The 433032-nt window shown below is 69.1% G+C and carries 387 protein-coding genes, 10 tRNA genes, 1 other RNA gene and 2 pseudogenes (1 of these 400 running past the window's edge); 184 read left to right on the top strand and 216 right to left on the bottom strand.

Features of this window, described 5'->3' with window-relative positions; all coding sequences use genetic code 11:
* Positions 1-485 precede the first annotated feature (485 nt).
* From ITJ66_RS12545 to der, 16 genes are all read left to right on the top strand, one after another.
* Positions 486-1679, top strand: a complete 1194-nt coding sequence (locus tag ITJ66_RS12545; RefSeq protein ID WP_228501595.1) for a hypothetical protein — start codon at positions 486-488, stop codon at positions 1677-1679.
* On the top strand, positions 1609-2685 hold the full coding sequence (locus tag ITJ66_RS12540; RefSeq protein WP_079002654.1) for an HAD-IIA family hydrolase: 1077 nt from the start codon (positions 1609-1611) through the stop codon (positions 2683-2685). The genes ITJ66_RS12545 and ITJ66_RS12540 overlap by 71 nt, the downstream gene beginning before the upstream one ends.
* 91 nt (positions 2686-2776) lie before the next feature.
* A complete protein-coding gene (locus tag ITJ66_RS12535; protein ID WP_194644724.1) occupies positions 2777-2935 on the top strand; it encodes a hypothetical protein in 159 nt (52 codons plus the stop codon).
* Between the two features lie 3 nt (positions 2936-2938).
* Positions 2939-3790: a TlyA family RNA methyltransferase gene (locus ITJ66_RS12530; protein WP_086475421.1), complete on the top strand. Its 852-nt coding sequence runs from the start codon at positions 2939-2941 to the stop codon at positions 3788-3790.
* A gap of 4 nt (positions 3791-3794) precedes the next feature.
* The gene (locus ITJ66_RS12525) at positions 3795-4805 is read left to right on the top strand and encodes an NAD kinase (protein WP_137241540.1); all 1011 of its coding nucleotides are present in this window, start codon (positions 3795-3797) and stop codon (positions 4803-4805) included.
* Positions 4802-6499: a DNA repair protein RecN gene (gene recN / locus ITJ66_RS12520; RefSeq protein WP_192020088.1), complete on the top strand. Its 1698-nt coding sequence runs from the start codon at positions 4802-4804 to the stop codon at positions 6497-6499. Before ITJ66_RS12525 ends, recN begins: the two co-directional genes overlap by 4 nt.
* Positions 6500-6585: 86 nt before the next feature.
* Positions 6586-8280 carry a CTP synthase gene (locus ITJ66_RS12515; protein ID WP_199862395.1) on the top strand — a complete coding sequence of 565 codons (1695 nt, stop codon included), beginning with the start codon at positions 6586-6588 and terminating at the stop codon, positions 8278-8280.
* Positions 8273-8911 (top strand): NUDIX hydrolase, encoded by a 639-nt coding sequence (locus ITJ66_RS12510; RefSeq protein ID WP_137241543.1) that lies wholly within the window; start codon positions 8273-8275, stop codon positions 8909-8911. The genes ITJ66_RS12515 and ITJ66_RS12510 overlap by 8 nt, the downstream gene beginning before the upstream one ends.
* 3 nt (positions 8912-8914) lie before the next feature.
* Positions 8915-9850, top strand: coding sequence for a site-specific tyrosine recombinase XerD (gene xerD, locus ITJ66_RS12505; RefSeq protein WP_194644723.1), 936 nt, complete (start codon positions 8915-8917; stop codon positions 9848-9850).
* An 85-nt stretch (positions 9851-9935) separates the two neighbouring features.
* The gene (locus tag ITJ66_RS12500) at positions 9936-10811 is read left to right on the top strand and encodes a ParA family protein (RefSeq protein ID WP_071260744.1); all 876 of its coding nucleotides are present in this window, start codon (positions 9936-9938) and stop codon (positions 10809-10811) included.
* A 103-nt stretch (positions 10812-10914) separates the two neighbouring features.
* Entirely contained in the window at positions 10915-11682 is a 768-nt protein-coding gene (locus ITJ66_RS12495; protein ID WP_370582641.1) for a ScpA family protein, read from the top strand.
* Positions 11675-12310, top strand: coding sequence for an SMC-Scp complex subunit ScpB (gene scpB, locus ITJ66_RS12490; protein ID WP_137241546.1), 636 nt, complete (start codon positions 11675-11677; stop codon positions 12308-12310). The genes ITJ66_RS12495 and scpB overlap by 8 nt, the downstream gene beginning before the upstream one ends.
* A complete protein-coding gene (locus tag ITJ66_RS12485) occupies positions 12276-13097 on the top strand; it encodes a pseudouridine synthase (RefSeq protein ID WP_194644722.1) in 822 nt (273 codons plus the stop codon). Before scpB ends, ITJ66_RS12485 begins: the two co-directional genes overlap by 35 nt.
* Positions 13094-14194 carry a prephenate dehydrogenase gene (locus tag ITJ66_RS12480; protein ID WP_194644721.1) on the top strand — a complete coding sequence of 367 codons (1101 nt, stop codon included), beginning with the start codon at positions 13094-13096 and terminating at the stop codon, positions 14192-14194. Before ITJ66_RS12485 ends, ITJ66_RS12480 begins: the two co-directional genes overlap by 4 nt.
* Before the next feature lie 8 nt (positions 14195-14202).
* The gene (gene cmk / locus ITJ66_RS12475) at positions 14203-14940 is read left to right on the top strand and encodes a (d)CMP kinase (protein ID WP_194644720.1); all 738 of its coding nucleotides are present in this window, start codon (positions 14203-14205) and stop codon (positions 14938-14940) included.
* Positions 14927-16435: a ribosome biogenesis GTPase Der gene (gene der, locus ITJ66_RS12470; protein WP_085514417.1), complete on the top strand. Its 1509-nt coding sequence runs from the start codon at positions 14927-14929 to the stop codon at positions 16433-16435. The genes cmk and der overlap by 14 nt, the downstream gene beginning before the upstream one ends.
* A 93-nt stretch (positions 16436-16528) precedes the next feature.
* On the opposite strand, the gene ITJ66_RS12465 is transcribed toward der, so the two are convergent.
* Positions 16529-17176 carry a TetR/AcrR family transcriptional regulator gene (locus ITJ66_RS12465; protein WP_194644719.1) on the bottom strand — a complete coding sequence of 216 codons (648 nt, stop codon included), beginning with the start codon at positions 17174-17176 and terminating at the stop codon, positions 16529-16531.
* A gap of 147 nt (positions 17177-17323) precedes the next feature.
* Between ITJ66_RS12465 and ITJ66_RS12460 the strand changes: the two genes are divergently transcribed.
* The 4 genes from ITJ66_RS12460 to ITJ66_RS12445 all read left to right on the top strand — a co-directional run bounded on the left by ITJ66_RS12460 (position 17324) and on the right by ITJ66_RS12445 (position 22368).
* Positions 17324-18238: an NUDIX domain-containing protein gene (locus ITJ66_RS12460; RefSeq protein WP_194644718.1), complete on the top strand. Its 915-nt coding sequence runs from the start codon at positions 17324-17326 to the stop codon at positions 18236-18238.
* Between the two features lie 100 nt (positions 18239-18338).
* Entirely contained in the window at positions 18339-18827 is a 489-nt protein-coding gene (locus ITJ66_RS12455; RefSeq protein ID WP_086475411.1) for an NfeD family protein, read from the top strand.
* 46 nt (positions 18828-18873) lie between these two features.
* Complete coding sequence (locus ITJ66_RS12450; protein ID WP_194644717.1) at positions 18874-20394, top strand: flotillin family protein; 1521 nt, start codon at positions 18874-18876, stop codon at positions 20392-20394.
* A gap of 279 nt (positions 20395-20673) precedes the next feature.
* Positions 20674-22368: a long-chain-fatty-acid--CoA ligase gene (locus ITJ66_RS12445; RefSeq protein ID WP_228501916.1), complete on the top strand. Its 1695-nt coding sequence runs from the start codon at positions 20674-20676 to the stop codon at positions 22366-22368.
* Between the two features lie 80 nt (positions 22369-22448).
* On the opposite strand, the gene ITJ66_RS12440 is transcribed toward ITJ66_RS12445, so the two are convergent.
* On the bottom strand, positions 22449-22649 hold the full coding sequence (locus ITJ66_RS12440; protein ID WP_194644715.1) for a hypothetical protein: 201 nt from the start codon (positions 22647-22649) through the stop codon (positions 22449-22451).
* A gap of 221 nt (positions 22650-22870) precedes the next feature.
* Between ITJ66_RS12440 and ITJ66_RS12435 the strand changes: the two genes are divergently transcribed.
* Positions 22871-22944: transfer RNA gene (locus ITJ66_RS12435), tRNA-Pro, on the top strand.
* A 150-nt stretch (positions 22945-23094) separates the two neighbouring features.
* Here the strand turns inward: ITJ66_RS12435 and ITJ66_RS12430 are convergent.
* A complete protein-coding gene (locus tag ITJ66_RS12430; RefSeq protein ID WP_194644714.1) occupies positions 23095-24072 on the bottom strand; it encodes a hypothetical protein in 978 nt (325 codons plus the stop codon).
* Positions 24073-24335: 263 nt separating this feature from the next.
* Here ITJ66_RS12430 and ITJ66_RS12425 point away from each other — a divergent pair, with 263 nt between their 5' ends.
* Both ITJ66_RS12425 and ITJ66_RS12420 read left to right on the top strand, forming a co-directional pair.
* On the top strand, positions 24336-27911 hold the full coding sequence (locus ITJ66_RS12425) for an SIR2 family protein (protein WP_194644713.1): 3576 nt from the start codon (positions 24336-24338) through the stop codon (positions 27909-27911).
* 118 nt (positions 27912-28029) lie between these two features.
* Positions 28030-28668 carry a hypothetical protein gene (locus tag ITJ66_RS12420; RefSeq protein ID WP_194644712.1) on the top strand — a complete coding sequence of 213 codons (639 nt, stop codon included), beginning with the start codon at positions 28030-28032 and terminating at the stop codon, positions 28666-28668.
* Positions 28669-29198: 530 nt separating this feature from the next.
* Here the strand turns inward: ITJ66_RS12420 and ITJ66_RS12415 are convergent.
* Positions 29199-30134, bottom strand: a complete 936-nt coding sequence (locus ITJ66_RS12415; RefSeq protein WP_194644711.1) for a hypothetical protein — start codon at positions 30132-30134, stop codon at positions 29199-29201.
* A 130-nt stretch (positions 30135-30264) separates the two neighbouring features.
* Positions 30265-30978, bottom strand: coding sequence for a hypothetical protein (locus ITJ66_RS12410; protein ID WP_194644710.1), 714 nt, complete (start codon positions 30976-30978; stop codon positions 30265-30267).
* Between the two features lie 790 nt (positions 30979-31768).
* On the opposite strand from ITJ66_RS12410, the gene ITJ66_RS12405 reads away from it, so the two are divergent.
* Entirely contained in the window at positions 31769-36892 is a 5124-nt protein-coding gene (locus ITJ66_RS12405; protein ID WP_194644709.1) for an NACHT domain-containing NTPase, read from the top strand.
* A gap of 113 nt (positions 36893-37005) precedes the next feature.
* On the opposite strand, the gene ITJ66_RS12400 is transcribed toward ITJ66_RS12405, so the two are convergent.
* The 4 genes from ITJ66_RS12400 to ITJ66_RS12385 form a co-directional block, all read right to left on the bottom strand.
* The gene (locus ITJ66_RS12400; protein ID WP_194644708.1) at positions 37006-38067 is read right to left on the bottom strand and encodes a hypothetical protein; all 1062 of its coding nucleotides are present in this window, start codon (positions 38065-38067) and stop codon (positions 37006-37008) included.
* A 105-nt stretch (positions 38068-38172) separates the two neighbouring features.
* Entirely contained in the window at positions 38173-39900 is a 1728-nt protein-coding gene (locus ITJ66_RS12395; RefSeq protein ID WP_194644707.1) for a hypothetical protein, read from the bottom strand.
* On the bottom strand, positions 39893-40090 hold the full coding sequence (locus tag ITJ66_RS12390; RefSeq protein ID WP_194644706.1) for a hypothetical protein: 198 nt from the start codon (positions 40088-40090) through the stop codon (positions 39893-39895). Before ITJ66_RS12390 ends, ITJ66_RS12395 begins: the two co-directional genes overlap by 8 nt.
* A 566-nt stretch (positions 40091-40656) precedes the next feature.
* Positions 40657-41031 carry a helix-turn-helix domain-containing protein gene (locus tag ITJ66_RS12385; protein ID WP_194644705.1) on the bottom strand — a complete coding sequence of 125 codons (375 nt, stop codon included), beginning with the start codon at positions 41029-41031 and terminating at the stop codon, positions 40657-40659.
* A 117-nt stretch (positions 41032-41148) separates the two neighbouring features.
* On the opposite strand from ITJ66_RS12385, the gene ITJ66_RS12380 reads away from it, so the two are divergent.
* Positions 41149-41514 carry a DoxX family protein gene (locus ITJ66_RS12380; RefSeq protein ID WP_194644704.1) on the top strand — a complete coding sequence of 122 codons (366 nt, stop codon included), beginning with the start codon at positions 41149-41151 and terminating at the stop codon, positions 41512-41514.
* A 34-nt stretch (positions 41515-41548) separates the two neighbouring features.
* Here the strand turns inward: ITJ66_RS12380 and ITJ66_RS12375 are convergent, their stop codons facing one another.
* Positions 41549-42511, bottom strand: coding sequence for a zinc-dependent alcohol dehydrogenase family protein (locus tag ITJ66_RS12375; protein WP_194644703.1), 963 nt, complete (start codon positions 42509-42511; stop codon positions 41549-41551).
* A gap of 110 nt (positions 42512-42621) precedes the next feature.
* Here ITJ66_RS12375 and ITJ66_RS12370 point away from each other — a divergent pair, with 110 nt between their 5' ends.
* Complete coding sequence (locus tag ITJ66_RS12370) at positions 42622-43227, top strand: TetR/AcrR family transcriptional regulator (protein ID WP_228501913.1); 606 nt, start codon at positions 42622-42624, stop codon at positions 43225-43227.
* Positions 43228-43242: 15 nt separating this feature from the next.
* Here ITJ66_RS12370 and ITJ66_RS12365 read toward each other — a convergent pair whose 3' ends face one another.
* Complete coding sequence (locus ITJ66_RS12365) at positions 43243-43641, bottom strand: VOC family protein (RefSeq protein WP_194644702.1); 399 nt, start codon at positions 43639-43641, stop codon at positions 43243-43245.
* Positions 43642-43737: 96 nt separating this feature from the next.
* Between ITJ66_RS12365 and ITJ66_RS12360 the strand changes: the two genes are divergently transcribed.
* A complete protein-coding gene (locus ITJ66_RS12360) occupies positions 43738-44727 on the top strand; it encodes a YafY family protein (protein ID WP_194644701.1) in 990 nt (329 codons plus the stop codon).
* A gap of 121 nt (positions 44728-44848) precedes the next feature.
* Here the strand turns inward: ITJ66_RS12360 and ITJ66_RS12355 are convergent, their stop codons facing one another.
* Positions 44849-45127, bottom strand: coding sequence for a hypothetical protein (locus ITJ66_RS12355; protein WP_228501593.1), 279 nt, complete (start codon positions 45125-45127; stop codon positions 44849-44851).
* Between the two features lie 267 nt (positions 45128-45394).
* Here ITJ66_RS12355 and ITJ66_RS12350 point away from each other — a divergent pair, with 267 nt between their 5' ends.
* Positions 45395-45745 (top strand): hypothetical protein, encoded by a 351-nt coding sequence (locus tag ITJ66_RS12350; protein WP_194644699.1) that lies wholly within the window; start codon positions 45395-45397, stop codon positions 45743-45745.
* A gap of 25 nt (positions 45746-45770) precedes the next feature.
* Here the strand turns inward: ITJ66_RS12350 and ITJ66_RS12345 are convergent, their stop codons facing one another.
* Genes ITJ66_RS12345 through ITJ66_RS12335 form a run of 3 tightly spaced genes read right to left on the bottom strand, consistent with a single transcriptional unit; the run spans position 45771 to position 48177 of the window.
* Positions 45771-46097: a YciI family protein gene (locus ITJ66_RS12345; protein WP_194644698.1), complete on the bottom strand. Its 327-nt coding sequence runs from the start codon at positions 46095-46097 to the stop codon at positions 45771-45773.
* A gap of 44 nt (positions 46098-46141) precedes the next feature.
* Complete coding sequence (locus ITJ66_RS12340) at positions 46142-47554, bottom strand: NAD(P)/FAD-dependent oxidoreductase (protein ID WP_194644697.1); 1413 nt, start codon at positions 47552-47554, stop codon at positions 46142-46144.
* The gene (locus ITJ66_RS12335) at positions 47551-48177 is read right to left on the bottom strand and encodes a dihydrofolate reductase family protein (RefSeq protein WP_194644696.1); all 627 of its coding nucleotides are present in this window, start codon (positions 48175-48177) and stop codon (positions 47551-47553) included. Before ITJ66_RS12335 ends, ITJ66_RS12340 begins: the two co-directional genes overlap by 4 nt.
* A gap of 185 nt (positions 48178-48362) precedes the next feature.
* Here ITJ66_RS12335 and ITJ66_RS12330 point away from each other — a divergent pair, with 185 nt between their 5' ends.
* A complete protein-coding gene (locus ITJ66_RS12330) occupies positions 48363-48848 on the top strand; it encodes a glutathione peroxidase (protein ID WP_056005205.1) in 486 nt (161 codons plus the stop codon).
* Positions 48849-48869: 21 nt separating this feature from the next.
* Here the strand turns inward: ITJ66_RS12330 and ITJ66_RS12325 are convergent, their stop codons facing one another.
* Positions 48870-49742, bottom strand: coding sequence for an oxidoreductase (locus tag ITJ66_RS12325; RefSeq protein WP_194644695.1), 873 nt, complete (start codon positions 49740-49742; stop codon positions 48870-48872).
* 199 nt (positions 49743-49941) lie between these two features.
* Between ITJ66_RS12325 and ITJ66_RS12320 the strand changes: the two genes are divergently transcribed.
* The 3 genes from ITJ66_RS12320 (at position 49942) to solA (ending at position 53489) form a co-directional block, all read left to right on the top strand.
* Positions 49942-50433 carry a PadR family transcriptional regulator gene (locus ITJ66_RS12320; protein WP_085514431.1) on the top strand — a complete coding sequence of 164 codons (492 nt, stop codon included), beginning with the start codon at positions 49942-49944 and terminating at the stop codon, positions 50431-50433.
* A gap of 61 nt (positions 50434-50494) precedes the next feature.
* Positions 50495-52198 carry an AarF/ABC1/UbiB kinase family protein gene (locus ITJ66_RS12315; RefSeq protein ID WP_194644694.1) on the top strand — a complete coding sequence of 568 codons (1704 nt, stop codon included), beginning with the start codon at positions 50495-50497 and terminating at the stop codon, positions 52196-52198.
* A 130-nt stretch (positions 52199-52328) separates the two neighbouring features.
* Entirely contained in the window at positions 52329-53489 is a 1161-nt protein-coding gene (gene solA / locus ITJ66_RS12310; RefSeq protein ID WP_194644693.1) for an N-methyl-L-tryptophan oxidase, read from the top strand.
* 30 nt (positions 53490-53519) lie between these two features.
* Here solA and ITJ66_RS12305 read toward each other — a convergent pair whose 3' ends face one another.
* Positions 53520-55325 (bottom strand): GAF domain-containing protein, encoded by a 1806-nt coding sequence (locus ITJ66_RS12305; protein WP_370582634.1) that lies wholly within the window; start codon positions 55323-55325, stop codon positions 53520-53522.
* A gap of 202 nt (positions 55326-55527) precedes the next feature.
* On the opposite strand from ITJ66_RS12305, the gene ITJ66_RS12300 reads away from it, so the two are divergent.
* The 7 genes from ITJ66_RS12300 to ITJ66_RS12270 all read left to right on the top strand — a co-directional run bounded on the left by ITJ66_RS12300 (position 55528) and on the right by ITJ66_RS12270 (position 64072).
* Entirely contained in the window at positions 55528-56802 is a 1275-nt protein-coding gene (locus tag ITJ66_RS12300; protein ID WP_192017864.1) for a hydroxymethylglutaryl-CoA reductase, degradative, read from the top strand.
* Positions 56799-57779 (top strand): hydroxymethylglutaryl-CoA lyase, encoded by a 981-nt coding sequence (locus ITJ66_RS12295; protein ID WP_194644691.1) that lies wholly within the window; start codon positions 56799-56801, stop codon positions 57777-57779. Before ITJ66_RS12300 ends, ITJ66_RS12295 begins: the two co-directional genes overlap by 4 nt.
* Positions 57776-58450: an FMN-binding negative transcriptional regulator gene (locus ITJ66_RS12290; RefSeq protein WP_194644690.1), complete on the top strand. Its 675-nt coding sequence runs from the start codon at positions 57776-57778 to the stop codon at positions 58448-58450. Before ITJ66_RS12295 ends, ITJ66_RS12290 begins: the two co-directional genes overlap by 4 nt.
* Entirely contained in the window at positions 58447-59916 is a 1470-nt protein-coding gene (locus ITJ66_RS12285; protein ID WP_194644689.1) for an amidohydrolase family protein, read from the top strand. The genes ITJ66_RS12290 and ITJ66_RS12285 overlap by 4 nt, the downstream gene beginning before the upstream one ends.
* A 32-nt stretch (positions 59917-59948) precedes the next feature.
* Positions 59949-61586 (top strand): amidohydrolase, encoded by a 1638-nt coding sequence (locus ITJ66_RS12280; RefSeq protein ID WP_194644688.1) that lies wholly within the window; start codon positions 59949-59951, stop codon positions 61584-61586.
* The gene (locus ITJ66_RS12275; protein ID WP_137241572.1) at positions 61583-62764 is read left to right on the top strand and encodes a M20 family metallopeptidase; all 1182 of its coding nucleotides are present in this window, start codon (positions 61583-61585) and stop codon (positions 62762-62764) included. The genes ITJ66_RS12280 and ITJ66_RS12275 overlap by 4 nt, the downstream gene beginning before the upstream one ends.
* A 123-nt stretch (positions 62765-62887) precedes the next feature.
* Complete coding sequence (locus ITJ66_RS12270) at positions 62888-64072, top strand: GAF domain-containing sensor histidine kinase (protein ID WP_194644687.1); 1185 nt, start codon at positions 62888-62890, stop codon at positions 64070-64072.
* Here ITJ66_RS12270 and ITJ66_RS12265 read toward each other — a convergent pair.
* Complete coding sequence (locus ITJ66_RS12265) at positions 64061-64606, bottom strand: CGNR zinc finger domain-containing protein (RefSeq protein WP_194644686.1); 546 nt, start codon at positions 64604-64606, stop codon at positions 64061-64063. The genes ITJ66_RS12270 and ITJ66_RS12265 overlap by 12 nt on opposite strands.
* A 25-nt stretch (positions 64607-64631) precedes the next feature.
* On the opposite strand from ITJ66_RS12265, the gene ITJ66_RS12260 reads away from it, so the two are divergent.
* Together ITJ66_RS12260 and ITJ66_RS12255 are read left to right on the top strand one after the other, a co-directional pair.
* On the top strand, positions 64632-64850 hold the full coding sequence (locus ITJ66_RS12260) for a hypothetical protein (protein ID WP_137241575.1): 219 nt from the start codon (positions 64632-64634) through the stop codon (positions 64848-64850).
* An 88-nt stretch (positions 64851-64938) separates the two neighbouring features.
* On the top strand, positions 64939-65403 hold the full coding sequence (locus ITJ66_RS12255; protein WP_194644685.1) for a carboxymuconolactone decarboxylase family protein: 465 nt from the start codon (positions 64939-64941) through the stop codon (positions 65401-65403).
* 6 nt (positions 65404-65409) lie between these two features.
* Here the strand turns inward: ITJ66_RS12255 and ITJ66_RS12250 are convergent, their stop codons facing one another.
* The 6 genes from ITJ66_RS12250 to ITJ66_RS20175 all read right to left on the bottom strand — a co-directional run bounded on the left by ITJ66_RS12250 (position 65410) and on the right by ITJ66_RS20175 (position 70681).
* Complete coding sequence (locus tag ITJ66_RS12250) at positions 65410-65595, bottom strand: hypothetical protein (RefSeq protein ID WP_192017873.1); 186 nt, start codon at positions 65593-65595, stop codon at positions 65410-65412.
* 38 nt (positions 65596-65633) lie between these two features.
* On the bottom strand, positions 65634-66437 hold the full coding sequence (locus tag ITJ66_RS12245) for an ABC transporter ATP-binding protein (protein WP_194644684.1): 804 nt from the start codon (positions 66435-66437) through the stop codon (positions 65634-65636).
* A 34-nt stretch (positions 66438-66471) separates the two neighbouring features.
* A complete protein-coding gene (locus ITJ66_RS12240) occupies positions 66472-67542 on the bottom strand; it encodes a FecCD family ABC transporter permease (RefSeq protein ID WP_370582640.1) in 1071 nt (356 codons plus the stop codon).
* Between the two features lie 2 nt (positions 67543-67544).
* The gene (locus ITJ66_RS12235) at positions 67545-68588 is read right to left on the bottom strand and encodes an iron ABC transporter permease (protein WP_240044008.1); all 1044 of its coding nucleotides are present in this window, start codon (positions 68586-68588) and stop codon (positions 67545-67547) included.
* Positions 68588-69613 (bottom strand): iron-siderophore ABC transporter substrate-binding protein, encoded by a 1026-nt coding sequence (locus ITJ66_RS12230; RefSeq protein WP_194644683.1) that lies wholly within the window; start codon positions 69611-69613, stop codon positions 68588-68590. The genes ITJ66_RS12235 and ITJ66_RS12230 overlap by 1 nt, the downstream gene beginning before the upstream one ends.
* Before the next feature lie 240 nt (positions 69614-69853).
* Entirely contained in the window at positions 69854-70681 is an 828-nt protein-coding gene (locus tag ITJ66_RS20175) for an AraC family transcriptional regulator (RefSeq protein ID WP_194644682.1), read from the bottom strand.
* Positions 70682-70803: 122 nt separating this feature from the next.
* Here ITJ66_RS20175 and ITJ66_RS12220 point away from each other — a divergent pair, with 122 nt between their 5' ends.
* Genes ITJ66_RS12220 through ITJ66_RS12210 form a run of 3 tightly spaced genes read left to right on the top strand, consistent with a single transcriptional unit; the run spans position 70804 to position 73462 of the window.
* Entirely contained in the window at positions 70804-71481 is a 678-nt protein-coding gene (locus ITJ66_RS12220) for a response regulator transcription factor (RefSeq protein ID WP_192017874.1), read from the top strand.
* Complete coding sequence (locus ITJ66_RS12215) at positions 71474-72832, top strand: HAMP domain-containing sensor histidine kinase (protein ID WP_194644681.1); 1359 nt, start codon at positions 71474-71476, stop codon at positions 72830-72832. The genes ITJ66_RS12220 and ITJ66_RS12215 overlap by 8 nt, the downstream gene beginning before the upstream one ends.
* A 57-nt stretch (positions 72833-72889) precedes the next feature.
* Positions 72890-73462, top strand: coding sequence for a hypothetical protein (locus tag ITJ66_RS12210; RefSeq protein ID WP_194644680.1), 573 nt, complete (start codon positions 72890-72892; stop codon positions 73460-73462).
* Positions 73463-73546: 84 nt separating this feature from the next.
* Here ITJ66_RS12210 and ITJ66_RS12205 read toward each other — a convergent pair whose 3' ends face one another.
* Both ITJ66_RS12205 and ITJ66_RS12200 read right to left on the bottom strand, forming a co-directional pair.
* Positions 73547-75385, bottom strand: a complete 1839-nt coding sequence (locus ITJ66_RS12205) for a DEAD/DEAH box helicase (RefSeq protein WP_194644679.1) — start codon at positions 75383-75385, stop codon at positions 73547-73549.
* 92 nt (positions 75386-75477) lie between these two features.
* Entirely contained in the window at positions 75478-76314 is an 837-nt protein-coding gene (locus tag ITJ66_RS12200; protein WP_194644678.1) for a DUF1206 domain-containing protein, read from the bottom strand.
* A gap of 116 nt (positions 76315-76430) precedes the next feature.
* On the opposite strand from ITJ66_RS12200, the gene ITJ66_RS12195 reads away from it, so the two are divergent.
* Together ITJ66_RS12195 and ITJ66_RS12190 are read left to right on the top strand one after the other, a co-directional pair.
* Positions 76431-77363, top strand: a complete 933-nt coding sequence (locus ITJ66_RS12195; RefSeq protein ID WP_194644677.1) for an alpha/beta fold hydrolase — start codon at positions 76431-76433, stop codon at positions 77361-77363.
* A 173-nt stretch (positions 77364-77536) separates the two neighbouring features.
* Positions 77537-79018 carry an MFS transporter gene (locus tag ITJ66_RS12190; protein WP_228501591.1) on the top strand — a complete coding sequence of 494 codons (1482 nt, stop codon included), beginning with the start codon at positions 77537-77539 and terminating at the stop codon, positions 79016-79018.
* A gap of 21 nt (positions 79019-79039) precedes the next feature.
* On the opposite strand, the gene ITJ66_RS12185 is transcribed toward ITJ66_RS12190, so the two are convergent.
* Positions 79040-79588 (bottom strand): dihydrofolate reductase family protein, encoded by a 549-nt coding sequence (locus ITJ66_RS12185; RefSeq protein ID WP_194644676.1) that lies wholly within the window; start codon positions 79586-79588, stop codon positions 79040-79042.
* Positions 79589-79706: 118 nt separating this feature from the next.
* On the opposite strand from ITJ66_RS12185, the gene ligD reads away from it, so the two are divergent.
* A complete protein-coding gene (gene ligD, locus ITJ66_RS12180; protein WP_194644844.1) occupies positions 79707-80732 on the top strand; it encodes a non-homologous end-joining DNA ligase in 1026 nt (341 codons plus the stop codon).
* Between the two features lie 63 nt (positions 80733-80795).
* On the opposite strand, the gene ITJ66_RS12175 is transcribed toward ligD, so the two are convergent.
* Positions 80796-81116 carry a hypothetical protein gene (locus tag ITJ66_RS12175; RefSeq protein WP_064295440.1) on the bottom strand — a complete coding sequence of 107 codons (321 nt, stop codon included), beginning with the start codon at positions 81114-81116 and terminating at the stop codon, positions 80796-80798.
* A 261-nt stretch (positions 81117-81377) separates the two neighbouring features.
* Here ITJ66_RS12175 and ITJ66_RS12170 point away from each other — a divergent pair, with 261 nt between their 5' ends.
* On the top strand, positions 81378-82421 hold the full coding sequence (locus ITJ66_RS12170; protein ID WP_064296121.1) for an NAD(P)-dependent alcohol dehydrogenase: 1044 nt from the start codon (positions 81378-81380) through the stop codon (positions 82419-82421).
* A 21-nt stretch (positions 82422-82442) separates the two neighbouring features.
* A complete protein-coding gene (locus ITJ66_RS12165) occupies positions 82443-83666 on the top strand; it encodes an MFS transporter (RefSeq protein ID WP_194644675.1) in 1224 nt (407 codons plus the stop codon).
* On the opposite strand, the gene ITJ66_RS12160 is transcribed toward ITJ66_RS12165, so the two are convergent.
* Together ITJ66_RS12160 and ITJ66_RS12155 are read right to left on the bottom strand one after the other, a co-directional pair.
* A complete protein-coding gene (locus tag ITJ66_RS12160) occupies positions 83663-84430 on the bottom strand; it encodes a PIG-L family deacetylase (protein WP_194644674.1) in 768 nt (255 codons plus the stop codon). The two genes, ITJ66_RS12165 and ITJ66_RS12160, sit on opposite strands and share 4 nt — an antisense overlap.
* Positions 84427-85659 carry a glycosyltransferase gene (locus ITJ66_RS12155; RefSeq protein WP_194644673.1) on the bottom strand — a complete coding sequence of 411 codons (1233 nt, stop codon included), beginning with the start codon at positions 85657-85659 and terminating at the stop codon, positions 84427-84429. The genes ITJ66_RS12160 and ITJ66_RS12155 overlap by 4 nt, the downstream gene beginning before the upstream one ends.
* A 136-nt stretch (positions 85660-85795) precedes the next feature.
* Between ITJ66_RS12155 and ITJ66_RS12150 the strand changes: the two genes are divergently transcribed.
* From ITJ66_RS12150 to ITJ66_RS12130, 5 genes are all read left to right on the top strand, one after another.
* On the top strand, positions 85796-86221 hold the full coding sequence (locus tag ITJ66_RS12150; RefSeq protein WP_194644843.1) for a VOC family protein: 426 nt from the start codon (positions 85796-85798) through the stop codon (positions 86219-86221).
* A 56-nt stretch (positions 86222-86277) separates the two neighbouring features.
* A complete protein-coding gene (locus ITJ66_RS12145) occupies positions 86278-86760 on the top strand; it encodes a hypothetical protein (RefSeq protein ID WP_194644672.1) in 483 nt (160 codons plus the stop codon).
* Positions 86761-87063: 303 nt separating this feature from the next.
* Positions 87064-88335 carry an HNH endonuclease signature motif containing protein gene (locus ITJ66_RS12140; protein WP_194644671.1) on the top strand — a complete coding sequence of 424 codons (1272 nt, stop codon included), beginning with the start codon at positions 87064-87066 and terminating at the stop codon, positions 88333-88335.
* Between the two features lie 411 nt (positions 88336-88746).
* A complete protein-coding gene (locus tag ITJ66_RS12135) occupies positions 88747-89472 on the top strand; it encodes a TetR/AcrR family transcriptional regulator (RefSeq protein ID WP_194644670.1) in 726 nt (241 codons plus the stop codon).
* 65 nt (positions 89473-89537) lie between these two features.
* Positions 89538-90053, top strand: a complete 516-nt coding sequence (locus ITJ66_RS12130; RefSeq protein WP_064296128.1) for a CarD family transcriptional regulator — start codon at positions 89538-89540, stop codon at positions 90051-90053.
* Between the two features lie 66 nt (positions 90054-90119).
* On the opposite strand, the gene ITJ66_RS12125 is transcribed toward ITJ66_RS12130, so the two are convergent.
* The gene (locus ITJ66_RS12125; protein ID WP_194644669.1) at positions 90120-90518 is read right to left on the bottom strand and encodes a hypothetical protein; all 399 of its coding nucleotides are present in this window, start codon (positions 90516-90518) and stop codon (positions 90120-90122) included.
* Between the two features lie 67 nt (positions 90519-90585).
* On the opposite strand from ITJ66_RS12125, the gene ITJ66_RS12120 reads away from it, so the two are divergent.
* A complete protein-coding gene (locus ITJ66_RS12120; RefSeq protein WP_194644668.1) occupies positions 90586-91425 on the top strand; it encodes a siderophore-interacting protein in 840 nt (279 codons plus the stop codon).
* Positions 91426-91474: 49 nt separating this feature from the next.
* Here ITJ66_RS12120 and ITJ66_RS12115 read toward each other — a convergent pair whose 3' ends face one another.
* On the bottom strand, positions 91475-92473 hold the full coding sequence (locus tag ITJ66_RS12115; RefSeq protein WP_236555474.1) for an NAD(+)/NADH kinase: 999 nt from the start codon (positions 92471-92473) through the stop codon (positions 91475-91477).
* Positions 92474-92633: 160 nt separating this feature from the next.
* Between ITJ66_RS12115 and ITJ66_RS12110 the strand changes: the two genes are divergently transcribed.
* Positions 92634-93407, top strand: a complete 774-nt coding sequence (locus ITJ66_RS12110) for an alpha/beta hydrolase (protein WP_194644667.1) — start codon at positions 92634-92636, stop codon at positions 93405-93407.
* Between the two features lie 41 nt (positions 93408-93448).
* Here the strand turns inward: ITJ66_RS12110 and ITJ66_RS12105 are convergent, their stop codons facing one another.
* Positions 93449-93910 carry a DUF3817 domain-containing protein gene (locus tag ITJ66_RS12105; RefSeq protein ID WP_194644666.1) on the bottom strand — a complete coding sequence of 154 codons (462 nt, stop codon included), beginning with the start codon at positions 93908-93910 and terminating at the stop codon, positions 93449-93451.
* 197 nt (positions 93911-94107) lie between these two features.
* Here ITJ66_RS12105 and ITJ66_RS12100 point away from each other — a divergent pair, with 197 nt between their 5' ends.
* Positions 94108-95157, top strand: a complete 1050-nt coding sequence (locus tag ITJ66_RS12100; RefSeq protein WP_194644665.1) for an LLM class flavin-dependent oxidoreductase — start codon at positions 94108-94110, stop codon at positions 95155-95157.
* A gap of 6 nt (positions 95158-95163) precedes the next feature.
* Here ITJ66_RS12100 and ITJ66_RS12095 read toward each other — a convergent pair whose 3' ends face one another.
* Positions 95164-96378: a sensor histidine kinase gene (locus ITJ66_RS12095; RefSeq protein WP_194644664.1), complete on the bottom strand. Its 1215-nt coding sequence runs from the start codon at positions 96376-96378 to the stop codon at positions 95164-95166.
* Between the two features lie 104 nt (positions 96379-96482).
* Between ITJ66_RS12095 and ITJ66_RS12090 the strand changes: the two genes are divergently transcribed.
* A complete protein-coding gene (locus ITJ66_RS12090; protein ID WP_194644663.1) occupies positions 96483-97217 on the top strand; it encodes a response regulator transcription factor in 735 nt (244 codons plus the stop codon).
* A gap of 27 nt (positions 97218-97244) precedes the next feature.
* Here ITJ66_RS12090 and ITJ66_RS12085 read toward each other — a convergent pair whose 3' ends face one another.
* Positions 97245-99689, bottom strand: a complete 2445-nt coding sequence (locus ITJ66_RS12085) for an ATP-dependent DNA ligase (RefSeq protein ID WP_194644662.1) — start codon at positions 99687-99689, stop codon at positions 97245-97247.
* A gap of 111 nt (positions 99690-99800) precedes the next feature.
* Here ITJ66_RS12085 and ITJ66_RS12080 point away from each other — a divergent pair, with 111 nt between their 5' ends.
* The 3 genes from ITJ66_RS12080 (at position 99801) to ITJ66_RS12070 (ending at position 103571) form a co-directional block, all read left to right on the top strand.
* Positions 99801-100781: a Ku protein gene (locus tag ITJ66_RS12080; protein ID WP_194600471.1), complete on the top strand. Its 981-nt coding sequence runs from the start codon at positions 99801-99803 to the stop codon at positions 100779-100781.
* Positions 100782-100813: 32 nt separating this feature from the next.
* Positions 100814-101296, top strand: a complete 483-nt coding sequence (locus ITJ66_RS12075; RefSeq protein WP_370582633.1) for a VOC family protein — start codon at positions 100814-100816, stop codon at positions 101294-101296.
* Positions 101297-101387: 91 nt separating this feature from the next.
* Complete coding sequence (locus tag ITJ66_RS12070) at positions 101388-103571, top strand: ATP-dependent DNA helicase RecQ (RefSeq protein WP_137241600.1); 2184 nt, start codon at positions 101388-101390, stop codon at positions 103569-103571.
* A 7-nt stretch (positions 103572-103578) separates the two neighbouring features.
* Here ITJ66_RS12070 and ITJ66_RS12065 read toward each other — a convergent pair whose 3' ends face one another.
* The 7 genes from ITJ66_RS12065 to ITJ66_RS12035 all read right to left on the bottom strand — a co-directional run bounded on the left by ITJ66_RS12065 (position 103579) and on the right by ITJ66_RS12035 (position 111003).
* Positions 103579-105081, bottom strand: a complete 1503-nt coding sequence (locus ITJ66_RS12065; protein ID WP_370582632.1) for an MFS transporter — start codon at positions 105079-105081, stop codon at positions 103579-103581.
* 115 nt (positions 105082-105196) lie between these two features.
* Positions 105197-105979 carry an ABC transporter ATP-binding protein gene (locus ITJ66_RS12060; RefSeq protein WP_194644661.1) on the bottom strand — a complete coding sequence of 261 codons (783 nt, stop codon included), beginning with the start codon at positions 105977-105979 and terminating at the stop codon, positions 105197-105199.
* Complete coding sequence (locus ITJ66_RS12055) at positions 105976-106797, bottom strand: ABC transporter ATP-binding protein (protein WP_194644660.1); 822 nt, start codon at positions 106795-106797, stop codon at positions 105976-105978. Before ITJ66_RS12055 ends, ITJ66_RS12060 begins: the two co-directional genes overlap by 4 nt.
* Positions 106794-107660, bottom strand: coding sequence for an ABC transporter permease (locus ITJ66_RS12050; protein WP_137241603.1), 867 nt, complete (start codon positions 107658-107660; stop codon positions 106794-106796). Before ITJ66_RS12050 ends, ITJ66_RS12055 begins: the two co-directional genes overlap by 4 nt.
* Entirely contained in the window at positions 107657-108625 is a 969-nt protein-coding gene (locus ITJ66_RS12045) for an ABC transporter permease (RefSeq protein ID WP_079706032.1), read from the bottom strand. The genes ITJ66_RS12050 and ITJ66_RS12045 overlap by 4 nt, the downstream gene beginning before the upstream one ends.
* A gap of 62 nt (positions 108626-108687) precedes the next feature.
* Positions 108688-110181, bottom strand: coding sequence for an ABC transporter substrate-binding protein (locus ITJ66_RS12040; protein ID WP_193555812.1), 1494 nt, complete (start codon positions 110179-110181; stop codon positions 108688-108690).
* A gap of 57 nt (positions 110182-110238) precedes the next feature.
* Positions 110239-111003 carry a DUF1684 domain-containing protein gene (locus tag ITJ66_RS12035; protein ID WP_194644659.1) on the bottom strand — a complete coding sequence of 255 codons (765 nt, stop codon included), beginning with the start codon at positions 111001-111003 and terminating at the stop codon, positions 110239-110241.
* Positions 111004-111153: 150 nt separating this feature from the next.
* On the opposite strand from ITJ66_RS12035, the gene ITJ66_RS12030 reads away from it, so the two are divergent.
* Positions 111154-111618 (top strand): N-acetyltransferase, encoded by a 465-nt coding sequence (locus ITJ66_RS12030; protein WP_085510980.1) that lies wholly within the window; start codon positions 111154-111156, stop codon positions 111616-111618.
* On the opposite strand, the gene ITJ66_RS12025 is transcribed toward ITJ66_RS12030, so the two are convergent.
* From ITJ66_RS12025 to ITJ66_RS12015, 3 genes are all read right to left on the bottom strand, one after another.
* On the bottom strand, positions 111615-112361 hold the full coding sequence (locus tag ITJ66_RS12025; protein ID WP_082916274.1) for a GTP pyrophosphokinase family protein: 747 nt from the start codon (positions 112359-112361) through the stop codon (positions 111615-111617). The two genes, ITJ66_RS12030 and ITJ66_RS12025, sit on opposite strands and share 4 nt — an antisense overlap.
* Before the next feature lie 111 nt (positions 112362-112472).
* A complete protein-coding gene (locus tag ITJ66_RS12020; RefSeq protein ID WP_192017897.1) occupies positions 112473-112928 on the bottom strand; it encodes a VanZ family protein in 456 nt (151 codons plus the stop codon).
* A 97-nt stretch (positions 112929-113025) separates the two neighbouring features.
* Positions 113026-113397 (bottom strand): RNA-binding S4 domain-containing protein, encoded by a 372-nt coding sequence (locus tag ITJ66_RS12015; RefSeq protein WP_137241606.1) that lies wholly within the window; start codon positions 113395-113397, stop codon positions 113026-113028.
* 38 nt (positions 113398-113435) lie between these two features.
* Here ITJ66_RS12015 and ITJ66_RS12010 point away from each other — a divergent pair, with 38 nt between their 5' ends.
* The 4 genes from ITJ66_RS12010 (at position 113436) to ITJ66_RS11995 (ending at position 116103) form a co-directional block, all read left to right on the top strand.
* Complete coding sequence (locus tag ITJ66_RS12010; RefSeq protein WP_192017898.1) at positions 113436-114134, top strand: CDP-alcohol phosphatidyltransferase family protein; 699 nt, start codon at positions 113436-113438, stop codon at positions 114132-114134.
* Between the two features lie 100 nt (positions 114135-114234).
* Entirely contained in the window at positions 114235-114648 is a 414-nt protein-coding gene (locus ITJ66_RS12005; protein WP_162530320.1) for an FHA domain-containing protein, read from the top strand.
* Positions 114648-115352, top strand: a complete 705-nt coding sequence (locus ITJ66_RS12000) for a MerR family transcriptional regulator (RefSeq protein WP_137241608.1) — start codon at positions 114648-114650, stop codon at positions 115350-115352. Before ITJ66_RS12005 ends, ITJ66_RS12000 begins: the two co-directional genes overlap by 1 nt.
* A gap of 202 nt (positions 115353-115554) precedes the next feature.
* Complete coding sequence (locus ITJ66_RS11995; RefSeq protein ID WP_064297014.1) at positions 115555-116103, top strand: MerR family transcriptional regulator; 549 nt, start codon at positions 115555-115557, stop codon at positions 116101-116103.
* A 237-nt stretch (positions 116104-116340) separates the two neighbouring features.
* Here the strand turns inward: ITJ66_RS11995 and ITJ66_RS11990 are convergent, their stop codons facing one another.
* Positions 116341-117207 (bottom strand): ParA family protein, encoded by an 867-nt coding sequence (locus tag ITJ66_RS11990; RefSeq protein WP_194644841.1) that lies wholly within the window; start codon positions 117205-117207, stop codon positions 116341-116343.
* 73 nt (positions 117208-117280) lie between these two features.
* On the opposite strand from ITJ66_RS11990, the gene ITJ66_RS11985 reads away from it, so the two are divergent.
* Both ITJ66_RS11985 and ITJ66_RS11980 read left to right on the top strand, forming a co-directional pair.
* A complete protein-coding gene (locus ITJ66_RS11985; protein WP_137241610.1) occupies positions 117281-120688 on the top strand; it encodes a pyruvate carboxylase in 3408 nt (1135 codons plus the stop codon).
* An 89-nt stretch (positions 120689-120777) separates the two neighbouring features.
* Entirely contained in the window at positions 120778-121269 is a 492-nt protein-coding gene (locus tag ITJ66_RS11980) for a peptide deformylase (protein WP_064297012.1), read from the top strand.
* A gap of 54 nt (positions 121270-121323) precedes the next feature.
* Here ITJ66_RS11980 and ITJ66_RS11975 read toward each other — a convergent pair whose 3' ends face one another.
* Positions 121324-123153: a long-chain fatty acid--CoA ligase gene (locus ITJ66_RS11975; RefSeq protein WP_137241611.1), complete on the bottom strand. Its 1830-nt coding sequence runs from the start codon at positions 123151-123153 to the stop codon at positions 121324-121326.
* Between the two features lie 187 nt (positions 123154-123340).
* Between ITJ66_RS11975 and ITJ66_RS11970 the strand changes: the two genes are divergently transcribed.
* The 3 genes from ITJ66_RS11970 (at position 123341) to ITJ66_RS11960 (ending at position 126470) form a co-directional block, all read left to right on the top strand.
* Complete coding sequence (locus ITJ66_RS11970; RefSeq protein WP_064297010.1) at positions 123341-124294, top strand: ROK family glucokinase; 954 nt, start codon at positions 123341-123343, stop codon at positions 124292-124294.
* Between the two features lie 26 nt (positions 124295-124320).
* The gene (locus ITJ66_RS11965) at positions 124321-125004 is read left to right on the top strand and encodes a 1-acyl-sn-glycerol-3-phosphate acyltransferase (protein ID WP_064297009.1); all 684 of its coding nucleotides are present in this window, start codon (positions 124321-124323) and stop codon (positions 125002-125004) included.
* A gap of 119 nt (positions 125005-125123) precedes the next feature.
* Positions 125124-126470, top strand: a complete 1347-nt coding sequence (locus ITJ66_RS11960; protein ID WP_056005400.1) for a class II 3-deoxy-7-phosphoheptulonate synthase — start codon at positions 125124-125126, stop codon at positions 126468-126470.
* 60 nt (positions 126471-126530) lie between these two features.
* On the opposite strand, the gene ITJ66_RS11955 is transcribed toward ITJ66_RS11960, so the two are convergent.
* The 3 genes from ITJ66_RS11955 to pknB all read right to left on the bottom strand — a co-directional run bounded on the left by ITJ66_RS11955 (position 126531) and on the right by pknB (position 129412).
* Positions 126531-126932: a VOC family protein gene (locus ITJ66_RS11955; RefSeq protein WP_137241612.1), complete on the bottom strand. Its 402-nt coding sequence runs from the start codon at positions 126930-126932 to the stop codon at positions 126531-126533.
* Between the two features lie 10 nt (positions 126933-126942).
* Positions 126943-127401: a helix-turn-helix transcriptional regulator gene (locus tag ITJ66_RS11950; protein ID WP_137241613.1), complete on the bottom strand. Its 459-nt coding sequence runs from the start codon at positions 127399-127401 to the stop codon at positions 126943-126945.
* A gap of 64 nt (positions 127402-127465) precedes the next feature.
* Positions 127466-129412, bottom strand: coding sequence for a Stk1 family PASTA domain-containing Ser/Thr kinase (pknB, locus tag ITJ66_RS11945; RefSeq protein WP_370582631.1), 1947 nt, complete (start codon positions 129410-129412; stop codon positions 127466-127468).
* Between the two features lie 130 nt (positions 129413-129542).
* On the opposite strand from pknB, the gene ITJ66_RS11940 reads away from it, so the two are divergent.
* Complete coding sequence (locus tag ITJ66_RS11940) at positions 129543-129884, top strand: Rv2175c family DNA-binding protein (protein WP_086473210.1); 342 nt, start codon at positions 129543-129545, stop codon at positions 129882-129884.
* Positions 129885-129909: 25 nt separating this feature from the next.
* Here ITJ66_RS11940 and ITJ66_RS11935 read toward each other — a convergent pair whose 3' ends face one another.
* A complete protein-coding gene (locus ITJ66_RS11935) occupies positions 129910-131010 on the bottom strand; it encodes a polyprenyl synthetase family protein (protein WP_064297005.1) in 1101 nt (366 codons plus the stop codon).
* 75 nt (positions 131011-131085) lie between these two features.
* Between ITJ66_RS11935 and ITJ66_RS11930 the strand changes: the two genes are divergently transcribed.
* The 24 genes from ITJ66_RS11930 (at position 131086) to ITJ66_RS11815 (ending at position 158212) form a co-directional block, all read left to right on the top strand.
* Positions 131086-131460: a DUF3040 domain-containing protein gene (locus ITJ66_RS11930; RefSeq protein WP_064297004.1), complete on the top strand. Its 375-nt coding sequence runs from the start codon at positions 131086-131088 to the stop codon at positions 131458-131460.
* 314 nt (positions 131461-131774) lie between these two features.
* Positions 131775-132206 carry a division/cell wall cluster transcriptional repressor MraZ gene (gene mraZ, locus ITJ66_RS11925; protein ID WP_064297003.1) on the top strand — a complete coding sequence of 144 codons (432 nt, stop codon included), beginning with the start codon at positions 131775-131777 and terminating at the stop codon, positions 132204-132206.
* Positions 132207-132345: 139 nt separating this feature from the next.
* Positions 132346-133299: a 16S rRNA (cytosine(1402)-N(4))-methyltransferase RsmH gene (gene rsmH, locus ITJ66_RS11920; RefSeq protein ID WP_194644658.1), complete on the top strand. Its 954-nt coding sequence runs from the start codon at positions 132346-132348 to the stop codon at positions 133297-133299.
* Complete coding sequence (locus ITJ66_RS11915) at positions 133296-133889, top strand: hypothetical protein (protein ID WP_064297001.1); 594 nt, start codon at positions 133296-133298, stop codon at positions 133887-133889. The genes rsmH and ITJ66_RS11915 overlap by 4 nt, the downstream gene beginning before the upstream one ends.
* Before the next feature lie 73 nt (positions 133890-133962).
* Positions 133963-135735, top strand: a complete 1773-nt coding sequence (locus ITJ66_RS11910; RefSeq protein WP_194644657.1) for a penicillin-binding protein 2 — start codon at positions 133963-133965, stop codon at positions 135733-135735.
* A 26-nt stretch (positions 135736-135761) separates the two neighbouring features.
* Positions 135762-137306, top strand: a complete 1545-nt coding sequence (locus ITJ66_RS11905) for a Mur ligase family protein (RefSeq protein WP_229938929.1) — start codon at positions 135762-135764, stop codon at positions 137304-137306.
* Positions 137306-138712, top strand: a complete 1407-nt coding sequence (murF, locus tag ITJ66_RS11900) for a UDP-N-acetylmuramoyl-tripeptide--D-alanyl-D-alanine ligase (protein WP_192017903.1) — start codon at positions 137306-137308, stop codon at positions 138710-138712. The genes ITJ66_RS11905 and murF overlap by 1 nt, the downstream gene beginning before the upstream one ends.
* Positions 138709-139806, top strand: coding sequence for a phospho-N-acetylmuramoyl-pentapeptide-transferase (gene mraY, locus ITJ66_RS11895; protein ID WP_086473215.1), 1098 nt, complete (start codon positions 138709-138711; stop codon positions 139804-139806). Before murF ends, mraY begins: the two co-directional genes overlap by 4 nt.
* The gene (murD, locus tag ITJ66_RS11890; protein ID WP_194644655.1) at positions 139803-141314 is read left to right on the top strand and encodes a UDP-N-acetylmuramoyl-L-alanine--D-glutamate ligase; all 1512 of its coding nucleotides are present in this window, start codon (positions 139803-139805) and stop codon (positions 141312-141314) included. The genes mraY and murD overlap by 4 nt, the downstream gene beginning before the upstream one ends.
* Positions 141315-141402: 88 nt before the next feature.
* Positions 141403-142596, top strand: a complete 1194-nt coding sequence (gene ftsW / locus ITJ66_RS11885; protein WP_228498104.1) for a putative lipid II flippase FtsW — start codon at positions 141403-141405, stop codon at positions 142594-142596.
* A complete protein-coding gene (locus ITJ66_RS11880; protein ID WP_194644654.1) occupies positions 142593-143690 on the top strand; it encodes a glycosyltransferase in 1098 nt (365 codons plus the stop codon). The genes ftsW and ITJ66_RS11880 overlap by 4 nt, the downstream gene beginning before the upstream one ends.
* A 27-nt stretch (positions 143691-143717) precedes the next feature.
* On the top strand, positions 143718-145130 hold the full coding sequence (murC, locus tag ITJ66_RS11875) for a UDP-N-acetylmuramate--L-alanine ligase (protein ID WP_194644653.1): 1413 nt from the start codon (positions 143718-143720) through the stop codon (positions 145128-145130).
* A 10-nt stretch (positions 145131-145140) separates the two neighbouring features.
* Positions 145141-146235: an FtsQ-type POTRA domain-containing protein gene (locus tag ITJ66_RS20170; RefSeq protein WP_194644652.1), complete on the top strand. Its 1095-nt coding sequence runs from the start codon at positions 145141-145143 to the stop codon at positions 146233-146235.
* Positions 146236-146394: 159 nt separating this feature from the next.
* Complete coding sequence (gene ftsZ, locus ITJ66_RS11865) at positions 146395-147651, top strand: cell division protein FtsZ (RefSeq protein ID WP_137241624.1); 1257 nt, start codon at positions 146395-146397, stop codon at positions 147649-147651.
* A complete protein-coding gene (locus ITJ66_RS11860) occupies positions 147651-148361 on the top strand; it encodes a YggS family pyridoxal phosphate-dependent enzyme (RefSeq protein ID WP_370582630.1) in 711 nt (236 codons plus the stop codon). Before ftsZ ends, ITJ66_RS11860 begins: the two co-directional genes overlap by 1 nt.
* A 44-nt stretch (positions 148362-148405) precedes the next feature.
* Positions 148406-148921 carry a cell division protein SepF gene (locus tag ITJ66_RS11855; protein WP_064296992.1) on the top strand — a complete coding sequence of 172 codons (516 nt, stop codon included), beginning with the start codon at positions 148406-148408 and terminating at the stop codon, positions 148919-148921.
* A gap of 7 nt (positions 148922-148928) precedes the next feature.
* Complete coding sequence (locus tag ITJ66_RS11850) at positions 148929-149225, top strand: YggT family protein (protein ID WP_064296991.1); 297 nt, start codon at positions 148929-148931, stop codon at positions 149223-149225.
* A gap of 174 nt (positions 149226-149399) precedes the next feature.
* Positions 149400-150041 carry a DivIVA domain-containing protein gene (locus ITJ66_RS11845; protein ID WP_079706011.1) on the top strand — a complete coding sequence of 214 codons (642 nt, stop codon included), beginning with the start codon at positions 149400-149402 and terminating at the stop codon, positions 150039-150041.
* Positions 150001-150681 (top strand): signal peptidase II, encoded by a 681-nt coding sequence (gene lspA / locus ITJ66_RS11840; protein ID WP_079706010.1) that lies wholly within the window; start codon positions 150001-150003, stop codon positions 150679-150681. The genes ITJ66_RS11845 and lspA overlap by 41 nt, the downstream gene beginning before the upstream one ends.
* The gene (locus tag ITJ66_RS11835) at positions 150678-151601 is read left to right on the top strand and encodes an RluA family pseudouridine synthase (RefSeq protein WP_192017907.1); all 924 of its coding nucleotides are present in this window, start codon (positions 150678-150680) and stop codon (positions 151599-151601) included. Before lspA ends, ITJ66_RS11835 begins: the two co-directional genes overlap by 4 nt.
* A gap of 191 nt (positions 151602-151792) precedes the next feature.
* Positions 151793-155257: a DNA polymerase III subunit alpha gene (dnaE, locus tag ITJ66_RS11830; protein ID WP_370582639.1), complete on the top strand. Its 3465-nt coding sequence runs from the start codon at positions 151793-151795 to the stop codon at positions 155255-155257.
* Between the two features lie 61 nt (positions 155258-155318).
* Positions 155319-156689, top strand: coding sequence for a histidinol dehydrogenase (gene hisD / locus ITJ66_RS11825; protein ID WP_194644650.1), 1371 nt, complete (start codon positions 155319-155321; stop codon positions 156687-156689).
* A complete protein-coding gene (nrdR, locus tag ITJ66_RS11820; RefSeq protein WP_064296987.1) occupies positions 156689-157171 on the top strand; it encodes a transcriptional regulator NrdR in 483 nt (160 codons plus the stop codon). The genes hisD and nrdR overlap by 1 nt, the downstream gene beginning before the upstream one ends.
* Positions 157172-157174: 3 nt before the next feature.
* A complete protein-coding gene (locus ITJ66_RS11815; RefSeq protein WP_137241628.1) occupies positions 157175-158212 on the top strand; it encodes a quinone-dependent dihydroorotate dehydrogenase in 1038 nt (345 codons plus the stop codon).
* A gap of 69 nt (positions 158213-158281) precedes the next feature.
* Here ITJ66_RS11815 and ITJ66_RS11810 read toward each other — a convergent pair whose 3' ends face one another.
* A complete protein-coding gene (locus ITJ66_RS11810; RefSeq protein WP_064296985.1) occupies positions 158282-158881 on the bottom strand; it encodes a DUF3043 domain-containing protein in 600 nt (199 codons plus the stop codon).
* A 43-nt stretch (positions 158882-158924) separates the two neighbouring features.
* Between ITJ66_RS11810 and ITJ66_RS11805 the strand changes: the two genes are divergently transcribed.
* The 6 genes from ITJ66_RS11805 (at position 158925) to ITJ66_RS11780 (ending at position 164511) form a co-directional block, all read left to right on the top strand.
* On the top strand, positions 158925-160370 hold the full coding sequence (locus ITJ66_RS11805; RefSeq protein ID WP_194644649.1) for a dipeptidase: 1446 nt from the start codon (positions 158925-158927) through the stop codon (positions 160368-160370).
* A 106-nt stretch (positions 160371-160476) separates the two neighbouring features.
* Complete coding sequence (erpA, locus tag ITJ66_RS11800; RefSeq protein ID WP_064296983.1) at positions 160477-160842, top strand: iron-sulfur cluster insertion protein ErpA; 366 nt, start codon at positions 160477-160479, stop codon at positions 160840-160842.
* 162 nt (positions 160843-161004) lie between these two features.
* On the top strand, positions 161005-161907 hold the full coding sequence (gene coxB / locus ITJ66_RS11795; RefSeq protein ID WP_079706003.1) for a cytochrome c oxidase subunit II: 903 nt from the start codon (positions 161005-161007) through the stop codon (positions 161905-161907).
* A complete protein-coding gene (ctaD, locus tag ITJ66_RS11790; RefSeq protein ID WP_085510953.1) occupies positions 161904-163631 on the top strand; it encodes a cytochrome c oxidase subunit I in 1728 nt (575 codons plus the stop codon). Before coxB ends, ctaD begins: the two co-directional genes overlap by 4 nt.
* 5 nt (positions 163632-163636) lie before the next feature.
* A complete protein-coding gene (locus tag ITJ66_RS11785) occupies positions 163637-164059 on the top strand; it encodes a cytochrome c oxidase subunit 4 (RefSeq protein ID WP_064296980.1) in 423 nt (140 codons plus the stop codon).
* Positions 164059-164511, top strand: coding sequence for a GNAT family N-acetyltransferase (locus ITJ66_RS11780; RefSeq protein WP_064296979.1), 453 nt, complete (start codon positions 164059-164061; stop codon positions 164509-164511). The genes ITJ66_RS11785 and ITJ66_RS11780 overlap by 1 nt, the downstream gene beginning before the upstream one ends.
* Before the next feature lie 723 nt (positions 164512-165234).
* Here ITJ66_RS11780 and ITJ66_RS11775 read toward each other — a convergent pair.
* From ITJ66_RS11775 to ITJ66_RS11760, 4 genes are read right to left on the bottom strand one after another with little or no spacing between them, the layout of a single operon-like run.
* Positions 165235-166869: a ubiquinol-cytochrome c reductase cytochrome b subunit gene (locus tag ITJ66_RS11775; RefSeq protein WP_064296978.1), complete on the bottom strand. Its 1635-nt coding sequence runs from the start codon at positions 166867-166869 to the stop codon at positions 165235-165237.
* A complete protein-coding gene (locus ITJ66_RS11770) occupies positions 166866-167951 on the bottom strand; it encodes a ubiquinol-cytochrome c reductase iron-sulfur subunit (protein ID WP_064296977.1) in 1086 nt (361 codons plus the stop codon). Before ITJ66_RS11770 ends, ITJ66_RS11775 begins: the two co-directional genes overlap by 4 nt.
* Before the next feature lie 35 nt (positions 167952-167986).
* The gene (locus ITJ66_RS11765) at positions 167987-168832 is read right to left on the bottom strand and encodes a cytochrome c (RefSeq protein ID WP_064296976.1); all 846 of its coding nucleotides are present in this window, start codon (positions 168830-168832) and stop codon (positions 167987-167989) included.
* An 18-nt stretch (positions 168833-168850) separates the two neighbouring features.
* Entirely contained in the window at positions 168851-169519 is a 669-nt protein-coding gene (locus tag ITJ66_RS11760) for a heme-copper oxidase subunit III (RefSeq protein WP_085510949.1), read from the bottom strand.
* Positions 169520-169663: 144 nt separating this feature from the next.
* On the opposite strand from ITJ66_RS11760, the gene trpD reads away from it, so the two are divergent.
* The 5 genes from trpD to ITJ66_RS11735 all read left to right on the top strand — a co-directional run bounded on the left by trpD (position 169664) and on the right by ITJ66_RS11735 (position 173508).
* Positions 169664-170725: an anthranilate phosphoribosyltransferase gene (gene trpD, locus ITJ66_RS11755; RefSeq protein WP_085510948.1), complete on the top strand. Its 1062-nt coding sequence runs from the start codon at positions 169664-169666 to the stop codon at positions 170723-170725.
* Between the two features lie 116 nt (positions 170726-170841).
* Positions 170842-171843 carry a dihydroxyacetone kinase subunit DhaK gene (dhaK, locus tag ITJ66_RS11750; RefSeq protein WP_194644648.1) on the top strand — a complete coding sequence of 334 codons (1002 nt, stop codon included), beginning with the start codon at positions 170842-170844 and terminating at the stop codon, positions 171841-171843.
* A gap of 4 nt (positions 171844-171847) precedes the next feature.
* The gene (gene dhaL / locus ITJ66_RS11745; RefSeq protein WP_194644647.1) at positions 171848-172492 is read left to right on the top strand and encodes a dihydroxyacetone kinase subunit DhaL; all 645 of its coding nucleotides are present in this window, start codon (positions 171848-171850) and stop codon (positions 172490-172492) included.
* On the top strand, positions 172489-173199 hold the full coding sequence (dhaM, locus tag ITJ66_RS11740) for a dihydroxyacetone kinase phosphoryl donor subunit DhaM (protein ID WP_194644646.1): 711 nt from the start codon (positions 172489-172491) through the stop codon (positions 173197-173199). The genes dhaL and dhaM overlap by 4 nt, the downstream gene beginning before the upstream one ends.
* A gap of 84 nt (positions 173200-173283) precedes the next feature.
* On the top strand, positions 173284-173508 hold the full coding sequence (locus tag ITJ66_RS11735; protein ID WP_133059937.1) for a hypothetical protein: 225 nt from the start codon (positions 173284-173286) through the stop codon (positions 173506-173508).
* A gap of 21 nt (positions 173509-173529) precedes the next feature.
* On the opposite strand, the gene ITJ66_RS11730 is transcribed toward ITJ66_RS11735, so the two are convergent.
* Positions 173530-174108 (bottom strand): TetR/AcrR family transcriptional regulator, encoded by a 579-nt coding sequence (locus ITJ66_RS11730; protein ID WP_194644645.1) that lies wholly within the window; start codon positions 174106-174108, stop codon positions 173530-173532.
* Between the two features lie 262 nt (positions 174109-174370).
* Between ITJ66_RS11730 and ITJ66_RS11725 the strand changes: the two genes are divergently transcribed.
* The 4 genes from ITJ66_RS11725 to ITJ66_RS11710 all read left to right on the top strand — a co-directional run bounded on the left by ITJ66_RS11725 (position 174371) and on the right by ITJ66_RS11710 (position 178103).
* Positions 174371-175273: an ABC transporter ATP-binding protein gene (locus ITJ66_RS11725; RefSeq protein ID WP_191941316.1), complete on the top strand. Its 903-nt coding sequence runs from the start codon at positions 174371-174373 to the stop codon at positions 175271-175273.
* A 32-nt stretch (positions 175274-175305) separates the two neighbouring features.
* On the top strand, positions 175306-176127 hold the full coding sequence (locus tag ITJ66_RS11720) for an ABC transporter permease subunit (protein WP_194644644.1): 822 nt from the start codon (positions 175306-175308) through the stop codon (positions 176125-176127).
* Between the two features lie 63 nt (positions 176128-176190).
* On the top strand, positions 176191-177402 hold the full coding sequence (locus tag ITJ66_RS11715; RefSeq protein ID WP_194644643.1) for a sensor histidine kinase: 1212 nt from the start codon (positions 176191-176193) through the stop codon (positions 177400-177402).
* Positions 177399-178103, top strand: a complete 705-nt coding sequence (locus tag ITJ66_RS11710; protein WP_370582629.1) for a response regulator — start codon at positions 177399-177401, stop codon at positions 178101-178103. Before ITJ66_RS11715 ends, ITJ66_RS11710 begins: the two co-directional genes overlap by 4 nt.
* 111 nt (positions 178104-178214) lie before the next feature.
* Here the strand turns inward: ITJ66_RS11710 and ITJ66_RS11705 are convergent, their stop codons facing one another.
* The gene (locus ITJ66_RS11705; RefSeq protein WP_194644642.1) at positions 178215-180587 is read right to left on the bottom strand and encodes an excinuclease ABC subunit UvrA; all 2373 of its coding nucleotides are present in this window, start codon (positions 180585-180587) and stop codon (positions 178215-178217) included.
* Positions 180588-180754: 167 nt separating this feature from the next.
* Here ITJ66_RS11705 and ITJ66_RS11700 point away from each other — a divergent pair, with 167 nt between their 5' ends.
* The gene (locus ITJ66_RS11700; RefSeq protein WP_194644641.1) at positions 180755-181348 is read left to right on the top strand and encodes an HdeD family acid-resistance protein; all 594 of its coding nucleotides are present in this window, start codon (positions 180755-180757) and stop codon (positions 181346-181348) included.
* A gap of 69 nt (positions 181349-181417) precedes the next feature.
* Here ITJ66_RS11700 and ITJ66_RS11695 read toward each other — a convergent pair whose 3' ends face one another.
* Positions 181418-182182: an SDR family oxidoreductase gene (locus ITJ66_RS11695; protein WP_138947113.1), complete on the bottom strand. Its 765-nt coding sequence runs from the start codon at positions 182180-182182 to the stop codon at positions 181418-181420.
* A 194-nt stretch (positions 182183-182376) separates the two neighbouring features.
* On the opposite strand from ITJ66_RS11695, the gene ITJ66_RS11690 reads away from it, so the two are divergent.
* The 4 genes from ITJ66_RS11690 (at position 182377) to ITJ66_RS11675 (ending at position 185164) form a co-directional block, all read left to right on the top strand.
* Positions 182377-182868 (top strand): NfeD family protein, encoded by a 492-nt coding sequence (locus tag ITJ66_RS11690; protein ID WP_192017919.1) that lies wholly within the window; start codon positions 182377-182379, stop codon positions 182866-182868.
* A 2-nt stretch (positions 182869-182870) separates the two neighbouring features.
* The gene (locus tag ITJ66_RS11685; RefSeq protein WP_124769383.1) at positions 182871-183890 is read left to right on the top strand and encodes an SPFH domain-containing protein; all 1020 of its coding nucleotides are present in this window, start codon (positions 182871-182873) and stop codon (positions 183888-183890) included.
* A 7-nt stretch (positions 183891-183897) separates the two neighbouring features.
* On the top strand, positions 183898-184674 hold the full coding sequence (locus tag ITJ66_RS11680; RefSeq protein ID WP_370582628.1) for a glycerophosphodiester phosphodiesterase family protein: 777 nt from the start codon (positions 183898-183900) through the stop codon (positions 184672-184674).
* Between the two features lie 127 nt (positions 184675-184801).
* The gene (locus ITJ66_RS11675; RefSeq protein ID WP_064296965.1) at positions 184802-185164 is read left to right on the top strand and encodes an RNA polymerase-binding protein RbpA; all 363 of its coding nucleotides are present in this window, start codon (positions 184802-184804) and stop codon (positions 185162-185164) included.
* A 60-nt stretch (positions 185165-185224) separates the two neighbouring features.
* Here the strand turns inward: ITJ66_RS11675 and lnt are convergent, their stop codons facing one another.
* The 9 genes from lnt to ITJ66_RS11630 all read right to left on the bottom strand — a co-directional run bounded on the left by lnt (position 185225) and on the right by ITJ66_RS11630 (position 195388).
* Positions 185225-186808 carry an apolipoprotein N-acyltransferase gene (gene lnt / locus ITJ66_RS11670; protein WP_370582627.1) on the bottom strand — a complete coding sequence of 528 codons (1584 nt, stop codon included), beginning with the start codon at positions 186806-186808 and terminating at the stop codon, positions 185225-185227.
* The gene (locus tag ITJ66_RS11665; RefSeq protein WP_194644640.1) at positions 186805-189225 is read right to left on the bottom strand and encodes an RNA helicase; all 2421 of its coding nucleotides are present in this window, start codon (positions 189223-189225) and stop codon (positions 186805-186807) included. The genes lnt and ITJ66_RS11665 overlap by 4 nt, the downstream gene beginning before the upstream one ends.
* Positions 189222-189983: a twin-arginine translocase subunit TatC gene (gene tatC, locus ITJ66_RS11660; RefSeq protein ID WP_071260381.1), complete on the bottom strand. Its 762-nt coding sequence runs from the start codon at positions 189981-189983 to the stop codon at positions 189222-189224. The genes ITJ66_RS11665 and tatC overlap by 4 nt, the downstream gene beginning before the upstream one ends.
* A 138-nt stretch (positions 189984-190121) precedes the next feature.
* Complete coding sequence (tatA, locus tag ITJ66_RS11655) at positions 190122-190391, bottom strand: Sec-independent protein translocase subunit TatA (protein ID WP_085510936.1); 270 nt, start codon at positions 190389-190391, stop codon at positions 190122-190124.
* A gap of 81 nt (positions 190392-190472) precedes the next feature.
* Positions 190473-191483, bottom strand: coding sequence for a YafY family protein (locus ITJ66_RS11650; RefSeq protein WP_194644639.1), 1011 nt, complete (start codon positions 191481-191483; stop codon positions 190473-190475).
* Entirely contained in the window at positions 191476-192516 is a 1041-nt protein-coding gene (locus ITJ66_RS11645; RefSeq protein ID WP_079705985.1) for a YafY family protein, read from the bottom strand. Before ITJ66_RS11645 ends, ITJ66_RS11650 begins: the two co-directional genes overlap by 8 nt.
* 78 nt (positions 192517-192594) lie before the next feature.
* Positions 192595-193551, bottom strand: coding sequence for an FKBP-type peptidyl-prolyl cis-trans isomerase (locus ITJ66_RS11640; RefSeq protein ID WP_194644638.1), 957 nt, complete (start codon positions 193549-193551; stop codon positions 192595-192597).
* A gap of 71 nt (positions 193552-193622) precedes the next feature.
* Positions 193623-194687, bottom strand: coding sequence for a tRNA (adenine-N1)-methyltransferase (locus ITJ66_RS11635; protein ID WP_194644637.1), 1065 nt, complete (start codon positions 194685-194687; stop codon positions 193623-193625).
* On the bottom strand, positions 194684-195388 hold the full coding sequence (locus ITJ66_RS11630) for an HAD family hydrolase (RefSeq protein WP_370582626.1): 705 nt from the start codon (positions 195386-195388) through the stop codon (positions 194684-194686). Before ITJ66_RS11630 ends, ITJ66_RS11635 begins: the two co-directional genes overlap by 4 nt.
* An 81-nt stretch (positions 195389-195469) precedes the next feature.
* On the opposite strand from ITJ66_RS11630, the gene ITJ66_RS11625 reads away from it, so the two are divergent.
* Entirely contained in the window at positions 195470-196396 is a 927-nt protein-coding gene (locus ITJ66_RS11625; protein ID WP_064296958.1) for a PAC2 family protein, read from the top strand.
* 46 nt (positions 196397-196442) lie between these two features.
* On the opposite strand, the gene mshC is transcribed toward ITJ66_RS11625, so the two are convergent.
* The 3 genes from mshC to ITJ66_RS11610 all read right to left on the bottom strand — a co-directional run bounded on the left by mshC (position 196443) and on the right by ITJ66_RS11610 (position 199936).
* Positions 196443-197681 (bottom strand): cysteine--1-D-myo-inosityl 2-amino-2-deoxy-alpha-D-glucopyranoside ligase, encoded by a 1239-nt coding sequence (gene mshC, locus ITJ66_RS11620; protein WP_194644636.1) that lies wholly within the window; start codon positions 197679-197681, stop codon positions 196443-196445.
* Complete coding sequence (locus ITJ66_RS11615; RefSeq protein ID WP_194644635.1) at positions 197678-198502, bottom strand: undecaprenyl-diphosphate phosphatase; 825 nt, start codon at positions 198500-198502, stop codon at positions 197678-197680. The genes mshC and ITJ66_RS11615 overlap by 4 nt, the downstream gene beginning before the upstream one ends.
* Positions 198503-198616: 114 nt before the next feature.
* Entirely contained in the window at positions 198617-199936 is a 1320-nt protein-coding gene (locus tag ITJ66_RS11610; RefSeq protein ID WP_085510930.1) for a M20/M25/M40 family metallo-hydrolase, read from the bottom strand.
* A 175-nt stretch (positions 199937-200111) separates the two neighbouring features.
* On the opposite strand from ITJ66_RS11610, the gene ITJ66_RS11605 reads away from it, so the two are divergent.
* Positions 200112-200195: transfer RNA gene (locus ITJ66_RS11605), tRNA-Leu, on the top strand.
* 364 nt (positions 200196-200559) lie between these two features.
* Here ITJ66_RS11605 and ITJ66_RS11600 read toward each other — a convergent pair.
* Positions 200560-202377: a DEAD/DEAH box helicase gene (locus ITJ66_RS11600; protein WP_240043850.1), complete on the bottom strand. Its 1818-nt coding sequence runs from the start codon at positions 202375-202377 to the stop codon at positions 200560-200562.
* A 148-nt stretch (positions 202378-202525) separates the two neighbouring features.
* Here ITJ66_RS11600 and ITJ66_RS11595 point away from each other — a divergent pair, with 148 nt between their 5' ends.
* Entirely contained in the window at positions 202526-203335 is an 810-nt protein-coding gene (locus ITJ66_RS11595) for an SGNH/GDSL hydrolase family protein (protein ID WP_079705978.1), read from the top strand.
* A 39-nt stretch (positions 203336-203374) separates the two neighbouring features.
* Here the strand turns inward: ITJ66_RS11595 and ITJ66_RS11590 are convergent, their stop codons facing one another.
* Both ITJ66_RS11590 and ITJ66_RS11585 read right to left on the bottom strand, forming a co-directional pair.
* A complete protein-coding gene (locus ITJ66_RS11590; protein ID WP_194644634.1) occupies positions 203375-204619 on the bottom strand; it encodes a D-alanyl-D-alanine carboxypeptidase in 1245 nt (414 codons plus the stop codon).
* A gap of 85 nt (positions 204620-204704) precedes the next feature.
* Positions 204705-205508, bottom strand: a complete 804-nt coding sequence (locus ITJ66_RS11585) for an RNA methyltransferase (protein ID WP_194644633.1) — start codon at positions 205506-205508, stop codon at positions 204705-204707.
* Positions 205509-205646: 138 nt separating this feature from the next.
* On the opposite strand from ITJ66_RS11585, the gene ITJ66_RS11580 reads away from it, so the two are divergent.
* The gene (locus ITJ66_RS11580) at positions 205647-206549 is read left to right on the top strand and encodes a Sir2 family NAD-dependent protein deacetylase (RefSeq protein ID WP_085510927.1); all 903 of its coding nucleotides are present in this window, start codon (positions 205647-205649) and stop codon (positions 206547-206549) included.
* Positions 206550-206553: 4 nt separating this feature from the next.
* Here the strand turns inward: ITJ66_RS11580 and ITJ66_RS11575 are convergent, their stop codons facing one another.
* Positions 206554-207456 (bottom strand): alpha/beta fold hydrolase, encoded by a 903-nt coding sequence (locus tag ITJ66_RS11575; protein WP_137241650.1) that lies wholly within the window; start codon positions 207454-207456, stop codon positions 206554-206556.
* 104 nt (positions 207457-207560) lie between these two features.
* Here ITJ66_RS11575 and ITJ66_RS11570 point away from each other — a divergent pair, with 104 nt between their 5' ends.
* Entirely contained in the window at positions 207561-208334 is a 774-nt protein-coding gene (locus tag ITJ66_RS11570) for a 3'-5' exonuclease (protein WP_194644632.1), read from the top strand.
* 72 nt (positions 208335-208406) lie between these two features.
* Here the strand turns inward: ITJ66_RS11570 and ITJ66_RS11565 are convergent, their stop codons facing one another.
* The 3 genes from ITJ66_RS11565 to glgA form a co-directional block, all read right to left on the bottom strand.
* On the bottom strand, positions 208407-208655 hold the full coding sequence (locus ITJ66_RS11565) for a type B 50S ribosomal protein L31 (RefSeq protein WP_056005588.1): 249 nt from the start codon (positions 208653-208655) through the stop codon (positions 208407-208409).
* Between the two features lie 156 nt (positions 208656-208811).
* A complete protein-coding gene (locus tag ITJ66_RS11560) occupies positions 208812-209624 on the bottom strand; it encodes an ABC transporter ATP-binding protein (protein ID WP_159878845.1) in 813 nt (270 codons plus the stop codon).
* Between the two features lie 61 nt (positions 209625-209685).
* On the bottom strand, positions 209686-210867 hold the full coding sequence (gene glgA, locus ITJ66_RS11555) for a glycogen synthase (protein ID WP_137241652.1): 1182 nt from the start codon (positions 210865-210867) through the stop codon (positions 209686-209688).
* Positions 210868-210912: 45 nt separating this feature from the next.
* On the opposite strand from glgA, the gene ITJ66_RS11550 reads away from it, so the two are divergent.
* Both ITJ66_RS11550 and serB read left to right on the top strand, forming a co-directional pair.
* On the top strand, positions 210913-212157 hold the full coding sequence (locus tag ITJ66_RS11550; RefSeq protein WP_064296946.1) for a glucose-1-phosphate adenylyltransferase: 1245 nt from the start codon (positions 210913-210915) through the stop codon (positions 212155-212157).
* Entirely contained in the window at positions 212154-212849 is a 696-nt protein-coding gene (gene serB / locus ITJ66_RS11545; RefSeq protein WP_191941118.1) for a phosphoserine phosphatase SerB, read from the top strand. The genes ITJ66_RS11550 and serB overlap by 4 nt, the downstream gene beginning before the upstream one ends.
* A gap of 58 nt (positions 212850-212907) precedes the next feature.
* Here serB and fabG read toward each other — a convergent pair whose 3' ends face one another.
* Positions 212908-213618, bottom strand: coding sequence for a 3-oxoacyl-ACP reductase FabG (gene fabG, locus ITJ66_RS11540; RefSeq protein ID WP_079705970.1), 711 nt, complete (start codon positions 213616-213618; stop codon positions 212908-212910).
* A gap of 161 nt (positions 213619-213779) precedes the next feature.
* Here fabG and ITJ66_RS11535 point away from each other — a divergent pair, with 161 nt between their 5' ends.
* Genes ITJ66_RS11535 through ITJ66_RS11525 form a run of 3 tightly spaced genes read left to right on the top strand, consistent with a single transcriptional unit; the run spans position 213780 to position 215154 of the window.
* A complete protein-coding gene (locus ITJ66_RS11535; protein WP_085510920.1) occupies positions 213780-214088 on the top strand; it encodes a DUF3099 domain-containing protein in 309 nt (102 codons plus the stop codon).
* On the top strand, positions 214085-214309 hold the full coding sequence (locus tag ITJ66_RS11530; RefSeq protein WP_194644631.1) for a hypothetical protein: 225 nt from the start codon (positions 214085-214087) through the stop codon (positions 214307-214309). The genes ITJ66_RS11535 and ITJ66_RS11530 overlap by 4 nt, the downstream gene beginning before the upstream one ends.
* Positions 214306-215154 (top strand): SURF1 family protein, encoded by an 849-nt coding sequence (locus ITJ66_RS11525; RefSeq protein WP_137241655.1) that lies wholly within the window; start codon positions 214306-214308, stop codon positions 215152-215154. The genes ITJ66_RS11530 and ITJ66_RS11525 overlap by 4 nt, the downstream gene beginning before the upstream one ends.
* Positions 215155-215234: 80 nt before the next feature.
* On the opposite strand, the gene abc-f is transcribed toward ITJ66_RS11525, so the two are convergent.
* From abc-f to sufB, 7 genes are all read right to left on the bottom strand, one after another.
* Complete coding sequence (abc-f, locus tag ITJ66_RS11520) at positions 215235-216833, bottom strand: ribosomal protection-like ABC-F family protein (RefSeq protein ID WP_056005615.1); 1599 nt, start codon at positions 216831-216833, stop codon at positions 215235-215237.
* A 131-nt stretch (positions 216834-216964) separates the two neighbouring features.
* Positions 216965-218131, bottom strand: coding sequence for a MalY/PatB family protein (locus ITJ66_RS11515; protein WP_191941117.1), 1167 nt, complete (start codon positions 218129-218131; stop codon positions 216965-216967).
* Between the two features lie 93 nt (positions 218132-218224).
* Positions 218225-218554, bottom strand: a complete 330-nt coding sequence (locus ITJ66_RS11510) for a metal-sulfur cluster assembly factor (protein ID WP_056005622.1) — start codon at positions 218552-218554, stop codon at positions 218225-218227.
* 28 nt (positions 218555-218582) lie between these two features.
* Positions 218583-219359, bottom strand: a complete 777-nt coding sequence (gene sufC, locus ITJ66_RS11505; protein ID WP_079002531.1) for a Fe-S cluster assembly ATPase SufC — start codon at positions 219357-219359, stop codon at positions 218583-218585.
* Between the two features lie 4 nt (positions 219360-219363).
* Positions 219364-219687: a non-heme iron oxygenase ferredoxin subunit gene (locus ITJ66_RS11500; protein ID WP_064296937.1), complete on the bottom strand. Its 324-nt coding sequence runs from the start codon at positions 219685-219687 to the stop codon at positions 219364-219366.
* Positions 219687-220895: a Fe-S cluster assembly protein SufD gene (gene sufD, locus ITJ66_RS11495; RefSeq protein WP_191941116.1), complete on the bottom strand. Its 1209-nt coding sequence runs from the start codon at positions 220893-220895 to the stop codon at positions 219687-219689. The genes ITJ66_RS11500 and sufD overlap by 1 nt, the downstream gene beginning before the upstream one ends.
* A complete protein-coding gene (gene sufB, locus ITJ66_RS11490; protein ID WP_056005633.1) occupies positions 220895-222313 on the bottom strand; it encodes a Fe-S cluster assembly protein SufB in 1419 nt (472 codons plus the stop codon). Before sufB ends, sufD begins: the two co-directional genes overlap by 1 nt.
* A gap of 307 nt (positions 222314-222620) precedes the next feature.
* Here sufB and ITJ66_RS11485 point away from each other — a divergent pair, with 307 nt between their 5' ends.
* Positions 222621-223592, top strand: a complete 972-nt coding sequence (locus ITJ66_RS11485) for a heme A synthase (protein WP_137243062.1) — start codon at positions 222621-222623, stop codon at positions 223590-223592.
* 67 nt (positions 223593-223659) lie between these two features.
* On the opposite strand, the gene ITJ66_RS11480 is transcribed toward ITJ66_RS11485, so the two are convergent.
* Both ITJ66_RS11480 and ITJ66_RS11475 read right to left on the bottom strand, forming a co-directional pair.
* The gene (locus ITJ66_RS11480) at positions 223660-226209 is read right to left on the bottom strand and encodes a DEAD/DEAH box helicase (RefSeq protein ID WP_194644630.1); all 2550 of its coding nucleotides are present in this window, start codon (positions 226207-226209) and stop codon (positions 223660-223662) included.
* A 4-nt stretch (positions 226210-226213) separates the two neighbouring features.
* Positions 226214-227134, bottom strand: a complete 921-nt coding sequence (locus ITJ66_RS11475; RefSeq protein WP_064296933.1) for a heme o synthase — start codon at positions 227132-227134, stop codon at positions 226214-226216.
* A gap of 377 nt (positions 227135-227511) precedes the next feature.
* Between ITJ66_RS11475 and tkt the strand changes: the two genes are divergently transcribed.
* Genes tkt through pgl form a run of 6 tightly spaced genes read left to right on the top strand, consistent with a single transcriptional unit; the run spans position 227512 to position 235661 of the window.
* Positions 227512-229602: a transketolase gene (tkt, locus tag ITJ66_RS11470; RefSeq protein ID WP_194644629.1), complete on the top strand. Its 2091-nt coding sequence runs from the start codon at positions 227512-227514 to the stop codon at positions 229600-229602.
* 24 nt (positions 229603-229626) lie between these two features.
* Positions 229627-230736, top strand: a complete 1110-nt coding sequence (tal, locus tag ITJ66_RS11465) for a transaldolase (protein WP_159878827.1) — start codon at positions 229627-229629, stop codon at positions 230734-230736.
* Positions 230733-232346 carry a glucose-6-phosphate isomerase gene (locus tag ITJ66_RS11460; protein WP_191941114.1) on the top strand — a complete coding sequence of 538 codons (1614 nt, stop codon included), beginning with the start codon at positions 230733-230735 and terminating at the stop codon, positions 232344-232346. The genes tal and ITJ66_RS11460 overlap by 4 nt, the downstream gene beginning before the upstream one ends.
* Positions 232347-232369: 23 nt before the next feature.
* Positions 232370-233914 carry a glucose-6-phosphate dehydrogenase gene (gene zwf / locus ITJ66_RS11455; RefSeq protein WP_064296929.1) on the top strand — a complete coding sequence of 515 codons (1545 nt, stop codon included), beginning with the start codon at positions 232370-232372 and terminating at the stop codon, positions 233912-233914.
* A complete protein-coding gene (locus ITJ66_RS11450) occupies positions 233911-234873 on the top strand; it encodes a glucose-6-phosphate dehydrogenase assembly protein OpcA (RefSeq protein ID WP_079705959.1) in 963 nt (320 codons plus the stop codon). The genes zwf and ITJ66_RS11450 overlap by 4 nt, the downstream gene beginning before the upstream one ends.
* Complete coding sequence (gene pgl / locus ITJ66_RS11445) at positions 234873-235661, top strand: 6-phosphogluconolactonase (RefSeq protein WP_194644628.1); 789 nt, start codon at positions 234873-234875, stop codon at positions 235659-235661. The genes ITJ66_RS11450 and pgl overlap by 1 nt, the downstream gene beginning before the upstream one ends.
* Before the next feature lie 85 nt (positions 235662-235746).
* On the opposite strand, the gene ITJ66_RS11440 is transcribed toward pgl, so the two are convergent.
* From ITJ66_RS11440 to polA, 16 genes are all read right to left on the bottom strand, one after another.
* The gene (locus ITJ66_RS11440) at positions 235747-236109 is read right to left on the bottom strand and encodes an RNA polymerase-binding protein RbpA (RefSeq protein ID WP_064296926.1); all 363 of its coding nucleotides are present in this window, start codon (positions 236107-236109) and stop codon (positions 235747-235749) included.
* An 86-nt stretch (positions 236110-236195) separates the two neighbouring features.
* Complete coding sequence (gene secG, locus ITJ66_RS11435; RefSeq protein ID WP_056005661.1) at positions 236196-236444, bottom strand: preprotein translocase subunit SecG; 249 nt, start codon at positions 236442-236444, stop codon at positions 236196-236198.
* A gap of 135 nt (positions 236445-236579) precedes the next feature.
* Positions 236580-237383, bottom strand: a complete 804-nt coding sequence (tpiA, locus tag ITJ66_RS11430; protein ID WP_194644627.1) for a triose-phosphate isomerase — start codon at positions 237381-237383, stop codon at positions 236580-236582.
* A complete protein-coding gene (gene pgk, locus ITJ66_RS11425) occupies positions 237371-238588 on the bottom strand; it encodes a phosphoglycerate kinase (RefSeq protein ID WP_194644626.1) in 1218 nt (405 codons plus the stop codon). Before pgk ends, tpiA begins: the two co-directional genes overlap by 13 nt.
* 136 nt (positions 238589-238724) lie before the next feature.
* Complete coding sequence (gene gap / locus ITJ66_RS11420) at positions 238725-239732, bottom strand: type I glyceraldehyde-3-phosphate dehydrogenase (protein ID WP_064296923.1); 1008 nt, start codon at positions 239730-239732, stop codon at positions 238725-238727.
* Between the two features lie 124 nt (positions 239733-239856).
* Entirely contained in the window at positions 239857-240483 is a 627-nt protein-coding gene (locus tag ITJ66_RS11415; protein ID WP_064296922.1) for a superoxide dismutase, read from the bottom strand.
* A gap of 155 nt (positions 240484-240638) precedes the next feature.
* Positions 240639-241616, bottom strand: coding sequence for a DNA-binding protein WhiA (whiA, locus tag ITJ66_RS11410; protein WP_064296921.1), 978 nt, complete (start codon positions 241614-241616; stop codon positions 240639-240641).
* A gap of 124 nt (positions 241617-241740) precedes the next feature.
* On the bottom strand, positions 241741-242622 hold the full coding sequence (rapZ, locus tag ITJ66_RS11405; RefSeq protein WP_064296920.1) for an RNase adapter RapZ: 882 nt from the start codon (positions 242620-242622) through the stop codon (positions 241741-241743).
* 34 nt (positions 242623-242656) lie between these two features.
* Positions 242657-244582 (bottom strand): excinuclease ABC subunit UvrC, encoded by a 1926-nt coding sequence (gene uvrC, locus ITJ66_RS11400; RefSeq protein WP_290368182.1) that lies wholly within the window; start codon positions 244580-244582, stop codon positions 242657-242659.
* A gap of 1 nt (position 244583) precedes the next feature.
* Positions 244584-247475, bottom strand: a complete 2892-nt coding sequence (gene uvrA / locus ITJ66_RS11395; protein ID WP_137241663.1) for an excinuclease ABC subunit UvrA — start codon at positions 247473-247475, stop codon at positions 244584-244586.
* A 79-nt stretch (positions 247476-247554) separates the two neighbouring features.
* A complete protein-coding gene (gene uvrB, locus ITJ66_RS11390) occupies positions 247555-249621 on the bottom strand; it encodes an excinuclease ABC subunit UvrB (protein ID WP_194644625.1) in 2067 nt (688 codons plus the stop codon).
* A 68-nt stretch (positions 249622-249689) separates the two neighbouring features.
* The gene (gene coaE, locus ITJ66_RS11385) at positions 249690-250319 is read right to left on the bottom strand and encodes a dephospho-CoA kinase (RefSeq protein ID WP_137241664.1); all 630 of its coding nucleotides are present in this window, start codon (positions 250317-250319) and stop codon (positions 249690-249692) included.
* Positions 250320-250440: 121 nt separating this feature from the next.
* Positions 250441-251898 (bottom strand): 30S ribosomal protein S1, encoded by a 1458-nt coding sequence (rpsA, locus tag ITJ66_RS11380; RefSeq protein WP_056005690.1) that lies wholly within the window; start codon positions 251896-251898, stop codon positions 250441-250443.
* A gap of 174 nt (positions 251899-252072) precedes the next feature.
* Complete coding sequence (locus ITJ66_RS11375; RefSeq protein WP_194644624.1) at positions 252073-253059, bottom strand: epimerase; 987 nt, start codon at positions 253057-253059, stop codon at positions 252073-252075.
* Complete coding sequence (locus ITJ66_RS11370) at positions 253056-254732, bottom strand: DUF885 domain-containing protein (protein ID WP_086473273.1); 1677 nt, start codon at positions 254730-254732, stop codon at positions 253056-253058. The genes ITJ66_RS11375 and ITJ66_RS11370 overlap by 4 nt, the downstream gene beginning before the upstream one ends.
* A 55-nt stretch (positions 254733-254787) precedes the next feature.
* On the bottom strand, positions 254788-257448 hold the full coding sequence (gene polA / locus ITJ66_RS11365) for a DNA polymerase I (RefSeq protein WP_137241666.1): 2661 nt from the start codon (positions 257446-257448) through the stop codon (positions 254788-254790).
* 55 nt (positions 257449-257503) lie between these two features.
* Between polA and ITJ66_RS11360 the strand changes: the two genes are divergently transcribed.
* Positions 257504-257926 (top strand): hotdog fold thioesterase, encoded by a 423-nt coding sequence (locus ITJ66_RS11360; protein WP_137241667.1) that lies wholly within the window; start codon positions 257504-257506, stop codon positions 257924-257926.
* Positions 257927-258000: 74 nt separating this feature from the next.
* Here ITJ66_RS11360 and ITJ66_RS11355 read toward each other — a convergent pair whose 3' ends face one another.
* Positions 258001-258606: an ANTAR domain-containing response regulator gene (locus tag ITJ66_RS11355; RefSeq protein ID WP_064296913.1), complete on the bottom strand. Its 606-nt coding sequence runs from the start codon at positions 258604-258606 to the stop codon at positions 258001-258003.
* A gap of 54 nt (positions 258607-258660) precedes the next feature.
* Here ITJ66_RS11355 and ITJ66_RS11350 point away from each other — a divergent pair.
* Both ITJ66_RS11350 and ITJ66_RS11345 read left to right on the top strand, forming a co-directional pair.
* A tRNA-Leu gene (locus ITJ66_RS11350) sits at positions 258661-258741 on the top strand.
* 287 nt (positions 258742-259028) lie between these two features.
* Positions 259029-259301, top strand: a complete 273-nt coding sequence (locus ITJ66_RS11345; protein ID WP_124769355.1) for a hypothetical protein — start codon at positions 259029-259031, stop codon at positions 259299-259301.
* On the opposite strand, the gene ITJ66_RS11340 is transcribed toward ITJ66_RS11345, so the two are convergent.
* The 43 genes and pseudogenes from ITJ66_RS11340 to ITJ66_RS11130 form a co-directional block, all read right to left on the bottom strand.
* A complete protein-coding gene (locus tag ITJ66_RS11340) occupies positions 259302-259964 on the bottom strand; it encodes a histidine phosphatase family protein (RefSeq protein ID WP_194644623.1) in 663 nt (220 codons plus the stop codon).
* A 60-nt stretch (positions 259965-260024) separates the two neighbouring features.
* Entirely contained in the window at positions 260025-261368 is a 1344-nt protein-coding gene (locus ITJ66_RS11335) for a CoA transferase (RefSeq protein ID WP_194644622.1), read from the bottom strand.
* A 114-nt stretch (positions 261369-261482) separates the two neighbouring features.
* Positions 261483-262898 (bottom strand): pyruvate kinase, encoded by a 1416-nt coding sequence (pyk, locus tag ITJ66_RS11330; protein ID WP_079705946.1) that lies wholly within the window; start codon positions 262896-262898, stop codon positions 261483-261485.
* 92 nt (positions 262899-262990) lie between these two features.
* Positions 262991-264448: a glutamate synthase subunit beta gene (locus ITJ66_RS11325; RefSeq protein ID WP_194644621.1), complete on the bottom strand. Its 1458-nt coding sequence runs from the start codon at positions 264446-264448 to the stop codon at positions 262991-262993.
* The gene (gene gltB, locus ITJ66_RS11320) at positions 264441-269003 is read right to left on the bottom strand and encodes a glutamate synthase large subunit (protein WP_194644620.1); all 4563 of its coding nucleotides are present in this window, start codon (positions 269001-269003) and stop codon (positions 264441-264443) included. The genes ITJ66_RS11325 and gltB overlap by 8 nt, the downstream gene beginning before the upstream one ends.
* A gap of 118 nt (positions 269004-269121) precedes the next feature.
* Complete coding sequence (lgt, locus tag ITJ66_RS11315; protein WP_194644619.1) at positions 269122-270135, bottom strand: prolipoprotein diacylglyceryl transferase; 1014 nt, start codon at positions 270133-270135, stop codon at positions 269122-269124.
* Between the two features lie 75 nt (positions 270136-270210).
* A complete protein-coding gene (gene trpA / locus ITJ66_RS11310) occupies positions 270211-271023 on the bottom strand; it encodes a tryptophan synthase subunit alpha (RefSeq protein ID WP_194644618.1) in 813 nt (270 codons plus the stop codon).
* Entirely contained in the window at positions 271020-272270 is a 1251-nt protein-coding gene (trpB, locus tag ITJ66_RS11305; protein ID WP_370281926.1) for a tryptophan synthase subunit beta, read from the bottom strand. The genes trpA and trpB overlap by 4 nt, the downstream gene beginning before the upstream one ends.
* Positions 272267-273043 (bottom strand): indole-3-glycerol phosphate synthase TrpC, encoded by a 777-nt coding sequence (gene trpC / locus ITJ66_RS11300; RefSeq protein WP_137241675.1) that lies wholly within the window; start codon positions 273041-273043, stop codon positions 272267-272269. The genes trpB and trpC overlap by 4 nt, the downstream gene beginning before the upstream one ends.
* Before the next feature lie 2 nt (positions 273044-273045).
* Entirely contained in the window at positions 273046-273276 is a 231-nt protein-coding gene (locus tag ITJ66_RS11295; RefSeq protein WP_079705940.1) for a DUF6704 family protein, read from the bottom strand.
* Between the two features lie 115 nt (positions 273277-273391).
* Positions 273392-274084 carry a Trp biosynthesis-associated membrane protein gene (locus ITJ66_RS11290; protein ID WP_194644617.1) on the bottom strand — a complete coding sequence of 231 codons (693 nt, stop codon included), beginning with the start codon at positions 274082-274084 and terminating at the stop codon, positions 273392-273394.
* Between the two features lie 13 nt (positions 274085-274097).
* A complete protein-coding gene (gene hisI, locus ITJ66_RS11285) occupies positions 274098-274487 on the bottom strand; it encodes a phosphoribosyl-AMP cyclohydrolase (protein WP_079705938.1) in 390 nt (129 codons plus the stop codon).
* The gene (gene hisF, locus ITJ66_RS11280; RefSeq protein ID WP_079002513.1) at positions 274484-275248 is read right to left on the bottom strand and encodes an imidazole glycerol phosphate synthase subunit HisF; all 765 of its coding nucleotides are present in this window, start codon (positions 275246-275248) and stop codon (positions 274484-274486) included. The genes hisI and hisF overlap by 4 nt, the downstream gene beginning before the upstream one ends.
* A gap of 47 nt (positions 275249-275295) precedes the next feature.
* Positions 275296-276135 (bottom strand): ATP phosphoribosyltransferase, encoded by an 840-nt coding sequence (gene hisG / locus ITJ66_RS11275; protein WP_064293848.1) that lies wholly within the window; start codon positions 276133-276135, stop codon positions 275296-275298.
* 76 nt (positions 276136-276211) lie between these two features.
* Positions 276212-276475 (bottom strand): phosphoribosyl-ATP diphosphatase, encoded by a 264-nt coding sequence (locus ITJ66_RS11270; RefSeq protein WP_064293847.1) that lies wholly within the window; start codon positions 276473-276475, stop codon positions 276212-276214.
* A gap of 65 nt (positions 276476-276540) precedes the next feature.
* Positions 276541-277209: a ribulose-phosphate 3-epimerase gene (gene rpe, locus ITJ66_RS11265; protein WP_137241677.1), complete on the bottom strand. Its 669-nt coding sequence runs from the start codon at positions 277207-277209 to the stop codon at positions 276541-276543.
* Positions 277210-277219: 10 nt separating this feature from the next.
* Positions 277220-278707: an RsmB/NOP family class I SAM-dependent RNA methyltransferase gene (locus ITJ66_RS11260; protein ID WP_370582624.1), complete on the bottom strand. Its 1488-nt coding sequence runs from the start codon at positions 278705-278707 to the stop codon at positions 277220-277222.
* Positions 278704-279633, bottom strand: coding sequence for a methionyl-tRNA formyltransferase (gene fmt / locus ITJ66_RS11255; RefSeq protein ID WP_194644616.1), 930 nt, complete (start codon positions 279631-279633; stop codon positions 278704-278706). The genes ITJ66_RS11260 and fmt overlap by 4 nt, the downstream gene beginning before the upstream one ends.
* Positions 279634-279661: 28 nt before the next feature.
* Positions 279662-281596, bottom strand: a complete 1935-nt coding sequence (locus tag ITJ66_RS11250; RefSeq protein WP_370582623.1) for a primosomal protein N' — start codon at positions 281594-281596, stop codon at positions 279662-279664.
* Positions 281597-281622: 26 nt separating this feature from the next.
* A complete protein-coding gene (gene metK / locus ITJ66_RS11245; protein WP_192017946.1) occupies positions 281623-282816 on the bottom strand; it encodes a methionine adenosyltransferase in 1194 nt (397 codons plus the stop codon).
* Between the two features lie 201 nt (positions 282817-283017).
* The gene (gene rpoZ, locus ITJ66_RS11240; RefSeq protein WP_056005756.1) at positions 283018-283275 is read right to left on the bottom strand and encodes a DNA-directed RNA polymerase subunit omega; all 258 of its coding nucleotides are present in this window, start codon (positions 283273-283275) and stop codon (positions 283018-283020) included.
* Between the two features lie 68 nt (positions 283276-283343).
* The gene (gene gmk / locus ITJ66_RS11235; RefSeq protein ID WP_194644834.1) at positions 283344-284222 is read right to left on the bottom strand and encodes a guanylate kinase; all 879 of its coding nucleotides are present in this window, start codon (positions 284220-284222) and stop codon (positions 283344-283346) included.
* 28 nt (positions 284223-284250) lie between these two features.
* Entirely contained in the window at positions 284251-285096 is an 846-nt protein-coding gene (gene pyrF, locus ITJ66_RS11230; RefSeq protein WP_194644614.1) for an orotidine-5'-phosphate decarboxylase, read from the bottom strand.
* Positions 285093-288383 carry a carbamoyl-phosphate synthase large subunit gene (gene carB, locus ITJ66_RS11225; protein WP_086473290.1) on the bottom strand — a complete coding sequence of 1097 codons (3291 nt, stop codon included), beginning with the start codon at positions 288381-288383 and terminating at the stop codon, positions 285093-285095. The genes pyrF and carB overlap by 4 nt, the downstream gene beginning before the upstream one ends.
* Positions 288383-289549, bottom strand: a complete 1167-nt coding sequence (gene carA / locus ITJ66_RS11220; RefSeq protein ID WP_194644613.1) for a glutamine-hydrolyzing carbamoyl-phosphate synthase small subunit — start codon at positions 289547-289549, stop codon at positions 288383-288385. Before carA ends, carB begins: the two co-directional genes overlap by 1 nt.
* 2 nt (positions 289550-289551) lie before the next feature.
* Positions 289552-290139, bottom strand: a complete 588-nt coding sequence (locus tag ITJ66_RS11215; protein WP_194644612.1) for a hypothetical protein — start codon at positions 290137-290139, stop codon at positions 289552-289554.
* A complete protein-coding gene (locus ITJ66_RS11210; RefSeq protein WP_370582622.1) occupies positions 290139-291506 on the bottom strand; it encodes a dihydroorotase in 1368 nt (455 codons plus the stop codon). The genes ITJ66_RS11215 and ITJ66_RS11210 overlap by 1 nt, the downstream gene beginning before the upstream one ends.
* A complete protein-coding gene (locus ITJ66_RS11205; RefSeq protein WP_071260160.1) occupies positions 291499-292458 on the bottom strand; it encodes an aspartate carbamoyltransferase catalytic subunit in 960 nt (319 codons plus the stop codon). Before ITJ66_RS11205 ends, ITJ66_RS11210 begins: the two co-directional genes overlap by 8 nt.
* A pseudogene (gene pyrR, locus ITJ66_RS11200) lies at positions 292455-293000 on the bottom strand (bifunctional pyr operon transcriptional regulator/uracil phosphoribosyltransferase PyrR); the annotation flags it as partial. The gene ITJ66_RS11205 and the pseudogene pyrR, both read right to left, overlap by 4 nt.
* 68 nt (positions 293001-293068) lie before the next feature.
* Entirely contained in the window at positions 293069-293479 is a 411-nt protein-coding gene (locus ITJ66_RS11195) for a VOC family protein (protein ID WP_194644832.1), read from the bottom strand.
* 2 nt (positions 293480-293481) lie between these two features.
* Positions 293482-293898, bottom strand: a complete 417-nt coding sequence (gene nusB, locus ITJ66_RS11190) for a transcription antitermination factor NusB (protein WP_064293834.1) — start codon at positions 293896-293898, stop codon at positions 293482-293484.
* Positions 293895-294458: an elongation factor P gene (efp, locus tag ITJ66_RS11185; protein ID WP_056005785.1), complete on the bottom strand. Its 564-nt coding sequence runs from the start codon at positions 294456-294458 to the stop codon at positions 293895-293897. The genes nusB and efp overlap by 4 nt, the downstream gene beginning before the upstream one ends.
* 116 nt (positions 294459-294574) lie before the next feature.
* Positions 294575-295018: a type II 3-dehydroquinate dehydratase gene (locus ITJ66_RS11180; protein WP_194644610.1), complete on the bottom strand. Its 444-nt coding sequence runs from the start codon at positions 295016-295018 to the stop codon at positions 294575-294577.
* A 52-nt stretch (positions 295019-295070) separates the two neighbouring features.
* Positions 295071-296168 (bottom strand): 3-dehydroquinate synthase, encoded by a 1098-nt coding sequence (gene aroB, locus ITJ66_RS11175; RefSeq protein ID WP_079705926.1) that lies wholly within the window; start codon positions 296166-296168, stop codon positions 295071-295073.
* Positions 296165-296683 (bottom strand): shikimate kinase, encoded by a 519-nt coding sequence (locus ITJ66_RS11170; RefSeq protein ID WP_194644609.1) that lies wholly within the window; start codon positions 296681-296683, stop codon positions 296165-296167. The genes aroB and ITJ66_RS11170 overlap by 4 nt, the downstream gene beginning before the upstream one ends.
* On the bottom strand, positions 296676-297890 hold the full coding sequence (gene aroC, locus ITJ66_RS11165; protein WP_064293830.1) for a chorismate synthase: 1215 nt from the start codon (positions 297888-297890) through the stop codon (positions 296676-296678). Before aroC ends, ITJ66_RS11170 begins: the two co-directional genes overlap by 8 nt.
* A 92-nt stretch (positions 297891-297982) precedes the next feature.
* Positions 297983-298882 (bottom strand): shikimate dehydrogenase, encoded by a 900-nt coding sequence (locus ITJ66_RS11160; RefSeq protein ID WP_194644608.1) that lies wholly within the window; start codon positions 298880-298882, stop codon positions 297983-297985.
* Positions 298883-298898: 16 nt separating this feature from the next.
* The gene (mltG, locus tag ITJ66_RS11155) at positions 298899-300470 is read right to left on the bottom strand and encodes an endolytic transglycosylase MltG (protein WP_370582620.1); all 1572 of its coding nucleotides are present in this window, start codon (positions 300468-300470) and stop codon (positions 298899-298901) included.
* Positions 300471-300483: 13 nt separating this feature from the next.
* Positions 300484-300954: a Holliday junction resolvase RuvX gene (gene ruvX, locus ITJ66_RS11150; protein WP_138947071.1), complete on the bottom strand. Its 471-nt coding sequence runs from the start codon at positions 300952-300954 to the stop codon at positions 300484-300486.
* A gap of 1 nt (position 300955) precedes the next feature.
* Entirely contained in the window at positions 300956-303610 is a 2655-nt protein-coding gene (alaS, locus tag ITJ66_RS11145) for an alanine--tRNA ligase (protein ID WP_194644607.1), read from the bottom strand.
* A 69-nt stretch (positions 303611-303679) separates the two neighbouring features.
* Positions 303680-303913, bottom strand: a complete 234-nt coding sequence (locus tag ITJ66_RS11140; RefSeq protein WP_079002498.1) for a hypothetical protein — start codon at positions 303911-303913, stop codon at positions 303680-303682.
* Positions 303914-304073: 160 nt separating this feature from the next.
* Complete coding sequence (gene rpsD, locus ITJ66_RS11135) at positions 304074-304703, bottom strand: 30S ribosomal protein S4 (protein ID WP_137241687.1); 630 nt, start codon at positions 304701-304703, stop codon at positions 304074-304076.
* Positions 304704-304925: 222 nt separating this feature from the next.
* Entirely contained in the window at positions 304926-306371 is a 1446-nt protein-coding gene (locus ITJ66_RS11130) for a replication-associated recombination protein A (protein WP_194644606.1), read from the bottom strand.
* Between the two features lie 184 nt (positions 306372-306555).
* Here ITJ66_RS11130 and ITJ66_RS11125 point away from each other — a divergent pair, with 184 nt between their 5' ends.
* The 3 genes from ITJ66_RS11125 to ITJ66_RS11115 all read left to right on the top strand — a co-directional run bounded on the left by ITJ66_RS11125 (position 306556) and on the right by ITJ66_RS11115 (position 309497).
* A complete protein-coding gene (locus ITJ66_RS11125) occupies positions 306556-307362 on the top strand; it encodes a peptidylprolyl isomerase (RefSeq protein WP_079705920.1) in 807 nt (268 codons plus the stop codon).
* Between the two features lie 133 nt (positions 307363-307495).
* Positions 307496-308725, top strand: a complete 1230-nt coding sequence (locus ITJ66_RS11120; protein WP_369808437.1) for a DUF349 domain-containing protein — start codon at positions 307496-307498, stop codon at positions 308723-308725.
* Positions 308726-308819: 94 nt separating this feature from the next.
* Positions 308820-309497, top strand: a complete 678-nt coding sequence (locus ITJ66_RS11115; protein WP_194644605.1) for a hypothetical protein — start codon at positions 308820-308822, stop codon at positions 309495-309497.
* On the opposite strand, the gene ITJ66_RS11110 is transcribed toward ITJ66_RS11115, so the two are convergent.
* The 12 genes from ITJ66_RS11110 to thrS all read right to left on the bottom strand — a co-directional run bounded on the left by ITJ66_RS11110 (position 309484) and on the right by thrS (position 322450).
* The gene (locus tag ITJ66_RS11110) at positions 309484-311739 is read right to left on the bottom strand and encodes a bifunctional (p)ppGpp synthetase/guanosine-3',5'-bis(diphosphate) 3'-pyrophosphohydrolase (RefSeq protein WP_079705918.1); all 2256 of its coding nucleotides are present in this window, start codon (positions 311737-311739) and stop codon (positions 309484-309486) included. The genes ITJ66_RS11115 and ITJ66_RS11110 overlap by 14 nt on opposite strands.
* A gap of 48 nt (positions 311740-311787) precedes the next feature.
* The gene (gene secF, locus ITJ66_RS11105; RefSeq protein ID WP_194644604.1) at positions 311788-312828 is read right to left on the bottom strand and encodes a protein translocase subunit SecF; all 1041 of its coding nucleotides are present in this window, start codon (positions 312826-312828) and stop codon (positions 311788-311790) included.
* Entirely contained in the window at positions 312828-314579 is a 1752-nt protein-coding gene (secD, locus tag ITJ66_RS11100; RefSeq protein ID WP_064293819.1) for a protein translocase subunit SecD, read from the bottom strand. Before secD ends, secF begins: the two co-directional genes overlap by 1 nt.
* Before the next feature lie 64 nt (positions 314580-314643).
* The gene (gene yajC / locus ITJ66_RS11095) at positions 314644-315027 is read right to left on the bottom strand and encodes a preprotein translocase subunit YajC (protein WP_194644603.1); all 384 of its coding nucleotides are present in this window, start codon (positions 315025-315027) and stop codon (positions 314644-314646) included.
* Between the two features lie 72 nt (positions 315028-315099).
* The gene (gene ruvB, locus ITJ66_RS11090) at positions 315100-316131 is read right to left on the bottom strand and encodes a Holliday junction branch migration DNA helicase RuvB (RefSeq protein WP_079705916.1); all 1032 of its coding nucleotides are present in this window, start codon (positions 316129-316131) and stop codon (positions 315100-315102) included.
* Complete coding sequence (gene ruvA, locus ITJ66_RS11085; RefSeq protein WP_064293816.1) at positions 316128-316754, bottom strand: Holliday junction branch migration protein RuvA; 627 nt, start codon at positions 316752-316754, stop codon at positions 316128-316130. Before ruvA ends, ruvB begins: the two co-directional genes overlap by 4 nt.
* On the bottom strand, positions 316751-317383 hold the full coding sequence (gene ruvC, locus ITJ66_RS11080) for a crossover junction endodeoxyribonuclease RuvC (protein WP_064293815.1): 633 nt from the start codon (positions 317381-317383) through the stop codon (positions 316751-316753). Before ruvC ends, ruvA begins: the two co-directional genes overlap by 4 nt.
* A 96-nt stretch (positions 317384-317479) precedes the next feature.
* Positions 317480-318241, bottom strand: a complete 762-nt coding sequence (locus ITJ66_RS11075) for a YebC/PmpR family DNA-binding transcriptional regulator (protein WP_079705914.1) — start codon at positions 318239-318241, stop codon at positions 317480-317482.
* Positions 318242-318340: 99 nt separating this feature from the next.
* Positions 318341-318937, bottom strand: coding sequence for a pyridoxal 5'-phosphate synthase glutaminase subunit PdxT (pdxT, locus tag ITJ66_RS11070; protein ID WP_137241690.1), 597 nt, complete (start codon positions 318935-318937; stop codon positions 318341-318343).
* 30 nt (positions 318938-318967) lie between these two features.
* Entirely contained in the window at positions 318968-319873 is a 906-nt protein-coding gene (gene pdxS, locus ITJ66_RS11065) for a pyridoxal 5'-phosphate synthase lyase subunit PdxS (RefSeq protein WP_079705912.1), read from the bottom strand.
* A 97-nt stretch (positions 319874-319970) separates the two neighbouring features.
* Positions 319971-320531, bottom strand: a complete 561-nt coding sequence (locus tag ITJ66_RS11060; RefSeq protein WP_079705911.1) for an HIT domain-containing protein — start codon at positions 320529-320531, stop codon at positions 319971-319973.
* Complete coding sequence (gene thrS / locus ITJ66_RS11055) at positions 320528-322450, bottom strand: threonine--tRNA ligase (RefSeq protein WP_213014169.1); 1923 nt, start codon at positions 322448-322450, stop codon at positions 320528-320530. The genes ITJ66_RS11060 and thrS overlap by 4 nt, the downstream gene beginning before the upstream one ends.
* 193 nt (positions 322451-322643) lie before the next feature.
* Here thrS and ITJ66_RS11050 point away from each other — a divergent pair, with 193 nt between their 5' ends.
* On the top strand, positions 322644-323327 hold the full coding sequence (locus tag ITJ66_RS11050; RefSeq protein ID WP_191941099.1) for a lysoplasmalogenase: 684 nt from the start codon (positions 322644-322646) through the stop codon (positions 323325-323327).
* A 97-nt stretch (positions 323328-323424) separates the two neighbouring features.
* Here the strand turns inward: ITJ66_RS11050 and ITJ66_RS11045 are convergent.
* The 7 genes from ITJ66_RS11045 to ITJ66_RS11015 all read right to left on the bottom strand — a co-directional run bounded on the left by ITJ66_RS11045 (position 323425) and on the right by ITJ66_RS11015 (position 324904).
* Positions 323425-323496 (bottom strand) — tRNA-Val (locus ITJ66_RS11045).
* A 21-nt stretch (positions 323497-323517) separates the two neighbouring features.
* A tRNA-Cys gene (locus tag ITJ66_RS11040) sits at positions 323518-323588 on the bottom strand.
* Positions 323589-323644: 56 nt separating this feature from the next.
* A tRNA-Gly gene (locus ITJ66_RS11035) sits at positions 323645-323716 on the bottom strand.
* A 173-nt stretch (positions 323717-323889) separates the two neighbouring features.
* The gene (locus ITJ66_RS11030; RefSeq protein ID WP_194644601.1) at positions 323890-324429 is read right to left on the bottom strand and encodes a hypothetical protein; all 540 of its coding nucleotides are present in this window, start codon (positions 324427-324429) and stop codon (positions 323890-323892) included.
* Between the two features lie 139 nt (positions 324430-324568).
* Positions 324569-324643: transfer RNA gene (locus tag ITJ66_RS11025), tRNA-Val, on the bottom strand.
* Between the two features lie 58 nt (positions 324644-324701).
* Positions 324702-324772 (bottom strand) — tRNA-Cys (locus ITJ66_RS11020).
* A gap of 60 nt (positions 324773-324832) precedes the next feature.
* Positions 324833-324904: transfer RNA gene (locus ITJ66_RS11015), tRNA-Gly, on the bottom strand.
* Positions 324905-325072: 168 nt separating this feature from the next.
* On the opposite strand from ITJ66_RS11015, the gene ITJ66_RS11010 reads away from it, so the two are divergent.
* Positions 325073-325145: transfer RNA gene (locus ITJ66_RS11010), tRNA-Val, on the top strand.
* A 45-nt stretch (positions 325146-325190) separates the two neighbouring features.
* Here the strand turns inward: ITJ66_RS11010 and ITJ66_RS11005 are convergent.
* On the bottom strand, positions 325191-326831 hold the full coding sequence (locus tag ITJ66_RS11005; RefSeq protein ID WP_194644600.1) for an MFS transporter: 1641 nt from the start codon (positions 326829-326831) through the stop codon (positions 325191-325193).
* 165 nt (positions 326832-326996) lie between these two features.
* Between ITJ66_RS11005 and ITJ66_RS11000 the strand changes: the two genes are divergently transcribed.
* The gene (locus ITJ66_RS11000; RefSeq protein ID WP_194644599.1) at positions 326997-327737 is read left to right on the top strand and encodes a histidine phosphatase family protein; all 741 of its coding nucleotides are present in this window, start codon (positions 326997-326999) and stop codon (positions 327735-327737) included.
* Positions 327724-328605 (top strand): ADP/ATP-dependent (S)-NAD(P)H-hydrate dehydratase, encoded by an 882-nt coding sequence (locus tag ITJ66_RS10995; protein WP_194644598.1) that lies wholly within the window; start codon positions 327724-327726, stop codon positions 328603-328605. The genes ITJ66_RS11000 and ITJ66_RS10995 overlap by 14 nt, the downstream gene beginning before the upstream one ends.
* Positions 328606-328684: 79 nt before the next feature.
* On the opposite strand, the gene ITJ66_RS10990 is transcribed toward ITJ66_RS10995, so the two are convergent.
* Positions 328685-329743: a hypothetical protein gene (locus tag ITJ66_RS10990; protein WP_228501581.1), complete on the bottom strand. Its 1059-nt coding sequence runs from the start codon at positions 329741-329743 to the stop codon at positions 328685-328687.
* Positions 329744-329876: 133 nt separating this feature from the next.
* Here ITJ66_RS10990 and ITJ66_RS10985 point away from each other — a divergent pair, with 133 nt between their 5' ends.
* The 4 genes from ITJ66_RS10985 to ITJ66_RS10970 are packed head-to-tail and all read left to right on the top strand — an operon-like array spanning position 329877 to position 334061.
* Complete coding sequence (locus ITJ66_RS10985) at positions 329877-331013, top strand: glycosyltransferase (RefSeq protein WP_194644597.1); 1137 nt, start codon at positions 329877-329879, stop codon at positions 331011-331013.
* Positions 331010-332152, top strand: coding sequence for a glycosyltransferase (locus tag ITJ66_RS10980; RefSeq protein ID WP_194644596.1), 1143 nt, complete (start codon positions 331010-331012; stop codon positions 332150-332152). The genes ITJ66_RS10985 and ITJ66_RS10980 overlap by 4 nt, the downstream gene beginning before the upstream one ends.
* Positions 332149-333183, top strand: coding sequence for a glycosyltransferase (locus ITJ66_RS10975; protein ID WP_194644595.1), 1035 nt, complete (start codon positions 332149-332151; stop codon positions 333181-333183). The genes ITJ66_RS10980 and ITJ66_RS10975 overlap by 4 nt, the downstream gene beginning before the upstream one ends.
* Positions 333180-334061, top strand: a complete 882-nt coding sequence (locus ITJ66_RS10970) for a glycosyltransferase family 2 protein (RefSeq protein WP_194644594.1) — start codon at positions 333180-333182, stop codon at positions 334059-334061. Before ITJ66_RS10975 ends, ITJ66_RS10970 begins: the two co-directional genes overlap by 4 nt.
* A gap of 51 nt (positions 334062-334112) precedes the next feature.
* Here the strand turns inward: ITJ66_RS10970 and ITJ66_RS10965 are convergent, their stop codons facing one another.
* Both ITJ66_RS10965 and ITJ66_RS10960 read right to left on the bottom strand, forming a co-directional pair.
* Positions 334113-334913, bottom strand: coding sequence for a glycosyltransferase family 2 protein (locus ITJ66_RS10965; RefSeq protein ID WP_228501579.1), 801 nt, complete (start codon positions 334911-334913; stop codon positions 334113-334115).
* On the bottom strand, positions 334910-335590 hold the full coding sequence (locus ITJ66_RS10960) for a triacylglycerol lipase (protein WP_086473784.1): 681 nt from the start codon (positions 335588-335590) through the stop codon (positions 334910-334912). The genes ITJ66_RS10965 and ITJ66_RS10960 overlap by 4 nt, the downstream gene beginning before the upstream one ends.
* A 248-nt stretch (positions 335591-335838) precedes the next feature.
* On the opposite strand from ITJ66_RS10960, the gene ITJ66_RS10955 reads away from it, so the two are divergent.
* The 5 genes from ITJ66_RS10955 to ITJ66_RS10935 all read left to right on the top strand — a co-directional run bounded on the left by ITJ66_RS10955 (position 335839) and on the right by ITJ66_RS10935 (position 342837).
* Positions 335839-337386: a DUF3375 domain-containing protein gene (locus ITJ66_RS10955; protein ID WP_194644593.1), complete on the top strand. Its 1548-nt coding sequence runs from the start codon at positions 335839-335841 to the stop codon at positions 337384-337386.
* 1 nt (position 337387) lies between these two features.
* Positions 337388-338233, top strand: coding sequence for a DUF4194 domain-containing protein (locus ITJ66_RS10950; protein ID WP_194644592.1), 846 nt, complete (start codon positions 337388-337390; stop codon positions 338231-338233).
* Positions 338230-341610: an ATP-binding protein gene (locus ITJ66_RS10945; RefSeq protein WP_194644591.1), complete on the top strand. Its 3381-nt coding sequence runs from the start codon at positions 338230-338232 to the stop codon at positions 341608-341610. The genes ITJ66_RS10950 and ITJ66_RS10945 overlap by 4 nt, the downstream gene beginning before the upstream one ends.
* Positions 341611-341685: 75 nt before the next feature.
* Positions 341686-342408 carry an HAD family hydrolase gene (locus tag ITJ66_RS10940; protein WP_194644590.1) on the top strand — a complete coding sequence of 241 codons (723 nt, stop codon included), beginning with the start codon at positions 341686-341688 and terminating at the stop codon, positions 342406-342408.
* A gap of 105 nt (positions 342409-342513) precedes the next feature.
* On the top strand, positions 342514-342837 hold the full coding sequence (locus tag ITJ66_RS10935; protein WP_191941086.1) for a hypothetical protein: 324 nt from the start codon (positions 342514-342516) through the stop codon (positions 342835-342837).
* Between the two features lie 19 nt (positions 342838-342856).
* Here the strand turns inward: ITJ66_RS10935 and ITJ66_RS10930 are convergent, their stop codons facing one another.
* The 3 genes from ITJ66_RS10930 to zapE all read right to left on the bottom strand — a co-directional run bounded on the left by ITJ66_RS10930 (position 342857) and on the right by zapE (position 345990).
* Entirely contained in the window at positions 342857-343402 is a 546-nt protein-coding gene (locus ITJ66_RS10930; protein ID WP_240043863.1) for a type II toxin-antitoxin system PemK/MazF family toxin, read from the bottom strand.
* A 98-nt stretch (positions 343403-343500) separates the two neighbouring features.
* Positions 343501-344730: an ammonium transporter gene (locus ITJ66_RS10925; RefSeq protein ID WP_085510852.1), complete on the bottom strand. Its 1230-nt coding sequence runs from the start codon at positions 344728-344730 to the stop codon at positions 343501-343503.
* 198 nt (positions 344731-344928) lie between these two features.
* Positions 344929-345990, bottom strand: coding sequence for a cell division protein ZapE (gene zapE / locus ITJ66_RS10920; RefSeq protein ID WP_194644589.1), 1062 nt, complete (start codon positions 345988-345990; stop codon positions 344929-344931).
* A gap of 136 nt (positions 345991-346126) precedes the next feature.
* On the opposite strand from zapE, the gene ITJ66_RS10915 reads away from it, so the two are divergent.
* Together ITJ66_RS10915 and ITJ66_RS10910 are read left to right on the top strand one after the other, a co-directional pair.
* Entirely contained in the window at positions 346127-347029 is a 903-nt protein-coding gene (locus ITJ66_RS10915) for a sulfurtransferase (RefSeq protein ID WP_192017969.1), read from the top strand.
* A gap of 83 nt (positions 347030-347112) precedes the next feature.
* Positions 347113-347547, top strand: coding sequence for a SufE family protein (locus tag ITJ66_RS10910; protein WP_191941084.1), 435 nt, complete (start codon positions 347113-347115; stop codon positions 347545-347547).
* A 16-nt stretch (positions 347548-347563) separates the two neighbouring features.
* Here the strand turns inward: ITJ66_RS10910 and ITJ66_RS10905 are convergent, their stop codons facing one another.
* Positions 347564-348820, bottom strand: coding sequence for a S9 family peptidase (locus tag ITJ66_RS10905; protein WP_079705892.1), 1257 nt, complete (start codon positions 348818-348820; stop codon positions 347564-347566).
* Between the two features lie 76 nt (positions 348821-348896).
* Here ITJ66_RS10905 and ITJ66_RS10900 point away from each other — a divergent pair, with 76 nt between their 5' ends.
* From ITJ66_RS10900 to ITJ66_RS10885, 4 genes are all read left to right on the top strand, one after another.
* Positions 348897-349442, top strand: a complete 546-nt coding sequence (locus ITJ66_RS10900; RefSeq protein WP_228501575.1) for a DUF3000 domain-containing protein — start codon at positions 348897-348899, stop codon at positions 349440-349442.
* On the top strand, positions 349435-350682 hold the full coding sequence (locus ITJ66_RS10895; protein ID WP_192017970.1) for an HRDC domain-containing protein: 1248 nt from the start codon (positions 349435-349437) through the stop codon (positions 350680-350682). Before ITJ66_RS10900 ends, ITJ66_RS10895 begins: the two co-directional genes overlap by 8 nt.
* A gap of 74 nt (positions 350683-350756) precedes the next feature.
* Positions 350757-351962, top strand: coding sequence for a thiolase family protein (locus ITJ66_RS10890; RefSeq protein ID WP_194644587.1), 1206 nt, complete (start codon positions 350757-350759; stop codon positions 351960-351962).
* Positions 351963-354104 carry a 3-hydroxyacyl-CoA dehydrogenase NAD-binding domain-containing protein gene (locus ITJ66_RS10885; protein ID WP_194644586.1) on the top strand — a complete coding sequence of 714 codons (2142 nt, stop codon included), beginning with the start codon at positions 351963-351965 and terminating at the stop codon, positions 354102-354104.
* A 105-nt stretch (positions 354105-354209) separates the two neighbouring features.
* Here ITJ66_RS10885 and ITJ66_RS10880 read toward each other — a convergent pair whose 3' ends face one another.
* The 7 genes from ITJ66_RS10880 to dut all read right to left on the bottom strand — a co-directional run bounded on the left by ITJ66_RS10880 (position 354210) and on the right by dut (position 362718).
* Complete coding sequence (locus ITJ66_RS10880) at positions 354210-355187, bottom strand: aldo/keto reductase (RefSeq protein WP_194644585.1); 978 nt, start codon at positions 355185-355187, stop codon at positions 354210-354212.
* Positions 355184-355567, bottom strand: a complete 384-nt coding sequence (locus ITJ66_RS10875) for a MerR family transcriptional regulator (RefSeq protein ID WP_191941081.1) — start codon at positions 355565-355567, stop codon at positions 355184-355186. Before ITJ66_RS10875 ends, ITJ66_RS10880 begins: the two co-directional genes overlap by 4 nt.
* Positions 355568-355622: 55 nt before the next feature.
* Entirely contained in the window at positions 355623-357587 is a 1965-nt protein-coding gene (dxs, locus tag ITJ66_RS10870; protein ID WP_194644584.1) for a 1-deoxy-D-xylulose-5-phosphate synthase, read from the bottom strand.
* Positions 357588-357730: 143 nt separating this feature from the next.
* A complete protein-coding gene (locus ITJ66_RS10865) occupies positions 357731-360550 on the bottom strand; it encodes an aconitate hydratase (protein ID WP_194644583.1) in 2820 nt (939 codons plus the stop codon).
* Between the two features lie 246 nt (positions 360551-360796).
* Entirely contained in the window at positions 360797-361588 is a 792-nt protein-coding gene (locus ITJ66_RS10860; RefSeq protein WP_228501571.1) for a DUF3159 domain-containing protein, read from the bottom strand.
* Positions 361589-361591: 3 nt separating this feature from the next.
* Complete coding sequence (locus tag ITJ66_RS10855) at positions 361592-362212, bottom strand: DUF3710 domain-containing protein (RefSeq protein WP_086473327.1); 621 nt, start codon at positions 362210-362212, stop codon at positions 361592-361594.
* Positions 362209-362718: a dUTP diphosphatase gene (gene dut / locus ITJ66_RS10850; RefSeq protein ID WP_137241710.1), complete on the bottom strand. Its 510-nt coding sequence runs from the start codon at positions 362716-362718 to the stop codon at positions 362209-362211. The genes ITJ66_RS10855 and dut overlap by 4 nt, the downstream gene beginning before the upstream one ends.
* A 38-nt stretch (positions 362719-362756) precedes the next feature.
* Between dut and ITJ66_RS10845 the strand changes: the two genes are divergently transcribed.
* Positions 362757-363203 carry a DUF3093 domain-containing protein gene (locus ITJ66_RS10845; RefSeq protein WP_079705884.1) on the top strand — a complete coding sequence of 149 codons (447 nt, stop codon included), beginning with the start codon at positions 362757-362759 and terminating at the stop codon, positions 363201-363203.
* 87 nt (positions 363204-363290) lie between these two features.
* On the opposite strand, the gene ITJ66_RS10840 is transcribed toward ITJ66_RS10845, so the two are convergent.
* Positions 363291-363584 (bottom strand): DUF4193 domain-containing protein, encoded by a 294-nt coding sequence (locus tag ITJ66_RS10840; RefSeq protein WP_056005937.1) that lies wholly within the window; start codon positions 363582-363584, stop codon positions 363291-363293.
* A gap of 199 nt (positions 363585-363783) precedes the next feature.
* Here ITJ66_RS10840 and sepH point away from each other — a divergent pair, with 199 nt between their 5' ends.
* Positions 363784-364902, top strand: a complete 1119-nt coding sequence (sepH, locus tag ITJ66_RS10835) for a septation protein SepH (protein ID WP_086473329.1) — start codon at positions 363784-363786, stop codon at positions 364900-364902.
* Positions 364903-364914: 12 nt separating this feature from the next.
* Here the strand turns inward: sepH and ITJ66_RS10830 are convergent, their stop codons facing one another.
* Positions 364915-366057, bottom strand: a complete 1143-nt coding sequence (locus tag ITJ66_RS10830; RefSeq protein WP_228501569.1) for an alkaline phosphatase family protein — start codon at positions 366055-366057, stop codon at positions 364915-364917.
* A gap of 87 nt (positions 366058-366144) precedes the next feature.
* Between ITJ66_RS10830 and ITJ66_RS10825 the strand changes: the two genes are divergently transcribed.
* A complete protein-coding gene (locus tag ITJ66_RS10825; protein ID WP_194644582.1) occupies positions 366145-368652 on the top strand; it encodes a DNA topoisomerase (ATP-hydrolyzing) subunit A in 2508 nt (835 codons plus the stop codon).
* Positions 368653-368744: 92 nt separating this feature from the next.
* Here ITJ66_RS10825 and ITJ66_RS10820 read toward each other — a convergent pair whose 3' ends face one another.
* Positions 368745-370823: a type IIA DNA topoisomerase subunit B gene (locus ITJ66_RS10820; protein WP_229938850.1), complete on the bottom strand. Its 2079-nt coding sequence runs from the start codon at positions 370821-370823 to the stop codon at positions 368745-368747.
* A gap of 231 nt (positions 370824-371054) precedes the next feature.
* Here ITJ66_RS10820 and ITJ66_RS10815 point away from each other — a divergent pair, with 231 nt between their 5' ends.
* Positions 371055-371285: a hypothetical protein gene (locus ITJ66_RS10815; RefSeq protein WP_056011197.1), complete on the top strand. Its 231-nt coding sequence runs from the start codon at positions 371055-371057 to the stop codon at positions 371283-371285.
* A gap of 91 nt (positions 371286-371376) precedes the next feature.
* On the opposite strand, the gene ITJ66_RS10810 is transcribed toward ITJ66_RS10815, so the two are convergent.
* From ITJ66_RS10810 to ITJ66_RS10790, 5 genes are all read right to left on the bottom strand, one after another.
* Complete coding sequence (locus tag ITJ66_RS10810) at positions 371377-372126, bottom strand: hypothetical protein (RefSeq protein WP_194644580.1); 750 nt, start codon at positions 372124-372126, stop codon at positions 371377-371379.
* Entirely contained in the window at positions 372123-373385 is a 1263-nt protein-coding gene (locus ITJ66_RS10805; RefSeq protein WP_194644579.1) for a MurT ligase domain-containing protein, read from the bottom strand. The genes ITJ66_RS10810 and ITJ66_RS10805 overlap by 4 nt, the downstream gene beginning before the upstream one ends.
* A 4-nt stretch (positions 373386-373389) precedes the next feature.
* Positions 373390-374712: an RNA polymerase sigma factor gene (locus ITJ66_RS10800; protein ID WP_079706303.1), complete on the bottom strand. Its 1323-nt coding sequence runs from the start codon at positions 374710-374712 to the stop codon at positions 373390-373392.
* Between the two features lie 185 nt (positions 374713-374897).
* The gene (locus ITJ66_RS10795; RefSeq protein ID WP_194644578.1) at positions 374898-376205 is read right to left on the bottom strand and encodes an MFS transporter; all 1308 of its coding nucleotides are present in this window, start codon (positions 376203-376205) and stop codon (positions 374898-374900) included.
* A 9-nt stretch (positions 376206-376214) separates the two neighbouring features.
* Positions 376215-377138, bottom strand: coding sequence for a proteasome assembly chaperone family protein (locus ITJ66_RS10790; RefSeq protein WP_079705876.1), 924 nt, complete (start codon positions 377136-377138; stop codon positions 376215-376217).
* A gap of 120 nt (positions 377139-377258) precedes the next feature.
* On the opposite strand from ITJ66_RS10790, the gene ITJ66_RS10785 reads away from it, so the two are divergent.
* From ITJ66_RS10785 to ITJ66_RS10775, 3 genes are all read left to right on the top strand, one after another.
* Positions 377259-378761 carry a leucyl aminopeptidase gene (locus ITJ66_RS10785; protein ID WP_194644577.1) on the top strand — a complete coding sequence of 501 codons (1503 nt, stop codon included), beginning with the start codon at positions 377259-377261 and terminating at the stop codon, positions 378759-378761.
* A 95-nt stretch (positions 378762-378856) separates the two neighbouring features.
* Entirely contained in the window at positions 378857-380230 is a 1374-nt protein-coding gene (gene lpdA / locus ITJ66_RS10780; RefSeq protein WP_064293772.1) for a dihydrolipoyl dehydrogenase, read from the top strand.
* 61 nt (positions 380231-380291) lie between these two features.
* Positions 380292-381755 carry a 2-oxo acid dehydrogenase subunit E2 gene (locus ITJ66_RS10775; protein ID WP_194644576.1) on the top strand — a complete coding sequence of 488 codons (1464 nt, stop codon included), beginning with the start codon at positions 380292-380294 and terminating at the stop codon, positions 381753-381755.
* 30 nt (positions 381756-381785) lie between these two features.
* Here the strand turns inward: ITJ66_RS10775 and ITJ66_RS10770 are convergent, their stop codons facing one another.
* Positions 381786-383300 (bottom strand): hypothetical protein, encoded by a 1515-nt coding sequence (locus ITJ66_RS10770; protein WP_194644575.1) that lies wholly within the window; start codon positions 383298-383300, stop codon positions 381786-381788.
* Between the two features lie 131 nt (positions 383301-383431).
* Between ITJ66_RS10770 and ITJ66_RS10765 the strand changes: the two genes are divergently transcribed.
* On the top strand, positions 383432-384136 hold the full coding sequence (locus ITJ66_RS10765) for a DUF4191 domain-containing protein (RefSeq protein WP_071260054.1): 705 nt from the start codon (positions 383432-383434) through the stop codon (positions 384134-384136).
* 88 nt (positions 384137-384224) lie between these two features.
* Here ITJ66_RS10765 and ITJ66_RS10760 read toward each other — a convergent pair whose 3' ends face one another.
* On the bottom strand, positions 384225-384656 hold the full coding sequence (locus tag ITJ66_RS10760) for an RDD family protein (RefSeq protein ID WP_194644574.1): 432 nt from the start codon (positions 384654-384656) through the stop codon (positions 384225-384227).
* A 139-nt stretch (positions 384657-384795) separates the two neighbouring features.
* Here ITJ66_RS10760 and glnA point away from each other — a divergent pair, with 139 nt between their 5' ends.
* Positions 384796-386220: a type I glutamate--ammonia ligase gene (glnA, locus tag ITJ66_RS10755; protein ID WP_056005986.1), complete on the top strand. Its 1425-nt coding sequence runs from the start codon at positions 384796-384798 to the stop codon at positions 386218-386220.
* 75 nt (positions 386221-386295) lie between these two features.
* Here the strand turns inward: glnA and ITJ66_RS10750 are convergent, their stop codons facing one another.
* The 4 genes from ITJ66_RS10750 to ITJ66_RS10735 form a co-directional block, all read right to left on the bottom strand.
* On the bottom strand, positions 386296-389289 hold the full coding sequence (locus ITJ66_RS10750; protein ID WP_194644573.1) for a bifunctional [glutamine synthetase] adenylyltransferase/[glutamine synthetase]-adenylyl-L-tyrosine phosphorylase: 2994 nt from the start codon (positions 389287-389289) through the stop codon (positions 386296-386298).
* 21 nt (positions 389290-389310) lie between these two features.
* Entirely contained in the window at positions 389311-390666 is a 1356-nt protein-coding gene (locus ITJ66_RS10745) for a glutamine synthetase family protein (RefSeq protein WP_079705870.1), read from the bottom strand.
* Positions 390667-390763: 97 nt separating this feature from the next.
* Entirely contained in the window at positions 390764-392731 is a 1968-nt protein-coding gene (locus ITJ66_RS10740) for a hypothetical protein (RefSeq protein ID WP_194644572.1), read from the bottom strand.
* Positions 392732-392835: 104 nt separating this feature from the next.
* Positions 392836-393021, bottom strand: coding sequence for a hypothetical protein (locus tag ITJ66_RS10735; protein ID WP_064293764.1), 186 nt, complete (start codon positions 393019-393021; stop codon positions 392836-392838).
* A 34-nt stretch (positions 393022-393055) separates the two neighbouring features.
* On the opposite strand from ITJ66_RS10735, the gene map reads away from it, so the two are divergent.
* On the top strand, positions 393056-393958 hold the full coding sequence (gene map, locus ITJ66_RS10730; RefSeq protein ID WP_137241724.1) for a type I methionyl aminopeptidase: 903 nt from the start codon (positions 393056-393058) through the stop codon (positions 393956-393958).
* A gap of 9 nt (positions 393959-393967) precedes the next feature.
* The gene (ppgK, locus tag ITJ66_RS10725) at positions 393968-394744 is read left to right on the top strand and encodes a polyphosphate--glucose phosphotransferase (protein ID WP_085510829.1); all 777 of its coding nucleotides are present in this window, start codon (positions 393968-393970) and stop codon (positions 394742-394744) included.
* Between the two features lie 57 nt (positions 394745-394801).
* Here ppgK and rnpB read toward each other — a convergent pair.
* The 4 genes from rnpB to ITJ66_RS10705 form a co-directional block, all read right to left on the bottom strand.
* An RNA gene (gene rnpB, locus ITJ66_RS10720) (RNase P RNA component class A) lies at positions 394802-395168 on the bottom strand.
* Positions 395169-395239: 71 nt separating this feature from the next.
* On the bottom strand, positions 395240-395977 hold the full coding sequence (locus tag ITJ66_RS10715; protein ID WP_137241725.1) for a zinc ribbon domain-containing protein: 738 nt from the start codon (positions 395975-395977) through the stop codon (positions 395240-395242).
* Positions 395978-396021: 44 nt separating this feature from the next.
* Complete coding sequence (locus tag ITJ66_RS10710) at positions 396022-396837, bottom strand: Nif3-like dinuclear metal center hexameric protein (protein ID WP_194644828.1); 816 nt, start codon at positions 396835-396837, stop codon at positions 396022-396024.
* 36 nt (positions 396838-396873) lie between these two features.
* On the bottom strand, positions 396874-397491 hold the full coding sequence (locus tag ITJ66_RS10705; protein WP_194644571.1) for a LysE/ArgO family amino acid transporter: 618 nt from the start codon (positions 397489-397491) through the stop codon (positions 396874-396876).
* Positions 397492-397559: 68 nt separating this feature from the next.
* Here ITJ66_RS10705 and ITJ66_RS10700 point away from each other — a divergent pair, with 68 nt between their 5' ends.
* The 3 genes from ITJ66_RS10700 (at position 397560) to ITJ66_RS10690 (ending at position 399187) form a co-directional block, all read left to right on the top strand.
* Positions 397560-398459 (top strand): LysR family transcriptional regulator ArgP, encoded by a 900-nt coding sequence (locus tag ITJ66_RS10700; protein WP_228501567.1) that lies wholly within the window; start codon positions 397560-397562, stop codon positions 398457-398459.
* Between the two features lie 63 nt (positions 398460-398522).
* The gene (locus tag ITJ66_RS10695) at positions 398523-398942 is read left to right on the top strand and encodes an organic hydroperoxide resistance protein (protein ID WP_064293757.1); all 420 of its coding nucleotides are present in this window, start codon (positions 398523-398525) and stop codon (positions 398940-398942) included.
* Between the two features lie 80 nt (positions 398943-399022).
* Positions 399023-399187, top strand: coding sequence for a hypothetical protein (locus ITJ66_RS10690; protein WP_165766994.1), 165 nt, complete (start codon positions 399023-399025; stop codon positions 399185-399187).
* 14 nt (positions 399188-399201) lie between these two features.
* On the opposite strand, the gene ITJ66_RS10685 is transcribed toward ITJ66_RS10690, so the two are convergent.
* The 3 genes from ITJ66_RS10685 to ITJ66_RS10675 all read right to left on the bottom strand — a co-directional run bounded on the left by ITJ66_RS10685 (position 399202) and on the right by ITJ66_RS10675 (position 401810).
* Positions 399202-399441 (bottom strand): hypothetical protein, encoded by a 240-nt coding sequence (locus ITJ66_RS10685; RefSeq protein WP_086473347.1) that lies wholly within the window; start codon positions 399439-399441, stop codon positions 399202-399204.
* 133 nt (positions 399442-399574) lie between these two features.
* Positions 399575-400501: an aldose 1-epimerase family protein gene (locus tag ITJ66_RS10680; protein ID WP_137241728.1), complete on the bottom strand. Its 927-nt coding sequence runs from the start codon at positions 400499-400501 to the stop codon at positions 399575-399577.
* Positions 400502-400511: 10 nt separating this feature from the next.
* Entirely contained in the window at positions 400512-401810 is a 1299-nt protein-coding gene (locus tag ITJ66_RS10675) for a kynureninase (RefSeq protein WP_137241729.1), read from the bottom strand.
* Between the two features lie 71 nt (positions 401811-401881).
* Between ITJ66_RS10675 and ITJ66_RS10670 the strand changes: the two genes are divergently transcribed.
* Positions 401882-402526: an FMN-dependent NADH-azoreductase gene (locus ITJ66_RS10670; RefSeq protein WP_194644570.1), complete on the top strand. Its 645-nt coding sequence runs from the start codon at positions 401882-401884 to the stop codon at positions 402524-402526.
* A 90-nt stretch (positions 402527-402616) separates the two neighbouring features.
* Positions 402617-404188, top strand: a complete 1572-nt coding sequence (locus ITJ66_RS10665) for a molybdopterin-dependent oxidoreductase (RefSeq protein WP_137241731.1) — start codon at positions 402617-402619, stop codon at positions 404186-404188.
* Between the two features lie 24 nt (positions 404189-404212).
* Here ITJ66_RS10665 and ITJ66_RS10660 read toward each other — a convergent pair whose 3' ends face one another.
* From ITJ66_RS10660 to ITJ66_RS10645, 4 genes are all read right to left on the bottom strand, one after another.
* Positions 404213-404989, bottom strand: coding sequence for an SGNH/GDSL hydrolase family protein (locus tag ITJ66_RS10660; RefSeq protein WP_137241732.1), 777 nt, complete (start codon positions 404987-404989; stop codon positions 404213-404215).
* Between the two features lie 45 nt (positions 404990-405034).
* Positions 405035-406078: an LLM class flavin-dependent oxidoreductase gene (locus tag ITJ66_RS10655; protein WP_194644569.1), complete on the bottom strand. Its 1044-nt coding sequence runs from the start codon at positions 406076-406078 to the stop codon at positions 405035-405037.
* Between the two features lie 50 nt (positions 406079-406128).
* Entirely contained in the window at positions 406129-406479 is a 351-nt protein-coding gene (locus ITJ66_RS10650; protein WP_079705855.1) for a hypothetical protein, read from the bottom strand.
* Positions 406480-406656: 177 nt separating this feature from the next.
* Positions 406657-407316 (bottom strand): ThuA domain-containing protein, encoded by a 660-nt coding sequence (locus ITJ66_RS10645; RefSeq protein ID WP_370582619.1) that lies wholly within the window; start codon positions 407314-407316, stop codon positions 406657-406659.
* A 212-nt stretch (positions 407317-407528) separates the two neighbouring features.
* Between ITJ66_RS10645 and ITJ66_RS10640 the strand changes: the two genes are divergently transcribed.
* Together ITJ66_RS10640 and ITJ66_RS10635 are read left to right on the top strand one after the other, a co-directional pair.
* Positions 407529-408884, top strand: coding sequence for an O-acetylhomoserine aminocarboxypropyltransferase/cysteine synthase family protein (locus ITJ66_RS10640; protein ID WP_194644568.1), 1356 nt, complete (start codon positions 407529-407531; stop codon positions 408882-408884).
* Positions 408881-410212, top strand: coding sequence for an LLM class flavin-dependent oxidoreductase (locus ITJ66_RS10635; protein WP_194644567.1), 1332 nt, complete (start codon positions 408881-408883; stop codon positions 410210-410212). The genes ITJ66_RS10640 and ITJ66_RS10635 overlap by 4 nt, the downstream gene beginning before the upstream one ends.
* Positions 410213-410224: 12 nt before the next feature.
* Here ITJ66_RS10635 and ITJ66_RS10630 read toward each other — a convergent pair whose 3' ends face one another.
* Together ITJ66_RS10630 and arfB are read right to left on the bottom strand one after the other, a co-directional pair.
* Positions 410225-411211, bottom strand: a complete 987-nt coding sequence (locus ITJ66_RS10630; protein ID WP_194644566.1) for an NAD(P)-dependent oxidoreductase — start codon at positions 411209-411211, stop codon at positions 410225-410227.
* 111 nt (positions 411212-411322) lie between these two features.
* The gene (arfB, locus tag ITJ66_RS10625) at positions 411323-411745 is read right to left on the bottom strand and encodes an alternative ribosome rescue aminoacyl-tRNA hydrolase ArfB (protein WP_159878673.1); all 423 of its coding nucleotides are present in this window, start codon (positions 411743-411745) and stop codon (positions 411323-411325) included.
* 79 nt (positions 411746-411824) lie between these two features.
* Between arfB and ITJ66_RS10620 the strand changes: the two genes are divergently transcribed.
* Positions 411825-412832, top strand: coding sequence for a diacylglycerol kinase family protein (locus tag ITJ66_RS10620; RefSeq protein WP_370582618.1), 1008 nt, complete (start codon positions 411825-411827; stop codon positions 412830-412832).
* A gap of 7 nt (positions 412833-412839) precedes the next feature.
* On the opposite strand, the gene ITJ66_RS10615 is transcribed toward ITJ66_RS10620, so the two are convergent.
* The 7 genes from ITJ66_RS10615 to ITJ66_RS10585 all read right to left on the bottom strand — a co-directional run bounded on the left by ITJ66_RS10615 (position 412840) and on the right by ITJ66_RS10585 (position 422447).
* The gene (locus ITJ66_RS10615; protein WP_194644564.1) at positions 412840-413544 is read right to left on the bottom strand and encodes a cyclodeaminase/cyclohydrolase family protein; all 705 of its coding nucleotides are present in this window, start codon (positions 413542-413544) and stop codon (positions 412840-412842) included.
* 42 nt (positions 413545-413586) lie between these two features.
* Positions 413587-414597 carry a LacI family DNA-binding transcriptional regulator gene (locus ITJ66_RS10610; protein ID WP_194644563.1) on the bottom strand — a complete coding sequence of 337 codons (1011 nt, stop codon included), beginning with the start codon at positions 414595-414597 and terminating at the stop codon, positions 413587-413589.
* A gap of 49 nt (positions 414598-414646) precedes the next feature.
* Positions 414647-416899, bottom strand: a complete 2253-nt coding sequence (locus ITJ66_RS10605) for a beta-L-arabinofuranosidase domain-containing protein (protein WP_194644562.1) — start codon at positions 416897-416899, stop codon at positions 414647-414649.
* 2 nt (positions 416900-416901) lie between these two features.
* A complete protein-coding gene (locus tag ITJ66_RS10600; RefSeq protein ID WP_194644561.1) occupies positions 416902-419256 on the bottom strand; it encodes a beta-glucosidase in 2355 nt (784 codons plus the stop codon).
* Positions 419253-420146 carry a carbohydrate ABC transporter permease gene (locus ITJ66_RS10595; RefSeq protein WP_162852288.1) on the bottom strand — a complete coding sequence of 298 codons (894 nt, stop codon included), beginning with the start codon at positions 420144-420146 and terminating at the stop codon, positions 419253-419255. The genes ITJ66_RS10600 and ITJ66_RS10595 overlap by 4 nt, the downstream gene beginning before the upstream one ends.
* On the bottom strand, positions 420146-421105 hold the full coding sequence (locus tag ITJ66_RS10590; RefSeq protein WP_079705845.1) for a carbohydrate ABC transporter permease: 960 nt from the start codon (positions 421103-421105) through the stop codon (positions 420146-420148). Before ITJ66_RS10590 ends, ITJ66_RS10595 begins: the two co-directional genes overlap by 1 nt.
* Positions 421106-421187: 82 nt before the next feature.
* A complete protein-coding gene (locus ITJ66_RS10585) occupies positions 421188-422447 on the bottom strand; it encodes an extracellular solute-binding protein (RefSeq protein WP_194644560.1) in 1260 nt (419 codons plus the stop codon).
* A gap of 258 nt (positions 422448-422705) precedes the next feature.
* On the opposite strand from ITJ66_RS10585, the gene ITJ66_RS10580 reads away from it, so the two are divergent.
* The 7 genes and pseudogenes from ITJ66_RS10580 to ITJ66_RS19805 all read left to right on the top strand — a co-directional run.
* A complete protein-coding gene (locus tag ITJ66_RS10580) occupies positions 422706-423704 on the top strand; it encodes a LacI family DNA-binding transcriptional regulator (protein ID WP_192004965.1) in 999 nt (332 codons plus the stop codon).
* Between the two features lie 53 nt (positions 423705-423757).
* Entirely contained in the window at positions 423758-425968 is a 2211-nt protein-coding gene (locus ITJ66_RS10575; RefSeq protein ID WP_194644559.1) for an alpha-galactosidase, read from the top strand.
* Between the two features lie 37 nt (positions 425969-426005).
* Positions 426006-427541: an alpha-N-arabinofuranosidase gene (locus tag ITJ66_RS10570; protein ID WP_194644558.1), complete on the top strand. Its 1536-nt coding sequence runs from the start codon at positions 426006-426008 to the stop codon at positions 427539-427541.
* Positions 427538-428836 carry a glycoside hydrolase family 27 protein gene (locus ITJ66_RS10565; RefSeq protein WP_228501565.1) on the top strand — a complete coding sequence of 433 codons (1299 nt, stop codon included), beginning with the start codon at positions 427538-427540 and terminating at the stop codon, positions 428834-428836. The genes ITJ66_RS10570 and ITJ66_RS10565 overlap by 4 nt, the downstream gene beginning before the upstream one ends.
* Complete coding sequence (locus tag ITJ66_RS10560; RefSeq protein WP_194644557.1) at positions 428836-431226, top strand: glycoside hydrolase N-terminal domain-containing protein; 2391 nt, start codon at positions 428836-428838, stop codon at positions 431224-431226. The genes ITJ66_RS10565 and ITJ66_RS10560 overlap by 1 nt, the downstream gene beginning before the upstream one ends.
* Before the next feature lie 844 nt (positions 431227-432070).
* Positions 432071-432196, top strand: a pseudogene (locus ITJ66_RS20165) (ATP-binding protein); the annotation flags it as partial.
* Positions 432197-432520: 324 nt separating this feature from the next.
* A protein-coding gene (locus tag ITJ66_RS19805) for an AAA family ATPase (protein ID WP_228501563.1) crosses the window boundary here: on the top strand, positions 432521-433032 show its 5' portion. The gene runs 304 nt beyond the window's last position; only the first 512 of its 816 coding nucleotides appear in the window; its start codon is at positions 432521-432523; the stop codon falls past the right edge of the window.

The raw sequence follows: 433032 nt of genomic DNA, 5'->3' as shown, positions 1-433032 counted from the left end.
TGTGGGAGAGTAGGACACCGCCGGACTTCTTCGTTGAAATGGCCACCCAAGGTTCTTGGGTGGCCATTTTGCGTTAACACGCTTTGTGCGTGAAGTCGTCGTTTCACGGGTACCGTGGGACAAGAATTCAACAGTAGGTTGACGCCGGGTGACGGCGTCCGAGCACCGTGGAGATCATCGTGAGTGACCAGTCAGCAGACCAGCCCGACAAGGGTGAGCGACGTCCTCCGAGATCTTCCGGTGACAACCGTGGGAACGGTGGTGCTCCACGGCGCGATGATCGTGCTCGCGGCACCGACCGCCCGCAGCGGTCCGATGCGCCCCGGAGTGATCGTCCACGCACGGATCGTCCGCAGCGTTCCGACCGTCCAGCACGGAGTGGTGACCGTCCGTCATCGGGGGATCGTCCGCAGCGTTCGGATCGTCCTGCTTGGCAGAAAGATCGCCCGGCGTCCGGGGACCGTCCGCAGCGCTCGGACCGTCCCGTGCGCAGTGGTGACCGTCCGTCATCCGGTGATCGACCGCAGCGGTCGGACCGCCCGGCTTGGCAGAAAGATCGTCCGGCGTCCGGCGACCGTCCGCAGCGTTCGGACCGTCCCGCCTGGCAGCGGGACCGCCCGGCGTCGGGGGACCGTCCCCAGCGGTCCGACCGTCCTGCGCGGAGCGGCGACCGTCCGTCGTCCGGCGATCGTCCGGACCGCGGAAACCGGACCGACCGTGGACACTCCTCTGAGCGTGGTGGCCGTCCCGACCGCGGGCGCGAGAGCGGTGGACGCGAGCTGTGGACGCGCGATGGCGCTCCGGCCCGCGGCGACCGAGACGCGTTCCGACGCGAGCGCGAGCTGACCGAGGAAGAGCGCATCGCGTTCGAGCTCAAGTCGATCCGTCCGCGCCACGACGACCCGGAGATCCCCGACGACGTCACGCCACAGGACCTCGACAAGGGTGCGCGGAACGAGCTGAAGACCCTGAGCAAGGAGAACGCCGACGGCGTCGCCCAGCACCTGGCGATGGCGGCGCGACTGATCGACAGCGATCCTGCGTTGGCCCACCTCCACGCGATGTCCGCCGCCCGTCGGGCCGGCCGGATCGCGATGGTCCGCGAGACCCTCGCCATCACCGCGTACGAGACCGGCGACTACGCCCTCGCGCTTCGCGAGCTGCGCACCTATCGCCGTATCTCCGGCAAGGACGACCAGCTGCCGCTCATGGTCGACAGTGAACGCGGCGTCGGCCGACCGGAGCGTGCCTTGGAACTCGGACGGTCCGTCGATCGCTCGACCCTCGACCTACCGGTCCGCGTCGCCCTCGCGATCGCGATGTCGGGTGCCCGGCTCGACCTCGGGCAGACCGAGGACGCGCTGCTCGAGCTCCAGATCCCGCAGCTCGACCCGAAGCGTGCGTTCTCCTACAGCCCGGCGCTGTTCAACGCGTACGCCGAGACCCTCGAGGTCCTCGGCCGTGAGGAGGAGGCGGCCGTCTGGCACGACCGTGCGATGATCGCCTCCGAGGCGCTCGAGCAGTCCGCTGCGGACGACGAGGGCGAGACGATGGTGGTCGTGGAGGAGTTCCTCGAGTTCGACGACGAACCCGAGTCGCCCACCGCTGATGCCCCTGAATCCGACGATCAGCCCGGGGAGGAGCCGTCCGGTGAGTCCGCTGCTGACGAGAAGGCCTAAGCCCGTGACCCCGCTCGACGGCGTCGACGTGGTCCTCGCGGATCTGGACGGCGTGGTCTACGCCGGCCCGAACCCGATCCCGCACGCAGTGGAGTCGCTGAACCTGGCGGCTGAACACGTTCGCGTTGGATACATCACGAACAACGCCTCCCGGACGGACGCCTCCGTCGCGCAGCACCTGACCGACCTCGGCCTCAGTGTCGCGCCGGCAGAGGTCGTCACGAGCCCACAGGCCGCGGTCCGGCTCCTGGCCGGCCTGGTGCCCGCCGGGTCCACGATCCTGGTGGTCGGTGGTGCCGGGCTCGTCGACGAGGTCGAGAAGGGTGGCTTCGTCGTCACCCGCTCCGCTGAGGACTCGCCGGCTGCGGTGATCCAGGGCTTCGCTCCCGAGGTCGGCTGGTCACAGCTGGCCGAAGCGGCGTTCGCACTGCAGACGCCGACCGCCGACGGTTCCGAGCTGCCGTGGGTCGCGACGAACACGGACTGGACCATTCCGCAGGCTCGTGGGATCGCTCCGGGAAACGGCACGCTGGTGTCGGCCGTCCACACGGCGGTCGGCCGTCTGGCGACCGTCGCCGGGAAGCCGGAGGTACCGATCTTCGACGAGGCGAAGGTGCGTTTCGGCGCATCGAAGCCGCTCTTCATCGGAGACCGACTCGACACCGACATCCTCGGCGCGAACCGCGCCGGGATCGCGTCAGCCCTCGTCCTGACCGGCATCGATCGAGCCAAGCACGTCCTCGCGGCCGACCAGCACTCCCGGCCGACCTTCATCCTCGAGGACCTGCGGCAGCTGCACGAGCCGTATCCGGCCACCACCATGTCGCGCGACGGCAAGGCGGCGACGGTCGGTGCGGCCACGGTGCGGATCCGTGGGAACGACGTCGTGGTGGAGTCCGACGGCCCCTCCCGGATCGACCTGTTGCGCGCCGCGTGCGCCGCGATCTGGGCGTCCGGCCGTGCCATCTACGGGCTCAACGTCCCGGAGCACCTGTACGCGGAGTGATGCCCACCCCTCGGGAGGCGCGGTTCACCACGGGTGTTCGCCCTCAGCGGTTCCCGGCGGCGGGGACGGTGGCGGCCGGTAGGGTTGCCCTGTGACGAACGAACCGGAGCACCCGACCGACGGCCTCGTGTCCCGCGTCCACCTCATCGAAGAGCAGCCGCTCGAGGAGCGGGCCGCCGCGTACAGCCAGCTCGTCGACGAACTGCGCGCGACGCTCGAGGGGAGCGACTCGCCGAAGACCTCGGCGTAGCGCATGGAGAACACACCCGAACCGCCTGCTGCAGCCGATTCGCCGGACGGCGCCGCGCAGCCCGCCCGCCTCGACGCCGCCCTCGCCGCGCGCGGACTCGCCCGCTCCAGGACCCATGCGGCCCAGCTCATCGCCGACGGGCTCGTGAGCGTCGACGACCGCACGATCGTGAAGGCCTCCCACCGGGTCCACCCGGATGCTCGGGTCGTCGTCGCCGGCGCCGACCACTACGTGAGTCGCGCCGCCCACAAGTTGCTCGCCGCCCTGGACGCCTTCCCGGTCGTCGTCGACGACGCACTCGTCCTCGACGCCGGCGCCTCCACCGGCGGATTCACCCAGGTCCTGCTCGAGCGTGGAGCGCGTCGGGTGATCGCCCTCGACGTCGGGCACGACCAGCTCGTGCCGCAGCTCCGAGACGACGAGCGGGTGCGGGTCGTCGAGGGGTGCAACGTCCGCTTCCTGACGCCGGAGCAGCTCAGCGACCTCACCGGTCTGGACGAGCGTCCGTCGCTCGTGGTCGGCGACCTCTCGTTCATCTCCCTCACGCAGGTGCTCCCGGCACTCGTCTCGGTCGTCGCGTCACCGGCGGAACTCGTCCTGCTCGTCAAACCGCAGTTCGAGGTCGGTCGTGGTGGCGTCCGTGAGGGCGTCGTCACCGATCCCGCGCTCCGTGCCGACGCCGTCGCAGGCGTCCTGTGGGCGGCCTGGGACCTCGGTCTCGGGACGGCCGGGCTCATCCCGTCGCCGATCGTCGGCACCCACGGCAACCGCGAGTACGTGGTGTGGATATCGGCGGAGCACGGAACCAATCCGACAGAATGGATGCAGCAGATCACCTCGATGGCTGGAGCGTAACCCGATGGCACATTCCTCCGATCCTGCGGTCGCGGCGAGGAACATCCTGATCGTCGCGCACACCGGCCGCGACGACTCGCGCGACGCCGCCGTGCTCGTCTCCAGGCTGCTCCTGGAAGCGGGCGTCCGTCCGGTCCTCAGCGCGCTGGAGCGGGCCGATCTCATCGCCGTCGACCCGGAGCTCGACGTCGTCTCCATCCTCGACGAGGAGGTCTCCCTCGGCGATATCGAACTGGCGATCGTCCTCGGCGGCGACGGCACGATCCTGCGCGCGGCCGAGGTCACGCGAGGATCGGCGGCGCCGCTGCTCGGGGTGAACCTCGGCCACATCGGCTTCCTCGCCGAGAGCGAGCGCGACGACCTCGCCGAGACGGTCGAACGCGTCGTACGTCGCGACTACTTCGTCGAGGAGCGCATGACGCTCTCCGTCCGGGTCAAGGTCGGCGCGGAGGTCGTCTACGAGACGTGGGCGCTCAACGAGGCCACGGTCGAGAAGGCGAGCCGGGAACGGATGCTCGAGGTCGTGATCGAGGTCGATCAGCGTCCGCTCTCCTCCTTCGGGTGCGACGGGGTGGTCATCTCGACGCCGACCGGCTCCACCGCCTACAACTTCTCCGCGGGCGGGCCGGTCGTGTGGCCGTCGGTGGAGGCCATCACCCTCGTCCCGCTCAGCGCGCACGCCCTGTTCGCGAAGCCGCTCGTGGTCGGTCCGGAGTCGTCCCTCGCCGTCGAGGTGCTGGAACGCACCGACGGCCTCGGCGTGCTCTGGTGCGACGGCCGCCGGGCCAAGGACCTCCAGCCGGGCGCCCGGGTGGTCGTCAGACGCTCCTCGGTGCCGGTCCGCCTCGCGCGCCTCCACGAGAGCACCTTCACCGATCGACTCGTCAACAAGTTCCGGCTGCCGGTCACCGGTTGGCGCGGCCCCGTCGGACGCGAGGAGCCGATGACCGGCACGATCCACCTCCCGGCCTCCACGGCCACCCGACACCACAGCGATCAGGAGGGCACCGCATGATCGAGGAGATCGAGATCCGCGACCTCGGCGTCATCGCGTCCGGGACGCTCCCACTCGGACCCGGTTTCACCGCCGTGACGGGTGAGACCGGCGCAGGCAAGACGATGGTGGTCACCGCCCTCGGGCTGCTCCTCGGTCAGCGGTCGGACAGCGGCGTCGTGCGAGCGGGCCAGAAGCAGACGAGTGTCCAGGGACGCTGGTTGGTGCCGGGCGACGGCTCGGTCGCCGAGCGCGTCCGCGAGGCCGGGGGAGACCTCGATCCCGCGGGTGATGCGGCAGAGCTGCTGCTCGGCCGGATCGTGACCGCCGAGGGCCGCGGCCGCGCGATCGTCGGTGGCCGGACGGCGCCCATCGGTATCCTCTCCGAACTCGGCGAGCAGCTCGTCGTCGTGCACGGGCAGTCCGATCAGATCCGTCTGCGGGCCGCGCCGGCCCAGCGGGACGCCCTCGACCGCTTCGCCGGTGAACCGCTCCAACTGGCCCTCGGTGACTACCAGCGGCGCTACACGGAGCTCCTGGAGCTGCGGACGGAACTCGAGACCCTGACGAACGAGCGCGACACGCGACTCCTCGAGGCCGAGCAGCTGCGCGTCGCGCTGGCCGAGATCGAGCAGGCCGACCCGCAGCCCGGCGAGGACGCCGAGCTCGCCGAGCGCGCCGATCGACTGACGAACCTCGAAGAGCTCCGCCTCTCGGCTGCCGGCGCCCGAGAACTCGTCTCGGCCGAGGCCGGCGAGGAGAGCGACGTCGTCGGACTACTCGAAGGCGCGCGGCGGCAGCTCGACCGGGCCTCGGTGCACGATCCCGCCCTCGGCGCGATCGCCGCGAGTGTGGCCAACGCGAGCTACCTGGCCGCGGAGATCGCCGCCGAGCTCTCGAGCTACCTCGCCGGACTCGACGAGGACGGCGCTCGCGAACTCGAGGTCGTCCAGGAACGCCGCGCCACTCTTGCGACGCTCGCCAGGAAGTACGGGCCGACCGCTGAGGACGTCCTGCACCTGCTCGAGACGGGCAGCACACGCCTGATGGAACTCGACGGCGACTCCGACCGCATCACCCAGCTCGAGGGCGACGTCGAACGACTCTCCGGGGAGGTCGACGCCGCTGCCGCGACGTTGAGCGCCGTCCGGGTCGAAGCCGCCGCTCGACTCGGCGCAGCCGCGAGCGCGGAACTGCGCTCGCTCGCGATGGCCGAGGCTGAGCTCGTCGTCGAGGTGTCCGATCGCGACGACCTCACGCTGCACGGCAAGGACGTGATCGCCTTCCTCCTCCGGCCGCACGCCGGTGCCGAGCCCCGACCGCTCGGCAAGGGCGCCTCGGGCGGAGAGCTGTCCCGTGTGATGCTCGCCCTCGAGGTCGTCATCGCCGGCGCGGACCCCGTGCCCACCTTCGTGTTCGACGAGGTCGACGCCGGCGTCGGCGGAGCCGCGGCGATCGAGATCGGGCGTCGCCTCGCAGCCCTCGCCGAGCGCTCGCAGGTGATCGTCGTCACCCACCTCGCGCAGGTCGCGGCCTTCGCCAACAACCATCTGAGCGTGGTCAAGGGCGGCGACGGTTCGGTGACCGCATCGAGCGTGCGCCAGCTCGTCGGCGCCGAGCGGGAGGCGGAGATGGCGCGGCTGCTCTCCGGGCTCGCGGAGTCCGACAGCGGCCTCGCCCACGCCCGCGAACTGCTCGCCCTCGCAGCCTCCTGACGACGAGAACGCCAAGGAAGCGACACATGAACCCGAACTGGATGGTAGGATAAAAGCCCGTGGTGAATACTTCTGAAGCGGGCAACCTGAACTCTCCGACCGACGGCATCGTCTCGGGCTCCAACGGCACGACCAAGCACATCTTCGTGACTGGTGGTGTCGTTTCTTCGTTGGGCAAGGGGCTCACCGCAGCCAGCCTCGGCAACCTGCTGACGGCGCGCGGGCTCCGGGTGGTCATGCAGAAGCTCGACCCCTACCTCAACGTCGACCCGGGCACGATGAACCCGTTCCAGCACGGCGAGGTCTTCGTGACCGACGACGGCGCCGAGACCGACCTCGACATCGGCCACTACGAGCGGTTCCTCGACATCGAGCTGAGCCAGGCCGCGAACGTGACGACGGGTCAGATCTACTCGACCGTGATCGCCAAGGAGCGTCGCGGCGAGTACCTCGGCGACACCGTGCAGGTGATCCCGCACATCACGGACGAGATCAAGCGCCGCATGCGCCTGCAGGCGTCCGAGACGCCCCAGCCCGACGTGATCATCACCGAGATCGGTGGCACGGTCGGCGACATCGAGTCGCAGCCGTTCATCGAGTCGGCTCGTCAGATCCGCCACGAGCTCGGCCGGAACAACGTGTTCTTCGTCCACGTCTCGCTCGTGCCGTACATGGGCGCCTCCGGTGAGCAGAAGACGAAGCCGACGCAGCACTCGGTCGCGGCCCTCCGGTCCATCGGCATCCAGCCCGACGCACTCGTGCTCCGCAGCGACCGTCCGGTGACCGAGAGCAACAAGCGCAAGATCGCGCTCATGTGCGACGTCGACGAGGACGCGGTCGTGAACGCGGTCGACGTCCCGAGCATCTACGACATCCCCACCATGCTGAACGACCAGGGCCTCGACGCGTACATCGCCGACCGCCTGGGTCTCGTCACCAACGAGGTCGACTGGAGCGGCTGGGCCGACCTCCTCGAGGCCGTCCACCACCCGAAGCACGCCGTCACCATCGGTCTCGTCGGCAAGTACATCGACCTGCCCGACGCCTACCTGTCGGTGACCGAGGCGCTCAAGGCCGGCGGCTTCGCCCACGACACCAAGGTCAGCATCCGTTGGATCCCGTCCGACGACTGCGAGACCGTCGAGGGAGCGATCAAGGCGCTCGCCGACGTCGACGGCATCTGCGTCCCCGGTGGCTTCGGCATCCGCGGCATCGAGGGCAAGCTCGGCGCCCTGAAGTTCGCCCGCGAGAACGGCATCCCGGTGCTCGGCCTCTGCCTCGGCCTGCAGTGCATGGTCATCGAGTACGCGAGGAACGTCGTCGGGCTCGAGGGTGCCAGCTCCTCAGAGTTCGACCCCGACACGCAGTTCCCCGTCATCGCGACGATGGCCGAGCAGGTCGAGATCATCGCCGGCGGCGACCTCGGCGGCACGATGCGCCTCGGCCTGTACGCGGCGAAGCTCGACGAGGGCTCGATCGTCGCCGAGCTGTACGGTGCGGACGAGGTGTCCGAGCGTCACCGTCACCGCTACGAGGTGAACAACGGCTACCGCCAGCAGATCGCGGACGCCGGCCTCCAGTTCTCCGGCCTGTCGCCCGACGGCACGCTCGTCGAGTACGTCGAGCTGCCGCGCGAGGTGCACCCGTTCTACGTCGCGACGCAGGCGCACCCCGAGCTGCGGTCGCGCCCGAACCACGCGCACCCGCTGTTCGCCGGTCTCGTCGGTGCTTCGCTCGAGCGTCAGCAGGCGAGCCGTCTGTTCGACGTCGCCAATGGTTGAGTCGGTCGGCGACGCCGCGTCGTTGCGCGACGAGTCGCACCCCGTCGAGGTGGTGTCCTCCGAGCGCGCGTTCGCGGGCAAGGTCTGGGACATCCGGCGGGAGACGTTCCGCTACGGCGACGGTGAGGTCGTGCGCGAGTTCGTCGACCACACCGGTGCGGTCGCGGTGTTGGCGCTCGACGCCGACGAGCGCGTCCTGCTCATCCAGCAGTACCGTCACCCGATCGGCGAGCGCGACTGGGAGCTGCCGGCCGGCCTGCTCGACATCGCGGGGGAGGATCCGGCCGTGGCCGCGGGTCGCGAGCTGGAGGAGGAGGCCGACCTCGTCGCCGGTTCGCTCCAGCTGCTGACGGAGTTCTACACGACGCCCGGAGGTAGCAACGAGTCGATCCGCATCTACCTCGCGCGCGACCTCACCGCGACAGCCGAGGCCTTCGCCCGTGCTGAGGAGGAGGCGGACATCCTCGTGGAGTGGGTGCCCCTCGACGATGCCGTGGCTGCGGTGCTCGACGGCCGGCTCCACAACTCGATCCTGATGCTCGGCGTCCTCACGGCCGCCGCGGCTCGCGATCGCGGGTGGTCGACGCTGCGCGACAGCGGCGACTCCACGATCGGGCCGGGCGGAGCCTGAGGCGTGGCGCTCGATCGCGCGGTCGCCGACTACCTGCGACACATCGCGATCGAGCGCGGCCTGTCGGCCAACACGCAGGCCGCCTACCGAAGGGATCTCGAGGGCTACCTCGCCTGGCTCGGCGCGCGCGGCGTCGTCGAGGCACCGGCCGTCACCGCCGCGCACGTGTCGGAGTACACGGCGTCGCTCCGGACACCCGAGGGGCAGCCGGTGCGCGCGTCCTCGCTCGCCAGGGTGCTGTCGTCGATCCGCGGCCTCCACCGGTTCCTGCTCGACGAACAGCTCGTCGAGGTCGACGTCGCGCGCGAGGTCCGCCCGCCGAAGCTCCCAGGGCGGCTCCCGAAGGCGATCACGATCGACCAGGTCCGCGCGCTGCTCGAGACGACCGATGGCGACGACCTACTCGCTGTCCGCGACAAGGCGCTCCTCGAACTGCTTTACGCGACAGGGGCCCGCGTCTCCGAGGCCGTCGGCCTGAACGTCGACGACGTCATCGACACCGACATCGTCCGGCTCCTCGGCAAGGGCGGCAAGCAGCGGATCGTGCCGCTCGGCAGCTTCGCCCGTGACGCCGTCGACCGCTACCTCGTTCGCGTCCGGCCGGTCTTCTCCGGCCTCGGCCGGTCCACGCCGGCGCTCTTCCTCGGGCAGCGCGGTGCGCGACTGTCCCGGCAGAGCGCGTGGCTCGTCCTCCAACGCGCCGCCGAGCGCGCAGGACTCGAATCGCACGTCTCGCCGCACACCCTCCGACACTCCTTCGCGACGCACCTGCTGCAGGGTGGAGCCGACGTCCGCGTCGTGCAGGAACTCCTCGGTCACTCCTCGGTGGCGACGACCCAGCTGTACACGCTGGTGACGGTCGACAACCTCCGCGACGTGTACACGCAGTCCCATCCCCGGGCCAGATGGACCACGGGCGGAGCGGCACCGCAGGCCTGACCCGTGGCCCGGTAGACTCGTCACTCGAACGACAGCAAGCGGGAGCGAGGCAACACCGGTGGCCGGTACGAAGCACACGAGCGCAGTGCAGGATTCTGCGCGCAAGACCGCCGCCGAACTGAACCCGAACGGCCCGACCGGCCGCCCGCGTCGTGAGTTCGCGGTGCCGCCCACACTGGCGCAGCACGGTCCGGCACGCATCATCTCGCTCTGCAACCAGAAGGGTGGCGTCGGCAAGACGACGACCACCATCAGTCTGTCCGCCGCGCTGGCCGAATACGGCCGCCGGGTGCTCGTCGTCGACTTCGACCCGCAGGGTGCGCTGTCCGCCGGTCTCGGCATCTCCACCCACGACTCCAACACCGTCTACGACCTGCTGCTCGGCACCGTGAAGGACCCGGCCGAGGTCATCCAGCACACCGCCATCGAGGGTCTCGACGTGCTCCCGGCCAACATCGACCTCTCGGCCGCCGAGGTCCACCTCGTCAACGAGGTCGCGCGCGAGACGATCCTGGCCCGGGTGCTCCGCAAGGTGTCCGACGACTACGACGTCATCCTGATCGACTGCCAGCCCTCGCTCGGCCTGCTCACGGTCAACGCCCTCACCGCCAGCCACGGGGTCCTCATCCCGCTCGAGTGCGAGTTCTTCGCGCTCCGCGGTGTCGCGCTGCTCATCGAGACCATCGACAAGGTGCGCGACCGCCTCAACCCGGCGATCGAGCTCGACGGCATCCTCGCCACCATGTACGACTCCCGGACCCTGCACTCGCGTGAGGTCCTCGAGCGCGTCGTCGACGCGTTCGGCGAGAAGGTCCTCGAGACGGTCATCGGCCGGACCGTGAAGTTCCCCGACGCGAGCGTCGCCGGAACCCCGATCACCGAGTTCGCACCGGAGCACGCCGCCGCGAAGGCCTACCGTCAGCTCGCGAGAGAGCTCATCTCCCGTGGCGCGATCGCCTGATCCCGCGCGGACGCCCGTGGCCGTCCTCCCTCCGGCCGGCGACACCGGCTCGCGCTCCGATGAGGCGACGACCGTCGACCCCGCACCGGCACCGTCGTTCCGGGTGTCGTTCGACGGTTTCGAAGGGCCCTTCGACCTCCTGCTGACCCTCATCGGCAAGCACGAACTCGACATCACCGAGGTCTCGCTCAGCCGCGTGACCGACGAGTTCATCGCCTACCTGCGCACGCTCGAGGCCGACGACGAACTCGACCAGGCGAGCGAGTTCCTCGTCGTCGCGGCCACCCTGCTCGACCTCAAGATCGCGGGGCTGCTGCCGCAGGGTGAGCTCGTCGACGCGGAGGACGTCGCCCTGCTGGAGGCGCGCGACCTGCTGTTCGCCCGCCTGCTGCAGTACCGCGCGTTCAAGCAGGCGTCGGCGTGGTTCGCGGAGCGCCTCGACCTGGAGGCGGCGCGCCACTTCCGGGCGGTCCGGCTGGAGGAGCAGTACCGTCAGCAGACCCCGGAACTCGTCTGGACGCTGACCGCGCAGGACTTCGGCGCACTCGCGACGCTCGCCTTCACGCCGCGCGAGGTGCCGACCGTGGGCCTCGACCACCTGCACGCACCGCTCGTGAGCATCCGGGAACAGGCGGCGCACGTCGTCGCCATCCTGCGCCGCGGCGGGTCACACACCTTCCGCGAGCTCGTGGCCGGTGCGGAGCTGAAGGGCGTGGTCATCGCGCGCTTCATCGCCGTGCTCGAACTGTACCGACACGCCGCGCTGTCCTTCGAGCAGATCGAACCGCTCGGTGAGCTCACGCTCCGCTGGACCGCCGAGACCTGGAACGACGACAGCCTCGCCAACCTGGGAGCCGATTACGATGCCTGACGCGACACCCGAGTCGATCGAGCGGCCGACGGACGCCGCCCAGGGCCTGCCGGCCGAGCCCGCGCCGGTGCCCGCACCGGACGTCCCGAGGGCGCTCGAGGCGATCCTCATGGTCGCCGACGAACCGCAGAGCCTCGTGAACCTCGCCGCCGCCGTGCACGTCCCGGTCGGCGCCGTCCGACGGGCCATCGCCGAACTCGTCGCCGACTACGACGGCGAACGCGGTGGCGTCCGACGCGGGTTCGAACTCCGCGAGGTCGGCGGCGGCTGGCGGATCTACGTCCGAGCCGACTACGACGCGCTCGTCACCGACTACGTCGTGACCCAGAACCCGACGAAGCTGTCGCAGGCGGCGCTCGAGACCCTGGCCGTGATCGCCTACAAGCAGCCGATCAGCCGCGGCGCGATCGCCTCGATCCGCGCCGTCAACGTCGACTCCGTCGTCCGCACCCTCCTCGGGCGCGGACTCATCACGGAGATGTTCACCGACAGTGAGACGGGTGCCATCAACTACGGCACCACCGATCTCCTGCTCACCCAACTTGGTATCAACGCCATCGAGGAGCTGCCGCGGATCTCGCCGTTGCTCGACGATGGCCGGGAAGGATTCGACAGTGACCAGCACTGAATCAGAGGGCATCCGCTTGCAGAAGGTGCTGGCGAACGCCGGCGTCGCCTCGAGGCGCGTGTCTGAGCAACTCATCGAGGACGGCCGTGTGGAGGTGAACGGCGTCGTCGTCACCGAGCTCGGCTCGCGGATCGACCCGGAGCACGACCTCGTGTCCGTCGACGGCAGCGCCATCCAGCTCGACGCCTCGAAGCGCTACCTCATGCTCAACAAGCCGGTGGGCATCTACAGCTCGTTGAAGGACGACCGCGGTCGCCCCGACCTGCGCCGCTTCACCGAGCAGTACGAGGAACGACTCTTCAACGTGGGCCGCCTCGACGCCGAGACGAGCGGTCTGCTCATCCTCACCAACGACGGCGGCCTCGCGCACGTGCTCGCGCACCCGTCGTTCGGTGTGCAGAAGACGTACATCGCGAAGGTCACCGGCAAGGTGACCCCGCAGGTCCTCGCGAAGCTGACCGCGGGCATCGAGCTCGAGGACGGACCGATCTCCGCCGACAAGGCCCGCCTGCTCGGCACCGAGGACGGGTTCAGCCTCGTGGAGCTCACGCTGCACTCCGGTCGGAACCGCATCGTCCGTCGCATGCTCGACGCCGTCGGCCACCCGGTCGTCGACCTCGTGCGCCGTCAGTTCGGCCCCCTGCACCTCGGGACCCTCGGATCCGGCCAGCTGCGCGAGCTCAGCAAGGACGAACTCGGCGCCATCCTGACCATCGCCCGCGCTCACGGTCCTGAAGCCCGCGCGGCCGACGGCACGGCAGCGGAGGCGTCGGAGCCGACGGCATGAGCGACCTGAGTTCCGCGCCCGCGCGCGTGCAGGGGTCGGTCCGCATCGTCGGAGCCGGCCTCCTCGGCGCGAGCATCGGACTCGCGCTGCGCGCCAAGGGCGTCGACATCATCCTCGACGACGCGTCGCCCAGCCAGTTGCGCCTCGCCATCGACTACGGCGCGGGTCGTGCAGCGGAACCCACCGACGACCCGTCCGTCGTCGTCATCTGCGTCCCACCGGACGTCACCGCCCGCGTCATCGAGGCCGAACTCGCCGCGTTCCCGCGCGCCGTCGTGACCGACGTCGCGAGTGTGAAGCTCGAACCGTACCGCGCACTGCTCGAGCGCGGCGTCGACCTCACCCGGTACATCGGGTCCCACCCGCTCGCCGGCCGTGAGCGCGGGGGAGCGATCTCCGCCAGGGCCGACCTCTTCCTCGGCCGCCCCTGGGTGATCTGCCGCGACGCCGAGACACCCGCCTGGGCGCTGTCGCAGGTGGAGGGCCTCGTGCTCGACCTCGGCACCATCCCGATGGAGATGACGCCCGACGAACACGACCGCTTCGTCGCGCTCGTCTCGCACACGCCGCAACTCGTCGCGAGCCTCCTGGCCGCCCAGCTGCAGGACGCCGAGGAGGGCGCCATCCAGCTCGCGGGACAGGGCCTGCGCGACACCGTCCGCATCGCCTCGAGCGCACCGGAGCTCTGGGTCCAGATCCTCAGCGCCAACCACGCCGAGGTCCTCCCGGTGCTGGAGCAGCTGTCCACCGACCTGGCGTCGGTCATCTCGGCACTCCGGGACCCGGAGGTGCCGGGCGCTCGCCGCACGATCGCGGACACGATCGCCGCCGGCAACACCGGCGTCGCACGGCTCCCGGGCAAGCACGGCCAGAACCGCCGGTTCGCCAGCATCGTCGTCCTCCTCGACGACCGCCCCGGCCAGCTGGGCGCCCTGTTCACGGAGTTGGGCGAGATCGGCGTCAACATCGAGGACCTGCGTCTGGAGCACTCGCCCGGCGCGAACATCGGTCTCGCGGAGGTCCAGGTCCTCCCCGAGGTGAAGCAGCGCACCGTCGACGACCTCGAGTCGCGCGGCTGGCGCATCGCGGAAGTATAGGAAGACACATGACCGAACAGCACCCCATCAGCACCGACGCGTCGTCGACGCCGGACGCACCCGTCGTGGTCGCGATCGACGGACCGGCCGGCAGCGGCAAGTCCAGCGTGAGCAAGGCCGTCGCCCGCCGGCTCGGCTACCGCTACCTCGACACGGGCGCCTGGTACCGCGCGCTCGCGCTCCACACGCTCGATGCGGACGTCGACCCAGAGGACTCGGCGGCGGTGATCGGCTCGCTCGACGCGTTCGGTGGCGCCTTCACCGTCTCCCTCGACCCGGACGTGACCGCGTTCTCGCTCGGGGATCGCGACGTCACGGACGAGATCCGCGGCCCTCGCGTGACGGCCGTCGTGTCCGCCGTCGCCCGTGTCCCGCAGGTGCGTGCGTGGATCAACGAGACCTTCCGATCGCTCATCGCCGACGTCGACCGCCCGGGCATCGTCGTCGAGGGACGCGACATCACCACGGTGGTCGCACCGGATGCTCAGGCACGGATCCTGCTCACGGCATCCGAAGCGGCTAGAATGGCCAGGCGTTCAGCGGAATTCGAGAGCCACCCTGCCGGCGACGTCGCGGAACAACTGCAGCGGCGTGATCGGGCGGACTCCAGGGTCGTCGACTTCATGAACGCGGCGGACGGAGTGACCACCGTCGACTCCACGCACATCGACTTCGACGAGACGGTCGACGCGGTCGTCCGCGTCACCGAATCCCTCACAGCAAGGAACTCCCATGGCTCACGATGACGAGCAGTTCGACGGAGGCCCCGACGACCTCGCGGACCGCCTCCAGGACATGGACGAGGAGCTCGCGACCCAGCGGGCCGCGTCCCTCCGCTCCGGCCTGGCCGACTACGACCTCGAGGGCGACGACCTCGACATCCTCGACGGCGCGACGGAGGACCCGGACGAGATCCGCTTCCTGCCGGCGCTGCCCGTCGTGGCGATCGTCGGACGCCCGAACGTGGGCAAGTCCGCGCTCGTGAACCGCATCCTCGGCCGGCGTGAGGCCGTCGTGGAGGACACCCCGGGCGTCACCCGCGACCGCGTGAACTACAAGGCCGAGTGGAACGACCGTCGCTTCACGGTCGTCGACACCGGTGGATGGGAGCCCGACGCCAAGGGGATCGACGCGTCCGTCGCGGCCCAGGCCGAGATCGCCATCGACCTCTCCGACGTCGTGATCTTCGTGGTCGACGCCATGGTCGGTGCCACGGCGACCGACGAGCAGGTCGTCAAGCTGCTCCGCAAGACCGGACGCCCCGTCTTCCTCGTCGCCAACAAGGTCGACGACGCCCGTCAGGAGCCGGAGGCCGCGGCGCTCTGGAACCTCGGCCTCGGCGAGCCCCACCCGGTCTCCGCGATCCACGGCCGTGGTGTCGCCGACCTCCTCGACAAGATCCTCAAGGTCCTCCCGCAGGTCTCGGCCGTCGCGAAGGACGAGTTCGGCGGCCCCCGCCGCGTCGCGATCCTCGGACGCCCGAACGTCGGCAAGTCCAGCCTGCTCAACAAGACCGCAGGCGAGGAGCGCGTCGTCGTCAACGATCTCGCCGGGACCACCCGCGACCCGGTCGACGAGCAGATCGAGCTCGGCGGCAAGATCTGGCGCTTCGTCGACACCGCGGGTATCCGTCGTCGCGTGCACTTGTCGCAGGGTGCCGATTTCTACGCGTCGCTCCGCACGAGCACGGCGCTCGAGAAGGCTGAGGTGGCCGTCGTCCTCATCGACGTCACCGAGGTGATCAGCGAGCAGGACGTGCGCATCATCGACCTCGTCCTCGAGAGCGGTCGCGCCCTCGTGCTCGCCTTCAACAAGTGGGACCAGCTCGACGACGAACGCCGGAAGTACCTGGAGCGCGAGATCGAACAGGACCTCTCGCACGTGTCGTGGGCGCCGCGCGTCAACATCTCCGCGCGGACGGGTCGCCACCTGGAGCGTCTCGTCCCGGCCCTCGAGGTCGCACTCGAGTCGTGGGACATGCGTATCCCCACGGGCAAGTTCAACGCCTTCCTCGCCGAGCTCACGGCGGCGCACCCGCACCCGCTGCGTGGTGGCAAGCAGCCCCGCATCCTGTTCGGCACGCAGGCCGCGAGCCGTCCGCCGACCTTCGTGCTCTTCACGACCGGCTTCCTCGACCCCGGTTACCGTCGCTACGTGATCCGTCGCCTGCGCGAGATCTGGGGCTTCGAGGGCACGCCGATCAACGTCAACATGCGCGTCCGCGAGAAGCGCCAGCGCTGATCCACCGCGTCCGTCTGCCGGACGGCGACGACGAAGGCCCGGAACCACTCCATCGAGTGGTCCCGGGCCTTCGTCGTACTGGTCGAGACGTGATCAGGAGCGAGCGAGGGCGGATTCGTCGGCGGGCGCCAGGGCGGGCCCGTGTTCGGTCTCGAACGGCCACCAGCTCGGGAGGAGCTCGCCGATGACCTCGAGGAACGACTCGACGTCGCGTGGTGCTGGGGTGTCGAGCCAGACGCGGAAGCTCGCGACGGAGCCCGCGGCGACGAAGTGCGCTGCCGACCGCATGAACAACTCGCGCTGCTCCTCGCTCAGGCATTCGGCGTGGGGGAGGGTGATCGCCCCGCGCTCGAAGATGTCGAGTACCGTCGAGGTGAAGACCCGGTTGAGCATGGGCTGCAGACTCGCGCCGATGAGGTCGTCGCCGAGACCGACGCGGTAGATGTCGGCGCGCTCGTCGATGTGGCGGAGCGCGGCGACCGTGGCCCGGGTGATCGCCGCCGGGGCGTCGTCCGCGGAGACGGTCGCCAGGTGCGTCATGCTCAGTTCGGTGAGCTCCTCGGCGAGGACCGATTCGAGCAGCTCGCACGGCGCCGCCGCGTGCTGGTAGAAGGTCGATCGGTTGATGCCGGCGCGTGCGGCGATCTCCGAGACGGAGATCTCGGAGGTGGGGCGTTCTGCGGCGAGTTGCAGGATCGTGCGCGCGAGCCGTGCCCGCGTCCGGCGTTGACGTGCATCCATGAGGGTCCTTCACGTGGGTTCGGTGCGGCGGGCGCGAGCGCGACCGATGCAATACTGGAGTTCAATATATAACATATTCCGCACGTGCGGTGGAGATGACCCTGACCAAGGGGGGTGGCGCACAGCGTTTCGTGCCAGGCTGGTCCAATGACTGATGCGCATCCTCCCGGCGGCCCCGTCCGGGACGCCGGGGATGCCTGGGTCGAATCCGGAGACGGCCGGAAGTACTGGGGGCGGTTCGGTGCGGCCGGACTCCTGGTGCACGATCGAGAGCGCGGCGTGCTGCTGCAGCATCGGGCCGGTTGGAGCCACTTCGGCGGCACCTGGGGCATCCCGGGCGGTGCGCGTCACCAGTTCGAGAGTGCCGTCGACGGCGCGGTCCGCGAGTCCCACGAGGAGGCGGGAGTCCCCGCCGAGTCGATCGAGCTGCGGTTCGACTCCGTGCTCGATCTCGGGTTCTGGTCGTACACGACGGTGATCGTCGAGGCGGTCCAGCCGTTCGAACCCGTGGTGTCCGACCCGGAGAGCATCGCCCTCGCCTGGGTACCACTCGCCGAGGTCGAGACATTGCCGTTGCACCCCGGCTTCGCCGATTCGTGGCCGGGCCTGCGGTCGCAGCTCGAGCGCCGCGTCACGGTCGTCGTCGACGTCGCGAACGTCGTCGGGTCGCGGCCGGACGGGTGGTGGAAGGACCGTGCCGGAGCCGCGCAGCGGTTCGTCGCGCGACTCGGCCGCCTCGCGCACGAGGGACTCGACGCCCAGGCGCTCGACCTCGACTTCAACCGCTGGTGGCCGGCCTACGTCGCCGTCGTCGAAGGACAGGCCCGTGGCGTCCACACCGATGACAACGTGCGAGAGCCCGGGCATGAGCTGCGGGCGGGCGTCTCGGTCGTCGACGCGGCGGGGAGTGGTGACGACGCAATCGTGGACGTCGTCCGTGGGCTCGACGGCGCGGTCGTCGTGGTCACCTCGGACCGTGAGCTGCGGGAACGCGTCGAGGGTCTGGGCGCGACGACGCGCGGTGCCGGCTGGCTGACGGACCTGCTCGACGCAACGGTCTGAGGGCAGCGGCAGTCGCTCCACAGGAGCCCGCAGCCCGTCGTCGCCATCGCGGGAGACCGCTTTCCTGCACGTCGCCTGGGCGTTCAGTAGGGTTGGTGCCATGACCCTGTTCATCATCGTCGGCGCCGTCGGTCTCGTGATCGTCCTCATCTCCCTGGTCTTCGGTGAGATCTTCGACTTCCTGGACGGGGCCGTCTCGGCCACCGCGCTCGGGAGCGCGTTCACCGTCTTCGGTGCGGTCGGCGCGATCGTGCTCGCGAACGGGCTGCCCGTCTGGTCCGCGTATGTCATCTCCGCCGTCATCGGTGTCCTCGTGCTCGTCGGCGTCCAGCTGATGATCCGGAGTTTCAAGCGTTCGGAGGACGGCACGCCGAGCTCACCGCTCGGTCTCTACGGCGTCGCCCGGTCGACCATCTCCGGTTCCTTCGGCGAGGTCAGCCTCGACGGCCCGCACGAGATCGAGACGCGCCTCGCGTTCTCCGACACGCGGATCGAAACGGGCAGCCGGATCCGCGTGGTCGAGCTCCAGGGCTCCCGCGTGAAGGTCGAACCCGCATCGAGCGGAGCCGCTGCCGACATGCAGCCCTGATTCCATCCATCCACCAGCACGCCCTCGAGGGGAAGGCACCTGCCCTATGGACTTCATCACCACCAACATCACGGTGATCGCCGTGATCGCACTCGTCGTGGTGGCGCTCGCGATCGTCGCGTTCGTCGCCGGACGCATCAAGCGCGTACCGCCGAACCAGGCGCTCGTCATCGTCGGTCGAGGGGCCGGCGCCAAGACGGGTGAGCCCGACGGCGGGCAGCGCGTCGTCATCGGTGGGCGGGTGTTCATCTGGCCGATCCTGCAGCAGGGCTTCCCGATCTCGCTCGAGCAGCGCCAGATCGGCATCGTCGTGGAGGGCGTCGACACCAACTTCATCAAGGTCGCCATCCAGGCGAGCGTGAACTTCAAGGTGTCCGGCACGCCGGAGGGTGTGCGCCGTGCCGCGCAGCGCTTCCTCTCCCAGCAGGGGTCGCTGACGCAGATCATCCAGCAGTCCCTCGAAGGGTCGCTGCGTTCCATCATCGGCAACATGCCGATCAAGGAGATCATCTCCAACCGCAACGCCCTCTCCGAAGCGGTGGTCGAGGCGACCAAGACGGATCTCGCCGAGCAGGGCCTCCAGGTCGACCTGCTGAACATCTCCGACATCTCGACGCCGGGGACCAATTACCTCGCCGACCTCGGTCGAGCGGAGAACGCGCTCGCGCGTCAGAACGCGGAGATCAAGGAAGCCGAGACCGCTCGTGCGTCCGAGTTCGCGCGGATCGAAGCGGCGGAGCAGGTCGCGGAGCGGCAGAAGGCACTGAGCCTCAAGCAGGCGACGATCAAGGCGGAGACCGACCGCGCGAACGCCGAGGCCGAGGCCTCCGGTCAGCTCGCCACGGCGCAGCAGGACCGCCTGGTCGCGGAACAGGAGCGCGAAGCCCTCGCCGAGAAGGCGAAGGTGGAGCAGGAGCGGCTCGACATCGAGGTGCGCAAGCCGGCCGAAGCCGACGCGTACGCGACGGTCCAGCGCGCGCAGGCGGCCCGAGATGCGGCCAATGCCGCAACGGAAGCCGACGCGTTCAAGCGTAAGACCATCGCCGAGGCGAACAAGGTCGCGGCGGTGCAGGACGCCCAGGCGGCTGCGGAGTCCGTGCGTCTCGCCGGTACCGCTGAGCGCGACAAGCAGATCGCGTTGGCCGAGGGTATCCGCGCCCAGGGTGACGCGAAGGCGTCGGCTGTGGCCGCGGAGGGTCTGGCGGAGGCCGAGGCGATCGACGCGAAGGCGGAGGCACTGAAGAAGTACGGTGAGGCCGGTCTGGCCTCCGAGATCATCGCCCGTCTGCCCGAGATCACGCGCGCCGTCTCGGAGCCGCTCGGCAACATCTCGAACCTCACGGTCATCTCGACTGAGGGCGCGTCCGCCGTCACGAAGACGGTCGGTCAGGTGGTCAGCGAGGTTCCGAAGGTCGTCAGGGACATCACCGGGCTCGACCTGTCCGCCCTCCTGGGCGGGGTCGCCGGTGGCGCGCTGGGGGAGAACCTCCAGCAGGCGATGTCCGACAACGCCGCTGCGGCCGCGAAGCGTCAGCCGAAGACGCCCGCGTCACCCGACGCCGTCTGAGTCGCTGGATCATCGGGAGCCGGTCGCCCTGGGGTGGCCGGCTTCTGGCGTTGTTCCACGGTTGTTCGCGCGATTCACCGGTGTCGCTTTGGAGCTTGTCAAGCGGTCCGGTCGCATCCCCGGTCGGGCATACGCGCCCGCCTAGGGTGGAGGCATGCGTGCGGTGCGCGCGGTGTCATCTGGAGGATCGTCGTGGACCATCGAGGAAACACAGCCGAGCAGCGTGAGGGCGAGCAGTCGTCGGAGCCGACCGAGGCCGGCGAGGCCCAGCGTCAGCGTCTGGCCGAGCGGCCGTGGCTGTCCTCCTACGCCAGTGGCGTGCCAGCCGACATCGACGAGGTCACCGAGACGCTCGTCGATCTGCTCGACACCTCGGTGAAGCGCTTCGGTGATCGCATCGCCTTGGAGTTCTTCGGAGCCGAGACGAGCTACAGCGAGCTCGGCGAACAAGTCGCGCGAGCGGCCGAGGGGCTCCGCAAGCTCGGCGTGAAGCCGGGCGACCGCGTGGCGCTCGTGCTGCCGAACTGCCCGCAGCACGTCGTCGCGTTCTACGCGGCGCTCCGGCTCGGTGCGACGGTCATCGAGCACAACCCGCTCTACACGGCTCGTGAGCTGCGGCATCAGTTCGAGGACCACGGCGCGCACGTCGCGATCGTGTGGGACAAGGTCTACGACCTCGTGGCCGACCTCCCGGCCGACGTGATGCGCGGCCGGATCGTGTCCGTCGACATCACCCAGGCTCTGCCGTTGTCGAAGCGTCTGGCGCTCCGGCTGCCGGTGAAGCGTGCGCGTGAGTCGCGTGCGGCGATGACGGCCACGCCGTCAGCCAAGCACGTACTCCCGTGGGAGCGGTTGGTCAGCGGACGGAAGCTGTCGAAGCGGGTCGTGCGTCCGACGCTCGACGACACCGCGCTCCTGCAGTACACGAGTGGGACGACCGGGGCACCGAAGGGTGCCATCCTGACGCACCGCAACCTGCGGGCGAACGCCGAGCAGGGACGCGCCTGGGTGCCTGGCCTGAGCGAGGGTGGCGAGGTCTTCTACGGAGTCCTGCCGCTGTTCCACGCGTACGGCATGACGCTGTGCCTGACGTTCGCCATGAGCATCGGGGCGCGGCTCGTATTGTTCCCGAAGTTCGACCTGGAGCTGGTGCTCACCGCGGCGAAGAAGTCCCCGCCGACGTTCCTGCCGGCGGTGCCGCCCATCTACGACGCGCTGTCGCGTGCTTCGAGCCGCAAGGGCGTCGACCTGACGAGTGTCCGCTTCGCGATCTCCGGTGCGATGAGCCTCCCGGTGTCGACGGTTACGCGGTGGGAGGAGGCGACCGGCGGTCTGCTCGTCGAGGGCTACGGGATGACGGAGTCGTCGCCGGTGGCGCTCGGCAACCCGATCGGCCCGTCGCGGCGGCCGGGCACCGTGGGTGTGCCGTTCCCGAGCACCGAGATCCGCGTCGTCGATCCCGAGAACCCGACGGTCGATCGTGCGGCGGGGGAGTCGGGCGAGCTGCTGCTCCGTGGTCCGCAGGTCTTCCAGGGCTATTGGGGTCGTCCGGACGAGTCGCGCGAGGCGTTGCTCGAGGGCGGCTGGTTGCGGACCGGCGACATCGTGACGGTGTCGGCGGACGGCTTCGTGACGGTCATCGACCGGGTGAAGGAGCTCATCATCACCGGTGGGTTCAACGTGAGCCCGTCCGAGGTGGAGGAGACGCTCCTGTCGCACCCGGACGTCGAGTCGGCGGCTGTGGTCGGCCTGCCGCGCGATTCCGGTGGCGAGGACGTGACGGCCGCGGTCGTCATGCGTGCCGGGACGGTGTTCGACGCCGGCTCGTTGCGCGACTACTGCCGGACCCGCCTCACGGCGTACAAGGTGCCCAAGCGGGTCGTGCAGCTCGACGAGCTGCCGACGTCGCTCATCGGCAAGGTGCTTCGGCGTCAGGTGCGCGACCAGCTCGTCGCCGATCGCAAGGCCGAGTAGCCGCCTGCGTCCGGGCACGTGCCCATCCTCGCGGCACGTCGTACAAGACGTGCCGCGAGGACTTCGGCGTGCCGCAGTGGTCAGCCGCGGGACTCGGGGTGCAGCCAGTGACGTACGACGGGGATGAGCAGTGACAGGGCGACGAAGGTGATGGCGCCGCCGATGATGGCGTCGTCGATCGGCGTGTTCCGGCTGACCTGCACGATGCCCGAGACGATCGCCACGGGCAGGGCGGTGAGTGCCGCGACGCGGACCTCTTTCCAGTAACGGCTGTAGCGCATGGTGGTCCTTCGTCGGGTGACCGGATCGGTCGGTTCGTCCTGTCGCGCGGGTGCGGACGAATCACGGTAGCGTGCCCCGTGCGGGGGTGGGCAGGGGAGACCTCCCACCCGACGAGTACGGCCTGTCTTGGCCGGGCCGTGTTCGCCGGAGCCGTGTCACGGAGCGCTCTCGGAATCCGCTAGACTGTTCGAGTTGTCTTCTCCGCCCGCGGAGATGGCATCGGGCTGTGGCGCAGCTTGGTAGCGCACTTGACTGGGGGTCAAGGGGTCGCAGGTTCAAATCCTGTCAGCCCGACAGAATTGGAAGAGGCGGGTCGCTGTGAATAGCGATCCGCCTCTTCCGCTTTATCGTTAGTATTGCGGACACTGCAATGCGAGAGTCTCCGCGCGCCGTAGTCCTGCACGCCAAGCGCGGTCTCGGTCATTGGCGGAGACCCCGGCGGTCCTACTCTCCGTGGCGTTCGAAAAGTTCGGCGAGCATTGTCGTGTTCGCTCCGTCTTGGAAGCGGCTGGAGATGAAGTCACCGGGGGGAGTCGTCGCCGATGCAGCAAGTTCGTAGTAGATCCGGACGATTGCCGCTTCCTCATCACGGGCCTTTGCCGATGAGATCTCGGCCGAGACGTCGTAGGCGTCGACCAGCAACTCGGGAATTTCAAACTCCAAGGGGAAGTCTGGAAGCGCGAACCGGTACAGCCCATCCGTGCGGCCCCAAGTCTCGCTCTCTCGGCCAGCCTCGATGATGGTGCGGTAATAGAGGAAGAGGAAGCTCTCGAGGCCAAGCTTGAGTTCACCGCCGTCGCCGTCGGGATCCTTCAGAACAGATGCCCAGTGATCACTGTCGTCGAAGTACGCGACCGACGCGACACGTTCTATAGGGGCAAGGCCACGAAGCGCTGGCGTACGCGCGACCTGTGTCTTCGCGCGGTCGAGGGGACCCTCGTCGAAGCCGTTGCTGCGGCCCTTCGCTTCCACGACTGCGCTGTATGCACCGCCGCGGGTCGAGGTGGGGTCGACGGCAACGAAGTCCGGGCGCCGCCCCGACAATGGGCTCCCTTGATGCATGAGCAATAGATCGACGTGCACAAGATGCGGGTAGCCGAGCAGATACCGAGTCGTGACAGCAGCTTGGGCCATGCCGAGAAAGTAACTCACTGCGGATTTCTCGGAGGGGTCAAGGTTGACGTACGCGTCCGAGCGCGTCCAGCGTTTGCCGGACGCGGTCGGCCGCAGATTTGCCGCGACGATGCCGGTACGCCACTGCATTTCGGCGAGTGGCCGGCGATGTGCTGGATGGGAAGCAATTGTCGGCATCCCTACCGTGGCCGCGCAGTCCAGGAGCATCTTCTCTGTGATAGAAACGTCTTGCGGTGTCGCTCGGTTGGGTTGCGTGAAAGACCTGAGTTCGCAATGGATGTCGGGCATATGACGCCTCCTGACGTGATCGCACCATCACAACGACTTTAGGGCCTAGCGAACCTCGGAGCGCAACAATGATCTTGTGATTGCCCCTCGAGCGACAAACAGCTGCGTAACGCGGTAGATATCGCCGAGTGGCGTGTCCATGAACTCGACGCTAGCGCCTCTCGGATCGACAGATGGAGTCCTTCGCATCAGGGACCGGAAGATACAGCGGCACTTGACTCACACCCGGTGAGATGATCAGACGAGCGACCTTAGGGAGATGTGTGACGACAGAGTGGCAGTCCGACGGGATTGCGGTGCCTGCCGAGCTTGAACGTGCGCTTGAGACAGACACCCTTGTGCTGTTCTGCGGTGCGGGAATCTCCGCAGCTCCTCCGTCCTCGTTGCCTGGGTTTCAAGGCTTGGTCGACGCGGTGGCCCGCGAGCTTGGCCGCTCGGACCTGCTCCCCGAAGACCCCGATGCCCCTGTTCAGTTCGATGCCGTCATGGGGGAACTCAACGAGCTCCAACACGATGTGCATGCGCGCGTGAGCGCCCGCCTCAGGGGTACGACACAACCGAACTCGTACCACACGGACCTCATTCAGATCTCCCAGAGCTATGCCCGAACTCCGAGGATCGTCACAACCAACTTCGATCTGCTCTTCGAGCACGGTGCTCAAGAGCTTGGCGTATCCCTCCCCGTGCACACGGCTCCAGCCTTGCCCCTAGGGAACGACTTCAGCGGCATAGTTCACCTGCACGGAACGATCGACCCCTCAACTGGCCAGCGGATGGTCGTAACGGACACCGATTTCGGGCAGGCCTACATCACAGAGGGCTGGGCTACGCAGTTCCTCACGCGCATGTTCGAGCGATACGTCACGCTCTTCGTCGGCTACAGCGCCGACGACACCGTGATGCGCTACCTCGCACGAGCCTTACCAGCGGACGGAAAGACCCGATTCGCGTTCATGGAGACCGAACAAGCGGACACGATGGCGGTTAGATGGGATCGACTTGGTGCCACCCCCATCGCATATCCTTCTCCGCAAGATGCCCGGCATGCCTCGCTAAAACTCTTCATCGAGAATTGGCGGAAGCGACTCACCGCCACTCCTGCTGAACGATTCGACCGTGTCCAATCGCTACTTTCAGCAGGGCCAGATAACCCAGACGTGCCAGAACATGAACTTCTCTGGTTGATGGGTGACACGGAGCACGCACGGCACTTTAGAAACGACGCGGACGCAGCAGCCTGGATCCCGCGACTGGACGGAGTCAGCGTGCTCGACGAACTCTTTGACGCCTCTGGACCCGATTCCGATCAGAACTACGGGTGGGCGCAATGGGCGGTTGGCTCGTTCCTGGCGGACCACGGAGCTGCGCTACTCGTGGCAGCGGCTCGACATGGCGGGCGATTAGCAAAAACGCTATGGTTCCACGTTTGGTTGCAACTCTATGAGGCCTATCAGCCCATCGAGCAGCACAGACAGTGGCTCCTACTGCTCGCTGCCGATCAGCCATCTCGCGACGATGAGCGTTTGTCCGGGCTGCTCCACCAGGTAACCGAGAAGGATCCTCTGGCCGCAGAAGTCTTGCTACATCACATGCTGATCCCGCGGCTGCAGTTCCGTCCCCGCAGAGGCTGGCTTGGTGAACCGGACGCGCTCGACTCCGACATGGTTCTCGCGTGGCGGCAATCGTCGATCCGCGACGCCTGGCCAACATTGCTGCCAAGCCTTACGGATCCTGACCATCTGCTCTCGGTGGTACTCGACCTGATACGAGGAGCTGAGTCGACAGACGCCCTTTTCAGCGGGCGCGAACGTCGTCACACGCTGTCTACTCGTCGCCAGAAAGTGGACGGGGTCGAGGAGTACGGTCGCGACGACCCCTACGTGCTTGTCGTGGATATCGCTCGCGACCTTCTCCGTGAGTTCGTGCGGCGCGAGGGCACCGACAGAGCGCTCCAGCTCCTGAAGAGTTCATCCGAGTTGATCCGTCGTCTCGCAATCGATGCTCTCGCCGAAGCACACAGCGGGGACGCGGACACGATGTTGAGCCTTCTCGTTGAACGCGGCCTCATCTTCGACATTCGATACAAACCCGAGGTATTCCGACTGCTGAAGTCGATGTACCGGCACGCGACGCTGGACGCCAAGGTGAAGCTGTTGGCGCACATCGAGCAAACCGATGCACGCGACAGCGGAAACGATATTCGGGACTACGAGCGCTACAACGCACTGGTGTGGCTTAGTGCAGATCAGGCGGATGAGGATCCGGTGCACGCAGTGTTGAGCGCGGCAGAGGCGGCACACCCCGACTATGGTCCACGGGAGCACCCCGACCTCGACTTCTGGGTTAGCGTTGGGGCGTTCGAGGAGTCCACCTCCGAAGCCGAAGGACTATTCCGCGGCAAACCGGTCGGCGACGTGGCTGCGGTGCTCGCGGACGATTCAGCGTTAGACGATGCATACGACAACGGACCGATCCTGCGGGAGCTGCGCGATTATCTCGACCACGAGCCTGGTCACGAGTTGGACATGCTGGACGAATTCCTCGCTCAGAATCTGTCGTCGGCGGCTGCGTGGACTGTGGTGCTGCAAAGCGCCGTGCGGCCGGGATCCGCATGGCAGGCGGAGCCCCTCCTAGCGCGGCTCAGGCAACTCGCATCAACTATCAACGACATCGCCTACGGAGTCGTATTCTCAATCACGCGACCGTCGAATGAACTCGACAAGCCCCTCGAGAACGCTCTAGAACGATGCCGACTCCTGCTGGGCATGTGGCGAAACGTCACCGTCGATGCATCGGAGGAGCCTCCAACCGATCCATCTGAAGCACACGCCACGGCCCGCGGTGCGCTCGCGTATGCATACGTCGAGACCGCGCTGCGGGCGACCCAGGAGGAGGAACACCCCGTAATCGACGCCGAGCTGCTGGCGGGCTTCGATGAACTCTTTGTGGCACAGGACATTCAGTCCGGCGATCCCAGCCCGATGATGCTGGCCCGGTACGCCGGACATATTGTCGATATGGCTGAGGAATGGTCTGATCGCAATCTGCAACCATTCCTGGCCTCGATCGACGATTCTCCTCGTTCGCGAAGCCTCTGGGCCGGAGTTCTAACAGCCAACTACTTCACCCGCTCCCTGATGACGCGCACGCGAGAGGCGCTTCGGATCGGATGGCCGGAGATCGCCCGCTCGCTCCCGGGCTCCGTAGAAGCTTTCATCAAGGTCCACGCGGCGCAGTTCGCGTTCTACACGCCGGCAGGCGAGCACACCTGGGCCGACCCGTTCATCGCTTCTGCACCCGTGACCACCCGTGCGCGCTGGATTCGATCAGTCGCCAGACATCTTGACGGCAACGATCCATCGTTCCAAGACCTGCTCTTCGAACTCTGGCAACACAGACTCGACAACCAACCACCGCTGCACGGGGCAGAACAGCGTGCGCTCCTCGACTGGCTGACCCTCCCCAACATCGATCTCGATCGCGCCGTAGACCTGTTCACGCGCGGACCCGCTGTGGCATCCGACGAGCGAGGGTTCGACTACTACGGCCTTGACGACTTTCCTCGGGATAACAACACCGCCCTGCTCAAGGTAGGACTGCATCTCCTGGTGGGGCGAACAAGCCTGCCGCCCTTCCTGAACCTTCTCGTAAAGGCCGCCACGGAGGCGAGCGAACAACAAGACGCTGATCTCGCGAAAGAAGTATGGAATCGGCTACTTAGCCTGGGGTACAAGCCGGCGCGAGAGCATCTCGGAACCCGCTTCGGACTGAACGGCTTCGATGGAGCGACCGGTGAAGCGATCGTGGCTGTCGGCGAGCAGACAACGTCGGAGCGGTGAGTCGCAGCCGACCACGATGCATCTTGCAGCGGAATCAGCCGGCGGCCATGACCGCACGAAGGCGACACGACACGACACACGGTCGCAGAGAGGACCGGGGGCGAGACTCTTCGCGAGCATGAGGAAGCGACGCAAAGCGGCACTGGTAGTGCATCTAATCTGGGCGGTGGCGGTGGCGGTGGCGGGGATCGCGATCGGAGAGACGATCGCACTTCTGTGGGTGGGAGGGCTTACGCCGGAGTGGATTGAAGCCACGGGTACATGGTTCGGCGCCGTCGCTATAGTTCTGGCGCTTCTCTGGGCGGTGCAGACCTTTCGAGCTGATCAGGCGCACCGTGAAGAGGAGCGGCGGCGCGTTGAGACTGACCGAGAAGCAGCTCTTGAAGCGGAGGAGCGACACATCCGCACTGACGCGGATCGTGTCGGGCTTGTTCTCCGCGGTGGTGCGGGGCAGGGGAGCGCGGGTGAGCAGGAGCTAACGAGCGTTCGCATCGCGGTTCACAATGACACAGATCGCCCGGTCGTTGTCGAAGAGTTCACCCTCGATCCACCGCTGGCGCTGCGCCCCCCGGCAACGCCTATTCGCATCATGCCCAGGGAATGCTGGGACGAGCTGCTCGAAGTCGTGCCGGTACCGACTACCGGCGGTGAGCTGAGTGGCCGACCTCTAAAGAACTATGGCGGTGTCATCAGCTTCGAGGTCCATGGACGTAGATGGACCCGAGCAAACACTTATGTTCACGCCGATCCCGCCTGAGCAGGATTCGCTGAGTTGGAGACCGGAAGGGTCAAAAGGTATCAAGCTCTGTGGCCGACTCCGGCGCTCAGCCGTTCGCCCCCTGAGTTCCGGTTTGAGTGAGCTCACGCGGTTGCCGATACAAGCGGTAAACGTGCCACACTACGACCCGGGACGCGCCCGAGGCCACCGCCGCGACAATCGCGTCATAGCCAGGCCGACGGCCACCATCGAACGCCCAGATGTCGTTATCGATGAACACCCGCGGGTCCGGTGAACCCCAGGTCGCCGGCGTGGCCCAGGCAGTCCTCGCGCTGGCGCTCGATATCAGCGCGTTGCCCGATACGGTCCATACCACCGCGCTCATCAGCCCACCCCGTCTATGGATAGAGTTCCAGGCTACGGCGCCACACCCGGCGAGCTGTTGGGTTCAGATGCTCCGCTGTAGACGAGGGCAGCGACCTTCGGTGGTATCGGCTTCGGAGCCGCACGCGCTCTGTTCCGCGGAACCCCATTCCAGGGATAGGGCGCCGCTGTGACATCCCTGCGAGTCAGGCGCGAGGACCAGCGAAACTGGCTCCCCCGGTCCCCATCGGGAACCTCGGCGCCAAGACCTGGTCGCCGTACTCTCGGTGACTCACTGCGTTTCCGTCGTTCTCACGATCGGCTTCAGTCACGCCAAGACGCCGCAGATGAACTTTGCGAAGATACTCATCCGTGTCGGCGCCCGTGTGACCGCCTGCTGCGATGGCGAATGCCGTCGCGAGCTCAAGAATCTGAAGGGTGACGGTCACGGCTATCTCGTTCCGGTCCATGAAAGGCGCTTCGTCGAACGTGCCGATGACGTTCGGCAGGAACCACCCTCGACCGTGGGCTGCACCCGAGCCCAGCGCCCAGTCCCAGAAGCCGACCCGGAGGTAGCGTCTGTATGCGTCGGTGGCGTTGAACTTCACATTCTCGGTCGCTCCGTCGAGGCGCAGGTTCACCGTGAACTCGGGGCGTCGCGAGTCCGGCGTGCGCTCGACGCCGTGGCTCGTGAAGAACTCATGCATCGTGGGGATCTGTTCACGTGCATTATTCGCGTCGCCCTCACCGTGGACGCCGAACGCCTCCGCCGTCCGGAGGTTGTCCTCGACAGATTCGATCTGGAACGCCGCCATCCGCAAGAGTGTTCGCGCCGGCGGCACCTCAGGGTCATAGATGTAGCAGAACCGCATCACGATCTCGCCTGCCGATCTGGCGAGGACCATCGCACTCATCGGCGCCGACGCGGCGGACTCGAAGATCGTGATGATCCCGTTCACGAGGTCAGCGACGGCCCGGATAGAGCGTTCCATGTCGATCTTGCTCTGAAGCACGACCGAGCCCAGGAACTCCGCGTGCTCTTTAGCGTGCACGTACTCGTTCAGCACTGTTCGTGGCGCGCCCGGTCGTCTGTCGCCGGCGACCGTGAGCACATCGGTGATGAGCTGCAGCGAGTCATCCATGGTCGTCCGCAACAGACGCGCGCACCACTGAGGCGACCCGAGCTCGCGACGAGCACTCGACGATGCCGCTTCCGACGAGGCATCAGCTGTCATGGCCCCTCCTTCGCTCGAACCTCAGCGGACAAAGCCTCTAGCGCTCTTGCCCGTCCCAGAAGTGCGCGTCGAGCCACTCACGAGCGTCCGTCGAACCGCGGTGCTTGACTCGGGCTCTCGTCGTCTTCATCGAGAGGAGGGTATCGCGATGGTCGCTGCGAACCCGACCTTCTTCGTGAGCGGCATCGACGAGCTCCGCGAAGCTCATGCGCTTCGCCCTGGGGATCCCGAAGGACTTCAGCATCAGCTCCGCGGCAGTGTGCATCTCCTCCAGCAGCACCTCGGGCGCGACCTCGTCGAAGTGCCAAGACGCCAGCAGATCCATCGTCACGAGCAGACGATCCATCAGATGGGGAGCGTCACGAGGGAAGAGGTCGTGAATGACGCCCGTGACAGGCATCTTCCGCCCGCGCAATGCAGGGACCCAGTCCTCGTCGTACTGGTCGTACATCATGCCGCGGTATCGGTTGAGGATCTCGACCAGACCGTTGGCTGTCCGGCGTCGCGCTGCGGGGGAGCGCTCACTCCGTGTCGCCTCCGCGATCGTCGGCAGGTCGCGGCGCAACCGCTCAAGGAGGATATCCACGACGTACGTGTTGGCGTTGAAGCAGATGTATGCGCCGTCTTCGTACACCTCAGTCTTGACGCGCGCGCCAAGCTTTCGAGCGCGAAGCCGGATGGCGGCGAAGCGCGCCCGAATGATCGGCATGTCGCGTTGAGATGCCTTGAAGGTCGCGTCGAAGCCAGCCACTCAGCGGACCGCCATTCCCGGGCACTGCCCAGGTCCGCTCACGGAGAGTAGGGCGGCCTCGAAGAGGGTCGTGTCGAAGATGACAGCGAGCATTCTCCCATCATGGCGTGGCCGGCATCTTGGCGACGCGAAGTCCACCGCTTGCGACCCGTCGACCTGCAAAAGGAGCCCGGCTCCGGTCGCCCGGCGCGCGACAGCTGCCCGATCGTTGGCTGTGGGACTCTGCGAATCGGGTATGCCCGTAAGACCCGCCCGATGAAATGCCCGCTGAGCGGGCGTCAACTGCAACACCGAAACCGACGGCCAGCTGAACCTCTCTTGAAGCCCGCGCTACGCGTATAAAGCGCCTCAGGCCGTCCCGTTAGCACTCCGGATTCCGCAAGCCCACGCTCCACGGCAGTTTTCGTTTGTCTACACACCCTGCTTCCGGAAAGAACACGCTCCACCGTTAGAGAACGGACGCAGGCTTCGAGCCGTAGGGTACGCGTCCGGAGCCACTGAAAAACCTGGTCAGAGGAATGATTCTGAGCCTGAAATGTGGGTGGGATTGCAGCGAATACGACATGGAAGCTCTGACCCCACTAATCTCGGACGGTGCTTCCAGCGTTGGGAGAGCCGGGCGCCCGTTCGGGACGGTGCTCCGATTGGCTTGAGTCGCCGCAGCCGCCACTTCTGCGCGGCGATCTGCGCATCATTCTGACGCGAGCTGTGTCGACTTCGACGGTGTACGCCTGACGGCGAGCCGCAAGCAATCAGGCACCCTGTCGGTTCCGAACGACACAATTGCACTGTGACGAAGAGTCAATTCGAACTGCCGGCGACACTGTGGTCCGTCCCGGATGGTCCGTGGCCGGACCCGCCGGTGCAGACCCGGCCGGCGCTGCTGCCTGTTGGAGAGTTGACTCCGGAGAACGCTGAACGTCTGTTCACGCGCATGCTGGAAACCGAAGCACAGATCGAGCATGCAATTCTGTACGGTCTGCCTGGGCAGGCCCAGGCAGGAATCGACGTGTATGCGCGCACGACACCCTCGCTGGACGCCGCCGCCACGGTGGAGAGAAGCTTCGTGGCCCTGCAGTCACGCCGGGTGAAAGACCTCACCGCCGCGTCAATCACCTCAGCGGTCACTGACTTCCTCGCCGGTGAGTGGGCGGACCGGTGCTCCCGGTTCTACTACGCCACGAGTTCGTCGCTCCGCGATACGAAGCTGGATGCCGTCGTCCGATCTGCGCACGACACCCTCGCCGGGCAGGGCATCGAGTTCGTGCCGTGGGGCGCGGAGGAGGTCGCGGCCCGGCTCCGCGATCAACCTCGCCTGGTGGATGACTTTTTCGGACGGGCGTGGGTGACCGCGTTCTGTGGCGAGGACCGCGCCGCGGAGCTTTCCCGGCGGATCACCCCCGAGAAGGCACGCGCGGCCCGCGACGCCCTCGGAGCCCTTTACCGGGCCGCGTTCCGGGCGCAGGGGGCCTCGCCGACGGTCACCGGAACACACACGCAGGGTCTGCCCTATCTGATCCACGATACGCAACCAGCGACCGAGAACACCCCAGCACGAGTCACTGCCTTGGAGCCGGAGCAGACGGAGCAACGGGTATCGATCCAGCCGCTGGATGAGTACGCAGGGACTCCTCGGCGGATGCGCCGCCGCATCCGCCGGCAGGCGCGGCGAGACCCGGTCCGATCGGCGGATACAGATCGGGCGCGCACTCGTGTCGACGAATGGATCGAGTCCGCGCGACTGCGGCTCCTGATCGGCGCGCCCGGGTCGGGCAAGTCCAGCTTCTTGATGTTCACTGCCGTGGATATCCTCGCTGCCGAGCCGCAGTCCGCGGCGCTGCAGCGGGCACACGGCGGCGACTTGCCTTTGTGGCTCCCGTTCGGTTTCCTGTGCCGTCACCTCGACGGATCCACCACGAACTCGGTTGTCTCGGCCATTCGGGCCTGGGTGACTCAGCAGGGTGGACCGTCGGCATGGGATCTCACCCAGCCGGCTCTTGATGATGAACGGGCGATCCTGCTTGTCGACGGCATCGACGAGTGGAATGACCCCGCCTCCGCCGAGTACGCGCTCGGGCTCCTCGAGTCCTTCGTATCCCAACGTCGCATCGGCGCGATCCTCACCGCCCGTCCGTACGCGGTGGACCGGCTGAACTGGGTGGAGCCATGGGCAAAAGCGGTCCTCGCACCTCTCACTCACACGCAGCAGGTCGACCTGGTCACCCGGGTGCTGTCCGAGTCCGACACGATCGGTGTGGATGGGCCCTCCAGCCCGCATGCGGAGTCGTTCCTAGCCGAACTGACTCAGATTCCGGCGTTGAGCGCGCTTCTGGGTACGCCGCTATTCCTCGGGCTGCTGGCGAAGTCGTGGCGAGGTGAGTCGTTGCCGCCGCAACGGTTCTATCTGTTCTCCGCGCTCGTCCAGCTTCTGGTGGACAAGCATCCGCAGATGCGCCGCCGTGCCTCCTCCGCGGCGGGATCAGAATTCTCCACCGGCGACATGCTCACTGTGCTGCGAGGCGTCGCCTACCAGGCGCGGGTCGAGGGCGGCTCGACGATCAGGCAACGGCAGGAGATGGAGCGACGGTTCCGGGAGGAGCTTCGCCGCGATGACGGGCTGGCGTACCCGGCGGCTGACGCGGCCAGGGTCGCGACGGCGGTGCTGTCGCAGGCGGAGGACGAGTACGGTCTGCTGGTCCCGCAAGCCGTCGGCATGGTCGGGTTCTTGCACCGAGTTCTGCTCGACCAGCTTGCCGGCGAGCACCTGGCCACCCTCTCACCTGAGGAGCAGGAGAGTGCCCTGACCGCACGGGCCGGCGACCCCACATGGCGGGATGTGCTCATCGCCGGGCTTGCCACGCAGGTCAACGCGCACGTGAACGCATCCCTGCTCACCCGGCTCAGCGAGCATCCCGAGGTGGACCCGGTCGACAAGTACGAACTGATCGCCGATGCCATCGCCGCCGACGTCGCGCTCACTACGCCGAAGCAGTCGCAGTGGGTGACGGAGATCGTCGATCGGGTCGACGAGCACGCCAACACGGACCACCGGGCCACTCTGATCGCGTCGTTGGTCTCGATGACGAAACACGCATCGCTGCGACCGCTGCTGCTTACAACGTTCAGGCGATGGCTCAACGCCGCGCACCCTGAGCCGACGTCCCCGCTGTGGATGCTCCGCGACGCCGCGGTCGCGGAGACGGGGGTCCTGCCTGCGCTGTTGTGGGGACTGCGGCACGAGGAGGAGGCGGTGCAGCTGAACGCCGCCCATGCCATCGCCATCCGATACTCCGGCGACGCGACAATCGGCGCCCGCATCGAGGCGAGCGTCCGGGACGGTGCGACGGCCATCGACCAGGCGTTCGCGTTGCTGTGCCTGGGAACTGGGTGGCCGGACTGGTCGCAGCTGCCCGCTCTCCTGGAGTGGGCGAGAGCGCAGATCACCCCGGAACTGCGGGTGTGCGCTTTGCACCTGCTGCGGGACGCCGCGGGAGGGAAGTTTGATCACCTCACCGCTGCGGAGAAGCAGTGGTTCGGGGGGTTCCTGCGGCACGAGGGGTTGCGGCCGCGGGAGCACTGGAAGGATCTCGCTGTCCCGTTCGTGCAGCATGCGCTGTCCGAGGAGCCGAGCGCGGCGCGGTTCGTTCTGGAGACCTTGTCCGGCAACGGCGAGAACGGCGGCGACCGGTCGATGGCCTGGCTGCTGGCGTGCACTACGTTCAGCGGCGACGACGCGATCAAGAGCTGGGTGGCGAGCGAGTTGGAACACCCCGACCGCCACGGACTTGTGCTGCACAACCTCGCACTAATCCCCGAGTCGTGGCGCGCGGACCCCGCTTTCGCGCGCAGCGCCGCGGCGACCATCCGGGAAGAGGCACCGAAACCTCCGTTCAACGACGGGGTCATCGCCCTCGCCGAATCGTTGCCCGACGACGACGCGCTCGATGTGCTCCTGCCCGCCCTGGACTCGTGGCGTCCGGTCCGTGCCGGGGCAGCGCTGCTACGACGTTTCGGGGACCGTCCCGAGGTGCGCGCGGTGTTCGATGAGCGCCTGCATGGGCCTCTCGAGTCGGCGGCGCCGCTCGCGCCGCTGGCGCTGGAGGCGCTCGGCGCCGCGGAAGGGTTCCGAGTGCTCGTCCGGTTGTTGCGGTCCTCGGCCGATGAGGGCGACGGAGAAGCGAAGGTCGTGGTGGCGATGGCCGTCGCCGAAGCGTGGGCCCAGTTCTCCACCACCCCGGAGGGCCCTGAGTCCGCCGCAATCTTGCGCGACTACGATCCGGACGAACTCGCGACACGCTGCACAGCCGTCGGAACAGGACACCTCACCTGGCATGTCGACGCGATCATCGCCGCGTGGCCGGCGCACGAGGCGGTCGTCACATTCGCGTTGCAGGCCCTGCAGCATCCCCGGCACCTCAGCAGCGGTATCCACGACCCGGCGCCCCCGGCGATCGTCCGCGCGTACGGTGCCCGCGCCGACGCTACCGCCAACATGATGATGGATGCGGCTCTCGATCAGCTCGGCTACCTGCCACCGCATTTGAGGGAAGTGCTCGGCGATGCGCTGACCCGCTCCGATCTGACTCCCGCCACATTGCGCGATCTCCTCGGGTACTGGGGTGAGGATCCGGATGTGTGGGTGCAGCGCGCGGCACTGACCGGCTTGATCCGTCGTGTGGAGCGGTATCGGATATCGCCGAACGCCGAGCACGTACAGACCGATGAGGCCACCGACTGGCTGCGGGCACAGGTGCAAGCCGAACTCTGCGGGTACGGTCCGGCTCTGGAAGACCGCCGACAGAACGGGTGGGTGGGGATGCTGCTGCTCAGTGATCTCGGACTGCATGACGGGCTCCTGGAGACCATCGGGGAAGCCACCCGACCCGGCGTGCACCTTCGACACTTGTTCGGCGGCGTCGACCGGGAACTGGTCGACCTTCTCAACGCCAACTGGGACGAGGTATCTGCTCACTTCGGTGAGGACCTGTTCGCGCTGCTGTCGGCCTCCAACGGCCGGGATGCCCGCGAGGACGCGCGGGCAAGCGTGCTCGGCCAGCTCAGCACGAGCTCATCACCGCATCCCTCGGTCAATGAGCTCATCCGTGCGGAGGCGGACACTAACCCTCAGTTCCGCAATAGCGCCGAGCATCTGCTCTGGTCGCATCGCGGTGGTCGCCGTGATCTCGACCTCTTCATCGCGTGCCTGACAAACGCGAGCTCCGCCACCTCACGCCGGGGTGAGACGAACGAGGTCTATAACCTATTGGTCGATTCAGACTCGTGGCAGATCCCCGCCGACACGCTCCGCGAAGCGCTGACGCAGCAGCCCGGTTTCGACACCGATCCGGAACTTCGGGCGTTGTTCTGCGAACTGTTCCCGACCGACGAGCGCAGTCGCACGATGTTCGTCGATCTGGAGGCTTGGTTCCGCGACGACGACCCACGGGAACGTCGCGAGTGGATCGACTCGCTCGCCGTCGCCGTGCGGTCCTCCCCGCCCCGCGCGCTGCCCGTGATCGTCGAACGGGCACATCACCAGATCATGCTCCGGGACGCCGCCGACCTGTTTCCCCTGCTAACCGGTCCGCTGCTGCGCCGACTCCGCCACGACCCGGACGCTGTCACTGCTCTTCGAGCCGCGATCCAAGACCCTGCCTCTGCGGATTCCGCCACGCCGATCTGGGCGCTGACGCCTGCGGGCGGGCGGACCCACGACCCGGTGCTCGATACGCAACGGTCCTACCTGTTGGCGACCGTGCTCGACCACGTCGGGCTACTCGATGAGAGCACCGCGACGATAGCTCGGGAAGTGCTCACCGTCACCAACCCGGATGTGGTGGTCCAAGATCCGTTCACCGGGGCCGAACGTCCCGCGCACGCGGCAGCGGTCACCCTCACCAGGCACGCGCCATAGAGGGTTGAGCCCAGCATCAGGCGGCACGCTGGTGCTGGGCTGTGAGGCCGGTCGAGTGCTCTTGGAGATCGTTTTCGAACAATCTCCCTGCGTAGTTGCTGGTCCTGACGTGGCTAACGCGGCGGCACCTGCGCGTTTAGCCGGAACGCCCGACGTTGCTCGTACGCAACGAAGTCCGGGAAGTGGCCCGGATGCTCGGCAAAGACAACTTGCCGCCACCTGTTTGGGTCAAGGCCGATCATCCAGTCTGCTTCGTACTGGGTCTGGGTGAGCGGGGTGGCCCAAGTCGTTGCCTCCTCTGGGCTGTAGAGGACGGCACCATCTGGGGGCATAGAGAACTTGTGGGTGACATGTTCGGCGTTGGCGGCTACGTCGCCCTGGAGGTAGGTGAACCCTGCGGCGATGTCGCGGTCGACCTGTTCGGGCTTCTCGACGAACGGGGAGAAGGAGAGCTGGTCAGCGAAGGTGAACCCGACAAGGTACGGCGCCTCCTCCATGGAGAACTGACCGACGACGACTCGCAGGTCACCGTTCGGGCGGCGCCCGTTGAGCCAGGCGTTCGCGGCCGCGATGTCGCCGACCGGCTCCTCGGGGTGCAGAGGGTCGCCGACTGCCGGCTGGCTCTTGAGCGGGAAGCCGGTCCACTCGCCGCGGTGGTCTCGGTGCACGATCTGCGGGGCGATGCCGGCGAAGAACCGAAGCACAGCGAGCATCGTGTTCGTCAGTTCCCTGCCCTCCAGGTTCGCTTGATAAGCGGGTTGCAGGCGTTGCGTCCGCTTCTCCAACTCGGCATGTGTTGCGGCAGGGATGGGGCGCCAGCAACCGTAACTCCGCATGCCGTGAGTGCCGCCGATGAGGACGTCCTCGCTCGGCGAGACCTCGAACATCAGATGTTGGTCGACGTTGCGGGCGTATTTGACCGCGTTGATGAGTTCGGCGCCGGACGTGGGCGTGGGCGTGAACAGTGCCAGGTAGGTGGCCTTGTCGTGGAGCTGCTTTGTGAGTAGGTCGTTGAGGTTCTGCACCCGACCGAGCCAGGTGCGGGCGTGCACGCCGAGGTCGCCGCCTCGGGCGGTCGCGGCGTAGTACGCGGCGACGTCGTTCTGAATGTCCTTCATGACCTGGCGCAGGCGCGGCTCTTCAGCGGGGGTGATGGTCAGTGGCGAGGTCTTCATCGTTCGTGTCCTCGGGTCTTGTGCGTGTTCGTCGAATGTTGCGAACGGCGGCGGGCAGGGTCGTCGTTTCTGGAGTTGCCAAACGCACGCGCTGGCCTGAGGGTTCTAGCCAGACTGCGACATGTCACCAGCGGCGGGAGAGCCGGGGTCTATTGGATCGAACGTGAAGAGGAAAAGCAACTGAGCGGCCACCTGGAGGATGACCACTACATCGAGGTGAGTTAGCCGCTCGAGGAATCCGTGTAGGTACTCGTTGCGGATGTTGAATCCGAGCTGGTCTGTCAGCGCGAAGTCCCAGAACCGTCCGAAGCGCGCCCCATTTCCTAACGCAGGAGTGAGGTCGCGGATAAGGCCGCCGAGGGTCTTGAATACGTTGGCAGCGCCAGCGGGGTTGTAGATCGTGACGTGCGCCTCAATCGCGAACGTGCGGATAGCCGCTTCGATCGTCGGGAGTACAACGCCCGTGGGATCAACGTCACCTCCGAGGAACGCATCGAAGGCATTTGAGACCCGCTCGGCGCCGATGGTGGTGAATAGCGGCGAGCGCGTGCATCTGTCGCGGAGGGCTGCAACGCATTCCGGACGATTGAGGAGGACGAGTAGTCCCGGTCCGATGACGAGCTGGAACTGATACTCATACAGCCGTCGATCTTCCTCGTGGTGACGGTAACGGACGATATCGTCGTCAGAGTTGGCCTGGAAGCTCACATGGCCGGCCCGGTTTACCTCTGTGATTGTCGCGATCTGGTCCACGATCTGAAACTCGTATGGCGGGCGTTCGCTGCTTGGGAGAAACTCCGGTGCCTTGCTTGCCCAGATCGCCCACGCCTGTTCTGGCGGGGATGTCCCCAGGAGTCCGAGGAAACGTTCGACTTGGCCGCGAGTCTCCTCGTCGAGCTTCCATGAGAACTCGCTCGTCTTGAAGTCGTAGTCCTCGGGGCGGATCTGGGCGAGAGCACTGCTGGCCTCACCAGCTACGTCTCTGAGACCCTGCGCCCGCGCGGTGGCGAGGACTTGCCGCAGCAGCGCCTCTTTCAGAAACCCATCACGGGAATCTGCCTGTGCGATCAGCCCACGAAGGTGCTCTGCGACGATGTAGTCAGCATCATCTTTGGACTCCTGCAGTGTTGCCAGGAACAGAGCGAGCTCGCGCCGCAGATGCCAATCGCCCTCGAACAGCGGGAGCGCTGCGCGCACCCGAGCATCTGCCTCCGACTTGGACCCTCCGCAAAAGACGAGATATTCGAGCGTCCGCAGAATGGTGCCGCCCTCAGAGTTCTCTGCTGTTGTAGCCGCGAGCGATTCGTCGACGATCTCGAGCAGTCTTGTTCGAGTGGCATCCTGTGTGCTCGTATCGTCGAGACGCCGCCCAACATTGAACGCCCTCGCTGCGAGGACGTACTGCTCGACGCGATCAAGGTTCGGGTCGCGAGCGAGCTGAAGATAGGCATCCGCGGAGATGGAGCCCACTTCCGTCTGGTTCGTGCGGTAGCTGTAGGTGAGGTCGCCGATGTGCGCTCGTACGAGCACGCTCGCCGCAGGCGATTGCGCCGCTTCGAGGAGGACCTTAAAGTCGAGAGTGCGCGGGTCAGTTCGGCCTTCTTCGTACTGTTGCTGCCAGTACGGGCGACGCAGCGGTGCATCATCCTCAAAGAGCCGAACACTCTGGGAGAACCCGCGGAGTAGCGCGACCGCCGCTGGTGTTTCGGTCGCCTTGAGATGCGCGATCAGTGCGGAGACCGCATCCTCGCGTCGCTTCGCATCCGACACTGCGGCGAGGGCAGCGACCAGCCCGCTGCTCGCGTCGTTGGCGTCGCCCGTGAGCTCAGACACCTGGAGCGCCTCCCACCCGCGCGATCTCGTTCCACTCGTCGATCCGTGTCAGGAGCATGTTGCTGAGTTCGCGTGCCGTCGTGGAGTGGAGATAGTGCCGCACTCCGTGGATCGTGACCTCGAGGCACTCCGCTTCCTCGGCTCCGGTCAACTCGACCGCGACGTGGCCATCGGGCCAGTTCTGTGGCACTGCTGGCTCGTGGGTCTCTCTGATCAGGATTTTCGCAGGCTTCTTGCCTCTGTGACTCATCGCGCACCTCCCGCAACTTCGCTTTGTCATTCATGATCCCGTACCCGGCGGCCTGCGCCCAACGACCGAACAGTGGACTGCCCGCAGCAGCGCTGCGCTACCCAACCAGGTAGAAGTCGGCGAGACGCGCATAGGCCAGGTCGGAGGCGGCTTGTAGCCGAGAAAATGTGGGTGGCATTGCAGCGAATACGACGCTGCTGGCGCCGCAGCATACCTATGTCGCGTGAGCGGGGATAGCCGCGCTTTCCGTGTAGTCGAATCGAGGCCGGTGTACCCGCCAAGCGCCGGGACCTGGCCGGGACCTGATGCATGCAATCCATGCAATCCACGATGTGAAATAGGGCCGTATGAGGGGCAAAGAAGCCCGGAAAGTCAAGGATCTGGGGCTGAACCGTCTACCTGGGGGTCAAGGGGTCGCAGGTTCAAATCCTGTCAGCCCGACCATGAAGTCCCGGAAACCATCTGGTTTCCGGGACTTTTTCGTTGTTCGTAGCGTGGCCCGGTGGTCAGAACCGCTCGTCGTATGCCGTTCGACTCGCTTCGATCACAGGGACGTGCTCGCCGGCCCACTCGGCGAGTGCCACCGCATGGGGGATGAGCGACTGCGCGAGGTCTGTCAGCTCGTACTCGACCCGCGGCGGCACTTCGGCGAAGGTGGTGCGGGTGACGAGTCCGTCGCGCTCCAGGTTCCTGAGGGTGAGGGTGAGCATGCGTCGGGAGATGCCCGGGATGCGCTGCTCGAGCTCGGTGAACCGGAACGGGCCGTCATGGAGCGTCGCGATGAGGAGGAGCGCCCACTTGTCGCCGATGCGGTCGAGGAGCGAGCGGATGGCCTTGCCCTGGTCGCCCCGGACGGAACACAGCCTCTGGTAGCGGAACACGGCACCCCTCGCGGCTCGGTCACACGCGTGTGCCTTTTGTACGCCGGTCCGATCCGGTCCACACTTGCGTCGGTTACCCATCGTAACCATCAACGCACACGCACTCGGAGGTTGCACATGGTCATCGCCTATTGGATCGTCGCAGGACTGCTCGCGGTCCTGTACCTGTACTCGGGCGGCATAAAGCTCGTCCGCTCTGCAGAGCAACTCCGCCCGATGATGGCGTGGGTCGACTCTATGCCGCTCTCGGCCGTTCGCGTGGTCGGCGCCCTCGAAATCCTGGGCGTGGTCGGCCTGATCCTGCCACCGCTCGCGGGCGTCCTCACCTGGCTGGCCGTCGCGGCCGCGGTCGGCCTCGTCCTCGTGCAGGTAGGTGGCATCACCGTGCACGTGCGTCGCGGCGAGTTCCGGGTCCTCGGGCTGAACGTCGCCCTGCTCGTGCTCGCCGCCGTCGAGATCTGGCTGGCGACGATCTGGCTGTAGCGGTGGCGGATCTGTGCCTGCCTCGTCAGCCGACTCAGGGGACGAGCACGATGCGCCCGAACACGTCCCCGGCGTCCATGAGACGGTGCGCCTCGGCTGCGTCGCTCAGCGGCAGGGTGTCGTGGACCACCGGTGAGAGCGTGCCTCGGACGGCGTCGTCGAACACCTCGGCTCGTATCCGGGCGAGTTCCTCGCGCGGCACGGTGTCGAGGCTCAGGGTTCCGAAGGTGATCGATCGGCGGAAGCCGGCCAGGAGAGCCGTGCCGAAGTCGGCGGGCGGGAACCCTCCCACCACGCCCACGGCGATCAGGCGGCCGTTCGGCGAGAGCCGCTCGATGAACCGGGGGAGGTCGGGACCGCCGACGATGTCGAGGATGACGTCGAACTCCGCCGGGGCGTCCGCATCGCCTGTGCCGGAGCGGTCGAGCACGTGGGTTGCACCGAACGCCCGCAGACGTTCCCCGCGTTCGGAGGACGAGGTGGTGACGGCGATGACGCCGGCGCCGGCACGAGTGGCCAACTCGACGCCGGCCAGGCCGATACTCCCGGCGGCACCGCGCACGAGGACGGATTCGCCCTCGGCCAGGCGAGCGCGTTCGAGCGCGAAGTGCGCGACCGGGAACGCGCTGCCCAGCGTCACCGCCTGGACGGGCGTCAGGTCGGACGGCAGCTCGACGATCTCGTCGGCGCGCGCGATCACGTACTCGGCGTACGCGCCCGAGGTCCCCGTGAACGCCCAGACCCGTCGACCGAACCACGCGGGGTCGACGTCGGGCCCGGTTGCGGTGATGACGCCGGCTGCTTCACTTCCCGGGATCATCCCCGAGTCCCTGGCGGCTTCAGCGATACCGCCCCGGCGGATCACGACGTCGACCCCGCCGACGCCTGCGGCCTCCGTTCGAACGAGGACCTCACCGGCCCCGGGCATGGGGACGGGCAGGTCCGTCACCTCCATCCCACTCGGGTCGCCGAAGGTCCGGATGATCACTGCGCGCATGGCTGCACTCCGTTTCGCGGCGGGGGATCTGACCCGCCTCCCGAAACGTAACGGACGCACCCGTCCACTTGAGTAATGTGAGACATATGTCCGCAACACTGCCTTAGAACCTGCGTTCCGACGCCCAGGAGAACCGTGACCGCGTCCTCGCGGCAGCCCGCGAACTGTTCGGGACCGACGGTCTCCACGTGACGATGCGAGAGATCGCCCGCCGAGCCGGTGTCGGGCCGGCCACCCTCTACCGACGGTTCCCGACCAAAGCCGATCTGGTCAGAGCCGCCTTCGTGAACGAGCTCGACGCCTGCCGCTCGATCGTGGTCGACGCCCTCGCAGACGTCGACCCCTGGCGCGGCTTCCGCGGCATCATCGAGGAGGTCTTGGTCCTCAACGCTCGGAACCAAGGGTTCACGGACGCGTTCCTCGCCGCCTACCCCGATGCCGTCGACTTCCGGACCCAGCGTGAACAGGCCGTGCGTGCGATCACCGCCGTCGCTCGTCGTGCCATCGACGTCGGTGCGCTGCGCGCGGACTTCGTCCTCGACGACTTCCTCGTGGTCCTGCTCGCGGCTCGCGGACTCTCACGGACGACGGAGACGGAGCGCGTCCGAGCTGCACGACGCTACGCCGCGCTCGTGATCGACGGACTGCGTGCGTCAGACCGGCACGAAGCGCTCCCGCCAGCACCGCGACTCATGTCGAGCGTCATCCCGGCGTAGCCGGCAGGTGCAGGTTCACGATCCGACGCGTTCACCGGCGTCAGTGGTGATCGGGGTGAAGACGTTCACGAGGTTGCCGTCGGGGTCGCGGAACAGCAGCGACCGGTTGCCCCACGGCATGTCAGTCGGCTCGTTCACGAACGTCTCCACGACGCCCTGGAGCGTCGTGTAGACGTCATCGACGTCATCGACGAGCAGATCGAGGATGACGGATCGGTTGGCACGCGGCGCGGCGGCGTTCTCGCCCAGCAGCGGAATGGTCGCCGAACTGGCGATGGCGAGCGTGCCGGTGTCGGTGCGCACCTCGGCGAACAGTGGGTGCAAGCGTGCCGCGGTCACGCCGGTGACCCGTTCGTAGAACGCGACCAGGGTGTCGACGTCGTCGGTGATGATCCGGGTGGCTGCGAGTTGCATGCGTGTCTCCTTGGCTGGTGATCTTCCCCCACAGGTGCGGGGCGGTGACGACGATAGAGCCGATACCGGGCCGTTTTCGCCCGGTATTCTCATGTGATGGGATATGCCGGATCGCCGACTGCTCGAGCGCTGCAATTGCTCGAGCTGCTGCAGTCCGCCGAGATCCGCAGCGTGCCAGAGCTCGCCGAGCGGTTGGGCGTGGACGAACGGACTGTGCGCCGCTCCGTGCAGCGTCTCGTGGACATGGATGTGCCGATCGAATCGGTGCGCGGTCGCTACGGTGGGTACCGCCTCGCCGTCGGCCGGCGGGTGTCGCCGATCATGCTCACCGACGAGGAGGCGGTCGCCGTCTTCCTCGGCTTGAGTGAAGCCCAGTCTTCCTCGGACTCCCCGGATCTCGCAGCGCAGATCGCCCTCGCGAAGATCCGACGATCCCTCCCGGCCGCATCCGTGGACCGCCTCGAGGCGGTCCTGCAGGCCGCAGCACGGAGACCGACGCGCCACGACGTGCCCGACGCGGGAGTCCTGCTCACCGTGTCGGACGCGATCCGAGCGAGACGCCCCGTGGAATTGCGCTACCGCGACGCGGAGGACACGCCCTCGCGTCGCACGGTGCATCCGTTCGACCTGCTCGTCCACGCCGGTCGTTGGTACCTGGACGCGTTCGACGTCGAGCGAGCGGAGGAGCGCACCTTCCGGGTCGACCGCATCCGATCGGCGCGGACGTTGCCCGGCGTCGTCTCGGGCCCGGTTGTTCGAGCGGAGCGCCCTCCACTCGTCGATCGCTTCGCGGGGGCGGACTACCGATGGCACGTCCGGTTGCGCATCCAGGCGAGCGTCCCGCAGATCCGGGCCCATTTCCCGGAGAGCGTGGCCGTCGTGGAGTCGATCGAGGACGCACCTGCCTGGCATCGGGTCTCGATCCGAGCCAAACGCCTCGACTGGCTTCCAGTGGCGATCGCCGGGCTGGGGGATCATGCGGTGATCGTCGACGAGCCTGAAGACCTCAGAGCACTCCTCCACGCGACAGCGACGCGGATGCTCCGCATCGCGCGCGGCGCGGATGGGACGCCTCCGCTCCCGTAGGGCGCGACCATGCGAATCACGTCGAAGCACGCCGCCGGTCGCCCGGGGTGGCGGTGACCGCCACAGGTTCCGGCGGGCGTGCTCGGAGCGGCGGCCGTCCGACCAGCGCCCAGCCGCCGCGTCACCGTCCGATGAGCCGCTCGGATTCGTCCCAGAGTCGACGGGCGTCGTCCAGGTTCCGCATCGGCGGCCACAGTGCCGGGAGGAGCGCGGGTCGGCCACCCATCGTGCGGACCGGGCCGTAGAACTCGTCGCCTCGCGCGGTCGGTGCCGTCGCGGCCATGAGCGCGGGCTGAGCGGCACTCGACACCGTGCTTGCGACGCCGAGGCGTGAGAGCAGGCGGACCACACGACGGGCTCCGGTGTCGCGCTGTCGGCCCATGCCTGGCTGGGCGGCCAACAGGTTGGTGGGGGAGACGCCGGGGTGCGACAGGTTGCTGGAGATGCCCCACCGGCTCGACGACGTGTTCGCCCCTCGTGGTCGAGCGCACGGGCTGGAGGACCGCGGCGCCAGCCCGGGCGAGGTCGGTGGCGATGCTTCGACCGATGCCGAGGATCCTGGTCGGCGTGAGGACCGCTCAGCTCGCCAGCTGCCCCCCGCCTTGGGGGTTGTCGATGCCATGGCGCGGTAGGAGCATCAGCTGCATCGGAACCAATGGAGGTTCGAATGCGGAATCCAGAGGTGTGGCTCGCTCTTGTCGGCTTGCTCGGGGGTGTCGTCATTGCAGGTGCCCTCTTCGCGCCGATCGCAGCGATCATCGCCGGGGTCGGATTCCAACTCAAGCGGAAGGAACGGGGCATCGCTCCAGGGTTGTTGCTTTTCAGCCTTGCTGCGATCGTCTTGGCGATCTTCATCTACCCGGCCCACTTCCGTGCCGTCGCCACGTGTGATGCGATCGCCGCAGGGGCTTCGAACTCGCCGCTGGAGCGACTACTCGATACACCCATGGAGCGGCGGATGGACGCACTGGAGGCAGGCTGCAACGATCTGCCGTTCTACGAGATGCGCGAGTACTGACCCTTCGGTCTCGACAGCGTGCCGTTCAGCTCGTTGCAGGGAAGGGGCGCAGCTCCAGGCGACCGTTGCGGGCCATCGGGTGGCGGGCCGCGACGTCGATCGCCTCGTCGAGGTCGGCGCACTCGAGGATGTCGAAGCCCCAGAGCGTGTCGGTCGCGCCCGGGATCGGGCCGTTGGTGACCAGGCGCTCGCCGGCGCGGACGCGGACGCCGCGCGCCTCGCTCGGATCGAGCACGTCACCGAGGAGTCGCCGCCCGGTCGTGTCCAGCTCCTGGACCCAGTGGTCGACGTCGGAGTCGTCTGTGGGCTCGTCGGGCACGAGGTCCGTGAGGACGAACATCATGAATCGCATACGTTTCCTCTCCTTCGACGCTCGCGAGAGCGCACTCGTGGTCGCTATCGGACCGGGTTGACGACCGGTACTGCGCTCTCGTCGCGCCAGAGGGTCTCGATCGGGATCGACTGACCGAGGACGCGCTCCGCCGCCCGATGGCCGGAGTGGAATGCCGCCGTCACCGTCGCGGGGTCGTCGGTCCAGGTGGCCTCGCCTGCGAGGTGCAGGACGCCGCCGACCGGGGTCGCGAGGGCGTCATGGTCGTCGGTCGTCGAGCCGACGGTCATGTAGGCGTAGGACCCGCGGGAGAACGGGTCCTCCTGCCAGCGCGTGACGTGTACCTCCGTCGGCTCCTCGACGCGGTCGCCGTACAGGCGCCGCAGCTGCTCCAGGTTCGACTCCACGATGCGCGACTCGTCCCAGTCCCGGATCTCCACGGCCGTCGGTCCAGCGGCGAAGGTGAGCAGCGTCGGCGATCCGTGCGCCGTCGTGAGGTCGTACCAGGAATGCCAGCGTCGGCTCTCCGCTCCCTGCTGTCTGACCGCGTAGACGTCGTCGTCCCAGAACCGCCGCTCGAACCGCAGGAACACCTTCTCGAACGCGTTCATCCGCAACCGGGAGAGTGCGCCGGCGACCGGCTCCGGCAGCGGGGGATCGATCGTGAACTCCTCCGACTGCAACACCCCGACCGGCACCGTCACCACCACCGAGCCCGCGTGCAGCACCACCTCGCCCGCCGGTCCCTGCGCGGTTACCTCGACGCCATCTGCAGACCACCGCACATTCGTCACCACGTGCTCCAGGCGCACATCGAGCCCCTCGGTCAACCGCCGGGGGAGCACGTCGTACCCGTCGGGGAACACGACCTCGTCACCGTCGATCGCGTCGTCGTCGAGCCCGTGGGCCGCGAGGTCCTCGATCCATGCGCCGTACTGCTCCTCCGAACGATGCTCCAGGTACTCGCGGACCCGTTGCACCCGCTCGGTGTCCCAGTCCTGCAACGCGAGCGCCGCCTCGGTCACGTCACGGTACGACGCGTCCGGGGCTGACTCGGCGACGACACCGAGGAGCGTCGCGTCGAGGGCGTGGACGTCCTCGGCGAAGCCGCGAGCGTCGGCATCCGACAGGCGCTCGCCGTCGGGTCCGTAGTACGCGATCGGCCGGCTGTCCGGCTGGTAGCCGCCGACGGTGAACTCGACCGTCCGCATCCCGAACGCGTCGGCTGCCGCGGCGACCGCACTGTCATTCACCCCGTGCACCCACGATGCGCCGAGATCGGTCGACCGACCGTCGCGACGCTCGGTCGACACCCGCCCGCCGACCCGGTCACGGGCCTCGACGACGACCACCGTTCGTCCGGCGGCCGCGAGGAGTCGTGCGGCGACGAGCCCGGCGACGCCGGCACCGACGACGACCGTGTCGAAGCGGGTGTCGGCTTCGGGCGACTGCGTCGACGCCTCGTCCGACGCGCTCATCGCGGGTCGCCCATGTCGCCGGTGGTCGGTGTGCCGTCGATGCGTTCGTACCTGAGGTGGACCGTCCCTGCGGGGGACGTGGTCGCTGGGCCGAGCAGGCGCAGCGAGGACGGCACGGTGCCGGTGGCGAAGACGCGCTTCCCGGTGCCGAGCGTGATCGGGTACACCCAGAGGTTCAGCTGATCGAAGAGTGCGTCGGCGAGCAGGGTCTGCACGAGGTCGAGGCTGCCGATGACGTGGATCTGCGAGTGACGCTCGCACAGTGCTCGAACGGCCTCCGGGAGGTCCGATCCGAGTTGCGTCGAGTTCCCCCACCCCAGCTCCCTCGGCTCGCGTGACGCGACGTACTTCGGCAGTCGGTTGAAGAGCCTGGCGATGCCGTCGTCCTGGCCGCCCTCCTGGTGCGGCCAGTATCCGGCGAAGATGTCGTAGGTCCGGCGCCCGAGCAGGAGGGCGTCCATGCCCACCATGCCGGCGTCGATCTGCTCACCGTCGACCTCGTCGATGAGCGGTGCCTGCCAGCCGCCGAACGCGAACCCGTCACTGGGGTCCTCCTCCGGCCCGCCGGGCGCCTGCGCGACGCCGTCGAGGGTCATGAAGAGGTCGATGTGGATGCGTCCCATGTCCTGCTCCGATCTGCTGCACTCACGATCCACCGGCGGGCAGGCGGTGTCAACGGCTGTCGGCTGAGAACGCACTGACGAAAGGGCGTCGGCCGTGTCTTGGGCGAGTAGCGTTCGGAGTGGATCCGCTTGCGCACACCAGTGCACGGGCAGGACGTCGTTCGACAGATGAGAGGCATCACACCATGACCGATCTGGACACCATCCCCGTCACCACCCTTGACGGCCGGGACACGACCCTCGCGGAGTGGGACGGGAAGGCCAAACTCGTGGTCAACGTCGCGAGCCGCTGCGGCCTCGCGCCGCAGTACGAGAAGCTCGAGGCACTCCAGAAGGAGTACGCCGACCGCGGCTTCACGGTGATCGGGTTCCCGAGCAACCAGTTCCTGCAGGAGCTCGGCGACAACGAGAAGATCGCCGAGTACTGCTCGGCCACCTGGGGCGTCACCTTCCCGATGATGGACAAAGTGAAGGTCAACGGACGTAACCGGCACCCGCTCTACCAGGAGCTCGTGAAGACCGCCGACGCCAACGGCAAGGCCGGCAACGTCAAGTGGAACTTCGAGAAGTTCCTCATCGCGCCCGACGGCACCGTGCACCGCTTCCGTCCGACGACCGAGCCGGACGCCCCCGAGGTCATCGCCGCGATCGAGGAGAGCCTTCCCGCGTGACGCCGGGACGGTCGAGCGCGCTCACCGGTAGGTGACTCCGGTGAGCGCCTCGGCCGTCGTCCAGAGTTCGGAGGCGACGTGCTCGTCGCGGGCCGCCGAGGTCCGGCCGACGGGCTTCGGGCCGCCGCGCATCTCGCCGAAGCCGCTCGGACCGTAGTAGCCGCCGGGCTCGACATCGGGCGACGTCGCCGCGTAGAGCGTCGGAAGCGCACCCATCTCCGCGCTCTGGCCGAGAAGCCGGGTTCCCCAGGCGAGGAGCGGACCCTGCGCGGACTCGGTGTGGGACTGGAGTTCGGTCGACGCGAAGCCGGGGTGTGCGGCCACGGACAGCACCGAGGAACCCTCCGCCGTGAGGCGTCGCTGCAGTTCGGCCGAGAACATGAGGTCGGCGAGCTTCGACTGGCCGTAGGCCGACCAACGCCGATACGTGCGGTTGCGCCAGTTGAGATCGACCAGGTCGACCTTGCCGGCGCGGTGCGCAGCACTCGACAGCGTCACGACCCGCGTGGTGATGCGGTCGATCAGGAGGCCGGTGAGGGCGAAGGGCCCGAGGAAGTTCGTGCCGATCTGCATCTCGAAGCCGTCGGCCGTCCGTCGTTCGGGAACCGCCATGACGCCGGCGTTGTTCACCAGCACGTCGACCCGCTCGACGCCGTCGGCGAATCGACGGACGGACGCCAGGTCGGCGAGATCCAGCTGCCGCACCTCGACGTCGCCGGTCATCGCCGCCGCAGCCCGCGCGCCCTTCTCCGTGTCGCGGCAGGCGAGGATCACGGCGGCACCGTGGGCGGCGAGCTCGCGGGCCGTGACCGCGCCGATCCCGCTGTTCGCGCCGGTCACGATCGCGACGCGGCCGTGCTGATCGGGGATGTCTGCTGCGGTCCAGGGGCTCATGAGGGCGACGTTACGCCATCACGATCTTCCGATTACACATATCGTTCACAGCTTCACCGATATATCGTTGAGCATCGTTCACGTACGACGAAGGAGAGCAATCATGGGTGGATTCCCAAGCGGTGGCGCAGGATTCGGTGGCGCAGGGTTCGGTAACGGCGGAGGCTTCGGCAACGGAGCCGGCTTCGGGACCGACGGCATGTGGCAGATGATGGAGCAGCTGCGTTCGAAGTTCGAGAAGAGCGCCGGCTCGCGCGTCGGCCGCGGCGACGTCCGCTCAGCCGTGCTGGCCCTCCTGGCCGAGCAGCCGATGCACGGCTACCAGATCATCCGCGAGATCGAAGAGCGCAGCGGCGGCTCCTGGAAGCCCAGCGCAGGCTCGGTCTACCCGACGCTGCAGCTCCTGTCCGACGAGGGCATCATCACGGCCGAGGAGTCGGGCGGACGCAAGACCTACGCACTGACCGAGGCTGGTCGCGACGAGGTCGCCGAGTCCGGGGCATCCGCTCCGTGGCAGAACGCCGAGTCGTCCGAGCACCCCGGCTTCACCGCTCTGCCGAAGGCCGGCGTCGAGCTGGCTCAGGCCGCAGCCCAGGTCGGCCGCACCGGCACGCCCGAGCAGGTCCAGCAGGCCGTCACCATCCTCGACGACGCTCGCAAGCGCCTCTACGCGATCCTCGCCCAGGACTGACCGAGTGTCGTCGACCGGCGGGACGCCCAGCGACTCGGCGTCCCGTTTCGGCGAGCTCCCCATGAGCGGGCGGGCCGGCGTTCCTGCCGGTCCGCCCGCTCACGGGCGCGCCCGGTACCGTCGCATCCTCCGCTTCGCGAGCTGGCACCTGGCCGCCGCCTGGTGGTTCGAGATCGTCCTGCCGCGGTTCGGACTCATCAAACTGACGGAGCGGACCCGCACGCGCCGCATGCAGAAGTTCGCACGACGCTTCCACGTGCTCGCCGTCGACCTCGGCGGCCTCATGATCAAGGTCGGCCAGTTCATGTCGTCGCGCCTCGACGTGCTCCCACCGGAGATCACGAAGGAGCTCGAAGGCCTCCAGGACGAAGTCCCGCCCGTCGCCTTCCCTCGCATCCGCGCGCTCGCCGAGTCGGAACTCCGTGTGCCGCTCGCGCAGGTCTTCGCCGGCATCGACGAACGCCCCGTCGCAGCGGCCTCGCTCGGCCAGGCACACCGCGCCCTGCTCGCCCCGGCGCTCGCCGCCGACACCGGGCTCGACGCCGTCGTGCTCAAGGTCCAGCGGCCGGGTATCGACCAGATCGTCACCGTCGACCTCGCCGCCCTGCGCAAGGTGGGCGGCTGGTTGCGCCGCGTCCGGCTCGTCTCCGACCGCGTCGACATGCCCGCACTCGTCGAGGAGTTCGCCGCGACGAGCCTCGAGGAGATCGACTACCTCCATGAGGCCGCGAGCTCCGAGCGGTTCGCCGCCGACTTCGCCGGCGACGACCGCGTCTCCGTACCCGCGGTGGTGTGGGAGCGCACGACCCAGCGTGTCCTGACGCTCGAAGACGTCACCGCCATCAAGATCACCGACGCCGACGCCCTGCGCGCCGCCGGCATCGACCCGGTCGATGTGGCGCCCGTGTTCGCAGCCGTCATGTTCGACCAGCTCTTCACCAACGGGTTCTTCCACGCCGACCCGCACCCCGGCAACATCTTCGTGACGCCCGTCGAGGCTGCCCCGGGCGAGCGACCCTGGAAGTTGACCTTCATCGACTTCGGGATGATGGGCGAGGTCCCGCCGACCACGAGGCGTGGCCTCCGGAAGCTCCTCATCGCCGCAGCCTCCCGCGACGGCAAGGGCCTCGTCGACGCGATCCGAGACCTCGGCGTCCTCCTGCCCTCGGCCGACACGACCGAGCTCGAGCGGGCCATGACCGCGCTGTTCGGACGCTTCGGCGGCATGGGGTTCGCGGAACTGCGCGACGTCGATCCGAAGGAGTTCCGCGACTTCGGCAACCAGTTCAGCGAGGTCATCCGCACGCTGCCGTTCCAGCTGCCCGAGAACTTCCTGCTCATCATCCGCGCGATCTCGCTCACCTCCGGTGTCTGCAGCGCCCTCGACCCCGAGTTCAACCTCTGGGACTCCGTCGAGCCCTACGCCGCGCAGCTGCTGCGCGACGAGCGTGGCAACGTCGTCCAGGACCTCGGTCGCGAGGCACTCGACATCGCCACGGTCGCCGTCCGCCTGCCGAAGCGTCTCGACGCGGTCATCACGCGCGTCGAAGCCGGCACGGTCGCGACCACCAACCCGAGACTGGAACAGCGGATCGCGCGGCTCGACCGCACGACGGGCCGGGTCGTCTCGGCCGTGCTGTTCGCTGCATTGCTCGTCGCGGGCGCCGTCCTCCGGGCCGACGACGCCGTGCTCGGCACCGTCTTCATGGTGGTCTCCGTCCTGCCGCTCCTCCACGCACTCTTCTCGGGGCGCCGCGGGCGCTGACCCCGGCGAGCGGTCGTCGCCAAGGCACACTCCTGACGCGAAAACCTGGACCATCGGTCCATAAGCCGGTCTCCGGCGCTCCAGCACACTTGCCTGAATCGATCGGGCAAGCATGAGGGAGCACCACCGGATGGAATCGTTCGACGTCGCGGTTGTCGGCATGGGAGCTCTCGGCAGTGCCGCCGCCTACCACCTCGCCCGTCGGGGCGCGAAGGTCGTCGCCTTCGAGCAGTTCGAACTCGGGCACGTCCGCGGCGCCTCGCACGACACCTCGCGGATCATCCGGACGTCGTACGGCGCTCCGCAGTACGTGCGACTCGCGCAGTCGGCGTACCGTGACTGGGCCGACCTCGAGCAGGAGTCGGGCGAGCGGTTGCTCACCATCACCGGCGGGGTCATCTTCCTGCCCGTCGACGGGCCCTACTCGGCCACCGACTTCACCGCGGCGCTGGAGGAGTGCGGGGTCCCGCACGAGCTGCTGACGCCGGCCGAGGTGCAGGCACGGTGGCCGCAGTTCCGGATCCCCGAGAACGTGGAGACGGTCTACACCGCCGACACCGGCATCGCGCACGCCGCGCGCACCGTCGCGACGCTGCAGCTCCGAGCCCGCGCGCTCGGTGCGGACATCCGCGACCGCACCCGCGTCGACGCGCTGACCCCCGATGGCGCCGGCGTCGTGGTGCAGACCTCCAGCGGCCCGGTGCGCGCCGGCAAGGTCGTCCTCGCCGCCGACGCGTGGGCCAACGAGCTGCTCGAACCCCTCGGCGCGGCGATCCCACTCGACGTCATGCAGGAGCAGGTCACCTACTTCCGCCCGGCCGACGCCGAGCAGCTCGATCGCGAGCGGTTCCCGGTGTGGATCTGGGAGGACGAGGAGTGCTACTACGGCTTCCCGACCTTCGGGGAACCGACGGTGAAGGCCGCACGCGACGTCTCGGAGAACCGCATGTCGCCGGCGGAGCGCACCTTCGTCCCGTCGCCGGAGCTCACCGGGCAGCTGGCCGACTTCGTGGCGGACCTCGTGCCGGCGTCGGGCGCCGAGCTCCGTACGGTGACCTGCCAGTACGCGCTCACCCCTGACCGGAACTTCGTCCTCGGCCCGCTCGAGGAGCACCCGGACGTCATCGTCGCACTCGCCGCCGGTCACGGCTTCAAGTTCACGCCGGCCTTCGGACGCATCCTCGCGGAGCTCGCGCTCGACGGGGAGACGAGCGACGACATCGCGAGCTTCGCCCCGTCCCATGCCCGCAGCGCCGACCGCGTCTCACCGATGCCGACCTCCGCGAGCTGATCCGGAGCGGGCCGGTCCGAGGGCTGCCGGTTACCGTCCGGCCTGCAACTGCTCGCGGAGCTCGTCGAGGCGGACGGCGATGCCGAGCCGGAACATGCGCTCGTCCTCGCGCCAGGAGGCTCCGAGGACCTGGTCGAGCCGGTCGAGGCGCTGCAGGATCGTGTTCGTGTGGAAGTTCAGGGCGCGCGCCGTGCGGGTGGGGCTCGCGTTGTTCCGCACGAACGCGCGCAGCGTCCCGAGCAGGTCGGCGTTCCGCTCGGCGTCGTAGCGCCGGACGAGTCCGATGGTGTCGCGCAGGAAGTCGGCGAGCGCCCGCGCATCGGTGTCGAAGATCGCCGAGTAGGGCAGGAAGTCGTCGGTCGATGCGGTGAGGTCCGAGAGTTCCAGTGCGGCGATGAGTCTGGCGGTGCGCATCGCGCTGGTGAACGCGGAGGTGAGGGCGTCGGGAGCGGTGCGGGGCACGACGGCGACGACGGGCTGCTGGATGCTGCCGGCGACGTGTCGGCGGACGGCGTCGGCGTCGAGCGGCCGACGGCCGGAGGAGTGTGCGGCGACGACGTACCCGCGGTACTCGCCGACGAGCGCATGGTCGTCGAGTCGGCGGCTGAGCGCTCGGGCGGCGGTGGTCTGTTGGTCTCCCGGGACGGCGAGGAGGAGCAGGGAGTCGAGTTCGTGCAGGTCGATGCCGAGGCGCCTGGCGCGTCGTTCGACGTCGGATCGGCGTTCGGGCACGTCGTCGAGGAGGTCGGCGATGAGCTCGCTGCGGACGCGGTGGTCGGCGCCCGAGGCCGCCTCCTGCTGCAGCTCGAGGAGCGCCGCGACCTGCGCCGCGCGTTCGACGGTGCGGAGGTCCACGGCGCCGAGCTCGAAGTCGCCGTCACCGAGGATGAGGGCACCGAAGTGCTGGCTGCCGGCGGACAGGGCGGCGACCGCTCCGACACCGCCGCTCGCGACCAGGACGCAGTGGCCCGAGCGACGACTGTCGGTGATGGCCGCGCGCGTGACGTCGTCGAGGTCGAGCATGCCGGGGGAGAGCGGGAGCCCGGCTGCCGCGATCACCCGGTCCTGCGCGTCGGTCACGGCGACCGCACGGCCGAGTGCCGTTGCGAGCGTGTCCGCGACGGGTGCGAATCCGCCCCCGGCGAGAACCGCCTGGACGAGTTCCTGGTGGACGGTGTTCGCCCGGTCGCGTTCGACGAGGTGGGCGGTGAGGTCCGCGAGGTTCCGTCGGCTGGCGTCCTCGGAGTCCTGCAGGTCGCGGAGGGTCTGCGTGGTCTGGAGGATCACCGAGGCGTGGTCCGCGAGCGCCGCCAGGAGCGCGACCTCGTCGGGGGAGAAGTCCTTCCGGTCGCGGTTGCCGACGAAGAGGACGCCGAGGACGTCATCGCTCGTGAGCATCGGCACGCCGAGCAGGGAGACGAGCCCCTCCGCTGCGACCGCGTCATCGATGCCGCGCTCGTGTCGATCGGTCGAGTAGTCGGAGTAGTCCGCGACCCACTGGGCCGTGCGCGATTCGACGACGACGCTCGCGAGCCCGCGCCCGGGAGGGACGCGGAGCGTCTGGAACGACGGACTGACGGAGCCACTCGTCTCGCGGACCCGCAACTCGTGGGTGACCGGGTCGAACTCGGACAGGTAAGCCAGATCGACGCCCATCATCTGGTGGGCGCGCTGGACGAGTCTGGCGAGCACGGCGTCGCTGTCGCGGAGCTCGGCCAGTTCGCGGGCGCTCGAGAACAGGGCTGAGAGCTCGTGCTCGCGGCGTCGCAGCCGGATCAGCTCCCGCTCGGTGTCGTGGACGGGTTCGGCGTCGACGAGGTCGGTGGCCGTTCGCACGTCGGCAGGCTCTCGCATCGGGTCTCCTGACTGGTCCCTCAGGAGTCTAAAGCGACGGCCGGTCCAGCGGGGTGTGGGATCCACCCACACGATCGCCGATCCGCTGAGTCATCCACCCATCGTCGTCGACGATCACCGCTCCTAGGGTCGTCTTGACCGCAGCACCGAGGATCCGGTGTCTGCCTGTACCGAAGGGCGACCCATGCCGAGAAACAGCCGAATCCAGGGGCTGCGCGACCACACGCCGGACGAGCGGCTCGACCTCGTCGCCGAGGGGGCCGGGATCGCGGCGGAGGCGCTCGCCGCACTGCGACCCGACACCGGCCTGTCGATCGCCCAGGCGGACCACCTCGTGGAGAACGTCGTCGGCGTCATCGCCGTCCCGGTGGGCGTCGCGACGAACTTCACCATCGACGGCGAGGACCGACTCGTCCCCATGGCGACCGAGGAGCCGAGCGTCGTCGCCGCGGCTTCCAACGCCGCCCGCATCGCGCGCGTGCACGGCGGTTTCCGGACGTCGTCGTCGGGCGACGTCATGATCGCGCAGATCCAGATCCTCGACGCGGTCGACCCGCACGCCGCGCGGCTCCGTGTCCTCGAGGCGAGAGACGAACTGCTCGCCCTCGCGAACGAGCTCGACCCGATCCTCGTCTCCTTCGGCGGTGGCGCCCGAGACATCGACGTCCGGATCCTGCCGACACGCGTGGGGACGCAGGTCATCGTCCACCTCCACGTCGACGTCCGCGACGCCATGGGCGCGAACGCCGTGAACACGATGGCCGAGGCGATCGCGCCCCGCATCGCCGAGATCGCCGGATCGCGGACCCTCCTGCGGATCCTCACGAACAAGGCCGATCAGCGCATCACCCGTGCCAGGGCGGTGTTCGACGCCGACCTCCTCGGTGGTGCGCAGGTCGTCGCCGACATCGTCGCCGCGAGCGCGTTCGCCGAGGCCGATCCGTACCGGGCGGCCACCCACAACAAGGGCATCATGAACGGCATCACGGCCGTCGTCCTCGCCACGGGCAACGACACCCGGGCGGTCGAGGCCGGCTGCCACTCTCACGCGGCGCGGTCCGGTCGCTATGCGGCGCTGTCGCAGTTCGAGCAGGACGCCGACGGGAACCTCGTCGGCACGATCGAGGTCCCTCTGGCCGTCGGACTCGTCGGTGGAGCGACGAAGGCACACCCGACGGCGCAGGCGGGCGTGACCCTCCTCGGCGTCGAGACGGCCCGGGAACTCGCGGCCGTCATCGCCTCCGTGGGCCTCGCCCAGAACCTGGCCGCGTGTCGGGCGCTCGCCGCCGAGGGCATCCAGCGCGGCCACATGACCCTGCACGCCCGGACGATCGCGGCGAGCGCCGGCGCGACCGTGGACGAGATCGGGGCGGTCGCGGCGAGGATCGTCGCCGACCGTCGGATCCGGGTCGAGTACGCGCGCGAGGTGCTCGACGAGCTCCGGGCGACGTCGGCATGAGCGGCCTTCCGCAGCCCCGGATGGAACCGGTGGACGGTCTCCCGACACGGGTGCGCGTCTACGAGGTGGCTCCGCGCGACGGGCTGCAGGCCGAGACGGACATCCTGCCGACGGCGGTGAAAGCGGAGCTCTGTCGGCGTCTGTACGAGGCGGGGTCGCGGGACCTCGAGGTGACGAGTTTCGTGCCGGCCACCTGGATCCCGCAGTTCGCGGATGCGGAACGGCTCGTCGCTGGCCTCGAGGTGCCGACGGGTGCGCGGGCGGTCGGCCTCGTGCCGAACCTGCGCGGCCTGCATCGGGCGATCGACGCTGGTGTCCGGGAGGTCTCCGTCGTCGTGAGCGCGTCGGAGTCGTTCGCCAGGGCCAATCTCAACACCTCGCGCGAGGGGGCGGTCGAACGGGCCGAGGAGGTCGTCGCCACCGCGACCGCGGAGGGGGTGCCGGTGCGCGGCTACGTGTCGATGGCGTTCGGGGACCCCTGGGAGGGTGCGGTCGATCCGGCGACGGTCGTCGAGGCCGCCGTGCGGCTGTACCGCGCCGGGTGTTCGACGGTCGCCGTCAGCGACACGATCGGGGTGGGGACGCCCGGGCTCACGACCCGGGTCGTCCGGGACGTGCTCGCCGCCGGGATCCCGGTCGAGGCGGTCGCGCTGCATCTGCACGACACCTACGGGCAGGGACTCGCCAACGTGTACGCGGCGCTCTCGCTGGGCGTCGCCGAGTTCGACTCCTCCGTGGGTGGCCTGGGTCGCTGCCCGTACGCGAAGGGCGCCACCGGTAACCTCGCAACCGAGGACCTCGTGTGGATGCTCCACGGGCTCGGGATCGAGACCGGGCTCGACCTCGGGGCCCTCGCCGCGACGACCGCCTGGTTGGCGCGCGTCCGGGGCGTCGCAGCCCCCTCGAACGTGGCGACGGCCCTGGCGGCCGCAGCGTCCGCGGTCGACACCCCGAGCACCGCAGGAGGCGGCAGATGAGGCACACCACCGAGTACGTCCAGGGCGACGTCGAAGCGGTCCGCGCGCTGGTGCGCGAGCACCCCTGGGCGACGGTCGTCAGTCACGTCCCCGGTCGTGGGCTCGTCTCCTCGCACTATCCGGTCCTGCTCGAGGAGGACGAGGACGGGATCGTGCTCCTCAGCCACGTCGGGCGGCCGGATGAGCGACTGCACGAGCTCGGTCAGCACGAGGCCATGGTGATCGTCTACGGCCCCCAGGGGTACGTGTCGCCGAGCTGGTACGACACGTCGCCGGCCGTCCCCACCTGGAACTTCGCGGTAGCGCACCTGTACGGGGTGCCCGAACTGCTCTCGGACGAGGAGAACCTGCAGGTGCTCGACCGCCTCGTCGCCCACTTCGAGCGTGTGCTGCCCGAGCCGTACCTCATGAACGGGACGATCGCGAACAGCGAGTACGCGGCACGCATCGTCCATGGGACGGTCGGATTCCGCCTGCGCGTGACCCGGTTCGAGGCCAAGGAGAAGATGAGCCAGGACAAGCCGGCCGAGGTCGTCGAACGGGTGGTCACGGCGCTCGGGGAGCCGGGTCCGTACCAGAACGTGCCCCTCGCCGCCCGCATGGCTGCTCTCCACGGGCTCGACACGGGGACAGCTGCGCCGACCACCGACGACGGGACACCGGCACGGTGACCGCGACCGACCTCACGCTCCGGAACGCGCGACCCTCCGGCAGCGAGCCCGTCGACATCCTCGTCCGCGACGGTCGGATCGCCGAGATCCGACCGGCCGGGACGGCCCCGGCGTCCGGCGAGGTCGTGGACGTCGCCGGACGCACGATCGGACCGGGGCTCTGGGACGCCCACGTCCATATGACCCAGTGGGTGATCCAGCGGCGACGGATCGACCTGACGGAGACCGCCAGCGCGGCCGACGTCCTCGCGGCCGTCCGTCGCGCGGTCGACACCGATGCACCCCTCACTGACGGGTTCCTCATGGGGTACGGGTTCCGCGACGGCCTGTGGACGCAGCCGGCAACGCTCGCCGCGCTGGAGGCCACCGAATCGGACGTACCCGTCGTTCTTGTCAGCGGCGACCTGCACTGCGCCTGGATGAACACGCGCGCCGCGCGACGACTCGGTCTGGACCTCGACGCGAGCGGGGTCATCGCCGAGGCGCCGTGGATCGAGGCGCTGCAGCGGATCGATCAGCACTCGGGGCTCGCCGCGCACGCCTACCGGGATGCCGCCGACGCGGCAGCCCGACGCGGCGTCGTCGGGGTCGTCGAGTTCGAGAACACCGACAATCTCGGCGAATGGTCCGAGCGCATCGCGGACGGCGCGACGAGCCTGCGGATCGAGGCCGCCGCGTGGCCCGACAGGCTGGAGTCCGTCATCGCGGCGGGACTCCGCACCGGCGACGCGATCGACCCGGCCGGACTCCTCACCATGGGGCGACTCAAGGTCGTCGTCGACGGTTCCCTCAACACGAGGACCGCCTGGTGCTGGGACCCGTATCCGGGCGTCGACCCGTCGAGTGCGCACGCCTGCGGGGTCGAGAGCGTCTCGGTCGACGAGCTCCGCCGACTGCTGGAACGAGCGAGGGGCGCCGGGATCGAGGCTGCCGTCCACGCGATCGGCGACCGAGCCAACACCGAGGTCCTCGACACCTTCGAAGCGCTCGGGATGCGCGGCATCATCGAGCACGCCCAGCTCGTGCGCGAGCAGGACTTCGCCCGGTTCGCGAGCCTCGGGCTCATCGCGAGCGTGCAGCCCGAGCACGCGATGGACGACCGGGACGTCGCCGACCGCCACTGGAGCGGCCGCACGGGTCGCGCCTTCGCGTTCGGATCCCTGCACCGCGCAGGCGTCGGCCTCCGACTCGGCTCGGATGCTCCGGTCTCGCCCCTCGACCCGTGGCAGGCGATCGCCTCCGCGACGAGCCGGAGTCGCGACGGCCGCGACGCCTGGCACCCCGAGCAACGGCTCCCGCTGGACGTGGCCCTGGCCGCGAGCGTCCGCACTTCGATCGCGGTCGGGCAGCCCGCCGACCTCGTCATCACGGACCTCGACCCGTTCGACGCCGACGCTGAGCGGCTGCGGTCGATGCCGGTCGCCGCGACCCTGCTCGGCGGACGCTTCACCTGGCGCGCGTTCTGATGGCAGCTGAGACCGAGACGGATACCCCTACCATGACGCAGACCGACACCGCGACGCCGACCCACTCGCAGCTCTTCACGAACGCCCGGGTGTTCACCGGCACCGACGAGACGGGCTTCGCCTCCGCGTTTCGCATCGTCGACGGCCGGTTCGACTGGGTAGGGGAGGCGTCCGCGGTCGCGGGGGAACCCGCGGTCGACCTCGGCGGACGCACCGTGCTCCCCGGCCTCATCGACAGCCACACCCACCCGGCGCTCATGGCTGCCACCGCCGTGGCCGCCGAGTGCTTCCCGCCGTCAGTGGTCTCCATCGAGGGACTCGTGGAGCGGCTGCGAGAGCACCAGGCGACGCTGACCGCGCCGAGCGCCTGGGTGCTCGGCCGAGGGTTCGACGACACGAAGTTCCCCGAGGGACGGATGCCGACCACAGCCGACCTCGACGCGGTGTCCGCAGAACGCCCCGTCCTCGTCTGGCGCTGCGACGCCCACTCCGCCGTCTGCAACACCGCGGCGCTCCGCCTCGCGGGCATCACGGCCGCCACACCCGACCCGGCCGGTGCGCGTTTCGAACGCGGACCGGACGGCGAGCCGAACGGTGTCCTCACCGAGATCGCCGCGGTCGAGGCGGTCGCGAGGTTCATCCCGGTGCCGGAACGAGACGAACAGGTCGCCTCGCTCGTCGCGATCGGCGAGGAACTGGCCTCGCGAGGGATCGTCGCCGTATGCGACCTGCTGTCCAACCGACTGCACGACCCCCTCGACGCCTTCCGCGCCGCTGCCGCCAAGGGGCTCCGCACCCGCGTCGCCCTCTACCCGGGCTGGGACCCCTCCGCGCCACTCGCCGAGCTCACTCCGGACGATCGCGAGGGGCTGATCCGCATCGGCGGGGTGAAGGTCGTCCTCGACGGGGCCTACTCGAACCGCACCGCCTGGGTCGCCGAACCGTATCCCGAATCCTGCGACCACGGACTCCGACTCGTCGAGGACGACGACGTCCTCGCAGCCGGCGCCTGGGCTCGCCGCAACGGCGTCCAGCTCGCGGTGCACGCCATGGGTGACCGCGCCCTCGACCGCGTCGCGAGCCTCTTCGAAGACCAGGAGCCCTGGCTCGATGGCATCCCGTCCGTCCGCATCGAGCACGCGACCATCATCAGCGAGGAGTACGCCGAACGGCTCCGCTCCGCGCGCATGACGTTCGGGATCGCCACCCACACCGTGTTCTTCTTCGCCGAATACGACGGCTACGAGCTCGCCCTCCGCGCCGAACAGGTCCCCGACGCCTACCCGATCGCCCGGTTGTTCCGCACCATCGGGCCGCTCGCGCTCTCCTCCGACCGCCCGGCCACCGCCTGGAGCGGCGCCGACGACGTCATGCTCTCCGTCGAGGCCGCCGTCCGACGACAGGCCTACAACGGCGCCGACTTCGTCCCCGAGGAAGCCATCAGCGTCGCCCAGGCGCTCCTGCTGTACACGGGACGAGCCGGCCTGCTCTCGCCGCTCGACAGCGTCGGTCGGATCGCCACGGGATACGACGGCAGCTTCGCCGTCCTCGACCGCGACGTCTTCTCCGTCCCCGCGGACGAGATCGCCACCGTCCGGGTCGCCGAGACCTGGATCCGCGGCGAGCAGGTGTACCGGCGCTCGCCGCAGGACGACGGGGTGCGCTCGTGACCGGCTTCCAGGAGGACGCGACCGCGTTGCGCGACGAACTGATCGCCGTCCGACGCGAACTGCACCAGGCCGTCGAGGTCGGCCTCGACCTGCCCGGAACCCAGCGGATCATCCTGCGCGAACTCGAGGGCCTCGGCCTGGAGGTCACGACGGGCATCGGACTCTCCTCGGTCGTCGCCGTCCTCCGGGGCGGCGCCCCGGGCCCCACCGTGCTGCTCCGTGCCGACATGGACGGTCTGCCGGTCACCGAGGCGACCGGGCTGCCGTTCGCATCGACCTCCGGGGCCATGCACGCCTGCGGCCACGATCTCCACATGGCGGGTCTCCTCGGTGCCGTCCGGCTGCTCGTCGCCCGTCGCGACGACCTCGCCGGCACGGTCGTGTTCATGTTCCAGCCCGGGGAGGAGGGCCAGGCCGGCGCGCGGATCATGCTCGAGGAAGATCTGCTCGACATCGCCGGAGAGCGACCCATCGCGGCGTACGCGCTGCACGTCGACTGCAGCACCCCACGCGGGCAGCTCGTCACGCGGGAGGGCGCGATGATGGCGAGTGCCAACGCGTTGCAGCTCACCGTCCGCGGGACGGGCGGTCACGCGGCGTTCCCGCACCTCGCCGTCGATCCGGTGCCGGTCGCCGCACACCTCATCCTCGCCGTGCAGACCTTCGCGGCCCGTCGGCTTCCGGCCACCGACCAGGCCGTCATCTCCATCACCCGGCTGAGCAGCGACTCCGAGGCCAGCAACGTGCTCGCCTCGGCCGTCAGCCTGGAGGCGAACATCCGCACGCTGTCGAAGGCGACGCTCGAGACGGTGCGCGAGCAGCTGCCTGAGTTGCTGACCGCGATCGCCGAGGCGCACGGCTGCACCCTCGAGTCGACGTTCATCGCGTCCTACCCCGTCACCGTCAACGACCCGGAGGAGACGCGGTTCGTCCTCAGCACGCTCGACGCGCTCGTGGGGCCCGACCGGGTCGTCCGGCAGGAGGTGCCGTCGATGGCGTCGGAGGACTTCGCCTACATCCTCGACGAGGTCCCCGGCACGCTCGTCTTCGTCGGTGCCGCCCCCGATGAGGGCTCCGTCGCCCTGCATTCCGAACGCGCGGTGTTCGATGACGGCGTCCTGGACCTGCAGTCCGCGGTGCTCGCCGAACTCGCCTGGAGACGTCTCCAGCTCGCGTGAGCGACGGTCGACCGTCCGGGTAGGGAGTGGCACATCCCGGACGTATCCGACAGCCGGGGCAGTGCATGTGCCCTGGATGGGTAGCATGGACACGTTCCGGATTCCGACGACGAAAGGGCGCGCGTGATCACCGCAGAGGACATCACGAGGCGCTCCGCGATCGCCGAGTACCAGGTCGTCGGTCGTCCGCCCGAGACGGACCTCAAGAGTCTCGTCCACCTCGCCGCGACCATGTGCGACGTGCCGACCGCCGTGATCAACATCATCGACGACCGGTTCCAGCACCAGATCGCTGCGGTCGGGTTGGAACCGGCGAGCTGCTCGCGCGAGGACTCGATGTGCGCGGTCGTGTTCCAACAGCAGGTGCGGACGATCGTCTCGGACGCTCGGGAGGACCCGCGCTTCGCGGCGAACCCCTTCGTCACCGGTGAGCTCGCCAGCGTCCGCTTCTACGCGTCGAGCCCGCTCGTCACCCCCGACGGCGTCCCGATCGGCACCCTGTGCATCTTCGACGACCGGGTCCGTGAGCTGACTCCGGAACAGGGCAAGGCCCTCGACCTCCTCGCGAGGCAGGTCGTCGACGTCCTCGAGCTGCTCCGCCTCACCTACGAGCTCGGCCAGTCCAACGAGCAGCTCGCCCAGTTCGCCGGCCAGGTGAGCCACGACCTGCGCAACCCGCTCATGGCGGTCTCCGGGTTCCTCGAGCTCGCGACCGACAGCCCGGAGATGGTGAACGCGCCACACGCGGCGAAGGCGCTCGCGCGAGCCGAGTCCGCCGCCGACCGGATGGCGGCGATGATCACCGACCTGCTCGACTTCGCCCGGATCGGTGGCGCCCGTCCGCGACGCGTCCCGATCGACCTCGAGCCGCTCGTGTCCTCCGTGGTCGAGGACCTCGACGCGACCGTCACGTCGACCGGCGCGACCGTCGAGGTCGACACGCGCCTCCAGGTGCACGGCGACGAGACGCTGCTGCGCGCCCTGCTGCAGAACCTGATCGCGAACGCCGTGAAGTTCAGTGCGGCCGCCGGAGTCGTCCCGCACGTGCTCGTCCAGGCCGAGCGGGTCTCCGCCGGCGTGCTGGTCGCGGTCGAGGACAACGGTCCCGGCGTCGCTCCGGAGCAGCGTGAGCGCGTCTTCGACCTCATGGAACGCGCGGCGGGGAGCGAGGTCGCCGGCCTCGGCATCGGTCTCTCGACCTGCCGACGCATCGTCGAGGCGCACGGTGGCCGGATCGAGATCGACGAGTCGGGGCTCGGGGGAGCGAGCGTCTGGTTCCTGTTGCCCGACGCCCGGTCAGTGGGCTGAGCCGCCCGCGCGTGCGCGGTGCCTGCGGACGCCCGACCGGTTGGCGCACCGCACCGAGCAGTAGCGCTGACGGCCGTTGCGGGTGACGTCGACGACGACCCGCCGGCACGTGTCGCCGGGTTCGGTCCCCGCGGCACACCGACCGAGACGCTGCATCCCCCTCGTCGTCAGGTGGAGGGCGGTCCCGACGCTGATCACCGCGGCCAGGACTTCGGGGAGCGCCTGATGCTCGTCGCGGTAGTGCAGGTGCCACCCCTCGCCGTCGTGGTCCGTCAGCCGCGGGAACGCGGCGGCGGAAGCCATCTGGCGGTTGAGCGCGGCCGCCCTGGCCTGATCGTCGGCCGCGTCGACGACGGTCAGCCACTCGTCGACGACCTGGCGGACGCGGGCGTGGTCACGGGCCACCTCCGCGAAGGGCATCGTCATCCCGTGTTCGCGGGTGCGGGCGACGATGCCGTCCCGGTCGTCGGGCCAGTCGTTCGCCAGCGACGCGGCCAGGAGGACGGCGTACGAACCGTAAGGGTTGAGATGCATAACGCCATTACATCATGGTGGAGTCATGACCCTCCTCGACGCACCCCCGCAGTCCTCCGAACCCTCGCCGAACGCCCTCGACGCCTGCCCCCACGCCTGGGCGACGGAGTCGGCGCACACCACCTCGGAGGGGTCGCTGCGCTACCTCCGGTGCGCCGCCTGCGGCAGTCGTCGGGTGGAACTGCGACCCCACGACGACGCACCAGCTGTGCCGGTCACACGCCAGGACATCCCGCCACGGTGACGCGGCACGCTGACGTCGTCCCGCCATGCGCGTTAGCGTTGGACGAATGCGTGCGGGACCGCGCCCGCCCAGTGACGAGAGGAACCCCATGAGCGCCGACGTCTGGCTCGACAAGGAATCACCCGAGGTCTACCAGGCGCTCGTCGAGACCGGGCGTGCCGCGGGTCGCGCGGCACTCGACGCCGGCATCGACAAGCGGCTCATCGAGCTGATCCGCATCCGGGCCTCGCAGATCAACGGCTGCGCGTACTGCCTGCGCCTCCACGTCGCCGATGCGATCGCGGTCGGCGAGACCACGGAACGCCTCGCCATCCTGTCCGCCTGGCGCGACAGCGAGTACTTCAGCCCGATGGAGCAGGCCGCACTCGCGATCACCGAGGACGTCACCCTCATCGCGGACGTCCAACACCGGCGGCGCCTGCCGGACGACGACCTGTCGACGCTCACGAACGGTCAGATCGCCGCGGTCCGGTGGCTGGCGATCGTGATCAACGCCTTCAACCGCGTCTCGATCACGAGCCACTACCCGGTGCACCCGGAGCAGGCGGACTGACGGCGGTCAGTCCTTCCGGCGCTTCGCGCCACGGAACCACGCTGCGACGCGGGTGCGCAGTCCGTCGGAGTACTCGTTCGAGAGGTCGAGGGTCTCCTTGCCGAGATCGCCGCCGTTCCTGATCGACTCGAGCGCACGCAGCGCCCGGGCCTCCTGCTCGGCGGCTCGCTTCCTGCGGTCCTCATCACCCATGCGCCCAGCCTAGACGCGGTCGACGGTGACGCCCCCGTTCAGACCGTCACGTGGTGACGGCCGATCGGCAGCATGAGCGGCTTGCCCGAGGTCGGGTCGGTGATGACCTGGTTCTGCAGTCCGAACACCGCGCGCACCGTCGACTCCGTCAGTACCTCGTGGGGTGTCCCCGCCGCATGGAGGCGCCCACCGGCAAGGGCGACGAGGTGGTCGGCGTAACGCGCGGCGAGGTTCAGGTCGTGCAGCACCATGACGATGGTCGTCCCGCGGGAACGGTTGAGGTCGGTGAGGAGGTCGAGCACCTCCACCTGATGGCTCACGTCGAGGAAGGTGGTCGGTTCGTCGAGGAGGAGCAGGTCGGTCTGCTGCGCGAGCGCCATCGCGATCCACACGCGCTGACGTTGTCCGCCGGACAGCTCGTCGACGTGCCGGTCCGCGAGCTCGCTCGTCTCGGTGGCGTCGAGCGCCGCAGCGACCGCGACGTCGTCCTCGGTGCTCCAACGAGAGAGGAGGCCCTGGTGCGGGTGTCTGCCTCGCCCGACGAGGTCGGCGACCGTGATCCCCTCCGGCGCGATGGGTGACTGCGGGAGCAGTCCGAGCGTGCGTGCCAGCTGCTTCGCCGGCAGTCGGTGCACGTCCTTGCCGTCGAGGACGACGCGGCCGCTCCGAGGCGTCAGCAGGCGGGACATCGATCGCAGCAGCGTCGACTTGCCGCAGGCGTTCGCGCCGACGATCGCCGTCACCCGGCCGGGCGGCACGAGGAGGTCGAGTCCGTCGATGACGGTCCGGTCGCCGTAGCCGAGCGCGAGTCGCTCGACGAGGAGCTGGTGTTCCGTGGTCACAGGGTGCCTCCGGGATGGTCGGGCGGTGTGCCGGTCACAGCGAGCCACCGGCGCGGTTGGTGCGGATGATGAGCCAGATGAGGAACGGCGCTCCGAGCACCCCGGTCACCACGCCGACGGGGTAGCGCGCGCCGAGGAGGTACTGCCCGGTGAGATCGGCCACGAGGACGAGGAGGGCACCCACGAGCGCGGCGGGCACGAGCATCGACCCGCCGCGTCCGACGATCCGCGAGGCGATGGGGCCGGAGAGGAACGCGACGAACGCGATGGGGCCCGACGCCGCGGTCGCGAACGCGATGAGGCCGACTGCCGCGACGATCACGATCAGGCGGGTCCGGTCGACGCGCACGCCGAGTGCGGCGGCGGTGTCGTCGCCGAGTCGGGTCGCGGCGAGGTTCCTGGACTGGGCGAGGAGGACGGGGCCGAGCACGAGCAGCGCGACGACGACCGGACCGACCTGCGACCAGTTCGTCCCGTTGAGGCTGCCGGTCAGCCACCGGGTCGCCTCCTGCAGGTCCCACTGGGCCGCCCGCGACAGGATGTACGTCGTCACACTGTCGAGCATGGCGGCGACACCGATGCCGATCAGGATGAGTCGGGTTCCGGCGACGCCGCCGCGGTAGGCCAGGACGTAGACGAGGACCGCCACGGCGAGGCCGACGACGATGGCGAAGACCGACACCTCGGTCGCGCCGAGCGAGAGGGTGACGATCGCGAAGGCGGCGGCCGCGCTCGACCCGGCGCTGATGCCGATGATGTCCGGGCTCGCGAGGGGGTTCCGCAGCATCGTCTGGAAGGTGACGCCGGCCAGGCCGAACGAAGCCCCGGCGACGACCGCGAGGGCCGCTCGGGGGAGCCGCAGCCGTCCGACGGTGAAGGAGGCGCCCGGCACGTCGTGACCGAGGACGACGCGCACGACGTCGCTCGGCGGATTGAAGGTGTTGCCCACCATCAGGGAGATCAGGAAGACCGCGACGATGAGCGCGGCGAGGGTGGTCATGACGGCGGCCCGGCGACGACGGCGCACCCGGCGTCCACCGACGACGCGGTCGATGGTCGAGGGCGTCCGTCCACCGAGGCCGGGCGCCGCGACGGGTTCGCGCACGGTCACAAAGCGCTCACCTTCTGCCGACGGACGATCGCGATGAAGATCGGAGCGCCGATCAACGCGGTGATGATGCCCACGTCGATCTCCGCGGGGCGGGCGACGATGCGGCCGAGGACGTCGGCGACGGTGAGGAGGATCGCCCCGATGACGGCTGAGAAGGGGAGGAGCCACCGGTGGTCGACGCCGACGATGAGCCGACAGGCATGCGGCACGACGAGCCCGACGAAGCCGATGGGACCGGTGACCGCGGTCGCCGCCCCGCAGAGCACCACCGAACCGAGGGCAGCCGCACCGCGTGCGATGGCGACGCGTTCACCGAGGCCGGCGGCGAGCTCGTCGCCGAGCGCGAGGGAGTTGAGACCGCGTGCGGACAGCAGGCAGACGAGGAACCCGACGACCAGGAACGGGAGCACCTGCTCGAGTTGGACGACGGTGGCGCCACCGACGCCACCGATCTGCCAGGACCGCACACTGCTCGCGATGTCGCCGCGGGGCAGCACGACAGCCGTGATGACGGAGGCGAGCGCGGCGGACGTCGCGGCGCCCGCGAGGGCGAGCTTGAGCGGTGTCGCGCCACCTCGGCCGAGCGAGCCGACCGTGTAGACGAAGACCGCCGTGGCTCCGGCGCCGATGATCGCGACCCAGATGGTGGTGCTCGCCGCTGCGAGCCCGAAGTACGCGAGGCCGGTCACGACGGCGAGGGAGGCGCCGAGGTTGATCCCGAGGATGCCCGGGTCGGCGAGGGGGTTGCGGGTCACGCCCTGCATGACGGCGCCGGAGACGCCGAGCGCCGCACCGGCCACGACCGCGAGGAGCGTGCGTGGGATCCGCTTGGCCACCGCCGCCTGGTCGAAGCCGTCCACGCCACCCGCGACGGCACCGAGGACCGCCGACCAGTCGACGTCGCGCGATCCGATCGTCACGGAACCGACCATCGCGGCGAGGAGGACGAGGGCTGCGACGAGGAGCCAGAGCCCACGAACCCGCCTCGGGCGTCGCACGACGGCGACACCCGAGGCGGGTGGGGTGGCGGTACCGGTGATCACGCCGCCTGGTCAGCTGCCTGCGCGAGCAGCTTCAGGTAGTCGTCGAGGATCCAGGAGATTGAGAGCGGCGTCGGGTTGGCGGCCGTTCCGAGGGGGCTGGTGCCGGGGAGGGCGACGATGGCGCCGTTCGCGACGGCGGGCATCTGCGACAGCAGCGGGTCGGCCTCGAGTGCCGCGATGAGCTCGTCGCCGCCGTACGTCACGATGATGTCGACGTCGCTGAACGCGTCGGCCTGTTCGGCGCTCTGCGTCAGGGAGAACAACTCGGTCTCGGCGGAGGCCGTCGCGACGCTCTCGGGGAACGCGAGGCCGAGGTCCTCGAAGAACGCGGTGCGGGTGTCGTGGGTCGTGTAGTAGCTGACCTCGCTGAGGTCACTGGTGTCGACGTGGGTGAGGAACATCGCGGTCTTGCCCTCGAGCTGCGGGTACGCCGCCGCCGCGTCGCTGATCTCGTCTTCGAGCTGCGTCACGAGTGCTTCGCCCTCGTCGGCCATGCCCATCGCCTCGCTGTTGAAGAGGATGGTGTCGCGCCAGGACGTGCCCCAGGCGGTCTCCGGGTAGGCCACGACGGGGGCGATCTCGGTGAGGGTGTCGTAGTCCTCCTGCGTGAGCCCCGAGTATGCGGCGAGGATGACGTCGGGGTTCGTGTCGGCGACGGCCTCGAAGTCGATCCCGTCGGTCTCGTCGAAGAGCACCGGGGTCTCGGCGTCGAGCGCTTCGAGCTTCTCCTCGACCCAGGGGAGCATCCCGTCAACGTCGTCGTCACCGAAGTTCGCAGCGGCCATCCCGACGGGCACGACGCCGAGGGCCAGTGGCACCTCGTGGTTCGCCCAGTTCACGGTGGCGACACGCTTCGGCTTGGCGTCGATCGTCGTGGTGCCGAGGGCGTGCTCGATCGTGATCGGCGTGAAGCCGTCGCCACTGCCGGTGCCTTCTTCGGCCGACGACGACGAGCAGGCCGCGAGGCCGATGGTGAGGAACGCCGCCGCGGAGAGGGCGACGAGACGTGATGCGCGCTGCATGGGGTCCTTTCGGGTGCTGCTGGCTGACACCTGCGTGCGGGCACGACGAACGACGGCGTCGGAGGACGTCGTCGAGGGGTCGGGTATGGCGGCCGTGAACGGCCGGCGTCACACGCGAGGAGGGGATGATGAAGGATTGCCTAACCAAAGTTAGCTGGCATCCCACCCTGGCGCAATCGAGCGGATCCGACGTGTTCCTTCGCGAATCGGACACCCGATCATCGATTCGCGACCCAGACGTCAGCGGTTCCGGAATCGCCCGGGGCTCATGCCGGTGACGCGGCGGAACGCAGTCCCGAACGCCGTCGACGAGCGGTACCCGACGGCGGTCGCGACCTCGTCGATGCTGTCACCCGCCGTCAGCCGGGTGATCGCGTGCTGAGCTCGGGCGGCGGCGACCCACCGGGTGAACCCAAACCCGGTCTCGGATTCGAAGGCGCGCGTCACCGTCCGCGTGCTCACGCCCAGCCGGGTCGCCCATTCGGCGAGCGAGGTCGTGTCGGACGGGGTCGTGCGTATCCGCTCGGCGATGGGCGCCAGGAGCGCTGACCGGGGGAGTCGGAGGAGCAGCTCGTGCTCGGCCGGCTCCAGCACGTCCACGATGGCCGCCTCAGTGGTGGCACGCGCGCGGTCCTCGAGCTCGGCGTCGCCGAGCCGGTCGAGCAGGAGGCGCAGCAGGGGCGTCACCTCCACCGCGGTCGGCTGCTCGGAGATCGTGGGGACGCGGTCGACGCTGAACATCGCGGCCCGCTGCCAGGTGCCGGCCGGGGTCCACCCGGTGTGGCGGACACCGGCCGGGATCCAGAGACCGTGGTGCGGGGTCACGGTCCAGACGCGCTCGCCGACGGTCGCGGTGGATGCGCCGCGATCGTTCCACAGGAGCTCGTGCGTGGGGTGGGAGTGCTCGTCCCAGTGCGTGTCCCGCGCGATCCGCTCGGTGTTGCCGCGGATGACGAACGGCACGGGGATCGCGCCGGCCTCGTAGAGGGGGAGTCTGCGACGCGCCGGTGCCGTGTCCGTCGCGTCGAGGGACTGCTCCCATGGGTCGGCGGAGGCGGGGACTGGCACCGCTCCAGGGTACGGGGGTCCACGCCGGACCGTCCCGCTTCAGCGCTGCTTCAGCTTGTCCGCGCCAGACTGGGACGCGCCGCTCGACCGTCGACCGGCACGGAGCCTGGAGGTCGCACCGGATGCGGATACTCGTCGTGGACGATGAGGTGCGACTCGCCGACGGCGTTCGGAGGGGGCTCGAAGCGGAGGGCTTCGCCGTCGACGTCGCTGCGAACGGGGTCGACGGCCTGTGGATGGCCGGCGAGCATCGCTACGACGCCATCATCCTCGACATCATGATGCCGGGACTCAGCGGCTACCGCGTCTGTCAGCAGCTCCGCGACGCGGGCGACTGGACCCCGATCCTCATGCTCACGGCGAAGGACGGCGACTGGGACCAGGTCGAAGCCCTCGACACCGGTGCCGACGACTTCCTGAGCAAACCGTTCTCCTTCGCGGTGCTCGTCGCGCGGATCCGCTCACTCGTCCGACGTGGATCGCGGGAGCGGCCGGCGGTGCTCGAGGTCGGCGAACTGCGGCTCGACCCGGCGTCGAAGCAGGTCCACCGGGGCAATGTCCCGATCGACCTGACCTCGCGCGAGTTCGCGGTCCTCGAGTTCCTCATGCGACGCGGCGGCGAGGTGGTTTCGAAGCGCGAGGTCCTGCAGAACGTCTGGGACGACGATTTCGAGGGCGATCCCAACATCGTCGAGGTCTACGTCGGGCATCTGCGCAACAAGGTGGACCGCCCCTTCGAGCGTGCTTCGATCGAGACGGTGCGTGGGTTCGGCTACCGGTTGGCGGGCGGGCGTGGCTGACGCCGGGCCGCACGGAGCGGTCGCGCCCCGACGGCGGCTGTGGCGTTCGGTCCGAGCCCGCGCGGCACTGGGATCGGTGCTCGCGGTCGGACTCTTCCTCGGGGTCGGCTCCGTCGCGTTCGTCGGCCTGTTCTCCACGGCGCTCCGTTCCGGCGTCGAACAGAGCGCCTCGGCGGAGGCGGAGAGCGCCGCGGCCCAGCTGGTCGCGGCGGACGCGACGACGCTGCCCGAGGATGACGGTCGACTCCTGGTCCTGGTCGAGGACGGCCGTGTCGTGGGCCGGACGGACGACGAGATCGAGCTCCCGACGCCGATCCCGGACGGTGACGTGTTCGTCTCGGTCGTCGACGACGAGCCGGTGGTGTTCGCCAGTGAGGACGTCGACGTCGACGGTCGTGACCTGGTCGTCCTTGCGGGCCGCTCCCTCGAAGAGACCGACGACGCCGTCGGACTCGTGTCGATGCTCCTGCTCATCGCGGTCCCCGTGCTCGTCGCCCTCGTCGGCGGCCTGACCTGGCTGCTCGTCGGGCGTGCGCTGGCGCCGGTGGAGCGGATCCGCCGCGAGGTCTCGGAGCTGGGGGCCGGCGAACTGCATCGACGGATCGAGGTCCCCGCCACGGGTGATGAGGTCGGTCGCCTCGCCGGGACGATGAACGGGATGCTCGAGCGGCTCGAGGACGCCCAGACGGCGCAGCGGCGGTTCGTGTCGGACGCCTCGCACGAGCTCCGCTCACCGCTCGCGGTGATCAGGCAGTACGCCGAGGTGGCGGCGCTCCACCCGGACCGGGTCGACCCGGCCGAGCTGGCCTCGACGGTCCTCGAGGAGGGTGCCAGGATGCAGGGGCTCGTCGAGTCGCTGCTCCTGCTCGCGAAGCTCGATGAAGGGGGAACGGGCACCACGCGGCGCACGGTCGACGTCGACGACCTCCTGCTGGCGGAGGCTGCTCGTCTCCGATCCGCCGGTGGAGTGCGTGTCGAGTCCGCGGCCGTCGCGGCGGCGAGGGTCGACGGCGACGACGTCCTGCTCGCCCGGGTGGTGCGGAACCTCGTCGACAATGCCGTCCGGCATGCGCACTCCGTGGTCCGACTGGGATCCGCCACCGACGGTCGGTTCGTCAGGATATCCGTGGAGGACGACGGCCTCGGTGTGCCGGTCGAGTCCCGCGCACACGTGTTCGAACGGTTCGTCCGCCTCGACGAGAGTCGTTCGCGCGACGCCGGCGGTTCGGGCCTGGGCCTGGCGATCGTGGCCGACGTCGTGCGGTTGCACGGTGGGTCGATCGAACTCGTCGACAGCGCGCTCGGCGGGGCGGCGTTCATCGTCACGCTCCCGGCGTCGTCCGCTTCCTGAACGCCGCTTCAGCTCGCTTCAGGTCCGCTTCAGCGCTCCTCGGACAGTCTGGGGCACATGAACGAGCACACCGCCTCCCAGCCCACCGATCCCACGCAGCCCACCGCAGCCACTGAGCGCATCGAGCCCGTCGAGCGTGTCGAGGCGACCGACCACACCACCGTCCCCGCGACCCCGGCGACCACCGGCAAGCCGGCCTTCTGGCGCCGGAAGCCCGTGTGGATCACCGCGATCGTCGTCGGGGCCCTCGCCGTCGGCGGAGCCGGTGCCGCCTACGCGGTGGACGAGTTCGGGGACGCCGACGACGACCGCGTCGCGGCTGCGTCCAACACCGACCGCGACGGCAGCGGTGCCATCGACGACGGTGACACCACGGCGGCCACCGATGACCGTGACACCCGTGACGCCCGTGACGCAGACGACGTGCCGCTCACCGACACCGAGTTCGACGCGGCCTCGAAGGCGGCGCTCGCCGAGGCGAAGGGCGGCACCGTGACCGATGTGGACCGCAGCGACGACCCGGGTGAGGCGTTCGAGGTCGACGTCCTCCTCGAGAACGGCGACGAGCTCGAGATCGCGCTCGACGCGGACTACGCCGTGGTCACGAGCGTGCTCGACCCGCGCGACTGACCGACGCACCCCGCCGGGTGCGGAACGACGAGGGCCGGACGGAATCCCAGGATTCCGTCCGGCTCTCATCGTGTGTGCGGCTTGCTAGGAGCGCGGCTTGCGGTCGTACGAACCGCCGCCCGTGCCGCCCTCGTCGTCGCGTCGGCGGGCCGGGCCGCCGCGGTCGGGACGGAGCTCGATGAGCTTGCCGCTGATGCGGGTGTTCTCGAGGCGGTCGAAGACGTCGTTGCCGAGGCTCGCCGGCAGTTCGACGATCGAGAAGTCCGGCTTGATCTGGATCGCGCCGAAGTCCTCGCGCTTCAGGCCACCCTCGTTCGCGAGCGCACCCACGATCTGACGCGGGTCGACCTTCTGGCGACGACCCACCGCGATGCGGTACGGGGCCATCGGTCCGCTGGACGGACGGCTGCGACGCTCGGGACGGTCGCCCTGATCGCCACGGTCGCTACGGTCGCCGCGGTCGAAGCGCGAGCCGCGGTCACCGGAGTCGCGACGGTCGCGACCGGCGCGGTCGTTGCCACGGTTGGTGCTGTCGAACTCCTCGCGGCGGCGGCGCTCGTCCTCAGCCGAGAGGAGCAGCGGCGTCTCGCCCTGTGAGACGACGGCCAGGGCCGCGGCGACATCGGCCTCGGGGACGTCGTGGTGGGAGACGTAGTGGGCGATGATCTCGCGGAACCGCTCGATGCGGTCGGTCTGGCCGAGTGCCTCGGTGATCGCGTCGTCGAAGCGGGTGAGGCGCGTGGCGTTGACGTCGTCGACGCTCGGCAGCTGCATCTGCGTGAGCGGCTGACGGGTGGCCCGCTCGATGGCCTTCAGCAGGTGGCGCTCGCGCGGCGTGACGAAGCTGATCGCGTCGCCCGTGCGTCCGGCGCGGCCGGTGCGGCCGATGCGGTGCACGTAGGACTCGGTGTCGACGGGGATGTCGTAGTTGACGACGTGGCTGATGCGCTCGACGTCGAGACCGCGCGCGGCGACGTCGGTCGCGACGAGGATGTCGAGCTTGCCGGCCTTCAGCTGGTTGACGGTCCGCTCGCGCTGCACCTGGGCGACGTCGCCGTTGATGGCGGCCGCCGAGTAGCCGCGCGCCCGGAGCTTCTCCGCGAGCGTCTCGGTCTCGTTCTTCGTGCGCGTGAAGATGATCATCGCGCTGAAGTTCTCGGTCTCGAGGATGCGGGTCAGCGCGTCCACCTTCTGCGGGTACGAGACCGTCAGGTAGCGCTGCGTGATGCTGGCCGAGGTCGTGGTCTTCGTCTTGACCGTGATCTCTTCCGGGTTGTTCAGGTACTTCGCGGAGATGCGACGGATGGACGAAGGCATCGTCGCGGAGAACAGCGCGACCTGCTTGTCCTTCGGGGTGTCGGCCAGGATCGTCTCGACGTCCTCGGCGAAGCCCATCTTCAGCATCTCGTCGGCCTCGTCGAGCACGAGGTACTTGAGCTCCGTGAGGTCGAGGGTGCCCTTCTCCAGGTGGTCCATGATGCGACCCGGCGTGCCGACGACGATGTGGACGCCCCGACGGAGGGCCGACAGCTGGACGCCGTAGCCCTGGCCGCCGTAGACGGGCAGGACGTGGACGCCGCGCAGGTGGGTGGCGTACTTCTCGAACGCTTCGCAGACCTGGAGGGCGAGCTCACGGGTCGGTGCGAGGACGAGCGCCTGCGGCGTCTTCTGCGTGATGTCGAGGCGGGACAGGATCGGCAGGGCGAACGCCGCGGTCTTGCCGGTGCCCGTCTGTGCGAGGCCGACGACGTCGCGTCCCTCGAGCAGCAGCGGGATGGTGGCCGCCTGGATGGCGGACGGGGTCTCGTAGCCGACGTCCTTGAGTACCTTGAGCACCGCGTCGTCGAGGCCGAGGTCGGAGAAGGTCTGCGTAGCGCCGGCGGGTTCCGCCTCGGGCTGCGTCGTGGAATCAGAAGACGTCATACTCCTAACGGTAGTCGCAACGCAAGCGTTTGCAGGACATGGTCTGGAGCGGACCCGTCCGCGTCGTCGTCCGAGGCGCCCGCCTCACCGTCCTACAGGCTGCCCCAGCGCGCCCGGGCGCCGCAGAAGAGTCCGTAGGCGATGAGCCCGACGCCGACCACGAGCAGGATGACGACGCCGAACGGGAGCGCGGCCAATGCCGAGATGGCGCCGTCCATGCCGGAGGCCTTCTCGGGGTCCTGGGTCGCAGCGGCGACGATGAAGAGGATCCCGACCGTGATGAGCGCGACGCCCTTCGCGATCCACCCGATGACGCCGAGGACGACGACGGCGCGCTTCGTCGTGCCGGTGGGCGGGTGCACGTCCTCGAGGAACTTCTGCGTGACGCCCTTGAAGACGAAGAAGCCGCCGATGCCGATGACCACGAGGCCGACGACGATGACGACGAACACCCCACCGGGGGAGGACAGGAGTGTCGCAGTGAGGCCCTGGCTGGACTGCGAGGAGTCCTGGCTGCCACCGAGGGCGAAGGTCAGCGCGGTCGATCCGACGGCGAGGTAGGCGATCGCGCGTCCGGCGGTCGAGATCCGCTTGCTCCACCGCTTGCGGGTGTCGGATTCGCGCACGAGGAAGGCGGAGATCGCCGTCCAGAGACCGAGGGCGAACAGGCCGACGGCGACGACCCAGATGATGACGATCCCGCCGGGTGTGCCTGCAAGCGTCTTGAGCGCACCTGACTGGTCCGCGTCACCGCCGCCGCCGGATCCACCGCTCGCGCCGGACAGGGCGATGGAGATCGCGATCCCGCCGATGAGGACGTGGAGCAACCCGTTGACGGCGTGGCCGGTGCGGGCGAGCGTGCGGAGGGTCGTGCTGTTCTTGGCGGTTCCAGCGGCTTGGTCTGCGGCGGCGCGTGCGTTCTCAGGCATCAGACCACGGTAGCGGCCGGGTTCCCGACCGGAAGGGGGGTTGCGCGCCGCACCGGGGGACCGGCGTCGTCGATCGAGCACCGATCCGAGCGGTACCTCGTTTCCGAATGACACGCATGCCCGTGAACTCCTCGCGTCCTGCCCCGCCGGACGACCCCTCCGTGATCACCGCCGATGCGACCGCGCTCGGCCTGGGACGCGTCACGGTGGACACCGACATCGGACCGGTCACCGTCCGGGCGGGTCGTGAAGCGGGCGGACCGGCCACGATCCTGCTGCACGGCGCCGCCGGTTCCTGGACCACGTGGTCACCACTCCTCCGAGCCGACGACGAGCGGGGCGCGGTCGTCGACGACGTCATCGCCGTGGACCTCCCGGGGTGGGGTGAATCGGCGCTTCCCACCGCCGACGCGGTGACGGTCGGAGACCTCTCCGCAGCCGTCGCGACCGTCGCCCGCTCGCTCGGCTACCGGTCCTGGCGCGTCGTCGGGCACTCGCTCGGCGGGTTCGTCGCGCTCGACCTCGCCGTCCGCGAGCCCGAGTCGACGATCCGGGTCGACCTCGTCTCGCCGACGGGGATCGGCGTCGTCGAGGCGATCCGCCAGCCGGTCGGTGGCGGCGCCCGGCTCCCGTGGTTCGCGGGCATGCTCCTCGGGATGCGTGTGCTGCAGGCGCTCGGTGAACGCGGGCCCGGGCTCGTCCGCGCGCTGAACCGGATCGGCCTGTTGGCGCCGCTCATGTCGCCCCTGTTCGGACGACGCCGGGACCTCGACCGGTCGGTCGTCGACGCGCTCGCAGCCGACGTCCGGCCGGCGTCGTTCCTCCTGGCGGCCCGAGCGGCCGCCGCCTACGACCTGCACGTCTGGCGCGGCGTGCGGTGTCCCGTCCGCTGCATGATGGGCGACCGCGACGTCTTCATCGGGCCCGACGATGCAGCCGTCCTCACCGCCCTCGTCCCGGACCTCCGACTGCGCACCCTGCCGGCGACCGGGCACTTCGCGGCGGTGGAACACCCGGAGGCCGTCCTGGAGCTCGTCACCTCGGAGTGATCCGCGTGGCCTCACGGGTGCAGCGACGTCGGCATCCGCTATCCTGGTCCTCTGCCCGACTTCGTGGTTGGGGTGGTTGATCGTCCGCACCGTGCTGCACTCGCGCCGTGTGTCGAGCATCGATCTGGGGCTGGAAACCCCCAGCACCCACACCCCTCGCACGGAGGTCCTCCTTGTCTGCATCCGCAGCCACCGCATCGCACCCTACCAACGCACCGTCCGGTTCTCCGGCCCGCCGCTGGTGGGTCCTCGTCGTCCTCGCGATGACGCAGCTCATCGTCGTCCTCGACGGCACGATCGTGAACATCGCCCTTCCGGCAGCCCAGCAGGAGCTCGAGCTGTCGGACACGCAGCGTCAGTGGGTCGTCACGGCCTACGCCCTCGCGTTCGGCGCGCTGCTGCTGCTCGGTGGCCGCATCGCCGACTACTGGGGCCGGAAGCGCACCTACCTGGTCGGCATGGTCGGCTTCGGCGCCGCATCGGCCTTCGGCGGGTTCGCCCAGAGCGGGACCGAGCTCATCGTCGCCCGCGGTCTGCAGGGCGTGTTCGCAGCGCTCATGGCACCCGCCGCACTCGCGCTCCTCACCGTCACCTTCTCCCACGGACGCGACCGCAACACGGCCTTCGCCGTCTTCGGCACCGTCGCGGGAGCGGGAGCGGCCGTCGGCCTGATCCTCGGCGGCGTGCTCACCGAGTTCGTCGACTGGCGCTGGTGCCTCCTCGTCAACGTGCCGTTCGTGATCGTCGGACTCATCGCCGGCCTCATCCTCGTGACCGAGAGCAAGGCCGAGGGCGACAACCGCTACGACTGGCTCGGCGCGATCACGGTCATCCTGGGCCTCGGTTCCCTCGTCTACGGCTTCACGCTGGCCGAGGGCGGCTGGGGGAGCGCCGACACGATCGGGTTCCTCGCGCTCGGTGCGGGACTCCTCTCCCTCTTCGTCTTCATCGAGATGCGCGTTGCACAGCCCCTGCTTCCGCTGCGCATCGTGGCGGACCGGGTCCGCGGCGGTGCCTTCCTCATGCAGATGATCGTCGGCAGCGTCATGATCGGGGCCCTGCTCTACCTGACGTTCCACCTGCAGATCGTGCTCGGCTTCCCGCCGCTCGAGGCGGGCATCGCGACCCTCCCGATGACCGTCGCGATCATGATCGTCGCCCCGATCGCCACGAAGCTCCTGCCGGCCATCGGCCCGCGCCCGCTGCTCATCATCGGTCCGCTCATCGCGGCGGCCGCCCTCGTGTACCTCAGCCGCATCACGGCCGACGGCGACTACTTCGTCCAGGTGCTGCCGGCGCTCCTCGTGCTCGGGATCGGCATGGCGATGATCTTCGTCCCGATGCAGAACCTCGCGCTGACGGGTGTCGCCCCGCACGACGCCGGTGCGGCCTCCGCCACGGCGAACGCCTCCATGCAGATCGGTGGGTCGATCGGCCTGTCGGTCTTCACCACGGTCTACGCGAGTGTCACGGACCAGGCGACGGTCACCGATCAGGCGTCACAGCTCGTGGCGTTCACCCAGGGCTACTCGGCGGCGTTCATCGCGGCTGCGGTCGGCCTCGTGATCGCGAGCGTCATCGCCATCGTCTGCATCCGCGGTCGCAAGGAGGACCTCCTGCCCTCCGGCGACCAGCAGGCCGTCCACCTGGGCTGAGTCGGCCGTGCGGCGACCCGCCTAGGCGCGGGGAGCGTACGTCGAGAGCACGTTGCCGGAGCTCGTCCGCACCGAGTGGACGAGCTCCAGGCGTGTCACAGGGTCGCTCGGTTCGAACAGATGACGCCCGGCGCCGGCGACGACCGGGTGGATCATGAGGGTGAGCCGGTCGAGCAGACCGGCGAAGAGGAGCTGCCGCACGACGGAGATACTCGCCTGCACCGCGATGCGCCCGCCGTCCTGCTGCTTGAGCTCGTGGACGAAGGACTCGAGCGTGCCGGGGATGACCGTCGTGTTCTCCCAGGACAACGGGCCCGCCAGAGTGCGTGATGCGACGTGCTTCCGGACGGGGTTGATGAAGGAGCCGAACGGGTCGTCGTCGCCGACCGACGGCCAGAACCCGCTCCACTGCTCGTAGCTCACGCGGCCGAGCAGGACGTCGTCGATCGGAGCGATCGCCTCGGTCATCATGGCGCCCATGTCGGCGTCGAAGTGGTCGAACTGCCACTGATCGGGCGACTCGACGACGCCGTCGACGGATTGGAAGAGAGAGGCGTGGACCTCGCGCATGGTGGCTCCTCGGCAGGGTGGTGACGGCGGGTTCGATGGACAGGTCCCGTTCTACTCCGCTGCGGCGACGAGCACCACCCTCGTGACCACGCCGGGCGGGGCGCGTACGGTGTCCGACATGGCCAGCACCGCGATCGTCCTCACCGTCCCCGGACCGCACGGCGACCGCGAGGTACGTCTCTCCAGTCCCGACCGCGTGCTCTGGGAGGAGTCCGGTGTCACGAAGCGGGAGCTCGCGGAATACCTCATCGAGGTCGCGCCGGCCTTCCTCGCCGCCAACGGTGACCGCCCGGTGTCCCTGCAGCGGTTCCCGGGCGGTGTGGACGGTGAGTGGTTCTTCTCGAAGAACCCGCCGAAGGGAGCGCCGGAGTACGTCCGGGCGGTCGACGTCGTGTATCCGAGTGGCCGGCGGCATCCGCAACTCGTCCTCGACGAGGCCGCTGCGGTCGTCTGGGCCGCGCAGATGAACACGGTCGTGTTCCACCCGTGGCCGTCACGGGCATCGGACACCGACCATCCGGACGAACTGCGGATCGACCTCGACCCGCAGCCGGGAACCGACTTCGCCGACGCCGTGCGCGTTGCGGGCTCGCTGCGGGAGCTGCTGACGGAGGTCGGTCTGACGGGGTTGGTGAAGACCTCCGGCAACCGAGGTGTCCACGTGTTCGCGCCAATCGAGCCGGAGCACGAGTTCCTCGACGTCCGGCACGCTGTGATCGCGGCGGCTCGGGAACTGGAGCGACGGGACCCCGACCGGGTCACGACCTCGTGGTGGAAGGAGGAGCGCGGTGAACGCATCTTCGTCGACTACAACCAGGCGAACCGCGACCGGACGATGGCCGGCGCCTACAGCCCGCGTGCGCTGGCCTCGGCGACCGTCTCGTGCCCCGTGACCTGGGACGAACTCCCCGAGATCGATGCGGGCGCCTTCACGGTGCGGACCGTCCCGGAGCGACTCCGGACCACCGGAGACCCGTGGGCCGGCATGCACGACACCGCCGGGCGCATCGACGTCCTCCTGCAGTGGTGGGAGCGGGACCTCGAGCAGGGAATGGGGGAGCTCCCGTTCCCTCCCGACTTCCCGAAGATGCCGGGCGAGCCGCCGAGGGTGCAGCCGAGTCGCGCCAAACACTCCGAGGACTGAGCCCACCGGACACACGAACGCCCGGTGACCGTGGATCACCGGGCGTTCTGCGGACTCAGGGCGCTATTCGGCCTTGCCGAGGGCGAAGCGGACGCCGCCCTGCTCGTCGATCTGCGCGTCGAGGACCGCGTCGCTCAGGGCGACGGCTGCGGACTCCTCGAGGAAGACGGTCGCTCCGGCGCTCTCGATGACCTGGTCGGCCTCGTGCGGCGTCGCCGTCATGGTGACTTCGAAGTTGTTGTCGTCGGAGCTGCTGCTGATGCGCAGTCCGGCGCCGTGCGTGAGCGACGACGCGTCGTCCGGGACGACCAGTCCCGGGGTGAGTGGTGCGTTCTCGGCGAGGGTCTTGACGACTCGGCCGGCGTTCTCGGTCAGGGTGAGCATGTGTGTTCTCCGTTCCGTTCGCGAATACGAGTTCCCCACCTTGCTCGGGTTCGCGGCAGGATGCCACCCCGAGGCCGATCCTCTGCGGGAACTGCCAAGCAACTCTGCAGGGATTCACACCTCCGCACCGCTCGTAGCACAGCTCGGGTGATCGTCCCTTGGGGGTTCGTCCGGTGGAGTGGGCTGCTAGCGTCGAACGTGCTGTCCGGCGCGTGCATCCCGCCCCACGGCACCCCCAACACCCCCAGCCCGAGGAGTCCTATGACCACCGTCGCCGCCATCATCAAGCCCACCGCCGACGCGCCTTTCGAGGTCGGCACCATCGAGCGCCGTGCGCCGCGCGCCAACGACGTCGTCATCGACGTCCACTACGCCGGCATCTGCCACAGCGACATCCACCAGGCCCGCGAGGAATGGGGCAAGGCCATCTTCCCGATGGTCCCCGGCCACGAGATCGCCGGCATCGTCACCGAGGTCGGCGACGCGGTCACCAAGCACCAGGTCGGCGACCGCGTCGGCATCGGCTGCTTCGTCGACTCCTGCCGCGAGTGCGAGAACTGCCTCGCCGGCGAGGAGCAGTTCTGCCTGAAGGGCAACGTCGCCACCTACAACGGCCGTGAGTACGACGGCGAGCCCACGTACGGCGGCTACAGCAAGCAGATCGTCGCCGACGAGAACTACGTGCTGAGCATCCCCGAGGGCATCGAGCTCGACGTCGCGGCACCCCTGCTGTGCGCCGGCATCACCACCTACTCGCCGTTGAAGCACTGGGGCGCCGGTCCCGGCAAGCAGGTCGCCATCGTCGGGATGGGTGGCCTCGGTCACATGGGCGTCAAGATCGCCCACGCCCTCGGTGCAGAGGTGACCGTGCTCAGCCAGACGACCTCGAAGGAGGAGGACGGCAAGCGCTTCGGGGCCGACCACTACTACGCGACCGGCGAAGAGGGCACCCTGAAGTCGCTCCGCGGACGCTTCGACCTCATCATCAACACGGTCTCCGCCGACCTCGACATCGACGCCTACCTGTCGACCCTCAAGCTCAACGGCTCGATGGTCTTCGTCGGACTGCCCGAGAACACGCAGCAGTTCCGGGTGTTCTCGCTCGTCGGTGGCCGCCGCTCGCTCGCCGGCTCGAACATCGGCGGCATCCGCGAGACGCAGGAGATGCTCGACTTCTGCGCCGAGCACGGCATCGGCTCGCAGATCGAGCTCATCGGTGCCGACGAGGTCGAGGGCGCCTACGACCGCGTGGTCCGCAGCGACGTCCGCTACCGCTTCGTCATCGACACGGCGACGATCGGCTGATCGCACCGATACCCTGAGAGCATGATCCGGCTCCCGTTCCGTCGTCCAGGCGGAGCGGGAGCCGTTCCTCGTGAGCCTCTCGGCCGCGAGGTCCTCGTCCTCGGCGGTGTCGCGTTCTTCGTGATGCTCGGGTTCGGTGTCGTGATCCCGGTCCTGCCCGTGTACGTGCGCAGTTTTGGCGTCGGTTACCTCGAGGTCGGGGCGGTCGTTTCGGTCTTCGCGCTCATGCGGCTCATCGCGAACCCGTTCGTGGGTGCGCTCGTCGACCGGATCGGTGAGCGGGTGGTGTTGGCCACCGGCATCGGGATCGTCGCGGTGTCGAGCGCGCTCGTCGGGCTCGCGGCAGACTATCCGCAGCTGCTCCTGCTCCGCGGGGTCGGAGGGATCGGGTCGGCGATGTTCTCCGTCGCCGCGATGACGCTGCTGCTGCGCACCACCCCACCGCACCGTCGTGGACGGGCGGTCGGGTTCTACCAGGGCGGGTTCCTCGTCGGCGGCATGGCGGGACCGGCCGTCGGTGGCCTGCTCGCGACCATCTCGCTCACGGCACCCTTCTTCTTCTACGCCGGGACCCTCGCGGTCGCCGGCCTCCTCGGACTCGTGATGCTGCGCGGCAGTCGGATCGCCGCGCCAATCGAGACCGCCACGCAGGCCGAGCCCTTCCGCACCGTCCTCGCCGATCGCCGCTACCAGGCGGCGCTCCTCGCGAACTTCGCGAACGGGTGGGCGTCGATGGGCGTCCGGGGCGCACTCGTGCCGGTCCTCGTCGTGGAGGCGCTCCATGAGGAGGCCGCCTGGACCGGGATCGCCTTCGCGATCGCCGCTGTCGCGCAGACGCTCGCGCTCGGTCCCGCCGGCCGCTTCGTCGACACCGTCGGACGGCGACCCGCGATGCTCGTCGCGTTCCCGGTCGCGGCGACGGCGCTGCTCGCCATGCCGTTCGTCGGCGAGCTCTGGCTGCTGGTCGTCGCCCTGTGCGTCTACGGTGTCGCGGCGGCCTTCCTCGGGACCGCTCCGGCGGCTGCCGTCGGAGACGCCGCGGGTGGTCGGGGAGGCCGGGCCGTCGCGGTGTTCCAGGCGACGTCCGACCTCGGCGCCATCGTCGGCCCGCTGGTCGCCGGCGCACTGCTCGACGCCTTCTCGTTCCCCGCGGCCTTCGGTTCCGCGGTCGTGCTCATGCTGCTCGTCCCCGTGCTCGCGGCCCGCATGCCGCGGGAGCACCGGAACCAGCCGGCGACCGCTTAGCGGGACCGGAGTCGCAGGCCCACCGAGGTGGTGATGTCCTCGCGCTGACCGCCTGAGTGCACGAGCTGCTCGCCGTCGACCGTCAGCTGGCTGGCGTGTTCCGCGAGTGCCGCGGCGACGATCGGGAGGCGGTGCTCGAGCCGGAACCACACGGCGTCGTCGCTCAGCGGTTCGAGGTCGGTGCGGTGGTGCACGAGTTCCGCGAACGGCACCCCGCTCCTCCGCGCCGCGACGATCGCGGCCTCGTGCATCCGGAGGTGGTCCGGGTGCCCGTACCCGCCACCGTGGTCGTAGCTGATGACCAGGTCCGGCGAGACGTGTCCGATGAGCGCGACGAGGTCGTCGGCGACGTCGTCGAGCGGCGCGAGTGAGAACGCGCCGGGGGAGACGTCGTCAGCGGGGCCGGCGAGTCCCTCGCGCACCCACCGCATGCTCGAGTCCACGTACCGTGTCGACGTCCCCGGCCGGGCCGCCGGACCCGTCCCCAACCAGAACTGCTCGGCCACGCCGAGCGCCCGGCAGGCGGCGGCGAGCTCCGACTCACGGTGGGACGCGAGTGCAGCGGTGCCGGCGAGAGACCGGAGCGGGCCGTCGACGACCTCGCCGCGCTCGCCTCGCGTGGCCGTCACGAGGACGACGCGAGCACCGTGGTCCACGAGCTCGGCGATGAGCGCACCCGAGGCGAGCGTCTCGTCGTCGGGGTGAGCGTGTGCGAACAGGACGGTGCGCCCGCTGTCGACGAGCGGGCGGAGTCCGCGGTTCACGAGGCGGAGGTCGCCGGAGCGGTGACGACGGCCGGAGTGGTGTCGAGCAGGGTCCGGTAGACGTCGACGAGGGCGTCGCCCGAGCGCTGCCAGTCGAACCGCTCCGCCCGACGTCGCGCTGCCGAACCGAGCTGCGCGAGCCGCTCCGGGTCGCCGAGGATGGACGAGACCGCGGCACCCCAGACCTGCGGGTCGCGGGAGTCGATGACGATGCCCGTCTCGCCGTCGACGACGGCCTCCCGCAAGCCGCCCGAGGCGGCCACGACGGTGGGCACACCGCTCGCCGCGGCTTCCAGCGCGACGAGACCGTACGTCTCCGAGTGGGAGGGGACGAGCACGAGCGTGCTCTCGCGGAACAGCGTGGCGAGCCCGACGCGCGACTGCGGCCCGACGAAGCGGACGTCGTCGGCGACACCGAGGTCGTGGGCGAGCGCGGCGAGTTCCTCGGCGTAGCGGTCGTAGTCGACCGAGACGTCACCGGCGATGACGAGTTCGGGGCGGAGCTCGGGCGCGACCGCTGCGATGGTCTCGATGGCGAGGTCGAAGCCCTTCAGCGGGTGGAGGCGACCGGCGACCACCGCGGTCGGACGACCGGACCGGGTGCCGTCGAGCGGATGGAACAGCGTCCCGTCGACCCCGGGTGGCACGATCGACACCCGATCGGCGCGGGCTCCGAGCCGGGTGATCGCGGTGTCGGCCTCGGCTGCACTGATCGCGACGACCGCGTCCGACTCCGCGGCGAGCCGTGCCTCGCCGGCCAGGCGCCCGGGGGACTCGGCGCGCTCGCCGTGCGAGAGCGGCGTGGTGGACTCGGCGGCGATGCTGTGGAAGCTCTGCACGTGCGGGATCCCCAGCTCCCGCGCGAGGGGGAGTGCGGCCATGCCGGAGAACCAGTGGTGGGCGTGCAGGACGTCGTATCGCGGCAGTCGGGCGAGTTCGGAGCGGAAGTCCTCGACGAACTCCTCATGCCGACCCTTCGCGACCGGCTCGGCGGGACCGGCGTCGAGGAAGCGCAGGGTCACGCCGGGGGCGAGGGATGCGGCGGACGGCTGGTCGGCCGAAGAACGCCGGGTGATGACGTCGACCTCGTGGCCCGCTGCGCCCATCGCGACGGCCTGATGACGGACCACGACGTTCATCCCGCCGGCGTCACCGGAACCCGGCTCGTCACCGGGACTGGTGTGGAGCGAGATCATCGCGATGCGGAGGGGCTGGGGTTGCGAGGGCACCAGACGAGCCTAGTAGCCGTGGGCGTCCCGGCCCCTCGTGACGGAGACACCAGAACGTGCTCGCGCATGCGACGCCGGAGCGTGAGAATGATCGCGAGACGAGCGCGACGATGCGCCCGCCCAGGCGAAAGGGACGATCATGACGACGCTCAACCCGTACCTCGGCTTCCGCGGGACAGCCCGTGAAGCGATGGAGTTCTATCAGGGGGTCTTCGGTGGCGAACTGACGGTGTCGACGTTCGGCGACTTCGGCGCCGCGGTCGAGCCGGACGAGGTCGATCTGGTGATGCACTCCCAGCTGACCGGCGATGCCGGGGTCGTCTTCATGGGATCGGACACGCCGAAGCACATGGACTACCGCGAGGGCAGCAACTTCTCGATGTCGCTGAGCGGGTCGGACACCGACGAGACCCAACTGCGCGAGTACTTCGAGCGGCTCTCGGATGGCGGCACCGTCCAGCAGCCGCTGAGCGTGGCCCCCTGGGGCGACTCCTTCGGCATGGTGCAGGACCGCTTCGGGATCACCTGGCTGGTGAACATCGCCGCCCCGGCAGAGGGGTGACGTGAGCATGACGGCGGTGGTGTCGCGAGACGACATCGGCTTCCCGAGGAGCAGCGATGGCTGAAGCGTGGAACGACTTCTTCGTGGCGACGGCGGGCGCTGCGGCGGCGCTCGCCGGACTCATCATCGTCGCGATGTCCGTGAACATCGCCAAGATCATCGAGATCCCGGCCATGCCGGCGCGGGCGGCGGCGACGATCAGCTCCCTGGTGTTGATCGTCGTCGTGGCTGCAGCAGGTCTCATCCCCGGTCAGGCCGATGTCCTGTACGGTGTCGAGGTCCTGATCCTGACCGGCCTCGCCCTGGGGTTCGCGATCGACGCCGCGGTCAGGATCCTCCGCCACCAGGATGCCGGGCATGGACCGCGCGCCCTCAAGGCTGCGGTGCCGGTGTTGCAGGTGGTCCCGTTCGCGATCGGCGGCGTGTTGCTCGTCCTCGGTTCGTCGGTCGGTCTCGGCTGGCTGGCTGCCGGCTTCATCCTCGTGTTCATCGGCTCCGTGGTCGGTGCATGGGTGCTGCTCGTGGAGATCCTCCGGTAGCCTCTTCCGCCCCCTGAGCGCCACAGCGACTCCGAGCAACGCCTCCCGGTCCCTGAGTAACCCCTTCCGGTCCCTGAGCAACCCTTCCCGGTCCCTGAGCTTGTCGAAGGGCACACGATGGACCTCCGGCTCCGGTGATCTTCTCCCGGTCCCTGAGTAACCTCTGCCGGTCCCTGAGTAACCTCTTTCGGTCCCTGAGTAACCTCTTTCGGTCCCTGAGCTTGTCGAAGGGCGCACGAGGAACTTCCCCAACCGTCACGACTCAGCATCTGGAATGTCAGTGGTCCATGATGGACTTGTTCCATGACCGAGACCACCATCACCGCGATCCGCGCGAGCGACGAGTGCGCCGCGCAGCTGGCGGAGTTCTCGGACGAGTGGACTGAGATCCACCGGCAGCAGGCCACGTTGGACGCACGCAAGGCGCGCCTGCTCGCCCGTTCCGCCGCCTATGCCGACGCGTTCGCCGACGCCACGGTCCCGGCCATCTTCCCGCCGGCCGAGCGTCGGGAGCTCTCCCGCCGGTCGACGTGTGCGGCCCTCGCGATGGCGACCCGGACGCCGGAGCGGACGATCCAGCGTGCGACCAACGACGCCGAACGCCTCATGAACGACGCACCGACCGTGCTCGCGTCACTGGAGGCCGGCCGCATCTCGGCCCGACATGCGCAGGTGATCACCGACCGGCTCTGCGACGTCCCTGCTGCTGGGCGGGCGGTGTTCCTCGAGCAGGTGCTGCCGGTCGCCGAAGGTGCGACCGTCTCGTACCTCCGGCAACGCGCTCGCGTCCTGCGGGAGCGCCTCCACCCCGAGTCGATCACGGCTCGAGCGGTCCGGTCGGAAGCGGACCGTCGGGTGGAGTTCGAGCCCGCGGCGGACGGTATGGCGTGGGTGCACCTGTTCACGACGGCACCAATCGCGCAGGGCATCATCGAGCGCGTCGAGGCGGCCGCCACCGAATCCCGCTCAGCGGGTGACACCCGCACCTGCGCCCAGCTGCAGGCGGACGCCCTCGCGGCGCTCGCGCTCACCGGCGTCACGCCCGAGGACGTGATGTCGAGCCCGGTGCTTCCGCATCCGATCGAGGTGCAGGAGCACATCAAGCCGACGGTGCAGATCACGGTGCCGGCGCTCACCATGGCCGGCGTCAGCGACGCCCCGGCCACCCTCGACGGGTACGGCCCGATCGACCCGGAGACCGCAGCACGTATCGCGGTCAATGCACCGAGCTTCACCCGGATCCTGGTCCAGCCGGAAACCGGCGCGGTCTTGTCGGTTGGGCGGAATCAGTACCGGGTTCCAGCTGACCTCCAACGGGCGGTGCGGCTTCGGGACGGCACCTGTCGGGCACCCGGTTGCGGGAGGCGCGCCCGGGCCTGCGACCTCGACCATTCGGTCGCGTGGGACGACGGCGGCACAACAGATGTCGGCAATCTCGCCTGTCTCTGCCGACATCACCACCGGATGAAGCACCTCCCCGGGTGGAACCTCGACCATCGGCCGGGCGGGGTACTCGACTGGACGACACCTGACGGCAAACGCCACCGGACGGAACCGGACCCCGCACCGTTCTGACCCCCGCCGGTCCCTGAGTTGCGCCGCCCTGAGCTTGTCGACGTGACGAAGGGTTGCTCGTGGGCACTTCGACAAGCTCAGTGACCGTGAGAACGTACGCCCGCGCCATTTCCGGTTCCCGAGTCTGTCGAAGGGTTCCTCGTGGGCACTTCGACAAGCTCAGTGAGCGGGAAAGGTGCGCCCGGAACGACGAGGAGTCCTCGTGGGCACTTCGACAAGCTCGGTGACCGTGAGAACGTACGCCCGCGCCATTTCCGGTTCCTGAGCCTGTCGAAGGGCACTCGGGTCGCGCTGCCTCGGCTCGTGGGGGAGAGGTGTGCTCGGATGGACCTGGCTGCAGGCGTGACCCGCTCGAAGCCGACAGCTGCTGTCTCGGACAGCTGTCCGAGAAGTCGTGGTACACTGGTGGGAATGCCTCGCACATCAGGAGTTCCCGCCCTCGGTGTCGAGCAGTCCACCACTGAACGTCCCGCTCCGCCGTCGCGCGTCGAGCGCTTCGCTCCCGTCCTCCGAGTGACGGGCGACCCACGTGCCGAGCGCACCAGGCAGACGATCTTCGACGCCGTCGCCACCATTCTCGCCGGCCGGCCGGAACGCGTGTCCGTCGGCGACATCGTCCGCGTCGCCGGCATCAGCCGAAGCTCGTTCTACGCCCACTTCTCCAGCCTCGACGACCTCACCGCGGCCTACCTGCGGGTGCAGTTCGCCGGCCTTGCCGCGTCCGGTGTCTCGGTGCGTCCCGCGGGGGAGTCGCTGGGCAGCGCCGAGCGCGCTCGCGAAGCCTACCGACGCCTCGTCGCCCAGCTCCTCGAAGACGCACCGCTCTACTCGAGCGTGCTCGAGCTCCCCGTCGCCCGCAGCGCGTTCGACGACCTCGTCGGCGAGCACGCCGACCACCTCATCGGATCGCTGCTCGAGCGCACCGAGGTCCCGGCCGGCATCCCGGCGGGTCTGGTCTCCGCCTATGTCGCCGGTGGCACGCTCTCCCTCGTCGACGGCTGGCGCCGCGGACGCATCGACGTCTCGGACGACGAACTGGTCGAAGCCCTGGTCGCCCTGCTGCCCGCCTGGCTGCTCGACGAACGACCCGTCGGCGCGTCACCGCCACCACCGATCCCCGAACCATCCGGCCGCTGAACCGCCGGAGCACGACGACGCCGGTGCGCGAGTACCGGTGACGACCTGAGAAGAGAAGAGGAACCATGCAGTTCATCGTTGGAGAGACCCTGGTCTACCCGCACCACGGAGCGGTCACCATCACCGAGTTGTCGAAGGTGACGATCAAGGGTGTCGAGCAGGACGTCATGACGCTTCGCGTGCACACGTCCGAGCTCACCATCAAGCTGCCGATCGCGAACGCCGACCTCGTCGGTGTGCGCGACGTCATCGACCACGACGGCGTCCAGGCCGTCTACGGCGTGCTCCGCGAGCCGTTCGTCGAGGAGCCCGGCAACTGGTCGCGTCGATACAAGGCCAACCAGGAGAAGATGGCCAGTGGCAACGTCCACCGCGTCGGCGAGGTTGTCCGCGACCTGTGGCGTCGCGACCAGGACAGCGGCGTGTCGGCAGGCGAGAAGCGCATGCTCCAGAAGGCGCGCCAGGTGCTCGTCTCTGAACTCGCGCTCGCGCAGTCGATGACCGACGAAGAGGCGTCCGCGGGCCTCGACGAGGTGCTCGCCTCGTCGATCGCGACCCCCGAGGCCGTCGCAGCCAAGTAGGACCCATGTACACGAGGAGCGCCCCGCCGGTTCGGCGGGGCGCTCTTCGTCGTCGTGGAGGGTGCCTCAGCCCGCGGTGTTGCCGCTCACGATCGCCAGCACGCCGACGACCGCGATGGCGATGATGGGACCGAACGACAGGGCGGCCTTGGTGATCGTCCAGGCACGGCTCTCGCGTTCCGGTGCCGGCAATTCGGCGGGTGACACGTAGACCGGGGCCTGCCCACCGTCACCGGAAGCGACGCCGCTGAGCTGCAACACCCGCGTGTCCGTCCACGTCCGTCCGTCGAAGTGGACCTGGCGTTCCTCGTCGGTCGGGTGCGGGTACCAGCCCGCGGCGTCGGCCTGCGACGGCTTGTCCCGCTGGAACCGCAGCACCCTCGAGTCGCCCCAGGTCTCGCCGTCGAAGTGGAGTTCCTTCGTCGGGTCGTCGGGGTGCGGGTACCAGCCTGCGGTCGTAGCCATCCCTCAAGTATGACAGCGGGATCGGGGATGCCGAGACCGTCCGATGGGCGGCAGAATGGAGACAATCATGACGACGACACCGCGACCTCGAGCCCCACGTCCACAGATCATCCTCGAGGTGGTCCGCAGTTCCTGGGTCACACCGCACCTCGTGCGCCTCACCCTCGGCGGTCCCGGCTTCGCCGACTTCCAGCCCAAGGACGCCACCGACAGCTACGTGAAGATCTCCTTCGCCAAGCCTGAACTCGGCCTCGAGCCGCCGTACGACATCGCGGCACTCCGCGAGACGCTGGCACCCGCCGACCTCCCGGTCACCCGCACCTACACGGTGCGACGCGTGGATCAGTCGGCGGGCACCATCGACATCGACTTCGTGGTGCACGGCGATGAGGGGATCGCCGGCCCGTGGGCCGCTGCCGCTCAGCCGGGAGACCGCGTCGTGCTCGCCGGCCCCGGCGGTGCCTACCGGCCCGACCCGACCGCCGACTGGCACCTCTTCGCGGGCGACGAGTCGGCGATCCCCGCGATCGCCGCCGCCCTCGAGGCACTCCCGGCGGACGCGAAGGGGCTCGCGTTCCTCGAGATCGGTGGGCGGGACGACCTCGTCGAGCTCGACCACCCGGCCGGGGTGCAGCTCATCTGGGTCGGCCGTGCGGCCCGCGACGAATCGACGGCCGCGCTCCTCGCGACCGCCATCACCGGACACCCGTGGCCCGACGGACGCGTGCAGGTCTTCGCCCATGGCGAGCGGGAGTCGATGAAGGCACTGCGTGAGGTGTTCCTCACCCAGCGCGGGCTCGACCGCAGTCAGCTCTCACTGTCCGGGTACTGGGCCTACGGACGCACGGAGGACCGCTTCCAGGCGGAGAAGCGCGAACCGATCGGGGTCGTCCTGCCGACGTCGTGACGCCCGCCCCGCGCCGGCGCCGGCGCCGCGCTGCGGGCGGGCGCGGGACTCAGTGCGAGGGGTCGGCCGGCTTGCTGCGCGTCCGGCGGACCCGCGACGGACGCTCGACGCGCGCGCGGATGTCCGGTGGAACGAGGTCGAGCAGCTGATCACGACGCAACGGGAGGTCGAGCAGGCTGAGTTTCATCCGGCCCTTGCGCGAGTGCCGGCTCGGGTCGAGTCGCACGACGTTGGCTGCGTCGCGCACGAGCCGGACGGTCACGACCGCGCCGCTCGCGACATCGGCGAGGACCTGGCCGTCGATCTCGACGGCGGCCTGCTTGGTCGCCGTCCCGATCGAGAACTGCAGGCGCTCCGCCGGCCCGAGGATGAACGAGCGGTCGATGCCCGACATCGGGGCGACCGGCGTCACGACGGTGGCGGCGACGGCGGGGGAGAGCACCGGCCCGCCTGCCGCGTAGTTGTAGGCCGTCGATCCGGTCGGGGTGGCGATCACGATCGCATCGGCTTTGAAGTACCCGTAGGCGGTGCCGTCCACGGCGAGGTCGGCCATGACCACGCCGGTTCCCGGGCGCCGGGCGATGGAGACGTCGTTGAAGGCGAGGAGATGGGCGACCTGCTCGCCGGTGGTGATCGTCACCTCGAGGCCGTGGTGCGGTTCGAGGGAGAACTCGTTGTCGCTGACCCGTTGGAGCGCCTCCGCGAGTGCGGCCGGCTCGACCTCGACGAGGAAGCCGACGTTGCCGTAGTTGACGCCGAGCACCGGTGCGGATCGGCCGGCGAGCAGCCGCATCGCCCCGAGCATCGTGCCGTCGCCGCCCATCGCCACGGCGACGTCGACCGACGACGCGAAGGCGTCCTCGTCGAGCAGTTCGACGTCGTCGCCGAGCCGGTTGGCCTCCGCGCGGAGTCCGACGAGGCGCGCGCCGTGTTCGAGCTGCCATGAGCGGAGGATGCGGACGGAGTCGTCGATGTTCTTCGTGGGGTGCGTGATGAGGCCGATCGTCATCGACGGCCCGGTGGGGTGCTTCGTGCGAGTGGTGGTCACCCGTCGAGCATAGGCCGATCGCCTGACAGCGCGACCGGGACCCGGGCGCCCAGCCGGCAGCAGCGTGCCTCGCGACCGACGCGCGCCGGGCCGGGTTTGGGATACTGGAGGGAGCCGGTCCGCCGTGATCCTCGCGGGGCGCCGAGCGTGGAGGAACGACATGAGCGATGTGACCGAGCACCCTGGCCGACCACGGCGGGCGGGGCGGCTGAAGTCGATCCTCATCGGAGTTCTTTGCGCGGTGCTCGTCGTCGTCCTCGGGTTCGTCGTCTGGACCCAGATCGTCATGCAGGGCACCCGTCCCGCCGCACTCACGGTGTGGGAGAATCCGGCGGTCTCCGTCACCGACGTCGGCGACGCCGTGATCCTCGCCCCGACCGCAGACGCCGAGCGCCCGGTCTCCGGTACCGGTCTCGTCTTCATCCCCGGCGCGAAGGTCGACCCGTACGCCTACCTGTACAAGCTGTCCGGCGTCGTCGAGGAGGCAGGCGTGACCGTGGTCATCACGAAGCCGACGCTCAACCTGGCGTTCTTCGACCAACGGCCGCTGGAGACGTTCACCGCCGCCGCCCCGGGCGTCGACACCTGGTTCGTCGGTGGCCACTCACTCGGTGGGGTGCGCGCCTGCCAGCTCGCGGAGGATCCCGCGGTGACGGGCCTCGTCCTGTTCGGGAGTTACTGCGCGAACGACCTCTCCGGCTCGTCCCTCGAGGTGCTGAGCCTCGCGGGGAGCGACGACGGACTGAGTACCCCGGAGAAGGTCGCCGACGCGCGCGTCCGGCTGCCCGCTGACGCGACGATGATCGAGATCGACGGGGCGAACCACGCGAGCTTCGGTGACTACGGGGTGCAGCCCGGTGACGGTTCGGCGACGATCTCCAGCGACGAGGCCCGCTCCGAGATCACGCGGGATCTGGTCGAGCTGCTCGGCTGAGGGTAGGGGTGGGCTTCAGCGGTCCGCAGGGATCCTGACGATCAGCCCTTCGGGACCGGCGGCCCGACGACGAGCAGGACCGTGAAGACGGCGACGACCACGAGGCCGCCGGCGACCACGAGCAGGATCGGGTGTCGGACGAGCCAGCGCGTCAGGCGGTCGAGCACGCGCTGGTCGCGCGGGTCGGCGCCCGCCTCACGGCGCCACGTCCCGTCGAGTCGGCCGGTGCGGTCCGCCCAGAGGTCGAAGGGGATGGTCGCGTACGGGACGACGGCGCTCACGAGGCCCACGAGGATCGTGCCGATGGGCCAGCGCTGGTTGATCCCGATGAGCAGGACCGTCGCGCCGTACACGAGGAACACGAAGCCGTGCAGCGCGCCACCGATGCTCACGCCGAGGTCGGTCGTCTTCGTGACGTACTTGAGGATCATCCCGATGATGAGCAGGGTCCAGGTGATCGCCTCGGCGATCGCGATCAGGCGGAAGAGGCGGCGCGGCGACACAGGGGCTCCAAGGCTCGGGGTGCAGGTCTTCCAGCTTGCCAGGGACGGCTGAGAGGGTGCTCCCAGCCGGCGTCCGGTTCTGCCACCCTGGGTGGATCGGGAATACCCGTCGGAGTGACGGGGTTCACCGATATGTATGCAAACACATACAATCGCCGTGACAGCTCGCGGCGAGCCACACGACGTTGGAGAACCCCATGACCACACCCCTCGAGTTCGGCATCGACACCTTCGGTGACGTCACGGTCGACGCCGACGGCGCGCCACTGTCCCAGGCGCAGGTCCTGCGCAACGTCGTGGAGCAGGGCGTCCACGCCGAGGCGGTCGGCCTCGACTTCATCGGCGTGGGGGAGCACCACCGTGAGGACTTCGCGGTCTCGTCACCCGAGGTCGTGCTGGCGGCGATCGCGGCCCGCACCGAGCGCATCCATCTCGGATCCGCGGTCACGGTGCTGAGCTCCGACGACCCGGTGCGGGTCTACCAGCGGTTCGCGACGCTCGACGGCATCTCCGGAGGGCGGGCCGAGGCCATCCTGGGCCGCGGATCCTTCACCGAGTCGTTCCCGCTCTTCGGGTACGAGCTCTCACAGTACGAGGAGCTCTTCGAGGAGAAGCTCGAGCTGTTCGTCGCCCTCCTCGAGCAGGAACCGGTCACCTGGTCGGGCAAGACGCGCGCGCCGCTCCGGGAGCAGTCGGTCTACCCCCGGGTGGAGCACGGGAAGCTGAAGACGTGGGTCGGTGTCGGCGGAAGCCCCGAGTCGGTCGTGCGGACCGCTCGGTACGGCCTGCCGATGATGCTGGCCGTGATCGGCGGTGGACCGCTGCGGTTCGCCCCCTTCGTCGACCTCTACCAACGCGCACTCGCGCAGTTCCAGCTGCCGACCCAGCCCGTCGGCATGCACTCGCCGGCCCACATCGCCGCGACCGATGAGCTCGCGCAGGAGCAGCTCTGGCCGCACTACCGGGCGATGATGGACCGGATCGGCCGCGAGCGGGGCTGGAGCCCGATGACGCGTGGGCACTTCGAGCAGGAGGCCGGCCCGGAGGGTGCGCTGTTCGTCGGTTCGCCCGAGACGGTCGCACGGAAGGTCGCGACCGCGGTCGACGGCTTGGGGCTGTCCCGCGTGGATCTGAAGATCAGCAACGGTTCGCTGTCGCACGAGCACCTCATGGACAGCATCGGTCTGTACGGTTCCGCGGTCGTCCCGCGCGTCCGCGAACTCCTGACCGAGACCTCGACCGCCTGATCCGGCTCAGCGGATCGCCGGCGCGCGGTAGGGCATCGTCAGGGTCAGGACGGTGCCGCCGGTCTCGTCGTCGGGTGCCGGGCCGACCCTGAGGGAGCCGCCGAAGGCGCCGGCCCGTCGATCCAGCTGCAGCAGGCCGCCGGACGGTTCGGCGTCGTCGCGGAGACCGGAGCCGTTGTCGACGACGCGCAGCTCGACGGCGCCCGCCATCGTCCCTCGCCGCTCGGTGGCGGGCGACGAGACCCGGAGGTCCACGACGAGTCGGTCGGCCGCCCCGTGGGTCAGCGCGTTCGTCACGCCCTCCTCGAGCGTGCGGACGACGACCGCGCGCTCCGCGGTCGTGAAGACGTTGTCGATCGGGTCGTCGAGGAGCCGGAACTCCGGAGAGACGTCGAGACTGGTGGTGATCGACGGGGGCAGCCGTTGCAGGATCGCGCGGATGCTCGGGGCGATCCCGACCTCGAGCAGCGGCGGTGACAGGAGCCGGCTGAGTTCCCGCACGTCGCGCTCGCGCACGGTGCGGAGTTCCTCGCCGAGCGATCGCAGGGTCCTGGCCGCATCCGACCCGACGTCCGGGCCGCCCTGTTCGAGTGCTGTCGTGACGGACGCGAGCTGGGCGCTGATCAGGACGAGGTGCTGCTGCAAGGTGCCGTGCAGGCCTTCCGCGACCTCCCGCTTCACCCGCAGCTCCTCACCCTGCAGGGACTGGAGGGCGAGGTCGGCCCGGTGTCGCTGATCGGCGTGCGCGCGCTCCTCCTCGCGGGCGCGTCGCCGGGCGGCACTGAGGCTGAACCCGAACGTCGCGCAGACCGCCAGGGCGAGCGTCGTCGTCCCGGCTTCGACGAGGACCGTCTGCAGGCTCGGGTCGCGGTACACGCCCAGCAGGAGCTGGAGTCCGCTTCGCAGCAGCCCCGTCAGCATCGCCACGAGGAGGACACCCGCGAGCACCTTGGGGCGCCACCATTCGTGGAGCGACGGCCCCCACCTCGACCACAGCAGGAGTGCGAGCACGAGGATCGCCGCGCTCAACGAGACGAGGTTCGCGGTGACCCGTTCGGCGAGCATGCCACGCGTCCCGCCCGGGGCGACCCAGGTGTAGATGTAGACGCTCTGGAAGGACACCGCGAGCCCGAAGACCGCGGCCATGGCGCCACTTGCCGTGATGAACGCCCGGCTGTCGCTCCAGCGCTCAGCGCGAGCGGTCCGGGCCTCCTGGGTCATGGCTCCATTCTGACCTGCCGTGCCCGCCACCGCCGACATCGACGTGCGGTCGCTCGGGAGCTTCCCCCTCGGTCGTTCCCCGGTCGATCCGGGATACTCGGAACATGCACCACCAGTCGCACTCCGATATCTCGCCCGCCGCGCTGTCCACGGTCGGTGGTGCGACGACGGACGCCGCGACCACCAGGCCGCTGCGTGTCGGCGTGATCGAGGATCAACCGCTGCTCGGCGGCATGCTCGCCGAGCTGCTCGACGGGGCGCCAGGCGTGGAGTTCGTCGGGCGTGCCGGTACGGTCGCCGAGGCCCGCAGGCTGTTCCTCCCGGGAACGGTGGACGTGCTGACCATGGACATCGAGCTCCCCGACGGCAACGGGGTGAGCCTCGGCGTCTCCCTCCGCCGGGCGCAACCCGGCCTCGGTGTCGTCCTGCTGTCCGCCTACGACCTCATGGACATGCTGCTCGAGATGCCGGCCGACGTCCGCGACGGGTGGAGCTACCTGTCGAAGACCTCGTCACTCACGCGCGAGATCCTGCTCGAGGCCATCCGGGTCTCCGCTCGTGGCGAGACGATGCTCGATCCCGAACTCATCGACCGGACCCGGCCCAGAGCTGGGTCGAGTCTCGAGTCGCTCACCGATCGGCAGTACGCCGTGCTGCAGCTGCTCGCGACCGGTCGTTCGAACACGGGGATCGCGACCAGGCTCGGGATCGCGGAGAAGTCCGTCCAGAACCACCTCACGGCGATCTACGCGGCGCTCGGGATCGAGCACGACACCTCGAGCAACCCGCGGGTCTCGGCCGTCCTCGCCCTCCTCGCCGAATCCGGCCGCTTGTCCTGACAGGACGTCCGCGGTCGATGCGCGGGCTCAGCGTCCGCGGTCCGGCGCTTCGAGGTCGTCCACCGTCCGATCGGGGCGCCATCCGCGCCAGACCGGATGCCTGAACCGCCCGTCCGGTGTCCACTCGCTGAAGCGGACCTCCCCGATGAGGACCGGTTCCACCCAGTTGGCGTCGGCCGCATCGGCCGGTGGGACACCCACGAGTGTCGTCGACGCCCGACCCAGCCGTTCGAAGCGGAGCGCGGTCGCCGCCAACTCCCGGTCGCTGAAACCGCTTCCGACCCGACCCGCGTAGTGCAGCAGTCCGTCCGAGCCCGGCACCCCGAGCAGGAGTGACCCGATCCCACCCGAGCGCCCGCCCCGACCGGGACGCCAGCCGGCCACGACGACCTCCTCCATGCGTTCGTGCTTGAACTTGACCCAGGTGCTGCTGCGTCGACCCGGCCGGTAGCGGCCGTCGAGCTCCTTCGCCATCACGCCCTCCAACCGCAACCCGCGACTCACCTCGAGCGCATCGTCGAGCGAGCCGTCGATCGTCGGTGGCACCTGGACGACGGTCCCGGATTCGATCGTCCGCCCGAGCAGCTCGCGACGCTCCCGGTACGGCAGCTCCGTCCGATCCGTGTCGTCCAGCGCGAGCAGGTCGAACAGCAGCAGCCGGACCGGCGTCCGACGGCGCTCCCGTTCGACGTCCCGCTCCGCGGTGAGCTGCATCCGACGCTGCAGCAGCGAGAAGTCGGGACGGCCGTCAGGTCCCGACGCCACGATCTCGCCGTCGAGGACGACCGCACGGCCGGCGAGCGACGCCGCGAGCTCCTCGACCACCTCCGGGTACGCCCCCGTGAGGTCCTTGCCGTTCCGGCTCGACAACCGCACCCGCCCCGTCGAGCCGTCGACGCTCGCGATCGCGCGGATGCCGTCCCACTTCATCTCGAACGCCCAGGAACCGTCGTCGACCAGCTCGCCGGGTGTCGCGACACTCGCGAGCATGGGGGTGGGGGTCCCACGAGGCCGTGCGACCGGCGGAGCCGGCGGGTCACCCGGGGCGCGCATCCGGTGGATGAGCCACGACGGCGCCTCCCGTCCCGTCCCGCCCGCGGTCCGGATGAGTGCGAACCGCATCGGCCCGCCGAGCGCGCCTCCCGCCCGGCCGTGCAGGGTCCCGATGACCTCGTCGTCGCGCCACTTCTCCAGCTCGTAGGTGCCCGCGTCCCAGATGGTCACCTCACCGGCCCCGTACTGCCCGGCGGGGATCGTGCCCTCGAAACTGCCGTACTCGATGGGGTGGTCCTCCGTGCGCACCGCCAGATGGTTGCTGCTCGGATCCGTCGGCACCCCCTTCGGCAGGGCCCACGACACCAGCACGCCGTCGTGCTCGAGTCGGAAGTCATGATGGAGTTTCCGGGCCTCGTGTCGCTGGATCACGAACGAGGGCGGTGTCCCGGCAGTGGGAGGCGCCGGCGGTCCGTCCGGGACGGGCTCGGGCGTCCGCTCCGCATCCCGCTTCCGCCGGTACTCCACCAGCCGGTCCTCGTGCTCCGACGGGCGGATCGTGATCGACGGACGCGGGTCGCCGAGCACCCGCAACGGGTCCTCACCGTCCGCCAGACGCTCGAGCACCGCAGGGAACTCCAGCTGCGCCAGCCCCGGATCGTCGAGCTCCTCCCACCGGCGAGGAGCCGCCACCGTCGGCCGCGACCGACCCCGCAGCGAGAACGGCGCGATCGTCGTCTTCGACCCGTTGTTCTGACTCCAGTCGACGAAGACCTTCCCCGTCCGTCGCTGCTTCGACATCTCGCTCACCACGAGGCCCGGCTCGTCCGCGGCCAGCGCCCGCGCGAGCTCATGCGCCACGAGCGACACCTCCTCGGAACTCTGCCGACCGTCCAACGCCGCGTACAGGTGGATCCCCTTGCTCCCACTCGTGAGCGGAACCGGATCCAACCCCATGTCCACCAACACCGCCCGCGCCAGGCCCGCGACCCCCGCGCACTCGGAGAGGGACACCCCCTCACCCGGATCGAGGTCGAGGACGAGACGGTCGGGCGGACGGCGCTCGCCGGATCGGCCGAACCGCCACTGCGGCACGTGCAGCTCGAGCGCACCCAGCTGCGCCAGCCACGTGAGTGTCGCGAGATCGTCGACGATCGGGTACTCGTTCGTGTGATCGCTGTGCTCGATGGGGAGCCGCTGGACCCAGTCGGGAGCCGAGGAGCCCAGGTCCTTCTGGAAGAACCCCGACTCCGGCGACGCAGCCGTCCCGACGCCGTGCACCCAGCGTTTCCTGGTCACCGGCCGATCGGCCAGGTGCGGGAGGAGGTGTTCGGCGACCGCGGCGTAGTAGGCGAGGACCTCGGCCTTCGTCGTGCCGGTCTCGGGGTACAGCACCTTGTCGAGATGGGTGAGCTGGATCCGGCGTCCGTCGACGTCGACCCACTGCGTCTGCGCGCCGCCACCGCTCGTCCTCGCCATGGCGATCAGCCTGCCGCCCACGGGCGTCAAGGGCTAGCCCTTGACGATGTTCCGGGTGTCTACTGGTCACCACGACAGCGCGGGCGGATCCGCCGGCGGACGGGAGCGGTCATGCGCGCGATCTGGAAGGGTGCGGTCACCTTCGGCCTGGTGAACGTCCCGGTGAAGGTGTACAGCGCCACGGAGGACCACGACCTCTCGTTGCACCAGGTCCACGACGCCGACGGCGGGCGCATCCGGTATCAGCGCAAGTGCGAGGTCTGCGGCAAGGTCGTCACCTACGACCACATCGACAAGGCGTACCAGGACGGCGAGCAGACGGTGGTCCTCACCGCCGACGACCTGGCATCGCTCCCCGAGGAACGCAGCCGCGAGATCGAGGTCGTCGAGTTCGTGCCGAGCGACGACCTCGACCCGATCATGTTCGACCGCAGCTACTTCCTCGAACCGGACTCCTCCTCGTCCAAGGCCTACGTCCTCCTCCGGCGGACGCTCGAGGAGACCGACCGCACGGCCATCGTGCGGTTCGCCCTCCGCCAGAAGACGCGTCTCGGCGCCCTCCGGGTGCGCGAGGACGTCATCCTCCTGCAGACACTGCTCTGGGAGGACGAGGTCCGCGAGGTGCGGTTCCCGGCCCTCGAGGAACGCGTCCGCATCTCCGCCAAGGAACTCGAGATGTCGGAGGCGCTCGTCGAGTCCTTCTCGTCCCGCTTCCGCCCGGACGCGTTCGTCGACGAATACCAGGCACAACTCCGGAAGCTCATCGACGCGAAACTCGAGCAGGGCGACGCCCTCGACACCGCCGCCACCTTCGGCGAGCAGCCCGAACCCGACGACGACACGGGCGCCGAGCCGATCGACCTCATGGAGGTGCTGCAACGCAGCATCGAACGGCAGCGCGGCACGACCGGCGCGAAGACGGCGAGTGGAGCGAAACGGTCCGGCACCGCCAAGCCCGCCGCGACGAGCAGCTCGGCGAAGACCGGTACCGCGAAGACGGGCACCGCCAAGACGAGTGGCGCGAAGACCGCTACCGCCAAGACCGCGGCGTCGAAGCCGTCGACCGCGACGAAACGCAAGAAGAGCGCCTGAGCGACGACGCCCGGGCTGAGAGGGAGCACGACATGATGGAGCACCGCATCACCCCGTTCCTCTGGTACGACTCGCAAGCCGAGGAGGCGGCGACCTTCTACGTGTCACTGTTCCCCGACTCCCGGATCACCTCGGTGAGCCGCTACCCGGAGGGCGGACCCATGCCGGCGGGCCAGGCGATGGTCGTCGAGTTCGAGCTCGAAGGACTGCCCGTCAGCGCGATGAACGCCGGGCCCATCTTCTCATTCACCGAGGCGTTCTCCTTCTCCGTCAGAGCCGACACCCAGGACGAGATCGACCGGCTCTGGGACGCCCTGATCGCCGACGGCGGTGCCCCGAGCCAATGCGGCTGGCTCAAGGACCGCTGGGGACTGTCCTGGCAGATCGTGCCCGGCATCCTCGCCGAACTGCAGAACGACCCCGACCGGGAACGCGCGGCGCGAGCCATGCAATGCATGATGGGGCAGACCAAGTTCGTCATCGCCGAACTCGTCGCCGCTGCGGACGGTCGGTAGCGGCTCCTCCACAACCGACCAGCCGACGGCACACCGCCCCTCCGAGACGCCGGCGCAGTCCACCGTCAGCAGCTCCTGACAGACTTGCCGCATGTCCCACCCCAGCGCGCCCACCCCCGCCCACCCCGAACCGACCCCCACCGGATCGGTCGCCGAGGCGACGGCGGCGCTCGCCGCACTCACGGGCGTTCCGGGGGCCACGTTCCACGACGGTCAACTCGAGGCGATCCTCGCGCTCGTCGACGAACATCGTCGTGCGCTCGTCGTCCAGCGCACCGGTTGGGGCAAGTCCGCCGTCTACTTCATCGCGACCGCCCTTCTGCGCCGACGGGGCGCCGGGCCGACGCTGTTGGTCTCGCCGTTGCTCGCGCTCATGCGCGACCAGGTGGCGGCCGCCGAGCGCGCCGGCGTGCGCGCGGTGGCGATCAACTCGGCGAACGCGCACGAATGGGACGACGTCCGGGCGCGCCTGGAGGCCGACGAGGTCGACGTCCTACTCGTGTCACCCGAGCGGCTCAACAATCCACGCTTCCGCGATGAACAGCTCCCGACCCTCGTGGCCCGGACGGGCATGCTGGTGGTGGACGAGGCGCACTGCATCTCCGACTGGGGACACGACTTCCGACCCGACTACCGGCGGCTCGCCGAACTGATCGGACGCCTCCCGGCCGAGGTCCCGGTCCTGGCGACCACCGCGACGGCCAACGCACGCGTCGTCCGCGACATCGCCGAGCAGCTCACCGCACCCGGCGCCGCAGGCTCCCACGGAGCCGAGGTGCTCACCATCCGTGGCTCGCTCGCGAGGGCGTCCCTCCGGCTCGGCGTGCTCCGGCTGCCGGAGTCACGGGACCGCCTCACCTGGCTGCTCAGCCACCTCGGCGGGCTCACCGGGTCCGGCATCATCTACACGCTCACGGTGTCCGCCGCAGAGGACACCGCGCGGCTGCTGCGCGAGGCCGGTCACGAGGTCCGGGCCTATACGGGCCGGACCGATCCCGACGAACGCGAAGAGTCCGAGCGGCTCCTCAAGGAGAACCGCCTGAAGGCGCTGGTCGCGACGAGCGCGCTCGGCATGGGGTTCGACAAACCGGACCTCGGGTTCGTCGTACATCTCGGCGCTCCGTCCTCGCCGGTCGCGTACTACCAGCAGGTCGGTCGCGCCGGCCGCGCCACCGAGCACGCAGACGTCCTGCTCCTGCCCGGAGCGGAGGACGAGGAGATCTGGCAGTACTTCGCGACCGCGTCGATGCCGGACGAAGCGCGGGCCACCGCGGTCCTCGACGCACTCGACAGCCAGCCGCGGTCCACGCCCGCGCTCGAGGCGCTCGTCAACCTGCGCCGCACACCCCTCGAACTGCTCCTCAAGGTGCTCGACGTCGACGGCGCGGTCCAGCGGGTGGCCGGGGGATGGGTGTCGACCGGCCAGCCGTGGGTCTACGACCGGGAGCGGTACCGGCGGATCGCCGAGGCCAGGGTGGCGGAGCAACAGGCGATGCTGGCCTACGAGCGCGGCGACGAGTGCCGGATGCTCGTGCTGCAACGTGAGCTCGACGACGCGAGCGCGGTGCCCTGTGGCCGATGCGACCGGTGCGCCGGGCCGTGGTTCCCCACCGAACTCGACAGCGCCGCGGCCGTCTCCGCTTCGGAGGCACTCGGTCGGGTCGGCGTCGAGCTCGAACCGCGGGCGCAGTGGCCCACGGGAGCCGACCGCCTCGGCGTCACCGCGGACGGCGCAGCGGTGAAGGGGCGCATCGCGCTCGACGACCGCCTCGAACCCGGGCGCGCGCTCGCTCGGCTCACCGACCTCGGCTGGGGCGGTGTCCTCCGTGAACTCTTCGCCGCGGGCGCACCCGATGCTCCCGCCTCCCGTGCCGTCATCGACGCGAGCGTCCGCGTCCTGGCGGATTGGCCGTGGGCGCAACGACCGGCCGCCGTGGTCAGTGTGCCGTCACGGTCGCGTCCGCAGCTCGTCGACTCCGTGGCGAGGGGCATCGCGTCGCTCGGGCGACTGCCCTACCTCGCGGAGCTCGACCTCGTCGGCGACGGCCCGCGCGGTGGTCCGGGCGGCAACAGCGCCTACCGCCTGGCCGGCGTCTGGGACGCCTTCACCGTCGGATCCGAACTCCGGGCGCAGCTCGCAGCGTTGGAGGGCGCACCGGTCCTGCTCGTCGACGACCGCGCCGACAGTCGGTGGACGCTCACCGTCGCCGGTCGCGCGCTCCGCCGCGCCGGGTCCGGCCCGGTCCTCCCGTTCGCACTCGGGATCGTGGGCTGATCGCCCGTCAGCCCTCGTGGAGGCTGGAGCGGGTGTCCTTGGCCAGGTGCCGCGGCAGCAGGATCGTGCAGACGAGTCCGACGACGGCTGCTGCAGCGCAGATCGCGAAGCTCAGGCGGAAGGCGTCCGCACTGGGTGTCGTGACAGCGCCGTCGGTGACGACCTGTGAGGCCAGGATGGCGCCGATCACCGCACTCGCGATCGTGGAACCGAGCGTCCGCATGACGGAGTTGAGTCCGTTGGAGGCCGCCGTCTCGCTGGGTGGGACGGCACCCATGATGAGCGTCGGCATGGCTGCGTAGGCGAACCCCACCCCGAAGCCGACCGCGGTGGCCGTGAGCACGGTGTGCCAGACCTCGGTCATGAGTCCGATCGCGATCGCGTAGCCGACCGCGATGATCGCGATGCCGATCAGCAGGCTCAACCGGGCGCCCTTGGCCGCCGTCAGTCGAGCGGCGACCGGCGACATCGCCCACATGATGAGACCGCTGGGCATGAGGCAGAGGCTCGCGATGAGCATGTTCTGCCCGAGACCGACCCCGGTGCCGACCGGCGCCTCGAGGATGCCCGGGAGGACGACCGTGCTGCCGAAGAAGGCGAAACCGACCGTGATGGATGCGAGGTTCGTGAAGAGCACCGTCCGTCTGGCGGCGATCCGCAGGTCGACGAGCGGACTGGCGGACCGTACCTCGAACCATCCCCAGAGCAGGAGCACGACGACGCCGCCGATCAAGCAGCTGAGGGTCCCGACGCTCGTCCAACCCCACTCGTTGCCCTTCGAGACGGCGAGGAGGATGGGGACGAGGCCGGCGGCGAGACCGATCGCGCCGATCCAGTCGAAACCGCCTTCGCTCCGGAGGGTGCTCACCGGGACGAAACGCGCGACGAGGACGAAGCCGATGAGGCCGAGGGCACCCGCGACCCAGAACAGCACATGCCAGTCCAGGTACTGCGAGATCACCGCGGAGATCGGCAGACCGACGGCACCACCGATGCCGAGCGTGGCACTCACAAGCGCGACCGCGGGGCCGAGGCGCTTCGCGTGGAGCACGTCGCGCAGGATGCTGATGCCGAGCGGGATCACGCCCATCGCCATCCCCTGGAGGGCCCTGGCGACGATGAGCGGGACGATCGTGGACGAGAAGGCGGCGAGCACCGAACCGGCCATCATGATCCCGAGCAGGACGAGCACCATCCGTCGTTTACCGTACAGGTCGCCGAGCCGACCGGCGATCGGGGTCGCGACCGCGGCCGACAGGAGCGTCGCCGTCACGACCCACATGCTGTCGGAGGCGTGTACGCCGAGGATCGTCGGGAGCGACGGCACGAGTGGGGTGACGAGCGTCATCATGAACGCCGCGACGAGACCGGTGAAGGCGAGGCTCGTGACGACCGCGCGCTCCGGAAGCGGCTTGCGGAGAGCCGCCCGCTCCTCGTCGCTGAGCCAGGGACGCTCGGCCCCAGGCTGGTCCTCGTCGTGGTCGTCGGGCTGCGCTGAATCCTGCGTCACGGGTCCTGTTCCTGTGGAGAGTCGATGCGGCCGAGGCCACTCGGAGTCGAACACCGTCCGTCGGTGCGGTATTCCCGGCTCGGCCGGGCCGATGTCGTCCGGCCTCGTCGTCGACTCAGCGCGGGAGGCGGGGGATCGCCGCGATGAGCTGCTTCGTGTAGGCCTCGGCGGGATCGTGGAGGATCTGCGCGGTGGCGCCGGCCTCGACGACCTGCCCGTGTCGGAGCACCATCGTGCGTTCACACAGCGCTGCCACCGTGCCGAGGTCGTGCGAGACCATGACGAGCGCCAGACCGTTCGAGGCCCGCAGCTCGGCGAGGAGCTCGATGATCTGGATCCGGGTGCTCATGTCGAGGGCACTGACGGGCTCGTCGGCGAGGAGGAGCCGGGGGTTCGGGACGATCGCGCGGGCGATGGCGATCCGCTGCCGCTGGCCGCCCGAGAACTCGTGCGGGAACCGCGACGCCGCGTCGGCGGGCAGTCCCACCGCCTCGAGCGCCTCGGACGCGCGGACGGTCGCCTGCTCGGTGGTCGCCAATCGGAGGGATCGCAACGGTTCGGCCACGATGCGCCCGATGCGCTGCCGCGGATCCAGCGAGGAGTACGGATCCTGGAAGACGGCCTGCACCGATGCGCGGAACCGACGGACCCGCGTCCGGTCGCGGGGGTCCAGAGCGCCACCGTCGAACCGGACCGAGCCCGTGGTCGGCCGGTCGAGGCCGAGCAGCAGCCGGAGGAGAGTGCTCTTGCCGGCGCCGGACTGACCGACGATCCCGACGGCCTCTCCTGCGCCGACGGCCAGCGACACGTCGTCCAGGGCCTCCTGACCGCCGCGGTATCGGAAACCGACCGCGTCCAGCTCGAGGATCGGCGTCGCCGTGATCGGTGCATCGGTCATCGTGGGTCCTCCAGCGCGTCGTCGAGCGCGCGTGCGCTGGCGACCAGACGACGGGTGTCCTCGTGCTTCGGTGCCGTCAGCACCTGCGCCACCGGGCCGCGCTCGACGGCGCGACCCTCGCTCAGCACGACCACCTCGTCGACCATGGCCGACACGACGGCGAGGTCGTGACTGATGAACAGGAGCGCCATGCCGCGTTCCCGGACGAGACGGTCGATGAGCGCGAGCACCTCCGCCTGGACGGTCACGTCGAGGGCCGTCGTCGGCTCGTCCGCGATGAGGAGCTGCGGGCGACCGGCGAGCGCGATGGCGATCGCGATGCGCTGCCGCTGCCCGCCGGACAGCTCATGGGGGTAGGAGGCGGCGATGCGCGCGGTGTCGGTGAGGGACACCTCGACGAGGGCCGCTTCGACGGCCTCCTTGAGCCGTTCGCCCCGGAGTCCCAGATGGCGACGCAGGGGCTCGGCGAGCTGGGCGCCGACCCGCATGAGCGGGTCGAGTGCGGTCAGCGGCTCCTGGAAGACGAGTCCGGCCACCCGACCGCGGAGCGGCCGCAGCGCGCGGTCCGGGGCACCGATCACCTGGGTGCCGGCCAGTTCGACGCTGCCGCTCGCGCTCAGCTGGTCGCCGAGCAGCCCGATCACCGCGAGGGAGGTCAAGGACTTCCCAGACCCGGAACCGCCGATGAGGCCGAGGCGACCCCCGGCGGCGATGGTCAGGTCCAGCCCGTCGAGGAGCGGCCGGTCAGCGCCGTCGGGAGCACCGCGCCGGATGCCCCGGGTGATGGTCAGGCCGGAGATGTTGAGGAGATCACTCATGCGCCGCGCCTCCTCGTCGGATCGCCGAGGTCCCGCAGGCCGTCCGCGATGAAGTTCACGCCCACCACGAGCATCACCACGGCGACACCCGGAGCGATCGCACCGATCGGTGCCGTCGTGACGGTGGCTTGGGCCTCCTGCAGCAGGCGTCCCCAGGAGGCGTTCGGCGGTGGCGCGCCGAGGCCGAGGTACGACAGGCTCGCTTCGGCGAGGACGGCGATGCCGAACTGCAGCGCGAGGTTCACGCTCAGGGTGGGCCAGATGTTCGGGAGCACGTGCTGGCCGATGACACCGGCCCAGCTCGTCCCGGCGGTCCTGGCTGCCACCACGTACTGCTCGCTGAGGACCCGCTTCGTGAGGATGCGGGTCAGGCGGGCCACGATGGCCGACATGGCGAGTCCGATCGCGATGATCGCGGTGCCGAGTGACGCGCCCTGTGCGGCCACGATGAGCATGGCGAGCAGGAGCACCGGGAAGGCGATCACGACGTCGAGCGCGGCGGAGATCGTGTCGTCCAGCCAGGCCGACGCGAAGGCCGCGGCGAGTCCCACGGCGATGCCGATGACCGCCCCGACCGCGACGGCCCCGGCGCCGGTCGCGAGCGCGATGCGCGCGCCGATCATGAGCTGGGTCATGAGGTCGCGACCGAGCTTGTCCGTACCGAGCCAGTGGGTGCCGCTCGGCCCCTCGAGGCGACCGCCGGAGGTGTCCGTGGGGGCGAAGGGCAACCACACGAGCGAGACGGCCGCCAGGACGGCGATGACGCCGACGAGGACGAGTCCGACGGTCAGCGTCGCGGACCGGGCGCGGCGCCGCACGGGGCGCCGGTCGGCGAGCGCGGTCTGGGCGTCGACGGCGCTCATCGGAGCCCGTTCCCCGAGATCGAGGTGCGCAGACGCGGATCGATGAGCCGCTGCGCGATGTCGGCGACGAAGCCCGTCAGGAGGACGACGAGGGTCGAGACGAGGAGGATGCCCTGGATGTTCGGGTAGTCGTGCTGCTGGATCGCCGTCAGGAGCATCGACCCGAGGCCGGGCAGGCTGAAGACGCTCTCGACCACGACGGCTCCGAGGAAGGTGGTGGCGAGCTCGATGCCGAGGATCGCCACGACGGGCACCGCGGCGTTCCGGGCGCCGTGTCGGAGCAGGGCCTCGCCGAAGCCGGCTCCCTGCGCCCGTGCGGAGCGCAGATAGTCGCTCCCGACCACGTCGAGCGTGGCGGAGCGGACGTATCGGGTGATCGACGCACTCATGACGATGGCGATGGTGATGACCGGGAGGGCGAGGCTCGTGAGCGCCGCGGCAGGATCGGCCCAGTCGTCGCGCGGGAAGCCACCGGACGGGAACAGGCGGAGCGTCACCGCGAACACGCTGACGAGCAGGATGCCGACCCAGAACACCGGAACGGCGATCCCGAGCTGCGAGAGGCCGGACAACGCGATGCCGTACCAGCGGTCGGCCCGGAGGGCGGACACGACACCGGCCACGAGGGCGAGCACCACGGCGAGGAGGAACGCGAGGAGCGTCAGCGGCACGGTGACCTGGAGGCGCGACGCGATCTCGGGCCCGACCGGGAGCGAGCTCACGAACGAGGAACCGAGGTCGAGGGTGAGGACGCCGCCGAACCAGGCGGCGAACTGCTCGCCGAGCGGCCGGTCGGCTCCCACCTGCTCGCGCGCCGCGTCGATCTGCTCCTGCGTGGCGTTCACCGAGAGCAGGGCGTTCGACGGGTCGCCCGGCAGCAGCCGGAGCAGCACGAACAGCACGGTCATGGCGACGAGGAACGACACCACGAGGAACGCGGATCGGCGCAGCAGGTAAGCGAGCATGGTGGACCTCAGCGTAGCGAGGCCCGGGCCGACCGGGCGGTGCCGGTCGGCCCGGGCGACGACTACTTGCGGACGATGTCCGCCACGAAGAACTGCGAGTTCAGGCCGTTGACGCCGTACCCCGAGACGTCGCTCGCGGCGACGACGATCTGCGGGTAGAGGTAGAGCCACACGCTCGCCGCGTCCTCGGCGATCTGCTCGTTGACGAGCTTCAGCTTCGCCGTCTGCTCCTCGGTGGTCGTCGCCTGCTCGGCCTCCGACACCCACTGGGTCACCTCGGGGTTGTCGTAGCCCCAGTAGAAGTCCGGGTTGCCGTACCAGACGACGTCGCGGTCGTTCACGTGCTCCTGGAGGGTCGCCTGGAAGTCACGTTCCTTGAACACCTTCGAGTACCACTCGTCCGCGCTGATCGTGTTGATCTCGACCGTGATGCCGACCTTCGCGAGTTCGCTCTGGAGGAACTCGGCGACGGCCGGGTGCGGGTCGTAGCTCGGGGTGTCGAGGGTGAAGGTGAAGCCGTCGGCGAAGCCCGCTTCGGCGAGCTGCTGCTTGGCGAGCTCGGGGTCGTACGGGTTCACCTGCGTGAGGTCCTCGTACCAGGGGTCCGTCGGCGGGACCATCGATCCGATGAGCGTGCCGTAGTCGCCCCAGATGGACGAGAGCAGCTTCTTGGTGTCGATCGCGGAGTACACGGCCTTGCGGACGAGCGCCTGGTCGAACGGGGCGACCCGGTCGTTGAAGGCGAGCAGCTCCTTCGTCGTGGAGTCGCCGTCGGAGACGACGTAGTCCGCGTTGTCGGTGAACTGGCTCAGCTGGTCGGGGCTCTGCACGCTCGTGATGATGTCGATCTGCTTCGTGACGAGCGCATTGCTGAGCGCGGTCGCGTCGGTGAAGTAGGTGAAGACCACCTCCGCGTTCTTAGCGGGCTCACCCCAGTAGTCGTCCCAGCGCTCGAGGCTCAGGGTGCTGCCGCGCTTCCAGTCGCCGAGCGTGTACGGACCCGTGCCGTCCTCGGTGGTCTTGAGGTCCTTCGCCGCGTCGTTGACGATCCAGACGTAGCTCAGGTTGTAGATGAAGGAGATGGAGCGCTCGGAGAGGGTGATCACGACCGTCTTGTCGTCGGGGGTCGCGATGTCGGAGATCACCGCGAAGCTGCTCTTCCGCGCCGACTGCGAGTCCTCGGCGGTCACGGCTTCGATGCTCGACTTCACGTCCGCCGAGGTGAGCGGGTCGCCGGAGTGGAAGGTGACGCCGTCCTTGAGGGTGAACGTGTACGTCAGGCCGTCGTCGCTCACCGTGCTGTCGGCGGCGAGCACCGGCTCGACCTCGCCGTCGTCCGTGAGGCGGTACAGGCCCTCGTACACGTTGCCGGTGAAGGCCTCCGTGACGCCCTGGCCGCCGCCGCCGGTGTTGCTGAGGTTCTGCGGCTCGTAGAGCGAGCCGATGGCGATGGTCGCGTCGTCGCCCGTCGCCGAACTGCCACCACCACCGGCGCAGCCGGCGAGGGCGACGGCGGCGGCGACGGACAGGGCGACGAGCCCGATGGTTCTCTTCACGGATACTCCTGTGGTGTGGGTGTGATGATGCTGGTGCAGGCTGTGGGGTGCTGGGGGTCAGACGGCGTAGAGGTCGAAGCCCTCGCGGAGCCGGACGATCCGTTCCCCGGCGAGGACGTCTCCGGTGAACCGGTTCTGCGGCGGCGGCATCGGACAGTTGTACTGCACGGAGAAGCCGCAGGGCGGTACGAACGCGCGGTTGAAGTCGAGGACGACCTCGCCCGCCGTACCGAAGCCGCCGTCGTCGGTCCGCTGCACGAACAGGAACCGGCCGGCGCCGTAGGTGCCCGACTCGTCGTCGCGGCCGTTCGTCGCGTCGCCGAACACGAGGAGGAGCGTGCCGCCGTCGTCGAAGGCGCTCATCGTGTACTCGACGCCGTCCCGCGTGAACACGATGTCGCCGGGGACGACGAGCTCCCGTGATCCGCCGTTGTCGCGGATGTGCTCGAAGGGCACGGTCCGCGAGCCGTCGACCGGCGTGAACCGCGCCGTCTGGACCCAGGCGGGGTCGTACGGGAACACCTCGATGCCGTCGAACGCGCGGATGGCGGGTGCGTTCGCGTCCCATCGGCGGATGCCGACCTCGTTCTGGCCGGTGTCGAGGTGGGTGCGGCGGAGCGTCGTCACCGTGACGCCGCTCGGCTGCTCGGCGGCGATGCCCGCTGCGGCCTCGTCGACGGTGGCCGGCGTCTCCTCCGGGAGCCACCGTGTCTCGACGAGGGCGAGGTTGCCGAGCGGCGCGGTCACGGCGGCTCGACGCTCGTCGCGCCAGGCATCGTGCTCGGCGATCGCGTTCGGCTGCGGCGCGGTGTGGATCGGCATGTCTCGATTCTCCGGATGACGACGGGCGGGTCCCAATCGTGTGTCCTTCGGAGTCCAGCTCGTTTCGGGCGGGAACTATTCCCGAGCCCGGCGACGACCCTGCGCGGGACGGCGAGCGACGGGGTCGCGACGTTCTGGGAGGATGTCCTCATGAACGCCACGCTCGTCCGCATGCCCGCCGATCGACTGCGGGGGTGGATGCTCGCCGCGAACGCGCAGTACCGCCTCGAACGCATCGAGGCGGGGGAGACCGAGGCAGAGGCGACGGCGAAGGCGGCGCAGTCCCTCGCCGAGACGTTCCCGGCCGGCCGGCTCCAGGTCGGACACCTCGTCTTCGAGGTGGTCCTCGACGAAGCCGCGGTCGGCGTGCTCTGGATCGGACCGCGGAGCACGAGCCACCCGGACGAGTGGTGGATCTGGGACGTGGAGATCGACGAGTCGTTCCGCGGGCGTGGGCTCGGCCGGCAGGCCATGCAGCTCGCCGAGACGGCGGCCAAGGAGCAGGGCGCGAAGACGCTCGGGCTGAACGTCTTCGGGTTCAACCGGATCGCGCGCGGCCTGTACGAATCGCTCGGCTACGAGACGATGGCCGTGCAGATGCGCAAGGCGCTCTAACGCGGGTCCAGCCCGTCGATCAGCTCGGTCATGACCCGGTCGGCGAGTGACGGAGGCTTCGGGTGCCCGTCGGCGGTGGTCCGCGAGGTCGTCGCCCGGTCGAGCGCGAGGACCTCGCCGTGGAGGTGCTCCATCTTCGCGTCGAGCCTCGAGGCCGCCTCGGCTGCGTGCTTGAGCTCGGCGAGCAGGCTGTCCGGCACGGCCTTGTCGTACTTGTAGTAGATCTTGTGTTCGAGGCTCGCCCAGAAGTCCATGGCGATCGTCCGGAACTGGATCTCGACGGGCACCTGCACGACGCCGTCGGACATGAACACCGGAACCTCGACGATCACGTGGAGGCTCTGGTACCCGTTCGGCTTCGGGTTCGCGATGTAGTCCTTGACCTTCACCACGGTGATGTCCTGCTGGCTCGTCAGGAGTTCGAACACCTTGTACGTGTCGGAGATGAAGCTGCAGGTGACGCGGATACCGGCGATGTCCGTGATGTGTTCGCGGATGTCGTCGATGTCCTGCCCGTACTGCTTGCGTTCGATCTTGCCGATGATGCTCTCCGGCGACTTCAACCGCGAGCTGATGTGCTCGATCGGGTTGTAGTCGTGGATCTGCGTGAACTCCTCCTTGAGGATGTTGAGCTTCGTGGTGATCTCGTCGATGCCGAACTTGTACAGCATCATGAACCGCGTGAACTCGTCCTTGAGGCGCTTCAGCTCCTCGAGGTTGTCCGACGACGTTGGTCCGGTCATGGGCGTGCGCTCCAGCTCTATCTCCGACGGGCCGACGGCCCGCTCGCACTCTACTGAAGCGGCCTTGGAACGCCTCTCAGCCTCCTGTGAATCAGGACCGTGCCGGGCCGTTCAATGCTGCAGGGCCGCGCGGCGACGTGACGAGGCCTGGAGCCGGCGGGCGCGCCCGGCGGTCAGCATCAGGCCGAGGACGACCCCGGCGACGGCACCCGACGTGTTCGCGAGGAGGTCGCGGGGATCGCTCACGCGTCCGGGGATCGCGAGCTGCGCGGCCTCGATGCCGACCGTCAGCGTGGCCGCGACGAGGATGGCGAGCCACCAGCGCCGCCGTCCGAGCAGGAGCAGGAAGAAGACGCCGATCGGGACGAACATGGCGATGTTCGCTCCGAACTCCAGACGCTCGTAGGTGACCCACGCCGTCGACTCCCACCGGGCGAGGATGTCGACGAGTCGGTACACGAGGGACTCGGTCCGGCCGTCGAAGGGCCGTGGGCCGAGGGTGATGGCCGCCACGAGCGCGAGGTACACCACGGTGAGGGTGCTGAGCACGGGATGGCGGCGGAACATCGGCCCAGCATGCCCGAGCCACCTTGGCGGCGCTTGAGTGTTCCCTGGACGGGGACGATGCGTCGCCGATGAGGCCGGGAGGGTCGTCAGCTGCGCGTCAGCGCCCCCGCAACCGCTCGATGTCGCGACGTTCACGCTTCGTCGGTCGACCGGCGCCGCGGTCTCGGACGGCCACGACCTGCCGTTCCGCCGGCGTCGGCAGCGGGGGAGAGCGGTCGATGAGGCACTCCGCCGCGACGTCCGCGCCGACCCGTTTCGCGATGAGGCGTCGGACCTCGACGATCCGGTCGAAGCCCGCCACGCGGAGCCGGACCTCGTCGCCGATCCTGACGGGTTGTGCCGGCTTCGCCCGATCGCCGTTGACCCGGACGTGGCCGGCTCGACAGGCTGTCGCGCCGGCCGAGCGGGTCTTCGTCAGCCGGACCGCCCAGATCCATGCGTCGACGCGTACGCTCGACGGGCTGTCCATCCTCCGATGGTAGAGCAGCCCATCGGTAGACTCGACCCGTGACTGACGGGGCGGGGCGCGGGGCTCGACGGACCGGTGAAGACCGCGTCGTCACCCTCCCCAACGCGCTCAGCGTCTTCCGGATCCTCCTCGTCCCGGTCTTCCTGGTCCTCCTCGTGCAGGGGCAGGACCTCTGGGCCCTCGCGACGCTCGCGTTCTCCGGCGTCACCGACCTGCTCGACGGGTGGATCGCGCGACGGTTCGACCAGATGACGAAGCTCGGTCGACAACTCGATCCGGCCGCCGATCGCCTCTACATCCTCGCGGCGTTGATCGGTCTCGCGGCCCGCGGACTCATCCCGTGGTGGTTGCTCATCGTCGTCTTCGCCCGCGACCTGCTGCTCGTCGGGCTCGCCGTCGTCCTCCACCGGTCGGGTACGGGCGTGCTGCCCGTCATCCGCGTGGGGAAGTGGGGCACGGCACTCCTCTTCATCGGACTCCCGGTCCTCATGCTCGGTCAGGCGTTCCCCGCCGTCGCGATGATCGCGACGCCGCTCGGTTGGGTGTCGGTGATCGCCGGAGCGACGCTCTACTGGTGGGCCGGCATCCTCTACCTGCTGCAGACCGTCCGCATCTCGGGGGATGCCCGTTCGAAGCAGCGGGAACGGGCCGGATCCGGCGGATCACCCTCGACCGGGCGGCTCGACAGTGACGCCACATCGGATACGCTTGACGGAGAGGAGGTCGACGGTGGCTGAGCACGATGAGAAGTATCCCGCGACCGGGGCGTACACGCCGGGAGCCGTCGACGACGGTGCCCCGACGAGCGGCTCGGGCGATCGGGAAGTCGACACGACACTGACCTTCGGTGAAGACCTCGGAGCGGCCCTCGCGGCGATCGACTCCGACGTCACCGCTGAGGAGCACGAGGCGATCGCGGCCCTGCCGTCCGGCTCCGCGCTGTTGATCGTCCGTCGTGGTCCGAACGCCGGTGCGCGGTTCCTCCTCGACGCCGACGTCACCACCGTCGGACGTCACCCCGAGGCCGACATCTTCCTCGACGACGTCACGGTGTCGCGTCGGCACACCGAGTTCCACCGTCACGGGACCGCGTTCGAGATCCGCGACCTCAACTCCCTGAACGGCACGTACTTCGACGGCGTCCGCATCGACAAGGCGATCCTGCGCGACGCCGCCGAGGTGCAGATCGGCAAGTTCCGCCTCACCTTCTACGCGTCGCGGATCGACCTCGCCTCCCAGCTGGGAAGCTAGTGGCGGCAGCCAGCGCGAACGCGCGAAGCGACGGCGCTCCGCTGCTGAGCATCGGGCAGGTCCTCGCACGCCTCACTCCGGAGTTCCCCGAGCTGAGCAATTCGAAGCTCCGGTTCCTCGAGGAGCAGGGGCTGGTGTCCCCGGCGCGGACGAAGTCCGGCTACCGGAAGTTCTCGAGCGAGGACCTCGAACGCCTGCGATTGATCCTGTCCATGCAGCGCGACCACTACTTCCCCCTCAAGGTCATCCGCACCTACCTCGTCGAGGTCGACGCTGGGCGGTCGCCGCTGTTCCCGGGCAGCGGGCAAGCGGCCGGCGCGCCATCGATCCATCCCGGGGTCCGCAGGTTCTCCCGGAACGAACTGATCCGTGAAGCCGGCGCCACCCCGATGCTGTTCAACGACGCCGTGAGCGCGTCGCTCATCCTGCCCGCCGAGAATTACGGCGAGGACGTCGCGTCCCTTCTGCGGATCCTCGTGGAGCTGCAGCGCTCCGGCATCGAACCCCGGCACCTCCGCGGGTTCCGCGCCTCGATCGAGCGCGAGGTCGGGCTCATCGAGAGTGCGTTGAGCGCCGTTGCCAAGCGGAACGACGCCGCCGGCCGGGCACGTACCGCCGACCGGGCGCTGGAGATCGCCGCACAGCTCGAGGGCGTGCGGTCGAACCTCGTCCGCTCGGCACTCGAGCGACACCAATCCTCCTGATCGACCTCCCAGGGCGTAGACTGCCCTCATCCATCACGGCCAGGTCACAGTTCGATCACTCGTCACGACACGCCGCCCGTTTCGAACGGATGTCGCAGCGTTGACCGGGGCGGATCGGTAGCGTGGTGGGAGTGGTCAAGTCGGCTCGACGCCCCCGTCGAGACCGTACCGACCGTGCAGCGAACATCGAGGAGAAGCAGACATGAGTGAACTCAGTCGCGACGGGGCGTCACGGTACGGTGACCTCGGGCTGCTGTTCACCGACGGGCTTCCGGAACTCGAAGAGGGCCAGGGCTACCGCGGAGCGGTCGCCGCCCGTGCAGCCGGAATCAGCTACCGCCAGCTCGACTACTGGGCCCGGACGGGTCTGGTCGAGCCGACCGTGCGCGGTGCATCCGGATCCGGAACGCAGCGTCTCTACGGTTTCCGCGACATCCTCGTCCTGAAGCTCGTCAAGCGCCTGCTCGACACGGGCATCTCCCTGCAGCAGATTCGTACGGCGGTCGACCAGCTCCGCGAAGCGGGCATCGTCGACCTCGCCCAGACCACGCTCATGAGCGACGGCGCGAGTGTCTACCTCTGCACCTCCAATGACGAGGTCATCGACCTCGTCAGCCGCGGACAGGGCGTCTTCGGCATCGCCGTCGGCAAGGTGCTGCGCGAGGTGGAGTCGACGCTCATCGAGTTCGACGCACAGTCGGCCGACCCCATGGACGAGCTCGCAGCACGTCGCTCCGCTCGGAGCGCCTGACCCGAGCCGAAGGCGCCGGTCCCTGAGCCTGTCGAAGGGCCGCTCCCTGAGATTGTCGAAGGGCTCACCGACGCGCGCCACACGTTCCCTCAGCGCAGATCCCTGGTACTTGGTGCTCCTGCCGGTCCTTGGAGCTCCTGCCCGTCCCTGAGCGCTCCTGCCGGTCCCTGAACCTGTCGAAGGGCGACCCGAGCGAGCGCCTGGTCCGTGAGCCGACTGAACGGTCTCGCCGCGACCTCAGCTGTCGGTGGAGGGCGCCTCGACGACAGTGGGACTGATGACGACAGCCGGCTCCGGGGGAGCGCCGTCGGCGTACTCGCCGACGCGGCCCGTGCGCAGCACGCGGTCGAGGAGCGAATCGAAGTTCTTCGCCATCTCCTGTGCCGTGTCACCAGGCCACACGTGGACAGGTTTGGCGGCACCCTGAGCCTGCTGGAGGGACGTGCGCTCCAACAGCTGCGGGTTGAGGATGAGGGGACCGAACATGTCGCGCAGTTCCTTGATGCGGAACTGGTGCTCCATCGACTGCGGACGCACCCGGTTGACGATGATGCCGAGCGGCTGCAGCCGGGGGCTCAGCCCACGACGGATCTCCTCGACGGCGCGGAGCGCGCGGTCGGCTGCGGAGACCGAGAACAGGCCCGGCTCCGTGACGACGGCGACGCGGTCGCTCGCCGCCCAGGCGGTGCGGGTGAGTGCGTTGAGCGAGGGCGCGCTGTCGATCAGGACGAGGTCGTACTCCTCCTCGACGTGCGCGAGCGCCTCTTCCAGGCGCCAGATGTCGCGGATGCTGGGGTGCGGGCCGTCGAAGTTGATCGCAGACGGGCTGCCGATCATGACGTCCATCTTGCCCGGGTGGATCTTCGTCCAGCCGCTCGCCACGATCGCCTGCTCGACGATCTTCTTCTTCGGCGAGGTCAGCACATCCGTCACCGTGAGGTGCCCTGCGACGTCGACGGCCATGCCGGTCGAGACGTCGGATTGGGGGTCGAGATCCACGACCAGCGTGCGGATGTCCTTCGAGAACGCGGCGGAAGCCAGGCCAAGGGTGACGGTGGTCTTGCCGACGCCCCCCTTCAGGGAGCTAACGCTGAGTACATGCACAAGGCTCAACGTTACCGTGACTAGGCTAGGGAATCTCAACGTTTGCTGAGTTGGCTGTTGTGGGAAGGGTTCCATGTTCAGGAAGATTCTTGTCGCCAATCGCGGAGAGATCGCCATCCGGGCGTTCCGTGCCGCGTACGAGCTGGGGGCGAAGACGGTTGCGGTGTTCCCCTATGAGGACCGCAACTCGATGCATCGGCTGAAGGCCGATGAGGCTTACCAGATCGGCACGGAGGGTCATCCGGTGCGCGCCTACCTCGACGTCTCGGAGATCATCCGCGTCGCGAAGGAGTCGGGCGCCGACGCGATCTACCCCGGGTACGGCTTCCTCTCCGAGAATCCGGAGCTGGCCGAGGCCGCCCGAGCAGCCGGCATCACCTTCATCGGTCCGCCGTCCTCCGTCCTGGAGATGGCCGGCAACAAGGTGACCGCCAAGGAGCACGCCATCGCGGCCGGGGTCCCGGTCCTGAAGTCCACGCCGGCCAGCCGCGACATCGAAGAGCTGCTCGCCGGTGCCGCCGACATCGGGTTCCCGATCTTCGCGAAGGCGGTCGCCGGCGGCGGCGGCCGTGGCATGCGCCGCGTCGACAACGCCGAGGACCTCCGTGGCGCTCTCGAGGCCGCCATGCGCGAGGCGGACAGCGCCTTCGGCGACCCGACGATGTTCCTCGAGCAGGCCGTCGTCCGCCCGCGGCACATCGAGGTCCAGATCCTGGCGAGCGCCGACGGCGAGACCATCCACCTCTTCGAGCGCGACTGCTCGGTGCAGCGCCGGCACCAGAAGGTCGTCGAGATCGCGCCGGCCCCGAATCTCGACGAGGACACCCGTCAGGCGATGTACCGCGACGCCATCGCGTTCGCCAAGTCGATCGGCTACGTCAACGCCGGGACGGTCGAGTTCCTGCTCGACACCGCGGGGGAGCGGGCCGGTCAGCACGTGTTCATCGAGATGAACCCGCGCATCCAGGTCGAGCACACCGTGACCGAGGAGGTCACGGACGTCGACCTCGTCCAGTCGCAGATGCGCATCGCCGCCGGCGAGTCGCTCGGCGACCTCGGCCTCACGCAGGAGTCCCTGCACCTCCGCGGCTTCGCGCTCCAGTGCCGCATCACCACCGAGGACCCCACGGCGGGCTTCCGTCCCGACACCGGGAAGATCACGACCTACCGCTCTCCGGGCGGCGGCGGCATCCGACTCGACGGCGGCACGGTCGCCTCCGGTGCACAGATCAGCCCCCACTTCGACTCGATGCTCGCGAAGCTCACCTGCCGTGGGCGCACATTCGAGGCGGCCGTCACGCGCGCCAAGCGCGCCCTCGCCGAGTTCCGCATCCGCGGCGTCTCCACGAACATCCCCTTCCTGCAGGCGGTCCTCGAAGACGCCTCGTTCGTGGCCGGCGACCTCAGCACCTCCTTCATCGACGAGCGTCCGCAGCTCCTGCGCGGGCACGTCTCGAAGGACCGCGGGACGAAGATCGTCAACTGGCTCGCCGACGTCACGGTCAACCAGCCCAACGGGTCGCGTCCGTCCGGCGCGGACCCGGTCGACAAGCTGCCCGCGATCGACATCACGACCGACGCCCCGGCCGGCTCGCGTCAGCGACTGCTCGAGCTCGGCCCGAAGGGCTTCGCTGACGCCCTCCGCGCTCAGACCGCCCTCGCCGTGACCGAGACCACCTTCCGCGACGCCCACCAGTCGCTCCTGGCCACGCGCGTCCGGACGAAGGACCTCCTCGCGGTCGCACCGTTCGTCTCCCGGCTCACCCCCGAACTGCTGTCCGTCGAGGCCTGGGGTGGCGCGACGTACGACGTGGCCCTCCGCTTCCTCGGTGAGGAGCCGTGGGAGCGACTGGCCTCGCTGCGTCAGGCGATGCCGAACATCGCGATCCAGATGCTGCTGCGCGGCCGGAACACCGTCGGCTACACGCCCTATCCCACGGAGGTGACGAACGCCTTCGTGCGGGAGGCCGCCGACACCGGGATCGACATCTTCCGGATCTTCGACGCCCTCAACGACGTGTCGCAGATGCGCCCGGCCATCGACGCGGTCCTGGAGACGGGGACGACCGTCGCGGAGGTCGCCGTCTGCTACACCGGTGACCTGCTGAACCCGGCCGAGGACCTCTACACCCTCGACTACTACCTCCGTCTCGCCGAGAAGATCGTCGAGTCCGGTGCCCACGTGCTCGCCATCAAGGACATGGCGGGGCTCCTCCGTCCGTCCGCGGCGGCCAAGCTCGTCGCGGCGTTCCGCGAGCGGTTCGACCTGCCGGTCCACGTGCACACGCACGACACCCCCGGTGGACAGCTGGCGACCCTCCTCGCGGCGAGCAACGCGGGCGCCGACGCCGTCGACGTCGCGAGCGCGCCGATGGCCGGCACGACGAGTCAGCCGTCCGCGTCCTCGCTGGTCGCCGCGCTGGCCCACACCGAGCGCGACACCGGCATCTCCCTGCAGGGGATCGCCGACCTCGAGCCCTACTGGGAGGCCGTCCGCGCGATGTACCGGCCGTTCGAGTCAGGACTCGCGGGCCCGACCGGTCGCGTGTACACGCACGAGATCCCGGGCGGTCAGCTGTCGAACCTCCGCCAGCAGGCGATCGCCCTGGGGCTCGCGGACCACTTCGAGCTCATCGAGGACATGTACGCGGCCTCCAACAAGATCCTCGGTCGGGTGCCCAAGGTGACCCCGTCGAGCAAGGTCGTCGGCGACCTCGCGCTCCACCTCGCCGCCGTCAAGGCGGATCCGGCCGACTTCGAGGCCAACCCCGACAAGTACGACGTCCCGGACTCCGTCGTGGGGTTCATGGCGGGCGAACTCGGGGAGCTCCCGGGCGGATGGCCTGAGCCGTTCCGCTCGAAGGTCCTCGCCGGTCGTTCCGTCGACATCGGGATCACGCCGATCTCCGCTGAAGACCAGGCCTCGCTCGACGGCGAGTCCGCCGAGCGCCGGTCGACCCTCAACCGGCTGTTGTTCCCGGCGCCGACCAAGCAGTTCGAGCAGCAGCGCGACCTGTACGGCGACCTCTCCGTCGTCGACACCGCCGACTACCTGTACGGCCTCGAGCCGGGCATGGAGCACGTCGTCGAGATCGACAAGGGCGTCCGGCTGTTCGTCGGGCTCGAAGCGATCGGCGCGGCCGACGAGAAGGGCATGCGCACCGTCATGGCGACCCTCAACGGGCAGTTGCGTCCGGTGTTCGTCCGCGACCGCAGCATCGAGGTCGACTCCCGCGCTGCAGAGAAGGCCGACACCTCCGTCCCCGGCCAGGTGGCCGCGCCGTTCTCCGGCGTCGTGACCGTGAAGGTCGCCGTCGGCGACCGCGTCGAGGCGGGCCAGCCGGTCGCCTCGATCGAGGCCATGAAGATGGAGGCGGCGATCACGACCGCCGTCGCCGGCGTCGTCGAGCGCCTCGCGATCCCGGCGACCCAGCAGGTCGAGGCGGGCGACCTGCTCGTCGTCGTGAAGCCGAGCGCCTGACCCTCCCGAGACCGGCCGCGTCCCTCCTCGAGGCGACGCGGCCGGTCTCCGCGTCCACCACACCTGTCCCGCCCGGAAGGATCCAACCCGTGACGACACGACCCATCAGACACTTCGGCGACCCGGTCCTGAAGGCTCCGACGGCCGAGGTCGTCACGATCGACGACGACATCCGCAGCCTCGTCCGCGATCTCGTGGACAGCGTGGAGCTCCCCGGTCGTGCCGGCGTCGCCGCGACGCAGATCGGCGTCGGGCTCCGCGTGTTCAGCTACAACGTCGACGGCGTCATCGGGTATCTCATCAACCCGAAGCTCGTCGAGGTGCGCGGTGAACTCGAGGAGATCGGCGAGGGCTGCCTGTCGGTGCCCGGGCTCTGGTTCCCGACGCCGCGCCATCCCTACGCGCGTGCCGTCGGCATCGACCTCGACGGGCAGGAGCTCGTCGTCGAGGGTGAAGGACTCCTCGCCCAAGCCCTGCAGCACGAGACCGACCACCTCGACGGCATGCTCTACCTCGACCGACTGTCGAAGGAGCACCGCCGCGAGGCGATGAAGCAGGTCCGCGAGAGCGACTGGTTCTAGACGCCGGTCGACGGGCCCGGCGGTCGTCGATCGACCGCCGAGCCCGTCGAGGCGCTACTTCAGGGACATCCCCTGGGTCTCGGGCGAACCCGCTCCGAGGTACATGCCCTCGATCGTCTCTGCGAAGTCCTTGAGGATCACGTTCCGCTTGATGCTGAGCTTCGGCGTGAGGTGACCGCTCGCCTCGGTGAGCTCGTCGTCGAGGATGACGAACTTGCGGATCGACTCCGCGCGGGACACCTTGGTGTTGGCCTCGTCGATGGCGCGCTGGACGGCGGCGAGCACTGCGGGGTTCCGAGCAGCCTCGGCGGCGCTCATCGACGCGTCCTGGCCGTTGTTGGCGAGCCATGACGGCAGCATCTCGGTGTCGAGCGTGATGAGGGCGCTGATGAACGGCTTCTGATCGCCGACGACGACGACCTGCCCGACGACCGGGGTCGCGCGGATCGGGTCCTCGAGCGCCGCCGGGGCGACGTTCTTGCCGCCCGCGGTGACGATGATCTCCTTCTTCCGCCCGGTGATCGTGAGGAAGCCGTCAGAGTCGAAGGAGCCGATGTCGCCGGTGCGGAACCAGCCGTCGTCGAAGGCCTCCGCCGTCGCCTCGGGGTTCTGCCAGTACTCCTTGAAGACATTGATCCCGCGCACCTCGACCTCGCCGTCGTCGGCGATGCGGAGGGAGACGCCGGGGAGCGCCGGTCCGACCGTCCCGATCTTCGACTTCTGGGCGAGGTTGACCGTCGCGGGCGCGGTTGTCTCGGTGAGGCCGTAGCCCTCGAGGATCACGATGCCGAGCGCGTGGAAGAAGTGACCGAGTCGCGGACCGAGGGGAGCGCTCCCGGAGACCGCGTACCGCACCCGGCCGCCCATGGCCGTGCGGATCTTCGACAGCACGAGGCGGTCGAGGACCCGGAACTTCACCTTCAGGCCGAACGGCACGGAACCGCTCTCGAGGGCCTTCGAGTAGGCGATCCCGGTCTCGGCGGCTGCACGGAAGATCTTGCCCTTGCCGCCGGCCTCCGCCTTCTGCTCGGAGGAGTTGTAGACCTTCTCGAAGACCCGGGGGACCGCGAGGAGGAACGTCGGCTTGAAGGTGCCGAGCGAGGGGAGCAGCTGCTTCGTGTCGGGCTGGTGGCCCGTCTTCACGCCGGAGTGCACGCACAGCACGGCGATGAAGCGCGCGAAGATGTGCGCCGTCGTGATGAAGAGGAGGGTGGAGGCACCGGGAGCGGACACGACGTCCTTGAGCGCGACGGCCGAGTTCCGTGACAGCTCGACGAAGTTCGAGTGGGTGAGGACGCACCCCTTCGGCCGACCGGTCGAGCCGGAGGTGTAGATGAGGGTCGCCATGTCGGAACCCACCGCCAGGTTGCGGCGGCGTTCGATCTCCTCGTCGGGGACGTCGACGCCGCCGGCCGCGATCTTGTCGAGGTCACCGAGGTCGATCTGCCAGACCCGTGCCACATCGGGGAGGTCACCGTGCACCTCGTCGAAGCGGGCGAACTGGTCGGGTGTCTCGACCAGCACGCTCGTCGCTCCGGAGTCGCTGAGGATCCACTGCACCTGGCTCGGCGAGCTGGTCTCGTAGATCGGGACGAGGAGTGCTCCGGCGAACCAGACGGCGAAGTCGATGAGGGTCCACTCGTACCGGGTCTTGCACATGAGCCCGATCTTGTCGCCGGGTTCGATCCCCGCGGCGACGAGGCCCTTCGCCAGGGCGACGACCTGCGCATGGAACTCGGCGGTGGTCACGTCCACCCACTCCGACCCGCGGGGAACGGCGAACAGCGCGGCGTCGGGCGCAGCAGCCAGGCGCTTCACGAGCAGATCGGTCGCATTGGCGGATGGGTCTGCTGCGACGACTGCAGGGACGTCGAACTGTTCCACGGCAACTCCTTCGGTACCAGGTCGGCAAGATGTTGCTCCATCCTAGAGCACGTGTCTTTGCGCGGTTTCTGTGGCGCGCACACGCTCAGTAGACTCGACTGCGGCGCGCGGGCGACCGACTCGACTGACGGTCGGTCACACGCCGCTGCCGGTATCGGCGACATCAGGACAGGGAGACGGCACCGTTATGGCAAACGCGATCGGCATCGACATCGGCGGGACGAAGATCGCGGGCGGGGTCGTCGACGACGACGGCCGGATCCTCGCGGCCGGGCGCACGCCGACGCAGGCCTCCGATCCCGACGCCATCATCGACGACGTCGTCGCCATGGTCCGATCCTTGGACGACGGCAGCATCTCGAGCGTGGGCGTCGCAGCGCCGGGGTTCTTCGACGCCACGCGCTCGACCGTCTACTACTCGCCGAACATCGCCTGGCGGAACGAGCCCCTGCAGGCCCGGCTGGCCGCGCGGTTGCCCGACAAGGTCGTGACGATCGAGAACGACGCGAACGCCGCGGGTTGGGCCGAGTTCCGGTTCGGTGCGGGGCGCGAGGAACGCAGCATGGTCATGGTGACGATCGGCACGGGTGTCGGCGGAGCGATCGTCCTCGACGACCGGCTCCTCACCGGTGGCTTCGGCAGCGGTGCGGAACTGGGACACATGCGCCTCATCCCGGACGGTCTGCCCTGCGGCTGCGGCGCGCGTGGCTGCGTCGAGCAGTACTGCTCGGGGAACGCGTTGCTCCGACTCGCGAACGAGGCAGCGGACGCCGGTGGCGACGGTGCCGCCCTCGCCCGAGCCCGTGCCGCGGCCGGCGGGCTGCTGAACGGACACCACGTCTCCGCCCTGCTCGAGTCCGGCGATCCCGGCGCCCTCCGGTGCCTCAATGAGCTCGCCGATCTGCTGGGGCAGGCCCTCGCGAGCATGTCGGCCATCCTCGACCCCAACATCTTCGTGATCGGCGGCGGCGTCGCCCAGGCCGGCGACCTCCTCCTGGACCCCGTTCGTGAGGCGTTCCTGACGCACCTCCCGGCGCGCGGGTTCCACCCGGAGCCGTCCTTCAGCATCGCGCAGCTCGTGAACGACGCCGGTGTCATCGGCGCCGGCGATCTCGCCAGGAGCGCCCTCGTCCTCGGCTGACGACGACGGCAAGACGGAGGAGCACGATGTTCTACTGGTTCATGAAGTACCTGGTCGCCGGACCGATCCTCAAGTCGATCTTCCGGCCGTGGGTGATCGGCGCCGAGAACATCCCGGAGCACGGCGGCGCGATCATCGCCAGCAACCACCTGTCCTTCATCGACTCGGTGATCCTCCCGTTGTGCGTCGATCGGCGGATCTCCTTCCTGGCCAAGAGCGAGTACTTCCGCGGCAAGGGATTCGGTGGCTGGGCCACGAAGACCTTCATGCTCGGCACGGGGCAGCTCCCGATCGACCGGTCGGGCGGCAAGGCCTCCGAGGCCTCGCTCAACACCGGGCTCGCGGTCCTCGGTGGCGGTCACCTGCTGGGGATCTATCCGGAGGGCACCCGCAGTCCCGACGGGACGATGTACCGCGGCCGCACCGGCGTCGCGCGGATGGTGCTCGAGGCCGGGGTCCCCATCGTCCCCGTCGCGATGATCGACACCGAGAAGGTCATGCCCATCGGCACGAAGCTGCCCCGGATCCGCCGGATCGGGATCGTCATCGGCAAGCCGCTCGACTTCTCGCGGTTCGAGGGCATGGAGGGCGACCGCTTCATCCTCCGCAGCGTCACGGACGAGTTGATGGTCGAACTCCGCAAGCTCTCGGGCCAGGACTATCGCGACGTCTACGCCACGAGCGTCAAGGAGCGCGCCGCGTCGGCGTGACGCTAAGCTGAAAAACCGGGCCGCGATCGCGGTCCGTTCCCCCTTCCGGGCGGGCTCCGGAGCGCGTCCGGTCGAAGAGAAACAGGAAATCCGTGTCCCACGCTACAGAACCAGTCGTCATGGCCGAACCCTCGGTGATCGCCGGACTGGACTATTGGCGTGAGCTGCCGATCAAGCAGCAGCCGTCATGGCCGGACCAGGCCGCGGTGGCGCGTGCCTCCGCCGAACTCGCGACGCTCCCTCCGCTGGTCTTCGCCGGCGAGGTCGACATCCTGCGCGACCGGTTGGCTCGGGCGGCGAGCGGCAACGCGTTCCTGCTCCAGGGCGGCGACTGCGCCGAGACCTTCGCCGGTGCGACGGCCGAGCAGATCCGCAACCGCGTGAAGACGGTCCTGCAGATGGCCGTCGTGCTGACCTACGGTGCGTCGATGCCGGTCGTCAAGATGGGCCGGATGGCCGGGCAGTTCGCCAAGCCGCGCTCCAACGACTCCGAGACGCGGGGCGACGTCACCCTGCCCGCGTACCGCGGCGACATCGTCAACGGCTACGACTTCACCCCGGAGTCGCGCACGGCCGACCCCGCTCGGCTCGTCAAGGGGTACCACACCTCCGCATCGACGCTGAACCTCATCCGGGCGTTCACCCAGGGCGGGTTCGCCGACCTCCGTGAGGTCCACAGTTGGAACAAGGGGTTCGCCGCCAACCCGGTGAACCACCGATACGAGGGACTGGCGCGCGACATCGATCGTGCGATCAAGTTCATGGAGGCGGCCGGAGCCGACTTCGACCAGCTGCGCGGTGTCGAGTTCTACTCGAGCCACGAGGCGCTGCTCATGGACTACGAGCGACCGATGACGCGGATCGACTCGCGGACCGGCACACCGTACAACACCTCCGCCCACTTCGTGTGGATCGGGGAGCGGACCCGCGAGCTCGACGGCGCGCACGTCGACTTCCTGTCGCGCGTCCGCAACCCGATCGGCGTGAAGCTCGGCCCCACCACCTCGGCCGACGACATGCTGCGTCTCATCGACAAGCTCGACCCCGAGCGCGAGCCCGGGCGCCTCACGTTCATCACGCGGATGGGTGCGGGCAAGATCAGGGACGCCCTGCCTCCGCTGCTCGAAGCGATCAAGGGTGCCGACGCGACGCCGCTCTGGGTCACCGATCCGATGCACGGCAACGGACTCACGACGCCCACCGGCTACAAGACGCGTCGCTTCGACGACGTCGTGGACGAGGTCAAGGGGTTCTTCGAAGCCCACCGCGCCGCAGGGACGCACCCCGGCGGCATCCACGTCGAGCTCACCGGCGACGACGTCACCGAGTGCCTGGGCGGCTCCGAGCAGATCGACGAGGCCACCCTGGCGACGCGGTACGAGTCGCTGTGCGATCCTCGCCTCAACCACATGCAGTCGCTGGAGCTCGCCTTCCTCGTGGCGGAGGAGCTCGCCGCCGCGAAGTAAGTCTCACACGACGAAGCGCCCATGCCGGGTTCGGCATGGGCGCTTCGTCGTCCGCGACACCTACGCCTGGGAGATCCTGACCAGGTTGCCCGACGGGTCGCGGAACGCGCAGTCGCGCGCGCCCCAGCCCATCTCCTTCGGTTCCTGGAGCACGTCTGCGCCGGACGCGCGGACCCGTTCGAACGTGGCGTCGAGGTCGTCGGCTCGGAAGACGAGCATCGGCAGCACCCCCTTCGTGAGGAGGGCCTGCAGCGCGTCCCCGTCAGCCTGCGAACGACCCGCGTGCGGTTCGGAGACGACGATGTCGAGGCCGGGCTGCGCGTCGCTGCCGAGCGTCACCCACCGGAAGCCGCCGTTGGCGACGTCGTTCCGGACCTCGAGTCCGAGTGCGTCGGCGTAGAAGGCGATGGCCTCGTCCACGTCGTTCACCGTGATGTTGCAGTACTGGAGTGAGATCGTCATGACGACGACGTTACGCCGGGCGCTGGAGGCCCGCTTCTCCGATCCTGCTCGATCCACTCGGACCGGACACCCGGCGATGGGCAGGCCTCGTGGTCGTCTTGGCGACGCAGTCCGGCATCGCGTCGACCGCATGATGTTCGCGCCGACGGTACGCGCTCGGCGTCTCGCCCGTGATGGCGGTGAAGGCCGAGCTGAACGATCCGAGCGAGGTGGCCCCGACGGCAAGAGCGGCGTCCGTCACCGAGCTCCCCGCCCGGAGGAGCGCCATCGCCCGTTCGATCCGACGGGTCATGAGGTGGCCGTACGGCGTCTCGCCGTAGACCGCACGGAACCGCCTCGCGAAATGCGACGGCGACATGTGCGCCGTCGATGCCATCAGCGGCACGTCGAGCGGTTCGGCGTAGTCGCGGTCGATCAGGTCGCGCGCCCGTCGGAGGCAGGCGAGTTCGGCGAGGTCCTCCGGGCTCATGCGGCGAGCGTAGCAGGACGGCGGCGGCTCGTTCCGACGAGCGGACGAGCGCCGTCCGACCGGGTCACAGACCGAAGTCGGTGATGTTGACGGTCGAGCCCTTCTTGACGGACTTGCCCGCCGGGGGATCGGTCTTCTTCACCTTGAAGATGCCGCGGAACGCCTCCTGCACGGCGATGTCGCCCACGGTGAAGCCAGCGTTCTGCAGCGTCTCGATGGCATCGTTGATCGTCTGACCCGTGGTGTCGGGGACGGCGACCAACTCGACGCCCTTGGACACGATCAGCGTCACGTCGTCGCCCGGGATGAACGCCGTCTCGTTCCCGTCCGCATCGGTCTTGGCCTGGATGCCGATGACCTGCCCCGCGGGGATCGTGTCGTCGAACGCCTCGTCCGAGGTGCCCACACCCAGCCCGACGGATTCGAGGGCGTCGCGCGCCTGGTCCGGTGTCATCCCGGAGACCGAGGGCACCTGTCCGGCCGACACGAGCAACGTCACCGTGGAGCCTTGGAAGGACGGCCCGCCCTGGCTGTAGTCGGCTCCCGAGGTCGCGTCGGTCGCCGCGAGCACGATGTCCTTCGCGATGCTCGGGTCGAACTGCTGGTTCACGGTGCCGACGGCGACGCCGAGCGCGTCCAACTGCTGTTCGGCGTCGGACTGTGCGAGCCCGGCGAGGACCGGGATGTCCACCGGCTGCGGTCCCTGGGAGACGAGGACCGTGACGGAGCTGCCCTTGTCGATCTTCGACCCGGACGGCGGATCGCTGCCGGCGACCGTGCCGGCCGGGACGGTGAGGCTGAACGTCGCGCCTTCGACGGGCACGAAGCCCAGCTCCACGAGTTTGGCGGACGCCTGGTCGAAACTCCCGTCGGCGACGTTCGGGACCTCGACGAGCGAGCCGGGGCCCTGGCCGAAGTACCATCCGGTCCCACCGGCGAGCGCGGCGAGCATGAGGACGATCGTGAACAGCGCGACGCCCACGCGGCTGCGCTTGCGCGCCTTCGTGGCGAGCTTGCCCGGACCGTCCGTCGCGTCGGCGCGCACCGGGACCTGCTGCGGTTTGGTGTTGCGGCCGATGACCTGGGTGACGTCGTCGGCGTGCTCGCTCGAGTAGGAGGCCGGCATGACGATCGTGGGTTGCGCCCCGGTGGCGACCGAGGTGAACCCGAGACTGGACTCGATGGACCGCAGGCGCTCGAGCATCTCGCCGGCGTTCGACGGACGATCGTCCGGTTCGCGCTCGGTGGCCCAGAAGACGAGGTCGTCGAGTTCCTTCGGGACGGCGGGGTTCTTGGCGCTCGGTGCGGGGACCGATTCGTTGGCGTGCTGGTAGGCGATCTGCATCGGCTGCTCGCCCTTGTAGGGCTGCTCGCCGGTGAGCATCTCGTAGAGCATGATCCCGAGCGCGTAGATGTCGCTCCGCGCGTCGGCCTGTCCACGGGTGACGAGTTCGGGGGAGAGGTAGGCGATCGTGCCGAGGAGCGCTTGGCCGGTGGCCGTGTTCGCGCTCGCGGCTCTCGCGAGGCCGAAGTCGCCGATCTTGATTCGTCCGTCGTCGGCGAGGAGGACGTTCTCCGGCTTGACGTCGCGGTGGACGATGCCGGCGCGGTGCGCGGCGGCGAGTCCGGACAGCACGGCGTCGAGGATGTCGGCGGCCTGCCGAGGGGTCAGCGTGCCGTTGTCGCGGATGAGGTCGCGGAGGGTGATCCCCGGCAGGTGCTCCATGACGAGGTACGCCATGTCGGAGTCCTGGCCCTGGTCGAACACGCTGACGACGTGCGGGTTCGCGAGCCGCGCGGCGGAGCGCGCCTCCTGGATGAAGCGGTTCTTGAACGTCGTGTCGTCCGAGAGGTGGCCGTGCATGACCTTGATCGCGACGCGCCGTTCCAGCCGGAGGTCCGTGGCGAGGTAGACCGTCGCCATGCCGCCACGGGCGATGCGTGAGCGCACCTGATATCTCCCGTCGAGGAGACGGCCGATCATCGGATCGGTCTGCTGGTTGCTACTCACCAGTCGAGTGTATGGAACGTCGAGCGCGAAGAGCTGTCAACACCCCGGGAGGGCGGCGAGGTGCCTGGATCGTTACCCGAACGCGATCCGACGGCGACGAGCGGAGCGCGGTCGTGGCAGACTGCTGTGCGTGACTGAGCAGAATTCCGAACTCGTGTGGTTCACCCTTCCCGATCTGGCGACCGAACTCGGGCTGCCGATCCGACGCATCCGTCAGTACCTCGAGGAGCGCGACCTCCTCGCCGTCCGGCGTGACGGCGTGCTGCAGGTGCCGTCGTCGTTCATCGCGGACGGCGGGCCGGTGCACAACCTGCGCGGCACGCTGACGCTGCTGTCCGACAACGGCTTCGACGATGAGGCCGCGATGGTGTGGATGCTCGAGGACGACGACGCGATCGGGACCTCGCCGATCGAAGCCCTCCGCGAGGGACGACGGTCCGAGGTTCGCCGGGTGGCTCAGGCGCTGGCCTGATCCCACGCCGTCCGAGCCGGACCGCTCAGGTCTCGCGGCGTGCGACCGCGACCGCGAGGCCGCGCAGGTGGGCCCGGGCGTCGTCGTTGATCGGAGCCTCGCCCAATGCGGAGAGCGCCCGTGCGACGTGGTCCTGGATGAGCTTCTCCACCTGGTCGACGGCTCCGCTGTCGCGGATGGTCGCCTGGAGCAGGCCGATCTGGTCGTCGTCGAGTTCGGGATCCCCGAGCAGTTCGTCGAGGATGGCGCGCGCGCCCGGCTGGAGGGCCTCCCGCGTGAGCGCGATGAGGATGGTGCGCTTCCCCTCGCGGAGGTCGTCGCCACTCGGTTTCCCGGTGACGGCGGGATCGCCGTAGACGCCGAGGAGGTCGTCGCGCAGCTGGAAGGCGATGCCGAGGGGGAGGCCGTACCCGCGGAGCGACGCGAGCTGCTGCTCGTTCCCGCCACCGAGGAGCGCTCCGAGTGCGAGCGGCGACTCGATGCTGTACTTGGCGGATTTGAAGATCAGGACGCGCTCGGCGCGGCGACGCTGTTCGTCGTCGGCGGCGTCGCGCCAGGCGCGCTCCTCGAGGATGTCGAGGTACTGGCCGGCCGTGACCTCGGTCCGCATGCGGTTGAACTCGGCCCGCGCTGCGCGAGCGGCGGTGCGGTCGTCCAGCTGGTCGAGTCCGTCGTCGAGGAGTTCGTCGCTCCAGCCGAGGAGCAGGTCACCGAGGAGCGTGGCGGCTCCGGTGCCGAAGGTGGTCGGGTCGCCGTCCCATCGGCTGCGACGGTGCAACTCCGCGAAGGAGACGTGAGCCGACGGTGCACCCCGGCGGGTGTCGGAGTTGTCGATGATGTCGTCGTGGACGAGCGCTGCGGCGTGGAACAGCTCGAGTGCTCCGCAGGTCGCGATGACGGTCTCGAGGCCGCCCTGACCACTGGCGTGCCTCCCGGTGGAGACGGCCTGCCAGCCCCGGAAACAGAACTGTGCTCGGAACCGCTTCCCACCGCTGAGAAATTCCCGGGAGAAGTCGAGGAACGGGGAGAGCTCCGGGCCGATCTGCGCGACAATGGAGCTTCGCGAGGAGAGAAAGTCGGAGAGCCCGCGGCCCACCAGGGTGGCGAGTTCATTGCTTTCGATCACGCACCTAGCCTAGTCATGCTTCGGTGGCTAGACTCGATCAACAACGTCGCGTCGTGTGACCTTGAGGGGAATCAGATGCCACTTTCAGAGCAGGAGCAACGGCTCCTCGATGAGATGGAACGCCACCTCTACCGCAGCGATGCCGATTTCGTCTCCAAGGTCAGCGCTGGCGCGGGCAAACCGAGTTACCGCGGAATCGCGCTCGGCTCCCTCATCGCGGTGGTCGGGGCGATCGGCCTCGTGCTCGGAGTCGTGATCCAGCAGCCCATCGTCGGTCTGCTCGGGTTCGCGATCATGCTCACGGGCGTGCTCGTGGCGACCAAGCCGACCCGGGCTCCACTCGAACAGCCGCGTCCTCGTCAGGCTGCTCCGGCCGGCCAGAAGTCCTCGCGTCTGATGGACCGCTTCAACGACCGCTGGGACAAGCGTCAGTCGGGCGACGAGCGGTAACGATGCCAGGTCTCCCGGTCGCTCCGCGGCCGGCCACTTGACTCCACTTCCCTCCCTCGCGGCGCCGCCGCACCACGACTCCAAACGGGGCCGATCTTCGGATCGGCCCCGTTTCGTCGTTCCAGGCCCTCCCTGCTCGTCCCGGGTATGGCAAAACCCCTCCATTTCCCTCCACCCCGCAGAGTCTTGACTTTGCGGGGTTTTTTCATGGACAAATGGTCCGATGTGGAGGAATGTGCTGCATTGGTGGGGCAAAGTGGAGTAAAGTGGAGCCCAACCAAGATGTTGGCCAGAACGATTGGGGGCGGGGGCGTATGTTCCTCGGTAGTCACGCCCCCAAACTCGACGAAAAAGGCCGCATCATCCTGCCGGCGAAGTTCCGCGATGAGCTCTCCGGCGGGGTCGTCATGACCCGAGGCCAGGAGCACTGCATCTACGTCTTCAGCACGCGGGAGTTCGAGGCGCTCCACGAGAAGATCCGCCAGGCTCCGGTCACCAGCAAGCAGGCCCGCGACTACCTGCGCGTGTTCCTCTCCGGAGCGAGTGCCGAGACCCCCGACAAGCAGCACCGCGTGACCATTCCGTCCAACCTCCGCCAGTACGCCGGGCTCAGCCGCGACCTCGTGGTCATCGGCGCCGGCAGCCGCGCGGAGATCTGGGACGCCGAGGCATGGGAGTCCTACCTCGCCGAACAGGAGAGCGTCTTCTCCGAGACCGCCGAGGAGGTGATCCCCGGACTCTTCTAGTGCCCTGCCCCCTGACTCCCAGCCGTCCCGCCCTGACACACTTCCCCGGTGCCAGGTCGGAGCCCGCCCTGACACACTTCCCCGGTGCCAGGTCGGAACGGATGGGGATCAGGGGTCAGGGACCGTCCGGATTACGCATATGGCCATCAACGACATCCACACCCCGGTCCTCCTCGAGCGATGCATCGAGTTGCTCGCCCCCGCCGTGTCCCACGAGGGTGCGGTCCTCATCGACGCCACGCTCGGCATGGCGGGCCACGCCGAAGCGATGCTCGAGCGGTTCCCGCAGTTGACCCTCATCGGGCTCGACCGCGACCTCGATGCACTCGACATCGCTCAGGAGCGGCTCGAGCGCTTCGGGTCGCGAGCCCGGTTCGTCAAAGCCGTCTACGACGACATCGACGAGGCGGCCGAGGAGCTCGGGTTCCCACAGGTGGACGGGATCCTGTTCGACCTCGGTGTCTCCTCACTGCAACTCGATCGGACCGAACGCGGCTTCTCGTACTCGCAGGACGCGCCCCTCGACATGCGGATGGACGCCTCGAGCGAGCTGACGGCGGAGACGATCCTCGCCACCTACGACGAGGTCGCGCTTCGGAAGATCTTCTGGGAGTACGGCGACGAGAAGTTGGCGCAGCGCTACGCACGCCGCATCGTCGAGGAACGCCAGCAGCGACCGCTGACGAGTTCCGGTCAGCTCGTCGAGCTCATCGATCGGGCCACGCCGGCGGCCGCACGCCGCACCGGCCACCCGGCCAAGCGGGTCTTCCAGGCGCTGCGCATCGAGGTCAACGCTGAGCTGACTGTCCTCGAGTCCGCCGTGCCCCGCGCGCTCGACCTGCTTCGGGTCGGAGGACGGATCGTGTTCCTGTCCTACCAGTCGCTCGAGGACCGGATCGTCAAGCGCGAGCTTCAGGCGCGGGCGAAGTCGACCACGCCGGCGGGGCTGCCCGTCGAGCTCCCGGAGCACAGCGCGGAGCTGAAGCTCCTCGTCAAGGGCGCCGAACTCGCCACCGAGGCCGAGATCGACGAGAACCCCAGAGCGAAACCCGTGCGACTCCGCGCGGCCGAACGGCTGAGGAGGCCAGCATGAGCGGAGCGACCGCAGCACTCGATCTCGCACCCGAACGGCTCGGACGTGCTCGGCCGCAGCCGACCCGGACGGCCCCCGAACGGCAGCACATCCGTGCGGTCACGACCGGGGCGCGCTCGAAGCTCCGACCACGGCCGATGTACGCGGTCATCGTCGTCGGTGCGGTCGTCGCCATCGTCGTCGGTCAGTTGCTCCTCAGCGTCGGGTTGAGCCAGGGCGCGTACCAGATCCAGCAGCTCGAGGGGAAGCAGGTCGAACTCGGCCGCACCTCGGCCGCGCTGGCCGAGGACCTCGACCGCCTGGCCTCCCCGCAGTACCTCGCCGTGAACGCGCAGGCGCTCGGCATGGTGGGCAACTCGCTCCCGACCTACCTCCGGCTCTCCGACGGTGCTGTGCTGGGGACGCCCACGCCGGCGTCGGCGAGCACGAGTCCGATCTTCAACGCCGCCCTCGTGCCGAACGCACAGGCCGCGACGCTCCCGCTCGTCGGCGGACAGAACGCCGCCGCCGCAGACGGCGCGTCGAGCCAGGAAGCGGTCACCCCGCCCGTACCGTTGCAGGACGGGCTGCCGTCGCCGACCACACGATGACCGGACGGCTCACGGTGGAGGACGACGCCCTGCTCGGAGGTGCGACGTCGGGAGAGGACGCGGTGCGGGCATCATGGTGAGACACACGAAGACCACGCGCCGACGCCTCGCGTTCACCATCGTCGCGGTCTCCATCGTGATGACGCTCTTCGTCCTCCGTCTGGTCGACATCCAGGTGGTCCGCGCGAGTGCCTTGAGCGCCGAATCCCTCGAGAAGACCGAGACGGGCGACACGATCCTCGCCACCCGCGGCAGCATCCTCGCCTCCGACGGTTCGGTGCTCGCCGAAGCCGTCATGCGCTACAGCATGGCGGCATCCCCGAAGGACGCCGGCCCGTTCGAGCGCGACGTCGACGGCAGCGAGCAGACGATCACCCTCGAGCAGGCGACGAACGAGATCGGCGCGATCATCGGGAAGCCCGGTCCGGAGGTCCTCGCGCTCATCACGGACGCCCTCGCCGCGGACAAGGACTCGCTCTACGCCCTCATCGCCAAGAAGCTCACGCTCGACCAGCTCCGAGCGCTCAAGGCACTGGAGATCCCGTGGACGACCTTCAAGGAGGAGCCGTACCGGGTGTACCCGAACGGTGCTGTCGCCGGCAACATCGTCGGCTTCGTGGGCGAGGAGGGCGAGGCCCAAGCGGGCGTCGAACTCATGGAGAACTCCTGCCTCGCCGGCAAGAACGGTCGCACGACGTACGAGAAGGGCAGCGGCGGTCTCCCGCTCCCCGGCACCACGGTGACGAAGCCGGCGAAGGACGGCGGCGACGTCGTGCTCACGCTCGACAAGGACATCCAGTGGTTCTCGCAGCAGTCGCTCGCCGCGCAGGCCGAAGCGGTCGGTGCGAGCTGGGGCGTCGTCACGGTGATGGAGGTCAAGACCGGCAAGCTCCTCGCCGTCGCCGAGTACCCGGCCGTCGATCCCGGCAACGTCAGCGCGACACCGTCCGAAGACCGAGGCTCACGGGCCTTCGCCGCGCCGTTCGAACCGGGATCGACGTACAAGTCGCTCACCGCCGCGGCGCTCATCGACCAGGGTGTCGCGAACCCGAACTCCCAAGTGGTCGCTCCGTTCCGGTACAAGCCCTCGAACGGTGCCGACATCAACGACAGCGAGTTCCACGCGGATCTGAACCTCACCCTGTCGGGTGTCATGGTCGAATCGTCCAACACGGGGATCTCGCAGTTCGGCGAGAAGATGAGCGCCGACACCCGCTACGCCTACTTCCAGAAGTTCGGTCAGCTGCAGAAGACCGAGGTCGGCTTCCCGAGCGAGTCCGGTGGCCTCATGGCGGACCCAGCGGACTGGGACAACCAGACGGATTACGCGACCATGTTCGGTCAGGGCTTCTCGACGACCGCGATCCAGGGCGCCAGTCTGTACCAGACCATCGCGAACGGCGGTGTCCGCATGCCCGTCCAGCTGGTCGAGGGTTGCCGGAACGCCGACGGCACCACGACCGACGTCCCCGACGCGACCGGAACCCAGGTCGTCTCCGCCGACGCGGCGAAGCAGGTCAGCGACATGCTCGAGATGGTCGACCAGGAGAGCTGGGTGGCCAAGAACGTCGACGTCCCCGGCTACCGGGTGGCGATGAAGACCGGCACCGCACAGCAGCCCGACGGCGATGGAGGCTACAGCTCGAGCTACCTCGTCTCGATGGCCGGTTTCGCTCCTGCAGAGGCGCCGCAGTTCGTCGTTTCGGTGAACCTGGCCGACCCGGTTAAGATGAATTCATCGGCTGCAGTCGCTCCCATCTTCCGGGATGTGACCACCCAGGTGCTGAAGAGCAGGGGAGTGCAGCCGTCCACGGAGCCGGCACCGAACCTGCCGCTCAGTTTTTGAACGACCTCATGAAGGATGGGCTCAGCGTGAACAATCAGGGCCCGATCAGCCTCAGGCCGGAACATCCGCAACGGCGGGCGCTCTCGCAGCTGGTGACCGAATTCGACCTCGACCTGCACGGCTCGGCCGACGGCGTGGAGATCAGCGGTGTCAGCCTGAGCTCCGGTGCCGTCGAGCCCGGTGACCTCTACATCGGCATGCCGGGTGTCCGCGCCCACGGTGCCGCATACGCCGAGCAGGCGAAGGGACGCGGCGCGGTCGCCGTGCTCACCGACGACGCCGGACGAGACCTGGCCGCAGCGGCCGGTCTGCCGATCATCGTCGTGCCCGAGCCGCGTGCCGCCCTCGGGCACCTCGCAGCCTGGGTGTACCGCACCGCCGAGGAGCCGCCGACGCTGTTCGGCGTGACCGGCACCAACGGCAAGACGAGCGTGGTCTACCTCCTGAGCGGCATGCTCGCGCAACTCGGGATCGTCTCCGGGCTGAGTTCCACTGCGGAGCGGCGCATCGGCGAGCTCGCGGTGACGAGCTCCCTCACCACGCCGGAGGCCAGTGAGCTGCACGCGTTGCTCGCACGCATGCGCGAGTCCGAGGTGCGCGCGGTCGCCATCGAGGTCTCCGCCCAGGCGCTGACCAGGCACCGCGTCGACGGCATCGTCTTCGACGTCGTCGGCTTCACCAACCTCAGTCACGATCACTTCGACGACTACGGCGACTTCGACGAGTACTTCGCGGCCAAGCGGGAGCTGTTCGAACCCGATCGCGCACGACGTGGTGTCGTCACGATCGATTCCGAGTGGGGCGGCCGACTCGTCGAGCAGAGCCGGATCCCGGTGACGACCCTGACGACCCGCCCGGAGGTCGACGCCGACTGGCGCATGACGATCCTCGAGGAGACCGCCGGCTCCACGACGTTCCGACTCGACGGCCCCGGCGACCGGGTGCTGGTGACGAGCGTGCCCCTGCTCGGCTGGTTCATGGCGGCGAACGCCGCGCTCGCGATCGTGATGCTCGTCGAGTCCGGCGTGGAGTTCGACATGATCGCCCAGGCCCTCGAACGGGACGGTGGGATCGACGCCTACATCCCCGGGCGGGCCGAGCGGATCAGTGGCGACCGCGGCCCGGTCGTGTACATCGACTACGGGCACAGTCCCGACGCGTTCCTCAACACCCTCGCAGCCATCCGCGCCGTCACGCCGGGCCGCGTGATCATGGTGTTCGGCGCCGACGGAGACCGCGACACGACGAAGCGTCGCGACATGGGTGCGATCGCTGCACGGGGTGCCGACGTCGTGGTGGTCACCGACTTCCACCCACGGAGCGAGGACCCGGCGTCGATCCGACGCGTGCTCCTCGAGGCCGCCCGCGAAGCCGCGCCGCACGGCGAGCTGCACGAGGTCGCCGATCCGGCGACCGCCTTCCGCACGGCGCTGGCGCTTGCCGGTCAGGGCGACACCATCCTGTACGCCGGACCGGGGCATGAGGACTACCACGAGGTCGCCGGTGTGAAGCTCCCGTACTCGGCGCGCGACGACTCGCGTGAGGCGCTGCGAGAGGCAGGGTGGCTCTGATGATCGACCTGACCCTCACCGAGATCGCTGCTGCGACCGACGGCCGACTGATCCCCGGTTCGGCGGACCCCGGCCTCGTCGTGTCCGGCGTCGCCGACACCGACTCCCGACTCATCACGCCCGGCGACATCTTCGTCGCGAAGCCCGGCGAGGAGACCGACGGACACCTGTTCGCGGATGCGGCGGTCGCGAACGGCGCCGCCCTGCTCATCGTCGAACGGGAACTGGCCGTCGCCGTGCCGCAGATCGTCGTCGAGCACTCCGTGACCGCGCTCGGCGCCCTCGCCACCGAGGTCATCTCGAGGGTGCGCGCGCTCGGACGACTCCGGATCGTCGGCATCACCGGATCCAACGGCAAGACCACGACCAAGAACCTCCTGGCCGCGGTCCTCGAGCGGGTCGGCGAGACGGTCAGCCCGAAGGCCTCCTTCAACAACGAGGTCGGTGCACCGATCACCATGCTGCGCGTGACGAACGAGACGCGGTTCCTCGTCGCGGAGATGGGTGCCAGCGGCATCGGCGAGATCGCCCGACTCATCCGCATGGCGAAGCCCGACATCGGCGTGGTCCTGAAGGTCGGACTCGCCCACGCGGGGGAGTTCGGTGGGATCGAAGCGACCGTCACGGCGAAGACCGAGATGGTGTCCGAGCTGCTCCCGGAGGACGTCGCCGTCCTCAACCTCGACGATCCACGGGTGGCGGGCATGGCCGACGCCACCCGGGCACGCGTGCTCTGGTTCGGCCTCGACGATCGCGCCGCCGTTCGCGCGACCGACATCGTCGCGACGGCGTCCGGAACCGCGTTCACGCTGCACCTGCCCGACGGTTCCTCTGCGCCCGTCCGCTTCAAGGTGCTCGGCGAGCACCACGTCATGAACGCCCTCGCCGCGGCCGCAGCCGCCCACGAACTCGGTGGGGAGATCGACCTGATCGTCGACGCCCTCGAGAGCGTGAGCCGGGCGGAGCGCTGGCGGATGGAGCCCCTCGGTGGACGCGACGACGTGTCCATCATCAACGACGCCTACAACGCCAGCCCCGACTCGATGTCGGCCGCCATCCGGACCCTCGCCCAGATCGGTGCTGAACGCGGCCGGACCATCGCGGTCCTCGGCGCCATGAGCGAACTGGGCGACTGGGCGGGCGAGGAACACGACCGGATCGGGCTCCAGGTCGTCCGGCTCGGCATCGGCCGCCTCGTCGTGGTCGGCCCCGAGGCCCGCCGCATGCACATCACCGCGATCAACGAAGGGTCGTGGGACGGGGAGTCGGTGTACTTCGCGACCGCGGACGAGGCGTTCGCGTACTTGAGCGCGGAGATCGCCCCGGGCGACACCGTGCTCGTCAAATCGTCGAACGCGGCCGGACTCCGGTTGCTGGGCGATCGACTGGGGGAGTTGTACGCATGAGAGTCCTGTTGGCCGCGGGAGCGATCTCGCTGGCGTTCTCCCTCTTCCTGACCCCGCTCTTCATCAGAGCGTTCCGCAAGCTGGCCTGGGGCCAGTTCATCCGCGACGACGGACCGCAGAGCCACCACACGAAGCGCGGGACCGCGACGATGGGCGGCGTCATCATCATCGTCGGCACCCTCGTCGGTTTCTTCGCGAGCTATCTGATCTTCCAGGAACAGGTCGGCGTCTCGGCGCTCCTCGTCCTGCTGATGATGGTCGGTCTCGGCATCGTCGGGTTCATCGACGACTTCCTGAAGGTGCGGAAGAAGCAGAGTCTCGGCCTCGGCGGGTGGGCGAAGGTCGCCGGACAGCTCATCGTCGCGACGGTCTTCGCCGTCCTCGCGATCAACTTCCCGAACACCGAGGGGTTCACCCCGGCGTCGACCAACATCTCGATCATCCGCGACATCCCGATCAACTTCATGGCGATCGGCATCCCGGTGATCGGCATCCTGCTCTACATCCTCTGGACCTCGGTGATCGTGGCTGCGACGTCGAACGGTGTGAACGTCACCGACGGGCTCGACGGGCTGGCCACCGGCGCCTCGATCCTCGCGATCGGCTCGTACATCATCATCGGGTTCTGGCAGTTCAACCAGTCGTGCTTCAGCTCCTCGCTCGCCTCCGACGTGGCGTACAAGTGCTACGACGTCCGGGACCCGCTCGATCTCGCCGTGGTCGCGGCGGCGATCGTGGGCGCGCTCATCGGGTTCCTCTGGTGGAACACCTCGCCGGCGCAGATCTTCATGGGTGACAGCGGTTCGTTGGCGCTCGGTGGAGCGCTCGCGGCTCTGGCCATCCTCAGCAAGACCGAGCTCCTCCTGGTGCTCGTCGGTGGGCTGTTCGTGATCGAGGCCGGTTCGGTGATCGTGCAGCGCGCCTACTTCAAGGTCACCCACGGCAAGCGCATCTTCCTCATGAGCCCCATCCACCACCACTTCGAACTCAAGGGTTGGGCCGAGGTCACCGTCGTCGTCCGATTCTGGATCATCGGTGGTCTGCTCGTCGCCGCGGGTGTGGGTTCCTTCTACCTCGAGTGGTTGAGCCGTTGAGCGCCGAGCGCCTCGACGGACTCCGGAGCTGGCACGCCGACTGGCGGGGACTCCGGGTCGCCGTCCTGGGGCTCGGGATGACCGGGTTCTCCGTCGCCGACACGCTCACCGAGCTCGGCTCGGAGGTACTGGTCCTGGCAGGCGAGGCCGCGGACGAACGCGCCGAACTCGTCGGCGTCATCGGTGCGCGGCTCATCCAGCGGGACCTGTCGACCGTTCCGTCCGAGCTCGTCGAGTTCGCTCCGGAACTCGTCGTCGTCTCACCCGGATTCCACCCCGACCACTCCGTCGTCACCTGGGCACATGCGACCGGGGTCGCCGTCTGGGGCGACATCGAGCTCGCCTGGCGGGTCCGCGACAAGGTCGGCACCCCGGCCGAGTGGATCTGCGTCACGGGCACGAACGGCAAGACCACGACCGTTCAGCTGACGGCGTCGATGCTCGTCGAGGCGGGCTTCCGCGCGGCGCCCTGCGGCAACATCGGCGTCCCGGTCCTGGACGCCGTCCGTGATCCGCAGGGCTTCGACTTCTTCGTCGTCGAGCTCTCGAGTTACCAGTTGCACACCCTCGGCCTGCAGGGCGGTCGGAGCATCGTCTCACCGCTCGCCAGCGTCTGCCTGAACCTCGCCGACGACCACCTCGACTGGCACGGCTCCGCCGAGGCGTACCGGGCGGCGAAGGCCGTGGTGTACGAGAACACGAAGGTCACGTGCGTCTACAACCGCGCTGACGCGGCGACGATGTCGATGGTCGAGGAGGCCGAGGTCGTCGACGGTGCCCGCGCCGTCGGGTTCGGCCTCGACGTCCCCGGACCGAGCGACTTCGGCGTCGTGGACGGCATCCTGGTCGACCGCGCGTTCCTCGACGACCGTCGGACGAGCGCCCTCGAGATCACGACGGTCGAAGCGCTCGCCCAGCGCGGGCTCGCCGCCCCGCACATCGTCGCCAACATCCTGGCGGCAGCGGCACTCGCCCGGGCCGCCGGCATCACGGTCGAGGCCGTGCGCGACACCCTGCTGTCGTTCGGTCTGGACGCGCACCGGATCCAGCTCATCGCCCGGAGGCTCGAGGTGGACTGGATCGACGACTCGAAGGCCACCAACCCGCACGCCGCCGACGCATCGCTCGCCGCCTACCGCTCGGTGGTGTGGATCGTCGGAGGCCTGTTGAAGGGCGTCTCGATCGATCGTCTGGTGGAGCGGCACGCCGACCACCTGCGCGCGGCCGTCGTGATCGGCGCCGACCGCTCGGAGGTCCTCGCGGCATTCGCGCGACACGCGCCGACGCTGACCGTCATCGAGGTCGACGCAGCGGAGACTGAACACGTCATGCCGGAGGCCGTTCGCCGGGCCGCCGAGGTCGCGCAGGCAGGGGACACCGTGCTCCTCGCTCCTGCAGCCGCCTCGATGGACCAGTTCACGGACTACGGGCACCGTGGTCGCCTGTTCCAGGCCGCCGTCGAAGCAGAGCTGGGAGGTGAGGCGGATGATCGATCCGCCTCGCGCTGACCCGCGCCGCGTGCGGTCGTCGTCGTCCCGGATGATGGGGACCGCCTCAGGTAGTGGGACACCCGACGCGCCGACGTCGCCGAGAGGCATGTCGAGTGCGCGGATCTCGCTGGGCAAGGTGCTGCGTCCGGAGTCGAAGAACTACTTCCTCCTGCTGGGTGTCACCCTCTTCCTCGTCGGGCTCGGGCTCGTCATGGTGCTGTCCTCGTCCTCCGTCGAGTCCTACGAAGCCGGCGACGGGTATTTCGGGCTGTTCTGGCGCCAGGCGACGTTCGCGATGATCGGTGTCCCGCTCATGCTGATCGTGAGCCGCTTCCCGGCACGGTTCTGGAAGAAGTGGGCGTGGGTGTTCCTCCTCGTCGCGATGGGCCTGCAACTGCTCGTCTTCACACCGCTCGGCTACGAGATCGGCGGCAACCGCAACTGGATCGAGATCGGCGGCTTCACCGCGCAGCCCTCGGAAGCGGTCAAGCTCGCGCTGGTCGTGTGGCTCGGGCTCGTGCTGACGATCAAGCAACCGCGTCTCCTCGAGTGGAAGCACGCCCTGATCCCGGTCATCCCCTTCGCCGGTCTCTCCATCGGCCTCGTCCTGCTCGGTGGCGACCTCGGTACCGTCGTGATCATGGCCCTCATCGTGTTCTCGGCGCTGTACTTCGCCGGAGTGCGACTGCGCTACATCGCGATCCCGGTGGTCGCTGGGGCTGTGCTGTTCCTCATCATGGCCGTCACGAGCGCCAACCGCATGCAGCGCATCATGGCGTTCTTCGGCGACGGCAAGGGCGACTACGAGAACGCCGACTGGCAGTCGACCCACGGCACGTGGGCGCTGGCGAACGGCGGCCTCTGGGGCGTCGGTCTCGGCAACTCGCGCGCGAAGTACGGGTGGCTGCCGGCGATCTCGAACGACTTCATCTTCGCGGCGATCGGCGAGGAGCTGGGCCTCATCGGCGCCGTCCTCGTCCTCGGGCTGTTCGTCTTCCTCGCCGTCATGTTCATCCGGGTGATCCGTACCAGCGACGACTCCTTCGTCCGGATCACCACCGGCGCCATCATGGCCTGGATCATCGGCCAGGCACTCGTGAACATCGGCGTCGTCCTCGGAGTCCTCCCGGTGCTCGGCGTGCCGTTACCACTCCTGTCCTCGGGCGGCACGGCGCTGCTCACCACCCTCGTCGCGATCGGGATCGTCCTGTCGTTCGCCCGGGAGCGGGGGCGCCCCGCGTCCCAGCAGTCCCGTCGGTCACCCGCTCGACGTCCCCAATCCTCCGGAGTCACCCGATGACCACCTACCTTCTCGCCGGCGGCGGCACCGCCGGCCATGTCAATCCGCTGTTGGCGGTGGCCGACGGACTCCGCGCCAGAGACCCTGAAGCGACGATCCTCGTCGTCGGCACGGCGGAGGGCCTTGAGGCTCGACTCGTCCCGGAACGCGGTTACGAGTTGCTCGCGATCCCCAAACTGCCCTTCCCCCGCCGTCCGAACATCGACGCACTCCGCTTCCCCGGTCGCCTCCGCCGGGCGGTCGCAGCCGTCGTCGCGATGATCCGAAAGCACCGCGTGGACGTCGTGATCGGTTTCGGTGGCTACGCGGCCGCGCCGGCGTACACGGCGGCCAGGCGCGCCGGCGTCCCGCTGGTCATCCACGAAGCGAACGCGCGTCCAGGCCTCGCGAACCGACTCGGTGCGAGGTACACGCCCTACGTCGGTGTCGCATTCCACCACACGCCCATCCGCAATGCACGTTTCGTCGGCATGCCGCTGCGTCGCGAGATCGAGGAGTTGGACCGCGAGACGCTCCGGCCGGCGGCCCTCGCCGAGTTCGGCCTCGTGTCGGACCGACCGCTGCTGCTCGTCACCGGCGGTTCGCTCGGCGCGAGACGGATCAACGCGACGATGAGTCAGAGCGCCGAGGACGTCGTCGCGGCCGGCTGGCAGGTGCTCCACATCACGGGTGCGAAGAGCGAGATCTCGGATCCGGGTGTCGACTACTACCACCTGCTCGAGTACTGCTCCCGGATGGAGCTCGCCATCGCCGCAGCCGACTTCGCGGTGTCGCGTGCGGGCAGCGCCACGGTCAGCGAGCTGTGTGCGGTCGGACTGCCGGCCGTCTACGTGCCCTATCCGGTCGGCAACGGTGAGCAGCGCTTCAACGCCGCCGACGTCGTGCGGGCCGGGGGAGCGGTTATGGTAGATGACGCGCAGTTCGTGCCGGCCTGGGTGCATGAGCACCTCGTCCCGTTGCTGAGCGATCGGCACCGGGTCGACGACCTGGCCGCCCAATCCAAGAGCGTCGGTGTCTCCGACGGCACGGCTCGCGTCATCGCCCTCATCGATGAGGCGCTCCAACCATCGGTGCAGCGCGTGCGCGGCCGGTGATCCAGTCTTCCCAGAAAGCGTGACACCGTGATCAAGCCAGACCCCACCGTCGAGATCCCCGCCGACCTCGGCGTCGTGCACTTCGTCGGCATCGGCGGCAGCGGGATGAGCGGCGTCGCACGGTTGTTCGTGAGCGCCGGATCACGCGTGACCGGCTCGGACGTGCGCGAGTCGAAGAACATCGACGCCCTCCGCGAACTCGGGGTCCCGGTCGCCATCGGCCACGATGCGCAGAACGTCGGTGATGCGGACACCCTCGTCGTGACCGGAGCGCTGTGGGCGGACAACCCCGAGTACCTGCTCGCGAAGGAACGGGGTCTGACGATCCTGCACCGGTCGCAGGCGCTCGCGTGGCTGACCTCCGGTACGCGACTCATCTCCGTCGCGGGGGCACACGGGAAGACGACGTCGACCGGCATGATCATCACGGCGCTCCTGGAGCTCGGTGCCGACCCCAGCTTCGTCAACGGTGGCGTGATCGAGTCCCTCGGGCTGAGCTCGGCCCGCGGCGCCGGAGAACTGTTCGTCGTCGAGGCGGACGAGTCCGACGGTTCGTTCCTGCTCTACGACACGGCCGTCGCGCTCATCACGAACATCGACCCCGACCACTTGGACCACTACGGCTCGCTCGAAGCGTTCGAGCAGGCGTTCGTGACCTTCGCCCAGCAGGCACGCGAACTCGTCGTCATCTCCTCGGACGACGCCGGCGCGGTCCGGATCACCCCGGCGCTCCGCGCGGCCGCCGACGGCAAACGCGTGCTGACCTTCGGAGAGGCCGCCGACGCGGACGTCCGACTGCACGACGTCGGCTCCACCGGCCCGGTCTCGTTCCAGCTCAGCTACGAGGGCACCAGCTACGCGGCGACCCTCCGCGTGCCCGGGCGCCACAACGCCATCAACGCGGCCGGCGCCTTCGCGGTCCTCGTCGGTGTCGGGTTCGACCCGGCGGACGCGCTCCGAGGTATCACCGCCTTCGGCGGGACGCAGCGTCGATTCGAACTGCACGGTGTCGTCGACGGTGTGAGCGTCTACGACGATTACGCGCACCACCCCACCGAGGTCGCCGCCGCCCTCGCCGCAGCGCGCACGGTGGTCGGCGACGGACGCATCATCGCGGTCCACCAGCCGCATCTGTACAGCCGGACCCGCCTGTTCGCCCAGGAGTTCGCCGACGCCCTCGAACGGTACGCCGACCACACGGTCGTGCTCGAGGTCTACGGCGCGCGCGAGGACCCCGAGCCCGGTGTGACCGGTGCGACCGTGTCGACCCGGTTCTCCGACGCGGACCGCGTCGCATACATCGACGACTGGCAGCGCGCCGCGGACTACACGGCGACGGTCGTGCGACCCGGCGACTTCGTCATCACGCTCGGATGTGGCGACGTCTATCGGATCGTGCCGCAGCTCCTCGAGGCCATCGCCGGTCGCGAGTCCGTCTGATGGGCGTCCGGTGAAACGCCCGGACGGCTTCGACCCCGCGGCCAGCCCGCGCCCCGAGCGTCGGACGCGACCGTCGGCGTCCGCGCCGGTGGACCGCGCCGGCGCGCCTGCTGAGCCCGTCGCCGAGCAGGAGACGGACGTCATCGAGCTGGACGCCGCGCGGCTCCGGCCGAAGCGGTCGGGTGCCGGCGCACCGTCCCAGCCGTCGGGCTCGAAGTCGAAGGCGAAGTCGAAGTCGGCCTCATCGACGCCGGCACCATCGTCGAAGGTCGACGCGAAACCGGCGGCGGCGTCCTCCGCCTCGGCGACGGCGACCCTGGAGCGCCCGGACGAACCGGAGGATGAGGCGTTCCTCACCCCGCGTGAGGCCGCCAAGCTGCGACGTCGTCACGAACGCCAGGAGATCCGTCGGTTCACGGCCCGCAAACGCGGCCGCCACCGTCCGTGGGTGATCGCGGCCGCGATCCTCGGCGTCCTGATCGTCGTCTCGCTCGCCGGAGCCTATTCGCCGCTGCTGGCCGTCCGGTCCATCGAGGTCGTCGGTGCGAGCCGGGTGAACCAGGCCGAGATCACCGAGGCGCTCAGCGACCAGCTGGGTCGCCCACTCGCACTGGTCGACGCGGGAGCCGTCAAGGCGGTGCTCGTCGGATACCCGCTCATCGCGAGTTACTCCCTCGAATCCCAGCCCCCGAGCACACTCGTCGTGCGGATCGTCGAACGCGAACCGGTGGGTGTGCTGCAGTCCGGATCGGTGTACACCCTGGTCGATGCAGCCGGGGTCACGATCGAGCGCAGCGACCAGCCGATCGCCGGGTATCCGACGCTCATGGTCACCGGCGGCCCGACCTCCAAGGGCTTCGTCGCCGCGGCCGCGGTGATCCGGGCGCTCCCGACGGATCTCCGCGCCCGCGTGGCGTCGGTCTCGGCGTCGACCGCGGACGACGTCACCCTCACGCTCGTGGACTCGCCCGCCGAGGTCGTGTGGGGGAGTGCGGAGGACTCGGTCCTGAAAGCGCGGATCCTCGCGACCACGATGGCGGCCACCGACCCGTCCCAGGTGAACCAGTACGACGTGTCGTCGCCGTCCGCCGCGATCGTCCGCTGAGGAAGCGCACCGGGATATTCCCGTCGATGTGCCGACACGCCCGGAAGCGTCCCGACACGGTCGGGGCTGGGCCCTAACGTCGTGCTCAGGACAGAAAATGCATACGCAGCATAACTTTAAACCTTAACTAGAGGTTGAGAGTTCTCACGGAGGCCTGAAGTGACTACAAACCAGAACTACCTCGCCGTCATCAAGGTCGTCGGTATCGGCGGCGGCGGTGTCAACGCGGTCAACCGCATGATCGAGCTCGGCCTCCGAGGCGTGGAATTCATCGCCATCAACACGGACGCGCAAGCGCTGCTGATGAGCGATGCCGACGTCAAGCTCGACGTCGGCCGCGAGATCACCCGCGGCCTCGGCGCCGGTGCCGACCCCGAGGTCGGACGCCGTGCGGCGGAGGATCACGCCGAGGAGATCGAAGAGGCCATCGCCGGCGCCGACATGGTGTTCGTCACCGCCGGTGAGGGTGGCGGTACCGGAACCGGTGGCGCACCCGTCGTGGCGCGGATCGCGAAGTCGATCGGTGCGCTGACCATCGGTGTCGTCACGAAGCCGTTCGGCTTCGAGGGTCGTCGCCGTCAGGCCCAGGCCGAGCTCGGCGTCGCCCGCCTGAAGGAGGAGGTCGACACGCTCATCGTCGTGCCGAACGACCGCCTGCTGGAGATCAGCGACCGCGGGATCAGCATGCTCGAGGCGTTCGCGACCGCCGACCAGGTGCTGCTCGCCGGTGTCCAGGGGATCACCGACCTCATCACCACCCCCGGCCTCATCAACCTCGACTTCGCCGACGTCAAGTCGGTCATGCAGGGGGCCGGCTCCGCCCTCATGGGTATCGGTTCCTCGCGTGGCGCTGATCGTGCCATCAAGGCGGCTGAACTCGCCGTCGCCTCCCCGCTGCTCGAAGCGAGCATCGAGGGCGCCCACGGTGTCCTGCTGTCCATCCAGGGTGGCTCGAACCTCGGCATCTTCGAGATCAACGACGCCGCCAAGCTCGTCCAGGAGGCCGTGCACCCCGAGGCGAACATCATCTTCGGTGCGGTCGTCGACGACACCCTCGGCGACGAGGTGCGCGTGACGGTCATCGCCGCCGGATTCGACGGTGGCGAGCCCCTCACCAGGACGGCTGCTTCACCGGCTGACGCGGTCATCTCCGGCGGCGTCATGAGCACCTCGGACGAGGCGCCCAGCGCTCCGATCAGCACCTCGGCCAACACGGCCTCCGAGTCGTCCGAGCACCGCTCGGCGCCTGCTGCGGCACCGGTCGCCTCGGGTGGCGACTGGGGCTCCAGGCAGAACGCGTCCTCGCCCTTCTCCGGTGCGACGCACCGTCAACCCGATGCGGTCGTCGAGACCGCCGTCGTCGACCCCTCGTTCGACGACGAGGGTGAGCTGGACATCCCCGACTTCCTGAAGTAGTGGGCGACACGATCACCCCGGCCGGGTCGGGCTCTTCGGAGCCCGATCCGGCTCTGCTCGATCGCCTCGCCGCGATCCGCGGCCGCGTCGCAGACGCTGCCCGTGCAGCCGGGCGCGCCGACGAGCCGACACTCATCGTCGTGACGAAGTTCCATCCGGTCGCACTCGTGGAGCAGCTCGCGGCCGCGGGGGTCACCGACGTGGGGGAGAACCGACACCCGGAGGCCCGCGACAAGGCCGAGGTGGCCGCCGGACTCGGGTTGCGGTGGCACTTCATCGGCCAGTTGCAGACGAACAAGGCCAAGCAGGTGCGCCGATACGTCGACGCCGTGCACTCGGTGGACCGTCCCGAACTCCTGCGCGCGCTGTCGTCACCGGACCGCCTCCTCGAGGTGTTCCTCCAGGTGAACCTGACCGACGACCCGGGTCGCGGCGGTGTGGTCGGCGACGAGGCGCTGGAAGCGCTCGCCACGGAGGCGCTCGAAGCCGAAGGCGTCCTCCTGCGAGGCGTGATGGCCGTCGCCCCGCTCGACGAGCCGCCGGCCGCCGCGTTCGCGCGGGTCGTCGCGGCGTCCGCGCGGGTGCGATCCCTCGCTCCGCAGGCCGACGGCCTGTCGATCGGGATGAGCCACGACTACGTCGAGGCGATCGAAGCGGGCGCGACACACCTACGCATCGGCACGGCAATCACCGGGAATCGTCCGGTGTGACGTTAATCTCGAAGGTGCAAGGACCGCAGATCACGGAGGAAACGATGTCGAACCCACTGAAGAAGACCATGGTGTACCTCGGGCTCGCCGACGATGATCTCGAGTACGAGCAGCAGCACGCTGCCCAGGCCGAGCCCACGCAGCAGGCCGAGCCTCGCCGGGCAGAACGTCCCGAGCGCGCAGAGCGTGTCGAGCGCGTCGAGAAGGCCGCTCCGGTGACCCCGCTGCGCAAGCCGGTCCCGGTCCGTCAGCCGGTCGCCCCGAGCTCCGACCTCAACGAGATCCTCACGGTGCACCCCAAGCAGTACCGCGACGCTCAGATCATCGCCGAGAGCTTCCGCGACGGTGTCCCGGTCATCATCAACCTCTCCCAGATGAGCGACGGCGACGCCCGACGCCTCATCGACTTCGCCAGTGGCCTCTCGCAGGGCCTCTACGGGAAGATCGAGCGAGTGACGAGCAAGGTCTTCCTGCTCTCGCCCGAGCACGTCGCCGTTTCCGGCGACAACGGGCAGGGCGCACCGGAAGCGACCGAGGCGACCTTCTTCGCTCAGTCATAATCGAGGGGTGGCTTCTCTCATCTCCGTGATCGGCACGATCCTCTATCTCGCGCTGCTCCTGTACTTCTTCGTCCTCTGGGCGCGGTTCATCCTCGACCTGGCTCGGGTACTCCGCCCGCAGTGGCGACCGTCGGGCGTCGGCCTGGTCCTCGCCGAGCTCAGTTTCACGGTCACCGACCCGCCGATCCGGTTCTTCCGCCGTGTCCTGCCGCGCGTCGCGGTCGGTCCCGTCGCGCTCGACTTCGGTTGGACGCTGACGATGCTGTGTTGCATCATCGCGATGACGCTCGTCCAGCTCCTGTAGCCGCCGACGTCGGTGCCCGCGGAGGGTTCACGACGATTGTGCGGCTACGATAGAACGCCCGTCACCTGACGGGAAGCTCCGACGCTGACAACATGTCTCACCCACTGGGTCAGACTTTGCTAGCGTGGGGGCGTTGTACACAGATTTTCGATTCGACAGTGAAGGTGGTTCGCTATGGCGCTCACTCCCGAAGACGTGGTCCAGAAGCGGTTTCAGCAGACCAAGTTCCGCGAAGGCTACGACCAGGACGAGGTGGACGACTTCCTCGACGAGGTCGTCGTCGAGCTGCGTCGCCTCATCCAGGAGAAGGACGAGGTCCAGCAGAAGCTGACCGCGGCCGAGGCCAAGGTCGCCGAGCTGCAGAAGGGCGGCTCCTCCGCTCCCGCCGCGCTCGCAAAGGCTGAGCCCGCTCCCGCACCGGCTCCGGTCGTCGCACCCGCAGCGGCTCCCGCCGCCGAGTCGACCGACAACACGGCCGAGAGCTCCAACAACCTCCTGCAGCTGGCCCGCCGCCTGCACGACGAGCACGTCGCAGAGGGCGCTCAGCGTCGCGACGCACTCATCGCCGAAGGTCACGCGACCGCGGCACGCGTCGTCGCCGAGGCCGAGGCCAAGCAGCGCGCACAGATGCAGATCCTCGAGCAGGAGCGCTCCGTGCTGGAGCACAAGATCGACGAGCTGCGCAACTTCGAGCGTGAGTACCGCTCGCAGCTCCGCGGCTACATCGAGGGTCAGCTGAAGGACCTCGACGCCTCGTCGTCGAGCTCCGCACCCGATGCGAAGTCCGGCGTCACCGCCGACAGCGCAGCGGTCTAGCGCAGACACCCGGTTGTCTCCCGCATCACCGTCGAAGGCCAGCGCCAGGACTCTTGCAGTCCTGGCGCTGGTTGCCGTCGTGGCCTATTCGGCCGATCAGTTCACCAAGTTCCTCGTCACCACCAACCTGACGGTCGGTGAGTCCGTCCCCGTCTTCGGACAGGCGCTGGTCCTGTACTTCGTCAAGAACTCGGGTGCCGCCTTCTCGCTGGGGGCCGGCTACACCTGGATCTTCTCGATCCTCGCCGCGGTCGTCGTCGTCGTCATCGTCTGGTTCGCGCGCCGCATCCGTTCGCGTGCGTGGGCGATCGTCTTCGGTCTGCTCCTCGGCGGCGTGCTCGGCAATCTGACCGACCGCCTCTTCCGAGAGCCGTCCTTCGGCCTCGGCCACGTCGTCGACTTCATCTCGACGCCCTGGATGCTCCCCGCGATCTACAACGTGGCCGACATCTGCATCGTGGTCAGCATGGCGCTGTTCATCCTCCTGACGCTCTTCGGTGTCAACCTCGACGGCACGCGCACGACGCGAGCGAGTGAACGAGCCGCCCAGGAGGCGGAGGACCGCGAGGCCGAAGCCGACGCGGCCGTCCTCGATCCTGCGGAGCCTGGCGACGCGAGCCCGGACGCAGGTCGCCCGTGAACGAGTCCCGCAGTCTGTACGTCCCCGACGGACTCGACGGCGAGCGCGTCGACGCCGGACTCGCCAAGCTCCTGGGCTTCTCGCGCAGCTACGCTGCCGAGGTGGCCTTGGCCGGCGGTGTCACCATGAACGGGAAGTCGGTCGACAAGTCCGATCGCCTGCTCGGCGGCGCCTGGCTCGAGATCGAATGGACGCCTCGGCGGGAGGCCGTGATCGTCCCGATCGCCGTCCCCGACCTCGGCATCGTCCACGACGACGACGAGATCGTCGTCGTCGACAAGCCTGCGGGCGTCGCGGCGCATCCCTCGGTCGGTTGGGAGGGCCCGACGGTGCTCGGCGCCCTCGCGGCGGCGGGCTTCCGTATCTCGACCTCGGGAGCCGCCGAGCGCGCGGGCATCGTCCATCGGCTGGACGCCGGGACGAGCGGCCTCATGGTCGTCGCGAAGACCGAGCGGGCCTACACCTGGCTCAAGCGGGCCTTCCACGACCGCGAGGTCGAGAAGATCTACCGCGCTGTGGTGCAGGGGCATCCCGATCCACTCGCCGGCACCATCGACGGACCGATCGGCCGCCATCCGCGTCACGACTGGCGGTTCGCCGTGACCGCCGACGGCAAGCCGTCGATCACGCACTACGAGACGCTCGAGGCGTTCCCGTACGCCTCGCTGCTCGAGGTGCATCTGGAGACCGGCCGCACCCACCAGATCCGCGTGCACATGGCGGCCCAGCGGCACCCCTGCGTCGGCGACGCGATGTACGGAGCAGACGCTGCGCTCTCAGCGCGGCTGGGGCTGAACCGCCAGTGGCTCCACGCCACGAAGCTCGGGTTCGCCCACCCGGCCACGGGGGAGTTCGTGCGGTTCGAGGCTGCCTATCCGGCGGACCTCCAGCACGCCCTGTCCGTGCTCGAACTCGACTGAGCCGACGCCCAGCCCTCCCGTCGCCATGCGTGACGACGTCGCAGGAGTCGACCGTCAGCGGTGACGGTTAGGCTGGATCACAGACCACCTCGGCGTCCGCGCCGAACCCCACAGCACGATCCCCGGAGGCGCCGTCCGTGCCCACGTCCACCGATTCGTTCGTCCATCTGCACGTCCACAGCGAGTATTCGATGCTCGACGGAGCAGCCCGCGTGAAGCCGCTCATCCAGGCCGCGGTCGAGCAGGGGATGCCCGCCGTCGCCGTGACCGACCACGGCAACATGTTCGGCGCCTTCGACTTCTGGCGCACGGCGACCGATGCCGGAATCAAGCCGATCATCGGAACCGAGGCGTACATCACCCCGGGGACCGCGCGCGGCGACCGGACGCGGATCAAGTGGGGCGACGGTGGGGGAGACGACGTCTCCGGCGCCGGCGCCTACACCCACATGACCTTGCTCTCTGAGACGACCGAGGGGATGCACAACCTCTTCCGGCTCTCGTCGAAGGCGTCGATCGAGGGGTACTACTTCAAGCCGCGCATGGACCGCGAGATCCTGAGCCAGTACAGCGCCGGCCTCATCGCGACGACCGGCTGCCCGAGCGGCGAGGTGCAGACGAGACTCCGTCTCGGCCAGTACGACGAGGCGGTCAAGGCCGCTGCGGACTTCCGCGACATCTTCGGCGCGGAGAACTACTTCTGCGAGATCATGGACCACGGGCTCGGGATCGAGCGCCGGGTCATGGCCGACCTCATCAGGCTGTCGAAAGACCTCGGTCTCCCGCTCCTCGCGACGAACGACCTCCACTACACGCACGCCGCGGACGCCAAAGCGCACGCCGCCCTCCTCTGCGTGCAGTCCGGTTCCACGCTCAACGACCCGAACCGCTTCAAGTTCGACGCCGACGAGTTCTACCTGAAGTCCGCGGACGAGATGCGCCGGCTGTTCCGCGAGTATCCCGAGGCGTGCGACAACACCCTCGCGATCGCCGAGCGGTGCGACGTCGCCTTCGACACCTCGGCCAACTACATGCCGCGCTTCCCCGTGCCGGAGGGGGAGAACGAGGAGAGCTGGTTCATCAAAGAGGTCGAGACCGGGCTGAACCTGCGGTACCCGAACGGGATCCCCGCCGACGTCCGGGAACGGGCGAACTACGAGACGCGCGTCATCGTGCAGATGGGCTTCCCCGGGTACTTCCTCGTCGTCGCCGACTTCATCCAGTGGTCGAAGCGCAACGGCATCCGGGTCGGTCCTGGTCGTGGTTCCGGTGCCGGTTCCATGGCGGCGTATGCGATGCAGATCACCGACCTCGACCCACTCCGCCACGGCCTCATCTTCGAGCGGTTCCTCAACCCCGACCGCGTGTCGATGCCCGACTTCGACGTCGACTTCGACGACCGTCGCCGCGGCGAGGTCATCAAGTACGTCACCGAGAAGTACGGCGACGAGCGCGTCGCGCAGATCGTCACGTACGGCACCATCAAGGCCAAGCAGGCGCTCAAGGACTCGTCGCGCGTCCTCGGCTTCCCGTTCGGCATGGGCGACAAGCTGACGAAGGCCATGCCGCCGGCGGTCATGGGCAAGGACATCCCGCTCGAGGGCATCCTCGACACCAAGCACCCGCGGTACAAGGAGGCGGTCGATCTCCGTGGCATCCTCGACACCGACCCGGAGGCGCGGACCGTCTTCGAGACCGCGCTCGGCATCGAGAACCTGAAGCGCCAGTGGGGCGTGCACGCGGCCGGCGTGATCATGTCGAGCGACCCGCTCATCGACATCATCCCGATCATGAAGCGCGAGCAGGACGGCCAGATCGTCACGCAGTTCGACTACCCGGCGTGCGAGTCCCTCGGATTGATCAAGATGGACTTCCTCGGGTTGCGCAACCTGACGATCATCAACGACGCACTCGACAACATCAAGAGCAACCGCGACATCGAACTCGTCCTCGAAGACCTCGAACTCGACGACCGCGGTGCGTACGAACTCCTGTCCCGAGGCGACACCCTCGGGGTGTTCCAGCTCGACGGCGGACCGATGCGCGCGCTGCTGCGCCTCATGAAGCCCGACAACTTCGAGGACATCTCGGCGCTGATCGCCCTGTACCGGCCCGGGCCGATGGGCGCGAACTCGCACACGAACTACGCGCTGCGGAAGAACGGCCTACAGGAGATCACCCCGATCCACCCGCAGCTCGAGGAACCGCTCTCCGAGATCCTGTCGACGAGCTACGGCCTCATCATCTACCAGGAGCAGGTGATGGCGATCGCGCAGAAGGTCGCCGGCTTCTCCCTCGGGCAGGCCGACATCCTCCGTCGTGCGATGGGTAAGAAGAAGAAGTCCGAACTGGACAAGCAGTTCGAGGGCTTCTCCGGCGGCATGGTCGCGAACGGCTTCTCGATGGAGGCCGTCAACAAGCTGTGGGAGATCCTCCTCCCGTTCTCGGACTACGCGTTCAACAAGGCGCACTCCGCCGCCTACGGGGTCATCTCCTACTGGACGGCGTACCTCAAGGCGCACTACCCGGCCGAGTACATGGCCGGTCTGCTGACGAGTGTCGGCGACTCCAAGGACAAGATGGCGCTCTACCTCAACGAGTGCCGCCGCATGGGGATCCAGGTCCTGCCGCCCGACGTCAACGAGTCCATCGGGTTCTTCGCCGCAGTCGGGGAGGACATCCGGTTCGGTCTGGGTGCCGTCCGCAACGTCGGTTCGAACGTCGTGGAGCTCATCCGGCAGGCACGCGAGCGCGAGGGCCGGTTCACCTCGTTCCACGACTTCCTCCGCAAGGTGCCGTTGCCGGTGGCGAACAAGCGGACCATCGAGTCGCTCATCAAGGCCGGCGCGTTCGACTCCATGGGCGACAGCAGACGTGCGCTCTACGAGATCCACGAGGACGCCGTCGACTCGGTCGTGAAGGACAAGCGTGCCGAGGCGTCCGGGAGCATCGGCTTCGACTTCGACAGCCTGTTCGCCGAGGTCGGCGAGGTGCCGCTCGCGAGCGTCCCCGCGCGTCCCGACTGGAGCAAGCGCGACAAGCTCAACTTCGAACGGGAGATGCTGGGGCTGTACGTCTCGGACCACCCGCTGGCCGGACTCGAGATCGAGTTGGCGAAGCACGCCACGACGACCATCACCGACCTCATGACCTCCGAGGGCATGGACGGCGAGACCGTCGTGATCTCGGGGCTCGTCACGAGTGTCCAGCATCGGATCGCCAAGGCCTCCGGCAACCAGTACGGCATGATCCAGGTCGAGGACTTCGGCGGCGAGATGACCGCCATGTTCATGGGTAAGGCGTATCAGGAGTTCGCCTCCGAACTCGTCGGCGACTCGATCGTCGTGGTCCGCGGACGGGTCAGTGTCCGAGACGACGGGATGAACCTCCACGCGTACAGCATCTTCTCGCCCGAACTGCCCGAGGCCGGTGCCGACCGCATGCTCCAGCTGTCGATGGCCGACGCCCGGGCGACGACCGAGACGGTGACCACGCTGAGCGACGTGCTGACGCGGCACGCTGGGTCGACCGAGGTCCGATTGAAGCTCATCCGAGGCGAGATCGCGCGGGTGTTCGAGCTGCCCCATCGCGTCAGTCTCTCGTCCGGACTCTTCGGCGAGCTGAAGTCCCTGCTCGGCCCGAACTGTCTCGGCTGACCCCGCTCGGAGGCGGGCGGCAGCCGGGACGGACCGCTGCGGACGATAGGCTGTGACGGCCATGATCACCACCATTGACCTCAGGGGAGTGCGGCCGAGCCGCACCGAGCTCCTGGACATGCTGCCCCGTCCCGTCGTCGACATCACCGCGGCAGCGCATGCCGCGCAGGCGCTGATCGACGCCGTCCGAGCGGACGGTTCCGAGGCCCTCTTGGCGCAGGCAGACCGGTTCGACGGGGGACGCCCCGAGCGGATCCGCGTCCCACAGGCCGAGATCGACGCCGCCGTCACGGCACTCGGGCCGGCCGTGCGCGCCGCGCTCGTGGAGGCCATCGACCGGGTCCGGACCGCCACGAGAGCGCAGGTCCCGCCGGAGCGCACGACCGAGCTCGCCGACGGCGCGACCGTCGTGCAGCGCTGGGCCCCGGTCGGCCGTGTCGGCCTCTACGTCCCGGGCGGGAAGGCCGTCTACCCCTCGAGTGTCGTCATGAACGTCGTGCCGGCCCAGGAGGCCGGCGTCGGTTCCGTGGCGCTCGCTTCGCCCCCGCAGCGCGAGTTCGGCGGCCGCGTCCACCCGACGATCCTCGGTGCCGCAGGGTTGCTCGGGGTGACCGAGGTCTACGCCATGGGCGGCGCCGGAGCGATCGGTGCGTTCGCCTACGGGGTACCCGACCTCGCCCTCGACCCGGTCGACGTCGTGACCGGTCCCGGCAACATCTTCGTGGCGGCCGCCAAACGCCTCGTGAAGGGGCAGGTGGGGATCGACGCCGAGGCCGGGACCACCGAGATCCTGGTCATCGCGGACGCCGGCGCCGATGCCCGGCTCGTCGCAGCCGACCTCGTCAGCCAGGCGGAACACGACGAGGCGGCGGCATCGCTGCTCGTCACCGACAGTGCTGCGCTCGCCACCGCGGTGGAGGAGTGGCTGCAGCGGCACGCCGCAGGCACACGTCACGGAGCGCGCGTCGTCGAGGCCCTGGGCGGGCCGCAATCGGCGATCGTGCTCGTCGACGACCTCGAGGCCGCCGTGGCGTTCAGCAATGCGTACGGACCGGAGCACCTCGAGGTGCAGACACGCGACCCGGAGTCGCTCCTCGGCGCCATCACCAACGCCGGCGCGATCTTCCTCGGCGACCACACCCCGGTGAGCCTCGGGGACTACCTGGCCGGGTCGAACCACGTCCTCCCGACGGGCGGCCAGGCACGGTTCTCCTCGGGCCTCGGAGCGTTCACCTTCCTCCGGCCGCAGCAGGTCGTCCGGTACGACGAACCGGCGCTCCGTCAGGTCGCGGCCCACATCGTCGCCCTCTCGGGCTCGGAGGACCTGCCGGCGCACGGTGAGGCGGTGACGGCCCGGTTCGGGCTCGTCGATGCCGAGATCCGTGCGGCGGACGACACCGCCGCCCCCACCACCCCCGAGGGAGCCCGCTGATGTACTGCCCGTTCTGCCGCCATCCGGATTCCCGTGTGATCGACTCGCGCACCAGCGACGACGGACTCGCCATCCGCCGACGCCGGCAGTGCCCCGAGTGCGGGAGGCGCTTCAGCACCATGGAGACCTCGAGTCTCGGCGTGATCAAGCGTTCCGGCGTGGTGGAGCCCTTCAGCCGGGAGAAGGTCGTGAGTGGTGTCCGCAAGGCCTGCCAGGGCCGCCCGGTGACGGACTCCGACCTCGCCGTGCTGGCTCAGCGGGTGGAGGAGTCCATCCGCGCCACCGGCGCGTCGCAGATCGACGCGAACGACATCGGTCTGGCGATCCTCGCGCCGTTGCGGGAGCTGGATGAGGTCGCGTACCTCCGCTTCGCCAGTGTGTACCAGGCCTTCGAGTCGCTCGACGACTTCGAGTCCGCGATCGCGCTGCTCCGCGTCGAGCACGCTTCCGGTGCCGCCCCCGTGCCGTCCGAGGAGCTCTGAGCCGTGTACCGCTTCCTCTTCTCGCAGGTGCTGTCCAAGCTCGATCCCGAACGCGCACACCACCTGGCCTTCGACGTCATCCGCTCGCTTCCCGCGACCGGCTTCGGCCCCGTCATCAGGCGCTGGACGGCGCCGCGACTCGACCAGTCGGTGGAGACGCTGGGGCTGCGGTTCGAGACCCCGTTCGGTGTCGCCGCCGGCTTCGACAAGGACGGCAAGGGCGTCCTCGGCCTCGGACTCCTCGGGTTCGGCCATGTCGAGGTGGGCACGATCACGGCGATCCCGCAGCCGGGCAACCCCAAGCCCCGGCTGTTCCGACTCATCGCCGATCGGGCGGTCGTCAACCGCATGGGCTTCAACAACGGGGGAGCCGACCAGGCCAGGCGTCGGCTCGAACGGACCGCGCGGGTGAGCCGCCGACCCGTCCTCGGCGTGAACATCGGCAAGAGCCGTGTCGTGGACGTCGCCGACGCCACGGCCGACTACGTCCGGAGCGCGACGCTCCTCGCGCCCGTGGCCGACTACCTCGTGGTCAACGTCAGCTCGCCGAACACCCCTGGGCTCCGCGGCCTCCAGGAGCTCGACCAGCTCGCGCCGCTGCTCGAGGCCGTCCGCGCCGCCGCCGGTTCGACGCCGTTGCTCGTCAAGATCGCGCCCGACCTGAGCGATGCGGAGGTCGACCGCATCGCAGAGCTGGTCGTCGAACTCGGCCTGGACGGCGTCATCGCGACGAACACGACCATCTCGCGCGACGGACTGACCACCGATCCCGCCATCGTCGAGGCGGCCGGGGCCGGCGGACTGTCCGGTGCACCGCTGGCCGCCCGCTCGCTCGTCGTCCTGCGGCGCATCCGGGCCATCGTGCCCCCGGAGTTGTGCGTCATCTCGGTCGGGGGCGTCGACACCGCCGAAGACGTCCAGGAGCGCTTGGACGCAGGAGCAACCCTCGTGCAGGGCTACACGGCGTTCCTCTACCGCGGGCCGCTCTGGGCGAGGCACATCAACCGCGGGCTCGACCGGCTGGCTCGAACCGGCCGCTGAGCGGCACCACGCGTCATCGACGACGAACGCCCGCCGGTCTGGGACCGGCGGGCGTTCGGTTTCGTGGGACTACTTGTTGGGGAACTGGCCGCGCTTGACCTGCGGCTTGGGCAGGCGGAGCGGGCGCAGCTGCAGCGCTCGCATGGCGGCGTACCAGCGCACGCCGCGCTCGTCCTGCCCGAACTTCGCCCGCAGCGCCTTCCGGACGCGGAAGCCGAGGAAGAAGCAGTCGGCGATCGCGATGATGAAGAATACCCAGAGGGTGAGCATGCCGTAGACCTGGATCTCGGGCACCGGCATGAAGGTGAGGATGATCACGAGGAACATCACCGGGATCATGAACTCGCCGATGTTGAACCGGGCGTCGACGTAGTCGCGGACGAACTTCTTCTGCGGACCGCGCTCGCGTGCCGGGAGGAACTTGTCGTCGCCGGCGGCCATGCCGGCCTGCGCCCGCCGCCGTGCCTCGGCCTGCTGCGCCTTCGCCGCCTTCGAGGCCTCCTTGCGGTCGGAGGGGACGAGCGGACGCTTGTTCTGCGCCTCGCGTTCCGCCCGTGAGGGGGTGGGTCGACCCTTCGCCTCCTTGGCTCCGCGGGCGAGGCGCTCAGCCGTCTGCGCTGCGGTCTCGACGATCGGCTCTGATGCCGGGGTGCTCTGCTGTTTGGCCACGATGGAACGTCCTTGATTCGGGGATTCCCTTAAGATTACTCGCATGACGACAGGTACCACGACGGAATCGACCCAAGACCCACGCAACGACCAGGAAGTCCTCGCTCGGCTGCGCGAATCCGTCGCCGGTGCGTTGCCGTCCTCGATCGCCGATCTGTCGGCGCTCGTCCGCATCCCCTCGGTGTCGTGGTCGGCGTTCGACGCGGCCGAGGTGGCGCGGAGTGCCGAAGCGGTCGCGGAGCTCGCCCGCGGTCTCGGTGTCTTCGACGAGGTCTCGGTGCGCCGGTCCGCCATCGACGGCGGAGCGGAGCTCGGACAGCCCGCCGTGCTGGCCCGCCGCGAACCACGGAACGGCCGACCGACCGTGCTGCTCTACGCGCACCACGACGTCCAGCCCCCCGGAAGCGACGACAAGTGGGACTCGCCGCCGTTCGAGCCGACCGTCCGCGACGGCCGCATCTACGGACGGGGCGCGGCTGACGACAAGGCCGGCGTCATGTCCCACATCGCCGCGATCCGAGCCGTCACCGAGGTCCTCGGCTCCGACCTCGACCTCGGTATCGTGCTGTTCATCGAGGGCGAGGAGGAGTTCGGCTCACGATCCTTCGGCTCCTTCCTGGAGGAGCACCGCGACACCCTCGCGGCGGACGTGATCGTCGTCGCCGACAGCGACAACTGGGACGAGCGGACACCGGCGCTGACGATCGGTCTGCGTGGCAACGTCACGTTCCGGCTGCGCGTGAAGACCCTCGACCACGCCTCCCACTCCGGGATGCTCGGGGGAGCGGTGCCGGACGCGATGCTGGCCACGGTCACCCTGCTCGCGACCCTGTGGGACGCGGACGGTTCGGTGGCGGTCGACGGACTCACCTCGCACGACGCCGTCACCCCGGAGTTCGACGAGGCGCAGCTCCGCGCCGAGTCCGGACTGTCCGAGGGGGTCTCGCCCATCGGACGCGGCTCCATCCTCAGCCGGATCTGGTCGCAGCCCGCGATCACCGTCACGGGCATCGACGCACCGTCGGTGGCCAACGCCTCGAACACGCTCATCCCGGAGGTGTCGGTGCGCATCAGTGCGCGGATCGCCCCCGGGCAGGATCCGGCCGAGGCCTACCGTGCACTCGAGGCCCACCTCCTCGCCAACAGCCCGTTCGGCGCACAGCTGACGATCGACGAGGTCGACCAGGGGAGCCCGTTCCTCGTGGACACGAGCGGTTGGGCCGTCGCCGAGGCGAAGCGCGCCATGGCCGACGCCTGGGAGGTCGAGCCCGTGGAGACGGGCGTCGGCGGATCGATCCCGTTCATCGCCGACCTCGTCCGGGTCTTCCCGGACGCCCAGATCCTCGTCACCGGTGTCGAGGACCCGCACTCGCGCGCCCACAGCCCGAACGAGTCGCTGCACCTCGGCGTCTTCCAGAAGGCGATCCTCACGGAGGCGGTGCTCCTCGCTCGCCTGGCGGCCGCACCCCGCCCGTCCGCCGACGCGTAGTCGGCGCCGGACGCCCCGCCGGAACCACGGGGTGCGTCCGGCGCGGCAGGCGGTAGAATCTCACACAGGCGTCGACCCGGCGCCGCCAGACCTCGCGAGGAGCATCATGAGCGACACCATCCTGACCGAGACCAAGATCGACGCGGCTCACGGCGTCGGCCTGTCCGACACGGCGGCGCAGAAGGTCAAGAGCCTCCTCGAGCAGGAGGGTCGCGACGACCTCCGTCTCCGCGTGGCCGTCCAGCCGGGTGGGTGCTCGGGCCTCATCTACCAGCTGTACTTCGACGAGCGCATGCTCGACGGCGACGCCACGGTCGACTTCGACGGTGTCGAGGTGATCGTCGACAAGATGAGCGTCCCCTACCTCGACGGCGCCAAGATCGACTTCGAGGACACCATCCAGAAGCAGGGGTTCACCATCGACAACCCCAATGCCGAGGGCAGCTGCGCCTGCGGCGACAGCTTCCACTGAGCCAGATTCTTCCTGAAGGGGAAATTACCCGGTCGCGGGTGGTTTCCCCTTCGTCATTCCGGTCACGATCCCGCACCGCGGACGCGAATGGTCCGGCGTTCACCGCCCATCCCCACTAGACTGGGGGGCGATCCACAGGTGTGTATTCGAAAGGTTTCAGAGGTGCGCTCGACTCGTCGTCTCAGATGGGCTGCCATTCCGGTCGCAGCCACACTCGCCATAGTCCTGGCGGGTTGTACGCAGGCGGAACTGCATGGTTACCTGCCGGGATTCGTCGAGGGCGAATCTCCCGTCACGAACCACACGGACCGCATCGCGGGCCTGTGGGTGACGGCATGGCTGGTGCTGCTCGCAGTCGGTGTCATCACGTGGGGGCTCATCATCTGGGCCGTCATCGTGTACCGACGTCGCAAGGGGCAGACCGGTCTCCCGGTCCAGCTGCGGTACAACATGCCGATCGAGATCTTCTACACGATCGTCCCGCTCATCCTGGTCCTCGGCTTCTTCGCCTTCACGGCACGCGACCAGAACGCGATCGAGACCCAGTACGAGGATCCCGACGTGGCCATCGAGGTCTTCGCCAAGCAGTGGGCGTGGGACTTCGTGTACGACGAGGCCGTCAACGGCCAGGACGTCTGGACCGCAGGCGTGCAGGCCGATGAGAAGCCCGGTGGCGTCATCGACCAGGACGCCCTCCCCACGCTCTACCTGCCCGTCGGCAAGACGGTGAAGATCGCGCTGCAGTCGCGCGACGTCATCCACTCCTTCTGGGTCATCGACTTCCTCTACAAGAAGGACATGATCCCGGGCAAGACGAACTACATGTCCTTCACCCCTGAGCGCGAGGGCACGTACGCCGGTAAGTGCGCCGAGCTCTGCGGCGAGTACCACTCGCTCATGCTCTTCAACGTGAAGGTCGTCTCGCAGGCCGAGTACGACAAGCACCTCGAAGACCTGGCCGAGTCGGGCAACATCGGCGACTACGGCACGGAATACGATCGCAACAGCAACCTCCCCGGCACCAAGGCGCCGGCAGGTCTCGAAGAGCACGGAGACGGGGAATGACCTCCACCACGCTTCCCGCAGGCCAGGCGAGCGTCGTCGGACGCACCTCGGTCGAGCGCAAGGGCAACATCCTGGTCAAGTGGATCACCTCCACCGACCACAAGACCATCGGGTACATGTACCTGATCGCCTCGTTCATCTTCTTCTGCCTCGGCGGCGTGATGGCGCTCATCATCCGTGCCCAGCTCTTCGAGCCCGGCGGCACGATCGTGGAGACGAAGGAGCAGTACAACCAGCTCTTCACGATGCACGGCACGATCATGCTCCTCATGTTCGCGACGCCGCTCTTCGCCGGGTTCGCGAACGCGCTCATGCCGCTGCAGATCGGCGCACCGGACGTCGCCTTCCCGCGACTGAACGCCTTCGCGTTCTGGCTCTACGCCTTCGGTAGCCTCATCGCCGTCGGTGGCTTCCTGACCCCGCAGGGTGCCGCCGCCTTCGGCTGGTTCGCCTATGCGCCACTGTCGAGTACGACGTTCTCGCCAGGGCTCGGAGGCAATCTCTGGGTCCTCGGCCTGGCGCTCAGCGGCTTCGGCACCATCCTCGGTGGCGTCAACTTCATCACCACGATCATCACGATGCGCGCTCCCGGCATGACGATGTTCCGCATGCCGATCTTCACGTGGAACGTCCTCGTGACGTCCATCCTCGTCCTGATGGCGTTCCCGGTGCTCGCAGCGGCCCTCTTCGGCCTTGCCGCGGACCGCGTGTTCGACGCCCACATCTACGACGCGGCCAACGGCGGCGTCATCCTGTGGCAGCACCTGTTCTGGTTCTTCGGGCACCCCGAGGTCTACATCATCGCGCTGCCGTTCTTCGGCATCGTGTCCGAGATCTTCCCGGTGTTCAGCCGCAAGCCGATCTTCGGCTACAAGACCCTGATCTACGCGACGATCGCGATCGCGGCCCTCTCCGTGACGGTGTGGGCACACCACATGTACGTCACCGGATCGGTGCTCCTGCCGTTCTTCGCCCTCATGACGATGCTCATCGCGGTTCCGACCGGCGTGAAGATCTTCAACTGGCTGGGCACGATGTGGCGCGGTTCGGTCACCTTCGAGACCCCGATGCTCTGGTCGATCGGCTTCCTGATCACCTTCGTCTTCGGTGGACTCACCGGTGTCATCCTCGCTTCGCCGCCGCTCGACTTCCACGTCTCCGACTCCTACTTCGTCGTGGCGCACTTCCACTACGTCGTGTTCGGCACGGTCGTGTTCGCCATGTTCGCCGGCTTCTACTTCTGGTGGCCGAAGTGGACGGGCAAGATGCTCAACGAGAAGCTCGGCTACTGGCACTTCTGGCTGCTCTTCATCGGCTTCCACACGACGTTCCTCATCCAGCACTGGCTGGGCGTCATCGGGTTCCCGCGCCGCTACGCGACGTACTCGCCCGAGGACGGCTTCACCTGGATGAACCAGCTGTCGACCGTGGGCTCCTTCATCCTCGCCATCTCGCTGCTGCCCTTCTTCCTGAACGTGTACATCACGATCCGGAAGGCTCCGCGAGTCACCGAGGACGACCCGTGGGGTTACGGGGGATCGCTCGAGTGGGCGACCAGCTCGCCCCCGCCGCGTCACAACTTCGTCTCCATCCCGCGCATCCGCTCGGAGCGCCCGGCCTTCGACCTCCACCACCCCGAGGTCGGTATCCCGGTCGGCGTCGGTCCCGCGAAGGACGCGCCTGACGCACCCACGCTCGACCTCGACGCCGGAAAGGTGAAGTAGCCGCCATGCGCGCCAATATCATCCTCTTCACGATCCTGACGGTGTTCTGCGCCCTCCTCTGCGCGGTCTACACGGTGTGGTCGCTCGTCGACCCGCTGCACGGCCGGGTCGAATGGGTCGGCACGGTCACCCTGGCTCTCGCCGCGATCCTGAGCGCCTTCCTCGGCTTCTACCTCAGCCGGGTGCACAAGAGCCAGGGCGCCGAGCTCCCCGAGGACACGCTGACGGCCAACATCGACGACGGCGACCCGGAGATCGGGCACTTCAGCCCGTGGAGCTGGTGGCCCATCATCCTCGCCGGTGCGTGCGGTCTGCTCGTACTCGGTCTGGCGGTCGGGTTCTGGATCGCGATCATCGGCATCCCGCTGGTCGTCATCGCGGTCGTCGGTTGGAACTACGAGTACTACCGCGGATACTTCGCACGCTGATGGTCGCCTCGTTCAGCATCCGTCGTGGTCAGCCCGACGACCGTTCAGCCGTCTTCGCGCTGGCCGGCCAGCTGATCACCGGGTCCATCCCGCCTGCTGCGGACGACTTCATGGCGGCGTACAACAACGTCATGCGCCCTCGTGAAGACGAGACCAACGTGCTGTACGTCGCGGTCGACGAAGCGAACCGCGTTGTCGGATACACCCTGATGACGGTGTCGCGGCTGCTGCACGCGGCCGGCCTGACCGCCCACCTGCAGGAGCTCGTCGTCGACGAGACCGCCCGCGGCGCCGGCATCGGATCGGCCCTTGTCGAGGCGAACGAGCACTACGCCGTCGAGCGCGGTGCGCGCCAGCTGACGATGTCCACCTCTCGAGCCGGCGACTTCTATCGTCGTCTCGGCTACAACGTGACGGCGGAGTTCTACAAGAAGATCCTCCCGCTGGGCTGATCCCCAAGCTGTCATCGAAGAGCCCCCGAGCCATGCTCGGGGGCTCTTTCGTGTTCTGGTGCTCGCCTGGACGTGGAGAACAAGCAGTCGGCATTGGTTCGCGCACCCGCCCCCGAAGGTCGTGATCGTCACCCTTCCGTCCGGCGAGGCTGCTCCCGGTGGGCAGCCGTACTGGTGACGCCTCCTCATGCCTGATAGACCGGGGGAGCGCCCGCCGGTCCCTGAGGCTGTCGAGGGGCACACGCCGCTCGCAGAGGATTCAGGGTGTGTATCAACGAGACCTGGCGCAGAGGGGGAACCTGGCGCTGAGCCTGTCCGGTGGCACACGCTTCTGCAAACGACCCAGGGTGCGTACGAAGAGACCTGGCGCAGGCAGTCCGGTCCCTGAGCCCGTCGAAGGGCAGCAGTAGTCCGGTGTCTCCTCAGTACGGCCCCGATCACCCTGGGTCGGGAACGTCGCCCCCGGGGCCGGTCGATCGGCTCCCCTCGTCTGCTGTCGCGCAGGAATGCGGCAACCGCGGTGAGCGAACGCGGGTCCCTGAGCTTGTCGAAGGGCTCCACCTCATCCGCAGCGACGTTCGGCGCCCTGAGAACGGGGGAGAGGGGCTGCACGGACGTCCGCTATCGCACGCGTCTTGTCGCGGCGCAGTTCGGCGATCCCCGCCCGCAACGACGAAAGCCCCGCAGTCCGTGAGGACTGCGGGGCTTTCCAGGGGGATCCGCCTAGTGGTGGTCGCCGTGGGAACGTTCGATCTCCGTGTTCGTGACCGGAGCGATCCGATCCTCGAAGAACCAGCGGGACATCGCGGCTCGAGCCTTCTGGACGCCGGTGATCTTGCCCTTGGCGTTCGGACGGATCATCAACGGCTTGTGGTCGTCGTAGCTCGCGAGGCGCCAGCGCTCGTACTCGTCGACGGGCTCGTGGACCTCGATGAACTCGCCACCGGGGAGGCGGACGATGCGCCCGGTCTCGTAGCCGTGGAGGAGGATCTCGCGATCCTTCTTCTGCAGCGCCAGGCAGGTGCGCTTCGCGATGAAGTAGGCGATGAACGGTCCGAGGATGAGGATCGCCTGCAGGGTGTGGATCACGCCCTCCATCGTCACCTTGAAGTGCGTGGCGATGATGTCCGAGCTCGCAGCAGCCCAGAGAGCGGCGTAGAAGGTGACACCGGCAGCACCGATGGCGGTGCGGGTCGGCGCGTTGCGCGGACGGTCAAGGATGTGGTGCTCGCGCTTGTCACCCGTGATCCACGCCTCGACGAACGGGTAGATGAACACCGTGACGATGAACAGACCCAGCACGAGGACGGGAAGGATGATGTTGAACGAGAACGTGTGATCCCAGAGGACGAACTCGAGGTGCGGCGGAACCAGTCGGAGCGCGCCGTCGGCGAACCCGATGTACCAGTCAGGCTGCGTACCCGCCGAGACCGGGGAGGGGTCGTACGGTCCGTAGTTCCAGATCGGGTTGATCGTGAACAGTGAGGCGATGAGCATCACGACACCGAAGACGATGAAGAAGAAGCCACCGGCCTTCGCCGCGTAGACGGGGAGGACGGGGAACCCGACCACGTTCTGCTCGGTGCGACCAGCGCCCGGGAACTGTGTGTGCTTGTGCACGACGACGAACACCAGGTGCAGGGCGATGAAGAGCAGCACCAGCGCCGGCAGGAGCAGGATGTGGAGCGTGTAGAGCCGGCCGACGATGTCGGTGCCCGGGAACTCTCCACCGAACAGCAGGAAGGTCGTCCACGTACCGATGATGGGCAGACCCTTGACCATGCCGTCGATGATCCGCAGACCGTTACCGGAGAGCAGGTCGTCGGGCAGCGAGTACCCGGTGAAGCCCTCGGCCATGGCCAGGATGAACAGGACGAAGCCGATCACCCAGTTCAGCTCACGCGGCTTGCGGAACGCACCGGTGAAGAAGATGCGCAGCATGTGCAGGCCGATGGACGCCACGAACAGTAGAGCCGCCCAGTGGTGCACCTGACGCATCAGGAGGCCGCCGCGGATGTCGAAGGAGATGTCGAGCGTCGACGCCATGGCGACGGACATCTCGATGTTCTTCAGCGGGACGAAGGAGCCGTCGTAGTGGACCTCCGCCATCGATGCCTGGAAGAAGAAGGTGAGGAAGGAGCCCGACAGCAGGATGATGACGAAGCTGTAGAGCGCGACCTCACCGAGGAGGAACGACCAGTGGTCGGGGAAGATCTTGCGGCCGAACTCCTTGACGGCGACCGAGATGGACGTCCGCTCTTCGAGGTAGTTCGCTGCGGCGCCGGTGAATCCACCGGAGCTCTTCGCCGGAGCGGCCTTGGCCTGCTCAGGGGCGCGTGTTGCGGTCGAGGTGCTCAATGACGCTCCCAGAAGCTCGGGCCGACAGGTTCGTGGAAGTCGCTCCGCGCGACGAGGTAGCCCTCGTCGTCGACGGTGATCGGCAGCTGCGGAAGCGGCCGGGCGGCCGGTCCGAAGATGACCGCGCAGTGGTTCGTGACATCGAACTGCGACTGGTGGCAGGGGCAGAGGAGGTGGTGCGTCTGCTGCTCGTAGAGCGCGACAGGGCAACCGACGTGCGTGCACACCTTGGAGTAGGCGACGATGCCGTCGTAGGACCAGTCCTTCTTGGACTCCTCCTCGACGAGGTCTTCGGGCTTCAGCCGCATGAGCAGCACGATCGCCTTGGCCTTCTCGTTGAGGACGTGGTCGGCCTCGTGAAGGTTCTCGGGGATCACGTGGAACGCGCTGCCGAGGGTCACGTCGGACGCCTTGATGGGCGTACCGGACGGGTCGCGGGCGAGGCGCGTGCCTTCCTTCCACATCGTGTGCTGCATGAGCTCGACGGGGTCTTCGTCGTACGGCGCGAGACCGCGGAACAGCGCGATGCCCGGGAGCGGGAAGACGATGAGGGAGCCGATGAGGCTGTTGCGGATGAGCGCGCGTCGTCCGATGCCGGACTCGACGTTCGCCTGGTGCATGATCTCCACCGCGCGATCGCGGCTGACCTGGTTGCCGCCGACCTTGTGACGGTAGTCGATGCCTTCTTCGTCGTGCATGAGGGCCTTGCCCCAGTGCACGGCGCCGATACCGATCGCGAGCAGGGCCAACGCCATGCCGAGACCGATGAACAGGTTGTTCAGGCGGACCGAGGCGATGTCCTCGGGCTCGATCGGGAACGCCATGTAGGCGGCGACCGCCCAGACGCTGCCGGCGATCGACAGGTAGAAGAGGGTGTAGACGGCGCGCTCGGCCCGCTTGTCCTTCTTGGGGTCGAGGTCCGTCACGCGCTTCCGGTGCGGAGGCAGTCCGGGGTCGACGACGGCGTCGCGGGAGATGACCCCGGTACCGGTCGCGACCTGCAGCTCCTGCCCGTGGGCGGACGGATCGGCAGACGAGTCGGCGGCTGGGTGACCCGAGCCGCTCGAGTTGTCGTGAGCCATGGTGCTCCTTCTTACGTGTTGTCGATCCGCGTCGGTCAGTTCGACTTCGCGGTGATCCAGACGGTGAGGGCCACGATCGAGCCGAGGCCGAAGATCCAGAGGAACAGGCCCTCGGAGACGGGGCCGAGCGAGCCGAGGTCGTTGCCGCCCGGTGACGGGTTCTTCTCCATGAACTTGAGCGCGGTGATGATGTCGCGCTTGTCCTCGGGGGAGAGGTTCATGTCATTGAAGACGGGCATGTTCTGCGGGCCGGTGATCATGGCCTCGTAGATGTGGGCCGCGCTGACGCCGACGAGCGAGGGAGCGTACTTGCCCTCGGTCAGGGCGCCACCGGCGGCTGCGACGTTGTGGCACATCGCGCAGTTGATGCGGAAGAGCTGTGCGCCGTTGGAGGCGTCGCCCTCACCGTCGAGGTACTGCTCCTCGGGGATCTCCGGGCCGGGTGCGACCGAGGCGACGTACGCCGCGAGGGAGGAGATCTGCTCCTCGGTGAACTGCACGGGCTTCTCCGGGGCCTGCGGGCCCTGGTTCTGCAGCGGCATCCGGCCGGTGCCGACCTGGAAGTCGACGGCGGCGGCACCGACGCCGAGGAGGCTCGGTCCGGCGGTCGTGCCCTGCATGTCGAGGCCGTGGCAGGTGGCGCAGTTCGCGGAGAAGAGCTTCTCGCCCTCGTCGACGGAGGCCTGCGACTTGGCAGCGGCGACGGGCTCTGCGCTGGCCGTGCTGACGCTGACGGCTGCGTAGGCGCCACCGGTCACGAGGAGGCCGATCGCGAGCAGCGCCGCCGAGGCGAACGGGCTGCGGCGGCCGCTCTTGCGCGTGGCGCGGGCGGCCTTCTTGGACGCCTTGGTGGTCGTCGTCTGGGTGGGGTCAGTCTTCATGGAGTCAGTCATTCCGGGTCAGCGCAGGATGTAGATGACGAAGTAGAGGCCGATCCACACGACGTCGACGAAGTGCCAGTAGTACGAGACGACGATGGCGCTCGTCGCCTCCTTGTGGCCGAATCGTTTGACGGCGTAGGCACGGCCGATCACGAGGAGGAAGGCGATGAGGCCACCGGTCACGTGCAGGCCGTGGAAGCCGGTCGTGAGGTAGAACGCCGAGCCGTACGCGTTCGAGCTGAGGGAGATGCCCTCGCTGACGAGCGTCGCGTACTCGAGGATCTGGCCGGAGACGAACACGGCGCCCAGGGCGTAGGTGAGGAAGAACCACTCGACCATGCCCCACTTGCGCGGGCTCCAGCCCGTCATGCGGGGCTGCATGCGCTCCGCTGCGAAGACGCCGAACTGGCACGTGAACGACGAGGACACGAGGATGATCGTGTTGATCGTCGAGTACGGGACGTTCAGGCGACCGGCTTCGGCCGCCCACAGCTCGGGAGCCATCGATCGCAGCGTGAAGTAGATCGCGAAGAGGCCGGCGAAGAACATGACCTCGCTGCCCAGCCAGACGATCGTTCCAACCGCGACCGTGTTCGGTCGGTTGATCCGGGGCGCGCTCGGCGCAAGGTTGATTGAGGTGCTCGTCACCCCTCCATTATGGCCGAAAGCCGGAGCGGTTTTTCGCATTTCGGGGGCGGCGAGCACGCTCGGATCAGTAAGGCTAGCCTTATTTCCTGACCGGAATCTTCGGTTCTGCTGCGGGATTCATGTGATCTTCGCCTCCACAGGCCGCTCGAGGCGTCGGCGAGTCGCGCTTGTAAGATCGTCGACATGCCTCTCACGACCTGGCCGACGCTCATCGGCGACCTGCTCGCCGGAACCGATCTCAGTGTGTCGGAGTCGACGTGGGCGATGGAACGGATCATGACCGGTCAGGTGACGGACGCCCAGCTGGCCGGCTTCCTCATCGCGTTGCGTCGGAAGGGGGAGACGGTGGACGAGATCGTCGGGTTCCGCGACGCGATCCTCGACCACGCGAAGCCGCTCGTCGCCCCGTCTCGGGCCCTCGACATCGTCGGCACCGGCGGCGACCGCTTCGGCACGGTCAACATCTCGACGACCGCGTCCATCGTCGCGGCCGCGACGGGCATCCCGGTCATCAAGCACGGCAACCGCGCGGCGAGCTCCGCCTCGGGATCGAGCGACGTGCTCTCGGCGCTCGGCGTCGACCTCGCCCTGCCGACGGACCTGGTGGGGGAGGTGCTGGCGTCGACGGGCATCACCTTCGCGTACGCGGCGGCGTTCCACCCCGGTTTCGGCCACGCAGGGGCGGTTCGTGCGGAGCTCGGCGTGCCGACGGTCTTCAACTTCCTGGGCCCGCTCGTCAACCCGGCCCGCCCGGAGGCGTCGGCGGTCGGCGTCGCGCACGCCGACCGCATCCCGTTGTTCGTGGGCGTCTTCCAGACGCGCGGGGCGACCGCCCTCGTCTTCCGGGGCGACGACGGACTCGACGAACTGACGACGACGGGACACAGCCACCTCTGGGAGATCACCCGCGGAGCCGTCACCGAGCACGACCTGGATCCCCGGGAACTCGGCATCCGCCGTGCGTCGATCGACGATCTGATCGGCGGCGACGCCCAGCACAACGCCGGTGTCGTGCGCGCCACGCTCGCCGGCGAGGAGGGGCCGGTCCGCGACATCGTCCTGCTGAACGCGGCGGCCGGGATCGTGGCGTTCGAGCTGTCGGAGGATCCGACGCAGGCCCAGCGGCCGATCCTCGAGCGGTTCGCCGCAGCGCTCGTGTCCGCCGCGGCCGTCGTCGACTCGGGTGCGGCGACTGCGACACTCGACGCCTGGGTGGACGCCACCCGCACGCTCGGCTCGCGCTGATCCGCGCCGTGGCCGGGTCTTCCGGCCCTATCGGCGGTGGGCCGCAGCGCGTAGGTTGAGACCCGATGCCGGCGTACCCGGTCGGCGGACCCGAACCGATCTTGCAGGAGGATTCAATGAAGAAGCTCATCAATGATCCCAAGGGCGTCGTCGTCGAGGCGGTGGCCGGATTCGGCGCCGCGCACCCCGACCTCGTCACCGTGTCGCTCGACCCGGTGTTCATCGCCCGAGCCGATGCCCCGGTCGCCGGGAAGGTGGGGATCGTGAGCGGCGGCGGCAGCGGGCACGAGCCCCTCCACGGCGGGTTCGTCGGATTCGGGATGCTCGACGCCGCCGTACCAGGCCCGGTGTTCACCTCGCCCACTCCGGACCCCATCCTCGCCGCCACGAAGGCGGTGGACGGTGGTGCCGGCGTCCTGCACATCGTCAAGAACTACACGGGCGACGTCCTCAACTTCGAGACCGCGGCGGACCTCGCGCTGGCCGAGGGCATCGAGGTGCGGTCGGTCATCGTCGACGACGACGTCGCGGTGAAGGACTCGCTCTACACGGCGGGGCGACGGGGTGTCGCCGGCACCGTCCTCGTGGAGAAGCTCGCCGGCGCACGTGCCGAGGCCGGGGGAGGACTCGACGAGGTCGCCGACCTCGCGACGAAGGTCAACGAGCGCACCCGCACGATGGGCGTGGCACTCACCCCGTGCGTCGTCCCGCACGCGGGCGAGCCGAGTTTCACCCTGGCCGACGACGAGATCGAGATCGGCATCGGGATCCACGGTGAGCCCGGTCGTGAACGCATCCCGCTGGAGCCCGCCGACCGGATCGTCGACCGCCTGCTCGCCGCCATCCTCGAAGACCTGCCGTACGCCTCGGGCGAGCGGGCCCTCGTCCTGGTGAACGGGATGGGCGGGACGCCGCAGGTCGAGCTCTTCATCGTCTTCCGCCGCGTGGCCGAGGCGCTCGCGGAGCGCGGGATCGAGGTGGCACGGTCGCTCGTGGGGAACTACACGACCAGCCTCGAGATGCAGGGTGTGTCGATCACCCTCCTGAAACTCGACGACGAACTGATCGAATTGTGGGACGCCCCGGTGCAGACCGCGGCGCTCCGGTGGGGACGGTAGACGGATGGGATTGGACGGAGCCTGGGCGATCGCCTGGATGCGGGGGAGTGCGGCGGTCGTCGCAGAGCATCGGGTGGAGCTGATCACGCTCGACCGCGACATCGGGGACGGCGACCATGGCGAGAACCTCGACCGCGGGTTCTCCGCGATCCTGCCGAAGCTCGACGAGCAGCCTGACGATGCGACGCCCGCGGACATCCTCAAGCTCGCCGCGACGACGCTCATCTCGACCGTCGGAGGCGCGAGCGGCCCGCTGTACGGCACCGCGCTGCTCAAGGCGTCGATCGCCGTGGGCGGCCAGGAGGACCTCGACGCCGATGCCGTCGTAGCCCTGCTGACGGCGGCACGCGACGGGATCGTGCTCCGTGGCAAGGCCGAGGTCGGCGACAAGACCATGGTCGACGCGTGGACACCCGCCGTGGACGCTGCATCAGCGGCGGCGGAGGCGGGGGAGTCGCCGGCACGGGTGCTGGCCGCAGCCGCGGACGCCGCGTGGGGTGGCGCCGCCGCGACCGAACCGCTCGTCGCCCGCAAGGGGCGCGCCAGCTACCTCGGAGAACGGGCCATCGGGCACCGCGACCCTGGGGCGCAGTCCACCTCCTATCTCCTGCAAGCGGCGGCTGCCGCCGCTGGGGAGGGTGCTGCATGAGCGGGGGAGCCGTCGGCCTCGTCTTCGTCTCGCACAGCGCGCTGATCGCGGAGGGGCTCATCGCCTTGGCGCGGCAGATGGCCCCCGACGCGGCCCTCGCCGCAGCCGGCGGTACCGATGAGGGAGGGATCGGCACGAGCTTCGAGCTGGTGTCCGCCGGGATCGCCGCCGTGGACTCCGGGGCCGGGGTGGTGGTGCTGTGCGATCTGGGATCGGCGATCCTGACCGCTGAGACGGCACTCGACTTCCTCGACGACGACGTCCGAGGCCGGGTACGCATCGTCGACGCCCCGCTCGTCGAAGGCGGCGTCGCCGCAGCCGTGGCCGCGCAGACCGGCGCGTCGCTCGACGAGGTCGTGGACGCCGCGCGGTCTGCAGCTGGCGGTGACACTGCCCAGCACGGCGCCGACGAGGCGACTCGGGCGGGTGGGTCCGACGACCCGACAGCGCCCCACGCCGCAGCCTCCGTGACCCTGCGGAACAAGGACGGGCTCCACGCTCGACCCGCTGCGGAGTTCGTGAAGCTGGCGAGCACGTTCGCTGCCAAGGTGGTCGTGAACGGGAAGGACGCCAAGAGCCTGCTCGGGATCATGTCACTGGGCCTCGTCAAAGGGGCGGTCGTGGAGCTGCAGGCGGACGGTCCGGACGCGGAGGATGCCATCGGGGCACTGGCGTCGCTCATCGAATCCGGCTTCGGAGAGGTCTGACGGGTCGCGCTCGGGGCGGAAGCAGGTCGACGCCCCGTGCGCAACGGGGTGGTCGACGCCGACGGTCGGCGTAGCATGACCCGCATGAACGAGCAGACGAAGACGTCGGACACCGAAGACCGCCAGTGCACGGTCTGTGGCCATCCGCTCGCCGAGCACACTTTCGACCGTTCCTCCGGGCATGATCACTTCATGACCTGCCCGACGGGGGAGCGGCTTCCGGACCCGGCGCAGTCCGCCGTCCCGGTCAACGAGTTCGGGATGCCGCTCTGGGACCAGGACCCCGATCGACCTGCTCCGTCGGCCTGACGACCCCCGTGGCCTGCGCCGTCATCCGAGGAGGAGCAACGACCGGACGGCGACGCTGACACCCGTTGTGCTCGAAGCCGGCGTCTCGTGCAGTGCGCTGCCGTCGACGAGCCAGCGCACCCATCGGACGAGCTGCTCCGGCGTGGCGTCGGAGCGGGCAGCGCTGGTGCGAACCGCCTCGGTGATGTGGTCGAGGAGGAAGCGGTCCACCATGTCCCGCTCGACCTCGAGGACGGCCGCCACGGCGTGGAGATGCGCCATCCCTTGGACCGCGCGAGCGAAACCGACCGTCTGGTCGGCGGCCCGTTGGCGGTCGAGTGCGCCGAGATAGGTGGTCAACGCAGGGCGCCCAGGCCCGGCTCGCGTGGCGAGGTGCAGTTGCTCCTCGGTCCAGGCGGCGCTCACCCGCAGCAGCGTGACCAGGATGTCGAGCTTGGTGGGGAAGTAGTGGAACAGGGTCCCCGAGGAGATGTCCGCCGCCCGGCAGATGTCCGCCGTCGAGGTGGTCTCATACCCCTCGGTGGCGAAGCAGCGGTAAGCCGCACCGAGGATCGCGGTCTGGCGCGCGGTGAACCGCTGTGGGTCGACGATTCTCGGCATGACTGCTCCCGTATTCCTAGAGCATTCACTCTAGAGCAGAGACTCTATCAATTCGTTCCAGGTCAGAGCCGACTTCCCGGCTGAGCGATCATGTCGCGCAGCTCGGAGCGCACGGCGGTGCTCCCTCACGGTCGGACGCTCGGCGGTCAGTTCGCCGCTGAGTCCGATGATGACGATCAACCCCTGGTTGGCAGTCGCCGACGCACACGCGTCCGTAGCGTCGATGGCACGAGGTAACCGCTACGAGCAGGAGGAAGACGCCATGACGATCGACGTGGAGGGGCTGACCAAGGCATACCGAGGCACGTACGCGGTGCGCGATGTGAGTTTCAGTGTCCAATCGGGCAAGGTCACCGGGTTCCTGGGGCCGAACGGCGCCGGCAAGTCCACGACGATGCGTTCGATCGTCGGGCTCGACCGTCCCACCGCTGGTCGTGCACGTATCGACGGCTCTGAGTACCGGGCGTTCGCCGCGCCGCTCCGCGAGGTCGGTGCTCTGCTGGACGCGAGGGCGGCGCACCGGTCGCGCTCGGCGCTGAACCACCTCGCCTCGATCGCGGCGACGCACCGCATTCCGCGCTCGCGCGTCGACGAGGTGCTCGAGGCGACGGGTCTCAGCGCGGTCGCCAGGAAGAAGGTCGGCGGGTTCTCCCTGGGGATGGGTCAGCGCTTGGGGATCGCCGCGGCACTGCTGGGCGATCCGGGCACGCTCATCCTCGACGAGCCGGTCAACGGCCTGGACCCCGAGGGCGTGACCTGGGTCCGGGAGCTCCTGGCCCGGCTGGCGGCCGAGGGGCGGACGGTGTTCCTGTCCTCGCACCTCCTGAACGAGCTCGCGCTCATCGCGGACCACGTGATCATCATCGGTCGCGGCGAGATCATCGCGGACGCTCCCATCGGTTCGCTCACCGAGCAGGGAGACGGTCGTGTCCGTGTTCGCGCCCTCGATGCGCCTGCACTCACTCGCCGGATCACCTCAGCGGGGGCGACCGTCGCGTCGAGCGAGCCGGGCGTGCTGGACGTGGAGGGCCTCTCCGCGGAGCAGATCGCCCGTGCCGCGCACGAGGCGGGAGTGCTGATCACTGAGCTGACGCCCCTGCGCCAGACCCTCGAAGAGGCCTACAACCGACTCACCCGCGACGCGCAGGAATTCGTCTCCGCCTGACGTCGCGTCCCCCTCGAAAGGACACCATCCTCATGAGCACCACCACCGGCATGGCCGCAGCACCCGTCGTGCGGCGCTTCTCCGCAAGCGATGTCAGCCTCGGCGGCACCATCGTCTCCGAATGGATCAAGTTCCGTGGACTCGCCTCGAACCACGTCCTCGCAGGATTCGCGTTCCTGCTGCTGACCGCGAACGGGATCGCGATGCCCTGGGCGTACGTCTTCCGCGACCGCGGGTCACCGAAGGCGGACTACGACGCCTACCCCGAGATGATCGTCGACAAGACCGGCTACGTCGGCATCGTCCTCGCGGTGCTCGCCGTCCTGATGATCACGAACGAGTACCGGTCCGCTCAGATCGGCACGACGCTGCTCGCGGTTCCGCGCCGGACGGCGGTGCTCGTCGCGAAGGCCTCGATCATCGCGGGTGTCTCGTTCCTCATCGGTGTCGTCAGCGCAGCCGTCGGGTTCGCGCTCGCGCCCATCATCCTGACCGGGGGCGGATACGGCTATGTGCTGGAGACACCCGACCTGGCGCGGTTGGTGCTCGGATCCGGGCTCTACCTGGCCACCATCAGCATCCTCGGAATCGCACTCGGCACCATCATCCGCAACGTCGTCGCCGCGGTGCTCGCGACGATCGTGCTCCTCCTCATCGTGCCGGTGATCCCGCAGATGTTCTCCGAATACGGCACCGAGATCACCCGCTTCTTCCCGATCCAGGCCGGCTCCCTGCTCCTCGCCCCGACCGGTACGGACCCGATGGGACCGTGGACCGGATATGCCGTTCTGGTGATCTGGACGCTGGCGTCGTTCGTCGTCGCAGCGATCACGTTCCTGCGCCGGGACGCCTGAACGGTGCTCACGAGGTGCGCGAGGGAGAATGAGAGCCGAGCTCAGCGTGGAGGTGGCAAGGGTATGAGTGCGATCCAGCCGATCGTGGACGCCGCGGAGGTCGACCGTGTCCTCGGCACACGCGTGCTGCGCTGGTTCAGCGCCCACCAGCGTGTGGTCGACGCACTGGTCGCTGTGACCTGTCTCCTGGTCCAGGCGCTCGGGCTGGTCCTGCCTGGTGCGCAATCGCTCTGGCCGGGGTTGCCGTTGGTGATCCTCTCGAGCGTGCTCCTGTTGTGGCGGCGTCGGTATCCGCGGGCGATCCTCGTCGCCGTCGCGCTCGCGAACACGGCGGGTGTGCTCTTGCCCGCCCCCGTCGCACCGGTGACGGTGCCCGCCGCCGTCGCGCTGTATACGGTAGCCGCCATGCTGCCCACCAGAACCGCGCTGTCGGGCTACGCGGTCCTCGTGGGGCTCCCCGCGTCGGGACTGCTCGTCCGTCTGCTCATGACGGGGTCGACCCGGGCCCCGTCGTTGCTGGAACCGCTGGCGCTGCTCGCTCTTGCCGCAGGTGTCGCCGCCCGCGGTGTGACGCAGCGACGAGCGGCCCTCACGCAACTCGTGAACCAACGACTCACCACGGCGCGGGTGGTGGAGCGGCAGCGGATCGCCGCGGAGATGCACGATGTCGTCGCCCACTCGCTGTCGACGATGATCTCCCTCGCGGACGGGGCGTCCAGTGGCTGGGAACGACACCCCGGGCGGTCGGCCCGAGCGCTCGCGCAGCTGGGTGGTGTCGGGCGCAGCGCGCTGGGCGAGATGAACCGCGTCCTGCAGGTACTCCGAGAGGGCGATGCGGTGCTGGATCAGCGCCTGCATCGGTCGGGACACAACGTCTCCGACGTGGAGGAGGTCGTCGAGGTCTTCCGCAGTACCGGCATGCCCGTCACGCTCACCCGCTCCGGCGGGGCCATGCCGGAGCAGGCCGCTCTGGTGACGACGGTCTACCGGATCGTCCAGGAGTCGCTCACCAACGTGTTGCGGTACGCCGTCGGCCCCACGCGAGTCGAGGTCGGCATCGACGTGGCGCCCGGCACCGTCGTGGTGCGGGTCACCGACGACGGCCGCATCGACACCCGCCGAACTCGAGCTCCGAGCCAGGGGAGTGGGCAGGGGCTCCTGGGTATCGCCGCTCGAGCCGCGGCGTACGGCGGCACGAGCGAAGCAGGGCCGTGCGCGGGCGGGGGCTGGTCGACGAGCGCGACGCTGCACATCGACCGAGGAGCAGCGACGTGAGCACGACCAGTCCCTCGATCATCAGCGTGCTGGTGGTGGACGACCAGGAGCTCGTCCGGGTGGGCAGCGCGCTGACCCTGGATTCCGCGCCCGACATCGAGGTCGTGGGGGAGGCGGCGACAGGTGAGGAGGCGATTCGGCGTGCACGGGAACTGCGACCGGACGTCGTCCTCATGGATGTGCGGATGCCCGGCATGGGCGGCGTCGAAGCGACCAGGGTCATCACCACGGTCCACCCGGCCACACGCGTCCTCATCCTCACCACCTTCGACATCGACGAGTACGCGTTCGGAGGCCTCCACGCCGGCGCCAGCGCCTTCCTGCTGAAGAGCACCCCACCAGACCAATTGCAGGAGGCTGTTCGGACGATCCATGCCGGCGATGCCGTCGTCGAACCCAGGATCACGAAGCGACTCATCGAGCACTATGCCTCCGGTGGACGGTCGCGCGAGCACGGGGGAGCAGGTGGGACAGCCCACCCGCTGGACCCGCTCAGCCCGCGCGAGCTCGACGTGTTCGGATGCATCGTCGTCGGGCTGTCGAATCGTGAGATCTCCGACGCACTCCACCTGTCGCCGTCCACGGTCAAGACGCACGTCAACCGGGTCTTCGCGAAGTTGCACCTCCGTGACCGGGTCCACGCGGTGATCCTGGGGCAAGACCTCCGAACCCGAGCCGCGGGGCGGGGCAGATTCGGCTGAGTTGACATAATGTGCATTATCAGCTCTTTCCAGCCCGCCGCGAGCGGGGTCGGATCGGGTCACGTCGGCCTGCATCTCCGACCTGAGGATCGCGGCGACGACCGGGGCGCGTCAGGAGCCGATGTACCGAGCGAGATGTTCTCCGGTGAGGGTCGAGCGATCGGCGACGAGCGCTGCGGGCGTCCCGGTGAACACCAGACGTCCGCCGTCGTGACCTGCGCCGGGTCCGAGGTCGACGATCCAGTCCGCATGCGCCATGACCGCCTGATGGTGCTCGATGACGATGACCGACTTCCCGGAGTCCACCAAGCGGTCCAGGAGTCCGAGCAGGTTCTCCACGTCGGCGAGGTGCAGGCCCGTCGTCGGCTCGTCCAGGATGTAGACCTCACCCGAGTCGGCCATCTGTGTCGCCAGTTTGAGTCGCTGTCGTTCGCCTCCTGACAGGGTGGTCAACGGCTGTCCGAGGCTGAGATAGCCGAGTCCGACGTCGGCGAGTCGCGCCAGGATGACGTGCGCGGCTGGCGTCCGGGCCGGCCCGTCGGCGAAGAAGGCCTCGGCCTCCGTCACCGACATCGCGAGCACCTCGCTGATGTCCCGCTCCCCCAACTGATATTCCAGAACGGAAGCATCGAACCGGCGACCCTCGCACACCTCGCAGACGGTCGAGACGCTCGCCATGACGCCGAGATCGGTGAAGACGACACCTGCGCCATTGCAGTTCGGGCAGGCTCCCGCCGAGTTCGAGCTGAACAGCGCCGGCTTGACCCCGTTGGCCTTCGCGAACGCCTTGCGGATGGGCTCGAGCAGACCCGTGTACGTCGCCGGGTTACTGCGACGCGAGCCGCGGATCGGGCTCTGGTCGACCGTCACCACGCCGGGACGCCCTGCGACCGAGCCGTGGATGAGGGAGCTCTTGCCCGAGCCGGCGACACCCGTGACGACCACGAGGACGCCGAGCGGCACGTCGACGTCGACGCCCTGCAGGTTGTGCCGGTCGGCGCCGCGGATCTCGATGACACCGGTCGGTCGACGCAGCGCCGGCTTGAGCGCTGCGCGGTCGTCGAAGTGACGTCCGGTGAGCGTGTCGCTCGCCCGGAGGCCGTCCACGCTCCCCTGGAACGTCACCTGTCCCCCGCCGGTCCCGGCACCGGGGCCGAGGTCGACGACGTGGTCGGCGATCGTGATCGTCTCCGGCTTGTGTTCCACGACGAGGACGGTGTTCCCCTTGTCGCGGAGCCGCAGGAGCAGTTCGTTCATCCGCTGGATGTCATGCGGGTGCAGTCCGACGGTCGGCTCGTCGAACACGTAGGTCACGTCGGTGAGCGACGACCCCAGATGGCGGATCATCTTCGTCCGTTGCGCCTCCCCACCCGAGAGGGTGCCCGTCGTGCGGTCGAGCGACAGGTACCCCAGCCCGATGGCGACGAAGGAGTCCAGCGTCTCCTGGAGGACCGTCAGGAGCGGGCGCACCGACGGTTCGTCGAGCGCCCGGATCCACGCCGCGAGGTCGCTGATCTGCATCGCGCACAGTTCGGCGATGTTCCGACCGGCGATGCGCGAACTCCGTGCGCCCTCGCTCAGGCGGGTCCCCTCACACGCCGGACACGTGGTGAAGGTGACGGCGCGGTCGACGAATGCGCGGATGTGCGGCTGCATCGCCTCACGGTCCTTCGAGAGGAACGACTTCTGCACCTTCGGGATCAGGCCCTCGTAGGTCATGTTGATGTCGCCGACCTTGACCTTCACCGGCTCCTTGTGGAGGAAGTCGTGGAGCTCCCGCTCCGTGTAGTCCTGGATGGGCTTGTCCGCGTCGAGGAATCCGGATCCGGTGAAGATCCGCACGCCCCAGCCGTCGGGTGTGTAGCCGGGGATCGTGAGCGCGCCCTGGTTGAGCGACTTCGTGGCGTCGTAGAGCTGGGAACGGTCGATGTCGTTCACGGTCCCCATCCCCTCGCACCGCGGGCACATGCCGCCGGTGATCGAGAAGCTCCGCCGTTCCTTCGTGCTCTGTCCCCCGCGCTCGATGGTCACCGCTCCGGCGCCGCTGATCGAGGCGACGTTGAAGGAGAAGGCCTGTGGAGACCCGATGGACGGGTCTCCGATCCGACTGAAGAGGATGCGCAACATGGTGTTCGCGTCCGTCGCCGTACCCACCGTCGAACGCGAGTTCGCGCCCATCCGCTCCTGGTCGACGATGATCGCCGTGGTGAGTCCCTCGAGCACGTCGACGTCGGGCCGCGCCTGCGACGGCATGAAGCCCTGGACGAACGCACTGTAGGTCTCGTTGATCATCCGCTGCGACTCGGCGGCGATCGTCCCGAAGACGAGTGAGCTCTTCCCTGAGCCGGACACACCCGTGAACACGGTGAGGCGGCGCTTCGGGAGGTCGACGTCGACGTCGCGCAGATTGTGCTCGCGGGCACCCCTGACCCGGATGACGTCGTGGCTGTCGGCGGCCCTGGTGTGCATCGGCGTCTCGGTCATGGCGATCAGCGTATCCGTCGTCATCTGCTGGCGTCTCGCCTGGATCGGCACCGGGCCCGCGCGACATGGAAGGTCATGCTGTGAAACACCTGTGTGAATGCGTCACACTGGTGGAACGCACCCGGTCTGCTCGGGAGCGCCGCACTGTCCACCGTCAGGAGCCGACCATGTCCGAATCATCCACCACCACCTACACGCTGAACTCCGCCAAGCTGACCACGAGCCAGATCTCCGGTGTCCGATGGGCCTTCGCCGTCGGTGGGATCCTCACGATCCTCTTGGGTGTCTTCCTGCTGGTCGCGCCGAAGGCCTCGCTGGTCGCCGTCGCGTGGATCTTCGCCGTCTACTTCCTGGTCGCCGGGATCGCCCGCATCACGCGTGGCGTCGTCGCTCGGGAGCACGGCGGACTCTGGCGGGTCCTCACGATCGTGTTCGGTGTGCTGCTGCTCGCCGCCGGCGTCTACATCTTCATCGATCCGCTGCTCGGCATCGGCGCACTCGTCTTCGTGATCGGTGTCTCCTGGATCGTCGAGGGCGTGGCCTCGTTGTTCGACTCGGCACCGGACGTGTCGCGGTGGATCACCATCCTCTACGGCGTCATCAGCGTCGTCGCCGGCGTGTTCGTGCTCGCGAACCCGCTGCTCGCCGCCGTGACCCTGCTGCTCGTCACCGCGTTCTTCCTCATCGCGGCCGGCGTCGTCGAGATCATCCAGGCGATCACCTTCGGCAAGCAGGTGAAGCGGGCCGGTCTCGCCGGCTGACCCGGGTGGCAGGACGACGAACGCCCGGCCCCTCGAGGGACCGGGCGTTCGTCGTGTCAGGATCGTCGCCTACTCGGCGATGAAGTCGCTCGTGTCCCCCACGTAGCGGGTGTGGTCCTCGGGGATCGGGTCCACGGCGGCCGAGGCGACCTCGGCCGCGAACTCGCCCACGTTGTAGAGACGACCGGCCGACTCCTTGCGGGAGCTGATCGCACCGGGGTTGGCGCGTTCGAGGAGGGTCGCGGTGATGGTCCCCTCGATCATGTCGCCCGAGACGACCACGAACTCGACACCGGCGGCGTCGAACTGGTCCTGCTTGGCGCGGAGCGCATCCTCGCCCGCGCGCTTGGAGGTCGCGACCGGCACGTACTCGGGCATCGTCGGCGTGGTCCGGATGAAGTGCGCCTGGTGGCTCGTGACGAACACGATCCGCGAGCCGGGGCGGAGCAGCGGGAGGGCGTGTTCGACGACGCTCACCTGTGCGTCCCGGTTGAGCTGCATGGCGTAGTCCTCGGCCATGCCGCTCTCCATCCCTCCGGAGGCGTTCAGCACCAGGACGTCGAGGTCGCCGAGTTCGGCCTTCGTCGTCGCGAACATCGCGGCGACCGAGGCGGGGTCGGTGAGGTCGGCTCCGACCACCAGGGCCTGCACGCCGAGGGCTCGCACCTCGTCGGCGAGCTTGACGGCGCGAGCCTCCTTGTTCCGGTAGTTGATCACGACGTTGGCGCCGGCACCGGCGAAGTACCGGATGGTGTCGGCACCGATGCCGCGGGACGAGCCCGTCACGAGGACGTTCTTCCCGGAGAGGGATCCGGCGGCCAGGGGGTTCGTCACGTGAGGGCTCCTTCAGATCTGGGGCCGCTCATCGGCGGCTGGTTCCAGCCAACGACCTTACCAACAACCGGCAGACGGATCCGGTTCGGTGGTCCGCCCAGCTGATAGCGTTGAACCCGACCGGCGCACCGTCTCGCGCTCCAACGGACTGCGAGGCGGCAGACGCGAGAGCCGATCCGGGAGGAATCCGCACCATGGACGTCATCACCGAGTACGCCTGGATCGCCTGGTTGGTCCTGATCCTCGTGTTCGTCATCATCGAGATCCTGTCGCTCGAGTTCACCTTCCTCATGCTCGCGCTCGGCGGCACCGTCGGGCTGCTCTCCGGCCTCCTCGGCGCTCCGTGGTGGCTCCAGCTGCTCATCGCAGCCGCTGCCGCCCTCCTGCTCCTGTTGGCCGTCAGGCCGCCGCTGCTCCGAGCGTTGCAACGCGGCGCGGACCCGGCGAAGAGCAACGTCGACGCGCTCCTCGGCATGCCGGGGCTCGTGCTCTCGACGGTGACCCCGCACGGTGGCCAGGTGAAGCTCGGCAACGGCGAGGTCTGGACCGCCAGGACCCCGCACGACTCCCCCTCGTCGTCCCTCGAGCCCGGCACGCGCATCGTCCTGTCCGTCGTCGACGGTGCCACCGCCGTCGTCGTCCCCGTCCCAACCCACCCGGCACCGCTGGGCGAGCAGAAGGAGTAGTCGTGAACGACATCTCATCAGGAGCGATCATCGGCTGGGTGATCGCGGCCATCGTCGTCATCTTCGTGCTGGTGGTGCTGTTCCGATCCATCCGCATCATCCCGCAGGCGAGCGCCGGCGTGGTCGAGCGGCTCGGCAAGTACCACAAGACCCTCTTGCCGGGTCTGAACCTGCTCATCCCCTTCATCGACCGGTTGCGGCCGCTCATCGATCTGCGCGAGACCGTCGTCTCCTTCCCGCCGCAGCCGGTCATCACCGAGGACAACCTCGTCGTCTCGATCGACACGGTCGTCTACTTCCAGGTGACCGACGCCCGAGCCGCGACGTATGAGATCGCGAACTACCTGGGTGCCGTCGAGCAGCTGACCACGACGACGCTCCGAAACGTCGTCGGTGGGCTGAACCTCGAGGAGGCGCTGACGAGCCGCGACGAGATCAACAGCAAGCTCCGCATCGTGCTCGACGAGGCGACCGGTAAGTGGGGCATCCGCGTCGGACGCGTCGAGCTCAAGGCGATCGACCCGCCGCTCTCCATCCAGGACTCCATGGAGAAGCAGATGCGGGCCGAGCGCGACCGTCGAGCCCTCATCCTCACCGCTGAGGGAACCAAGCAGTCGGCGATCCTGACAGCCGAGGGTGCGCGGCAGGCGGAGATCCTCCGCGCCGAGGGTGATGCCCAGGCAGCCGTGCTCCGTGCTCAGGGTGAGGCGTCCGCCATCCAGACGGTGTTCAAGGCCATCCACGACGGCGACCCCGACGAGAAGCTCCTGGGCTACCAGTACCTGCAGATGCTCCCGAAGCTCGCGGAAGGCCAGGCGAACAAGCTCTGGGTCATCCCGAGCGAACTGACCGAGGCGCTCAAGGGCATCGGCTCCGCCTTCGGGCCGGGCAACACCCGCGACCCTGCGGCCACGGCACGGGCGGCGGCCGCAGCTGCGCAGACGCCCTCCTTCACCACAGCGCCGGCCGCGTCACCCCAGACGCCACCGGCGCCGACGACTCCCGTCCAGCCCGAGGGCTGAGCACGCGGTGACAGTGGTCCTCCCCTACTTCCGTCCGGCCCGCCCTCGGGTCCTCGCCCATCGAGGGCTGGCCGGGCCGGGGGTCCCCGAGAACACGCTGTCGTCCTTCCGCCGTGCCCTGGCGGCCGGCGCCGAGTACGTCGAGACCGACGCGCACTGCACGCGCGACGGACACGCCGTCCTCTTCCATGACCCGTCCCTGCGACGCATCACCGGCGATCCGAGACCGATCGCCGACCTCGAACTCGCGGAACTCCAGCGGATCGACCTCGGCGGCGATCGCATCCCGACGCTGTCGGAGGCGCTGGCCGAGCTCCCCGGGGCACGCTTCAACCTCGACATCAAGGCCGCGGCCGCGGCTGCACCGGCGGCTGCCGCGATCATCGGCGCAGGTGCCGCCGATCGGGTGCTCGTCACTTCCTTCGACGAGGGCAGACGTTCCGCGATCGTGCAGGCCGTGGGGCTGGAGGCCGGTGCCGACTCCGTGGTCTCATCCGCGTCGGCCCGGATCCTGCTCCGCGTCCTCCCCGCAGCCGCCCTCGGGCTCCGTGGAGCACTCCGTCGGTCGCTCACCGGTGTCCAGGCGCTCCAGGTGCCCGAACGGTTCCGCGGCGTACCCGTCGTGACGAAGCGCCTCCTCGCACAGATGCACGCGCTCGGTGTGGAAGTGCACGTGTGGACGGTCAACGACCCCGACGACATGCGACGACTGCTGGATCTCGGTGTCGACGGCCTCGTCACCGACCGCTGTGATCTCGCGCTCGACGTGGTCCGCTCGCGCTGACGGCTCAGCTCTCCGCATCCGGCGTGGCTGCAGCTGGGCATGAGCTGATAGCCAGATGGGTGAACGGAACAGTTTACCCAGCTTGTGGGTTTATAACTGTGGATGCCGAGCGAGAGGAGACCACACAATGGCAGATCGCAGTTTGCGCGGAATGCGCCTGGGCGCCCAGAGTCTACAAACGGAAGAGGGCGTCATATTCTCGGCGCGGAGCAACCACATCTACCGGTGTCAGAGTTGCGAGCGCGAGACCACCATGACCTTCGCCGCCGATGCGGAAGTCCCCGAACTGTGGGAGTGCCGGCACTGCGGTGCGGAGGCCGTCCTCCTCGTCGACTCGAAGCCCGTCGTCGTCGACCGCGGTGATGTGAAGACGCCCCGCAGCCACTGGGACATGCTGCTCGAGCGCCGCTCGCGCGATGAGCTCGAGGAGCTGCTCGAAGAGCGCCTCTCGTATCTCCGGGCCCGTCGCGGCCAGCAGAAGAGCGCGTGACACCGAGCCCCTGACAGGCCTCCCCTCGATCGGCTGATCCGGTACCGGATCAGCCGATCGTCATGTCCGGGGCCGGTTCGGGACGCGCCGGGGCCTGCCGGCGAAACCGGCGAGGACCAGCGAGGCGAGTCCCATGCCACCGATGAACATCTCGAGCTGGTGACCGAAGGCCATCGACGGCGTGACCGTGTCCGTCAGCGGCACCTCGGAGACCATCGAGCCGGGGCGGAAGGCCGGGATGCTGTCGATCGTCGAGCCGTCGGGCCCGATGATCTGGCTGGTCCCCACCGTGGAGATGTTCACCACGGACCGAGCCGATTCGATAGCCCGGAGCCGTGCGATCGCCAGCTGCTGTTGATTCTCGTCCGTCTGCCCGAAGTCCGCGTTGTTGGTCTGGGCGAACACGATCCGCGCGCCGCCCGCCACCGCGTCGCGGGTGAGCTGGTCGTCGGCGATGTCGAAGCAGATGCTGATCCCTGCGAGCACGCCGTCGATGTCGAAGACGTTGTCCTTCGTGCCCGGGGTGTACTCGCGCTGGATGAGGCCGATGAGGTCGGGTGCGAACGGCTCCCAGAACTTCCGGTCCGGGACGTATTCACCGAACGGGACCGGGTGCTTCTTGTCGTAGACGTCGCGGACGCCATCCGAGGCGTCCCAGAGGAGTGACGAGTTGTAGTAGCGGTCGCCGCGTTGGGAGATCGCACCGACGACGAACGGTGCGTCCATGCGACGGCTCAACGCGTCGAGGGCTGCAGCCGATTGGGGAACCCGCTGCGGGTCGAGGTCTGCGCTGCCCTCGGGCCAGACCACGACGTCGACGTCCGCGTCGAGCACCTGCAGCGTCTCGTCGATCTGGGTCTGCATGACGGTGCCGGGTGCTGCGGCGTCGAAGTAGCCGGCGGGGCCGTTGCCCTGGATGGCAGCCACCCGCATGCTCCCGGTCGTCGCCGTCGGCCATGCCGGCACGACGAGCACCGCGATGACCGCGAGGACCGCGGTCCCGACCCGGCTGACCGTCGGGAGCTCGGCGGTCGCCGCGAGCTGGAGGGCGAGTGCCACGAGCAGCACCATGAGGAACGACAGCCCCGAGAACCCGACCCAGGCCACGAGTGGTGCGAACGGGCTCTCGGACTGGCTGAGCGCCATCCTCGCCCACGGGAATCCGCCGTAGGGCCAGGTGCTCACGAGCGTCTCGCGCGCGGTCCACAGGGCGGCGACGACCGCGGCGGTCAACCAGACCCGCCCCCCGATCCCGGGGAAGGCGCGCGGCACCCAGCGGTACGCCAGGGTGATGAGCACGGCTCCGAGCGCGAAGAAGATGGCCTCCAGCGTCGACAGTGCCGCCCACGGGACGGGACCCAGGTAGGCGGTCGCCCACTCGATGTGGATGAGGTAGAACGACTCCCCCGCCAGGAAGCCGACGAGGAGCGCACCGCCGACGCTGCGCCCCATGAGGGTGAGGAGGACGAGGGCGATGCCGACGAACGTCAGGGGCCAGACCCCGCGGTCCGGGAAGCCGGCGTCGAGGACCGGGCCGGCGGCGATGGCCACGACGGCCGCGAGCCAGAGCGGGAGCGGCGGACGACGGTCGACCAGCGCGTCGATCGGTCGGAGCCGGTGGCTCCGACGGTGCAGGGGCCTCACAGCGAGCTGTACGCGACGATGCCGCGTCGGATCGAGTCCAGCGCCTCACGCGAATGACGACCCACCGGTCCGTCGACGACGCGGAGCTGATCGAGCAGGTCGATGGTCTGCTTGCACCACCGCACGAAGTCGCCGGCGGCGAGTTCCGCCTCGATGAGCACCGTGTCGAGGTTCGCACCCTTGGCCCACTGGTGCATCGCGAGGGAGAGACCGGTCGAGATCGGGTTGCTCCCCGGGAGGCGGTGCTCCCGTTCGCTGTCGTCGAGCCGGCTCCAGAGGTCCTGCGTCCGTTCGAGCGCGGAGCGGAACGGGCCGCGGGGCAGGAAGCGCTCCGGGGTGTTCTGCTCCTCACGCCGTGGTTCGTACACGATCGCGGCGGCCATCGCCGCGAGGGATGCGGCATCGAGGTCGTTCCAGGCACCGGTTCGCAGGCATTCCGCCACGAGGAGGTCCCGTTCTCCGTAGATGCGCTTCAAGGTGCGTCCGGGAGCCGCGACGACGACTGCGCCGTGCTCGTCGCGTGCCAGGTACTCGTACTCGAGCAGCACGTCGACGACCCGGTCGAACACACGAGCGACCGCGCCCGTCCGCGTCTGGATCTGCTGTCGCAGCTGGTCGGTCTGCTTCTTGAGCTTGAACCATCGTTCCGCCCAGCGAGCGTGGTCCTCGCGGTGCGGGCAGACGTGGCAGGCGTGAGCCCGCATGCGCTTGCGGAGTTCGGCGAGCTTGCGTTGGCGACGGTCCTTCGACGCGCGCGAGCCGTTCGGCTCGCCCTTGCGTTCGAGGTCCGTGAGCTCGCGCCGGATGCCCGCGTACTCGACGAAGTTCCCGAGGTGGCACGACATGGACTTCTCGTAGCCGGCGAGCGAGGACTCCTGCTCGCGCACCTTCCGGGCGATCCCGACGACGGCTCGGTCCGCCTGGAACTGCGCGAAGGACGACTCGAGGATCTGACGGGTGCGTTGACGGCCGAACTGGTCGATCAGGTTGACCGCCATGTTGTAGGTCGGGCGGAAGCTGGAGTTGAGCGGGTAGGTGCGTCGGGAGGCCAGCGAGGCGACGGACTGCGGGTGCAGCCCCTCGGTCCACTGGATCACGGCGTGGCCCTCGACGTCGATGCCACGGCGTCCGGCACGCCCCGTGATCTGGGTGTACTCCCCCGGGGTGATCGGGACGCGTGCCTCGCCGTTGAACTTCTCGAGCTTCTCGAGGACGACCGTCCTGGCCGGCATGTTGATGCCGAGCGCGAGGGTCTCGGTCGCGAAGACGACCTTCACGAGCTTCCGCCGGAAGAGCTCCTCGACGACCTCCTTGAACGCCGGCAGGAGACCGGCGTGGTGGGCGGCGACGCCCCGCTCCAGACCGTCGAGCCACTCCCAGTAGCCGAGGACGGCGAGGTCCTCGTCGAGAAGGGTCCGGCAGTGCTCGTCGACGATCTGGCGGATCTCGTCGCGTTCGTGCGCCTCGGTCAGCCTGATGCCCGAACGGAGGACCTGCTTGACCGCCTGGTCGCACCCGACACGGCTGAAGACGAAGAAGATCGCCGGGAGCAGGTGGTGGTCGTCGAGCATCTGGACGAAATGCCCACGGTCGAGCTTCTCGGCCCGATGCGGGGCTCGGCGCTGGTTGTAGCGGCTGACGTCCTTGTACTGACGGCTGTTCGGTGCACGGCCACCGAACTGCGCCATGCGGACGAGCTCCGGGTTGACCTGATGGGTGTCGGCGAGGCTCGGTGCGGCGAACAGGTCGATGAGTTTGTTCCGCATCAGCACGTGCTGGGTGAGGGGCACCGGGCGCTCCTCGGACACGATGACGGCGGTGTCGCCGCGGACGGCCTGCAGCCAGTCGCCGAACTCCTCGGCGTTCGACACGGTCGCGCTCAGCGACACCATCCGGACGGCCTGCGGGAGGTGGATGATGACCTCTTCCCACACCGCTCCGCGGAACCGGTCCGCCAGGTAGTGCACCTCGTCCATGATGACGAAGGCGAGGTCGGTCAGCGCGTCGGAGTCCGCGTACAGCATGTTGCGGAGGACCTCGGTCGTCATGACGACGATGCGGGCGTTGCCGTTCACGTTCGTATCGCCCGTGAGCAGGCCGACGTGCTCGGACCCGTACTCGGCGGTGAGCTCCTGGAACTTCTGGTTGCTGAGCGCCTTCATCGGCGTGGTGTAGAAGACCTTGCCGCGGTCGCCGTGCATGGCGAGGGCGATCGCGAACTCGGCGACGATGGTCTTGCCGGCCCCCGTCGGTGCGGCGACGAGGACACTGCTGCCGTTCTCGATCCGCTCGCACGCCTCGAGTTGGAACGCGTCCAGGTCGAAACGCTGCCTCGCGCGGAACTCCTGGAGCCTCGGTGTCGCGTTCCGGACCGCTGCTGCCCGATACCGCTCGGCAGGGGAAGCAGTGTCGCTCATGCGAGCCCCGCGCTGCCGAGTTCGGCGTCGATGCGTCGCTGTCGCTTGGCCGCACTGCGGTCGTGGAGGACGGCGACGCCGTAGGCCGCGAAGTACAACAGGACCATCGGGATCGCCAGGACGAACATCGACACGATGTCGGCGGCGGGCGTGGCGATGGCCGTGAAGAGCACGATGACGAGGATCGCGACCCGCCACGCCTTGATGATCGCCGCTGCGGAGAGCACGCCGACGAAGTTCAACAGGACGAGGAACACGGGCAGGACGAAGGCGACACCGACCGCGAGCACCAGCTTCAGGACGAAGTCGTAATAGGTGGTGGCGTCGAGGAAGTTGGCCGCTGCCGTCGGGGTGAAGCCGAGCATGAGCTCGACGATGTGCGGCAACACGAACCAGCCCGCGTAGCAGCCCGCGAGGAACAACGGCACGGCGGTCGCGAAGAACCCGATCGCGTACTTCAGCTCCTTGCGCGTCAGGCCGGGCACGAGGAACGCCCAGATCTGGTAGAGCCACACCGGGCTGGACAGGACGACGCCGGCGGTGAGGGCGATCTTCATCCGGAGGTCGAACGCGCTCGTGACGTTGGTGAAGTTCAGGAACGCCTGCCCGCGATCGTCGGCGATGACGAGGATGGGGGCGCTCATCGCCTCGATGATCCACTCGGAGGCGATGAAACCCGCGACCATGCCGACGATGATGCCGATGGCGGAGTAGAACAGCCGCTTCCGCAACTCGACGAGGTGCTCGCCGAGGGACATCCGCCCTTCGCGGTTCTGTTTCTTGGGACGCTTCTCGGTCAGGGCCACGGCGACATCGTCCGTTCCTGAGCAGCGTGTTCGAGGCGCACTCGTCGGGGGCCAGGTGCTGGCGTCATCGGGCTCGGGTGGTCCTCAGGGTTACGGCTTGACCGGCGGGTCGGTCGGCTTCTGCGGGGCCGTCGCGGCCGGAGTCGGGTCGGCGGGTGCCGCACTCGCGGGCGGAACCGTGCCAGTCGCGTCGGGCGAGGCGGGCTCGTCGTCGCGCATGCTCTTGACCTCGCTCTTGAAGATCCGCATCGACTGGCCGACGCTGCGGGCGAGACCCGGGAGCTTCGGTGCTCCGAACAGCAGCAGGACGATGAGGAGGATGATGACGAGGTGCCACCCGGTGAATGCGTTGCCGAACATAGTCTTCGTTCCTGATCTTCGAGGTCGAGGTCCACTCACTCTACCCTGCATCTCCCGCTCTCCTGCCGGGAGTCTCGGGAGTCAGCTCCCGGATGTCGTGCGGTACTGCGCGAGACCGGCGGCCGCCCAATCGGCGACCGCGTCGCGCGCGTCCGCCGGGCCGAGCACGGTGATGAGCCCGGGGTGTGCGGCGACCAGTCGTTTGAGGCCGTGATGGTGCGCGAGGCGCAGGGTCGCGGTCACCTCGGCGTCGCTGTCCTCGCGGGCTGCGGAGCCGCCTGGCGCGCTGTCGACGGCGACCACGTAGTCGTCGATGAGCGGCAGGACCGAGCGTCGGACGAGCACGGTGACGTTGCGGTCGGAGTCGCTCGGCTCGAACAACGCGGTCGGGACGACGACGTCCGCTTCCCGGAACACGACCTCGGCGTCGGTCTCCCGGAGCTCGGTCATCCGATCGAGACGGAAGCGACGCGTCGCCTCGCGCAGGTGGCACCACCCGTAGAGGTACCAGTCCTGGTCCTGGGACTCGAGACGCAGCGGGTCCACCAGCCTCGCCTCGGTCGCCCCACTCGCGTCGACGTAGTCGAACGCGACGCTGTGGCCGGCTGCCAGAGCCGATCGGATGATGCCGACCGCGTTCGCGGAGTAGGACTCGGTGACCGCGAGCTGCCCCGGAGCCGACGACGCCCCGCGGGCGAGCTTCGCCATCACGCCGCCGATGACGTCGCTGTCGACGAATTCGGGAAGGCGCTGGAGCGACTGCAGTCCGGCGATGAGGGCGGAGGCCTCGCGGGCTGAGAAGCGGGGACTGTCGTCGAGGGCGACCCGGTGGGTGAGGACGATCTCGTCGTCCTCCTCGAAGCTGCCCCAGTCGATGTCGAAGAGGTCGCCGGCGAGGTACTGCCGGGTGTCGCCAGGCACGCCGGACACCGTCAAGAGTTCGACCGCTTCACGGATCTGGCGCGGGGACAGGCCGAAGTGCCGTGCGGCCTCGTCGACCGTGACCCGCTCGCGGTCGATGAGGTACGGCACGAGCGAGAGGAGGAAGATCAGCTTGTCCTGGGCGCGGGGCGCCGCCGGTCGCTTAGCCACGGGCGGTCTCCTCGGGGTGGGGTGCGTCGTCCGTCGCGCGGTGGCGGGCGACGACCAGCTCGAGTCTGGACGCCACGGCCTCGACGAGTGCCGGAGGGTCGAGGACGACGACCTCCGGGCCGAACCCGGCGAGCTCGTCGGCGAGGATGTGGTGGTCGAGGTACGGGATGGTGAGTTCCGTGCGCTCCGTGTCGCTGACGCCGTAGCGGTTGCCGAGGCGTGCCGCGGCGTCGGTTCCGGGCCGGACACGGACGAGGGCGCGCTGCGACGAGGACACGCGGCGCAGGCCGTCGATCGCGTCGGCGGCGTGGTCGCGGTCGTCGGCGGGGAACGACTCCCCCGTCGGCTTGACCGGACCGACGATCCGCGAGAGGAGGAACGTCCGGGGCTCGTCCACCGTCCGGTCGGTCGCATAGAGGTGCCAGCGACCCTCGTGCTGGACGAGCGCCAACGGTGCGACGGTGCGGACGCGTGGCCGCGCCTCGCCGGGCTTCAGGTAGGGGAAGGCGACCACGGACCGACGTTCGAGCGCCGCGTCGAGCGGTTCGAACGAGGCCTCCCGGGTGCGGAGTCGCGGCGCATATCCGATGATCGGTTCGTCGGGCTCGATGCCGAGCGACCGCAACTTCGTCATCGCGCGCTGCGACTGGCCGGAGAGCGACCCCTCACGCCACACGGTGGCTGCGAGCGACAGCAGTGACAGCTCCGCCGGGGTGAACCGGACGTCGGTGGGGAGCTCGTAGGCGCCTTTCGGGATCCGATAGCGCATCGACTGGTTGTTGCCGGGTTCGCCCGGCTGCTCGATCGTCTCGAGCGGGACGCCGAGTTCGCGGATGTTGTCCTTGTCGCGCTCGAACTGTCGCTCGAGGCTGGCGTTGCCGCCCCCACTCGAATACTGCTGGCGGTAGCCCTGGACGGTCGACAGGATCTCGTTCTTCGTCAGGCCGGTCTGCGTGGCGAGGAGCGCGAGCACGAGGCTGAAGAGTCGCTCCTCCACCGGGACCGGCTTCGGGGACTCGCGGGCTGAGGACACCGGTCCAGTCTACCGACGGACGGCCCGTCCCCCACCCGCGACGCGGGCGTGGGACGGGCCGTCTCCGAAGCGTGTCGGCTACTGCGCCGCGCGCTGGGTGCCGAGCACATCGATGACGAACACGAGCGTCGCGCCGGCCGGGACGGTGCCCGAGCCCTGCTCGCCGTAGCCGTCCTTCGGCGCCACCACGAGGATGATCTGTGAGCCGACCTGCTGGCCGACGACCGCGTCGTTGAAGGCCTTGATCATCTGACCGCCGTCGGCCTGGAAGACGAGGGGCTGGCCCTTCTCCCAGCTGCTGTCGAAGACGCTCTTCTGATCCCACAGCACGCCGGTGTAGTTGACGATGACCTGGTCGCCTGCCTTGACCGTGGCACCGTCGCCGACGCGGGACAGGGTGTGCTTCGTCTCGGTCGGGGCGGGGGCCGCCGGGATGGTGATGCCGGGCTGGCCGCTCGGAGCGGTCACGACGGACGGGAACCCCGACGGGATCGGGCGTTCGGCGCCGTCGGCCTTGGGCAGCGCCGCTCCCTGGATGTCGGCGACGAGGATGATCGCGTCGTCCTTCTTGATGCCGTTCGCCTCGCTGCCACCGCTCGGGCCGAAGGCGTCCTCGGGTGAGATAGCCGCGACGACACGGGATCCGACCGTCGTGCAGGCGAACGCCTTCGCGAAGCCGGGGAGGCTTCCGGACAGGGCGATGAGGGTGCTCGCGGGCCCGTTGAAGTCCGTCTGCTGCAGGACGTCTCCGGTGCGTCCGTTGAGGAGCATCAGGTTGAGGTTGACGGTGCCGTCGGCCGAGACCTGCTGACCGTCGCCCTGGATGACGACCTGGCGCTCCGTCGTCTTCGTGTACAGCGGCTTCGGGAGCTCCACCTTCGGGGTGGATCCGAAGTCACCGGACACGCTGATGAGCTTCGTCGCGTCGCCGGCGGACGCCGCGGTGTCGCAGGAGGCCGAGCCCGGCGCGGTGCACCCGGTGAGGGAGACGAGCAACAGGCCTGCTGCGGCGATGAGAGCTGGTGCAGTGCGCACGGATCCTCGTTTCGGTGGTACGGGTGGGACGGCAGGTCGCCGTCGCACAGTTTAGTCGACGTGAACCGGGGTCAACGATCGTCGCCGAGAGCCGGCTCAGCGGCGGACGGTTCGATCGACTCGTCCGGCCCCACGCTGTCGCCGTCGAGGCCCCGCGCACGGGACAGCTCGGCACTCGCCCCGGCGCTCCTGGCGCGCTTCCGCAGGATCTTCGCGCTCGCGGAGCGTTCCCCGAGGGCGCCCGGCGTCCACAGCTCGACGTCCTCGGCGCTGAAGTCGCTCTTCGAGGCGCGTCGCTTCAGCTCGGGCAGGACCGTGCCGGGAGCGAGCTTCCGCGCGGTGATGAGGAAGCCCGTGTGTCCGATCATCCGGTGGTCCGGTCGCACTGCGAGCCCCTCGACGTGCCACCCGCGCATCATCGTCTCGTTCGACTGCGGGTTGGTGAAGCCGCCCGTCCCTCGGATCGCTTCGGCGACCCGGGACAGCTGGGTGACGGTGGCGACGTAGCAGAGGATCACGCCGCCGGGCTTCAGCGCCTCCCAGGCGACGTCGAGGCACTCCCACGGTGCGAGCATGTCGAGCACCACGCGGTCGACGGATTCGGCGGGCATCGTGTCGGGCAGGGTCTCCTGGAGGTCGCCGACCGTGACCGACCAGTTCTGCGGGTCGTAGCCGAAGAAGGTCGCGACGTTGCCTCGCGCGACGTCGGCGAACTCGTCCCGACGCTCGAAGGAGGCCAACCTGCCCGACGGTCCGATGGCCCGGAGGAGCCAGAGGGAGAGCGCGCCGGAACCGACACCGGCCTCGACGACCGTCGCGCCGGGGAAGATGTCCGCCTGGCCGATGATCTCGGCCGCGTCCTTCGGGTAGATGATGGCGGCACCGCGAGGCATCGACATCACGAAGTCGACCAGCAGCGGCCGGAGTGCGAGGTGCTCGATGCCCTCGGTGTTGGCGACGACGCTGCCGTCCGGCAGGCCGATGATCGTGGTGTGCTCGATCATCCCGCGGTGCGTGTGGAAGACCTTGCCGGCCTCGAGCGTGATGGTGTTCTTCCGCCCCTTCGGTCCGGTCAGCTGCACGCGGTCACCCTCGCGGAAGGGGCCGCTGTTCGCCGGCTGGTGGTTCGCGCTCATCGCTGTGCTGCCTCTGTCTCGGGGTGGTGGGTGGTGCCGCTCGCGGTCGAGCGCAGCTCGGCGAGGTCGGCGACGGAGCGCCCGGCGAGGGTGTCCCAGGTGGTGTGGTGGGGGCCCTCCGGGATCGGCACGATGTGCGGGACGGACACGGCGATGGTCCCCGCCGCGAGCGCGGACGCGAGACCGGTGGCGGAGTCCTCGATCGCGATGCACTCGCGCGGGTCGACGCCGAGTGCCTCGGCGGCCCTGAGGTAGGGGTCCGGATGGGGCTTGGGGTGCTCGACCTCGTCGCCGGCGACGATGAGGTCGAACGCGTCGAACGGGATGCCGCCCGCGATGTCCTCGGCCATGGACCGGATCGACATGGTGACGAGCGCGGTCGGCACGCCGGCGTCCCGGAGCTCGTGGAGCAGCTCCTGGGCGCCGGGACGGAACGGGACGCCGCGTTCCTGGATGAGGCGCCGCACGTGGTCCGTGAGGTGGGCGACGATCGTGTCCGCGTCCAGCGCGACGCCGCGGCCCTGGAGCACGGCGGCGGAGTCCCAGAGCCCGTTCCCGACGAGCAGGAGGCCGTCCTCATGGGTCCAGGTGCCACCGTGGGCCGCGACCAGCTCGGTCTCGGCCTCCATCCAGTAGGGCTCGGTGTCGACGACGGTGCCGTCCATGTCCCAGAGGATTGCGGCAGGGAGGAGAGTGGTCACGGGGTGCCATGCTACCGGGTGGTGAAGCGCCTATCCTGGATGGATGGTCGCGGAAGGTCCCCGTGCACCGAGGAGTGAGACGTGACGGAAGACACCAAGGAGCCGCTGGGCGGTCGCCTGCTCGTCGTGGCGTTCGAGGGTTGGAACGATGCCGGCGAGGCGGCGAGCGGCGCGGTGCGCGTGCTTCGCGACTCGCTCGCCCTCCGCCCGCTGCTCGAGATCGACCCGGAGCCCTACTACGACTACCAGTTCAACCGGCCGACGGTCGGCGTCGACGAGGACGGCAAACGGTCCCTGACCTGGCCCGGTACCACGATCTCGGGGCCCGACCCCGAAGCGGCGAAGCCCGCGACCCCCCTGGCGGAGGACGCCGCGCTCCGGGTCAGCGAGGGCGGCGGCGACAACGTCTACGTGTTGCTCGGTGCCGAGCCCTCACGCGGCTGGAAGGCGTTCGTCGACGAGATCCTCGCCGTGATCACCGAGCAGCGCATCACCGGCATGGTGATGCTCGGTGCGATGCTCGCCGACGTCCCGCACACGCGACCCATCTCGGTCTTCGCCTCGAGCGAGAACGCGGAGCTGCGGCAGGCCCTGCAGCTCGAGCGCAGCACGTACGAAGGGCCGGTCGGCATCCTCAGTGTGCTGGCCGACGCCGCCGAGCGGCAGGGCGTCCAGAGTCTGTCGGTCTGGGCCTCGGTCCCCCACTACGTGCACAGCGCGCCCTCCCCGAAAGCCGTCCTGGCGCTGATCGACAAGCTCGAGGAGCTCATCGACGTCGTCATCCCCCGCGGAGCCCTCGTCGAGGAGTCCGGCGAGTGGCAGAGCGGGATCGACACGCTCGCCGCCGAAGACGAGGACATGGCCGCCTACATCCAGCAGCTGGAGCAGGCGCGCGACACCGTCGAGTCGCCCGAGGCGAGCGGCGAGGCCATCGCCAAGGAGTTCGAGCGGTACCTCCGTCGGGACGAGGGCAAGGGCGACGAGCCCTGGCGGAAGGACCGCGAGTAACCCGGTCCCATCGCGGTGGCGCGACCTCGGTGAGCCGCCGTCCTGCTCAGCGCACGCCGAGGAGCGCGTCGACGGCCGACCGCGCGAGGTCGGCGTCGTCGACGCCGGTCGTCGCTGCGGCGTCGACGAGTGCGATGGCACCCGGGGTGTCGAGGTCGTCCGCCAGTCGGACCCGCATCGCCTGCAGCAGCTCGACGGCGGACGCTCCACTCGCGGCGTCCGTCGCGAAGGCCGAACGCCAGGTCCCGAGCCGACGATCGGCCAGGACGAGGTGCTCGTCGTGCCACTCCCAGTCGCTGCGGTAGTGGTTCGCGAGGATTGCGAGTCGGATGGCCGAGGGGTCTGCTCCGTCGGCGGCCAAGCGTGAGACGAGGACGAGGTTGCCCAGGGACTTCGACATCTTCGTGCCCTCGTAGGCGACCATGCCGGCGTGGCTGAACACCTTGGCGAGCGGGCGACCGGACAGCGCTGCGGCGTGCCCGGCACTCAGGTCGTGGTGCGGGAAGACGAGGTCGGAGCCGCCACCCTGGACCGTGAAGTCGGATCCGAGGTGCTGGAGGGCGATGACCGAGCACTCGATGTGCCAACCGGGGCGTCCTTGGCCGACGGGTGACTCCCAGCTCGGCTCGCCGTCGCGCGCCGCCCGCCAGAGCAGTGGATCGAAGGCGTCGCGTTTCCCGGCGCGGTCGGGGTCTCCCCCGCGCTCGGCGAAGAACGCGGCCATCGTCGCCTCGTCGAGCCCGCTCTCCGCGCCGAGGTGCCAGACGTCGTCGGCCGCGGCGCGCACGTCGAAGTAGACGTCGTCTCCGGCGGCACTGTCCGGGGTGTCGACCGTGTAGGCGACACCGCGCTCGATGAGCAGCGCGACGGCGTCGGCGATCGGTCCGATGACCTCGGTGACCGCGACGTAGTCCTCGGGTGGCAGGATGCTGAGGCGTTCCATGTCGCTTCGGAAGAGTTCGACCTGGCTCGCTGCGAGTTCGATCCAGTCGACGCCGGTCGCGTTGGCCCGCTCGAGCAGCGGGTCGTCCACGTCGGTGACGTTCTGGGCGTAGTGCACCTCATAGCCGGCGTCCAGCCAGACGCGCTGCAGGGTGTCGTAGGCGAGGTAGCTCGACGCGTGGCCGAGGTGGGTCGCGTCGTACGGGGTGATGCCGCAGACGTACAGCCGCGCCGTACGTTCGGCAGAGGCCTCGATGAGACCGGCGCTCGGGGTGTCCCAGAGACACGGGGCCGTGCCGGAGCCGGGCAGCTTCGGGACGACCGGGGCGGACCAGGCCCTCACGCGTTGATCACGCCCGTGCCGAGCAGCACCAGCAGGACGACGCCGAGCACGATGCGGTAGACGACGAAGGGCAGGAAGCTGCGCTTCGAGATGTAGCTCATGAAGAAGGCGATGACCGCGAGGCCGACGACGAACGCGATGATGGTGGCCACGAGCGTCTCGACCGGTCCGTACGGGCTCGGCTCGCCGATGCTCTTGAAGACCTGGTAGAAGCCGCTGCCGAACACCGCGGGGATCGCGAGCAGGAAGGCGTACCGCGCCGCAGCACGGCGCTCGTAGCCCATGAACAGCCCCGCCGTGATCGTGCCGCCGGAGCGGGAGACACCGGGGATGAGGGCGAGCGCCTGGGCGCCTCCGAAGATCGCGCCGTCGCGGTAGGTCAGGCTCTTCAGGCGTCGCTTCTTCGCTCCGACGGCGTCGGCGACACCGAGCAGGATGCCGAACACGATGAGCATGATCGCGACGATCCACAGTGAGCGGAAGGTCGTCTCGATCTCGTCCTGGAACAACAGGCCGAGCACGACGATGGGGACGCTGCCGATGATGATCAGCCACCCCATGCGGGCGTCGGCGTCATCCCTCGGGATCTTGCCGACGAGGGCCTTGCTCCAGGAGGAGATGATGCGGACGATGTCGCGCCAGAAGAACACCACGACGGCGGCCTCGGTACCGATCTGGGTGATCGCGGTGAACGCCGCGCCAGGGTCCTTCGCCCCCGGGAGGAACTCGCCGAGGATGCGCAGGTGCGCACTCGAGGAGATCGGGAGGAACTCGGTGAGCCCCTGGACGAGTCCGAGGATGATGGCGTTGATGAGGTCCACAGGGCACCTTTCTGCAGCCGGATGGCTGGTGTTCGGCCGGATCCGGCAGTCGTCGGCGGGGCGGCTCCTGGAGCGTCTCGCGGCGCGGAGGGCGCGGAGACGGACCGTGGGAAGTCAGTAGTCGAGGAGGAGGTCCGTGAGGACCTGCTTGCCAAACCCTAGCGCGTCGAGCGGCACGCGCTCGTCGACTCCGTGGAACATCGCGGGGAAGTCCAGGTGTTCCGGCAGGCGCAGCGGAGCGAAGCCGTACCCGGTGATGCCGAGGAGCGACAGTGCCTTGTTGTCGGTGCCGCCGGAGAGCATGTACGGGAGCACCGGGGCGCCGGGGTCGTGGCGCCCGAGGGTCTCGACGACCGCGTCGACGAGCGGACCCGAGAACGGTGTCTCGAGGCCGATGTCGCGGTGCATGACGACGATCTCGATGTCCTCACCGACGATCTCCGCGACGCGCGCGAGCACGGCGTCCTCCTCGCCGGGCAGGGTGCGGATGTCGACGAGCGCCTCGGCGCGATCGGGGATCACGTTGTGCTTGTATCCGGCCTGCAGCAGGGTCGGGTTGCTCGTCGTGCGGAGCGAGGCCTGGATGAAGCCGGAGGCGGTACCCGTCGCGAGGGCGAGCTCGTCCGGGCCGAGCCGTTCGGGCGTGGTGCCGAGGATGGTGGCGATCTCACGGAGCAGCTGCTCGGTGGTGTCGGTGAGTCGGACGGGCCACTCGGTGCGTCCGATGGCCGCCACCGCTTCCGCGAGGCGGGTGACGGCGTTGTCCTGCACGTAGCGGGATCCGTGGGCCGCTCGTCCGGTCGCGACCAGTTTGATCCAGACGAGGGCCTTCTCCGAGGTCTGGAGGAGGTAGGAGCGGCGTCCGCCGAACGTGATCGAGTACCCGCCGACCTCGCTGATCGCCTCGGTCGCGCCGGCGAAGAGCTCCGGTCGTTCCGTCACGAGGTGGTGCGAGCCGAACACGCCGCCGTTCTCCTCGTCCGAGAACATCGCGATCACGAGGTCGCGTTCCGGCCGACGGCCGCTGCCGAGGATCTCGCGGAGCGACGCGAGGATCATCGCGTCCATGTTCTTCATGTCGACGGCCCCGCGTCCCCACAGCAGGCCGTCCTTGATCTCGCCGCCGAAGGGGTCCACCGACCAGTTCGCAGGATCGGCGGGCACCACGTCGAGGTGCCCGTGCACGACGAGCGCCGGCTTCTCGGGGTTCGCACCGGCGACCCGTGCGACCACGCTGGTCCGGCCCGGAGCGGCGTCGATCAGCTCCGGCTCCAGACCGAGGTCGCGGAGGTACGCCTCGACATATTCGGCGGCCTCCGTCTCGCCGTTGGAGCGGCCCTCACCGTAGTTCGTCGTGTCCATGCGGATGAGGTCCCGCGCGATCCGCGTGGTCTCGTCGAGCGTGAGGTCGGATGCGTCTGAGCCGGAGGTCATGGCTCCACGCTACCCGTCGGCCCTGACCGCTGCACCTCTCCCCCGATTGCACGGTCGACGCACGGCCGGAGGGCGTCAGGAAGTTCCTCTGGCGGTACGAGGTGGTGAACGGCTGTCGAAATCCGTGCTAGAGTTTCTTCTCGTGCCCAGCGAAAGCCGGACACGATCACAACACGCGCGGGTGGCGGAAATGGCAGACGCGCTAGCTTGAGGTGCTAGTGCCCTTACGGGCGTGGGGGTTCAAGTCCCCCTTCGCGCACACCGTGTTGAGACGGCGAACGGCCGGAGCGAAAGCTCCGGCCGTTCTTGTTTTCCCGCCGGACTCCACGACACGCCGACACCCGAGATCGTCTTCGGCCAGAGCGAGAACCGGCGCACCTCCGCCGGTCCCTGAGCCTGCACCGCCGGTCCCTGAGCCTGCACCGCCGGTCCCTGAGCATCCTCCGCCGGTCCCTGAGCCTGTCGAAGGGTGGTCGGAGCAGGGGCCCCCGTGGGCACTTCGACAAGCTCAGTGACCGGGAGAGCTCCGTCCGGAACACGCCGGTCCCTGAGCCTGTCGAAGGGCAGCTCCGGCGGGCTGACCGCGATGCAGGAGAACGCGCGCGCGAGAAGAAGCGCTGTCCTCAGTGCCCGTGGCCCAGGCGCCGACGGAGCAGGTCGATGCGCGACTGCAGCTGCGTCACGCTCGCCTGTGCCACGGCGGGGCCGCCGCAGACGCGTCGCAGTTCGGCGTGCACGAGTCCGTGCGGCTCCTTCGTGTGCTTGGCGTAGAGGCCGACCAGGGTGTTGAGCACCTGGCGCTGCTCCTTGAGGGTGCGGTAGAGCGGAGCGGGGATGTCCGCCTGCGGACTCGGCGAGGCGGCGTTCTTGTCGACGAACGCCCCGCGCTTGGCCTGGCGGCTCTGGCGCTGCACGAGCAGCTCGTGCACCTGTTCAGGCTCGAGGAGCCCGGGGAACCCGATGAAGTCGAACTCCTCCTCGGTGCCCGGCTGGGCGAGCTCGCCGAACTCGTCGCCGTCGAACACCACCCGGTCGAAGTGCGCGTCCGAGGAGACGGCCTGCCAGGTGAACTCCTCGAGGAGTGAGTCGGAAGCCTTGTCCTCGCGCTCCGCGGCCGCCATCATCGCGTCCTCCGGGTTGAAGAGGTCGCCCTCCGCGTCCGGGTCGCTCGGGCGGTCGAGTGCGTGGTCGCGTTCGAGCTCGAGTTTCTCAGCGAGGGCCATCAGGTTCGGCACGTTCGGGAGGAAGATGCTGGCGATCTCGCCGCGTCGACGTGCCCGGACGAATCGCCCGATCGCCTGCGCGAAGAACAGCGGCGTGGCGGACGACGTCGCGTAGACGCCGACGGCGAGTCGTGGGACGTCCACGCCTTCCGACACCATGCGGACCGCGACCATCCAGCGCTTGGTGTTCCCCGAGAAGTCGGCGATCCGGTCGCTGGCCTCCTTCTCGTCGGAGAGGACGATCGTGGGCTGCTCCCCCGTCAGCTCGTGCAGGATGGCGGCGTAGGCTCGCGCGGTCGTCTGGTCGGTGGCGATCACGAGTCCGCCGGCGTCGGGGACCGCTTGACGGACCTCGGATAGTCGGAGGTCAGCGGACTTCAGGACCGCCGGGATCCAGTCACCCTGGGGGTCGAGGGCGGTGCGCCAGGCCGCGGAGGTGATGTCCTTCGTGTTGCCCTCGCCGAGGCGGGCCTCCATCTCGTCGCCGGCCTTGGTCCGCCAGCGCATGTGGCCGGCGTAGACCATGAAGAGCACCGGACGGACGACCCCGTCCTGGAGTGCTCGACCGTACCCGTAGTTGTAGTCGGTGACGGAGGTCCGGATGCCCTGGTGATCCGGCTGGTAGACCACGAACGGGATCGGTGCCGTGTCTGACCGGAACGGGGTCCCGGTCAGGGACAGGCGACGGGTCGCCCGCGAGAAGGCCTCGTGGATGCCGTCGCCCCAGCTCAGGGCGTCGCCGCCGTGGTGGACCTCGTCGAGGATGACGAGGGTGCGACCCGAATCGGTCGTGCGCTGATGCACGGGCGGGTTCGCCGCGACCTGGGCGTAGGTGACCGCGACACCGTGGTAGTGGCGGCCGAAGACCTGATCGCGGTTCGCGAAGTTCGGGTCGAGGCGGATGCCGACCCGGCTCGCGGCCTCGGCCCACTGGCGCTTCAGATGATCGGTCGGGGCGACGACCGTGATGCGGTCGATCGTTCCGCGATGGAGGAGTTCGGAGGCGAGCCGCAGCGCGAACGTCGTCTTGCCTGCGCCCGGTGTCGCCGCCGCGAGGAAGTCACGGGGTTCGGTCGTGAAGTACTGCTCGAGCGCCTCGGCCTGCCAGGCTCGAAGTTTGCTCGCCGTGCCCCACGCTGCGCGTTCCGGGAAGGCCGGTGAGAGGTGTTCGGCTGCGGACCCGCCCAGGTGCTGGGTCGAAGAGATTTCCGCGTTCACTGGAGACCACTGTACCCGGCCGCACCGACACCGCCGACCATCGTGTGCGTCCCCGACACCCATCCGGATGTCCGACTCGCGACTGATCCGCCAGCCGAGGGGCGGGCGTACGCTGGAGGTTCCGGATGCACAGCAGGAGGAACCACCCATGACCGAACAGCACCATCCCTGGTCGCGGTACGTCGCCATCGGCGACTCGTTCACGGAGGGGATCGGCGATCCCGAGCCGGGGGCGCCGGGCGGGCACCGCGGATGGGCCGATCGCGTCGCCGAGGTGCTGGCCGCGCAGAACTCGGACTTCGCCTACGCCAACCTCGCGGTGCGCGGCAAGCTCGCTCAGCAGATCCTCGACGACCAGGTGGAGCCGGCCCTGGAGCTGCACCCGGACCTCATCACGATCTCGGCGGGCGGCAACGACGTGATCCGGCCCGGCACAGACCCCGACGACATCGCCAGACGACTCGAGCAGGCGATCATCCGACTCCGGAGCGACGGAGCGACGGTCGTGCTGTTCACCGGCGTGGACGTCGGCTTCTCCCCCGTCTTCCGGAGCATCCGCGGCAAGGTCGCGATCTACAACGAGAACCTGCGGGCCATCGCCGCCCGACACGACTGCATCATCGCCGACCAGTGGGCCCTCCAGGCGATCCAGGATCCGCGGATGTGGGCACCGGACCGCCTGCACCTGAACGCGCTCGGCCACCACGAGGTCGCCCGCCTCGTCCTGCACGCGCTGAACGTCGAGAACGACCTCAAGCCGCTGCAGCCGGAGCCGCTCCCCGTCAGGCGTTGGCGTCAGGCCCGGACCGAGGACTTCGCCTGGGCGCGTGAGTACCTCGTGCCGTGGGTGCTCCGTCGGGTGCGGCACCAGTCGTCCGGCGACCACATCACCGCCAAGCGACCGCTCGCCGGCCCGTTCCTCACGGTCGCAGCGCAGGACCAGGAACTCGACGTCTGACCGTCCGGCCGATCACCCGGGCTCCGGCGTCTGCTGCGGTCACGGGTTGGTCAGGCGCCACCAGGGCGTGACCGGCGTGACGTCCGCGTCGAGGGCCAGCGGGACGTCGATCGTCGCCGCGCCGCCCTCCGCGCCCGCCCCCACGGTGTAGCTGAGCTTCCCGACCGTCGAACCGGCGGCACCCGCGTCGATGGCTCTGGCGCGGCTCTCGACCGTGATCGGGGTGTCCTGCCAGACGAGCACGGAGGCGTCGGAGGCCACGACGACCTTCGCGGCCTGGTCCCACGCGGTCGAGTAGGAGCCGACCGACTGCCCGGCGGTGGCGAGCTGGACCTGGTGGAATCCGGCCGGCACGCTCTGCAACAGGGAGACCACGGCCTCGTTGAGCACGGTGTGGTCGTCGGCACCGAGGATGACGCCGACGACGGTCACCGTCCGCCCCGCCACCTGGAGGTCGGCGGAGAACAGCAGGCAGGCGCCCGAGGCGTCGTCGGTCCCCGTCTTCATGCCGGTCACCCCGTACTGGCCGAGGAGGGCGTTCGTGTTCTCGACCTCGCCGATGGCGGGCAGCACCGCCGTGGGCTCCTTGACGATCGACGAGAGCACCGGGTCGGCGAGCACGAGCTTGCCGATGGTCACGAGGTCGCTCGGGGTGCTGACGTTCGTCTCGCCCAGGCCGCTCGTGTTCGTGACGGTCGTGCCCGTCAGCCCACGTGCATCGAGCCAGGCGCGCGCCGCGTCGAGGTACGCGTCGACCGAACCGAAGGCCCAGACGGCGAGGGAGATGCTGTAGTTGTTCGCCGACGGGAGGAGCAGTGCTTCGAGCATCTGCCGCTGGGTGAACACCGACCCGGCGACGACGGGTGCCGCTGAACCGTTCTCCGCGATGGTGTCGTAGTAGAACCCGACGTCGGCGTCGGTCAGCGTGATGGACGGGCCCTGATCTCCCGCGGCGAGCGGCTTGGCCTCCAGCACGACGAGGGAGGTGATCGTCTTCGTGATGCTCGCGATGGGGAACGGCGTCTGCTCGCCACTCGAACTCAGGACGCCGTCGAACCCGACGGCACCGATGGCGCCCCGCCCGAATCCGGGCCAGGCGACCGGTGTCGACTGCTGGACGAGCGAGGTGGTGAGGGCGTCGCTGGAATCGAGCGTCGCAGCCGCGGCCGGCACCGGGCGGAGCAGCGCGCCTGCGCTGTACCCGAACACCCCGATGAGGATGGCGAGGACACCGAAGACGGCGAGACGGCGGCGGCGGTAGATCTGTCGTCTCGTGAGTGGCACCCGGTCATGCTACCCGGCGCTCCTGCGCGTACCCTGTCGCGACGTGCCGCTCACCGGGTGGTCGTCGGGCAGCGAGGGACCGTGGTCAGCGGACCCGGAGCTCCCAGAGGGCGACGGCACTGGCCGACGCGACGTTCAGCGAGTCGACGCCGTGGAGCATCGGGATGGTCACGATCGTGTCGGCCGCGGCGAGGGCCGAGGCGCTCAGACCGTCACCCTCGGCGCCGAGCACGATGGCGAGCCGTTCCGGCGCGGTCCGAGCATAGGTGTCGAGGTCGACGGCATCGTCGGCCAGGGCGAGGGCGGCCGTCTCGAAGCCGGCATCCCGCAGGACGCCGGCTGCGACGTCCCATTCCGGCAGGCGGGTCCACGGCACCTGCAGGACCGTGCCCATGCTGACGCGGACGCTCCGGCGGTACAGCGGGTCGGCGCAGCGCGGGGTGATCAGGACCGCGTCGGCACCGAGGCCCGCGACGGAGCGGAAGATGGCGCCGACGTTGGTGTGGTCGACGATGTCCTCGAGGATGACCACCCGGCGGGCGTCGGCGAGGAGTTCGGCGGGGTCGGCGAGCGGTGGGCGGTGCATGGCCGCGAGCGCTCCCCGGTGCAGGTGGAAGCCCGTCAGCTGCTCGAGGAGTGCGGGCTCCCCGACGAAGACCGGGACGTCGTGGTCCTCGAGGAGTGGCGAGACGTCCTCGAGCCACTTCTCCTGCAGCAGGACCGATCGTGGTCGGTGCCCGGCGCGGAGCGCACGTTCCATGACCTTCGTCGACTCGGCGATGTACAGGCCACCAGCGGGTTCGGACACCCGGCGGAGGGCGACGTCCGTCAGTCGCGCGTAGTCGTCGAGTCGTCCGTCGTCGAGATCGGTGATCCGGATGACCTGCATGGGAGACGTCCTCTCGACGCGATGTTCGACCTCCACCTTGCCAGAGTGGGAACACGATCGAAAACGAGGCCGTTTAGACTCAGGGGAAGCGATGGCCCGGAGCACTCCGATCATCGCGGACGGATGGACGGAGCAGGCATGAGCACGCTGATCGCAGCAGGGGATCCCGCTGACGAGACGGCCGAGGCCGGGCTCGAACGGGCGATCGAGCTGCTCGCGGATCGCCGTGTCGCCTTCCTCACCGGGGCCGGCGTGAGCACGGACTCCGGCATCCCCGACTACCGGGGCCAGGGCGCTCCGGTGCGGACCCCCATGACGGTCGACCAGTTCCTGTCCAACGACGACGCCGCGCGCAAACGCTACTGGGCCGGCAGTCACCTCGGGTGGAAGCGGTTCGACGGCGCTCGCCCGAACGCCGGCCACCGGGCGATCGCACTCCTCGAAGAGGCCGGCATCGCCGACGGCGTCATCACGCAGAACGTCGACGGCCTCCACGTCAGGGCCGGCTCGCGCCGCGTCGTCGACCTGCACGGGTCGATGGACCGCGTCAGCTGTCTCTCCTGCGGGCAGAGTTACGCCAGGTCGAGCATCGCGGAGCGCATGACGGCCCTGAACCCCTGGCTCGACACCGAGACGGACGTGACGATCAACCCGGACGGCGATGCCGAGGTCGGACGGGTCGACGAGATCGTCGTCCCCGTGTGCACGGTCTGCGGTGGCATGTTGAAGCCGGACGTGGTCTTCTTCGGCGAATTCATCCCGACGGAGAAGTACGCCGAGGCGGCAGCACTCGTGCGCGGCGCCGACGCACTCGTGATCGCCGGCTCCTCCCTCGTGGTCAACTCGGGGATCCGGCTCCTCGAACTCGCCCGCCGGAAGCGGTTGCCGATCGTCGTCATCAACCGCGGCGTCACGAAGGCGGACGGCCGCGCGGACGTGAAGCTCGACGCTGGTGCCAGTGAGACGCTCACCGGGATCGCCGCTCGCCTGGTCCCGTCCGCCTTCACGAGCGTCGTCTCGCAGGAGGCGACCGACGCCTGACGCCTCAGGCGTCGGTGCGGTCGTCCGCGAGGAACGCGGTGAGGCGCTGCGCCGCGTCGTGCGGCTCCTCGTAGTGGATGAGGTGTCCGACGCCCGGGATGACGTGCAGCTGCGCGTCGGCGAACCGCTTCGCGAGCGCGTACTGCGCGGCCACGGGCGTGATGTCGTCACGCTCGGCGGCGATGAGCAGCGTGCGGCTCGGGATCCGGTCGGCGTACTCGCTGACGTCGTGGCTGACCGAGGCGGTGAATGACTCGAGGACGACCTCCCGGTCGGCGAAGGCGCTGAAGTACTGGTCGTGCTGGGCGTGGATCCACCGACGGAGCGTCGGGTCCTTCGTCTTCGACATCGCGACGCTCATGATGCGCACGACACCCTTGTTCCGGAGGAAGGCGAATCCCAGGCGTTTCGGGAGCTTCGCGGACGACCAGTAGTAGAAGACCGCGAGCCTCGTCAGGACACCTCGAGGGCCCTGGAGCGCCGGGGCGGCGATCGGGTTCACGAGGATGAGGTCGTCCGGTCGGAGTCCCCCGGCGACGGCGGCGCTCGACACGATCGAGCCGAACGAGTGCCCGAGCAGGACGACACGGCCGGTCAGGTGCAGTTCCTCGATGAACCGTCCCAGCCAGGCGGCGTACCCCTCGACGGAGTGGGTGGCCTCGGGGAAGGGAGCCGAGCTGCCGAAGCCGGGGAGGTCCGGAGCGATGATCCGGAACCCGGAGAGCTGCGCGACGACCGGTTCGAGGCCGTGGTGGTCGCCCCGGAACCCGTGCACCATGACGATCGTCGTCGACGCCTCGTGGTCGCCGTAGTCCCAGAACCGGGTCTCGGCTCCGTCCACGATGAGCGAGCGCTCCCGGACGGGGATGCGGTCGAGCTGGTCGGCGTACGGTGATTCGACGGGCATCCACTCAGTCTAGGCAGTCCGGCTCCGCGTTCACCCGACGACGCGGACCGTGCCGCCCCGGCGTGGCACAGGACCCTGTCGGAGGTGCGTCATAGGGTGAAGGCGTGAACACGGTCGATGCGAATCCCCACTGGACGGACCGCCTGGCGGTCTTCGATCTCGAGACGACGGGCATCGAGGTGGAGACGAGTCGCATCGTGACCGCCTTCGTCGGTGTCATCACCGCGGACGGTTCGGTCGAACGTTCGTGGTCGTGGATGGCCGATCCCGGGGTCGAGATCCCCGCTCGCGCCGCCGAGATCCACGGCGTCACGACGGAGCGGGCCCGGGCGGAGGGGCGTCCGGCGCCGGCCGTCGTCGGAGAGATCGTCGCCGTCCTCACCGAGCTGTTCGCCGCGCGGACCCCGGTGGTCGCCTACAACGCTCCTTACGATTTCTCCCTCCTGCACTTCGAGGCGGAGAGACACGGGGTGACGTCGATCACCGACCCGTCCCCCGTCGTCGACCCGCTGATCCTCGACCGGCGGCTCGACACCTTCCGGCGCGGCAAGCGGACGCTCGAGGTCGTCGCCGCCCTACACGGCGTTCCGCTCGAGGGTGCGCATGACGCGGGGGTGGACGCCGTCGCCGCCGGACGCGTCGCTCAAGCCATCGGTCGGCTTCATGCCGACGCCCTGCCGACGAGCGTCGACGAGTTGCACGAGGCCCAGCGGACCTGGTCGCTCGAGCAGGCGGAGAGCTTCCAGTCCTACATGCGCCGCGTGCGCGATCCCGAGTTCGTCGCCGACGGTGCTTGGCCCATCCGCACCGGACGCTCTGCCGCCCGACCCGAGGCGCCGATCATCGTCCCAGCGGACCAGCTGCCCATCGGCATCTGAGCTGTACGGCTCGGCACGACGACGAACGCCCCGATCCGAGGATCGGGGCGTTCGTGTATTCCAGCTGAAGGACTACTTGCCGAAGCCCTTGAAGCGCTGGTTGAACTTCTCGACGCGACCGGCGGAGTCCATGATGCGCTGCTTGCCCGTGTAGAACGGGTGCGACTCGGACGAGATCTCCACGTCGATCACCGGGTAGGTGACGCCGTCGAGGTCGATCGTCTTGCCCGACGAGACCGTCGAGCGCGTGAGGAACGTCGCGCCGGAGGCGAGGTCGCGGAAGACGACGGCTTCGTACGTGGGGTGGATGTCAGATTTCATCAGCAGTCCTTGTTGAGTGGATGGTGTGGGTAGTACCCGCGCTCGGAACTCCAGGCACGAGGCAGAAAGCTCTTGGCTCCGCGAGCCAAAGGTCGACTTTACCAGACTCGGCGCGCGTCTGCTCGCCAGCCGAGGACGACTCGCCGAGCATGGCGGTCAGGAGGGAGCGACGGCCGAGCGTCCGGCGCGGGCCGAGCGGGCGTGGAACCGGCCGTCCTCCTCGGTCAGTTCGATCGGGAGGTCGAAGGTCTCGCTGAGGTGCTCGGCCGTGAGTGTCTCGGCGATCGGGCCGGCGGCGACGATGCCGCCGTCGCGAACGAGCAGGACGTGGGTGAAGCCGACGGGGATCTCCTCGACGTGGTGGGTCACCATGATGATCGCCGGTGAGTCGTCGGCGCTCGCGTAGCCGCCGAGCAGCTCGACGAGCTCCTCGCGTGTGCCGAGGTCGAGGCTCGCGGCCGGCTCGTCGAGCAGGAGGAGTTCGGGGTCGGTCATGATGGCCCGCGCGATCTGCACGCGCTTCTGCTCGCCGTCGCTCAGTGTGCCGAAGCGGCGGTCGGCGAGGTGGTCGAGCTTCCATTCGGCGAGGACCCGCGACGCGCGCTTCACGTCGATGTCCTCGTACTGCTCGACCCAGCGCCCGGTGACCGAGTAGGCCGCCGTGAGCACGACGTCCAGGACGGTCTCCTCCGGCGGCACCCGCTTCGCGAGGGCGGAGGACGCGAAGCCGATGCGTGGGCGCAGTTCGAAGACGTCGACCCGGCCGAGCGTCTCGTCGAGCACGGAGACCGTGCCCTTCGAGGGGTGGATGAGCGTGGCCGCGAGCTGCAGGAGCGTCGTCTTGCCGGCGCCGTTCGGGCCGAGGACGATCCATCGCTGGTCGCCCGTCACCGTCCAGTCGACGCCATCGAGGATGGGGTTGAGATTACGGACGACGGACACATCGGAGAACTGCAACACGCTCGGCATGGTCCTAGCCTATCCGCCAAGACTCGTCGCGTCGCCGTCCTCCGAGGTGTCCGCAGGTGGTTCAGACCAGGCTGCGGTAGAGCTCCGCCGTCTGGGTGGCGATGCGCGACCAGCTGAAGTCGGACTCCGCGCGTCGGCGACCAGCGGCCCCGTAGGCCCTCGCCTGGGCGGGATCCTGGACGACCTCGGTGAGGGTGGCGGCGAGGTCGGCGACGAAACGCTCCGGGTCGAGCGGGGTGCCGGTGCCGTCGGACGCCTGCGCGAGCGGGACGATCCTGCCGGTCACACCGTCCTGCACGACCTCCGGGATGCCGCCGGTCCCCGTCCCGACCACGGCGGCACCGCAGGCCATCGCCTCGAGGTTGACGATGCCGAGCGGCTCGTAGATCGATGGGCACACGAAGGTCGTGGCGGCGGTGAGGACGGTGCACAGCTCGTGACGCGGGAGGAGTCGTTCGATCCACACGACCCCGGTGCGCTCGCGCTGCAGCTCCTCGACGAGCCCCTTGACCTCGGCGAGGATCTCGGGGGTGTCGGGAGCGCCGGCGCACAGGATGAGCTGCACGTCGGGCGGCAGCAGTCGGGCCGCGCGGAGCAGGTACGGCAGCCCCTTCTGACGGGTGATCCGACCGACGAAGACGACGGAGGGACGGGACGGGTCGATACCGAGGGACCGCAGCAGCTCGTCGTCCACGCGTGGTTGCCAGTCGGTCAGGTCGATGCCGTTGTAGATGACCTGCACCTTGGCCGGGTCGAGGCTCGGGTACGACCGCAGGATGTCGCGACGCATGCCGTCGCTGACCGCCACGACGGCCGCGGCGCCTTCGTAGGCGGACTGCTCGATCCAGCTGGACACGCGGTACCCACCGCCCAGCTGCTCGGCCTTCCACGGGCGGAGCGGTTCCAGACTGTGCGCGGTCACGACGTGCGGGATGCCGTGCAGCAGTGACGCGAGGTGACCGGCGCCGTTCGCGTACCAGGTGTGCGAGTGCACGAGGTCGGCCCCGGCGACGTCCTGGGCGATCAGGAGGTCCGTCCCGAGTGTCGTGAGGGCGCCGTTCGCCCCCTCGAGCTCGGCCGGGACGCCGTACGCGACGGTGTCGGCTTCGTCGCGTGGCGCGCCGAAGCAGCGCACGGTCACGTCGATGTCGCTGCGGAGGGATTTCACCAGCTCCGACACGTGGACGCCTGCGCCGCCGTAGATCTCCGGCGGGTACTCCTTTGTCACAAGATCAACTCGCATGTCTAGACGCTAGTACAGGTCTCGTCCGGCATCTATTGTGAAGCCATGGCCGCCTCAAAGAAGATCTTCGGAATCGTCCTCGCTGGTGGGGAAGGGAAGCGGTTGATGCCGCTGACCGCAGACCGCGCGAAACCGGCCGTACCGTTCGGCGGGCAGTACCGCCTGATCGATTTCGCGCTGTCGAACCTCATCAACTCCGGACTCACCCAGATCGTCGTCCTCACCCAGTACAAGTCCCACAGCCTCGACCGCCACGTCTCGCAGACCTGGCGGTTGTCCGGCCTGCTCGACTCCTATGTCGCGTCCGTGCCGGCGCAGCAGCGTCTCGGGAAGCGCTGGTTCAGCGGATCCGCCGACGCGATCCTGCAGAGCCTCAACCTGATCCGCGACGAGAAGCCCGACATCGTCGTGGTCGTCGGCGCCGACCACGTCTACCGCATGGACTTCGCGCAGATGATCGAGGCGCACATCGCCTCGGGCAAGAAGGCGACGGTCGCCGCGATCCGTCAGCCCATCTCCCTCGCCGACCAGTTCGGCGTCATCGACGTCGACGCGGACGACCCGACGACCATCGCCCGCTTCCTCGAGAAGCCGCTCGACGCGCCGGGCCTGCCCGACTCCCCCGGTGAAGTGCTCGCCTCGATGGGCAACTACGTCTTCGACGCCGACGCACTCATGCAGGCGGTCATCGACGACGGCGAGGTGACGAGCTCGAACCACGACATGGGTGGCGACATCGTCCCGTACTTCGTCGATCGCGGCGAGGCCGGCGTCTACGACCTCCAGCGGAACGATGTACCCGGATCGACGGATCGCGATCGCTACTACTGGCGCGACGTGGGGACGATCGAGTCGTTCTACGAGGCCCACCAGGACCTCATCTCGACGCTCCCGATCTTCAACCTGTACAACCGCGACTGGCCGATCTTCAGTTCGCAGCTGAACTCGCCGCCGGCGAAGTTCGTGCGGGACGCGAAGGGCAACCTCGGCCAGACCATCGACTCGATCGTCTCCCTCGGTTCGCTGCTGTCCGGTGCCCACATCGAGCGCAGTGTCCTCGGGCCGTGGGCGCTCGTGGAATCCGGCGCCCACGTCTCCGACTCGGTCGTGTTCGACAAGGTCCACATCGAACCGGACGCCGTCGTCAAGCGGGCTATCCTGGACAAGGATGTGGTGGTCACCTCCGGCGCGAGCGTCGGTGTCGACCACGACCGTGACCGCGCTCGCGGCTTCACGGTCACCGAATCCGGTCTCACCGTGGTTGGCAAGGGAGTACGCGTCGTTCCATGAGTACCGAGCGTTCGGCAGTGGCGGATCCCGAGGCAGCACTCCCCCCACAGGCCGGACGAGGTGTCCGGTTCCTCGCGGTCCTCGACGCCGACTCGACGCTCATCGAGAACGAGGTGATCGAGCTGCTCGCCGAGGAGGTCGGCAGCCTCCCCGAGGTCGCCGCCATAACCGAGCGCGCCATGCGCGGTGACCTCGACTTCGCCGACAGCCTCCGGGCCCGGGTCGCGACGCTCGCGGGCCTGCCCGTCGACCGGATCCCGGTGATCGCCGAACGGATCCGGACGACGGCCGGCCTGGAGACGCTGATCGGCCGGCTGCATGCGCACGGGTCGCGGATCGGTGTCGTGTCGGGCGGGTTCCATGAACTGCTCGACCCGCTCGCCGAGGCACTCGGCCTCGACCATGTGCGGGCGAACCGCCTCGAGACCGCCGACGGTCGGTTGACGGGAGGCCTCAGCGGTCCCATCATCGACGCGGCGGCGAAGGCGGCCGCACTGCAGGAGTGGGCCGACGAGGACGGCGTGCCGTTGGCACGGACGATCGCGATCGGCGACGGAGCCAACGACCTCGAGATGATGGCCGTCGCCGGGCTCTCGGTCGCGTTCAACGCGAAGCCGATCGTCCGCCGCCATGCCGACCTCGTCGCCGGGCGGGTCGACCTCGCCGGCGTCCTCCCGCTCCTCGGGCTCTGATCCGCGCGTCGGTGTCAGCGCCCGAGGTCGGGTTCTGCTCGGTGCGGTGCTGCCCGGGTCAGTGACCCATGCCGAGGCCGCCGTCGACCGGGATCACGGCGCCGGAGATGTAGCCCGCGTCGTCACCGGCGATCCACGTGACGACCTTCGCGACCTCGTTCGCACTCGCGAAACGCGCTGCCGGGATGCTCTTCTTGTACTCGGCCTGGGTCTCGGCGGGCAGTTCGGCGGTCATGTCGGTCTCGATGAACCCCGGGGCGATCACGTTCGCCGTGATCCCACGTGCACCGAGTTCGCGGGTGATGGATCGCGCCATGCCGATGAGGCCGCTCTTCGAGGCCGCGTAGTTGACCTGTCCGGCGGACCCGTAGAGGCCCACGACGCTGGAGATGAGCACGATGCGCCCGAAGCGTGCCTTGAGCATGCCCTTGGACGCGCGCTTGACGACGCGGAAGGAGCCGCCGAGGTTCGTGTCGACCACCTGGTCGAAGTCGTCCTCGCTCATCCGCATGAGCAGGGTGTCCTTCGTGATGCCCGCGTTCGCGACGAGCACCTCGACCGGCCCGAGCTCCGACTCGATCTCGGTGAACGCCGCGTCGACGGAGGCGGCGTCGGTGACGTCCGCGCGGACCGTCAACGTGCCGGCGGGGCCCTCGCCGGATCGTGCGGTGACGGCGACGCGGTGACCCTGCGCGACGAACTCCTCGGCGATGGCGAAGCCGATCCCCCGGTTGCCTCCGGTGACGAGTACGGTGCGTGGTGCGGTCATGGTCGATTCCTCTCCTGCGGCGATACCGGCCGACTCGTGCGGCGGCCGTCGGGGCGCGCGGCGTTCCGGCCGCGGACCCGTACCAGCATATGGGGGTACTCCCTTTCTCCCGGTGATTTGGGGGCTTCGCCCACCCGCCGAGCGCGTAGGCTGGTCATGGCATGAAGCAGCAGAGCATCACCTCCCTCCCACCGGCTCCCGAACAGGAGCGCCGGCAGCGGCTCATCAAGTACTCGATCACCATGGGTGTCCGGTTGCTTTGCCTCGCTGCGCTCCCGTTCGTCCAGGGCGGCTGGATGTTCGCGGTCGCAGCCGGCGCCATCTTCCTGCCGTACGTCGCCGTGATCATCGCGAACGCCGGGTCGCTGCCGTCGCAGGGGGCCATCGAGCGCCCCACCGGTGTCGTCGTGTCCCAGCGGCCGACCATCGTCGACGACTCGGTTCCGCCTCGTCCGGCCGACCAGGCATGATCGGGTTCGGTGCCGAGCCCGACGGCGTGATCTGCTCCCGGGCCGGCTGCAGCGCGGCGGCGAGCTGGCGGATCGAGTGGCGCAATCCGAAGATCCACGCGGAGGACCGCGTGAAGGTCTGGACCGCCTGCGACGAACACGTCGACTTCTTGGAGGCCTTCCTCGAAGCCCGCTCCTTCCCGCTCGAGCGGCGTCCGCTGGCGTCGGCGGTCGGCTCATGAGCGCGGGGTGGCGGTTCGCCTTCAGCCGCCGTTGGCTCGGCTACCTCGGCGTGGCGATCGTGTTCGCGATCGTGTGCGTCCTCCTCTCCAACTGGCAGCTCGCCCGGGCGAGCGAGAAGGAGGAGGAGGTCCAGCGCATCGAGACCAACTGGGACGCGACCCCGATCCCGCTCGACGAAGCGCTGCCGTCGCTCGACTCCTTCAGCGTGGCCGACGAATGGCACCCGGTGTCGATGAGCGGTACCTACCTGCCTGACGAACAGCTGCTGGTGCGGAACCGTCCCCGGAACAACCAGGCGGGCTTCAACGTCCTCACGCCGCTCCGACTTGCCAACGGAGACGTGTTCATCGTCGACCGTGGCTGGGTCGCTGCGAACGATTCACTCGAAGCACCCGAATCGATCCCGGCGCCTCCGAGCGGTGAGGTCTCGGTCGTCGTCCGCATCCGACCCGGCGAACCGACGCTCCCGGGCCGCGGGGCCGCCGACGGCCAGGTGGCCACGATCAACCTCCCGCAGATCGCCGAACTCCGCGGCGAGACGCTCTACTCCGGTGCGTACGGCATGCTCCTCTCGGAGAGCCCGGCGCCTGCCGAGGCGGCACCGCTCGGTCCGATCAAGCCCGAGCCGAACGAGGGGATGCACCTCTCGTACGCGCTGCAATGGGTGGTCTTCGCGCTGATGGGCTTCATCTTCCTCGCCTATGCCATCCGTCAGGAGTACCGCATCCTGAACTCCGACGACCCGAAGGAGCAACGGCGTGCGGCTGCGCGCGCCGAACGGCTCGCCGCGAAGGCACGGTCCGACGCCGACATCGAGGATGAGATCCTCGAAGCGAGTCGCTGACCCGACTGCCCCGAGCCGTCGACGGACGGGGCATACCCGGCCCGTGATGCTCATGGGCCGGGCGGGCCGGCCCGCTGGCGCTAGGCCAGGCTGACGAGGTCCTGGTAGTCCTTGTTCCAGTGGTCCTCGACGCCGTCGGGCAGGATGAGCACCCGCTCGGGGTTGAGCGCCTCGACGGCGCCCTCATCGTGACTCACGAGCACGACGGCACCCTCGTAGTGGGCGAGCGCGTCGAGGATCTCCAGCCGGCTGGCCGGGTCGAGGTTGTTGGTCGGTTCGTCCAGAAGGAGCATGTTCGCGCCCGAGACGACGATCATCGCGAGAGCGAGTCTCGTCTTCTCGCCACCGGACAGCACGCCCGCGAGCTTGTTGGAGTCGTCGCCGGTGAACAGGAACGAGCCGAGGACCTTGCGCGCTTCCATCTCGGTGATGTTCGGCGACGAGGAGACCATGTTCTCGAGCACGCTGCGCTTCACGTCGATCGTCTCGTGCTCCTGCGCGTAGTAGCCGATCCGCAGGCCGTGCCCGGGCTCGAGCTGCCCGGTGTCGGGCTGGTCCACTCCGGCGAGGATCCGCAGCAGGGTCGTCTTGCCCGCACCGTTGAATCCGAGGATGACGACCTTCGAGCCACGGTCGATCGCGAGGTCGACGGCCGTGAAGATCTCGAGCGAGCCGTAGCTCTTCGACAGGTTGCTCGCCATGAGCGGCGTCCGGCCACAGGGCGCCGGGGTCGGGAACCGCAGCTTGGCCACGCGGTCTTGCGCGCGGACTTCTTCGAGCCCGGAGAGCATCCGCTCGGCGCGAGCCACCATCTGGTGGGCTGCGGCCGCCTTGCTGGCCTTCGCACCGAACTTGGCCGCCTGGAGCTGGAGCGCCGTCGCCTTCTTCTCGACGTTGGTGCGCTCCTTCTTCCGGCGCTCCTCGTCGGCTTCGCGCTGACGCTGGTAGTTCTTCCAGTTCATGTTGTAGATGTCGATGACGGTGCGGTTCGCATCGAGGTAGAAGACCCGGTTGACGGTCTCGCCGACGAGCTCGATGTCGTGCGAGATCACGATGAACCCGCCCTTGTACTGCTTGAGGAACTCACGCAGCCAGACGACGGAGTCGGCGTCGAGGTGGTTGGTCGGCTCGTCGAGGATGAGCGTCTCGGCGTCGGAGAAGAGGATGCGCGCGAGTTCGATGCGGCGACGCTGTCCACCCGAGAGCGTCTTCAGCTGCTGATCGAGGATGCGGTCGGGCAGGTTCAGGTTCGATGCGATCGAGGCCGCCTCGGCCTCTGCGGCGTACCCGCCGAGCGCGTTGAACCGGTCGGTGAGGTTGCCGTACTTCTTCATGGCGGCTTCCGCCACCTTCGGGTCGTCGCTCGCCATGGCCATGCTGGACTCGTGCATGCCGAGCGCGAGCTGGCCGAGACCGCGCGCATCGAGGATGCGGGTGCGGGCGAGGTCCTCCGGGTTACCGGAGCGCGGGTCCTGCGGCAGGTAACCGATCTCGCCACCGCGATCGATCTTGCCGTTCGTCGGGAGGGTCTCCCCAGCCAGCGTCTTGGTCAGGGTCGTCTTCCCGGCACCGTTACGGCCGACGAGGCCGATCTTGTCGCCGGCGGACACGCGGAAGTTCACGTGCTCCATGAGCACGCGTGCCCCCACGCGGATCTCGAGGTCGTGCACACTCAGCACAGGCATAGTCCATTTCTTCGGGTGCGTTTCGACAACGCGGAGGGTGGGGGTCAGCCTCCCAGTATAAATCGTGAATCCGATGCTCAGCACCGCGGCCGTTCCGGCAGGGTTCCGGCGCGGCCGGACGGGCGTCAACGCAGGGCGGAGATCCGTCCGATCGCCTCGGTGAGGAGCTCGGGTGAGCAGGCCAGGTTGAGTCGTGCGTGGCCGACGCCTCCGGGCCCGAACGGGGCTCCCTCCTGCAGGGCCACGCGCGCCTCGCGCAGGATGCGCCGCGCCGGGGGTTCGGTCCAACCGAGCGCGGTGCAGTCCAGCCAGGCGAGGTACCCGGCGGCAGGCGGACGGTAGCCGACCTCTGGCAACTCGGTGCCCAGCAGCTCACCGAGCAGCCGCCGGTTGCCGTCGAGCAACCCGAGGAGCCCGTCCAACCAGGGCTCTCCGGCCTCGAAGGCGGCGACCGAAGCCAGCACACCGAACTGACCCGTCCGCCAGAACACCTCGACCGGCATCCCCGCGACCACGCTCCGCGGCCCCGGGCCGGCGGTGACCATCACCGCGCACTTCAGGCCGGCGAGGTTCCAAGCCTTGCTCGCCGACAGGACGGCGTACCCGTGTTCGGCGGCCTCGTCGGACACGCTGAGATAGGGGACGAACCGCTCGCCCGGCTGGGTGAGCGGAGCGTGGATCTCATCGCTCACGACCGTGACCCCGTACCGCGCGGCCAGCGCGGCGACCGAGCGGAGTTCGTCGACCGTGTGCGGCCGACCGATCGGGTTGTGCGGGTTGCAGAGCAGGAACGCCTTCGCGCCGTTGCGGAAGGCGGCTTCGAGACCGTCCAGGTCGAGCCGCCAGCCTCCGGCGGGATCGTCGGCGCGGCTGGACCCGAGCAAGGGGACGTCCACCACGACTCCCCCGGCCTCGATGACGAGGTCGAAGAACGGCGGGTAGACCGGCGAGGTGATCACGACGCCCTCGCCGGGCGAGATGACGCGACGCAGGATCTCGACGATGCCCATGCTGACGTCGGCGGTGGTGAACACGGAGCCGGGATCCACGACCCATCCCCAACGTCGCGCTGCGAAGTCGGCGAACACCTGCGGGAGCCGCGTGCGGCTCGCGACATACCCGGCGTCACCGCGGTCGATCGCCGCGTGCAGGGCATCGCGGACCACGGGTGCCAGGGGGACGTCCATCTCGGCGACGAACATGGGCAAGACGTCGTCGGGGTACTCGGACCACTTCTCGCTCGTCCGGCTGCGCAGGACGTCGAGGGGGTCTGCGGACACGATCTCGGTCATGCCTCGACCCTATCCGGGATCAGCCGGACGACGCTGCCGGGAACAGGACGACGGACGGCTGCAATGCAGCCGTCCGTCGTCGTGGAGGTTCGATCAGATCGAGAAGCCGAGGGCACGCATCATGTCGCGCCCGTCGTCCGTGATGCGCTCCGGGCCCCACGGCGGCATCCACACCCAGTTGATGCGGAAGGCGTCGACGATGCCGTCGAGCGCTTGACCCGTCTGCTCCTCGAGGACGTCCGTGAGCGGACATCCGGCGGAGGTCAGGGTCATGTGGATGATGAGCGCGTCGTTCTCGTCATCCCAACCCAGGTCGTAGATGAGACCGAGGTCGACCACGTTCACCCCGAGCTCGGGGTCCATGACGTCCTTGAGCGCCTCTTCGACCTCGTCGAATCGTTGCGGACTGAGCGTTGTTACCATGTCGTTATCTTAGACCGCTCGCGCGGCTTCAGGCACCTTCCGGGGCGACGACGGCATCGACGAGGAAACGGTCGTAGCCTTCGTTCTCGAGTCGGTCGGCGAGCTCGGGACCGCCCTGCTCGGCGATCTTGCCGGCGACGAAGACGTGCACGAAGTCCGGCTTGATGTAGCGCAGGATGCGCGTGTAGTGCGTGATCAGCAGGACGCCGAGGCCCGTGTTCTCCTTGGCGCGGTTGACGCCCTCGGACACGATCTTGAGGGCGTCGACGTCGAGGCCGGAGTCGGTCTCGTCGAGGACTGCGAACTGCGGCTTCAGCAGCTCGAGCTGGAGGATCTCGTGACGCTTCTTCTCGCCACCGGAGAAGCCCTCGTTGACGTTGCGCTCGGCGAAGGCAGGCTCCATGCGCAGGTTCTTCATCGACTCGCGGACGTCCTTGATCCAGCCGCGGATCGCGGGCGCCTCGCCGTCGACCGCGGTCTTCGCCGTGCGAAGGAAGTTCGTGACCGTGACACCGGGGATCTCGACGGGGTACTGCATCGCGAGGAAGAGTCCGGCACGGGCGCGCTCGTCGACGCTCATCGCGAGGACGTCCTCGCCGTCCAGCGTGATGGATCCGCTGTCGACGGTGTACTTCGGGTGGCCGGCGATCGTGTACGCGAGCGTGGACTTACCCGAACCGTTCGGACCCATGATCGCGTGGGTCTCGCCCTTCCGGATGGTGAGGTCGACGCCACGCAGGATCGGCTTGGTGCCCTGTTCGGTTTCGACGCTGACGTGCAGGTCGCGGATTTCGAGGACTGACATGGTGCTAGATCTCTTTCGTTGCGGTCGGGTCGATGTAGATGTCGCCGTCGATGAGCTCGACGGTGTAGACGGGGACCGGCTCGTAGGCCGGAAGGGTGAGCGGCTTGCCCGTCGTGAGCGAGAACTGCGAGCCGTGTGCCCAGCATTCGAGGTTGCCGTCCTCGACGAAGCCTTCGGACAGCGAGATGTCGCCGTGGGTGCAGACGTCGCCGATCGCGAACAGTTCGTCCGATGCGTCGCGCACGAGGGCGATCGGCACGCCGTCCACCACGACCCGCTTGGCCTGGTTGACGGCGAGCTCGTCGAACGAGCACACCTTCGTTGCCATCAGTGCTGCGCTCCGCCGGTGCCCTGTCCGTCGGCGCCGAGCAGTTCGGCCTCGATGGCCGCCGAGAGGCGCTCCTGCAGCTCGGTGTCGCCGATCTGCTGGATGATCTCCACGAGGAAGCCGCGGACGACGAGTCGTCGTGCCTCGTCCTCAGGGATGCCTCGAGCCTGCAGGTAGAAGAGCTGCTCGTCGTCGAAGCGTCCGGTCGCGCTCGCGTGACCGGCACCGGCGATGTCGCCGGTCTCGATCTCGAGGTTCGGCACGGAGTCGGCACGGGTGCCGTCGGAGAGGACCAGGTTGCGGTTCTGCTCGTAGCTGTCGGTGCCGACGGCACGGTTGCTGATGAGGACGTCGCCGATCCACACGGACCGCGCACCCTCGCCCTGCAGTGCGCCCTTGTAGGTCACGCGCCCGCGGGTGTTCGGTGCGTCGTGGTGCATGTAGACCTGCTGCTCGAGGTGCTGACCCGCGTCGGAGAAGTACACGCCGAGCGAGTCGAGGTCCGAGCCCTGACCGGCGAGGTGCAGGGTCGGGTTCACCCGGACGACCTTGCCGCCGAGCGACACCACGACGTGCTTGAGGTGGGCGTCGCGACCGATGGACGCGAAGTGGCTGGCGAGGTGCACGGCTGCGTCGTCCCACCACTGCACGGTCACGACGGTCACGTCGGCCTGCTCGCCGACGACGATCTCGACGTTCTCGGTGAGGCGGGCGTCGCCCGCGTTCTCGATGATGATGAGGCCGCGGCTGAACGGTGCGGCGGTGATGACGGTGTGCGCAGCGCGGGCGCCGTCGCCGAGCCCGCTCCGCTCGAGGCGCAGGGTCTTGGACTCCTCGCCCGTGACCGAGATCGCCAGCGCCTGGTCGAAGCTCGACCAGGCGTTCGCGGAGGCGCGCTCCTCCGGCACGCCGGCGGAGCCGACGCGGGCGTCGTCGCGACTGATCCACTCGACGCTGAAGCCGTCGACGTCGTCGTGCGTGATCGGGGTGGGCGAGCCGTCGAGCTCCCCCGCGGTGAGGTCGGTGAACTGCGCGACCGGGCTGAGCTTCCAGACCGCCTCGCGTCCCGTCACCGCTGGGAAGTCGGCGACATCATAGGAGCTGAAGCGCTCCGATCGGGTCTGCACCGGGATGACGCGTCCTGCGCCGTCGCTGTGTGCCGTGATGCCGTGCTGTCCTTCGGTCTGAGTCGGTGCTGCAGTCGTCATTAACCGACGGATCCTTCCATGCCCATCTCGATGAGCTTGTTGAGTTCGAGTGCGTACTCCATGGGCAGTTCGCGGGCGATCGGCTCGATGAAGCCCCGGACGATCATCGCCATGGCCTCGTCTTCCGGCATGCCGCGGCTCATGAGGTAGAAGAGCTGCTCCTCGCTGACCTTGGACACCGTCGCCTCGTGTCCGAGCTGGACGTCGTCCACACGGATGTCGATCGCCGGGTACGTGTCGCTGCGGGAGATGGTGTCGACCAGGAGCGCGTCGCAGCGCACGGTGTTGGCCGAGTGATGGGCGTTGGCGTCCACCCGGACCTCGCCGCGGTATCCCGCGCGTCCGCCGCCTCGGGCGATCGACTTGGAGACGATGGACGACTGCGTGTACGGAGCCATGTGGATCATCTTCGCGCCGGCGTCCTGGTGCTGGCCGGGACCGGCGAACGCGACGGACAGGGTCTCGCCCTTGGCGTGCTCGCCCATGAGGTAGATGGACGGGTACTTCATCGTGACCTTGGATCCGATGTTGCCGTCGATCCACTCCATGGTCGCGCCTTCGGCGGCCGTGGCGCGCTTCGTGACCAGGTTGTAGACGTTGTTCGACCAGTTCTGGATCGTCGTGTAGCGGACGCGGGCGTTCTTCTTGACGATGATCTCGACGACCGCGGAGTGCAGCGAGTCCGACTTGTAGATCGGCGCGGTGCAACCCTCGATGTAGTGCACGTAGCTGCCCTCGTCGGCGATGATCAGCGTGCGCTCGAACTGACCCATGTTCTCGGTGTTGATCCGGAAGTAGGCCTGCAGCGGGATCTCGACGTGCACGCCGGGCGGCACGTAGACGAAGGAGCCACCCGACCACACGGCGGTGTTCAGCGCGGCGAACTTGTTGTCGCCGGACGGGATGACCGTGCCGAAGTACTCCTCGAAGAACTCGGGGTGCTCACGCAACGCCGTGTCGGTGTCCATGAAGATGACACCCTGCGCCTCGAGCTCCTCGTTGATCTGGTGGTAGACCACCTCGGACTCGTACTGCGCGGCGACGCCGGAGACGAGGCGCTGGCGCTCCGCCTCGGGGATGCCGAGCTTCTCGTAGGTGTTCTTGATGTCGTCCGGCAGGTCCTCCCAGGTCTGAGCCTGCTTCTCGGTGGACCGGACGAAGTACTTGATGTTCTCGAAGTCGATCTCGGAGAGGTCGGCGCCCCACGTCGGCATGGGCTTGCGCTCGAACAGCTGCAGGGCCTTGAGGCGGCGCTGCAGCATCCAGTCCGGTTCGCTCTTCAGTGCGGAGATGTCGGCCACGACCTCCGTGGAGATGCCGCGGCGCGCTGAAGCGCCGGCGACGTCGCCGTCGTGCCATCCGAACTCGTATTGGCCGAGTCCGGCGAGCTCCGGGCGATCGATCAGGATGTCTGACATGTGTCCCTCTTTCCTCCCTGGAGACAACCACCGGCTGGAGGTCGTCATTCCCTCCCATGGCACGCGCCTGATCGGAGCGGATTGGGGAGGGGATGTGCGGGCGGCTTCTTCGCGAACCTACAATGTTCATGAACCATGGCGCTTCTCGCGCGCACCGTGAACCTCATAATCCTACAGCTTCCTGTGGGTTGTGGGTGAGGACGGTGGATACCGCAGCCGTGGCCACCGCGAACCGAAGGATCGACCCGTGTCACACCACTCCAAGACCGCCGGTCGACCGACGCCGGCACCGTCCCTTCCCGACCGGGTGCGGGCCACCCGGTTCTGGCAGTGGTTGCCGACGACGATCGACAAGCGCGTACGGGTCGTCGCCTGGCTCTCGTTCGCCTTCCAGCTCGTCCTCATCGGGACCGGGGGCGCCGTCCGCCTGACGGCCTCCGGGCTCGGATGCCCGACGTGGCCGCGCTGCACGGACGACTCCTTCGTCAACACGCCGGAGATGGGCATCCACGGCTTCATCGAGTTCGGCAACCGCCTTCTGACCTTCGTCCTCGCGGCCATCGTGATCGCCGCGTTCCTCGCGGTGATCCGCATGCGTCGGCAGCGCCCCGACCTCTTCCGACTGACCCTGCTCCAGGGCCTGTCGATCCCCGCGCAGGCGGTCCTCGGCGGCATCACCGTCCTCACCGGGCTGAACCCGTACGTGGTCGGGCTGCACTTCGTCATCTCGATCGTCCTGGTCGCCCTCGCGACGATGCTCGTCCATCGGGTCTACCGCGGGCCCCGTGGTGCGGTGAAGGTCATGCCCGGCTGGTACCTCGGCGTCGTCCACCTGACGAGCCTCTTCGTCGCCGTCACCGTCGTGTTCGGCATCCTGACGACGGGCTCGGGCCCGCACGCCGGCGACAACTCGAAGGAGGTGCCGGCGCCGCGCAACGGGTTCGACCCCGAGTTCCTCCAGCACCTGCACAGCTGGCCCGCCTACGCGACGCTCGCCGGCACCATCGTGCTGCTCGTCGGCGCGATCGCGCTCGGTGCCCGCCGCGGGTCGCGCGGGGTGCGCACCGCGGTCTCCACGCTGCTCGCGGTCGAAGTGGTGCAGATCATCGTGGGGCTCACCCAGGCCCGCCTCGGACTCCCCGAGGTGCTCGTCGGGCTGCACATGGTGCTCGCCGGACTGCTCGTCGCCGCGATGACCTGGGTCGTGCTGCAGCAGCGGATCCCGGTCCGGACCGCGTCACGCGTCGAGGAGTCGGCATCCCTCAGCGTCTCCCGCTGACGGCTCAGACGCACTTCCGCTGACGGGTCAGCGGGCCTGCTGACGACTCACTGCGCCTGCTGAGGACTCAGAGCATCCCGACCGCGGTCACGCGGACGACCGCGGTCCCGGTCTCGTCGGAGGCGTCGAGATCGATGACCGCGCTGATCCCCCAGTCATGGTCGCCGGCCGGATCGGCGAACACCTGACGCACCCGCCAGACACCACCCGCGTCGCCGACGGGGCGCTCGTCCTCGTCGTCGACGACGAGCAGCGCCGGGCTCCGTGCTGCAGCACCGGTCGGGAGTTCACCGTGCTCCTCGAAGTACGGATCCATGGCGTCCGCCCAGGTGTCGGCGTCGAATCCGGCCGACGCGTCGAGCTCGCCGAGCGCGTCGTAGTGCTCCAGCGACGCGAGCTGGACCCGGCGGAAGAGTTCGTTCCGGACGAGGACGGTGAACGCCCGGCGGTTGGCGAGGACGCTCCGTGGCGTGGGTGGGAGTGACCGACTCGCCTCCGCATGGCGTTCGGGGTCCGGGTGGGACAGTTCCTCCCACTCGTCGAGCAGACTCGAGTCGACCTGTCGGACGAGTTCGCCGAGCCACTCGATGAGGTCCTGGAGCTCTTCGTCCTTGAACTCGTCCGGCACGCTCTGCCGGATCGCCCGGAAGGCGTCGGAGAGGTACCGCAGGACGAGTCCCTCGGACCTCGAGAGACTGTAGAACGAGACGAATTCGCTGAAGTTCAGTGCACGCTCGATGAAGTCGCGCACGACCGCCTTCGGGCGGAGCTCGAGGTCGAGTGCCCACGGCTGCGCAGCGGTGTAGCTCGTGAACGCCGCTTCGAGGAGTTCCGCCAGCGGTCTCGGATGGGTGACCGCCTCGAGGAGCTCCATGCGCTGGTCGTATTCGATCCCCTCGGCCTTCATCGCCTGCACGGCCTCGCCCCTGGCGAGGTGCTGCTGGGCCATGACGATCTGGCGCGGATCGTCGAGCGTCGACTCGACGACCGAGATGACGTCGAGGGCGAAGCCGGGCTCCGCGGGGTCCAAGAGCTCGAACGCGGCGAGGGCGAAGGGCGACAGCGGAGCGTTGAGCGCGAAGTTCGGCTGCAGCTCGACCGTGAGGCCGATGACGACCTCACCCGTCTCGGGGTCGATCGTCTGGGTGATGACGCCTGCCGTGCGGAGGGTGCGGTAGATCTCGAGCGCGCGCCTGGCCAGGGCGAAGCGTCTCGCCCGAGGCTCGTGGTTGTCGAAGACGAGGGAGCGGATGGTGCCGAAGCTGTCACCGCCGCGTGCGATGACGCTGAGCATCATCGCGTGGGTGAGCTGCATGTGGCTGGTCAGCGTTTCAGGCTCGGCCGCGACGAGGCGCTGGAAGCTCGGCTCCCCCCAGGACACGAACCCCTCCGGCGCCTTCTTCCGGATGATCTTCCGGCGCTTCTTCGGGTCGTCGCCGGCCTTCTCGATGAGCTTGAGGTTCTCGGTCTCGTGCTCGGGTGCCTGGACGACGACGGTGCCCGCGGTGTCGTAGCCGGCCCGACCCGCACGACCGGCGATCTGGTGGAACTCCCGGGCGTTCACCTGGCGCATCTTCGTGCCGTCGTACTTCGTGAGCGCCGTGAACAGGACCGTGCGGATCGGGACGTTGATCCCGACGCCGAGGGTGTCCGTCCCGCAGATGACGCGGAGGAGACCACGTTGGGCCAGCTGCTCCACGAGGCGTCGGTACTTCGGCAGCATGCCGGCGTGGTGCACGCCGATCCCGCTGCGGACGAGCCGGGACAGCGTCGTGCCGAACGCGGTGCTGAACCGGAAGTCGCCGATGGCGTCGGCGATCTCGTCGCGTTGCTCGCGGGTGACGACCTTGAGGCTGGTCAAGGCCTGCGCCCGCTCGAGCGCCGCCGCCTGCGCGAAGTGGACGATGTAGATCGGAGCCTGTCCCGTGTGGAGGAGGTCTTCCACGGTCTCGTGGATCGGTGTGGTCGCGTAGGAGAAATGGAGCGGGACCGGTCGTTCGACACCGGTCACGATGGCGGTCTCGCGGCCGGTCCGGCGCTCGAGGTCGCGCGCGAGGTCGCCGACGTCGCCGAGGGTCGCGGACATGAGGATGAACTGCGTGTCCGGGAGGGTGAGGAGCGGCACCTGCCACGCCCACCCGCGGTCGGGGTCGGCGTAGAAGTGGAACTCGTCCATCACGACCTGGTCGATGCCGGCGTCCTCGCCGTGCCGGAGCGCCAGGTTGGCGACGATCTCAGCGGTGCAGCAGATGATCGGCGCGTCGGCGTTCACCGAGGAGTCCCCGGTGACCATCCCGACGTTCTCCGCGCCGAACATCTCGACGAGTGCGAAGAACTTCTCGCTGACGAGCGCCTTGATCGGGGCCGTGTAGTAGCTGCGGCGACCGGAGCTCAGCGCCGCGAAGTGCGCGCCGGCGGCGACGAGGCTCTTGCCGGTGCCCGTCGGGGTGGAGAGGATGACGTTGGCGCCGTCGACGATGCCGATGAGCGCCTCCTCCTGCGCCGGGTACAGGCTGAGTCCGCCGGCCTCGGCCCAGGAGACGAACCGGTCGAAGACGATGTCGGGGCTCTCCCCCGTCGCAGCGATCAGCCGGCCGCGTTCCGCTGCGTCAGCCACCGGGTCAGAACGGGAGCAGCGGGTCGATGCCGACGGCGAGGAACAGGAGGGTCAGGTAGGTGATCGAACCGTGGAAGACGCGCATCGGCGAGACGTGCTCGTGGCGGATAGCGAGGTTGTAGAGGCGGTGGGTCTCGTAGACGAACCAGCCGCCGGACAGGAGGGCGACGGCGCTGTACAGCAGCCCCATGTCGGCCACCGGGATGAGCAGGAGCGAGCAGACGACCGTCGCCCACGCGTACAGGATGACCTGGAGGCCGACCTGCGCGCGACCGCGGACGACGGCGAGCATCGGCACGCCGACGGCCTGGTAGTCACTGCGGTACTTCATGGACAGCGGCCAGTAGTGGGGCGGCGTCCAGAGGAACACGACCGCGAAGAGGATGATCGGTGCCCACGAGAGCGAACCGGTGACGGCGGCCCAGCCGATGACGACGGGGAAGCAGCCCGCGATGCCACCCCAGATGATGTTCTGCTGGGTGCGTCGCTTCAGCCACAGCGTGTACACGAAGACGTAGAAGAGGATCGCGCCGACGGACAGTGCGGCCGCGAGCCAGTTGGTGGTGGCGAGGAGCCAGACCGTCGAGACGACGCCGAGCGTCCACGCGAACACGAGTGCCTCGCGCGGCGTGAGCTCGCCGGTCACGAGGGGGCGCTTCTTCGTGCGGTCCATGACCGCGTCGATGTCGCGGTCGATGTAGCAGTTGAACGCCGCCGCGGAGCCGGCGCTCAACGACCCGCCGATGACGGTCGCGATGACGAGCCACCAGTCGGGCAGACCGCCCTTCGCGAGGATCATGACGGGGATCGTCGTCACGAGCAGCAGTTCCATGACCCGCGGCTTGGTGAGGGCGATGTACGCCTTCGCCTTGCGTCGGAAACCGAGCTTGGGGCTCGACACACGTTCTGCTACAGCGACGTCCATTGCTCCTCTAACGTTCGGTTCACCACGCACTGCTCGCCCGGTGCGCGGTCCGCAGACGATTCTACGACACGCGCGGACGGCTCCCTACTCACGGTGCGCAGACGCGCGGTCCCTCGCCGGGTGACGCCCGTCCTGCAAGCTCTGCGACGATCCGTGACGTCGCGTGTTCGCGCTCGTCGAACATCGACCCTCGGCTGCAGGGGTTCGCTATGCTGGGAAGTGCTCGCCAGCCACTGTGCACGCGTGCGCCCCCCTTCACCCAGTTCGAAGAGCGGTGTCGTGTGCTCGGACGCCGAAGACGACGTGGGCCGCGAACGCACAGAAGAAGGCTCGACCGCTCGTCGGCCTCCTGTTCCGATGAGAAGGGTCAGTATTCAGTGGCAGATCTGCAGTGGGAAAGCATTGACAGCAAAGCAGTCGACACGGCGCGCATCCTCGCCGCCGACGCGGTGGAGAAGGTCGGCAACGGCCACCCGGGAACGGCGATGAGTCTCGCCCCCGCCGCCTACCTGCTGTTCCAGAAGGTCATGCGACGCGATCCGAAGGACCAGGACTGGCTCGGACGCGACCGCTTCGTCCTGTCGGTCGGGCACAGCTCGCTGACCCAGTACGTCCAGCTCTACCTGGGCGGCTACGGTCTGGAACTCTCCGACCTCGAGGCGCTCCGCACCTGGGGCTCGCTCACGCCGGGTCACCCGGAGTACGGCCACACCGACGGCGTCGAGATCACCACCGGTCCCCTCGGCCAGGGGCTCGCCTCCGCCGTGGGCTTCGCGTACGCGTCCCGCTTCGAGCGTGGCCTGTTCGACCCCGAGGCCGAGGCCGGCACGAGCCCGTTCGACCACTTCGTCTACGTCATCGCCGGTGACGGCGACCTGCAGGAAGGCGTCACGAGCGAGGCCTCCTCGCTCGCCGGTCACCAGCAGCTCGGCAACCTCATCGCGATCTACGACTCCAACCAGATCTCGATCGAGGACGACACCAACATCGCCTTCACCGAGGACGTCAAGGCCCGCTACGAGGCCTACCACTGGCACGTCCAGGTCGTCGACTGGAAGAAGACGGGCGAGTACGTCGAGGACGTCCACGCGCTCAACGACGCGATCGAGGCCGCGAAGGCCGAGACCGACAAGCCGTCGCTCATCATCCTCAAGACCATCATCGGTTGGCCGGCTCCCAAGAAGCAGAACTCCGGCAAGATCCACGGTTCGGCGCTGGGCGCCGAGGAGCTCGCGGCCGTCAAGGAGGTGCTCGGCTTCGACCCCGAGCAGAACTTCTTCGTCGCCGACGAGGTCATCGAGCACACCCGCAAGGCGATCGACCGCGGTGCCGAGGCACGCGCCGAGTGGCAGCAGACGTTCGACGCCTGGGCCGCGGCCAACCCGGAGCGCGCTGCGCTGCTCGAGCGTCTCGAGGCCGGCGAACTCCCCGAGGGTGTCGAGTCGGCGCTGCCCGTGTTCGAGGCCGGCAAGGACGTCTCGACCCGCGCCGCATCCGGCAAGGTGCTCAACGCCCTCGGCCCGGTCATCCCGGAGCTCTGGGGCGGTTCGGCCGACCTCGCCGAGTCGAACAACACGACGATCGAGGGCGGTGCGTCGTTCATCCCGAGCGAGCACTCCACCCACGAGTGGACCGGGAACCCCTACGGTCGCGTCCTGCACTTCGGCATCCGCGAGCACGCCATGGCCGCGATCCTCAACGGCATCGTCCTGCACGGCCCGACCCGCGCGTTCGGTGGCACCTTCCTCATCTTCAGCGACTACATGCGTCCGGCCGTCCGTCTCGCCGCGCTCATGAACGTGCCGTCCATCTTCGTGTGGACCCACGACTCCGTCGCCCTCGGTGAGGACGGCCCCACGCACCAGCCGATCGAGCAGCTCGCCTCGCTCCGTGCCATCCCGAACCTCGCCGTCGTGCGACCGGGTGACGCGAACGAGGTGGCCTATGCCTGGCTCGAGATCCTCAAGCGTCGCGGCGGACCGACCGGCATCGCGCTGACCCGTCAGAACATCCCGGTGTTCGAGCGCGGCGCGGGCGACGCCACCGGCGAGACCTTCGCTGCAGCGTCGAACGTCGCCAAGGGTGCGTACATCCTCGCCGAGGCGCCCGGCGGCACGCCGGACGTCATCCTCATCGCGACGGGCTCCGAGCTCCAGCTCGCCGTCGAGGCCCGCGAGGTCCTGCGCGGCGAGGGCGTCAACGCCCGCGTCGTCTCGGTGCCCGCACTCGAGTGGTTCGAGGAGCAGTCCGCCGAGTACCGCGAGTCCGTCCTCCCGAAGGCCGTCACCGCACGCGTCTCCGTCGAGGCGGGTCTCGGCCTGACATGGAAGAGCATCGTCGGCGACGCCGGCCGGACCGTGTCGATCGAGCACTTCGGTGCGTCCGCCGACTACAAGACGCTGTTCCGTGAGTTCGGCATCACCACGGAGGCAGTCGTCTCCGCAGCACACGAGACGCTCGGCAAGTAGCCCGGGCGAAGGAGACAGAAGAACATGACTGAAACCCCAACCGCCCAGCTGTCCGCCGCCGGCGTCAGCATCTGGCTCGACGACCTCTCCCGCGGACGCATCCAGTCCGGTGGGCTGGAGCAGCTCATCGCCGACCGCAACGTCGTCGGCGTCACGACGAACCCGACGATCTTCGCGTCCGCGCTCAGCAACGGCGACGTCTACGCCGAGCAGGTCGCCCAGCTCGCCGCCGAAGGCAAGGACGTCACCGAGGCGGTCTTCGAGATCACCACCGACGACGTGGCCGCGGCATCGAAGATCTTCCGTGGGGTCTACGACTCCTCGAACGGGTACGACGGCCGCGTGTCGATCGAGGTCGAGCCGGGCTTCGCGCACGACGCAGCCTCGACGATCGACCAGGCCAAGCAGCTCTGGGCCAAGGTCAACCAGCCCAACGCGATGATCAAGATCCCCGCTACGGTCGAGGGTCTCGAGGCCATCACCGCGGTCATCGGCGCCGGCATCAGCGTCAACGTCACGTTGATCTTCAGCCTCACCCGCTACCGCGAGGTCATCAACGCGTTCCTCACCGGTCTCGAGCAGGCCAAGGCCGCGGGACACGACCTCTCGACGATCCACTCGGTCGCCTCGTTCTTCGTGTCGCGGGTCGACACCGAGATCGACAAGCGTCTCGACGCGATCGGCAGCCCCGAGGCGACCGCGCTGAAGAGCAAGGCCGGCGTCGCCAACGCCCAGCTCGCCTACCAGGTCTTCGAGCAGGAGTTCGCGAGCGAGCGTGCCACCGCGCTCCTCGAGGCCGGCGCCAACAAGCAGCGTCCGCTCTGGGCCTCGACGGGCGTCAAGTCCGCCGACCTCCCCGACACGCTCTACGTGACCGAGCTCGTCGCCGACGGCGTGGTCAACACCATGCCGGAGAAGACCCTCGAGGCGACCTTCGACCACGGCGTCATCACCGGCGACACCGTCACCGGCTCCTACGCGGCTGCGAACGAGGTCCTCGACGCCATCGCCGCACTCGGCGTGTCCTACGACGAGGTGACGGCGCTGCTCGAGCGTGAGGGCGTCGAGAAGTTCATCGTGTCCTGGGACGAGCTGCTCGAGACCGTGAAGACGGCTCTGGAGGCCTCCAAGTGAGCTTCAAGATCCGCGTGAGCGGCGCGGCGGAAGCCGCTGTCGCATCGGTGGTCCCGACGCTCGTCAGCGACCTCGTCGCGTCGCGCATCACGGACCAGGACCCCACGCTGTGGGGTCCCGCGGCCGAGGCAGAGGCGTCCAAGCGCCTCGGCTGGGTCCAGGCGGTCTCCATCTCCCGCCCGCTGGTCGAGCCGATCCTCGCGCTCCGTGAGCAGTTCAACGACGAGGGCATCGACCACATCGTGCTCGCGGGCATGGGCGGTTCCTCGCTCGCACCCGAGGTCATCACGAACACGCTGGGTGGCAACCTCACCGTCCTCGACTCGACCGCTCCCGGTCAGGTCCTCGCGGCCCTGGCGGACCGGCTCGAGACCTCGGTGCTCGTCGTCTCCTCGAAGTCCGGCTCCACGGTCGAGACCGACAGTCAGCGCCGCGCCTACGAGGCCGCGTTCACGGCTGCGGGGATCGACCCCGCCGGTCGCATCGTCATCGTCACCGACCCGGGATCCCCGCTCGAGGCGGCGGCGAACGAGGCCGGCTACCGGGTCTTCAACGCCGACCCCAACGTCGGCGGTCGCTACAGTGCGCTCACCGCCTTCGGTCTCGTGCCGTCCGGTCTCGCCGGTGTCGACATCGGCGCGCTGCTCGACGAGGCCGACGCGGTGCTCGGAGAACTCGCGATCGACGACGCGTCGAACCCGGGACTCATCCTGGGTGCGGCGATCGGCGGCACCGTTCCGCTGCGCGACAAGGTCGGTCTCATCACCGACGGGACGCACATCGTCGGATTCCCGGACTGGGCCGAACAGCTCATCGCCGAATCGACCGGTAAGTCCGGTCGCGGCCTGCTGCCCGTCGTGCTCAACCCGCTCGCTCCCGAGCTCGAGTCGAAGCCGGCCGACCTCCAGATCGTCCGCATCGTCGACGACGCCCACGAGTTCCACCTGCTGCGCCACGACCGCCACGAGGGCGAGATCCTCGTCAGCGGCAGCCTCGGCGCGATGATGCTGGTGTGGGAGTACGCGACCGTCGTCGCCGGGCGCCTCATCGGCATCGACCCGTTCGACCAGCCGGACGTCGAGTCCGCGAAGGTCGCCACCCGTGGTCTGCTCGACAACCGTCCGGAGCCTGAGGCACCCGCCTTCGTCGCCGACGGTGTCGAGGTCCGCGGCTCGGCCGGTCTGCTCGACGGCGTGACCACCCTGTCCGGCGCCGTCGAGGCACTGCTCGCGCAGCTCCCCTCCGACGGCTACGTCGCGATCCAGGGCTACGTCGACCGTCTCGCCTCCCCGCAGCTCGAGAGCATCCGCGACCTCGTCGCGGCGAAGGCGGCACGACCCACGACCTTCGGGTGGGGTCCGCGCTTCCTGCACTCGACGGGTCAGTACCACAAGGGCGGACCCGCGAACGGCGTGTTCCTGCAGATCACCGAGACGGCCCCCGTCGACCTGGAGATCCCCGAGCGCCCGTTCACCTTCGGCCAGCTCATCGAGGCCCAGGCTGGCGGCGACGCCCGCGTCCTCGCCGAGCACGGTCGTCCGGTCCTCACGCTGACCCTCACGGCGCCGGACCAGAACATCGTCACCCTCTTCGACGCCGTCAACGACTAGCGCGTCACTGCACAAGGAGCTTCATGTCCCCGGTGGAAATCACCCCGGAGTCCAACCCGCTGCGGGTGGACACCGACCGACGCCTCAATCGGATCGCCGGTCCGAGCGGCCTCATCATCTTCGGCGTGACAGGCGACCTGTCGCGCAAGAAGCTGATGCCGGCCGTGTACGACCTCGCAAACCGGGGCCTCCTACCCCCTGGCTTCTCACTCGTCGGGTTCGCCCGACGGGACTGGGAGGACCAGGACTTCATGGAGGTCGTCCACGAATCCGTGAAGCAGTACGCCCGGACCGAGTTCCGCGAGGACGTCTGGAACCAGCTCGCACAGGGCATCCGGTTCGTCCCCGGTGAATTCGGTGACGACGCGGCGTTCGAGAAGCTGAAGGAGACCATCGAGGAGCTCGATGCGGATCGCGGGACGATGGGCAACCACGCGTTCTACCTCTCGATCCCCCCGAAGGCGTTCCCGCAGGTCACCGAGCAGCTCCGTCGCTCGGGACTCGCGGAACCCGCCGACGGTCAGTGGCGCCGGGTGGTCATCGAGAAGCCGTTCGGCAGCGACCTCAAGACGGCTCGCGAGCTGAACGACATCGTGCAGTCGGTCTTCCCGTCGGACTCGATCTTCCGGATCGACCACTACCTCGGCAAGGAGACCGTCCAGAACATCCTGGCGCTCCGGTTCGCGAACCAGCTGTACGAGCCCATCTGGAACGCCAACTACGTCGACCACGTGCAGATCACCATGGCCGAGGACATCGGCGTCGGTGGTCGTGCCGGGTACTACGACGGCATCGGAGCGGCGCGCGACGTCATCCAGAACCACCTGCTGCAGCTCCTCGCCCTCACGGCGATGGAGGAGCCGATCTCCTTCAACGCCGCAGACCTGCGCGCGGAGAAGGAGAAGGTCCTCGCGGCCGTCCGCCTCCCCGACGACCTCGGGGCCGCGACGGCCCGTGGGCAGTACGCCGGTGGTTGGCAGGGCGGCGAGCACGTGCTGGGCTTCCTCGACGAGGACGGGATGAACCCGGAGTCGACGACCGAGACCTACGCGGCCATGAGGCTCGACATCAACACGCGTCGGTGGGCCGGTGTGCCGTTCTACCTGCGTGCTGGGAAGCGCCTCGGACGCCGCGTCACCGAGATCGCGGTCGTCTTCAAGCGTGCTCCGCAGTACCTGTTCGCGGAGAGCCAGACCTCGGCGCTCGGCCAGAACGCTTTGGTCATCCGCGTCCAGCCCGACGAGGGTGTCACCATCCGCTTCGGTTCGAAGGTCCCGGGTGCCGGCACCCAGGTCCGCGACGTCACGATGGACTTCGGCTACGGCCACGCCTTCACCGAGGCGAGCCCCGAGGCGTACGAACGTCTCATCCTCGACGTCCTGCTCGGCGACCCGCCCCTCTTCCCCCGTCACGAGGAGGTCGAGCTCTCCTGGAAGATCCTCGACCCGATCGAGGAGTACTGGGCCGCTCAGGACACGCCGCTCGAGCAATACGCTCCCGGCACCTGGGGCCCGTCCTCGGCCGACGACCTCATGAACCGCGACGGACGCACCTGGAGACGACCATGATCGTAGACCTGCCAGACACGACCACGAGCAAGCTCTCGAAGGCGCTCGTGACCATCCGCGAGGACGGCGGCGCCGTCGCCCTGGGACGCGTGCTCACCCTGGTGATCTCGACGCGGCTCGGAGCCGAGGAGGAGGCCATCGAGGCCGCCAACGAGGCTTCCCGCGAGCACCCCATGCGGGTCATCGTCCTCTCCACCGAGCACGACGACCAGCACTCCTCCATCGGAGACCGGCTCGATGCCCAGATCCGCGTCGGCGGCGACGCCGGAGCGAGCGAGGTGGTCATCCTCCGCGCCTACGGTGCGGTCGCCGAGAACGAGGAGAGCCTCGTGACCGGGCTGCTCCTGCCCGACGCACCCGTGGTCGCCTGGTGGCCCGGTGAGGCACCCGAACGCGTCTCGACGTCTCCGATCGGCCGCATCGCCCAGCGTCGCATCACCGACGCGTCCGCGGCGGCGGACACCCACGCCGCCCTCCGCGGTCGCGCGGCGAACTACGCCCCCGGAGACACGGACTTCGCGTGGACCAGGCTCACGCTCTGGCGTGCACAGCTCGCGGCGGTGCTCGACCAGCCGCCGTACGAGCCCGTCACGGCGATCGAGGTCTCCGGAGCATCGGACTCCCCGTCGACCGAGCTGCTCGCCGCCTGGCTCCAGCTGCAGTTGCAGGTCGACGTGACCCACGAGCTCAGCATGGCGCACGGGTCGAGCGGCATCCACGGTGTCCGCCTCACGCGGGCGTCCGGCAACGTCGTCCTCGAACGTCCCGTTCCCGACATCGCGACGCTGATCCAGCCCGGACAGCCGACGCACGACCTCTCGCTCCCCCGTCGCAGTCTGCGCGACTGCCTCGCCGAGGAGCTGCGCACGCTCGACCCGGACGTCCTGTACGGACAGGTCATCACCGTGGGCCTCCCCGGCCTCGGCGAGCCGGTCACGCTCCGCGCTCGGACCAGCTGATGCCGACCGAGCGACGCGTCCTCGTCTACCAGGACCGCGACCAACTGACGACCTCGGTCGCCAAGCGGTTCCTCTCCCGAACCCGCGAACTGCTCGAGTCGCAGGAGACGGTCCACGTCGTCCTGACCGGCGGTACCGTCGGCACGGGGACGCTCGCCGCCGTGGCCGCGTCCAAGGACCGCGACCGGGTGGACTGGTCCCGGGTGCACCTCTGGTGGGGAGACGAGCGCTGGGTCGCTCGGGACGACGCCGATCGGAACGAGTTGCAGGCACGCGAGGCCTTGCTGGAGACCCTGCTGGCGCTTCCGGAGCGTGGCCTAGTCGCCGAACACGTGCACGGATACCCGGCGCCGGAGGACGGCATCGACCTCGACGCCGCCGCGGTGCGGTACGCGGACGAGCTCCGACGGTTCGCGCGGCCCGGCGAGGACCACCCGCGGTTCGACATCACGTTCCTGGGTGTCGGTCCCGACGGTCACGTGGCGTCGCTCTTCCCGGAGCGGGCCGAGGTCTCGATCACCGACACCTCGGTCGTGCCGGTGCGGAACTCCCCCAAGCCGCCGTCGGAACGACTCAGCCTGACGCGGCCGGCCATCAACTCCTCCGTGCGGGTCTGGCTCGTCCTCGCCGGCACCGACAAGGCGTCGGCACTCGGCCTCGCCCTCGCGGGTGCCAGCTACAACGAGGTCCCCGCCGCCGGGGCCAAGGGACGTAAACGGACGGTGTTCTTCGTCGACCAGGATGCCGCCGCCGAGGTCCCGGATTCGTTGATCCTCCCGGAGTACTAGCGGAGGCCGGCCGCCGAGCCGGTGCCAGCATGCAGAAAGGCCGTTCCCCGAGGGGAACGGCCTTTCTGCATGTGGTGCTGTCCGGCTACTTCGCTGCCGTACCGCGTCGTGCGCGGAGCTGCTGGAGTGCTTCTTCGAGCAGCTGCTCGGCCTCTTCCTCCGTGCGTCGTTCCTTCACGTAGGCGAGGTGGGTCTTGTACGGCTCGAGCTTGGCGACCTCCGGCGGGTTCGCCTTGTCGCGACCGGCCGGCAGACCGGACGTCGGGCAGTCGATCGTCTCCGGGATCTCCTCGTCGGGGACGTTCGCCGCGAAGTGGCGGACGGTCTCGTTGCCGAGGGCGTCCCAGTAGGAGATGGCGATGCGGTCCGCGTGGTAGCCGTGGTCCTGCTCGCCCATGGGACCGGCGCCGACGCGTGATCCCCTGATAGCGCTTCCGCCTGATGCCATGGTGTTTCCTCTTTCTCGTACTGTCGAGAGTGGTTCGGGTGTGGTGCGTCGAGTTGCGTCCCCGGGAACGGGGCTTCGCGGCCGGTCTAGGCGGCGGCGAACTTCGTCAGGAGCCCGATCACGACGATGCAGGCACCCCAGGTCAGGCCGAGGATGACGGTGAAGCGGTTGAGGTTGCGCTCGGCGACCCCTGACGAACCGAGGTTGCTGGAGGAGCCGCCGCCGAACATGTCGGAGAGACCGCCGCCGCGGCCCTTGTGCAGCAGGATCAGGAAGGTGAGCAGGAGGCTGGTGATGCCGAGCAGCACCTGCAGGATGACCTGGAGAATCTCCACGTGAGACCTTTCGCATTCGCGTTCAGAGGGGCTGAACCGCCGTCCAGTATACCTCGACGGTTCAGCGGACACGGCTCGGCCCGCGGCTGGTGCCGCGGGCCGAGCCGTGTCGGTGCTGCTGGTGCAGCAGGTCGGTCAGAGCCCGACGTGCTGCGAGAAGCGGGCGATCCCGGCGAACTCCTCGGCGAGCAGGCTCGCGCCGCCGACGAGGGCGCCGTCGACGTCGGGTTCGCGCATGAAGCCGGCGATGTTCGAGGCCTTCACCGAACCGCCGTAGAGGATCCGCGTGCGCTGCGCCGCCTCGTCGCCGAGGACCTCGGCGAGCGTGCTGCGGAGAGCGGCTGCGACCTGCTGCGCCTGGTCGGGCGTCGCCGCCTGACCGGAACCGATGGCCCACACCGGCTCGTAGGCCACGACGATGTCCGCGTCCGGCGCGAGCCCGTCGATGGCCGCCTTGAGCTGCGCCACGGGGACGGCCGACGGGCCGTGTTCCTCGAGGTCTTCGGCGGTCTCACCGATGCAGATGACGGGGACCAGGCCGTGTCGCACGGCTGCAGCCGTCTTCGACTGGACGACCTCGTCGGTCTCGTTGTGGAGGGTGCGGCGCTCGGAGTGTCCGACGAGCACGTAGCGGCAGTCGAGCTTCGCGAGGAAGGCACCGGAGATCTCGCCGGTGTAGGCGCCCGAGTCGTGCTGCGACAGGTCCTGCGCGCCGTAGGCCAGCTTGAGCTTGTCGGCGGCGACGATCGTCTGGACCGATCGGAGGTCCGTGAACGGCGGGAAGATGGCCACCTCGGCGTCGGCGTAGTCGTGCTTGCCGTCCTTGAGCGTCCAGTCGAGCTTCTGGACGAGGGCGATCGCCTGGAGGTGGTCCAGGTTGAGCTTCCAGTTGCCGGCGATCAGGGGCACACGCGTGCGCCCGGGGGTTACTGCTGCCATCCGAGGACCTCCAGTCCAGGCAGACGCTTGCCCTCGAGGAACTCGAGGCTGGCGCCGCCACCAGTTGAGATGTGACCGAACTGGTCATCATCGAAGCCGAGCGCACGAACCGCTGCGGCCGAGTCACCGCCACCGACGACGCTCAGGCCGTCCGTGCGGGTGAGTGCATCAGCGACCGCGCGCGTACCGGCGGCGAAGGGCGCGAGTTCGAACACGCCCATCGGGCCGTTCCAGAACACCGTCTTGGACGCAGCGACGATCTCGGCGAACGCTGCAGCCGTGTCCGGTCCGATGTCGAGTCCGAGTCCGGAGGCACCGAACGGGGTGTCCTCGATGGCGTCGGCCGGGCGCACGACGTGCTCGGCGTCGGCACCGAACGCCGAGGCGACGACGACGTCGGTCGGCAGGACGATCGTCACGCCGAGCTCGTCGGCCTTCGTGAGGTACCCGCGGACGGTCTCGATCTGGTCCGCTTCGAGCAGGCTCGAACCGACGGCGTGCCCCTGGGCGGCGAGGAAGGTGAACAGCATGCCACCGCCGATGAGCAGCGAGTCGACGCGCGGCAGCAGGTGGCCGATGACGCCCAGCTTGTCGGACACCTTCGAGCCGCCGAGGACGACCGTGTAGGGGCGCTCCGGGGTCTCGGTGAGACGGTCGAGGACCTCGAGCTCGGCGGCGATGAGCAGCCCGGCAGCGCTCGGGAGCAGCTTGGCGAGCTCGTACACGCTCGCCTGCTTCCGGTGGACGACACCGAAGCCGTCCGAGACGACGACGTCGCCGAAGACTGCGAGCTTGGCGGCGAACGCCTCGCGTTCGTCGGCGTCCTTGCTGGTCTCGGCCGAGTTGAAGCGCAGGTTCTCGAGCAGCACGACGTCGCCGTCGGTCTGCGCGGCGACGGCGTCGGTCGCGGCACTGCCGACGGTGTCGGCGGCGAAGGTCACGGGCTTGCCGAGGAGTTCGGACAACCGCTGCGCAACGGGCGCAAGGCTGTACTTCGCGTCGGGTGTGCCGTCGGGGCGGCCGAGGTGCGAGACGATGACGACACGCGCACCCTGGTTGATGAGCGCGTTGAGGGTGGGGAGTGCCGCGCGGATGCGGCCGTCGTCGGTGATGACGCCGTCCTTGAGCGGAACGTTGAGGTCGAGGCGGACGACGGCTCGGCGACCGCTGAGGTCGCCCAGCGAGTCGAGGGTGCGGAGGGTCATGAGGAGGGTCTTTCTCTGCGCTGAGCCACGACCACCGACGAAGCCGAACGGGCGCCCTGAAGATGATTCAGGACGCCCGTTCGGACCATGCGGTGTCTGGCTGCTCGGGTGAGGAGTGCGGCAGACAGCCGGTTGGTTAGAGGCGGTCCGCGACGTACTCGGTGAGGTCGACGAGGCGGTTCGAGTAGCCCCACTCGTTGTCGTACCACGAGGCGACCTTGACCTGCGAGCCGATGACCTTAGTGAGGCCGGCGTCGAAGATCGAGGAGTGCGGGTCGGTCACGATGTCGCTCGAGACGATCGGGTCCTCGGTGTACTTCAGGATGCCCTTGAGGGGGCCCTCTGCGGCAGCCTTGTACGCGGCGTTGATCTCCTCGACCGTGGCCGGGTTGGTCAGCTCGACCGTGAGGTCGGTGATCGAACCGGTCGGGACCGGGACGCGCAGGGCGTAGCCGTCGAGCTTGCCGACGAGCTCCGGGATGACCAGGCCGAGTGCCTTGGCTGCACCGGTGGAGGTCGGGATGATGTTGACGGCGGCGGCGCGTGCACGACGGAGGTCGCTGTGCGGGCCGTCCTGCAGGTTCTGGTCGGCGGTGTAGGCGTGGACCGTGGTCATGAGGCCACGCTCGATGCCGAAGTTGTCGAGCAGGACCTTGGCGAGCGGCGCGAGGCAGTTCGTCGTGCAGGACGCGTTCGAGATGATGTCGTGCGTCGCGGCGTCGTAGGTGCCCTCGTTGACGCCGAGGACGATCGTGGCGACGTCGCTGCCGGTGGCGGGAGCCGAGACGAGGACCTTCTTGGCGCCGGCGGTGATGTGCTTGCGGGCGTCGTCGGACTTCGTGAAGCGACCGGTCGACTCGATGACGATGTCGACGCCGAGCTCGCCCCAGGGGAGGTCGGCGGGGTCGCGCTCCGCGAGCACGATGATGGGCTTGCCGTTGACGATGATCTTGTCGCCGTCGAGCTCGACCGTCGCGTCCAGACGACCCGTGATGGAGTCGTACTTCAGGAGGTGGGCGAGCGCCTTGTTGTCGGTGAGGTCGTTGACAGCGACGATCTCGAGGTCGCTGCCCTTGGCGAGGGCGGCGCGGAAGAAGTTGCGGCCGATGCGGCCGAAGCCGTTGATGCCGATCTTGACGGACACAGATGACTCCTGATACTGAGGCGCCAGACGGCGCGATTGTACGGTCTGCTCGGAGTGAGCGCCCTCCCCGAGTGAGGAGGAAGGTGGTCCGTCCCGGCCCGTGGGACCGGGACGGACCGGTCAACTACGACAGTACCAGCAGGCCGTTGGTCTGCTTGCGCGCGACCTCGAAGCGTGCCTGGACGTCGGCCCAGTTGACGATGTTCCAGAACGCCTTGACGTAGTCGGCGCGGACGTTCTTGTAGTCGAGGTAGTAGGCGTGCTCCCAGACGTCGAGCAGCAGCAGCGGGACGGTGCCGGCCGGGAAGTTGCCCTGCTGGTCGAAGAACTGCTGGATGTTGATGCGCTGACCGAGGGTGTCCCAGGTGAGCGCGGCCCATCCGGAGCCCTGCACGCCGAGCGCCGCGGCGGTGAAGTGCGCCTGGAACTTGTCGAAGCTGCCGAAGTACTCGTCGACGGCCGACTCGAGCTCACCGGTCGGCTTGTCGCCGCCGTCCGGGGAGAGGTTGTTCCACCAGATGGTGTGGTTGACGTGACCGCCGAGGTTGAACGCGAGGTCCTTCTCGAGCTTGTTGACGTTCGTGAAGTCGTTGGCGTCGCGGGCCTCAGCGAGCTTCTCGAGGGCCGTGTTCGCGCCGGCCACGTAGGTGGCGTGGTGCTTGTCGTGGTGGAGCTCGGTGATGGTCGCACTGATGTGCGGCTCGAGCGCACTGTAGTCGTACGGCAATTCGGGCAGTGAGTAAACAGCCATTCTTCGTGATCTCCTCGTGTTGTCCCGTGCGCTGTCTGCACACGGCTCTGAGCGTCATCACCCAGTCTAGTGAGCGGCAACCGTCGGGAGTCGGGGCTTGTTCCCAGCATGACGAACCGCGACGATGGCGGGTCGGCGAGGATTCACGAGCTGTTTCAGTCCTCGTAATCCGCCGGGAGGTTGGCGTCGGTGCCCGGGATGCCGAGATCGCTCGCGTGCTTGTCCGCCATGGCGAGCAGACGCCGGATGCGGCCGGCGATGGCGTCCTTCGTCATCGGAGGGTCGGCGAAGTGGCCCAGTTCGTCGAGGCTGGCCTCACGATGGTCGAGGCGCAGGGCACCGGCGTACTGCAGGTGGTCGGGCACCTCGTCGCCCAGGATCTCGAGGGCGCGCTCGACGCGCGCGCAGGCCGCCACGGCCGCCTGGGCGGAGCGGCGCAGGTTGGCGTCGTCGAAGTTGACGAGTCGGTTCGCGGTCGCCCGGACCTCCTTGCGCTGCCGCATCTCCTCCCAGGAGGTGACGGTGCCGGTGGCACCCATGAGCGACAGCATGCCGCTGATCGCGTCGCCCTCGCGGATGACGACACGGTGGATGCCGCGGACCTCCCGCGCCTTCGCGGAGACACCGATGCGGCCGGCGGCACCGACGAGCGCCATCGCGGACTCGTTACCGGGGCACACGACGTCCAGTGACGCGGATCGGCCGGGGTCGGTGAGGGACCCGGTGGCGAGGAACGCGCCCCGCCAAACGGCGGCGAGTTCGTCGCGCGACCCGGTGGTCAGCCGGTTCGGCAGCCCGCGGACCGCACGCCGCCGGGCGTCGAGGAGTCCGGTCTGCCGGGCGAGGGTCTCGCCACCCTCGATGACGCGCACCACGAACAGGCTCGGCTTGCCCGAGCTGCCGGGGTTCTGCACGAGGATCTCGCTGCGGATCCCGTAGAGCTCGCCGATGTCGCGCCGCACCCGCTGCGCGAGGGTCGGACTGTCGAGTTCAGCTTCGATCGCCACGCGTCCGGAGATCGTGTGGAGTCCGCCGGAGAAGCGGAGCAGGGACGCGAGTTCGGCCGCTCGGACCGAGTTGCGGGTCTCGCGGACGAGCGCCAGTTCGTTCTTGACGTCGGCGGTGAGGGCCACGGTGGTTCCTATCTGTCGTGATCGCGCCGTCGGAGTGCGGCGTCGATCCTGCATGTTCGCGATCCGGAGGCGTGGTGCCTCGGACCGTTCGGGCTCCGCCGCGGCTGCGTCGGGCCCGTGGGCGTCATTCGCGCCCGAGGTCTCGGTGCCGGACGTGTACGGCGACGCCGGACTGGTTCCGCAGCCGGTCGGCGAGTTCGAGGGCGACCGCGACCGAGCGGTGCTTGCCCCCCGTGCAGCCGACGGCGATGGTGACGTGACGCTTGTTCTCACGCTGGTACCCGGCGAGGACGGGTTCGAGGGCGTGGGCGTAGCTCTCGAGGAACTCGGCGGCTCCGGTCTGCGAGAGCACGTACTCACTGACCTCGGGGTCCTGACCGCTCAACGCACGCAGCTCCGGAACCCAGAACGGGTTCGGGAGGAACCGCATGTCGGCGACGAGGTCCGCATCAGGGGGCAGGCCGTATTTGAACCCGAAGCTCAGCACGGTGACCTGGACACCCGGTGTCTCCGCGCCGGCGAAGAGCTCACGCGTGGTCGTGGCGAGCTGGTGGATGTTGAGGTCGCTCGTGTCGATGATGACGTCGCTCGACTCACGGATCTCGCTCAGTCGGTGACGCTCCGCCACGATGCCGTCGAGGATCGTTCCCTCGCCCTGCAGCGGGTGCGGCCTGCGGACGGCTTCGAACCGGCGGACGAGCGCCGCGTCGGTCGCCTCCAGGAAGATCATGCGGAGGTGCGTCCCGCCCCGGAGCGCCGGCACGATCTCCTGCAGCTCGCTGAAGAAGTCGCGGCCGCGGACGTCGACCACCGCGGCGATCCGCGGCAGACGTGATCCGGCGCGCTCGGCGAGGTCGACGAGGGGGCGGAGCATCTGCGGGGGCAGGTTGTCGACGACGTACCAGCCGAGATCCTCGAGCGCGTTCGCGACGGTGGAGCGTCCGGCGCCGGACATCCCCGTGACGATGAGGACTTCCTGCTGGTGCTGCGGCTGGCCCGGGGTCATCGACACGCTTTCCTCGAAGGTCTGAAGTCCCAGCCTACCCATTCCGCGAGGCCTGCGAGGGCTGTGCGGAGCCGGAGGTCAACGCCTCGTGCACCGTGGCCGCCAGTTTGTCGCCGATGCCCTTGACCTCGGTGATCTCGGCCGGCGTCGCGGTCTTCAAGCGGGCGACGGATCCGAAGTGCTTGAGCAGCTCGCGGACCTTCGCCGGACCGAGCCCGGGGATCTCACCGAGGACGGTCGAGATGTCGCGCTTCCGCTTCTGTCGCTGGAAACTGATGGCGAACCGGTGCGCCTCGTCGCGGACCCGCTGGAGGAGGAACAGCGCTTCGCTCCCCCGCGGCAGGATCACCGGATACGGGTCCTCAGGCAACCAGATCTCCTCCAGTCGCTTCGCCAGTCCGCACAGGGTGATCCCGGTCAGGCCGGACTCCTCCAGCGCACGCGCGGCAGCGGCGACCTGCGGTTGCCCGCCGTCGACGATGAGGAGCTGCGGCGGATAGGTGAACTTCCGGCGCTTGCGCTCCCCCGTGGTCTCGTCGACCGTCTCGACGGGCTCGGACGACGTGAGGTGTGCGAGTCGCCGGGAGACGACCTGGTAGATCGAGTCGGTGTCGTCGGTGGACTCGGCGACGCCGAAGCGACGGTACTCGTCCTTGCGGGACAGCCCGTCCTCGAAGACCACCATCGACGCCACGATGTTGGTACCGCTCAGGTGTGACACGTCGAAGCACTCGATCCGCAGCGGCGCCTCGGGCATCCCGAGCGCATCGCGGATGTCCTCGAGTGCCTGCGTCCGGGCGACGAAGTCGGAGCTGCGCCGGGTCTTGTAGAGCATGAGGGCCTGCTTGGCGTTGACGACCGCGGTCTCCATGAGCGTCGCCTTCTCGCCGCGCTGGGCGACGCGGAGGGCGACCTTCGAGCCGCGGCGTTCGGCCAGCCAGTCCTCGAGGCTCTCGGCGTCGTCCGGCAGTTCCGGGACGAGCACCTCTCGCGGGACCTCGGTCCCACTCGCGGCGGCGTACACCCGTTGGACGACGCTGTCGACGAGCTCGGCGGTCGACATGTCGAGCTCCTTGTCGACGGTCCACGACCGTACACCGCGGATGCGGCCGCCACGGACGATGAACTGCTGCACCGACGCGGCGAGCTCGTCGTGGTCGATGCCGAACAGGTCGGCGTCCACGGCGTCGCGCAGGACGACCGCGCTCTTCGCGAGCACCTGGTCGAGCGCCTGGAGCTGATCCCGGTAGACGGCCGCGGACTCGTAGTCCTGGCGGGCCGCGGCGGCCTTCATGTCGGCGGTGATGCGCGTCGTGAACCGGCGGTCGTTGCCGACCATGAACGAGACGAAGTCGTCGACGATCGCGCGGTGTTCCTCGATGGTGACCTTGCCGGAGCACGGGCCGCCGCACCGCCCGATCTGTCCGGGGAAACAGGGCTTCCCCGAGGCCATGGCCCGCTTGTACGCCGAGTCGGAGCAGGTGCGGATCGGGAAGACCTTGATCATGAGGTCGACCGTGTCGTGGACGGCCCAGATCTTCGGGTACGGACCGAAGTACTTGGCCCCCGGGATCCGGGTGTTCCGGGTGACCATGACGCGCGGCGCCTCGTCACCGAGGGTGACCGCGAGGTACGGGTACGACTTGTCGTCGCGGAACTTGACGTTGAACGGCGGGTCGTACTCCTTGATCCACGTGTACTCGAGCTGCAGCGCCTCGACGTCGCTGCCGACCGTCGTCCAGGTGACCCCGGTCGCGGTCGTCACCATGCGGCGCGTTCGCTCGTGCAGCGTGTGCAGGGGCGCGAAGTAGTTGCTGAGCCTCGCCCGGAGGTTCATCGCCTTGCCGACGTAGAGCACCCGGCCCGAGTCGTCGCTGAAGCGGTACACGCCGGGCATGGTGGGGATCTCCCCCGCCTTCGGCCGGTACGCCAGACCACTTCCGCCGCGGACGGCCACCACGTCAGCCCGCCTTGCGGCTGCCGCCGGCCTCTGCCTCGAACAGTTCGTTCAGGAAGAAGCCCGTGTGGCTGCCGGGGACCGTCGCGAGGTGCTCGGGTGTTCCCGTGGCGAGGACCGTCCCGCCACCGGCCCCACCCTCGGGGCCCATGTCGATGAGCCAGTCGGCGGACTTGATGACGTCGAGGTTGTGCTCGATCACGATGACCGTGTTGCCCTTGTCGACGAGCCCGCCGAGGACGAGCAGCAGCTTCCGGACGTCTTCGAAGTGCAGACCCGTGGTCGGCTCGTCGAGGACGTAGACACTGCGCCCGTTGCTCCGCCGCTGCAGCTCCGTCGCGAGCTTGACGCGCTGGGCCTCGCCGCCGGACAGCGTCGTGGCGCTCTGGCCGAGACGGACGTAGCCCAGGCCGACCTCGACGAGCGTCTTCAGGAACCGGTGGATCGAGGAGATCGGCTCGAAGAAGTCGGCAGCCTCGGCGATCGGCATGTCGAGGACCTCGGCGATGTTCTTGCCCTTGTAGTGGATGGTCAGGGTGTCGCGGTTGTACCGCGCTCCCCCGCACACCTCGCAGGCGACGTAGACGTCGGGCAGGAAGTTCATCTCGATCTTGATCGTGCCGTCGCCCGAGCAGGCCTCACAGCGGCCGCCCTTGACGTTGAAGCTGAACCGTCCGGCGAGGTAGCCGCGGACCTTGGCCTCCTGCGTCTCCGCGAAGAGGTTGCGGATCTTGTCGAAGACGCCGGTGTACGTGGCGGGGTTCGAGCGAGGGGTGCGGCCGATGGGCGCCTGGTCGACGTGGACCACCTTGTCGAGGTGCTCCAGACCCGTGACCCTGGTGTGCTTGCCGGGCAGCTTGCGCGCGCCGTTCAGCTTGTTCGCCAGGACCCGGTACAGGACGTCGTTGACGAGCGAGGACTTCCCGGAACCGCTCACGCCGGTGACGGCGGTGAGGACTCCGAGCGGGAAGTCCGCGCTGACCTTCTTCAGGTTGTTGGCCTGCGCTCCGATCACCTGGATCTGACGCTTCGTGTCGATCGGACGACGCTTCGCCGGGATCTCGATGGCCTTGCGGCCGGAGAGGTAGTCGCCGGTGAGGGACTCGGTGTTGGCCTCGAGCGCCTCGTACGACCCGGAGTGCACGACGCGGCCGCCGTTGACGCCCGCGCCGGGACCGATGTCGACGATCCAGTCGGCGGTGCGGATGGTGTCCTCGTCGTGTTCGACGACGATCAGCGTGTTGCCGAGGTCGCGCAGGGCCACGAGGGTCTCGATGAGGCGGCGGTTGTCGCGCTGGTGCAGGCCGATGCTCGGTTCGTCGAGGACGTAGAGCACGCCGGTGAGTCCCGAGCCGATCTGCGTCGCGAGGCGGATGCGCTGCGCCTCGCCGCCCGAGAGGGAGCCGGCGGTCCGGGCCAGATCGAGGTAGTTGAGTCCGACCTGGATGAGGAAGTCGAGTCGGACCTTGATCTCGCGCAGCACCTGCGCGGCGATGTGGGCCTCGCGGTCGCTCAGCTCGAGGCGGTCCATGAACGCGCGGGCGTCGGAGAGGCTCAGCTCGGCGACCTCGGCGATGTTGTGGTCGTGGATCAGGACGGAGAGGACCTCCGGCTTCAGGCGACGACCGCCGCAGACCTGGCACGGGACTTCGCGCAGGTACTCGGACCAGCGCACGCGCTGGCTGTCGGTGTCGGCCTGGAGGTACTGACGCTCGATGTACGGGATGACGCCCTCGAAGCCCGAGGAGTAGCTCATCTCGCGGCCGAAGCGGTTCTTCCACTTGACCTTGACCTTGAAGTTGTCGCCGCGGAGCACCGCCTCCTGGACCTTGGAAGGCAGGTCGCGCCAGGGGGTGTCGAGCGAGAAGTCGAGGTCGCGGGCAAGCCCGTCGAGCAGCTTCTCGTAGTACTGATAGAGCCCCTTGCCCTGGGTGGTCCACGGGACGATGACGCCCTCGTTGATGCTGAGTTCCTCGTCGCCGAGGAGCAGCTCCGCGTCGACCGACATGCGCGTGCCGAGGCCCGAGCACTCCGGGCAGGCACCGAACGGTGCGTTGAACGAGAACGTCCGCGGCTCGATCTCGGTCAGCTGCAACGGGTGGTTGTTCGGGCAGGAGAGCTTCTCGGAGAAGGTGCGCCAGGCGTCGTCGCCCTCTTCGTCGACGAAGTTGATCGTCACGAGGCCGTCGGTGAGCTGCAGTGCCGTCTCGAGGGAGTCGGTCAGGCGACCGAGGATCTCGGGCCCGGCGACGAGGCGGTCGACGACGACCGCGATGTCGTGCTTGACCTGCTTCTTGAGGGTCGGCGGTTCCGCGAGCTGGATCGCCTCGCCGTCGACGATGGCGCGCGCGAAGCCCTTGGCCGAGAGCTCCTTGAAGAGGTCGACGAACTCGCCCTTCTTCTGGCTCACGACGGGGGCGACGATCTGGTAGCGGCGTCGCTCCTCGAGCTCCATCAGCTGGTCGGCGATCTGCTGCACCGTCTGGCGCTGGATGACCTCGCCGCAGACCGGGCAGTGCGGGACGCCGATGCGCGCCCAGAGCAGCCGCATGTAGTCGTAGACCTCGGTGATCGTCCCGACGGTCGACCGGGGGTTGCGGTTCGTGGACTTCTGGTCGATCGAGACCGCGGGGCTCAGGCCCTCGATGAAGTCGACGTCCGGGCGGTCGACCTGACCGAGGAACTGGCGGGCGTACGCCGAGAGCGACTCGACGTAGCGTCGCTGGCCCTCGGCGAAGATCGTGTCGAAGGCGAGTGAGGACTTCCCCGAGCCCGAGAGACCCGTGAAGACGACGAGCGAGTCGCGAGGGATCTCGAGGTCGACGTTCTGAAGATTGTGGACGCGGGCACCGCGGACGCTGAGCGTGGAGTGGTGATCTACCTTGGCAATTGACACCCTTCGAGTCTACGCAGCACCACCGACACCGGACTCCCGAGCGGTGTCTGTGGTACTGCGCTCTCAGCGAAGCGCCGGACTAGATGTGCCCGGCCTTGGCCATCTGTCGAAGTTCCTGCTTGAGTTCGGAGACCTCGTCGCGGAGACGGCCGGCGAGTTCGAACTTGAGCTCCGCCGCGGCGGCCAGCATCTGGGCGTTGAGGTCCGCGATGATCGACTCGAGGTCGTTCGCGCCCTCGGCGGCGATGCCCTCTCGACGCAGGTTCGGCGTCGGGCTCTTCTTCTTGCCGTTGTCGCGTCCGGCGAGCAGCGCCGCGGTGTCTGCGCCCTCACGGGCGAGCGCCTCGGTGATGTCGGCGATCCGCTTGCGCAGCGGCTGCGGATCGATCCCGCGCTCCTCGTTGTAGGCGACCTGCTTCTCGCGGCGACGGTCCGTCTCCTCGATCGCGCGCTTCATCGAGTCGGTCAGGACGTCGGCGTACATGTGGACCTCGCCGGACACGTTGCGGGCGGCACGACCGATGGTCTGGATGAGCGAGGTCGACGAGCGGAGGAAGCCCTCCTTGTCGGCGTCGAGGATCGCCACGAGCGAGACCTCCGGGAGGTCGAGCCCCTCGCGCAGCAGGTTGATGCCGATGAGGACGTCGTAGACGCCCTGCCGGAGTTCGCTCAACAGCTCGACCCGCCGGAGGGTGTCGACGTCGGAGTGCAGGTAGCGGACGCGCACGCCGGCCTCGGTCAGGAAGTCGGTGAGCTCCTCCGCCATCTTCTTGGTGAGGGTGGTGACGAGGACGCGTTCGTCGCGCTCGGCGCGGACCCGGATCTCCTCGAGGAGGTCGTCGATCTGGCCGTTGGAGGGCTTGACGATGATCGCCGGGTCGACGAGGCCGGTCGGGCGGATGATCTGCTCGACGATGCCGTCCGCGATGCCCATCTCGTACTTGCCCGGCGTCGCCGAGAGGTACACCGTCTGGCCGACGCGGTTCTTGAACTCGTCCCACCGGAGCGGGCGGTTGTCCATCGCGCTCGGGAGTCGGAACCCGTGCTCGACGAGGGTGCGCTTGCGGGAGGCGTCGCCCTCGAACATCGCGCCGATCTGCGGGACGGTGACATGCGACTCGTCGATGACGGTGAGGAAGTCGTCGGGGAAGTAGTCGAGGAGGCAGTTCGGTGCCTCACCGGCCGAGCGACCGTCGATGTGGCGCGAGTAGTTCTCGATGCCGGAGCAGAAGCCGATCTGCTGCATCATCTCGAGGTCGAAAGTGGTCCGCATGCGGAGCCGCTGCGCCTCGAGGAGCTTGCCCTCGCGTTCGAGCGACTGGAGCCGCTCCGCCAGCTCCTCCTGGATGGTGCCGATGGCGCGCTGGATCGTCTGCGGGCTGGCGGCGTAGTGGGAGGCCGGGAACACCGACACCGCGTCGAGCTTCTTCACGACGTCGCCGGTGAGCGGGTGCAGGGCGTAGAGGGCCTCGATCTCGTCGCCGAAGAATTCGATGCGGATCGCGAGCTCCTCGTAGACCGGGATGATCTCGATGGTGTCGCCGCGCACACGGAAGTTGCCGCGCGAGAAGTCGATGTCGTTGCGGTTGTACTGCATGCCGACGAACTTGCGGATGAGGCGGTCGCGCCCGATGTTCTGCCCGACCTGCAGCGCCGCCATCGCCTCCAGGTACTCCTCCGCCGCACCGAGACCGTAGATGCACGACACGGTCGACACGACGATGACGTCGCGACGGCTCAGCAGCGAGTTGGTGGTCGAGTGCCGCAGTCGCTCGACCTCGGCGTTGATCGACGAGTCCTTCTCGATGAAGGTGTCGGTCTGTGGGACGTACGCCTCGGGCTGGTAGTAGTCGTAGTAGGAGACGAAGTACTCGACCGCGTTGTTCGGCATGAGCTCGCGGAACTCGTTCGCCAGCTGGGCCGCGAGCGTCTTGTTGTGCGCCAGGACGAGCGTCGGGCGCTGGACGGCTTCGATGAGCCAGGCGGTCGTCGCGGACTTACCGGTACCCGTGGCGCCCAACAGGACGACGTCGGTCTCGCCGGCGTTGATGCGCCCGGACAGCTGCTCGATGGCGGCGGGCTGGTCGCCGCTCGGCTCGTACTCGCTGATCACCTCGAAGGGGCGGACGGCGCGTGTTGGTTCCATGCTCCGAGTCTACGGAGGACCACCGACACCACTGCCCCGCTTCGCCCACAGCGGAGCGGGTGAAGCGCTCAGACGCCGTCCTGACGGTCGGGCGCCGGTACAGCGGCCGCGGCGGCGCGGTGCCAGACCGCGTCGACCTGGCTGAGGGTGTGCTCGAGCGAGCCGGCCGTGTCGATCACCACGTCGGCGACGGCGGCGCGCTGCTCCTCGGTCGCCTGGGCCGCGATCCGTCGTTCCGCCTCGCCCCGGTCGAGCCCGCGGAGGTCGACGAGCCGACGGGCGCGCTCCCCCTCCGGAGCTGCGGCGACGACCACGAGGTCGAACTCGTCTGCGCGGCCGGTCTCGACGAGCAGCGGGACGTCGTAGACGACGACGGCACCGGGGTCGCTCGAGGCTTCGGCGATCCGGGCCTGTGAACGCCGCTTGACCTCCGGGTGCACGATGGCGTTGAGGTCGGCCCGCGCCTGGTCGTCGGCGAAGACGATGGAGCCGAGCGCAGCGCGGTCGAGTGCTCCGTCGGGCCCGATCACGTCGGCACCGAAGCGCTTCGCGATGGCGGCCAGTCCCGGGGTCCCCGGCTCGACGGCCTCTCGTGAGAGGACGTCCGCGTCGATGACGACGGCGCCGTGTTCAGCGAGCCGGGCCGCGATGGTCGATTTGCCGGAGGCGATCCCGCCGGTGAGGCCGATGAGGTACATGTCAGCCAGCGTACCCGCGGAGCGTGCAGCGCCTTCGACGAGCGCCCCTCGCACAACGCAGCAGGGGGCCGCCCGAAGGCGACCCCCTGCTGGACACCGACGCTGGTCGGTGCTGGTGGGACTAGTTGCTCGAGAGTTTCTCGCGGAGGGCCGCGAGGGACTCGTCGTCAGCGAGCGTGCCGCCGCCGGCGGAGTCGCTCGAGAACGAGGAACCGGCCGACGAGGACGCGGTCGAGGAGGAAGCCTGGTTGGCCTCTTCGACGGCTGCGGCAGCGACCTGCTTCTTGTGCGCTTCCCAACGAGCCTGGGCGGCAGCGTAGTCCTGCTCCCACTTCTCGCGCTCGGCGTCGAAGCCTTCCTTCCACTCCTGCGTCTCGGCGTCGAAGCCCTCGGGGTACTTGTAGTTCCCGAGTTCGTCGTACTCCGTGAGCATGCCGTAGAGGGCCGGGTCGAACTCGGTGCCCTCGGGGTCGACACCCTCGTTGGCCTGCTTGAGGCTCAGCGAGATGCGGCGACGCTCGAGGTCGATGTCGATGACCTTGACGAAGACCTCTTCGCCGACCGACACGACCTGCTCGGCGAGCTCGACGTGCTTGCCGGAGAGCTCCGAGATGTGCACGAGGCCCTCGATGCCGTCTGCGACGCGGACGAACGCACCGAACGGGACGAGCTTGGTGACCTTACCCGGTGCAACCTGGCCGATGGCGTGGGTGCGGGCGAAGACCTGCCACGGGTCCTCCTGGGTCGCCTTGAGCGACAGCGAGACGCGCTCGCGGTCCAGGTCGACCTCGAGGATCTCGACGGTGACTTCCTGACCGACCTCGACGACCTCGCTGGCGTGCTCGATGTGCTTCCAGCTGAGCTCGGAGACGTGGACGAGACCGTCGACGCCGCCGAGGTCGACGAACGCGCCGAAGTTGACGATCGAGGAGACGACGCCCTTGCGGACCTGTCCCTTCTGGAGGTTGTTGAGGAAGGTGGTGCGGCTCTCGGACTGCGTCTGCTCGAGGAGCGCACGGCGCGACAGGACCACGTTGTTGCGGTTCTTGTCGAGCTCGAGGATCTTCGCCTCGATCTCCTGGCCGAGGTACGGCGTGAGGTCGCGGACGCGGCGCAGCTCGATGAGCGAAGCCGGGAGGAAGCCACGGAGGCCGATGTCGACGATGAGGCCGCCCTTGACGACCTCGATGACCGAACCGGTGACGACGCCGTCGGATTCCTTGATCTTCTCCACGTCGCCCCAAGCACGCTCGTACTGCGCGCGCTTCTTCGACAGGATCAGACGGCCTTCCTTGTCCTCCTTCTGGAGAACGAGAGCCTCGATCGTGTCGCCGACGTTGACGACCTCGGAGGGGTCGACGTCGTGCTTGATGGAGAGTTCACGCGAGGGGATGACACCCTCGGTCTTGTAGCCGACGTCGAGGAGGACCTCGTCGCGGTCGATCTTCACGACGGTGCCCTCGATGAGGTCGCCGTCGTTGAAGAACTTCAGAGTCTTTTCGACCGCTGCGAGGAAGTCCTCAGCAGATCCGATGTCGTTGATTGCGACCTGCTTGGGGGCGGTCGTTGCGCTTGTCATGTAGTAATTGCTCCAGGTGGACAATGATTCAGGCCGGCCTCGCGCACGGCCCCGGACCCGTGGATGACCACGGACGTTGATCGAAGCGATGCTGTTGTGTGAACCGATCCGGGGATCGGTGTCGCTCTGCGAGACGGGCAGGCGGATAGGACGTCACAATTGTGACAGTCCAGTCTAGCGATTTTCCGGGTGTGCAGGCAAGCCACGGTCGGAGAGGATGTCCCGCAGCGCTGGATCGAGCGTCGGGTGCTCGAACCGGTAGCCCGCCTGCAGCAACCGCTCCGGCATCGCCCAGCGACTCTTCAGGACCAGCTCGCTCTCGGTACGCAGGATGGACATCCCGATCTCCAGCAACCAGCGGGGTGCGGGGACGCCGACCGGCATCCCGAGCACGTACCGCACGGTCCGCATGAATCCGCGGTTGTCGGTGGGGTTCGGGGACGTCACGTTGACGACGCCGTCGAGTTCGGGATGGCCACGGAGGAACCGGACGATGCCGACGACGTCGTCCAGATGGATCCAGCTGAACCGCTGCCGCCCGCCCGGCGTCCCGAAGCGGTGATCCGTGCCGGCGGCACGACGCGATCGGGAACGGGGCCAGTGACCGTCCAGTTGGGGTCCGCCGAGGCCGAGGCGCGCCAACCACTTGAGCGGGGTGAGTGCTCCGCCGTCGCCCAGGACGATCGCGATGCGGAGGGCGACCCGTCGTGTCCCGGGCAGCTCGTCCGCGAAGAACGCCTGCTCCCAGGCGGTCGCGACGTCGACGGAGAACCCGGAACCGATCTCACCGTCGGCCTCCGTCATCGGGCGGTCGTCGGCATGGCGGTAGATCGTGGCGGTCGACGAATTGATCCAGAGCGGCGGAGGCGCAGCGGCTGCACGCACCGCCCGCGCCAGCTCGGTCGTCGTGTCCACGCGGGACCGGAGGATCTCGGCACGATTCGACGGGGTGTAGCGACAGTTCACGCTCTTCCCGGCGAGGTTGACCAAGAGGTCCGCGCCGTCGACCAGCCGGGCGATGCCCGCGTGGTCACCCCACCGCGCGTCGGCGGCACCGCGCCCGATGACGGAGACGGTGGCGCCGTCGGCCCGGAACGACTCGACCAGACGACGCCCGATGAACCCGGACGCGCCGGCGACGACGATCCGTTCGGCCGTCATCCGAGCATCGCCGACCGCAGCGTGTCGAGCCCGACGCCACCGAGGTCCAGTGCCCGACGGTGGAAGTCCTTGATGTCGAAGGCGTCCCCGGCGCGGCGGGCCGCGTCGTCGCGGAGCTGTTCCCAGATGCGCTGGCCGATCTTGTACGACGGCGCCTGGCCGGGCCAACCGAGGTACCGGTTGACCTCGAACCGGACGAACTCCGGCGACATGTTGACGTTGCGACCCATGAAGTCGAAGGCGTACTCGGCGGTCCAGGTCCCGCTACCGTCCGGCAGCGGCTTGCCGAGGTGCACACCGATGTCGAGGACGACGCGGGCCGCGCGCATCCGCTGACCGTCGAGCATGCCCAGACGGTCCGCCGGGTCGTCGAGGTATCCGAGCTGCTCCATCAGGCGCTCGGCGTAGAGGGCCCAGCCCTCGGCGTGGCCGGAGGTACCGGCGAGCTGTCGACGCCAGAGGTTGAGCGTCTTCCGGTTGACGACGGCCTGCCCGATCTGCAGGTGATGTCCTGGCACACCCTCGTGGTAGACGGTCGTGAGCTCGCGCCACGTGTCGAACTCGGTGACGCCGGCGGGGACGGACCACCACATGCGGCCAGGGCGTGAGAAGTCGTCCGTCGGGCCGGTGTAGTAGATCCCGCCCTCCTGCGTCGGCGCGATCATGCACTCGAGCGCGCGGATCTCCTGCGGGATGTCGAAGTGCGTGCGCCCCAGCTCCTCGACCGCACGGTCACTCGTCTCCTGCATCCATCGCTGGAGCGCGTCGGTGCCGTGCAGCTTGCGCGCCGGATCCTGTTCGAGGAAGGCGACCGCCTCCTCGACGGACGCGCCGGGGAGGATCTCATTCGCGATCGCCTCCTGCTCCGACACCATGCGCGCCAGCTCCTCGATGCCCCATTCGTAGCTCTCGTCGAGGTCGACCGTCGCGCCGAGGAATCGGCGGGACTGCAGTGCGTAGAGCTCGCGGCCGATGGCGTCCTCCTGGGTCGCAGCAGGCAGCAGTTCGTGCGCGAGGAAGTCCGCCAGACGGTTGTAGGCGACGGCTGCGGCGCCGGCACCCGTCGAGAGTTCGGCGGCGAGGGACGCCGGGAGCTGACCGTCCGCCGGTCCGGCGTTGGCGGCGAAGCCGATGAAGAACCCGTCGTCGGCGCCGGTGCGGAGGACCTGCTCGTACACCTCGGCCACCTGGCGGCGTGCCGGGGTGATCCCCCGGGCGATGCCCTCGCGCAGGGTCTCGATGTACCCGTCGACCGCGTCCGGCAACGCGCCGAGGCGGGTCCGGATGGTGCTCCAGTCCTCGACCGTCGCGGTCGGCATCAGGTCGAAGACGTCGCGCAGCTCCTGCGACGGCGACGCGATCACGTTGAGGTCGCGGTACTGGAGACCGGCCTCCGACGAGGCGAGGTCGAGTTCCAGCTCCGCCGAGAGGTCGGTCTGGGTGACGCGGTCGACAGCGTCGACCGGTGCGGCCGACCGCAGCTCGCGAAGCGTGCGCGATGCCGCTTCGATGTAGGCCTCGTGGCCGGCAGGCGAGTAATCGCCGTACCGCCCGCCGACGTCCGTGCGGCCGATGTAGGTGCCGACCTCCGGTTTCAGCTGGACGAGGGTCTCCACCCAGCTCTCGGCGATGGCGTCGATCGGTGTGCTCTGACGAGGTTCTTCGTGGGACATGACGTCGAGCCTAGTCCGCACCCGCCCGACGCCCGGGTGCGGACCCGCAGGGCGCTCAGTGGGCTGCGGCGTCCCAATCGTGCCCGCGGCCGATCTGGACCTCCAGGGGTACCGACAGCTCGGCGGCACCGGCCATCTGCGCTCGGACGATGCGCTCCAGGGCGTCCCACTCCCCCTCGGCGACCTCGAAGATCAGTTCGTCGTGCACCTGCAGCATCATCTGCGAGCTGAGGGATTCAGAGCGCAGCTCGGACTCGATGCCGATCATGGCGCGTTTCATGATGTCGGCGGCCGAACCCTGGATCGGGGCGTTCAGCGCCTGGCGTTCGGCGTTCTCCCTGACCAGTCGGTTGGGGCTCGAGAGCTCGGGGAAGAGCCTGCGACGACCGAAGATCGTCTCGGTGTAGCCGTCGAGTTTCGCCTGCTCGACGACGTTGCGCAGGTAGTCACGGACCGCACCGAAGCGCTCGAAGTAGTCGACCATGAGCTGCTTCGCCTCAGCGCTCGAGATCCGCAGCTGCTTCGAGAGCCCGAACGCGCTCAGACCGTAGGCGAGTCCGTACGACATCGCCTTGACCTTGTTGCGCATCGCGGGGGTCACGTCCTCGGCGGCGACGCCGAAGATGCGCGCGCCGACGAAGCGGTGGAGATCCTCGCCGGACTTGAACGCCTCGATGAGGCCGGCATCGCCGGAGAGGTGCGCCATGATCCGCATCTCGATCTGCGAGTAGTCGGCGGTCAGCAAGGTCTCGTACCCGGAGCCGGCTTGGAAGGCGGCGCGGATGCGGCGTCCTTCCTCGGTGCGCACGGGGATGTTCTGCAGGTTCGGGTCGGTCGAGGAGATCCGACCGGTGCTGGTCCCGATCTGCACGTACGTCGTGTGGATACGGCCGTCGGGCGTGATCGCCTTGTCGAGCGTCTCGACGATCTGGCGGAGCTTCGTCGCATCACGGTGCTCGAGGAGGAGCCCCAGGAACGGGTGCGGGCTCTTCTCCTGGAGATCGGCCAGGGCGCCGGCGTCCGTCGAGAAGCCCGTCTTGTTGGCGCGTGTCTTCGGCATGGCGAGCTGGTCGAAGAGGACCTCCTGCAGCTGCTTCGGTGATCCGAGGTTGACCTCGCGGCCGATCTGCTCATACGCGTTGCTCGCGAGCTCTGCTGCCCGGTTCCCGAGCTGCTCGGACAGGCCGCTCAGGATGTCGTGGTCGACCGTCACGCCGGTCAGCTCCATGTGGGCCAGCACCTGGAGGACCGGCAGTTCCATGTCGAGCAGTACGCCGAGCGACCCGGCGTCGAGCGCCGTGCGGGTCGCCTCGGCGACCCGGAGGGCGTACCAGGCGGTGCCGCCGGCACCCACGGGGTCGGTCTCGGGGACGAGCTGGTTCGGGTCGGCGACGGGCATCGTCTCGTCGAGATAGCGCGTGATGAGGTCGGCGATGGTCTTGTCGCCGCCGCTCGGACGCAAGAGCCAGCCGGCGACCGCGGTGTCGTAGCCGAGTCCGCCGACCGTCAGGCCGGCGCGCGTGACCGCCTGGAGCTGTGGCTTGGCGTCGTGCATGATCTTCGGGGCGTCGCTCGCCAACCACGCTTCGAGCGGGGCGTAGTCGGCTTCGCCGGGACGCCAGGCGAGCGAGACGATCTCCGTGGGCGTCGCGAGGCCGGCTGCGACCGGCAGGCCTCCGTCGAGGTCGAGGTGGAGACCGATCCCGGCGGGATGTGCGGCGACGGCACGGGTGATCCACGCCTCGAGCTCTTCGTCGAGCAGCTCCTTCTGCGGCGGCATGACCACGCCGCCCGCCTGCGGTGCGGACACATCCGTGTTGGCCTCGAGTCCGTCGAGTTTGAGGACCCGATCGAGCAGCGTGCGGAACTCGAGCCGCCCGAAGACGGCCGCCACCGCGTCCGCGTCGATCGGTCGGCGTTCGAGGTCCTTCGGTCCGACAGGCAGTTCGACGTCGGTGAGGAGCCGGTTGAGGCGGCGGTTGCGGACCGCGTTCTCCTTGTGCTCGCGGAGGCTCTCCCCCACCTTGCCGGTGATCTCGTCGGCGCGCTCGAGGATCTGCTCGAGGGAGCCGAACTGGTTGAGCCACTTCACGGCGGTCTTCTCGCCGACCTTCGGGATGCCCGGGAGGTTGTCGCTCGTCTCACCGACGAGCGCCGCGATCTCCGGGTACTGCTCCGGCCGGATGCCGTAGCGCTCGAAGACCTTGGCTCCGTCGTACCGGGTGAGCGCGGAGACGCCCTGGCTCGACGGGTACAGCAGGGTGACGTCGTCGGTGACGAGCTGGATGGTGTCGCGGTCGCCGGAGACGACGAGCACGCGGAAGCCGTCCTCAGCGCCCTGCTTGGCGAGGGTGGCGAGGATGTCGTCGGCCTCGTAGTCCTCTTTGCTGATCGTCGTGATGTTCATCGCCTTGAGCGCTTCTTCGAGCAGCGGCACCTGCCCCTTGAACTCCACCGGGGTCTCACCGCGCGTGCCCTTGTACTCGGGGTACTCGCGGGTGCGGAAGGAACGGCGCGAGATGTCGAACGCCACGGCGATGTGGCTCGGGTTCTCGTTCTTGAGCAGGCTGATCAGCATGGAGATGAAGCCGTGGATGGCGTTCGTGTGCTGACCGTCGCGGGTTTGGAAGCTGTCGACCGGCAGGGCGTAGAACGCCCGGAATGCGAGCGAGTGGCCGTCGACGACGAGGAGGGTAGGCTTTTCTGATTCCGACACGCGCCCAGCCTACAAGCCGGTGCCGACACGGCTCAGGCCCGATCCGAAGGTGGACATGACGAACGAGACCGACGACGCACTCGAGTTCCTGCGGACGAGGGGCAGCGGCGCACTCGCCGCCAAGATGGGCATCGAGTTCACGGAGTTCACGGTGCAGCGATCCGTCGCCACCATGCCCGTCGAGGGCAACACCCAACCCGCGATGCTGCTGCACGGTGGGGCGTACGTCGTGCTCGGCGAGTCCCTCGGCTCGATGGCCGCCAACCTCTTCGCGGGCCCGGGCAAACTCGCGGTCGGCATCGACATCAACGCGACGCACACCAGGTCCGCCACCGAGGGCCTCGTGACGGGTGTCTGCACCCCGATCCACCTCGGTCGCTCGCTCACCGTGCACGAGATCGCCGTCAGCGACGAGCAGGGACGACGGTGCTCCACGATCCGCATCACGAACCTCATCAAGGACGCACCGACCGGCTGACGAGCCCGGCACCGGACACAGCAGAGCGGCCCGCCCCCGAGGGGACGGGCCGCTCTTGCGACGAGGGAGGAGCGCTACTTCTTGGCGCTGAGCTGCTCGATGATGGCCTGCGCGACATCGTGCATGGTGAGGCGACGGTCCATGGAGGCCTTCTGGATCCAGCGGAACGCCTCGGGCTCGGTGAGGCCCATCTTCTCGTTGAGGAGGCCCTTCGCCCGGTCGACGAGCTTGCGGGTCTCGAAGCGCTCGACCATGTCGGCGACCTCGGCCTCGAGGGTGATGATCTGCTGGTAGCGCGAGAGGGCGATCTCGATCGCGGGAAGGAGGTCGTTCGGCGTGAACGGCTTCACGACGTAGGCGAGGGCGCCTGCCTCGCTCGCCCGCTCGACGAGCTCCTTCTGGCTGAAGGCCGTGAGGAGGACCACCGGGGCGATGTGCGCCTTACCGATGCGCTCGGCCGCGGAGATGCCGTCGAGCTGAGGCATCTTGACGTCCATGATCACGAGATCCGGACGGAGTTCCGTCGCGAGGGCGACAGCGGTCTCGCCGTCGCCGGCCTCGCCGACGACCTCGAAACCGTTGTCGCGGAGGATCTCGACGATGTCGAGGCGGATGAGGGATTCGTCCTCAGCGACGACGACGCGCCGTGGGGCTGCGGGAGGGGTCTCTTGCTCGGTCACCCTCAAATCCTACGGTACTCTGATGCAGGTTGCTGTTCGCCGTGCGGCGGACGCGCCGGTGTGGCGGAATGGCAGACGCGGAGCACTCAAAATGCTTTGTCGAAAGACGTGTGGGTTCGAGTCCCACCACCGGTACCGCGATGAGTGAGAAAGCCCTCCGGGCGCACTCAACATGCTTTGTCGAAAGACGTGTGGGTTCGAGATGCTTTGTCGAAAGACGTGTGGGTTCGAGTCCCATTACCGGTACTCTCTTCATCCATTTCAGGCCCGGACTCAGGCTCCGGACTCAGCCCGTCCAGGCTCCGACGACTCGTGAACCGCGCCCGATCGTCAAGCCCCTGCGGGAGGTGTCGGCGACGCCGTAGCGTACCGTCGAGAGCACGGCGTACCTCACGTCGTCCGACACGATGGGACCCGACACCATGACCGCAGAGCACACCGACCCGCGCCAGGACGTCCACGACGCCAGCACCGACGACCGGCTCCAGGGCATCCTGGTGCAGGTCGCAGCAGACCGGTCCCTCACTCCCGACCTCGACGTCCGGGCAGCGCTGGCGGACCGTCTCAGCGACCAGGGCATCGACGTCGACGCCGCCGAGCTCGACCGTCTCGTCGGCTCACTCCCGGGTCAGCCCGGCGAAGAGCCCGGACCGTTCCTCACGGACGGCGCGACCTCGGCCGACGACGCGAACTGATCAGAAGCCGCGCTCGACGGCGGCGGCCGGACCGTCGGCCTCCGTCGTCAGCTCCGGTCCGCCGACGGCGTCGCCCGTCCACGTGTCGACCCGCCAACCGGTCGTCGTGTCCCCGTCGACGATGATGACGCCCGTGTTCGTGATGGGGTGTGTGCCGATGAAGTGTCCGTCGACGTTCGCCCCGCGCAGCCCGAGCCAGGAACGGAGCATCGCTCCGTGGCTCACGACCACCACGCTCTCCAGTCCGGAGCCCTCGAGCTCCTCGATCACCGCGTCGAAGCGCGCGAACACCTCGTGGCCGTTCTCACCGCCCGGCATCCGGGCGTCGAGGTCGCCCATCGCCCACGCCACGATGGTGTCGATGTAGACCTGGACGGCCTCGGGTGACCCGTGCATCTCGTTGTCGCCGGCGCTGATCTCCCGGAGTCCGTCGCGGACGATCACGGGGAGCCCGCTGACCTCGGCGAGGGGTGCGGCGGTCTGTTGCGCCCGCACCGCGGTAGAGGCGTAGACCGCGTCGATCCGCTCCCCCACGAGCGCTTCGGGGAGGGCGGCCGCCTGCGTCTCGCCGAGTTCGGTGAGGACGGCCCCGGGGATCGCGGTGTCGAGCAGGCCGGCGACGTTGGACGAGGTCTGACCGTGTCTGATGAGGATGAGGCGCATACCTCCAGGGTAGGCGAGCGACCGGACGGCGGTCATCTCCCGGTGCGGAGTGTGCCGGGATCAGGTGCGCGGGGTCCACTGCGGTTCGGCACTCCCCAGGACCGCCGCCGGGAACGCATGGTCGTCGAAGGCGCTGAGCGCGGGGCGGGCCGTCATCACCGCACCGTGGGTCACCAGGCACCGCGCTCCCGGGAGGTCGGACGCCTGACGATCCTCGGTTCGTGGTAGCCGTTGGAGCGCCGCACCGACGCGCGCGAGCGACACCGATGACCGGCCGGCCCCGCCGCCGCCGCCGACGACCCTCGCCACGTCGTCGACGATGGCCGCCGCCAGCAGGTATCCCGCGCTGTGGTCGAGCGCCTGAGCCGGCAGGGCACCCGGGGCGCCGTCCTCCCCCTCGACCAGCGCGATGCCCGTGGCGGCCTGGACCAGGCTGTTGAAACCGCGTCGATCACCCCAGGGCCCCGTCGTGCCCCAGGCGTCGACGGAGCCCGTGACCAGACCGTCGCGACGTCGCAGCCCGAGGCGCTCGAGGGCGTGTGGTCGGTACCCCGTCACCAGGATGTCGGCCTCGTCGCTCAGCGTCTGCAGTGTCGCGAGACCCCGCGGTGTCGACGCGTCGAGGATCGCCGTCCGCTTGCCCTGGCCGCTGTCGGTGTGCTGCCACGGGATCTCGGGGACCCGCGGTGGATCCACACGCAGGACGTCCGCGCCGAGGAGCGCGAGGGTCCTCGTGGACACCGGACCGGCGATCACCCGCGTCAGGTCGAGGACGCGGAGGCCGCGCAAGGGTTGCCGGCGCGTGGGCCGCACCCACGAGGCGATCCTCGAGCCGGTGGAGCCACCGTGGCGCCTGACGAGCGGTCCGTCACCGACCGAGGCCTGCGGTGTGGACGACCATTCGGCAGGGCTCCGGACGGCGACGAGCAGTGCGCCGACCCCGGCGGCCTCCGATTCCAGGTCGAGAGCCGAGCGGGAGGCGATCGCAGAGGCGAGCTCTGCGCGGGTGGCCTCGTCGCCGATCCCGAGCATGGCGCTCAGGCGGCGACGATGGTGGGGGTAGTTCGCGTGCGTGCGCACCCAGCCGTCGGCCGCGGCGAAGAAGCCGGACAGTGGCGCGAACGCGTCCACGGCTGCTCCGTCGATCCGCAACAGGCGGTCGCTCTGGTAGGCCGCGGCGATCCGCTCGAGGTCGAGAGCCGTGTGCATCGGCTCGTATCCGAGGGCGATGCGGAGTCGGTCGGCGGCATCCTCCACGGCGCCGACGGCGACCGCGGCGAGCTCCAGGACAGCGAATCGGGAGGCCAGGAGTCCCGCCGACCCGGTCGCCTCACGGTCGATTCCTCCCGGGTCCAGGCCCACGCCGCTGCGGAGGGCGTCGTCGACGAGGACGGAACGGTTCATGGGCATCAGGCTAGACCCACGGCGTCCGGAATCGCGGTGCCACCGCACACCCGGCGGACGACGAAGGCCGTGGTCCCCGTACGGGAGGACCACGGCCTTCGCTGCTGTCGACGACTAGAGGACGTCGCCCACCTTGTGGACGCGGATGTCGTTCGTCGTCCCGGGGATTCCGGGAGGGGAACCGGAGATGATGATGACCGGCTCACCGACGGCGGCCTTGCCCGTGGCGACGAGGACCTCGTCCACCTGGGCGACCATCTGGTCGGTGTGCGTGACGCGCTCGACGACGAAGGACTCGACGCCCCAGTTCAGCGCCATCCGACGACGGATGGCCGGGTCGGGCGTGAACGCCAGGATCGGGATCCGGTTGCGGAGACGCGCCATGCGGCGGACCGACTCCCCCGACTCGGTGAAGACGCAGAGGAACTTCGCCTCGACGAAGTCCGCCACCTCGACGGCAGCCAGCGTGATCGCTCCGGCCTGGGTGCGCGGCTTCGTGCCGAGCGGCGGAACACGGTCGAGGCCGTGGATCTCGGTCGACTCGACGATCCGGGCCATGGTCTGGACCGTGATGACCGGGTAGGCGCCGACACTCGTCTCGCCACTGAGCATGACCGCGTCAGCACCGTCGAGCACCGCGTTCGCGACGTCGGAGGTCTCTGCGCGGGTCGGGATGGGGCTGGAGATCATCGACTCGAGCATCTGCGTCGCGACGATGACCGGCTTCGCCATGCGACGGGCGAGCTCCACCGCGCGCTTCTGCACGATCGGGACGGCCTCGAGCGGGAGCTCGACACCGAGGTCGCCACGGGCGACCATGATCGCGTCGAACGCCTCGACGATGCTCTCGAGGTTCTCGACGGCCTGCGGCTTCTCGATCTTGGCGATCACGGGGACCTTCCGGCCCTCCTCCGCCATGATCTCGTGGACGCGGTCGATGTCGGCCGCGTCGCGCACGAAGGACAGGGCGATGAGGTCGGCGCCGAGACGCAGCCCCCAGCGGAGGTCCGCTTCGTCCTTCTCGCTGAGCGCGGGGACGTTGACGGCGACACCGGGGAGGTTGATGCCCTTGTTGTTCGACACGGGGCCGGCGACGATGACGCGAGTGGTCACGACGGTGTCGTCCGCTTCAACGACCTCGACCTTGACCTTGCCGTCGTCGATCAGGAGGAAGTCGCCCGGCTTGACGTCCTGGGGCAGGCCCTTGAACGTCGTCGAGGAGATCTCCTTGGTGCCGAGGATGTCCTCGATGGTGATCTTGAAGATGTCGCCGACGGCGAGGTCGTACGGGCCGCCCTCGAACTTGCCGAGGCGGATCTTCGGGCCCTGCAGGTCGACCAGGACGGCGACGGCACGGCCGGAGTCCTCGGTGGCCTTGCGCACGTTGGCGTAGATGGCCTCGTGCACGTCGTAGCTGCCGTGGCTCAGGTTCATCCGGGTGACATCGACCCCCGCATCGATGATGGCCCGGATGTTCTCATAGCTGGAGACTGCAGGCCCCAGCGTTGCGACGATCTTGGCTCGTCTCATGTGTGTGTGTTCTCCATTGTTTCTGCGCACGAGGCGCTTCGGTACTCACTGCTCGGCATGATGCGTCCGACGCTTGTCGTCCGCCTGAAAGCCTAGAGGGAGATGGGCTGGTCCGTGGGACGGACCGGGAAGGGAAGCTGGGTCTCGCCCTCGAGGTACTGGTCGACGGCCGACGCCGCAGCGCGGCCCTCGGCGATCGCCCAGACGATGAGGGACTGGCCACGACCGGCGTCGCCGGCGACGAACACGCCGGGCTGGTTGGTCTGGTAGTCGTGCTCCCGTGCCACGTTGCCGCGCCCCGTGAAGGGGAGCTGGAACTGCGACTCGAGGGTCTCGCCCTCCGGGCCCGTGAATCCGAGCGCGAGGAGCACGAGGTCGGCCGGGATCTCCCGTTCGGTACCGCTCTTCGGCACGCGACGGCCGTCGACGAACTCCGTCTCGGCGACGCGGATCGCCCGCACCTCGCCGGCCTCGTTGGAGAGGAACTCGACGGTCGACACCAGGTACTCGCGGTTGCCGCCCTCTTCGTGCGCACTCGCGACCTCGAAGAGCGTCGGCATCATGGGCCACGGCTGGTGCTCGGGCCGCTCCCCCGCCGGCTGCGTGCCGATGGCGAGGTTCGTGACGGAGGCGGCACCCTGACGGTGCGCCGTGCCGATGCAGTCGGCACCGGTGTCGCCGCCGCCGAGGACCACCACGTGCTTGTCCTCCGCCGTGATCTGATCGGAGACCGTGTCTCCGGCGCCGACGCGGTTGGCCTGCACGAGGTACTCCATCGCGAAGTGGACCCCAGAGAAGTCACGACCGGGGATCGGGAGGTCGCGCGGCACCATCGCGCCGGTGGCGATGACGACGGCGTCGTAGCGGGCGCGGAGCTCGTCCCAGCTGATGTCGACCCCGATGTTCACGCCGGCGCGGAACCGGGTGCCCTCGTCCTGCATCTGCTTCAACCGGATGTCGAGGTGCTTCTTCTCCATCTTGAAGTCGGGGATGCCGTAGCGCAGCAGGCCGCCGATGCGGTCGTCGCGCTCGTAGACCGCGACCGTGTGGCCGGCACGCGTCAGCTGCTGGGCTGCGGCGAGACCGGCCGGACCGGAACCGACGACGGCGACCGTCTTGCCGGTCAGCCGCTCCGGCGGGTGGGACTCGACCCACCCGTTGGCGAACGCCTGATCGATGATCGAGACCTCGACCTGCTTGATGGTCACGGCGGGCTGGTTGATGCCCAGCACGCACGAACTCTCGCACGGCGCCGGGCAGAGACGACCCGTGAACTCCGGGAAGTTGTTCGTGGCGTGCAGCCGCTCGATGGCCGAGCGTCCTTCGCCTCGCCACGTCAGGTCGTTCCACTCCGGGATGAGGTTGCCCAGCGGGCAGCCCTGGTGGCAGAACGGGATGCCGCAGTCCATGCAGCGACCAGCCTGCTTGCGGACGGTCGCGGGGTCGCTCTGCTCGTAGACCTCTTTCCAGTCCATGATGCGGACCGGCACGGGCCGGCGCTTCGGGAGCTCGCGCTCCGGTACCTTCAGGAATCCCTTGGGATCAGCCACCGGTCACCTCCAGGATTCGGTTCCATACGATGTCGCCGTCGGGGTCGAGCCCCTCGTCGAGTGCGGTCTGTCGGGTCGCCAGGACTGCCGCGTAGTCACGCGGCAGGACCTTGACGAAGCGGGCGAGTGAGTCCTCGATGTCGGCGAGCAGGCGGCCGGCCAGCGGAGAACCGGTCTCCACGACGTGCCGCTCGAGCAGATCGCGGACGATCTCGGCGTCGGCACTGTCGAGTTCGGACAGGGTGAGCTCCCCCGATGCGAGGGAGTCGCGGTTGACCTGGTCGCGTTCGAGGTCGAACACGTAGGCCGTGCCGCCGGACATGCCCGCGCCGAGGTTCCGGCCGGTCTGACCCAGGATGACGGCGAGACCACCCGTCATGTACTCGAGCGCGTGGTCACCGACGCCTTCGACGACCGCCGTGGCGCCGGAGTTGCGCACCAGGAACCGCTCGCCGACGATCCCGCTCAGGAACATGGTGCCCTGGGTCGCGCCGTAGCCGATGACGTTGCCGGCGATCACGTTCTCCTCGGGCGCGAAGGCTGCGCGCTCGGATGGCCGGACGACGATCTGTCCACCGGACAGGCCCTTGCCGACGTAGTCGTTCGAGTCGCCGATGAGCCGCAGGGCGATGCCGCCGGGGAGGAACGCACCGAAGGACTGCCCGGCCGAGCCGCGCAGGGTGATGTCGATGCTCCCTGCCGGGAGCCCGTTCTCGCCGTGTCGTCGGGTGACCTCGTGGCCGAGCATGGTGCCGACCGCCCGCTCCGTGTTGCGGATGGGCAGGTCGACCGAGAAGTGGCCGCCGTGTTCGAGCACGTCCGAGGCGGCCGTGATGAGCTGCTGGTCGAAGTGCTTCTCGAGCTCGTGCTCCTGCGGCCGGCGGTTGATCCGCGGCTCGTCGTCGGCGAAGACGGGACCCACGAGGACCGGGGCCAGGTCGAGCCCGGACGCCTTCCAATGGTCGATCGCCCGGTCGGCGTCGATCAGTTCGTTGTGGCCGATCGCCTCCTCGAGCGTCCGGAACCCGAGCTCGGCGAGGTACTCGCGCACCTCCTGGGCGATGAACTCGAAGAAGTTCACGACGAACTCCGGCTTGCCGGTGAACCGCTCGCGCAGCACCGGGTTCTGCGTCGCGACGCCGACCGGGCAGGTGTCGAGGTGGCACACGCGCATCATGACGCACCCGGAGACGACGAGCGGTGCCGTCGCGAAGCCGAACTCCTCCGCGCCGAGCAGTGCGCCGATGACGACGTCGCGTCCGGTCTTCATCTGACCGTCGACCTGCACCACGACGCGGTCGCGCATGTTGTTGAGCATGAGGGTCTGCTGCGTCTCAGCGAGGCCCAGCTCCCACGGTGTGCCCGCGTGCTTCAGGGAGTTCAACGGGCTCGCGCCGGTTCCGCCGTCGTGACCGGAGACGAGGATGACGTCCGAGAGCGCCTTCGCGACGCCCGCGGCCACCGCACCGATGCCGGACTGGCTCACCAGCTTGGTGTGGATCCGGGCTTTCGGGTTCGCGCGCTTCAGGTCGAAGATGAGCTGCTTGAGGTCTTCGATGGAGTAGATGTCGTGGTGCGGCGGCGGCGAGATCAGCCCGACGCCCGCAGTGGCGTGCCGCGTCCGCGCCACCCACGGGTAGACCTTCGTCGGCGGCAACTGCCCGCCCTCACCGGGCTTCGCGCCCTGGGCGAGCTTGATCTGGATGTCGTCGGCGTGCGTGAGGTACATGCTCGTCACGCCGAACCGGCCGGAGGCGACCTGCTTGATCGCGCTGCGGCGCGTCGGGTCGAGGAGACGGTCGACGTCCTCGCCGCCCTCACCCGTGTTCGACTTGGCACCGATGCTGTTCATCGCGATCGCCAGCGTCTCGTGCGCCTCGCGCGAGATGGAACCGTAGCTCATCGCCCCGGTCGAGAACCGCTTCACGATCGACGCGACCGACTCGACCTCGTCGAGCGGGACGGGCGGCCGCGCACCGGCACGGAGCGTGAACATCCCGCGGAGCGTCATGAGCTGGGCCGCCTGGGAGTCGACCATGTGGGTGTACTCGCGGAAGATGTCGTACCGGCGCGTCTTGGTCGCGTGCTGCAGCTTGAAGACCGTCTCCGGGTTGAAGAGGTGCGGCGAACCGTCGCGACGCCACTGGTACTCGCCGCCGGACTGCAGGCGTTCGTGGGCCGTCGATGCGGCGTCCTCGGGGTACGCGTACCGGTGACGCTTCGCGTTCTCCTCGGCGATCACCTCGATGCCGACACCGCCGAGCTTCGTCTCCGTACCGGTGAAGTAGCTGTCGACGAGCTGCTGGCTCAGGCCGACGGCCTCGAAGGCCTGTGCTCCGGCGTAGGAGGACACCGTGGAGATGCCCATCTTCGACATGATCTTGAGCACGCCCTTGCCGAGCGCCTTGATGACGTTCTTGACGGCCTGCTCGCGGGTGACGCCCTGGATGAGGCCGCTGCGGACGAGGTCCTCGCAGCTCTCCATGGCCAGGTACGGGTTGATCGCGGAGGCGCCGTAGCCGATGAGCAGCGCGACGTGGTGGACCTCGCGCACGTCGCCGGCCTCGACGACGAGCCCGACCTTCATCCGGTTCTCGGCGCGGATGAGGTGGTGGTGCACGGCGGCGAGCGAGAGCAGCGACGGGATCGGCGCGAGGTCGGAGTTCGAGTCACGGTCGCTCAGGACGATGAACTCCAAGCCGGCGAGGATCGCCTGGTCGACCTCGTCACACATCTCGCGCAGGCGCGTCTCGAGTCCGGCCGAGCCGTCCTCGACGCGGTAGAGCGCCTTGACGGTCGTCGTCAGCGGGCTCGCCGGGTTCGGGTCGATGTGCTGGATCTTGGCGAGCTCGTCGTTGTCGATGACCGGGAAGTCGAGGACGACCTGCTTGGCGTGCTCGGGGCCCCACGAGAGGAGGTTGCGCTCCGGGCCGAGCCCGAGCTTCAGCGAGGTGACGACCTCCTCGCGGATCGAGTCGAGCGGCGGGTTGGTGACCTGGGCGAACTGCTGCACGAAGTAGTCGAACAGGAGCCGAGGGCGGTCGGAGAGCACCGCGATCGGGGTGTCCGACCCCATCGCGCCGAGCGGCTCCGCACCGTTCTGGCCCATGGGTTGCAGGAGGATGCGCACCTCCTCTTCGGTGTACCCGAAGGTCCGCTGGCGGCGGGTGACGGATGCCGGCGTATGCACGATGTGCTCGCGCTCCGGCAGGTCGCTCAGGTTGATGCGTCCGGCGTCGAGCCAGTCGCCCCAGGGTGCCGACGCCGAGAGCTCGTCCTTGATCTCGTCGTCCTCGATGATCCGCCCGGCCTCGGTGTCGACGAGGAACATCTTTCCGGGGCGCAGGCGGCCCTTGCGCTTGACCCGGCTCGGGTCGACGTCGAGGACGCCGATCTCGCTACCCAGGACGACGAGACCGTCGGTCGTCTCCAGCCAGCGACCGGGACGCAGGCCGTTCCGGTCCAGGGTCGCGCCGACGAGTGAGCCGTCCGTGAAGGTGAGGGCGGCCGGACCGTCCCATGGCTCCATCTGCATGGAGTTGAACTCGTAGAAGTCGCGTCGCTCCTGCGACAACCCGGTCTGCTTCTCCCAGGCCTCGGGCACCATCATCATCATGGCGTGCGGAAGGGACCGTCCGGTCAGCGTCAGCAGCTCGAGGACCTCGTCGAAGGAGGCGGAGTCGCTCGCTCCGGGCGTGATGATGGGGAGCAGCGGCCGGATGTCGCCGATCAGCTCGGACTCGAGCTGCGACTGCCGCGCGCGCATCCAGTTGCGGTTGCCCTCGACGGTGTTGATCTCGCCGTTGTGCGCCATCATGCGCAGCGGCTGGGCGAGCGGCCAGGACGGGAACGTGTTGGTGGAGTACCGCGAGTGGACGATGGCGAGCTTGGTCGCGAACCGCTCGTCGGACAGGTCGGGGTAGAACGGTTCGAGCTGGAGCGTCGTGACCATGCCCTTGTAGACGAGCGTGCGGCTCGACAGGGAGATGAAGTATGCGCCGAGCTCGCGCTCCGCCCGCTTCCGGAGCCGGAAGGCGAGTCGGTCGAGGGCGATCCCGGTCGGCGTCGAGGCGCCGGACCCGGTGACGAACAGTTGCTCGAACGCCGGCATGGCCGCACGGGCGAGCTTCCCGAGCTCGTCGGGGTCGACCGGCACCTCACGCCAGCCGAGGACGGTGAGTTCCTCCTCGGCGGCGATCGCGGCGATGCGCGTCTGGAGCTGTGCGCGCTCGGAGGCGTCGGTGGGCAGGAAGGCGATGCCCACGGCGTACGCACCGAGCGGCGGCAGGTCGAATCCGGCGACGCCGCGGAGGAAGGCGTCGGGCATCTGGGTGAGGATGCCCGCGCCGTCGCCGGTCCCGGCGTCGGAACCGATCGCGCCGCGGTGCTCCAGGTTGCGGAGCGAACCGAGGGCCGCGTCGATGATGCTGTGCGAGGCCTCGCCCGTCAGGGTCGCGACCATCGCCAGGCCACAGGCGTCCTTCTCGTTCGCCGGGTCGTACATGCCCTGCTTGGGCGGAACCGAGCTGAACGAAGCGTACGGTGCATGCGCCATGGAATTACCGTCCTCACGAAAGGGGATCAGAAGGGGGACGTCGCTGGCCCTGGGACGAAACGGGTGATGGATCCCCTGCTGAGCCGGGATCCACCGGGCCGACGAGGGTGCGTTCAGCCTAGGAGCGAGAGCCGGTCTTGCTTGTGGCGACCGTGGCTTCGGACGACGGATTGGATGACGCAGTGCGGTCTGATCCGTCGGCATCGTCGTCGGCGGAGGCACTGCGCAGCCCCAGGTTCTCCGCGTCGGTGTCGTAGTAGTCTACCGCAGCCTTCGGATCGGCCCAGGAACGGCCGGGGACGTACGGCGACGGCTCGGCACCCGTGTGGCGACGCGACTGGATGACGATGATCGCGAGTCCGACGACGATCGCGAGGATCGCGGCCCAGACATTGGCGCGGATGCCGAAGAGGTACTCGCTCGGGTCGATCCGGATGGTCTCCCAGACCGTGCGACCGGCGCCGTACCAGATGAGGTAGACACCGAACAGGCGGCCCCACTGCGGGTTGAAGCGGTGTCCGATCCAGAGGATGACGGCCACCCCCAGCAGGTTCCAGATGATCTCGTACAGGAACGTGGGGTGGAACAGCGTGCCGGCGGGCAGACCGATCGGGAACGCGGGGTTGCTGGCCTCGATCTCGAGGCCCCAGGGCAGGTCCGTGGGGAGCCCGTAGAGCTCGTGGTTGAAGTAGTTGCCGAGGCGACCGAACGCCTGGGCGAGCAGCAGGCCGGGCGCGAGGGCGTCGGCGAAGGTCCAGAACCGGATACCGGTCATGCGGCAGCCGATGTAGGCGCCGACCGCTCCACCGATGAGCGAACCGAAGATCGCGATGCCGCCCTCCCAGATGTAGAGCGTCCGCAGGAGGTCGGCACCCGGGTAGAAGTAGTCGCCGGGGTGGGTCAGGACGTGGAAGATCCGCGCACCGATGATCCCCAAGGGGATGGCCCACAGGATGATGTCGAGCACGATGCCCGGCTCGGCGCCGCGCTTCGTCAGCCGCCGGGAGGTGAGAATGGTGGCGGCGATGATCCCGGCGATGATGCAGAGCGCGTACATGTGCACCGTGAACGGGCCCACGCTGAAGGTCGCGATGTCCGGGTTCGGGCTCGGGATGCTGAGGGGTGCAATCACTGCAGTGGTCGCCTTTCGTTACGAACTCTGATCGAGTGTAGGGCTTTCAGCATCGCCGACGTGCTGAGGATACCCTCAGCGGGCAGTGCCGGCCGCGAGTGAACGGGCGACCTCGGTGATCGCCGGGACACCGCCGTCGGCGAGTGCTTTGACGAACACGGATCCGACGATGGCTCCGTCGGCGTACTCGAGGACCGAGCGCACCTGGTCGGCGGTCGAGATGCCGATGCCGACGCACGCGTGCTGCGCCCCCGCCGTGCGGAGTCGGCCGACGAGGGTCTTCGCGGCGGCGTCGAGGTCCTGCCGAGCACCGGTGATGCCCATCGTGGAGACGGTGTAGACGAAGCCGCGGGAGCGTTCGGTCACCAGCGACAGGCGCTCGTCGCTCGACGTCGGAGCTGCGAGGAAGACCCGGTCGAGGCCGTGGCGTTCACTGGCGTCCAGCCAGTCCGCCGCGGCGTCGGGGGTGATGTCGGGGGTGATGAGCCCGGCTCCGCCGGCCGCGGCGAGGTCTGAGGCGAAGCGTTCGACGCCGTACTGCAGCACCGGGTTCCAGTACGTCATGACGAGGACCGGGACGTCCACGGCGGCGCGGATGGCGCTGATCGCCGTGAAGACGTCGCGCAACCGGAACCCCTCCGAGAGGGCGGTCATGGTCGCGGCCTGGATGACCGCTCCGTCCATCACGGGGTCGGAGTAGGGCACGCCGAGCTCGAGGACGTCGACGCCGTTCTGCGCGAGCGCGATGGCGGCGTCGATACTCGTCTGGAGGTCGGGGAACCCGACGGGGAGGTACCCGATGAGGGCGCCGCGGCGGTCCACGGAGGCCGCGTCGATCGCCGATGCGACCGGTGAGACCGTCGTGTGGTCGGTGGCCGGGGCGGTCATGCGTTCCGCCCGGCTTCGTCGAGGAGCCCGAAGTAGGTCGCAGCCGTCTCGACGTCCTTGTCTCCGCGCCCGGAGAGGTTGATCAGGATGGTCGCTTCGGGGCCCAGTTCCTTGCCGAGCACGATGGCCCCGGCAAGCGCGTGTGCGGACTCGATCGCGGGGATGATGCCCTCGGTGCGGCTCAGGAGTCGGAAGGCCTCCATCGCTTCGGCGTCCGTCGCGGGGACGTAGGTCGCCCGCCCGGTGTCGGCGAGCCAGGCGTGCTCCGGTCCGACGCCCGGGTAGTCGAGGCCTGCGGAGATGGAATGGGACTCGACGGTCTGGCCGTCGTCGTCCTGCAGGACGAAGGTGCGTGCACCGTGGAGGACACCCGGACGACCGCGGCCGATGGACGCGGCGTGCCGTGGGGTGTCGACGCCGTCGCCGGCAGCCTCGACCCCGTAGAGCGCGACGTCCGCGTCGTCGAGGAAGGCGTGGAAGATGCCGATGGCGTTGGAGCCGCCACCGACGCAGGCGACGACCGCGTCGGGCAGTGACCCGTTCAGCTCGAGGAGCTGTGCGCGGGCCTCTTCTCCGATGATCTTCTGGAAGTCGCGGACCATGACGGGGAACGGGTGTGGGCCCGCTGCGGTGCCGAAGATGTAGTTCGTGGTCTCGACCGACGCGACCCAGTCGCGGTACGCCTCGTTGATGGCGTCCTTGAGGGTTCGCGAGCCCGTCGTCACGGGGATGACGGTCGCGCCGAGCAGTCGCATGCGGGCGACGTTGAGCGCCTGACGCTCGGTGTCGACCTCGCCCATGTAGATCGTGCAGTCGAGGCCGAAGAGTGCTGCCGCGGTGGCCGTGGCCACACCGTGCTGACCGGCCCCCGTCTCGGCGATGACGCGGGTCTTGCCGATGCGCTTCGTGAGGAGCGCCTGCCCCAGGACGTTGTTGATCTTGTGCGACCCGGTGTGGTTGAGGTCCTCGCGCTTGAGGAAGATGCGCGCACCACCCGCCGATGCGGCGAAGCGTGGCACCTCGGTGATGATCGACGGGCGGCCGGCGTAGTCGCGGAGCAGCGTCGTCAGCTCGGCCTGGAAGCTCTCGTCGGCCTTGGCGGCCTCGTAGGCCGTCGCGAGTTCATCGACCGCGGCGATGAGCGCCTCGGGCATGTAGCGTCCGCCGAAGTCGCCGAAGAACGGACCGGCTTCGTCTCGGAGGTGCGTCGGTTCCGCGTGGGCGGGGGTGGCTGGTGACATGGTCATGCGGTGGCTCCCAGGAACTGTTCGAGGGTGGCGACGGGGTCGCCGGTGACGAGCGCCTCGCCGACCAGGACGACGTCGGCGCCGTCACGTCGGTAGGCGGCGACGTCGGCGGCGCGGAGCACAGCTGACTCGGCCACCTTGACGGCGTCGGCGGGGAAACGGTCGGTCAACGATCCGAAGAGGTGTGGGTCGAGTTCGAAGGTGCTGAGGTTCCGCGCGTTGACGCCGATGAGCCGGGCACCGATGTCGCTCGCTCTGGCCAGCTCCTCGGCGGAGTGGGTCTCCACCAGCGGGGTCATGCCGAGCTGCAGGACGAGTTCGTGCAGCGACGACAGCGTGGCCTGGTCGAGTCCGGCGACGATCAGGAGGACCAGGTCGGCGCCGGATGCCCGGGCTTCGAAGACCTGGTACGGCAGGGAGATGAAGTCCTTGCGTAGGACCGGGATGCGGATCGCGGCCCGGACGGCCTCGAGGTCTTGCAGCGAACCACCGAACTTGCGACCCTCGGTCAGCACGCTGACCGCGCTGGCACCACCCTGCTCGTAGAGCGAGGCGAGGAGCGCAGGGTCGGGGATGTCGGCCAACGCGCCGCGGGACGGACTGGACCGCTTGACCTCGGCGATGATCTTGACCTGGTCGGCCGGGGCGAGCGCAGCAAGGGCGTCGATGGCCGGAGGGGCCTCGACAGCAGCGGCTTCGACGACTGCAGCCGGACGGCCCGCGAGGCGCCCGAGAGCGTCCTCCTTCGCGCCGGCCATGAGGTCGGCGAGCATGTTCAGTGCTCTTTCGCCACGGTCTTGGACCCGCCGACGCCGTATCCCGCCTTGGCGAGGACACCGCCCGTGATCCACCCGAGGAGGAGGACGCCGGCGGAGGCCCAGACGAGGACGGGCATGTCGAGCCAGAAGAAGACCGTACCGGCGGCGAACGCGACCAACATGATGATCACGGCCGTCCAGGCGGCGGGCGAGTGTCCGTGGCCGGGGTCCGAGGGGTCGGTGCTCATGGTTCTCCTTCTGTGCGAGTGCGGGTTCCAGTGTACCGGCAAGCGGTGCGCGGTTCCGTGCGTGGGCCACGAGTTCCCAGGTGGCCCGGGGTGCCGTCGTGGTTCGGCGGAGCGGTCAGCGCGTCGGGTCGTCGCCGCGGCTGAGGTCGTCCCAGGCGCCCACCGGGTCGGCGCTCGGGGCCGTCTCGACCTGCGTGAACCGGACCGCCTGGTACTTCTTCGACGGACCGGGCCACCGGCGGTGGGTGAGCACGGTCGCGAGCCCGGCGAGTCCGAGCACGACGCCGAGCACCAGGGTGATCGCCGGCCAGGCGGTGAGCGTGGTCGCCGCGACGAGGTCGATGGTCGACTGGCTTCCGGCGACGCCCGTGGCCTCGGTGACGGCCGCCGCGCCCGCGGTCGCCGGCGAGGCGAGCACCGCGATCGACGAGATCATGACGCAGGCGCCGATCACGGTCTCCAGCAGGCCGAGGATGATGCGGAACACCGGCCCGGCGATGGCCAGCGCCGCGACGAGGGCGAGACCGGCGAGGGCGAGTGCCGAGAGGGCGGGAGCAGCGACGGAGCCGACCACGTCGAGCGCGCCGGAGTGCGGGCCGACGCCCACGAGGCTGATCGAGAGCCAGGTCTGGGTCCACGCCGCGAGGATGAGCGCGTCGGCGAGGACGGCGGTGACGAGGAGCAGGGTCTTCAGGCGGCGCTGACGACTGCGCAGAGCTCGTGACTCGAGCTCGTCAGCCTCGGACCGTTCGTCGGGCCTCGGCGGCTCCACCGGCCCGGACTGGGGTGCTGCAGTGCTCTCGGTCATGCTCCAACTCGATTCATGGTGTCGGCGATGGCGCTGCGACGACGTCGAGGCTCCGGCCGTCGAAACAGCTGCGCGTGCCCGTGTGGCAGGCGGCACCGTGCTGATCGACCTCCACCAACAGGGTATCCCCGTCGCAGTCGTAGGCGAGCGCCCGGACGAACTGCACGTGGCCGGAGGTGTCCCCCTTGCGCCAGTACTCCTGTCGTGAGCGGGACCAGTAGGTGACCCGACCCTCGGTCATCGTCCGGCGGACGGCCTCGGCGTCCATCCACCCGAGCATGAGCACCTCGCGGGAGTCCCACTGCTGCACGATCGCGGGGAGCAGGCCTTGCGCGTCGAAGGTGAGCTGGCCGATCGCGGTCTCCGGATCGGCGCCCACGGGGATGGTGATGTCCGCGCTCATGCCCGCACCGTCCAACCGGCGTCGGCGAGTTCCTGTTTGACCTGGCCGATCGTCAACTCGCCGTTGTGGAAGACGCTCGCGGCGAGGACGGCGTCGGCACCCGCGGCGATCGCGGGTGGGAAGTCGGCGAGGCGGCCTGCTCCCCCGGACGCGATGACCGGAACCCGGCTGATCTCGCGCATGGCGCTGATGAGCTCGGTGTCGAACCCGGCCTTGGTGCCGTCGGCGTCGATCGAGTTCACCAACAGCTCGCCCGCACCGCGTTCGATCGCCTCGGTGGCCCAGGCGAGCGCGTCGAGCTCGGTCTCACGTCGGCCGCCGTGTGTCGTGACGATCCATCCGGATGCGCTGCCGGCGTGTCGCTTCACGTCCAGGGAGAGGACGAGGACCTGAGCGCCGAAGCGGTCGGCGATCTCCCCCAGCAACTCCGGCCGGGCGATCGCGGCGCTGTTCACGCCGACCTTGTCCGCCCCGCTGGCCAGCAGCCGCGAGACGTCCTGGGTCGAGCGGACCCCGCCGCCGACCGTGAGCGGGATGAAGACCTGCTCGGCGGTGCGGCTGACGAGGTCGTAGGTGGTGTCGCGTTCGGCGACGGTGGCCGTGACGTCGAGGAAGGTCAGTTCATCGGCGCCCTGCTCGGCGTAGCGCTTCGCGAGTTCGACGGGGTCGCCGGCGTCGCGGAGGTCGAGGAAGTTGACGCCCTTCACGACGCGCCCGTCGGCGACGTCGAGACAGGGGATGACTCGGGTGGCGAGTGACACGGAGGCCTCCGCAATGCGACTGGGACGGGTGATGATGGAGGGGCGACTCAGAGTCGGGCGGCGTGGATGGCCGTGACGAGGATGGCGCGTGCGCCGAGCTCGTAGAGGCGGTCCATGACGTCGTTCGCGTCGCCGCGAGGGATCATGACCCGGACCGCCACCCACTCGGGGTCGCGGAGCGGCGAGATCGTCGGCGACTCGATGCCACCGGCGACGGCGGTCGCCTGCTCCAGCAGCCGGACCGGGAGGTCGTAGTCGACGAGCACGTACTGCCGCGCGACGAGGACGCCCTGCAGTCGGCGGATGAGCGTCGCCGTGGTGGGCTTCGTCTCCGGCGACGCGATGAGCACGGCGGTGGAGTCGAGGATCACCGGGCCGAAGATGCCGAGGCCGGCCTTCCGGAGGGTGGTGCCGGTGGACACGACGTCGGCCACCGCGTCCGCGACCCCGAGCTGGACGGCCGACTCGACCGCACCGTCGAGGTGGACGAGCGTCGCATCCACTCCGGCGTCGCGGAGGAAGTTGCCGACGAGGCCGGGGTAGCTGGTGGCGACCGTCTTCCCCGCGAGATCGGAGAGCTCGGAGAACTCGTCGGCCGGTCCGGCGAAGCGGAACGTCGAGCCGCCGAAGCCCAGCTCGGCGAGTTCGGTCGCGGCGGAGTGCGAGTCCAGGAGCAGGTCGCGCCCCGTGATGCCGATGTCGAGGGCGCCGGAACCGACGTAGGTCGCGATGTCGCGCGGACGGAGGTAGAAGAACTCGACGTCGTTCCGTGCGTCGACGACGTGGAGCTCCTTGGTGTCGCGACGGGTCGCGTAGCCGGCCTCCTGCAGCATCTCGACGGCGGTCTCGGACAGCGAGCCCTTGTTGGGCACGGCGACTCTCAGCATGGGGTGACTTTCGTGTTGTGCGATGGTGTCTCGACAGGGTGTTCAGGAGGCGCGGCGCATGCGCCGCGACGTGCTCCTACAGATGTCGGTAGACGTCGGCGGGGGTGAGCCCCTTCGCCACCATCATCACCTGCACGTGGTAGAGCAGCTGCGAGATCTCCTCGGCCGTCTCGGTGTCGCTCTGGTACTCGGCCGCCATCCAGACCTCGGCGGCCTCCTCGACGATCTTCTTCCCGATGCCGTGCACACCCGTGTCCAGTTCGCGGACGGTGCCGGAACCCTCCGGCCGGGTCTCGGCCTTCAGGCGCAGCTCGTCGAACAGCTCGTCGAAGGTTTTCACGTGCTCCAGGGTACCGGTTCCGGGCGGCGGCGCGCACCGCGGGGGCGCTCGACCGGCCAGCCGAGTCAGTGTGTGTGCGTCGACGCCTCGGCTGCGGCCCGGAGGAGCGCGATGTTCGAGGCAGGATCGGAACCGCTGTAGACGGCCGACCCCGCGACGAAGGTGTCGGCACCGGCGGCGGCCGCGATCCCGATCGTGTCCGCGGAGATCCCGCCGTCGACCTGGAGCCAGACGTCGAGACCGGTGCGTGCGACCTCGGCTGACAGCGCCTGCAGCTTCGGCATGGTCTCCGGCATGAACGACTGTCCGCCGAAGCCCGGTTCGACCGTCATGACGAGCACCTGGTCGAACTCCGGCAGGAGTTCCAGGTACGGCTCGATGGGCGTGCCGGGCTTCACGGCGATCCCGGCACGTGCCCCGATGGAACGCAGGCGTCTGGCGAGGGCGACGGGGTCGCTGGTGGCCTCGGCGTGGAACGTCACCGAGAACGCCCCGAGCTCGGCGTAGCCGGGAGCCCATCGATCGACGTCCGAGATCATGAGGTGGACGTCGAGCGGGACCGGAGACACGTCCTGGATGCGACCGACCATCTGCGGACCGAACGTGAGGTTCGGGACGAAATGGTTGTCCATGACGTCGACGTGGACGAGGTCGGCGCTCGCGATCCGCTCCAGGTCGGCCTGGAGGTTCACGAAATCGGCGGACAGGATGCTCGGGTTGATGCGCGCGGACATGTGCTCGAGCCTATCGATCGACAGTGGGTCCGGCCGACTCCGCGGGCTTGCGGAGCAGCGCGATGTACATGGCGTCGGTGCCCTGGCGGTGCGGCCAGAGCTGGACCGCGCCACCGGGCGCCGCGGCGTCGAGCGGTTCGGTCGTGACCTGGTCGAGCACCGCGGAGGTGTCGAGTCGCTCCATCCCGGGGTGGGCTCGCAGGGCGCTCTCCACGATCAGTGCCGTCTCGCCGACGTGCGGCGAGCACGTCACGTACGCCACGATCCCGCCGGGAGCGAGCGCGGTGATGGCGGCGTCGAGCAGTGAGCCCTGCAGTCGGGTCAGTTCGGAGACGTCCTTCGGGGTCTTGCGCCACCTCGCCTCCGGGCGTCGTCGCAGTGCGCCGAGCCCGGTGCACGGGGCGTCGAGGAGGATGCGGTCGTAGGTCCCGGGATGCTCCGCAGCGAGCTTCGTGCCGTCGGCGGTCGAGACCGACACGTCGAGCGGGACACCTGCGAGGGCGCGTTCCACGAGACGGGCCCTCGCGGGGACCAGTTCGTTCGCGTCGAGACGTGCCTCCCCGGCGAGGGCTTCGGCTGCGAGCAGCGCCGCCTTGCCACCCGGCCCCGCGCAGAGGTCGAGCCATCGCTCGCCGGGCCGCACCGGTACCGCCCGCGTCAGCGCGAGCGCGGCGAGCTGCGAGCCCTCGTCCTGGACGCGGAGGCGCCCGCCGCCGGTCCCGACGAGTTGGACCGGGTCGCCGCCGGGGCTCCGGAAGCCGTACGGGGAGAAGCGGTTCGGCTCGGCGTCCTCGGGCCGGTCGGCGAGCCCTGGGAGCGCGATGAGGTTCACCTGTGGGGCGAGGTTGTCCGCGGCCAGCGCCTCCTCGAGTTCGTCGCCGCGGTCCTGCAGGTCGAGCGCCTGTCTGATGGCCCGAACGACCCACGACGGGTGGGCGGTGCTCACGGCCAGGCGATCGGTGTCGTTCGTGACCTCACCGAGCAGGATCCGCTCCCACTCGGCGGGTTCGGTCCGCGAGATGGTGCGGAGGACACCGTTGGTGAAGCCGGCCGCCGACCGCGAACCGGCGGACCGGGCGAGCTCGACCGACTCGTTCACGGCGGCGTGGCCTGCGACGCGCATGGAGAGCAGCTGATGGGCACCGAGCCGCAGGACGTCGAGGATCGCGTCGTCGATCTCGGTCACGGGACGCTTGGCCGCGTGCGCGATGACGCGGTCGTAGTACCCGCGTCGGCGGAGGGTGCCGTACGTCAGCTCGGTCGCGAGGCCGGCATCCGCCGGACTCAACTTCGCCTCGGCCAGCCGGTGCGGCAGGAGGAGGTTCGCGTAGGCGTCCGAGGTGCTGACGGCGTGGATGACGTCGAAGGCCACTCGGCGTGCCGGCTGCACGGTCGCCGAGTCACGCGGCCGGGTGGGACGCTGGCGTCCGCGTCGGGGTTCCTCGTCGCGGGGCCGTCGGTCGCGGCGGCGCTGGCCCTCTGGCTGCTGGCCGCTCACGCGGTGACCAGCCGATCGGTTCCAGCGGACGCACCGCGCCACCAGTCGGCGGCGGGCATCGCCGTGCGCCCGGCCGGCTGCACCTGCAGGAGTTGCAACGGTGTGTCCGCCGTGCCGACCAGGACGAGGCCGTCGACGGACACGATCGTCCCGGGCGCCGGCGGGTCCGTCGGCATCGTCGACACGGGGACGGCGCGGTGCACCTTCAGCCGTGCCTCGTCGAGGAGGGTGAACGCGCCCGGCTCGGGGGTCACCCCGAGGATCTGCGACCACACGTCGGCGACGGGGCGGTCCCAGACGATGCGGCCGTCCTGGCCGTCGAGCTTCGGCGCGAGCGACACCTCGCCCTGCTGCGGGGCCGCGACCGCGGTGCCGGCGGCGATGGCGGCGACGACCTCCGCGGTGAGCGGTGCGCCGAGCTCGGCGAGGCGGTCGAGGAGCTCCCCCGAGGTCTCGCCCTCGCCGATGGGCGTCTCCACGGTCGCGAAGACGTCTCCGGCGTCGAGAGCCGGCACGAGCTGGAAGACCGACGCACCAGTGACCGCGTCTCCGGCCATCACGGACCGCTGGACGGGCGCCGCGCCGCGCCAGGCCGGCAGCAATGAGAAGTGCAGATTGATCCAACCGTGTGCCGGCGCGGACAGGAGGGGTTCACGGACGAGCCCGCCGTACGCGACGATCACGCCGAGTTCCGCACGGAGCGCGACGATCCGCGCGGTCGCGTCGTCGTCGAGCCGTGCAGCGCGGATGACCGGGAGCCCGAGCCGTTCGGCGGCCGCTGCCACCGGCGACGGGGTCAGGACCCGCTTGCGGCCGAGCGGGGCGTCGGGTCGGGTCACGACGGCCGCGATCTCGTGCCCGGCCGAGACGAGGGCGTCGAGCGTCGGGACGGCGACGGCGGGGGTGCCGGCGAAGACCAGCCTCATGCGGTTCGGACTTCGTGGACGGGGTGGATCATGACAGCATCTCCGGATCGTCGAATCGTACTCTGAGTGTAGGCGGGGCTTTCGGTGCCCGCCTGCCGGGCGTCGGCCGTCGACGCTTCGCCGCCTGCGCGACGACGGTCGCCCGCAACTGCTCGGCGACCGCCCTGGCGTGGCCGTAGTCGACCCGCAGGATCGCGACGCTGTCCCCCGCTTCGTCGACGGTCGGGCCGAGCACGCGGCTTCGGTACTCGGCGGGCAGCGCAGTGAGAGCGGCGTCGACGGCGTCGCGGGTGCCGGTGAGGGTCGCGCTCCGGACCGCGGGAGGGAACCCGAGCTCTCGGCGCTCGGCGAGCTCGTCGCTCGCGAACCGCGGTTGCTGCCAGAGGGCGAAGGCGTTCGCCACGGGGGCCTCGACGCCGATCAGGAGCACCGGCGCGCGTGGAGCGGCCAGGGCTGCGGCGTTCGACCACCACCGCAGGCAGTCCTCGGCGACACGGAGCGACTCCCGCGCCAGCATGCGGTCGGCGTCGACCAGGAGGACGGCGGCGTAGCCGCCCGCTGCGACGGGCTCCGCGCCGCGGGTCGCGATCACCAGCGCCGGCTCCGGGCCGACCTCGAACTTGGGGGCGTCGCCGTCCGACACCACGACCCGGTACCGGGGGAACGCCCGGCCCAGTTCCTCGGCGGTCCGGCCGGTGCCGGCGGCCGTGACGCGGAACGCGGTGTCGTGGCAGGTCTCGCACGACCACCCTGCCGCGAGGTGACCGCACCACCGGCAGGAGGGCTGCGAACGGGCTGTGGCGAGTTGGAGTGGACCGTGGCACACCGAGCAGTGGGCCCTCGTCCCGCACCGTCGACAGGCGAGGTGCGGCGCGTACCCCGGCCGCGCGACCTGGACCAGCACGGGTCCGTGATGCAGCGCCTCGTCGACCGCGCGCCAGGCGCTCGACGGGATCCTCGCCTGGCTCGTCATGGCGTCGTCGCCGCTCGCCCGGGACACGACGACTCTCGGTCGTACCGGCGGGGTCGGTCCGACCTCGCGCAGCCAGCCGAGTTCGACGAGTCGCTGGGTCTCGGTGCTGCGCGAGTGCGCCGCGAAGACGAGTGCGGAGCCGCTCATCTCCTGCCGGGTCAGCGCGACGTCGCGGGCGTGCACATAGGGGGCGAGCTGTTCCTGGTGGAGGGGGTCGCCGTCATCCCAGAGGGCGATGAGTCCGAGGTCGTGCGCCGGTGCATAGACGGCCGACCGGTTGCCGACGACGATCCGGGGCACCGGATGCAGTCCGTCCAGGTAGGAGCGGTAGCGAGCAGCCGGGGTCTGCTTGGCGTCGGCCCTCGCGACCGCGGCACTGACGCCGAGGTCGTCGAGCGCCGCCAGGAGGTGTTCGACGTCCCGGTAGTCGGGGACGCACAGGATCGCACTCCTCCCCTCGGACAGCTGGTTCACGGCGAGAGCCGCCAGCGTGAAGGACCAGTCGGGGAGCCATACGCCCGCGCTCGTCGCGGTCAGGGTGGGGATCGCGCTGACCGCGTACCGCTCCCCCGGCGCGAGACGGTCGAGGGTGCCGGGGGCGAACCCCGGGACGGTGCGCCGCTCGACCGACGGAGGCTCCGGCGGGGTCGCGGCCGCCCAGGTCTTCTCCACCCGGACCTGTCGCGGCGGGATGGCGAGACGCAGCACGTCCATCGCGCTGCCGGCGCTGCGATCCGCGACACGGCGAGCGAGCGTCCACAGGGTCGGGGTCAGGACCGGTACCGACGACACGACCGAGCTCAGCGGGCTGAGCGCCCCGCCGAACTCGCTCGAGTCGGCGAGGTCCACGATGAACCCGTTCGCCGACCGTCCGGCCGAGCGCAACGGCACCGAGACGCGCGCGCCGAGCACGGCGTCGTCGGCCAGTTCGTCGGGGATGGCGTAGTCGAACAGGTGGTCGAGCTGTGGCAACGGGGAGTCGAGTACCACCCTGGCGACCCTCGCGCCGATCACGGCTACAGCCCGGCTGCTGACCGCAACGCCTCCACCCGGTCGAGACGCTCCCACGTGAAGTCAGGGAGCTCGCGGCCGAAGTGCCCGTACGCCGCCGTGGCGGCGTAGATGGGGCGGATGAGGTCGAGGTCGGCGATGATCGCGGCCGGACGGAGGTCGAAGACGTCGCGGATCGCGCGCGTGATGTCCGCCTCCGGCACGTGGGCCGTCCCGAAGGTCTCGACGTAGAGTCCGACCGGCGCGGCCTTGCCGATGGCGTAGGCGACCTGCACCTCGAGACGTTCGGCGAATCCGGCGGCGACCGCGTTCTTCGCCACCCAGCGCATGGCGTATGCGGCCGAGCGGTCCACCTTCGACGGGTCCTTCCCGCTGAAGGCCCCACCGCCGTGTCGAGCCGCTCCGCCGTAGGTGTCGATGATGATCTTGCGTCCGGTGAGCCCGGCGTCGCCCATCGGGCCACCGACGACGAAGATGCCGGTCGGGTTGATCAGGTGCGTCACGTTCGAGCTGTCGAGGTCGACCGTCGCGAGGACCGGTTCGATGACGTGACGCTGGACGTCGCGACGGAGCTGCTCCGTGGAGACACCCGGATTGTGTTGCGTGGAGACCACGACCGTCTCCACGGTCTTCGGGAGGAAGCCGTCGTACCCGATGGTGACCTGGGTCTTGCCGTCCGGGCGCAGGTAGTCGAGCTGGCCGGACTTGCGGACCTCGGCGAGTCGCTCGGCGAGACGGTGCGCGATCCAGCTGGGCAGCGGCATGTACTGCGGCGTCTCGGTGGTCGCGAACCCGAACATGATGCCCTGGTCGCCGGCGCCCTGGAGGTCGTAGGCGTCGACGCTGGACTGCTCGCGGGACTCGAAGGCATGGTCGACTCCGGCGGCGATGTCGGCGGACTGCGAGCCGATCGACACGCTCACGCCGCAGGAGTCGCCGTCGAATCCGATGTCGGACGAGGTGTAGCCGATGGACCGGATGCGCTCGCGGACGATCGTCGGGATGTCGACGTAGCCGCTCGTGGAGACCTCACCGGCGACATGGACCAGCCCGGTGGTCACAAGCGTCTCGACGGCGACTCGACTGCGCGGATCCACCTCGAGGAGCGCGTCGAGGATGCTGTCCGAGATCTGGTCGCAGATCTTGTCGGGGTGCCCCTCGGTCACGGATTCGGAGGTGAACAGGCGCAGCTCGGTCATGCGGTCTCCCGTCGGAAGTGGTGATGCGATGGTGGAGGGATCGGCCGTCGTGGTGTTCCGGGGCCCGACCGTTGATCACTCTAGTCGAGGCCTCGGACACGTCGTCCGCCTGTGACGCAGGGCGTCGCGGTGGTGGGAACGGGCCCGACACGACGAATCCGCCGGTCGTCTGGCGCCCGGCGGATTCGTCGTGGTGAAGCGTTATTCGGCGATCGGCTTGATCTGGAGCTTGTCCTCGTTGATCTCGTGCATCGCGATCGAGAGCGGCTTGTCCTCGACGGACGAGTCGACCAGCGGCCCGACGTTGTCGAACAGGCTGCCCTCGTGGAGGTCGGCGTAGTAGTCGTTGATCTGGCGCGCGCGCTTGGACGCGAAGATCACGAGTGCGTACTTGGACTCGACCTTGGTGAGCAGGGAGTCGATGGGCGGGTCGATGATGCCCTTGAGCTTGTCAGCCATGCAGGTTCACACTCCTCGTGTGGTTGTGTTCGGGGAAGATCGGATCGATGCAGGGTGCGCGTCGGACGTCAATCCCCGTGAATCTTCATCAAGTCTACGACCTCTTGGGCCGCGCGGGCCACGTCGTCGTTGATGACACGGTGGTCGAACTCGTCCGCGGCGGCCAGTTCGACCTTCGCGGTGCGCAGTCGGCGCTCCCGTTCCTCCTCGTCCTCGGTGCCCCGTCCGACCAGTCGACGGACGAGTTCGTCCCAGTTCGGCGGCAGCAGGAACACCAGGGTCGCCTCCGGCATCGCCTCCCGGACCTGCCTGGCACCCTGGATGTCGATCTCGAGCAACGCGCTGTCGCCGGCCGCGAGCGCTCGCTCGATCGGCTCGCGTGGCGTGCCGTAGCGGTACGCGTTGTGGACCGTGGCGTGCTCCAGCAGGCGGTCGCCCTCGATGAGGCCGTCGAACTCGTCGTCGGTCACGAAGTAGTAGTTCACCTCGTGCTGCTCCCCCGGCCGGGGCTTGCGTGTCGTGGCCGAGACGGAGAGGTGGACCTCCGGGTAGTGGTCGCGGATGTAGGCGGCCACCGTCCCCTTGCCGACGGCCGTCGGGCCGGCGAGCACGACGAGTCGGCTGCGCGCGGTGCCCGGGTAGCGTTCGGCGATGAAGGCGCGGAGGCGATCCCGCTGCAGTCGGCCGAGACCGCCGAGGCGCTTGACCGAGGAGATGCCGAGCGATTCGAGGATCCGCCCCAGTTTGGTGACGCCGACACTCGGGATGCTGAGGAGGTACTCGGTGATGCGGATGCCGCCCTCGATGCCGTCCGGATCGGCGGTCGCGGCGTCGAGCACCTCCAACGGGGTGCGGGCGCCGGAGGCGATGGACGCCTTGACGGTCGCGCGGGCGCGGCGCTTGCGAACGGCCTCACGTGAGGCGGCGGCCCGGTCGACCTCCGGCATGTTCCTGCCGGGCTGGTCCTGCTCCTGGTCAACCACGGGCGCTCCTCACGGCTGCGACGGAACGTTCGACGGCGTCCGCGATCCCCGAGGGTCCGGCGGCGAGGATGCTCCGGGACTCGGAGACGATGACACCCGGTGCGAGGTCGCCGTAGATGGATCCGAGGTCGGCGACCGCAGCTCCCTGGTGGCCGAAGCCGGGTGCCAGGATCGGGAGCGTGGTCGTCGGCGGTACCTCCGTCAGGCCGAACTCCTCGAGACGGAGCGTGGCTCCGATGACCGCACCGATCGAACCGGTCGCCCCGGGGTGGTGCCGTGCGTTCCAGTGGTCGATCTCGTCGAGCATCGACGCCGCGACGGTGAGGCCGGCCCTGTCCTCGGCGAGCTGGACGTCGCGACCCTCCGGGTTCGAGGTCGCCGTCAGCACGAACACGCCCTTGCCGTGCTGCTCGGCGAGCTCGAGTGCCGGCTGCAGTGAGCCGAAGCCGAGATAGGGGTTCACGGTGAGGGCGTCGACCTCCAGCGGTGAACCGGGGGTCAGCCACGCGTCGGCATAGCCCTCCATGCTCGTCCCGATCTCACCGCGCTTGGCGTCGCCGATCACGAGGAGCCCGGCGTCGCGTGCCGCGGCGAGGACCCCTTCGAGGGCGATGTACCCGGCCGACCCGAACCGTTCGAAGAACGCCACCTGCGGCTTGACGATCCCGGCGCGACCGGCTGCGGCTTCGACGACGGCGAGGCCGAAGGCCCCCGCGCCGGCGGCGGTGTCGGGCAGTCCCCACGCCTCGAGCAGGAAGCGGTGCGGATCGATGCCGACGCAGAGTCGGCCCGACCGGACGAAGACCTCGTCCAGTCGGGTTCCGAACGAAGCCGTCACGAGCGCGCAGCCCGATCGAGTGCGTACTCCTGGAGCGAGCGGACCTCGAAGCCCCCGCCGAGCGCCTCGAAGGAGCCGACCGCGGCGGTGAGCTGCGCGATCGTCGTGAAGAGCGGCTTGTCGGCCGCGACGGCGGCCGCGCGGATCTCGTAGCCGTCCGCGCGAGCCGACCGGCCACTCGGGGTGTTGATGACCATGTCGACCTCGTCGCGGTTGATCAGGTCGACGATCGAGTCGTCCTCGCCCGCGGCCGTGGTCTCGCTGTACTTGCGCACCGTCCGGGCACTGATGCCGTTCCGGTTCAGCACCTCGGCCGTGCCGTCGGTCGCGAGGATGTCGAACCCGAGCTGCTGGAGGCGCAGCACCGGCAGGATGATCGAACGCTTGTCGCGGTCGGAGACCGAGACGAACACCGTTCCGCTCGACGGCAGGCCGCCGTAGGCCGCCTCCTGGCTCTTCGCGAACGCGCGCGGGAAGTCCTTGTCGATGCCCATCACCTCGCCGGTGGAGCGCATCTCCGGGCCGAGCACGCTGTCGACGATCTGGCCGTCCTTCGTGCGGAAGCGCTTGAAGGGCAGCACGGCCTCCTTGACCGACACCGGGGAGTCGATCGGGACCCGGGATCCGTCGACCGGGGGCAGGAGCCCGGAGTCCTTGAGCTCGGCGACCGTCGCGCCGGTCATGATGAGTGATGCGGCCTTCGCCAGCGGGATGCCGAGCGCCTTCGACACGAACGGCACCGTGCGGGACGCACGCGGGTTCGCCTCGATGACGTAGAGGATGCCGGCGCCGATCGCGAACTGGACGTTCAGCAGACCACGCACGCCGATCCCCTGGGCGATCGCGAGCGTCGCGTTCCGCACCCGGTCGATCTCGGCGCGACCGAGCGAGACGGGCGGCAGGGTGCAGCTCGAGTCGCCCGAGTGGATACCGGCCTCCTCGATGTGCTCCATGACGCCACCGATGTAGAGCTCCTCGCCGTCGAACAGGGCGTCGACGTCGATCTCGATCGCGTCGTCGAGGAAGTGGTCGACGAGCAACGGCTGGGCCGGGCCAACGATGCCCTGGTCCTCGATGCGCACGAAGTAGTCCGTGAGCGAGGCGCTGTCGTAGATGATCTCCATGCCGCGTCCGCCGAGCACGAAGCTCGGGCGGACGAGGACCGGGTAGCCGATCTCCTCGGCGACGCGCAGCGCACCCTCGATCTCCACCGCGGTCCCGTTCTTCGGTGCGACGAGGCCGGCGGCGTCCAGGATCTCCTGGAACTGGCCGCGCTCCTCGGCGAGGTCGATGGCGGTCGGCGTGGTGCCGAGGATCGGGACGCCTGCGGCCTCCAGACCCTTCGCGAGCCCGAGCGCCGTCTGGCCGCCGAGCTGGACGACGACACCGACGAGTTCGCCCGACTCGCTCTCGGCGTGGATGACCTCGAGGACGTCCTCGAGCGTGAGCGGCTCGAAGTAGAGTCGGTCGCTCGTGTCGTAGTCCGTCGAGACGGTCTCGGGGTTGCAGTTGATCATGATGGTCTCGAAGCCGGCGGCCTGCAGCGCGAAGGACGCGTGCACGCAGGAGTAGTCGAACTCGATGCCTTGGCCGATGCGGTTCGGGCCGGACCCGAGGATGACCACCTTGCGGCGGTCGCTCGCGACCACCTCGGTCTCCGTGTCGTAGCTCGAGTAGTGGTACGGGGTGAGCGCCGGGAACTCGCCGGCGCACGTGTCGACCGTCTTGTAGACCGGGCGGACACCGAGGATGTGCCGGACCTCGCGCACCTCCTGCTCGCCGAACCCGCGCAGCTGACCGATCTGCGCGTCCGAGAAGCCGTGGTTCTTCGCGGTACGGAGCACCTCGGTGTCGAGGCGTTCCGCCGCGGCGATCCAGTCGGCGACGTCGTTGATCAGGACGATCTGGTCGATGAACCACGGGTCGATCTTGGTGGCCTCGAAGACCTGCTCGGCGGTGGCACCCTTACGGAGCGCCTGCTGCACGACGACGATGCGGCCGTCGGTCGGGGTCTTCATGACCTCGAGCAGTTCCTCGACGCTGCGGGACTCGTCGCCCCAGTGGAAGCTGGAACCGCGCTTCTCGAGCGACCGCAGCGCCTTCTGCAGGGCGGTGGCGTAGTTGCGTCCGATGGCCATCGCCTCACCCACCGACTTCATGGTGGTCGTGAGCGTCGGGTCGGCGGCGGGGAACTTCTCGAACGCGAAGCGCGGGACCTTCACGACGACGTAGTCGAGCGTGGGCTCGAAGCTCGCGGGCGTGACCTTCGTGATGTCGTTCGGGATCTCGTCGAGGCGGTACCCGATGGCCAGCTTCGCCGCGATCTTCGCGATCGGGAAGCCGGTCGCCTTCGAGGCGAGGGCACTCGAGCGGGAGACGCGCGGGTTCATCTCGATGACGATGATGCGGCCGTCGGCCGGATCGACCGCGAACTGGATGTTGCAGCCGCCGGTGTCGACGCCGACCGCGCGGATGATGTCGATACCGATGTCGCGGAGCTTCTGGTACTCGCGGTCCGTCAGCGTCAGGGCGGGGGCCACCGTGATCGAGTCCCCGGTGTGCACGCCGACCGGGTCGACGTTCTCGATCGAGCAGACGACGACGGTGTTGTCGGCCGTGTCGCGCATGAGCTCGAGCTCGTACTCCTTCCAGCCGAGGATCGACTCCTCGAGGAGCACCTCGGTCGTCGGGCTCTGGTGGAGGCCGTCACCGACGATCCGGCGGAGCTCCGTCTCGGTGTACGCGAAGCCCGAGCCGAGGCCGCCCATGGTGAACGACGGGCGCACGACCAGCGGGTAGCCGAGGTCCTCGGCGTAGCCGACGGCCTCCTCGACCGTGTGGGCGATGTAGGAGCGGGCCACGTCCGCGCCCGCGTCGAGCACGAGCTGCTTGAAGATCTGGCGGTCCTCGCCCTTGTTGATCGCCTCGAAGTTCGCGCCGATGAGCTCGACGTCGTACTTCTCGAGGATGCCGTGCTCGTGCAGCTGGATCGCGGCGTTCAACGCCGTCTGTCCGCCGAGGGTCGGCAGGATCGCGTCGGGCTTCTCCTTCGCGATGATCGTCTCGATGACCTGCCAGGTGATCGGCTCGACGTAGGTCGCGTCGGCGAAGTCGGGGTCGGTCATGATGGTCGCCGGGTTCGAGTTGACGAGGATGACGCGGACGCCCTCCTCGCGCAGCACGCGGCATGCCTGGGTGCCCGAGTAGTCGAACTCGGCGGCCTGCCCGATGACGATCGGCCCGGAGCCGATGACGAGGACGCTGTTGATGTCGTCGCGCTTGGGCACTAGTTGTTCTCCTTGGTGCTGGAAGTGGTGGCGTGGCCGGTCACGAGGTCGCGGAACCGGTCGAACAGGTAGACCGCGTCGTGCGGACCCGAGGCGGACTCGGGGTGGTACTGGACCGAGAACGCGGGGATGTCGATGCAGTTGATACCCTCGACGACCTCGTCGTTCAGGCTGTAGTGGCTGACCTCCGCGAGGCCGAACCCGGCGGGCGTCTCGTGGCGGCCCTCGATCGGCAGGTCGACCGCGAAACCGTGGTTCTGCGAGGTGATCTCCACCCGACCGGTCGCCTTGTCGAGGACCGGCTGGTTGATCCCGCGGTGACCGAACGGCAGCTTGTAGGTCTCGAAGCCGAGCGCGCGGCCGAGCAGCTGGTTGCCGAAGCAGATGCCGAAGTACGGCACGCCCGCGCGGAGCACGTCCTGCAGGAGGGCGACGTGCGCGTCGCTCGCAGCCGGGTCACCGGGGCCGTTGGAGAAGAACAGGGCGGACGGTTCGAGCGCGAGGACCTCGCTCGAGGTCACCGACTGCGGCAGCACCACGACGTCGAAGCCGCGAGCGGCGAGGTGGTTGAGCGTCGACGTCTTGACGCCGAGGTCGAGGACCGCGACGGAACCGACGCGCTCGCCCACCGCCGGCACGGTGTACTGCTCGGTCGTGGAGACCTGGCTCGACAGGTTCAGACCGGCCATCTGCGCGCCGGCCCGGACGAGACTGAGCTGCTCGGCGCCGGACAGTTCGAAGTCCTCGCCGGAGAACACGCCGCCGCGCATGGAACCGGCGGAACGGATGTGCCGGGTCACCGCGCGGGTGTCGATGCCGCTGATGCCCACGACGCCATCCTGGACGAGTTCGTCGTCGAGCGAGCGGTCCGCTCGGAAGTTCGAGACGACGCGCGACGCGTCACGCACCACGTATCCGGCGACCCAGACGCGTGCGGACTCCATGTCCTCGCGGTTGACACCGGTGTTGCCGATGTGCGGCGCGGTCATCAGGACGATCTGTCCGGCGTAGGACGGGTCGGTCAGCGTCTCCTGGTAGCCGGTCATGCCGGTGGCGAAGACGACCTCGCCGAGCGTGCGGCCGGTCGCGCCGTAGGCGTGCCCGACGTAGCGGTTGCCGTCCTCGAGGACGAGCACCGCTGGACTGGGTGGGGTGAAGGAGGTCATGGTCAAGCCCTCTCGTGAGGCGGTGGGGTGGAGTCGTCGGCCGAGGTGATGTCGGCGACGGTGTCTGGGGTGCCGGTCGGCCGGAGTCCGGCGTCCGCGGCGGGGATGAGGCTCGTGACGGTGTCGATGATGCGGGCGCGGTCCGCCTGCTCGAGGACGCGGAAGGTGCTGTCCGCGATCACCGTCGGGACGGGGCGCCAGCTCAGGCGGATGAGCCCGCCCGGCTCGACGACCCGGTCGATCGTGAGGTTGGTCTGGTCGACGCCGACGATGCTCGCCGCCGGGATGAACGTCGGCCGCTCCCCCGGGACGTCGACGACGACTCCGGCGGCACCGAGCTCGAGCGTGACCCGGGATCGGTAGCGCAGTCCCTGCAACGCCAGCCGTTCGAGCGGCTGGTCGTGCTTCGACGTCGCGACGTAGAGGACCTCGACCGTCAGTGACGGGACCGGCCGCGGGTCGGGGAGCTCCGCGAGGGGACCGACCTGGGCGTCGCGCGCGACGCGGCGTCGCCAGGCGAGGGCCATGAGGGCGAGGATGCCGAGGAGGACGAGGGCGACGAGGACGGCCGCGAGGATCCGCCCGTCCATCAGTGCTCGACCTCCGCGGATCGCGCGGCGCGGCGTGCTGCGGTCGCGACCTGCTCCGTCGGGAGCACGGTGCCGTCCAGGACGGTCGCGTAGCCCCGGTGGAAGGTGGCGACGACGCGGCCGGGCAGCTCCAGGCCGAGGTAGGGCGAGTTCACGCCCTTGCCGGCCAGGTCAGCCGTGCCGAACGGACGGGTGGCGGCGGTGTCGTAGAGCACGACCTCCGCCGGAGCGCCGGCCTCGATCGAAGCCCCCTGCCCGGTGATCCGTCCGATCCTCGCCGGCGTCGCCGAGAGCACCCGGGCGACGTCGTTCCAGTCCAGGAGCCCGGTCGCGACCATCGACGCGTGCACGACGGAGAGGGCGGACTCGAGGCCCACCATGCCGTTCGCGGCGGCGTCCCACTCGCAGTCCTTGGCCTCGACCGGGTGCGGTGCGTGGTCCGTCGCGACGATGTCGATCGTGCCGTCTGCGAGGGCCTCGCGCAGCGCCTGGACGTCCTCGGCGCGTCGCAGGGGCGGGTTCACCTTGTACCGGGCGTCGTAGCTCGCCACCAGCTCCTCCGTGAGCAGCAGGTGGTGCGGCGTGACCTCGGCCGTGACGGGGATGCCCCGAGCCTTCGCCCAGCGGATGACGTCGACGGAACCGGCCGTCGAGACGTGGCAGATGTGGAGGCGGGAACCCACGTGCTCGGCGAGGAGCACGTCGCGGGCGATGATCGACTCCTCAGCGACAGCCGGCCACCCGGTGAGCCCGAGTTCGCCGGAGAGGGCGCCCTCGTTCATCTGCGCACCGACGGTGAGCCGGGGCTCCTGTGCGTGCTGGGCGATCACGCCGTCGAAGGCCTTCACGTACTCCAGCGCACGGCGCATGAGCAGCGGGTCGGACACGCAGAGGCCGTCGTCCGAGAAGACCCGGACCTTGGCACGCGAGGAGGCCATGGCGCCGAGTTCGGCGAGTCGTTCCCCGGCGAGTCCGACCGTCACGGCACCGATCGGCTGCACCGTGGCGTAGCCGGCGCGTTCACCGAGCGACTGCTCCTGCTCGACGACCCCGGCCGTGTCCGCCACCGGCGAGGTGTTGGCCATCGCGAACACCGCGGTGAAGCCGCCGGCGGCTGCGGCACGCGTGCCGGTGAGCACCGTCTCGCTCTGCTCGAACCCGGGTTCCCGGAGATGCGTGTGGAGGTCGACGAGCCCGGGGAGAGCGAGGAGGCCGTCTGCATCGACGACGGTCGCGCCGACGGCGCTCAGCCCGGAGCCGCGTTCCGCGATCCGTCCGTCGCGCAGGAGGAGGTCGGTGCGCGTCCCGTCGGCGAGCGTCGCTCCGGTGATCAGGGTGACGTCGTGGTTCGAAGTGGGCTCAGACACGGGTGGATTCCTCTCGATCGCCGGACAGCAGCAGGTACAACGCGGCCATCCGGACCGACACCCCGTTGGCGACCTGTTCGAGGACGGTCGACCGGGGTGAGTCGGCTGCCCCGGACGAGATCTCCAGACCGCGGTTCATCGGCCCGGGGTGCATGACAATGCTAGCCGGATCGAGGCGGGCGAGCCGCTCGTCGTCGAGCCCCCAGCGCCTGGAATACTCCCGGCTGTTCGGGAAAAAGGCGGCGTGCATGCGTTCGGACTGGATCCGGAGCATCATCAGCACGTCGGGACGCTGGGCGATCGCGTCGTCCAGGTCGTAGCGGACGGTTGCCGGCCAGGGGCCGAGGTCCACCGGAAGCAGTGTCGGCGGGGCGACGAGGGTCACCTCGGCGCCGAGCGTGTCGAGCAGCCAGACGTTCGATCGGGCGACCCGGGAATGCAGGATGTCGCCGACGATCGTCACCGCCACCCCGTCGAGCGCGCGACCGCGGGACCGCTCGCCGTGGAGGCGCTTGCGCATCGTGAACGCGTCCAGGAGGGCCTGCGTCGGGTGCTCGTGCGTCCCGTCCCCCGCGTTCAGGATGCCGGCGTCGATCCAGCCGCTGTCGGCGAGGGTCTGCGGCGCACCGGAGGCGGAGTGTCGGATCACGACGGCGTCGGCGTGCATCGCGGCGAGGGTCTGTGCGGTGTCCTTCAGGCTCTCGCCCTTCGAGACGCTCGACCCCTTCGCGCTGAAGGTGATGACGTCGGCGGAGAGTCGCTTCGCGGCAGCCTCGAACGAGATGCGCGTGCGGGTCGAGTCCTCGAAGAAGAGGTTGACGACCGTCTTCCCACGGAGGGTCGGGAGCTTGCGGACCTCACGGAACTGCGTCTCGGCCATGTCCTCCGCGACGTCGAGGATCTCGATCGCCTCGTCGCGGGTGAGGGTCTTCGTCGACAGCAGGTGCCTCATTCGCCGCTCCCCTCGATCGTCACCGAGTCGTCACCGTCGAACTCCGTGAGCCGGACGAAGATGCGTTCCGCCTGCGAGGAGGGCAGGTTCTTCCCCACGAAGTCGGGTCGGATCGGGAGCTCGCGGTGCCCGCGGTCGACGAGCGCGGCGAGCCGCACGACGCGCGGGCGGCCCAGGTCGGTCAGGGCGTCGAGGGCGGCGCGGATCGTGCGTCCCGAGTACAGGACGTCGTCGACGAGGACGACCGTGCGCCCGTCGATCCCCTGTGGCGGCAGCGTCGTGGGTTGCGGTGCACGGGTCGGGTTCTTCGCCAGGTCGTCGCGGTACATCGTGACGTCGAGTGCACCCGAGACGATGGTCGCGCCCGAGATCGAGGAGATCGTGGCGGCGATCCGCTTCGCGAGGATGACTCCGCGCGTCGGGATGCCCAGGATCACGAGGTCGTCTGCTCCGCGGTTGGACTCGAGGATCTCGTGGGAGATCCGAGTCAACGCCCGCGCGATGTCAGCTTCGTGCAGCACGGTACGTGCGCTCATCGCCGACTCCCTTCTCCGCCTCTCTGGACGGTCTTAAAGGTTGTCTTGGTCAACACCCGAGCCTAGCAGTCGGATCAGGCCTCGTAGAGCTCCAACGGGAGGCCGTCGGGATCGAAGAAGAACAGCATCTTCCGCGAAGTGTGGGGGTCGATCCGGACGTCTTCGACGCGGACACCCAGCTCCACCAGACGGGCGTGGCCGGCGTCGACGTCGTCGACCGCGAAGGCGAGGTGCCGCAGTCCGAGCGCTTCGGGTCCGGATGCGCGCGCCGGCGGGTCCGGGAAGGAGAACAGCTCGATGAGGTATTCACCGTTCAGGGCGAGGTCGCCCATCCAGGAGTCGCGCTCGGCCCGGTACACCTCGGTGAGCAGCTCGCAGCCGAGCACCGAGGTGTAGAAGCGCTTCGAGCGCTCGTAGTCGCTGGCGATGATCGCGATGTGGTGCACGCGCTTCAGCGGCAGGGCCGGACCGGTCTCGTCGCTCATCGTCACCGCGGGTTGATCTGCGAGATCTTGCCGAGCAGGCCGTTGATGAAGCCGGCCGAGTCGTCGGTCGACAGCGTCTTGGCCGCCTCGACTGCTTCGTCGATGGCGACGCCGTGCGGCACCTCGTCGTTGAACAGGATCTCCCAGATCGCGATCCGGAGGATGGCCCGGTCGACCGTGGGCATCCGCGCGAGCGTCCAGCCCTGCGCGTACGTCTCGATCTGTTCGTCGATCTCCTCGGCGTGGTCACCGACGCCGTCGACGATCTCCCGCGCGTACAACCAGGAGGCCTGGCGGTCGGGCTCGCTGACAGCGCGAGACGCTTCTGCGGACAGGACTTCAGCGAGGGTCTGCTGACGGACGTCGGCCTGGTACAGCAGATCGAGGGCGCGCTTGCGCGCCTTGGTACGAGCGCTCACTCGTTGACGCGACCGAGGTAGTCACCGGTGCGGGTGTCGACCTTGACCTTGGTGCCGGTCTCGAGGAAGAGCGGGACCTGGATCTCGTAGCCGGTCTCGACGGTCGCCGGCTTCGTGCCACCGGTCGAGCGGTCGCCCTGGAGCCCCGGTTCCGTGTAGGTGACCTCGAGGATGACCGACGCGGGGAGCTCGACGTACAGCGGGTTGCCGTTGTTGAGCGCGACCGTGACGTCCTGGTTCTCGAGGAGGAAGTTTTTGGTGTCGCCGACGACGACGGCGGGGATGGTGATCTGGTCGTAGTCGCTCTTGTCCATGAAGACGAAGGAGTCGCCGTCCGCATACAGGTAGGTGAAGTCGCGGCGGTCGACGTTCTCGACGTCGATCTTCGTGCCGGCGTTGTACGTCTTGTCGACGACCTTGCCGGTCATGATGTTCTTCATCTTGGTGCGGACGAACGCGCCACCCTTGCCCGGCTTGACGTGCTGGAACTCGATCACCGTCCAGAGCTGCCCGTCGATGTTCAGGACGATGCCGTTCTTGATGTCAGCGGTAGAAGCCATGCGCGAGAATGTCCGTTCGTGGAAAGTGTGCGGCCGGATACGACCCAACGAACGAGTGTAACCGCTGCGAGGACCCCTGACCAACGCGCCCGTGGTGGATCAGCGCGCCGCGCACGTCACTCGGCGCTGCGGCGCACCACGAGGTCGAGGGCGAGGCGGTACGAGTCGAAGCCGAAACCGGCGATCACGCCGGTCGCGACACCGGAGATCACGCTCGTGTGACGGAAGGCTTCGCGGGCGTGCGGATTCGAGAGGTGTACCTCGACGAGCAGGAGGCCAGCCTTCGTGACCATGGCCGCAGCGTCGCGGAGCCCGTAGCTGTAGTGGGTGAACGCCGCGGGGTTGAGGATCACGGACGTGCCGGCGTCGACGGCCTCGTGGAGCCAGCCGATCAGCTCGCCCTCGTCGTCCGTCTGACGCAGGTCGATCCGCGTCCCGTCGCCCGCGTCGGCCTCGAGCATGGTGCGCAGCGCTTCGAGGTCGGCCGAGCCGTAGACGTCGGGTTCACGGCTGCCGAGGCGTCCGAGGTTCGGTCCGTTGAGGACGAGCACGGTGGTCATGAGTCGAGGGTATCCGTTCGGGACGAGCGCTCGCGGAGCGCACCGGCGTCGGTCAGGAGCCGATCTCCTGGTATGCGGCGAAGAGCAGCGAGGTCTCGGGCCCCTGGAGCACGGTCGGCTTGGCGAGGTCGTCGAGCACGATGAACCGCAACATCGAACCACGCGTCTTCTTGTCGCGCTGCATCGTCGCGAGCAGCGTGTTCCAGCGGCCAACCGGATAGGCGATCGGCAGGCTGAGCAGCTCCAGGACACGACGGTGGCGGTCGACGACTTCGTCCGACAGTCGGCCGGCGAGGCGGGACAGCTCGGCGACGTACATCATGCCGATCGCCACCGCGGCACCGTGTCGCCACTGGTACCGCTCGGCGTGCTCGATGGCGTGCCCCAGCGTGTGCCCGTAGTTGAGGATCTCGCGGAGGCCCTGCTCGGTGAAGTCCTCGCTGACGACGTCGGCCTTCATCCGGATCGCGAGCTCGATGCAGCGGCGGAAGGCGGGCGTGTCGGGGTCGGTCGCGGCGTCGACGTCGGCCTCGATAAGGTCGAGGATCTCCGGGTAGCGGATGAACCCGGCCTTGGCCACCTCGGCGAATCCAGCGAGGATCTCGTTCTTCGGGAGGGTGTCGAGCGTGTCGAGATCGCAGACGACGGCGGCCGGGGCGTAGAAGGCGCCGACGAGGTTCTTGCCTTCCGCGGTGTTGATGCCCGTCTTGCCGCCCACGGCCGCGTCGACCATGCCGAGGACCGTCGTGGGGACCTGCACGAGCCGGACGCCCCGCAGCCAGGTGGCGGCGACGAAGCCGGCGAGGTCGGTGACCGCGCCACCGCCGAACCCGATGACCGCGTCGGAGCGCGTGAAGTCGGCCTGCCCGAGGACTCCCCAGCAGAACGCGGCGACCTCGACCCGTTTCCCGGCCTCGGCGTCCGGCACCTCGGCGAGCAGCACCTGGTACCGGTCGCTCAGGGTCTCGCGCAGTTTGGCCGCCTTCTCGCCCAGCGTCGCCGGGTGGACGATGAGGACCCGCTGCACGCCGGTCCCGAGGGCGTCGACGAGCACGTCCTCCAGCCCTCTCCCGATCGTGATGGGGTACGGCGAGGATCCCGTCACCTCGATGACGGTCCGCTCGGTCGGGGTGGTCGGTTCGGTGCTCATGCAGGCTCCTTCACCCAGGCGACGAGCTCGTCGACGATGCCTGAGATGGGTCGGTGCGAGGTGTCGAAGGTGACATCCGCGAGTCGTTCGTACACGGGACGCCGTGCGGCGGCGATGCGCGACCACGCGCCGGGGTCGTCGCGGAGGAGCGGACGCTTGTCGAGGTTGGCCCGCGCCAGCACGGCCTCCTCGGTGACCGTCAGCAGCACGACGCGTGCATCGGCGAGTTCACGTTGCGTGTCCTCGTCGAGGACCGCTCCCCCGCCGAGCGACACGATCGCCGGCTGCTCGAGCGCGGCGGCGACCGCCGCCCGCTCCAGGGCACGGAAGTGCGCCTCGCCGTGTTGCTCGAAGATGCGCGCGATCGCGCCGTGCTCGCCGGACACGACGTTGTCGGTGTCGACGAACGGCAGTCCCAGGCGCTTCGCCAACTGCTTGCCGACCCGGCTCTTCCCCGACCCCATCGGTCCGATGAGGACGACGGGGAGTCGGAGATCGACGGCCTGCTCAGGCATCGGCGCTGGAGGCGTGGTCGCCTCGCGTGCGCAGGTTCGACGGGATCGCTGCCAGGTATCCGTCGAGGTTGCGCTTCGTCTCGGGGACGGAGTCGCCACCGAACTTCTCGAGGACCGCTTCGGCGAGGACCAGGGCCACCATCGCCTCGGCCACGACACCGGAGGCCGGGACCGCGCAGACGTCCGAGCGCTGGTGGTGCGCGGTGGCGGCCTCGCTCGTCGCGACGTCGACCGTGCGGAGCGAGTGCGGGACGGTCGCGATCGGCTTCATGCCGGCACGGACGCGGAGGACCGTACCGGTGGTCATGCCACCCTCGGTGCCACCGGCGCGGTCGCTCTGTCGGGCGATGCCGTCGCTCTCCTGGACGAGCTCGTCGTGGGCCGCGGAACCGCGACGCGTCGTCGTGAGGAAGCCGTCGCCGACCTCCACACCCTTGATGGCCTGGATACCCATGAGCGCTGCTGCGAGCCGTGCGTCGAGTCGTCGGTCCCAGTGGACGTAGGAGCCGAGCCCCGGCGGGAGCCCGTAGGCCAAGACCTCCACGATGCCGCCGAGGGTGTCGCCGTCCTTCTTGGCCGCGTCGACCTCGGCGACCATGCGCTCCGAGGTCGCCTTGTCGAAGCAGCGCAACGGATCGGCGTCGAGCGCGTCGACGTCGGCCGGGACCGGCAGCGGGCTGTCTTCGGGAACGCGCACCGGGCCGATCGACAGCGTGTGGCTGACGAGGGTGATGCCCAGCTCGCCGAGGAAGGAGCGCGCGACGGCACCGAGGGCCACGCGCGCAGCGGTCTCGCGTGCGCTGGCGCGTTCGAGCACGGGACGCGCCTCGTCGAAGCCGTACTTCTGCATGCCCGTCAGGTCGGCGTGACCGGGACGCGGACGGGTGAGCGCGGCGCTGCGGCCACGCGACTTGTCGGAGATCTCGGTCGGCTCGGGGCTCATGACCTCGGCCCACTTCGGCCACTCGGTGTTGCCGATGCGGATCGCGATCGGGCTGCCCATGGAGAAGCCGTGGCGGACGCCGCCGGACAGGTTGAGCTCGTCCTCTTCGAACTTCATGCGGGATCCTCGGCCGTAGCCGAGCTTCCGTCGGGCGAGGTCGGCGCGGACGCCGTCCATGGAGATGGGGACGCCGGACGGGAGTCCCTCGAGGACGGCGATGAGTTCCGGGCCGTGAGACTCTCCGGCAGTGAGCCAACGAAGCATGGTCCTATCCTTCCATAGAGCCGGGACGCGACCGTGCGCCTTCGGTCGACGGCCCGGCGGGTGTACAGGTGGGACGGATGCGTCTCGAGCGGTCAGTGCGAGGCGACCGGCGCCCCGGTGTGATCGAGGTGGACCGTGTCGAGCATCGCCCCGAGCACCGTCGTCTCGTCCTCGAGCGGCAGGAGCGGATCGCCGAGGACGAAGATCCGGACCTGGAGGAACGCCTGGTGCACGAGCATCGACAGCCCGCTGAGGACCGACCCGCCGGCCTGCGACCACGCCTCCGCGAGCACACTCGGCCACGGGTCGTACGCGACGTCGAGGAGGAGCGCGCCTGGAGCATGGGACAGGACCGGACCCGGTTCGGTGAGGGCGCCGCCGGGAAGGGTGCTGATCACGAGTGGTGCGTCAGGCGTCTCACCGTCGAGCGGCCCTGAGGCGAACCGCAGCCCCAGCCGGCCGGCGAGGTCCTCGAGTGGTCGCGCCTGAGCTGGTCGTCGGAGCGCCACGTGGACGTGCTCGGCACCGAGGTCCGCCGCCGCCATGATCGCCGAGGAGGCCGTGGCTCCCCCGCCCAGGACGACGGCGGACGCGATCGTGTCGACGCCGGCCGCCACGATCGCACGGACGATGCCGCCGACGTCGGTGTTGAACCCCTCGATCCGACGGGATCCATCCTCGGCTCGGCGGAGACGCAGCGTGTTGACCGCCCCGGTCTCGGTTGCGGCGCGATCGGCCACGTCGGCCAGCTCGAGCGCGCGATGCTTCAGGGGCATGGTCAGCGAGAGCCCCCGCCAGTCAGAGCCGAGGTCGTCGAGGAAGGCCGACAGGCCGGCCGCCTCGAGTTCGTGGCGACCGTAGTCCCAGTCGAGCCCCAGCACCCGGTACGCGGCCTCGTGCAGTGCCGGGGACTTGGAGTGGGCGATGGGCGCGCCGAGCACGGCGAGCCGCGGCTGCCGGCCCTGGCCGTGACCCGGCCCTGTTCCACTCATGTGCGCCACGCTCCCGCTACTGGTACTCGGGGTGCTCGTCCATCCAGGACAGCCACTTGTCGACCGCGGCCTCGTGCTCCTCCTGGGTGGTGGAGAAGATCGTCTCGCCGGAGTCGAGGTTCCAGGTGACGAAGTAGAGCCAGGGTCCGTCGGCCGGGTGCAGCGCGGCGTCGATCGCGAGGTCGCCCGGGTTCGAGATGGGTCGCACGACCATGCCCGGGTGGACGTAGGTGTTGTACGGGTTCGAAGCGTCGGCGCGCTCGGCGTCCGTGGTCGACACCCGGTGGGTGTTGCCCGTCCCGTACGCGACCGTGGCGTCGGACTGCAGCAGACCGCTCTCCCACTGGGCCGGGTCCAGCCGGTTGAGGAAGACCCGCGACACCTTGTAGTAGTCGTCGCGGAGGCCCGCCTCCTTCTGGATGAGCGAGGCCAGGACGATGGTCTTCCAACGGTCCTCGGGCTTCACACCGGCGTCGTCGAGCGCCTGGAACGACCGGTTCACGAGGGTCTGGAGGACCGCGTGCGCATCGCCGCCGTCGGGGAGGCTGTAGGTCGCCGGGAAGAGGAACCCCTCGAGCGAGGTCGCCTCGGCGGGGAGGCCGAAGGACGCGACGTCGGCGGCCGCCGCCTGGAGTTCCTCCAGCGGGATGCCGGTGCCCTCCGCGATCGACGGCAGGGCGTCCTGCTCAGCGGTGCCCTCGGGGATGACGAAGGTGTCCTCCATGCGGTTCGCCTCGTCGGTCAGGGCCGCGAGGGCGGACTCTGCGCTCATCTTGAGCTTCAGCTTGTAGGCGCCCGGGAAGAACTCCGGCTGGGTGGGCTGTGCGAGGAGGAGGTCGTAGAAGGCGTCGAACGACTTCGTGACCCCCGCGTCGTGCAGGCTCGTCGCGATGTCCTCGCCGATGTCGCCCTCGTTGACCATGACGACGGCCTCGCCGCTGCCGGCACCCTCGTAGTCGTTCGGTTCCTCCCAGCCGAGGACCTTGCGGATCTGCGGCTCGTAACTCGTCCACACGACCGCGGCGCACGCGACGAGACCCCCGACGACGACGATCGACACGATGAGCGCGATGAGCCCGCGACGGCCACGTCGGCGCTTCGGCGGTTCCCCGCCGGCCAGCGCACGACGGCGCCCCCGATGGATCGGCTGCGGCCCGCTGTCGTTCGCCGTGTCGTCCTCAGCGAGCAGGTCCTCGAACGCGGGGATGGTCGTGGTCCTGGCCCGGGACGCTGAGGACTCGGTGTCGTCCGGCTCGGGCGCACGTGAGGTCGGCCCGCTCACGGGTGTGTCGCTCTCTGCCGGCTCGCTGACGCCGGAGTCACCCGACGACGCAGCGGTCGAGGGGGCGTCGACCGATGAGGCGTCGACCGACGCGGCGCCGGTCGGGGCCGGTGCGGCCGTGTCGCTCGCGGCGTCTTCATCGACGGGCTCGGGCGGCGTCGAGGCGGCTTCCGCGGCCTCACGCTGCTGACGTGCTTGGCGTCGGGACAATGGCACCGGCTGCTCCCCCGGGGCGTTCCGTTCGGACGTGAAGAGGTCGGCGAGCGGATCGTCTGCTGGGTTGTTCTGAGGTGTCAGATTCGACACAGGCACGTCCTGTTCACGGGTCGACGGGGCTTCCGGGGGGTCGCCCCGAACCGCGTTCGGCGTCGAGGGCGTACTGCAAGAGTATGACGGCCGCCACCTGATCGACAATCGAGCGGGTCTGCTTCTGTCGTTTCCCAGCGGAGCGCAAGGCGCTGTGGGCGGTCACCGTCGTCAGCCGCTCGTCGACGAGACGGGCCGGGACACCGGTGATCGACCTGAGCCGGGCCGCGAACTCCCGGGCGTCCTGCGTGGACGCCGTGTCCTTTCCCGACAGGGCGATCGGGAGACCGACGACGAGCTCCACCGCGCCGAGTTCTTCGGCGATGACTGCGATCGCCCGGATGTCGGCGTCGCCGCCGAGGTCCCGTGGGACCGTCTCCACCGGCGTGGCCAACAGGCCGTCGGGATCGCTTCTCGCGACTCCGACCCTGGCCTTCCCGACGTCGATCCCGAGTCGGACTCCGCGACGGAACCCGTCCGTCATGTCAGGCGATCTCGCGGGCGATCGCCGCGAGGGCGTCGCCGAGCGCGGTGGCGTCGACGCCGCCACCCTGTGCGAGGTCGTCCTTCCCGCCACCGTTGCCGCCGAGGACACCGGCCGCGAGCCGGACGAGGACGCCTGCCTTGAGTCCGGCGTCGCGGGCACCCTGGTTCGTCGCGACGACGATCGCGGGCTTCCCGCCGACGACCGCGCCCAGGGCGACGACCGCCGGGCTCGCGCCGAGCTGCTCGCGGAGCTGCGTGACGAGCGTCCTGACGTCGTTCGGTGACCCGAGCTCGCCCAGGTGCTCGGCGACGAGCGACACCGGGCCGACGCGGTGAGCGGTCAGGGCCAGAGCCGGGAGACGTTCGCTCAGCCCACGGGCTTCGAACGCGGCGATCTTCTTCTCAGCGGCCTTGAGGTTCGCGACAAGTTCGGCGATGCGGTCGGGCAGCTGCTCCTTCGGCGTCTTGAGGCTGCCGGAGAGCTGTGACACGAGCGCCCGCTCGGCGGCGAGGTCGCGGAAGGCCTCGAGTCCGACGAGCGACTCCACCCGACGGTTCGTCGAGCCGACGGACGACTCGCTGACGAGGTTGATCAACCCGATCTCGGCGCTGGAGCTGACGTGCGTGCCCGCACACAGCTCACGCGACCACGGCCCGCCGATGTCGACGACGCGGACGGTCTCGCCGTACTTCTCGCCGAACAGCGCCATGGCGCCGAGCGCCTTCGCGTCGTCGAGCGCCATCTCGCGGGTGCTCACCTGCAGGTTGTCGCGGATGGCGTTGTTGGAGATCTCTTCGATCTCCGACTTCGTCGCCGGTGACAGCGGCTGGTTCCAGGTGAAGTCGAGCCGCAGATACCCGGCCTTGTTCGACGAACCGGACTGGTGGGCACTGTCGCCCAACACCTGTCGCAGGGCGGCGTGGATGATGTGCGTGCCGGAGTGCGCCTGCTGCGCGCCGCGGCGGTAGCTCGCGTCGACGATGGTCGTCGCCGGTGCGTCCACGCCGACCTCGCCCTGGCTCACCTGCACCTTGTGCGCGATGAGTCCCTTGACCGGCTTCTGGACGTCGAGCACCTCGAGCTCGTATCCGGGACCGACGATGACGCCCTGGTCGGCCTCCTGCCCGCCGGACTCGGCGTACAGCGAGGTCTCCGCCAGGATCACTTCGGCGATGTCACCGGCGACGGCGCGCTGCACCGGGTGTCCGCCCACGATGATGCCGAGGATGCGGCTCTCGGTCTCGAGCTCGGTGTAGCCGGTGAACACGGTCTCGCCTTTGGCGCGGATGTCGCTGTAGACCGAGAGGTCGGCGAGGACGCTCTTCTTCGCCTTCGCGTCGGCCTTCGCCCGCTGGCGCTGCGCGGTCATGAGCGAATCGAACGCGTCGCGATCGACGGAGAGGCCGGCCTCCTCCGCGATCTCGAGGGTCAGGTCGATGGGGAACCCATAGGTGTCGTGCAGCAGGAACGCGGAGTCGCCGGCGAGGGCCGTCCGACCCGTGCCCTTGGTCTGCTCGAGCGCGAGGTCGAGGATGGTCGTTCCGCTGGCCAGCGTCCGGAGGAAGGTCTCCTCCTCGGCGTAGGCGCTCTGCGAGATCCGGCCGAAGTCGGTCTCGACCTCGGGGTAGGCCGCCTTCATGGCGTCGCGCGACGCGGAGAACAGCTCGGGGAACGTCGCGGTGTCGACGCCGAGGAGGCGCATCGCACGGACGGTCCGTCGCATGAGGCGGCGGAGGATGTACCCGCGTCCCTCGTTCGACGGGGTGATGCCGTCGCTCATGAGCATGAGCGAGGAACGCACGTGGTCGGCGATGACGCGCATCCGGACGTCGTCGTCGTGGTCGGCACCGTAGCGACGGCCGCTCAACTCGGCGGCGCGATCGAGGACCGGGCGCACCTGGTCGATCTCGTACATGTTCTCGACGCCCTGCTTGAGGAAGGCGACCCGCTCGAGCCCCATGCCGGTGTCGATGTTCTTCTTCGGGAGTTCGCCGACGATGTCGAAGTCGACCTTGCCGCGGACGTTCTCGATCAGGTACTGCATGAAGACGAGGTTCCAGATCTCGACGTACCGGTCGTCGTCGGTCGCCGGGCCGCCGTCGGCTCCGTACGCGGGACCGCGGTCGAAGAAGATCTCCGAGCACGGGCCGGCCGGTCCGGGCTGACCCGTCGACCAGTAGTTCGTGTCCTTGTCGAGCCGCTGGATGCGGTGCTCAGGGAGCCCTGCGACGCGCTTCCAGAGGTCGATCGCTTCGTCGTCGTCCTTGTACACGGTGACCCAGAGGTCCTTCTCGTCGAAGGCGAGGCCGCCGCTCGACTCACTGCCGGTCAGGAGCTCCCACGCGTAGGTGATCGCCCCCTCCTTGAAGTAGTCGCCGAAGGAGAAGTTGCCGTTCATCTGGAAGAAGGTGCCGTGCCGGGGCGTCTTGCCCACCTCTTCGATGTCGTTGGTGCGGATGCACTTCTGGACGCTCGTGGCGCGATCGAACGGCGCGGGGACGACGCCGGTGAGGTACGGCACGAACGGCACCATGCCGGCGACCGTGAAGAGGAGCGAGGGGTCGTCGCTGACGAGGGAGGCGGAGGGGACGACGGTGTGCCCCCGATCGCCGAAGAAGGTGAGCCAGCGGGAGCGGATGTCAGCGGTGTCCATGGTGTCCGTACGTCAGGGGTGTGCGTGTCGATGTTCGTGCGCTGCGGCGATGCCCGTCCGGGCGTGCCGCTACGGCTTGGTGAGGTCTTCTGCGGCGTCCTCGACGCGCGCGACGACGGACTCAGCCGTGTCGCGCAGCTGCGCCTCGCGCTCCTTGTAGGCGTCGCCGACGGTGTCGGTGAACTCCCTGACGCGTGAGTCCAGCTCGGAGAAGAACCGCTTGCCGGACTGTGTCTTGTTGATCTCGTGGGCGACGACGAAGCCGGCGCCGATGCCGACGATCAGCCAGAACACGTTCTTCATGGGGAACTCCTCATCTGCGGTGCGACCACCCGGGCGTCGCCGGGCGTACCAAGCATCCATCGTAGTCGAGCGCGGTGGACCGATGGCGTCGTACAACGACGAAGAGGCACCGGCCGGAGCCGATGCCTCTTCGTGCGGTGCCCGGAGCCGGGCCGCAGTCCTAGCGGGCTGCGTAGTACTCGACGACGAGCTGCACTTCACAGGTCACAGGGACCTCGGCGCGCTTCGGGCGACGCTCGAGACGTGCCTGGAGCTTGTCGAGCTCGACCGAGAGGTACGCGGGCACCTTCGGCAGGACGTCGACGTGACCGCCGGCAGCGGCGACCTGGAAGGGCTCGGTGCCCTCGGAGCGCGGCTTGACGTGGATGAGCTGGCCCGGCTTCACGCGGAAGGACGGGCGGTCGACGAGCTGGCCGTCGACCATGATGTGGCGGTGCACGACCATCTGGCGAGCCTGAGCCGTGGTGCGGGCGAAACCGGAGCGGAGGACGAGCGCGTCGAGACGGGTCTCGAGGATCTCGACGAGGTTCTCACCCGTCAGGCCCTGGGTGCGACGTGCCTCCTGGAAGGCGATCTTGAGCTGGGCCTCGCGGATGCCGTACTGGGCGCGCAGACGCTGCTTCTCGCGCAGACGGACGGCGTAGTCGCTGTCGGCCTTGCGCTTGCTGCGGCCGTGCTCACCGGGAGCGTAGGGACGCTTCTCGAGGTACTTGGCGGCCTTCGGGGTGAGGGCGATGCCGAGTGCCCGCGAGAGGCGGGTCTTGCTGCGGGTACGTGACTTGGTAGACACGGTTTCCTTTCGATGAAGTCTCAAACGATGAATGACCGGCGCGAAGACGCGTCGGTGATCCGGAATCACACCGGACAAAGTCAGAGGGGTCCGCCGGGGCTGTTCGGCTACAGAACACGCCCGTCGAACACGGTGATCGAGCAGCCGCGCAGTCACACCGGTTCTAGGCGGATCCATACTAGCACGACGTGCCCCGGTCGCCGGGCCGCCGCGGCCCGACGTTCACTCGCTTCGGACGATCTTCCGGAGTTTGTCCAACCGTGCCGAGATGTCGCGTTCGTGGCCGTGGTCGGTGGGCTGGTAGTACCGGACGTCGCGGAGCTCGTCGGGAAGGTACTGCTGGGCGACGACGCCGATCGGGTGGTCGTGCGGGTAGCGGTAGCCCTTGCCGTGTCCGAGGCGCTTGGCGCCCGCGTAGTGGGCGTCGCGCATCGGCTTCGGCACACGTCCGAAGGCTCCAGCCCTGACGTCGGCGATGGCCTGGTCGATGGCGACGTAGGCCGCGTTCGACTTGGCGGCGGTGGCCAGGTACACCACGGCCTCGGCCAGCGGGATGCGACCCTCGGGCATGCCGATGAACTGGACGGCGTCGGCGGCCGCCACGGCGATGGGCAGCGCCTGCGGGTCGGCGATGCCGATGTCCTCGGCCGCGGAGATGATGATGCGGCGGGCGATGAAGCGCGGGTCCTCCCCCGCCTCGATCATCCGAGCGAGGTAGTGCAGCGCGGCGTCAACGTCGGATCCGCGGATGCTCTTGATGAACGCGCTGATGACGTCGTAGTGCTCGTCGCCGTTGCGGTCGTATCGGAGCAGGGCGCGGTCGACCGCCTGCGAGACGAGCTCATCGGTGATGACGGGACCGCGGGGCGCCCGCGTCGCGGTGTCGGAGTCCACCCCGTCTTCGTCGTCTTCATCATCCTCATCGCCGACGTCGAGGAGGCCCGCGTCGTCGAGATCGAGCTCGTCGGGGTCGACCGGAGCGCCGAGATCGGAGTCGGCGGCGATCGCGGCCGCCTCCAACGCCGTCAGAGCTCGTCGGGCATCGCCGGAGGACAACTGGATGATCGCGGCGCGGGCCTCCGGCGTCACGGTGAAGCGACCGGCCAGGCCGCGCGGGTCGGTCACGGCGCGGTCGATGAGGATGCCGAGGTCGTCGTCGCTCAGCTGTTCGAGCGTGAGGAGCAGCGAACGCGACAGCAGCGGGGAGATGACGGAGAACGACGGGTTCTCGGTCGTCGCGGCGACCAGGATGACCCAGCCGTTCTCCACGCCGGGGAGCAGGGCGTCCTGCTGCGCCTTCGTGAACCGGTGGATCTCGTCGAGGAAGAGGACGGTCGAGCTGCCGTAGAGGTCGCGGCTCGACATCGCCTCCTCCATGACCTGCCGGACGTCCTTGACGCCCGCCGTCACGGCCGAGAGCTCGACGAACCGGCGGCCGGAACTGTGCGCGATGGCCTGCGCCAGCGTCGTCTTCCCGGTGCCCGGTGGGCCCCAGAGGATGACGGACACGGCCGCCTGCGTCCCCTCGTTGTCGCTCGCCAGGCGGACGAGCGGCGAGCCGGGACGGAGCAGGTGCTGCTGGCCGGCGACCTCCTCGAGGCTGCGGGGCCGCATGCGCACGGCGAGCGGTACCGGTGCGCCGGCGATGCCGGGTCCTCGACTGAACATTCCACCAGGCTAGCCGCAGCCTGCGACACGCGGACCCGCTGCAGAACGGGGTCGCCGCCGTCGTGCGTCGTTTGGTCCGCGCGGAGCGCTCCCCGTAAGGTTCTCCTGGGCAGTCCGCCGCGGGCGTGGTGCCAGATGACAGCGCGATGCCGCCGCTCGGCCGACGGCACCTGGAGGGAACGACGTGGCAACGAGCAAGGGTCCGGACAAAGAGGCACGCGCAGCACGCGCACGACTGCGCGCCTACAACGCCCGGCGCACCGTGCACGAGCACCGCTCGAAGCGCCGCGTCCGCGACAACGTGATCGCCGCTGCGGCGCTCGTCGTCATCCTGGCCGGTGCCACGGCTGCGCAGGTGTTCTTCTTCGCCGGCGGTCCGGGCACCCCGGTCGCGACGCCCACCGCTTCCGCCGAGGCCGGGGCCTGCGGTGTCACCGGGGCCACCGACGGCGCGAACACCGGCGAAGTCCCCGCGAGCACGATCGCCGAGGACCGCGACTGGAGCGGTGAGATGACGATCAACGACGTCGTCATGAACCTCACCCTCGACGGCGCCTGCGCGCCGCAGGGTGTCTCCTCCTTCATCTCCCTCGCCCAGTCCGGCTTCTACGACGGCGTCACCTGCCACCGCCTCACGACGAGCGGCATCTACGTCCTGCAGTGCGGCGACCCCGACGGCACCGGCACCGGCGGCCCCGGGTACAGCTACGGCCCGGTCGAGAACGCACCGACGGACGACGTCTACCCGGCCGGCACCATCGCCATGGCGCGCCAGGGCGGGAACGGCTACAGCAACGGTTCGCAGTTCTTCCTCGTGTACCAGGACTCCACCATCCCGTCCGACGCCGCCGGCGGCTACACCGTGCTCGGCCAGATCACGAGTGGTCTCGACCAGCTCGTCTCGGGCGTCGTGTCCGGCGGCGTCGCGGACGGCAGCGGTGACGGTGCTCCAGCGGTCCCGGCCACCATCACCTCGGTGACGGTCCAGTAGCGCGTGCAGTAACCTGCACCAGACGGAACCGACCGGCGCAAGCGGTCGCCCCGAGCAGGACTCGGGGTAATAGGCTTGTGGATCGATCACGATCGCCACGAACGGCGGTCAACACACAGCAAGGGTGATGCGCGTGACCAGTCCAGAGATCGAACCGTGGGGTCGTGTCGACGACGACGGCACCGTCTACGTCCGTGAGGCCGACGGTGAACGAGCGGTCGGACAGTACCCCGACGGTTCCAAGGAGGAGGCGCTCGCGTACTTCGAGCGCAAGTTCACGGACCTCGCCGGACAGGTGACGCTCCTCGAGCAGCGCGCGAAGCGCGGTGCACCGGCGACGGACGTCGCGAAGGCTGTGAAGTCGATCACCAAGCAGGTCGAGTCCGCCAACGCGGTCGGCAACCTCCAGGCGCTCCTGACCCGCCTCGCGGCGCTCGACGGCACCGTGAGCGAGCTGACCGAGGCGCAGAGCCAGGAGACCAAGGCAGCCCTCGAGGAAGCGGCACGTGCGCGTCTCGCGATCGTCGAGGAAGCTGAGCAGCTCGCGCAGCAGGATCCGGCACGGGTGCAGTGGAAGCAGACCTCGGCGCGTCTCGACGAACTCTTCGCCGAGTGGCAGCGCCAGCAGCACGACGGACCTCGTCTCGCGAAGAACGACGCCAACGACCTCTGGAAGCGGTTCCGGACGGCGCGCGCGACGATCGAGCAGCACCGTCGTGCGTTCTACACGGAGCTGGACTCGGTCCACAAGGAAGCACGCGCGATCAAGCAGAAGCTCGTCGAGCGCGCCGAGGCCCTCATCGCCAAGGGCGCCGAGGGCATCCCCGCCTACCGCAGCCTGCTCGACGAGTGGAAGGCCTCCCCGCGTGCCGGGAAGCGCCAGGACGACGCGCTCTGGGCGAAGTTCAAGGCCGCGGGCGACGCGATCTACGGCGCGAAGGCCGAGATCGACGCGCGCGACAACGAGGAGTTCCAGGGCAACCTTGATCTGAAGCTCGCGGTGTTGGCGGATGCAGAGCCGATCCTCGCCGACACGAACCGGGACTCGGCGCGCAAGGCGCTCACCGACATCCAGCGTCGGTGGGACGAGATCGGCAAGGTCCCGCGCGAGCAGGTCCGCGTCGTCGAAGACCGTCTCCGCAAGATCGAGACCCACGTCAAGCAGCTCGAGGACGAGCACTGGAAGCGCAACAACCCCGAGACGAAGGCGCGGACCGAGGGGCTCGCGAGCCAGCTCGCCGACGCCATCGCCAAGCTCGAGGACGAGGTCGAGGCGGCACGAGCCTCCGGTGACGCCGACCGGCTCACCGCGGCCATCGAGGCGCTGGATGCACGCAAGGCGTGGCTCGGAGCGATCCGCTAGGCGGATCCGCTCCACCAACCGCGTGACGGTCGCGGTTCTCCACAGATCCGTCGACGATCCTCCTGCTGCCGGACGGCTGCAGGAGGATCGTCGTATGTCCACGGCACTCCAGACGTCCTCCCCCACCGAGCCCCGCTGCACGATGGATCCCTCGGCCTCCACGAGCCGCCTCCCCGCCTACCTCCAGCCACCTGAGCTCTCCGTCGCCGAGCTCGCCGCCGCGCGGCTCGACGGCGAGCTCTTCGCCTTCGAAGACGGCTACTGCAGTGTCGACGAACCCGACACCGTCAGGCTGCGCGCGGCGGTCCTCGAACAGCTGCCCGGGCTGACCGGCGCGGTCATCGCCGAGACGAGTGCCGCCTGGCTGCACGGCGCGGCGCTCATCGCACCGAGGGTCCACACGGGCTTCGTGTCGATGGAACGGCGAAGCGCGCGTTGGCCCCGGTTGCGTCTGCGTCAGGTGTCACTCCGCGCGGACGACAGCGAGCGGTGCGGCGCACTGCGGGTCACGACCCCCACGCGCACGGTCGCGGATCTGGCACGGCGCACCGGGGCCGACGCGGAGGAGGCCATGTCGACGATCCGCAACTACTTCCTGCTCGGGCTCACCAGCCCTGAGGAGGTCGTCGCATGGGTCCGCTCCGTCCCGCGGGTCCTCGGCGGCACACGGATCGTCCGTGTCGTGTCGAGTGCCACCGAGGTGATGCTCCCCGGCCTCGAGCCGACTCGGAGTGAACTGGCGTCCTGGTCGCTCCCGCTCAGCCGCCGTTGACCCGGTAGACGTCGTAGACGGTGTCGATCCGCCGGACCGCGTTCAGCACGCGGTCGAGGTGGGTGGTGTCGCCCATCTCGAACACGAAGCGGCTGATGGCCAGGCGGTCGCTCGAGGTGTTCACCGTCGCCGACAGGATGTTGACGTGGTACTCGGACAGCACCCGCGTCACATCCGACAACAGTCCGGCTCGATCGAGCGCCTCGACCTGGATCTGGACGAGGAACACGCTCTTCGACGACGGCGCCCACTCCACGTCGATCATGCGCTCGGGCTCCTGCAGGAGTCCCTGGACGTTGTGGCAGTCCGAACGGTGGACGGAGACGCCGGAGCCTCGCGTGACGAACCCGACGATCTCATCACCCGGGACCGGGGTACAGCACTTCGCGAGCTTGACCAGGATGTCGGGAGCACCGAGCACGAGGACCCCGGAGTCGCTGTTCTGCAGCCGCTCACGGCGGCTCCCGCGGACCGGGACGGTGTACTCGGCGTGCTCGCTGTCGGCGTCCTTCTGCAGGAGCGCGACGACCTTCTCGAGCACGGACTGCGTCGAGACGTGGCCCTCGCCGACGGCTGCGTAGAGCGCCGTGACGTCCTCGTAGCGCAGCTGCGCCGCGACCTCGGCGAACGAGTCCTGGTTCATGAGCTTCTGGAGCGGCAGGTTCTGCTTGCGCATCGCCCGCGCGATCGCGTCACGGCCCTGCTCGATGGCCTCGTCGCGTCGCTCCTTCGTGAACCACTGGCGGATCTTGTTCCGCGCCCGTGGGCTCTTGACGAAGTTCAACCAGTCCTGGCTCGGACCGGAGTCGGGGTTCTTCGAGGTGAAGACCTCCACCACGTCGCCGGTGTTGAGCGAACTCTCCAGCGGCACGAGCCGCCCGTTGACCCGGGCGCCCATCGTCCGGTGGCCGACCTCCGTGTGGACGGCGTAGGCGAAGTCCACCGGCGTCGCGCCGGCGGGCAGGCCGACGACACGCCCCTTCGGGGTGAAGACGTAGACCTCCTTCGCGCCGATCTCGAAGCGCAACGAGTCGAGGAACTCCCCCGGGTCCGCCGTCTCCGCCTGCCAGTCGGAGATGTGCGCGAGCCAGGCCATCGAGCTGTCGGGCTCGGCGGAGGACGCGGTCTTCCCGCTGTTCATCCGCTCTTTGTACTTCCAGTGCGCGGCGACACCGAACTCGGCCCGCTGGTGCATCTCGTTCGTGCGGATCTGGATCTCGACGGGCTTCCCGCCCGGTCCGACGACGGTGGTGTGCAGCGACTGGTACAGGTTGAACTTCGGCGTGGCGATGTAGTCCTTGAAGCGCCCCGGGACGGGCGTCCACCGTGCGTGGATCGACCCGAGGACCGCGTAGCAGTCGCGCAGCGAGTTGACGAGGACACGGATGCCGACGAGGTCGTAGATGTCGTCGAACTCGCGGCCGCGGACGACCATCTTCTGGTAGATCGAGTAGTACTGCTTCGGGCGACCGGCGACCTTGCCGCGGATCTTCTGCGCCTTGAGGTCCTCGTTCACCGCGTCGATGACGTGCTGCACGTACTCCTCGCGCTGCGGTGTCCGCTGCTTGACGAGCGATTCGATCTCGGCGTAGAGCTTCGGGTACAACACGGCGAAGGACAGGTCTTCGAGCTCCCACTTGATCGCCTGGATCCCGAGGCGGTGCGCGAGTGGTGCGTAGATCTCGAGGGTCTCCGTGGCCTTCTTCGCCGCCTTCTCGGCCGGGACGAATCCCCAGGTCCGGGCGTTGTGCAGCCGGTCGGCGAGCTTGATGATGAGGACGCGGATGTCCTTCGACATCGCGACGATCATCTTCCGGACCGTCTCGGCCTGCGCGCTGTCGCCGTACTTGACCTTGTCGAGCTTCGTGACGCCGTCGACGAGCATGGCGACCTCGTCGCCGAAGTCCGCATGGAGTTGGTCGAGCGAGTAGTCCGTGTCTTCGACGGTGTCGTGGAGGAGGGCGGCGACGATCGTCTTCGGTCCGATGCCGAGGTCGGCCAGGATCTGGGAGACGGCGACCGGGTGCGTGATGTACGGCTCGCCGCTCTGGCGCTTCTGGCCGGAGTGGGCCCGCTCGGCGACCGTGTACGCACGTTCGATGAGCGCCAGGTCGGCCTTGGGATGGTGCTGCCGCACCGTCCGCATCAGGGTGTCGACGGCGCCGGCCGGCTGCGCCTTCGAGAAGATCCGTGGGACGAGACGGCGCAGGGAGGCCGTCGAGGATGTCGTGGTGTCCGCCATCTCAGGCCTCCCTGCGCTCGTGCACGCGGTTGTCGGTCGCTGTCAGGGTCAACGCGCCAGCGGCGCGTCTGCTTCCGTGCGTTCGCCCTCGGCGTCATCCGAGGTGTGAGCGCGCTCGCGCGCCTGCAGCACGCGCTTGTCGTGCTTGGCGATGCGGGGCTCGTTGTGCCGGAAGTTCGCGTAGAGCGGTGCGGCGACGAAGATCGTCGAGTACGTGCCGACGAGGATACCGACGAGCAGAGCGAGCGAGATGTCGCGCAGCGTGTCGGCACCGAGGACGAAGGCCCCGAAGAACAGGATCGCCGCGACCGGGAGCGCCGCCACAACGCCGGTGTTGATCGAGCGCACCAGGGTCTGGTTGACCGCGAGGTTGACCGACTCCCCGAACGTCCGGGCCGCGCCGTCGGCGTCGAGCGTCGTGTTCTCGCGGATCTTGTCGAACACCACGACGGTGTCGTACAGCGAGAATCCGAGGATGGTGAGGAATCCGATCATGGCGGCCGGTGTGATCTCCCAACCCGTCGCGGCGTAGACACCAGCCGTGATGATGAGGTCGTGCATGAGGGAGAGCAGCGCGGCCGCGGACATCTTCCAGGTGCGGAAGTACAGCGCCATGAGGATCGCCGCGAGCACGAGGAACACGATGAGGCCGACGATCGCCTGCTTGGAGACGTCCTGACCCCATGACGGGCCGATGAACGAACTCGTGATGTCGGACTGTTCGACGCCGTAGGCCTCGGCCAAGGCAGCCGACACCTGCTGAGTGACCTTGTCGTTCTTCAGCTGGTCGGTCTGCACGCGGACCGAGTTGCCGCCCACGACGGTCACGTGGGTGGTCGCGCCGCTGACGACGGACGCGACCGCGTCTTCAGCCAGCGTCTGATCGGTGCTCTTGACGTCGGCGATCTGGAATTGCGAACCACCGCGGAACTCGATGCCGAAGTTGAATCCGCCCTTGACGACCGGGATCAACACCGAGAGGACGACCGCGACGATGGCGATCGTGTACCAGATCTTGCGCTTGCCGACGAAGTCGTAGGAGCGCTTCCCGGTGTAGAGCTCGTTTCCGAACCGTGCGAACGCACCCATCAGGAGTCCTTCCCATCGGTCGGCAGATCGTCTGCTCTGGTGTCGGAGCCGCCTCCGACGAGGGCCGCCTGCTTGCGCTCGGCGATCGTCTGGCGCTTGGCCGCCTCACGGCTGCTGGACGCGGCCTTGGCGCCGGGCACCGACACGGGCTTCCGGAACTCTGCACGACCGCGGTAGATGGCGCCGAGCGCCGACGGGTCGAGACCGGTGAACGGCTTGCCGCTGTTGAAGAGCTTCGTCTGGCCAAGGAGCTGCATCATCGGGTGCGTGAACAGCAGCACGACGATGACGTCGATGATCGTGGTGACGCCGAGGGTGAGGGCGAAGCCGCGGACGTTGCCGATCGCGAGGACGTACAGCACCACGGCGGACAGGAGGTTGACACCCTTCGCCGCGTAGATGGTGCGCTTGGCGCGCTTCCAGCCGGCTTCGACGGCGGACTCCAGACCGCGGCCGTCGCGGAGTTCGTCCTTGATGCGTTCGAAGTACACGATGAACGAGTCCGCGGTGAAACCGATGGCGACGATGAGGCCCGCTATCCCGGCGAGAGAGAGCCGGAAGCCCTGACGCCAGGACATCAGCAGGATCACCACATACGTGAGCACCGCGGCCGCGACGAGCGAGGCGATGGTCACTGTGCCGAGGAGCCGGTACTGGAACAGCGTGTAGATGACGACCAGGATGAGCCCGATGAGACCGGCGATGAGGCCGCTCTCCAGCTGCGTCGAACCGAGGGTCGCCGAGATGGTGTCCTGGCTCTGCACGACGAAGCTGATCGGCAGGGCGCCGAACTTGAGCTGGTCGGCGAGGGTCTTGGCGGACTCCTCGGTGAAGGAGCCGCTGATCTCCGGCTTGCCGTCAGAGATGACGGCGAGCGACTGCGGTGCTGAGATGACGTTGCCGTCGAGCACGATCGCGAACTGGTTCTGCGGGCTCTGCAGCGAGGTCAGGCGGCCGGTGACGTCGGCGAAGAGCGCGGTGCCCTTCTCGTTGAAGACCGGGTACACCGCCCACTCGCCCGTGCTGGCACCCGACGACGTCGTCTTGATGCCGGCGCTCGCGTCGGACAGGTCTTCTCCGGACACCTCGACCGGGCCGAGGACGTACTTGAAGGTGCCGTCGACGTCGCACGTGATGAGCGGGTCGGCAGCGGGAGCGGCGGTGGCGTCGAGTGAATCCGCGTTCGCGGCGCAGTCGTAGGCCTGGAAGGCGGCGTACAGTGCGGGCGTCACTTGCGACAGGTCGCTCGCGTTCGTCGGCGACGCGGTCGGCGTGCTCTCGAGGCCCGGATCCGGCGTCGGATAGGGGGTCGAGGCACCGTCTTCACCGATGAAGGTGTTGGACGGCTGACCGGGAGTCAGCTGCTGCGAGGTGAGGACCGGACGGAACTCGAGCTTCGCGGAGCTCTCGATGCGGTTCAGCGTCGCTTCGTCGGGGGTACCCGGGATCGAGACGACGACGTTCTGACCCTGCGTCGTGATCTCCGCCTCCGAGACGCCGGACGCGTCGACGCGCTGGCGGATGATCGCCACGGCCTGGTTCAGCTGCTCGTTGGAGACCGTCTGGCCGGACTCCAGCTTCGGCGCGAGGATGATCTGGGTGCCACCCTCGAGGTCGAGGGCCAGCTTGGGCGCCCAAGAGCTGTTCCCCCAGAGGACCCCGGCCGCGTTGATCGCGAACAAACCGATGAGGATTACGCCAAGCCAGGTGAGCGAACGCCACGCTTTCTTGACCGGAGTCGACTTTGCCAAACTCGGAACTCAGCTTTCTCTGCCGGCGGTGGCACGACGGCCACCGCCCGGGAAGGGGTTGGGACTAGTCGTCGCTCTTCTGCGGCTTCGAGGTGTCCTCGACGCGCTGGCCGAATTCGGGCTTGGAGAGGTCGAGCGAGGAGGCGTCGTCGGGGATCGACTCGACGACGGGGGTCTCCTCAGCGGTCTCGGCGACCGTCGGTGCGACGACCGCACCCGCGTAGCGGGGGTCGATGGTGACGATGACGCCGGGGGCGATCTCGACATCGGCCTTGCGGGAGTCGCGGTCCATCGAGATGAGGGTGCCGTAGACGCCGAAGCCGGTGAGCACCTCGGCGCCGGGGACGAGCTTCTGCTCCGTCACCGCGGCTTGCTTCTTCCGCTTGTTGTTGCTCACCATCATGAACACGATCATGACGCCGGCGAGGCCGAACAGGACGAGGGTCATTGCATCCACGATGGGAACCTTCCAGAGGAGATTGAGGGCGGGAGACGTTGGGAACGCACCGCCAAAGGGAAATTATAGGCCATCGAGGGTCGAGCCATGCTGAGAAGGTGTTCTGCCGAAGTGCCGCCAGGCGGCCGGGGTCGCCACGCGGCCCCGTGGCGTGCGCGTGATGAGGCCGATCCGGACGAGGAACGGCTCGACGACGGACTCGATCGTCTCCGCTTCCTCGCCGACCGAGACCGCGAGTGTGCTGAGCCCGACCGGGCCTCCGGCGAAGCGGTCGAGCATGCCTTCCATGACCGATCGGTCGAGTCGGTCGAGACCGAGGGCGTCGACGTCGTAGAGCTCGAGCGCGGCCTGGACGGTCTCCAGGTCGGCGCGGCCACCGTGCACGAGCGCGTAGTCCCTGACCCGGCGGAGAAGTCGGTTCGCGATGCGCGGCGTACCCCGACAGCGTCCGGCGATCTCGGCGACGGCCCGACCGTCGATGTCGAGCCCGAGCATGTCGGCGGTGCGGTGCAGCACCTGCTGCAGTTCCGGCTCGTCGTAGAACTCGAGATGGGCGGTGAACCCGAAGCGGTCGCGGAGCGGGTTCGGCAGCAGACCGGAGCGGGTGGTCGCCCCGACCAGGGTGAACGGTGCCAGCTCGAGGGGAATGCTCGTCGCGCCGGCGCCCTTGCCCACCATGATGTCGATGCGGAAGTCCTCCATGGCGAGGTACAACATCTCCTCGGCAGGGCGGGCCATGCGGTGGATCTCGTCGATGAAGAGGACCTCACCCGGGGTCAGCGACGATAGGACGGCGGCGAGGTCGCCGGCGTGCTGGATGGCCGGACCGCTCGTGAGCCGGAGCGGTTTCCCGGTCTCGTGCGCGACGATCATCGCGAGGGTCGTCTTGCCGAGTCCAGGAGGGCCGGCCAGCAGGATGTGGTCCGGGGTGCGGTTCTGCATCCCGGCGGCCGTGATCAGGAGTTGCAACTGACCGCGGGCCTTGGACTGACCGACGAACTCGGAGAGCGACCGCGGACGGAGCGCCCCCTCGAACGCCAGTTCCGCGTCGGACTCGGCGGCGGGATTGGTGAGGTCTTCTGGAGCGTCCGTCACGAGGTACGGCCTCCGGCGTGCGCCGGGCCGAGTCTGCCGAGGGCCAGGCGGATGAGCGACGGCACGGTCGAGAGGTCGTCCGCACTTGCGGAGGCGGAGGCCTCCACGACCGCCTGCGTCGCCGTCTTCTCCGGCCAACCGAGCCCGATGAGCGCCGTCACGACCTGATCGGCGATCGCGGCCGCGTTCACGGTGGTCGCCGGAGCTTCAGGCGTCGTCCTGGTGACGCGGAGCTTGCCGGCGAGCGAGACGGTGATGAGCTTCGCCGTCTTCGGCCCGATCCCGGAGACCTTTCGGAACGGGGCGTCGTCGTCCGCGGAGATGGCGGCGGCGATCTGCTCCGGCGTCAACGCCTCCAGGACGCCGAGTGCCGACTTCGGGCCGACCCCGGTGACGCTCACCAGGAGCTCGAACACGGACAGCTCCTCAGCGGATCGGAACCCGAACAGGGAGAGCGAGTCCTCCCGCACGATCAGTGTCGTCGAGAGGAGTGCTTCGGTGCCGACCCGGAGTGAGAGCGCATGGGCCGGCGTGACCTGGACGGCGAATCCGACTCCGCCCACCTCGATCACGACGAGGTTGCCGACCGCGCTCAGGACGGTGCCGCGGAGGGAGGAGATCATGCTTCCAGCCTAGGGCTCCGCGCTGCCCGGGCCCGGACGGCCGCCTCGCGCGGAGCGCCGCCGCGTTCCGCAGCAGCCCAGGCACGCTGGGCCGGGGTGAGTGCTCCACTCCCCTGCGGCGGTGCGCCGACGGGTGTCGCAGCAGTCGACACGACTGGTCGCCAGGCGTGGCAGATCGCGAGCGCGAGCGCATCAGCGGCGTCAGCGGGCTTCGGGAGTTCGTCGAGACCGAGGATCCGCGCGACCATGGTCTGCACCTGGAGCTTGTCCGCCCGGCCGTATCCGGTCACCGCGGCCTTGACCTCGCTCGGGGTGTGCAGGCCGACGGGGATCCCGTTCGCGGCCGCAGCGTGCAGGGCGAGCCCACTCGCCTGAGCGGTGCCCATGACGGTCCGGACGTTGTGTTGCGCGAACACCCGCTCGACGGCCATCGCGGTCGGCGAGGTGCGCTCGATCGCCTCGGCGATGCCCTGCGCGATCATGAGGAGTCGCTGCTCGAGCGGGGCGTGCGCGTCCGTCCGGATGACGCCGTACTCGACCATCGTGGCCTGCCGTCCCGGCAGGACGTCGACGACCCCCACCCCGCATCGGGTCAGGCCGGGATCGATGCCGAGGACGCGCAGAGTCATGTTCCGACCCTAAGCGCGGGCGATGCGCCGAGCACTCCGCGAGGGCGGAGTGTCGTACATCCGTTCGAACGAGCTTCGCTCGGCACGCGTGCCGGACTACTCGTCGTCGGCCTCCAGTTCGGCCTGCACCTCGGGGGTGAGGTCGAAGTTGCTGTAGATGTTCTGGACGTCGTCGTTGTCCTCGAGGGCGTCGATCAGCTTGAAGACCTTGCGCGCCGTGTCGGCGTCGATCTCGACCTTGAGGTTCGGGACGAAGGCGACGTCGGCGGAGTCGTAGTCGATACCGGCCTCTTGCAGGGCGGTCCGGGTCGCGACCATGTCGCTCGGCTCGGTGACGACCTCGAAGGTCTCGCCCTCGGTGTTCACCTCTTCTGCGCCCGCATCGAGGACGGCGCCGAGGACGTCGTCCTCGGTGGTCCCCTCGGCCTGGACGACGATGAGGCCCTTGCGCTGGAAGTTGTAGGCGACGGAGCCCGGGTCGGCCATGGTGCCGCCGTTGCGGGACATCAGCGTCCGGACATCGGCTGCTGCACGGTTCTTGTTGTCGGTGAGGCACTCGACGAGCAGGGCGACGCCGTTCGGACCGTAGCCCTCGTACATGATCGTGGTGTAGTCGACGACCTCACCGGTGAGGCCGGCACCGCGCTTGACGGCGCGGTCGATGTTGTCGTTCGGGACCGAGGTCTTCTTCGCCTTCTGGATGGCGTCCTGCAGCGTCGGGTTGCCCGCGAGGTCTGCGCCGCCCATCTTGGCCGCGACCTCGATGTTCTTGATGAGCTTGGCGAACGACTTCGCGCGACGGCCGTCGATGACCGCCTTCTTGTGCTTGGTCGTCGCCCACTTGGAGTGTCCGGACATGTGCTCCCTAACTGCGTGAAAAGAACCTGACCAGTCTAGGCCAGCGGCCCGGAACTCGCGATCACGCCGGGACGGGTGGCGGGAGCAGGCAACGGTGCCTCAGCGGGATCGCTCGACCTTGTCGAGGAAGTAGGCGTGGAACCGGGTGTCGCCCGTGACCTCGGGGTGGAATGACGTGCCGAGGAGGTTCCCCTGCTCGACGGCGACCATCCGACCGTCGGGCAGTGAGGCGAGTGGTGTCACCGCCGGTCCGGCGGCCTCGACCACCGGCGCGCGGATGAACACCGCGTGCACGGGCGGGTCGCCGAGGACCGGGATCGAGAGGTCCGTCTCGAAGGAGTCGAGCTGCGACCCGAAGGCGTTGCGCCGGACGGAGACGTCGAGCCCGCCGAGACTCTGCTGGCCGGCGATCCCGTCGAGGATCCGGTCGGCCAGGAGGATGAGTCCGGCGCAGGTGCCGTACACGGGCAACCCGGCGGTGATCGCTTCGCGTAACGGTCCGGCGAGGTCGAAGGAGCGAGCGAGCTTGTCCATCACGCTCGACTCCCCGCCGGGGAGGACCAGTCCGTCGATGCCGGTCAGTTCCGAGGGACGCCTGATGAGGCTGACGTCCGCCCCGAGGCCGGTGAGGACGGCCGCATGCTCGCGGAAGTCCCCTTGCAGGGCGAGGACGCCGACGCGCGCCGACCCGGTCACGACGTCACCTGGTTCAGGGCGGACGCGGGGCTACCAGCCACGCTCAGCGAGGCGGTGCGGTGCCGCGAGGTCGGCGACGTTGATGCCGACCATCGCCTCACCGAGACCACGGGACACCTCGGCGATGACCTGAGGGTCGTCGAAGAAGGTCGTCGCCTTGACGACGGCCGCCGCCCGCTGAGCCGGGTTGCCGGACTTGAAGATGCCGGATCCGACGAACACGCCGTCGGCACCCAGCTGCATCATCATCGCGGCGTCGGCCGGCGTCGCCACTCCCCCGGCGGTGAACAACACGACCGGGAGCTTGCCGGTCTCGGCGATCTCCACGACGAGGTCGTACGGGGCCTGGAGCTCCTTCGCCGCGACGTACAGCTCGTCCTTCGACATCGACGACAGGTGCGCGATCTCGGAGCGGATCTTGCGGATGTGCTTCGTCGCCTCGGACACGTCGCCGGTGCCGGCCTCGCCCTTCGAGCGGATCATCGCGGCACCCTCGTTGATACGCCGCAGCGCCTCTCCCAGGTTGGTGGCACCGCACACGAACGGGACGTCGAAGCCCCACTTGTCGATGTGGTTCACGTAGTCGGCCGGGCTCAGGACCTCGGACTCGTCGATGTAGTCGACGTCGAGCGCCTGGAGGACCTGGGCTTCGACGAAGTGTCCGATGCGAGCCTTCGCCATGACGGGGATGGACACCTCGGCGATGATGGATTCGATGAGGTCAGGATCGCTCATCCGAGCCACGCCGCCCTGGGACCGGATGTCCGCCGGGACGCGCTCGAGGGCCATCACGGCGACGGCCCCGGCGTCCTCCGCGATACGGGCCTGCTCGGCGGTGACGACGTCCATGATGACGCCGCCCTTGAGCATCTCCGCGAGTCCGCGCTTCACGCGGTTCGAGCCGTGCTGTCCAGTGGTCGTGCTGCTCTCGGTCATGATGGCGAGCGTACCGGCGGGTGGCCTGACGGTGCTCCGTCCACAGGCCGGAAATTGGACTTGGGTGGACCGGTCCAGATGGACCGGCCCCGACGGATCAGGCCGAGGTCGGCCAGGCGTCCGCGATCGCCTGTCGGACATCGCCGAGCAGCTGCGGGAGCGCTTTGGTCTGGGCGATGATCGGGAAGAAGTTGGCGTCCGTCGCCCAGCGCGGCACGATGTGCTGGTGCAGGTGCGCCGCGATCCCGGCGCCGGCCACGGCACCCTGGTTCATCCCGAGGTTGAAGCCGTCGTTCCTCGAGACGGACCGGACGACCCGCATCGCCGTCTGCGTCAGGGCGCCGATCTCGGCGACCTCCTCCGTCGTCGCGTCGTCGTACATCGCGACGTGGCGGTACGGGCAGACGAGCAGGTGCCCGGAGTTGTACGGGAAGAGGTTCAGCAGCACGAAGGCGTGCTCGCCCCGATGCACGATGAGCGCTGACTCGTCGTCGAGCGTCGGCGCGATGCAGAACGGACAACCGTCGTCGGATGGCTGGCCCTGCTTGATATACACCATCCGGTGGGGCGTCCAGAGACGCTGGAATGCGTCCGGGACGCCCACCAGGTGGGAGGTGTCGATCGACTCGAACGACTCCGGTTCGGTGCCCGGGGTCATGCCGGCAGCTCCGCTGCGGTGTTCACCTGCAGTTTCGCGGCGATGGCGGCGCGGATCCGGCGCACGGCGTCGGCGACGGGGACACCGTTCTCCTGGGTGCCGTCGCGGAATCGGAAGCTCACCGCGCCGTTGGCCTGGTCCTCCTCGCCGACGATCAGCTGCAGCGGGGTCTTCGCCTTGGTGTGGTTGCGGATCTTCTTCTGCATCCGATCGTCGGAGGCGTCGAGTTCTGCCCGGACCCCGGACGAGCGCAGCTCGGCGACGACTCCGCCGAGGAACTCCTCGTACTGCTCGGAGACGGGGATCCCGACGACCTGCACAGGGGCGAGCCACACCGGGAAGGCACCCGCGTAGTGCTCGAGCAGGATCGCGAAGAAGCGCTCGATCGAGCCGAGGAGTGCGCGGTGGATCATCGCCGGACGCTTGCGCGTGCCGTCAGCAGCCGTGTACTCCAGCTCGAACAACTCGGGCAGGTTGAAGTCGAGCTGCACGGTGGACAGCTGCCACGTCCGACCGATCGCGTCGCGCGCCTGCACCGAGATCTTCGGACCGTAGAAGGCTGCGCCGGCGGGGTCGAGCACGAGCTCGAGACCGGACTCGACCGCCACCTGGCGGAGGGTCTCGGTCGCTTCGTCCCAGACCTCGTCCGTGCCGACGTACTTGTCGGGGTCCTTCGTCGAGAGCTCCAGGTAGAAGTCGTCGAGACCGTAGCCGCGGAGGGTCTCCAGGACGAACTGCAGCTGGCGGCCGACCTCGTCCTTGACCTGGTCGTCGGTGACGTAGATGTGGGCGTCGTCCTGCGTGAGGCCACGGACGCGCGTGAGCCCGGAGAGGGTGCCGCTCTTCTCGTACCGGTAGACCGTGCCGAACTCGGCGAGACGCAGCGGCAGTTCGCGGTAGCTGCGCCCTCGAGCCCGATAGATCAGGTTGTGCATCGGGCAGTTCATGGGCTTCAGGTAGTAGTCCTGGCCCTGACGGGTGACGTGGCCGTCGGCGTCGACCTCCTGGTCGAGGTGCATCGCCGGGAACATGCCGTCCTTGTACCAGGCCAGGTGCTGGCTGACCTCGAACAGGTGCCCCTTCGTGATGTGCGGGGTGTTCACCAGCTCGTAGCCGGAAGCGAGCAGGCGCTCGCGCATGTAGTTCTCGATCTCGTTGCGGATGATGCCGCCCTTGGGGTGGAACACCGCGAGACCCGAGCCGATCTCCTCGGGGAAGCTGAAGAGGTCGAGCTCGGCACCGAGCTTGCGGTGGTCGCGCTTGGCCGCTTCCTCGATCCGCGTCTGATAGGCGCGCAGCTCGTCCTTGGTCGCCCAAGCGGTGCCGTAGATCCGCTGCAGCTGCGGGTTCTTCTCGCTCCCCCGCCAGTACGCCGCGGCGAGACGCGTCAAGGCCCAGCCGTTACCGATCATGCGCGTGTTCGGCAGGTGTGGACCGCGGCAGAGGTCCTTCCAGACCGTCTCCCCCGTCTTCGGGTCGACGTTGTCGTAGATGGTCAGCTCCGCGCCGCCCACCTCGACGTTCTCGTCGTCGGCTGCCGATCCGCCCTTGAGGCCGATCAGCTCGAGCTTGTAGGGCTCCCCCGCGAGTTCCGCGCGAGCCTCGTCCTCGGTGACGACGCGTCGCACGAAGCGCTGGCCCTGGCGGATGATGCGGTCCATCGTCTTCTGCAGCACCTTGAGCGCCTCAGGCGTGAACGGTGCGGCGACATCGAAGTCGTAGTAGAAGCCGTCGGTGACCGGCGGGCCGATGCCGAGGTTCGCGTGCGGGTCGACCTGCTGCACGGCCTGCGCGAGCACATGGGCTGCGGAGTGCCGGAGGATGTTGAGGCCGTCGGGCGAGTCGAGGTGCACCGGCTCGACGGTGTCCGTCTCCGTCACCGTGGCGGCGAGGTCCTTCAGTTCGCCGTTGACGCGCATGGCGACCACGGATCGGTCGGTGAACAGTGCGAACCCGTCACTCACGGATGATCTCTCTTTCTCAGGTGAAACCTTGGCCGTGCAAGCCTATCGTCGTCCACGACGAGGAGACGCTGCCGTCGGTCGGCGGCCATGGTTCGTGCTCGGTCGCATCGCTAGAGTGAAGGCCTACGACGTGACGGGGGTGGCGCTGATGACGGCTGTGCAGAGGGGCGGGGCTGCGACGGCGCTGTTCGCCGCGCTGCCCGTGGTCGCACTCGTGCACATCATCGCCCTCGCATCCGGTCAGGAATGGCTGTCGCTCCTCACCAAACCGTTCATCATGCTGGTCCTCGCGCTGGCGCTCGTGTGGTCGGTCCGACGGCTTTCGGTCGCTGCGGTCACGGCGCTCGTCGCGATCCTCTGCAGCTGGCTGGGCGACGTCGCCCTCATGGTTCCGGGCGAACTCGCGTTCGGCGTGGGGATCCTGTTCTTCATGCTCGCGCAGGCCGGTTACGTCGTGCTCTTCGTGCGGCATCTGCGCACCAGGAACCGCCCGCCGGTCTGGGCGCTCGTGTACCTGGCGTGGCTCGTCGCCGGCATCGCGCTCCTCAGTCAGCAGGACATGGGGGCGCTGTATCCGGCGGTCGTCCTCTATGCCGTCGTGATCGGGGCCATGGCGGCGTCTTCCACGATGACGACGCCGACGATCGCCGTCGGCGGTGCGCTGTTCCTGGTCTCCGACTCGTTGATCGGGCTCGACCGCTTCGTGCCTGCAGTGACGATCTGGGCGGCTGACGAGATCATCATGGCGACGTACGCCGCTGGCCAAGGCCTCATCGTGTGGGGCGTCGCGGAGGTCCTGCGTCGCCGGGAGCGGGCGCCTCTCTCCGTCTGAGCGGACGTTAGGGGTGTGCAACGGGTGGTCTGCGCAAGAGTTGGTCTGTGGAACGACGAAGGGCCCGAGCTGTTCGCTCGGGCCCTTCGTGTTCCTGTGGGCGATACTGGGATCGAACCAGTGACCTCTTCCGTGTCAGGGAAGCGCGCTACCGCTGCGCCAATCGCCCAGGTGAGTGGTGTTGCCAGCGAGGTGGCGACGGGATTCGAACCCGTGTGGACGGCTTTGCAGGCCGCTGCCTAGCCTCTCGGCCACGCCACCACGTGTGATGAAACACACTGTCGAGCGGAACGCTTGCACGTTCTCACTGACACTCGAGCGGATGACGAGATTCGAACTCGCGACCCTCACCTTGGCAAGGTGATGCGCTACCACTGCGCCACATCCGCATTGCATCCCGTTTCCGGGTGCTTGGAAACTCTAGCCGATGTTGACGGCGCTCGTTGACACCTCTGCGCGGGCGAGTCGGCCCAACCCTTGATGTTCCGCGGAAAATCGGGCTGAAATTCCATCTTCCTCGGCGCGTCGGCCAGGCGGTGGGACGGTACGTGGGTGGAGCCACTCACCGGCGCGCCTGCTGGCTCCAGTCGTCGTTCGCATCGGCGAGGTGCGGGTAGATCTGGAGCATCCGAATCGGCTCCACCTCCCAGACGTCGTCGTCCCAGGTGCGCCGACCGTCGCCGTCAGGGTGGTACTCCGGGTAATCGCGGAGTCGTTCCTTGGCGTTCGAAACCGCGATGGCCCGCCGTGTGTGTTCCGAGAGTGGGCCGATCGCCCCGGCGTCCGCGAGCCACTGGACAACGGAGTCCATCACCGCCGGCATCGCCCCCATGCCTCTCGAGTCGTCCATCAGGGAGGAGTGCGTCCGACCGGGCATGATGAGCCAACCGTTGGTGTCGGGCGTGTCACCGCGGCTGGCGACCTGTCGTCCCCACGCTCTGGCCTCGACGATCTCACGGAGGAGGTACTGCTCGCACTGGGCGAACGCCACCCGGTCCGACCGGCTGAGCGCCGGGTACGGGACGGCGGCGTGGCCCGGGTCCGTGGGATGCCGTCGCGGTTTCGCGTTGCTCGACCGCCACCAATCGCCGATGCGGCTCATGCCACACGTCCGTCGCGCGATGGCGACGAGCGCCGCTGCGGCCCGGTGGTCTCCGCCATGACTCGCTGAAGCATGGTCCCCCTGTGTTGCCTGCATGTGCTCGAACGACGAAAGCCCCCGGGGGTCCGGGGGCTTTCTGTGGTGGGCGATACTGGGATCGAACCAGTGACCTCTTCCGTGTCAGGGAAGCGCGCTACCGCTGCGCCAATCGCCCGGGTGGCGTGTGAGACACGACGCCGGGATGTTGCTGGTGGAACTGTGTTGCTGAGGTGAGGTGGCGACGGGATTCGAACCCGTGTGGACGGCTTTGCAGGCCGCTGCCTAGCCTCTCGGCCACGCCACCATGTGTGACCGAACACACTGTCAAGTAGGGCTCCTGCCGGAACAACACTACTGACACTCGAGCGGATGACGAGATTCGAACTCGCGACCCTCACCTTGGCAAGGTGATGCGCTACCACTGCGCCACATCCGCATTGCCCGCATCACTGCGTGCTCGAACGACTCTAGCCGAAACCGGGACCGATGTTCAAACCGGCGCGCGTACTGGGTCGACAGCGTTGCGGATGTGCGTTCGTCCCCCGCCATCGGCTAGTATCGTGACTCGCGGCTGTTCGGCACCTCTCCGGTGCGGACGACCTGCGGGCGATTGGCGCAGTTGGTAGCGCGCTTCCTTCACACGGAAGAGGTCATCGGTTCGAGTCCGGTATCGCCCACATCATTCACCATCGCCCCGGGTGCTCCACCTCCACGGCGGCGACTCACTCCGCGAGATCAGGACGTTCCGCCCCGGCAGACCCGGTCCGGCGGGCATCGCTCGGGAAGAAGTGTCGTTCGACGGGTTCGCCGTCGGCGTGCGCCAGCGCTGCAGCGCGGATGTCGCGGTCGCGGCCGGTCAGACGCTGCGTCTCCTGTCGTCGGAACTCGCCCCACGACGGCACCATGAAGGTCTCCAACTGCACGTCGGACTCCTCGCCACTCCGGTACAGGGCCCATCTCGAGGCGCCGGTGCGGCGACGAGAGGACTCGACACGATCCATCGCTGTCTGGAACGCGGCGAGCGAGTCAGGATGGACCGTGTAGGAGATCTGTACGAGGACCGGCCCGTCGGTCGGCTGTGGTTCGAACACCAACGTGGGTGTCGGCCAGGACATCGAGATGCTGCGGTCGACGGTTCCGGTTCCGGGGAGCAGGGGCAGCACCCGAACACTGGCCGCCACCAGCAGGAGCAGGACGGCCGAAGCGCTGTACGCGAGCGGCGTGCCGAGTCCTTGCGCCGCCACGCCCCAGCCGATCGAGCCGATGGCCATCGCGCCCATGAAGACGAGGATGTAGATCGAGGCTCCGCGGGACCGCACCCACTGCGGCAGGGTGAGCTGCAGCGCGGCGTTCAGCACCGTGAGGGTGCCGATCCAGGCCAGCCCCGCGAACACGAGCAGCAGCAGGGTCGGCGCGAAGGGCAGAAACGCCGCTGCGAGCGACCCGGCGGCGAAGAGCACCGCACTCCCGGCGATGACGGTGTTGTCGGAGAACCGACGCCGAGCGAGCGGCAGGGCGAAGATGCCCAGCACGGCACCGACACCGAGAGCACCGAGTAGGAGACCGTATCCGCTCGAGTCGAGGTGGAGGCGCGTCGCCGTGAGGGGCAGCAGCGCCCAGAGGGCACTGGCAGGCAGCGCGAAGAGTGCTGAACGCAGCAGGATCCGGCGGACGAGGTGCGCGGACACGACGTACCGGACCCCCGCTCGCAACGCTGCCCCGAACGGCTCGCGGTCGTCGAGACCGGTCTGAGAGGGTCTCTTCCACCAGACGAGGGCGATCACGGCCACGACGAAGCTCAGCGCGTTGACACCGAACACGACGGGAGCACCGAAGGCCGACAGGACGACACCGGCCAGGGCCGGACCGACCGCACGGGCTCCGTTCACGGTGACACCGCCGAGCGCCGACGACGCCGCGATCAGGTTGCGGGGCACGAGCTCCGGCTGGATCGCCTGCCATGCGGGTGAGGTCAGGGTGGAGGTGATGCCGAGCAGGAAGGTGAAGGCCAGGATCGTCCACGGCGTCAGCGCACCGACCGCCGCCACGACGGTGAGCGCGGCTGCGAGGACCGCACTCGCCGCCGATCCCCAGATGAGCAGCCGTCGCCGGTCGAGTGAGTCCGCGAGGACGCCTGCTGGCAGGGCGACCAGGATGGCGGGCGCGAGGCTCGCGGTCTGCACGAGGGCGATGACCGCTGCGCCGGCGGCGGCCTCGACCAAGACCCACTGGGCTCCCACGGTCTGCATCCAGGTGCCGATGTTGCTCCCCAGCTGGGCGAACCAGAGCACCCTGAAAGCGGTGATGGCCATGGGCGCCCATGCCGACGGTTGCGACGATGGGACTGCTGAGGGTGAAGACATGGTCGAACGATAGGACGCCGTCGCGGCCCGGGCATCGTCGGTTTGTCGCAATCATCGAGCGGTGTCATCACCGTCGAGGGCCGGCCGGCGGCGACGCCCTATGGAGGATCATCGCCGGATCGTCAAGCTCTCCGTGCACCGAATCGTGCTGGCTACCGTGGACGCATGGCCATCACGGAACTGATCCTCGTCCGCCACGGTGAAAGCGCCGGGAACCTCGCCGCGTTGGAAGCCGATCGTGCCGGATCCCACCGCATCGCCGTCCCCGATCGTGACGCCGACGTACCACTCTCGGCCCTCGGCGTCGAGCAGGCAGCCGCGGTGGGCGCTCGACTCGCCACCCTCGCTCCCGCCGACCGCCCCGACATCGTGTTCAGCTCGCCCTATCGGCGAGCGCATGAGACGGCCGTGGTCGCGCTCCGGACCGCCGCGTTCGACGCCGATGAGCTTCGGCCGGTCGTCGACGAACGGCTGCGCGACCGCGAACTCGGGATCCTCGACACCTTCACCTCGGTGGGCGTCGATGCGGAGTTCCCGGAGGAGGCCGCTCGACGACGGTCCCTCGGCAAGTTCTACTACCGACCGCCGGGAGGTGAGGCCTGGACGGATGTGGCCCTCCGCCTCCGCTCGTTCATCGGCGACCTGGACCGGCACACCGACCGCACGCGGGCCCTGGTGGTCTGTCACGACGCCGTCATCTCGCTCTTCCGCTACATCTGCGAGGGGTGGGATGAGCGTCGCGTCCTGGAGGAGGCCGCTCTCCGCCCGACGCCGAACGCCTCCTTCACCCACCTCGTCCACGACGGACGGGCCTGGAGAGCGCGGGCGGCGAATGCGACCGCACACCTCGAGCAGGCGCAGGTCGCGGTCACCGAGCACTCGGGGGCGACCGATGTCCGAAGCTGACCCCACCATGCTCACGCCTGAGGTCCTCGCCGACTGGCCGCTTCCCGATCCGGGATCGTCGAAGGACGATCGTGGGTCGACGCTCGTCGTCGGCGGCGCGCGGATGACGCCCGGGGCGGTCGCCTTGGCGGGGCTGGCCGTCCTCAGGGTCGGCGCGGGTCGGATCACGCTCGCGGTCGGGGCGTCGGCATCGTCCCCACTCGCGATCGCCTTCCCCGAGGCCGGCGTCATCGGGTTGGCCGAAACCAGCGGCGGAGCCGTCCGGGGTGACGAGGTCGGCCGCCTCGAGGACGTCCTGGACGTCGACTGTCTGCTGCTCGGTCCGGGCCTCGACGACGCGGACGAAGCCGTGGCGCTCCTCCACGGCGTGCGCCCGCTCCTGGGCGCCGACACCGTCGTGGTCCTCGACGCCTTCGCGCTCGGTGCCCTGTCACACGCTCCCGACTTCTCGAAGGGGCTGGAGGGGCGCCTCGTATTCACCCCGAACGTGGCCGAGGCCGCGATCCTCCTCGACGCGGACGAGGCCGACCCGGACACGGCGGCGCTCGAGCTGGCGCGACGATACGGAGCCGTGGTCACCTGTCAGGGCAGGGTCTCCGACGGTGAGCGGGACTTCATCGCGCCCGGCGGGAGTCCGGCCCTCGGGACGGCGGGGAGCGGTGACGTCCTGGCCGGTGCGATCGCCGGGCTCGCGGCACGCGGACTCTCCCCGCTCGCGGCGAGCTGCTGGGGTACCGTGCTGCACGCCGCCTCCGGTGATCGGGTCGCCGATCGGATCGGTCCGCTCGGAGCCCTCGCCCGCGAATTCCCAGACGAGTTCCCGACGCTGCTCCGCGAACTCGAACACACCGCCGGCGAGGCTGGCTGATCGTCCGTCCTCCCGCCGCTCGGTAACCCCGCATCTGTGTGTCGCATTGCCACGCGGGACCCGAACCGCTCGGCGACCGTCAGTGTCCGGACCACCAGTCGAGGTACGCGCTCGCGGTGTCCGGCAGCGCCGGGCGGAGGCTGCGACCGGCGGGCAGGCGCGTCCGCGAGGGGTCCAGCCAGGCCGCGGCCAACTCGGCGTGCAGCGTCGACGGGTCGTACCGGACCATCGTCTCCGGGCGCAGTTGCTCCATCTCCGCTGCATAGCGCGAGTCGACGACGAGCGGCCGGCGGCCTGCCTCGACCCAGTCGAGCATCGAGCGTGACGCGGAGACATGACCGTGAGCGGCGAGCGGGATGCCAGGAAGCGAGATCTGCGCGGCGAACGCCGCATCGTCGAGATACCCGGTGACTTCGAACGAGACACCGACGGCGCGCGCTTCCGTTTCGAGGGCGAGCACGTCCGCTTCATGCCCGGCCGAGGGGCCACCGATGGCTCGGACGACGGCGTCGGCGACCTGGTGACCGGCGGCACGGAGATCCTCCGCCGCACGCGAAGCCGCCTGGATAGCCGACGAATGACCTTTACCTGGGTAGATGAATCCGGCGATGAGGACGGTGAGTGGGCGGGCCGTTCCCGTCAGCGATGCATCGTCGGCCGTGACCGCCGCCGTCCCGATCCGGGAGCCGAGCGGAATGGCGTGCAGAACGGTCGCGGCACTGACGCCGAGGAACTCTTCAGCGAGCGCCTGCTCGTGCCGGCTGTTGACGGCCGTCGCGTGGGCGGCTGCGATGAACCGGGCGTAGGCGGCGATGCGGCGGTCCAGCATCCTGCCGTCCGAGGTCTGCGGGATGTCGTGGAGGGTGACCGTCAACTCGGTGACGTCTGCGAGGCGCTCGACGGCGTCCGCCGCCTCCTCGGGCGACCGGCCGAAGAGGCGGTCGGTGACGTGGACGTGTGCACGGTCCACGCCGTCGAGCAGGTGCACGGCGTCGGACGGGGTCGGGGCGTACACCCGTTCCGCGCGAGGGTCCGTGGCGACCACGGCGTCGGCGACGTCGATCGCGTACTGGACGACGCCGTGGTGCTGTGGGCCGACCATGAGGAGACGGGGTGGGGCTGCGATCACCTGCGTCATGGTGGTGCAGCGGAGGGCCCGCGTCAAGGGTCGCGGGCACTCTCGTCATCGGACCTATGTTCGGAGGACGGCGCCCGTATCGTGCCGACCCGTCCGCGCCTCTCGCGCCCGCATCCGTACAGGGGATCCCGCCATGCAGTCGACCGTGATGTCGCACGCCACCGATCGAGCTGCCGACCCGGCATCTCGTCCGATCCGCGTCGTCTCGATCCCGGCCGCGCACCCCTACGTCGGCCGCATCACCGCCTCGCCCGACATCGACGTGCTGAGCGATCCGCCGGTCGACGGAGCGCCGTCGGGCGTCTGGTGGCCGCCCGCCGCCCTCGATCCGGACTGGATCCACGTCCACGCCGTCGATGCCGACGTGCTGCACATCCACTTCGGCACGGAGTCGTTCCCACCCGGACACGTGACCGCGTGCCTCGAGGCCGCGCACGAGGTCGGCTGGTCGGTCGTCTACACGGTGCACGACCTCGAGCACCCGCAGCTCGACAACCAGGCCGCCTACGACCGGCAGCTCGACGAGCTCGTCCGTGGAGCAGACGCCCTGATCACCCTGACCCCCGGCGCCGCCGCCGGCATCCGGGAACGTTGGGGCCGCGACGCCGTCGTCATCCCGCACCCGTCGCTCCTGTCGGATGACGTCACGGTTCCGCTCGTCTTGCCGTCGGCGGAGACGCGGGTCGGCGTCCACCTGAAGGACCTGCGCCCCAATGTCGACGCGGTCGGTGCCGTCACCACCCTCATCGACGCGGTCGAACGCCTCCGCCGCCGTGGAGCGGACGTCGTCGCGGAGGTGCGGATGCACCACGCGGTCCGGGATCCGGAAGCACGCGAGGCCGTCCGACGGCTTGTCGGCAGCTCGGAAGCGGCGCTGCTCATCGAGCACGAGCGTCTCGACGACCTCGGACTCGCCATCGCACTCAGCCGCCTGGACGTCTGTCTCCTCCCCTACCGGCACGGCACGCACTCGGGTTGGCTCGAACTCTGCTGGGATCTCGGCGTGTCCGTCGCCGTCCCGTCCGGGATCGGAGCGTACCTCGAGCAGCATCCCGACGACACGGTCTCCGCGTACGACCTCGGGGACGGAGCGTCACTCGAGCGTGCCGTCGGCGAGCTCCTCGAAGCGGATGGCGCGTCCCGAGCCGGTTCGGCCGGTCGGGGCGCGACCGTCGCTGATCGCCGTGCCCGTCGCGTCGTCGACGACGCCGTCGGTGCAGCAGCGCACGCCGAGCTGTACCGCCGCGTCATCGCCGAGCGCGCCTCGTGACGGCCGGTCCACGACTGCGCGTCGTCGTCATCGCCCCGCTGCGCTTCCCCATCCGTCGCCCACATGCAGGCGGGCTCGAATCCGCCGTGTGGTCGGAGGTCACCGCACTGCGCGCACGAGGCCACGAGGTGACGTTCATCGGCGTCCGCGGGTCCGACTTCGTCGAGCGCGGCAGCGTCTTCGAACTGCCGGAATTGCGGTGGCCGCGCTGGTCCTCCCCCGACGACGAGCGGTATCCCCCGGGCCACATGACCCGATCCGTCCCGGCATTGCGTCGCGCGCTCGAAGCGATCGCCGCTCGGCCAGGGCGATACGACGTCGTGTCCAACCACTGCCTGGACGCGCTCCCGGTGGAACTGGCACCTGCGCTGGGCGTCCCCATGATCACCACCCTGCACACCCCGGTCGACGAGGCCGTCGCCGCTGCCGCGAACCGGGCCGGTGCCGACGGCAGCCGGTTCCTGGCAGTGAGTGAGTTCACGAAGCGCACCTGGGCGACGGCCGGTGTCGAGTCCGACGTGCTCCTGAACGGCATCGATCCGGATGCCTGGCGGGCCGGCCGAGGCGGTGACGACCTCGTGTGGTTCGGACGGGTTGTCGCGGAGAAGGCCCCGCACCTCGCGGTCGACGTCGCCCGTCGACTGGGGCGACGGCTCGTCATCGCCGGTCGCGTGGGCGATCCGGTGTACGCCGAGCGCGTGCTGTCGCCGCTGCTGGGACGTGACGTCCGACATGTCGGGCCGCTCGACCCGACGCGGCTCGCCACGCTCGTGGGGCGGAGCGCGGCAGCGGTCTCGACGCCGGCATGGGCCGAGCCGTTCGGTCTCGTCGCACCGGAGGCGCTGATGACCGGGACCCCGGTGGTCAGCTTCGCCGTCGGCGGCGTGCCCGAGATCGCCCAGGCGAGCGTCGGTATGCAGGTCGTCGCACCAGGAGACCTGGCGGCCATGGCGGACCGCGTGGACGGGTTGATCCGGCAGTCGGAGCTCGACCGGGGGTTCCGCGCCTCGATCCGGGCATCCGCCCTCGCCCGGTTCTCGCTCGACGCCAGGGTGGGCCGGCTCGAGGAGCACTTCGCAGCGCTCCTCGGCGACTCGCCCGTGCTCGGTTCCGGTCGCGTCGACGAGTTCAGCTCGTGAGGCCCCGCATCGGTTGGTACGTGCATCACCACGGACGGGGGCACGTCACGCGTCTGCTCGCCGTCGCACCCCACCTCGACGCCGACATCGTCTGCTTCAGCTCGTTCCCCGAGCCGGTGGGACTCCCCTCGAACTGTTCCTGGGTGGTGCTCGACCGGGACGACGACGTGCCGGACGGCGCGTCTCGCCCGGACGACTGCGATCCGACCGCGGAGGGGCTGCTGCACTGGGCGCCACTCGGCCATGCCGGTCACCGTGCTCGTCTTGCGACCATCGCCGCCGCTCTCGCGCAGCAGCAGATGGACGCGATGGTGGTGGACGTCTCCGTCGAGGTGGTGCTCCTCGCACGCCTGCTCGGTGTCCCCACCGTCGTCATGGCACAGCCGGGCCACCGCGACGACGAGCCGCACGCGCTTGCCTTCCGTGCGGCGTCGACGATCATCGCCCCATGGCCTCACGGTGTGCTGCACCTGGACCACCTGCGTCCCGTGCAGGACAAGGTGGTGTACACCGGCGGCATCAGTCGCTTCGAGGGACGCGAGCGGCCGGCTGCGGACGCCGGACGCAGCGGGGTGCTCCTCCTCGCCGGCGCCGGGGGTTCCGCGGTGTCGCTGGACGCCGTGGAGGAAGCCGCCCGCGCCAGCGGTCGCGAGTGGACATCGCTCGGCACCGGTGCCGGGTCCGTCTGGTCCGACGACCCGTGGGACGCGCTCTGCCGGGCGGAGGTGGTGGTGTCGTGGGCCGGTCAGAACGCGATCGCCGATCTCGCCGCGGCCGGCGTCACGGCCGTCGTGGTCCCGCAGGAACGCCCGTTCGACGAGCAGGTGTCCACCGCCCGAGCACTCGAAGCCAACGAGCTGGCGGTCGTGCGGGCATCCTGGCCCGATGCTGCGGACTGGCCGGCCGTCCTCGACCGGGCTGCGAAGCTCGACCCCGACTGGTCGCGCTGGCAGGTGGCGGGCGCCGCCCGACGGGCAGCTGAGGCGATCGAGGCGGTCGGGGTCGGCGATCCCGCAGGGGGTGGACGATGAAGACGTCGGTCGTGACCCTGTGCTCGCGCCCCAGGCTCGGACACCTCGAGCGGCAGCTCGAGGCCGTCGGGGCGTCCAGGTCGACGTCGGGTGACGTGGTGGAGCGTCTCGTCGTGTGGATCGGCGACGACGCACCACCGATCCTCGACGCGGAGCTGACGGTCCACCTCCCACCGGGGCCCGACGGGCTCCGTCTCGCGGCAGGTCGGAACCTCGGCGCCGCGCTGGCCGTCGAGCGCGGCGCCGACCTCATCGTGTTCCTCGACGCGGACTGCGTCCCCGGACCCGCGCTGCTCGACCGGTACCGCGAAGCGTCAGCTCGCCATCCGGGGGCCATCCTCTGCGGACCGGTGACCTATCTGCAGCCCGGCGTGGACGTCACCGACCACCACACGTTGGCGGCGGCGACGGCACCACATGCCGCGAGACCGAACCCGGAGGACGGCGCGGAGCGTGTCGCCTCCGAGGACGAGTACCCGCTGTTCTGGTCGTTGTCGTTCGCGACGACTCGCTCGACATGGTCCCGCACCGGAGGCTTCGACGAGGGGTACGAGGGGTACGGCGGTGAGGACACCGATTTCGCGTTCGCGCTGAGCGCCGCGGGGACGCCCCTCGTGTGGGTCGGCGGCGCCCACGCCTATCACCAGCACCACGAGACACAGCGCCCGCCATGGCAGCACTTCGACGACATCCTCCGGAACGGCGCACGGTTCGCCGACCGCTGGGGAACCTGGCCGATGACCGGTTGGCTGGAGGCGTTCGCTCAGGCCGGCGCGGTCCGGCGGGTGGGTGACGACTGGGTCCGCGTTCAGCCGACCGGCCCGAACAGCCCGTCGACCGCGGCCACCAGCGCGGTCGCGACGGGCTCCGGCGCGTAACGGTCGACGGGGCAGTGCCGTCTCGTCGGCCACTGCCAGGGGCGTCACTCGTCAGCGACGAAGCGCTCCCGGTGAACCGCCACGCAGCCGGGTGCTGCGCTGGAACCACCGGACGGCGGGCAGGTCCTCCGGCCAGTGCACACGCAGGGTGGTCCAGCCCCGACGCATCCGGAGGGCGAGCGAACCGGCATCGGTGAACGGGCGCATCGAGATCCCCATCCCGAGCGACCGGTCGTAGCGCACGCGTCGGTGGAGACCCAGGTGTGTCGACACGTCCAGATCGTCGTGCAGTTCCGCATCCTCGCGGTGCACCGTCTCGGCGATCTGCTCCCACGTCTCGCGTCGGATCGCACAGTTGGACCCGAAGATCGGGACCTGGGCGAGGGCGGCCCCGACGAAGAGCCGGTACGCCCCGAGGTAGAGGCCGGCGAGCGGTGCTCGGAGCGGGCGGGGACCGTCGATGAAGACGGCGGGGCCGGTGAGCGCCTCCAGCTCCGGGTCCGTCGCGAACGCCTCGGTGATCCGGGTCAACCAGTCCGGCGGCGGCACGCAGTCCGCGTCGAGTCTCGCGACGACCGTCGCCGTCGCGTGGTCGAAGCCGGCTGCGTTCGCAGCGGGGATGCCGGGCATCGGCTCATCGATGAGGACCGCGCCGTACCGCTCGGCGATGGCCGCGACCTCGGCGCGATCGCGGCTGCCGTTGTCGACGACGATGATCGATGCGGGTCCGGTGTGCTGCGCGCGCAGTGAGCGCAGACAGCGGCGCAGGAGCGCGGCATCGTCCTTCACCGGAACGACCACGTCCACGGTCATGGGCGGGTGGGCCGCGGTCTCGAGCGTCTCGACCGTCATGCGTCCCGCCCATCCGCCAGCAGCTGTGCCTCCGCGAACACCCGCGGGTGGGCGAGGATCCGGAAGTGTCCGCCGGTGTCGAGTTCCACGTTCTTGGCGCCGTCGAGTCGGCTGCCGCCCGGGATGTGCGGATCGAAGCGCCCGTAGACGGAGACGATCCTCGGATTGACGGTCGCCTCTCGGGAGAGCGCGAGGATCGTCGGGTCGTCGGGGGTGAAGATGCGCAGGCTCGGGAGGAGCATGAGCCTCGCGTACCGCGATCCGGCGAACGGCGCCGCGACGGCGAGCATCCCGGAGATCCGGGCTCCGCCGCCGCCGAGCGACATGACGTACTTGCCGACGAGCCCGCCCTTGCTGTGCGCGAGGAGGACGACGTCGCCGAGCCCATTCGCCTCGAGGTAGTCGGCGACGAGTCGTGCCGCCACCGGGACCGAGCGGTCGTTGCGTCCGAGCGGGTCGATCACGTGTACCGGGTGTCCGTCGTCGTGGAGTCGGCGGATGAGCGGCTCGAGGAACCGCCAGGTCTCGTAGACGCCCGGGAGGACGACGATCGGTGACCGGTCGCCGGACAGGAAGTCGTGCGGGTCGGTCCGGCTGACGAAGGCCCGGACCTGCCAGACGAGTGCGTAGGCGTAGTCGCGCGCCCACCAACCGAGCGTCCGCAGCGCCGAACGGATCACCGGCGATCACCGTTCGCGCGGCTCAACCGTCTCCCCGCAGGACCTCGGGGCATCGCTCTGTTCCCATGTCCTCACCGTAACCGGACCACCCGGCCTGACCCTGGACCTTGACAGCGGCCGGACCGGGCCCGGGCGGATCGGGACCGTCGATGCCCGGCGTGGCTCACCACGGGTGCGGTGCGCTGATAATCTGGCAGCTGCGGTGGCCTCGGGGTGTTCGTGTGCCCGGACGATCGAGGAGTGCAGTGGGAGAGATCGACGGAGAGTTCGGCCGCGTCCGGGACGCGCTGGAGCGTCCTGCGATCCGGCTGCTGAGCCGGCCGACGGCACCCGCGGTGGTCGCGATCTTCCGCACCACGTTCGGCCGCGACGTCCAGTTCGTCGCAGCGGACCGCTTCCATCTGCAGGTCGAGGAGTACCTCGGCGAACTCGCGGCACGCGGTGCGCGGATCCCGGCCGGCGGTGATGAACGCGGCGGCGGACGGACGCTCTGCCGGGAGTGGGTCCACGACCAGTGGCTCGTCCGGACGAGCACCGACGACGGCGAGGAACAGTACTCGCTCACCTCGCACGCGCTCGAAGCGGTCTCGCTCGTCGACGGACTCGCACACGACCGCGCCCTCATCAGTGAGTCGCGCCTGACCATGATCCTCGACTCCGTGCGCCGATGGGCGCTCCAGGCCGACCCGGATCGTGACGAGCATCTGCGTCGTATCGACGCGCAGCTCGCCGAGCTCCAGGCGGAACGCGAACGGGTCGCAGCCGGCGGCACCGTCGTCGCGGCGAGCGATGACCGGATGCAGGACGGCTACGCGAACATCGCCGACCTCATCCGTCAGCTCCCGAGCGACTTCCGCCGGGTCGAGGAGTCGGTCATCGCGATGCACCGGCGGATCGTCGAGGACTTCCGGAACGACACCCGTCCGATCGGCGAGATCCTCGACGACTACCTCCGGCGCACCGACGAGCTGATGACGGCGACGGCCGAGGGTCGGGCCTTCGAGGGCGCTTTCGAGCTCCTCCGCAACGACGATCTGCTGCAGGACCTCAAGCGCGACCTCTCCACGATCCTCGACCACCCCTTCTCGTCCAGGCTCGGGCCCGCGGAGCTCCGTGGCTTCCGGGGTGCCGTCGGGATCATCCGACAGGGGATCGACGACGTCCTCGCGCAGCGTCGGCGGCTCACCGCGACGCTCCGCGACCACATCGTGCATCACGACGTCGTGCAGGACCGCGAGCTCGACACGACCCTGCGTGCACTGAACCAGCGCCTCGGCATCTGGATGCGGACCGCGGGGCCACGCGCCTCCGTCGACCTGCCGCTCCTCCCCGAGACCATCGACATCGAGCACCTGCGCGAGCGGTTCTACGATCCGGACGTCGAGGTCGCTCCGCCGCCGATCGTGACGTCCGTCGAACGGACCGACGGCGCGGCGATGTCGCTCGACACCCTCCGGTCGCAGGGCGGTCCGCTCCTCGACGAGCTCCGGGCCGGACTCCTCGATGCGGTGACCTCCGGTGCCGAGGACGCCCATGTGGCGTTCTCCGGGCTCGATCCGGAACTCCGACGACCGGTGGAGCTGTTCGGCCTCGTCCACCTCATGACCCAGCTGGGCACGTACGACGAGCAGGCACCGCGCCGTCGCTACGAAACGGTCCGTCCGGACGGGACGACCACCGCGTTCGAACTCCCGGCCTTCCCACTGTGTGCGGCCGGTGTCGCAGCGCTGACGCGAGCCACGACGACCACGACGACTGCTCCGGCCGACCAGGCCCGGCGCGGAACGGAATGACATGACCTCCGAGACGGATCCCACCGTGACGGCGACGACCGACCCGATGTCGGACGACCTGACGACGGACGGCCTCGACGCCTTCGCACCCGCCGAGGCGCCGGTCGCCGGCCCGGATGACGACTCCTTCGCCCTCTTCGAAGGGGACGAGGGACGTCTCGATGCCGCTCAACGTCGTGCGCTGGTCGCTCTGCTGAAGCACCGCTACGTCAGCCCCGCGCTCCAGCCTGCCGAGTGGCGGACGGTCCTCGAGTCCGAGTCGCTTCTCCGGTCCCGTCTCAACGAGCTGTTCCTGGAGCTCGAGGTGGACCGCTCGGCCGAGGTCGCCTTCAAGCGTCAGGCGGGCTCGGAGAGCGGGCGGCGTCCCTTCCCGACCCTGCTGCACGACACCAGCTACAGCCGCGAGGAGACGATCCTGCTCGTCTACCTGCGGACGCGCCTCCGGACCGAACTGGCCAACGGCGCACGAGCCGCGATCGTCGAACACGACGAGCTGCTCGGCTTCGTCGCGAGCTTCCGCCCCGAGCACGCCACCGACCGCGCCCGTGACGACGGACGCGTCGAACGCGCGATCGACAAGCTGCTGACCGCGCGGGTCCTGCTGCGGACCAAGGACGCCCGCCGCCACCGGATCGCGTCGGTGGTGGAGACGCTCCTCCCCCTCGAACGCCTCCAGGAGCTCCTGGAGTGGCTCGAAACGCAGACCACAGCGGTCGATCCGGCCTCCGAGCAGCCGCGAACCGATGCCGACGCGGACTCGGACGACGAGCCCGACGGCACCCCAGCCGAGTCGCAGGACTCCCCCAACGACCAGACCCAGCCACAAGCAGCAGAGGACGACCGATGAGCCGCTCCACGGACACCGACACCCTGCTGGACCTCGTCGAGCAGTGGCGCATCGAACGGATGCAGGTCATCAACTGGGGTGGGTTCGACGGGTACCGATCGGTCGACTTCGCCTCCCGCGCGACACTCATCTCCGGCGCTTCCGGCACCGGGAAGAGCTCGCTCATGGACGCGTACCTCGCGGTCATGATGCCGTCGGACGTGCCGTTCAACGGAGCATCCAACGACGCGGCGGTCGGACGCGCGCGGAACCCGGACCAGCGCAACCTGCTCACCTATCTCCGCGGCAAGGTCGACTCGGCCCGGGACCCGCAGACCGGGGCGATGCGCGACATCAACCTGCGCGGTACGGACCAGCTCACCTGGGGTGCCGTGGCGGTGACGTTCCTCAACGACGACGACCGTCGCTTCACCGTCGTGCGCGCCTACCTCGTCCCCCGACGCGCGCTGCGCACCGGTGACCTGTCGATGACCATGGCGACCGTCGACGGGCCGTTCGAGCTCACGGATCTCGAGGCGTTCGTGCCGAAGCGGTTCGATGCCGGTGAGCTCCAGGGTCGCATCCCCGGATTCGTCGTCCGCGACACGTACGCGGAGCTGTCCTACACGCTGCACACCCGTCTCGGCATCGGTGCCGGTGGCGACGGTGGTCGGGCGATGCGTCTGCTGGCCCGGATCCAGGCGGGCCAGCACCTGCCGACGGTCGACGGCCTGTACAAGTCGATGGTGCTGGAGCGTCCGAGCACGTACGACGCGGCCGACCGGGCGCTGTCGCACTTCGAAGCGCTCGACGAGGCGTACCTCGCGATGGAGACCGAGAGCCGCAAGGCTCGAGTGCTCGAGCGGCTCGGTGAGCTGCGTCGCGAGTACGAGGACGGGCACCGGGCGGCGGCCGACCTCGAGCGCCTCGGCTTCACCGAGGACGGTACGACACCGTTCACCGTCTGGCGCAGTCGCGCGCACGAGGCATTACTCGATGAAGCGGTCTCCCGGAACCGGCGGGAGAAGCTCGAGGCCGGAGCCACGTTGGAGGCGGCGCGGGCACGAGCCGCTGCGGCGGGTGTCCGCGTCCGTGAACTCGAGCGGCAGGTGTCGGAGCAGGGCGGGAGCGCGCTGCGGCGTGCCGAGGAACGCCGTGAGGCCGCGGAGGCGACGCACGCCGAGGTGGCACGAGCCAGGTCGCTGTTCGACGAGCGCACCGAGGTCCTCGACGATCCGATCGAGGACGAAGCCTCGTTCCGGCGTGCGCTCGGCCGCAGCGAGGACTTCCTCGCCGACGACGACACCGCGCTCGACGCCATCGAGACCGATCGCGCCCAGCTGCATCGCGAAGCGTTCCCTCTCGAGGAGCGCAACACCGAGCTCCGCCGTGAGCTGCAATCGCTTCGCGGCCGTGACGGCGCGGTCCCCGATCGACTCCACCGGGCGAGGCTCGCCCTCGCCGAGGCGGCCGGACTCGATCCCGAACAGCTGCCGTTCGTGGCCGAGCTCATCGACGTCGCTCCCGCATATGCCGCCTGGCGTCCCGCGATCGAGGTCACCCTGCACGGTCTTGCGAGGACCGTCCTCGTCGACGAGGAACACCTCGATGCGTTCGGCCGCGCGATCGACGCGGTCCGGATCCCGGTCCGCCTGCAGTTCGAAGGTGTCCCGCTGCATGAGCCGTCCTCCCCGGAAGCGGGTGACCCCGCGTTCATCTCCGGCCGCGTAACATACCGCACCTCCCCGTTCAGCACGTGGATCGAGCAGCGCGTCACCTCGGACCGGATCGACGCGCGGTGCGTGGAGTCTCCTTCGGAGCTCTCGGGCGGCGGTCGCCGCGTGACCGTGAACGGCCAGCTGCGTGACGGCCGCCGCGGCTCCCACGGCGACACGGGCGGCGCACCGATCCTCGGCTTCACCAATGAGGCGCGGATCGCGTCGATCGAGGCGGAGACGGCCGAGATCCGCGGGCGACTCGAGCTCATCGCCGGTCGACAGGCCGGCATCCAGCAGCGGCTGTCGCGTCGTGAGGCCGAGCGGGCCGCCCACCGGTACCGACTCGACACCGAGTGGGCCAGGATCGACGTCGCCGGTGCTGCGGCGCATCGTGACGCCGCCGCGGCCGAGCTGGAGCGTCTGCTCGACGCCAGTGACGTCCTGCAGGAGCTCCAGGGCTCGGTGGCGGCCGCCCAACGTGAACTCGACGCCGCCAACGCCGAGCGGTTCCCGGCCGAGGATCGTGTCAGACGCCTCGACGAAGAGCACGGGGTGCTCGTCGATCAGCAGGACGCGGCGACGACGACCATCGACCGCTTCGAGCGCTCCGAGGTGGAGGAGGTCTCCCCCGCCGACGTCGACCGGATCGAAGCCGCCCTCGCAGCGGTGGGCGGTGTGCCGTCACTCAGCGGGTTCGGCGACGCGATGAAGCGGCTCCGCGCCCGGCTCGGTGACGAGTTGTCGTCGGCCGTCCGCCAGGCGGAGCAGGCCGCGCTCGCACAGGTGCACGTGTTCGAGCAGTACCAGTCGATCTGGCACGACCCCAACCTCGGCACGACGCTCGAGTCCTACGGCGACTACCGAGCGATCCTCGACGGCATCCTCGGCACCGGTCTCCCCGAGCGCCGTCAGGAGTGGCGCCGCCGGTTGTCCCAGTGGAGCGGCGAGGACCTGGTTCCCCTCAGCAGCGCGTTCGACAGCGCCGTCGAGGAGATCGAGGACCGCCTGGTCCCGGTCAACGACATCCTGCGCGACCTGCCGTTCGGACCGGCGCACGATCGTCTGAAGATCGTCCTCCGCCGGGTGCATCGCGAGGAGGCCTCCGCCTTCCGACGTGAGCTGCGCGCCCTGTCGAGCGAGGTCACCGCGAACCTCGGCGATGACGAGTTGGAGGCCCGGTTCCAGCGGCTCCGCCGGTTCATGGAGTCGATGCGCGACACGGGTGCCGGGTCCCAGTCGACCCGCGACCAGGTGCTCGACGTGCGCCGTCACGTCGAGATCACCGCCGTGCGGTACGACACGTCTGGTCAGGATGTCAGCGTCTACTCCTCGCTCGGCGACAAGAGCGGTGGCGAGACCCAGGAGCTCGTCGCGTTCATCGTCGGTGCCGCCCTCCGCTACCAGCTCGGTGACGAGGACCGCCCGCGTCCGAGGTTCGCGCCGGTGCTGCTCGACGAGGGCTTCATCAAGGCGGACTCGGAGTTCGCCGGTCGCGCGGTGGTCGCCTGGCTGCGGCTCGGCTTCCAGCTCGTGATCGGGGCCCCACTCGACAAGGTGACGGCGCTCGAGCCCTACATGGACCGGCTCCTGTCGATCCGGAAGGATCCGGAGACCCGACACGCCTGGGTCGCCGAGATCGAGCGGTCGGCTCCGGTCGAGCCGCTCGAACGCGTCGGATAGGCAGGAGACCCGCCGACCCGCCACCATGCGCGGTGACCGATCTCTCCGGCTGCGGTGCTGAGCTAGGTTGCTGGGATGAGCGACGACGACGGTGATGGAGCTTCCGGTCAGCCGGTGCGCGCAACGGGATCGACTGAGGCGCGACCGTCGCACCAGTCGGCTCCGCGCCCGAGCGCGGTGCTCCTCGACTTCCACAACACCTTGGCGGTCGTCCGCTCGGTGGACGAGTGGATCGACGAAGCGAGCGACCTGGTCGCGGGTGGGCCTGCACCGGGGACGATCCCACGCGAGCGGATCCGAAACGTCTGGGGTGATGCCAGACGGTTGTTCCCGACTCTGGACTGGGACCTCGACCCCACCGCGCATCGGCACGCCTTCGTCTCGACTCTGAGCCACGACGACGCGATACCGATCGATGTCGCGGACGCGCTGTACGCGGTGATGCCGAACCAATGGATGTTGAACGCAGGCGCATCCGACTTCATCGCCCGAGCATCCGCGGTGGGGACGCGTCTCGGAATCGTCTCGAACATCGCGTTGGACATCCGCCCGGCGCTCGGGCGATGGGGCATCGCCGACGCGATCGACGCGGTGATCCTGTCCTACGAGGTCGGATGTGTGAAGCCCGATCCGCGGATCTTCCGGTTGGCCGCGGACGCGCTCGGCGTCGATCCGGCGGACTGCCTCATGATCGGCGACTCAGCGCACGACGATGTCGGCGGTGCCGCCTTGGGGATGCCGTGCCTGATCGTGCCCCCGGACGGGACGTGGCGAGCGTTCGCCCTGGCGAGCCCGTAGCGGACCATCGGTGTGACGTCGTGAAGCCGGAGGGCCACCGTTGCTGCACTGGGCCGGCGTCCGATGAGGCTTGACAACCTCCGAAATCGAACATATGTTCGAAATATGTCCGATCGCCCCGCTGCCCCGCCGATCCGCATCGGCGAGGCCGAGTGGATCGTGATGCGAGAGATACCCGACCGGCCGGCCGGTCTCGTGAAGTACTTCGCTCCGAGCGGCGCACCGGCCTACTTCCGCTGCGTCACCTGGGCTCCGCGTTCAGAGGACCGCCGATTGATCGGTCGGTTTGCGACGCTCGCCGAGGCGGAGCGTGCCGTGCCGGGTGGACGCCGGTCCGCTGCACCGGCCACCCCGAGCTCCGCGGACGCCTGGGAGCACGGGCAGGTGCCGTGGGACGCCGCGCCGCGACGGAGCGACCGGTACGCCTGAGCGACCGGTCGCAGGTCGGTCAGCGCCACCCGTACCGCGAACGGAGCCCAGTGGCGACCCGGGCGAAGCGATCACGCGGGACCTGAGCCGCCTCCCGCCGCATCCCGTCGGGGTGCACGCGGAAGACGCGGTCGAGGTTCGCCCAACTCGGACGGCCGGCACTGTCCCATCCGCCGGTGCCGAGCGGCACGAACTCACCGTCCTGCGAATGATCCTTGCTCGTCAGCTGCACCGCCAGCACCCAGCCTCCGGTCGAGCGCGCCACGATGAGCACCGGACGGTCCTTGCCACGTCCGTCGCGCTCCTCGTACGGCACCCAGGTCCAGACGATCTCGCCGGGATCAGGATCGCCGTCGATGGACGGGGCGTAGTCGATGGACACGGTGCCCACCGCCCGCGGATCGACCTCGACCGTCGCCGTCCGGCCTGAGCGTCCAGGTGAAGCGGCGGTGGTGGTCGGTGGCGTCGCGAGGCCGGCGGTCCGCACCGCACTGGAGGCGGCGCGGGTGGAGGGGCCCAGGAGCGCGTTCGCGACGCGGCGGATGATCGAGGTGAAGGTTGACACGCCGTCACCCTACCGTCCGCGGCTGCCACCCCAGGGAACGACGGACGGGCGCCGTCCTGGTGGACGACGCCCGTTCGGCGAATCGGTTGCGGTCGAGGTCAGTCGACGAGGGCGTACCCCTCTTCGCCGTGCACGGAGGTGTCGACGCCGGCGATCTCGTCCTCGTTCTTGACGCGGAAGCCGATCGTCTTCTCGATCGCGAAGCCGATGACGAAGGCCACGATGAAGGAGTAGATGAGGACGGCGAAGGCGGCGATGGCCTGGACCGCGAGCTGCTCGATGCCGCCGCCGACGAAGAGGCCGGTCTCGGTCGCGAAGAAGCCGAGGTACAGGGTGCCGATGAGGCCACCGACGAGGTGGATGCCCACGACGTCGAGCGAGTCGTCGAAGCCGAGCTTGAACTTCAGCTCGACGGCGATGGCGCAGACGGCGCCGGCCACGATGCCGAGGAGCAGCGCCCAACCCGGAGTCAGGTTCGCGCACGCCGGGGTGATGGCGACGAGACCCGCGACGGCACCGGAGGCGGCGCCCACCGAGGTCGCCTTGCCGTCCTTGAACTTCTCGACGACGATCCAGCCGATGATGGCGGCCGCGGTGGCCCCGACGGTGTTGACGACGATGAGTCCGACGTTCGCGAGCTCGTTCAGCCACTCGGCGCCGGCGTTGAAGCCGAACCAGCCGAACCACAGGATGGCGGCTCCGAGGAGGGTGAGCGGCACGTTGTGCGGCTTCGTGATGCCCTTCTGGAAACCGATGCGCTTTCCGAGGACCAGGGCGAGGGCGAGGGCTGCGGCTCCGGCGTTGATGTGCACCGCGGTTCCACCCGCGTAGTCGATGACGCCGATGCCTGCATCCTCACCGAAGAGCGTGGTGCCGAGGTTCATGATCCAGCCGCCGCCCCAGACCCATGCGGCGATCGGGAAGTACGCGATGGTCGCGAAAAGGCCGGCGAAGATCATCCAGGAGCCGAACTTCGCGCGGTCGGCGATGGCGCCGGAGATCAGCGCGATCGTGATGATCGCGAAGGTGGCGCCATAGGTCGCTCCCACGAGGTCGGTGTTCGCGGTCTCGCCGCTCGCGAGTGCGGTCATCCCGAAGTCGGAGAACGGGTTGCCCGCGAACTCCAGCGGGCTGCCGACGGCCGACATGTTGAAGCCGTAGAGGATCCACAGCACGCTGATGAGGCCCAGTGCGCCGAAGCTCATCATCATCATGCTGACGACGCTCTTCGCCTTCACGAGGCCGCCGTAGAAGAATGCGACGCCGGGGGTCATGAACAGCACCAGAGCGGTTGCCGTGACTCCCCAAGCGATACTGCCTGTATCCATTGGATCTTCCTCACACATCGTGGTCTTGCAACGGGTGCCCGAGATGGTGAGGACTGGCTGAGCTCGGCCTCGCCGTCCGACTCGGTACAGCGACCAGTCTGGGGAACGGAGGTTTCCGCACGACTGTCAGCGTGTTTCCGACGTGTTACGCGAGTGCCGCTCAGGTAAACAGCGTGTTTCGTGACCAGGTGGGGCCGATCAGTCCATCGAGGTGAGGGCGATCATGCGCGACATCGCGCGCAGGTACTTCTTGCGGTATCCACCGTTGAGCATGTCGCCACCGAACACCTCGTCGAGGGCCGTGCCGGTCGTGACCACGGGGATCTGTGCGTCGTACACCCGGTCGATGAACGCGACGAGCCGGAGCGCCTGGCCCTGGTCGGTCAACTCGTGGACGTCGCGGAGCGCGATCAGGTCGACGCCGTCGAGCAGTCCGATGAATCGTGAGGGGTGGACGGCGGCGAGGTGGGTGATGAGACCGTCGAAGGTGTCGACCGTGACGTCACGGTCGGCGGCCGCCGCCTCCGCGGTGCGGGCGTCGAACCGCTCCTCGGGGCTCACCACGGCGTGTCCCTCGATGCTGCGGCGGCGGTAGTCGGTGCCGTCGATGCGGAGGGTCTCGAAGTTGGCGCTCATGGCCTGGATCTCGCGGAGGAAGTCGGCTGCGGCGAAGCGGCCCTCCCCCAGGGCGTTCGGCGGCGTGTTGGAGGTCGCCGCGATCCTCGTCCCGGTCGCGACGAGTTCCCCGAGCAGTCGGGTCATGACCATCGTGTCGCCCGGGTCGTCGAGCTCGAACTCGTCGATGCAGATGAGCGTCGCGCCCGTCAGCTGCGCGACCGCCGCCGCGTAGCCGAGCGCACCGACGAGGGCCGTGTACTCGATGAAGGTGCCGAAGTACTTCTTCCGACCGGGAGCGTCGTGCCAGAGCGCGGCCAGGAGGTGGGTCTTGCCGACGCCGAAGCCACCGTCCAGGTAGATGCCCGGCTTGGCCGCCGGCGCCTTGGACTTCCGCCGGCCGAAGAAGCCGCCGCCGCCACCGGCCTGAGGCGCGAAGAAGCCGCGGAGCTTCTCGACCGCGGCCGCCTGGCCCGGGAAGTCGGGATCCGGACGGTACGAGTCGAAGCTCGCCTGCTCGAACTGCCGGGGCGGCGTCAGGCTCGCGACGATCTCGGCGCCACTGACCGTGGGGACACGGTCGGTGAGGCTGCGGAATCCGGTCGGGACGGAAGGCGTGGTCACGGCAAACCTCTGGCTCTGCATGGGTGCTGGGTTACGGCGTCTGACGCATCGGTGCGGTTCGGTGGTGCGGACGGCGTACTGTCGAAGGGACAGGCTTCCAGCCTAGATGCACGACACCCGAGCCCCACCGCAGCCAGCTGCACGACCGGAGGTACCCATGACCGTCGACGCCGATTCGACCTCGACCAAGTTCACCGCCTACGCCCACCCCGAGCGCCTCGTCACGGCGGAGTGGCTTGAAGCGCACCTGGGTGAACCCGGTCTCGTCGTCGTCGAGTCCGATGAGGACGTCCTCCTCTACGAGACCGGCCACATCCCCGGCTCGGTGAAGGTCGACTGGCACACCGACCTCAACGACCCGGTCGAGCGCGACTACATCGACGGAGCCGCGTTCGCCGCGCTGCTCGGGTCCAAGGGGATCTCGCGAGACGACACCGTCGTCATCTACGGCGACAAGAACAACTGGTGGGCCGCCTACGCCCTGTGGGTCTTCAGCCTCTTCGGACACGAGGACGTCCGGCTGCTCGACGGTGGACGCGACAAGTGGATCGCGGACGGCCGGGCGATCACCCGCGAAGCCACGGAGCGCGACGCCGTCGAGTACCCCGTGGTGGAGCGCGACGACACGGCCCTCCGCGCCTACAAGGACGACGTGCTCGCCCACCTCGGCAAGCCGCTCATCGACGTCCGCTCCCCCGAGGAGTACAGCGGTGAACGCACCACGGCGCCCGCCTACCCCGAAGAGGGTGCGCTCCGCGCCGGTCACATCCCGAGTGCACAGAGCGTCCCGTGGGGTAAGGCGGTCGCCGAGGACGGCACCTTCCGGCCGGCCGAGGAGCTGGACGCGATCTACCGCGACGGCGCGGGCCTCGCCGAGGGCGACGAGGTGATCGCCTACTGCCGCATCGGCGAGCGGTCGAGCCACACGTGGTTCGTCCTGCAGCACCTGCTCGGGTTCGACAACGTCCGCAACTACGACGGGTCCTGGACGGAATGGGGCAGCGCCGTGCGCGTGCCGATCGTGCAGGGCGCCGAGCCAGGCGACGCACCGACGCGCTGAGCTCGTCCACCCACCGCCCTCCCGCACGGCTTCACTGTGCGGGAGGGCGGTCCGCTGTTCCCGGCTGCGATACTGGAGTGACCATGACCGATTCCCTCCTCGCCCCGAACCTCGCCGAGATCCGAGATGAGTTCCTCGCCATCGAGGAACGCTCACGGCTGCAGCTGCTCCTCGAATTCAGCGACGAGCTGCCGGACCTCCCGGAGCGCTACCGCGACCACCCCGATCTCATGGAGCGGGTGCTCGAGTGCCAGGCACCCGTGTTCTTCTTCGTCGAGGTCGACGAGGACGGCATCGTGCACCTCTTCGCCACGGCTCCCGAGGAAGCGCCCACCACTCGCGGGTTCGCGAGCATCCTCGTCCAGGGGCTCGCCGGACTCACCGTCGACGAGGTCCTCGCCGTCCCCGACGACTTCCCACAGATGATCGGACTCTCCCGGGCGGTGTCGCCACTGCGACTGCGTGGGATGTCGGCGCTGCTCGGCCGGACGAAGCGCCGCCTCCGCGAACTCGCCTGAGTCGTCGGCCCGTCGGTCAGTGCCCGGGCGGTAGCGGCACGAGCTCGTCGAGCCAGTCCGAGACCGCGGCGGTCCAACGCTCCGGGTCGTAGTTCCAGAGCTTCGTGTGACGTGCGACGGTGAACGGGACGAACGTCACGATGTCCGGTCGTGCGAGGGCGAGCGCCCGCGACGGCCCTGCCGGCACGTAACCGTCGTCGTCACTGTGCATCAGCAGGATCGGCAAGGCGAGGTCGGCGGCGTTGGCGACGTAGTCGAGCCGACCGAGATCGATGCTCGTCGCCTGCCCGGTCAGGAGGCGTCCCCACCGGCGGCTGATGGCGAGCAGGGCGACCCGACCGACCACGCTCGGGATCCGGTTCTCGCGGGCCTGGTGCTGCAGGACGTCCACCCAGTCGATGACCGGCGAATCGAGCGCCACGGCGCGGAGGAGTTCGGGGTGCGTCGTCCGCCGTGACGCCTGGAGCACGATCGCTCCGCCCATGGACCAGCCCATGAGTACGACGTCGGCGGCGCCCTGTTCACGAACCCAACCGATGGCGGCGTCCACGTCGCGCCACTCCTCGTCGCCGAGCGCGTAGCGGAAGTCCAGTGCGGGCGGAGCGTCGCCGTCGTTGCGGTAGGAGACGAGCAGGCATGAGTACCCGGCGTTGCGGAAGCTCGGCACCGCTCGGAGCGCTTCGGATCGCGTGGTCCCCCGGCCGTGCACCAGGACGGCCCAGCGGGTGGACGGCCCGTCCTCCGGGTGGATCGCCCACGCCGGCGCCGGCCCGAGCGGGGTCGGGACGAGCACGTCCTCGTGGGCGAGGCCCAGTTCCTCCGGGCGGCGGAAGAACCACCCGCTGAACTCGGCCTCCTGGCCGACGCGGAGTGCGTCGACGTCGCCGCCGAGGAGCGTCCGGACCACGGTGTGCTGCCGCACCTCGAGGATGTCGCCCAGCTGCACGTAGGCGGCCCGTCTCGTCACCCAGCTGCCGTAGCGGCCGGGGACGATCGTGTCCGGGGACGCGACGAGTTCGACCGTCCCGCCGGCACGGTCCAACCCGACGATGCGAGCCTCACTCGGGCGGTCCCGAGCCGGGACCACCACCTTGCGGGCGATGGTCGCGACGACGGCGAGTCCGAGGGCGCCGACAGCGGCAGCGGCTCCACCGGCGATGACGATCGCATCCGTCGCCGAACCCCGCCGTCGGATGCCGGTGCTCGCCGCTCCTCGACCGCCTGCCTGCGACCCGGGTCCGCGTCTCCGCCCGGCGTGCCTCTGCCCATTCATCGGGATGTAACTCTAGTCTTCACTCGTGGTAGAGAGTCCGACGACGGCAAAGGTTCCCGAAGAGTTCGCCCGAGCGATGGACGCTGTTCGCGCTGCAGCCGTCCGGCCCGATCTGAGAGTCACGGAGATCCCCGCGCCGAGCAATCTCGCGCCGTTCGCCATCGCCCTCGCGGCCGACGTTTCGCCGAGTCGCCACGATGCCGACTCCGACCTCGGTACGGGGCGGTTCGTCCTCCTCTACGACCCGGACGGCTCTGACGCCTGGGGTGGACGCTTCCGCGTCGTCTGCTTCGCCCAGGCCCCCCTGGAGACCGAGATCGGACTCGACCCGTTCCTTGCCGAGGTCGCCTGGTCCTGGCTCGTGGACGCCCTCGACACCCGCGGCGCCTCCTACCAGGCAGCGTCCGGTACCGCGACGAAGATCATCTCGAGTGGTTTCGGGGAGCTCGCCCGGCAGGGCGACGGCGCACAGATCGAGCTTCGAGCGTCGTGGACACCGCTGGAGAGCGACGTCGCGGCGCACGTGGAAGGATGGGGAGAGCTGCTGTGCATGCTCGCCGGCTTGCCTCCGACCACCGAAGGGGTCTCCCTGTTGTCCGTCAAACGAGCTCACCGTGAGTGACGCGGCGCCCGAATCAGCACCGCTCCTCCCGCCGCCCGCGCCCACCGCACCACGGGTCGTCACCGACACCCGCGAGGCCTACCTCGCCTCCCTCGAGGTGCTCGCGGCGGGTCACGGACCGTTCGCGCTCGACGCCGAACGGGCGTCGGGCTACCGCTACTCGCAGCGGGCCTACTTGATCCAGGTCTACCGTCGCGGTGCCGGGGTCTTCCTCTACGACCCGCCCGCCATCGGCTCCATGGCCGAACTCGGTGCCCTGATCCAGGGCGAGCGGTCGATCCTGCACGCGGCCAGCCAGGACCTCGCATGTCTCCGCGAAGTGGGCATCGACCCGAGCGAGCTCTTCGACACCGAGCTGGGTGCCCGTCTGCTGGGGCTGCCGCGTGTCGGGCTCGGCGCCGTGGTCGAAGAACTGTTGGGCATCCATCTGGCGAAGGAGCACTCCGCCGCCGACTGGTCGACCCGCCCGCTCCCCGCCTCCTGGCTCGAGTACGCGGCGCTCGACGTCGAGCTGCTCGTCGACGCCGCAGAGGAACTGGCAGCCCGCATCGAGGATGCCGGGAAGAGCGACATCGCGCGGCAGGAGTTCCAGGCCACGCTCGCCCGGGAGGCCAAGGCACCCCGCGCCGAGCCCTGGCGCCGCCTCTCCGGACTCCATGCCGTGCGCGGACAACGCAACCTCGCCGTCGCTCGCGAGCTCTGGGTCGCGCGTGACGAACTCGCGCAGCGCCGCGACACCGCCCCCGGGCGGCTCATCCCCGACGCCTCGATCACCGCGGCCGCGAAGGCCAACCCCAGCTCGAAGCGCGACCTCGCAGCGCTCTCGGACTTCCGTGGGCGCGCGAGCCGCACCGAACTGGACCTCTGGTGGAACGCGATCCACACCGGCCAGACCACCGAGGACCTCCCCGGTGCCCGACCAGCGAGCGACACGCTGCCACCCCCGCGCAGCTGGTCCGACAAGAATCCGGACGCGCACGCCAGGTACACCGCGGCACGGACGAAGATCCTCGCGACGGCGGAGTTCCTGACGATGCCGGTCGAGAACCTGCTCACGCCGGAGACGCTGCGCCGACTGGCCTGGACGCCGCCCGAACCACTCACCGTCGAGACGGTCGCTGCAGCACTCGCCGAGCACGAGGCACGCCCCTGGCAGATCGACGCGACCGCCCGGGCGATCACCGACGCCTTTGTCGAGTCGGCCCAATCCCCGGTGGAGCCTGACCCGGACGCTTCGTAGGAAGCGCTGCACCCGGGTGTCCACCCGTGTCTGCCGCCTAGGATCGGGGCGTACCCCGAGAATGAGGAGGCAACGTGGCCGAACAAGCCGACGTCGTATTCGTTGATGGAGTCCGGACACCGTTCGGACGAGCCGGCGAAAAGGGCATGTACTGGAACACCCGGGCTGACGACCTGATCGTCAAGGCGATCATCGGACTGCTCGAACGTCATCCCGGTCTGCCGCTCGACCGCATCGACGAGGTCGCCATCGCGGCGACGACCCAGCAGGGCGACCAGGGGCTCACGCTCGGCAGGACCGCCGCGCTGCTCGCCGGCCTACCGAAATCCGTACCCGGATTCGCGATCGACCGCATGTGCGCCGGAGCGATGACCTCCGTCACGACGCTCGGCAGCGGCATCGCATTCGGTGCCTACGACCTCGTCCTCGCCGGTGGCGTCGAGCACATGGGACGTCACCCCATGGGGCTGGACGCCGACCCGAACCCACGGTTCCTCGCCGAGCGCCTCGTCAGCGAGGACGCGCTGAACATGGGCAAGACGGCCGAGCGCATCCACGACCGGTTCCCGCAGCTCACGAAGGAACGCTCCGACCGCTTCGGCATGCGTAGTCAGCAAAAAGTCGCGGCCGCCTACGAAGCCGGACGGATCCAGCCCGACCTCGTCCCGGTCGCGCTCCGGAGCGACAGCGGATGGGGACTCGCCACCGGCGACGAAGGGCTCCGTCCCGAGACCACGATGGAGGGGCTCGCCGGACTGAATACGCCGTTCCGGCCCCACGGCCGTGTCACCGCAGGCAACGCCTCGCCGCTGACCGACGGCGCCACGGTGAGTCTGCTCGCCAGTGCCTCGACGGCGAAGGAACTCGGCCTCACGCCGAAGATGCGCCTCGTCAGCTTCGCGTTCGCGGGCGTCGAGCCCGAGATCATGGGCATCGGTCCCGTGCCGTCCACGGAGAAGGCTCTGCGGAAGGCCGGTCTGTCGATCGAGGACATCGGTCTGTTCGAACTGAACGAGGCCTTCGCCGTGCAGGTGCTCTCCTTCCTCGACCACTTCGGCATCGACGACGAGGACCCGCGGGTGAACCCGTGGGGAGGCGCGATCGCGGTCGGGCACCCGCTCGCGGCATCCGGCGTCCGACTCATGATCCAGCTCGCGGCGCAGTTCGCCGAGCACCCCGAGGTGCGCTACGGCCTCACGGCGATGTGCGTCGGCCTCGGCCAGGGCGGCACCGTGATCTGGGAGAACCCGTACTTCACCGGCAAGAAGGGACGCAAGTAGATGACCGACTACACGACCATCGACTTCTCGGAGCTCGTCGCGATCAGCGGCGACGACGAGGTCGTGACGCGCTCCTTCGTCAAGGACGTCACCGTGGCGAGCGGACGCACGATCGCGCTCATCACCCTCGACAACGGACGCGACCACACGAGGCCGAACACGCTCGGCCCGGTCACGCTGCTCGAGCTCGACGGCGTCCTCGAGGCGCAACGGACCCGTGCCGCATCCGGCGAGATCGACGGTGTCGCCATCACGGGCAAGCCGTTCATCCTGGCGGCCGGCGCCGACCTGAGCAAGGTCGGCGACATCCCCTCCCGTGAGGTCGCGACCAAGCTCGCGCAGCTCGGCCACCATGTCTTCGGCAAGCTCGAGGACCTCGGCGTTCCGACCTTCGTCTTCATCAACGGACTCGCGCTCGGTGGCGGACTCGAGATCGGCCTCAACGCGAACTACCGGACCGTCGACGCCTCGGCGCCCGCGATCGCGCTCCCCGAGGTGTTCCTCGGACTCATCCCGGGCTGGGGCGGCGCCTACCTGCTCCCGAACCTGATCGGCATCGAGAACGCACTCAACGTCGTCATCTCGAACCCGCTCAAGAACAACCGGATGCTCAAGGCGCAGGACGCGCTCGCCTACGGCATCGCGGACGTCATGTTCCCGTCCGCCAACTTCCTCGAGGACTCGTTGCGCTGGGCCGACGGGGTGCTCGGTGGCACGGTGACCGTGCAGCGCAAGAACGTGCCGGGCAAAGTGGAGCGGACGATCAAGTGGCCGCTCGCCATCAGCACCGCCCGCAAGATGCTCGAGAGCAAGATCGGCACGGTCGCGAAGTCGCCCTACGCGGCCCTCGACCTGCTCGAGGCCGCCCGCAGCGGCACGAAGGCACAGGGGTTCGAGCGAGAGGACCGGGCGCTGTCCGAGCTCATCGTCGGCGACCAGTTCCAGGCGAGCATGTACGCGTTCGCCCTCGTGCAGAAGCGCGCCAAGCGCCCGGCAGGAGCGCCCGACAAGCAGCTCGCCCGGCGGGTCACGAAGGTCGGCATCATCGGTGCCGGGCTCATGGCGAGCCAGTTCGCACTGCTCTTCCTCCGGCGACTCCAGGTGCCGGTGGTCATCACCGACCTCGACCAGGGCCACGTCGACGCCGGCGTCGCCCGGATCCACGGCGAGATCGACACGCTCCGCGGGAAGGGCCGCATCTCCCCCGACGAGTCGAACCGCCTGAAGGCGCTCCTGTCCGGAACCACGGACAAGGCCGACTTCGCGGACTGCGACTGGGTCATCGAGGCCGTCTTCGAAGAGGTCGGCGTCAAGCAGAGCGTGTTCGCCGAGGTGGAGCAGTACGTCTCGGAGCAGACGGTCCTCGCGACGAACACCTCCTCGCTCTCCGTCGAGGAGATCGGGGCGAAGCTCGCGCACCCCGAGCGGCTCGTCGGCTTCCACTTCTTCAACCCGGTCGCCGTCATGCCGTTGCTTGAGGTCGTCCGCACACCCCAGACGGACGACGAGACGCTCGCGACGGCCTTCGCCACCGCGGCGAAGCTGAAGAAGAGCGCCATCCTCACCGCCGACGCTCCCGGCTTCATCGTCAACCGACTCCTGGCGAAGGTCATGGGTGAGGCGGCGCACGCCCTGGACGCCGGCACCCCGCTGCTGACGGTCGAACGTGCCTTCGCGCCCATCGGCCTGCCGATGACGCCCTTCCAGCTCATCGACCTCGTCGGTTGGAAGGTCGCCGCGCACGTGCAGGACACGATGGTCGGGAAGTTCCCCGACCGGTTCTTCGCGTCGGAGAACCTCCACCGGCTCGCCGGCCTGGACTCGGTCGTCGAGAAGGACAAGGGCGGCAAGGTGACCGGCTTCACGAAGCAGGCTCAGAAGGTACTCGTCACGGGCGACAGCCCGCTCAGCGAGGACGAGATCCTGCGACGGGTCGAGGACGGCCTCGCTTCGGAGATCAAGCTCATGTTGGACGAGGGCGTCGTCTCAGCCGCCCAGGACATCGACCTCGGGCTCATCCTCGGTGCGGGTTGGCCGTTCCAGGACGGCGGAGCGACGCCGTACCTGGACCGCGTCGGTGCGAGCGAGCGTGCCTTCGGCGAGACCTTCCACCACCCGCCCATCCGGGGCGTCCAGGCGTAGTCCGCGCGGTGTCGCGAGAGCGGGGTGTCCTCCACCATCGGTGGACGGCACCCCGCTCTCGTGGTCGAGCCTCGAGCGACGCCAGCCCTCAGCGCATGCCGGAGCTCAGCGGTTGACGGTGCTCATGTCCGGATACCGGTCACCGGCAGGGAGACGGAGTGCGTCGAGTCGAGCGAGCGCGTCGGCCGACAGGGAGAGCTCGTCGGCGCCGAGGTTCTCCTCGAGGTACGGGATCCGCTTCGTGCCGGGGATCGGTGCGATGTCGTCACCCTGGGCCAGCAACCAGGCGAGCGCCACCTGGGCCGGTGTCGCATCGAGCGACGCGGCGATCCGGTCGACCTCCTCGACGATCGCGATGTTCGCAGCGAGGTTGTCCCCCGTGAAGCGCGGGTTGGCGCGACGGAAGTCGGTCTCGTCGAGCACGTCGAGCGATCGGATCGTGCCGGTGAGGAACCCACGACCGAGCGGCGAGTACGGGACGAAACCGATGCCCAACTCACGGACGGTCGGCAGGATCTCCGCCTCGGGGTCGCGGCTCCAGAGCGAGTACTCCGTCTGCAGAGCCGTGATCGGGTGCACGGCGTGCGCACGCCGGATCGTGTCCGGAGCCGCCTCCGACAGACCGATGTACCGGATCTTGCCCTCGGTGACGAGCTCCGAGAGGGCACCCACCGTCTCCTCGATGGGCACGCCCGGATCCACGCGGTGGAGGTAGTAGAGGTCCACGACGTCGGTCCCGAGCCGGCGCAGCGATCCCTCGATCGACAGGCGCACGTTCGTGGCGCTGCCATCGGCGCCGAACTGTCCGTCACTGGAATTGCGGATCGTCCCGAACTTGGTCGCGAGGGTCACCTCGTCCCGGCGTGACCCGAGTGCAGCTCCGAGCAGTTCCTCGTTGAGGTAGGGACCGTACATCTCAGCGGTGTCGAAGAAGGTGACGCCGAGGTCCAGGGCACGGTGGATCGTCGCGGTCGACGCCGCATCGTCGAGGGCGGCACCGGTGTAGAACGCCGACATCCCCATGCAGCCGAGGCCGATCCGGGCGATGTCTGGTCCCGCTGTGCCGAGTGTGATGTGCTTCATCGTGTTGCCACCTGTTCTGTGTAGAGTTCGATCTTGCGATCGATGACCTCCAGCGACTGCTGCATCTCCTCGAGGCGGGCCAGGAACGAGATCCGATGCCGCAGCAGCAGCTCGAGCCTCGCCTCGGCGGTGTCGTCACCGCGCTGAGCCAACACCGTGTACTCGCGGAGCGTCGCGATCGGCATGCCCGTCGACCGGAGCCTCGTCAGGAACACGACCCAGGACACGTCGCCCTCGCTGTAGCGGCGGTGCGTCGATGAGCTGCGGCCGATCGGACGTGGCATGAGCCCTGCGCGCTCGTAGTACCGGAGCGTGTGGACGCTCAGTCCGGTCTGTTCGGCGACGTCGGAGATGGCGTAGCCCTCGTGGAGAGTGGTCATGTCCACACGATACGACTTCGAGTGCACTCGAAGTCAAGCGCGCCACAGCCCGCGGTCAGGCGCCGTGCGGCCTCGTCGTGCTCCGCTCCGAAGACGTGTCCTGCTCGACGCGGTCGTCAGGCAGTGGGCGGGCCACGGGGATCCGGCTGCCGAGGACCTGTGCCACGACATCGCGGGCGATCTGCTGCGCCGTGAGGCCCGCATCCTCGAGGATCTGCTCGCGGGACGCGTGGTCGATGAACTCGTCCGGCACGCCGAGCTCGTCGACGGCCGTGTCGACGCCGGCCTCGCGGAGGGTCTGCCTGATGCGGGTGCCGATGCCTCCGACGCGGATGCCGTCCTCGAGGGTGATCACGAGCCGGTGTGCCGCGGCGAGCTCGACGAGCGATTCGGCGACGGGGACCACCCAGCGGGGGTCGACGACGGTCGCGCCGATGCCCTGCCGGGCGAGTCGGTCCGCCACGTCGATCGCGATGGGCGCCATCGGGCCGACGGCGACGATGAGGACGTCCGGCTGCTCGGTCGTCCGGAGGACGTCGACACCGTCGTGGAGACGCTCGACGGCCGGGAGCTCGGCGGGGGCGCTGCCCTTCGGGAACCGGATGACGGTCGGGGCGTCGTTGATCGACACGGCTTCGCGCAGTTCCTCGCGCAGCCGCTCGCCATCACGCGGTGCCGCGATCCGGATACCCGGGACGACCTGCAGGATCGCGAGGTCCCAGATGCCGTGGTGGCTCGGTCCGTCGGGGCCGGTCACTCCGGCGCGGTCGAGGACGACCGTGACCCCCGCACGGTGCAGCGCGACGTCCATGAGCAGTTGGTCGAAGGCACGGTTCACGAACGTCGCGTACACGGCCACCACCGGGTGCAGTCCACCGAAGGCGAGCCCGGCCGCCGAGGTGAAGGCGTGCTGCTCGGCGATACCGACGTCGTGCACGCGCTCGGGGAAGCGTTCGGCGAAGGCGTGGAGCCCGACCGGTCGCAGCATGGCGGCCGTGATGGCCACGACGCGGTCGTCGGCCTCGGCCACCGCGAGCATCTCCTCGCTGAACACGGCCGTCCAGGACGGGCGGGCGGCCGCCCCGACGGGCTCCCCGGTCTCGGGGTCGATCACCCCGACGGCATGGAACTGATCGGCGTCGTCGTCCCGTGCCGGCTGGAACCCACGACCCTTCTCGGTGATCGCGTGGACGATCACCGGTGCGCCGTAGTGCTTCGCCTGGGTCAGGGCCTCCTCCATCGCGTGGATGTCGTGTCCGTCGACCGGCCCGATGTACTTGATGTCGAGGTTGGAGTAGAGCGCCTCGTTGTTCGTGAGGCGGGACAGGAACCCGTGGGCACCTCCGCGGACGCCCCGATAGAGCGCGCGTCCCGGACCGCCGAGGAGGTTGAAGGCCCGCTGGCTGCGCTCGCGCAGGTCGCGATAGCTCCGGCGGGTCCGCACACCGCTCAGGAACCGCGCCATACCGCCGATGGTCGGCGCGTAGGACCGGCCGTTGTCGTTGACGATGATGACGAGCCGGCGGGTGTTGTCATCGCTGATGTTGTTGAGCGCCTCCCACGTCATGCCGCCCGTCAGCGCGCCGTCGCCGACGACCGCCACCACATGGCGCTCGTCCTGCCCGGTCATCTGGAAGGCGCGGGAGATACCGTCCGCCCAGCTGAGCGAGCTCGACGCGTGCGAGCTCTCGACGATGTCGTGCTCGGATTCGGAACGCTGCGGGTAGCCGGCGAGGCCGCCCCGGGTCCGGAGCCCGGAGAACTCCTGACGGCCGGTCAGGAGTTTGTGGACGTAGGACTGGTGACCGGTGTCGAACACCATCGGGTCCGTTGGGGAGTCGAACACCCGGTGCATCGCGATCGTGAGCTCGACGACGCCGAGGTTCGGACCGAGGTGTCCGCCCGTCTTCGAGACGTTCGCGATGAGGAAGGCGCGGATGTCGCCGGCGAGTTCGACGAGTTCCGCCTCGGAGAGGCCGTCGAGGTCCCGGGGTCCGTTCACCTGATCGAGCACTGTCACGCTGTCGTCCCTCCACCGTGGGCCGTCCGATCGCTCGGAGCCCGTCTTTCGAGTGTACGCGTCGTGGGCGGAGTGGGCGGCGAACGCAGCAGGCCGGCCCCGACGGTTGCTGTCGGGACCGGCCTGGTGGTAGAGCCTCGTCGTCAGACGAGGCTGCGGAGCACGTACTGCAGGATGCCGCCGTTGCGGTAGTAGTCGGCTTCACCTGGCGTGTCGATGCGGACGACCGCGTCGAACTCGACCGGCTCCTTGCCGGGAGCCGAGTGCTCGCTCGGGACGGCGGTCACGCGGACCGTCTTCGGCGTCGTGCCGTTGTTGAGCTCCTCGAGACCGGCGATCGACACGATCTCCGTGCCGTCGAGTCCGAGGGAGGCCCAGCTCTCGCCTTCCGGGAACTGCAGCGGGACGACGCCCATGCCGATGAGGTTCGAGCGGTGGATGCGCTCGAAGCTCTCGGTGATGACCGCCTTGACACCGAGGAGGCTCGTGCCCTTGGCCGCCCAGTCGCGGGAGGAACCGGAGCCGTACTCCTTGCCACCGAAGATGACGAGGGGCGTGCCCTCGGCCTGGTAGTTCTGCGACGCGTCGTAGATGAACGACTGCGGTGCATCGGCCTGCGTGAAGTCGCGGGTGTAGCCGCCCTCAACGCCGTCGAGCAGCTGGTTCTTCAGTCGGATGTTCGCGAACGTGCCGCGGATCATGACCTCGTGGTTGCCGCGGCGCGAGCCGTAGGAGTTGTAGTCCTTCCGACCGACGCCGTGCTCGTCGAGGTACCGGCCTGCGGGCGAGTCGGCCTTGATGTTGCCGGCCGGGCTGATGTGGTCGGTCGTGACCGAGTCGCCGAGCTTCGCGAGGACGCGGGCACCGACGATGTCGGAGACGGGGGTCGTCTCCATGGTCATGCCGTCGAAGTACGGGGGCTTCCGCACGTACGTCGACTGCTCGTCCCACTCGAAGGTCGAGCCCTCGGGGGTCTGGAGCGAACGCCAGCGCTCGTCGCCGTCGAAGACGCCGCTGTACTCGTGGTCGAACATCTCCTTGTTGATGGAGGTGTCGATCGTGTCCTGGACCTCTGCCGCGTCGGGCCAGATGTCCTTCAGGAAGATGTCGTTGCCGTCGGCGTCGACACCCAGCGCGTCGACCTCGAAGTCGAAGTTCATCGACCCTGCGAGGGCGTACGCGATGACGAGCGGCGGGCTCGCCAGGTAGTTCATCTTGACGTCTGGGTTGATCCGGCCCTCGAAGTTGCGGTTGCCCGAGAGGACGGCGGTGACGGCGAGGTCGTTGTCCTGGACGGCGGTCGAGATCTCGTCGAGCAGCGGACCGGAGTTGCCGATGCAGGTCGTGCAGCCGTAGCCGACCGTGTAGAAGCCGAGGTCTTCGAGGTACTCGGTGAGACCGGCCTTCGCGTAGTAGTCGGTGACGACCTTGGAACCCGGAGCGAGCGTGGTCTTGACCCACGGCTTCGCCTTCAGGCCCTTCTTGCTGGCGTTCCGGGCCAGGAGGCCTGCGGCCAGCATGACCGACGGGTTCGAGGTGTTGGTGCACGAGGTGATCGCGGCGATCGCGACGGCACCGTGGTCGAGGGTGAAGTCGACCCCGTTCTCCTCGAGGGTGACCTGGGTGGGCTTCGAGAGGGACGCCGGAGCGTGGCTGCGGTGCGTGTGGTGGTGGTGGTTGTTCTCGTCCTCGTCCTGCGGCGTGGTGCCGGCCGGGTCGGAGGCGGGGAAGGAACCGGCGCCGACGAGGTCGACGATGTCGTGCTCGACCGTGGCGTAGTCGACGAGGTCGCGCTCGAACTGAGCCTTCGCGTCCGTCAGCTCGATGCGGTCCTGCGGACGCTTCGGGCCGGCGATCGACGGGACGACGGTGGCGAGGTCGAGTTCGAGGTACTCGCTGAAGACCGGCTCCTGGTCGGCGTCGTGCCACAGCTTCTGGGTCTTGGCGTAGGCCTCGACCAGCGCGATCTGCTCGTCGCTGCGACCGGTGAGGCGCAGGTAGTCGAGCGTGACGTCGTCGATCGGGAACATGGCGGCCGTCGAGCCGAACTCGGGGCTCATGTTGCCGATGGTGGCGCGGTTCGCGAGCGGCACCTCGGCGACGCCTGCTCCGTAGAACTCGACGAACTTGCCGACGACGCCGTGCTTGCGGAGCATCTGGGTGATGGTGAGGACGACGTCCGTCGCGGTGACGCCCGTCGGGATGGAGCCGTTCAGCTTGAAGCCGACGACCTTCGGGATGAGCATCGACACGGGCTGGCCGAGCATGGCAGCCTCAGCCTCGATACCGCCGACGCCCCAGCCGAGCACGCCCAGGCCGTTGACCATGGTCGTGTGCGAGTCGGTGCCGACACAGGTGTCGGGGTAGGCGCGCAGGACGCCGCCGACCTCGCGCGTCATGGTGACGCGGGCGAGGTACTCGATGTTGACCTGGTGCACGATGCCGGTTCCCGGCGGGACGACCTTGAAGTCGTCGAACGCCGTCTGGCCCCAGCGGAGGAACTGGTACCGCTCGCCGTTCCGCTCGTACTCGAGCTCGACGTTGCGCTCGAGCGCGTTCTCACTGCCGAAGAGATCGGCGATGACCGAGTGGTCGATGACCATCTCGGCCGGGGCGAGCGGGTTGATCTTGTCGGCGGAGCCGCCGAGTGCCTCGACCGCTTCGCGCATGGTGGCGAGGTCGACGATGCACGGCACGCCGGTGAAGTCCTGCATGACGACGCGAGCCGGGGTGAACTGGATCTCGGTGTCGGGGTCCGCGGTCGGAACCCAGTCGCCGATCGCGCGGATGTGCGCCTCGGTGATGTTGGCACCGTCCTCGGTGCGCAGCAGGTTCTCGAGGAGCACCTTGAGGCTGAACGGCAGCTTCTCGTGACCCTCCACCGTGTCGATGCGATAGATCTCGTAGTCGGTCGTCCCGACAGTCAGGGTGTCTTTCGCCCCGAAGCTGTTCACGGTGGACATATCGTCTTCTCCTTCGTTGGCGGCGGCGAGTGCTCACTCACGTGCGTTCCGACCAATCTTGCTGCTGGCGGGTGCTCCGCGGCTAGCAAGGCTTGCCTAACTACAGGCTGGGGCGCGTCGTGTCATCTCGGCATCGCTCATCTATCTTGATGTCGAGACAATTCTAGCATCGAGGATCGGGTCCTCCCGACATGACGAGAGCCCGGCCCGAGACACGCTGACGCGTCGGGCCGGGCTCTCGGCGGATCACTCGGTGGATGCCTGCGGAGCCTTCGGGAACACGGCGCGGACGACGAGCCAGCTGAGGACGAGCAGTGGCGCGTAGAGCGGGATGCCCATGAGGAGCCGGAGTGTGCCGAGGAGTTCGACGTTCCCACTGAAGTAGAGGGGCAGCTGCACGAGGAGTCGTGCGGCGAACATGGCAACCCACACCAGCGTCAGCCACCGCATGGCGCGTCGTTGTCCGGGGTGGGAGCGCCAGCTCGTGCCGCTGCCCATGAGGTAGCCGGCCACGAGTCCGACGACGGGCCATCCGACGAGCACCGAGACGAGGAGGGCCACGGCATAGGCGCCGTTGGTCCAGAACCCGACGACGTAGAAGTCCTCAGCGCGCCCGGACAGCAGAGCCAGAGCCGCTGAGAGTGCGATGCCGAGGAGGCCGCCGACGGCCTGCGTGACCGGCTGCCGTTGCACGAGGCGTGCCACGGAGAAGAGGACCCCGAGGGCGACCGGAGCGATGATCGACGGGAGCAGGTCGAGGGTCAGCGTGTAGACGACGAGGAACAGGAGTCCGGGCAGGATCGCCTCGACGATGCCGCGCACGCCGCCCATGGCGAGCAGCAGTGCCTTGCCGGTGGGGGCATCGCCCTCGGCCATCGCGCCCAGACCGGACTTGCGTGCGGCGGCACCGAACGCCGCGGACATCGATTCACCGAGCCGCTGCCGATCCGCATCACCCGTGGCATCAGGGGAACCCGACGCGTCACGGCGCTCGACCGGGTCGACTCCGCGGGGCTCCGGTTCTCGTGCGTCCGTCATCGACTACGCGCTCGTGGCCGTCGGCATACGCAGCGGGATGAGGTCGCGTGGCGGCATGGGCGAGTTGCCCCGGACGACGACGAGGCTGCGGAAGAGGTCGTCCACGAGCGCGGCGGCGTCCGGCTTCGACGCACCCTCCCCCGCGACGACGCCACGGAGGAACCAGCGCGGACCATCGACGCCGATGAAGCGTGCCAGGTGGGTCGCATCGGTGCCTGCGGCGCCACCGGTCGGCACCTCGGCGACGAGCTCCGGGCCGAACTCGCCCTCGCGCTCGGTCACGGTGCCACCCTGCTGGGCGATCTGCTCGGCGATCTGCGAGCGGGTCTCGTTCCACAGACCGGTCGACCGCGGGGCGGCGAACGGCTGGACCTGCAGGGTGGAACCGGCGTAGTCGAGGCCGACCGCGACGACGCGCTTCGTCGCCTCCTCCACCTCGAGGCGGAGGTTCAGCCCTTCCCGAGGCAGCACCTTGACGCCACCGAGGTCGATGTAGGGACGGACGGGGTTCGCCTCGCTCTCGTCGAACGGGCCGGCGGTCTCACGGTCCTCAGGTGCGGACTTCGCGTCGTCGGGCAGCTCCGCGTCGAGGTCGAGGTCTGGGAGGTCTTCGAGTTCGCTCATGCGAGGGTTCCTGTCTGCGCGGCACCGTCGGTGCTGATGGTTGGGTCGGTGGCGGCCGGTGTCGTGGAGAGCGAGCCGACGCCGGTCGAACCGAAGCCTCCGGCTCCTCGTGCACTGCCTGGCAATCGCTCCACCGGGATGAAGTTGGCGCGGGACACCGGCATCACGATGAGCTGGGCGATGCGGTCGCCCGGCTCGACGGTGAAGGAGGCGTGACGGTCGGTGTTGAGGAGCGTGACCTTGATCTCGCCGCGATACCCGGCGTCGACCGTACCCGGCGAGTTGACGACGGTGATGCCGTGTTTCGCCGCGAGACCGCTTCGTGGGACGACGAACGCGGCATGGCCGTCGGGCAGGGCGATCGAGACGCCGGTGCCGACGAGGGCGCGCTCACCCGGTTCGAGCACGACGTGCTCGGCGGACACGAGATCCGCACCCGCATCGCCGGGGTGTGCATAGCCGGGCAGATCCGGCGCGATAATGAGTACGTCAACGCTTTCGGTCACGAATCGAGGGTAGTGCAGTTCTCTGAGACAAGGCAGACATGCAGCCGTACCGTGAAACCCTCTGGCCCAGCCCCTGGGTCATCATCGCCCTCGCCCTCGTGGTGCCGGCGACCATGCTCGTCCTCGCGCCCGTTTCGCTCGCGGCGGGGATCGTCGGGGCGGTGGTGCTGTACGGCGGGTGCCTTGCGCTGGCGTTCGGGACGGCGCCGAGGATCCAGGTCTCCGAGTCGAGCCTGTCGGTCGGGAAGGCGTCGATCCCGCTCGGGTTCATCGGTGAGGTCGTGGTGTACACCGGGACCGACGCGACCGCTCAGCTCCGCACCAAGCTCGATGCACGCGCCTGGCTCATGATCCGCGGGTGGGTGCACAGCCTCGTGAAGGTGGAGATCGTCGACCCCGCCGACCCGACGCCGTACTGGCTGCTGTCGTCCCGTCGGCCGCAGGCCCTGGCGGATGCGATCGCCGCGGCACGCACGCACGCCTGAGGCGGCCACCGCTCGAAGCCGCAACGACAGAACCCCTCCGGATCGTGATCCGGAGGGGTGCTGTGTGCCGCTCGCGCGGCGGTGCTGTCAGGCTGCGCACTCCGCGCAGATCGGGCCGAACTTGCCCTCGTGGTCGAGCTGCGAGCGGTGCTTCACGAGGAAGCACTCCATGCAGGTGAACTCGTCCGCCTGAGGCGGGAGCACGACGACGTCGAGGTCGAGGTCGGAGAGGTCGGATCCACCCAGGTTGTAGTCACCCGGGTTGTCAGCGTCTTCGGAGTCGACGACTCCGGACAGCTTGTCTGGAACGCGCTCCTTCAGGGCCTCGATCGACTCGGAATCGTCGTCGGTCTTGCGGGGAGCGTCGTAATCAGTTGCCATGCCTATCCACTTCTCGATGCCGTCGGAACAAAATCGGCGGGCACAGTTTGCATCAGTTCCGCATGAATTGCAAACCGTGTTCGGGAGGGTGTGCGGAACCTTCCCGTGCAACTGACGGCACGCCCGGCGTATTCCCCGAATACGCCCGTGATCCGTGAGAACGTGGGTCAATCACGTGGCACGCTGAGAGGCATTCATCATGCAGGAATTGAAGGTAGTCGGAGCGGAGCTCGGCGCTCTGATCGTTGCAGATCGGAACGAGGAGGAATACCGCCTCATCGTCGACGATTCGTTCCACGTCCACCTGCGGCGGGCGAAGCCGGCCGGTGCGCCCATCGGTGGGAACACCAAGATCTCCCCGAGGGAAGTGCAGGCACACATCCGCAGCGGGCTCTCCGCCGAGGACGTCGCAGCGGTCACCGGCGCCTCACTGGAGTACGTGCAGCGGTTCGAGGGTCCGGTGATGGCGGAGCGCGAGCACATCGTCGGCACCGCCCTGGGCGTCGCCGTCCTGCCGACGACGGACACGTCGGCCGACGACATCGAGGCCACCTTCGGGAACGTCATCCGGGCTCGACTCGAGAAGCTCGGCGCGACCGACGAACGGTGGACGAGCTGGAAGGAACCCGAGGGCGGCTGGATCGTCAAGCTGTCCTTCACGGCCGACCAGGTCGACCACGACGCCCGATGGGCGTTCGAGCCGAAGAAGCTCGCCCTCACGCCCATCGGCAGTGAGGCCACGACCCTCTCGCGTCAGGGCGACCTGCCGGCCGCATTGATCCCCCGGTTGCGTGCGGTCGACACCGACGACTCCCCCGACACCTCACGCTTCGACAGCGGCGCGTTCTCCCTGGACCGGGTGTCGACGCCGCAGCAGACCGAGACCGACCGTCCCGCCGAGACGCGTCCGATCGAGCCGTTGCCGTTCGCCGCCGACACTGGCTTCGGCCGCGCACCGTCCTCGAAGGCTGCGACGCAGGCCGCGATCAACCGTGAGGCGTCGAGCCCAGAGCAGCACAACCAGACCGCCGACCTGTTGGAGGCGCTCCGCAAGCGCCGTGGAGAGCGGGAGGCCGCCCCCAGCGAACCCGAACCTGTCGAGCGCCCCAGTGCGCCGCACGCCGTCCCGGACCAGCAGACCCCGCTGGCGGTGTTCGACACCGGTGAGTTCGAGGCCGCCCAGCAGCGACGCGCGGGCGATGCCGAGTCCTCCGATGGCGGCACGCCGTCCGGCGCGAAGGCACGCCGAGGTCGGGCGTCGATGCCGTCCTGGGACGAGATCGTGTTCGGAGCGAAGTCCGACGACGACCCGGTCTGATCGGTCCGGGCCTCAGGGCTCGTAACGACCGAGGCCGAGCAGCGGTATCCGGCGTTCGTCGTCGGTGAGCGATCCGTGCTGTCCGATCATGCCCCTCGCGCTCTGATCGGCGGGACGTGAATCGTAGTAGGCGATGCGCTTCCGGGCGGCGACGATGACGTCGCCGATCCGTGGCAGCACCTCAGGGTCGACCTCGCCATACCAGCCGTGGTCGATCGCCTGCTCGCGTGTCGCGATCCAGGCGCGGCCTCCCTCCTCGGCTCGCCAGGCCTCAGCCAGGCGCTCCCGATCCGCTGGGCCTGCATCGGTGTCGAGATAGAGGTGAAGGCATCGCGGCTCGCCGCCGATGTGGCGGACACCGGCGACCAGCTCGGGGACCTGGTCGAAGAGCACGTGCTGGTGCTGTGCAACGTCGATCACCCCGTGGTCGGCGGTGATGAGCGCGCCGGTCGACGCGGGCAAACGTGACGACCACCGCTTGAGATCGCCGTCGAGCTCCTCGAGGAGCGCCGTCCAGCGGCCCGACTCCCACCCGTACTCGTGCGCTGCCTGATCGAGCTCGGGGACGTACACGTAGCTGAGTGTGGGGCCGGCGGTCGTGGACGCGATCTCTCGGGCCGCGTCGAGGCGGTCCGCCATCGAGCGTCCGGCCCGGTAGTCCGCCCCTCGGAGCACGGCTCGGGTGAAGCCCGAATTGCGGTATCGCTCCTGACCGATCACCGTCGTGGTGACGCCCTCGGCTCTCGCTCGCTCGAACACGGTCGGGAGGCGCTGCCAGGTCTCGGGCACCATGCCGGCGTCCCAGCCGCTGAGTTGGTTCACGACCCGGTCCCCCGCCACGTCCCGTGCTCGGTAGCTGACGAGGCCGTGCCGGCCCGGCAACGAGCCGGTGGTCAGCGTCGCGATCCCGGCCGCGGTCGTCGACGGGAACGCCGACGTCGTGGTGGAGCGCGGACCGAGGCGCGGCGCGAGGAACCGAGCGTGGGCGGCTGCTCCACGGAGGTTCGCGGCGCCGAGGCCGTCGACGAGGACGACGACGGCATGGTCGGCCCGGGGCAGCGATCCACCGCCCACCGTCAGGGATGCGAGGCAATCCGGGAGGACACCGGCAAGGCTGCGTGACTCCGGATCGACCGTCGGTAGCATGGTGGTCATCGGGCTCAGTCTCGCACACCGCGCTGACGACCACGCCCCGCCATCCTCGCCGAGCACCGGCTCGACTCCCCTCAGCAGAGACACGGAATGACCCGCCAACAGCAGACCCCGCCGACGGAGACCAGTGGCGAGCGCATCGAGGACATCGATGTCTCGTCGGAGATGCAGACCTCCTTCCTGGAGTACGCCTATTCGGTCATCTACGCCCGCGCCCTCCCCGACGCGCGGGACGGCCTGAAGCCGGTGCAGCGCCGCATCCTCTATCAGATGACCGAGATGGGCCTGCGCCCCGATCGTGGCCACGTGAAGTCGGCCCGCGTCGTCGGCGAAGTGATGGGGAAGCTGCACCCGCACGGCGACACGGCGATCTACGACGCACTCGTCCGCCTCGCACAGCCCTTCACGCTCCGCGTCCCGCTCATCGACGGGCATGGGAACTTCGGCTCACTCGACGACGGGCCCGCCGCGCCGCGGTACACGGAGGCCCGGCTGGACGCCGCCGCACTCGCGCTGACGGCCGACCTCGACGAGGACGTCGTCGACTTCGTCCCGAACTACGACAACCAGTTCATGCAGCCCGAGGTCCTCCCGGCCGCGTTCCCGAACCTCCTCGTGAACGGTGCCAGCGGCATCGCGGTCGGCATGGCCACCAACATGGCGCCGCACAACCTCGTCGAGGTGATCGGTGCGGCACGGCACCTCATCGCGCATCCTCAGGCCACCCTCGAGGACCTGATGGAGTTCGTCCCGGGTCCCGACCTCCCCTCGGGCGGCACGATCGTCGGTCTGGACGGCATCAAGGACGCCTACGCCACCGGTCGCGGCTCCTTCAAGACCCGCGCGAAGGTCTCCGTCGAGCCGGTCACCGCGCGGAAGACCGGTCTGGTCATCACCGAACTGCCCTACCTGGTCGGTCCGGAGAAGATCATCGAGAAGATCAAGGACGGTGTCAGCTCCAAGAAGCTCAACGGCATCTCCGACGTCACCGACCTGACGGACCGCATCCACGGGCTCCGCCTCGTGATCGGGATCAAGACCGGCTTCTCCCCCGAGGCCGTCCTGGAGCAGCTCTACCGCTACACGCCGCTCGAGGACTCCTTCAGCATCAACAACGTCGCGCTCGTCGACGGCGGCCCGCAGACGCTCGGCCTCCGGGAACTGCTGCAGGTGTACGTCGACCACCGCATCAGCGTGGTCACCCGCCGGAGCCGGTTCCGGTTGGCGAGACGCAAGGAACGCCTCCACCTCGTGGAGGGGCTCCTCATCGCCATCCTCGACATCGACGAGGTCATCCAGGTCATCCGCGCGAGCGACGACTCCGAACAGGCCCGCGCGAGGCTCATCGAGGTCTTCGACCTCTCGCAGCTGCAGGCCGAGTACATCCTCGAACTCCGTCTCCGACGACTCACCAAGTTCTCGCGGATCGAGCTCGAGGCCGAGCGCGACAAGCTGCTGGCCGAGATCGCCGAACTCGAGCGGTTGCTCGGGAGCCAACGACTCATCCGGGCCGCGGTCTCCGCAGAGCTCGCCGCTGCGGCCGAGCAGTTCGGCACGCCGCGCCGGACCATGCTGACGAATGCCAAGCCGAGCGTCGCGACGACCGGCCGAGGGAAGAGCGCCCCGGTGCTCGAGCTCGCCGACACCCCGTGCCGCGTCTACCTCAGCGCGACCGGACGGGTGCTCCGCGTCGACCTCGAGCAGGACGCACCCGCACCACGACCCGGTCGGCGGAGCAAGCACGATGCGATCCTGAGTGTCGTCGAGACCACGAGCCGCACCGAACTCGGTGCGGTCACGAGCCTCGGTCGTGTCATCCGGTTCACCCCGCTCGACCTTCCCGCGGTGCCGGCGGCCTCCATCCAGCTCGCGGCCGGCGTCCGGATGGGCGAATACCTGTCGCTCCCGAACCGTGACGAGCGCGTGCTGGCGATCGTCTCGCTGACCTCGGAGCAGCCGATCGTGCTGGGAACCGAGACCGGCGTCGTCAAGCGGGTCATCCCCGGCGACCTGCCGAACAAGCCGGACTTCGAGGTCATCACGCTCAAGCCGCGCGACCACGTCGTCGGGGCCACCCAGGTCGGCGACGACGCGGAACTCGTCTTCGTCGCCTCCGATGCACAACTGCTCCGTTTCGCCGCGACGTCCGTCCGTCCGCAGGGGCGGGCAGCGGGTGGCATGGCCGGCATCAACCTGGCGGCCGGTGCGAAGGTCATCTCGTTCACTGCTGTCCTGCCCACCGACGACGTCGTCGTCGTGACCGTCGCGACCAATTCGCTGACGCTCGCCGGAACGGACACCGGGAGCGCGAAGGTCTCGGAGTTCTCCGAGTTCCCCGCCAAGGGTCGTGCGACCGGCGGTGTCCGGTCGCAGCGCTTCCTGAAGGGCGAGGACCAGCTGGCCGTCGCGTGGGTCGGCGCCGCTCCGGCGCACGCCGTCGGGACGGACGGGACACCGCGGACGCTCCCGGAGGTCGGCGCGAAGCGGGATGCCTCAGGGGTGCCGCTCGACGCCCCCGTCGGGTTCATCGGCGGCGCGATCACCGCACCGGCAGCACCGGTGACGGACGAGGCGGCAGCGAGCGACGAATCGTCCTGATCGGAGCTGGACACTGACGAAGGCCCGGATCGAGCGCACTGCTCGATCCGGGCCTTCGTCGTCGGTCCTGCTTCTCGGTGGACGACCGACGATCAGACGTCGATGCTCTCCCGTGACAGCCGGTCGGAGCTGTCGACGATGAACTCCTTGCGGGGGGCGACGTCGTTGCCCATGAGGAGTTCGAAGATCCGTCCGGCCGACTCCGCATCCTCCACTCGGACACGGCGCAGCGTCCGGTGACGGCGGTCCATGGTGGTCGTGGCCAGCTGGTCGGCGTCCATCTCCCCCAGGCCCTTGTAGCGCTGGATCGGTTCCTGGTGCTTCTTGCCGGTGCGCTTGAGGTCGCTGAGCACCGCGTGCAGTTCGGCTTCGGAGTAGGTGTAGATCGTCTCGTTCGGCTTGGAGCCGGGGTTGATGACGATGACGCGGTGGAGCGGCGGTACCGCGGCGAACACGCGACCCGCTTCGATCAGCGGCCGCATGTACCGGAAGAAGAGCGTGAGCAGGAGCGTCCGGATGTGGGCGCCGTCGACGTCGGCGTCGCTCATGAGGATGATCTTGCCGTAGCGGGCGGCGTCGAGATCGAACGATCGTCCGGAGCCCGCGCCGATGACCTGGATGATGGACGCGCACTCCGCGTTCGACAGCATGTCGGAGACGGAGGCCTTCTGCACGTTGAGGATCTTGCCTCGGATCGGGAGCAGCGCCTGGTAGGAGCTGTCTCGGGCGAGCTTCGCCGTGCCCAGTGCCGAGTCGCCCTCGACGATGAAGAGTTCGCTGGACTCGAGGTTGCCCGAGCGGCAGTCGACCAGCTTGGCCGGGAGCGACGAGTTCTCGAGCGCGTTCTTGCGGCGTTGCGTCTCCTTGTGGGTCCGCGCGGAGATCCGGGACTTCATCTCCGACACGATCTTCTCGAGCACGAGCGCGGTCTGCGCCTTGTCGTCGCGCTTGGTCGAGGCGAACCGCTCCTTGAGCTCCTTCGTGACGACGTTGGCGACGATGGCGCGGACGGCCGGCGTGCCGAGGATCTCCTTCGTCTGGCCCTCGAACTGCGGCTCCGCGAGGCGCACCGTCAGCACCGCTGTGAGGCCGGCGAGGACGTCGTCCTTCTCGAGCTTGTCCGTGCCGACCTTGAGTCGACGGGCGTTCTGCTCGACCTGGGCGCGGAGGAACTTCAGGAGGCCCTGATCGAATCCGAGTTGGTGCGTGCCGCCCTTCGGCGTGGCGATGATGTTGACGAAGCTGCGCATGACCGTCTCGTACCCGGTACCCCACCGCAGCGCGATGTCGACCTCTGCCTCGCGCTCCACCTCGGTGGCGACCATGGTGCCCGACGGCGACAGCACCGGGACGGTCTCGGTGAACGTGCCGCTGCCGGTGAGGCGCCAGGTGTCGGTGAGTGCGGTGTCGCCCGCGAGATAGTCGACGAACTCGGAGATGCCGCCCTCGTAGCGGAACATCGCCTCGGTCGGCTCCTCGACGGTCTCGTCGCGGATGTGGATGCCGAGCCCCTTGATGAGGAAAGCGGTCTGGCGCGCGCGGCCGAGGAGCTCCTCGGCCTGGAACTGGGCGCCCTTCGTGAAGATCTGGCGGTCGGCCCAGTAGCGGATTCGGGTGCCGGTCACGCCGCGCTTCGTCTTGCCGATGACGCGGAGCTCGCTCTGCTTCTCGAACGGCGTGAAGGGTGCGTCCGGGGTCGGCTCCCCCGTGTCGGCGAAGATCCCCGGCTCACCGCGGTGGAAGGACATGGCGTAGGTCTTGCCGCCGCGATCGACCTCGACGTCGAGTCGCTCGGACAGGGCGTTGACGACGGATGCGCCGACGCCGTGCAGCCCGCCGGACGCGGCGTACGAGCCGCCGCCGAACTTCCCGCCGGCGTGGAGCTTGGTGAAGACGACCTCGACACCGGAGAGGCCGGTCTTCGGCTCGATGTCCACCGGGATGCCACGCGCGTGGTCGCGCACCTCGACGCTCTGATCGGCGTGGAGGACGATCTCGATCTGATCGCCGTACCCGCCGAGGGCCTCGTCGACGGAGTTGTCGATGATCTCCCAGAGGCAGTGCATGAGGCCGCGCGAGTCGGTGGAACCGATGTACATGCCCGGTCGCTTGCGCACCGCCTCGAGGCCTTCGAGGACGGAGAGATGCCTGGCGGAGTAGTCGCTGCTCACGCTTCCCAGCGTAGTCGTCGCCGCCGACACGCCGAGGGAGACACTCGGCGTGCGATCGTCCGGACCCGCTCGACGGCGCGTTGTCGCGGGCCGTCGACCCATCCGGCTGCGCGGTTGATCCGAATCATCTACGCGCACAGCGAAAAGAACACGGAATGGGACCCCGTTGTGACAATCGCGTGCTTTCATGAGTACTACGAGTTTCGTAGCCGCCCGAGTCAGGAGGAGCACATGTCACAGACTGCCACCGAGAGCACGCCGAGTGACCTCGACGCCCAGCAACTGACTGCCGCCGATCGTTGCGATCTGTGCGGAGCACAGGCCTACATCCGCGTTCAGATGAACAGCGGTGAGCTGCTGTTCTGCGCGCACCACGGCAAGAAGTACCAGGAGAAGCTGACGCAGGTCGCGACCGACTGGCACGACGAGTCCGCGCGACTCTTCACCGAGCAGCGCGCCTAGTCCACCGGCATCACGACGAAGGGCCACGGATCCGAGATCCGGGGCCCTTCGTCATGTCATCGAGGAAGCGCGGAGTCGAGAACGCGCGTACTCAGGCGAGCGCCGAGACGATCTGCGCTCTGGCGTTGGCGGCGATCTCGTCGAGTGCGTGGAGTTCCGGTGATTCGTCGAGCATCGAGGTGCCCCCGGCGACCGTGATCGCCAGACGGAGCAGCCGATCGGCCTGTTCCGGGTTCTTGGCGAGGACCGGACCGTGCAGGTGGGTTCCGACGAACGGTCCGACCAGCGCACCCTCCGTGCCGTCGCCGTTGCCTCGTCCGTGCTGCACGGTGCCGATCGACTCGACGCCCGTCCCGGCTCGGAAGTCCCGCCCGTGGTTCTCGTACCCGACGAGTACCGGGGCGTCGAGCTCGAGGCCGCCGCTCGGCACGACGACGAGGTCGTCACTCGCCCGCGTGCGCCGCAACGGGGCGTCGCCCTCGATGATGGCGAGGCCCTCGACCCAGTTCCCCGGCACCAGCTCGAGCCGGCGCGTGAGGAGCTTCCACCCGTTGGCGACAGCGAGGACGGGCACGCCGGCCTCCACCCAGGCGATGAACGCGTCGCGGAACGGCCGGAGCGCCTCGAGCACCTGTGGCGCCGACGGGTCGTCGCACGACCCGAGGACGACGGCGTGGACCGTGCTCGGGAGCTCGGCGACCGATTCCACCGGGACGAGCTCGACGGCGAGGCCACGCGCGCGTGCCCGGCGAGCGAGGACCGCGCCGTTCTCGGCGTCGCCGTTCACATTGCAGCTCGCGGGCAGGAGGACGGCGATGGTGATCGTCGGCTCGGTCGTCATGCGTCGTCCTGATCGTTCGAGGCGAGGCCGAGGTGCGCGCGGGTACGGCGCATCGAGTCGGCGGTGAAGATCACGGTCTTCCGACCGTGCGCGGGCGCAGGGAGTGCGAGGAACGCGTCCAACGCCGTGCCGAGGTCCGGTTCGATCCGGTCGATCTCGACGCCGTCGTAGCCCAGCTGCAGCGCGGCCTCCCAGGCCTTGGACCCCGACACGAGCGCCACACGACCGAGCCTGGACGTGTCGACCGGCCAGAGGTACGAGGGATCGCGGACGTCGCTCCCGACGGCGACCAGGATCTGCTCCGTGTCGGCCGCGAGGCTGTCGACGTTGAGCTGGAAGCTCGCGGGGTTCTGAACGAGGACGAACTCGACCTCGACACCGCGGACGGTCGTCACCTCACCGCGGCCGAACACCGGCGTGAGCGCGCGGAACGACTCAGCCGCGGTGGTGAGCTGGAACTCGGGGCCGAGGATCGCGGCGGCGCCGGAGAGGGCTGCAGCCGCATCCACGGCGTAGTGCACGCCGCGAGCCGGCAGACGGAACCGGACGGTCTCGCCGCGGTGGGTGATGGACACCAGGTCGCCGTCGAGGGCCTCGACGACGGTTCCGGACCCGGGATCGACCCGATCGGACGAGGTCGCGCTGTACCCGAGGCCGCGTGCGCTGGCGCCGAGCACGGCCGTCGAGACGCCGTACCGCCACCGCGTCGCGTCGCTGCCTGGCGCGACGGCGTCGACGAGCGCGTCATCGCCGTTCAGGACGAGCGACGTGCTCGATCGGGCAGCGATCGCGTCGAGCATGCGCGCCACCATGGCAGCGTCGTGGAAGCGGTCGATCTGGTCGACGGACACGTTGGTCAGGATGACGTGGGCGGGCGCGAGTCGCGGCGCGATGAGCGCGCCGTGTCCTTCATCCATCTCGAGCACCCCGAGCTCGGCGTCGATCCGGCCGCGGAGGTCGGCTCGTTCGAGGAGAGCCGAGGTGAGGCCCTGGGAGATGTTCGCCGTGGACGGGTTCGTGAAGACCGACACGCCGTGGGCACGCAGGATGCCGACGAGCATCTTGGTCGTCGTCGACTTCCCGCTCGAGCCGCTCACGATCACGAGACCACGCGGGAAGGCGTTCAACGTGTCGGGGAGGAACCCGGGCGCGATGCGGTTGACCACGAGGCCGGGAACGGCCGATCCCCCGCCCGGCTTGCGCAGCCTGGCGAGGAATCGGACGGCACGACCGGCGAGGATGGCCGGGGCGTAGCGCATGCTCCTACTCGAGGTAGTCGCGGAGCGACTGGGATCGGCTCGGGTGACGCAGCTTCGCCATGGTCTTCGACTCGATCTGCCGGATGCGCTCACGGGTGACCCCGAAGGTGTCGCCGATCTGGTCGAGCGTCTTCGGCATGCCGTCGCCGAGGCCGAAGCGCATCCGGATGACGCCCGCTTCCCGCTCGGAGAGCGAGTCGAGGAGCGACTCCAGCTGCTTCTGCAGCATCGTGAAGCTGACGGCGTCGGCCGGCACGACCGCCTCGGTGTCCTCGATGAGGTCGCCGAACTCGCTGTCGCCGTCTTCGCCGAGGGGCGTGTGCAGCGAGATGGGCTCGCGGCCGTACTTCTGGACCTCGATGACCTTCTCAGGCGTCATGTCGAGTTCGCGGCTGAGCTCCTCGGGCGTGGGCTCGCGGCCCAGGTCCTGGAGCATCTGCCGCTGGACGCGGGCGAGCTTGTTGATGACCTCGACCATGTGCACCGGGATGCGGATGGTGCGCGCCTGATCGGCCATGGCGCGCGTGATGGCCTGACGGATCCACCAGGTCGCGTAGGTGGAGAACTTGAAGCCCTTGGTGTAGTCGAACTTCTCGACCGCACGGATGAGGCCCAGGTTGCCCTCCTGGATGAGGTCGAGGAACTGCATGCCGCGGCCCGTGTACCGCTTGGCGAGGCTCACGACGAGTCGGAGGTTCGCCCCGAGGAGGTGGCTCTTGGCACGGGCGCCGTCCTTCGCGACCCACTGGAGCTCACGGCCGACCCGCGAGCGCTTCTCGAGGTCGGAGAGCTGGGCGAGCTTGTCCTCGGCGAAGAGGCCCGCCTCGATGCGCATCGCGAGTTCGACCTCTTCGGCCGCGTTGAGGAGCGCGACCTTACCGATCTGCTTGAGGTAGTCCTTGACCGGGTCGGCGGTGGCGCCGGTGATCGCGGCCGAGTACACCGGGATCTCGTCGTCGTCGCTGTTGGAGAGCACGAGTGCGTCGGTGGGGAGGGTGATCTCCGGCACGGACTTGTCGTCCTCCTCCTCGACCGCCTCGGTGGCGTCGCCTGCGGGCGCGTCGACCACGGCGTCGTCGGCGACGACCTCGACGACGACGTCCTCGTCGTCCGTGCCCTCATCGGGCTCCGTGCTGGACTTCGTGCCCGCCTTGGCGCGGGTGGCCTTCTTGGGAGCAGCCTTCGCTCGGGTCGTGGTGGCCTTGGTGGTCCGAGCCTTCGCTGCGGGAGCCTCCGTGGCCTCGTCTGCTGGCGCTGCTTCGTCTGCGCGAGCCGTCTTGGTGGCCATAGCTGCACCTTCCTGTTCGGACCCGGCATGGACAGTCATCGCCGGATCGTCCGTGATTTCGGACATTACGAGGACCCATGTCAAGTCTTGGTGCAGTGCAACCCGAAAAGGGCCGCCGACATTCCGAGAGGTGAACGGGTCCGTGTTCCATTATAGCGCGCGGCGGAAGACCTCAGAGCCACAGGCCGTTTGTCAAGGGTGGGATCGGTGGACGAAGCGAACGCTCAGCGACGGCGACCGAGCCTGGCACGGACAGCGATCCACAGCGGACCGACGGCGATGCCCTCGTCCTCGGCGAAGCGTCTCCGCGTGCGGGACCGGGCGACGAGCAGCATCGCGACCCCGAATCCGACCACCAGGTACTGCACGGAGAAGGCGATCCGGAAGCTGTCCATGGAGTAGTCGGCACGGGATCCCCCGCTGACCGCGTCGATGATGAGACCGATGAGGAACATCATGACGAAGCTGGCGAGGAACCCTCCGACGTTCACGATGCCGTTCGCCCCGCCGAGCGCGCGGATGGGGTTGAAGGTGCGGGCGAAGTCGAACCCGATGAGTGAACCAGGGCCGCCGACTCCGACCACGACGAACAGGACGATCACGAGCCACATCGGTGGGACGCCCGGCCAGAGGAGGAGTGCGGCCCAGGCGACGCCCATGACCGTGACGATCCCGAGCACGAGGTTGCTCCGCCGGTAGGGGAACCGGGCGGTGAGCACCCCGAGGACGGGTCCGGCGATCATGCCCGAGACCACGATCACGATGAGCAACGATGCGGCGAGGGGCTGCGGGTAGCCGAGGGCGTAGACCATGAACGGGAAGCCCCAGAGGAGCGTGAGGACGGTACCGGAGGACTGGGTGACGAAGTGCGACCAGAACCCGAGACGCGTCCCTGGCCGACGCAGACTGATGACGACCTCGCGGACGACGTGGCCCCAGGTCTCGGGGCGTGGTGCCTCGTCGGAACCGGACGGCCGGTCGCGGACGACGATCAGCACCCCGACGAGCGCCAGGAGGACGAGTCCGGCCGCACTGAGGAACGCCGGCGACCAGCCGAAGGCGTGCAGGACGAAGGAGAACGGCACCGCCGAGAGGATCTGTCCGATCTGCCCGATGTTGCCGACCCACTGCGAGACGATCGGCACCCGACGGGTGGGGAACCAGGAGTTCACGAGCCGCAAGACGGAGGTGAACACCGCGGCGTCGCCGAGGCCGACCAGCATCCGGCCGACGATCGCGCCGCCGAGTTCGGTCGTGAGACCCAGCCAGACCTGGCCCGTCATGACGACCGTCAGCCCCGCGATGATCAGGACGCGCGGTCCGAGGCGGTCGATGAGCACCCCGACCGGGACCTGCATGGCGGCGTACACGATCAGCTGCGCGACCGCGAGGGTCGAGAGAGCGGCCGCGTCGATCTGGAACCGCTCAGTGGCGTCCACTGCTGCCACGCCGAGCGTCGACCGCTGCATGACGGTGATGAGGTAGGCGAACACCCCGACGCCGAACACCCACCAGACGCGTCGAGATCCCACCGATCCAGCTTAGGTGGTCGAGCGGTCCTCGTCGCCGTGGCGCCGGCTCGCGAGGAACTTCTCGAGCTCCGCGGCGATCTCGTCGGCCGTCGGAAGCGCCCCGTCGATGTCGGTGAGCGGTGATTTCGGCGAGTTGTCGGCCATGTAGGCGTCGTACCGCTCCTCGAGCGTCGTGACCAGCTGGCCCAGCTCGTGGTTGGTCCCGACCTGCTCGTCGATCTTGACGAGGAAGTCGCGGCTGTCCTCGCGGAGGCGGTCCGTGGGGAAGATGAGCCCGGTCGCCGCGCTGAGGCTCTCGATCGCCGTGATCGCCGCGGCCGGGAACTCCGTGTCGGCGAGGTAATGCGGAACGAGGAGCACGAAGGCCGCGATGCTGTCGCCGCGCTCGTAGAGGCGGTACTCGAGGAGGTGGAGCACGTTGGACGGCACCTGGGTGCGGGGGCGCCAGACCGAGAGCGACTCGATGAGGTCGAACCGGTTGCCGCTGACGGTGACGCCGATCGGCCTGGTGTGCGGGACCGGCATCGGGATGGCGTGCACCCACGTCGTGTCGCTGACCCGGAAGCGGTCGACGAGCTCGAGCACGGCCGCGACGAAACGGTCCCAGAGGAAGTCGGGCTCGAAACCGGTGAGCAGCAGGAACGGCGACCCGAGCTCGTCGTGGGCGAGCGACAGGGTCAGCCGGGGTGGCCGGTACTCCGTCAGGTGGTCCTGGTCGAACGAGATGATCGGCCGGCGGGCCCGGTAGTCGAGCAGGACGTCGGCGTCGAACTCGGCGATGACCGTCGTGTCGAGGACGTCGTCGAGGTAGGCGTTCAACTGCCCGACCGCGCCGCCGGCGTCGGAGAACCCGGTGAGCCCCGCGACGAGGTGGAGGCCGGCGGGGATGTCGATCTCCGGGTGCACCTCGTAGAGGTCGTCAGGCGTAGGCATGCTTCAACTCTAAACGGGGGTGTCGCAGCGCCCTTCCCCTCCGAGCGTCGGCGGTACCGCCGAGAGCGAACACCGGCGGCCCCGCCTCGGACCGGAACGGCACGTGCCTACGATGGAGGCATGACGATCCCTGTGCTCTCCGTGTTGTCCGCCGCCGTCGAGGGAGTCGAGGCCGAACTGCTCGTCCTCGCGGTGAGGAAGGGCGACGACGGACCGGAGCTCCTGGCGCCCGACGTCTACGCCCCGCTCGCGGACGAGCTGCGCGCCTCCGGTGTCACGGGGTCCGAAGACCAGGTGCGACGCCTCCCGGACCGGTTCGGCGTGGCCTCGGCTCTCGTGCTGGTCGGCCTCGGTCCGGATGCGGACGACGCGGCCTTCCGACGAGCCGCGGGTGCAGTGACCAGGACGATCGACGGCCAGGCCTCGATCGCGTTCGCGTTGACGGAGGAGACGGCCGCCGCCGCCGAAGCCGTTCTCGAGGGGGCGGCCATCGGCGCCTACCGTTACACCGCGTCGCGCGGTGTCGGATCCGCGCCGGCACCGACACCGCTCGGGCAGATCACCGTCGTCGTCCCGTCGACCGTGGACGCACCGGATGCCGGGCTCGCTGAGCACGCCACCGCGGTCGCCGAGGCCATCGCGCTCGTGAAGGACCTGGTCAACACGCCGCCGAACGAGCTCTACCCGGTGACCTTCGCCGACGCGGCCCGCGCAGCGGTCGACGGCCTCGACGTCGAAGTCGAGGAATGGGACGAGACCCGCTTGGCCGAGGACGGCTTCGGCGGCATCCTCGGCGTCGGGCAGGGCTCCTCGCGGCCTCCGCGACTCGTCAAACTGAGCTACCACCCGGATGCCGCCAGGAGCCACCTGGCCCTCGTCGGGAAGGGCATCACCTTCGACAGCGGCGGCCTCTCCCTGAAGCCGCCGGTCTCGATGGTCGGTATGAAGTACGACATGACCGGCGCGGCGACCGTGCTCGCCGTCCTGGCCGCGGCCGCGCGTCTCGGGGTGCCCACCAGGCTGACCGCATGGCTCTGCCTCGCCGAGAACCTCCCGTCGGGCACGGCGATCCGGCCGAACGACGTCCTCACCATCCGGGGCGGACGTACGGTCGAGGTCACCAACACCGACGCCGAGGGCCGCCTGGTCCTCGCCGACGGACTCGTCGCCGCAGGCGAGGAGGGCCCGGACGCCATCATCGACGTGGCGACCCTCACGGGAGCCGCCGTGGTCGCGCTCGGCAACCGCTACACGGGCGTGATGGGCGACGCGTCGTTCGTCACCGACCTCATCGCGACCGGTTCCGGTGCGGACGAACTGTTCTGGCCGATGCCGTTCCCCGCGGAGCTGCGCAAGGTCCTCGACTCCGACGTCGCCGACCTCGCCAACGCGAAGCCCGGGACCACCGCGGGCGGCATGCTCGTCGCAGGCACGTTCCTGCAGGAGTTCATCGCCGACCGCACCGACGAGGAGGGCGTCACCACCCGCATCCCGTGGGCCCACCTGGACATCGCCGGGAGCGCGATGAACGGCGACGCCCCCTACGGCTTCACCGCCAAGGGCCCGACCGGCGTCGCGGTCCGTACCCTCCTCGCAATGGCCGAGGAGATTAGCCACCCGTAGTAAGGTCGGTGGGGGCGGTTCGACCCGCCTCGACGCCGCCGAACACACCACGACGGTTTCCGATCGACCACGAAGCACACACAAGGAGCAACGGAGTGTCCGAGCAGAATTTTGACCTGGTAGTCCTGGGAGGCGGAAGCGGCGGATACGCTGCGGCGTTGCGCGCTTCGCAGCTCGGCCTCACCGTCGGCATGATCGAGAAGGACAAGGTCGGCGGCACCTGCCTCCACCGCGGTTGCATCCCGACGAAGGCGCTGCTGCACTCCGCCGAGGTCGCGGACGCATCGCGCGAGTCGGAGAAGTACGGCGTCAAGTCCACCTTCGAAGGCATCGACATCGAGGGCGTCACGAAGTACCGCGAGGGCATCGTCGCGAAGAAGTACAAGGGACTCCAGGGCCTCGTCAAGGCCCGCGGCATCACCACCATCGAGGGTGAGGGCCGTCTGGTCTCCCCGACGAGCGTGCAGGTCGGCGACGACCTCATCACCGGCAAGAACGTGATCCTCGCGACGGGCTCGTACAGCCGCTCGCTCCCCGGTCTTGAGATCGGTGGCCGTGTCATCACGAGCGAGCAGGCGCTGCAGCTCGACTTCGTGCCGAAGAAGGTCGCCGTCCTCGGCGGCGGCGTGATCGGCGTCGAGTTCGCGAGCGTCTGGAAGTCGTTCGGGACCGAGGTCACGATCATCGAGGCGCTCCCCCACCTCGTCCCCAACGAGGACGAGTCGATCAGCAAGGCCCTCGAGCGCGCGTTCCGCAAGCGCGGCATCGAGTACTCGCTCGGCGTGCGGTTCCAGGGCGTCACCCAGGACGACTCGGGCGTGCACATCACGCTCGAGGACGGCAAGACGATCGACGCCGAGCTGTTGCTCGTCGCCGTCGGCCGTGGCCCGTCGACCGCCGGACTCGGCTTCGAGGAGGTCGGTGTCACCATCGACCGCGGCTTCGTCATCACCAACGACCGTCTCGAGACGAACATCCCCGGCCTCTACGCCGTGGGCGACATCGTCCCCGGCCTGCAGCTCGCGCACCGCGGCTTCCAGCAGGGCATCTTCGTGGCCGAGGAGATCGCCGGTCTCAAGCCGGTCATCATCGAGGACGTCAACATCCCGAAGGTCACCTACAGCGACCCCGAGATCGCGTCCGTCGGTCTCAGTGAGGCCAAGGCGGCCGAGCAGTACGGTGCCGACAACATCACGAGCTACGACTTCAACCTGGCCGGCAACGGCAAGAGCGAGATCATCGGCACGAGCGGCAACGTCAAGGTCATCCGCGTCAACGACGGCCCCGTCATCGGTGTGCACATGATCGGCGCCCGCGTCGGTGAGCTCATCGCCGAAGGCCAGCTCGCCGTCAACTGGGAGGCCTACCCCGAGGACATCGCGCCGCTGATCCACGCGCACCCCACGCAGAACGAGGCGCTCGGCGAAGCATTCCTCGCGCTCGCAGGCAAGCCCCTGCACGCGCTGTGACGCATTCCGAACACCCCAATAAGCTAGTGAACACACAACAGGTTTCAAAGGAGACAAGGTCATGAGCGAATCCGTCAGCCTCCCGGCACTCGGCGAGAGTGTCACCGAGGGTACGGTCACCCGCTGGCTGAAGAATGTCGGCGACACCGTGGAGGTCGACGAGCCACTGCTCGAAGTGTCGACCGACAAGGTCGACACCGAGATCCCTTCGCCCGTCGCGGGTGTCATCGAAGCGATCCTCGTCCAGGAGGACGAGACCGTCGAGGTCGGCACCGCTCTCGTGACCATCGGCGATGGTTCGGGTGCGGCTGCGGCCGAGGAGCCCGCGCCCGCCGCGGAACCGGCTGCTGCCGAGCCCGCTCCGGCTGAGCCCGCTCCCGCGGCCGAGCCCGAGCCGGCACCTGCTGCCGCGCCGGCTCCCGCTGCTGCTCCGGCTCCCGCCGCTGCGCCTGCTGCTGCACCGGCACCTGCTGCTGCACCGGCACCTGCTGCTGCTCCGGCTCCTGCTGCTGCTCCGGCGCCCGCCGCTGCTCCGGCTCCCGCCGCTGCACCTGCTGCTGCTCCGGCACCAGCTGCTGCGCCTGCTGCTGCGGCTCCGGCCGCCGCTTCGACGCCTGCCGCCGGCGGGGTCGTCAACTCCGGCTACGTCACGCCACTGGTGCGTCGTCTCGCCAACCAGCACGGGGTCGACCTCAGCACGGTCACCGGCACCGGTGTCGGCGGACGTATCCGCAAGGAAGACGTCCTGCAGGCTCAGAGCGCCGGTGGCGCCACGGAGTCGCCCGCTGCTCCGACCGTCCAGGTCTCCGAGCTGCGTGGCACGAGCAAGGCCATGTCGCGTCTGCGCAAGGTCGTCGCTGAGCGCGCGGTCGCTTCGATGCAGGGCACCGCCCAGCTGACGAGCGTCGTCGAGGTCGACGTCACGAAGGTCGCGGCACTCCGCACGGCCGTCAAGGACGAGTTCCTCGCCAAGACCGGCAACAAGCTGTCGTTCCTGCCGTTCTTCGCCCTTGCTGCCAGCGAGGCGCTCCAGACGTACCCGATCATCAACGCCACCGTCGATGGCGACCAGATCGTGTACCCGGAGACGGAGAACCTCGCGATCGCCGTGGACACCGAGCGTGGTCTGCTGACGCCGGTCATCCGCAACTCGGGTTCCAAGTCGATCGCCGAGCTCGGTGCCGAGATCGCCGATCTCGCGCAGCGCACTCGCGACAACAAGCTGCAGCCCGACGAGCTGTCGGGCGGCACGTTCACGCTGACCAACACCGGTTCGCGCGGCGCCCTGTTCGACACCCCGATCGTGTTCCTGCCGCAGTCGGCGATCCTCGGTACGGGCATCGTCACGAAGAAGCCGGTCGTCGTGACGGTCGACGGTGCAGACGCCATCGCGATCCGTTCGACGGTCTACCTCGCGCTGAGCTACGACCACCGCATCATCGACGGCGCGGACGCTGCACGCTTCCTCGTCCAGGTGAAGAACCGCCTCGAAGCAGGCGACTTCCGCGGCTCGCTCGGGATCTGATCCCGAACCGATCGCGCTGTGTGCATCGCCTCATCCGGCGGTGAACACCTCCCGCAGACGCCAGCCCGTCTCGCCCCTCACCACGAGGAGCGTGACGGGCTGTCGTCGTCCTGCGGCGGCCTCGTCCGTCTCGGACGGCTCGGCCGTGCCGCGCAGGACCGCCGCGTCGCCCTGACGGTCGACGAGGTCCAGACTCGCCGCGTCGATCGATCCGATCCCGACACCGAGGTGCTCGTCGTCCTCGAATGGGGACCCGCGTTCGACGGAGTCCCAGACGCACCCCTCCTCCCCCGTCGTGCGGCACTGATCACGTCGACGGACGAGCTCGCGGGCCGCGGCCGCCGGATCGTCACCGGTGACCACGTCGACGGCGTCAGCTTCGTCCGCCGGTGGCGTCGGCGTCTCCACCGGCGGCGCGATCGTCGTTACCGCCGCGGACGCCGGGCCGACTGAACCGGCCGGCGTCGGTGCGATCGCGGTGCTCGGGTCTTCGGACGGCAGGAACACCATCGCCGCCGACACCAGTGCCGCTGCCGCGCCCGCCGCTCCGATCACGAGTCGACGACGTCTCGGGCTGGAGTCGACGGACGGCGTCGAGCGGGTCGCGGCCGTGACCCGTGTGCCTCGACCGGGTCGCCAGGCCAGACGACGCAGCGACGACCCGGGATGTCGTGACCGACGCCTCGATTCGACGGCGGCTCGTCGGGTCGGCGGGAGCGGAGCCGTCCGCTGCGCGCGATCGGCGGAAGCACGGATGGCATCGGCAGGTGATGCGGACGGCGGGTCGACGCGGTCGAGCAGGACCGGGAGCGGTCGTGCCAGGGCGTGGATCCGCTGTTGCAGTCGGTTGGCGATCTCGTGGTCGGCGAGTTCAGGCACGACGTCGGCCCAGGCCGCGGTCGAGGGGGCCTCGTCGGGGTCGGTCGCCTGCAGGACACCGTCCATGAGCCCCGCGAACGCCGTCCAATCGGCGGCGAACGCCGGAGCGGTGCGGCCGAGCCCACCATCGATCGTCTGGTGGTCGACGGGAGCTGCGCCCGACCAGCCGGAGAGGACCGGTCGGCCGTCGTCGGCGAAGCGCACGGCCGAAGCGCTGATCGACCCGTGGCTGATCCCGGAGAGGTGCGCCGCGCGGATGGCGTCGACCAGTGGTGCCAGGATCGTGACGGCCTCACCGGGAGCGATCGACTCCCGGCGGCGCAGCAGTTCTCCCAACGTGCCGCCGGCGAGCCGCTCGACCAGCAGAGACGGGAGGCCGGTGCGATCCTCGGCGACGTCGACGAGTCTCACGATGTGCGGGTGGTCGAGTCGGGACAGGATGGCCGCGCGACGCCAGAGGTCGCGTTCGGCGGCGTCCGCCCTCGCTCGGAGCAGCACGGCGTCGCCCGCCGGGGCGGCCTGGTCGGTGCGCCCTCCGTGCGCGGATCCGGCGTGGGCGAGCACCGTCGAGTAGGCCGTCCACTCCCGGCCCTCGCCCAAGCGCCGGACGAGACGACGGCCGGCAACTCGGGTTGTGGCGGCGGACGGGTCTGGCAGTGTTTCCATAGCTCGATCCTCCGACGCGGAGCCCAGTCCGACGGCGTCGGCGCACGCGGCTGTGGACAAGGTGCCCGCGCCGCCGGCCTGTGGAGCAGAACGCAGCATCAGGACCCTCCGTCACCGGCTATCCTGGGAGCATGGCTCAGAAGGACGCGCCCCCGGCGGCGCAGAAGGAACCAGGGCGGATCAAGCAGCTCTGGCAGGTGTTCCAGCTCACCCGTCGCCACGACAAGGCGGCGCAGTGGTTGATGCTCGGCGGCTTCATCCTGCCGGTGCTCATCGGTGTCGCGGTCGCGCTGCTGTTCTCGGCGGGCAACATCTTCGCGCTCGTCATGTGGATCATCGCGGGCGTGCTCGCCGGCATCCTCGCGGCTCTGTTCATCCTCACCCGGCGCGCGGACAAGGTCGTCTACACGCAGATCGAGGGTCGGCCGGGCGCGGTGGGCCAGGTGCTCCGCGCTGCCCCGCGCTCGTGGCAGACCAGCGAGATGCCCGTCGCCGTGAACCCGAAGACCCAGGACGCGATCTACCGGGCCGTGGGCCGTGGTGGCGTCGCACTGATCGCCGAAGGACCCCGATCGCGGACCTCACGCCTGCTCGAGGACGAGAAGCGCAAGGTCACCCGCATCCTCCCGAACGTGCCGATCACGGTCTTCCACGTCGGCCCGGACGCCGACTCGGTGCAGCTCCGTCAGCTCTCCGGCGCCCTCCGGAAGGTCAAGAAGTCCTTGACCAACCCCGAGGTGCTCGCGGTCAGCAACCGTCTGTCCTCGTTCGGGACGCAGCTCCCCATCCCGAAGGGCGTCGACCCGATGCGGGTCCGCCCGCAGCGCGCGCGCTGACCCGCCGACACCGCTCGGAACACCTCGCGGTACGGAAACGACGGCCGCCCTCCTGACGGAGGGCGGCCGTTCGCGTTTCCGGCTGCGTTCAGCGCACCCGCAGGAGCACCGTGCCGGCGACCTTGTCGTGGAAGCCGCGCTGGTCCGAATCCCAGACGAGCGCTGGAACGACCACGCAGAGGAGCACGGTTCGCACGGCCGGCCGCCAGAGCCCGACCCACCCGCCGGTCAACGGCATGAGACGCATCCCGCAGAGGCGATGGCCGAGACTGCCGCCGATGGTCGGGATGAACACGAACTGCATGATGGCGAAGATCACGAGCGTCGCGGTGGCGTCGTAGGCGAAGAACGCGACGGAGAGGACGACCGCCATGGCCCAGTCGATGACGAGCGCGGTGATCCGCCGACCGACCCGCGCGACCGACCTGACGCCGCTCTCCGGGAGTCCCAGGCGTTCACCGGGGAAGGCGCTGGGAGGAAGCTCTCCGAAGGTCCGTGGATTCTGCGGGGTGTGGGGCACTGTGCCATTCTATTCGGGCGGGGATTCTCGTAACATCCACGAAACATGGGTGTCATGGCGGGGTAACCCCCTCCCCGTAGTCTCACAGATGGCTGCGCTGTGCAGCCTCCCTGTACCAACCCCATTTGGAGCCATTCACATGTTCAGTGATTCTTCCGAAGTGCTCAAGTTCATCAAGGACACCGATGTCAAGTTCCTCGACATCCGCTTCACGGACCTTCCCGGCGTGCAGCAGCACTTCAACATCCCGGCCAGCACCGTCGACGAGGAGTTCTTCACCGTCGGCCAGCTCTTCGATGGTTCGTCCATCCGTGGCTTCGCCAACATCCACGAGTCGGACATGCAGCTCATCCCGGATGTCTCCACCGCTTACATCGACGCCTTCCGTGCCGAGCGCACGCTCATCATGGTGTTCGACATCTACAACCCCCGCAACGGCGAGATCTACTCCAAGGACCCGCGTCAGGTCGCCAAGAAGGCTGAGAAGTACCTCGCCTCGACCGGCATCGCCGACACCGCGTTCTTCGCGCCCGAGGCCGAGTTCTACATCTTCGACGACGTCCGATACGAGGTGAACCAGCACTCGAGCTTCTACTCGGTGGACTCCGAAGAGGGAGCCTGGAACACCGGCCGCGCAGAAGAGGGCGGCAACCTCGGCAACAAGACGCCCTACAAGGGTGGCTACTTCCCCGTCAGCCCCGTCGACAAGCAGGCCGACCTCCGCGACGACATCAGCCTCAAGCTGATCGACGCCGGCCTCATCCTCGAGCGCGCGCACCACGAGGTGGGCACCGGCGGCCAGGCCGAGATCAACTACCGCTTCGACACCATGGTCGCCGCGGCGGACGACATCCTCAAGTTCAAGTACATCGTGAAGAACACGGCTGAGCTGTGGGGCAAGACCGCGACGTTCATGCCGAAGCCGCTCTTCGGCGACAACGGCTCGGGCATGCACACGCACCAGTCGCTGTGGAGCGACGGCAAGCCGCTCTTCTACGACGAGAACGGCTACGGCGGCCTGTCCGACCTCGCCCGCTGGTACATCGGTGGCCTGCTGAAGCACGCCCCGGCCGTCCTGGCGTTCACGAACCCGACGGTGAACTCCTACCACCGCCTGGTCCCCGGCTTCGAGGCCCCCGTCAACCTGGTCTACTCGGCCGGTAACCGCTCGGCGTCGATCCGTATCCCGATCACGGGCACGAACCCGAAGGCCAAGCGCATCGAGTTCCGCGCGCCCGACGCCTCCGGCAACCCGTACCTCGCGTTCGCCGCTCAGCTGATGGCCGGCCTCGACGGCATCAAGAACCGCATCGAGCCGCACGAGCCCGTCGACAAGGACCTCTACGAGCTTCCCCCCGAGGAGGCCAAGAACATCCCGCAGGTGCCCGCATCGCTCGGCGCTGCCCTCGAGGCGCTCGAGGCGGACCACGAGTTCCTCCTCGCCGGCAACGTCTTCACGCCGGAGCTCATCGAGACCTGGATCCAGTACAAGCGCGAGAACGAGATCAAGCCGCTGGCCCAGCGCCCGCACCCGTTCGAGTTCGAGCTGTACTACGGCGTCTGACGACACCTGCTGTACCGCGAACCGCCCGTCATCCTCTCGGATGGCGGGCGGTTCCGTGTGGTCGAGGCGATCGGCTCAGATGCCGTAGAAGCCGTGCTCGAAGACCGTCCGGGCACGCCGGGTGGCCGCGAGGTAGTCCTGTTCCAGGAGACTCGCCGACCCGGTCGGGTACTCCAGGAGTCGCGCCACACCTTCGAGCTGTTGGCGGTCGCTCGGCAGCACGTCCTGCGTCTTGTTCAACCACAGCGTCATGGCCGAGCGGATCCGCGACGCGAGGATCCAGGCCTCACGGAGTCGTTCGGCGGACTCCCGATCGACGAGATCCGCCTCCACCGCCGCGTCGAGCGCTCGGAGCGTCGAGGTGGTTCGCAACGTCGGCACCGCCGCCCCGTGCTCGAGCTGGAGGAGCTGCACGAACCACTCGACGTCGCTGAGCGAGCCGCGCCCGAGCTTCAGGTGTCTCGTCGGGTCGGCGCCCTGCGGCAACCGCTCGTTCTCGACGCGTGCCTTGATCCGCTTGACCTCGCGGACGGACTGCTCGCTGATCGCGGCTGGATAGCGGACCGTGTCCGCCACCTCGGTGAACGCCTCGATGAGCTCGGTGTCGCCCACGACGCCGGCGGCGCGGAGCAGCGCCTGCGCCTCCCAGGTGAGGGACCAGCGCGCGTAGTAGTTCCGGTAGGAGTCGAGGGAGCGCACGAGCGGACCGTTCTTCCCCTCGGGACGGAGATCGAGGTCGAGGTCGAGCGGGAGCCGGGCGTCCTCGCTCAGGCGCTTGAGCTCTGCGGCGATCGCTCCGGCCTGGCGCTGTGCATCCTGGGTGTCGACCCCGTCCTTCGGCCGGAACACGTAGAGGACGTCGAGGTCCGAACCGAGTCCGAGCTCTGCGCCGCCGTAGCGGCCCATGGCGATGACGGCGAACTCGATGTCCGCGCCGAGGCCGCCGATGCGTCTGACGGCGCCGAGGAGCCCTGCGAGCGTCGCCGTCGACACGTCCGTCAGTCCGGCGGCGAGGCCCTGGACGTCCAGCATGCCGACGGTCGACGACATCGCCAGCCGGAGCACTTCACGTCGCCGTACCGCGCGGATGGCGGCGGCTGCGGTGTCCGGTGAGTCGTGTCGTCTGAGGATGGCGGCGATCTCCTCGCCGAGCGCGGTCGACGATCGCGGGAGGAGGTCCTCGTCTCCGGCGAGCCAAGCGGCCGACTCGGGGATGCGGTCCATGAGCTCGCCGATGAACCGGGACCCCGAGAGGACCCGCGTGAGCCGCTCGGCCGCCCCTGAGGAGTCGCGGAGCATCCGCAGGAACCAGTGCGACTCGCCGAGGGACTCGCTGAGCCGCCGGAACGCGAGCAATCCGTAGTCGGGATCGGCGCCGTCCGCGAACCAGCCGAGCATGACGGGGAGCAGATGCCGCTGGATGTTGGCGCGCCGCGACACGCCGGCGGTGAGCGCCCCGATGTGGGCGAGCGCGCCGCGCGGGTCGACGAAGCCGATCGCCGCGAGTCGCGCCTCCGCCTGACCGCTCGTCAGACTCAGACCGCTCTCGGGCAAGGCCGCGACCGCCGAGAGCAGCGGCCGGTAGAACAACCGCTCGTGCAGCTGCCGGACACCGTGCTTCGTGGCCTCCCATCGCGTGACGAGGGCCTGAGCGGTCGTCGCGAGCGTGCTCGATCGGGCCAGGGATCGGAGGGACGGCTCGTCGCGCGGCATCATGTGCGTGCGCTGCAGTCGCGTCAGCTGCAGACGGTGTTCGAGCACGCGCAGCAGACGGTAGTCGTGCGCGAACTCCTGCGCCTCGGCGCGACCGATGTACCCGGCGGTCGCGAGGCCGTCGAGGGCGGCGAGGGTTCCGCGTTGATGCACGGAGTCGTCGAGCTGTCCGTGGACGAGCTGCAGCAGTTGGACCGTGAACTCGATGTCGCGGAGCCCGCCCGGGCCGAGCTTGAGTTGGTAGTGGACGTCCTCCGCGGGGATGTGTTCGGTGACTCGTTCGCGCATGCGCTGCACCGATTCGACGAAGCCCTCGCGGGACGCACTCCCCCACACCTTCGGCTGCACCGCCTCGATGTAGCGGGCACCGAGGTCGGGATCGCCGGCGAGGGCCCGTGCCTTGAGGAGCGCCTGGAATTCCCAACTCTTCGCCCAGCGGTCGTAGTAGACGAGATGCGACTCGAGCGTGCGGACGAGGGCGCCTGCCTTGCCCTCCGGACGGAGGTTCGGATCGACCTCCCACAGGCTCGGCTCGAGACCCGCCTGTCCGAGACCGCGCATGGTGAGGACCGCGAGCCGGGTGGCGATCTCGACGGCACGCCCGTTGTCGAGCCCGTCCTCGCCGTCGCCCGAACCCTCACCGACGAAGATGACGTCGACGTCGGAGACGTAGTTCAGCTCCCGTGCGCCCGCCTTGCCCATGCCGATGATGGCGAAGCGGGTGGCCGCGACCTCCTCGCGCGGGTACACGCCGGGACCCCTCGGCCCGCTCGTCTGCGTGCGTGCGACGGCGATGGAGGCCTCCAACGCACCGGCAGCGAGGTCGGAGAGGGCGCTGGCGACCCGGTCGAGCACGACGATCGGATCCGGGGCGCAGAGGTCGAAGAGGGCGACCTCGGCCAGCAGTCGGCGGTAGACCACGCGGATCGCGTCCCAGGCCGGCTCCTCGACGATCGCGGCGAAGCCGTCCTCGGCACCGACGCTCGCGAGCAGCTCGTCGCGCGCCTCCTGCAGCGTCGGGACGCGGGTGACCGGCAACTCGAACACCGACAGCTGGTCGGGGTGGCGGAGGAAGAAGTCGATGAAGCCCTGCGAGGCGCCGAACAGTCGGAACAGTCGCTCGGCCGAGGCCTGGTCCGCCATGAGCGCTGACAGCTCGTCGGGAGACTTCCGACCGACCATCAGCACACCGACCAGCGCGGCGTCGGGGTCGGCCGCGACGGCGAAGGACGGCGACAGCGACGCCGGGTCGAGCTGGACGAGCTCGCCGAGCTCGTCCAGCCGGTCCCTGGCCTCACCCAGACCGGTGAACCCGAGTCGGGCGAGCGTGCTCAGGGAGATGTTCTCGCGGACCATGCGACCGACCGGTCCCCTCGTCTAGAGCATCTCCAGGTTGCTGGCCAACTCGAAGGGGGTCACCTGGGCCCGGTACTCGTGCCATTCCTGTCGCTTGTTCAGCAGGACGTAGTTGAACACCTGCTCCCCGAGCGTCTCCGCCACGAGTTCGGAACCCTCCATGAGGCTGACCGCGCGATCGAGGCTGGCGGGCAGAGCGTTGTATCCCAGCGCCCGACGCTCGGTGTCGGAGAGCGTCCAGACGTTGTCCTCGGCCTCCGGCGGGAGCTCGTAGCCCTCCTCGATGCCCTTCAGCCCAGCGGCGAGCATGAGCGAGAAGGCGAGGTACGGGTTGGCGGCGGAGTCGATGGCGCGGTACTCGACCCGAGCGCTCTGGCCTTTGTTGGGCTTGTAGAGCGGCACGCGCACGAGTGCCGAGCGGTTGTTGTGGCCCCAGCAGACGAAGCTCGGAGCCTCGGACAGCTTGTTCGGTCCGACGCCACCCCAGAGTCGCTTGTAGGAGTTCACGAACTGGTTCGTCACCGCGGTGATCTCCGGAGCGTGCGTCAGGAGTCCGGCGATGAACTGCCGGCCCGTCTTCGAGAGCTGGTACTGCGCACCCGCCTCGTAGAAGGCGTTCGAGTCACCCTCGAACAACGACATGTGCGTGTGCATGCCGCTGCCGGGCTGGTGGACGAGCGGCTTCGGCATGAACGTCGCGTAGACGCCCTGCTCGATCGCCACCTCCTTCACGACGGTGCGGAAGGTCATGATGTTGTCGGCCGTCGTCAGGGCGTCGGCGTACCGCAGGTCGATCTCGTTCTGGCCGGGGCCCGCCTCGTGGTGGCTGAACTCGACGGAGATCCCGAGGTCTTCGAGCATCCGGACGGAACGTCGACGGAAGTCGTGAGCGGTGCCACCGGGGACGTTGTCGAAGTAGCCCGCCGAGTCGACCGGCTCCGGTCCGTCGACGCCGTACTGCGAGGACTTCAGCAGGTAGAACTCGATCTCGGGGTGCGTGTAGAACGTGAACCCCATGTCGGCTGCCTTCGCCAGGGTGCGCTTCAAGACGTTCCGCGGGTCGGCGACGGCGGGCTGGCCGTCGGGCGTCGTGATGTCGCAGAACATGCGCGCCGTCGGGTCGATCTCGCCGCGCCACGGCAGGATCTGGAAGGTCGTCGGATCGGGGTGGGCCAGGAGGTCCGACTCGTAGGAGCGGCTGAGCCCCTCGATCGCCGATCCGTCGAAGCCGAGGCCCTCGGAGAACGCGCCTTCCACTTCGGCCGGGGCGATCGCGACGGACTTGAGGGTCCCGACGACATCGGTGAACCACAGCCGGACGAACTTGACGCCCCGCTCCTCGATCGTGCGGAGAACGAAGTCGCGCTGCTTATCCATCTGCCCCTCTTCCTTCGGCCGGCGGCCCGTGTCTAGGCTACTGGCTCCGTCCCCGTTCCCGCTCATCAGCGCGCGCCGGGCGTGGGCGATCCACGGCTCACCACCAGGCGAGGACGAACAGTGCGGTCCAGCCGGCCGTCGCCACCCACAGCAGTGAGATTGCGGCGATCCGCAGCCGCGATCCGCGGTGGGCCCCTTGCCAGACGGGCACCAACCCGAGGCAACTCACGAGGAGGGCGATGGAGAGCCACGGCAAGGCGGCGGGCACCCCGACGAGCGCGATCGCCGGACTCGAGGCGGCCGCACGGACGAGCACGACGGCTCCGCCGATCGCCCACGTCGCTCCGAACACCGGAGCGATCCCCAGCAGGAGGCCGTCCTGGACCGGCTGGCGCCGAAGCGCCTGGGTGATCAGCCGGTAGCCCCACGCCACGGACCATCCGATGGCCAGGAGCCCGAACAGGATGGGCAGCACCAGCAGCAACCACCTGCCGCCGGCGTCCGACGAGGTCTGCTGGCCCCACCGTGGGCTCGCCGCGACATCGGCTCGATCGACGACGGTGACGGCCGCGTCGTCGGTGTCGCAGAGTGCCGCCCGATAGCTCGCCGGATCGCTGAGCCACGCACGCATCGCGACCCGTGCGCACGCACTGCTGACCGATGGGACGGCTCCCGACCCGGGGAAGACCGCCACGAGGGCGTTCGCCGTGCCATCGGCGACGGGGACGGCGAGGGCGGCGGCCTGTTCCGGGGCGCCGAGCACGAGGACCGACGTCCCGATCGCTCCCGGCGGCGGCGTCGCACTCACGGCGAACGAGGAGCAGGCAGCGGCCGCGACGTCCTCCAGCAGCGTCGGCGTGGTGACCTCCGCGTCCGAGCGTTCGATCGCCCCAGGCCAGCCGGTCGTCGAACACCCGAGCACGCGGTCGAGGATGCCACCGGAGTCGGCCAGCTGGGCGGTCGCATCGTTCGCCACGGGATCCAGCACCGTGCTGTCGCCGTCCGCGACCGAGCTCAGGAGCACCGGGAGTGCCGCCTGGGCGGTGGGTTCGGACAACGCGTGTGAGGCGATCGCCAAGAGCGCGTCGCCACCGAGGGTGATCGGGCGCGGTCCGGAGGTGCGGTGCGGTGCGGCGACGAGGGCATCGGTGGCGGCGGTGAGGATCCCGGCCGAACGTAAGACCTCGGTCGGCGCGGTGTCCGGGGTCGCGGACTCCGGTTCCTCGGCGGCGGCGGCCTGTGGTGCCGCCGGCGGGGACGGAACGGGACCCTGCGGCTCGACGCCGCGCGCACGGACGACGGCCAGGGCGGCCGCCACACCGCCCGCGGAGACGATCCCGGGTGCACCCAGGTCGGGGCCGTCGAGGACGACGCCGTCGACGCCACCCGGATCGACGTCGGGGGCCGCGAGGGCCACTCCGGCCGACGAGCCCACGGCCAGGATGGTCCATCGCGCGTAGCCGAGCTGCTGCCGGAGGTCGCGGAGGTCCGCCGCCGCAGGCGCGACGCCGAAGTCGCTCGGCACGACGCCGTCCTCCTGCCAGGCCTCGGCGCAGGAGGCGAAAGCGCCGCCGACCGCGGCGACGCGAGTTGCACGGTCCCCGTCAGCGCCGAGCGAGGCGCGGATGGCGGCGGTCGCCGGCGCACAGTCGAGCGACGGCGTGGCGTCGCGACCGCCCCGTCGTTCGACGAACACCACGTCGCGGTCGGCGGCAAGCCCGCCCTCGACCGCGAGCTGCTGGATGTCGAGCGTCGAGAGTGCCGACCCGCCGGCGAGGTAGACGAGCGGCGGTCGCCCGGTCTCGAGGGCGGCCGGTACGAGCACGTACGGCAGGGTCGCCTCCGCCGAGTCCGGCACCGCGCGCGACAGTGGCACCGTCAACACGCCGCAGCGGGAACCACCGGGGACCGCGGTGACGCACTCGGCCGCGCTGACCTCGGCGGTGACCATCGGCGCTGCACCGGCGGGCGACGCCGGCATGAGGAGGAGTCCGAGGGTGAGGGCCGCGACGGCACCTCGTCCGACGGCGATCGGTCGCCTCCGCGGACGGTCGATCCTGTGCATGTTCCCCCCGCTCGAGCTTCATCGCTCGGCCCATCCTGGCGGATCACACCACGCCTGCGGAAGAGGGCTGACCCGCAATCCGCTCGCGATGCGACCCGGGTGGCTCAGTCCTCGGCAGCCTCGTCGGCGTCCCACTTCGCGCTGTTGGCGCGCAGTCGCTCGAGCGCGTGCGAGGCCTCCGCAGCCGTCTCGAATGGACCGACGCGGTCGACGACACTCGACTCGAAGCCGAACTCGACCTGACCGGTCTTCGTGTTGTACCAGTACTGCTCGGATGGTTCCTTCGCCACGGCGCGTCTCCCCTGCTCGGTTAGGCTTGATCCTATGCCTTTCGACACCGCAGGTCACCTGATCCCCGGTCGCGTCGGCCGCCCCCGATCGGTGCCGGAGACGATCGTCCGCCCCGAGTACGTCGGCCGCGCCGCACCGGCCACCGACACCCGGGGCGATCTGTATTCGGCTGAGGAGATCGAACGCATCCGGGTCGCCGGGACCATCGCCGCCGATGCGATCCAAGCCGTCGGCGCGGCGGTCCGTCCCGGGGTGACCACCGACGAGCTGGACGCCATCGGACACGCGTTCGTCATCGGTGCGGGCGCCTATCCGTCGACGCTCGGGTACCGCGGCTACCCCAAGTCGATCTGCAGTTCGGTCAACGAGGTCGTCTGCCACGGCATCCCCGACGACACCGCCTTGCGCGAGGGCGACCTCGTGAACATCGACATCACCGCCTACCTCGACGGCGTGCACGGCGACAGCAACGTGACCTTCCTCGTCGGCGACGTCGCCGACGACACCCGTCTCCTCGTCGAGCGCACCCGGGAAGCCCTCAACCGCGGTATCAAGGCCGTCGCCCCCGGCCGGCAGATCAACGTCATCGGTCGTGCGATCGAGTCCTACGCGAAGCGGTTCGGGTACGGCGTCGTCCGCGACTTCACGGGCCACGGTGTCGGCCGGTCCTTCCACTCGGGGCTGATCGTCCCCCACTACGACGCCGCGCCGCTGTACGACACGGTGATGGAGCCGGGCATGGTGTTCACGATCGAGCCGATGCTCACGATCGGATCCCAGGACTGGGAGCAGTGGGACGACGACTGGACGGTCACGACCCGCGACCGGTCGTTGACCGCGCAGTTCGAGCACACGCTCGTCGTCACCGAACGCGGGGCCGAGGTCTTGACCCTTCCGAGCACGATCGACACCGCCGCAGCGCCCGCGGCGCTCTAGGCTGGACGCATGACGAACGCAGCTCCCCGGTCCGCCGTCGGCATCGATATCGGAGGGACCGGCATCAAAGGTGCGGTCGTCGATCTCACGACGGGTGCCCTCCTCACCGATCGGGTGAAGATCCCCACGCCGAAGGGTGGCGAGCCGAAGGACATCGTCGTGACGGTGCGGGAGGTGCTCGAGCAGCTGTCCCCGGCCTCCGACGGACTCCCGCTCGGCGTCTGCTTCCCCGCGATCGTCCGCAACGGCCGGACGATGTCCGCGGCGAACGTCTCCGACGCCTGGATCGGCCTCGAAGCCGAGCAGCTGTTCGAGCAGGGCCTCGGGCGGGAGATCACCTTCGTGAACGACGCCGACGCGGCCGGGTACGCCGAGACCGAGTTCGGGGCAGCCAAGGGCGCAAGCGGTCTCACGATCCTGACGACCCTCGGCACCGGCATCGGCACGGCGCTCATCTACAACCGCACGTTGATCCCGAACGCCGAACTCGGGCACCTGGAGATCGACGGCAAAGACGCCGAGACGCGGGCGTCCTACGCGGTCAAGGAGCGCGAGGACCTGAGCTGGGAGAAGTGGGCCAAGCGCCTCCAGAAGTACTACGAGCGCCTCGAGTTCCTCTTCTCGCCCGATCAGTTCGTGGTGGGCGGCGGCGTGTCCAAGCACGCGGACCACTTCCTGCCGCTCCTGAAGCTCGACACCCCGATCATCCCCGCCGTGCACCGGAACAACGCGGGCATCCTCGGCGCAGCCGCGCTCGCCGCCGGCCCCGCCGAACGCATCGCCTGAGCACTGCGCCACGCGCTGCGGCGGTTCCGTCGCAGCGCTTGGCGTGGGAGTGGGGTGTGAACGGGTCGACCGGTACGCCGGGTTCTGTCCCACGCTCTCGCGTCTGGACGGCCATCTCTCTCGGGACGACGTTGCCGCCGCCCTCTAGCGGTCTACCCGGGAACTTGGCGAGCAGCCTCAGCGTTCCCTGTTGACCTTGCTCCGGACGAGGTTTACCGAGCCGACCGGGTCACCCCGGTCGCTGGTGGGCTCTTACCCCACCGTTTCACCCTGACCGTGGTCGCCCACGGCGGTCTGTTCTCTGTGGCACTGTCTCGCGGGTCACCCCGGGTGGGTGTTACCCACCGCCCTGCTCTGTGGAGCCCGGACGTTCCTCGGCACCGACACCCGGAGGTCTCGGTGACGCGACCGTCTAGCCGGCCCGTTCACGGAGACGAGTCTACCGGCCCGCGACAACGGCCGTGGACCGCCGGTGTCGTGCAGCCAGCGTCCGGCTCAGATGAGGCCGGACTCGTCCGTTCGGACGACGATCGCGGCGCACTCCGGGCACTGCACGACCACTTCGGACGGTGCGGCGCGGACGGCCTGGAGGTCGTTGCCGGTGAGCGACATCTTGCATGCGCCGCAGGTGCCGGCGCGGAACAGTGCTGCACCGATACCGCCGCGGGCGCGGCGCTGGTCGTAGAGGGCCAGGAGGTCGGCGGGGATGCCGGGTGCGAGAGACTCGCGGTCGGCGGTGAGTCGTGTCCGTTCGGCCTCGAGTTCGACGAGTTCGGCGTCGCGCTTGGCGACGACCTCGTCGAGGAGTTCCTGGAGTCCGGCGCGCTCGGCGTCGACCTGGGCGACGGCGTCCTCCGCGGCCTCCACCCGCTCCATGACGTTGAGCTGGATCTCCTCGAGGTTGTTCTGGCGGTTCTGCAACGAGGCGATCTCGCTCTGCAGCGCTTCGACGTCCTTGACGGAGGTCGACGACTGGAGGCGGTCGGCGTCGCGCTTCATGCGGGCCGCGACGACGGCGACGTCGGACTCGATGCGCCCGAGCTCGGTCTGTGCGTCGTCGCGGACGCCGACCCGCTCCAGCCGACGGAGGCGGACGGTCTCGATCTCGGCCTGGAGCTGCGCGATGCGCGCGGCCTCGGGGAGGTTCGCCGCGCGGTGGGCGGTGCGCTGCACGCCGGTGTCGATGCTCTGCAGGGTGAGCAACGTCTTCTGGTCTGCTGGGCTGGCTTTCACGTCTGTTCCAAACTCTCGACTCATCACCCTACCGGCCGCGCCGACTACTGGGTGACGACGAAGTCCCACGGGTCGGTACGCAGCTCGCTGACCCGGACGTCGAGTCCCGGGAGCTCTCGTCGGAGCGCGTCGGCGGCCCCCTCCAGCCACAGCCATTCGCTCGCCCAGTGGGAGACGTCGACGAGGGCCGGCCCGCCACCGAGGAGTGCCTGCTCCCGGGCCTCGGACGCCGGGTGATGGCGGAGGTCGGCCGTGATGTACACGTCGGCCGCGCGGACCGCGGGGTGGGACAGGAGCGAGTCACCCGCTCCCCCGCAGAGCGCGATCCTCCGGACGGCCTGGTCATACTCCCCGGAGGCACGGACCCCGGTGGCGGTCGCCGGCAGGATCTCGGCGAGGGCACGTGCGATCGCGCCGAGCGTCGTCTCCTCCGGGAGGTCGCCGACCCGACCCAACCCGGTCAGGCCGTCGGCGGCCGGGACGATCGGAGCCGGGTCGTGGAGGCCGAGACGTTGCGCGAGGACGTCCGAGGTCCCGTCGACGACGACGTCGGCGTTGGTGTGTGCGGCGATGAGTCCGGCGCCGCCACGGATCAGGCGCGTGATGAGCGACCCCTTGTACCGGTCACCCGCCACGGTCGTGACACCGCGCATCAGCAGCGGGTGGTGGACCAGCAGCAGACCGTCGGGGTGCTCGAGCACCTCGTCGACGGTCACGCCGACCGCGTCGACCGCGAGGAGCACGTGCCCGACCGGCTGGTCCGGGTCGCCGACGAGGAGCCCCGGGGCGTCCCAGTCCTCGGCTCCGGACAGTGGCCAGAGGCGCTCGACGACCGTGTTGACCTCACGCAGGGTTCTCATCACCCGGCAATCCTAACCAGGCACCCTCGAGCACGCTCAGGGGCGCAGGACGAGCATGATCGCGAGGGCGATCATGACGACCGCGATCGCGACGTCGAGGATGCGCCAGGCCACGGGCTTCGCGAAGACGCCGCGGAGCAACCGAGCGCCGTACCCCAGAGCGGTGAACCACAGGATGCTCCCGAGGACCGCGCCGGCGGCGAACCACCACCGCCCCACCTCCCCGTGCGTGTTCGCGATCGAGCCGAGGAGGAGGACGGTGTCGAGGTACACGTGCGGGTTCAGCCAGGTGAGGCCGACCACGGTGAGCACCGCCGCCCTGAGCGAGAGGCTGCTGCCACCACGGTCGGCGGCGAGACCGGACGGGGCGAGTGCACGGCGTGCGGCCAGCAGGCCGTAGCCGAGCAGGAAGGCCGCGCCGGCCCAACGGAGGACGACGAGGACCACGGGGAACCGCTCCACGACGAAGCCGATGCCGCTGACACCGGCGATGATGAGCACCGCGTCGGAGAGAGCGCACACGAGGACGACCGGCAGGACGTGCTCGCGCCGGATGCCCTGCCGGAGGACGAAGGCGTTCTGGGCGCCGATGGCCACGATGAGTGAGAGGCCGAGGCCGAGGCCCGCGATCACGGCTTGCAGTGCGGAGGTCATCCTCCGACCGTAGGAGGCTCAGGATGATGAATCCAGTTCAATATTCTGATGAATCGTAAGATCCTCTTATGATGGATGTCCATTTCGAGCAACTGCGGGCCTTCGTCGCCGCCGTCGACCACGGCACCTTCGAGTCGGCCGCACGGGAGCTGATGGTGACGCCGTCGGCGATCAGCCAACGCATCAAGGCCCTCGAGCGGAGCGTCGGCCGGGTCCTCCTGCTCCGGACCAAACCGATCACCATCACGGCGTCAGGTGAGATCGTGCTCCGCCTCGGCCGCGCGGTGCACCTGCTCGGTCACGACGCGGCGCTCGAGTTGCACGCCGACGACGCGCTCACGCCGGCCAGCCCGGCGGTGATCCCGATCGTCGTGAACGCCGACTCCCTCGCCACCTGGCTGCTGCCGGTGCTGGCGGACGTCGCCGCCCGGGAGTCGATCGTCTTCGACCTCGCTCGTGAGGACCAGGACCATTCGACCGACCTCCTCCGTGCCGGCAGCGTCATGGCCGCGGTCACCTCGAACGCCGAGCCCGTCCAGGGGTGCACGGTGCGCCCCCTCGGCCGGATGCGATACCGACCGATGGCGTCACCCACGTTCGCGGCGCGCTGGTTCGAGGATGGTGCGACCGCTCCGGCGCTCACGGCTGCGCCGGTCGTCGTGTTCGACCGGAAGGACGATCTCCAGGACGCCTACCTCCGACGACGGGGCGTCGACCCCGCGGACCCGCCGCGACACCATGTCCCGGCTTCGGCGGACTTCGCGACCGCCGTCGGCCTCGGTCTCGGCTGGGGCATGCTCCCGGACGCGCAGTCCGAGGCGCCGCTGCGCCGGGGCGAACTCGTCGTGCTCGACGAGACCGGCGGCGTCGACGTCCCGCTGTTCTGGCAGCAGTGGCGACTCCACTCCCGGCTGCTCGAGCTCGTCACGACGGCGGTGGTCGACGCGGCTCGATCCACGCTGCACTGAACGACTGCCGAGAGGTACCGGCGAAGGTGCATCGCGCACGCACGACGGTGCAAGGATGGAGCAATGGATATCGCGTACACAGCAGTTGCCCATGCCACCGGAGGCGGACGAGACGGACACGTCCGCAGTGAGGACGACCTCCTCGACTTCGACACCCGTCCCCCGAAGGAACTCGGCGGCAGCGGCGAGGGCACCAACCCCGAGCAGTTGTTCGCCGCCGGCTTCGCCGCGTGCTTCCTCAGCGCCCTCCACGCCGTCGGGCGCACCGCGAAGCTCGACACGAAGGACGCCGAGGTGTCGGCCAGCGTCGGCATCGGATCGAACGGTGAGGGCGGCTTCGGCCTGGCCGTCGAGCTCGACGTCTACGTGCCGAACGTGACGCACGATGAAGCCCAGCAGCTGGCCGACCAGGCGCACCAGGTGTGCCCGTACTCGAACGCCACGCGCGGCAACATCGACGTGACGGTGTCGATCGTCGACTGACGAAGCTCCCGCCCGCAAGGGCTGTCGATCGTCGTGTCCGCCGGTTACGCTGGCGGGCACGACGATCGAGAGGAAGCATCATGTCTGATTTCGGGGCGGTCGAAGGCATCCGTGACGAGGGCGCGGCGGCCATGTTGCCCGGGCTCCCGGACGCCGTGGTCGAGGACGAGGCGCTGGACGACGACGCGCCCGCCGAGGACGCAGCAGACGAATCCGGTACGGGCCTCGCCGGCTCAGGGACCTGACGCGGGGATCGAGCTCAGCGCAACATCGACGCGGCGATGACGCCGACGATGCCGAGTTGCAGCGCGAGCACGATGCCGATCGTGATGAAGAGCGTGCTCCAGAGGACGATGTTCCCCAGGAGGACGCCCACGAAGGCCCCGAACCGTCCGCGCGGTCGAGCCGTCGGCCGCGCCACTTGAAGCCGTTCGGTCTGCGCGACCCGGGGCGTGGACAGGGTGAAGAGATTCGGGCTGGTGTCCAGGTGCGTGGTCATGCCACCAGTGTCCGCCGACACCCGGGGGCGGCACATCGGACGCCGGGGCGATCATCGCCCCCGCGGCGTCATCCTCTGAGCTGATCCTCCTCCGCCCGCGGGACGGTCGACCGTCCGCCGAACGGCGTGCCGGTCACACCTGCGTGAGTCGGATCCCCCAGGACAGCGACCACCGCTCGTCGGGCTCCAACCACCGGAGTCCGGTCCCGCTGTTCAGCGCATCGGCGGGAGCCGTCATGGGCTCGATGGCGATGGCCTGCGTCGGTCCGTCTGCCCCCGGGAAGTTCTTCGGCGTGTAGACCTGGACGAACCGGAAGTCGTCGTCCGCCCAGAGTTCGACGGTGTCGCCGTCCGGTGCAGTGAGCCGGTGTCGGACGGCACCGTCGACCTGCCGGACCGAACCCAGGCCGACGTCGATCGAGAGATCGCCCACTCGAGCGCCCGAGCGCAGATCGTACGGGGTCCCGTCGACGGGACGGGAGACGACCGGGATGCGCTGCTCGTCCGTCTCGAACCAGGTGTCGGCCGCCAGCGTCACGGTGAGGTCGGCGGTCGGCACGTCGCCGAGCGCCAGGTAGGGGTGAGCGCCGACGGCGACCGGCGCGGGGCGACTCGACCGGTTCACGATGGTGTGGGTCACCCGGAGGCCGTCGTCGTCCAACGTGTAGGCGACCGAGGTGTCGAGGCGGAACGGGTAGCCGTGCTGCGGGAACACCGAGGCGAGCAGGGTCACCGCGTGATCGGTGTGATCCTCCGCCCGGTACCCCGTGTTGCGCAGGAGACCATGGGAGGCGTTCCCGGTCGCCGCCTCGGTGACGTCGAGCTGCTGCGGTTCACCGTCGAGCGTCCACCGGGCATCCCGGACGCGGTTGGGCCACGGCACGAGCACCATCCCGCACCCCATCGGGGCGACGACGTCCTCACCGAAGGACTGCACGAGGGTGCGTCCGCCGACCGTCAGTTCGCGCAGTCCGGCGGCGAGTTCGGTGACCGTCGCTCGGACCTCGCCCTGCGGACCGGCGTGGTGGAGACGGTACTGGGTTCCAGAGGCAGCGGGCATGCCGCCAAGCCTACGACGGACGTCCGCCAGGCGGGGTGGAGCCGTGTGACGCCGTCCACCGGTGGACGGCCTCGGCGATCCGGATCAGCCCGAGTTCGAGCTCGGCGAAGCCGGAGCTCAGGGGCGCGACCCCGATGCGGAGACCGTCCGGGTGCCGGAAGTCGGGGATCACACCCGCATTCCAGAGCAGCGGGGTGATCTCGCGGAACGACGGGTGACCGAGCGTCACATGACCACCGCGACGCGCCGCGTCACGAGGGGTCATCACCCTGACGCCGGAGCCTGCGAGGTGCTCGTCGGCCCAGGAGATCGCGAACGTGGTGAGCGCGACTGACTTCGCCCGGATGGCGGCGACCCCGGCGGACTCGATGAGCGTCAGCGAGTCCTCGAGCGGCAGCATGCCCACGATCGGCGGCGTCCCGCTGAGGAACCGGCGCATCCCGATGGCCGGCTGATAGGCGTCGGCCATGGCGAAGACGTCGGCGGCGCCCATCCACCCCTGGATGGGCTGGAGGAGCCGGTCCTGATGGCGCGCCGCGACGTAGGCGAACGCCGGAGCACCGGGCCCGCCACCGAGGTACTTGTAGGAGCAGCCCACCGCGAGGTCCACGCCCCACTCGTCGAGCTCGATCGGGACCGCACCGGCGGAGTGGCACAGGTCCCAGAGGACGAGTGCTCCAGCATGATGCGCGATCGCGGTCAGCTCCTCGACGTCGAGCAGCGCTCCGGACCGGTAGTCGACCTGGCTGAGCACGACGAGTGCGGTCCGCTCGTGGACCACCTCGCGCAGCTGGTGCGCGGCGACACCGTGGACCGGGTCGGCGTCGATCCATCGGACACGCAGATCCCGTTCAGCGGCGATCCCCTCGATCACGAAGCGGTCCGTCGGGAAGTTCCCCGCATCGATCACGAGCTCGTCGCGCGGAGCGGCCCCTCCGGCGGACGCCGTCGCGTCGACCGCCGCGCGGATCAGCTTGTAGAGCAGCACGGTCGTCGAATCGGCGACGACCGTCTGGCCGGGTGCTGCACCGAGCACGACCGATCCCAGGCGGTCGCCGAGCGTCAGCGGGAGCTCGAACCAGCGGTCGTCCCACGACCGGATGAGCCGCGTCGCCCACTCTTCCGCGATGAACGACTGCAGCCGCTCCGCCGTGGCCCGCAACGGCCGCCCCAGGGAGTTCCCGTCGAGGTAGGCGACGACGCCCTCGGCCGGGACGAACGCCGCGCGGTGTTCCGCGAGCGGGTCGGCCTCGTCGAGGACGCGTGCGTCCTGGCGGGCGGACGTGGTGGGGGCTGGGGCGTCGACCATCCTGCGACGGTAACCGCCACCGGTGCGCGCCGCAAGGAAGTGGACCGGACCCGGCTTGCTAGCGTTGCCGCATGCCCACCCTCCTGCACCTCGACTCCTCCGCCGATCTCGACACCTCCCGATCCCGCCGGCTCTCGCAGGCCGTCGTGGACGCCTGGTCGACCGCCGACCCCACCGGCATCGTCGTCCGTCGCGACCTGCACCTGGATCCGGTCCCCCACCTCGCCGACGCGAGTCTCCACTGGGCGCCGGCCGACCGCCGCCCCGGTGCGAACCCGCCCGCCGAGGCCGAGACGCTCCAGCGCGTCCTGCTCGACGAGCTGCTCGGCGCCGACATCGTCGTGATCGGCGCGCCGCTCTACAACTTCTCGATCCCGTCGTCACTCAAAGCATGGATCGACCACATCCACGTTCCTGGTGTCACCTCCGCGGACACGGGAGCGCTCACCGGCCGGCCGGTCGTCATCGCCACCAGCCGTGGGATCGCCTACGACGCGGGCAGCCCGACCGAGGGTTGGGATCACGAGGTGCCGGCGCTGCGGACGTTGTTCGGCGGAGCGCTCGGCATGGACGTCCACGTCATCACGACGAGTCTGACCCTCGCCGACCGTGATCCGGCGCTCGCAGCGCAGCTCGAACGGAGCGAGCAGGAGTTCGCCGAGGCCCTCCGGCTGGCGTCCGAGACGGGACTGCGGCTGGCCGTCTCGACGGCCTGAACGCCGAGACGACGGGCGGACGACGGATCCGACCCGTCTGATCCGGGCAGTGCTCCGAACTCCTGTCGAGCCACGATCAGGGAGAAGCACATGCCATCGAAGCACCAGACCGGCACCACGCGGAGCGGACGACGTCTCGTCTGGTTCGCGGCAGCACTGTCCGGAATCGTCGCAGCAGCGGTGTTCCTCGCGATCGCCGAGCTGGCGGCGCTGTTGTTCGCCCGAGGCAGCAGTCCTCTCCTCACCGTCGGATCGTTCGTCATCGACATCGTCCCGCGGTGGGCGAAGGAGTTCGCGATCGAGACCTTCGGTGGCAACGACAAGATCTTCCTCCTCGTGAGCCTCGGGGTCGCCGTCGTGATCGCCGCGGCGATCGCCGGGGTCCTGCAGCAGATCCGTCCACCGCTCGGTGTCGTGGTCCTCATCGCGGCCGGCGTCTTCGCCGGCGCGACGACCGTCACCCGTGCCGGTGCCACCCCGCTCGCCGTCGTCCCCGTGATCCTCGGTCTGGCGGCCGGTGTCGTGATCCTCATCCTCCTGAGTCGTCGCCTGCCGAAGCGGGCCGCGAACGGCTCGGACGACGAGCGCGCGGCGTTCGACCGCCGAGGCTTCTTCCGCGTGGCCGGCATCGCGGCGGCCGGTGCCGTCGTCGTCGGCGTGGGCGCACGCCTCGTGAACGTCACCACTTCGTCGATCACGGCCGTCCGCGACGCCCTCAAGCTCCCGGCACCGAAGTCGACCGTCACGATCCCCGACGGAGCCGAGGCGGACGTCGACGGCCTCAGCCCGCTCTTCACGCCGAACGACAAGTTCTACCGCGTCGACACCGCGCTGACCGTGCCGACGGTCGACCCGGCGACGTGGACGCTCACGATCGACGGCATGGTCGGCGAGCAGGTGCAGATCACATTCGAGGAGCTCCTCGCCATGGGTCTCGACGAATACGTCATCACCATGACCTGCGTCTCGAACGAGGTGGGCGGCAACCTCCTGGGCAACGCGAAATGGCTCGGTATCCCGGTGCGTGACGTCCTCAAGCGGGCGATGCCCGACTCGAAGGCCGACATGGTCCTGTCCACGAGCGTCGACGGCTTCACGGCGAGCACGCCGATCGAGTCGCTCACCGACCCGAACCTCGACGCGATCCTCGCCGTGGCGATGAACGGCGAGCCCCTGCCGCTCGAGCACGGCTTCCCCGTTCGCATGGTCGTCCCGGGCCTCTACGGCTACGTGTCGGCGACCAAGTGGCTGACGAAGCTGACGGTCACGACCTTCGACAAGGACGAGGCCTACTGGACCCCGCGCGGCTACGACGCGAAGGCGCCGATCAAACTCTCCTCGCGGATCGACACGCCCCGGATCGACAAGCAGCTGCCGGCCGGACCGGCGAAGATCGCTGGTGTCGCCTGGGCGCAGACGGTCGGTATCGCCAAGGTCGAGGTCAGCATCGACAACGGCGACTGGCAGAGCGTCAACCTCACGACCGCCATCAACGACGACACCTGGGTGCAGTGGTGGATGGACTGGGAGGCGACCGCCGGTACGCACTACGTCGCCGTCCGTGCGACCGACAAGGCCGGGAACCTCCAGATCGAGGAGCAGGCGCCGATCGCTCCCAACGGATCCTCCGGTTGGCAGCGCACGCTCGTCCGCGTCGGCTGACGATACGCGGCTGACCGGTGCCGGTCAGCCGCGGGTGTCGACCGGCTGCAGCTGGGCGATCTTCGGTTCGCGGCCGTCGCCGGAGGAACGTCCGGTCAGGCGGCGCCCGATCCAGGGCAGCACGTGCTCGCGGTAGTAGGCCGCGGTGCGACGTTGACGCGGACCGGGCGGCGCCGCAGCGACGTCGTCGATCCCCCACTCCTCCGGGACCGGCACGTCGAGCGCCGTCAGCACGTTGCTCGCCACCCGGGCATGGCCGAGGGCGTTGAGATGCAGGCGGTCCACCGACCAGTACCGGAGGTCGGCGAGCGTCCGATCAGCCCAGTTGTCGACGAAGGTCACCCCGTCACGCGGATACCGCACCCGCACGGCCTGGGCCAGCTGCTCGCCGCGGCGGGCGAGGAGCGAACCCATCGGGATGTGAGCGGAAGGGTTCGCCCCGCTCAACAGCAGCACGTGGGCTCCACCGGCGCGCAGGCGTTCGACCGCACCGTCCAAGCGGTCGGCGACGCCGTCGATCGACACCCGCGGGCGCATGATGTCGTTGCCGCCGCCGTTGAAGCTGACGAGGTCCGGACCCATCGCGATCGCACGGTCGAGTTGTTCGTCGAGGATCGGCAGGAGCTTCCGCCCGCGGATGGCGAGGTTCGCGTAGCTGACGGTCTCCGTGGACGCCCGGGCGAGGCCGAGGGCCACGAAGTCGGCCCATCCGCGGAGGGTGCCGTCCTCCCGGAGATCCCCGTAGCCCTCACTGAAGCTGTCGCCGATGGCCACGTACCGTCTGAACCCGTGCTGCGTCATACCTGCACTGTACGCGCGACCGGAAGCCGTCTCCGACCGGTCCGCTCAGGCCGGACGGTACTCCCCGTCCGCGGCCGGTCGCCAGCCGAGGGCTGGCCCGAGCGCGCCGGCGATGTCGGTGAGTAGTTGCGTGTAGTCGTCCGGTTCGAGCGTGAACGGGAGGGCGAAGGCGACCTCGTCGACCTCCTGGAATCCGGCGTGCTCGTGCAGCCGCTCCGCGATCTCCGCACTGCTGCCGACGAGGTCCTCCGCGAAGAGCATCCGCCGCGGCCCATGGGCGACGCCGACGCGGTGCCGTCTCGAGTCGACGTACTCGTGGTACCGGGCGCGTTGGGACGCGGTCGCGGAGTCCGTCGGGATGACCACGAGCCCCTGTGACACGCGGGCCCGCTCACCCGCCGGGTGGAGTTCTCGGAACCGACGCACCTGGGCGGCCTGGTTCGCGGCGAAGTCCGTCGTGCCGTCCTCGGCGGCGATGACGCTGCTCGTGAGCAGGTTGAAGGAGTGCTCGCCGGCCCAACCGGCCGACCGCAGGCTGCCGGCTCCGTACCAGAGCCGCTCCGCCAGACCGTCGGCATGCGGCTCGACCCGCGAGGAGTAGTCCTCCTGGCCCTCACGACCGGCGCTGTCACTGACGACGTCACCGCGGATGAAGGAGCGGAGGCGGAGGACGCGGTCGTAGCCGAGGTCCTCCTGGTCGAGCGTCGACGGATAGATCGCGTGCTTGAACGCGTCGAACCGCATCGGCTCCCCGGTGCTGAAGCCGGGAAGCAGTCTGCCTCCCGAGAGGACGTCGACCGTGCCCAGATCCTCCGCGAGCCGGAAGGGGTTCTCCGCGCCGAGCGGTGTGACCGCGGTGCCGAGTGCGATGCGCTTCGTGCGCTGCGTCGCGGCGGCGAGGACGGCGACCGGTGAGGAGATGCCGAACTGCAGGTGCCGGTGCCGCAGCCAGGCACTGTCGAACCCCAGGCGTTCACCGAGCTCGATGAGCTGCAGGGTCGCCTCGTGCCCCGCCGCCGGCTCCTCGGGGTCGAACAGGCCCATCGTGAGGAAGCCGAGTCTGCGGAGCGGTGCTGAGGATCGGGCCATGCATCGACTCTACGACGCCGCCGGAGCCGGACGTGCCCGCGCCGCGGGTGTCAGCTCGGCGACCCGGCCAGCACGGTGAACATGGCGCCGAGGCTCCCGAGGATGAACAGCATCGTTCCGAGCTGCATGGTCAGCGACTTGTTCCGCGACGCTGTCGGGACGTCCACCTCGAGGATCGGACACCCGGACCAGCCCAGCAGGCCGATGCTCAGACCCACGATGACCGAGCAGCACCACCACACCACGCGGAGTCCCTCGGCGAGGACGGCCGGCCGCCAGCCAGAGCTGAGGAGGAGTCCGAGGACGATCGCGGTGCTCCCGACCGCGACGCCGAACCAGACGGTTCCGGTGCGCATGATGCGCTGGACGTTGTTCTCGGGTGACATGAGGTCCTGTGACACGTGGTGCGGCTTTCTCGAGGTTCCGATTCCTGACGCGGGCCGCGGCCGGCGATCATGGTCGCTCGCAGCCCCGAACAGGAGCTTAGACCTGCTCGAGACAGGTGCTTCCCGTTCGACGGGGGCTTGCGCCGAGGGGGGTCGCGACACAGACGAGGCCGGTCGAGGATGCGTGACGGATCACGCAGACGGTGCCCGGGCCGCCCACCGTGCCAGGGTCGCGAGCAGGGCACGGTGCTCCGCCGAGGCGTAGGACCGCTCGTCGTGTCCGAGTGCGTCGACGGCGACGCGGGAGGTCCCCACCTCGCGGACCCACACCGCGGGGAACCGCTCGCCGTCGACGTCGTGCTCGGCGACGGTGGTGCTCCGACCGACGGGTTGCAGCCGCAGGTACTGTTCGTCGTCCACCGGGATGTCGCCGAGCGGTCCGCCTGCTGGGGACGCCATGCCGCGGACGACGATCGGGCCCATCGGCGGATGCCAGGACACACCGGGCAGCCAGAGCGCCCCGATCGTCGGCGCCCAGTCCGGGTAGTCGCGGAGTGAGGCGAGCGCCGCGTGCATGGCGAGTACGCCGACACCCCGACCGAGCGCCTCCGCGAAACCGTCGATCGCGGCCACCGGCGCTCGGCCCTGGTCCTCGGAGCGCCACGGGTCGCCGGCGTTGACCACCAGGAGCTCCACGCCCTCGAGTCGCGTCATCGCACGATCGACGTCCTCGTCGATCTCGACCGCGAAGCCGGCCGTCTCCAGGACCTCCGCGATGAGCGGGCTCGTGCGCGCGTACGGGTGCCACGGATCCGCGTACCGACCGCTCCCCGACGCGATGAGTGCTTTCACGGTTCCCCCTCGTCCGATCCGTCGGCGCCGGTCGATTGTGTCCGCGGCCGACGCCTCTCCAGGGTACGGGGCCTCCCCCGACGGCGGGGTCGCCGGTCAATTGTGTCCGCGCATGTCGTCGTCACCTGCGCCCGCCCCGGTCCCGACCGTAGAGTGCCTGTCACCGACGCCGGGGCGTCGACGACGGCCGAGCTGACGGAGAGGACGAGGCGATGCACGAGCGGGACCGAGGGGGCTTCAGCACCCGACAGCTGCACGCCGGTGGCGCACCCGATGCGCCGCTCCAACCCCGGGCTCTGCCGATCTACGCGAGTGCCGGGTTCGTGTTCACGGACTTCGACGAGGCGGAGCGGCGGTTCGGACCGGACCCTGGTGGATACAGCTACAGCCGGGTCGGCAATCCGACGATCGACGCCGTCGAGCGCCGTCTCGCCGCGTTGGAGGGTGGTGTGGACGCGCTGCTCCTCGGCTCCGGACAGGCGGCCGTCGGCGTCGCCCTGCTCTCCCTGCTCGAGGCCGGCGACCACCTGCTCACCGCGCCGAGCCTGTACGAGGGCTCGCGCAGCCTCTTCACGGAGAACTTCGGTCGGCTGGGGATCACCACGAGCGAGGTCGCCGATCCGCTCGACGCCGACGCCTGGGCGCGTGCCATCCGACCCGAGACGCGCGCGATCTTCGTCGAATCCATCCCGAACCCACGCAACGACCTCACGGATCTCCGTCTCGTCGCCGACGTGGCCCATGCGCACGGGGTCCCGCTCGTCGTCGACAACACCTTCGCCACGCCCTACCTCCTGCGTCCCATCGAGCACGGCGCCGACATCGTCGTCCACTCGGCCAGCAAGTTCCTGGCGGGCCACGGCACCGTGCTGGGCGGGGTCGTCGTCGACGGCGGCACGTTCGACTGGGCCGCTCGCGCAGACCGCTACCGACACCTCACCTCGCCGCTCGCCGCGCTCGGCGGGCTCAGCCACGTCGAGGCGGACGGGCGTGCAGCGCTGGCCGCCTACGCACGGACATCGGTCGCGCTGCGTCTCGGCCCGACGCCGTCGCCGTTCAACGCGTTCCTCATCGCACAGGGCATCGAGACGCTGTCACTCCGCGTCCAACGGCAGAGCGAGAACGCCCTCGCCCTCGCGACCTGGCTGGCGGGCCGGACCGAAGTGGCCTCGGTCGACTACTCGGGACTCAGCGACAGTCCGTTCCGAGGCCTGGCGGACCGGTATCTGCCGGATGGACAGGGATCGGTGTTCTCGTTCACCCTGCACGGCGGACGGGACGCAGCGCGGACGGTCATCGACCACGTCGGCCTGTTCACGCGGATGACGAACCTCGGCGACGTCCGGTCGCTGATCCTCCACCCGGCCTCGACCACGCACGCCCAGCGTTCGGCCGAGCAGCTCGCGGCGAGCGGCATCAGCCAAGGACTCGTGCGGATCTCCGTCGGCATCGAAGACGTCGCCGACCTCATCGCGGATCTCGCCTCGGCGTTCGACGCGCTCCCGGTCCGGGAACCGTCGACGAGCACCGGCGCGAGCGTCACGGCGGACGAGGCGGTCGCCGCGTGAGCGCCCGGCAACGCTTCGGCTGGTTCCTGTCACGTGGGTTCGGTCCGCACGGTTGGGGGCATCCGTACCTCGACTGGGACTACCGCTGGCAGGAACCCGCCCTCTACCAGCAGGCCGTGCGCGAGCTCGAGCAGGCGGGCCTGGACCTCCTGATCATCGAGGACGCCCTGTCACTGGGGAACCCCGAGACGCTCGACCTCCGCATCCGCGGCGCATACGGCGGGCCGAAGCACGACCCGCTGAGTCTCGCCCCGTTCCTCTTCGCGGTGACGGAGCGCATCGGCATCGTCCCGACCGTGAACCCGTTGCAGCTGCCGCCGTACCAGGCGGCACGGCAGTTCGCGACCCTGCAGCACCTCAGTCGCGGACGGTTCGGGGTGAACGTGGTGACCGACGTCGGCAGCAGCCGTCACTTCGGTGAGCCGGTCGTGCCGCACGACATCGCCTACGAGCGGGCGGAGGAGTGGCTCGACGGCGTGCGCGCGCTCTGGCGGAGCTGGCGACCCGGCGCGTACGTGGGCGACACCGCCTCCGGGCGCTTCGCCGACGGCCGCCACCTCGACCGCGTCGAACATCGCGGCGCACACTACGACTTCGACGGGCCGCTCAACGCCCTCCCGTTCGACGAGGATTCCGGTGGGGAGCCCGTCATCGTGTCACCGGGCTCCTCGCCGCGAGGGCTCGCCTTCACCGGACGACAGTCGGACGTCCAGCTCGCCCTCGCACCCCTCGACGTCGCGAGCCTCCGTGCGTACCGGAAGCGGGTCCTCGACGCCTCGGCTGCCGTCGGTCGGGACACCCCTCCCGCGATCCTGTTCGTGTTCAAGCCCGTCATCGTGTCGAGCAGTGCCGAGGCCGATCGACTCGTCGCGGCCTCGGAACAGCCGGACGATGAGACGCTGCGCTCCGTCGCACTCGCGTGGTCGAGCGACCTGGAGACGGACCTCACCGCGCTCGACCTCGACCGACCGGTGGACCCGGCCGTCTTCAGCGACCACGTGTCGCGCGGCAGCCTCGACGCGTTACGCGGACCGTACGAGTCCTTCGCGGCGGCGACGCTCCGGGAGCTGCTCGTGCCCAAGGCACGACTCGGGCGGATCACCGACGGTAGCGGTGTCGTCGGCACGGCAGCGGAGGTGGCCGACCACATCGAACGCGCCGGCAGCGAGGCGGACAACGACGGGTTCATCTTCTCGGGCGACCTCCATCCGGTGACCGTGCACCGCATGCTCGACGAACTCGTACCGATCCTCCGGCGCCGCGGGATCCTCCGTCGGCCGGAGAGCGACGCACCGCACGGACTCCGGAGCTCGTTGCGGGCACCCTGACCGGTCCCGCCGTCAGCGGCTCGTCTGCAGCGCCGCTCGTGGTTCGGGCAGGTCCAACTCCCCGCGGGCGACGAGCGAACGGACGGACTCGAGGACCGCATCCGTCGAGGTGTAGGCGGGTTCGTATCCGAGCAGCGACCGTGCCTTGTCGATCGACGCGCAGTGGCTCCGTACCAGGTGCTCCCAGGTGGTGTCGGCGTGCTCCGTCGGTGTCTCGGCTCGGAAGCGCTCCCAGGTCCCCGACTCGAGCTCGGCCGAGCGTCCGAACCAGCCGGCCACGACGTCGGCGTAGCCGCGGACGGTGACCGCGGCGGCGGAGGTCACGTTGAGGTCCTCGCCGGCGACACGATCCCGCTTCACGACGGCGAGCTCGAAGGCCTGCGCGACGTCGTCGGCGTGCACGTGGTGCAGCAGCTCGGCACCGAGTCCGGGGATGCGCAGCGGTGAACCGTGTGCGAGGGTCCGCCAGACCCCGGGGTCGAGGTTGCCCAACGGGTTGATGGGCGCCCACCCCGGTCCGACGATGTGTCCGGGATGCAGGGAGGTCGTCACCAGTCCTCCGTCGGCGGTCTCCTGCTGGAGCAGCCGGGCGATCTGGTCCTTCTGGACGCCGTAGTCGCCGAACGGCGCCGTCCCGGAGCCCTCGACGATGGGGACGGACGCGCTGGGACCGTAGCGCCAGATCGATCCGCAGTGGAGCAGCTGACCCGTGTTGCCGCGCAGTCCCTCGACGAGCGCCGTCGCCGAGGCGACCGTGAAGCAGACCAGATCGATGACGACGTCCGGGCCGAGGTCCGCGATGCGTCGCGCGAAGACACCGTCCCGGTCCTCGGCTTCCCGATCGGCCCGGATCCGCTCGACCTGGTCCCACTCGGGCGCGTCCGTGTACGGCGAACGATCGCCGCGGCTCACGCTCACGACCTCGTGGCCGGCCCGGACGAGTCGCGGGACGAGGAAGGTGCCGATGTGGCCGGTCCCGCCGATGACGACGATGCGCATGGTGTTCCTCCGTTCGCGCGCGACGACGGCGTCGACGGGTGCGCTCTCCGGGAACGCTAATGGACCGGACCGTCCGACGCACGCCCTTGCGGGCGGCGACGTCGTGACCCGCTAGTCGTCGGAGGGACGTCGCCGTTGCTGTTTGGTGGCGCTCCGCTGCTGTTTCGCGGCGAGGTGGCGTCGCGCCGATCCGCGGGTCGGACGCGTGGGTCGGCGCGTCGGCGCCGGCGGCGCGAGTGCCGACCTGATGCGTGTCGCGAGCGCTTCGAGTGCGAGTTCGCGGTTCCGGAGCTGCGATCGCTCGCGGGAGACCGTCACGGTGATGGCACCGCCGACCAGCCGGGCGCCGAGCCGCTCGAGCAGTCGGTCTCGTTGCTCGTCGGTGAGGACGGTCGACTCGGCCACACTCCACGTCAATTGGACACGGCTGTCGGAGGTGTTGACGTGCTGTCCGCCCGGGCCGGACGACCGGGAGAAACGCCACTGCAGCTCGGCTGCTGGGATCGTCAGTCCGGGCGACACCTCGAGGTCCATGGGGCAAGCGTCTCACGAACCCGCGGCACGGCTCGCGTCCACCGCTGGTTCCGAGCCGGTGCCTCCTATCCTTGACGCTGTGAACGATGCACCAGCCGAACGCGGACGTCGACGCGCAGCCGTCGTCGTCAATCCCTCCAAGGTCGACATCAAGGTCCTCCGCTCGGCCGTCGCCGCCGCTGAATCGACGCACGGACTGGCACCCTCCACCTGGCACGAGACGAGCGCCGACGACGACGGCCGGGGTGCGTCCGCGGCCGCGATCGCCTCGGCACCCTCGGTCATCCTGGTCGCGGGAGGCGATGGGACACTGCGGGTCGCCGCCGAGGCCATCGCATCCACCGGCATCCCCCTCGGGCTGGTCCCGGCCGGAACGGGGAACCTCTTCGCCCGAGCGCTCGGCCTGCCGTTGGGCGACCTCAAACGGTCTGTCGAGATCGCCTGCTCAGGGCGTGACCAGGTGGTCGACGTCGGGCAGGTCAGTCTCGGGCGCAGCGACGGCACGAACCGGGACGAGGTCTTCCTCGTCATGGCCGGCATCGGCCTCGACGCGCACATGGCCGGCCACACCAACGAGCGGCTGAAGCGACGGATCGGCTGGCTCGCCTACTCCGATCCGATCGCGCGGAGCATCATCGGGAACCGGCAGTTCGACCTGCACTATCGACTCGACGACCGCCCCGAGGCGGCTGCGCGAGCGCACACGATCATCGTCGGCAACTCCGGCACGCTCACCGGTGGGGTCCTGCTGCTCCCCGAAGCAGTCGTGGACGACGGCCTGCTCGATGCCGTCATGCTGCGGCCTGGCAAGGGTCCGGGCTGGGGGAACATCGGCTATCGCCTGACGTTCAACCGGATGCTGCACCGCACGCGGTTCGGCCGGCTGGTCGGACGATTCTCGCCGAAGGCGCGCGCGATCAGCTACGCACAGGCACGGACGATGCACCTCCGGCTCGAAGAACCGCAGGAGATCCAACTGGACGGCGACTCGCACGGTTCGGTGATCTCGGTGTCGCTGACGAACCTGCACCACGCCCTGATCGTGCGGGTTCCGAGCGGCCCGGCTGCGCGCCCCAGCGGGCGCTGACCACCGGCTACGATGCCGCGTCGGTGGGAGCGGCCTCGGAGTCGATCGACGCGGCGAGCCGATCGATCCGCTCAAGGGCGCGGTCGAACACGGCGACGAGTTCCCACAGGCGCGGCTCGTCGGCGCGGACCTCCTGGAGGGAGCCGTGTGCGCTGCGGACCGAACCGAGATCGAAGCTGACGTTGGTCCGCGCTCCCGTGATCGCGGCGCGGAGTGCGCCGATCGCCACCGCCACGTCGGCGATCAACGCCGGGTTGCCGTGCTCGGTCAGCCACGCGAGATCGTCGATCGCGTCGACGGCATGCTCGCCCAGCCGCGCCGAGGCCGCGGCCGCCTCGATGGACGCAGCACGGATCGCCTCGTCGCGTTCGACGCCGGCCGGTAGACGGAAGGCACTGCCGAACGCTCGCGAGGCGTGGGCGTCCTCGTCGGCCAGACGAAGCGCCAGCTCGGAGCGTGCCTCAGCGCGAGCGCGGAGTGCGGCGATCGCCGCCTCGGCCTCGGCCGCGTCCCGCCCGCTCGCGTCCTCGGTGGCATGCGTGGCTCGGGTGTAGCCGGCGACCATCGCGGTGAGGCCGGCGGCGATCGCGAGCATGAGTCCGGATGCGGCCCCGCCGCCGGGGTTCCCGGTCGCCGTGCCGAGCGCCTGCATCCACGTCGACACGCTCGAGTGCTCCGTCGACACCTCGTCGGTGTCCGCTGATCCCGTCATGGCGACCATTCTCCCGCGTCCGCGTCCGCGTCCGCGTTCGCGTCAGCTCGAGGCGCGGACGATGAGTTCGGTCGGGAACTCGGCCCGGTCCCCCGGGTCCGTCCCGGGCTCCGCTTCGAGGACGAGCTGGACCGCACGCGCGGCCATCGCGCGCATCGGCTGTCGCACGGTCGTCATCGGCGGCGGCATCAACCTGGACTGCGGGAGGTCGTCGAAGCCGACGACCCGGATGTCGTCGGGGATGCGGAGCTGCAGCTCCTCAGCGGCGCGGTAGACGCCGTAGGCCATCTCGTCGTTGCAGCTGAAGACGCCGATGGGGAGCCCGCCCTGCCTGAGGAGCTTGCGCACGGAGACGAAGGCGCTCTCCGAGGACCACGGCGACGAGATCTCCTCGACCGTCGCCCCGTCGGCGTGCCGTTCGACCGCCGCTCGGAAACCGGCCTCCCTCGCACGGCCGAACCGGTACTTCGGCCGGCCGGTGATGATGAGGAACCGACGTGTCCCCCGCCGGGCGAGATGCCGACCAGCGTCGAAGCCGCCCTGCCAGTCGGTGGACCCGACGCTCGGCAGACTCCGCGCTGGCTCCGCACGCGGATCGAGGAGCGCGACGGGGATGTTGGCCGAGGCGAGGATGTCGAGCTGCGAGACGTTGGGACGGATGAGGCACACGACGACACCGGCCGATCCCCGCGCACGTGCCCGACTGGGCCAGTCGTCGACCATCGACTCGCTCTCCGGCGTGAGCACCAGGTCGTAGTTCGCCGCAGCGGCCGCTCGCCGCACACTCGTCACGACCGTGTTCGCCCAGGGGTCGTCCCACTGACTCATCGCCAGGTCGAGCAGGCGCGGGACCGAGCGAGGTCGGCCGCGACGTTGTGCTGCGCGGTCGTAGCCGAGGTCGTTCGCTGCGGCGAGGATGCGGTCCCGGGTGTCCGGGGATGCATGGCGCTTCCCGGCGAGCACCCGGGAGACGAGCGAGACCGAGCACCCCGACCTCGCGGCGACGTCCGCGAGCGTCACGCTGAGATCGTCCCGCTCCGGCGTCGTCGTCATGACTCCATCGTCCCGCATCCCGGGGTGCTGCGCGTGCCCGCCCCGGTGGTCAGGCGCCCTCAACGGTCAGCACTCGGAGCTCGGTGCATCGCGGGGTCTCGTGATCCGGCTGCGCGACGAGCGCGAACCGCCGGACACCCCACCCGGCGCTGGTGGGCGTCAGCGGGTACTCCGCCCACTCCAGGTCGTCGTCTCGCCCGCCCTCCTGCGGAGCGACCGGGGTGCCGTCGATCTCCAGGGTGAAACCGTGGCCCGCCTGGTCGTGCAGCCAGGTCACTCTGACGACCCGGCCGAGGAGATGCGGGTCGACGAGCGTCACGGACAGACGATCGGCCGTGCTCCGCCAGCGGACACCACCCACCGCGCCGCTGGCGCTGGCCACCCCCTCGAACCCGTGATCCGCCTCGGGCTGCTGCTCGCCCAGAGCGACCCGGTCGACCGTCCGCCCGTCGATGCTCGCGGCGCGTCGGTCCCGCTCGACCAAGGCGGTGCGGCGCCGAGCGACGGCGTCCTCGTCCGCCGTCGACGCCACGGGGAACGTGACGGTGTACCGCGCGTCGTGCAGACCTGCGAACGGTTCCAACGGGATCGGTCCTCGGTCGGAGTCGATCCGGAGTCGCCCGTCGGCGTCCCGGTAGGGCACAGCCGACCGCGGGACGATCGGTGCCGAGGCGAGCGGGGTGAGCGGGCCGACCGCCGTGTGCGGGGCATGGGCGCGGCCGGCCAGCACCACGTCGGTCGGCAGCGACTCGCCACGGGCTGCCAGGACGGACGGACCCCAGAGGAGCGACGTCCAGTCCGAGCCGTCCGGGTACGGTTCCGCACGACCGCCCATGGGGAGCTCGAACGACACGGTGTCGCGGTCGCTCCACTCACGATCCAGGACGAGATGGGCGCGTTCGAGTCCGGCGGTCACCGGAGCGCCGTTGAGGAACACCTCGGGTGTCGGATCACTCCACCCGGGGACCCGGACGCGGAGCCGGAACCGCCGCGGGCCGGTGAGCCGGAGGGTGAGTCCGACCACGCCGTCGGACGGGAAGGCCGTCCGTTGCTCCAGCTCGAGACCGAGTTCCGGGATCCGCACGACGGAGGGCGCGAAGAGCTCGACCGACACCGTGTCGTCGTCGAACCGGTACAGCGACTCACCGTGTTTCGCATGGCTCTCCAGACCGGTCCCGACGCAGCACCAGAAGCTGTGCTCCGGCGAGGAGTAGACGCGGTAGTGGTCGGGTCGCATCGAGGTGAAGTAGACGAGGCCGCCGTGCTCGGGGTGCTGCGATGACAGGAGGTGGTTGAAGAGGATCCGTTCGAGCGCGTCGGCGATCGCCGGGTCGGATTCGTCGGCGCTGAGCCATCGGCCCAGCTTGATGAGGTTGTAGCTGTTGCAGGTCTCCGGGCCCTCCCGGTCCTCGGTCATCGGGGTGAAGTCGTCGATGGCGTGGAAGTGCTCCCGGACACTGTTGCCGCCGATCGCGACCGTGCGCCGCGTCAGGATCGTCTCCCAGGCGAAGCGAGCCGCACGGGCGAGGACCGGATCAGCACTCCGAGCGGCGAGGGCGGCGAACCCGACGAACTGCGGGATGCGGGTGTTGGCGTGCAGGCCGGTCAGTTCGTCGGAACGACGCGACAGCGGTTCGCTGAGGGCGGTCGACGTGAAGCGGGCTGCCATCGTGAGATGGCGGGGATCGCCCGTGAGGTCGAAGAGGTCGACGTACGCCTCGTTCATCCCGCCGATCTCCGTCTCGAGCATGAGCTGGAAGTGCTCGTCGTCGATCCCGGCAGCGAGCTCCTCCCACCACGCGGCGAGGCGCAGGACGACGTCGCGTGCCATGTGGTTCCCGGTCAATCGGGCTGCGTCGATGAGACCGGCGTACAGCTTGTGCAGGTTGTACCAGGGCACCCAACGGCCGGCGCGGAAGGTCGACTCGGTGATCCCCGCTGCGACCTCGGACCAGAGTTCGGCACTTCGAGGGACGCCGCCGACGTACCCGGACCCCAGGTGGTCCTGTGCGCGGGCCAGTTCGGCGACCGTGTACGCGAGCCGGGAGCGCAGGACGTCGTCCCCGGTGGAGGCGACCATCAGGGAGCAGGCCGAGAGGTAGTGCCCGGCGGTGTGGCCGTCGAGTCCGCGCACCTCCCAGTCGTCGTACGATGCCGCCCGAGGCTCCAGGCCCGCCTCACGGAGGAACGGGGCGAGCAGGCGATCGGGCTCGAGGGCTCGCAGGTACGCGCGGTCGGCCTCCTGCGCCTGGAACAGGGGCCCACCCGTGAGGGTGACCTGGGAGATCGGGACGAACGGCATGGTCAGGCCTTCCTCGCGTCGACGCGCCGCCAGTCCACGCGGAGCTCGCGCGGCCCGACCAGCTCCCGCCGGCTGCCGGTCACCTCGATCGTGCGGGTGAGTGGACGCTCGAGTGCCGACGGCCCGGCGGACAGGACGTAGGTCCCCGGTTCGACCACCCGGCGGCCGTCGACGGCGGTGAAGGACAAGCGGTCGGCCGACACCGAGAACCGCACCGTGGCCGACGTCCCGGCAGTGACCGTGAGACGTGCGAAGGCGAGCAGCTCGACCGAGGGACGCACGACGGAGGCCACCGGATCCGTGCCGTAGAGCTGGATCACCTCGACGGCGTCGTCGACACCCACGTTCTCGACCGTGACGTCGACGAGGACCTCACCGTCGACGGCGAGTTCCGCCGCGCTCACGAGCGAGCGGTAGCGGACGTCCCCGGCGGTGAGGCCGTGACCGAACGGGAAGAGCGGTGTGGGGTCGAGCACGCTGATCCCGCGGGACGCCAGACCGAGTGGCGGCTGCAGGTAGGTGCCCGGCATGGCCGGTGAGCGAGGGATCTGCACCGGGAGCCGTCCGCTCGGCTGCACGCGGCCGGACAGCAGCCCCGCGACGGCTGCCGCGCCCTCCTGACCGGGGAAGAAGGCCTGGACCAGTGCGTCGGCGCGGTCGTAGTCCCCCAGCGCGTAGGGCCGCCCGGACAGCACGGTCAGGACGACCGGCGTCCCGGTCGCGAGGACGGCGAGCACGAGATCGTTCTGACCCCCGGGGAGGCGCAGGTCCTCGGCGTCGCAGCCTTCTCCCGAGGTGCCATCGCCGAACAGGCCCGCGATGTCGCCCACGGCCAGCACGACGACGTCGGCCGAACGGGCGGCCTCGACGGCGGCCGGAACGTCCTCCCGACCGGTCTCGGTGATGCTGCATCCCGGTTCGACGACGATGTCCGCCGCGGGGAACTCGGTACGAACCGCGTCCAGGATCGTCGGGATGGTGATGCCGAGATCGTGCCCGGGGTGCTTCGACAGCACGTGGTTGGGGAACGCGTAGCATCCCACGAGACTGCGGAACTGGTCGGCCGCCGGCCCGATCACGGCGATGCGCGCTGGGGGCCGGAGCGGGAGCACTGCGCGGTTCCTGAGGAGGACGACCGACTCCTCGGCCAGACGCGTCGCGATGGCGCGGTTTCGGGGGCCATCGAGATCGGTCGATGCGGCGTGCTCCGGCACGAGCGGACCCCCGTCGAGCAGGCCGAGCTCGATCTTCTGCCGCAGGTGCCGGAGCACGGCCCGGTCGACGAGCCGCTCGTCGAGCGCCCCGTCCTGGACCAGCCCGACGAGACCGGCGCCGTAGCCGGCGGTCTCCGGGAGCTCGACGTCGATCCCGGCGGTGAGGGCGAGCGCGCCGGCTTCCGTCGCCTCGCTCGCGACGTGGTGCATCGTCGCGAGGAACGGGATCGCCCAGTAGTCGGCGACGACGGTGCCGTCGAAACCCCAGTCGTCGCGCAGGATACCGGTGAGCAACTCGACACTGGCGCCCGCGGGGACGCCGTCGAGATCGGTGTAGGCGTTCATCACGCTTCGCGCTCCCCCGAGCCGGATCGCCGTCTCGAACGGCGGAAGCACGATATCGGCGAGCTCGCGGCGCCCCATGCTCACCGGGGCGTGGTTCTTCGCGCCTCGGGACGCGGCATAGCCGGCGAAGTGCTTGAGCGTCGCCACCACCCCGGACCGCTCGAGACCACGCACGTACGCGGCGCCGAGCTGACCCACGAGGTAGGGGTCCTCCCCCAGCGTCTCCTCGACCCGGCCCCAGCGGTAGTCGCGCACGACGTCGAGGACCGGCGCGAGTCCCTGATGGACCCCGACCGAGCGGAGGTCGTCTCCGATCGCCTCCGCCATCCGCTCCACGAGCTCCTCGTCGAACGAGGCGGCCCAGGCGAGCGGCGTCGGGAAGGCGGTCGCACCGTACGCGGCGAACCCCGTCAGACACTCCTCGTGCGCGATCGCGGGGATACCGAACCGGTTGCCGGCCACGACCTGTCGTTGCCGTTCCCGCAGGCGATCGACGCCCTCGGCCACCGTCACCGGTTCGGTCCCGAAGATGCGCGTCAACTGCCCGAGGCCACCGGTGAAGTCGCCGGTGGACGCCGATGCCGGCGCAGCCGGGTCGTCGGAGCCGTCCACGCTCGGCGCGAAGTCGCCCGCCGCGTCGGTGAACCAGACCGAACCGAGTTGCCCGACCTTCTCCTCGAGGGTCATCTCACCGAGGAGTGCTCGCGCCCGCTCGTCGGGTGACGCCCGTCGGTCGTTCCAGACGCCGCGGACGCTGCCCGACGTGGTCGGCGTGACGCCGTCGTGTTGCAGGGTCATCCCTTGAACGCTCCGTCCATGATCCCGGTCACCATGCGCTTGCCGACGAAGATGAACGCGATGAGCAGCGGGATGGTGGCCAGGAAGGACCCGGCCATCGCCAGGCCGAGGTCGATCGACCGCTGCGACTGCAGGGCCTTGATCGCGATCTGGACCGTGTACATCTCGGGCGACTTCAGGACGATGAACGGCCAGAGGAAGTCGTTCCAGGATCCGACGAAGCCGAGCAGTCCCAGGACGAACGCCGCCGGTCGGATGACCGGGAAGACGATCCGCCAGAAGATCTGCCAGGTGTTGGCACCGTCGAGCCTCGCCGCCTGGAGCAGCTCGTCGCTCACGGAACTCGAGATGTGCTGACGCATCCAGAAGATGCCGAACGCGCTCGCGAGGCCGGGGACGATGAGTGCCTGCAAAGTGTCCACCCAGTCGAGCGCGGAGATGATCAAGTACTGCGGGATCACGCTCAGCTGCGTCGGCACGGTCATGGTGAGGACCACGAGGATGAACAGCGCGTTGCGGCCGCGGAACTCCAGTTTCGCGAAGGCGAATCCGGCCAGGGCGCAGAGCAGGGCCGATCCGACGCCGATCGACAGCGCGACGATGAGGCTGTTGATCATCGATTGGATGAACGGCACGGTCTCGAGCACGAGCCCCACGAGGTGGAACAGATTGTCGCCCGGGTACAGCCGCGGTGGCAGGGTGGTCGCCGTCGCCGAGTCCGTGGTCGCGACGACGAACATGAAGTACAGCGGGAACATGCTCACGATGACGGCGCACACGAGGAGGACGTAGGTGTACCAGGGGATGCGGCCGATCCGGCCGCCGTTCCGTTTCCGGCCGGCGGAGGTCGCGCTCGCCATCAGCTGGGTGGAGTTGAGCGTCTCGGACATCAGCGTCCTCCTCGGGTGCGGGTGGACAGGAAGAAGTTCAGCAGGGCGACGAGGACGACGATCACGAACAGCGCGACGCCGATCGCCGAGCCGTATCCGAACTCGAACTGGCCGAAGCCCTGCTCGTAGAGGAACAGCGTGAGCGTCTGGCACTGTCGTGCCGCACCGCAGGTGAGGCCGGTGGCCGGGTTCACCAGCAGTGGTTCGGTGAACACCTGGAGCCCACCGATCGTCGAGGTGACGATCGTGAACACGATGATGGGACGCAACGACGGGATGGTGATGTAGACGAACTGCTTCCAGCCACCGGCACCGTCGACGGCGGCCGCCTCGTACACGTCGCGAGGGATCGCCTGCAGTGCCGCCAGGTAGAGCAGCGTCGTGTAGCCCGTCCACCGCCAGACGACCATGAGCGCGACGAGGAACCACGAGCCGACCTTGTCGTTGAGGAAGTCGACGTGGTCACCGCCGAAGAAGCTGATGAGGTAGTTGAAGAGCCCGTAGTCACGGTCGAACAGCTGGGCGAACACGATCGTGGTCGCGGCGACCGAGGTGATGTACGGCACGAGCATCGCCATCCGGAACCCGGTGGCGAAGCGCAGGCGGACGTGGTTCAGCAGATGGGCGAGGCCCAGGGCGATGACCAGCTGCGGCACCGTGGAGATGATGAAGATCGCGAAGGTGTTGAGCATCGCGTTCCAGAACCGCGGGTCGGCCGCGAGCCTGGTGAAGTTGTCGAAGCCGATGAAGGTCTGCTGACCGATCGGGTTCCAGTCGAAGAGGGACACCACGAAGGTGAACAGGAGCGGGATCAGGCCGAAGACGGCGAAGATCAGGAAGAACGGGGCGATGTAGACGTAGGGGGCGAAGCGTTCCGGCAGGGTGTTGCGGATCCGCGTCCCGATACCGGGTGGCGACTGTTTCGGCAGCAGCCGAGGTGGGGCGATGTGCGTGGTCACGATGATCCTTCAGGGGCGTTCCGGCGTGCTGCTCGGCCGGAACGCCCCGGGTCGGAGCGGACGGGTGGACGGGGTCGTCGGGTCAGCCGCCGAGGGCGTCCTTCACGGCCTTCATCGCGACGTCCCAGGCCTTGTCCGGTGGGGTGTTGCCGGCTTCGACGTCCGTCACGGTGTTGATCATCGCCGAACCGATCGTCGCCGTCTCCGGACCGTTGAAGAACGGCTTGAACTCCTGCAGGGACTTACCGAGCACGGCACCGATCTTCGAGTCGCCGAAGAACGGGTCGGTGTAGTCGGCGATCGCCGTGGACTCGTACGCGGAGACCGTGCTGGGCAGGGCGCCGGTGTCGGTGAAGTTCTGCAGCTGCGACTCGGGTGACTGCATCTCCTTGATGTAGGCCCACGCCGCCTCCGGGTTCGCCGCTCGCTTCGGGATGGCGAGGTAGCTGCCACCCCAGTTGCCGGCGACCTTGGGCACCGTCGTCACGCGCCACTGGCCCGAGGTGTCGGGCGCGTCCGTCTTGATGCTCTTCAGCATCCAGGAGGGAGCTGCCATCGCGGCGAAGGCGCCGTTGGTCTTGCCCGTGCTCCAGCCGGTGGAGAAGGCGGGGACGTTCGCGGTGATGCCGGCCTCGATCGCCTTGATCGAGATGTCGAACGCCTCCCTCACCTGCGGATTCGTGTCGTACACGAGCTCACCCTCGGGCGTGTAGTACTTCTCGTCGACCTGGTTCACGGTCTGGAAGAAGACCGAGGTGCCGGCGTTGTCGAGGAACGGCTTCCCGGTGGCGGCGACGTACTGCTGGCCGACGGAGATGAAGTCGTCCCAGGTGGGCCAGAGCGCCGCGACCTCGTCCGGGTCGGACGGCAGGCCGGCGGCCTCGAAGAGGTCGGCGCGGTACGCCATCGACATCCCGCCCACGTCGGTCGGTACCCCGATGACGGCGTCGTTCTGGGCCACGGCCTGGTCCCAGACCCACGGCAGGTAGTCCCCGGAGATGTCGTCGGCACCCATCGTGCTCAGGTCGACGAAGTTGTCGGGGTTCGCGACGAAGTTGGGCATGTCGTCCCCCTGGATGAGCACCAGGTCGGGGACCTTACCGCCGGCCAACGCCGCGGTGAGCGCCTGGGCGGTCTCCTGCGTGCTGCCGACCTCGGTGAGCTTGACGGTGATGTCGGGGTGCGCTTCCTTGTACTTCTCGACATCGGCCTTCTGGTTGATGCCCGTGAAGGACCAGAACTGGAAGGTCTTGTCATCGCCGCCGCCGGACCCGGAACAACCGGTGACCAGGGCGCCGACCATGACGGCGACGGTTGCTGCTGCTGCAAGACGGAATTTCACTGGAAATCCCCCTCCTATGCGGGATCGTGTTCCGCGGTGTCGCGCTACGTTGCGGTCACCGGCCGGAGATCGCTCTCCGGCTCGCGCCGATGTCGACTGGATCGGGGAGCATCCGGACCGTTCGGGCGTGGTGATCACCATAGGCAGCGGGGTTCCGGGGCACCAGGGCAATATTGCGCAACTCGGAGACCGCTCTCTCGGATTCTGCGATGCTCGTTGCCAGACCACCGGCAGGTGGACGATCGCAAAGGAGCGAGGATGCGCAAACCGACCCTGGTCGACGTCGCCCGAGAGGCCGGCGTCTCCCGAGCGACCGCGTCGCGGGTCCTCGCCGGTGCCTCGACGGTCGACGCCTCGATGGTCGTCGCGGTGCGCGAAGCGGCCGTGAGACTGGCCTACCGCACGAACGTCGCAGCCCGGTCGCTCGCCGGAGGCAGGACGGGCGCCGTCGCGATCGTCCTCGCGGCGGGCGAGCTCGAACCGTTCTCCGGATCGTTCGTCGCGGCACCGCTGAAGGGCGCCACCGCCGCGCTCCTGTCGGCAGCCCAGCAGCCCGCGCTCTTCCTCGCCGACCCGCGCCAACTCGACGCGCTCGTCGCCTACCTGGCGGCGCACTACGTGGACGGGGCGGTGGTGATCCTGCAGCACGAGATCAGTACCATCACCCAGGCGCTGGCCTCGGTGGACCTCCCCATCGTCTTCGTCGGCCGCCCGATGGGTGAGCACACGGAGGACGTCACCTTCGTCGACTCCGACAACTACGCCGGCGGTCGGCTCGCGGCCGAACACCTGATCGCGCTCGGCCGCACGCGGATCGGCGTCATCTCGGGCCCTGCCGACATGGCCGCGTCCAGCGACCGTGTCCGAGGCTGGCGGGACGTCCTCACCGAACGCGGCCTCGACACCCGTGCGGTCGCCCGAGGCGACTTCACCATGCCGAGCGGGTCGTCGGCCATGGCACGGTTGCTCTCCCGGTACCCGGACCTCGACGCCGTCTTCGCGGGCTCCGACCTCATGGCGGTCGGCGCGATGCGCGTCCTCGAGGCCAGTGGCCGGACGGTCCCGGACGACATCGCGCTCGTCGGATTCGACGACACGGTCGTCGCGGCAACCGCGGAGCCACCGCTGACCTCGGTCCGTCAGCCGTTGGAGCAGATGGGCAGGGTCGCCGCGGAACTCGTCATGGAGCTCATCGCCGGCCGGACGACCGCTCCGCGCTGGCTCGACACCACGCTCGTCGTCCGGGACTCAGCCTGACCTTCGGCCTGCCCGGCCGTCACACACGCCTCACCGACCGGTTCGGAGGAACCATGTCCGACCTCGCAGCGACGCTCGAACACCGCGTCGTCCATCTGCAGTGCGACGGCGTCTCCGTCGTCCTCGTCCAGCACGGGACCCGTCTCCCGACGATCGCGCACTGGGGTGCCGCCGTCGAGGCCGACGACCTCGACTGGCTGGCCGCGGCCACGGCCACCGTGCGGGGCGACCTCGTCGACGGCTCGGACGCGCCGTACGAACCGAGCCTGTTGCCCGAGCACGCGTCGGGCTGGCCTGGTCTCCCCGGTCTCCGCGCGCATCGCGCCGGGACGGCCTGGTCGTCGCGCTTCGACGTTGCCTCGGTCGAGGTCGACGGGGCGGCCCTCACGGCCGGCAAGGTGCGGCAGTACGGCGCCGCGCTGGTCGAGGTGACCGCGCTCGACGACCAGACCGGCAGCGCTCTCCTCGTGGCGATCGAACTGACACCGAGTGGCCTGCTGCGCACGCGCGTGACGGTCACGAACCGGGGCGACGACCTCCTGGAGATCGAGGGTGTCGTGCCGGCCCTCCCGATCCCGACGTCGGCTCGGGAGATCGTCGACTTCACCGGTCGGTGGGGCAACGAGAAGCTGCCGCAGCGGCTTCCGGTCACGACCGGGACGCACCTCCGCGAGTCGCGGCACGGTCGTCCCGGTCTCGACGCCACCGGGGTCACCGCGATCGGAACACCGGGGTTCGACAGCCGGACCGGTGACGTCTGGCTGTGCCACGTCGGCTGGAGCGGCAACCACACGATCGGCGTCGAGCGCACCGACGGACACCTCGCGTTCCGTGGCGGCGAGCTGCTCCTGCCCGGCGAGGTCCGACTCGGCCCTGGCGAGGACCACCGGACCCCATGGGTGTACGGGGCCTACGGCGTCGGCCTCGATGCCGCCTCGTCGCGATACCACCGGTGGCTGCGCTCGACCTCGCGGGCGGCTCGGCGTCCGCGCCCCGTCACCCTGAACGTCTGGGAGGCGGTCCTGTTCGATCACGACCTCGACGTCCTCACCGAGTTGGCGACCCGGGCCGCGGCCATCGGCGTCGAGCGCTACGTGCTCGACGACGGATGGTTCCGCGGACGTCACGACGACACCCGCGGCCTCGGCGACTGGACACCGGACCCCGAGCGTTGGCCGGACGGTCTCGCGCCGCTCGCCGACCGGGTGCGATCACTCGGCATGGAGCTCGGGCTGTGGTTCGAACCCGAGATGATCAACGAGGACTCCGACCTGGCACGGGAGCACCCGGACTGGATCCTGCGGGCGAGGGACGAGCTCCCCTCGCCCGTCCGGCACCAGCAGGTGCTCGATCTCGGCAATCCGGCGGCCTTCGACCACATCCTGCAGGCCATCGACACACTGGTCCGCGAGCTCGGGATCGCGTACCTGAAATGGGACCACAACCGCGACCTCGTCGATGCCGGGCATCCGTCGACCGGGCGGGCGGCCGTGCACGACCAGACCGAAGCCCTCTACCGGCTGCTCGACGAGCTCCGATCGCGGCACCCGCACCTCGAGATCGAGAGCTGCGCCTCGGGTGGAGGCCGCGTCGACCTCGGTGTCCTCGAGCGGTCCGATCGCGTCCACACCTCCGACAACCACGACCCGATCGAGCGGGCCCGGATGCTCCGGTGGACGGGGCTCCTCGTCCCGCCCGAGATGCTCGGGTCGCACGTGGCCTCGGCCAGATCAGCCACGACCGGACGCACGCACACGCTCCACACCCGGTGCGCGGTCGCCCTCCTCGGGCATTTCGGCGTGGAGTGGGATCTGCGCGAGCTCGACGATGCGGATCGGACGACCCTCGCCAGATGGATCGCCGTGTTCACGCGTCATCGCGGACTCATCGCCACCGGCCGCGTCGTCGGCGACGGCGAGTGGGACGACGACGCTCCGACCCTGCGCGGGGTCGTCGCGGAGGACGGCACCACCGCGCTGTACACCCTTGTGACTCCCCCGCGGTCGGCCGACTCCCGTCGTCGGGTCCGCCTTACCGGACTCCGCCCGGACGGTCACTACCGCCTCGCCGTCGCGCAGGACGACTCCCTCGGCCCGCGCTGGGTGATCCCCCAGTGGCTCCGGGATGCGCCGCCACTCGACGCCGACCCGGCCACGCTCGTGGCGGCGCCCGTGCTGAGCGGTGGCCAGCTGGCCGTGATCGGCCTCGACCTCCCCACCTTCCAGCCCGACCGCGCGATCACGATCCTCGTGACCGCCGTCTGACCCTCGACCCGCTGCACAGAACAGGACCACATCACCCATGGATTCCACTGCGACCGTCACCGTCGACCTCGACCGGCCAGGACCCACGATCAGCCGACACGTCTACGGCCACTTCGCGGAACACCTCGGGCGCGGGATCTACGACGGTTTCTGGGTCGGCGAGGACTCGCCCGTGCCGAACGTCGGCGGCATCCGGCTCGACGTCGTGGAGGCGCTCCGCGAACTGCGCATCCCGAACCTCCGTTGGCCGGGCGGCTGCTTCGCGGACCGCTATCACTGGACGAGCGGCATCGGACCTCGTGAGGACCGCCCGAAGCTCGTCAACACGCAGTGGGGCGGGACGAGCGAGACCAACGCGTTCGGCACCCACGAGTTCATGGAGCTGTGCGAGCTCCTCGGTGCCGACGCCTACGTCTCGGGCAACCTCGGTTCGGGCACGGTGCAGGAGATGGCCGACTGGATCGAGTACCTGACCGGTGCCGGGGAGACCCCGATGGCCGAGTTGCGTCGCGCGAACGGCCGGGAGGAGCCCTGGGACGTCCCGTTCTGGGGCTTGGGCAACGAGCCCTGGGGATGCGGTGGTAACCTGCGCGCCGGCGCGTACGCGGACCTGGCACGCCAATTCGGTACCTTCTGCGAGAGCGGCGGGAAGGTCCCGCTCTACCGGGTCGCCGCCGGCGCCGACGGGTTCGACGTGGCCTGGACCAAGACGCTGATGGAGGTCGTCGCCGACGTGGCCACCCACCCGTTCTCGGCGACCCCCTGGGAAGCCGTCTCGGTGCATTACTACACGATCGGCGGCAGCTGGAAGGCGAAGGGCAGCGCGACCGGGTTCGACGCTGCGGAGTACTGGAGCACGATCACCGCAGCACAGGGCGTCGAGCAGCTGCTGTCGTCGCACGCCGCCGTCATGGACGTGTACGACCCGGAGGAACGGTTCGGCATGGTGCTCGACGAGTGGGGCACCTGGTGGGACGTCGAGCCGGGCACGCACCCCGGGCACCTGTTCCAGCAGAACACCATCCGCGACGCCATGGTGGCCGCCTGGCACTTCGACGTGTTCCACCGCTTCGCGGGCCGGCTGCGCATGGCCAACATCGCGCAGACGGTCAACGTCCTGCAGGCGATGCTCCTGACCGATCCCGACGGCGGCGAGATGGTCCAGACGCCCACCTTCCACGTCTTCGAGATGAACAGCCCGCACCAGGACGCCACGTCCCTCCCGACGCACGTGGTCGGGCCGGTCCGCGACGCCGACGCCGCACACGCGGGTGGCATCCCGACCGTCTCCGCCTCGGCGAGCGTCAAGGACGGCGTCCTCCATTGCTCGCTGACGAACGTCGACCTCGACGCGCCACTCGTCATCGAGGTCGACGTCCGTGGCGGGTCCGTGGTCGAGCCGCACGGCCGGCTGCTCACCGCTGCGCGGCCCGACGCCCACAACCGTCCCGGTGAGACCGACGCCGTGTCACCGCGACCGCTCACGGGTCTCGACGTCACACCGACGGGTCTTCGCGTCACGCTCCCACCGCACTCGTTCGCCACGATCACGGCTCAGGTCGTCGCGCCATGAGCGAGGTGGAGATCGCGGTCACCGAGGTGCGTGCAGCACGTCGGGCGCGGGCGGACCGCCCGCCGATGGGCTGGAACAGCTGGGACTGCTTCGGAGGGTCCGTCACAGAGGCCGAGGTAGTTGCCAACGCCGCGTTCCTGGCCGAGCACCTGCTGCCCGTCGGCTGGGACACGGTGGTCGTCGACATCCAGTGGTACGAACCGGCGCCCGGCGTCGGCGACTACGAGCGCGTCTCCCAGCCGACGCTCGACGCCTGGGGCCGACCGCAACCCGCTCCGAACCGGTTCCCGTCTGCGGCGTCGGGCGGCTTCCGCGCGCTCGCCGACCGCGTCCACGCGCTCGGGCTCCGCTTCGGGGTGCACCTCATGCGTGGCGTGCCGCGTCTGGCCGTCGACCTCGACCTACCGATCCTCGGTTCGACCGCCCGCTGCGGGGAGATCGCCGATCCGTCCAACGTCTGCTCGTGGAACCCCGACAACGTCGGCGTCGACATGACCGCCCCGGGCGCCCAGGCCTACTACGACTCGGTCATGGCACAGCTCGCGGACTGGGGTGTCGACCTCATCAAGCTCGACGACGTGCTCTACCCACCGATCCAGACCGCCGAGATCGAGGCCATCTCGCGGGCGATCGACGCGACTGGTCGACCGATGGTGCTCAGCCTGTCCCCGGGGAAGCGACTCTCGACCGAGCACCTCGACACTCTTCGATCGACGGCGCAGCTGTGGCGGATCTCCGACGATCTTTGGGACGACTGGTCGGCGGTGCTCGAACAGTTCCAGCGCCTCGCCCGCTGGGCGCCCCTCCAGCGTCCGGGGGCGTGGGCCGATGCGGACATGCTCCCGCTGGGGCGGATCGGCATCCGCGCCCACGTCGGTTCGGACCGGCTGAGTCGCCTCACCCCGGCCGAGCAGCAGACGCTCATCACCCTCTGGTGCATCGGCCGGTCGCCGCTCTTCTTCGGCGGCCACCTCCCGGACACCCCGGCGCACACGCTCGCGCTCCTGACCAACCCGGACGTGCTCGCACTGCTCGGCAGCGACGGGACCCGGGAGATCATCCGCGACGGCGACCTCGTCGTCTGGGCGGCTGAGCTCGGCGAGACCCGGTGGCGCGCGGTGTTCTGGCTCGGTGATGCGGACACCGGGCTGCGGGTGCACCTGGCCGATCTCGGTTGCGCCGATCGATCGTCCGTCACCGAGCTGTGGAGTGGTCGGCCGTTGCCGGTCGTCGACGGCGCCGTCGACACGTCCCTGCCCGCGCACGGTGCCGTGCTGCTCCGACTCGACCACTGATGGATCGCCGACAGCAGCGCGCCGAGCGTCATCGAATCGAACTCGACGGACCGGGCACCCGGTTCGTCGATCGGTTCCTCATCGGGAACGGGACGTTGGGCGCGGCGCTCGACGGTGTGCCCGGACGGGAGGGCATCGACCTCTCGCTGGACACGTTGTGGTCGGGAGGTCCGCGACGTCCGGGCGACGAGCCGGCGGGCCGCTCGCTTCCCAGTCCGCTGGAGTCCGTGCGCCGGGCGATCGCCGACGGCGATCCCGTGGCGGCCGATGCCCGCTCGGCTGCACTGCGCGGGACCGCGTTCACCGAGTCCTTCCAGCCGCTCGGGCGCCTCACCATCGACTACGCGTCGCCCGACAGCGGTTCGCGCTCGACACGGACCTCCGATCTCGCGCGCGGCGTCGTCGAGACGACGTCCACGAGCGGTGGCGAGGCGGTCACGCTCCACGCGTTCGTGTCGGCGGTGGACGACGTGCTGGTCGTCGAGCTGCTGGGTGACGGTGTCCGTGAACCGCTGGTCGGGTTCGCGACGCCCCACCCGTCGACGACGGAGGAGCGCACGGTCGGCGACACCCGGTGGTGGTCGGCGACCGGCCGTGCGCCGGCGAGCGTGCGACCCTCATATCTCGGCGGTGACGATGACGAGGCCATCCGGTACCCGACCGACGTCCCGGACGCCGAGGGTCTCGTAGACGCCGGCATGGCCTGGGCGCTGGTGGTCGCGGTGCAGCCGATCCCGGGCGGGTTCCGCCTCGTCGCCGGTGCACGTTCCGGGCACCGCGGGTGGCGAGAACGACCGTCGGGCGACCCGTCCACGCTGCTGGAGCACACCCAGGGGACGGTCTCGCGTGCGTTGCAGCGATCCGGCGAAGCGCTGCTCGATCGGCACGTCGCCGACCATCGGTCGCTCTTCGACCGCGTCGAACTGGACCTCTCGGCATCGGCGTCCGCATCGGCCGACCTCGCGGAGCGCTACTTCGACCTCGGACGGGCGCTCCTCATCGGCAGCTCCCGACCGGGGAGTGAGCCGGCGAACCTCCAGGGGGTCTGGAACGATCAGGTCAGACCGCCCTGGAGCGCGAACTTCACCACCAACATCAACCTCCAGATGAACTACTGGCCGGCGGAGAGCACCGGCCTGGGTGACCTCGTCGAGCCACTCACCCGGTTCATCGGTGAACTGGTGGACGCCGGACAGCGCACCGGCGGCGAGTCCTACGGCCTCGACGGGGCGGCAGCCCACCACAACAGCGACCTCTGGCGGCACACGGACGCCGTGCCGCTCGACGCGCACTGGGCGAACTGGCCGAGCGCGCTCCCCTGGCTCGTCGCGCACCTCCACCGTCGTCTGGACGACGGCGGTGCTGATCACGCCGAGCGCGTCGCCGTCCTGCAGACCGTCGAGCCGGTGGTCTCCTTCGTCCTGGGAATGGTCGTCACAGATGCCGCCGGATCGCTGGTCGTGAGTCCGTCGACCTCACCGGAGAACCGGTTCGTGGTCGACGCGGATCACACGGCGGCGGTGACGGCCGGCGCGGCGATGGATCAGGAGCTGGCGCACGAGTGCCTCCGCGAGTACGTCGCCCTCGCGGAGCGGGTCGGCGACGGCATCGCGGACGTCGGGCTCCTGGCTCGAGCACGCGACACCGTGGCCACCCTCCGACTGCCGCAGGTCGGCCGCGACGGAACACTCCTGGAGTGGGCCGAGGAGCGGGAGCCGACCGAGCCCGGCCACCGGCACCTCTCCCACCTGTACGGCCTGTATCCAGGGACACGGATCACCGAATCGGACACGCCCGAGCACTTCGAGGCAGCCCGACGCGCACTGCGACGGAGACTCGCGAACGGCGGTGGCGGAACCGGGTGGAGCATGGCCTGGGTCCTCTGCCTGGCTGCACGACTCCGTGATCCAGGGCTCGCGTCCCAGGCGCTCGACACGCTGCTCGGTCCGCTGTCATCGGCCTCGCTGCTCGACCTGCACCCGATGGGCGACCTCGACGACGTGTTCCAGATCGACGGCAACCTGGGTGGGACGGCGGGTGTCGTCGAGCTGCTCGTCCAGGGGCACGGCGGTGTCCTGTCGCTGCTGCCGACCCTCCCGGCCGAGTGGTCGGCCGGCAGCTTCCGGGGGTTCCGGGTCCGTGGTGGACACCGCGTCGCGGCGGCGTGGAGTGATCACCGTATCTCCAGCGCACAGCTGCGACTCGCCACAGTGGACGTGATCGTCGAGCTGCCGGCAGATGAATCGACGATCACCGCCATCGGCCCACACGGATCGTGCCGGCCCCAGTTCGTCGACGGCGCAGCAGGAGGACGGCGGCGCATCCTGCTGACGACGCCCGGTGTCCACGAGCTGGTGTTCGCCGCTCCAGGTGTCGGAGATCGGCCCTGACGTGCCCGCCGGGCTTCAGGTCACTCGGCCTGGGCACAGTGTGGTCCGGAGGGCCACGACGGCCCGGTGCCAGGGTCTAACCCACCCTCCCAGACCGTCGGGCTCAGTGCGAGGATCGCAGGTACGCACCGTGCCGACGCCGCGGGGAGCCCTTGCGTCGACGGTGAGGCGGCGAAAGGCTGGACTGACTCGACCAACGTAGCCACGCGCAGTTGGGCCACTCCGAGTGGTCCGCGTCAGGACTGAGAGATCTCGGCGCTCTGTTGCACTTTGCCCGCCACTCGAAGCTATCGCCCGTTCTGCGGGTTGGCAAGCAACAATCGAGCTGTGAACGCCCTCAGGCCTCCGCGCTTCATCGGCTAGAAAGCCTCCTCCCTTCGGAATGCCGCATCTTGCTCGGCGCCGGTGCCACGTGTGCTCGAACTCAGAACTACCCCATCGCCGTAGAACAGCCAGGTCACTTTGGTTCCGTGATGCGCGCGAGTTCCTCGGGGCAATGGTCGGTCTCGTCAACTGACCGACAATCTGTCGTACATCGAGAAGGGCATACTAGCTGGGTAGCGCCTGGATCAGCAGACGAAGGACGCGAACTGGCAGCGCAAGCATCACCCAGAGCAACTTTGTTGCTCTGCAAATAGATTATGCTGGTCTGAGTGGGGGCACCCGCTCAAGTCAAAATAGCCAATAGTTCTTCCCGTAGCCAGATATGGCTCTCGACGGTACGTTCGAACTCGGGGTCGGGTCGGCTTCGTGGGGACGGAAGCGGACTCGACGGCACTAAGTGGAAACTTGTTCGACTCCACCCTCGCTGTTCGCAACTTGAATCTAAGGATGGTTACTCTCGATGAGTGGATTCCGTACGCTCGATGTTTCGGACTGGAGACAGTTTGGGTCCGTCAACATCAATTTTCATCCGCGCTTGACGATCCTTACCGGGGCCAACGCTAGCGGGAAGAGCACGATTCTTGGCATTCTGGCACGACATCTCAACTGGAGTCGTGTTTATTCGTCCTCGCCGGACCGGAGGTCACGACGTGCCGGAGGTTGGCATAACCTCGGTCCACGCAGGATGCGCCGGTTCCTTGAATCCGGGGGTAGTTGGGATGATATTGGCCGTCTCTACTACGAAAATGGAACGTCTACGGTTATAAACGTTCCAATCCACGAGGGATTGGAGCGCTCGGCTTATGACCTCGATATGCCAAACCAGCAACATGTAAGCGGAGTATACCTTAGTTCGCATCGAACATATAGCGAGCGGTACGTTAATGTACCCACCATACCGACTGCTTTCATGGGCTCAGGGCAAATACTTGAAGACTTCACTGGTCAACTACACGCGCAGTGGTCGGGCCAATTTACGGGCAGGTCGTCTCAGCTAGCCCTGAAAGAGTCCCTATTGGCGGCGGCGATGTTTGGTGCGAGCGGAAACGATTCGGTCGACGGAAATGAGGAAGCCACCGCCGTTTGGTTCGGCTTTCAGGACATACTTCGCAACGTCATTCCGTCGAGCATTGGCTTCAATCGACTCAGGGTTCGTATGCCTGATCTGATTCTCGAGACTGAAACTGGCGACTTCATTCTGGACGAAGCTTCTGGTGGCATATCGGCGATCGTGGAGATTGCTTGGCAGCTATTTCTGAAATCCCGTCAGACACCGGTATTCACGGCTCTCTTAGATGAACCTGAAAATCATCTGCATCCAAGTCTGCAACGTGAGGTCCTACCTAGCCTTCTATTTGCATTCCCCGACGCGCAGTTTATTGTCGCGACTCACAGCCCGTTCGTTGTTACGGCTACGCCAAA

Origin of the sequence: Plantibacter sp. VKM Ac-2885, from assembly GCF_015351205.1 — a bacterium.
Taxonomy (GTDB): domain Bacteria; phylum Actinomycetota; class Actinomycetes; order Actinomycetales; family Microbacteriaceae; genus Plantibacter; species Plantibacter auratus.
Note: the sequence above shows the minus strand (reverse complement) of the source record. Positions and strands in the feature narration are given on the sequence as shown.

Bases quoted from the DNA above. Each gene is read 5' to 3' on its own strand.
- ITJ66_RS12540 (WP_079002654.1), top strand. From the start codon at position 1,609: ATGCCCCTGAATCCGACGATCAGCCCGGGGAGGAGCCGTCCGGTGAGT.
- ITJ66_RS12530 (WP_086475421.1), top strand. From the start codon at position 2,939: ATGGAGAACACACCCGAACCGCCTGCTGCAGCCGATTCGCCGGACGGC.
- ITJ66_RS12525 (WP_137241540.1), top strand. From the start codon at position 3,795: ATGGCACATTCCTCCGATCCTGCGGTCGCGGCGAGGAACATCCTGATC.
- recN (WP_192020088.1), top strand. From the start codon at position 4,802: ATGATCGAGGAGATCGAGATCCGCGACCTCGGCGTCATCGCGTCCGGG.
- ITJ66_RS12510 (WP_137241543.1), top strand. From the start codon at position 8,273: ATGGTTGAGTCGGTCGGCGACGCCGCGTCGTTGCGCGACGAGTCGCAC.
- scpB (WP_137241546.1), top strand. From the start codon at position 11,675: ATGCCTGACGCGACACCCGAGTCGATCGAGCGGCCGACGGACGCCGCC.
- ITJ66_RS12485 (WP_194644722.1), top strand. From the start codon at position 12,276: ATGGCCGGGAAGGATTCGACAGTGACCAGCACTGAATCAGAGGGCATC.
- ITJ66_RS12480 (WP_194644721.1), top strand. From the start codon at position 13,094: ATGAGCGACCTGAGTTCCGCGCCCGCGCGCGTGCAGGGGTCGGTCCGC.
- cmk (WP_194644720.1), top strand. From the start codon at position 14,203: ATGACCGAACAGCACCCCATCAGCACCGACGCGTCGTCGACGCCGGAC.
- der (WP_085514417.1), top strand. From the start codon at position 14,927: ATGGCTCACGATGACGAGCAGTTCGACGGAGGCCCCGACGACCTCGCG.
- ITJ66_RS12465 (WP_194644719.1), bottom strand. From the start codon at position 17,176: ATGGATGCACGTCAACGCCGGACGCGGGCACGGCTCGCGCGCACGATC.
- ITJ66_RS12460 (WP_194644718.1), top strand. From the start codon at position 17,324: ATGACTGATGCGCATCCTCCCGGCGGCCCCGTCCGGGACGCCGGGGAT.
- ITJ66_RS12455 (WP_086475411.1), top strand. From the start codon at position 18,339: ATGACCCTGTTCATCATCGTCGGCGCCGTCGGTCTCGTGATCGTCCTC.
- ITJ66_RS12450 (WP_194644717.1), top strand. From the start codon at position 18,874: ATGGACTTCATCACCACCAACATCACGGTGATCGCCGTGATCGCACTC.
- ITJ66_RS12440 (WP_194644715.1), bottom strand. From the start codon at position 22,649: ATGCGCTACAGCCGTTACTGGAAAGAGGTCCGCGTCGCGGCACTCACC.
- ITJ66_RS12430 (WP_194644714.1), bottom strand. From the start codon at position 24,072: ATGCCCGACATCCATTGCGAACTCAGGTCTTTCACGCAACCCAACCGA.
- ITJ66_RS12420 (WP_194644712.1), top strand. From the start codon at position 28,030: ATGAGGAAGCGACGCAAAGCGGCACTGGTAGTGCATCTAATCTGGGCG.
- ITJ66_RS12415 (WP_194644711.1), bottom strand. From the start codon at position 30,134: ATGGATGACTCGCTGCAGCTCATCACCGATGTGCTCACGGTCGCCGGC.
- ITJ66_RS12400 (WP_194644708.1), bottom strand. From the start codon at position 38,067: ATGAAGACCTCGCCACTGACCATCACCCCCGCTGAAGAGCCGCGCCTG.
- ITJ66_RS12380 (WP_194644704.1), top strand. From the start codon at position 41,149: ATGGTCATCGCCTATTGGATCGTCGCAGGACTGCTCGCGGTCCTGTAC.
- ITJ66_RS12375 (WP_194644703.1), bottom strand. From the start codon at position 42,511: ATGCGCGCAGTGATCATCCGGACCTTCGGCGACCCGAGTGGGATGGAG.
- ITJ66_RS12365 (WP_194644702.1), bottom strand. From the start codon at position 43,641: ATGCAACTCGCAGCCACCCGGATCATCACCGACGACGTCGACACCCTG.
- ITJ66_RS12360 (WP_194644701.1), top strand. From the start codon at position 43,738: ATGGGATATGCCGGATCGCCGACTGCTCGAGCGCTGCAATTGCTCGAG.
- ITJ66_RS12350 (WP_194644699.1), top strand. From the start codon at position 45,395: ATGCGGAATCCAGAGGTGTGGCTCGCTCTTGTCGGCTTGCTCGGGGGT.
- ITJ66_RS12345 (WP_194644698.1), bottom strand. From the start codon at position 46,097: ATGCGATTCATGATGTTCGTCCTCACGGACCTCGTGCCCGACGAGCCC.
- ITJ66_RS12340 (WP_194644697.1), bottom strand. From the start codon at position 47,554: ATGAGCGCGTCGGACGAGGCGTCGACGCAGTCGCCCGAAGCCGACACC.
- ITJ66_RS12335 (WP_194644696.1), bottom strand. From the start codon at position 48,177: ATGGGACGCATCCACATCGACCTCTTCATGACCCTCGACGGCGTCGCG.
- ITJ66_RS12330 (WP_056005205.1), top strand. From the start codon at position 48,363: ATGACCGATCTGGACACCATCCCCGTCACCACCCTTGACGGCCGGGAC.
- ITJ66_RS12325 (WP_194644695.1), bottom strand. From the start codon at position 49,742: ATGAGCCCCTGGACCGCAGCAGACATCCCCGATCAGCACGGCCGCGTC.
- ITJ66_RS12320 (WP_085514431.1), top strand. From the start codon at position 49,942: ATGTGGCAGATGATGGAGCAGCTGCGTTCGAAGTTCGAGAAGAGCGCC.
- ITJ66_RS12315 (WP_194644694.1), top strand. From the start codon at position 50,495: ATGAGCGGGCGGGCCGGCGTTCCTGCCGGTCCGCCCGCTCACGGGCGC.
- solA (WP_194644693.1), top strand. From the start codon at position 52,329: ATGGAATCGTTCGACGTCGCGGTTGTCGGCATGGGAGCTCTCGGCAGT.
- ITJ66_RS12300 (WP_192017864.1), top strand. From the start codon at position 55,528: ATGCCGAGAAACAGCCGAATCCAGGGGCTGCGCGACCACACGCCGGAC.
- ITJ66_RS12295 (WP_194644691.1), top strand. From the start codon at position 56,799: ATGAGCGGCCTTCCGCAGCCCCGGATGGAACCGGTGGACGGTCTCCCG.
- ITJ66_RS12290 (WP_194644690.1), top strand. From the start codon at position 57,776: ATGAGGCACACCACCGAGTACGTCCAGGGCGACGTCGAAGCGGTCCGC.
- ITJ66_RS12280 (WP_194644688.1), top strand. From the start codon at position 59,949: ATGACGCAGACCGACACCGCGACGCCGACCCACTCGCAGCTCTTCACG.
- ITJ66_RS12265 (WP_194644686.1), bottom strand. From the start codon at position 64,606: ATGCATCTCAACCCTTACGGTTCGTACGCCGTCCTCCTGGCCGCGTCG.
- ITJ66_RS12260 (WP_137241575.1), top strand. From the start codon at position 64,632: ATGACCCTCCTCGACGCACCCCCGCAGTCCTCCGAACCCTCGCCGAAC.
- ITJ66_RS12255 (WP_194644685.1), top strand. From the start codon at position 64,939: ATGAGCGCCGACGTCTGGCTCGACAAGGAATCACCCGAGGTCTACCAG.
- ITJ66_RS12250 (WP_192017873.1), bottom strand. From the start codon at position 65,595: ATGGGTGATGAGGACCGCAGGAAGCGAGCCGCCGAGCAGGAGGCCCGG.
- ITJ66_RS12230 (WP_194644683.1), bottom strand. From the start codon at position 69,613: ATGCAGCGCGCATCACGTCTCGTCGCCCTCTCCGCGGCGGCGTTCCTC.
- ITJ66_RS12220 (WP_192017874.1), top strand. From the start codon at position 70,804: ATGCGGATACTCGTCGTGGACGATGAGGTGCGACTCGCCGACGGCGTT.
- ITJ66_RS12210 (WP_194644680.1), top strand. From the start codon at position 72,890: ATGAACGAGCACACCGCCTCCCAGCCCACCGATCCCACGCAGCCCACC.
- ITJ66_RS12205 (WP_194644679.1), bottom strand. From the start codon at position 75,385: ATGACGTCTTCTGATTCCACGACGCAGCCCGAGGCGGAACCCGCCGGC.
- ITJ66_RS12200 (WP_194644678.1), bottom strand. From the start codon at position 76,314: ATGCCTGAGAACGCACGCGCCGCCGCAGACCAAGCCGCTGGAACCGCC.
- ITJ66_RS12195 (WP_194644677.1), top strand. From the start codon at position 76,431: ATGCCCGTGAACTCCTCGCGTCCTGCCCCGCCGGACGACCCCTCCGTG.
- ITJ66_RS12185 (WP_194644676.1), bottom strand. From the start codon at position 79,588: ATGCGCGAGGTCCACGCCTCTCTCTTCCAATCCGTCGACGGCGTCGTC.
- ligD (WP_194644844.1), top strand. From the start codon at position 79,707: ATGGCCAGCACCGCGATCGTCCTCACCGTCCCCGGACCGCACGGCGAC.
- ITJ66_RS12175 (WP_064295440.1), bottom strand. From the start codon at position 81,116: ATGCTCACCCTGACCGAGAACGCCGGCCGAGTCGTCAAGACCCTCGCC.
- ITJ66_RS12170 (WP_064296121.1), top strand. From the start codon at position 81,378: ATGACCACCGTCGCCGCCATCATCAAGCCCACCGCCGACGCGCCTTTC.
- ITJ66_RS12165 (WP_194644675.1), top strand. From the start codon at position 82,443: ATGATCCGGCTCCCGTTCCGTCGTCCAGGCGGAGCGGGAGCCGTTCCT.
- ITJ66_RS12145 (WP_194644672.1), top strand. From the start codon at position 86,278: ATGGCTGAAGCGTGGAACGACTTCTTCGTGGCGACGGCGGGCGCTGCG.
- ITJ66_RS12140 (WP_194644671.1), top strand. From the start codon at position 87,064: ATGACCGAGACCACCATCACCGCGATCCGCGCGAGCGACGAGTGCGCC.
- ITJ66_RS12135 (WP_194644670.1), top strand. From the start codon at position 88,747: ATGCCTCGCACATCAGGAGTTCCCGCCCTCGGTGTCGAGCAGTCCACC.
- ITJ66_RS12130 (WP_064296128.1), top strand. From the start codon at position 89,538: ATGCAGTTCATCGTTGGAGAGACCCTGGTCTACCCGCACCACGGAGCG.
- ITJ66_RS12125 (WP_194644669.1), bottom strand. From the start codon at position 90,518: ATGGCTACGACCGCAGGCTGGTACCCGCACCCCGACGACCCGACGAAG.
- ITJ66_RS12120 (WP_194644668.1), top strand. From the start codon at position 90,586: ATGACGACGACACCGCGACCTCGAGCCCCACGTCCACAGATCATCCTC.
- ITJ66_RS12110 (WP_194644667.1), top strand. From the start codon at position 92,634: ATGAGCGATGTGACCGAGCACCCTGGCCGACCACGGCGGGCGGGGCGG.
- ITJ66_RS12100 (WP_194644665.1), top strand. From the start codon at position 94,108: ATGACCACACCCCTCGAGTTCGGCATCGACACCTTCGGTGACGTCACG.
- ITJ66_RS12095 (WP_194644664.1), bottom strand. From the start codon at position 96,378: ATGACCCAGGAGGCCCGGACCGCTCGCGCTGAGCGCTGGAGCGACAGC.
- ITJ66_RS12090 (WP_194644663.1), top strand. From the start codon at position 96,483: ATGCACCACCAGTCGCACTCCGATATCTCGCCCGCCGCGCTGTCCACG.
- ITJ66_RS12085 (WP_194644662.1), bottom strand. From the start codon at position 99,689: ATGGCGAGGACGAGCGGTGGCGGCGCGCAGACGCAGTGGGTCGACGTC.
- ITJ66_RS12080 (WP_194600471.1), top strand. From the start codon at position 99,801: ATGCGCGCGATCTGGAAGGGTGCGGTCACCTTCGGCCTGGTGAACGTC.
- ITJ66_RS12075 (WP_370582633.1), top strand. From the start codon at position 100,814: ATGATGGAGCACCGCATCACCCCGTTCCTCTGGTACGACTCGCAAGCC.
- ITJ66_RS12070 (WP_137241600.1), top strand. From the start codon at position 101,388: ATGTCCCACCCCAGCGCGCCCACCCCCGCCCACCCCGAACCGACCCCC.
- ITJ66_RS12060 (WP_194644661.1), bottom strand. From the start codon at position 105,979: ATGACCGATGCACCGATCACGGCGACGCCGATCCTCGAGCTGGACGCG.
- ITJ66_RS12055 (WP_194644660.1), bottom strand. From the start codon at position 106,797: ATGAGTGATCTCCTCAACATCTCCGGCCTGACCATCACCCGGGGCATC.
- ITJ66_RS12050 (WP_137241603.1), bottom strand. From the start codon at position 107,660: ATGAGCGCCGTCGACGCCCAGACCGCGCTCGCCGACCGGCGCCCCGTG.
- ITJ66_RS12045 (WP_079706032.1), bottom strand. From the start codon at position 108,625: ATGCTCGCTTACCTGCTGCGCCGATCCGCGTTCCTCGTGGTGTCGTTC.
- ITJ66_RS12035 (WP_194644659.1), bottom strand. From the start codon at position 111,003: ATGCCGATCCACACCGCGCCGCAGCCGAACGCGATCGCCGAGCACGAT.
- ITJ66_RS12030 (WP_085510980.1), top strand. From the start codon at position 111,154: ATGAACGCCACGCTCGTCCGCATGCCCGCCGATCGACTGCGGGGGTGG.
- ITJ66_RS12025 (WP_082916274.1), bottom strand. From the start codon at position 112,361: ATGACCGGACCAACGTCGTCGGACAACCTCGAGGAGCTGAAGCGCCTC.
- ITJ66_RS12020 (WP_192017897.1), bottom strand. From the start codon at position 112,928: ATGTTCCGCCGCCATCCCGTGCTCAGCACCCTCACCGTGGTGTACCTC.
- ITJ66_RS12015 (WP_137241606.1), bottom strand. From the start codon at position 113,397: ATGGACAGCCCGTCGAGCGTACGCGTCGACGCATGGATCTGGGCGGTC.
- ITJ66_RS11995 (WP_064297014.1), top strand. From the start codon at position 115,555: ATGAGTGAACTCAGTCGCGACGGGGCGTCACGGTACGGTGACCTCGGG.
- ITJ66_RS11985 (WP_137241610.1), top strand. From the start codon at position 117,281: ATGTTCAGGAAGATTCTTGTCGCCAATCGCGGAGAGATCGCCATCCGG.
- ITJ66_RS11970 (WP_064297010.1), top strand. From the start codon at position 123,341: ATGGCAAACGCGATCGGCATCGACATCGGCGGGACGAAGATCGCGGGC.
- ITJ66_RS11965 (WP_064297009.1), top strand. From the start codon at position 124,321: ATGTTCTACTGGTTCATGAAGTACCTGGTCGCCGGACCGATCCTCAAG.
- ITJ66_RS11960 (WP_056005400.1), top strand. From the start codon at position 125,124: ATGGCCGAACCCTCGGTGATCGCCGGACTGGACTATTGGCGTGAGCTG.
- ITJ66_RS11955 (WP_137241612.1), bottom strand. From the start codon at position 126,932: ATGACGATCTCACTCCAGTACTGCAACATCACGGTGAACGACGTGGAC.
- ITJ66_RS11950 (WP_137241613.1), bottom strand. From the start codon at position 127,401: ATGAGCCCGGAGGACCTCGCCGAACTCGCCTGCCTCCGACGGGCGCGC.
- ITJ66_RS11930 (WP_064297004.1), top strand. From the start codon at position 131,086: ATGCCACTTTCAGAGCAGGAGCAACGGCTCCTCGATGAGATGGAACGC.
- mraZ (WP_064297003.1), top strand. From the start codon at position 131,775: ATGTTCCTCGGTAGTCACGCCCCCAAACTCGACGAAAAAGGCCGCATC.
- rsmH (WP_194644658.1), top strand. From the start codon at position 132,346: ATGGCCATCAACGACATCCACACCCCGGTCCTCCTCGAGCGATGCATC.
- ITJ66_RS11915 (WP_064297001.1), top strand. From the start codon at position 133,296: ATGAGCGGAGCGACCGCAGCACTCGATCTCGCACCCGAACGGCTCGGA.
- ITJ66_RS11910 (WP_194644657.1), top strand. From the start codon at position 133,963: ATGGTGAGACACACGAAGACCACGCGCCGACGCCTCGCGTTCACCATC.
- murF (WP_192017903.1), top strand. From the start codon at position 137,306: ATGATCGACCTGACCCTCACCGAGATCGCTGCTGCGACCGACGGCCGA.
- mraY (WP_086473215.1), top strand. From the start codon at position 138,709: ATGAGAGTCCTGTTGGCCGCGGGAGCGATCTCGCTGGCGTTCTCCCTC.
- ftsW (WP_228498104.1), top strand. From the start codon at position 141,403: ATGTCGAGTGCGCGGATCTCGCTGGGCAAGGTGCTGCGTCCGGAGTCG.
- ITJ66_RS11880 (WP_194644654.1), top strand. From the start codon at position 142,593: ATGACCACCTACCTTCTCGCCGGCGGCGGCACCGCCGGCCATGTCAAT.
- ITJ66_RS11855 (WP_064296992.1), top strand. From the start codon at position 148,406: ATGTCGAACCCACTGAAGAAGACCATGGTGTACCTCGGGCTCGCCGAC.
- ITJ66_RS11845 (WP_079706011.1), top strand. From the start codon at position 149,400: ATGGCGCTCACTCCCGAAGACGTGGTCCAGAAGCGGTTTCAGCAGACC.
- lspA (WP_079706010.1), top strand. From the start codon at position 150,001: ATGCGAAGTCCGGCGTCACCGCCGACAGCGCAGCGGTCTAGCGCAGAC.
- dnaE (WP_370582639.1), top strand. From the start codon at position 151,793: ATGCTCGACGGAGCAGCCCGCGTGAAGCCGCTCATCCAGGCCGCGGTC.
- hisD (WP_194644650.1), top strand. From the start codon at position 155,319: ATGATCACCACCATTGACCTCAGGGGAGTGCGGCCGAGCCGCACCGAG.
- nrdR (WP_064296987.1), top strand. From the start codon at position 156,689: ATGTACTGCCCGTTCTGCCGCCATCCGGATTCCCGTGTGATCGACTCG.
- ITJ66_RS11805 (WP_194644649.1), top strand. From the start codon at position 158,925: ATGACGACAGGTACCACGACGGAATCGACCCAAGACCCACGCAACGAC.
- erpA (WP_064296983.1), top strand. From the start codon at position 160,477: ATGAGCGACACCATCCTGACCGAGACCAAGATCGACGCGGCTCACGGC.
- ctaD (WP_085510953.1), top strand. From the start codon at position 161,904: ATGACCTCCACCACGCTTCCCGCAGGCCAGGCGAGCGTCGTCGGACGC.
- ITJ66_RS11785 (WP_064296980.1), top strand. From the start codon at position 163,637: ATGCGCGCCAATATCATCCTCTTCACGATCCTGACGGTGTTCTGCGCC.
- ITJ66_RS11780 (WP_064296979.1), top strand. From the start codon at position 164,059: ATGGTCGCCTCGTTCAGCATCCGTCGTGGTCAGCCCGACGACCGTTCA.
- ITJ66_RS11770 (WP_064296977.1), bottom strand. From the start codon at position 167,951: ATGGCTCACGACAACTCGAGCGGCTCGGGTCACCCAGCCGCCGACTCG.
- ITJ66_RS11765 (WP_064296976.1), bottom strand. From the start codon at position 168,832: ATGAAGACTGACCCCACCCAGACGACGACCACCAAGGCGTCCAAGAAG.
- ITJ66_RS11760 (WP_085510949.1), bottom strand. From the start codon at position 169,519: ATGCGAAAAACCGCTCCGGCTTTCGGCCATAATGGAGGGGTGACGAGC.
- trpD (WP_085510948.1), top strand. From the start codon at position 169,664: ATGCCTCTCACGACCTGGCCGACGCTCATCGGCGACCTGCTCGCCGGA.
- dhaK (WP_194644648.1), top strand. From the start codon at position 170,842: ATGAAGAAGCTCATCAATGATCCCAAGGGCGTCGTCGTCGAGGCGGTG.
- dhaL (WP_194644647.1), top strand. From the start codon at position 171,848: ATGGGATTGGACGGAGCCTGGGCGATCGCCTGGATGCGGGGGAGTGCG.
- dhaM (WP_194644646.1), top strand. From the start codon at position 172,489: ATGAGCGGGGGAGCCGTCGGCCTCGTCTTCGTCTCGCACAGCGCGCTG.
- ITJ66_RS11735 (WP_133059937.1), top strand. From the start codon at position 173,284: ATGAACGAGCAGACGAAGACGTCGGACACCGAAGACCGCCAGTGCACG.
- ITJ66_RS11730 (WP_194644645.1), bottom strand. From the start codon at position 174,108: ATGCCGAGAATCGTCGACCCACAGCGGTTCACCGCGCGCCAGACCGCG.
- ITJ66_RS11725 (WP_191941316.1), top strand. From the start codon at position 174,371: ATGACGATCGACGTGGAGGGGCTGACCAAGGCATACCGAGGCACGTAC.
- ITJ66_RS11720 (WP_194644644.1), top strand. From the start codon at position 175,306: ATGAGCACCACCACCGGCATGGCCGCAGCACCCGTCGTGCGGCGCTTC.
- ITJ66_RS11715 (WP_194644643.1), top strand. From the start codon at position 176,191: ATGAGTGCGATCCAGCCGATCGTGGACGCCGCGGAGGTCGACCGTGTC.
- ITJ66_RS11705 (WP_194644642.1), bottom strand. From the start codon at position 180,587: ATGACCGAGACGCCGATGCACACCAGGGCCGCCGACAGCCACGACGTC.
- ITJ66_RS11700 (WP_194644641.1), top strand. From the start codon at position 180,755: ATGTCCGAATCATCCACCACCACCTACACGCTGAACTCCGCCAAGCTG.
- ITJ66_RS11690 (WP_192017919.1), top strand. From the start codon at position 182,377: ATGGACGTCATCACCGAGTACGCCTGGATCGCCTGGTTGGTCCTGATC.
- ITJ66_RS11675 (WP_064296965.1), top strand. From the start codon at position 184,802: ATGGCAGATCGCAGTTTGCGCGGAATGCGCCTGGGCGCCCAGAGTCTA.
- ITJ66_RS11665 (WP_194644640.1), bottom strand. From the start codon at position 189,225: ATGAGCGACACTGCTTCCCCTGCCGAGCGGTATCGGGCAGCAGCGGTC.
- tatC (WP_071260381.1), bottom strand. From the start codon at position 189,983: ATGTCCCTCGGCGAGCACCTCGTCGAGTTGCGGAAGCGGCTGTTCTAC.
- tatA (WP_085510936.1), bottom strand. From the start codon at position 190,391: ATGTTCGGCAACGCATTCACCGGGTGGCACCTCGTCATCATCCTCCTC.
- ITJ66_RS11635 (WP_194644637.1), bottom strand. From the start codon at position 194,687: ATGAGCGCGAACCACCAGCCGGCGAACAGCGGCCCCTTCCGCGAGGGT.
- ITJ66_RS11610 (WP_085510930.1), bottom strand. From the start codon at position 199,936: ATGACCTCCGGCTCAGACGCATCCGACCTCACGCTCGACGAGACCACG.
- ITJ66_RS11595 (WP_079705978.1), top strand. From the start codon at position 202,526: ATGACCGAACAGCACCATCCCTGGTCGCGGTACGTCGCCATCGGCGAC.
- ITJ66_RS11585 (WP_194644633.1), bottom strand. From the start codon at position 205,508: ATGCAGGTCATCCGGATCACCGATCTCGACGACGGACGACTCGACGAC.
- ITJ66_RS11580 (WP_085510927.1), top strand. From the start codon at position 205,647: ATGAGCACGCTGATCGCAGCAGGGGATCCCGCTGACGAGACGGCCGAG.
- ITJ66_RS11575 (WP_137241650.1), bottom strand. From the start codon at position 207,456: ATGCCCGTCGAATCACCGTACGCCGACCAGCTCGACCGCATCCCCGTC.
- ITJ66_RS11565 (WP_056005588.1), bottom strand. From the start codon at position 208,655: ATGAAATCTGACATCCACCCCACGTACGAAGCCGTCGTCTTCCGCGAC.
- ITJ66_RS11560 (WP_159878845.1), bottom strand. From the start codon at position 209,624: ATGCCGAGCGTGTTGCAGTTCTCCGATGTGTCCGTCGTCCGTAATCTC.
- glgA (WP_137241652.1), bottom strand. From the start codon at position 210,867: ATGCGAGTTGATCTTGTGACAAAGGAGTACCCGCCGGAGATCTACGGC.
- ITJ66_RS11550 (WP_064296946.1), top strand. From the start codon at position 210,913: ATGGCCGCCTCAAAGAAGATCTTCGGAATCGTCCTCGCTGGTGGGGAA.
- serB (WP_191941118.1), top strand. From the start codon at position 212,154: ATGAGTACCGAGCGTTCGGCAGTGGCGGATCCCGAGGCAGCACTCCCC.
- fabG (WP_079705970.1), bottom strand. From the start codon at position 213,618: ATGACCGCACCACGCACCGTACTCGTCACCGGAGGCAACCGGGGGATC.
- ITJ66_RS11535 (WP_085510920.1), top strand. From the start codon at position 213,780: ATGAAGCAGCAGAGCATCACCTCCCTCCCACCGGCTCCCGAACAGGAG.
- ITJ66_RS11530 (WP_194644631.1), top strand. From the start codon at position 214,085: ATGATCGGGTTCGGTGCCGAGCCCGACGGCGTGATCTGCTCCCGGGCC.
- ITJ66_RS11525 (WP_137241655.1), top strand. From the start codon at position 214,306: ATGAGCGCGGGGTGGCGGTTCGCCTTCAGCCGCCGTTGGCTCGGCTAC.
- ITJ66_RS11515 (WP_191941117.1), bottom strand. From the start codon at position 218,131: ATGACCGAGATCGTGTCCGCAGACCCCCTCGACGTCCTGCGCAGCCGG.
- ITJ66_RS11510 (WP_056005622.1), bottom strand. From the start codon at position 218,554: ATGGTAACAACGCTCAGTCCGCAACGATTCGACGAGGTCGAAGAGGCG.
- sufC (WP_079002531.1), bottom strand. From the start codon at position 219,359: ATGTCAGTCCTCGAAATCCGCGACCTGCACGTCAGCGTCGAAACCGAA.
- ITJ66_RS11500 (WP_064296937.1), bottom strand. From the start codon at position 219,687: ATGGCAACGAAGGTGTGCTCGTTCGACGAGCTCGCCGTCAACCAGGCC.
- sufD (WP_191941116.1), bottom strand. From the start codon at position 220,895: ATGACGACTGCAGCACCGACTCAGACCGAAGGACAGCACGGCATCACG.
- sufB (WP_056005633.1), bottom strand. From the start codon at position 222,313: ATGTCAGACATCCTGATCGATCGCCCGGAGCTCGCCGGACTCGGCCAA.
- ITJ66_RS11475 (WP_064296933.1), bottom strand. From the start codon at position 227,134: ATGGACGTCGCTGTAGCAGAACGTGTGTCGAGCCCCAAGCTCGGTTTC.
- tal (WP_159878827.1), top strand. From the start codon at position 229,627: ATGACTGAAACCCCAACCGCCCAGCTGTCCGCCGCCGGCGTCAGCATC.
- zwf (WP_064296929.1), top strand. From the start codon at position 232,370: ATGTCCCCGGTGGAAATCACCCCGGAGTCCAACCCGCTGCGGGTGGAC.
- ITJ66_RS11450 (WP_079705959.1), top strand. From the start codon at position 233,911: ATGATCGTAGACCTGCCAGACACGACCACGAGCAAGCTCTCGAAGGCG.
- pgl (WP_194644628.1), top strand. From the start codon at position 234,873: ATGCCGACCGAGCGACGCGTCCTCGTCTACCAGGACCGCGACCAACTG.
- ITJ66_RS11440 (WP_064296926.1), bottom strand. From the start codon at position 236,109: ATGGCATCAGGCGGAAGCGCTATCAGGGGATCACGCGTCGGCGCCGGT.
- tpiA (WP_194644627.1), bottom strand. From the start codon at position 237,383: ATGGCAGCAGTAACCCCCGGGCGCACGCGTGTGCCCCTGATCGCCGGC.
- pgk (WP_194644626.1), bottom strand. From the start codon at position 238,588: ATGACCCTCCGCACCCTCGACTCGCTGGGCGACCTCAGCGGTCGCCGA.
- ITJ66_RS11415 (WP_064296922.1), bottom strand. From the start codon at position 240,483: ATGGCTGTTTACTCACTGCCCGAATTGCCGTACGACTACAGTGCGCTC.
- rapZ (WP_064296920.1), bottom strand. From the start codon at position 242,622: ATGACCCCGGGCCAGCCGCAGCACCAGCAGGAAGTCCTCATCGTCACG.
- uvrB (WP_194644625.1), bottom strand. From the start codon at position 249,621: ATGGAACCAACACGCGCCGTCCGCCCCTTCGAGGTGATCAGCGAGTAC.
- coaE (WP_137241664.1), bottom strand. From the start codon at position 250,319: ATGTACCTCATCGGCCTCACCGGCGGGATCGCCTCCGGCAAATCGACC.
- rpsA (WP_056005690.1), bottom strand. From the start codon at position 251,898: ATGACAAGCGCAACGACCGCCCCCAAGCAGGTCGCAATCAACGACATC.
- ITJ66_RS11375 (WP_194644624.1), bottom strand. From the start codon at position 253,059: ATGACGGCCGAACGGATCGTCGTCGCCGGCGCGTCCGGGTTCATCGGG.
- ITJ66_RS11370 (WP_086473273.1), bottom strand. From the start codon at position 254,732: ATGTCCCACGAAGAACCTCGTCAGAGCACACCGATCGACGCCATCGCC.
- ITJ66_RS11360 (WP_137241667.1), top strand. From the start codon at position 257,504: ATGACGAACGAGACCGACGACGCACTCGAGTTCCTGCGGACGAGGGGC.
- ITJ66_RS11345 (WP_124769355.1), top strand. From the start codon at position 259,029: ATGACCGCAGAGCACACCGACCCGCGCCAGGACGTCCACGACGCCAGC.
- ITJ66_RS11340 (WP_194644623.1), bottom strand. From the start codon at position 259,964: ATGCGCCTCATCCTCATCAGACACGGTCAGACCTCGTCCAACGTCGCC.
- ITJ66_RS11335 (WP_194644622.1), bottom strand. From the start codon at position 261,368: ATGAACCGTTCCGTCCTCGTCGACGACGCCCTCCGCAGCGGCGTGGGC.
- pyk (WP_079705946.1), bottom strand. From the start codon at position 262,898: ATGAGACGAGCCAAGATCGTCGCAACGCTGGGGCCTGCAGTCTCCAGC.
- gltB (WP_194644620.1), bottom strand. From the start codon at position 269,003: ATGGCGCATGCACCGTACGCTTCGTTCAGCTCGGTTCCGCCCAAGCAG.
- trpA (WP_194644618.1), bottom strand. From the start codon at position 271,023: ATGACCGCCCCGGCCACCGACCACACGACGGTCTCACCGGTCGCATCG.
- trpB (WP_370281926.1), bottom strand. From the start codon at position 272,270: ATGACCATGTCACCAGCCACCCCCGCCCACGCGGAACCGACGCACCTC.
- trpC (WP_137241675.1), bottom strand. From the start codon at position 273,043: ATGCTCGCCGACCTCATGGCCGGCGCGAAGGAGGACGCTCTCGGGCGC.
- ITJ66_RS11295 (WP_079705940.1), bottom strand. From the start codon at position 273,276: ATGAGCACCGACCCCTCGGACCCCGGCCACGGACACTCGCCCGCCGCC.
- ITJ66_RS11290 (WP_194644617.1), bottom strand. From the start codon at position 274,084: ATGACCGAGAGCACTGCAGCACCCCAGTCCGGGCCGGTGGAGCCGCCG.
- hisI (WP_079705938.1), bottom strand. From the start codon at position 274,487: ATGAGCGCGGACATCACCATCCCCGTGGGCGCCGATCCGGAGACCGCG.
- hisG (WP_064293848.1), bottom strand. From the start codon at position 276,135: ATGCTGAGAGTCGCCGTGCCCAACAAGGGCTCGCTGTCCGAGACCGCC.
- rpe (WP_137241677.1), bottom strand. From the start codon at position 277,209: ATGTCCGCGCGCATCAACCCGAGCATCCTGTCCGCCGATTTCGTGAAC.
- fmt (WP_194644616.1), bottom strand. From the start codon at position 279,633: ATGAGGCTGGTCTTCGCCGGCACCCCCGCCGTCGCCGTCCCGACGCTC.
- metK (WP_192017946.1), bottom strand. From the start codon at position 282,816: ATGACCGAGCTGCGCCTGTTCACCTCCGAATCCGTGACCGAGGGGCAC.
- rpoZ (WP_056005756.1), bottom strand. From the start codon at position 283,275: ATGGCTGACAAGCTCAAGGGCATCATCGACCCGCCCATCGACTCCCTG.
- gmk (WP_194644834.1), bottom strand. From the start codon at position 284,222: ATGCCGGAGGTCGACCGGGCCGCCGCCTCACGTGAGGCCGTTCGCAAG.
- carA (WP_194644613.1), bottom strand. From the start codon at position 289,549: ATGACCTCCTTCACCCCACCCAGTCCAGCGGTGCTCGTCCTCGAGGAC.
- ITJ66_RS11215 (WP_194644612.1), bottom strand. From the start codon at position 290,139: ATGGACGGGCGGATCCTCGCGGCCGTCCTCGTCGCCCTCGTCCTCCTC.
- ITJ66_RS11205 (WP_071260160.1), bottom strand. From the start codon at position 292,458: ATGAGGCACCTGCTGTCGACGAAGACCCTCACCCGCGACGAGGCGATC.
- ITJ66_RS11195 (WP_194644832.1), bottom strand. From the start codon at position 293,479: ATGAGCGACGAGACCGGTCCGGCCCTGCCGCTGAAGCGCGTGCACCAC.
- efp (WP_056005785.1), bottom strand. From the start codon at position 294,458: ATGGCTTCTACCGCTGACATCAAGAACGGCATCGTCCTGAACATCGAC.
- ITJ66_RS11180 (WP_194644610.1), bottom strand. From the start codon at position 295,018: ATGACCACCGTGCTCGTCCTCAACGGACCGAACCTCGGACGCCTCGGC.
- aroB (WP_079705926.1), bottom strand. From the start codon at position 296,168: ATGAGCACCGAACCGACCACCCCGACCGAGCGGACCGTCATCGAGGTG.
- ITJ66_RS11170 (WP_194644609.1), bottom strand. From the start codon at position 296,683: ATGCCTGAGCAGGCCGTCGATCTCCGACTCCCCGTCGTCCTCATCGGA.
- aroC (WP_064293830.1), bottom strand. From the start codon at position 297,890: ATGCTTCGTTGGCTCACTGCCGGAGAGTCTCACGGCCCGGAACTCATC.
- ITJ66_RS11160 (WP_194644608.1), bottom strand. From the start codon at position 298,882: ATGAGTGGAACAGGGCCGGGTCACGGCCAGGGCCGGCAGCCGCGGCTC.
- ruvX (WP_138947071.1), bottom strand. From the start codon at position 300,954: ATGACGGACGGGTTCCGTCGCGGAGTCCGACTCGGGATCGACGTCGGG.
- alaS (WP_194644607.1), bottom strand. From the start codon at position 303,610: ATGGACACCGCTGACATCCGCTCCCGCTGGCTCACCTTCTTCGGCGAT.
- ITJ66_RS11140 (WP_079002498.1), bottom strand. From the start codon at position 303,913: ATGAAGAACGTGTTCTGGCTGATCGTCGGCATCGGCGCCGGCTTCGTC.
- ITJ66_RS11130 (WP_194644606.1), bottom strand. From the start codon at position 306,371: ATGTTCAGTCGAGGACCCGGCATCGCCGGCGCACCGGTACCGCTCGCC.
- ITJ66_RS11115 (WP_194644605.1), top strand. From the start codon at position 308,820: ATGTCCACGGCACTCCAGACGTCCTCCCCCACCGAGCCCCGCTGCACG.
- ITJ66_RS11110 (WP_079705918.1), bottom strand. From the start codon at position 311,739: ATGGCGGACACCACGACATCCTCGACGGCCTCCCTGCGCCGTCTCGTC.
- secF (WP_194644604.1), bottom strand. From the start codon at position 312,828: ATGGGTGCGTTCGCACGGTTCGGAAACGAGCTCTACACCGGGAAGCGC.
- yajC (WP_194644603.1), bottom strand. From the start codon at position 315,027: ATGACCCTCGTCCTGTTCGGCCTCGCCGGCGTCATGATCGTGTTCATG.
- ruvA (WP_064293816.1), bottom strand. From the start codon at position 316,754: ATGATCTCCTCCCTCCGCGGCACCGTCCTGAGCGCGGTCGGCAACCTC.
- ruvC (WP_064293815.1), bottom strand. From the start codon at position 317,383: ATGACTCTGCGCGTCCTCGGCATCGATCCCGGCCTGACCCGATGCGGG.
- ITJ66_RS11075 (WP_079705914.1), bottom strand. From the start codon at position 318,241: ATGTCCGGACACTCCAAGTGGGCGACGACCAAGCACAAGAAGGCGGTC.
- pdxS (WP_079705912.1), bottom strand. From the start codon at position 319,873: ATGACCGAGAGCAGCACGACCACTGGACAGCACGGCTCGAACCGCGTG.
- ITJ66_RS11060 (WP_079705911.1), bottom strand. From the start codon at position 320,531: ATGACCCCGGGCACCGAACCGGAGTCGTTCGAGTCGATCGACACCTCC.
- thrS (WP_213014169.1), bottom strand. From the start codon at position 322,450: ATGCGCGTCAACGGCGAACTGAAGGACCTCGCCGCCACGGTGACGGAG.
- ITJ66_RS11050 (WP_191941099.1), top strand. From the start codon at position 322,644: ATGACGGCTGTGCAGAGGGGCGGGGCTGCGACGGCGCTGTTCGCCGCG.
- ITJ66_RS11030 (WP_194644601.1), bottom strand. From the start codon at position 324,429: ATGAGCCGCATCGGCGATTGGTGGCGGTCGAGCAACGCGAAACCGCGA.
- ITJ66_RS11005 (WP_194644600.1), bottom strand. From the start codon at position 326,831: ATGTCTTCACCCTCAGCAGTCCCATCGTCGCAACCGTCGGCATGGGCG.
- ITJ66_RS11000 (WP_194644599.1), top strand. From the start codon at position 326,997: ATGGCCATCACGGAACTGATCCTCGTCCGCCACGGTGAAAGCGCCGGG.
- ITJ66_RS10995 (WP_194644598.1), top strand. From the start codon at position 327,724: ATGTCCGAAGCTGACCCCACCATGCTCACGCCTGAGGTCCTCGCCGAC.
- ITJ66_RS10990 (WP_228501581.1), bottom strand. From the start codon at position 329,743: ATGACGCAGGTGATCGCAGCCCCACCCCGTCTCCTCATGGTCGGCCCA.
- ITJ66_RS10985 (WP_194644597.1), top strand. From the start codon at position 329,877: ATGCAGTCGACCGTGATGTCGCACGCCACCGATCGAGCTGCCGACCCG.
- ITJ66_RS10970 (WP_194644594.1), top strand. From the start codon at position 333,180: ATGAAGACGTCGGTCGTGACCCTGTGCTCGCGCCCCAGGCTCGGACAC.
- ITJ66_RS10965 (WP_228501579.1), bottom strand. From the start codon at position 334,913: ATGACGGTCGAGACGCTCGAGACCGCGGCCCACCCGCCCATGACCGTG.
- ITJ66_RS10950 (WP_194644592.1), top strand. From the start codon at position 337,388: ATGACCTCCGAGACGGATCCCACCGTGACGGCGACGACCGACCCGATG.
- ITJ66_RS10945 (WP_194644591.1), top strand. From the start codon at position 338,230: ATGAGCCGCTCCACGGACACCGACACCCTGCTGGACCTCGTCGAGCAG.
- ITJ66_RS10940 (WP_194644590.1), top strand. From the start codon at position 341,686: ATGAGCGACGACGACGGTGATGGAGCTTCCGGTCAGCCGGTGCGCGCA.
- ITJ66_RS10935 (WP_191941086.1), top strand. From the start codon at position 342,514: ATGTCCGATCGCCCCGCTGCCCCGCCGATCCGCATCGGCGAGGCCGAG.
- ITJ66_RS10925 (WP_085510852.1), bottom strand. From the start codon at position 344,730: ATGGATACAGGCAGTATCGCTTGGGGAGTCACGGCAACCGCTCTGGTG.
- zapE (WP_194644589.1), bottom strand. From the start codon at position 345,990: ATGCAGAGCCAGAGGTTTGCCGTGACCACGCCTTCCGTCCCGACCGGA.
- ITJ66_RS10915 (WP_192017969.1), top strand. From the start codon at position 346,127: ATGACCGTCGACGCCGATTCGACCTCGACCAAGTTCACCGCCTACGCC.
- ITJ66_RS10910 (WP_191941084.1), top strand. From the start codon at position 347,113: ATGACCGATTCCCTCCTCGCCCCGAACCTCGCCGAGATCCGAGATGAG.
- ITJ66_RS10905 (WP_079705892.1), bottom strand. From the start codon at position 348,820: ATGAATGGGCAGAGGCACGCCGGGCGGAGACGCGGACCCGGGTCGCAG.
- ITJ66_RS10900 (WP_228501575.1), top strand. From the start codon at position 348,897: ATGGACGCTGTTCGCGCTGCAGCCGTCCGGCCCGATCTGAGAGTCACG.
- ITJ66_RS10885 (WP_194644586.1), top strand. From the start codon at position 351,963: ATGACCGACTACACGACCATCGACTTCTCGGAGCTCGTCGCGATCAGC.
- ITJ66_RS10880 (WP_194644585.1), bottom strand. From the start codon at position 355,187: ATGAAGCACATCACACTCGGCACAGCGGGACCAGACATCGCCCGGATC.
- ITJ66_RS10875 (WP_191941081.1), bottom strand. From the start codon at position 355,567: ATGACCACTCTCCACGAGGGCTACGCCATCTCCGACGTCGCCGAACAG.
- ITJ66_RS10865 (WP_194644583.1), bottom strand. From the start codon at position 360,550: ATGTCCACCGTGAACAGCTTCGGGGCGAAAGACACCCTGACTGTCGGG.
- ITJ66_RS10860 (WP_228501571.1), bottom strand. From the start codon at position 361,588: ATGACGGACGCACGAGAACCGGAGCCCCGCGGAGTCGACCCGGTCGAG.
- ITJ66_RS10855 (WP_086473327.1), bottom strand. From the start codon at position 362,212: ATGAGCGAACTCGAAGACCTCCCAGACCTCGACCTCGACGCGGAGCTG.
- ITJ66_RS10845 (WP_079705884.1), top strand. From the start codon at position 362,757: ATGCAGCCGTACCGTGAAACCCTCTGGCCCAGCCCCTGGGTCATCATC.
- ITJ66_RS10840 (WP_056005937.1), bottom strand. From the start codon at position 363,584: ATGGCAACTGATTACGACGCTCCCCGCAAGACCGACGACGATTCCGAG.
- sepH (WP_086473329.1), top strand. From the start codon at position 363,784: ATGCAGGAATTGAAGGTAGTCGGAGCGGAGCTCGGCGCTCTGATCGTT.
- ITJ66_RS10830 (WP_228501569.1), bottom strand. From the start codon at position 366,057: ATGACCACCATGCTACCGACGGTCGATCCGGAGTCACGCAGCCTTGCC.
- ITJ66_RS10825 (WP_194644582.1), top strand. From the start codon at position 366,145: ATGACCCGCCAACAGCAGACCCCGCCGACGGAGACCAGTGGCGAGCGC.
- ITJ66_RS10815 (WP_056011197.1), top strand. From the start codon at position 371,055: ATGTCACAGACTGCCACCGAGAGCACGCCGAGTGACCTCGACGCCCAG.
- ITJ66_RS10810 (WP_194644580.1), bottom strand. From the start codon at position 372,126: ATGACGACCGAGCCGACGATCACCATCGCCGTCCTCCTGCCCGCGAGC.
- ITJ66_RS10805 (WP_194644579.1), bottom strand. From the start codon at position 373,385: ATGCGCTACGCCCCGGCCATCCTCGCCGGTCGTGCCGTCCGATTCCTC.
- ITJ66_RS10800 (WP_079706303.1), bottom strand. From the start codon at position 374,712: ATGACTGTCCATGCCGGGTCCGAACAGGAAGGTGCAGCTATGGCCACC.
- ITJ66_RS10790 (WP_079705876.1), bottom strand. From the start codon at position 377,138: ATGCCTACGCCTGACGACCTCTACGAGGTGCACCCGGAGATCGACATC.
- ITJ66_RS10785 (WP_194644577.1), top strand. From the start codon at position 377,259: ATGACGATCCCTGTGCTCTCCGTGTTGTCCGCCGCCGTCGAGGGAGTC.
- ITJ66_RS10775 (WP_194644576.1), top strand. From the start codon at position 380,292: ATGAGCGAATCCGTCAGCCTCCCGGCACTCGGCGAGAGTGTCACCGAG.
- ITJ66_RS10770 (WP_194644575.1), bottom strand. From the start codon at position 383,300: ATGGAAACACTGCCAGACCCGTCCGCCGCCACAACCCGAGTTGCCGGC.
- ITJ66_RS10765 (WP_071260054.1), top strand. From the start codon at position 383,432: ATGGCTCAGAAGGACGCGCCCCCGGCGGCGCAGAAGGAACCAGGGCGG.
- glnA (WP_056005986.1), top strand. From the start codon at position 384,796: ATGTTCAGTGATTCTTCCGAAGTGCTCAAGTTCATCAAGGACACCGAT.
- ITJ66_RS10750 (WP_194644573.1), bottom strand. From the start codon at position 389,289: ATGGTCCGCGAGAACATCTCCCTGAGCACGCTCGCCCGACTCGGGTTC.
- ITJ66_RS10745 (WP_079705870.1), bottom strand. From the start codon at position 390,666: ATGGATAAGCAGCGCGACTTCGTTCTCCGCACGATCGAGGAGCGGGGC.
- ITJ66_RS10740 (WP_194644572.1), bottom strand. From the start codon at position 392,731: ATGCACAGGATCGACCGTCCGCGGAGGCGACCGATCGCCGTCGGACGA.
- map (WP_137241724.1), top strand. From the start codon at position 393,056: ATGCCTTTCGACACCGCAGGTCACCTGATCCCCGGTCGCGTCGGCCGC.
- ppgK (WP_085510829.1), top strand. From the start codon at position 393,968: ATGACGAACGCAGCTCCCCGGTCCGCCGTCGGCATCGATATCGGAGGG.
- ITJ66_RS10710 (WP_194644828.1), bottom strand. From the start codon at position 396,837: ATGAGAACCCTGCGTGAGGTCAACACGGTCGTCGAGCGCCTCTGGCCA.
- ITJ66_RS10705 (WP_194644571.1), bottom strand. From the start codon at position 397,491: ATGACCTCCGCACTGCAAGCCGTGATCGCGGGCCTCGGCCTCGGCCTC.
- ITJ66_RS10700 (WP_228501567.1), top strand. From the start codon at position 397,560: ATGATGGATGTCCATTTCGAGCAACTGCGGGCCTTCGTCGCCGCCGTC.
- ITJ66_RS10695 (WP_064293757.1), top strand. From the start codon at position 398,523: ATGGATATCGCGTACACAGCAGTTGCCCATGCCACCGGAGGCGGACGA.
- ITJ66_RS10690 (WP_165766994.1), top strand. From the start codon at position 399,023: ATGTCTGATTTCGGGGCGGTCGAAGGCATCCGTGACGAGGGCGCGGCG.
- ITJ66_RS10685 (WP_086473347.1), bottom strand. From the start codon at position 399,441: ATGACCACGCACCTGGACACCAGCCCGAATCTCTTCACCCTGTCCACG.
- ITJ66_RS10680 (WP_137241728.1), bottom strand. From the start codon at position 400,501: ATGCCCGCTGCCTCTGGAACCCAGTACCGTCTCCACCACGCCGGTCCG.
- ITJ66_RS10675 (WP_137241729.1), bottom strand. From the start codon at position 401,810: ATGGTCGACGCCCCAGCCCCCACCACGTCCGCCCGCCAGGACGCACGC.
- ITJ66_RS10670 (WP_194644570.1), top strand. From the start codon at position 401,882: ATGCCCACCCTCCTGCACCTCGACTCCTCCGCCGATCTCGACACCTCC.
- ITJ66_RS10665 (WP_137241731.1), top strand. From the start codon at position 402,617: ATGCCATCGAAGCACCAGACCGGCACCACGCGGAGCGGACGACGTCTC.
- ITJ66_RS10660 (WP_137241732.1), bottom strand. From the start codon at position 404,989: ATGACGCAGCACGGGTTCAGACGGTACGTGGCCATCGGCGACAGCTTC.
- ITJ66_RS10655 (WP_194644569.1), bottom strand. From the start codon at position 406,078: ATGGCCCGATCCTCAGCACCGCTCCGCAGACTCGGCTTCCTCACGATG.
- ITJ66_RS10640 (WP_194644568.1), top strand. From the start codon at position 407,529: ATGCACGAGCGGGACCGAGGGGGCTTCAGCACCCGACAGCTGCACGCC.
- ITJ66_RS10630 (WP_194644566.1), bottom strand. From the start codon at position 411,211: ATGCGCATCGTCGTCATCGGCGGGACCGGCCACATCGGCACCTTCCTC.
- arfB (WP_159878673.1), bottom strand. From the start codon at position 411,745: ATGGACCTCGAGGTGTCGCCCGGACTGACGATCCCAGCAGCCGAGCTG.
- ITJ66_RS10615 (WP_194644564.1), bottom strand. From the start codon at position 413,544: ATGACGGGATCAGCGGACACCGACGAGGTGTCGACGGAGCACTCGAGC.
- ITJ66_RS10610 (WP_194644563.1), bottom strand. From the start codon at position 414,597: ATGACGACGACGCCGGAGCGGGACGATCTCAGCGTGACGCTCGCGGAC.
- ITJ66_RS10605 (WP_194644562.1), bottom strand. From the start codon at position 416,899: ATGCCGTTCGTCCCGATCTCCCAGGTCACCCTCACGGGTGGGCCCCTG.
- ITJ66_RS10600 (WP_194644561.1), bottom strand. From the start codon at position 419,256: ATGACCCTGCAACACGACGGCGTCACGCCGACCACGTCGGGCAGCGTC.
- ITJ66_RS10595 (WP_162852288.1), bottom strand. From the start codon at position 420,146: ATGTCCGAGACGCTCAACTCCACCCAGCTGATGGCGAGCGCGACCTCC.
- ITJ66_RS10580 (WP_192004965.1), top strand. From the start codon at position 422,706: ATGCGCAAACCGACCCTGGTCGACGTCGCCCGAGAGGCCGGCGTCTCC.
- ITJ66_RS10575 (WP_194644559.1), top strand. From the start codon at position 423,758: ATGTCCGACCTCGCAGCGACGCTCGAACACCGCGTCGTCCATCTGCAG.
- ITJ66_RS10570 (WP_194644558.1), top strand. From the start codon at position 426,006: ATGGATTCCACTGCGACCGTCACCGTCGACCTCGACCGGCCAGGACCC.
- ITJ66_RS10565 (WP_228501565.1), top strand. From the start codon at position 427,538: ATGAGCGAGGTGGAGATCGCGGTCACCGAGGTGCGTGCAGCACGTCGG.
- ITJ66_RS10560 (WP_194644557.1), top strand. From the start codon at position 428,836: ATGGATCGCCGACAGCAGCGCGCCGAGCGTCATCGAATCGAACTCGAC.